Origin of the sequence: Candidatus Nitrospira nitrosa, assembly GCF_001458735.1 — a bacterium.
Taxonomy (GTDB): domain Bacteria; phylum Nitrospirota; class Nitrospiria; order Nitrospirales; family Nitrospiraceae; genus Nitrospira_D; species Nitrospira_D nitrosa.
In genome coordinates this window covers 627104-1088476 of the sequence record NZ_CZQA01000001.1, presented here as the reverse complement: position 1 = coordinate 1088476, position 461373 = coordinate 627104, and the positions used below count along the sequence as shown (strand labels likewise).

The 461373-nt window shown below is 54.8% G+C and carries 421 protein-coding genes, 13 tRNA genes, 1 other RNA gene and 3 pseudogenes (2 of these 438 only partly in view); 259 read left to right on the top strand and 179 right to left on the bottom strand.

Annotated features, from left to right (window positions below; genetic code table 11):
• Positions 1-836, bottom strand: the 5' end (the start) of a protein-coding gene (locus COMA1_RS05185) for an efflux RND transporter permease subunit (protein ID WP_090744738.1). The gene continues 2320 nt to the left of window position 1, outside the view; the window shows 836 of its 3156 coding nt (coding positions 1-836); the start codon lies at positions 834-836; its stop codon lies off the left edge, out of view.
• 1039 nt (positions 837-1875) lie between these two features.
• On the opposite strand from COMA1_RS05185, the gene COMA1_RS05180 reads away from it, so the two are divergent.
• Positions 1876-2871, top strand: a complete 996-nt coding sequence (locus COMA1_RS05180; RefSeq protein WP_090744735.1) for a TonB-dependent receptor — start codon at positions 1876-1878, stop codon at positions 2869-2871.
• Positions 2872-3468: 597 nt separating this feature from the next.
• Here COMA1_RS05180 and COMA1_RS05175 read toward each other — a convergent pair.
• Positions 3469-4152: a prohibitin family protein gene (locus COMA1_RS05175; protein ID WP_176697866.1), complete on the bottom strand. Its 684-nt coding sequence runs from the start codon at positions 4150-4152 to the stop codon at positions 3469-3471.
• A 555-nt stretch (positions 4153-4707) separates the two neighbouring features.
• Here COMA1_RS05175 and COMA1_RS05170 point away from each other — a divergent pair.
• The gene (locus COMA1_RS05170) at positions 4708-5625 is read left to right on the top strand and encodes a carbonic anhydrase (RefSeq protein ID WP_090744730.1); all 918 of its coding nucleotides are present in this window, start codon (positions 4708-4710) and stop codon (positions 5623-5625) included.
• 396 nt (positions 5626-6021) lie between these two features.
• Here COMA1_RS05170 and COMA1_RS05165 read toward each other — a convergent pair whose 3' ends face one another.
• Positions 6022-7365, bottom strand: coding sequence for a SulP family inorganic anion transporter (locus COMA1_RS05165; protein WP_090744727.1), 1344 nt, complete (start codon positions 7363-7365; stop codon positions 6022-6024).
• A gap of 328 nt (positions 7366-7693) precedes the next feature.
• On the opposite strand from COMA1_RS05165, the gene COMA1_RS05160 reads away from it, so the two are divergent.
• A complete protein-coding gene (locus COMA1_RS05160) occupies positions 7694-7918 on the top strand; it encodes a hypothetical protein (protein WP_090744725.1) in 225 nt (74 codons plus the stop codon).
• 15 nt (positions 7919-7933) lie between these two features.
• On the opposite strand, the gene COMA1_RS21000 is transcribed toward COMA1_RS05160, so the two are convergent.
• Both COMA1_RS21000 and COMA1_RS05155 read right to left on the bottom strand, forming a co-directional pair.
• Complete coding sequence (locus COMA1_RS21000) at positions 7934-8101, bottom strand: hypothetical protein (RefSeq protein WP_176697865.1); 168 nt, start codon at positions 8099-8101, stop codon at positions 7934-7936.
• Between the two features lie 108 nt (positions 8102-8209).
• Positions 8210-9004 (bottom strand): DUF2490 domain-containing protein, encoded by a 795-nt coding sequence (locus tag COMA1_RS05155; RefSeq protein WP_090744722.1) that lies wholly within the window; start codon positions 9002-9004, stop codon positions 8210-8212.
• Positions 9005-10322: 1318 nt separating this feature from the next.
• Between COMA1_RS05155 and COMA1_RS05150 the strand changes: the two genes are divergently transcribed.
• A complete protein-coding gene (locus COMA1_RS05150; RefSeq protein ID WP_090744719.1) occupies positions 10323-11294 on the top strand; it encodes a carbonic anhydrase family protein in 972 nt (323 codons plus the stop codon).
• A 119-nt stretch (positions 11295-11413) separates the two neighbouring features.
• Positions 11414-11824: an alternative ribosome rescue aminoacyl-tRNA hydrolase ArfB gene (gene arfB, locus COMA1_RS05145; RefSeq protein WP_090744716.1), complete on the top strand. Its 411-nt coding sequence runs from the start codon at positions 11414-11416 to the stop codon at positions 11822-11824.
• A 62-nt stretch (positions 11825-11886) separates the two neighbouring features.
• Here arfB and COMA1_RS05140 read toward each other — a convergent pair whose 3' ends face one another.
• The 15 genes from COMA1_RS05140 to COMA1_RS05070 all read right to left on the bottom strand — a co-directional run bounded on the left by COMA1_RS05140 (position 11887) and on the right by COMA1_RS05070 (position 24352).
• Positions 11887-12543, bottom strand: coding sequence for a DUF4118 domain-containing protein (locus tag COMA1_RS05140; RefSeq protein WP_090744713.1), 657 nt, complete (start codon positions 12541-12543; stop codon positions 11887-11889).
• A gap of 413 nt (positions 12544-12956) precedes the next feature.
• On the bottom strand, positions 12957-13616 hold the full coding sequence (locus COMA1_RS05135) for a tetratricopeptide repeat protein (RefSeq protein ID WP_090744710.1): 660 nt from the start codon (positions 13614-13616) through the stop codon (positions 12957-12959).
• A gap of 256 nt (positions 13617-13872) precedes the next feature.
• Positions 13873-14652, bottom strand: coding sequence for an enoyl-ACP reductase FabI (locus tag COMA1_RS05130; protein ID WP_090744707.1), 780 nt, complete (start codon positions 14650-14652; stop codon positions 13873-13875).
• A gap of 382 nt (positions 14653-15034) precedes the next feature.
• Complete coding sequence (locus COMA1_RS05125; RefSeq protein ID WP_090744703.1) at positions 15035-15550, bottom strand: NUDIX domain-containing protein; 516 nt, start codon at positions 15548-15550, stop codon at positions 15035-15037.
• 72 nt (positions 15551-15622) lie between these two features.
• Positions 15623-16729: a glycine cleavage system aminomethyltransferase GcvT gene (gcvT, locus tag COMA1_RS05120; protein ID WP_090744700.1), complete on the bottom strand. Its 1107-nt coding sequence runs from the start codon at positions 16727-16729 to the stop codon at positions 15623-15625.
• A gap of 92 nt (positions 16730-16821) precedes the next feature.
• Positions 16822-17178 (bottom strand): FKBP-type peptidyl-prolyl cis-trans isomerase, encoded by a 357-nt coding sequence (locus COMA1_RS05115; protein ID WP_218055336.1) that lies wholly within the window; start codon positions 17176-17178, stop codon positions 16822-16824.
• A gap of 133 nt (positions 17179-17311) precedes the next feature.
• A complete protein-coding gene (locus COMA1_RS05110; protein ID WP_090744694.1) occupies positions 17312-18478 on the bottom strand; it encodes an FIST signal transduction protein in 1167 nt (388 codons plus the stop codon).
• Between the two features lie 77 nt (positions 18479-18555).
• Positions 18556-18783, bottom strand: coding sequence for a hypothetical protein (locus tag COMA1_RS05105; RefSeq protein WP_090744691.1), 228 nt, complete (start codon positions 18781-18783; stop codon positions 18556-18558).
• A 105-nt stretch (positions 18784-18888) separates the two neighbouring features.
• Positions 18889-20100: a DmpA family aminopeptidase gene (locus COMA1_RS05100; protein ID WP_218055305.1), complete on the bottom strand. Its 1212-nt coding sequence runs from the start codon at positions 20098-20100 to the stop codon at positions 18889-18891.
• The gene (locus COMA1_RS05095; RefSeq protein WP_090744686.1) at positions 20090-21487 is read right to left on the bottom strand and encodes an MBL fold metallo-hydrolase RNA specificity domain-containing protein; all 1398 of its coding nucleotides are present in this window, start codon (positions 21485-21487) and stop codon (positions 20090-20092) included. Before COMA1_RS05095 ends, COMA1_RS05100 begins: the two co-directional genes overlap by 11 nt.
• A complete protein-coding gene (locus tag COMA1_RS05090; RefSeq protein WP_090744683.1) occupies positions 21484-22338 on the bottom strand; it encodes an LOG family protein in 855 nt (284 codons plus the stop codon). The genes COMA1_RS05095 and COMA1_RS05090 overlap by 4 nt, the downstream gene beginning before the upstream one ends.
• Positions 22339-22408: 70 nt before the next feature.
• On the bottom strand, positions 22409-22837 hold the full coding sequence (locus tag COMA1_RS05085; RefSeq protein WP_090744680.1) for a hypothetical protein: 429 nt from the start codon (positions 22835-22837) through the stop codon (positions 22409-22411).
• 1 nt (position 22838) lies between these two features.
• Positions 22839-23225 carry a hypothetical protein gene (locus COMA1_RS05080; protein WP_090744677.1) on the bottom strand — a complete coding sequence of 129 codons (387 nt, stop codon included), beginning with the start codon at positions 23223-23225 and terminating at the stop codon, positions 22839-22841.
• Between the two features lie 15 nt (positions 23226-23240).
• On the bottom strand, positions 23241-23741 hold the full coding sequence (locus COMA1_RS05075; protein WP_090744674.1) for a GNAT family N-acetyltransferase: 501 nt from the start codon (positions 23739-23741) through the stop codon (positions 23241-23243).
• Positions 23738-24352, bottom strand: coding sequence for a DUF502 domain-containing protein (locus tag COMA1_RS05070; RefSeq protein WP_090744671.1), 615 nt, complete (start codon positions 24350-24352; stop codon positions 23738-23740). The genes COMA1_RS05075 and COMA1_RS05070 overlap by 4 nt, the downstream gene beginning before the upstream one ends.
• Positions 24353-24484: 132 nt before the next feature.
• On the opposite strand from COMA1_RS05070, the gene COMA1_RS05065 reads away from it, so the two are divergent.
• Complete coding sequence (locus tag COMA1_RS05065) at positions 24485-24745, top strand: Trm112 family protein (protein WP_090744668.1); 261 nt, start codon at positions 24485-24487, stop codon at positions 24743-24745.
• A 721-nt stretch (positions 24746-25466) separates the two neighbouring features.
• Here the strand turns inward: COMA1_RS05065 and COMA1_RS05055 are convergent.
• The 4 genes from COMA1_RS05055 to COMA1_RS05040 all read right to left on the bottom strand — a co-directional run bounded on the left by COMA1_RS05055 (position 25467) and on the right by COMA1_RS05040 (position 31616).
• Positions 25467-25835 carry a hypothetical protein gene (locus COMA1_RS05055; RefSeq protein WP_090744662.1) on the bottom strand — a complete coding sequence of 123 codons (369 nt, stop codon included), beginning with the start codon at positions 25833-25835 and terminating at the stop codon, positions 25467-25469.
• Positions 25836-26164: 329 nt separating this feature from the next.
• Positions 26165-26488 carry a hypothetical protein gene (locus COMA1_RS05050; RefSeq protein WP_141654226.1) on the bottom strand — a complete coding sequence of 108 codons (324 nt, stop codon included), beginning with the start codon at positions 26486-26488 and terminating at the stop codon, positions 26165-26167.
• 312 nt (positions 26489-26800) lie between these two features.
• Positions 26801-28090: a 4Fe-4S dicluster domain-containing protein gene (locus COMA1_RS05045; RefSeq protein ID WP_090744655.1), complete on the bottom strand. Its 1290-nt coding sequence runs from the start codon at positions 28088-28090 to the stop codon at positions 26801-26803.
• 88 nt (positions 28091-28178) lie between these two features.
• Positions 28179-31616: a molybdopterin-dependent oxidoreductase gene (locus tag COMA1_RS05040; RefSeq protein ID WP_090744653.1), complete on the bottom strand. Its 3438-nt coding sequence runs from the start codon at positions 31614-31616 to the stop codon at positions 28179-28181.
• Between the two features lie 521 nt (positions 31617-32137).
• On the opposite strand from COMA1_RS05040, the gene COMA1_RS05035 reads away from it, so the two are divergent.
• Positions 32138-32212 (top strand) — tRNA-Gly (locus tag COMA1_RS05035).
• A gap of 96 nt (positions 32213-32308) precedes the next feature.
• Here the strand turns inward: COMA1_RS05035 and COMA1_RS05030 are convergent.
• The 4 genes from COMA1_RS05030 to COMA1_RS05015 form a co-directional block, all read right to left on the bottom strand.
• Positions 32309-34507 (bottom strand): transglutaminase TgpA family protein, encoded by a 2199-nt coding sequence (locus tag COMA1_RS05030; RefSeq protein WP_176697864.1) that lies wholly within the window; start codon positions 34505-34507, stop codon positions 32309-32311.
• Complete coding sequence (locus COMA1_RS05025) at positions 34497-35618, bottom strand: DUF58 domain-containing protein (RefSeq protein WP_090744647.1); 1122 nt, start codon at positions 35616-35618, stop codon at positions 34497-34499. The genes COMA1_RS05030 and COMA1_RS05025 overlap by 11 nt, the downstream gene beginning before the upstream one ends.
• Positions 35619-35852: 234 nt before the next feature.
• Positions 35853-36794 (bottom strand): AAA family ATPase, encoded by a 942-nt coding sequence (locus COMA1_RS05020; RefSeq protein ID WP_090744644.1) that lies wholly within the window; start codon positions 36792-36794, stop codon positions 35853-35855.
• Between the two features lie 140 nt (positions 36795-36934).
• Entirely contained in the window at positions 36935-38245 is a 1311-nt protein-coding gene (locus COMA1_RS05015) for a hypothetical protein (RefSeq protein WP_141654225.1), read from the bottom strand.
• Positions 38246-38372: 127 nt separating this feature from the next.
• On the opposite strand from COMA1_RS05015, the gene COMA1_RS05010 reads away from it, so the two are divergent.
• The 3 genes from COMA1_RS05010 (at position 38373) to COMA1_RS05000 (ending at position 40717) form a co-directional block, all read left to right on the top strand.
• Complete coding sequence (locus COMA1_RS05010; protein ID WP_090744638.1) at positions 38373-39377, top strand: ChaN family lipoprotein; 1005 nt, start codon at positions 38373-38375, stop codon at positions 39375-39377.
• A gap of 132 nt (positions 39378-39509) precedes the next feature.
• A complete protein-coding gene (locus tag COMA1_RS05005; RefSeq protein WP_090744635.1) occupies positions 39510-40412 on the top strand; it encodes an SWIM zinc finger family protein in 903 nt (300 codons plus the stop codon).
• Positions 40413-40534: 122 nt separating this feature from the next.
• Positions 40535-40717 (top strand): hypothetical protein, encoded by a 183-nt coding sequence (locus COMA1_RS05000; RefSeq protein ID WP_141654224.1) that lies wholly within the window; start codon positions 40535-40537, stop codon positions 40715-40717.
• A 72-nt stretch (positions 40718-40789) separates the two neighbouring features.
• Here COMA1_RS05000 and COMA1_RS04995 read toward each other — a convergent pair whose 3' ends face one another.
• Positions 40790-41476, bottom strand: coding sequence for an arylesterase (locus COMA1_RS04995; protein ID WP_090744629.1), 687 nt, complete (start codon positions 41474-41476; stop codon positions 40790-40792).
• Positions 41477-41559: 83 nt separating this feature from the next.
• Here COMA1_RS04995 and COMA1_RS04990 point away from each other — a divergent pair, with 83 nt between their 5' ends.
• Together COMA1_RS04990 and COMA1_RS04985 are read left to right on the top strand one after the other, a co-directional pair.
• Positions 41560-42336: an ABC transporter ATP-binding protein gene (locus tag COMA1_RS04990; RefSeq protein ID WP_090744626.1), complete on the top strand. Its 777-nt coding sequence runs from the start codon at positions 41560-41562 to the stop codon at positions 42334-42336.
• Positions 42333-45002: an ABC transporter permease gene (locus tag COMA1_RS04985; protein WP_090744623.1), complete on the top strand. Its 2670-nt coding sequence runs from the start codon at positions 42333-42335 to the stop codon at positions 45000-45002. Before COMA1_RS04990 ends, COMA1_RS04985 begins: the two co-directional genes overlap by 4 nt.
• A 613-nt stretch (positions 45003-45615) precedes the next feature.
• Here COMA1_RS04985 and COMA1_RS04980 read toward each other — a convergent pair.
• The 10 genes from COMA1_RS04980 to COMA1_RS04935 all read right to left on the bottom strand — a co-directional run bounded on the left by COMA1_RS04980 (position 45616) and on the right by COMA1_RS04935 (position 56923).
• Entirely contained in the window at positions 45616-48198 is a 2583-nt protein-coding gene (locus COMA1_RS04980) for a M1 family metallopeptidase (protein ID WP_176697863.1), read from the bottom strand.
• Positions 48199-48337: 139 nt separating this feature from the next.
• Positions 48338-49036 carry a ribose-5-phosphate isomerase RpiA gene (gene rpiA / locus COMA1_RS04975; RefSeq protein WP_090744617.1) on the bottom strand — a complete coding sequence of 233 codons (699 nt, stop codon included), beginning with the start codon at positions 49034-49036 and terminating at the stop codon, positions 48338-48340.
• Positions 49033-50103: a glucokinase gene (glk, locus tag COMA1_RS04970; RefSeq protein WP_090744614.1), complete on the bottom strand. Its 1071-nt coding sequence runs from the start codon at positions 50101-50103 to the stop codon at positions 49033-49035. The genes rpiA and glk overlap by 4 nt, the downstream gene beginning before the upstream one ends.
• A 25-nt stretch (positions 50104-50128) precedes the next feature.
• Complete coding sequence (gene pgl / locus COMA1_RS04965; protein WP_090744611.1) at positions 50129-50878, bottom strand: 6-phosphogluconolactonase; 750 nt, start codon at positions 50876-50878, stop codon at positions 50129-50131.
• A gap of 3 nt (positions 50879-50881) precedes the next feature.
• A complete protein-coding gene (locus tag COMA1_RS04960) occupies positions 50882-52573 on the bottom strand; it encodes a glucose-6-phosphate isomerase (protein WP_090744607.1) in 1692 nt (563 codons plus the stop codon).
• Positions 52574-52803: 230 nt separating this feature from the next.
• Positions 52804-53787 carry an IS30 family transposase gene (locus COMA1_RS04955; protein ID WP_090744603.1) on the bottom strand — a complete coding sequence of 328 codons (984 nt, stop codon included), beginning with the start codon at positions 53785-53787 and terminating at the stop codon, positions 52804-52806.
• Between the two features lie 71 nt (positions 53788-53858).
• The gene (locus COMA1_RS04950) at positions 53859-54494 is read right to left on the bottom strand and encodes a hypothetical protein (RefSeq protein WP_090744600.1); all 636 of its coding nucleotides are present in this window, start codon (positions 54492-54494) and stop codon (positions 53859-53861) included.
• 27 nt (positions 54495-54521) lie between these two features.
• Complete coding sequence (locus tag COMA1_RS04945; protein ID WP_218055304.1) at positions 54522-55160, bottom strand: L,D-transpeptidase; 639 nt, start codon at positions 55158-55160, stop codon at positions 54522-54524.
• A 10-nt stretch (positions 55161-55170) separates the two neighbouring features.
• Positions 55171-56304 carry a L,D-transpeptidase family protein gene (locus COMA1_RS04940; RefSeq protein WP_176697862.1) on the bottom strand — a complete coding sequence of 378 codons (1134 nt, stop codon included), beginning with the start codon at positions 56302-56304 and terminating at the stop codon, positions 55171-55173.
• Between the two features lie 7 nt (positions 56305-56311).
• A complete protein-coding gene (locus tag COMA1_RS04935; RefSeq protein WP_090744594.1) occupies positions 56312-56923 on the bottom strand; it encodes a hypothetical protein in 612 nt (203 codons plus the stop codon).
• 420 nt (positions 56924-57343) lie between these two features.
• Here COMA1_RS04935 and rpmH point away from each other — a divergent pair, with 420 nt between their 5' ends.
• The 11 genes from rpmH (at position 57344) to COMA1_RS04880 (ending at position 66918) form a co-directional block, all read left to right on the top strand.
• Entirely contained in the window at positions 57344-57481 is a 138-nt protein-coding gene (rpmH, locus tag COMA1_RS04930; protein ID WP_080886085.1) for a 50S ribosomal protein L34, read from the top strand.
• A 112-nt stretch (positions 57482-57593) separates the two neighbouring features.
• Entirely contained in the window at positions 57594-57986 is a 393-nt protein-coding gene (gene rnpA, locus COMA1_RS04925) for a ribonuclease P protein component (protein ID WP_090744592.1), read from the top strand.
• A gap of 7 nt (positions 57987-57993) precedes the next feature.
• The gene (gene yidD, locus COMA1_RS04920; RefSeq protein ID WP_090744589.1) at positions 57994-58203 is read left to right on the top strand and encodes a membrane protein insertion efficiency factor YidD; all 210 of its coding nucleotides are present in this window, start codon (positions 57994-57996) and stop codon (positions 58201-58203) included.
• Positions 58204-58244: 41 nt separating this feature from the next.
• Positions 58245-59942, top strand: coding sequence for a membrane protein insertase YidC (gene yidC, locus COMA1_RS04915; protein WP_090744586.1), 1698 nt, complete (start codon positions 58245-58247; stop codon positions 59940-59942).
• Between the two features lie 50 nt (positions 59943-59992).
• Positions 59993-61438: a tRNA uridine-5-carboxymethylaminomethyl(34) synthesis GTPase MnmE gene (gene mnmE, locus COMA1_RS04910; RefSeq protein ID WP_141654223.1), complete on the top strand. Its 1446-nt coding sequence runs from the start codon at positions 59993-59995 to the stop codon at positions 61436-61438.
• Positions 61439-61447: 9 nt separating this feature from the next.
• On the top strand, positions 61448-63328 hold the full coding sequence (gene mnmG / locus COMA1_RS04905; RefSeq protein ID WP_090744581.1) for a tRNA uridine-5-carboxymethylaminomethyl(34) synthesis enzyme MnmG: 1881 nt from the start codon (positions 61448-61450) through the stop codon (positions 63326-63328).
• Between the two features lie 68 nt (positions 63329-63396).
• Positions 63397-64080: a 16S rRNA (guanine(527)-N(7))-methyltransferase RsmG gene (rsmG, locus tag COMA1_RS04900; protein ID WP_176697861.1), complete on the top strand. Its 684-nt coding sequence runs from the start codon at positions 63397-63399 to the stop codon at positions 64078-64080.
• A 20-nt stretch (positions 64081-64100) separates the two neighbouring features.
• Complete coding sequence (locus tag COMA1_RS04895) at positions 64101-64877, top strand: ParA family protein (protein WP_090744575.1); 777 nt, start codon at positions 64101-64103, stop codon at positions 64875-64877.
• On the top strand, positions 64855-65703 hold the full coding sequence (locus tag COMA1_RS04890) for a ParB/RepB/Spo0J family partition protein (RefSeq protein WP_090744571.1): 849 nt from the start codon (positions 64855-64857) through the stop codon (positions 65701-65703). The genes COMA1_RS04895 and COMA1_RS04890 overlap by 23 nt, the downstream gene beginning before the upstream one ends.
• Positions 65704-65861: 158 nt before the next feature.
• Positions 65862-66353: a bactofilin family protein gene (locus COMA1_RS04885; RefSeq protein WP_176697860.1), complete on the top strand. Its 492-nt coding sequence runs from the start codon at positions 65862-65864 to the stop codon at positions 66351-66353.
• A gap of 121 nt (positions 66354-66474) precedes the next feature.
• The gene (locus COMA1_RS04880) at positions 66475-66918 is read left to right on the top strand and encodes a bactofilin family protein (protein WP_090744565.1); all 444 of its coding nucleotides are present in this window, start codon (positions 66475-66477) and stop codon (positions 66916-66918) included.
• 90 nt (positions 66919-67008) lie between these two features.
• Here the strand turns inward: COMA1_RS04880 and COMA1_RS21785 are convergent, their stop codons facing one another.
• Complete coding sequence (locus COMA1_RS21785; protein ID WP_281176220.1) at positions 67009-67134, bottom strand: hypothetical protein; 126 nt, start codon at positions 67132-67134, stop codon at positions 67009-67011.
• Positions 67135-67182: 48 nt separating this feature from the next.
• Here COMA1_RS21785 and mnmA point away from each other — a divergent pair, with 48 nt between their 5' ends.
• The 4 genes from mnmA to COMA1_RS04860 all read left to right on the top strand — a co-directional run bounded on the left by mnmA (position 67183) and on the right by COMA1_RS04860 (position 71004).
• Positions 67183-68274: a tRNA 2-thiouridine(34) synthase MnmA gene (gene mnmA / locus COMA1_RS04875; protein ID WP_090744561.1), complete on the top strand. Its 1092-nt coding sequence runs from the start codon at positions 67183-67185 to the stop codon at positions 68272-68274.
• A gap of 122 nt (positions 68275-68396) precedes the next feature.
• The gene (tatA, locus tag COMA1_RS21780; protein WP_281176219.1) at positions 68397-68681 is read left to right on the top strand and encodes a twin-arginine translocase TatA/TatE family subunit; all 285 of its coding nucleotides are present in this window, start codon (positions 68397-68399) and stop codon (positions 68679-68681) included.
• Between the two features lie 66 nt (positions 68682-68747).
• Positions 68748-69047 carry a twin-arginine translocase TatA/TatE family subunit gene (tatA, locus tag COMA1_RS04865; RefSeq protein ID WP_090744558.1) on the top strand — a complete coding sequence of 100 codons (300 nt, stop codon included), beginning with the start codon at positions 68748-68750 and terminating at the stop codon, positions 69045-69047.
• 229 nt (positions 69048-69276) lie between these two features.
• On the top strand, positions 69277-71004 hold the full coding sequence (locus COMA1_RS04860; protein ID WP_245630849.1) for an alginate export family protein: 1728 nt from the start codon (positions 69277-69279) through the stop codon (positions 71002-71004).
• Between the two features lie 121 nt (positions 71005-71125).
• On the opposite strand, the gene thrH is transcribed toward COMA1_RS04860, so the two are convergent.
• Both thrH and COMA1_RS04850 read right to left on the bottom strand, forming a co-directional pair.
• Positions 71126-71746 carry a bifunctional phosphoserine phosphatase/homoserine phosphotransferase ThrH gene (thrH, locus tag COMA1_RS04855; RefSeq protein ID WP_090744555.1) on the bottom strand — a complete coding sequence of 207 codons (621 nt, stop codon included), beginning with the start codon at positions 71744-71746 and terminating at the stop codon, positions 71126-71128.
• A gap of 38 nt (positions 71747-71784) precedes the next feature.
• Positions 71785-72585: a YkgJ family cysteine cluster protein gene (locus COMA1_RS04850; protein WP_090744552.1), complete on the bottom strand. Its 801-nt coding sequence runs from the start codon at positions 72583-72585 to the stop codon at positions 71785-71787.
• A 465-nt stretch (positions 72586-73050) separates the two neighbouring features.
• On the opposite strand from COMA1_RS04850, the gene COMA1_RS04845 reads away from it, so the two are divergent.
• Both COMA1_RS04845 and COMA1_RS04840 read left to right on the top strand, forming a co-directional pair.
• Entirely contained in the window at positions 73051-73437 is a 387-nt protein-coding gene (locus COMA1_RS04845) for a hypothetical protein (protein WP_090744549.1), read from the top strand.
• A 73-nt stretch (positions 73438-73510) separates the two neighbouring features.
• Positions 73511-73981 carry an EVE domain-containing protein gene (locus tag COMA1_RS04840; protein WP_090744546.1) on the top strand — a complete coding sequence of 157 codons (471 nt, stop codon included), beginning with the start codon at positions 73511-73513 and terminating at the stop codon, positions 73979-73981.
• A 12-nt stretch (positions 73982-73993) separates the two neighbouring features.
• Here COMA1_RS04840 and COMA1_RS04835 read toward each other — a convergent pair whose 3' ends face one another.
• Positions 73994-74272: an ImmA/IrrE family metallo-endopeptidase gene (locus tag COMA1_RS04835; protein WP_090744542.1), complete on the bottom strand. Its 279-nt coding sequence runs from the start codon at positions 74270-74272 to the stop codon at positions 73994-73996.
• Positions 74273-74460: 188 nt separating this feature from the next.
• Here COMA1_RS04835 and COMA1_RS04830 point away from each other — a divergent pair, with 188 nt between their 5' ends.
• The 3 genes from COMA1_RS04830 to COMA1_RS04820 all read left to right on the top strand — a co-directional run bounded on the left by COMA1_RS04830 (position 74461) and on the right by COMA1_RS04820 (position 76484).
• Complete coding sequence (locus COMA1_RS04830; protein ID WP_141654222.1) at positions 74461-75225, top strand: PSP1 domain-containing protein; 765 nt, start codon at positions 74461-74463, stop codon at positions 75223-75225.
• 159 nt (positions 75226-75384) lie between these two features.
• Complete coding sequence (locus COMA1_RS04825) at positions 75385-75906, top strand: DUF1264 domain-containing protein (protein WP_090744535.1); 522 nt, start codon at positions 75385-75387, stop codon at positions 75904-75906.
• Positions 75907-76007: 101 nt separating this feature from the next.
• Positions 76008-76484 (top strand): c-type cytochrome, encoded by a 477-nt coding sequence (locus COMA1_RS04820; RefSeq protein ID WP_090744532.1) that lies wholly within the window; start codon positions 76008-76010, stop codon positions 76482-76484.
• A gap of 88 nt (positions 76485-76572) precedes the next feature.
• Here the strand turns inward: COMA1_RS04820 and COMA1_RS04815 are convergent, their stop codons facing one another.
• Positions 76573-77847: a YihY/virulence factor BrkB family protein gene (locus tag COMA1_RS04815; protein WP_176697859.1), complete on the bottom strand. Its 1275-nt coding sequence runs from the start codon at positions 77845-77847 to the stop codon at positions 76573-76575.
• 675 nt (positions 77848-78522) lie between these two features.
• Positions 78523-79038: a hypothetical protein gene (locus COMA1_RS04810; RefSeq protein WP_090744526.1), complete on the bottom strand. Its 516-nt coding sequence runs from the start codon at positions 79036-79038 to the stop codon at positions 78523-78525.
• Positions 79039-79620: 582 nt separating this feature from the next.
• On the opposite strand from COMA1_RS04810, the gene COMA1_RS04805 reads away from it, so the two are divergent.
• The 3 genes from COMA1_RS04805 to COMA1_RS04795 all read left to right on the top strand — a co-directional run bounded on the left by COMA1_RS04805 (position 79621) and on the right by COMA1_RS04795 (position 83762).
• Positions 79621-81003, top strand: a complete 1383-nt coding sequence (locus COMA1_RS04805) for a cytochrome P450 (RefSeq protein ID WP_090744524.1) — start codon at positions 79621-79623, stop codon at positions 81001-81003.
• Between the two features lie 579 nt (positions 81004-81582).
• Positions 81583-82284, top strand: a complete 702-nt coding sequence (locus COMA1_RS04800; RefSeq protein WP_090744521.1) for a hypothetical protein — start codon at positions 81583-81585, stop codon at positions 82282-82284.
• Positions 82281-83762: an alkaline phosphatase family protein gene (locus tag COMA1_RS04795; protein ID WP_090744518.1), complete on the top strand. Its 1482-nt coding sequence runs from the start codon at positions 82281-82283 to the stop codon at positions 83760-83762. Before COMA1_RS04800 ends, COMA1_RS04795 begins: the two co-directional genes overlap by 4 nt.
• Positions 83763-83914: 152 nt before the next feature.
• On the opposite strand, the gene COMA1_RS04790 is transcribed toward COMA1_RS04795, so the two are convergent.
• The 4 genes from COMA1_RS04790 to COMA1_RS04775 all read right to left on the bottom strand — a co-directional run bounded on the left by COMA1_RS04790 (position 83915) and on the right by COMA1_RS04775 (position 85353).
• Positions 83915-83990: transfer RNA gene (locus tag COMA1_RS04790), tRNA-Lys, on the bottom strand.
• A 41-nt stretch (positions 83991-84031) separates the two neighbouring features.
• Positions 84032-84108 (bottom strand) — tRNA-Arg (locus COMA1_RS04785).
• A gap of 47 nt (positions 84109-84155) precedes the next feature.
• Positions 84156-84791, bottom strand: coding sequence for a YkgJ family cysteine cluster protein (locus tag COMA1_RS04780; RefSeq protein WP_090744515.1), 636 nt, complete (start codon positions 84789-84791; stop codon positions 84156-84158).
• Between the two features lies 1 nt (position 84792).
• Positions 84793-85353 carry a hypothetical protein gene (locus COMA1_RS04775; protein ID WP_141654221.1) on the bottom strand — a complete coding sequence of 187 codons (561 nt, stop codon included), beginning with the start codon at positions 85351-85353 and terminating at the stop codon, positions 84793-84795.
• Positions 85354-85644: 291 nt separating this feature from the next.
• On the opposite strand from COMA1_RS04775, the gene COMA1_RS04770 reads away from it, so the two are divergent.
• On the top strand, positions 85645-85932 hold the full coding sequence (locus tag COMA1_RS04770; protein WP_090744510.1) for an HU family DNA-binding protein: 288 nt from the start codon (positions 85645-85647) through the stop codon (positions 85930-85932).
• A gap of 136 nt (positions 85933-86068) precedes the next feature.
• Here the strand turns inward: COMA1_RS04770 and COMA1_RS04765 are convergent, their stop codons facing one another.
• On the bottom strand, positions 86069-86344 hold the full coding sequence (locus COMA1_RS04765) for a ubiquitin family protein (protein WP_090744507.1): 276 nt from the start codon (positions 86342-86344) through the stop codon (positions 86069-86071).
• 527 nt (positions 86345-86871) lie between these two features.
• Between COMA1_RS04765 and rfbC the strand changes: the two genes are divergently transcribed.
• The 3 genes from rfbC to COMA1_RS04745 all read left to right on the top strand — a co-directional run bounded on the left by rfbC (position 86872) and on the right by COMA1_RS04745 (position 88964).
• Positions 86872-87432 (top strand): dTDP-4-dehydrorhamnose 3,5-epimerase, encoded by a 561-nt coding sequence (gene rfbC / locus COMA1_RS04755; RefSeq protein WP_090744501.1) that lies wholly within the window; start codon positions 86872-86874, stop codon positions 87430-87432.
• A gap of 152 nt (positions 87433-87584) precedes the next feature.
• Positions 87585-87662, top strand: a tRNA-Glu gene (locus COMA1_RS04750).
• Positions 87663-87837: 175 nt separating this feature from the next.
• Positions 87838-88964 (top strand): IS3 family transposase gene (locus COMA1_RS04745; RefSeq protein ID WP_090744497.1). Its coding sequence is split into 2 segments (ribosomal slippage): positions 87838-88093 and positions 88093-88964, totalling 1128 coding nucleotides; the frame shifts between segments, so codons are not numbered across the junction.
• 470 nt (positions 88965-89434) lie between these two features.
• Here the strand turns inward: COMA1_RS04745 and COMA1_RS04740 are convergent.
• Positions 89435-90334, bottom strand: a complete 900-nt coding sequence (locus COMA1_RS04740; RefSeq protein ID WP_090744494.1) for a DUF4238 domain-containing protein — start codon at positions 90332-90334, stop codon at positions 89435-89437.
• A gap of 373 nt (positions 90335-90707) precedes the next feature.
• On the opposite strand from COMA1_RS04740, the gene COMA1_RS04735 reads away from it, so the two are divergent.
• The 4 genes from COMA1_RS04735 to COMA1_RS04720 all read left to right on the top strand — a co-directional run bounded on the left by COMA1_RS04735 (position 90708) and on the right by COMA1_RS04720 (position 95889).
• Positions 90708-92243 (top strand): hypothetical protein, encoded by a 1536-nt coding sequence (locus COMA1_RS04735; RefSeq protein WP_090744491.1) that lies wholly within the window; start codon positions 90708-90710, stop codon positions 92241-92243.
• Between the two features lie 830 nt (positions 92244-93073).
• Positions 93074-93907: an FRG domain-containing protein gene (locus COMA1_RS04730; RefSeq protein ID WP_176697858.1), complete on the top strand. Its 834-nt coding sequence runs from the start codon at positions 93074-93076 to the stop codon at positions 93905-93907.
• Positions 93908-94232: 325 nt separating this feature from the next.
• Complete coding sequence (locus COMA1_RS04725; RefSeq protein ID WP_141654219.1) at positions 94233-94769, top strand: hypothetical protein; 537 nt, start codon at positions 94233-94235, stop codon at positions 94767-94769.
• A gap of 796 nt (positions 94770-95565) precedes the next feature.
• Complete coding sequence (locus COMA1_RS04720) at positions 95566-95889, top strand: RNA recognition motif domain-containing protein (protein ID WP_090744483.1); 324 nt, start codon at positions 95566-95568, stop codon at positions 95887-95889.
• 401 nt (positions 95890-96290) lie between these two features.
• On the opposite strand, the gene COMA1_RS04715 is transcribed toward COMA1_RS04720, so the two are convergent.
• Positions 96291-96674, bottom strand: coding sequence for a hypothetical protein (locus COMA1_RS04715; protein WP_090744479.1), 384 nt, complete (start codon positions 96672-96674; stop codon positions 96291-96293).
• Positions 96675-96868: 194 nt separating this feature from the next.
• A complete protein-coding gene (amoC, locus tag COMA1_RS04710) occupies positions 96869-97687 on the bottom strand; it encodes a bacterial ammonia monooxygenase, subunit AmoC (protein WP_090744476.1) in 819 nt (272 codons plus the stop codon).
• 527 nt (positions 97688-98214) lie between these two features.
• On the opposite strand from amoC, the gene COMA1_RS04705 reads away from it, so the two are divergent.
• Together COMA1_RS04705 and pyrE are read left to right on the top strand one after the other, a co-directional pair.
• Entirely contained in the window at positions 98215-98742 is a 528-nt protein-coding gene (locus COMA1_RS04705) for an Lcl C-terminal domain-containing protein (protein WP_176697857.1), read from the top strand.
• Positions 98743-98907: 165 nt separating this feature from the next.
• On the top strand, positions 98908-99486 hold the full coding sequence (gene pyrE / locus COMA1_RS04700; RefSeq protein ID WP_090744470.1) for an orotate phosphoribosyltransferase: 579 nt from the start codon (positions 98908-98910) through the stop codon (positions 99484-99486).
• Between the two features lie 29 nt (positions 99487-99515).
• Here the strand turns inward: pyrE and COMA1_RS04695 are convergent, their stop codons facing one another.
• The 17 genes from COMA1_RS04695 to ndhC all read right to left on the bottom strand — a co-directional run bounded on the left by COMA1_RS04695 (position 99516) and on the right by ndhC (position 118265).
• On the bottom strand, positions 99516-99833 hold the full coding sequence (locus COMA1_RS04695) for a hypothetical protein (protein WP_090744467.1): 318 nt from the start codon (positions 99831-99833) through the stop codon (positions 99516-99518).
• The gene (locus COMA1_RS04690; RefSeq protein WP_141654218.1) at positions 99830-100681 is read right to left on the bottom strand and encodes a phosphodiester glycosidase family protein; all 852 of its coding nucleotides are present in this window, start codon (positions 100679-100681) and stop codon (positions 99830-99832) included. Before COMA1_RS04690 ends, COMA1_RS04695 begins: the two co-directional genes overlap by 4 nt.
• 44 nt (positions 100682-100725) lie before the next feature.
• The gene (locus tag COMA1_RS21775) at positions 100726-102363 is read right to left on the bottom strand and encodes a response regulator (RefSeq protein ID WP_176697856.1); all 1638 of its coding nucleotides are present in this window, start codon (positions 102361-102363) and stop codon (positions 100726-100728) included.
• 7 nt (positions 102364-102370) lie between these two features.
• Complete coding sequence (locus COMA1_RS04680) at positions 102371-102826, bottom strand: response regulator (RefSeq protein ID WP_090744458.1); 456 nt, start codon at positions 102824-102826, stop codon at positions 102371-102373.
• Positions 102795-104312: a sensor histidine kinase gene (locus COMA1_RS04675; RefSeq protein WP_090744455.1), complete on the bottom strand. Its 1518-nt coding sequence runs from the start codon at positions 104310-104312 to the stop codon at positions 102795-102797. The genes COMA1_RS04680 and COMA1_RS04675 overlap by 32 nt, the downstream gene beginning before the upstream one ends.
• Before the next feature lie 119 nt (positions 104313-104431).
• A complete protein-coding gene (locus COMA1_RS04670) occupies positions 104432-105928 on the bottom strand; it encodes an NADH-quinone oxidoreductase subunit N (RefSeq protein ID WP_090744452.1) in 1497 nt (498 codons plus the stop codon).
• Positions 105925-107634, bottom strand: a complete 1710-nt coding sequence (locus COMA1_RS04665) for a complex I subunit 4 family protein (RefSeq protein WP_090744449.1) — start codon at positions 107632-107634, stop codon at positions 105925-105927. The genes COMA1_RS04670 and COMA1_RS04665 overlap by 4 nt, the downstream gene beginning before the upstream one ends.
• A 10-nt stretch (positions 107635-107644) precedes the next feature.
• The gene (locus COMA1_RS04660; protein ID WP_090744446.1) at positions 107645-109201 is read right to left on the bottom strand and encodes a complex I subunit 4 family protein; all 1557 of its coding nucleotides are present in this window, start codon (positions 109199-109201) and stop codon (positions 107645-107647) included.
• A gap of 25 nt (positions 109202-109226) precedes the next feature.
• Positions 109227-111203 carry an NADH-quinone oxidoreductase subunit L gene (nuoL, locus tag COMA1_RS04655; protein WP_090744443.1) on the bottom strand — a complete coding sequence of 659 codons (1977 nt, stop codon included), beginning with the start codon at positions 111201-111203 and terminating at the stop codon, positions 109227-109229.
• 135 nt (positions 111204-111338) lie between these two features.
• Positions 111339-111641 carry an NADH-quinone oxidoreductase subunit NuoK gene (gene nuoK, locus COMA1_RS04650; protein WP_090744441.1) on the bottom strand — a complete coding sequence of 101 codons (303 nt, stop codon included), beginning with the start codon at positions 111639-111641 and terminating at the stop codon, positions 111339-111341.
• Positions 111638-112165, bottom strand: a complete 528-nt coding sequence (locus COMA1_RS04645; protein ID WP_090744438.1) for an NADH-quinone oxidoreductase subunit J family protein — start codon at positions 112163-112165, stop codon at positions 111638-111640. Before COMA1_RS04645 ends, nuoK begins: the two co-directional genes overlap by 4 nt.
• Before the next feature lie 9 nt (positions 112166-112174).
• Entirely contained in the window at positions 112175-112762 is a 588-nt protein-coding gene (gene nuoI / locus COMA1_RS04640; protein WP_090744435.1) for an NADH-quinone oxidoreductase subunit NuoI, read from the bottom strand.
• A 47-nt stretch (positions 112763-112809) separates the two neighbouring features.
• Complete coding sequence (locus tag COMA1_RS04635; RefSeq protein WP_090744432.1) at positions 112810-115503, bottom strand: molybdopterin-dependent oxidoreductase; 2694 nt, start codon at positions 115501-115503, stop codon at positions 112810-112812.
• Positions 115504-115580: 77 nt separating this feature from the next.
• Positions 115581-116723, bottom strand: coding sequence for an NADH dehydrogenase (quinone) subunit D (nuoD, locus tag COMA1_RS04630; RefSeq protein WP_342672685.1), 1143 nt, complete (start codon positions 116721-116723; stop codon positions 115581-115583).
• 116 nt (positions 116724-116839) lie between these two features.
• Positions 116840-117337 (bottom strand): NADH-quinone oxidoreductase subunit C, encoded by a 498-nt coding sequence (locus COMA1_RS04625; protein WP_090744426.1) that lies wholly within the window; start codon positions 117335-117337, stop codon positions 116840-116842.
• A gap of 9 nt (positions 117338-117346) precedes the next feature.
• On the bottom strand, positions 117347-117874 hold the full coding sequence (locus COMA1_RS04620; protein ID WP_090744423.1) for an NADH-quinone oxidoreductase subunit B: 528 nt from the start codon (positions 117872-117874) through the stop codon (positions 117347-117349).
• 7 nt (positions 117875-117881) lie between these two features.
• Positions 117882-118265, bottom strand: a complete 384-nt coding sequence (gene ndhC / locus COMA1_RS04615; protein ID WP_090744420.1) for an NADH-quinone oxidoreductase subunit A — start codon at positions 118263-118265, stop codon at positions 117882-117884.
• A 577-nt stretch (positions 118266-118842) separates the two neighbouring features.
• On the opposite strand from ndhC, the gene COMA1_RS04605 reads away from it, so the two are divergent.
• Both COMA1_RS04605 and priA read left to right on the top strand, forming a co-directional pair.
• Positions 118843-120414 carry an OmpA family protein gene (locus COMA1_RS04605; protein WP_090744413.1) on the top strand — a complete coding sequence of 524 codons (1572 nt, stop codon included), beginning with the start codon at positions 118843-118845 and terminating at the stop codon, positions 120412-120414.
• A gap of 126 nt (positions 120415-120540) precedes the next feature.
• Complete coding sequence (priA, locus tag COMA1_RS04600; protein ID WP_090744410.1) at positions 120541-122802, top strand: replication restart helicase PriA; 2262 nt, start codon at positions 120541-120543, stop codon at positions 122800-122802.
• A gap of 2 nt (positions 122803-122804) precedes the next feature.
• Here the strand turns inward: priA and COMA1_RS04595 are convergent, their stop codons facing one another.
• The 7 genes from COMA1_RS04595 to COMA1_RS04560 all read right to left on the bottom strand — a co-directional run bounded on the left by COMA1_RS04595 (position 122805) and on the right by COMA1_RS04560 (position 136731).
• Positions 122805-123224, bottom strand: a complete 420-nt coding sequence (locus tag COMA1_RS04595) for a hypothetical protein (RefSeq protein ID WP_090744407.1) — start codon at positions 123222-123224, stop codon at positions 122805-122807.
• 92 nt (positions 123225-123316) lie between these two features.
• Complete coding sequence (locus COMA1_RS04590) at positions 123317-123688, bottom strand: response regulator (RefSeq protein WP_090744405.1); 372 nt, start codon at positions 123686-123688, stop codon at positions 123317-123319.
• On the bottom strand, positions 123666-125966 hold the full coding sequence (locus COMA1_RS04585; RefSeq protein ID WP_090744402.1) for a PAS domain-containing protein: 2301 nt from the start codon (positions 125964-125966) through the stop codon (positions 123666-123668). Before COMA1_RS04585 ends, COMA1_RS04590 begins: the two co-directional genes overlap by 23 nt.
• 272 nt (positions 125967-126238) lie before the next feature.
• Positions 126239-126901: a response regulator gene (locus COMA1_RS04580; RefSeq protein WP_176697855.1), complete on the bottom strand. Its 663-nt coding sequence runs from the start codon at positions 126899-126901 to the stop codon at positions 126239-126241.
• Complete coding sequence (locus COMA1_RS04575) at positions 126888-133187, bottom strand: PAS domain S-box protein (RefSeq protein WP_090744396.1); 6300 nt, start codon at positions 133185-133187, stop codon at positions 126888-126890. The genes COMA1_RS04580 and COMA1_RS04575 overlap by 14 nt, the downstream gene beginning before the upstream one ends.
• A 309-nt stretch (positions 133188-133496) precedes the next feature.
• Positions 133497-136154, bottom strand: a complete 2658-nt coding sequence (locus COMA1_RS04570) for a sensor histidine kinase (RefSeq protein ID WP_090744393.1) — start codon at positions 136152-136154, stop codon at positions 133497-133499.
• A gap of 493 nt (positions 136155-136647) precedes the next feature.
• A tRNA-Leu gene (locus COMA1_RS04560) sits at positions 136648-136731 on the bottom strand.
• 258 nt (positions 136732-136989) lie between these two features.
• On the opposite strand from COMA1_RS04560, the gene COMA1_RS04555 reads away from it, so the two are divergent.
• From COMA1_RS04555 to nagZ, 4 genes are all read left to right on the top strand, one after another.
• A complete protein-coding gene (locus tag COMA1_RS04555; protein WP_090744384.1) occupies positions 136990-137670 on the top strand; it encodes an HAD family hydrolase in 681 nt (226 codons plus the stop codon).
• A 76-nt stretch (positions 137671-137746) separates the two neighbouring features.
• The gene (gene queE, locus COMA1_RS04550) at positions 137747-138382 is read left to right on the top strand and encodes a 7-carboxy-7-deazaguanine synthase QueE (protein WP_176697947.1); all 636 of its coding nucleotides are present in this window, start codon (positions 137747-137749) and stop codon (positions 138380-138382) included.
• A 96-nt stretch (positions 138383-138478) separates the two neighbouring features.
• Positions 138479-140011, top strand: a complete 1533-nt coding sequence (locus tag COMA1_RS04545; RefSeq protein WP_090744381.1) for a leucyl aminopeptidase — start codon at positions 138479-138481, stop codon at positions 140009-140011.
• The gene (gene nagZ, locus COMA1_RS04540) at positions 140008-141111 is read left to right on the top strand and encodes a beta-N-acetylhexosaminidase (protein ID WP_090744377.1); all 1104 of its coding nucleotides are present in this window, start codon (positions 140008-140010) and stop codon (positions 141109-141111) included. Before COMA1_RS04545 ends, nagZ begins: the two co-directional genes overlap by 4 nt.
• Before the next feature lie 446 nt (positions 141112-141557).
• Here nagZ and COMA1_RS20995 read toward each other — a convergent pair whose 3' ends face one another.
• From COMA1_RS20995 to COMA1_RS04520, 5 genes are all read right to left on the bottom strand, one after another.
• A complete protein-coding gene (locus COMA1_RS20995) occupies positions 141558-141704 on the bottom strand; it encodes a hypothetical protein (RefSeq protein ID WP_176697854.1) in 147 nt (48 codons plus the stop codon).
• A gap of 268 nt (positions 141705-141972) precedes the next feature.
• Positions 141973-143400, bottom strand: a complete 1428-nt coding sequence (locus tag COMA1_RS04535) for an amino acid permease (protein WP_176697853.1) — start codon at positions 143398-143400, stop codon at positions 141973-141975.
• A 129-nt stretch (positions 143401-143529) separates the two neighbouring features.
• Entirely contained in the window at positions 143530-144273 is a 744-nt protein-coding gene (locus tag COMA1_RS04530; protein ID WP_245630845.1) for a gamma-glutamyl-gamma-aminobutyrate hydrolase family protein, read from the bottom strand.
• Entirely contained in the window at positions 144273-144665 is a 393-nt protein-coding gene (locus COMA1_RS04525) for a hypothetical protein (protein WP_141654217.1), read from the bottom strand. The genes COMA1_RS04530 and COMA1_RS04525 overlap by 1 nt, the downstream gene beginning before the upstream one ends.
• A gap of 154 nt (positions 144666-144819) precedes the next feature.
• Complete coding sequence (locus COMA1_RS04520; protein WP_090744367.1) at positions 144820-145266, bottom strand: hypothetical protein; 447 nt, start codon at positions 145264-145266, stop codon at positions 144820-144822.
• An 81-nt stretch (positions 145267-145347) separates the two neighbouring features.
• Between COMA1_RS04520 and COMA1_RS04515 the strand changes: the two genes are divergently transcribed.
• Entirely contained in the window at positions 145348-146550 is a 1203-nt protein-coding gene (locus COMA1_RS04515; RefSeq protein WP_090744364.1) for a M24 family metallopeptidase, read from the top strand.
• Between the two features lie 105 nt (positions 146551-146655).
• Complete coding sequence (gene tatA / locus COMA1_RS21770; protein WP_176697852.1) at positions 146656-147450, top strand: twin-arginine translocase TatA/TatE family subunit; 795 nt, start codon at positions 146656-146658, stop codon at positions 147448-147450.
• Positions 147451-147623: 173 nt separating this feature from the next.
• On the opposite strand, the gene COMA1_RS04505 is transcribed toward tatA (COMA1_RS21770), so the two are convergent.
• From COMA1_RS04505 to COMA1_RS04480, 6 genes are all read right to left on the bottom strand, one after another.
• Positions 147624-148142: a PilZ domain-containing protein gene (locus COMA1_RS04505; RefSeq protein WP_090744361.1), complete on the bottom strand. Its 519-nt coding sequence runs from the start codon at positions 148140-148142 to the stop codon at positions 147624-147626.
• Between the two features lie 42 nt (positions 148143-148184).
• Positions 148185-148703, bottom strand: coding sequence for a TIGR02266 family protein (locus COMA1_RS04500; protein ID WP_090744358.1), 519 nt, complete (start codon positions 148701-148703; stop codon positions 148185-148187).
• 180 nt (positions 148704-148883) lie between these two features.
• Positions 148884-150140, bottom strand: a complete 1257-nt coding sequence (clpX, locus tag COMA1_RS04495; protein WP_090744355.1) for an ATP-dependent Clp protease ATP-binding subunit ClpX — start codon at positions 150138-150140, stop codon at positions 148884-148886.
• A 13-nt stretch (positions 150141-150153) separates the two neighbouring features.
• Positions 150154-150780, bottom strand: coding sequence for an ATP-dependent Clp endopeptidase proteolytic subunit ClpP (gene clpP, locus COMA1_RS04490; RefSeq protein WP_090744351.1), 627 nt, complete (start codon positions 150778-150780; stop codon positions 150154-150156).
• Positions 150781-150844: 64 nt separating this feature from the next.
• Complete coding sequence (tig, locus tag COMA1_RS04485) at positions 150845-152161, bottom strand: trigger factor (protein WP_090744350.1); 1317 nt, start codon at positions 152159-152161, stop codon at positions 150845-150847.
• Between the two features lie 49 nt (positions 152162-152210).
• Positions 152211-152293 (bottom strand) — tRNA-Leu (locus COMA1_RS04480).
• Between the two features lie 332 nt (positions 152294-152625).
• On the opposite strand from COMA1_RS04480, the gene COMA1_RS04475 reads away from it, so the two are divergent.
• From COMA1_RS04475 to dksA, 6 genes are all read left to right on the top strand, one after another.
• A tRNA-Ser gene (locus tag COMA1_RS04475) sits at positions 152626-152715 on the top strand.
• Between the two features lie 111 nt (positions 152716-152826).
• An RNA gene (gene ffs, locus COMA1_RS04470) (signal recognition particle sRNA small type) lies at positions 152827-152926 on the top strand.
• A gap of 100 nt (positions 152927-153026) precedes the next feature.
• Positions 153027-154796: a DNA polymerase III subunit gamma/tau gene (gene dnaX, locus COMA1_RS04465; protein WP_090744346.1), complete on the top strand. Its 1770-nt coding sequence runs from the start codon at positions 153027-153029 to the stop codon at positions 154794-154796.
• Entirely contained in the window at positions 154793-155116 is a 324-nt protein-coding gene (locus tag COMA1_RS04460) for a YbaB/EbfC family nucleoid-associated protein (protein WP_090744343.1), read from the top strand. Before dnaX ends, COMA1_RS04460 begins: the two co-directional genes overlap by 4 nt.
• Positions 155117-155118: 2 nt before the next feature.
• Entirely contained in the window at positions 155119-155721 is a 603-nt protein-coding gene (recR, locus tag COMA1_RS04455) for a recombination mediator RecR (RefSeq protein ID WP_090744340.1), read from the top strand.
• Between the two features lie 102 nt (positions 155722-155823).
• Positions 155824-156237 (top strand): RNA polymerase-binding protein DksA, encoded by a 414-nt coding sequence (gene dksA / locus COMA1_RS04450; protein WP_090744337.1) that lies wholly within the window; start codon positions 155824-155826, stop codon positions 156235-156237.
• A gap of 73 nt (positions 156238-156310) precedes the next feature.
• On the opposite strand, the gene COMA1_RS04445 is transcribed toward dksA, so the two are convergent.
• The 3 genes from COMA1_RS04445 to COMA1_RS04435 all read right to left on the bottom strand — a co-directional run bounded on the left by COMA1_RS04445 (position 156311) and on the right by COMA1_RS04435 (position 158184).
• Entirely contained in the window at positions 156311-157375 is a 1065-nt protein-coding gene (locus COMA1_RS04445; protein WP_176697851.1) for a tetratricopeptide repeat protein, read from the bottom strand.
• Positions 157376-157583: 208 nt separating this feature from the next.
• Positions 157584-157925: a hypothetical protein gene (locus COMA1_RS04440; protein WP_090744331.1), complete on the bottom strand. Its 342-nt coding sequence runs from the start codon at positions 157923-157925 to the stop codon at positions 157584-157586.
• A 184-nt stretch (positions 157926-158109) separates the two neighbouring features.
• Positions 158110-158184 (bottom strand) — tRNA-Val (locus tag COMA1_RS04435).
• 443 nt (positions 158185-158627) lie between these two features.
• Between COMA1_RS04435 and trmFO the strand changes: the two genes are divergently transcribed.
• The 7 genes from trmFO to dsr1 all read left to right on the top strand — a co-directional run bounded on the left by trmFO (position 158628) and on the right by dsr1 (position 168817).
• Positions 158628-159944, top strand: coding sequence for a methylenetetrahydrofolate--tRNA-(uracil(54)-C(5))-methyltransferase (FADH(2)-oxidizing) TrmFO (gene trmFO / locus COMA1_RS04430; RefSeq protein WP_090744328.1), 1317 nt, complete (start codon positions 158628-158630; stop codon positions 159942-159944).
• A complete protein-coding gene (locus COMA1_RS04425; RefSeq protein ID WP_090744324.1) occupies positions 159917-160855 on the top strand; it encodes a tyrosine recombinase XerC in 939 nt (312 codons plus the stop codon). Before trmFO ends, COMA1_RS04425 begins: the two co-directional genes overlap by 28 nt.
• Positions 160852-161388, top strand: coding sequence for an ATP-dependent protease subunit HslV (gene hslV, locus COMA1_RS04420; protein ID WP_176697850.1), 537 nt, complete (start codon positions 160852-160854; stop codon positions 161386-161388). Before COMA1_RS04425 ends, hslV begins: the two co-directional genes overlap by 4 nt.
• Before the next feature lie 6 nt (positions 161389-161394).
• A complete protein-coding gene (gene hslU, locus COMA1_RS04415; protein WP_245630844.1) occupies positions 161395-162795 on the top strand; it encodes an ATP-dependent protease ATPase subunit HslU in 1401 nt (466 codons plus the stop codon).
• A gap of 29 nt (positions 162796-162824) precedes the next feature.
• Positions 162825-163721, top strand: coding sequence for an acetylglutamate kinase (gene argB, locus COMA1_RS04410; RefSeq protein ID WP_090744319.1), 897 nt, complete (start codon positions 162825-162827; stop codon positions 163719-163721).
• Between the two features lie 26 nt (positions 163722-163747).
• A complete protein-coding gene (locus COMA1_RS04405) occupies positions 163748-164608 on the top strand; it encodes a M28 family peptidase (protein ID WP_176697849.1) in 861 nt (286 codons plus the stop codon).
• Between the two features lie 384 nt (positions 164609-164992).
• Positions 164993-168817, top strand: coding sequence for an anti-phage defense-associated sirtuin Dsr1 (dsr1, locus tag COMA1_RS04400; protein WP_090744312.1), 3825 nt, complete (start codon positions 164993-164995; stop codon positions 168815-168817).
• A gap of 105 nt (positions 168818-168922) precedes the next feature.
• On the opposite strand, the gene COMA1_RS04395 is transcribed toward dsr1, so the two are convergent.
• Together COMA1_RS04395 and COMA1_RS04390 are read right to left on the bottom strand one after the other, a co-directional pair.
• Positions 168923-169333, bottom strand: coding sequence for a PIN-like domain-containing protein (locus tag COMA1_RS04395; protein ID WP_218055303.1), 411 nt, complete (start codon positions 169331-169333; stop codon positions 168923-168925).
• The gene (locus COMA1_RS04390; protein WP_090744303.1) at positions 169308-170030 is read right to left on the bottom strand and encodes a DUF433 domain-containing protein; all 723 of its coding nucleotides are present in this window, start codon (positions 170028-170030) and stop codon (positions 169308-169310) included. Before COMA1_RS04390 ends, COMA1_RS04395 begins: the two co-directional genes overlap by 26 nt.
• Before the next feature lie 92 nt (positions 170031-170122).
• Between COMA1_RS04390 and COMA1_RS04385 the strand changes: the two genes are divergently transcribed.
• A complete protein-coding gene (locus COMA1_RS04385) occupies positions 170123-170824 on the top strand; it encodes a hypothetical protein (RefSeq protein WP_090744300.1) in 702 nt (233 codons plus the stop codon).
• A 27-nt stretch (positions 170825-170851) separates the two neighbouring features.
• Here the strand turns inward: COMA1_RS04385 and COMA1_RS04380 are convergent, their stop codons facing one another.
• The gene (locus tag COMA1_RS04380; protein ID WP_090744297.1) at positions 170852-171388 is read right to left on the bottom strand and encodes a gamma carbonic anhydrase family protein; all 537 of its coding nucleotides are present in this window, start codon (positions 171386-171388) and stop codon (positions 170852-170854) included.
• Between the two features lie 81 nt (positions 171389-171469).
• Here COMA1_RS04380 and rimO point away from each other — a divergent pair, with 81 nt between their 5' ends.
• Entirely contained in the window at positions 171470-172912 is a 1443-nt protein-coding gene (rimO, locus tag COMA1_RS04375; RefSeq protein ID WP_090744294.1) for a 30S ribosomal protein S12 methylthiotransferase RimO, read from the top strand.
• Positions 172913-173032: 120 nt separating this feature from the next.
• On the opposite strand, the gene COMA1_RS04370 is transcribed toward rimO, so the two are convergent.
• The 4 genes from COMA1_RS04370 to COMA1_RS04355 all read right to left on the bottom strand — a co-directional run bounded on the left by COMA1_RS04370 (position 173033) and on the right by COMA1_RS04355 (position 177900).
• On the bottom strand, positions 173033-174517 hold the full coding sequence (locus tag COMA1_RS04370) for a DegQ family serine endoprotease (RefSeq protein WP_090744291.1): 1485 nt from the start codon (positions 174515-174517) through the stop codon (positions 173033-173035).
• Between the two features lie 138 nt (positions 174518-174655).
• Positions 174656-176059 (bottom strand): ATP-binding protein, encoded by a 1404-nt coding sequence (locus COMA1_RS04365; protein WP_176697848.1) that lies wholly within the window; start codon positions 176057-176059, stop codon positions 174656-174658.
• A 260-nt stretch (positions 176060-176319) separates the two neighbouring features.
• Positions 176320-176991, bottom strand: coding sequence for a response regulator (locus tag COMA1_RS04360; RefSeq protein WP_090744285.1), 672 nt, complete (start codon positions 176989-176991; stop codon positions 176320-176322).
• Positions 176992-177264: 273 nt separating this feature from the next.
• Positions 177265-177900, bottom strand: coding sequence for a Cif family virulence factor (locus COMA1_RS04355; protein ID WP_090744283.1), 636 nt, complete (start codon positions 177898-177900; stop codon positions 177265-177267).
• Positions 177901-178202: 302 nt separating this feature from the next.
• Between COMA1_RS04355 and gcvP the strand changes: the two genes are divergently transcribed.
• The gene (gene gcvP, locus COMA1_RS04350; protein ID WP_090744280.1) at positions 178203-181091 is read left to right on the top strand and encodes an aminomethyl-transferring glycine dehydrogenase; all 2889 of its coding nucleotides are present in this window, start codon (positions 178203-178205) and stop codon (positions 181089-181091) included.
• Positions 181092-181226: 135 nt separating this feature from the next.
• The gene (locus tag COMA1_RS04345) at positions 181227-182546 is read left to right on the top strand and encodes an aminotransferase class V-fold PLP-dependent enzyme (protein ID WP_090744277.1); all 1320 of its coding nucleotides are present in this window, start codon (positions 181227-181229) and stop codon (positions 182544-182546) included.
• Between the two features lie 82 nt (positions 182547-182628).
• Here the strand turns inward: COMA1_RS04345 and COMA1_RS21340 are convergent, their stop codons facing one another.
• The 6 genes from COMA1_RS21340 to COMA1_RS04315 form a co-directional block, all read right to left on the bottom strand.
• Positions 182629-183831, bottom strand: a complete 1203-nt coding sequence (locus COMA1_RS21340) for an SUMF1/EgtB/PvdO family nonheme iron enzyme (protein WP_218055302.1) — start codon at positions 183829-183831, stop codon at positions 182629-182631.
• A 189-nt stretch (positions 183832-184020) separates the two neighbouring features.
• Complete coding sequence (locus COMA1_RS04335) at positions 184021-184212, bottom strand: type II toxin-antitoxin system VapB family antitoxin (protein WP_090744274.1); 192 nt, start codon at positions 184210-184212, stop codon at positions 184021-184023.
• A gap of 184 nt (positions 184213-184396) precedes the next feature.
• Positions 184397-184951, bottom strand: coding sequence for a tetratricopeptide repeat protein (locus COMA1_RS04330; protein WP_176697847.1), 555 nt, complete (start codon positions 184949-184951; stop codon positions 184397-184399).
• 292 nt (positions 184952-185243) lie between these two features.
• Complete coding sequence (locus COMA1_RS04325; protein WP_090746828.1) at positions 185244-185510, bottom strand: DUF1653 domain-containing protein; 267 nt, start codon at positions 185508-185510, stop codon at positions 185244-185246.
• 126 nt (positions 185511-185636) lie between these two features.
• Positions 185637-185722: transfer RNA gene (locus tag COMA1_RS04320), tRNA-Leu, on the bottom strand.
• A 249-nt stretch (positions 185723-185971) separates the two neighbouring features.
• A complete protein-coding gene (locus COMA1_RS04315) occupies positions 185972-187450 on the bottom strand; it encodes an AAA domain-containing protein (protein ID WP_090744268.1) in 1479 nt (492 codons plus the stop codon).
• Between the two features lie 284 nt (positions 187451-187734).
• Here COMA1_RS04315 and COMA1_RS04310 point away from each other — a divergent pair, with 284 nt between their 5' ends.
• Positions 187735-188004, top strand: a complete 270-nt coding sequence (locus COMA1_RS04310; protein ID WP_086426170.1) for a hypothetical protein — start codon at positions 187735-187737, stop codon at positions 188002-188004.
• A gap of 117 nt (positions 188005-188121) precedes the next feature.
• On the opposite strand, the gene COMA1_RS04305 is transcribed toward COMA1_RS04310, so the two are convergent.
• On the bottom strand, positions 188122-189153 hold the full coding sequence (locus tag COMA1_RS04305) for a tetratricopeptide repeat protein (RefSeq protein WP_090744263.1): 1032 nt from the start codon (positions 189151-189153) through the stop codon (positions 188122-188124).
• Between the two features lie 16 nt (positions 189154-189169).
• Positions 189170-190660, bottom strand: coding sequence for an FAD-dependent thymidylate synthase (locus tag COMA1_RS04300; protein ID WP_218055301.1), 1491 nt, complete (start codon positions 190658-190660; stop codon positions 189170-189172).
• A 130-nt stretch (positions 190661-190790) separates the two neighbouring features.
• Here COMA1_RS04300 and hisS point away from each other — a divergent pair, with 130 nt between their 5' ends.
• From hisS to COMA1_RS20550, 9 genes are all read left to right on the top strand, one after another.
• Positions 190791-192059 carry a histidine--tRNA ligase gene (hisS, locus tag COMA1_RS04295; RefSeq protein ID WP_090744260.1) on the top strand — a complete coding sequence of 423 codons (1269 nt, stop codon included), beginning with the start codon at positions 190791-190793 and terminating at the stop codon, positions 192057-192059.
• A 107-nt stretch (positions 192060-192166) separates the two neighbouring features.
• Positions 192167-192484: a DsrE family protein gene (locus tag COMA1_RS04290; protein WP_090744256.1), complete on the top strand. Its 318-nt coding sequence runs from the start codon at positions 192167-192169 to the stop codon at positions 192482-192484.
• 17 nt (positions 192485-192501) lie between these two features.
• Positions 192502-192843, top strand: coding sequence for a hypothetical protein (locus COMA1_RS04285; RefSeq protein ID WP_090744253.1), 342 nt, complete (start codon positions 192502-192504; stop codon positions 192841-192843).
• A gap of 14 nt (positions 192844-192857) precedes the next feature.
• The gene (locus COMA1_RS20555) at positions 192858-193079 is read left to right on the top strand and encodes a hypothetical protein (RefSeq protein WP_141654214.1); all 222 of its coding nucleotides are present in this window, start codon (positions 192858-192860) and stop codon (positions 193077-193079) included.
• A gap of 326 nt (positions 193080-193405) precedes the next feature.
• A complete protein-coding gene (gene dnaA / locus COMA1_RS04280; RefSeq protein ID WP_407921311.1) occupies positions 193406-194743 on the top strand; it encodes a chromosomal replication initiator protein DnaA in 1338 nt (445 codons plus the stop codon).
• 23 nt (positions 194744-194766) lie between these two features.
• A complete protein-coding gene (dnaN, locus tag COMA1_RS04275) occupies positions 194767-195900 on the top strand; it encodes a DNA polymerase III subunit beta (protein ID WP_176697846.1) in 1134 nt (377 codons plus the stop codon).
• 143 nt (positions 195901-196043) lie between these two features.
• Positions 196044-198512 (top strand): DNA topoisomerase (ATP-hydrolyzing) subunit B, encoded by a 2469-nt coding sequence (gene gyrB / locus COMA1_RS04270; RefSeq protein WP_090744244.1) that lies wholly within the window; start codon positions 196044-196046, stop codon positions 198510-198512.
• 163 nt (positions 198513-198675) lie between these two features.
• Positions 198676-201153: a DNA gyrase subunit A gene (gene gyrA, locus COMA1_RS04265; RefSeq protein ID WP_090744241.1), complete on the top strand. Its 2478-nt coding sequence runs from the start codon at positions 198676-198678 to the stop codon at positions 201151-201153.
• Positions 201154-201202: 49 nt separating this feature from the next.
• Entirely contained in the window at positions 201203-201790 is a 588-nt protein-coding gene (locus tag COMA1_RS20550; RefSeq protein ID WP_141654213.1) for a hypothetical protein, read from the top strand.
• Here COMA1_RS20550 and COMA1_RS04255 read toward each other — a convergent pair.
• Positions 201717-202220: a DciA family protein gene (locus COMA1_RS04255; RefSeq protein WP_090744237.1), complete on the bottom strand. Its 504-nt coding sequence runs from the start codon at positions 202218-202220 to the stop codon at positions 201717-201719. The genes COMA1_RS20550 and COMA1_RS04255 overlap by 74 nt on opposite strands.
• A gap of 52 nt (positions 202221-202272) precedes the next feature.
• On the opposite strand from COMA1_RS04255, the gene smpB reads away from it, so the two are divergent.
• From smpB to COMA1_RS04230, 5 genes and pseudogenes are all read left to right on the top strand, one after another.
• Complete coding sequence (gene smpB, locus COMA1_RS04250; RefSeq protein WP_090744233.1) at positions 202273-202746, top strand: SsrA-binding protein SmpB; 474 nt, start codon at positions 202273-202275, stop codon at positions 202744-202746.
• A 903-nt stretch (positions 202747-203649) separates the two neighbouring features.
• Positions 203650-204475, top strand: a pseudogene (locus COMA1_RS04245) (DDE-type integrase/transposase/recombinase).
• A gap of 241 nt (positions 204476-204716) precedes the next feature.
• Positions 204717-205304: a cytochrome c oxidase assembly factor Coa1 family protein gene (locus COMA1_RS04240; RefSeq protein WP_090744230.1), complete on the top strand. Its 588-nt coding sequence runs from the start codon at positions 204717-204719 to the stop codon at positions 205302-205304.
• Between the two features lie 62 nt (positions 205305-205366).
• On the top strand, positions 205367-206491 hold the full coding sequence (locus COMA1_RS04235; protein WP_090744227.1) for a YjgN family protein: 1125 nt from the start codon (positions 205367-205369) through the stop codon (positions 206489-206491).
• 56 nt (positions 206492-206547) lie between these two features.
• Positions 206548-207678, top strand: a complete 1131-nt coding sequence (locus COMA1_RS04230) for a M48 family metallopeptidase (protein ID WP_176697845.1) — start codon at positions 206548-206550, stop codon at positions 207676-207678.
• Positions 207679-207986: 308 nt separating this feature from the next.
• Here COMA1_RS04230 and COMA1_RS04225 read toward each other — a convergent pair whose 3' ends face one another.
• From COMA1_RS04225 to COMA1_RS04210, 4 genes are all read right to left on the bottom strand, one after another.
• Positions 207987-209426: a sensor histidine kinase gene (locus COMA1_RS04225; protein WP_090744220.1), complete on the bottom strand. Its 1440-nt coding sequence runs from the start codon at positions 209424-209426 to the stop codon at positions 207987-207989.
• The gene (locus COMA1_RS04220; protein ID WP_090744217.1) at positions 209423-210106 is read right to left on the bottom strand and encodes a response regulator transcription factor; all 684 of its coding nucleotides are present in this window, start codon (positions 210104-210106) and stop codon (positions 209423-209425) included. The genes COMA1_RS04225 and COMA1_RS04220 overlap by 4 nt, the downstream gene beginning before the upstream one ends.
• A 52-nt stretch (positions 210107-210158) precedes the next feature.
• Positions 210159-210707 carry a hypothetical protein gene (locus COMA1_RS04215; protein ID WP_090744214.1) on the bottom strand — a complete coding sequence of 183 codons (549 nt, stop codon included), beginning with the start codon at positions 210705-210707 and terminating at the stop codon, positions 210159-210161.
• 62 nt (positions 210708-210769) lie between these two features.
• Positions 210770-211210, bottom strand: coding sequence for a ferredoxin-thioredoxin reductase catalytic domain-containing protein (locus COMA1_RS04210; protein WP_090744211.1), 441 nt, complete (start codon positions 211208-211210; stop codon positions 210770-210772).
• A 99-nt stretch (positions 211211-211309) separates the two neighbouring features.
• On the opposite strand from COMA1_RS04210, the gene COMA1_RS04205 reads away from it, so the two are divergent.
• The 9 genes from COMA1_RS04205 (at position 211310) to folE (ending at position 219892) form a co-directional block, all read left to right on the top strand.
• Entirely contained in the window at positions 211310-214294 is a 2985-nt protein-coding gene (locus COMA1_RS04205) for a nitric oxide reductase activation protein NorD (RefSeq protein ID WP_090744208.1), read from the top strand.
• Between the two features lie 12 nt (positions 214295-214306).
• Positions 214307-214714: a hypothetical protein gene (locus COMA1_RS04200; RefSeq protein ID WP_090744206.1), complete on the top strand. Its 408-nt coding sequence runs from the start codon at positions 214307-214309 to the stop codon at positions 214712-214714.
• Positions 214715-214779: 65 nt separating this feature from the next.
• On the top strand, positions 214780-215718 hold the full coding sequence (mdh, locus tag COMA1_RS04195; protein ID WP_090746820.1) for a malate dehydrogenase: 939 nt from the start codon (positions 214780-214782) through the stop codon (positions 215716-215718).
• A gap of 145 nt (positions 215719-215863) precedes the next feature.
• Positions 215864-216451 (top strand): urate hydroxylase PuuD, encoded by a 588-nt coding sequence (locus COMA1_RS04190; protein WP_245630840.1) that lies wholly within the window; start codon positions 215864-215866, stop codon positions 216449-216451.
• A gap of 215 nt (positions 216452-216666) precedes the next feature.
• The gene (gene nuoF, locus COMA1_RS04185; protein WP_090744204.1) at positions 216667-217971 is read left to right on the top strand and encodes an NADH-quinone oxidoreductase subunit NuoF; all 1305 of its coding nucleotides are present in this window, start codon (positions 216667-216669) and stop codon (positions 217969-217971) included.
• A gap of 8 nt (positions 217972-217979) precedes the next feature.
• Positions 217980-218315, top strand: coding sequence for a 2Fe-2S iron-sulfur cluster-binding protein (locus COMA1_RS04180; RefSeq protein ID WP_090744201.1), 336 nt, complete (start codon positions 217980-217982; stop codon positions 218313-218315).
• A 75-nt stretch (positions 218316-218390) separates the two neighbouring features.
• Positions 218391-218711, top strand: coding sequence for an iron-sulfur cluster insertion protein ErpA (gene erpA / locus COMA1_RS04175; protein WP_086425264.1), 321 nt, complete (start codon positions 218391-218393; stop codon positions 218709-218711).
• A gap of 112 nt (positions 218712-218823) precedes the next feature.
• Positions 218824-219228, top strand: coding sequence for a 6-carboxytetrahydropterin synthase (locus tag COMA1_RS04170; RefSeq protein ID WP_218055300.1), 405 nt, complete (start codon positions 218824-218826; stop codon positions 219226-219228).
• 16 nt (positions 219229-219244) lie between these two features.
• On the top strand, positions 219245-219892 hold the full coding sequence (folE, locus tag COMA1_RS04165; protein WP_407921307.1) for a GTP cyclohydrolase I FolE: 648 nt from the start codon (positions 219245-219247) through the stop codon (positions 219890-219892).
• Between the two features lie 182 nt (positions 219893-220074).
• Here folE and COMA1_RS04160 read toward each other — a convergent pair whose 3' ends face one another.
• Complete coding sequence (locus COMA1_RS04160) at positions 220075-220869, bottom strand: alpha/beta fold hydrolase (RefSeq protein ID WP_090744199.1); 795 nt, start codon at positions 220867-220869, stop codon at positions 220075-220077.
• A 113-nt stretch (positions 220870-220982) separates the two neighbouring features.
• Here COMA1_RS04160 and COMA1_RS04155 point away from each other — a divergent pair, with 113 nt between their 5' ends.
• Entirely contained in the window at positions 220983-222275 is a 1293-nt protein-coding gene (locus COMA1_RS04155; protein ID WP_090744196.1) for a replication-associated recombination protein A, read from the top strand.
• Positions 222276-222325: 50 nt separating this feature from the next.
• Entirely contained in the window at positions 222326-222718 is a 393-nt protein-coding gene (locus tag COMA1_RS04150; RefSeq protein ID WP_090744193.1) for a PilZ domain-containing protein, read from the top strand.
• A 105-nt stretch (positions 222719-222823) separates the two neighbouring features.
• Here the strand turns inward: COMA1_RS04150 and COMA1_RS04145 are convergent, their stop codons facing one another.
• Together COMA1_RS04145 and COMA1_RS04140 are read right to left on the bottom strand one after the other, a co-directional pair.
• Positions 222824-224665, bottom strand: a complete 1842-nt coding sequence (locus COMA1_RS04145; protein ID WP_090744190.1) for an ABC-F family ATP-binding cassette domain-containing protein — start codon at positions 224663-224665, stop codon at positions 222824-222826.
• A gap of 248 nt (positions 224666-224913) precedes the next feature.
• Positions 224914-224989: transfer RNA gene (locus COMA1_RS04140), tRNA-Ala, on the bottom strand.
• A 277-nt stretch (positions 224990-225266) separates the two neighbouring features.
• Here COMA1_RS04140 and COMA1_RS04135 point away from each other — a divergent pair.
• Both COMA1_RS04135 and COMA1_RS04130 read left to right on the top strand, forming a co-directional pair.
• Positions 225267-226589 (top strand): adenylosuccinate synthase, encoded by a 1323-nt coding sequence (locus COMA1_RS04135; RefSeq protein WP_090744188.1) that lies wholly within the window; start codon positions 225267-225269, stop codon positions 226587-226589.
• A gap of 217 nt (positions 226590-226806) precedes the next feature.
• A tRNA-Lys gene (locus COMA1_RS04130) sits at positions 226807-226882 on the top strand.
• A gap of 170 nt (positions 226883-227052) precedes the next feature.
• On the opposite strand, the gene COMA1_RS04125 is transcribed toward COMA1_RS04130, so the two are convergent.
• Both COMA1_RS04125 and COMA1_RS04120 read right to left on the bottom strand, forming a co-directional pair.
• Positions 227053-227388, bottom strand: a complete 336-nt coding sequence (locus tag COMA1_RS04125; protein ID WP_090744185.1) for a HepT-like ribonuclease domain-containing protein — start codon at positions 227386-227388, stop codon at positions 227053-227055.
• Entirely contained in the window at positions 227372-227671 is a 300-nt protein-coding gene (locus COMA1_RS04120; protein WP_090744182.1) for a nucleotidyltransferase family protein, read from the bottom strand. Before COMA1_RS04120 ends, COMA1_RS04125 begins: the two co-directional genes overlap by 17 nt.
• Positions 227672-229208: 1537 nt before the next feature.
• On the opposite strand from COMA1_RS04120, the gene COMA1_RS04115 reads away from it, so the two are divergent.
• From COMA1_RS04115 to COMA1_RS04095, 4 genes are all read left to right on the top strand, one after another.
• Complete coding sequence (locus COMA1_RS04115; RefSeq protein ID WP_090744181.1) at positions 229209-230339, top strand: PAS domain S-box protein; 1131 nt, start codon at positions 229209-229211, stop codon at positions 230337-230339.
• Between the two features lie 323 nt (positions 230340-230662).
• On the top strand, positions 230663-231322 hold the full coding sequence (locus COMA1_RS04105) for a biliverdin-producing heme oxygenase (protein WP_090744174.1): 660 nt from the start codon (positions 230663-230665) through the stop codon (positions 231320-231322).
• Positions 231323-231378: 56 nt separating this feature from the next.
• Positions 231379-233673, top strand: a complete 2295-nt coding sequence (locus COMA1_RS04100) for an ATP-binding protein (protein WP_090744171.1) — start codon at positions 231379-231381, stop codon at positions 233671-233673.
• 6 nt (positions 233674-233679) lie between these two features.
• Positions 233680-234090 (top strand): response regulator, encoded by a 411-nt coding sequence (locus COMA1_RS04095; protein WP_090744168.1) that lies wholly within the window; start codon positions 233680-233682, stop codon positions 234088-234090.
• A 602-nt stretch (positions 234091-234692) separates the two neighbouring features.
• On the opposite strand, the gene COMA1_RS04090 is transcribed toward COMA1_RS04095, so the two are convergent.
• Both COMA1_RS04090 and COMA1_RS22120 read right to left on the bottom strand, forming a co-directional pair.
• A complete protein-coding gene (locus tag COMA1_RS04090; protein ID WP_090744165.1) occupies positions 234693-236039 on the bottom strand; it encodes a hypothetical protein in 1347 nt (448 codons plus the stop codon).
• A gap of 242 nt (positions 236040-236281) precedes the next feature.
• Positions 236282-236485, bottom strand: a pseudogene (locus COMA1_RS22120) (nucleotidyltransferase domain-containing protein); the annotation flags it as partial.
• Positions 236486-237697: 1212 nt separating this feature from the next.
• On the opposite strand from COMA1_RS22120, the gene COMA1_RS04080 reads away from it, so the two are divergent.
• From COMA1_RS04080 to COMA1_RS04025, 13 genes and pseudogenes are all read left to right on the top strand, one after another.
• Positions 237698-238312: a hypothetical protein gene (locus COMA1_RS04080; protein ID WP_090744159.1), complete on the top strand. Its 615-nt coding sequence runs from the start codon at positions 237698-237700 to the stop codon at positions 238310-238312.
• 283 nt (positions 238313-238595) lie between these two features.
• Positions 238596-239414: a hypothetical protein gene (locus tag COMA1_RS04075; RefSeq protein WP_090744156.1), complete on the top strand. Its 819-nt coding sequence runs from the start codon at positions 238596-238598 to the stop codon at positions 239412-239414.
• A gap of 149 nt (positions 239415-239563) precedes the next feature.
• Positions 239564-240943: a sigma-54-dependent transcriptional regulator gene (locus COMA1_RS04070; RefSeq protein ID WP_090744154.1), complete on the top strand. Its 1380-nt coding sequence runs from the start codon at positions 239564-239566 to the stop codon at positions 240941-240943.
• Positions 240944-240977: 34 nt separating this feature from the next.
• Entirely contained in the window at positions 240978-243326 is a 2349-nt protein-coding gene (locus COMA1_RS04065) for a PAS domain-containing sensor histidine kinase (protein WP_090744150.1), read from the top strand.
• A gap of 273 nt (positions 243327-243599) precedes the next feature.
• Complete coding sequence (locus tag COMA1_RS04060) at positions 243600-243989, top strand: response regulator (protein ID WP_176697843.1); 390 nt, start codon at positions 243600-243602, stop codon at positions 243987-243989.
• Between the two features lie 72 nt (positions 243990-244061).
• Positions 244062-245441: a sigma-54 interaction domain-containing protein gene (locus COMA1_RS04055; protein ID WP_090744144.1), complete on the top strand. Its 1380-nt coding sequence runs from the start codon at positions 244062-244064 to the stop codon at positions 245439-245441.
• Between the two features lie 787 nt (positions 245442-246228).
• Positions 246229-246735 carry a hypothetical protein gene (locus tag COMA1_RS04050; protein ID WP_090744141.1) on the top strand — a complete coding sequence of 169 codons (507 nt, stop codon included), beginning with the start codon at positions 246229-246231 and terminating at the stop codon, positions 246733-246735.
• A gap of 115 nt (positions 246736-246850) precedes the next feature.
• Positions 246851-247543 (top strand): hypothetical protein, encoded by a 693-nt coding sequence (locus COMA1_RS04045; protein ID WP_090744138.1) that lies wholly within the window; start codon positions 246851-246853, stop codon positions 247541-247543.
• Positions 247544-247707: 164 nt separating this feature from the next.
• A pseudogene (locus tag COMA1_RS22115) lies at positions 247708-247956 on the top strand (Rieske 2Fe-2S domain-containing protein); the annotation flags it as partial.
• A gap of 162 nt (positions 247957-248118) precedes the next feature.
• Positions 248119-248748 carry a hypothetical protein gene (locus tag COMA1_RS21490; protein WP_245630838.1) on the top strand — a complete coding sequence of 210 codons (630 nt, stop codon included), beginning with the start codon at positions 248119-248121 and terminating at the stop codon, positions 248746-248748.
• A gap of 263 nt (positions 248749-249011) precedes the next feature.
• Positions 249012-249788 carry a hypothetical protein gene (locus COMA1_RS04035; RefSeq protein WP_176697842.1) on the top strand — a complete coding sequence of 259 codons (777 nt, stop codon included), beginning with the start codon at positions 249012-249014 and terminating at the stop codon, positions 249786-249788.
• A gap of 76 nt (positions 249789-249864) precedes the next feature.
• Positions 249865-250068 (top strand): hypothetical protein, encoded by a 204-nt coding sequence (locus COMA1_RS04030; protein WP_090744129.1) that lies wholly within the window; start codon positions 249865-249867, stop codon positions 250066-250068.
• A 59-nt stretch (positions 250069-250127) separates the two neighbouring features.
• Entirely contained in the window at positions 250128-250604 is a 477-nt protein-coding gene (locus tag COMA1_RS04025) for a CopD family protein (protein WP_090744124.1), read from the top strand.
• A 130-nt stretch (positions 250605-250734) separates the two neighbouring features.
• Here the strand turns inward: COMA1_RS04025 and COMA1_RS04020 are convergent, their stop codons facing one another.
• The gene (locus COMA1_RS04020) at positions 250735-252006 is read right to left on the bottom strand and encodes an SUMF1/EgtB/PvdO family nonheme iron enzyme (protein ID WP_176697841.1); all 1272 of its coding nucleotides are present in this window, start codon (positions 252004-252006) and stop codon (positions 250735-250737) included.
• Positions 252007-252561: 555 nt separating this feature from the next.
• On the bottom strand, positions 252562-252798 hold the full coding sequence (locus tag COMA1_RS04015; RefSeq protein WP_090744118.1) for a hypothetical protein: 237 nt from the start codon (positions 252796-252798) through the stop codon (positions 252562-252564).
• Here COMA1_RS04015 and COMA1_RS04010 point away from each other — a divergent pair.
• The 31 genes from COMA1_RS04010 to COMA1_RS03870 all read left to right on the top strand — a co-directional run bounded on the left by COMA1_RS04010 (position 252782) and on the right by COMA1_RS03870 (position 286036).
• Positions 252782-254029: an NAD(P)/FAD-dependent oxidoreductase gene (locus COMA1_RS04010; RefSeq protein WP_090744115.1), complete on the top strand. Its 1248-nt coding sequence runs from the start codon at positions 252782-252784 to the stop codon at positions 254027-254029. The two genes, COMA1_RS04015 and COMA1_RS04010, sit on opposite strands and share 17 nt — an antisense overlap.
• Positions 254030-254144: 115 nt before the next feature.
• Positions 254145-255530: a TolC family protein gene (locus tag COMA1_RS04005; protein ID WP_090744111.1), complete on the top strand. Its 1386-nt coding sequence runs from the start codon at positions 254145-254147 to the stop codon at positions 255528-255530.
• Positions 255531-255721: 191 nt separating this feature from the next.
• Positions 255722-256744 carry a potassium channel family protein gene (locus COMA1_RS04000; protein WP_090744108.1) on the top strand — a complete coding sequence of 341 codons (1023 nt, stop codon included), beginning with the start codon at positions 255722-255724 and terminating at the stop codon, positions 256742-256744.
• Positions 256745-257251: 507 nt separating this feature from the next.
• Positions 257252-258046: a sulfite exporter TauE/SafE family protein gene (locus COMA1_RS03995; protein ID WP_090744105.1), complete on the top strand. Its 795-nt coding sequence runs from the start codon at positions 257252-257254 to the stop codon at positions 258044-258046.
• A 296-nt stretch (positions 258047-258342) separates the two neighbouring features.
• A complete protein-coding gene (locus tag COMA1_RS03990) occupies positions 258343-258948 on the top strand; it encodes a Spy/CpxP family protein refolding chaperone (protein ID WP_090744102.1) in 606 nt (201 codons plus the stop codon).
• Between the two features lie 29 nt (positions 258949-258977).
• On the top strand, positions 258978-259589 hold the full coding sequence (locus tag COMA1_RS03985) for a Tll0287-like domain-containing protein (RefSeq protein ID WP_176697840.1): 612 nt from the start codon (positions 258978-258980) through the stop codon (positions 259587-259589).
• A 181-nt stretch (positions 259590-259770) separates the two neighbouring features.
• Entirely contained in the window at positions 259771-260253 is a 483-nt protein-coding gene (locus tag COMA1_RS03980) for a cytochrome c (protein WP_090746808.1), read from the top strand.
• Between the two features lie 145 nt (positions 260254-260398).
• Entirely contained in the window at positions 260399-260557 is a 159-nt protein-coding gene (locus tag COMA1_RS20980) for a hypothetical protein (protein ID WP_176697839.1), read from the top strand.
• A gap of 313 nt (positions 260558-260870) precedes the next feature.
• On the top strand, positions 260871-261059 hold the full coding sequence (locus COMA1_RS03975; protein ID WP_090744096.1) for a YgaP family membrane protein: 189 nt from the start codon (positions 260871-260873) through the stop codon (positions 261057-261059).
• A gap of 81 nt (positions 261060-261140) precedes the next feature.
• The gene (locus COMA1_RS03970; RefSeq protein WP_090744093.1) at positions 261141-261686 is read left to right on the top strand and encodes a hypothetical protein; all 546 of its coding nucleotides are present in this window, start codon (positions 261141-261143) and stop codon (positions 261684-261686) included.
• 23 nt (positions 261687-261709) lie between these two features.
• Complete coding sequence (locus tag COMA1_RS03965) at positions 261710-262768, top strand: efflux RND transporter periplasmic adaptor subunit (protein ID WP_090744090.1); 1059 nt, start codon at positions 261710-261712, stop codon at positions 262766-262768.
• A gap of 118 nt (positions 262769-262886) precedes the next feature.
• On the top strand, positions 262887-266201 hold the full coding sequence (locus COMA1_RS03960; RefSeq protein ID WP_090744087.1) for an efflux RND transporter permease subunit: 3315 nt from the start codon (positions 262887-262889) through the stop codon (positions 266199-266201).
• A 342-nt stretch (positions 266202-266543) separates the two neighbouring features.
• Positions 266544-266807: a fructose 1,6-bisphosphatase gene (locus tag COMA1_RS21765; RefSeq protein ID WP_218055299.1), complete on the top strand. Its 264-nt coding sequence runs from the start codon at positions 266544-266546 to the stop codon at positions 266805-266807.
• Positions 266808-266905: 98 nt separating this feature from the next.
• Positions 266906-266995: a hypothetical protein gene (locus COMA1_RS21950; RefSeq protein WP_342672684.1), complete on the top strand. Its 90-nt coding sequence runs from the start codon at positions 266906-266908 to the stop codon at positions 266993-266995.
• A 204-nt stretch (positions 266996-267199) separates the two neighbouring features.
• Positions 267200-267733, top strand: coding sequence for a PAS domain S-box protein (locus tag COMA1_RS21480; RefSeq protein WP_090744081.1), 534 nt, complete (start codon positions 267200-267202; stop codon positions 267731-267733).
• Complete coding sequence (locus COMA1_RS03940; RefSeq protein ID WP_245630935.1) at positions 267619-269595, top strand: sensor histidine kinase; 1977 nt, start codon at positions 267619-267621, stop codon at positions 269593-269595. Before COMA1_RS21480 ends, COMA1_RS03940 begins: the two co-directional genes overlap by 115 nt.
• 56 nt (positions 269596-269651) lie before the next feature.
• On the top strand, positions 269652-270314 hold the full coding sequence (locus COMA1_RS03935) for a response regulator (protein WP_090746805.1): 663 nt from the start codon (positions 269652-269654) through the stop codon (positions 270312-270314).
• Between the two features lie 456 nt (positions 270315-270770).
• Positions 270771-271346 carry a response regulator gene (locus COMA1_RS03930; RefSeq protein ID WP_090744077.1) on the top strand — a complete coding sequence of 192 codons (576 nt, stop codon included), beginning with the start codon at positions 270771-270773 and terminating at the stop codon, positions 271344-271346.
• Between the two features lie 81 nt (positions 271347-271427).
• A complete protein-coding gene (locus COMA1_RS03925; RefSeq protein WP_090744074.1) occupies positions 271428-271718 on the top strand; it encodes a hypothetical protein in 291 nt (96 codons plus the stop codon).
• A gap of 524 nt (positions 271719-272242) precedes the next feature.
• The gene (locus tag COMA1_RS03920; RefSeq protein ID WP_090744071.1) at positions 272243-272455 is read left to right on the top strand and encodes a hypothetical protein; all 213 of its coding nucleotides are present in this window, start codon (positions 272243-272245) and stop codon (positions 272453-272455) included.
• 93 nt (positions 272456-272548) lie between these two features.
• A complete protein-coding gene (locus tag COMA1_RS20975; protein ID WP_176697838.1) occupies positions 272549-272698 on the top strand; it encodes a hypothetical protein in 150 nt (49 codons plus the stop codon).
• Between the two features lie 467 nt (positions 272699-273165).
• A complete protein-coding gene (locus COMA1_RS03915; protein ID WP_176697837.1) occupies positions 273166-273660 on the top strand; it encodes a glycosyltransferase in 495 nt (164 codons plus the stop codon).
• Entirely contained in the window at positions 273657-275390 is a 1734-nt protein-coding gene (glgP, locus tag COMA1_RS03910) for an alpha-glucan family phosphorylase (protein ID WP_090744066.1), read from the top strand. The genes COMA1_RS03915 and glgP overlap by 4 nt, the downstream gene beginning before the upstream one ends.
• 37 nt (positions 275391-275427) lie before the next feature.
• Positions 275428-276639 carry an acetate/propionate family kinase gene (locus COMA1_RS03905; RefSeq protein ID WP_090744065.1) on the top strand — a complete coding sequence of 404 codons (1212 nt, stop codon included), beginning with the start codon at positions 275428-275430 and terminating at the stop codon, positions 276637-276639.
• Between the two features lie 11 nt (positions 276640-276650).
• Positions 276651-279050 (top strand): phosphoketolase family protein, encoded by a 2400-nt coding sequence (locus COMA1_RS03900; protein ID WP_218055298.1) that lies wholly within the window; start codon positions 276651-276653, stop codon positions 279048-279050.
• A gap of 391 nt (positions 279051-279441) precedes the next feature.
• The gene (locus COMA1_RS03895; protein ID WP_176697836.1) at positions 279442-280344 is read left to right on the top strand and encodes a DUF1207 domain-containing protein; all 903 of its coding nucleotides are present in this window, start codon (positions 279442-279444) and stop codon (positions 280342-280344) included.
• A 42-nt stretch (positions 280345-280386) separates the two neighbouring features.
• A complete protein-coding gene (gene ftsH / locus COMA1_RS03890) occupies positions 280387-282189 on the top strand; it encodes an ATP-dependent zinc metalloprotease FtsH (protein ID WP_090744056.1) in 1803 nt (600 codons plus the stop codon).
• A gap of 97 nt (positions 282190-282286) precedes the next feature.
• Entirely contained in the window at positions 282287-283399 is a 1113-nt protein-coding gene (locus tag COMA1_RS03885) for an MlaE family ABC transporter permease (protein ID WP_090744053.1), read from the top strand.
• 89 nt (positions 283400-283488) lie between these two features.
• Positions 283489-284292, top strand: coding sequence for an ABC transporter ATP-binding protein (locus COMA1_RS03880; protein WP_090744050.1), 804 nt, complete (start codon positions 283489-283491; stop codon positions 284290-284292).
• Positions 284293-284398: 106 nt separating this feature from the next.
• The gene (locus tag COMA1_RS03875) at positions 284399-285361 is read left to right on the top strand and encodes an MlaD family protein (protein ID WP_090744047.1); all 963 of its coding nucleotides are present in this window, start codon (positions 284399-284401) and stop codon (positions 285359-285361) included.
• 12 nt (positions 285362-285373) lie between these two features.
• A complete protein-coding gene (locus COMA1_RS03870) occupies positions 285374-286036 on the top strand; it encodes an ABC-type transport auxiliary lipoprotein family protein (protein WP_090744044.1) in 663 nt (220 codons plus the stop codon).
• Between the two features lie 35 nt (positions 286037-286071).
• Here the strand turns inward: COMA1_RS03870 and COMA1_RS03865 are convergent, their stop codons facing one another.
• Positions 286072-286824: a 4'-phosphopantetheinyl transferase family protein gene (locus COMA1_RS03865; protein WP_090744041.1), complete on the bottom strand. Its 753-nt coding sequence runs from the start codon at positions 286822-286824 to the stop codon at positions 286072-286074.
• Between the two features lie 434 nt (positions 286825-287258).
• Between COMA1_RS03865 and COMA1_RS03860 the strand changes: the two genes are divergently transcribed.
• The 18 genes from COMA1_RS03860 (at position 287259) to COMA1_RS03775 (ending at position 298710) form a co-directional block, all read left to right on the top strand.
• Complete coding sequence (locus COMA1_RS03860; protein WP_090744038.1) at positions 287259-287741, top strand: VIT1/CCC1 transporter family protein; 483 nt, start codon at positions 287259-287261, stop codon at positions 287739-287741.
• A 75-nt stretch (positions 287742-287816) separates the two neighbouring features.
• The gene (locus COMA1_RS03855; RefSeq protein WP_176697834.1) at positions 287817-288224 is read left to right on the top strand and encodes a DsrE family protein; all 408 of its coding nucleotides are present in this window, start codon (positions 287817-287819) and stop codon (positions 288222-288224) included.
• Positions 288225-288274: 50 nt separating this feature from the next.
• Complete coding sequence (locus COMA1_RS03850) at positions 288275-288709, top strand: OsmC family protein (RefSeq protein WP_090744032.1); 435 nt, start codon at positions 288275-288277, stop codon at positions 288707-288709.
• A 295-nt stretch (positions 288710-289004) separates the two neighbouring features.
• Positions 289005-289397 carry a c-type cytochrome gene (locus COMA1_RS03845; RefSeq protein WP_090744028.1) on the top strand — a complete coding sequence of 131 codons (393 nt, stop codon included), beginning with the start codon at positions 289005-289007 and terminating at the stop codon, positions 289395-289397.
• Between the two features lie 87 nt (positions 289398-289484).
• A complete protein-coding gene (locus tag COMA1_RS03840) occupies positions 289485-289703 on the top strand; it encodes a YgaP family membrane protein (protein WP_090744025.1) in 219 nt (72 codons plus the stop codon).
• Between the two features lie 10 nt (positions 289704-289713).
• Positions 289714-290568, top strand: coding sequence for a c-type cytochrome (locus tag COMA1_RS03835; RefSeq protein WP_090744022.1), 855 nt, complete (start codon positions 289714-289716; stop codon positions 290566-290568).
• A 32-nt stretch (positions 290569-290600) separates the two neighbouring features.
• The gene (locus tag COMA1_RS03830) at positions 290601-291140 is read left to right on the top strand and encodes a YeeE/YedE thiosulfate transporter family protein (protein ID WP_090744019.1); all 540 of its coding nucleotides are present in this window, start codon (positions 290601-290603) and stop codon (positions 291138-291140) included.
• A complete protein-coding gene (locus COMA1_RS03825; RefSeq protein WP_090744016.1) occupies positions 291137-291664 on the top strand; it encodes a DUF6691 family protein in 528 nt (175 codons plus the stop codon). Before COMA1_RS03830 ends, COMA1_RS03825 begins: the two co-directional genes overlap by 4 nt.
• Positions 291661-292080 carry an OsmC family protein gene (locus tag COMA1_RS03820; RefSeq protein ID WP_176697833.1) on the top strand — a complete coding sequence of 140 codons (420 nt, stop codon included), beginning with the start codon at positions 291661-291663 and terminating at the stop codon, positions 292078-292080. The genes COMA1_RS03825 and COMA1_RS03820 overlap by 4 nt, the downstream gene beginning before the upstream one ends.
• Before the next feature lie 59 nt (positions 292081-292139).
• Entirely contained in the window at positions 292140-293522 is a 1383-nt protein-coding gene (locus COMA1_RS03815; protein ID WP_176697832.1) for a c-type cytochrome, read from the top strand.
• A 138-nt stretch (positions 293523-293660) separates the two neighbouring features.
• Positions 293661-294020 (top strand): DsrE family protein, encoded by a 360-nt coding sequence (locus COMA1_RS03810; RefSeq protein ID WP_090744008.1) that lies wholly within the window; start codon positions 293661-293663, stop codon positions 294018-294020.
• 391 nt (positions 294021-294411) lie between these two features.
• On the top strand, positions 294412-295299 hold the full coding sequence (gene ppk2, locus COMA1_RS03805; RefSeq protein ID WP_090746802.1) for a polyphosphate kinase 2: 888 nt from the start codon (positions 294412-294414) through the stop codon (positions 295297-295299).
• Positions 295300-295341: 42 nt separating this feature from the next.
• On the top strand, positions 295342-295872 hold the full coding sequence (locus COMA1_RS03800; RefSeq protein ID WP_090744005.1) for a c-type cytochrome: 531 nt from the start codon (positions 295342-295344) through the stop codon (positions 295870-295872).
• A 254-nt stretch (positions 295873-296126) separates the two neighbouring features.
• The gene (locus tag COMA1_RS03795) at positions 296127-296723 is read left to right on the top strand and encodes a Spy/CpxP family protein refolding chaperone (RefSeq protein ID WP_090744001.1); all 597 of its coding nucleotides are present in this window, start codon (positions 296127-296129) and stop codon (positions 296721-296723) included.
• Positions 296724-296775: 52 nt separating this feature from the next.
• Complete coding sequence (locus tag COMA1_RS03790; protein ID WP_090743998.1) at positions 296776-297135, top strand: c-type cytochrome; 360 nt, start codon at positions 296776-296778, stop codon at positions 297133-297135.
• Positions 297136-297322: 187 nt separating this feature from the next.
• Positions 297323-297625: a YtxH domain-containing protein gene (locus COMA1_RS03785; RefSeq protein WP_176697831.1), complete on the top strand. Its 303-nt coding sequence runs from the start codon at positions 297323-297325 to the stop codon at positions 297623-297625.
• A gap of 52 nt (positions 297626-297677) precedes the next feature.
• Positions 297678-298172, top strand: a complete 495-nt coding sequence (locus COMA1_RS03780; RefSeq protein WP_090743993.1) for a hemerythrin domain-containing protein — start codon at positions 297678-297680, stop codon at positions 298170-298172.
• A gap of 88 nt (positions 298173-298260) precedes the next feature.
• On the top strand, positions 298261-298710 hold the full coding sequence (locus tag COMA1_RS03775; protein WP_090743991.1) for a c-type cytochrome: 450 nt from the start codon (positions 298261-298263) through the stop codon (positions 298708-298710).
• Positions 298711-298748: 38 nt separating this feature from the next.
• Here the strand turns inward: COMA1_RS03775 and COMA1_RS03770 are convergent, their stop codons facing one another.
• The 7 genes from COMA1_RS03770 to COMA1_RS03745 all read right to left on the bottom strand — a co-directional run bounded on the left by COMA1_RS03770 (position 298749) and on the right by COMA1_RS03745 (position 304699).
• On the bottom strand, positions 298749-301496 hold the full coding sequence (locus COMA1_RS03770) for a bifunctional acetate--CoA ligase family protein/GNAT family N-acetyltransferase (protein WP_090746798.1): 2748 nt from the start codon (positions 301494-301496) through the stop codon (positions 298749-298751).
• An 11-nt stretch (positions 301497-301507) separates the two neighbouring features.
• Positions 301508-301801: a glutaredoxin family protein gene (locus tag COMA1_RS03765; RefSeq protein WP_176697830.1), complete on the bottom strand. Its 294-nt coding sequence runs from the start codon at positions 301799-301801 to the stop codon at positions 301508-301510.
• A gap of 126 nt (positions 301802-301927) precedes the next feature.
• Entirely contained in the window at positions 301928-302287 is a 360-nt protein-coding gene (locus COMA1_RS03760; protein ID WP_090743985.1) for a c-type cytochrome, read from the bottom strand.
• Between the two features lie 11 nt (positions 302288-302298).
• Complete coding sequence (locus COMA1_RS03755; protein ID WP_090743982.1) at positions 302299-303156, bottom strand: universal stress protein; 858 nt, start codon at positions 303154-303156, stop codon at positions 302299-302301.
• A 104-nt stretch (positions 303157-303260) separates the two neighbouring features.
• The gene (locus COMA1_RS03750) at positions 303261-303950 is read right to left on the bottom strand and encodes a phosphoribosyltransferase (protein ID WP_090743979.1); all 690 of its coding nucleotides are present in this window, start codon (positions 303948-303950) and stop codon (positions 303261-303263) included.
• A 50-nt stretch (positions 303951-304000) separates the two neighbouring features.
• Positions 304001-304153 carry a hypothetical protein gene (locus COMA1_RS20970; protein ID WP_176697829.1) on the bottom strand — a complete coding sequence of 51 codons (153 nt, stop codon included), beginning with the start codon at positions 304151-304153 and terminating at the stop codon, positions 304001-304003.
• Positions 304154-304225: 72 nt separating this feature from the next.
• Positions 304226-304699 carry an Hsp20/alpha crystallin family protein gene (locus tag COMA1_RS03745; protein WP_090746795.1) on the bottom strand — a complete coding sequence of 158 codons (474 nt, stop codon included), beginning with the start codon at positions 304697-304699 and terminating at the stop codon, positions 304226-304228.
• A 605-nt stretch (positions 304700-305304) separates the two neighbouring features.
• Here COMA1_RS03745 and COMA1_RS03735 point away from each other — a divergent pair.
• The 8 genes from COMA1_RS03735 (at position 305305) to COMA1_RS03700 (ending at position 313176) form a co-directional block, all read left to right on the top strand.
• Positions 305305-306456, top strand: coding sequence for a 4Fe-4S dicluster domain-containing protein (locus tag COMA1_RS03735; RefSeq protein WP_090743973.1), 1152 nt, complete (start codon positions 305305-305307; stop codon positions 306454-306456).
• Between the two features lie 15 nt (positions 306457-306471).
• Positions 306472-307305, top strand: coding sequence for an FAD/NAD(P)-binding protein (locus COMA1_RS03730; protein WP_090743971.1), 834 nt, complete (start codon positions 306472-306474; stop codon positions 307303-307305).
• Between the two features lie 95 nt (positions 307306-307400).
• On the top strand, positions 307401-308225 hold the full coding sequence (locus COMA1_RS03725; protein ID WP_090743967.1) for an NADH-quinone oxidoreductase subunit B family protein: 825 nt from the start codon (positions 307401-307403) through the stop codon (positions 308223-308225).
• Positions 308226-308264: 39 nt separating this feature from the next.
• Complete coding sequence (locus COMA1_RS03720) at positions 308265-309572, top strand: Ni/Fe hydrogenase subunit alpha (protein ID WP_090743963.1); 1308 nt, start codon at positions 308265-308267, stop codon at positions 309570-309572.
• A 55-nt stretch (positions 309573-309627) separates the two neighbouring features.
• Positions 309628-310089: a hydrogenase maturation protease gene (locus COMA1_RS03715; RefSeq protein ID WP_090743960.1), complete on the top strand. Its 462-nt coding sequence runs from the start codon at positions 309628-309630 to the stop codon at positions 310087-310089.
• 22 nt (positions 310090-310111) lie between these two features.
• A complete protein-coding gene (locus COMA1_RS03710) occupies positions 310112-310435 on the top strand; it encodes a hydrogenase maturation nickel metallochaperone HypA (RefSeq protein WP_176697828.1) in 324 nt (107 codons plus the stop codon).
• On the top strand, positions 310432-312825 hold the full coding sequence (gene hypF, locus COMA1_RS03705) for a carbamoyltransferase HypF (RefSeq protein WP_090743955.1): 2394 nt from the start codon (positions 310432-310434) through the stop codon (positions 312823-312825). Before COMA1_RS03710 ends, hypF begins: the two co-directional genes overlap by 4 nt.
• 102 nt (positions 312826-312927) lie before the next feature.
• On the top strand, positions 312928-313176 hold the full coding sequence (locus COMA1_RS03700; RefSeq protein WP_090743952.1) for a HypC/HybG/HupF family hydrogenase formation chaperone: 249 nt from the start codon (positions 312928-312930) through the stop codon (positions 313174-313176).
• Here the strand turns inward: COMA1_RS03700 and COMA1_RS21945 are convergent.
• Together COMA1_RS21945 and COMA1_RS03690 are read right to left on the bottom strand one after the other, a co-directional pair.
• Positions 313147-313275 (bottom strand): type II toxin-antitoxin system YoeB family toxin, encoded by a 129-nt coding sequence (locus COMA1_RS21945; protein WP_342672683.1) that lies wholly within the window; start codon positions 313273-313275, stop codon positions 313147-313149. The genes COMA1_RS03700 and COMA1_RS21945 overlap by 30 nt on opposite strands.
• Before the next feature lie 5 nt (positions 313276-313280).
• Positions 313281-313532, bottom strand: a complete 252-nt coding sequence (locus COMA1_RS03690) for a type II toxin-antitoxin system Phd/YefM family antitoxin (protein WP_090743947.1) — start codon at positions 313530-313532, stop codon at positions 313281-313283.
• 165 nt (positions 313533-313697) lie between these two features.
• Between COMA1_RS03690 and COMA1_RS03685 the strand changes: the two genes are divergently transcribed.
• The 7 genes from COMA1_RS03685 (at position 313698) to COMA1_RS03655 (ending at position 319448) form a co-directional block, all read left to right on the top strand.
• Complete coding sequence (locus COMA1_RS03685; RefSeq protein ID WP_090743943.1) at positions 313698-314087, top strand: hypothetical protein; 390 nt, start codon at positions 313698-313700, stop codon at positions 314085-314087.
• A 50-nt stretch (positions 314088-314137) separates the two neighbouring features.
• Entirely contained in the window at positions 314138-314587 is a 450-nt protein-coding gene (locus tag COMA1_RS03680) for a hypothetical protein (RefSeq protein WP_090743940.1), read from the top strand.
• 155 nt (positions 314588-314742) lie between these two features.
• Positions 314743-315276, top strand: a complete 534-nt coding sequence (locus COMA1_RS03675) for a hypothetical protein (protein ID WP_090743939.1) — start codon at positions 314743-314745, stop codon at positions 315274-315276.
• Positions 315277-315464: 188 nt separating this feature from the next.
• A complete protein-coding gene (hypD, locus tag COMA1_RS03670; protein WP_090743936.1) occupies positions 315465-316568 on the top strand; it encodes a hydrogenase formation protein HypD in 1104 nt (367 codons plus the stop codon).
• 140 nt (positions 316569-316708) lie between these two features.
• On the top strand, positions 316709-317761 hold the full coding sequence (gene hypE, locus COMA1_RS03665; protein ID WP_090743934.1) for a hydrogenase expression/formation protein HypE: 1053 nt from the start codon (positions 316709-316711) through the stop codon (positions 317759-317761).
• A 285-nt stretch (positions 317762-318046) separates the two neighbouring features.
• The gene (locus tag COMA1_RS03660; RefSeq protein ID WP_176697827.1) at positions 318047-318445 is read left to right on the top strand and encodes a c-type cytochrome; all 399 of its coding nucleotides are present in this window, start codon (positions 318047-318049) and stop codon (positions 318443-318445) included.
• A 151-nt stretch (positions 318446-318596) separates the two neighbouring features.
• The gene (locus COMA1_RS03655) at positions 318597-319448 is read left to right on the top strand and encodes a universal stress protein (protein ID WP_090743928.1); all 852 of its coding nucleotides are present in this window, start codon (positions 318597-318599) and stop codon (positions 319446-319448) included.
• Positions 319449-320047: 599 nt separating this feature from the next.
• Here the strand turns inward: COMA1_RS03655 and COMA1_RS03650 are convergent.
• Entirely contained in the window at positions 320048-320995 is a 948-nt protein-coding gene (locus tag COMA1_RS03650; protein WP_090743923.1) for a glutathione S-transferase family protein, read from the bottom strand.
• Between the two features lie 673 nt (positions 320996-321668).
• Here COMA1_RS03650 and COMA1_RS21325 point away from each other — a divergent pair.
• Positions 321669-322928 (top strand): SUMF1/EgtB/PvdO family nonheme iron enzyme, encoded by a 1260-nt coding sequence (locus tag COMA1_RS21325; RefSeq protein WP_218055296.1) that lies wholly within the window; start codon positions 321669-321671, stop codon positions 322926-322928.
• 51 nt (positions 322929-322979) lie between these two features.
• On the opposite strand, the gene COMA1_RS03640 is transcribed toward COMA1_RS21325, so the two are convergent.
• The gene (locus COMA1_RS03640; protein ID WP_090743920.1) at positions 322980-323432 is read right to left on the bottom strand and encodes a GNAT family N-acetyltransferase; all 453 of its coding nucleotides are present in this window, start codon (positions 323430-323432) and stop codon (positions 322980-322982) included.
• A gap of 138 nt (positions 323433-323570) precedes the next feature.
• Between COMA1_RS03640 and COMA1_RS03635 the strand changes: the two genes are divergently transcribed.
• The 3 genes from COMA1_RS03635 (at position 323571) to COMA1_RS03625 (ending at position 326957) form a co-directional block, all read left to right on the top strand.
• Positions 323571-324056 (top strand): macro domain-containing protein, encoded by a 486-nt coding sequence (locus tag COMA1_RS03635; RefSeq protein ID WP_090743916.1) that lies wholly within the window; start codon positions 323571-323573, stop codon positions 324054-324056.
• Between the two features lie 61 nt (positions 324057-324117).
• Positions 324118-325299 (top strand): M20 metallopeptidase family protein, encoded by a 1182-nt coding sequence (locus COMA1_RS03630; protein ID WP_090743913.1) that lies wholly within the window; start codon positions 324118-324120, stop codon positions 325297-325299.
• Between the two features lie 20 nt (positions 325300-325319).
• Positions 325320-326957, top strand: coding sequence for a GNAT family N-acetyltransferase (locus tag COMA1_RS03625; RefSeq protein ID WP_090743910.1), 1638 nt, complete (start codon positions 325320-325322; stop codon positions 326955-326957).
• Between the two features lie 247 nt (positions 326958-327204).
• Here the strand turns inward: COMA1_RS03625 and COMA1_RS03615 are convergent, their stop codons facing one another.
• On the bottom strand, positions 327205-327519 hold the full coding sequence (locus tag COMA1_RS03615) for a hypothetical protein (protein WP_090743903.1): 315 nt from the start codon (positions 327517-327519) through the stop codon (positions 327205-327207).
• 521 nt (positions 327520-328040) lie between these two features.
• Between COMA1_RS03615 and COMA1_RS03610 the strand changes: the two genes are divergently transcribed.
• Positions 328041-328880, top strand: a complete 840-nt coding sequence (locus COMA1_RS03610) for a CBS domain-containing protein (RefSeq protein WP_176697826.1) — start codon at positions 328041-328043, stop codon at positions 328878-328880.
• Positions 328881-328891: 11 nt separating this feature from the next.
• Here the strand turns inward: COMA1_RS03610 and COMA1_RS03605 are convergent, their stop codons facing one another.
• Complete coding sequence (locus COMA1_RS03605) at positions 328892-329806, bottom strand: AEC family transporter (protein ID WP_090743896.1); 915 nt, start codon at positions 329804-329806, stop codon at positions 328892-328894.
• Between the two features lie 205 nt (positions 329807-330011).
• On the opposite strand from COMA1_RS03605, the gene COMA1_RS03600 reads away from it, so the two are divergent.
• Positions 330012-330293 (top strand): hypothetical protein, encoded by a 282-nt coding sequence (locus COMA1_RS03600; protein WP_090743893.1) that lies wholly within the window; start codon positions 330012-330014, stop codon positions 330291-330293.
• 94 nt (positions 330294-330387) lie between these two features.
• Positions 330388-330969 (top strand): hypothetical protein, encoded by a 582-nt coding sequence (locus COMA1_RS03595; protein WP_090743890.1) that lies wholly within the window; start codon positions 330388-330390, stop codon positions 330967-330969.
• A 169-nt stretch (positions 330970-331138) separates the two neighbouring features.
• On the opposite strand, the gene COMA1_RS03590 is transcribed toward COMA1_RS03595, so the two are convergent.
• Positions 331139-331549, bottom strand: coding sequence for a hypothetical protein (locus COMA1_RS03590; protein ID WP_141654208.1), 411 nt, complete (start codon positions 331547-331549; stop codon positions 331139-331141).
• A gap of 469 nt (positions 331550-332018) precedes the next feature.
• Positions 332019-332609, bottom strand: a complete 591-nt coding sequence (locus tag COMA1_RS03580; protein ID WP_245630835.1) for a GNAT family N-acetyltransferase — start codon at positions 332607-332609, stop codon at positions 332019-332021.
• A 109-nt stretch (positions 332610-332718) separates the two neighbouring features.
• On the opposite strand from COMA1_RS03580, the gene COMA1_RS03575 reads away from it, so the two are divergent.
• The 7 genes from COMA1_RS03575 to COMA1_RS03550 all read left to right on the top strand — a co-directional run bounded on the left by COMA1_RS03575 (position 332719) and on the right by COMA1_RS03550 (position 336988).
• Positions 332719-333429 carry a CTP synthase C-terminal region-related (seleno)protein gene (locus COMA1_RS03575; protein ID WP_090743884.1) on the top strand — a complete coding sequence of 237 codons (711 nt, stop codon included), beginning with the start codon at positions 332719-332721 and terminating at the stop codon, positions 333427-333429.
• A 124-nt stretch (positions 333430-333553) separates the two neighbouring features.
• Positions 333554-334570 carry an MBL fold metallo-hydrolase gene (locus COMA1_RS03570; protein WP_141654207.1) on the top strand — a complete coding sequence of 339 codons (1017 nt, stop codon included), beginning with the start codon at positions 333554-333556 and terminating at the stop codon, positions 334568-334570.
• Between the two features lie 13 nt (positions 334571-334583).
• Positions 334584-335276: an SAM-dependent methyltransferase gene (locus COMA1_RS03565; RefSeq protein WP_090743878.1), complete on the top strand. Its 693-nt coding sequence runs from the start codon at positions 334584-334586 to the stop codon at positions 335274-335276.
• Between the two features lie 86 nt (positions 335277-335362).
• Positions 335363-335569 carry a hypothetical protein gene (locus COMA1_RS20965; protein WP_176697825.1) on the top strand — a complete coding sequence of 69 codons (207 nt, stop codon included), beginning with the start codon at positions 335363-335365 and terminating at the stop codon, positions 335567-335569.
• Positions 335526-335933, top strand: coding sequence for a cupin domain-containing protein (locus COMA1_RS03560; RefSeq protein WP_090743875.1), 408 nt, complete (start codon positions 335526-335528; stop codon positions 335931-335933). The genes COMA1_RS20965 and COMA1_RS03560 overlap by 44 nt, the downstream gene beginning before the upstream one ends.
• Before the next feature lie 24 nt (positions 335934-335957).
• On the top strand, positions 335958-336551 hold the full coding sequence (locus tag COMA1_RS03555; RefSeq protein WP_090743872.1) for a class I SAM-dependent methyltransferase: 594 nt from the start codon (positions 335958-335960) through the stop codon (positions 336549-336551).
• An 86-nt stretch (positions 336552-336637) separates the two neighbouring features.
• The gene (locus COMA1_RS03550) at positions 336638-336988 is read left to right on the top strand and encodes a hypothetical protein (RefSeq protein ID WP_090743869.1); all 351 of its coding nucleotides are present in this window, start codon (positions 336638-336640) and stop codon (positions 336986-336988) included.
• Between the two features lie 237 nt (positions 336989-337225).
• On the opposite strand, the gene COMA1_RS03545 is transcribed toward COMA1_RS03550, so the two are convergent.
• Positions 337226-337690, bottom strand: coding sequence for a hypothetical protein (locus tag COMA1_RS03545; RefSeq protein WP_090743866.1), 465 nt, complete (start codon positions 337688-337690; stop codon positions 337226-337228).
• Positions 337691-337866: 176 nt separating this feature from the next.
• A complete protein-coding gene (locus tag COMA1_RS03540; RefSeq protein ID WP_090743863.1) occupies positions 337867-339372 on the bottom strand; it encodes an aldehyde dehydrogenase family protein in 1506 nt (501 codons plus the stop codon).
• 142 nt (positions 339373-339514) lie between these two features.
• Here COMA1_RS03540 and COMA1_RS03535 point away from each other — a divergent pair, with 142 nt between their 5' ends.
• The 9 genes from COMA1_RS03535 to COMA1_RS03495 all read left to right on the top strand — a co-directional run bounded on the left by COMA1_RS03535 (position 339515) and on the right by COMA1_RS03495 (position 353305).
• Positions 339515-339850: a hypothetical protein gene (locus tag COMA1_RS03535; RefSeq protein WP_141654206.1), complete on the top strand. Its 336-nt coding sequence runs from the start codon at positions 339515-339517 to the stop codon at positions 339848-339850.
• A gap of 521 nt (positions 339851-340371) precedes the next feature.
• Positions 340372-343149 (top strand): cation-translocating P-type ATPase, encoded by a 2778-nt coding sequence (locus tag COMA1_RS03530; RefSeq protein WP_090743858.1) that lies wholly within the window; start codon positions 340372-340374, stop codon positions 343147-343149.
• Between the two features lie 431 nt (positions 343150-343580).
• Positions 343581-344453, top strand: a complete 873-nt coding sequence (locus COMA1_RS03525) for a hypothetical protein (protein ID WP_090743856.1) — start codon at positions 343581-343583, stop codon at positions 344451-344453.
• Between the two features lie 79 nt (positions 344454-344532).
• On the top strand, positions 344533-345810 hold the full coding sequence (locus tag COMA1_RS03520; protein WP_090743853.1) for a hypothetical protein: 1278 nt from the start codon (positions 344533-344535) through the stop codon (positions 345808-345810).
• A 322-nt stretch (positions 345811-346132) separates the two neighbouring features.
• Entirely contained in the window at positions 346133-347209 is a 1077-nt protein-coding gene (locus COMA1_RS03515) for a glycosyltransferase family 4 protein (RefSeq protein WP_090743850.1), read from the top strand.
• Positions 347202-348521 (top strand): MFS transporter, encoded by a 1320-nt coding sequence (locus COMA1_RS03510; protein ID WP_090743846.1) that lies wholly within the window; start codon positions 347202-347204, stop codon positions 348519-348521. The genes COMA1_RS03515 and COMA1_RS03510 overlap by 8 nt, the downstream gene beginning before the upstream one ends.
• 190 nt (positions 348522-348711) lie before the next feature.
• Positions 348712-349836 (top strand): BON domain-containing protein, encoded by a 1125-nt coding sequence (locus COMA1_RS03505; protein ID WP_090743843.1) that lies wholly within the window; start codon positions 348712-348714, stop codon positions 349834-349836.
• Entirely contained in the window at positions 349836-351140 is a 1305-nt protein-coding gene (locus COMA1_RS03500; protein ID WP_245630833.1) for an MFS transporter, read from the top strand. Before COMA1_RS03505 ends, COMA1_RS03500 begins: the two co-directional genes overlap by 1 nt.
• Positions 351137-353305: an amylo-alpha-1,6-glucosidase gene (locus tag COMA1_RS03495; RefSeq protein WP_090743841.1), complete on the top strand. Its 2169-nt coding sequence runs from the start codon at positions 351137-351139 to the stop codon at positions 353303-353305. Before COMA1_RS03500 ends, COMA1_RS03495 begins: the two co-directional genes overlap by 4 nt.
• A gap of 7 nt (positions 353306-353312) precedes the next feature.
• On the opposite strand, the gene mgtA is transcribed toward COMA1_RS03495, so the two are convergent.
• From mgtA to COMA1_RS03470, 5 genes are all read right to left on the bottom strand, one after another.
• Positions 353313-355868 (bottom strand): magnesium-translocating P-type ATPase, encoded by a 2556-nt coding sequence (mgtA, locus tag COMA1_RS03490; RefSeq protein WP_090743838.1) that lies wholly within the window; start codon positions 355866-355868, stop codon positions 353313-353315.
• Positions 355861-356337 carry an ABC transporter permease gene (locus COMA1_RS03485; RefSeq protein WP_090743833.1) on the bottom strand — a complete coding sequence of 159 codons (477 nt, stop codon included), beginning with the start codon at positions 356335-356337 and terminating at the stop codon, positions 355861-355863. The genes mgtA and COMA1_RS03485 overlap by 8 nt, the downstream gene beginning before the upstream one ends.
• Before the next feature lie 63 nt (positions 356338-356400).
• Complete coding sequence (locus COMA1_RS03480; RefSeq protein ID WP_090743831.1) at positions 356401-356976, bottom strand: efflux RND transporter periplasmic adaptor subunit; 576 nt, start codon at positions 356974-356976, stop codon at positions 356401-356403.
• Positions 356973-359780: a cation-translocating P-type ATPase gene (locus tag COMA1_RS03475; RefSeq protein ID WP_090743828.1), complete on the bottom strand. Its 2808-nt coding sequence runs from the start codon at positions 359778-359780 to the stop codon at positions 356973-356975. Before COMA1_RS03475 ends, COMA1_RS03480 begins: the two co-directional genes overlap by 4 nt.
• On the bottom strand, positions 359773-360678 hold the full coding sequence (locus COMA1_RS03470; protein ID WP_090743825.1) for a universal stress protein: 906 nt from the start codon (positions 360676-360678) through the stop codon (positions 359773-359775). The genes COMA1_RS03475 and COMA1_RS03470 overlap by 8 nt, the downstream gene beginning before the upstream one ends.
• Positions 360679-360940: 262 nt before the next feature.
• On the opposite strand from COMA1_RS03470, the gene COMA1_RS03465 reads away from it, so the two are divergent.
• The 5 genes from COMA1_RS03465 (at position 360941) to COMA1_RS03450 (ending at position 364918) form a co-directional block, all read left to right on the top strand.
• Positions 360941-361393 (top strand): CBS domain-containing protein, encoded by a 453-nt coding sequence (locus COMA1_RS03465; RefSeq protein ID WP_176697824.1) that lies wholly within the window; start codon positions 360941-360943, stop codon positions 361391-361393.
• A gap of 7 nt (positions 361394-361400) precedes the next feature.
• The gene (locus COMA1_RS03460) at positions 361401-361835 is read left to right on the top strand and encodes a CBS domain-containing protein (RefSeq protein WP_090743818.1); all 435 of its coding nucleotides are present in this window, start codon (positions 361401-361403) and stop codon (positions 361833-361835) included.
• A gap of 313 nt (positions 361836-362148) precedes the next feature.
• Positions 362149-362304, top strand: a complete 156-nt coding sequence (locus COMA1_RS20960; RefSeq protein WP_176697823.1) for a hypothetical protein — start codon at positions 362149-362151, stop codon at positions 362302-362304.
• 308 nt (positions 362305-362612) lie between these two features.
• On the top strand, positions 362613-363629 hold the full coding sequence (locus COMA1_RS03455; RefSeq protein ID WP_090746782.1) for an alcohol dehydrogenase catalytic domain-containing protein: 1017 nt from the start codon (positions 362613-362615) through the stop codon (positions 363627-363629).
• A gap of 209 nt (positions 363630-363838) precedes the next feature.
• Positions 363839-364918: a bile acid:sodium symporter family protein gene (locus COMA1_RS03450; RefSeq protein WP_090743814.1), complete on the top strand. Its 1080-nt coding sequence runs from the start codon at positions 363839-363841 to the stop codon at positions 364916-364918.
• Between the two features lie 51 nt (positions 364919-364969).
• On the opposite strand, the gene COMA1_RS03445 is transcribed toward COMA1_RS03450, so the two are convergent.
• The 3 genes from COMA1_RS03445 to COMA1_RS03435 form a co-directional block, all read right to left on the bottom strand.
• Positions 364970-365164 carry a hypothetical protein gene (locus tag COMA1_RS03445; RefSeq protein ID WP_090743811.1) on the bottom strand — a complete coding sequence of 65 codons (195 nt, stop codon included), beginning with the start codon at positions 365162-365164 and terminating at the stop codon, positions 364970-364972.
• A gap of 113 nt (positions 365165-365277) precedes the next feature.
• The gene (locus tag COMA1_RS03440; RefSeq protein ID WP_090743807.1) at positions 365278-365967 is read right to left on the bottom strand and encodes a VIT1/CCC1 transporter family protein; all 690 of its coding nucleotides are present in this window, start codon (positions 365965-365967) and stop codon (positions 365278-365280) included.
• 516 nt (positions 365968-366483) lie between these two features.
• Positions 366484-367749 carry a multiheme c-type cytochrome gene (locus COMA1_RS03435; protein WP_090743805.1) on the bottom strand — a complete coding sequence of 422 codons (1266 nt, stop codon included), beginning with the start codon at positions 367747-367749 and terminating at the stop codon, positions 366484-366486.
• A 283-nt stretch (positions 367750-368032) separates the two neighbouring features.
• Between COMA1_RS03435 and COMA1_RS03430 the strand changes: the two genes are divergently transcribed.
• From COMA1_RS03430 to COMA1_RS03415, 3 genes are all read left to right on the top strand, one after another.
• Entirely contained in the window at positions 368033-368452 is a 420-nt protein-coding gene (locus COMA1_RS03430; protein WP_090743802.1) for a hypothetical protein, read from the top strand.
• 1732 nt (positions 368453-370184) lie between these two features.
• A complete protein-coding gene (locus COMA1_RS03420) occupies positions 370185-370817 on the top strand; it encodes a hypothetical protein (RefSeq protein WP_090743796.1) in 633 nt (210 codons plus the stop codon).
• A 688-nt stretch (positions 370818-371505) separates the two neighbouring features.
• Positions 371506-372750, top strand: coding sequence for a vanadium-dependent haloperoxidase (locus tag COMA1_RS03415; protein WP_090743793.1), 1245 nt, complete (start codon positions 371506-371508; stop codon positions 372748-372750).
• A gap of 3 nt (positions 372751-372753) precedes the next feature.
• On the opposite strand, the gene COMA1_RS03410 is transcribed toward COMA1_RS03415, so the two are convergent.
• Both COMA1_RS03410 and COMA1_RS03405 read right to left on the bottom strand, forming a co-directional pair.
• Positions 372754-375177, bottom strand: coding sequence for a Lon protease family protein (locus COMA1_RS03410; protein WP_090743790.1), 2424 nt, complete (start codon positions 375175-375177; stop codon positions 372754-372756).
• A 1-nt stretch (position 375178) separates the two neighbouring features.
• Positions 375179-375733: an HPF/RaiA family ribosome-associated protein gene (locus COMA1_RS03405; protein WP_090743787.1), complete on the bottom strand. Its 555-nt coding sequence runs from the start codon at positions 375731-375733 to the stop codon at positions 375179-375181.
• A 491-nt stretch (positions 375734-376224) separates the two neighbouring features.
• Between COMA1_RS03405 and COMA1_RS03400 the strand changes: the two genes are divergently transcribed.
• From COMA1_RS03400 to COMA1_RS03345, 12 genes are all read left to right on the top strand, one after another.
• Entirely contained in the window at positions 376225-377313 is a 1089-nt protein-coding gene (locus tag COMA1_RS03400) for a phosphotransferase family protein (protein ID WP_090743784.1), read from the top strand.
• Positions 377314-377412: 99 nt separating this feature from the next.
• A complete protein-coding gene (locus COMA1_RS03395; protein ID WP_090743782.1) occupies positions 377413-377961 on the top strand; it encodes an adenylyl-sulfate kinase in 549 nt (182 codons plus the stop codon).
• A 112-nt stretch (positions 377962-378073) separates the two neighbouring features.
• Positions 378074-381685 carry a DEAD/DEAH box helicase gene (locus COMA1_RS03390; protein ID WP_090743779.1) on the top strand — a complete coding sequence of 1204 codons (3612 nt, stop codon included), beginning with the start codon at positions 378074-378076 and terminating at the stop codon, positions 381683-381685.
• A gap of 182 nt (positions 381686-381867) precedes the next feature.
• Entirely contained in the window at positions 381868-382881 is a 1014-nt protein-coding gene (locus COMA1_RS03385; protein ID WP_090746779.1) for an IS30 family transposase, read from the top strand.
• A gap of 1094 nt (positions 382882-383975) precedes the next feature.
• Complete coding sequence (locus COMA1_RS03380) at positions 383976-384497, top strand: UpxY family transcription antiterminator (RefSeq protein ID WP_176697822.1); 522 nt, start codon at positions 383976-383978, stop codon at positions 384495-384497.
• Positions 384498-385009: 512 nt separating this feature from the next.
• The gene (locus COMA1_RS03375; protein WP_176697821.1) at positions 385010-386401 is read left to right on the top strand and encodes an outer membrane beta-barrel protein; all 1392 of its coding nucleotides are present in this window, start codon (positions 385010-385012) and stop codon (positions 386399-386401) included.
• Between the two features lie 80 nt (positions 386402-386481).
• Complete coding sequence (locus tag COMA1_RS03370) at positions 386482-388728, top strand: GumC family protein (protein WP_090743772.1); 2247 nt, start codon at positions 386482-386484, stop codon at positions 388726-388728.
• Between the two features lie 131 nt (positions 388729-388859).
• Positions 388860-390257: a murein biosynthesis integral membrane protein MurJ gene (gene murJ / locus COMA1_RS03365; protein WP_090743769.1), complete on the top strand. Its 1398-nt coding sequence runs from the start codon at positions 388860-388862 to the stop codon at positions 390255-390257.
• A 5-nt stretch (positions 390258-390262) separates the two neighbouring features.
• Positions 390263-391378 carry a glycosyltransferase family 4 protein gene (locus tag COMA1_RS03360; protein WP_090743766.1) on the top strand — a complete coding sequence of 372 codons (1116 nt, stop codon included), beginning with the start codon at positions 390263-390265 and terminating at the stop codon, positions 391376-391378.
• Between the two features lie 48 nt (positions 391379-391426).
• Positions 391427-392581 carry a glycosyltransferase gene (locus COMA1_RS03355; protein ID WP_090743763.1) on the top strand — a complete coding sequence of 385 codons (1155 nt, stop codon included), beginning with the start codon at positions 391427-391429 and terminating at the stop codon, positions 392579-392581.
• Positions 392582-392610: 29 nt separating this feature from the next.
• Entirely contained in the window at positions 392611-393858 is a 1248-nt protein-coding gene (locus COMA1_RS03350; RefSeq protein WP_090743760.1) for an O-antigen ligase family protein, read from the top strand.
• 28 nt (positions 393859-393886) lie between these two features.
• On the top strand, positions 393887-395128 hold the full coding sequence (locus COMA1_RS03345; RefSeq protein ID WP_090743757.1) for an SGNH/GDSL hydrolase family protein: 1242 nt from the start codon (positions 393887-393889) through the stop codon (positions 395126-395128).
• A gap of 275 nt (positions 395129-395403) precedes the next feature.
• Here COMA1_RS03345 and COMA1_RS03340 read toward each other — a convergent pair whose 3' ends face one another.
• Both COMA1_RS03340 and COMA1_RS03335 read right to left on the bottom strand, forming a co-directional pair.
• The gene (locus COMA1_RS03340; protein ID WP_090743754.1) at positions 395404-396654 is read right to left on the bottom strand and encodes a hypothetical protein; all 1251 of its coding nucleotides are present in this window, start codon (positions 396652-396654) and stop codon (positions 395404-395406) included.
• Positions 396655-397003: 349 nt separating this feature from the next.
• Positions 397004-398182 carry a WD40 repeat domain-containing protein gene (locus COMA1_RS03335; protein WP_090743753.1) on the bottom strand — a complete coding sequence of 393 codons (1179 nt, stop codon included), beginning with the start codon at positions 398180-398182 and terminating at the stop codon, positions 397004-397006.
• A gap of 360 nt (positions 398183-398542) precedes the next feature.
• Between COMA1_RS03335 and COMA1_RS03330 the strand changes: the two genes are divergently transcribed.
• The 19 genes from COMA1_RS03330 to COMA1_RS03245 all read left to right on the top strand — a co-directional run bounded on the left by COMA1_RS03330 (position 398543) and on the right by COMA1_RS03245 (position 419795).
• Positions 398543-399694 (top strand): glycosyltransferase, encoded by a 1152-nt coding sequence (locus COMA1_RS03330; RefSeq protein WP_281176217.1) that lies wholly within the window; start codon positions 398543-398545, stop codon positions 399692-399694.
• A 69-nt stretch (positions 399695-399763) separates the two neighbouring features.
• Entirely contained in the window at positions 399764-401782 is a 2019-nt protein-coding gene (gene asnB / locus COMA1_RS03325) for an asparagine synthase (glutamine-hydrolyzing) (RefSeq protein ID WP_090743749.1), read from the top strand.
• Positions 401779-402915 (top strand): SGNH/GDSL hydrolase family protein, encoded by a 1137-nt coding sequence (locus COMA1_RS03320; RefSeq protein ID WP_090743746.1) that lies wholly within the window; start codon positions 401779-401781, stop codon positions 402913-402915. The genes asnB and COMA1_RS03320 overlap by 4 nt, the downstream gene beginning before the upstream one ends.
• 135 nt (positions 402916-403050) lie before the next feature.
• Entirely contained in the window at positions 403051-403857 is an 807-nt protein-coding gene (locus COMA1_RS03315; protein WP_090743743.1) for a hypothetical protein, read from the top strand.
• A gap of 169 nt (positions 403858-404026) precedes the next feature.
• Entirely contained in the window at positions 404027-405871 is a 1845-nt protein-coding gene (locus COMA1_RS03310; protein ID WP_090743740.1) for a carbamoyltransferase family protein, read from the top strand.
• Positions 405872-405876: 5 nt separating this feature from the next.
• A complete protein-coding gene (locus COMA1_RS03305) occupies positions 405877-406284 on the top strand; it encodes an SxtJ family membrane protein (RefSeq protein WP_090743737.1) in 408 nt (135 codons plus the stop codon).
• A 19-nt stretch (positions 406285-406303) separates the two neighbouring features.
• Complete coding sequence (locus COMA1_RS20950) at positions 406304-406456, top strand: DUF5989 family protein (RefSeq protein ID WP_176697820.1); 153 nt, start codon at positions 406304-406306, stop codon at positions 406454-406456.
• Positions 406457-406737: 281 nt separating this feature from the next.
• Positions 406738-407982 carry a glycosyltransferase family 4 protein gene (locus COMA1_RS03300; RefSeq protein ID WP_245630827.1) on the top strand — a complete coding sequence of 415 codons (1245 nt, stop codon included), beginning with the start codon at positions 406738-406740 and terminating at the stop codon, positions 407980-407982.
• 295 nt (positions 407983-408277) lie between these two features.
• Positions 408278-409348 carry an SGNH/GDSL hydrolase family protein gene (locus tag COMA1_RS03295; protein ID WP_176697819.1) on the top strand — a complete coding sequence of 357 codons (1071 nt, stop codon included), beginning with the start codon at positions 408278-408280 and terminating at the stop codon, positions 409346-409348.
• A gap of 221 nt (positions 409349-409569) precedes the next feature.
• On the top strand, positions 409570-410604 hold the full coding sequence (locus COMA1_RS03290) for a GNAT family N-acetyltransferase (protein WP_176697818.1): 1035 nt from the start codon (positions 409570-409572) through the stop codon (positions 410602-410604).
• Between the two features lie 40 nt (positions 410605-410644).
• On the top strand, positions 410645-411307 hold the full coding sequence (locus tag COMA1_RS03285) for a sugar transferase (protein WP_090743727.1): 663 nt from the start codon (positions 410645-410647) through the stop codon (positions 411305-411307).
• Between the two features lie 37 nt (positions 411308-411344).
• The gene (locus tag COMA1_RS03280; protein ID WP_090743724.1) at positions 411345-411974 is read left to right on the top strand and encodes an acetyltransferase; all 630 of its coding nucleotides are present in this window, start codon (positions 411345-411347) and stop codon (positions 411972-411974) included.
• Positions 411975-412036: 62 nt separating this feature from the next.
• Complete coding sequence (locus COMA1_RS03275; RefSeq protein ID WP_090743721.1) at positions 412037-412897, top strand: phytanoyl-CoA dioxygenase family protein; 861 nt, start codon at positions 412037-412039, stop codon at positions 412895-412897.
• Between the two features lie 35 nt (positions 412898-412932).
• Positions 412933-414006 carry a GNAT family N-acetyltransferase gene (locus tag COMA1_RS03270; protein WP_090743718.1) on the top strand — a complete coding sequence of 358 codons (1074 nt, stop codon included), beginning with the start codon at positions 412933-412935 and terminating at the stop codon, positions 414004-414006.
• Positions 414007-414025: 19 nt separating this feature from the next.
• The gene (locus COMA1_RS03265; protein ID WP_176697817.1) at positions 414026-414874 is read left to right on the top strand and encodes a GNAT family N-acetyltransferase; all 849 of its coding nucleotides are present in this window, start codon (positions 414026-414028) and stop codon (positions 414872-414874) included.
• 229 nt (positions 414875-415103) lie between these two features.
• Positions 415104-416219 carry a DegT/DnrJ/EryC1/StrS family aminotransferase gene (locus COMA1_RS03260; RefSeq protein WP_090743711.1) on the top strand — a complete coding sequence of 372 codons (1116 nt, stop codon included), beginning with the start codon at positions 415104-415106 and terminating at the stop codon, positions 416217-416219.
• A gap of 50 nt (positions 416220-416269) precedes the next feature.
• Complete coding sequence (locus COMA1_RS03255) at positions 416270-416932, top strand: YdcF family protein (protein WP_176697816.1); 663 nt, start codon at positions 416270-416272, stop codon at positions 416930-416932.
• Between the two features lie 78 nt (positions 416933-417010).
• Positions 417011-418924: a polysaccharide biosynthesis protein gene (locus COMA1_RS03250; RefSeq protein WP_090743704.1), complete on the top strand. Its 1914-nt coding sequence runs from the start codon at positions 417011-417013 to the stop codon at positions 418922-418924.
• 100 nt (positions 418925-419024) lie between these two features.
• Complete coding sequence (locus COMA1_RS03245; RefSeq protein ID WP_141654203.1) at positions 419025-419795, top strand: SLBB domain-containing protein; 771 nt, start codon at positions 419025-419027, stop codon at positions 419793-419795.
• 480 nt (positions 419796-420275) lie between these two features.
• On the opposite strand, the gene COMA1_RS03240 is transcribed toward COMA1_RS03245, so the two are convergent.
• The 4 genes from COMA1_RS03240 to COMA1_RS03225 all read right to left on the bottom strand — a co-directional run bounded on the left by COMA1_RS03240 (position 420276) and on the right by COMA1_RS03225 (position 423620).
• Positions 420276-421703: a pentapeptide repeat-containing protein gene (locus tag COMA1_RS03240; protein ID WP_176697815.1), complete on the bottom strand. Its 1428-nt coding sequence runs from the start codon at positions 421701-421703 to the stop codon at positions 420276-420278.
• Positions 421704-422184: 481 nt separating this feature from the next.
• Complete coding sequence (locus COMA1_RS03235) at positions 422185-422568, bottom strand: c-type cytochrome (protein WP_090743695.1); 384 nt, start codon at positions 422566-422568, stop codon at positions 422185-422187.
• A 4-nt stretch (positions 422569-422572) separates the two neighbouring features.
• Positions 422573-422737 (bottom strand): FmdB family zinc ribbon protein, encoded by a 165-nt coding sequence (locus tag COMA1_RS03230; RefSeq protein ID WP_090743692.1) that lies wholly within the window; start codon positions 422735-422737, stop codon positions 422573-422575.
• Positions 422738-422756: 19 nt separating this feature from the next.
• The gene (locus COMA1_RS03225) at positions 422757-423620 is read right to left on the bottom strand and encodes a universal stress protein (RefSeq protein ID WP_090743690.1); all 864 of its coding nucleotides are present in this window, start codon (positions 423618-423620) and stop codon (positions 422757-422759) included.
• A gap of 446 nt (positions 423621-424066) precedes the next feature.
• Between COMA1_RS03225 and COMA1_RS03220 the strand changes: the two genes are divergently transcribed.
• The 8 genes from COMA1_RS03220 (at position 424067) to COMA1_RS03185 (ending at position 430889) form a co-directional block, all read left to right on the top strand.
• Positions 424067-424570: a universal stress protein gene (locus COMA1_RS03220; RefSeq protein WP_090743687.1), complete on the top strand. Its 504-nt coding sequence runs from the start codon at positions 424067-424069 to the stop codon at positions 424568-424570.
• A 19-nt stretch (positions 424571-424589) separates the two neighbouring features.
• Positions 424590-425021 (top strand): cupredoxin domain-containing protein, encoded by a 432-nt coding sequence (locus tag COMA1_RS03215; RefSeq protein ID WP_090743683.1) that lies wholly within the window; start codon positions 424590-424592, stop codon positions 425019-425021.
• On the top strand, positions 425018-425989 hold the full coding sequence (locus tag COMA1_RS03210; protein ID WP_176697814.1) for a universal stress protein: 972 nt from the start codon (positions 425018-425020) through the stop codon (positions 425987-425989). Before COMA1_RS03215 ends, COMA1_RS03210 begins: the two co-directional genes overlap by 4 nt.
• 14 nt (positions 425990-426003) lie before the next feature.
• Positions 426004-426252, top strand: a complete 249-nt coding sequence (locus tag COMA1_RS03205) for a DUF2934 domain-containing protein (RefSeq protein WP_090743677.1) — start codon at positions 426004-426006, stop codon at positions 426250-426252.
• The gene (locus COMA1_RS03200; RefSeq protein WP_090743673.1) at positions 426236-427615 is read left to right on the top strand and encodes a hypothetical protein; all 1380 of its coding nucleotides are present in this window, start codon (positions 426236-426238) and stop codon (positions 427613-427615) included. Before COMA1_RS03205 ends, COMA1_RS03200 begins: the two co-directional genes overlap by 17 nt.
• Positions 427616-427927: 312 nt before the next feature.
• Positions 427928-429175, top strand: a complete 1248-nt coding sequence (pfp, locus tag COMA1_RS03195) for a diphosphate--fructose-6-phosphate 1-phosphotransferase (protein ID WP_090743669.1) — start codon at positions 427928-427930, stop codon at positions 429173-429175.
• A gap of 41 nt (positions 429176-429216) precedes the next feature.
• A complete protein-coding gene (locus tag COMA1_RS03190) occupies positions 429217-430074 on the top strand; it encodes a universal stress protein (protein ID WP_090743667.1) in 858 nt (285 codons plus the stop codon).
• Between the two features lie 137 nt (positions 430075-430211).
• On the top strand, positions 430212-430889 hold the full coding sequence (locus tag COMA1_RS03185; protein ID WP_090743665.1) for a MarR family winged helix-turn-helix transcriptional regulator: 678 nt from the start codon (positions 430212-430214) through the stop codon (positions 430887-430889).
• Positions 430890-430921: 32 nt separating this feature from the next.
• On the opposite strand, the gene COMA1_RS03180 is transcribed toward COMA1_RS03185, so the two are convergent.
• Positions 430922-431392, bottom strand: coding sequence for a hypothetical protein (locus tag COMA1_RS03180; RefSeq protein WP_141654201.1), 471 nt, complete (start codon positions 431390-431392; stop codon positions 430922-430924).
• A gap of 140 nt (positions 431393-431532) precedes the next feature.
• Positions 431533-432024 carry a hypothetical protein gene (locus COMA1_RS03175; RefSeq protein ID WP_090743660.1) on the bottom strand — a complete coding sequence of 164 codons (492 nt, stop codon included), beginning with the start codon at positions 432022-432024 and terminating at the stop codon, positions 431533-431535.
• 242 nt (positions 432025-432266) lie between these two features.
• Here COMA1_RS03175 and COMA1_RS03170 point away from each other — a divergent pair, with 242 nt between their 5' ends.
• The 4 genes from COMA1_RS03170 to COMA1_RS03155 all read left to right on the top strand — a co-directional run bounded on the left by COMA1_RS03170 (position 432267) and on the right by COMA1_RS03155 (position 435532).
• Entirely contained in the window at positions 432267-432692 is a 426-nt protein-coding gene (locus COMA1_RS03170; protein ID WP_090743657.1) for a rubrerythrin family protein, read from the top strand.
• 99 nt (positions 432693-432791) lie between these two features.
• A complete protein-coding gene (locus tag COMA1_RS03165; protein ID WP_090743655.1) occupies positions 432792-434072 on the top strand; it encodes a heterodisulfide reductase-related iron-sulfur binding cluster in 1281 nt (426 codons plus the stop codon).
• 54 nt (positions 434073-434126) lie between these two features.
• Positions 434127-434708: a DUF3501 family protein gene (locus COMA1_RS03160; protein WP_090743652.1), complete on the top strand. Its 582-nt coding sequence runs from the start codon at positions 434127-434129 to the stop codon at positions 434706-434708.
• Positions 434709-434779: 71 nt separating this feature from the next.
• Positions 434780-435532, top strand: a complete 753-nt coding sequence (locus tag COMA1_RS03155) for a 6-pyruvoyl trahydropterin synthase family protein (RefSeq protein ID WP_090743649.1) — start codon at positions 434780-434782, stop codon at positions 435530-435532.
• 9 nt (positions 435533-435541) lie between these two features.
• Here COMA1_RS03155 and COMA1_RS03150 read toward each other — a convergent pair whose 3' ends face one another.
• Entirely contained in the window at positions 435542-435772 is a 231-nt protein-coding gene (locus COMA1_RS03150; RefSeq protein WP_141654200.1) for a CopG family transcriptional regulator, read from the bottom strand.
• 406 nt (positions 435773-436178) lie between these two features.
• Positions 436179-437081, bottom strand: a complete 903-nt coding sequence (locus tag COMA1_RS03145) for a DMT family transporter (RefSeq protein ID WP_090743643.1) — start codon at positions 437079-437081, stop codon at positions 436179-436181.
• A 436-nt stretch (positions 437082-437517) separates the two neighbouring features.
• On the opposite strand from COMA1_RS03145, the gene COMA1_RS03140 reads away from it, so the two are divergent.
• On the top strand, positions 437518-438315 hold the full coding sequence (locus tag COMA1_RS03140) for an SDR family NAD(P)-dependent oxidoreductase (protein WP_218055294.1): 798 nt from the start codon (positions 437518-437520) through the stop codon (positions 438313-438315).
• Positions 438316-438411: 96 nt separating this feature from the next.
• On the opposite strand, the gene COMA1_RS03135 is transcribed toward COMA1_RS03140, so the two are convergent.
• The 10 genes from COMA1_RS03135 to COMA1_RS03095 form a co-directional block, all read right to left on the bottom strand.
• The gene (locus tag COMA1_RS03135; protein WP_090743638.1) at positions 438412-438843 is read right to left on the bottom strand and encodes a hypothetical protein; all 432 of its coding nucleotides are present in this window, start codon (positions 438841-438843) and stop codon (positions 438412-438414) included.
• 55 nt (positions 438844-438898) lie between these two features.
• Positions 438899-439381: a hypothetical protein gene (locus COMA1_RS03130; protein ID WP_090743635.1), complete on the bottom strand. Its 483-nt coding sequence runs from the start codon at positions 439379-439381 to the stop codon at positions 438899-438901.
• A 34-nt stretch (positions 439382-439415) separates the two neighbouring features.
• On the bottom strand, positions 439416-439748 hold the full coding sequence (locus COMA1_RS03125; protein WP_090743631.1) for a thioredoxin family protein: 333 nt from the start codon (positions 439746-439748) through the stop codon (positions 439416-439418).
• Positions 439749-439822: 74 nt separating this feature from the next.
• Positions 439823-440293, bottom strand: coding sequence for a redoxin domain-containing protein (locus COMA1_RS03120; RefSeq protein WP_090743628.1), 471 nt, complete (start codon positions 440291-440293; stop codon positions 439823-439825).
• Positions 440294-440458: 165 nt separating this feature from the next.
• A complete protein-coding gene (locus tag COMA1_RS03115) occupies positions 440459-441211 on the bottom strand; it encodes a hypothetical protein (protein WP_090743625.1) in 753 nt (250 codons plus the stop codon).
• Positions 441208-443064, bottom strand: a complete 1857-nt coding sequence (typA, locus tag COMA1_RS03110; RefSeq protein WP_090743622.1) for a translational GTPase TypA — start codon at positions 443062-443064, stop codon at positions 441208-441210. The genes COMA1_RS03115 and typA overlap by 4 nt, the downstream gene beginning before the upstream one ends.
• 234 nt (positions 443065-443298) lie before the next feature.
• Positions 443299-443730: a response regulator gene (locus COMA1_RS03105; protein WP_090743619.1), complete on the bottom strand. Its 432-nt coding sequence runs from the start codon at positions 443728-443730 to the stop codon at positions 443299-443301.
• A 256-nt stretch (positions 443731-443986) separates the two neighbouring features.
• Positions 443987-447484, bottom strand: coding sequence for a PAS domain S-box protein (locus COMA1_RS03100; protein ID WP_176697813.1), 3498 nt, complete (start codon positions 447482-447484; stop codon positions 443987-443989).
• A gap of 151 nt (positions 447485-447635) precedes the next feature.
• The gene (locus COMA1_RS20945; protein WP_176697812.1) at positions 447636-447785 is read right to left on the bottom strand and encodes a hypothetical protein; all 150 of its coding nucleotides are present in this window, start codon (positions 447783-447785) and stop codon (positions 447636-447638) included.
• Between the two features lie 75 nt (positions 447786-447860).
• Entirely contained in the window at positions 447861-448262 is a 402-nt protein-coding gene (locus tag COMA1_RS03095; protein WP_090743613.1) for a response regulator, read from the bottom strand.
• A 328-nt stretch (positions 448263-448590) separates the two neighbouring features.
• Between COMA1_RS03095 and COMA1_RS03090 the strand changes: the two genes are divergently transcribed.
• A complete protein-coding gene (locus tag COMA1_RS03090) occupies positions 448591-450996 on the top strand; it encodes a penicillin-binding protein 1A (protein ID WP_090743610.1) in 2406 nt (801 codons plus the stop codon).
• A 69-nt stretch (positions 450997-451065) separates the two neighbouring features.
• Here COMA1_RS03090 and iscX read toward each other — a convergent pair whose 3' ends face one another.
• The 7 genes from iscX to COMA1_RS03055 form a co-directional block, all read right to left on the bottom strand.
• A complete protein-coding gene (gene iscX, locus COMA1_RS03085; RefSeq protein ID WP_090743607.1) occupies positions 451066-451278 on the bottom strand; it encodes a Fe-S cluster assembly protein IscX in 213 nt (70 codons plus the stop codon).
• Between the two features lie 85 nt (positions 451279-451363).
• Positions 451364-453217, bottom strand: coding sequence for a molecular chaperone DnaK (gene dnaK, locus COMA1_RS03080; RefSeq protein WP_281176236.1), 1854 nt, complete (start codon positions 453215-453217; stop codon positions 451364-451366).
• Complete coding sequence (gene hscB / locus COMA1_RS03075; RefSeq protein ID WP_176697811.1) at positions 453210-453881, bottom strand: Fe-S protein assembly co-chaperone HscB; 672 nt, start codon at positions 453879-453881, stop codon at positions 453210-453212. The genes dnaK and hscB overlap by 8 nt, the downstream gene beginning before the upstream one ends.
• Before the next feature lie 100 nt (positions 453882-453981).
• Positions 453982-454338 carry a HesB/IscA family protein gene (locus COMA1_RS03070; protein ID WP_090743599.1) on the bottom strand — a complete coding sequence of 119 codons (357 nt, stop codon included), beginning with the start codon at positions 454336-454338 and terminating at the stop codon, positions 453982-453984.
• 28 nt (positions 454339-454366) lie between these two features.
• On the bottom strand, positions 454367-454765 hold the full coding sequence (gene iscU / locus COMA1_RS03065; RefSeq protein ID WP_090743594.1) for a Fe-S cluster assembly scaffold IscU: 399 nt from the start codon (positions 454763-454765) through the stop codon (positions 454367-454369).
• A 34-nt stretch (positions 454766-454799) separates the two neighbouring features.
• Positions 454800-456017 (bottom strand): IscS subfamily cysteine desulfurase, encoded by a 1218-nt coding sequence (locus COMA1_RS03060; protein WP_090743591.1) that lies wholly within the window; start codon positions 456015-456017, stop codon positions 454800-454802.
• Positions 456014-456487 (bottom strand): RrF2 family transcriptional regulator, encoded by a 474-nt coding sequence (locus tag COMA1_RS03055; RefSeq protein WP_090743588.1) that lies wholly within the window; start codon positions 456485-456487, stop codon positions 456014-456016. Before COMA1_RS03055 ends, COMA1_RS03060 begins: the two co-directional genes overlap by 4 nt.
• A 133-nt stretch (positions 456488-456620) precedes the next feature.
• On the opposite strand from COMA1_RS03055, the gene COMA1_RS03050 reads away from it, so the two are divergent.
• Entirely contained in the window at positions 456621-457037 is a 417-nt protein-coding gene (locus tag COMA1_RS03050) for a 2Fe-2S iron-sulfur cluster-binding protein (protein WP_090743585.1), read from the top strand.
• An 85-nt stretch (positions 457038-457122) separates the two neighbouring features.
• On the opposite strand, the gene COMA1_RS03045 is transcribed toward COMA1_RS03050, so the two are convergent.
• Entirely contained in the window at positions 457123-457827 is a 705-nt protein-coding gene (locus COMA1_RS03045) for a ferredoxin--NADP reductase (RefSeq protein WP_176697810.1), read from the bottom strand.
• 129 nt (positions 457828-457956) lie between these two features.
• On the opposite strand from COMA1_RS03045, the gene gltX reads away from it, so the two are divergent.
• From gltX to COMA1_RS03030, 3 genes are all read left to right on the top strand, one after another.
• Complete coding sequence (gltX, locus tag COMA1_RS03040) at positions 457957-459372, top strand: glutamate--tRNA ligase (RefSeq protein ID WP_090743579.1); 1416 nt, start codon at positions 457957-457959, stop codon at positions 459370-459372.
• 70 nt (positions 459373-459442) lie between these two features.
• Positions 459443-459516: transfer RNA gene (locus tag COMA1_RS03035), tRNA-Gln, on the top strand.
• A 47-nt stretch (positions 459517-459563) separates the two neighbouring features.
• Positions 459564-459637: transfer RNA gene (locus COMA1_RS03030), tRNA-Gln, on the top strand.
• A gap of 33 nt (positions 459638-459670) precedes the next feature.
• On the opposite strand, the gene COMA1_RS03025 is transcribed toward COMA1_RS03030, so the two are convergent.
• The 3 genes from COMA1_RS03025 to COMA1_RS03015 all read right to left on the bottom strand — a co-directional run.
• Complete coding sequence (locus COMA1_RS03025; RefSeq protein ID WP_090743576.1) at positions 459671-460714, bottom strand: NAD(P)-dependent alcohol dehydrogenase; 1044 nt, start codon at positions 460712-460714, stop codon at positions 459671-459673.
• Positions 460715-460935: 221 nt separating this feature from the next.
• The gene (locus tag COMA1_RS03020) at positions 460936-461130 is read right to left on the bottom strand and encodes a DNA gyrase inhibitor YacG (protein ID WP_090743573.1); all 195 of its coding nucleotides are present in this window, start codon (positions 461128-461130) and stop codon (positions 460936-460938) included.
• Between the two features lie 51 nt (positions 461131-461181).
• Positions 461182-461373 carry the 3' portion of a PilZ domain-containing protein gene (locus COMA1_RS03015; protein WP_090743571.1) on the bottom strand. Its footprint extends 144 nt past the window's final position, so only the last 192 of its 336 coding nucleotides appear in the window; its start codon lies off the right edge, out of view; the stop codon is at positions 461182-461184.

The window sequence follows — 461373 nt, the reverse complement described above, 5'->3', positions numbered from 1 at the left end:
TTCCCGTCGACCAACACGGAGTTCGTTTGTACCCGCCCAGCCAGACGGACCGTGGCGACATCGCGGAGATGGATGAAGGAGTTTCCTTCCCGCTTGATCGGAATGTCGTCGAACTCTTCAATCTTGAGCGGAGAGGCGTTCGTCAGCACCAGCCAGTCGGTCTCCTTGATCTTCATATCACCGCCCGGCAGCACGAGATTCTGTTTCTCAATCGCTTGGTGCACATCCTCTGTGGTGAGGTGACGAGCCCGCAATTTGTCTTGATCAACGTTGATCATGACCTGCATGTCCTGACCACCGTAAGGGTGCGGCAGGATCGCACCGGGGATCGTGACGAGCATGGGGCGAATCCGCATCACACATAAGTTATAGAGCTCTGCCGGCGTTTCTACTTCAGACTCAACTTGCAAGACGGCGACCGGCACTTGAGAGGGAAACAGCCGCATCACCATGGGTGCAGCGACATCCGGCGGAAGCGCTTTGACTGACGTTTGCGAGATACCCACGATATCGGCCTCGCTCCCGGCTAGGTCGACTCCATCCTGGAGAAAGATATTGATAATGGAGTGGCCGAAGTACGACGTACTCACGATGGTCTTGATGCCTTCCACCGTCTGGGTCAACATTTGTTCGAACACTCGCGTGACCCGCCCCTCGGTTTCCTGCGGCATCAACCCATCATAGAGCCAGACGACCGAACTGACGGGCATCTGGATATTGGGGAAGACGTCGGTCGGGGCATGGATAACTGTCATGACTCCAAACACGACAATGAGGATGGCCAGAACCACAAAGGTGTAGGGTTTTTTTAAGGCAATTTGGACGAGTTTATTCATAGGGTCATACCTTCAGCAGGCTCGGATGGTGTTGTCTTGTGTGGCTGCCCGTTGCCGGTGCGTCGGGGAGCCGTTGTCCCTGAGGGTGTCGGTGCCATAACGTATTGCTCGCCACAGAATCCCACTGCGTTTCAAATCTCTTCTTTTATGACATCTTCAGCATTTGCCTATGTCCTGTGCAAAGTGTTTGCCTAGCAGACCGGCCCCATGAACGTTTGTGACCTTTTTGAATAAATCCAAACGTTTACAATGGTGATCCCCATCCACTCTTCTCGATCTAAGGCTATGCTTGGCTTTCTCGGCATCCTGTGCGCTAAGAGCAAAGGAGCGAATTCGCACAGACGTGACGGTGCGTAATGCCGGAAATGATGTTGGCAATGCATCCATTTTTCTCTTTTGCAGGTACATTGCCCTGTTCGCTATCGCACATCGATTGTAAAAAGTGCGTTGGCGCACTGCGCGAGAAGTGCGAAACAGCTCATTTTTATTGATTCCTATTTGACGCTTTTGGCATAGTAGGCATCGTTCAATGCGTGAGTGGTGGAAACTACAGAGTCTGGAACATTTCAAATGGAACTGAACAATGTTGTGCTTCCCCTGCCGGTTCCGGCTCCTTCTCAACCGCTCCCTCACCACACAGGTTCACAGAGCATGAATAGCCAAGGGATTGACGAATGACGCTATCGGTAATCTGTGCGGCACGCGCGGACATTCACTGTGGTGGAAGAAAGGAAGTGCGATGCTGTTGAGGGTCTTGTTCCTAACCGTAGTCCTGTTGGTTTAGGTAAGTACCGTTGAAGGCTGAGGCAGAGTTCCTGCCCGGTAGCGTTTATTGCCTTTGATTATTTAGCCGGTGGGTTGGACTTGTTACGTGGTTCCGCCCACCATTCCAGGGTGTCCTGTCATTCCGCCTTCAACGCCCAAGCTACCCAGTTCAGTAGAAACCGTTTTAAAGCAGCCTCTTAAAACTGGCTTGAACCGGTAGGGCTGACAAGCCGGTCACTCTTCCTAGAAAAAGCAATGGAAAGGAAAAGCCGTTATGTGGTTGAGGGCTCTGTTCCTGATCGTGATGTTTTCACTGGCCGAGACGACTCAGGCCTTGGCCGAATGGTCGGTTTCGGGAAGTGGGACAATTTTCTATACGGATGACGTAGCGCTGTTTTCGGCTACCCGGCGCTCTGGCCTCGATGGTGATCCATCCCAACCAGTCCTAGACGTGACTCGCACAGGGCTTGGCTCCGATATGGTCTTCGAGCCAGGCTTCCTGGTTTCCAAATCGATCACGACAGGGCTTGGCCGAACCGTCTTTTCGATCAAACCTCAGGGGTTTATTTTTGCCGTTAATCCCGAATGGAACCAGGCGAGCGTTGCCATCGAAGCTTTGCACGCATTCAATCCCAATACAGCCATCCGACTTCGTTATTTCGGAGCCCCGGATCAATTACTCGGGACCAGTGAAGTCAGCCGAGCGGAACCAGAGGTAGAGGCAAGAGAGCGGGTGACCTCCCATGTGGGGTATATCAGGCTTGAACAGCGACTCTCCGAGCATTGGGAGATCAGGCTTCAAGGCCGAGTGGGTAAACGACTCTACAATGACGCCTTTGCCCGGCGTAATACCACGTTTTGGACGATTGGTCCCCATCTCTATTGGCATGCATCAGAGCATCTACGGCTTTTCGCTGGATATCAGTATGAGCGCGGAATGGGTAGCGGTCGCCATGCCATTGAACCTGAAGAAGATAACTCATATGTCCATCACTTCTTCGCAGCTGGTTTGGATGCTGAACTGATGCCGCACCTGGAGGTAGAGCTCGACTTCCACTATGAGCGGAACAATTGGACGAGCGGACTCCCGGACGATGAACGAAACGGACAACATGAGAACATTTATCAAGGAACTGGAAGGCTCCTCTACCAGTTGACGGATCAGACTGCCCTGACGTTAAGTGTTCAGAGGGCGAATCGTGGGGTGAACGCCTTTCAGCGTGTCGACCACAATACGAATGTCGGCGTGGGGGTTATCCATCGGTTCTAGCTGATCTTCTGCAGAGTCTTTTTACACCACAGAAGAGGGTCGTAATTTGTACGCGGCACCCTTTCACATAAAGTTAATCGTTTATTGACGATGGCTGTCACCAGTTGCTTCTTGACCTGCCTATTGAGATCGGGTCATGCGTTGCCATCGCACTTAGGAGACCTTCAAGTGATTCCTGCGGCCGCTCATCCTGGATGCGGAATAATTCAAGATTATGCGGCACACCATGATTCGGCAGATTTCGAGTACACCGTAAGCAGCTTGCCTGACCATTAATCTGTTAGTTCCTTACTGTCATCACCTTACCCACCTGTGGATAAGGGCTCCCCTATATTTTCTTTACGAGAGAAGGTCCGTTGCTCCTCTGTCGCTCTCGACATGTATCCATTTGGAAACCTATCGTTGATCTTATGGATAGCCAATGCGCATACTCGATGAGTGTCTAACGTCCTCTTCCTAGGAATATGTGGTACCCGCTCCCTGGTTAAACTGGTATTCGTTTTTAAGATTTTCCCATTAACCCTTAAACTATGGGAGTGATAAAACTGGATTTACTCGGGGATCAGCGTCCGAGTGTTGATTTCTCCTACCTTGGCCTTACCGGTTGAGCAAATGACCAGTCTTTCGGCTCCACTCGTCGGACCGAATGCGAAGAGAATGGTTCTCACCTATAGCACGACGACGAGCATTCTCCGCCTCAGCGGTGATGAGCTCAAACTCTTTTGGTTCCCTCTCCTGCTCCTTAGCTTGCCTGTACTCGACGGCGACCGGCCCGACTTTGACCAGTTCGATATCCGCCAGCATGGCAACGCTTGCTACCTGGAGATGACGAGCTTTCAGTTTGTTCACCATGACCGCCTCGACCATGTTTGCGATTTCAGAACTGTGCTCCAGGACAGTAACCATGGGATACTTGGAAACAGCACTCCGGACAGCGGCCAGCAGCTCTGGTTTGGCAACACGAGGATAAAAATCAGGTCCGATGTTCTTGGCCAGGATAGGCAATTCGTCGGGAGTCGGTCTTATAAGTATGATGGTCTTGATGATGACCGGCAGTCCGTCTGAGCTTAGGGCCTCAGCAGTCTCGACATAACTGCGCCATTTCACGTTGTAGACATCGATTTGGTTCCATGGCGCACGCCAATAGAATCCGCTCTTGAGTGTTTCGTTAGTTTGTCCACCGGTTAGTAAATTGGAGCGTACACCGCGTTGACCTTGGTGGACCGTGGTCCCACAGGCCTGGAGGACGAGCAATACTGCGACAAGAAGCATTGCTTTCATCAAATGATGCATGGTTCCTCTTTCTCACCCGAGCCTGACTACCAACTTACCCTCGCGAGATTCCAGCTCTGTGCAGCGACGGCAACTGCCGGTCATTAATGAAGGTCACGTTTTCGTGCGCTTCAACTGCGCTTTCATTACGACTATCGTCGATAGCCGAGCTTCGTCCACTGACGAACCGGACAGTGGCTTTTACCCGCTGATTCGAACAGCCATCATGAAGGCTATTACCTGCTCGCGAACTTCTCTCACAAAACACTGATAGCTCTACCTTGAGCAAGATACGCACCCTACCTTCGAGGAAGTTTCCAATGCCTAAACAATTGGTTTTATATGAGAATTTAACGACAATGGTAAGAGAGGTATTTGATGAGACCCCCCTTGATTTTTAGAAATCGCACTGTGTACATTGTGCGGCATCGCTCGTTGTATACGGTAGTAGAGAGAACTGCGCCCATCCGAAAACGACCGTCTCGTTTTAGGTTTTATACCTAGTTGTAGATAGATCAAAGCTGTCACAGATAAGTAATACCTTGGTTAAGGGAGGAATAGATCATGGAGTCATTCGCATTGTGGAACCCAGCAGTCCCAGTTCCCCTATCGCTCAACAAGTCTGTGACGAGAACCGTGATTCGTGGCTTAACGATAACCCTTGTCTTGTCGCTTCCGTCTCTTCTGCATGCAGGAGAATCCGGGCATGGCACATGGGGCTATGACGGAGATCATGGACCGCTTCATTGGGGAAAGCTTGGGCCGGATTCTTCCCTCTGTGAGAAGGGCATGAACCAATCACCGATTGATCTGTTACGCACCCGAAAGACGACGCTCGACGACGTCCAATTTTCTTATCGAGACGCTCCGTTCCATGTAGTCAACAACGGACATACGTTGCAAGAAGTTGAACCGCTTTCGGAAACGGTCCAGTCGCGGTACCCTAAGCATGGGCAGACGCCACTCCAGTTTGATAAGGACAGCACTATCGTGTTCGATGATGACCTCTACCTGCTTGAACAGTTTCATTTCCATACTCCGAGCGAACACACCATTGATCATCGGCACTACCCGATGGAGCTGCATCTGGTGCATCACAACGAGCGGCATGAGACCGCGGTGGTCGCCGTTTTCATGGAGGAGGGGAAGCACAATCCATTTTTCGAGGCCTTTCTGGAACATGCCCCTGCCAAGGCCGGCGAAATAAACGATGATCGTAATCATGCCGTGAATCCGATCAACCTCCTTCCTGAACGAAAGTCTTACTACCTCTATTCCGGATCCTTTACCACCCCACCCTGCTCTGAAGGCGTTGCCTGGATAGTTATGCAGGACTCCATCGAAGTCTCCGCCGAACAGATTAAGAAGTTCCGCACCCTCGTGGGACACGATAATGTGCGACCGATCCAACCGTTGCATAAACGCTTCGTGCTGGAGTCGAATTTCCAAGGTACAAATACAGCGAACGCGACGAAGAAGTGACTCGGTGGGCCGTTGAGTCGGCGCTCTGAAACATACACAATGTCTCCCGGGGATGAAGCATCAGTCCTTTAACCTTTGATGGTGTATGGGTGGGCCTCCCGATCCGCATAACCCTGCCCGTAAGCTGCTGAGTGCGGGGAATAGATCGGCCCTTCTCTAAATGAACTGATACATTCTTAACTGATGAATATATGAATCGTATGAGATCTAGATGAGAATTTGATAAGAAGTGCGATAAATGGATGGCGGGGGCACCCTCTCGAAACCGTTTTCTCACACGTGTATGTGAAGGGAATCTAGAGCGAGACCCCCACCTCATGTGAGGCGGGGAGGATTCGGCGGAGGATTCTGCCGTGTGAGGTCTATTATCAATTAAGGCGTCCTGATAACTCCCTGTCAGAACTGTGTCTCAATATTCTTCAGACCTATAAAGTAGTTGCTGATCACTTCTTTGGCAGGCTGTTTATTGATCTGGGTATAGACCAGGTAATGCACGGCCCCATGCACGGCCATCGCAATCAGGAGACCTTCAAATATTCCTACTTTGTACACTAGGGCGCCCGTCAGAATGGCTAACACCATGGCATATGGGCCATGGTGAGTCACATGCATGAGGCCTGCGATCATTTTCCATCCGGTAAACATCATAACGATGGCTACCGCAAACTTCGGTAGTAACTCCAGATATTCAGGATTGATCACGAAGAAGGTCACCACGAAGCCGACAATCAGAACGGAAAACTTTGTGTAAGCACCGGCCAATCGATTGGTGGTGCTCTTGGCCAACCCGTCTAAGTTCGTCATGCCCCCGAAGACGCTTGATCCAATATTGGCGATCCAAATGGCTAACAAGCTGTTATTACTATTGCACGCTCGCCTAAGCGGATCGATCTTCTGAATAGCGGCATTGCTCATGACTTGCTCAATCACGTCGATGATCGCCAACATCGCTGCAAAACCAACTGCATAAACCCAGGTCAGTGCACTGTCGAAGTGGGGGATAGGAAGCGCCAAGGATAAGGGGACATCTTCCACGTGCAACATAGGTACGTGAATGAATTGAGCAAGCATCACACCTGCTGTAATAATGACGAAATACGGAACCGCCGGTTGAATGTATCGAAACTTGGTGAACAGATAGACAAATCCCGCAAGTCCAGCCAAGGAAATGAGCATCATCTGAATGCGTGCCCCATTAAAGAACGTATCCACAGTGACTAATTCAGCGGGAAGCTCGTAGGTAAAGTCAAAGAATTTCAGCGCAATCTTTAAGCCGATACCCGCAAGGAGTCCTTCCACAAGGTAGGCTGGTACGGCCCGCAGGATGTATCGCTGCCAGTTGAATTTCCAGATGACCGCCTGCATGACGGCCGTCAGGAAGATTACAAAGGCCATGTTTTCCATTCCAAAACTCGTCACTCCCATCGCCAATACCGGCGCCAATCCCGCGGCAATACCAGGACACCCGATATAGTTGCCCGGGCGGATCCAGGCGTTCACCCACCCAATCAGGCAAGCAAAGGCTACGGTGGCAAGGCCGACTTTGATGGGATAATCGGACATCATGGCGATCCCAACAGAGAGGGGAATGGCCATGACGCCAGTGATCAATCCTGCCGCAATATCTCGACCCGCATACTCAACCTGGAACGCAGCTGACTCAGTTAGAGATACCCCGGGTAGTGACTCTTGATAGGTGGAACCTTGACCTGCAGGAAGAGAACTTATAGTGCCGTCCATGGCTTACCCCCCAAACATAACTCGTCAATCCATTTGGTTGGCACTACAGCAACAATGGGACCGAAATGTCTTGCACACTTAAGATATTGTAATTATTTAACAATATTCATGCTCGCGAGATAACGAAAGATCAGTGTGCGTGTATGCGCATTGGCGACTGTGTATTAGCGCACGGCGTGTGTGCCGGTGCACGATAAGACATTATCTTGAGGGGGAGATGACATTGGACAATTCACAACCTTCTCGCTAGCCCCTACCTCTGTGGCATTGTGGAAGCCTCGCTGGCTCGGCGATAAGTACCGGACATCAATCGGAGATGAGCCCCAGCATGTCACAGATCCTCAACTTAAGCCGTCATGCCAGTGATGAGGACGCACAGCTCCTCACCTCCTTGCTTATCTATCATCTAGTCGAGCAATGCGGAGGGCAGGTGCAATTCACTGCTGAGGAAATCCGGCAGATGCGCGAGAAGCTTTCGACTAAGATGGTCCAGATCCAACTTGGCCAGGACCTGAGACTTCGGATCATCGACCGCCTTCCTGAACTTCTGTAGGCCTCCTCTCCTACGTCAATCAAGGGACATCCGACGGCTGACCTTATGGCCAGCCGTCGGTCTGCGGATAATCGGCTTCATGTTGTCGTATCGCTCACACGAAATTCGCCGTTGTCGCCAGACACCACCACTTCCCAAGACTTGATTGATGCGCCCATGAATTCTGACGTAAGGTGTTTTCATGCACCTATTCGATACCTACTGAGGGAACCCTTCCCCCTCGGATAGGCGTCTGTCACATCGTGGCCGGCCAACCGTGTTCCCGACCAGCCTTATACGATGGGAATCCGATTACAGCGTGATCCAAAATTGGATGAGAAATACATGGTTGATGAGGTTAACATTGCCAGGAAGCTGCCGTTGATTGAGAAACTGGTTTTGATAGCCAAGATCGACATTCAGGTGCTCGTTGAAAGTCTTGTTGATACCAAGAAAGAATCGATTTTGGTCGATTCCTGCACCGGGCCCTTTGGTTTGGCCTTGTCGAAACTCGTCAAATGTGCCGACCGCATTGAGGTTGATGAAAATTTCGTCGAAGACGACGAACGCCCAATCCTCAGCTTGCGGAATGGGAATATCCGCGCGGAGTAGTTCCCGGAACCGCACAGCAGTGCCTGCAGCGTGATCGATCCATCGTTCTTCCAATCGGGTGCGGCTTAAGAACTTCACGTTTGAGAAAGTCCGTTTGTAAAGCGCCTGCTGAAAGATGCGGTTTTCCCCGATGAAGGACGGCTGCGGTGGAGTGTGCGGCTGATTAAAGTTTCCAACCCAGGCATAGCCCTGCCAGATGGACAAGTTGTCTGTCAGCTTATAGCCAATAGCTGGACGAAGGAGCAGCTGATCAATATTAGTGACGTCATCCCCAATGCGAGTATTGACCTCCATATAGGCAAGAAACCGGTTGGGAAGATTGACGGTTAGATAAACGGGTGCCCAAAGCCGGAAGTCCGACTTTGTATTGGGTCCCAATTGTTCATATGCCTGCACTGGCGTTATGCCGTTCCCGATCAGGTTCCAGGCCAGCACGCTTATTGCCAACAGCCATCCCCACCAAGACATTCGATGATTTTGCGTGTCACTCTGCATTGTGCCTCCTCACACAAGTCATTAGGTTGTACGTATCGGGATAATCCCGCAGGATTGTCCCGAACCAAACGATAGCCCCCTACGTCTTCCTCGCCTCAGGATACGTGCTGGTTGGCCTGAGAGTAGAGGTAACTGCCTCGCCCAAGACTGTCCTTCAGCTGATCGATGTGGCCGTTCTCATCCAGATCTACAAAACGAGGTTGGGCTTCCAAATGGGCCAGAAGCGAGTTTGGAAGCTTCGCTGTCATAAAAATGGGTGACCACAAGCGAAAGTCCTGGCTAACATGTTGTAGGGGACTGGGCAAAGGCTTCGCCTCCAGCCAAGAGACTCCATCCAAAGGCCACGATTGCAACTCTCAGCCCCCACTTACATTGACTCCCGCGATGATTGACTACTACCGGCTGCATGATTCCTCCTTCATCTGAATTCTTGAGTTTTATCCAGTGAGAGAACCGGCTCGACTTTACCTCCCGGAGGCATGCCCTAAGACCAGCTTCTCATGGACAGAACAAAATGACATAACGGTAAAGGATGACCCACGGCCCAGTGCCTGCGGCTCTTATCACACAGCCCTTATGGGCATCCTGTTGCACAGAGCTTGATGGATATCCGCACAGGTATTGGCGTGCGATTCTGCACCAGATTTCTCCGCAGCTCTCAAAAAGCAACCGTCCTTTTCTCTCTTTTTCTTAGCAGCTGCAGAAACTGTTTCTGTAATTCCTTTGCAAAATCAACGGGTACTTTAACATTCAGACATTCCTAGTGTCTGTACCGAATTTTGTTTACGGGCAACGTCAAAGTAGTCTGGCAGATGGTTTGCTTAAAGGCGAGAAGCCGTAATCGCTCCTCGTTTATCAGCAGGATGAGCTATGGCTACAGTTCATGAAACATTATTGATGCGATAGTCGGTAGGCGATCCATTAACTGGTACGCTGCGATGTTCACGATTAACCAAGGAGGGTTGTAATGAATGGTATCGTGTTCTTCTTTCTCTTATGTCATCTCACCATCTATCCATTTTCCCCTAAAAATCTGTCGCCTCTCTCTTCCCCTCAACTGCCAACTTCTTATATGGGTACGATACTGCCAGGATCCTCTGCCCCTGATTGTCGGATACACACTTGTTGACACGGGGATGTGCATCAGTGTGCCGCGCAAGCACGATGCTCCTCTCTCCATGGATCTCGAGTTGAGCACAACGTACGACAGTTTATCCATGATAGCGCCTTGGGTCTGCCCAGGGGGAAACCATTGAAGGGTTTGTATGTTCTCTGAACACACGCGCTTCATCACGTCACCATGACGAGGTAAAATCCTATGAAGACATATTCGATAAAAGTTATCGCGCTCAGCATCCTGTCGATCGTATTGTCGAGCCCAGCCCATGCAAGTAATTGGGACCACTCCACGCTGACTCAGGAAGGTGGTCAGGGGTATGATGGAACGTTCTGGGCCACCGTTGAGGGACTCTCGAGCTCAAATTCAGCCGCATTTAAGTTTCCCTATGCCGAGTGCGCGATTGGGTCTCATCAATCACCGATCGCCATCAACTTGACCTCCAATCCGATTCCACTCAGCCTTAACCCCATCACGAAGAATTCCGACAACAACCCAGCCGCTGAACCCGAGCACCGTGCCGATTCTCTAGCGGTGCGGTATACTCAGTCCGTCAGTACCTCGGAAGGGGCGGCGATCGGGAAGGACCAAGGCAACGCCTATGTTTTCAGGAACACAGGCCATGCAGTACAAGTCTCTTTCTCAGCCGGCTACCCCGGTAAACTGCTCATCGGAAAGGATGTGTATCCGCTCGTTCAGTTCCACTTTCACACGCCCAGTGAACACCGTGTCATAAAAGGCCAGTATCCCGCCGGACACCAGTACAGTGGGGAGCTGCATTTCGTCCATCAACGTGAGGACGGCAAACTTGCCGTGCTGGGAATCTTCCTAGACGGATCACATGGCTCCGTTGCGGAGAACCCCATTTTGATGAACATCATCGAGAATACTCCACAAGAGCACGACACCTATAATACAGGTGGTTCCGGACTCCCGTTAGATCCGGCAAAGTTGATTCCGACAGAAAACGAGTCTGTCTTTACCTATGCAGGATCCTTGACGACGCCGCCATGCAGTGAAGGAGTGAGCTGGTATGTGATGTCCGAGCCACTGAAGGTAGCGCCGAGCCAGATTCAACAACTCCAGAAGTTTTTTGCATTGAACAATAACCGTATCACCCAAAACACCAATTTCCGCACCGTGGAAATTCACAAGAAGCTACACGTCGACTAAGATCATCACCGCGTGGTGGGCTGTGTTTTGCGTCCACTGCGCCTTCGCAACCACTCTTAGCAGGATGACTTAAGATGCTGCACGTTGCACCGACGCCGCAAGTATGCTAGCTACTCAGCATGCTGCATATTTCCTCGACTCTGGCGATTTCTGATCACGAGATCGAAATCCATGCCGTGCGATCGCAAGGCGCGGGAGGACAGAACGTTAATAAGGTGTCCACCGCCATCCATCTTCGGTTTGATATTCGCAGCTCATCGTTACCGCCGTTCTATAAAGAGGCTCTGTTGAACCTTCACGATCACCGGATCTCAGCCGATGGCGTACTCACTATTAAGGCCCAGCAATATAGGACACAGGAGCAGAATCGCGCGGATGCTCTCACCCGTTTGAGAACACTCATTCAACAGGTCGCTATTCCACGCAAGAAGCGTAAACCGACCAGACCGACCAAAGGATCTCGAAATAGGCGCATTGAGTCAAAGAAACGGCAAGGACGGCTTAAGGCTTTGAGGAGAGTATTAGACTGACCGCTTATTGATCTGAGGCGTATAACCGCGAACTGTGCGCTCTTTCCCTAGCAACGGACGCCTCATCTCGGGAGTTTACTCGTGTGGGGTAGGAGTGGATACGACGTTGTTGTCGCGGATTCATTCATGCCATCAACACCAATTTGTCCATTAGGATATCTATGCCTGAACTGAAGGGCTTGAGGAACGTCCCCATGCGCTTTCACGATATAACTTTTCCCCGTTCCTTCGCTTTGCTTCCATGCCCATCGCCATATTTGAACATACCAAATTACTGCCGCCCCTGTAGTCAGATAGATTGCCATTCCCGCTTGATCCACATGGTTGCCCATGCCGAAGGCGTAACGTGGATTGACAAAAAACCAATTCCACAGCAGTCCGCCTAAAATCAGCGCCATGAGAGACGGGCCTACTCCTCCCCACCATGTCGTGACGACAACAGCAAGGAGAAACGTCACAAACGGCAGCGAATCGCCGATATAGGGTTCCGCGATAAAGCGGAGGAGGATGGCGGTGACGATACTGCCGAATGCGATCCCATACTGCTTCACAAGCAATAACGGAGACGCGGCTTTCTTGTGTCCCATTGGACCGGGCGCCTGTTCAAGACGTTGCGCCGTTGTTTCAACCCGTGCCTTGTCCTGATCGGCGCACTGACGAGTGCCGATCGATTCACCTTGGTCTTTCTTGTCTCTTCCAACGGCAGGATGGAGAGTCATCTGTTTCTCCCATCACAACTCTTCCGACAACTACTTGGCTAGTGAGGAAGGCTCATTATACACTAGGGGAATGACACAAGAAATGCCAGCTAACAAACTTACTAGATTTCTTTGCTCATAGTCTGTCTGATAGCGACAATCTTGCACGCCCCACTGCTTCGAGAGAGCTTGCAGAACACACCGCTATAATCCTGCTGCTGGGAAACCGGACACCTCCCTATTCAAGAGGTTTCCTCTGCCCTATGCTAATGTCCCCCCTTCTTCTCCTGGCTACCGTGGGTAACGTGCGGGAGCGGGGCCCACGGATTGATGCAAGACTTTCTAGGGCGATGAGGTATGCTCGCGAAAATTTGTGGGAGTCGAACGCAGATTGAAATAGGCAGAAGTAGGGAGAGAATCCATTTCATCAAGAGCTATGACCGCTGATCCTTGCCCTTCGCCGCGCTGGTCTTGGCCTGCTGGAGGACCGCTTGCGCCTCCGGAATGAAGTCCATCTGGTTCTGTTTCTGAGCAATGACGAGGGCGACGGTGGCCAATGTAGCGGCTTCGTCATGCTGTCCCCGTTCACAGCGTACTCTCGCAAGGGCGAGGCGTGCGTTGACCGACTTGGGAGCCTGATCAATGACCTGTTGCAAGAGTCGCTCGCCTTTTTTCATATCTCCACCCAATAGGCTGGGGAGTTTAACCAATAACGTCCCTTTAGCCGAAAGGGCTTCAAGATGGGTGGGAACGATCTCAAGTGTTCGATCCAACTCCCTCATCATCCGGCGGAGCCCGAAGACCGACGTGAGCGATTCACCGTCGAGACGGAGCAATTCTCCTAGATTGCAGAACAATGCAAAGTGAGCATCAGCGTTTCCTTCATCTGCCGCTACCGCCTGTTCCCCTAACCGCTGACCCTGCTGAAAATGGGCCAGGCGTGTGTCTCGATCGTTCGCCAGTCTCCCTTGATTGCATTGCTCTAGCGCCTGTTTTGACAGTGTTCCCTCTGGGGGTTGACTCATAGCTGTCAGGGGGAGCAGCCATGCTCCACTCGCGATAAGGACGATAAGCCCCTTCGACAAAATCTTCATACAATGTGATTCCTGTGATGTACTGCCCCGCCAGGGAAACGGATGTGAGAGTAGCAAGCCCAATGCCACTGGGCTATAGCCTATAGCACCTTTAACTCATTGATAATATGAACTTCAACATCCACAATGCTTCACGGCTTGAACAGAAATGAGCTGTTTATGGAGGAGTTATAGTTCTTCCTCGCTGATCCGGAGACCGGAGCACCCTTTATGCTTTGTCGGTCCTCAGAGTCAGAGCATCACGATCGTCACTGCGCTACTCACTCGGAGCGACCATCCCAAGAATATTGAATCCTCCGTCCACATAAATCACTTCACCGCTGATTCCCCGGCCTAGTGAGCTCACCAAGAACAACGCTGTATCCCCAACATCACCCTGTTCGGTTGGCCGCCGGAGGGGAGACACTTCCTTGTGATGGTCGACCATCTTTGTAATACCCGAGACGCCCCGAGCTGCCAATGTCTTGATCGGGCCGGCAGAGATCGCATTAACCCGAATATTCAGGGGCCCAAGATCGTAGGCCAGATAGCGAACGGCTGATTCGAGAGCGGCTTTGGCGACACCCATGACATTGTAGTGGGGCACGACGCGCTCACTGCCGAGATAGGTCAATGTCACAATGGATCCCCCGGCGGTCATCAACGGCAAGGCGGCTCGTGCAACGGCAATCAGAGAATACGCACTGATGTCGAGCGCCATCGCGAACCCCTGCCGACTGGTGTTGATAAATTGCCCGGTCAGCTCTTCGCGTGGCGCGAAGGCAAGCGAGTGGACAAGAAAATCGATTTGGCCGAACTCTTTTTGCACCTGCTGCATCAGAGCCGTAATCTCATTGTCATTACTCACATCACAGGGAAAGGCCTTGGCGCCCGGCAACGTAGCCGTCAGCTCTTCGACATTCTGTTTCAAGCGTTCATTTTGATAGTTAAAGAATAGTTGGGCGCCTTGTCCGGCAGTAGATTGGGCAATGGCCCAGGCGATGCTGTGTTTATTGGCCACACCGATGATGAGTCCTTTTTTTCCTGTGAGCAACATGGGCACCGTTCTCCTTCCCGCTTATGGGCGTTGTTCAGCAAATCAAGCCGTGAGGCGCTTGGTACAATCCTTCCCCGATCGACCGGTTCAGCCGTTTCGTCCGGAGCCTGTCCAGGGTGATCCCCTGTGTTCCTGGTATATGTGAACGGCGAAACATAGCATGATTCATCCTGCAGTGTGAATGTGGTCCATGAGCATGCGGTAAGGAACGGCTTACCATCGCGATAATAGAGTCTGTCTTGCTACAGGAAGGGAAGGAATCCGGCTTCACAGTAGGTGGATTTTCGGAACCAGCTGATTGTAAAGGGAGATTGCTTCAGTATCTTCGGAGATTGGAAAATGGACGAGAGGAGGGAGAGCTACCAGGTCATGCCATTACAGCTCATCGGCGCTGCGCCTTGATATAAACAGCCTGTAACCCCACGATAGTTTTAGCATCACGAATGGTCCCATCCGCAATTTTCGTGATCGCTTCTGAAAGCGGCATCTCGATCACATCCAACACTTCATCGCGATCCAGTTGCTGTCGTCCCTTCGTGAGGCCGGTTGCGCGATAGACATGAATCACTTCATCGGCGAATCCCGGAGCCGTGAAGATACTGGAGAGCAGCTCAAAGGTGGAGGCTCGATAGCCGACTTCCTCTTCAAGTTCTCGTGCGGCACACTGTAATGGCTCTTCGCCTGGAGCGAGCTTCCCGGCGGGAATTTCGTAAATGAATCCGCCGGCGGCATGACGGAACTGCCGGACCAACACGACCGTACCATCGGCTTTGACGGGTACCACTGCAGCAGCCCCAGGATGGCGAATCGTTTCAAGATCAACCGTGACGCCGTTCGGCAACTGCACGGTGTCCACATTGAGCGTGATGACTTTTCCTGTGTAAATATTCCGTGTCATGGGTAGGGCGCTCATAGCCTATAGCACGAATGAAGGCAATTGCGGTCGAGACCATCCCGCTATTGCTATTCGCTATACGCTCTTCGTCCTCTTATAGAACGGTGGCTTGACCACCTGGACAGGAACCGCTTTCCCTCGGATGTCGATCAGCATCCTTGTCCCCGGTTCAGCGTAGGGAGGCGACACATAGCCCAAACCAATCCCTTTTTGTAGGAATGGTGAAAGATTGCCACTCGTCACTTTGCCGATAGGCTGAGGCTGTGCACCGGTGGAAAGAATGATAAAGCCATGGCGTGGGACAGCCTTTTCAAGCAATTCAAACCCCACCAATCGGCGCGCCAGTCCCTGCGTCCGTTGAGACAACAGCGCGGCGCGACCGACGAACTCACCCTTATCAAAATTGACGACCCAGTCCGCACCTGCTTCGAGCGGACTGATCTCTTCGCTGATGTCGTTTCCGTACAAGAGATAGCCCATATCCAGTCTGAGCAAATCACGCGCGCCTAACCCTGCCGGCTTGAGGCCTCGTGGTTGACCGACTTTCATCAGCTGCGCCCATGCCGATTCAGCAAGGTCAGCAGAAAGGTACAGTTCATACCCCAATTCCCCCGTGTACCCGGTCCGTGATACAACGGCTGTGCCGCCAAATGCGGTCACCTCCGTGCACTGTCGAACCTTGAGGTCCACAACCTCGCCAACGCCAGCGCCGATCAAGATGTCTCGCGAGATGGGGCCTTGTACGGCAATCTGTGCCAACTCTGTTGAACGATCCCTGACTTTGCACCCCTGTACATGGGCGACTTTTTCCAAGAGCCAGGCCACGATCTTCTCACGATTCGAGGCGTTGACACAGACCAGAAACTCGTACGGCTTGACATGATAGATAAAGATGTCGTCCTGGATGCCGCCATTGGGCTTGCAGACCATCGAATACTGCGAGGAACGGACTGAAACCTTGGAGACATCGTTGGTGGTGACATACTGGAGAAACCCGACGGAGCCCGGACCGGATACGCTGATCCGGCCCATGTGACTCACGTCAAAAAGACCGGCCTGACCGCGGACGGTATGATACTCATCCACCACGCCGCTATACTGAATGGGCATCTCCCATCCCGCGAAGTCGACAAGTTTAGCCCCGGCGGCTCGATGTTGTGCAACAAGAGGGGTCTGTTTCATAATAATCAGTCGAAAGCCACTAGGTCCGTCGCGTCACAGGATTCTTAAAACCTGGACGTGATGATGTTCTGACCTGATACACCTGCCGGTGCTCAACGGATTCCAAGGAGCTCAACATCAAACACTAATGTGGCATTGGGTGGAATCACTCCACCGGCACCACGTGAGCCGTAGCCTAAATCGGATGGGATGGTGAGCTTGCGCTTGCCTCCTACTTTCATCCCCTGAACCCCTTCATCCCAACCCTTGATGACGCGCCCGGCACCAAGCGGAAATGAGAAGGGCTGCCCGCGATCGACGGAGCTATCAAACTTTTTCCCGTTTTCAAGCCAGCCGGTGTAGTGTACGTTCGCTGTTTTACCCGCAACGGCCACCTCTCCCGTGCCAACCACTTGATCGACATATTTCAGCCCCGAAGGCGTTGTGACTTCCTGATTATTCTCGGCCATGGAACCTCCTACTCCCAATGATAGCGTCAGCACGACCATCGCAATGAGTGATGAAAGATAGGGTGATTTCATACGATGTCCTCCTCACACTGTATGGCATGGTCGGCCCAGCTGGGTCAACCCAGCTGGCCTATCAATCTCGTTCTGCGAATAGTGCCAGACTCGCAGTGTACCCGTGGAGAAAGTTTCGGCCACCGACCGGCCCGATTTCTCCCTGCGCAAAGAACCCGGCGAGCGGAATCGATCCTAACCGTGCCAATGCTGTCCCTGCGTCATGGTTGGGTGTTCCGAAGAGTCCTTGACCGCGTCCGCAGCAACTGAACATGAGGGCGCCGAGCGGAGGATGGCGATGACGCGCGTGATCGGCCTCGAGCAGCAAGTTGAACTCGTCGCTGGCCGACGCGGCATCACGCAGTTGGAACTGCACCGTTTGGCCCTCTTGCACCATTTCGCCGATCGCCACGGCACCTGTGGCCCGGTCGGCACCGAGTAGATTGCGGATGAGAAAGTCTCCGCGCTCGAACCGGTTTCGTTGTTCGTCGATGACGATGCCGAGATGAAGCGCGCGATTGGCCTTCTGCTTGGCATCTTCCGGTAACGAGTCAAAGGCCGCTTGCAGTCGATCTAACGCCGGCTCGCCTCCGAGTTCATGAATCAGATTTCGTTCGGCCTTGGTCACCACAAACCGTTCACCGATCATACGACAGCCCTGCGAGATCACCGGACGAATATCGATGGCTCCGGAGAGACGCACGCCCACGAGCCCCCCGTCAAAGACCTGATCGTTGAGCACGAGCCGATTCATCCCCACCTCTTGTCCGCCACCGGCAAGGCCACCAATCGCCATGGCGCCAGGGTATCGATCGTCCAAGATGCCCAAGATATCTTGGATGGGTGTGGTGAAAGGATCGGCAACGAGGAGAAAAGTCCCATCGTCGATGCCCGGATCAGGCCATCCCGTGAGGTGGAATTGATCTTGCGTCGGAGAAAAGGAGGAGTGTACCGGATGAAGGTCAACATCAGGAAGCACCGCCGCCCAGACGGTGATCGCCGGCATGGTCTCCAGTTCCTCTGCACCAGCAATCACACCTTCGCCACTGCAGCCGAGGAGCAGTTTGGGACGAAGCGTTCCGGTCAGCACCGGTACGAGCCGATCGAGTCCCTCTGCATGGTGAGCGGAGAAGAAGACACACGCAAGATCAATGGGAGTTCCGGCCAGCTGCGCACGAATCCCTGCGGCGACCTCTAATGCGGCCGCGTCTGTCTCGACCTGTCTTGAAAGCGCGACGGCAAACTGCATGAAAAAGCCTCACGGTGTAGAGCAGAATGGAAACAGGATCTGTGAATTGCTGGCACGGCCCCGGAACGGTCCAGACGTCAGACTCCGGGATCCATCCGCTGGGCTCGGACTTGCGCGAGCTTTTTATAGTAGCGCCAGAGATACGAATGGTAGTCGTCGACTTGCGCAAGCAGGTAGTGGAGTTCCGTCGGATCCTCGGTCTCCAGCGCATGAATCATCCGCGCTTTCAGAAACTCCGCGAAGGCCTCTGTCTTTTGCACCGCCGTCAGGAGTTGTAACCCGCCGCCGATTTGGTAGTCGCCCATTGAGCTCGTCTCCTTCATTCACAGCTGATCGGAAGAATAGCCAGGAGGGTCCCGCAAATGCAAGCACGGTGATGCAGGACCGTGTTTAACCAGTCAAGATGCTGACTAACGCTGAATCGGCTGTAAGATCTCCTTAAGGCGGGTGAGGTCGAGCGCTTCAATCCGACGCCCATCACGGCCCGTGACCGACGTCGCCATGGTGAGGGCGTTGAGGATCGCTTCTTCCGTAGCCTCGACCGTGGCGGTGATGAGTGGATTGATATGACTGTCGGCAAGGTGCGTGAGATTGTAGGTGGGTTCTTTCGGATAATGGGGAATCACATTCGAGGTGGAAAAGGCCAGCATGAAGTCGCCGCTGCTGTGACGCGCCGTAGAACCCGTGCGAGCGAGGCCGAGTGCGGCACGCTTGGCCAGTCTCGTCAACTGTCGGCTATCGAGGGGTGCATCGGTGGCAATGATCACAATAATGGACCCTTCGCTCTGGCCGGGTGAGAGCGCCTGAGACTGTTGTTGTCCCTGAGGGGGAGGGTCATAGAGTTTCCCCACTGGCACACCACCGATGCTGAGTTCCGGTCTGCGGCCATGGTTGGCATTGACCAGTATGCCGACTTGGTAACCCCCATCTTTATCTGGCAATATTCTCGACGACGTGCCGATGCCTCCCTTGAATCCATAGGAGACCATGCCCGTGCCGGCTCCGACCGTGCCTTCTGTCACTGGGCCTCTGCTGGCGCCATCTAATGCGGTCATCACATCCTGTTCAGACACATGGCGGCCTTGGATGTCGTTCAACCGTCCGTCGTCACATTCCGCCACGACCGGCGTAAGCGTGTCGTCTTCGATGCCGATGGCTGGATACTGCCTGATCATCCAGCTCATGACTCCGTTCTCAACACGGGGGATATTCAACGTGTTTGTGAGGGCGATGGGGTATTCGAGAAAGCCTGACTCCGCTACCCACGAGAGGCCCGTCATTTCTCCGGTACCGTTGAGGACGAAGAATCCAGCCGGCACTTTCTTGTGCCACACGTCGTCACGCGGAATGACGACGGTGACGCCTGTGCGTACAGGCCCCTGCCCCGGAACCAATTTCCCTTCCCCGGAGATGAGTGTGGTATGCCCGACCCTTACTCCTGCCACATCAGTGATGGCATTGAGTGGACCAGGCTGATACTGCCCGATCACGACGCCCATGTCCCGAATCCGTTGGCGCGGTTGGTCGGGTTCAGCCGCCGACACGGAGAGGCACCCCGCAAGTAGCGCGGCGATCCAGGACAACAGCATTACCCGTGCCGCGCGCCCAGAACTACATTTCATGCGTGCTGCCCTGGTGCGGGATCCGCACATCAATCTTCGGATGGTCTGCCTGGATTGCCGCCCCCAGCGAAAGGGCCTGCTTCTCTTCGCCATGGACGATGAAGATCGTACTCGGCAGTGGATCGATCGCTCGCACATAGGCGAGCAGATCATTGCGATCAGCATGGGCGGAGAGGCCGTTGAACTTCATGATTTGCGCGCGGCGTTTGGTCGGAACCCCAAAGATTGGCACCACGTCCCACCCCTCGACCAGTTTGCGCCCGAGGGTATGTTCGGCTTGAAAGCCGACAAAGACGATGACGTTCGCCTCGTCCTGAATGGCATGTTTGAGATGGTGAATGACCCGTCCCCCCTCGCACATACCGGAGGAAGAAATGATGACGCAGGGACCGCGCATGGCATTAAGGCGCTTACTCTCTTCCGGAGAGGAGACGAAATGGATGTAGCGGGAGGCAAAAACATCCCCGCCCGAGGAAAAGGTCTTCATGGTTTCCTCGTCATAGCACTCTGGGTGACGTTTGAAGACTTCCGTGGCCTTGTCCGCCAACGGAGAATCGATATAGATGGGAATCGGCTCGACCCGGCCTTCTCCGACCAGCTCTTTGATCCTCATAACCAGTTCCTGCGTGCGCCCCACGGCAAACGCCGGCACAATGATTTTGCTCTTGTGTTCACGCGCATGGGCGATCAGGTCCTGCGCCTTCTTCTTCATCTCTTCCCCAGCCTGCTCGTGCAAGCGGTCACCGTAAGTGGATTCCAGGATCAGGACATCGCAGGAAGGCGGTGGCTCGGGGTCTCGCAGGATTGGCATATGAGATCGCCCTAAGTCCCCGCTGAACAGGATCGTCGTGCTATTGCCGCGAGCGGTGTATTTCACACGGACAGCGGCAGATCCCAGGATGTGGCCTGCGTCGTGAAAGGAGGCCGTCAGGCGAGGCGCAATTTTCAGCTGGTCTCCATATCGGCTGCCCTCAAACCGCTTCAGGATTTTTCGCACATCATCGCCGTCATAGAGCGCCTGTACACACGCTTTTCCCCGTCGCTTTTCCTGCTTATTCACATAGCGGCAGTCGTTCTCTTGCACGCGAGCCGAATCTTCGAGCATGATCCCGGCGAGGTCGGCAGAGGCTCTGGTGAGGTAAACCTTCCCCGAAAATCCCTTTCTCGGCAACACAGGTAACGCTCCGGAGTGGTCGATGTGGGCATGCGACAGAAGGATCGCCCCCAACGACTTCGGATCGAACCCGAATTCTCGGTTTCGCCGAAACGCTTCTTCTCGCCGTCCCTGAAACAGGCCACAGTCGAGCAGGACTCGAAACCCTGGCACTTCTAACAGATGTCGGCTTCCTGTCACTGAGCGAGCTGCGCCGTAGAATGAGAGTTTCATGTAGGGGGTACTCCATTGTGGCGTGCGATCAAGTCCCAGGCTTCCTGAGCCGTTTCCGTATAGTGAAAGAGATCCAGGTCCGTCTGTGAAATCAGTCCGTACTCAACAAGCAATTGCCAATTGATCAGTCTCTCCCAGAAGTCCCGCCCGACGAGGATCACGATGACCTTGTCCGTCTTACCCGTTTGGAGCAGGGTCAGTGTCTCAAACAGTTCATCGAGAGTGCCGAATCCTCCGGGAAACGCTACGAGGGCCTTGGCACGGATGAGAAAATGCATTTTCCTGATCGCAAAATAGCGAAATTGAAAACTGAGTCGAGGGGTAATGTAGGGATTTGGGTACTGCTCGTGCGGCAACGTGATGTTGAGTCCTATCGACTTGGCATTCACATCTGCCGCCCCACGGTTGGCTGCTTCCATAATGCCGGGACCACCGCCCGTCACTACGACATAGTCGCAATGCCCATCGACCTGGCAGGTCGACGAGACCAGCCGCGCAAAGTCTCTGGCCACGTCATAGTATTTCGCAAGCTCAAGTTGACGTTTGGCGATGGCCAGTTGTTGTTGGAGCGTCCGATCTGCAGGAGCCCTAGCAGCTTTCTCTTCTGCCTGCCGCAGCGTCTGTGTAGCAGCCGCCGGCTCGTGCAGCCTAGCGCTCCCGAAGACGACGATGGTGGACTTGATCTGTTCTTCTTTTTGGATGAGTTCTGGCTTCAGCAGTTCGAGCCCGATCCGAATGGGACGTAACTCATCCCGTTGGAGAAACTCGGTATCTTTGTCGGCTGGGATATAGGACGAAGAGGGGTTGTCATGCGTGGAGCACGGAGCGGGATCTGTGGTTCCCTGACTCATAGTTTATCATTATAGCGAGTCTGCCGCCGCTAGTGCCACGTAGTAATTCACGGGAGACTGAGAGTCCTGACTACTGAAATGGATAGGGATAGAAGGGCGGTCTGATGAGGTGCCGCTGAAACTCTTGATGTAACACGACCCACCGGGAGTCGCACAAGATTTGGAACGCGTCAACGCCAAGTCCCGTGCGAGAAAAGATCAAATCAGGATCGACCGGGGTCCAAGGCTTTGCCAACCAACCAAAATTGACCCGTGAGTATTTCACATCGAAAAATCGGTATGTAGCCACAACCCCCGTATCAGAATCGATGATGGAGTGGGGCGCCCCAAGTTTGGCGACCACCTCGGACAAGGTGGTCTTGCCAGGTACAATGAAGGTGACATCCTCCGGACCAAGGGAAGTATTGAACGAAACACGAATCACGTTACAACCCAGTAGGGCCAGAGAGACCAGGGCCCCCAGTACAAGCGGGACCATTCGACTGATGATACTTCTCATATCACTCCCCAAATGGCCAGAATCGGAAGGCTAGTGCCTCCGTGCGTTTCGATGCGATCACATCTTCGACGATCCCCTCACGGTTGAGGATCACGAAGAGGTCGTCACTTTTAATGGAAAGGCGCGAAAAGTTGAGAATGATCAACAGGAGGCTCCCGGCCTTGGCATCATATCGGTAGTACTGAAAAACGTCTCGACCATTGAGTGGGAGCAACCGATCTGGAGCGCCCAACAGGCGAATGACTTCATCCTTTGTGGTGATTCCCTTTTGAAGCGCTGCGACGGTGTCTGATTTGATGTCGTCTCCGAGCGTCCCTCTACTGAAGGCGCAGCCTTGTATGAGTATGGTAAGGACCAGCAGAGTATAGACAGATTGAACGATCTTCATATCGAGTACTCCTTTTCAGGGATTCGGTCGCTGATGGCCCAGTATGAAATCTTGTTCATAAACCGTATAGGCAGAGGGACTGAGTCCCACACGTCGATAGACAGTTTGGGCGTGCTGATTCTGGTGTTCAACATAGAGACGAATCCCACAAACTTGTGGATCTCCCTTGGCTCGGGTGGCAATGTGCTCATGCATGGCTCGATAGACACCACGTCGACGCCACTCCGGTGTAACATAGACGCTCTGAACCCACCAAAAGAGCCCGTTGCGCCAATCACTCCACTCAAAGGTGATCATGAGTTGACCGACAGCGGTGGGAATGGTCTCAACGGGAGTTTCCGCCACAACGTAAAAGCCATACTGAGGATGTGCCAAGAGTGCGAGTGCACCGTCTTGGAGCCGATCGCGATCCAGTCTACGTTGTTCCGTTTCGAGAGCCATGGCCGCATTGAAATCGACAATTGTCTGCACATCGGCCACGGTGGCTGGCCTAATGTTGAACACATTGAGATTCATGATCTTGGGAGGATGGCCGGGGACGGGGTAAGCCATCCGGCCCGTGGTCTGTAAAATCCAGCCGAGAATTCCATCTTCATGGCCTCCTCGAAGGGCAGATTAATTGGTTTGAGGGCGATGTCCGGAATAAACGCCAAATACCCCGTAAATGGATGAATGGCAGTCGGAACAAATACCATCACAAGTGTATGGGACTGGTCTACTTGAAGGGCCGGGGGGGCTGTACCCATGACAAATCCTAAGGCCCAACATCCATCACGCGGAAATGGAAATGCGACGACCCGGCTCTGCCCAAATCGGGAGCGAAAATTGACGAGGTCCGTCATGCCTTTTAACGTGAGGTAAATACTTTGCACGAGCGGGATCTGTTCAATCCGCCGTTCCACTCTTTCGAACAAGCCACGAGAGATCATATGATCGCCGATGACTCCGACGAGAATGAGCAGAAGCACTAAGAGCAGGAGGCCAAGGCCAGGAAAAGGGTAGACCAGATATCGGCCTACCACACTATCAAGGGCGGTAAAAAGGGTCGACAGGATCAGCAGCGTGGCCCAGGCCGGCAGAATGAGAATGAGCCCAGCCACACAGGTTTTCCAGAAGGCTTTCACCATGTTCCGTTCCCGACCACCAGTTTTTGGTAGTCTACCAGATTTCTTCAGTGCTGGAGAGCTCTTGAGACTTCATCGTACTTGGTGGCATGATACAGGATCGTGCATGTGTCAACTGTGGGGAGGATAGAGTCTATGAATATCAATCCGGATCTGCTGGCGATCCTCTGTTGCCCTGAGACAAAACAAAAAGTGACGGCCGCAGACGACTCCGTCATCATTGCGCTGAATACATCGGTCACTCGAGGTGAATTGAAAAATAAGGGCAACCGACCAGTTACCGAACCCTTTGAGGCGGGGTTAATCCGCGAAGACGGAACGCTTCTGTATCCCATCCGCGATCATATCCCGGTGATGCTGATTGAAGAAGGAATCCCCCTGTCGCAGATTCAGTGACGGTCTCTCTACTGAATATTTTACTTCTGGGTTCATACCCTCCCGGATCGTCACCATACTACTAAAAACAGGCCTGCTGAAATCATGAAAGGGCTGTCGCCCATGCGGCTTTGCATTCATCACCCCTCCCACGCGCGTAGACTTAGTCTCTGCACACCGCTGCTGCCTAGGAATCGATCTTACAAATGATCGATGGCTGTAAGCTCGTGGCTAAGCCCTTTGCCAAGTGAGCCTTGCTGCAGGATTGCAGGGATCAGGGTGCGACAATGTGAACGGGTCTTTCAGGATTCTCAGTCTTTGACCCGGTGGAGGTCCCACACTGCGCACAAAGATATTCGTAAAGATTTCCGCTGGGAAGAACGAGAAGCAGTCGCTCTCTGGTTGGTGTTGCAACTCGGCAACGGGGACAGTAGAGAAGCGAGGCGTTCAAGGAACCAAACTGATCCTGCTGACCCGTCGGTGAAGAACGAGGCCGACTTCGTGGAGGCTGGGGGCGACCTGGGACCCAGGGCATCCCTGGCTTACGAGGTGTTTGAAACATAGCCCATTTTATTGAGATTCGTGCTGCAGGGTCAAGTTATTACGGGTTCATCCGCGCCCTGACCGAACTCGCTGATGAGGATCCGTTGGCAACATGTCAGAACTAAGGCACAGGACTTAACGGGGCCCCCAGTCAACATCGCTGAGCTGATGCATGCCCCGTTCAGAAGGAACGTTTGTCCTAGGCGGGAGTTTTAGCAGACTCGATCTCAGTCGCAGTAATCAGACTCGAAAGGTAATCCGCAACAAAGTTGAGAGCCTCTTCACGTCCATCTGCCCTGCGGCCCTTTTCCCGCCTTTGAACTGATAATTCATGTTCCAGATCGGACTTCACTTCGCCCAAGATACGCTGAAGCGAGGATGGCGTGAGGTTAGCATCCATCTCCTCAAGTTCTTGGCAACGATCTAGGACCCAATTCAGACCCTCAATACGGCCGGCATAGTGCTCCTGCTCCGCAGTATCGATCCGTGCCATTGCAGTGGCAAAAGTTTGTGCCTCATAGATCAGGTTATAGAAGCTGGTGACCGCACGTTGTAGGGATGGATTCATAACACTCCTTTTCCAGTAGATGAGGAGCAATTATACATCAGATTACGAGTACAACAAGGAGAATTTTTGTCCCATTCGAATCTGTGAGGCCTCCTCCCACCATGACCGCGGTCCGTTCCTGTATGATTTTGCGCAATTTTGCTACATAGAGTGGCCCTTTGTATGATGAACAGAACAAATGCTCATCGCAAGTGTGAATCTGCTCGTTAGGGCACTCCTGCAGGATGGAGCGGTGAGATAGTGACGAAGCTATCCAAGAGGATTACATCGCCACAATGTTCACTATCGGCTGAGTGCTTGGATGATGAAGTAGGTGAGTGGTATTGCGCCTAGGTGAAGAGTAGTGATTCAAATTCGTTCATAAAACCATAATAGAGAGGTGCAAAGTCTTTTAAGCACTCGGGACTGGTCTCCTTCAATTTTTTAAAAAAGAAAACCTGCGCACGAGGGTCTAGCTGCTCCAGAAGTTGACTGAGTTCACCCATGGTATAACTCCCTGATGGAACACTGAGAATATAGTGAACGAGTCGTTCAACGAATTGCTGGGCGATATATTCACCGGTGAGATATCCATCGGGTAGCTCGCCCGTAGCGAGTAACTCCTTGAAGGGAATAGCTTGAGCAGCAAAGGGAACCGTTTCCTGCTGTTTCACGGTCACGCTGAAGTAACTCCGGGGTTGGAAGGCACAATGATAATCTAGAAAAAACTTTACTGGAGGTCCTGCATGCCGTCAAGTGTGCAGAAGATTCAGGGAGGGCTGAGTCGAAAGACTGATCAGACAAGGGGAATCAGGCTCTAGTTCTGGCGGTGAGATGGCCGTATCAACGAGGTGGACTTGGTATGTGATTGAGAATGACCGCCCATCGGCGCCCTTTCTCAGGAGAAACACCGATTGAAAAGTAAGAGGGGCGGAGCCCTTCTTCGGAACCCCACCCCTCGTTCTACCGGTCTCGTCCGTACCGACTTACAGCCAGGTCACCCGTTCGGCCGGCCGAATGTAGATCGGCTCTTCCACCTGAATCCTGGCCACTTCTTTCCCGGACTTATTGAAGCCCAGGACCGTGTCGTTGTACATCTCAAAGCGCTTGCCGTGAATCTGGGTCTCGAACACTTTCGGCCCAGGAATCACATCGTACCGGAAGACGATCTGCTGACTGGCTCGCCAGAGCTGGAGCACCGCGAGGAGCTCCCGGCTTGGAACCAGGTACTTTTCAATGGCATTGTCCACACCAGGCCCAAACATCTGGCGGGCATACCCGCGCGGGGAATGCCGCGGTGGAATGTAATAGCCGTTGGGCTCCGTCCCCCACTGGGGGTACAACGGCAAGGCCACCTGCTCGACCCGAATCGTGTAGTACAGCGGGTGCCACCGATCCTCCGCCCACAGCCCATCCTCGCCGATCCGCATCAAACTCTGCATCCGGATCTTGCCGACACAGGCCGCCATACACCGGGTTTCCATCGGTTCTCCCCCGGTCAACGGATCTTTGCCTTCGATCCGAGGATAGCAGGCGATACACTTTTCACTGACCCGGGTCGTCCCTCGATACATGGGCTTCTTGTACGGACACTGTTCCACACACTTTTTGTACCCCCGGCATCGATTCTGGTCGATCAGGACGATCCCGTCCTCAGGACGCTTATAGATCGCTTTCCGCGGGCAGGCCGCTAAACAGCCCGGATACGTACAGTGATTGCAGATCCGCTGTAAGTAGAAGAAGAAGGTCTCATGTTCCGGCAAGCTGCTGCCGGTCATCTTCCAGGGTTCATCCCGTGAGAACCCGGTCTTGTCGATACCTTCCACCAGCGCGCGCATGGAGGTGGCGGTGTCCTCATAGATGTTCACAAACCGCCATTCTTGGTCGGTTGGAATGTACCCGATCGCCGCTTGCCCCACCTTGGCACCCGCGTCGAAAATGGTCATCCCCTCAAACACCCCGTACGGCGCATGGTGTTTGCGTCCCACCCGGACGTTCCAGACCTGTCCGCCGGGATTGACCTGCTCAATCAGCTGGGTGATCTTGATGTCGTAGAACTGGGGATACCCCCCATAGGGCTTGGTCTCCACGTTGTTCCACCACATGTACTCCTGCCCCTTCGAGAAGAGCCAGGTCGACTTATCGGCCATACTACAGGTTTGGCACGCTAAGCAGCGGTTGATATTGAAGACAAAGGCAAACTGCCACTTCGGATGCCGCTCCTCGTAGGGATACAACATCTTTCGTCCCAGCTGCCAGTTATAGACTTCAGGCATGGTTTCCTCCGTGATTCATCATAGGCTCTTGTCGAACTTCGTCAGCCCTCACCGATTGGGCAAGGGCTGACCGGTACGCCAATAGCATTTAGACCTTAATCTTAATGTGCTCACCTTTCAGCCACTTAATCATGAACTCGTTCTCTTGGCCCGGCGTAAATCCGGTGCGCACCGGTTCCCAGGGACCACGAGCCCCGATCCCGCCGTCCTCCGCCTTGGTGATCCGGATGAGACATTCCTTCGGCACCGTGTTGATCGCGTGGTGATCGACCTGATAGCCCCATTTAAACTTCCAGGCAATTGCGTGTTTGCCAGGAAGTGAGTCAGTCTGGTGCATCGGCATGAGCCAGTTTCTGGTAAAGGACTGTTGGGCGCCATACCGGAAATTCGACTGATACCCCGTGTCGATGGCAATGGCCCGTCCATCTGGTCTGGTCTCGTGTCCTTTGACCGACTTTGGCGTGGAGACATACGGCGCATGTTTTGCCATGGTCACGTGATACGGATAAGCCGGGTTGTACTTGGCCCGGATCATGAGTCGAGCTACTTTGTAGTACGGATCGCTCGGTTTCCATCCACGATAGGGACGATCCACCGGGTTCCCATCGACGTAGACATAGTCACCGTCGTTGATGCCACGGTCCTTCGCCGCCTGTGGGTTGATGTGAATCTGGTGTTCGCCGACTCCCGGCGTCCGTTTGTCCATGCGATAGGGATCACCGAAGTTCGACTCATAGATCTGCACCCAGTCGTTCACCGACCATTGGCTATGAACTCGGTGCCGCGTCTTTGGCGTCACGCAGTAGAACTGATAGCCCTTCTCCCACAACGGGTTTGAATGCCGCACAATTTCATGCCATGACAACTTGATGTTACGAACAGTCTTATCGTCATGGTGCTGCGCCGTGATGGGAATACCATAGTCATCCGGACGGCAATACGGATTGGTCGTGAAGATCGCGTTCGGGAGGTATGGCGTTGCCTCCGGTCCCTCACGATGGGAGATGAAGTTCTCTCCGTACTCGATTGCTTCCGGTTCGATACGGTAATTCTCGTACCGACCGCTGCGGGTCCACATGGGCTTGGACTCGTTGGTTTCCTCCCAGAACGGATGCCGCGGGTAGGTCCGGACCATGACCATCCAGCCCTTTTCCGACTTCAACATGACATCTGCGGAGTAGCCGTAGAAGGTGCTGGATGCATCGAGCATGCGCTGCGCATAGACGTCCACGCGGTTGGCGTAGACCATGGCGAAGTAGTCCTTCATGCGCTTGTCGCCGGTCATCTCGGACAGTTTTGCCGCAACCCCGGCAAAGGTATCGAGGTCGTTTCGAGTGTCGTACAACGGTCTGATTCCACCCTTCCAAATTTGGACCCATGGGTTGGAGACCGTGATCGTCATCTCCGGATAGGTAAATTCCATCCAAGAGTTGCAGGCAAAGGCAATGTCGTTATGATTCACGTCTGACGTCATTTCGATGTCCTGCGTGATCAGAGTTTCGATGTTCGGATCGACGTTGCGCACCATGTCGTAGTGGTGCTTGGCGTTGTTGAGCACGTTGACGTTCACGACCCAGCGGAATTTACTGGGGGTCGGCATGTGCGTTTTACCGGTGAACACCTTACGCCCATACTTCGGAGTATTGACAATCAAAGCCGTATCGCCGTGGTTCCAATACCCAACCTCTTCGCCGTAGTAGTAGGACTTGGTCTTGATTTCTTTCCCGTGGGCATTCGGATCCAGCGTAATGTTGAATGGATCTTCACCCGTGTGAACTGATAAGCCAGCGCCGGACCATGGTGTAGCCGTCCAGCAACCCGCCTTATAGTTACCAGCCCAGGTATGCTGCCCAGTGCCGAACTTGCCGACGTTACCGGTTATGATGAGCACCATGGCCGCCGCACGACCATTCGGCGTCATGTGGAAATAGTGCGTCACACCTTCTCCGTTGTGAATCGCGGCCGGCTTGATCGTGCCCGAGTCGCGTGCCCAACGTACAATGAGATCCTTCGGAGTTCGGCAGATTTGATGCGTGGTATCCAAATCGTAGTCTTGGAAATGCACCAGGTACATCTGCCAGACCGGCATCGCATCAACTTCACGACCGTTGAGCAACTTGACCCGGTAGGTCCCGTTGAGGGCTGCATCGATTCCGCTATTGATATAGTGCCATCCAACCTGTTCACGATGGAGCGGGACTGCCTGCTTCTTGTTCAAATCCCACACCATCATGCCGCCAAGCCGTTCGACATCTTGCGGCTTCAGAGCTTGAATCCGACCTGAATAGCTCTTAGAGAAATCAGGGAACTTATAATCAGCTACGACGTCCCGAGGATCCAGGTACTGAAGAGTATCCGTGCGCACCAAGATCGGAGCATCAGTAAACTGTTTCAGGAAGTCAACGTCGTGCATATTTTCGTCGATGATGATTTTCATGGCTCCCATGAAGAGAGCGCCGTCGGACTGTGGACGGAGAGGCATCCAGTAGTCGGCTCGATAGGCCGTAGGATTGTATTCCGGCGTAATGACAACCACGCGTGCACCACGCTCAATGCACTCCAGCTTCCAGTGAGCTTCCGGCATCTTATTTTCAACGAAGTTCTTCCCCCAGCTGGTATTCAGCTTGGAAAAGCGCATGTCCGCGAGATCGATATCCGACCCCTGAACACCGGACCAGAACGGCTGTGATGGGTTCTGATCTCCATGCCAGGTGTAATTCGACCAGTAACGACCACCCTGCGCTTGCTCCGGACTGACTTTCCGAATCCAGGTATCCAACAGCGCATTGATCCCGCCGTTCATACGGGTGTTGCCCATTTTACCAATGATACCGAGAACAGGCATACCGGCACGATGCTTAAAGCACCGCGTACCAGCCCCCTTCATCATTTCGATCATCTCAGGCGCATAGCCCTGCTCGCGCAACCTTCTAGCTCCAGCCTCGCCGGAGTAGCGTGTCGCAATAATGATCATGGCCTTAGCAGCATAGGTAAACGCTGTGTCCCAGGAGACACGGAGCATATCGTCCAAAAAACGGCTGTCGAATTTATACTTGCGCTTGGTGTCAGGCGTCAGCTCGGGCGATCCATCGTCCATCCACTGCTTCCAGCCCTTTCGCATGAGCGGGCCCTTGAGTCGGTAAGGACCGTATACACGACGATGGAACGTAAAACCCTTCAAGCACATGCGCGGGTTATGCGCGAAGGTCCCACGGTTCCCATAGAGATCTTCATAGGTTTGATGGTCATAGTTCTGCTCGACACGCATGACGACGCCGTTTCGGACAAAGGCCCGAACGCGACAGGCATGGGTGTCATTGGGAGAGCAGACCCACGTAAAGGATGAATCATAACGATATTGGTCGTGGTAAACACGCTCCCATGACCGGTCCGGATAATCACCCAGTGGATTTCCGACCTCGATCACCGGTTGGAGCGCCGTCAATGCCAGGACCTTGTCCGCCACGGCTGCAGCTGCAACCGTACCGACAGAGACCTTTAGAAATTGTCGACGTGACAAGAACATTGTGAATACCTCCTCACATGATGTGAACTTGAACGAAGCTCTTTATTAAACGATGCCCTTTATTCTTCCAATTTCAATGGCGATTTGACTCGGACGTAATTTTGAAAATGGGAAACACGCATTCCACTACCCGCTCAAACGCCTCAATTCGATTGCCAGCAAGATTCGAACCAATAAAACGGAAGCACGTTTCTATTCAAAGAAAATATATTTAACTATTTAATAATATTAATATTTATTGAATAAATTGAACGACGATGCCCTATCATTACATCGCAGTTGAAATGAGTAGCCTGCGTAGCAATCACTCTGAAAAGCAGAGGTGATAGATTGCATAAGTAGCTAATAAATAGATTATAAATTGGCTTGTTTATCAATTTATTACGCCACGCTTTGTTATGTTACATATTCGTAACGACTTAATGAGTTGCCGAACTAGATTTGCTCTAGCGCATTGCGTAGGATTCGTGGCTTGACAGTCACTGGAGAGGTCAGTACACTCCGGCCTTGGTCGTTCGCGAGCGGGAATAGCTCAGTGGTAGAGCATCGCCTTGCCAAGGCGAGGGTCGAGGGTTCAAATCCCTTTTCCCGCTCCAACATCTTTCCAGACAATCCCTCCCCTGCCCTAGAATTTAGGCTTGTGCTTGTCCGCCGATGGGATCGCGATCTAGGTCTTGCCGGGGCTTAGAGCGTCACAGAGGCGCTTTCCTTAGTTCCAGTAGGCGATGGAGGTGGTCTTCCGCACGCTTCAAGTCCTCATGAGTAAGCGGAATATGACCGAACCTGGTCCGGCAATACAGCTCTGTAATCGACGCCACCGCAAAATGGGCTTCCCGCCAGCGAGCTTGAGTGATCTCGACCAACTCAAGTGGTGCGATAGCCGTAGAGCTTGAAAAACCCTGCCCGGCCAGATAGGTACGCATGCGACGGTAGTATTGCGCGATGACCAGTTCATTGTCCTGATCCTTTTTCCAGGGACTCCAGGCTGCCCACGGTCGCCTCCTACGTAACCAGAAAAGGATGGCTAGACTTATCACTGCGAAGCCAAGAAACTCTCCCAGAAGCCCAATCCTGACCTGAGATAGATCGTGGGTCACGACCCCACTCAAAAGCGTCATGAAGACGCCGAACAGGGCAGTCATAGAATCCAGCGCTTTGTTTCGGACCGACATCCCTTCGGCTTTTAATTCCCGAACCACGGCCAGTTGATCGGCTGCGCTATACTGTACGAACAATCGGTTCCATTGGAGCTTGATGTTATCCACGATGGGTCCAAGAACTTTCCATACCGAGCCTCCAGCCGTTGGATTGTCTTCGGTGGGAGTTGGATCCATCCTGATCCACCCGGAATGCGGCAGATACACTTCGACCCACGCATGGGCGTCCTGCTGTCTGACGACGTAGTAATCTCCGTATTCGTTCCATTCCGTGGCCATGAAGCCTGTCACCAGACGAGCGGGAATTCCAATGGTTCGAAGCATAATGACCATCGCTGTGGCGTAGTGCTCGCAGTACCCGGTCTTTCTCGCGAAAAGAAATTCTTCGAGCGGTTGCTGCTGCTCGGCAAGCGGTGCATCCAGACTGTAACGGTAGTTACGGGTTAAATACGCTTGAATCGCCGTAACCTTTTCATATGGGCCCTGTTGCCTCTCCGTCACTTCTCCCGCCAATGTCTTGATGCGATCCGACTGAAAGGGAAGTTGCAAATACTGCCTGACCACCGATTCGGGATAAACCCCGGACTCGGACCCGAGATCCGCCGGGACCAGCACATTAGAACGAGACACGACGGTATATTCGATTCGGGACGAACTCGGAAAGGGTAAATAGACCGCACCGGTTGCGTCAAAGAAGAGACTGGGGAACATCCCTGTTACGCTTTCGATAAACGGTGCGGCAAACAACACCGTCGTATCCAGTGGCTCAAGAAGAATTTTCTGTTGGATCGCCTCACCAAGCTGAGACCGCGAGACCGTTCGTTTTCCCCGAAACGTGAAGGTACCAGGGCTTTCCTCGATGAGACTCCGTCGATAGCTCAGTTGATTCGTCCACACCTTGCCATCGTACCGATCGAAAGACATCCCTCGAATATAGAGTGGTCTGGCATCATGAAGCGGGCTCCTGGGCAACTCGACTCGCATCACGATACTGGGGTCCCGCTTGATGGATCCGATCGCACCTAAGTTCACCTTATCGGAAAACCCAGACATGCGAAGATTTTCCCCAAATCCTTTCTGGTAAATCCCCGCGTTGACCCGTGGGATGGTGAAGAAGATGATCACGGTTATGAGGAAGGCCCCAAAGGCCAACCCATTCGCTATCCAAAAAAGTCGCGGGGAAACCCGGTGGCCTCCTTCATGACTCTCAGGTCGGATAGACGCGGGCATCCAGGCATTGCCACTGACCTCCGACGTCTTGGTCAACTGAAACAGAAGAAGGGTCCAGACTCCGGCGAGAAGATAGATCGAAAAAATCGGGATGAACCACAGATCCGTCGTGAGAGATCCTGAGGCGAGCATTGCGACCAGACTGATCGCATAGAGATGCAGATAGTCGCGGCGAAGTCGGAGGTTGAAGAGCTTGATGACCATCAGAATCATCAAGAAGTGTAGCCCGGCTGGAAGTAGATCACCGGAGACCCACAAGAGGTCGATCCAAAAGCCCACAAAACCGCCGAGCACGATCAGATTCCATCCAATTGCTGACACGGGCATCTGCGTGGTCAGTCGATCGACCGGCTTCATTCCCATATTTCGTAGGAGCACTGCGATCAACGTCGCGCCGGTCAGTGCGGCCAGCCACTCCGGTAACCCGGCCCCCAACGTCAGTCCAATGAAGGACGCAGACGCCAGCAGGATGGAGGTTAAATGAAGAGCCTGACTAAGCAGCATGGCCTGCTCCAGGAATGAGTTCCCCATCGATCAGAATATACGGAAGCTCAGTCTCTCCTGCATCAGATTCAGACCAGGCTTGTATGACAATCACCGCTCCGCCTCCTTCAACCGTGGAATGAGCGTCCGTCCAGTTGTCCTGCTTCATGGACTCTGCCGTAGGAGTGACTCGTTGGCAGAGGCCCAGCATACGAAGGAGGTCAAGACGATGCGCTTCTCCCTGGCCAAACGACGAGCGCTCTGACCCTAGACGCAATTGGATGGAGTAGCCGTGGTGAGTCAAATGCTGAACCAGAGACGCAGCTAACGAGACTGCGCGCTCAAACGGGGCGTCATGACTCGCCGGAGCGCTTGTGGGAACACAGATGATCGCGCGGCGTTGCTCCTCTGCCTCGGTCTCTCGAATGGTCAACTGGGAGGTCCGTGCCGTCGTCGGCCAATGAATACTTCGGGAGTCATCTCCTGCCTGGTACAGGCGAAGATTGTAGAGATCGTTGCCGTGCCCCCGTCGATGAACGGCCAGTTCGTACCCCGCAGCGAAGAGACCACGCAGAAGACGTTCATGAACCGGCCGGAGCTCAGGACACACCACGACGGTGTCCTCCAGCGGGTAGAACGCCCGTTTTGTGAAAAGCCCGAAGGGAAACTCCGTGCTGATTCGCACACCGTTCAACAGCAATTTTCCACGATGCGTAGGAGTTAGCTGGTAGGAGAGCACCTGACTGGCGCCCGGAGGAAGGGAGTGAATCTCCAGGTTCGGGGAGAGGCATTGATTGTCTCTGACATCACTCAGGGTCAGCGAAAAACTGGTTAATCGCGACTTTCTGTTTTTGACCACGATCGCAGTGGTGACCGGAGTGTTGATAAAGAAGAGATCCGGCAGATGTCGTCGGACTTCAAGTCGTCGTAAGCAGTATTCCGCCGCAACGCCTGATATCAGAATGAGACTCAACATCATGGCCAGGAGCAGATAAAACAGGTTATTCCCGGTATTGATGGCCGCAATACCGATTGCCAGCACAAAGATCAGGAATTGGAGCCCTTCTGACGTGATCCGTGTGGAGCGATACCGGAAGACTCGATGGGTGAACGTCGGCAACTGAAACGGCATATCCCACCAACTCTGAGAGGGCTACCAAAGGACAGAGACGCACGGTCCCGTATCATTCATCACGGTTCGTCGAGAAATCGCCAAGCCGCGTTGTAAGCCCATCTCGCGGAGCCCGGAGGAGCTGAGACGTACTCGTGCAGGACGTCGGAAGTCCGTGGGACAAACCCGCAGGCTACCGGTCTGTCGCAACAGCGAATCGGCAATTGCAACAGATCTGTTCATGAATAATGCAGACTAGACCGGCACAGGAATCGTGTCGACTAAATCGCGGATGATGCGTTCAGCTTGCTCAAAACTTCGTTGGTGAAGACCAGCCTGACGTGCCACCATGATGCGGTGAGACAGCACGATCGGAGCGAGCTCTTTAATATCGTCCGGCAGGCAATAAGTTCGTCCGCGCACGAGCGCCAGGGCTTTCGCAGCGCGACTCAATGCGAGCGCTCCCCTTGTGCTCACCCCGAGGGCCAGGAGCTCGGACTGCCTGGTACTCTGGACAATGGCTAGGAGATAGTCGGTCAGGCTTTCCTCCATAAAGACTTTGTCGACCTGGTCCTGAAGCTGGACCACCTCTGGAGCGGTCAACAGTGGGAGCAACTCTTCAGCTGGGTGCAGAGATGAGGCTCGTTCAAGAACTTTCTTCTCCTCTTCCGGTGCCGGATAGCCGATGCGCAGCCTCATCAAGAACCGGTCGAGTTGTGACTCCGGAAGTGGGAAGGTTCCATGATACTCGGCAGGGTTTTGTGTCGCGATGACCATAAACGGCGGACTGAGCGGATACGTCTTATTGTCGAACGAAATCTGCGCCTCACTCATCGCCTCCAACAGGCTGCTCTGAGTCTTCGGCGTCGTACGATTGATTTCATCTGCCAGGACAATGTTGGCGAAAATGGGTCCGGGGATGAACTCAAACGCCTGCTTCTGCCGATTGAAAATCGAAACGCCCACAATGTCAGACGGCAGCAGATCGCTTGTAAATTGAATGCGTTTGAACGAGCAGTCCAACGATCGTGCAAGGCTATGAGCCAGTGTGGTTTTGCCGACTCCCGGAACATCTTCGAGAAGGAGATGCCCGCGAGCGAGCAGTGCGACGAGGCACATCTCGATGACATGGGGTTTCCCTTTGATCACCCGGGCAATGTTCTCCTGAATGGCCCGGATGGTCTCCGTAGAAGTCATGATGGGATTAGAGTCTGGAATACTGGAGAAACGCGTGGTGATCGAACACGATCGAAGTCTAGCAAAGGGCCTGAAGACGGTCAATGAATCGCGTGATTCGCACGTCTGTGAGATCGCACCAACGCTGAATTCCACCTAACTTACGCCGGAACAAGCGTAAGCAGCCAGGGCGGCACTTCCTCAGTCATGGCGGAAAACTTTCGGGCGGTACTGCTGGCAGGCATGCCTGCGAAGGTGGCGCCACGACTGATGCGAACGTAGCGAAAGAGCCTGGTCGATTGATCTGTGGAAGCCGACAGATCCGCAAGAGGCCACCGCCGCCGAAGGATTCCTAGGTCGGCGAGCACCACCGACGCACCAATCGGTAGGCTCGTAAGCTGATCGTAGATCCCACCAAATATGGCAGGAAGGTTTCCCGCATGAAACGGTTCGTCCTGGGGACGGTAGCGTGGATCATCCAGCAACTGGGCCAGGATTTCCCAAAACACCTGGTCGTCCACTGAACCCAGCACCACGAGAGAACCCCGCTGCACGAGCAGCTGCAGCAACGCCAGCGGGCCAATGATATCAAACTTCCAGGGTGGGAAGAGCAGGGCACGAGTCCCGTGCAGAACTTCCAACGCCGGTTCTTTCCCAAAGCACGTCAGGCGAAAGGCGCCCTTGGTCCGTTGCAGCTCCTCGTGAATGACCGCAGGCGAGAGCCGACTCGGTTCGTACGCAAACGTCGGCGTGGCCGGAGCCCAACAGGTGGCTACAGTATAACGCGGCGCGAGGAGGTCTCGCCCATCGAGCTCATTCAGGTTGAATACGTCTTGATGACCAAAAAAGGCGAAGGAGAGCTCCTGGCTCTGTTGTAATCTGTGCAGTCTACCTGAATCGGCGTGAAGGGGGCCGCCTAACTGTGATTGCGGGTCGAGCCGATCCACCCCATGGAGAATAAGCGGCCGATCGCGCTGATGGAGCTGGGGCCCATACTGATCGGCGAGTTCTTCGGCGAACGATAGGTCCCCCGTACCAATATCGAGCACAGAGGCCACATCAGCATGCATGAGGAGATCGAACGGATTGGTAAGGCCACGCACTAATCCCTCTATCGCCTCACTCGAGAGGGAGCTCATCGGCCATTTCGAGGTTGGCGCAGGCACTAAACCAAATGCAATGGTGAGTGCCCGCATGGCTTTGGCAGGCGGAAGACCCGTCACCCGTTTGAGATACTCTCCGTCGAGATCTTGCACACGCTGCGGTCGTTTCTCCTCAAACAATTGGAGCAAGATCGCTTTCACACTGTCAGGAAGAGGCTGTTCTTTAATGGCAGAGATGAGGCGATCAACCGTCGAGGTGAACGTCATTTTTTCGAGCAGTCCCCTTGAAGCATCCCACTGTTTAGGGACACGGTGTGCCTGCCGACTAACGTGACGACGAAATGACTCGAATGGGTCAGCGGAGTTCATGGGGAGGGCAACAGGTCATTGACGGTGAGGACGCACACATCTCTTCCGATGGACCAGCATAGTGGGCCACCAACTTTGCCGTCAAGGCGGCTTGTTCGTCTGAGCTGCAGTATGGTAGGAGTGCCCTATGCATGCGTGGCTGGTCCTGCGTCGATGTAGGGGGATTGTCCTGGCTCTGAGTTTCGTGCTCTGGCTCCTCATTGCTTCCGCAAGCGGTGCCATGCCACCGCTTGACTCACCGACAGTCGAACCAGCCGTGACATGGCAGCCCTGGCATATCATCGATACCCGAACAGGCCACGTTGTCGCCTTTCCTGAATGGATTAAGGCTCTGGAGCAGGCAGAGATTATCTATCTAGGTGAAGAACACCACAACCCCTACCATATCGAAGCCGCCTTGAAAGTCTTAAACCAGCTGCTCGCAGATCGGATTTACCCCACCATCGGCATGGAAATGTTTGGGTGGGACGGTCAAGAAGCCTTGGACTCCTATGTCTCCGGCATCCAGGCAATGTCGGACGAGTTTTTGGAAGAGGTACGTTGGAAGCAAAACTGGGGGGGGGAGTTTAGCGATTATGGGCCGCTCGTCACGTTTGCTCGCGAGCGGCAGCTGCCTGTCCGTGCCATGAATCCGCCGAAGCCACTGATCCGCCGCATCCTAAAATTTGGGCTGGAACCGGTGAAACTCGAACCCGAGTGGGCGGCATCAGGCATGGCGCAAGAAGAGATTGTCGATGATCCCGCGTACCACACCAAAATCATCGATCAGCTGCGTCGGTGCCATGGCGGAACAGAGGAACACTATCGAACGATGTATGAGGCGTCGATGGTCCGTGATGAGGGTATGGCCAAGACTCTAGTCCAGAGACAGGAAGAAATCCGTCGTGCTGCAGACGGGTTGCGCCGCATCATCTTGAGCTACACAGGGGGCGGACACATCCAATATGGTCTCCCAGTCCCGAAGCGCGTGGCGAGACGACTGTCCGGCGACGTCACGCAAACAACCGTCTACATGATGTCATTCGAACCAAGCCGGGCCGAAGACGTTCAAGCCCATCTGGACGATCCCATCGCAGACTATATCTGGTTGACCCCGATGGGAAAACCAAACCCCACCAAACCTTGCAAATAGTCTTATTTCCCCAACTGTTGCCCGTTACCCTACGGTAAAGGTGCACGCTACTAAAGACTAATTGACACTCTCCAGGTCGGTCGTCAAACTGACGCCATCATGGCCTTCAGAGGAGTATCAAGGACCCACCCCATGACAAACAAAATTCCCTGCTGTGCTGAACGACTCAATCTGTTGGTTCCACAAATGATTCAGGCGGTCTCGGAGGCTGCTGCCTACCACGTCGCCTGCCAATACGTGACGGAGAAGAGGGTCCGTATTGCCGAAGCAAGCGACTCTCAGATCTCGTCAACCGTAATCGGTAACGCCGGTCTCTACGAGCAACACGTCAATCTAAAGGACGGATACCTCTTTTCAGCATGCTCCTGCTCCGTACCAGAAGAGCCCTTGTGCCGCCACTCTATCGCAGTCTTACTGGAGTACCATCGATGGAGCACTCCCCAAGCGTCCTCTACATCGGGCATACAGAAAGAATCCCCATCCCGGCCACAGACCAACCATTCTCACAAACCCTCACCTTTGACCTTGCAGTCGTCCGTGGCCGATATTAAACTAAGTGAGATCCTGAAATTTGTTGAATGGTTGCAGCCAGCGATGAAGGCCATTGAAAAAGAACAGCCGCTGCCTCCCTCTCCCGTCATCGAAGCAGGAGAAGTTTCAGCATGGATCCTCGCGATCAAGAGCCTAGAGGATCGGCGCCGGGAAACAGAGGATGTGTTAGCGACTTTAGAGGCAGAACTGCGAGATCGTAAGGCTTATGCCGGACGCCTCACGCAACAGCTCCAGGCCTCCGTGGCAGAACTCAAAACTGCCCAGACGACCACTCGTGATCTTGAACGTGAAGTCAGCACCTACCGGGCCAGTCTCACGAAGCTCGGAGAATTGACGAACGAGGTAGCACAATACGATGAGCAGATTCGTATGGCAGCCCGTGAAATTCTAGAGAAAGGGTCCCACTTTGACAAGGTTGCAACCTCCTTCAAGGAAGTCGCCGAGGAACTTCAAGCCGTAGCCAAGACCACTCCTCAACCATAACGGGTTTTTCTTTCTTCTCCTTGCCTTTCTCCCCATCAGGTGCTGCCTCTTGCACCATCCGGTCGATGTCCAGTAAAATACGGCCACTTTTTGTCTTCTGTGGATTTAGAAGGGGGAAGAAGATGATGCAGTTATTTTCACGAACCGGACTCTTCACCGGGGTCTTACTGGTCCAAGCATTGCCAGCGATGGCAAATGTGTCGGAAGGGCCTCCGGATTATAGCGGGGTCACCGGCCTGTATTACACCCTGATCGCGATCGTTCTCATTTACGGCGTCTACGACACGTTTTTTAAGAAGTCCTAAACCATCGCGGTTTGGGGATCCACCGTAGGGTCTGCTATTTTTGTGTTGCTTGAGAGCTGGACGAGCAGCCTCTTACTCACGAGAGTTGAGTAAGAGGCTGAGCTTCTGTGGTTTTTCGTTTAATATTGGTATGAGGGTCTTGAGTAGATTCTCTACGACGACCTTGTACCCCTCGCCGGTCGGGTGAATACCGTCAGCCTGATTCAGTGAAGAGCTCCCGCCAACCCCTTCAAGAAAAAAGGGGATGAAGGGCACCTGCTGTTCTCTTGCCACAGTCCGATACATGGCTTCGAATCTCGTCGTGTAGTCCTGACCATAATTCGGTGGCAATTTCATCCCGGCCAATACGATCCCCACACCAGCCCCTCGCAACCGCAGGATGATCTCGCGAAGGTTGTGCTGCGTTTGGTCGACGCTGAGTCCTCTGAGTCCATCATTCGCACCCAATTCAAGAATGACGAGGTCCGGTTTGTTCGTGAGGATCCACGACACACGTCGCAGGCCTCCGGCGGTCGTGTCACCACTCACCCCGGCATTGATGACCCGATACATGTACCCAAGTACATCGAGCCGTCGTTGTAATTGGGCCGGGTACGACTCCTCGACTGATACCCCAAGTCCCGCAGTCAGACTGTCTCCAAAGGCCACGATCCTCGGTCTGGTATCCGGCGTGGAGGAGGAAGCCCTTGCTGGTGTAAGGTACCAGGAGACTATGGCAAGGGCGAACACGATTAGAACAAGAGTTCTACTGAGCAGCATAACGTACTCATCACTCGCACCTACATCCCAGACAGTATACTATCACTCCGAGGGTTCTCTCCTCTGAAGAAACACAAGGCTGTATGATCTCAGTGCAACAGGTTTCAATGGTCTTAGTCGCTGCGGGACAGGCGGTCACGATTCTTGATCGCATCAGTTTTACCATTCCAGCTCAACAGTCGGTGGCGATTGTGGGGCCGTCCGGAAGTGGGAAGTCAACGCTATTGGGCCTGATGGCCGGGCTCGACCACCCAACATCCGGTTCGATTATTCTGGATGGGACCGATATCACCACCATGACCGAAAGCCGAATGGCACAATTTCGGCGGGAAAAAATTGGGTACATCTTCCAATCGTTTCACCTGATCCCTACCCTCACGGCCATTGAGAATGTCGGGGTCCCCTTAGAGTTGAGCGGGGAGAAGCGAGCCGGGGATCGGGCAGCAGAGCTACTCTCCGCCGTCGGATTGTCCGACCGGATGGGGCACTATCCCGTCCAGTTGTCGGGGGGAGAACAGCAGCGTGTCGCAGTCGCACGGGCTTTTGCCTGTCGACCACCGATCCTCCTGGCCGATGAGCCGACGGGTAATCTTGACAGTGCCACCGGGGCACAGGTCGTGGAGTTGCTGCTGTCATTGCACCGCGATCATGGGACCACCTTGGTCCTCGTGACCCACGATGTCGCACTCGCAGCATTGATGCAACGGGTGCTGTCTCTTCGCGATGGACGGGTTGAGTCCGACACCCGACCCTCGCCTGTGGAGATCACCGACGGGATTGCTCCCGACGCATTGGTCAATCATCCACCCTATGGAACCGAGCATCCGACTTCTGTCCTCCCCTCAAGATTCCGCTCATGACTCCCTTCACGTTCACCATGGCATGGCGTGAGACGCGCTCGGCGTGGCGACACTTTGTCTATTTTTTAGTCTGTATCGCTATTGGCGTCGGTGCGTTGACCGGAGTGTCGCTCTTTGGAGCGGAAGTGGAAAAGACCGTGAACAAGGAGGCACGGAGTCTTTTGGGCGGCGATCTTGAAATCCGACTGTCTCGCACCATCAGCCCCCAAGGGCAGGCGATCTTGGACTCATTGAGTCCACGCGGGATATCGCTCACGCATGTGAGTGAGCTGATCGCGATGGCGGCCAAGAGTGATTCCTCCCCAAGCGGGCAGCCGACACAAATTGTGGAACTCAAGGCCGTGGAACCAGAATATCCGCTCTATGGCACGATTCGCTTGGAACCCCAGGGCAATCTCGCGGAGCTTCTTGACCAACAGGCCGGTCGATGTCAGGGTCGTCCCACTTTTGGCGTAGTCGTTCAGGAATCGCTTTTGATCAAGATGGGGCTCCGGATAGGAGAATGCCTCAAAATCGGTCAGGGCCTTTTCGGTATCACTGGGGTGGTCAGAACTGAACCGGATCGTATGGCCAACGCCTTCAGCCTCGGCCCCCGGTTGTTGATATCTCGAGAAGGTCTTCATGCAGCTGAGCTGGTGAAGGTGGGCAGTCGCATACGCGAGCGATATTTGCTGAAAATTCCGCCCAACCTTCCCACCGATCCGCTGCTCTATGAGCTGCGTGGACGTCTGGAATTGGATGCCGCTCGCGTGTCGGGTTATAAGGACGCCCAACCGCAACTAAAACAATTTTTGGACCAGCTGACCCGCTATCTTGGTCTGATTGGGTTGACCGCATTGTTTATCGGCGGATTGGGCGTGGCGACCTCTGTGCATGCCTTTGTGCGAGAAAAGCTGACGACCATTGCTATCCTCAAAACGATCGGGGCTGATTCTCCGACGATTATCCGCACCTATGCCCTTCAAGCCATGATGCTCGGACTCGCCGGTAGTCTGATCGGTCTGGTCGTCGGAGTCTTACTCCAGCAAGCGCTTCCATGGATGATCGCAGCCTTGATGGCGTCGGACCTCTTGGACCAACTGGGATTCACTGAAGGCGGGTTGAGCATTTCGCCTGTACCCCTGGTGAAGGGATTGGCCTTGGGCCTGTTGTCCACACTGCTCTTCACCCTGTGGCCTCTGTTAACCATTCGTGAAGTGAAGCCCGCGCGGATTTTTCGTCGAGAGATTGTCCCCATGGCCCCTCCGGCCAGTCAGAACCCACAGCCATGGTGGAAGGCCTGGCGAAAGATCGATCAAGGGAAAGGCATCACGTCGATCGGGATCGGGCTGGGCTTGGCGCTCTTGTCAGTGTGGCAAGCCGGATCCTGGCGAGTGGGCGCACTCTTCATCGCAGCTTTTGCCGGAGCTGTTGTGCTGTTGGGGCTCGCGGCCCGCGCTCTGCTCCGCGTCCTCACAAGATGGCCAAGACCCGATCTGCTCATCTTTCGCCAAGCGTTAGGCAACGTACTGCGACCTGGAAGTCAAGCGGTGAGCATCACCATTGCCATCGGCATCGGTGTGATGGTTGTAACGACTGTGTCACTGGTCGAACGGTCGCTCCTTGCGCAAGTCGGCGAGAACCGACCGAGCGATGCACCCACATTCTTCTTCATCGATATCCAACCCGATCAGACCGAAGAGTTTGTTCGTCTGTTACATCAACGGACCAACGACCCAGCTCCTCGATTAACGCCATTGGTTCGATCACGGCTCGCCTCGATCAAGGGCCAACCCATCAAGCTCGAAGCATTATCCGAGGCTGAAGAACAGAAAGAAAAGTCTGAAGCCAAAAAGGAACAGCGAAAAAAATGGTACCTCACACGCGAGTATGTCCTGACGTTTCTGCAGGAGCTTCCCAAAGATAACCAGGTTGTCGCGGGCGAGTGGTGGAAACCTGGCCAGACCTTCACGACACCACTCATTTCGATCGAAGAGGAGGCAGCTACGCAGCTCGGCCTCAACATTGGGGATACGATAGAGGTGGATATCCAAGGGGTCTTCGTGATGGGAGAGATCGGGAGCATCCGCAAGGTGGAATGGGGAAACTTCTCGACAAATTTCTACATGATCTTTTCCCCTGGATCCCTTGATGGAGCCCCGCATACCTATGTGGGTACAGTTCGTGTCTCGCCATCCGAAGAAGTGGTACTACAACAGGCGGTGGTCACGGCCTTTCCGAATGTGACGGCTATCAACATGGGCGACATGCTCGAGAGCTTCGCGCGGGTGCTCGATCGGCTCTCCCTGGCTATTCGCGCGGTGGCCCTGTTCTGTGTCTTGTCCGGTTGCTTTGTGATGGCAGCAGCATTGGCTGCGACTCGTTATCGGCGATTGTATGAGTCGGTCATTCTCAAAGCCTTGGGAGCAACTCGAATGGTGATTGCCCAGTCGTTTGCGGTTGAATATGCTTTACTCGGTGCATTGGGCGGGCTGTTAGGGACCGTGCTGGCGAGTGTTCTCTCCTGGGCAGTCCTTGAGACCGTGTTCGATCTTTCGTGGAGCCTTCACCCAGCGATTCTGGCATCGGGCTGCGCGGCTACTATCATATTAACCGTGCTTGTGGGTTTTTTCAGTACCTACCGGATCCTGGGGCAACCTCCCCTGGCCGTCCTACGGCATGAGTAACTCTGGCGATAGAACCGCCTGCTTGAGTGTCTCCCGTCCTGCTTCAACATCGAAAAAGCCATCGGTACCTCCTCGATATCACTCAAGTCGGCTCTCGTCCCTACTGAGGTGTGATAAATCTCGGAGGGTAGATACTCGATCTGCCAAACCTACCCGAATACACAATGGGATCAGTAGTCTTGTCCGCTAGACACCATGATTAGATACTCCCAGGAGATTTCTCTACTGGCATCCTAGCGGCATCACGGTGTACGCCCGGACTCTGACCTCATCGCCCACAACAGATCACCCTTGATGGTTACAGCAAGTAAACAACAAGATGTACGGCTGACCGTTTCGGATTTGTATGGCCTATACATTCGCAACCATCCGAATCCTTCAGCGATAGTGAGCTCAGAAGCTCTTGGATTTTGGGCTGTTGCAGTCCGCCAGGATCCATCTGACTCGTGGTCGCCCGGATAGACTTCCCGACGCCTCAGACGCTCGTATCCTGACATCATGTGACGGCCTGCAAGCTATCAACTCTTTGAACATAGTAGGCAATTGCAGTATACAGACATGAACAGGCCAACCCCATTTCGAAGCAGGGAGCTCTGCTTCTATCCCTTGAGGTCTAGTACTTCAACGCGTTGAGTAGTGTCGTGTAAAGAGTAGTTCTTTCTCGTTCTCGGAACGACACGGCGACACAAAGTTGCTCCAAGTATTGCTCAAGCGTTTTCCCTCCTAGATCGATCTTGCGATCGGTAAAGAACTGGCGTACATCCCTCTCAAGTTCCGGTGTCGCCAAACCCACGATGCCCCCGCACATCCGCCTGAGGCCTTGTTTTGGAAACAGCTTGTCCATCTGGTCCCAGTTCGCTTTCACAAAGTCCCAGGCCGGTTCGCGTCCATACACGTTGGCCATCAACGACCCCACGATGAAGGGAGCGTCTTGCGTACGGATCTCGCCGTTAATAGTCCGGGCTAATGTGCGCCCAACAAGCTCCTTGGGATGGAATGCCGCGAGCGCGAAGAGGTACCGCCGTTCTTCTTGGGGAGTCTGCGCGCTGCGGTACCGTTCTGAAAATTGGTTGTAACGAGCTTCATCTCCGGTATAGGCCAAGATGGCTACCAGGGCCGGAACGATGTTCACATCAATGATTGCTGGATCCTTCTGGTATTGCTGATACCGCTCCGCTGCCTGCCGCTGTATCTCGGGATCATTACCAAGCCGACCGAGTGTACTAAGGAGATCCCCGCGTAATTGCCGGATGAGATCTGATTCGCCTGACTTTGGCTCCCATCCTAAGTCGTTGACTGCCGGTGCGACCCTACTGCGCACAAAGGTCTCCAGCGCCGGCCGATTTTCCGGTATAACGATCCGGTTCAAAAACGAGAACGACTCCAGCAATACGGCCCAGACGTTCTTGTCCCGTTCGCGCTTGAAATGTGCAGTGAGCTGGAGATAGTCCGCTAGCGGCATGATCCCCGCCACTGTCGTGGCCCACGCATCGCTGACGAGAATGAAGCGTTCAATGGCCGCGAGACGTTCAAGTCCTTGATCGAGAAGTTGCTGCAGGAGCATTCCCTGATAGCGGACACGATAAAACCCATGTCCTCCTTCGTTGACAAGAATGGAGGTGACGCCAACCGGCAGGCTGATACTCGTTTCCCGTTCCGTCAGCAACAGTTTGCGGCGTTCCGTACGATCTCCGATGGTAAGACGAATCTGAACCGGAATTTGCCAGAGCTGGCCCGCAGTTGAAGCCTCCGTGATATAGGTGAATCGTCGTTGCGAGAGCCTCAGCTGATTCCCCTGCACTTCCGCCGTGATTAGTGGGAACCCGGGCTGAAAGATCCAGCCGTCCATCAGTTCGGGAACGGGCTGACGCGCGACTGCACCGAGCGCGGTCCAGAGATCCTTGGTATCGGCATTTCCATAGGCATGGGTGCGAAGATACTGTCGCACCCCGTCTCGAAAGACGGTCGGGCCGATATGCTGCTCAAGCATCCGAAGGACCGACGCTCCCTTTTCATAGGTCAGGATATCGAACATCGCGTCCGCATCCTTCGGCGCGTGCACGGGATATTCAATTGACCTGGTACTCACGAGCCCATCGACGGAAAACGCCGCCGCTCGCGCCACCGCAAAGGACTCCCACCGCTTCCACTCCGGTTTCCAGGCATCGACGGCCAACATCTCCATGAACGTGGCAAAGGCCTCATTGAGCCAGAGGCCGTTCCACCAAGACATGGTCACCAAATCGCCGAACCACATGTGGGCGTTCTCATGGGCCACGACGTCAGCGATACGTTCCAGTTCGGCGTGCGTACCTGTCCGTTGGTCGACGAGGAGCGCGGTCTCACGAAACGTGATGGCTCCAAGATTCTCCATGGCGCCGGACGCAAAGTCTGGAATGGCTAAGAGATCCAACTTGTCGCCAGGATAGGGAACGCCGTAGTAGTCCTCAAAAAATGCGAGCGAGGCGACTGCAATGTCGTGCCCAAATGGCGTGAGGGGCTGCTTGCCCGGTATGGTCCAGAGTCGCAGAGGTGTCTTTCCAACGAAGCGCGGTGGTGTCCCCTCGATCCGACCTACCACGAAGGCCACAAGGTATGTCGACATCTTAATGGTCTCCGCAAACCGTAGGACCTTCTTGTTGTTCTCGATGGTCTCTGAGATCACAGAGGTGTTTGAGACCGCAGTGAGCTGTGGATCAATGACCAGTGTGGTCGCAAAGACGGCCTTAAAAGCCGGCTCATCCCAGCAAGGAAACGCTCGCCGCGCATCAGTCGCTTCAAACTGAGTCGCGGCCAACGTCTGCGTCGCTCCGGACGCATCTTTGTACGTACTGCGATAGAACCCACGGAGTTTGTCATTCAACTTACCGTGAAACGTGAGATGCACCTGCCAGTCCCCCGGCGTGATCGATTCGCCGAACGTCAGCCGTGCCCGTTGTGTCTGTGGCTCCATCTCGATCGATGCCTTGAGTGCCGACCCGTGCTGTCGTTTCACCTCAGCCGATTCAATGACCAGATCCACGGCATTCAACAGAATCGTCTTTGTCGCCTGTGTGACCATCACGGCGATGGTCTCATGGCCCAGAAATGTGGCTGCCGCGAGGTCCGGCTCAAGCCGCAACTCATATCGAGTTGGAATTACGTGGCGTGGAAGTCGATACGGATCAGTACTGGCTGACATATCTTCAATAGTCATTTCGTCACCTTGTGGTCTGGTGGTTGTTGTGGCACAGACGGATTTCAATGGTAGCACGGTATACGCGATGGAGAGGGAGAGAAGAACGCGGGTACGTCGCCCGATCCTAAACAACAGATCTCGTCTGCTGAGCAAGCGCTTATTTCCCCGCAACATGCAATATTTGAACGCCTGTCGCGGTGCCGACGATGAGGATATGTGTTCGATTGACAAACAGTCCGGTTTCTACCACACCGGGAATCAGGTTCAAGGCCGTCTCCAGCTCGGCCGGTTGATCGATGCGGTTCAGATGAACGTCGAGAATCAGGTGGCCTGCTTCGGTCTTGAACGGCGCGCCATTGCGCTCTCGAAGCGCCACACGACCACTCGTCAGCGATTCAATCTCGCGGGCGGTACTCCCCCAGCCGAACGGAATGATTTCGATTGGTAAGGGGAATGATCCTCCGAGGACCGGAACCTGTTTCGTCTGATCGACCATCACAATGAATTGTTTGGCCGATGCTGCCACAATCTTTTCTTTTAAGAGCGCGCCACCCCCGCCCTTGATCAAATTGAAGTTTGGATCGACCTGATCGGCGCCGTCAATGGCTACATCAATTTCCCAACGGTTCGCTGTATCGATCAGTGGAATCCCCACCTGTCTGGCAAGCTCCGCGGTTTCCAGCGACGTGGGTACAGCGCGCAGCTTCATGCCGGCACGAACTCGTTCCCCGAGCGCGATGACCAGATGCTTCGCGGTCGATCCTGTTCCTAGTCCGACCACCATCCCGTCTCGGACAAAGTCCAGGGCCTTGAGGGCGGCGGCTTTCTTAAGATTTTCGAGATCGAATGCACTCATGGCCTGGAGGCGAAAGATAGAGCCCCTGCAACCGATGCGGCCCCGAGCAGAGCAGTCTGTTGATTCATAATGACTTTCACCGGCATGTTATTAAGGAGTTTCTTATAACGCCCCTTGTTCAGAAACCCTTTCATGAAGGTTCCATCTTTGAGTTTTGCGATGAGCTTCGGTGCAATCCCCCCTCCCACGTACACTCCATCCAGTGAGAGCGCCTTCAAAGCGAGATTCCCAGCCTCCGCCCCGTAAATCGACGCAAAGAGTTCCAGGGCCTGCTTGGCAATTTCCGCTTGGCCTTGGAGACCGGCTTGCGCAATTTCTGCTGCTGGATTACCGGCCTTTATTTTTTCCATAAGCCATGTGGGCTCATTCTTCTTCGTGTCGCGTAGGAACTCATAGATCGCGTGGAGCCCCGGCCCTGACAGAATGCGTTCATAGCTCACGTGAAGGTACTGGCTTCGTAAATAGCGAAGCAGGTCGATTTCCTGATCATTGTTCGGCGCAAAATCCGCATGCCCACCTTCTGACGGCATGGGTCGATACGATTTGCCGTCCCAAAACAGAATGCCCTCCCCCAATCCGGTCCCGGCCGCAATGAGAGCAAGCGCTTGCCGCTTTTTGGGAGGATGCCCCACATTCAACACTTCCAGCTCGTCCGACCGCAGCGACAGAATCCCATACGCCGTGGCTTCCAAGTCGTTCAACAACTGCACACGAGGAATCGCAAATCGAGCCGCGATCGTCGGGCCATCCACGACCCAGGGGAGATTGGTCGTCTCGCAATGGTTATCGATGACCGGGCCCGCAATGCCGAAGCAGGCTGCTGATAGCGTCACCGATCCAGATGGCCGTTGGTCTCTTGTATCGCTGCCCTTCTCATTTTCAGTCGACGGGGATGCAAGGCCGGAAGATGCTCTTGGCGGTGTGAGAAATTCAACCAGAATATCTTCCAGCGAAGTATAATCCGCACTGGAAAAACTCTCCAGGCGTAGTGGTTCTACTCGCTCGGTGGTCCAGTCATAGAGCGCCAGATTCGTTTTTGTTCCTCCGATGTCTCCTGCGAGAATCATGTGCGTTTTTGTTCCTGTCGAAATCCTATTTGGATTGAGCTCCAGCCGCTGGATCAAGCATCCAGACTAACTGACTTGATTCCGGTGCAACCCGCGCTGCCGGCAAAGAACGATCCCCCTCCGTTTCCGGCTTGATCACTCGGCGAACCATGCTCGCCTTACCGGCACCGGTGACCAGGAACAGTATCACAGCTGCCTGGTTCAACACACCTAGAGTAAGGGTGATACGAGACGGAACCCCTGTGGGTGCCTGGCCAACTGTGACCAGCTTGTGCTGCTCCTGCAATGCTGCGGTTCCTGGAAAGAGTGAGGCGGTGTGCCCATCGTCGCCAAGGCCGAGGAGGACAAGATCCATACACGGCACTTGTGGAGCAGGACTCTTGGTCAGACGTCGAATACTCTCTTCGTACTCTCGAGCCGCGGCTGCTGGATCTCCAAGCTCCCCCTTCATCCGGAAAATCTGATCAGCGTGAATGTTGAGGGGGTGAAATAGCATGGCGTGAGCCATCTTGAAATTGCTGTCCGGATGGTCTGGCGGGACACAGCGTTCATCGCCGAACAGGAAAATAGTTCGTGACCAATCGAACCGCGCGCTCCATTCAGGAGTTGCCAGGATTTGATAGATCGTCTTGGGCGTGGATCCTCCGGAGAGGGCCATGATAAACCGGCCCTTGGTCTGAATGGCTCGTTGACCGATGGACGCAATGAGCGCTGCGGCATTCTGCTCCCATTCATGAATGGAGGGGGCAATGCGGATGTCCGGGGTGTTGGGCATATATTAGCGGCGATTGATTGTCCGGCGCTTCTTTAGGGTGGTACGACGTGAGGTGGTTGTCGTCCCTGTCAGCGCCGCTGTAATGGCCTTCACCGTGGCAGCTTGGTCACGGCCCAATTGAACACGAATCGCCTGCCGATGGTGTGCGCGGAGTGATTCGATGTCACCGGTCGCCTGTGCTTTCGCTAATGTTCCGAACGTGAAGGGCTTTGCCGGAATGGACAGGTCCGGTACCATGCCATCAACGAGTTCCAAGAAGACACCCGTATTGGGTCCGCCCTTATGCAGCTGTCCTGTTGAATGGAGATAGCGTGGTCCATATCCAAACGTGGTGGCGATCTTATATCGCGCCATGAGAGCTTGGCGAAGACGACGTATGGCCGCCTCGAACAACTTGCCTGGAGTCGTGTAGGCCAGGATCGAAACATAGGTGCCTGGCTGGAGAAGGCTTGAGATGGCTTGTGCCGCACCTTTCGCCGGATGACTCGTTTGTTCCTGAAGCCGTCCTGTTGAGTGGAAACTTTCCAGAACCCGATTCGTGTTGTCTTTACTCTCCTGGACATTCGGCTGGTCGAATGGCTGGATACCCAGAAGGTGACCCGCTACCGCTGTGGCAAATTCCCAGCGGAAAAATTCAGCCCCGAGGTCATAACGGTCTCGGAGATCGAATTGCAGCACCGGATGCTTGGCCTTGACCAATGCCTGAACGGCACGGTCCAGTGCTTGATTCTTATCCCCTTTCAGCTTGAGATAGACAAAAAATCGATCAGTGCCATAGGCGCCGGGTTTCAAAAGCGGTTCCTGTGCGATGGGAATGAGACCTGTGCCCTCCTTCCCGGTGCTCTCCGCGAGCAACTGTTCTGCCCACAGACCAAACGTTGACAGAGCCGGTGATGACAGAACCGTTACCTTATCCCGTCCCGCCTTTGCCAGGCTCCCCATCGCGGCCCCAAGGTATGCCCCTGGATTGGAGCGCGCGTCATCCGCCTTGCGACATTGTTCTGCCATGCCGGCTGCGCGATCGAGGAGACGCATGATGTTGAGTCCCAACAGTGCCGCCGGTACCAGGCCAAAAAGCGAGAGGACCGAATAGCGACCACCGATGTCCGGCGGATTCGAAAAGATTTGTCCGAATCCATACTCCTTGGCCATTTGCTCCAAGCTAGTCCCTGGATCGGTAATCGCGACAAAGTGCTTCCCCCCATAATTGCCCTTCGCCTTCGTCACGAGGTTCCAAAAGTGACCGAAGAGCGACATGACCTCGATCGTTCCACCTGACTTACTGGCGACCAGAAAGAGCGTTCTTGTTGGGGTGATACTCTTGGTCACCTGTCGAACCCACCCTGGAACGGTTGTGTCCAGAACCCAGAGACGCGGCGATCCCTTCTGCGTTCCAAACACTGTGCGGAAGACTTCAGGCCCTAGGCTGCTTCCGCCCATCCCTAGCAGCACCACATCTTTAATTTTCAGATCGTGAGCGGCCGCAACACATTGTGTGAGCTGCTCATGTTGTTGCCGCATCTGGTCATGCACGGTGAGCCAGCCAAGCCGGTTAGAAATTTCTGTGGGCTCTTGTTTCCAGAGACGGTAATCTTTCTGCCACATGCGCTCCACCACTTGATTCTGAGTGAGTGCATCAAGAGCGGGAGTGATCGTAGATTGGAAAAGTGGTGGAAGCTGGTCATTCCTGCGCATAGGCACGGGCCTCCTCTCGGATTGAATCCTCATTACGGATTTGGCGGGGACTGTGATCGTATCTTATTGATCCAGTGAGGAAAAGGCAACGCAAACTGAATACCGGGTCTCTCTACCTAAGGAAGCTCTGATTAATACGAGGGTCTAGGGAGAAGGGAGTTGAATCTCCAATGTTTTGAGAGGTGGATGACCAATAATCGGAAGAAATCACAAGCGGTGCATTCAAGATCCTAACGCAACAGGTGGTGAAATGCATGCGCGGGGCTGTGCCAGTTCAGAATTTTCCGTGGCCGATCGTTGAGCATTGCCTGCACTCGCTTGATCTCGCCTCGTGACACCTTGTTAAAGTGGGTCCCGGCGGGAAAGAACTGCCGTAGGAGCCCGTTGGTGTTTTCGTTGGTGCCCCGTTCCCAGGGAGAGTGGGGATGCGCAAAGTAGACCGGCATCTGTGTCTGGGTGGTAAAGCGCCGATGGTCGCGCATCTCCTGCCCCTGGTCATACGTGAGAGACCGGCGGAGCTGCGGCGGCAGTGTCCGGATAGCCCGGACAAAGGCCCGTCGTACGGCGGTCGCATGCTTGGCCTTCAGCGGGACCAGCAGGGTAAACCGTGTTGTGCGTTCGACGAGCGTCCCGAGCGCCGAGGCATTGGCATGGCCGACGAGCAAGTCGCCTTCCCAATGGCCCGGCACGACACGCGCAGCTACTTCGGCTGGTCGGTCATCAATGCTGACCATCTCCTGGACGGCATGCGAGGAGAGCCGGACCTTGTGGGGCCGCCGAAAACGATGCCGCCGCCGGAGGTGCCGAGTGAGGGCGCGCTTAACGGTGTCGGGGGGTAACCCATAGAGATAGCCATAGATGGCTTCATGCGAAATCTGCCTCGCGGGATCTTGAGGATACTGCTGGCGCAAACTGTGGGCAATCTGTTCTGGCGACCAGCGTTGTGCCAGTCGGGCCAAGACCGCTCGGCGGAGTCGGAGGTCCGCCGCAAGCTTCCGGGGTTTCCGTGGCTGATGGGCCCACCGAGTCGCCCGTTGATGGGCTGGCACCGCGCGATAGGTCACCGGGCTGGTGCGGTGCCGAGTGAGTTCACGTGACAGCGTGCTAGGCGCGCGCTGCAGGGCGTGAGCCGTTGCACGTAAACTATACCCGGCGGCGAACATGCGACTGAGTTCTTCACGTTCCATAAGAGTCAATCGGTGATAGTGTCCCATGTACAACTCCTTGGTTCCTGGAATCTCCAGGATACAGGCGTTGCACTAGGACCTTGAACCCACCAGCTTCCCTAATCTGAAGCCCGTCTGATGACCACCGCCATTCCATCCACCAACGACCAGGCGAGGGATTGCGAATGGCCACCGGAGAGAGTGAGTTGGAGCTGCCCATTCTGCTTGGAGGATGGATTAGAAAATACTGTGCCGGCCCAGGTCTTGGTCTGACGCCACCATGCCTTACTCAGGAACAACGCCCCCCTCAACAGATTATCCTCTGCGGCGGAAGGAACAACCGTGATGGTAAGGGTTGGAGTGAATATCAGCACATAGTCGACCGGCATATCGGCTACCGAAATCGGTTCCTGCTCAGCCCCTGCACCCGGTTCGATCTTTCGCCTGACGACGGCCGGTCTCGTCGTCAGCTTATGAATGCCCTTTAGATGGTCCGGTGAATTTGAGGCCCATGAGATGATGGGAATCCGATGAAGATCAATCCCTCGGCTCTTTATGTGAATGATCTTTGTCGCTAGATCGATGAGGATATAGGTTTGCGGACGCGCGGCAAGCTTGACCTCGTCCTCAAGAACCCTGGTCGCTTCTTTGATTGCCTGGCCGTTGGATAGGTTCAGATCGGGAAAGGCCTCAGGCTCCTTTCCCCACCCCGGTGTGGCAAACGTGAGTAGGAGAAGAATAGCGCAGAGGTTCATCGGCAATGTCTGCGCGTACTCGGTGGATTAAAAGATCATGATCGGCGTCCCCACTCGAGCGAGTTTGTAGACACCTTTCAGATCGTTGTCGTTGAGCCGAATGCACCCATGCGTCACGTTCTTTCCCAACAACCGAGTATAGAGCGTTCCATGGATAAAGTACCCCTTGCCGAACCCCAGCGCATAGTCACCGAGCACACCGGGCTCCGCCCGTTCTGCCGCATTTTTGGGTACGTCGAGTCCTTCTTCGACGAACGCCCAGTCCGGCTTAATCCACGTGGGATGAGTGATTTTTGACTGAACCAGAAACTCTCCACGCGGCGTATCGAAGATCCATTGATTGTTACCTTCACCGGGCTTGTCAAGAATTGTCCCGCTTCCCGTTGACGCAATGGCATCCAGCACGATTTCATCCTGACGCTTCACGTAGAGGCGGTTTCGAGCTGTATCCACCAAAATATAGGGCTGATTAGGCATGAGCTGAACCAACTGTTTGGAAAGCGCTTTGTATTTGGCCTGGAGCGTACGAAGGGAGCCTTTATCCTCAGCAAGTGGTCGCTGAACCTCTTGACTTGTACCGGATGTGGGAGGGGTCGTCGTCGGGACATTCATCACCAACAGGATGATGAGCGTGACCCCGAATGTCGCAAGAAGGATTCGCGCCATCGGTAGAGGTTTAGATTTCTTCTTTGCTACCATGGAGTTGTGCCAAGACCGATGCCACCGCATTTTGCTTGCTTAACGCACCGACGATGGTGACCGGTGTCCCAACGGGGACGCTCTCATAGAGAACACCCATGTTCTGGTTATCAAGCATGACGCACCCGAGCGTGAGCGCCAGCCGTTCGTTGTCTGCACCATGGATTTCAATCTGCCCTCCAATGCCCTTGGACGGTGCGATTTTTCCCGACCGCTTGGCAAGCTGGAAACGCCGTCGATCCTCGCCGTTGGGGTAGTCCAACGCCAACGCCCGGTAGAATTGTGTCTGGCCTTGGCCCCGTCTCTCGGTGACATGATAGCGCCCCTCTGGCGTCGCACCGTCTCCCTGGAATTGCTTTTCAAGCATGCCGTTGAAACCCAAGCGAACAGGGTATGATAACACCCTCCGCCCACTCTTGTAGAGGCTCAGCTCCCTCTCCGCTTTGCTCACCACAATCGCGGTTGCCTGATGAGTACGCGACCAATCGATGGTCTGCTTGGCCAGCGTCTGCCAGTATGCGATTCGACTTTCGTCTGCGTAACGCCCCAATTCTTGGCTGAGTAAAGACGTTTGTACTTTGAGCGCGTGATCGGCCTTTTCGGCAGCCTGCATGGCACGCGGGTAGTCTTTTTGTTCCAGAAATGATCGCGCCTGCTTGACGAGGAGATCCGTCTGAACGGCTTTTTCTCCGAGCAGAATGCGTCCATCAATCGCCTCGGCCTTGGTTGCGACGCTGCGTAGCTGGCTTTCCAGGCGAGTCACCTTCGTTTGCATGGCGCTCTGTTGTGAGACCTGCCGATCGTGGAGTTGTGAAACGGTGCGCTCCCCCATGATGTAGAGCCAGCGGAGATCACTTTCAAGATCGCCTGACTCCCAAGGCCAGCGAATCACATCGTCGTCCAGCTGGGTGCGAGCTTTGAGCAGGGCCCATTGTCGAACAAATTGGCCGTACTCTTCAGGAGCAGTTTCTGGAGCGCGCAGGGCGATGAGATCTTGATCGATGGCTTCAACAGCGGCAACCAAATCGGGAGGGACAGCTTGTACACAGCCGGCCAAGCAAGCCGTACAGAGCATTGCGGCGACTGTCTTATATGTGTGCACTCCTCCCATGCCGCGATTATCTTTTCCGTCCAGGTTTACCTCTCCCGACCTTCGCGAGGGCATTCTGTATTTCGGTTGAAACGGCTTGGCTCATGTCGTGAATGGCCTTGGCTTGAGTTTGTGCAGCTGGAAAGTCTTCTTTGTCGATCGATGCCTGAACCTGTTTGAGCAACGACTTTAAACCTTCCACATCATTCTTGATCGCTTCCACTGCGGCACGATCCTTCCCAACAGGAGCCTTGGCAACTAGATCTTGAGTCGCTCTCACAGCCTCTTCCGCAACCTGTTGAGCCTGTAATGCCGCCGCTTTGGCCTCTTCCTTCTTTTGAGCTGATGCGGCCTTTATTCGGTCACTCTCTGCCTTGGCTGAAGCGGAGAGTTGTTGCGCTTTGTCATAGTCCCGAAACAGTCCGAATTTCCCTTCTTGATCTGAGACTTCCTTCCTCATGGCTGCCAGAGTCCCTTCCAGCTTGGCATAGTCCTCCGCAGAATATGTAGCCGCTCCGCTTTCCTGGGCCTCTTTCAGAGCCTTTTCGGCCTCTTGGACCTGCTGAGTAGGGGGGTCTGCACACCCTGCGGTAAGGGCAAGGGTCAGTGTTATCGATACAAGGGCTACTCTTCTCACCATGCTGTGGGTCCTCCTTAATAAAAACGATTCTTATACCTAATTATATGTCGATCTTCCTGAATAAGTCAGCGCACTAAATAAACAGGTCAGTGCGCTCGACTGGGGCATACTAACACACCTAAAACAGCGAGCAAGCCCAATGCCACTCGTCGTATTTGTTCTTGAATCATGACCCCCTTCTGTTTCAGCCACTTGTACAGGAGATGCTTGCCTTGTCACGATGGGTTTTGTGGCATTCTGGTGAGCGACCACAAAACCGCCTCAACAGAAGCAGAGCGGACTGCATAGATATAGATATGGGGTCCTTACGATCCATCACGAGCCACACGGCCATGAAATTGACAGACATCATTGGCTCCCCTATAATCCACCGTTCATTTCATCCTTGTTTCGCTAAGGTTGGGGAAGGAAAGGGAAACCATGTCGTTTACATTTCAGCAGCCGTCCAATTTAAAGAAAAAACGTGAGCATGGGTTTCGAAAACGCATGAGCACAAAAAACGGGCGTAAGGTCTTGGCGCGCCGACGCGCGAAAGGACGCGCTCGGCTGACTGTCTAAGTTGTTGTCTCGGGTTATGCAGGTGTTCTTCGTGTCGCTCCCCAATCTCTTGCGTTCCCGTTAGAGCGTACGCCCACCTACCAGTTGCGATCTTCTCCGGGGTCAAGAGCGGATGGGATACGACAAAGACACACCCCCTTATCCGGTACCACCCAAGATACACAAACATGCTGGTATTTTCCTAAAGAGTCACCGAGAGATCCAAGCCGTCAAACAATATGGTCGGCGCATATCGACAGTGCTCTTCAACCTTCAGGCCTACAATATGAACGAGGCGCCGACTCGAATTGGAATTGTCGTTGGAAAGCGATTTGGGAATGCGGTCAGACGCAATCGTGCCAAGCGCGTGTTTCGCGAGTTGGTGAGGGATTCTTACTCGGAATTGGTTGCCGGACGTGGAATCCTCATCTTCCCTAAAAAGGACGTTCTCTTGTCGTCGCGGAAGGATTTAATTCACGCCTGGAAGACGTCCCTGGAGCGCATGCGCCTTCTTCGCCCTGATTGAGATTAGCATGAAACAAGTGTTTCTATGGGTTCTACAGGGCTACCGGCTGGTGATCTCACCGATGTATGGTCAGACTTGTCGTTTTCATCCGTCATGTTCACGTTACGCTTCGGATGCTATCGCCAAATACGGCGCCTGGCATGGATTCTGGTTAGCCTGTGTCCGACTGCTGAAGTGTCACCCTTTCCATCCTGGAGGGGAAGATCCAGTCAGGTAGTGATACAAGCCTCACTTCAATAACGAAAGTATAACCTCCACATGGAAAAGCGCCTGGTTGTCTTCTTAATACTCTCGGCCGCGATTGTCTTTGGATATGAATATGCCCTCAAAGGATTGGGGTTGCTGCCGCCACCAACCGTTTCAGATTCTACGGTAGCAGTCCCTGATGAGTCGGCCTCTGCTCCCGGCACCAGTTCAGGAAACCAGCCGGCGCCTCCTACGGCAGGGAAAGCTGCGGAATCACCTGGCACCCTACGTATTGATAACCCAAAGGTGCCCTCCGCTCGCACAGAGTCTGTCGCTGCAGAAGCAGTTGAGGTAGAGACCGAGCTCTATCGTGCCAAGTTCACCTCCAGAGGAGCCATCCTGACAAGCTGGGAACTGAAACGATATCGCAGCAGCTCTGATGCAAAGTCTTTTGTCCAGCTCGTTCGACAAGGGGGAAAATTTGCTGCCCCCCTCACCGTTACAACCGACGACGCGACGCTGGCGAAGGATTTGAGGGAAGGTTTCTACAGGGTGGAGAAAGATTTTACGACCTTGGACCGGGATCACCCCACTGGCCACCTCACGTTCTCCTATAGCAACCCTGGTTCCAGCGTACTCCTTGAAAAACAACTTACTTTTCATTCTGACAGCTACATCGTGGACATCAGCTTGACGTCCAAAGGACTGACAGGGCCGCTGAAAGTCGAATTGGGCACTAATTTTGGCGTCGTGGAGTGGGGCGAGGGCTTTATCGGTTCCGTAGGGACGGTGTCGTTGATCGACGACAAGCTTGTTACCGATGCTCCGGAATCCGACACGGAGCGTAAAGGTGCCTTGGCTTGGACGGCCTTGCAGGATAAGTATTTCATGTCCGCGCTTATTCCAAAAGGGAGTGCCTCCGCTTGGCCGAAGAAACAAGGTGAGAAACTCGTATCCACCGGTGTTCACATGGGCCTCGATCCATCAGGCGCCCCGCTCACGTTACAGCTATTTGCGGGACCGAAGGAGTTCGACACCCTTCAAAACTTGCACATCCGACTTGAGGATACGATTGATTTCGGATGGTTTCTGTTCGGTAGCTGGGACACGGTGCGGGCTGTGGCCAAACCAATCTTCTCTGTACTTCGTTCCATTAATGAGTACACCCACAATTACGGTCTCACCATCATCCTATTGACCGTTGCAATCAAGCTGTTATTCGTCCCCTTGCAGTACAAGAGCTACTCGTCGATGAAACAGATGCAGACTATCCAACCGAAGGTGGCTGCACTCCAAGAGAAGTTCAAGGATGATCGTGACCGTTTGAATAGGGAGCTGATCAAACTGTACCGCGACCATAAGGTCAATCCGGTGGGTGGCTGCCTCCCGATGGTCCTTCAAATGCCGGTGTTCGTGTCGCTGTTCAATATTCTTTACATGACGATCGACCTTCGCCAAGCGCCCCTGGGCCTCTGGATCACTGATCTGTCCGTTCAGGATCCCTATTACATTCTGCCCATTATCATGGGAATCAGTATGATGGTGATGCAGAAGATTCAGCCCACCACGATGGATCCAGCCCAGGCGAAGATGATGTTGATGCTGCCCGTCGTCATGACGTTCCTGTTTATTAATTTTCCTGCTGGTTTAGTCTTGTACTGGCTGACCAACAACGTGTTGTCCATCGCCCAGCAGTTTGTCACGGACCGGTTCTTTCTTAAAAATCGATCAGTGGCTCTGACTGCGGATGAGCCGAGCAAGCAAAAGTGAAGTTCCCTGGGCTGGCCTCATACGACTAGGCGTCACGACTATGGTGGATCGTGCCTATCGATGGAGCAACTGAGGACACAATTTGCGCCATTGCAACCCCGATGGGTGAGGGAGGCATTGGGATCATCCGCATTAGCGGTCGGCATGCAACAGACATCGCCTCAAAAATTGTGAGGCTCCGCACAAACGGAACCCTCATCACCCTCCCCTCACATACTCTCCATCTTGCGGATTTGATCTCGGCTCCTCATGCCAATCAGGCCGGTCATTCCCATCCATCGGTGATGCATGAAGACATTATTGATGAAGGCTTGGTTGTCTACATGAAAGGGCCACGCTCGTTTACCGCTGAGGATGTGGTGGAATTCCATTGCCATGGCAATACGACGGTACTCCGTCGCGTCTGTGAGTCTTGCATTGCAGCTGGTGCTCGCTTGGCACAACCTGGTGAATTCACGAAGCGGGCTTTCTTGAATGGTCGATTGGATCTGTCTCAAGCTGAAGCAGTGTTAGATACCATCAAGGCAAAGTCTGAGTTTGCTCTTGGCATTGCTCAGCGGCAGCTCCGTGGAGATTTGGGACGTTATGTGCAGGAATTACGCACTAGCCTCTTATCGCTTCAGGCACGGATTGAGGCTGAAATCGATTTTTCAGAGGAAGAGATTTCTTTCGTCACTCGAGATGAGCTTAGAACGAGCCTCCGGCATATCGCGAGCCAGATACAGAGTGTCTTGGACACCGCCCGAACCGGTCGTGCTTTGCGAGAGGGAGTACGAGTAGTGCTCGCTGGGCCTCCGAATGCGGGGAAGTCCAGTTTGTTCAATAGCCTCATTCGTGACAATCGTGCGATTGTTACCGATGTCCCTGGAACGACCCGCGATCTTATTGAGGAAGCAGTTATCTGGAATGGGCTCCCAATCACACTGGTGGACACCGCTGGTTTACGAGACACGGTAGATCTGGTGGAACGGGAGGGAATCAAGCGATCTAGGGATGCTCAAGCGCAGGGGGACTTAATTATCTATCTGGTCGATGCCGGTGAGGTTCAGAAGGCCGGAGTTTCTGAGTTTCCCTTCCCACAGCTGGAACCTAAGCATCTGGTCGTTGTAAACAAAATAGATGTATTGACATCGCTCACCATACAGCCTCTTTGTGAGGAGGTTGAAAAACGTTTATGCCAGCGCATTCTCCCCATTTCCACACAAACTGGTGAGGGTCTTGAGCAGCTCAAGATGGCCATCACGTCTCGCTTCCTTACGGCAGCCTTTGAATCCAATGAGGCGGTGGTGATCACGAATGTCCGTCATCGTGTGGCATTGGAGCAGGCCATCGCTGCTATTCAACTAGCCTTATCCTCCATCGAGAGAAAAGCGCAGCCCGAACTTCTGTCCGTGGATCTCCACGATGCGGGAGATGCCTTGGGAGAGATTATTGGGAGTATTACCTCGGACGACGTATTGGAGCGAATATTTTCAGAGTTTTGTATCGGCAAGTAGGGAGAATTCGTGGCACAGACGTTTGACGTGATCGTGGTCGGAGGAGGACATGCAGGCTGTGAAGCGGCTCTGGCTTCGGTGCGAATGGGTGCCACAACCTTACTCTTGACGATGGACCTTTCCCGCATTGCCCAGATGTCGTGTAATCCGGCCATTGGTGGGATTGCCAAGGGACACCTCGTCAAGGAAATCGACGCGCTAGGCGGCGAGATGGGCCGAAATACCGATCAATCCGGCATCCAGTTTAGATTTATCAATACCAGCAAGGGTCCGGCGGTCCGTGCTTTACGGGTTCAGTGTGATAAAGCGCTGTATCGACATGCGATGCAAAGAACACTCAAATTAGAACCTCTGCTGACGATGGCGGCGGGTGTTGTCGATCGATTGTTGGTGCACGGTGGAGCCGTGACCGGAATTGTCACCGGGTCGGGCGAGACGATGTACGCGAAAGCCGTCATCCTGACATCAGGTACTTTTCTTAAGGGACTTATCCATATAGGCATGCAACATTTCCCGGCTGGGCGCGCCGGCGAAGCCTCGGCAGAACGGCTTTCTGATTGCATGCGAGACCTTGGTTTCGAGCTCGGCCGATTAAAGACCGGAACGCCGCCCCGCTTAGACAAAGAAACCATTGATTTCTCCGTGATGGCTCCCCAATCTGGTGATACACCGCCTCCTTCATTCTCCTATCGCACGCAGGCCATCACCACGAAGCAGATTCTTTGCCATTTGACGTATACAGGGCAGGCAACACACGAACTGATTCGGCAAAACTTAGATCGTTCCCCGCTGTACAGTGGTGTGATTGATTCCACCGGCCCTCGCTATTGTCCGTCGATCGAAGACAAGGTCATACGGTTTGCCGATAAGGAACGGCACCAGATTTTTATCGAACCAGAAGGCCTAGACTCGAACGAGTTCTACCCAAACGGCATTTCAACAAGCCTGCCTGTCGATGTTCAAGCCGCCATACTCAGAACCATCCCGGGCTTGGAGCACGCTAAAATACTTAAGCCTGGCTATGCGATAGAGTATGACTATTTTCCTCCTCGGCAACTGTACCGAACGCTTGAAACCAAATTGGTGACTGGGCTGTATCACGCAGGTCAAATAAATGGGACCTCAGGATATGAAGAAGCGGCTGCGCAAGGCTTGGTCGCCGGGATTAATGCTGTCCTCAAAATCAGAGAACGCCCACCCTTTGTTTTGGATCGCTCCCAAGCCTATATAGGTGTGCTGGTGGATGATCTCATCACTAAGGATGCCTATGAGCCTTACCGAATGTTCACTTCAAGAGCTGAATACCGATTACTGCTTCGACATGGGAATGCCGACCTTCGTCTCATGGAGATCGGATACGGCCTTGGCCTAATCCCGATCGTCGAGTATGAAAAATTGGTTCGTAAAAGGGAACTGATCGAATCGGAGATTTCAAATCTACGGATTTCAAGACCGAAATTTACCGAACAGATTAGCCTGCGGACAAGGGGCACCTATCTTGAAAATGCCTCTTCTGTCCAATCTATGGCCCAGTTACTTCGCAGGCAAGAAGCTCGTTATCATGAGCTTATGAATATTTTTGAAATACAACCAGTGGATGATGATATTGCCGAGGAAGTGGAGCTTCAAATCAAATACGAAGGATATATACAGAGGCAAGTGCGCCAAGTTGAAAAGGTCAGGAAGTTTGAGAAAAAATCGATACCCAGTTCGTTTGATTACAACATGGTCTCTGGTTTTTCACGTGAGGTCCGTGAAAAACTTAACCGTGTAAAGCCTGAGACAGTCGGCCAGGCATCACGAATTTCTGGAATTACCCCAGCCGCCATCTCTTTACTGCTCGTGGCAATTGAAAAAAATAGACGGCAAATTCACGAGTACAATGCTTAACTACCTGAAAATTCTTGATAGCTACCTTTTCTATTGACCTCCTCTCGGTATCAGCGTAATTGTTCCACGTGGAACAACCTGGAGAACTTGAGCAGCTACTTCATGAAGGCGCAAGTGAAATTGGCATCACGATTGAACCGTTCCATGCGCAACTATTTCTTCTGTATCTGAAACAGCTCAAGATTTGGAATCAATCATTCAATCTCACTGCCATCACTAAAGATGAGGAAGTGATTGTCAAACACTTCATTGATTCACTAGCGGCGCTAAAAGCCGTGAATATCGGAGCTGGCTCCCATATTCTTGATGTCGGTGCTGGAGCAGGCTTTCCAGGAATCCCATTAAAAATCATCAGAACAGATCTTAGCGTGACATTGGTTGAACCAGCCCACAAGAAATCAGCATTCCTGCATTTCATTGTTGGCCTCCTACGGTTAAAAGGCGTTGATGTTTTTCAGGGGACTATTGAGCGATTCAGTAGTATACGTCCAGCCGGAATCACCTACGACTATCTAACAACCAGAGCACTTAATCCCTCACTTATTTTTCAGAAAGCGCGGTACTTACTGAATGAAGGTGGCAAAGCGATTATCTATTCAGCTAGGCCATTTGATAGAAACTTATTACCTCGAGATTGGAACTTTGCGGGCGACTACACGTTCGAATTACCTCATGCCTATGGATCTCGAACTGTCTCAACATTCTCATATCGTGTCGACTTATCCCCTCACGCTGTTCCACGTGGAACATAATTTCGCCTAGGAGTCTTCTCGTGGGAAAAGTTATAGCGGTTGCTAATCAGAAAGGTGGTGTGGGAAAGACAACCACTGCCATCAATCTATCAACAGCAGTGGCTCTTGAGGGAAAAAATGTATTATTGATTGATATGGATCCACAAGGAAATGCAACAAGTGGCCTTGGTGTAGATCAGAGGACATTGAAAAGCAGCACCTACAGCTGTCTTGTGAAAAACAGCACTATTCAAGAATCAATAATAGAAACAACTATTTCTGGACTCAGCCTCTTGCCGGCCAATGCCGATCTTGCGGGTGCCGAGGTGGAGCTCGCGAATCTGGAAGGACGAGAAGGTCATCTTCGGTCACTCATTGCTGAAATACGAAACAAGTACGACTTTATTCTCCTTGATTGTCCACCGGCGCTTGGCATTCTGACCATCAATGCTCTCACAGCAGCCAATTCTGTACTCATACCCGTTCAATGCGAATACTATGCGATGGAAGGTCTGACCAGACTCATTGGAAGCATCGATCTTGTCCGTCAATCATATAATCCACATCTAGAAATTGAGGGCATCGCCCTCACCATGTTTGATTCGCGAATCAGCCTTTCTCGACAAGTAGCAGACCAAGTACGCTCTCATTTTGCGCACAAGGTGTACCAATCGGTGATCCCCCGCAATGTCGCGCTTGCAGAAGCACCCAGTTACGGTCGTCCAGGCATCTTGTATAACATGGCATCCTCCGGGTCCCAATCTTACGTATCACTAGCTAAGGAGTTTATTGCCCATGGAGAAAAAAGCCCTCGGTAAAGGACTCGAGGCACTGCTGCCCGCCTCCCGGATGACCAGGACCGAAGACACCGCGGACGTACAACGGATCGCGGTCGATAAGATTGTTCCGAATCGCTACCAGCCACGCCACACCTTCCTTCAGCAAGAACTTGCTGAGCTGACGGCATCCATTAAGGAAAGCGGCGTTATTCAACCCATTATGGTCCGCCGTAAGGGCGACGGCACCTATGAGTTAATAGCCGGAGAACGCCGCTGGCGAGCCTCCAAAGAGGCAGGACTGACCGTCATCCCGGCTGTCCTCAAGAACTGTACGGATCAGGAAGCCTTACTCCTTGCGCTCGTGGAAAATCTCCAACGGGAAGACTTGAACCCGATGGAGACAGCTCGCGCCTATTCACGCATGATGAAAGAATTCGGACTGACCCAAGAAGCCGTTGCCACCAAGGTGGGCCGTGACCGTTCTTCGGTGGCAAACTTCATCCGGCTGACCCATCTCCACCCCGATCTGCAGCTTCTTGTGGAAGACGGAACCCTTTCCACCGGTCATGCCAAGGCGCTTCTCAGCCTGTCCACACCAGAATCGCAACTCCGCGTGGCCAAACTGGTGACAGCAGGAAATCTATCTGTGCGCGAGACAGAGAAGCTCGTCGAGGGATCCATCATCGGCAAAAAACAGGTCGGACGCACCGCCCACAGCACACAATGGCGAGATCTTGAAGAGAGACTGCAAAAACGTCTGGGAACCAAAGTGACCCTCCACCCCCAAGGTCAAGGCGGGAAACTCGTTATCCAGTACTTCTCCTCCGATGAACTTGACGGGCTCGTAGAAACTATCTTGGGTTAATACCGGGCCCACCCTACCCGCCCCTCCTAAACCACAATATTTTGCTCCCCCCTCTTCAACCACTAAATATCTACCCCAAACCAGCCGATATGGAACATAACGGCACCGCACCGTTTGTGCTGTCTGGGGCTACCCACATTGTGAGAGGAGGGGTTCGTATGTGGAAAGATAAGCAAGATGGTAGACGCACGGAGGACAAGGACTTGGATGCCATGAGCTCGGCACTCGATATGCCACGGCCCGACACCGGCCAAGAGGTCAGCGCCTTCGTCGGTAAAGGAGTCGTGTTCAAGGGGACCATCTCCTACAACGGCACCGTGCGAATTGATGGAACCCTCGAGGGAGAAATTCATACGGACGGCATTTTACTTGTTGGCGAAGATGCTATCCTCAACGCCAAAGTTACGGCCGGGACTATTGTGTGTAAGGGAAAGATCACCGGAGATATCACCGCACGAGAAAAGATGAAATTGCGGGCACCAGCAGTAATCAACGGTGGCGTCACCACTCCAATGCTCTCTATGGAAGAAGGCGTCTTATTCAACGGAACGTTGGAGATGGAACAACAGGCCCGCCCCGTGCACAAAGATCTCCCGATTCATTCCGTTGGAACCGCGAATGAGCCACCCGTTCGCAGGCTGACCGTCTAGCGGAATACCGTCGGAGTGGTGAGTGAGGGACGCACGGTAGCTTGCTACGAGCCTTATACGCCGTGTGCTACGTTCACCACTTCCTCGTCAACGGGCTTGTCACGAGGAGCAGAGAACGCTCATGTGGGCTATCGGAGAAAAACAAGTAACCGACACCGCTCCCGACGACAACTTTACCTTCCTCAGCAAGGGAGTCGACTTTCGAGGCAGCTTAAATTTTGACGGCACCATACGAATTGACGGTCGGGTGGAAGGAGAAATCACCACCAGTGGCACCCTCATTATCGGCGAGCAAGCCATCGTGAAAGGGGTGATCTCCGCGGGTGTCCTCATCACAAGCGGTAAAGTCAATGCCACCATCTCTGCAACAGCCAAAATCCAAATCCAGAAACCAGGCATCCTCATTGGCGATATCCGTACACCGGGCATCTCTATCGAGGATGGGGCTCATTTCCATGGCATGTGCGATATGGGTGCCCATAAATGGGTGGAAGAGCAGTCCTCCTCCAAAAACCCTCATGACACCACCACCTATCGGGGGAAGGCCCGTTCAACCAGCCTCTAGCCTCCCTAAACCTCGGGACAGTCCGGACGCTTTCGCCAGACTCATGGTCCCGAATATCAACGATGGACAACACCACCTGAAGCACAGACATCATGGACTGTCTTGCACGAGGGGTTGGACTTCCAACACGAAGTACCCTTCATGCTTGATGACCGGACGTGCGACGGATACCGTCGCGCCACCATTGCTGAAGTTCTGATAGACATCGCTACTCATAATGTAGACTAGCCCTTTCCCCTAGACCCTCGGTACAATGTCGATTCTATGAATCGGAAATCTGTGCTCTTAGGTATGAGCGGGGGCGTTGATAGCTCCGTCGCCGCTGCATTGCTCGTCCGCCAAGGCTATGACGTCCATGGCATCACCCTTCAGGTATGGGAACATGAAGACGACGCAACCGCCACATCAAAGAAGTGGCAAGAGCGAGGCTGTTGCAAGGTTGGAATCGCACGGCATGTCGCGAAACTCCTCGACATCCCGCACGAGGTCGTTGATACCCGGCATACATTTCGCCAGGCTGTCATCGACGACTTCATCCAAGGTTATACCACTGGTACGACACCCAACCCCTGTGTCCGATGTAATGAACGGGTAAAGATTCATACCCTTATTGAGCTGGCGCTACAACGCAGATTCGACTATGTGGCAACCGGGCACTACGCGCGATTGCATGACCACCGAAGATTCTTCGTCCTCTCACGGTCAGTCGATCCTCGAAAAGACCAAACATACTTTCTCTATCGCCTGCGGGCTGAATGGCTCCCTCGTCTCCTCTTTCCCTTGGGCAGTATGGAGAAAGCCGCAGTCTGGAGAGAAGCCGAGGCGCTGGGCCTCCCCGTGGAAGAGCTTAAGGAAAGCCAGGAGATCTGCTTCGTGAGTCAGGGTGATTATCGAACGTTTCTGGAAAAAGAGGCGCCCCATTCAATGAAGCAGGGATTGTTTATTGACCAGGAGGGCCGTCCACTGGGTCGACATGACGGTATTGCGTTCTATACACCCGGACAGCGTCGCGGCCTTGGTATTGCCACAGGCCAGCGTCTTTACGTTCATCAGGTACACCCGACCACCAATACAGTCGTGCTCGGGCCGGCCGAACGACTGCACTCAGAATGCACCGTCAACGACCTGAATATGTTTGCTCCCGATTTCCCATCTCAGAGTACAGAAGTGTACGTGAAGGTCCGGTATGCAACGCCGCCGACGCTCGCAACACTCACACCGCTGAACTCGTCGGCCTTACATGTCCAATTCAGCCAGCCCCAGCGAGCATTAAGTCCTGGACAATCGGCTGTATTCTATAGTGGAGACGATGTTCTTGGTGGTGGCATCATACAACCCTTCCCACCCTCGTCATGAAACCCTGCTCCTTGACTTGTCCCTGAATATTCAGATAGCCTCGGGGGGATAACGGGTGCGCAATTACACTACTCTGTCATGTCATCGACAGACACAGTAGTCCCTATCGATCAGAGGAAATCATGTTCGGCTCATTTGGTTGGATGGAACTACTCCTGATCCTGATTATTGTGCTGATAATCTTCGGTGCAGGGAAACTGCCCCAATTGGGAGAAGGGCTCGGTAAAGCCATCAAGGGTTTTAAGAAATCGGTTCATGAAGCCGACGCGATCGATGTCACGCCAGGCGAACAGCCTTTACATGGTGCCCCTCAGGCTAGCGCTGCTGCTCAGGTCGGCACGCACACTGAACCAACTCCATCGCCCGGGCCCGCGACCACCCAACCCACTCAGGTGAAACAAGGCTGACAGCCCACCCCCAGGTGGATGAACAAATGACGGGGCGCCGTCAGACAATTACCGCAATAACCAATCATGTTTGGACTGGGCGCAGGCGAGATCCTCATCATTTTGATCATCGCCTTTCTCCTCTTTGGACCCAAAGAACTGCCGGAAGTCGGTCGTCAAGTTGGGAAAGCCATCAGGGGCTTTAAAGATACGGCTGAAGATCTTCGCAAATCCGTCGAGCCGGAGCTCAATATGATACAGCAGGAAGTCAAAATGGTAGAACAAGACCTTCAGGCCTCCCTCAAAGAAGCCGAAGAAGAACTCACGGCCGAACCCAAGTCTGAAGAGACGAGTCCATCAGCATTATCTAAGTCCGGCCCCGTATGACCCAAATAGGCTCACCCAGCTTGACCACCCTCATAAAGGAGAAAGACAGCCGCCTCACCCACATCTCGTAGCTTCACACTCATCAAGATCTTCGTGACGATGGTTGGACACCCTGGCCCAGCTGTTCTCCCCCTCGGGTTCGTACGTAAATCCCTTGGGTTTTTGAGACCGCAACCAAATCCACCTGACGATGAGAGCACTAGATGATATCCGCCTGTCTAACGACATTATGGACACACTGAATGGTATGGGAACACCGAAGAAGTCCGGATACGCAAAGAACGCACTTGTACAATTCCTGACCGTGGTCAGTCTCTTCGCAGGTCATTCCACAGTACAAGCGGCCTTTCAACTCCCTGAGGGAGAAAAAATCACGAACCCCATCGTCATCGGGCGGGGTATTCCCCAGAAAGAGGCGTATGAGCCGTTCGATCCAAAGATCGGTCGCAATTTCAATCTGAAAAATCTCTGGATGCGTGCCGACATGCGTGTGAGACCAGAGTATCGGACCAATGTCTGCTTTGGTGGCGGTATTGGAGCCGCTGGCCAATGTAACGCACCCGGACTCGTTGCCAACAACCTTCCTGGCAAGGCAAACGACCAATTCGTCCAGCAGATGACTCGATTAGGTATCGGGTACGATCTTTCACCAGACGTCAATTTCTACATGGAATTCATCGACTCGAGAACATGGGGTGGGAATGGAACGCCCGTCGGTGCGAATGGCGCGGGAAATAATGGAGATCCTGCCATTCATACCTGCGGCTCGACCCTTGTTGGATCCACCCCCGCAAACGTACGACCTGCCTGCACCCTTGGAATCCGAGCCGGCTACATGCTGATTCGAAACTTTGCCGGCGTCCAAGGACTAGGACTCAAGGCAGGACGACAATACCTCGTCTTTGGAGATCAGAGCCTCTTCGGTCACTTTGATTGGGCCAATACCGGATGGTCATTTGACGGGGTGATGCTGCAGTATTCGACCAATATTATAGATACGCACCTCGGCTGGTTTCGTACAGCGGAAACCGATCTCCTGCAGGGCGCTACCCTCGGAAGCGGCGGACCGAATATCGGCGGCACTGGTCAGGCGAGAAATGCGGCTGGTGATGCGGATTTTATTATCTTCTACAATCAAATCAAGGCGGTACCAGGCTTTCTGATCGAACCCTTCTACATCTATTACAAAAACAATCTTGGAGGGGGCGATGTCTCCTTCCAAGGACTTGGGACTCCCAAGCATGGGAATCAAACCCGCCATGTCATCGGAAACCGGATTGCCATGAAAAAAGGCTACTTCGACTTCTCAAGTGAGGTGGTCTACCAATTCGGCCAGATGGGGGACACCGCCGGCAGTGCCAGTAGCCTCTGTGGTGATCCCGGAGGAGAAGGGAAATGTCTCCACATCAACGCCTGGGCTACCAGAAACTGGATCGGATACACAGCATTTAACTTGCCCGGTAAGCCTCGCATCGCATTCAATTTTGATTATGCGTCCGGTGACGGTCGTGCAAATTGCACATTATCGAACGGAGCCTACGGAGCATGTAAGACGGCCAATACCTTTGAAAATTTTTTCCCGACGAACCACATCCATATGGGGTACATGGATGTGATGGGATGGAAAAACATGATGAGCTTTTCAGGAAACTTCCAGGCCCGTCTCTCTCCGGATGATCATATCGAAATATGGTACACCAACCTCCATCTTGCCAATGCGAAGGACAATTGGTACCGAGCCAGTCAAGGTGTCTACGTCTTCTCTCAACCAGGTAATACCAAGACCCATATCGGAGACGAGGTGGACGTTGCTTTGACGCACTTCTTCATGCAAGGTATGGTTGCCTTTCAGGCAGGGTACGGTCACCTCTTTCCCGGTTCGTACATTTCTCAAAATCTCGGGCGACGAGCAGTTGGTCAAGACTGGGCCTATGCTCAGCTTTGGATCAACTTCTGATGGAGTACCGCGACAGCCTAGGGAGGAGATGGACAGACTCGGCAATCGGGAGTACTGTACTGGAAACTCTGGGCCTCGAGATCAAACCTCGCACAACTTCATTCAATTTAGCTGGCACGCTTCAGACTGAGAAACAGCCGATGTTGACAAACCGCTCCTGAAGCTCGCCGTAGGTATGCGTCACTGGAAATGACGGGAATTCTTTGGGCAAATGGCCCGGCGGCCTGAAGAAAAACCCTTTATCAGCTTCCCTTAACATCCCAATATCATTGTACGAGTCCCCCGCAGCGACGGTAAAAAAATTCAATGCCTTCAGCGAGGCGACCGCATGTTTCTTTGGATTCTCCATCCGCATGTGGTAGTTCACGATTCGGCCCTGCGCATCAATATCAAGCTGATTACAGAAGAGTGTTGGAAAGCCCAACTGCCGCATAAGGGGCTGAGCAAACTGATAGAACGTGTCGGACAAGATGACCACTTGACCGCGCTCCCGCAGCCAGCCGAGGAAGTCAATGGCCCCTTCCAACGGACCCATTTCGGCGATGACCTTTTGAATCTCACCGATCTTCAAGCCATGTCGATCGAGAATCCCCATTCGTTGCTTCATGAGCTGGTCATAGTCCGGCATCTCCCGGGTGGTCACCTTCAACTCATCAATCCCAGTCTTCAGCGCGACGTTAATCCAAATCTCGGGAACGAGCACACCCTCCAGGTCTAAACACACCACAACTGGCTTCTGCATTCCTTCTCCTCTCATCTGGCTGCCATCGTGTAAAACAATCAGCTGCCAGCTGTTCTACCTCCATCTGAAAGCGACTGGCTCAAAAATCGCCAGACCTTATCCAACGCTTGGTCGAAAAGCTGGGGACCCTTCAAGGTTCGGTCGTTCTCTCGCGCATGTGCTTCTGCCCAATCCAGAGCAAGGGGAAGTGGAATCAACCTGGTCGACGTGCTCGTTACATCCTGCCACAACAACCCCAGAACCGTACTGACCCGCATCGGTGCGGCAATCGTGTCCACCGGATTCGCAAGGAGATCCTCACATCGCTCGGCAGGAGACGTCACCAGCAGTTCACGACAGGCTGCAGGGCGCTCATCATAGATTGTGCAGTTTTCTTCTTCCAGAAACGGACAGGCCAACCGCAACGCGTAGTACCTATGGTTCACTTCATCTACGATTTCGTCGCTGCAGGGCTCAGAGGTCCCGCACAATTCCGATAGTTGTTGCCAGATCCCCTTGGAAAGCAAACGCACTTTTGTCTCAGTAAAGCGGGCAACGATACGAGCTTGTTGCTCAGCAGGGCGAGAACGAACCCACTCTCGGACCGCAAACGCCTCCGGTGCAGACAGGGGAACTAACATTCGACAGCAAGCCGCACAGCCTTTTTGGCAGGAAAGTGCCCTTCCCTGCTCACCCACCCGTGCAATCTCCAAGGCTTGGGCCTCTTCTCCCAAACGTCTCATGAGCGGCACAATAGACGTAATGGGAACGAACCCGGTCGGCACATCGACAGCCGTGGTGATTTGGCCGGCAGATGTGTTCAGGGAAATCTCGAAGCGCTCACTGACCTGGGAAATCATCGACGCAACCAATTCAGAATCGGATCCATTCCTCTACTCACTTGCGCATAGACAGTAATATGCGTCTGCGGGACGAATCAAGAGCTGGAGGTCAACGCCCCATCATGCCATTGTGCCCATGAGGCCCCTTCCTAACACTATTGGATCTTTTCCATCACGCACAGCAGATCCTACCGGTTCAATCACCCTACCCCAAATGGACTTCCAGATAAGGCCATCTTTGGGTCTTGCGAGTCGCAGGAAAAGGCGTACAGTTTACAATGCGCGGGTACATCGGCCCTGCCGTGCATGAGATAGCCAATGAGAGATCGTCGCTCATATCGAGGCAGCGAGGTGTACCCCCGCCCAACCACCACTCGTTTCTTCCAGCCTTGGAAAAGTTCTCCTTCTCAACAGAGATCTTGGCCGGTCCCAAGTCATCGTCGATCAGCTTGCTCCTTCTTCACAGAAGCTCGATAATGGCGCATGGGATCGCCGCAAATTTTTTCCGGCCACATCATCGGTTTGCTCAAAGCGTACATGCGAGACCTGGTCGATCAGGCTGAGCAAGAGAGCCATTCCCACCAACAATTTGGATTTACGTCCTATCCCTACCGCCCAGATCAGGCGGTGTCTGATCTGTTGGCCTTACTTGATGACCGGATCGAATCGGAAGGAATACAAGTGGGCTTGCCGGATAGTTTTCTTCATGACATGTGGGACCTCTGTAACGAGGCCCTCTCACCCATCTCGGACCGTGTGTGGCTGGAGGCAAATCTGGGTGGCCAGAGTCCAGGTAAGGCAAAAATGAGAGAACTGACCTATCATGCCCTGATCGATTTTATCGAGTCCCGATCAGGAGAAAGGCCTTGAGCCTTCAGAACGCGGATGTTCATCCGCGCTTCCTACCGTACCGTTGAGCATCATATAGAAGGGAGTGATAGGAATGGTTTCAAGAAAGTATTGGCTCATGAAATCCGAGCCCTCCACGTTCTCGATCGAGGACCTCGCGCGAGCCCCAGGCCAGAGGACCTGTTGGGACGGGGTTCGTAATTATCAAGCTCGCAATTATATGCGTACAATGGCGATTGGCGATCACGTTCTGTTCTACCATAGTAACGCTGATCCCCCTGCGGTCGTCGGTATCGCAGAAGTTGTCAGGACCGCCTATCCGGATTCCACACAGTTCGATAAGAAGGACAAGCATTACGACCCTGCAAGTAAGCCATCTGCACCAAGATGGGATATGGTCGACATCAAATATCTCAGAACATTTTCGAAACTATTACCATTGGACGACTTGCGGAAAGATCCTCCACTGAAAGGCATGGTCCTACTGCAGAAAGGCTCTCGGCTCTCGGTTCAGCCCGTCACCTCGGGCGAATGGAAACATATCCTGCGGCTGGCGGAAGGCTGACCGGGAGGCGTCTTAGATACTGGCCTTTCCATCGTCCATATATCGATGTTGCCAGTCCAACCAGGCATGACCGAGCTCGTGAGCAAGAATATACCGGCGGCGGGTTACAGGAAGGCGTTTCCGGACATAAATAGTCTTCGTATCATCGTCCCAGATCCCATCGGCATTCGAATCGCGCTTGTCCATCTCGGCATCCGATAACTGCCGAACCGAGATGCGGTAGCCGAACGGCAAGACAACTTGATTGGGAATTCGGAGCATCTTCTTTCGCTCTTTCAACATAGTTCCCATGGCTCACTCCCTCTTCCTCCCCCCGAGACGTTAGCCTACCACAAGCAGATAGCTCCCGTGTTAGCATTTTTCCTTCATAATATGAATGCGTTACGGAACTCCTCGGGAAAAGTCCGTTGCTGAAACTTTTACATGATCCACATCATCAGTCCTTTTCACCACACCTGGGAATTGTGTATGATCGGGATATGGAATCCCTTGTGAACCCCGATGTGTTAACTCCATGGCCGACCTGGGTCTCGCTTGTCGGCATCAAGATAAGGAACCGGGGAGAAGTCAAGAAGTTGGGATCGAATGGGCTGGCCTTGTCGTCTGGCGACCCAGTTCTACTCGAGGCCGACGGTGAAGTAACCTACGGCATCGTCTACACCCCCCCCTACTCAGCTCCGTTTACTCCGCCCATGCGGGCCATGAAATCCATCTTGCGTAAGCCAGACTCTGAAGAAGCGGAGTTGATTGCCAGACTGGAGCGCCTCTCTGAAGAAGCGGCCAGCTATTGCAAGGCGAAAGCCTCCGATCTCAGTGTCTACCTTAAACTCGTCGAGGTCTACGGAGCCATGGATCGCCGACAGCTCACCTTTGTCTATACGGCGGATGAACGCATCGATTTTCGAGAGCTCGTGCGTGACCTCGCACGGCGGTTTGGCGGTCGGATTGAAATGCGCCAGGTCGGTGTCCGTGAGGAAGCCAGGCGACTGGGCGGGATCGATACCTGCGGTCTGGTGTTATGTTGCGCGTCATTTCTCACCGACGTAAAACCGGTCACAGCCAAGCAGGCAAAGAAGATGGACCTGCCGATCGATGATCCCCGCCTGCTCGGGGTCTGCGGGAGGCTGAAGTGCTGTTTGATATTTGAGATGATGGATGCCCAGGGAAAGATTCCGTCTCAAGCCCAACACCTCATTACTCCGGCCAAGGCGAACTCACCTTCTTCTCCAGTCCTATCATCGTAATCCGCACCTAGCCTTCGCTCACGCGTGGCAGCTTTTTTCTTGAAGTTATTCGAATCCTTTTCAGCCATGTGCTATCTAATGCTCCATCGAATACTGAGGGTGTTCTTTACCTAGATGGGCTAGGAGAGGGCTCCTCAAATTGACGAGGGGGGTATTCCAATGAGACAGGGACTCTTAGCCGCATTTGCACTGGTTGCCATCGGATGTAGCGGCGTTGCGACACAAAAAGCCGTGAGTGGGGAACCTGCTGCAGGTCCGGCCGTCGGATACGACATTCATGTCCAGGCGCCTCATATGATGGCGGATGGAAAAGCAGGGGGGCCGTTCCATCATTACTGCAAGGGTATTTCCGAGAAGATCCTCCAATGTCTGCTCTTCGAATCAACCGATCCAAAGGCTCCGCTGGTCGCGGTCGAGTACTTCATCGCCAAGGACCTCACACGCAAGCTCCCGGCCATTCAATGGCACCGGCATTTCCACGACCATAAGGTGGAGGTCGCGACCGGGCGAGTTCAAGTGCTGGATATGCCTGCTGACCAGGCCGCCAAGGTCGTAGAAATAGCTGCAGGGACAGACGGCATCGTGTACCAACTGTGGCAGCATGGGCAGGAATTCCCTGATGGAACTGTGAGTTTCCCGCAGTCCTTGGGACACAAATTCCCTGGATATTCGGATAAATAAAATCGTCGGCTGAAGCGAGTCGGCCTGATCCTTCGTGGATCGGGTCGACTCTTTGCGTTGAGCCGATGACCCTGCACGGTTATGAAACGAGAGGAATAGACATGGGTGCCTATCTGCTGGTTGCGGTCGTGTCGATACTAGGGTTGCCAGGCTTGTCTGCCTTTGGAGCAGATGAAGCCATCCTGAAACCCCGAGTACCAGTGGACCAACTCCAGCAGGTACGCACATGGAAGAATCCACTGCCGGCTACCGAAGAGACAATTGACAAAGGGAAGAAGCTGTTTGAGGGGAAAGCCTTCTGTACCACCTGCCATGGAAGAGACGGCAAGGGACTGGGAGCAGATATTGAACCGGGAACGCTCAAAGGCCCCTTGCCTCGTAATTTCACCGACAAGGACTGGCAAACGGCTAGAACCGATGGTGAGCTTCTCTGGATTTTAAAAAACGGCAGCAAAGGCACCGCGATGGCGCCATTTATCCCACTCATCCTGACCGAAGAAGAAGCCTGGCAGGTCCTGCTCTACGTGCGCTCCTTTGGTCAGAATAAAACTACACCGGCATCCGAGCGCCAACCATAGACCGCGCCCCTTTCAGGACCATTGAGGAAATTGGGAGTAGACTCGTTCCTTATGCCCACCGCGTGAAATAAGACTCTTCCGCGACTCGTTATGACTCAGCCGACTGGGACGGCGAGCGATCATGTAGGAGTGACTGTATCGTCTCCCCGGCCAGCGCTTGCTCCACGGCCTGATCACGACGGCGTAAAAGCGCAGACACCGGATCACTAGTCTCGAGGTGGGGTACAACCCATGGCGGAGTTCCATTACGCACTGAGTTCAGTACCTCCTTGACGAAAATCAAGTCGGGTGCTTTCAGAAGACTGAACCCTTGCGGCTCCTGAAGACGCCCCACGAACCCATTGGCCACGAGACGTTCGACTTCCTCCTCCACCAGCGACAAGGGCATGCACAATTCGCTCGAGAGTTCCGGCAACATCAAGGGACGATCGCCTTTCAGATAGTGATGTCCCAGAACTCGTAAGACTTTGAGCGCCAGTTGTTCACGAAAGACATACGTGCCCTGTTCCCACAGCAGGCGAGACAAATAGGCTGTGGGATATTGATGGAAAAATGAGAACTGCGCCCCGATCAACACAATCATCCACCCGGTGTACAGCCACAGGAGGAACAGGATAAGCACGGCAAAACTTGAATAGATCGCACTGTAATTAGCGGAAGCCGCCACGAATTTTGCAAACATCTCCTCCGCCATGATCCAGAGGATGGCTGCCGAGACGCCACCGACAGCAGCCGAACGAACATGAACCTGCGTATTGGGAATCACTTTATAAAAGAAAGTGAACACCGCGCAGAGCATCAACAACGGAAGTACCTCGCCGCTCCACACCAGCAGCGTCCCAAATGGTTCCATGTCCATGAGTCGCTGGACCAGACTGTGGCTCTGGAGTGAAGCCACCATCCCGAACGCGCTCACAACGAGGACCGGTCCTACCAGGACCGCGCTTAAATAGTCGGCAAACTTCCGTTCCCAGGTACGTCCCTGCTTGACCTGCCAGATCGCATTCAACGCCTGTTCGATTTTGTCGATGAGTGAGTAGGTCGTGTAGAAGAGACCGGCAATGCCAATGACGCCCAACACACCGATCTTGATATTATCGACGAATCCCACGATCGTGGCTGTGATCTCGTGACTCTTTGGACCCAGCGGTTCCAACACCTGAGCCAGGAGAGGTTCGATGACGTGGTGGACATCAAAGGCCTTGAGCACTGAGAACATGACGGCGAGAAATGGGACCAACGACAACAACGTCGCATAGACCAGCCCGGCCGCCCGAGCATCGAGCAGGCGGTGACGGAACTCCATACCGACGGCAGTAGCTAACCTGATCACTTGAGTGATCAACCGTCGAGACTTGGACATGCTCGTCAGGTCCTTAGTCCAGAGGTCGTGCTTTTCAAATGAGGAGGTACGTGTGGAGTCGGCCATAGATCCTGCTGCTCATGGGCAGGGTTCTCATAATCATGCAGACACAACGGGTGGAGGCGAATAGGCACCGAGAGTTCAGGATACCATCCTAGGATGCATTTCCCAAGGGGCGCGTAGACGGACCTGCGAATCACAGTCCTGGTTGTACCTGAAGAGATTCCGGAAGAAGAGGCACACAAGCTCCTGGCTGGACAAGCTGCCAGACCACGATGAGAACGCGTGGCAAATCTAGTGCATCACGCGACACATACTTTAGCAGGCTGCAAAAAACTCGTTTTGACCTCTGTCGCTGTCACAGATATCGAGAGGTCAAACGACTCTGAACAGCCCAGCAGGATGCGAAAAAAGGCTGTCCCGCAAGGCCACAGCGAGCGAAGAGGCGAATCGTACTCAGTGCCGTACGTTGAGCCTCTGAGCGAGGCGACAACGCCGTTGGTGAACTTTTTCCGCACCCTGCCGGCAAGAAAGCAAAACCACCATGCGGCTTCTGAGGAGCTGAGGCTCTCAAGCCTATCTGGTTAAGTGAAAGAACCACAAAACTCGATTGATGTCGGATCCGAGGAAGCTCCCTCCCCCTCAAGCCAAATCCCCTCTCTCCGTTATTGACGATTACCGGCTCAAATCTTTGATCATGGGATCTGCGCTCGGCGTCGATGGGAGACCACCATAGATGGTCCCCCCGTAGATGGACCCACCGTAGGGTCCAGCCGAGGATCCAGACGATTCCTTCTTCAAGTAGTTGTCGGAGGGATTGGAAGGGGTGGAGCCAGATCGACTGTCGTTACTGGGTGAACTAAACCTATAGTCCCCCGTCGAACGAGGTTGATTCCCTAGCGCACTCCCCTGCGAGGATGGCGCAACGCCAGGCTTCGTATCAGCTCCTGACATCCCTGGATAGCCACCGGAATAGCTATCGGACCCCACTCTGAAGATCGATGACCGGTCGAGCGGCGACGCGGAGAGCATGCCATCTTGCCAAGATTCGCTCAAATTTGTTGCGTTCATCATTCCGTTGAAATGCGTGATGGCGTTCCCCTGCCCCGCTTCGGCAAGGCTCGGGGAATGGCTAACGATTCCGGTCGCGGCGAAAATGGCTAAGGCCGTCAATATGTGCTTTTGCCTCATGACATCCTCCTAAATCTACGTCGCGTCAATATCAAAGCACCTCTGTTTACTTGGATATCGTAACGCACGATAGAGCACGACTACAAGCGAATCCATGGTTACCGTACGGTTGGGTCTTCTCCGGACAAACCATACCAGGCATCATGTACGTAGTGTAGCCCATCTCACCGAAGACAAACTTCAGCACTGGTTAGTTCGACAGCGAAGGACTTTTCTTGGAACTGTGTATGGGCCTGGACACAATTGGTGCGTGCATCGATACTGATTCTCCTCGAAAAACAGCTCCAAAATAGGAACGTGGAGCGTTGTGAGGATACGAAGAACACCTGCCGGTAAGGGAGGCGAGTTGTGCGGTACATTGACGCCCAAACGCATAATTCCAATTGGGCCATCGCCTCACGATGAGCTATTCAATGCATACACTCGTGATGACCGCAATCGCGGTTTATCTCAATCCCACTAGATTTGTAGCAGATCACACAGATTCAAAAGCGGTGGCTCTTGGGCTAGCCAGATCAAAGGTCCGAGTTGATCCATGCCTGTTTGCCACCCCTCACCTACTGTGATACCGTCCCTTCTCTCATGCCGGACTCAGCCCACCCCTTCAGACTGGTCGACGTTCCCGGTGCAGTGCCGGTGCTGGGTCACGTCTGGGTCTTTAGACAGCGCCCTTTGGAGTCCCTCTCGGCCTGGTGGCGGCAACATGGGGATGCGATCCGCTTTCGGCTGGGGCCGAAGACCTTCTATCTGTTCAGTCACCCCGATCTTGCCGAAGAGGTTCTCGTCAAACAATCTGACCGTTTCGTGAAGGTCTACAACCCTCAGAAGCCACATGGGCTCGCCCTCGTGCTAGGGAATGGATTGGTGACCAGTTCAGGCGAGGTCTGGAAGCGACATCGCCGCATCATCCAGCCAATCTTTCACCGCTCCCGAATAGCCGTGATGGCCGATCGCATGGCTCACGTAGGCGAGCAACGCCTGGCTTCATGGAAAGACCAAGCAGGGAGCACGATCGACATCGCCGCGGAAATGATGCAGTTGGCTCTCGAAGTCATCTCGCAAACGATGTTCACCACCAGCATGACCCAACACATCGACCGAGTCAGCCACGCGCTACAAGTCAGTATCAAGTACGCCTTCGACTCGTTCAGCAATCCCTTGTCCCTTCCCCTATGGGTGCCGACCGCACGCAACCGTGAATTTCGCTCTGTGATGCAGTTCATGAACGGGCTGATGTATGGCCTGCTCGCGGAACGACGCCGGAGCGGTGCGCACCATGATGATCTGCTGGATCTGCTGCTTCAGGCACGTGACGAAGAAACCGGCGAGGGACTGAGCGATCAAGAGCTGCGCGATGAAGCGCTGACTATTTTTGCCGCAGGTCACGAGACCACGGCGAACGCCCTGGCCTGGACCTGGTACCTGCTGGCAACACACCCAGAGGCGAAGGCGCGGTTTCATGAGGAAGTGGACCGAGTACTCCAGGGACGTACCCCAAATGCGGAGGACCTTGAAGAGCTCCCCTATACGCGTGCGATCTTCGAGGAATCGCTCCGACTCTATCCACCAGCTCCGGCTGTCCACCGCAAAGCGGCGACGACCACGACAGTCGGTGGGTTATCACTGCCGGAAGGCGCATTTGTCTTGGTGGGCACATACAATCTGCATAGGCATCCGGATTTTTGGACGAGTCCTGAACAATTTCTCCCGGAACGATGGCTGGATGACAGGCGGCCCGGTTCTCGTTATGCCTATATGCCGTTTGGTGCCGGACCGCGCACCTGTGTGGGGCTACATTTTGCGTCTGTTGAAGGACCACTCCTGCTGGCCTTGATCGGTCGTCGCTACGAGCTGCACCTTGCCCAAGAGCGCGTTGAGCCTCACCTGATGGTGACCCTGCGGCCCAAAGGTGGCATCCGCATGACACTTCAACCGCGACAGGTGCAGGTCTTTTCCACCGTCTAGACCGACTGACGATACGACACTACAAGAGCGCACCCTGTCTCCAAGATGTAGCGGCCAAAACAGCAGACCGCTTCAAGGCCTGATGAGCGTCAGAAACCCGAGGGTCGCACTGGTTTGACAGGCGGCAAGCAGTGACCGCCCGACACGAACCATTTAGCCTAATACCGGCAGTTAGCGTTCACGCATAAGATACGAAACTGCTTCGTTTTCCAACTGCTCCGCCCTTCACCAACATGGTGAATCAATCAAGCGCATTAAATGGTTGACCAATGGAGGATTGATAGGCGGCGCCGTCTTGGGGCTGGTGTGCAGCGCCCTCTCCTACTGGGCGCTGATCGCTGCGGGATAGATGGGTGGAGATGCTGCTTCGCCATAGCAGGGCCTCCGAGGGATACCCTTGTCGTCAACCTGAATGGACCGATGGAATGGACTCTCACGATACTCTATAATAGTCCCCGTACGGCACCAATCAAGACTGACGGATTTGACGAGCCGGTTTCGCTACGCATCTGATCGTCGGGTTTCAGTGCCATGATTATTAGGAAGTGAGGCCATCGGGGAGGAGAGGCCTGAGCGAACATGACGAGGAGACCTCGAAGGAATGCACACCGCAAGCAACGAGTCGTGACTCTGCCGGTCGTCGGCCTCCTGGTATTCGTGCTCGCGTCGTCCGCCTGCCATCCGCACGTACAGAAATTTACGGCAGACCCCCGTCACATCTGTGCTGGAGAACCTGTGCAGATCGAGTGGAGCGTGGTCGGGTCGGCCCGGATCATCGTCCGCCCCCCAAGTGATCACCTGCACGATGGTCCGGTGAGTGACGACGGTCGCGCCGTCATCACTCCGAATGCCACAACAAATGTCGAGCTCCATGTGACGCGATTCTTGGGCAACCCGACGAGGAGCGTGCAAGAGATCGAGGTAGCCGCCGGCGCACCACGGCGTGAGGTCTTGACCGCGAGTCTGGGCGATGCCACCTCCACACCCAGCTGCACGGAAGGGAGAGTTACGGCGACCGTCCACGCCAAACGCTTTTCCCCGCAGGTGAAGGTGTCAACCGTGCTATCACACCCGAACGATAGGCGTACCTATACGGTGCAGCATGCCGGTCGCGCCGCCATCCTCACACCCGGAACGGTGCTGGGGGACTTCCGGGATACCCCACTGGCTGGTGACTGGACATTATCGGCGCCAGTCGGCGAGGGACAAACCTGCGAAACAATTCCACCGGTGTTGGTCATTAACGTGAATACACAGTGTCTGGCCGAGGGGCGCCCATGACCCCACAGGAATTACAACAACACGTCGAGACCATTGTCGTGGTCATGATGGAGAACCGCTCCTTCGACCACGTGCTCGGGTATCTCACCTCCCCGACGTATGGCAATCGACGGGACGTGGATGGGATCGCGGATCCGCAGGACCTTCGGTTTCTCAACCCGAATTCCGACGGTCAGGGGATTGCTCCATTTTGGACGGATGACGGACCATTGACGAGCGATTTCCCCCATGATCCAAGCGCCATCGCCACGCAGCTCGCGTACGCAGACATTAAAAAAACGTTTTTGATGAACGGCTTCGTCATGGCATTTGAGAACGCGTTCCATACGTCCGTTCACCAGCCCCCCGTAATGGGCCTCCTACGCCCCTCGAGTCTTCCTACAACGGCGGCGTTGGCTGCGAAATATACGGTGTGTGATCGGTGGTTCGCCTGCCTCCCAACCTCAACGGCACCGAACCGATTGATGTCCATGTGCGGCTATTCGGACATACGAGATACAGGCAGCATTCTACCCAACCAGACGACGGTCTATGAGTGGTTACTCGACCGAGGCGTCTCTTGGCGCGTGTACTATGCGGGTCTCCCATTCTTCACGCTCATGCCGAAAGTGGCGCCGTTGCTTTTGACGTCTCATTTTAGGCCGCTGAGCGACCTCTCCAAAGATCTTGCCGAAGCCGACCACACGGACTGGCCTCAGGTCATGTTCATCGAGCCAGACTACGCTGATAGCCCGATCCACGTCAGAGGTCCCTGTGACAATCACCCTCCACTCGCGATGGCTCCGGGGGAACGATTCTTAGCCGAGGTCTATCAGACCCTGTCGAGCGATAGGGAACGCTGGGCCCGGACCGTGTTGATTGTGACGTACGATGAGCACGGAGGATGTTTCGACCACGTGCCGCCGTTGCCGGTCAAATACCGCAACCCCAACGGAGTGGCGTTTGAAACGACAGGCCCGCGCGTGCCGACGCTCGTCGTGGGTCCGTTTGCACCGGCCGGTGTCTCCCACGTCAATTTGGACAATACCTCCATTCTACAGCTGATCGCGGAGCGCTTCGGCAAGCCCGGGGAGATGTACTCACCCGAGGTGGCGGGTCGCAGGACGCAACACATCGACAGTGTGTCCGCCGTGCTATCTCTCTCAGCAAAGAATTCGAAGCCGCGTCGTCTCGCGGGCCCTCGGTCCACCGTGCGTGGTAAGGCCGTGACCCCGCCGATTGCACCAAGCCCACTCCGGCACGCGTTCGAGCGCGCGGCCACGGATTTGGCCGCCAGGCATAAGGTAGAAGCATTTACTAAGTTCCCGGAACTGAAGGGATATATTGAATCGCAGATGCCCAGCCGTCGGATCATGAGCACAACGGAAGTACCACCGCCAGCACCCGCATCGAAAAAGTTACCGCGCAAAAAAGCCTCGAAGAAGGCACGCCGAACCGTTCAACCCCGGCGAACCCCTCGGCGCAAGCCCAGTCGCTGAACCCTCTTGCCACGCACGCACGACGGGAACACACCAGTGCCCCGCCGAGTCCACAGGACAAAAGAGAGACTGGACTGTGCAAAACAGCTAATGGACTGGGAGTCTTTTCCGTGGCTATTCTTGAACAACCACCGATACGCGGACGAGAAGTTTGGTGGGCCGTGTAGGGGTCGAACCTACGGCCCGCTGATTAAGAGTCAGCTGCTCTACCAACTGAGCTAACGGCCCCACCGGGTATTGAATTGTCACTGCGACCACAAGCGGCGGTTTGGTGCGCCTGACAGGATTTGAACCTGTGGCCCTCAGCTCCGGAGGCTGATGCTCTATCCAGCTGAGCTACAGGCGCTCCCGTAACCAAGGGTGTCCACCTTAGCATAGCTAGAAATATGCTGTCTAGGCCGAGTCCACCTGCGCTGCTACTTCCGGTATAAACGCAAACGGGAGGAGTATCTCTTCTCCTTCGACTCCTTGTTGGTGACGGAAGACCTCGAGTTGTTCCGCTTCCAGCCCGGCTAAGCGGTCTTCCTCCTCTCGGAGGACTGTTGAGAGCCGGATCAATGGGACCGCCGTTTGCACCGCACAAGCACCATCAACAAGGCCCTCGTCCTCAGAAGGAATCCCCATGGATCGACAGACGAGCGGTCGAAACAGATAGATCGCACACCTTCCATCACTCTCCAACGCAGGGCAAGGCCATGCTGCCCCCTGCTCAATCACCTGTTCACTTTCCTGCTCCGGCCAGTGATCGACAAACCGATTCGTGAGCAGCTGCGGCACGCTCTCCGTAAGTTTCATGACCTGGGCTGCCGCCGTCTTGACGATTCGTTCCCGGTGATGGTCGGGAAGCTCGTTCAACCCAAGCCGGATGATCTGCTCATCGAGAAGCGTGATGGGAAAGATCCCCACACAGCAATGGGAGCAGCCCAGGCGACATGGTAATTCGCCGAGGAGGGCCGCGTGTGCGTGCTCAAACCATCGTGACGTTTGTTCGAACAGCGGGAAGGATCGGCGGTTCTGCGCCTGCGCCACATCAACTCTCGGCTGGACTCGACAGGTCGACGATTAATTCTCCCTTCGGAGAAAAGAACCCCTGCCGATCGATCTGCACGATCCCATTGCACTGTTCTTGGTAGAACTCGAGAATCCAGCCATTGAAATCATAGCCTTCGTCCGTCACATCGTGCTCAACCATGCGCGTCGTCAAAATAAATCGGCAGCGATTCACATACTCCAAAGCCAATTGCGCTTCGACATCAGCGTAGGCCGTGAGGACATCCAGGAATTGCTGTTTCTCCTGATCATAGACATCCCGATAACTTCCGCGATCGCGCACACAAAAGACCTGGATTGGTTTCCGATCCTTGTGATAGCCCAACGCCACTTGAACCCAGGCCCACTCCTGAAGCATTCCCTCCTCGAGCGTGCTCGGGAGAATCGGACTTTGCCCCCGAGACCTGAGAAACTCCAGTAACAGGCCGAGCGGAGGTGAGTTTTCCTTTTGACAAAAGACTCGGGAATAGAGAAAGTTCTCAGTCTGCTCCGAAGACGAGCCTTCTGTACCTACGGATATTATAGGAAGGTCTTTACCCATCTCACCCGATCCACGGTCAAGAGCCGTTTACGCTGACTCGAAAGTCCATCCAGCCCTACTGTACCCTTCCATTTGCAGGATCCGCAAGGGCCTCGGACGCATTTCTTCGCGCCAGACGCGCGTTTTTCTCGTTGACACGCTTTCGACTCTTGGCTACACTCTCGCCGACTTTCACAAGGCGAGCACGAGCGGACGTTCGGGCGCTCCTAATTCTCGGGCGGAATGTTTCAGTGCGAGTCGCGTCACACGAACCATATTTTTTTCATTCCTTACCCTCAAGGAGGTTTACGAATGGCAAAATCAATGACGAAGTCCCAGATTGCTGATTACATCGCCGGGAAAGCCGGCATCACCAAGAAAGGGGCGGTCCAGATTCTTGATGATCTGGCGGCCTTGGCCTATCGTGAAGCCAAGAATGTCTTCACCGTACCCGGAATCGGCAAACTCAAGCTGGCCAATCGCAAGGCACGGATCGGACGTAACCCTCAAACCGGCGCGGAGATCAAGATCCCCGCAAAGCGAGTGGTGAAATTCCGGGTGGCGAAGGCTGCCAAGGACGCGATTCTCGGCAAGAAATAACACGAGCTCCTGTCCTGGCGTTACTGCAGTGCTTGATCAGCCACCGGGTTGACCCTCCGCTGCATAGAGCCTCCGTTTATGAGGGGATCGAAGCATTATTAGTTTCGATCCCCTCATCATTTTCACTCCGCTCAGCCTACACGTGCGTGGGGCCAAGCCCACTTCCACCCATCCCATCATGGCCGATGAGGCGAATCGCATCCCCATCGTGAACAAGCGAATCTTCGCTCGCGATTCGCTTGTTGATGGTGACCAGCACTTTTTTCTCGCGTAACAGCTGCAGCAGATGGCGTAACTGAACACCCTGCCGCTGGATCAGTTGCCGGACGGAAAGCGCCTGATCGATTTCGCAGGCGAGATCACACTCCCCATCCATGGTTTGGAGTTGTCCAGTCAGAGCTATCGTTACCATTTCCTCTTACTCCCTCCTACTCTGTGTCGACAAGGCAGGCTAAAGCGCCCAACAGTTGACTCGCTCGACATCCATACGGATAATGAGCGGATGCCGTCTCTTGATGTTCAGCATCCAAGCATGCCTGAGCTCCAGTTTGTCTTATTCGTGTCGGCACTTTGCACTGCAGATCTGACGACCATCAACGTATCCAAAGAGCTCCGCCACACAATTTTTGATCGTTGCTGGAGACTCCTTCATACGGAGCCACCCCCAACTAACCCTCAAGAGCGTGTTCTTGATCTCCGGGGTGGAACTGAACTCACACTTGAAGCCTGTGCCTCTACCATCCGATCTCTACTCCAAGAAGCCAATATCTCCACCCTGGTTTGGGACCATCCCGTCAGTGCCCCTAGGATGAATAGCACACCTGAGGCATTACCGTTGATAGACCGCTTGGAGCGATTGTATCCCGATACGCCAGGAAGCGTCGATCCTTCACCAGGTCTCCGGCCTGGGGGAAAGCCTGATCCGGAATAAGCGACACGATGCAGGTGACCCGTATCAACATTCCCGGTGTGCTCGTACTGGAACCCTCCGTCCTGGGAGATCATCGTGGTTCCTTTGCGGAAACCTATCACGAACAGCGATACCGTGAAGCGGGCATTACGGAACACTTTGTCCAGGATAACTACTCCCGTTCCATTCGAAATACGGTACGAGGCCTCCACTTCCAACACCCGAACGCTCAGGGAAAACTCGTGATGGCCCTGGAAGGGACGGTGTACGATGTTGTGCTCGATATCCGAAAAGGCTCGCCGACCTTCGGCAAGTGGTATGGAATAGTTTTGTCTGGGTCAACCGTGCAGCAACTCTACATTCCCCCTGGCTGCGCTCATGGCTTTTGTGTCACCAGCGACACCGCCTGTTTCCTCTACAAGTGTACAGCCTATTATTCCCCTACAGATGATCGAGGGGTCCTCTGGAATGATCCGACCCTAGGAATTCCCTGGCCGGTGACTCAACCGATCCTCTCACAAAAGGACCAAGCCCACCGTCCCCTTGCTGCCATCGAGGGAAACCTGCCGCTCTATGCTCCTTTGGCGTGAAGGAGACACTAGCACCCGCATACTCAACCGCAAGCCACCGAGGGGAGAGATCAACTCTCGCAAACAAGCCCGCCTCAACCTGCGGGCTACCTCCCCTAGTGACAGCACCGCTCTGAATATGGTATCCATTTCGTCCTGGCCTTTGCTGTCATGTCCCCATCGTCTAGCCTGGCCTAGGACATTGCCCTTTCAAGGCAGTAACACGGGTTCAAATCCCGTTGGGGACACCAATACCTTTCAATGCACCCTAAGCAATTGAGAGGTTTACCCACAGCGGCTTCTCCTTGAAGCAATAACGCGTCTCTACCTCTCACAGAGAGGGCTTCGGAAATTCGGACAGTGTGATAAGTGGGAGCCTGGCTTCACCAACGCCACCGGAAGGTGGCGACACAAAGGAGCGAGGCAATGAAACGCACGAGACGGAATCACGGAGCCACCTTTAAAGCACAGGTGGCGTTGGCCGCGGTCAAAGGGGATAAGACCCTGGCCGAATTGGCCGAGCAATTCAGCGTCCACCCCACCCAGATCACAGAATGGAAACAGCAGTTGCTGGCGCGAGCCTCGGACGTATTTGGTGGGACGAAACCATCAGCGGAGGCTCCGGATCTCAAGACCCTGCACGCGAAGATCGGGCAACTGACCTTGGAGAATGATTTTTTAGAAGGCGCGCTCACCAAGGCCGGCTTGCTGAGCGCAAAGCGATGATCGATCGCACGCATCCCTTGCCGGTTGTGCGGCAATGCCAACTCCTGCAGCTGGCCCGCTCGACCGCCTATTACCAGCTGACGCCGACCTCCGAGACGACGCTGGCGTTGATGCGGCGGATTGACGAGCTGCATCTGAACTATCCCTTTGCCGGGGCTCGGATGCTGCGCGATCTGTTACAGCAGGAGGGCCATGCCATTGGGCGACGCCAGGTGGTCACCCTCATGCGCAGGATGGGGATTGAGGCGCTGTATCGGAAACCGCATCTGAGTCGGCGGCATCCGGCCCACACCATCTACCCGTATCTCCTCCGTGATCTCACGATCTGTCGTCCCAATCATGTCTGGGCGGCCGATATCACCTATATTCCGATGCGACGCGGCTTCGTGTATCTCTTCGCTATCTTGGACTGGGCCAGTCGCCGAGTGTTGGCTTGGCGGCTCTCCAATACGTTGACCACGGACTTCTGTCTCGACGCCGTGCGAGAGGCGATCACGCAGCATGGCTGCCCCGAGATCTTCAACACGGATCAAGGGTGCCAGTTCACCAGCCAGGAGTTCACGGGACTCTTGAAAGACCACGGCATTCAGATCAGCATGGACGGCAAAGGCTGCTGGCGGGATAACGTCTTCGTGGAACGGTTGTGGAGAAGCCTGAAATATGAGGAGGTCTATTTGCACGCGTATGACACGGTCAGCACTGCCTATCAGGGGCTGGAGCGCTATCTGCTGTTCTACAACCAGACCCGACCGCATCAGGCGCTTGATGGCCAGACGCCCGACCAGGTCTATTATGACAATCTGACCACACGACGGACTGCCGCGTAGTCAGCAATCCGCCAGGCGCCACTTATGAACTGGTAAAAACTGTCCAACCAACCGGAGCCACCTCTCACCTCATCATCACTGTAGCCGAAAAGCTTTTGTTTTCGTCGAGGTAGCGGTCACTCATCGCGTGGCTCCTTTGTTGTGTGTCGCCAGTCGCGGGCCCTGGTCATGAGCGCAGCGCGGGGGCGGTGTCGTGTGAACTGGTGCACAGTGGGTGTGGTGATCGGCATAGCCCCTGTCCTCTACAGGTCCTCGTGGGGAAGAGAAGACCCCGCGACCGGTGAGGTGCCGGTCGCAGCCACAAGGGAGCGACCCCCGCGTCTTGGGTCTCACGTCACAAGCAGGACGTGGGAGCTATCGTACGGTGGGGCGAGAGGGGATGTACACAAGTGCAAGATCGCTCTGCACCATACCATCCAATGAAGAGGGCACTACGGTAGGGAATCCCTATCCAACCCGGACTTACTCAATTACGTAGTGGCTATAGGTTGGGATAATAGAAAGATACATTCATCGAGCTGTTCCAAGCTACTACCCACAATCAATCGATCCGCGAGCCGGAACATTGCGTGATTGTGACTCGTGACAGCCTTTTTGTTCCATACTCTGCCACGATCTATTCGATGCAGATGGTCTTCCATTTCCCCCGGATGAGGCAAGACCTCCAATGGGGGCCTAGATCGAAGATGGCGAGGATGTTGTAGAATAAGAAGGTGCTTCGAGGTCAGTGGAAACAGAACCTTTGTTCCAGCCAATGCCATACCTGGTTCTGCAGGAGGACGGCACGCTACATTAAAAAGAGACACTGGGCTATCAGTCGTTATAAACGATGATTCTTCATCAGCTGTAACGATTTCCCATTCCATAGCGGCGAACCAGGGAATAAGTTGTTTCAGCATCATCCGCATGTAGTGAAAGTGAGCGGATTTATTTATCGTGAGTTGGATTTTGCCCGTTCGGACAGCATCCGTCAGATCAGAAGGAGCCAACTTCATGATCGTGTCAAGCATAAGGGTCGTCGCCATTACGCTTTGCCTAGGAACCTTAATTCGTTGGAGTTCTAGATAGAGAAGGAACTCACTACCCTGCTGTTCGGTTAGATTCGGCGAGTTACCAATAACCTGATCGATAGTGTTCTTGGCCGAATTCTCAAGCCACTCTCCTAATTTCTTCTCGAATATGTTCGGATCGACGCCTTTTGGCGCCCATTCTTGTCGGTAATAGTCGCGTTGATGCATGACGTTATCTGGTCGTGTCTTATATTTTTTATCACCAGTTCGATCATACACATGGAGAAACCCTGAGGAATCGGTAAACCGTTCTAGGTATGACTCGGGAACCACATGATGGGCGCGAGGGTTATTAGTCATTCATTATCCTGTTGCAGGCTACGTTGAGAGCAAGTCCAATCAAACAAAATGCGCAGGCCATCAACATTTTGTATGATACCAAATAAGAAAGGTACGCGAAATCTCGCAAAATACAAGGGCCCGCCCCTGGATGGAGCGAGCCCTTCACATGGTAAGGCCTGACCGGAGGCCTAACTGGGCGAGATCCTCACTCAATACGGGGAGGGCTCGTGCTGCCTCGCTGGAGCCTGCTCTCACCGCCGTCTTCGCAGACCGGAACTCCCTCTCTTGATTTACATGTAGTTCTTTAACATTATGTTGCGTTACTCGTTATTCAGAATGGTAGTTCTGATATAACATCGCAGCTCGTTTAGCCATCTTGGGACCCCTACAAATGCTTAGTGATTTGCAGGAATTTGTCATTTTTTGGCTTCTGGTTCTCCCTGTCCTCTTTTGGTTCGGTTCTTGGGCTATTAGGGCGCAACAGAACTTCTTGCTGCGTTCACCAAGATTGGCCTTCGTACGAGAAAGACTCCCTGTGCTCTTTGATACTCCACGTCAGCGGTCACTATTGTTCCTAGCTTATATTGGATGTAGCACATCTCTGATAAGTTATTGGCTATTGGCTAACAGCTCTAATTTGGGTGGAGTATACGGAATTTTTGACGATTATTATGGGCCCTTCAGTGGTGAGTATGGAGGAAAATCAACGTTGCCTTCAAGAATTCTTAGGTTTTTCGATGTGCTCAAATTCAGAGGCGACTTTGACGCTATGATTCTGCAAATAGATGCTCAGAACATTGCTAGGCCGATAGGATTGATGGCGATCGTTCCGGTTACACTTTTCTTGCTAGTCGAACAAACAGCAAGAGACCGATTGGCTGCCGAAGTGCTGGCAAATATTCAGGACTCATCTTTGACCACCAAAACGTCATTTGTTCTCTTTCTCAGACCGTTTAGTAGCACCGGACAGTTACAAGCACCGTCATTGTTCGCTAGCCCATTCAGCCTTAGGATTAACACATACGAGCTAGAGGATTATTTTGCTAGCGCGCTCAAGAACATAGGTCCCATGGTTGCACTGGGTAAACCAGGAGAAAATGTAGGTGCTGGCAGAGTGTATGTTGCGGAGGAAGATTGGCACAATAAGTTTATATTACTCGCAAGAACAGCTTCAGTCATATTGATACTACCTTCTAGTCGCGCAGGGACGTTGTGGGAAATCAGTTGGTTGAAATCCAACGGCATGTTTCGTAAGTGTATTTATGTCATGCCGCCGGAGAAAACAAGGACACAGTACTGGGTCAACCTATGGCAGGAAGCAACAACAGAACTCAGCAAGGAAGGGATAACTCTCCCTGAATACAAAAAGAAGGGGGCGCTGTTTACCTTTGATGTGTCTGGTAAGGTTGCAGCCGTTCAACAGGTAAGTTTTCGCTTTAGGATTTTCTTTCGAAGGAGTGTCTTGCAGATACTCCAGAACCTGAATACTCGCCAGCAAGAAACAACTGATATAGTTTATTCTCGAGATCAGCTGCCAAATAGTTCCACTGATAGCAACTCGTTATTACAGGTTCAAAGGCCTCGCTCCATAACGATCTTATCTTTGTGCAATCTACTCCTTGTCTCCGGCTATGCGGGTTTAATGATTTCACAACCATTTGGATCAGCTACATATTTCCTCAAGCCTCTGAATCAGTGGCTATTCGTACTTTTGTCACTCGCGGGAATTTTTGGCTATTATCATATGCGCTACTGGGGTCTCTTTCTACATGGAACGGGAACCCTTATGCTGGGATGGCATTTGATTATTCTGCCCTTCTACTACTTCTATGGGACGCTACTATATGTTATACCGCTATTTTGCATGGGGCTCATTCTGATGATAGTTGGAAGTTTCAATTATGAACGAATGACTCGCTCATTTTAGTGTGACTTCGAGAGCAACCATTGGCAAACCGCCTTGCTGCCAGTCTATCCCGGTAAATTCATCCTTGGTAGCATCCTGCGATCGGCAGTCTTAAACCTGGTCGCTTTAGTATTGGATAGTCTCATTCTGTACAGTTGGATCCTGGGATTTGAAAGGGGCTGCGCCAATGTTCATGCCGCCGTCGTGACTGTCCCAGAAAATGGGACCACGAAGTGGGCCAATGGCGACATTGAAAGGCTGACATTCCGATTGGGGACACCAATACCTTTCAATGCACCTAAGCAATTGAGAGGTTTACCCACAGCGGCTTCTCCTTGAAGCAATAACGCGTCTCTACCTCTCACCTCATCATCACTGTAGCCGAAAAGCTTTCGTCTTCGTCGAGGTAGCGGTCACTCATCGCGTGGCTCCTTTGTTGTGTGTCGCCAGTCGCGAGCCCGCACCGTGGGCGCAGCGCGGGGGCATGTGTGGTGTGAGCTGGTGCACAGTGGTTTTGTTGGTCGGTCCATGCCCCTCTCCCCCACAGATCCGTATGGAAAAAGGACAACCCCGCGTCCGGTGAGGTTCCGGTCGCCGACACGGAGGGATCAGCCCTTCGCTCGGGTCTCCACGTCACAAGCAGGACGCGGGACCATCGTATGCTGAGGCTTGGGGGGATGTATACAGGTGACATTACAGGCCTTTGGAGCCACGCCCCATGAAGTATGCAATGACCATTCCTATGATAGGCAATCAACGGGCCAACCATTGCAGGCATTGAGGCCCTGCCGCTATGATCGTCCCATCTCCTCAGGTTTATTCCAAACCCAAGGGGGTGCAATGTGATGGAGATGGAACTCGATAGTTGGGAAAAGTTTGAAGCTAGGATCACAAGCCTATTCAGTCGGATAGAGGAATTCAGGAAGACCCAAAAGCCGTTGCACGTTTCCACGCCAATTTTTAGAGGACAATCGGATGCAACCTGGGAGCTAGAAACGACGTTAGATCGCTTCGCGAAACGAAGATTTGGAAGAGAAGAATACTTCGCCGCCATTCGTGCTGTAAGACCAGCAGTCATTTCACTCACCGGAAAAGAGTGGGACCTCCCTCAAAGCTTCGATCCTGAAGATTCTGTTCCATCCGGGTACGAATTCATGATTTATCTGCGGCATCATGGGTTTCCATCACCGTTGCTTGATTGGACCCGCTCACCTTACGTCGCCGCATACTTTGCCTTCAGACCAAACGGGAGCCCAGAGAAAGAAAAGGTTGCCATCTACGCGTTTACTGAATATATAGGCGAAGCCAAAGGTTGGGCATCAGACATTCCTAGCATTCATGGGTTGGGCCCCTATGTAATCAGCCACAAGCGCCACTATGCTCAACAGTGCGAATATACAATCTGCAAAGTCGCTGACCAGGAGGGTGATTTCTATGAAAGCCATCAGATCGGGATTGTCACCGGCGGGGGCCCGCAAGACGTAATGATAAAATACATTCTTCCCACGACTGAGCGAGAGAAAGTTTTGATAAGTTTGCAACGTATGAATGTGACAGCATCCTCGTTGTTTGGGAGCGAGGAAAGCCTCATGGAAACGTTCGGCCTACCAAGAAATCGGCAAAGACAGAGGACTGTAATCTTCGACCAAGCAAAAGATGGATGGGAAATGTTCCACTCAACGTGAGAAGCTTGGTGCCAAGCTGGTGCCAAACGCACTGAGCCAGGCAACTAGGATGACATCCTTTCATGTCTCATCCTCGCTGACCGATGGAGATTCGGTGTTTTGGGTATCCTGAGTGTTCTGAGATTGAATAGGGGCGGGACTCTTAATCAGCGGGCCGTAGGTTCGCCTCCTTCACTCCCTAGCTACAGAAACGGATGAAGATTAGGCCATCAAGGTCTACTTAATACGGCATGAATGTCCTTAGTCTGAAGAGGACTGGACACATCTTCAACAAGCAGCTAGATTGGCCTGTTAATAAGTAGATGTTCTTGCTCAACTAATGGAGGTGTTAAAAATGATTTTTAGGCGTGTCACATCTTGGCCAATGGCTGTAATGATGCTTTGTACAACTACTTTTGTCGGCTGTAATTCGATGGAAATGGCTGGCACAAACTCCGTTGGCTCTAAAGCCGCATCCACAGGTTTTACATCGGGAATCGATGATCTCAAGTCTCTTACACCAATGGACGTTACAGAAGTCGAATCAATTCAAGAGTCTCAAGCAGCAAAGGATAACCCGTGGAAGCTTAACCTACTTAACATGACATCGGACTGCATTGTCCGAGCATCGATTAAACCTCAAAACGGCCAGTACGGGAAATGGTTTAGCATCCCTAAGACATGTAGAACATGTAACGAGAATTATGAGACATGCTTTAATGAAAAGAAGTGGCAAACTATCCTAGTAACTGAATGCACTGATACGCCCTTTGACATTCGCCTTGCAGTTGAGCCGAACCAGAACGGTCAGGCAACTGGTGCAGAATTTACTGATATCCGCCCAAACTGCAACTATGCGGGAGGAACAATCGGAGTTCATTGATACGCACCACATGGTCCTGACGCCTTTGCCTTTGCCACTCTCATTATTACCGTAGTGTAGTCGTCGGAGCCTTGTCCATACGGCTGATTTTGGCGGCGCCGTTGTTTGGCCCTTCATGTTAAAGCTTGTGGTGTGTATCGGCTGCGCAGGAAAGACCGAGACATCGGGGCCCATGACACGGTAGCCTTTGCAAAGATCATCTCCGACAAGTTCACGGGACAGTCACATGGTGGAAGGCACGATCGCTGGTAACCTGCGACGATTCTCGGGCCGGAATTTCCCCCGAAAGAGCGATGACGGGATACCCCCAACGTGACATTGAAAGGTGTATGTCCGGTTTGGGGACACCACACCTTTCAATGCACGCTAACCTATTGAAAAATCAATTCACTGCAGCTTCGCCTTCAAAGCGGTAGACCTTCTCTCCCTTTAGCTTGCTCACCGGCGTAGCCTGGAAGGCTTAATTTTTCCTAGAAAGCCGTCGCTCATCCCCTATGATCAGGCCTGACCGGAGGCCTTCTTGACTGCTGTTCACCTCCGAGGAGTCACTGAAATCCCGCGCCATAAGGAACGCTATCTATTGCCGTCGTATCTTGATACACTAGACTTGTTTCATCGCGTCAGGCCTCGCATGAAACAAGCGTAAGACGGCCTATTATCGATGTTGTGCCTGCCGAGACTGTGATTGGACGTCGAGCCTGAGCCCCGTTACACCGGACCATCCTTGGGTCGCGCCTTCCTTTTACGATACCCTCTCGCGTCATGGACAATATCATCATCACAGGAGGAGCCCAAGATGGGTTCAAAGCTTTACGTCGGTGGGTTGCCGTATTCGGTGACCGAGCAGCAATTGTCTGACACATTCGGGGCCCATGGCACGGTGGCCTCGGCAAAGATCATCTCGGATAAGTTCACGGGACAGTCGCGTGGATTTGGCTTCGTGGAGATGTCTTCGGATGCTGAGGCAGCCGCGGCAATCACGGCACTCCATGGGTCAGAGATGGGTGGCCGCACGTTAACGGTCAATGAAGCGAAACCAATGGAACGTTCTGGCGGCGGTGGTGGTGGTTTCGGTGGTGGCGGCGGCGGTGGCCGTGGTGGAAAGCGCGATCGCTGGTAAGTAGTTCGTCCTGATCGACACGCCAAAAGAATCTCCGGCCCAGACCGTTCCGATGCTGCTCTTTGGTGGCATTACGCGGCGAGGGCCGGAAGTTCTCTCAAAAATTGGACGATCAGATGAGCCTGCAATAACATTGACCCGCTCACATTCCGATTGGGCTCTGGGTAGTAGGCGGTGGTAAGCGGTTTACCACACTCCAGCCTGCATGCTACCTCGACTTCGCATCCACTTCGTCACAGGATAACCAGATCAGGGTCTATGCTACCTCACGGTATTCGTCCACAGCCCATCGTTGGGAACTGGTCGGATGTGCCACAGGCTCAAGATCCAGAGTATGAATAAACAAGCGCGCAGGACGTACCTACCAGAACACCAGCATGGCGCAAGCTACTGCAGGAAGACTAACTTTCAAACGAGTGGCTGCATTTGAGACACAGAAATTTTGCGGCCGTCGTCTCTTTCCATTCTTCCAGTTTCTTACCATAGTTCTTCGTCTTCAATCTTCCATAGCCGACCCAGACTCCAAGAAAAGCAAGTGATGAGGCAAGTTCCGCGACGGCCATCTGCGACTCTGATCCTTGAGGAGGCCCCATGCTGAGCATAACGGCAGCGTTTGCCGGGATCCCTAGCAGAAAGCCCTGAAGATAGGCCCAGGGTGCTCTTGGCGGGTGAAACGACTTTGGGAGATCACTGATGGCTTTTTCTGAAGCAGCATTCCTAAAGATATCCCCCACCCGTTGAACCTTCTCGGCACTACAGCTCGGACACATTTGTTCGGTAGACATCGCCCCTCTCCTCTCTCACCATGTCGATTTGGCGGCCCACAACCACCCGTCTAATCTTCACCTACTGTTGCCATGCTGATTTTTTTAACAGAGACATATGATGTCATCCGGTAGATTCTTCGTGCCAACAAACGACACGGCCCGGCACCCCTTGAGGAGTGCCGGGCCGCTCGATCCGACTGAATCCTTCTCGCTTAGTACACGCTCTTGGCGCTGGCGCTCTGCACCTGAGCCGGGAACGGATCCAAGATGCTCTTCGGGGCGTTGTTCCAGATCACGTCCGCCAGATTCGACATCCGGCTCACGATCTGCGCCGCCACGCCACCGGCCGCGCCGAACAACCCGCACCAGCCCAACGTCACAAAGCCCCAGTGCAACGGCGCCGCAAACAGCTCATCCACAAACCAGAACGCATGCCCCCACTCGTTGAGCCCCACGTTCGGCAGAATGAACATCGGCCCTACCACCGCCGCCACCAACGGGAACGACGTCGCTTGGCTATACAGCGGCAACCGCGTCTGCGCATACAGGTAGCTCGACACGCCGCACGTAATGTACAGCGGGAACGTCCCGTAGAACGCCACGATGTGGCTCGCCGTAAAGCTCGTGTCCCGGATGATCACTTGATGCCACGCCGCATCCTGTTCCAACGTGTAGCTGCCTGCGTAGTACACGCCCCAGATGTAGCACACCAACCAGCCCATCCAGTAAAAGTACCGCTTCAACTCCAGCTTCGGGTCTAGGTTCGCCAGGTTCCGATCCCGCGTCACCCAGATCCACCCGATCGAGACGGCAAAGAAGATGGCGTTGGCCAAAATGTTAAACCGCCACAGCCCCATCCACACCGACTCAAACTCCGGGGTCATCGAATCCAGCCCATGCGAATACCCGAAGGTCCGCTGGTACAGAACCCAAAACACCCCGATCGCCAACATCGCAAACCAGCCGATCTTCACCGGCTTTGAATCGTACCACTGCGAGACGTCATACCCTCGCTCACTTGATGCTGCCATGATATGTCCCTCCTTGCGCAGAAAGAAATTCTCACCCGAACATTATGAACCGGCACCACTTCTTCTTACACGTCGTAGCACCGTTCCCCCACACTCTCCTTCTATTGGTACTGATTTTACACACATGGAATACACCATTTCAATACTATCACCCGATCATAATGGTCGACTTTCTTCCATAATATCGCATTGTTACACGACGCACCGACTTTCCACCTGTGATGCAGACCACCTCAGGCCCTGCCAACAGTAACCCATCCCCGCGATCAACACTTCCTTGATTTGCTATTCAGATTTTCATTATTCGCAGACAATCAGAGGTGAAGATTCGTCATGTATACATTGACGATCAGAGATCCTGTGAGTCCTCGCTATATTTCAACGTAATCAGCTAGGATCGCAGCACAAATCGTCATCGTTGATCCGGCACAACGCCATGCCGTAACATATGCTCCATGGCCTTGGGACATCCTCTCTCTCCTCAGACGAATACGACGCTACCAAAGTCTGCCGCAAGATTCTTACTGGTGATTCTCGCCCTTGGACTTGGCATTGCTGGATTTCAGTTCCTTGCCGGGCCAACCGGCCAAAAGGAGGCGCTTATTGCAGATATCATTAAGAACTGGCAGGAAGCACATCCATCAGCAGAGCGGTTCCTGATCTTGCCGGACTTCCATGATGAAGCTGTGCTGGACAAGGATACCAGTCTCATATGGGAGATCTCACCACAAGCCACGAGCGTCACGTGGAATGAGGCCCGTGTCACCTGTGCAAAGAGAACTACCGGAGGACAAAAAGGATGGCGGCTGCCGGCACCAGCAGAAATGCGCAGTTTGGTGGGACCTGCAGTGGACTCTCCGATCCCCAATATCCCACCAGGGCATCCGTTCCTGAATATCCAGCCGACATCGTATTGGACGGTCGTTTCCGAAGCGAACCAGCCATCTTACGCCAAATACGTTGATGCCTTCCTCGGGAACGTGCTCAGCTTTCTGCAGATCTATACCTACCCCGTCTGGTGCGTTCGCAATCCACTCGCACCCCCTGTCTCTTAATCAGGAATGGACAGGAACGGTGTAAAGCTCATCGCGACGACTGTGATCAACCAACCATACCTGTGCTCCCCATCCCATGCACTGCATGAAAAGGTCTATATGCGGTGAGCCAGTCAGTGTACAATGCCCACCGCCGATCACATTTTTTAATGGGGAGGCCTCCTCGTGACTCTTCGAGAACAACTGGCCAAAGCGTTCCACGACACCGGATCCTTTAAGTGGGATCGCACCAATGGGTTCAAGTTGGCGTCAGGAGAAATCAGCCCATTCTACGTTGATTGTCGCGCGCTCATGGCGCATCCGGAGGCTCGTCGGCTGGTTGCCCAACTGGCCTATGACGCTCTCGTACAAGTCGAGTTTGACTGTTTAGGTGGCCTTGAGATCGGAGCGATCCCAATCGCCGTGACCATTTCTGACTTCGCCTGTGCCGCCTCCCCACCAAAAATTTGGCGGACGTTCGTCGTCCGCAAACAAGCCAAAGATCATGGGTTAGGAAAGTTGATCGAGGGCAGCACTCACCCCGGTGACCGAGTATTAATCGTAGACGATGTCCTCACCAGTGGCGGATCGCTACTGAAAGCGGTAGGGGCTGCACGGGAGGCCGGACTTCAGGTGGATCATGCGTTGGTGATTGTCGATCGGCAAGAACAGGATGGGAAAGCGCGTGTCGAGAAGGAACGGGTTCAGTTGAGAAGTCTCTTAACCATTCAGGATCTGATACATGTGACGAAGAAATCCTCGTAGACCCAGCCGAACAGGCGACTGTCGGCCGTTCATTTGCACTCAAACTGAATCCCCCAGCGACGCTCTTCGACCAATTCTTGGGCTCCGTCAAGCGGGCTCACCACTCGGGTTCGTCCTTTTGCTTCCCCCTCACGCACAATCGAGTACGACCTACCTTTGCACTTCTCGTTCATGAGGTCCAGCCCCTCCTTTCGGAACGCCGAGAGCATGGGCCCCTGCCCTTCCTTGAACGGATAGATGACAACCCCGCCTAGGTCATGTTCCTGCACAATCTTTGCTCCATCGGCACACCCCCCCAGTAGGAAAGCACCCGTTATGGCAATGGCGAATAACCAGGAGTTGATCATCTGGGACTTACCCCTATCACGGTAGGCAGCGGGATATGAAAATTCGTACTGCCGCTGAACAGACTCTTCCATGAATCTCCTTCCTGACTATGCAGATCCTTCGCCCACAGTGATTCTACGATACGCAGATCAGAAGAAGACCCTCCATCCATCGCCATGGCCCGACGCACGGTGGGAAGCGTCTCCTTGAAGCAGCGGCCAATATCGTAGAGAGGAACGACACCGAGACTCTTAAAGATTAAAATATGTCCCTTCTCGGTCTCGGCCACAATCGTTTGGTAGGCATGCTTTCCTGAATCACGGACACGGATCTTACCAAATTGGTCAAGCAACATGAGAGCTTGGGCCGCTTCTGCATAGACAGGCTGACCTTCATCGAACCGGTCTGAAGCCAAATCGAATACCCGTGCTTTCTTCAGGCCAGGAACAGTCGGTTCTGCCACGAACAGCCCTTGCCATGAATTATGGCGGCGACTTCCGACTGAACGGCCACCTTGATAGAGAAGGCCAAGATAGCTGAAATTGTCGCGAAATAGTCCCGCATTAAACACGAGGTGATGGCCTGTTCGCTGTTGCCACTCCCCGATCTTGGGTGGCTGCGCGAATCCCTCCTGAGCATAATGATGAACCGAGAACCTCGTGCGCTCCGGGTCTAGGTCTACTACCAGCATGGTGGGTAATGTCGGGCAGGACTGAATCGGTTTCCAGACGGAAACCATGAGACCTTCGGAAAGCCGCTCCCAGGAAATATGCTGGCCAAGACACAACCCAGGCAGCAGCATGACAGCTGAAACAGCGAATCCGACGTATCGCACGAGACTAGATCGCCACTGACACCTGCTGTTCATGGGACCACCACATCAATGACCATGACCAGAAGCGGGTATACCACCTATGCATCATGATGGACTGACGCCTGGGGTTGTGCCAGGTCCCCCGGCGCTGGACCTTGGCGTACCTGTCCCCTGGATGTCTGGTCGAGAAGGTGCCGAACCGTCCCAGCCAACGTTTCAGTAGTGAACGGTTTCTGCAGATAGGCAATCGCCGTATCGCCGGCCCCGACTCCGACGTCGTCCTCATATCCTGAAATAAAAAGAATTTTCAATTCCGGTTTGATGACACGAAGATGGCGAGCAAGCTCCGTCCCGCTCATGCCCGGCATCACAATATCGGTCAGCAAGAGTTGAAGCTTCCCAACATACGGCGTGGCAACCAGACACGCCTCGATCCCATTTCTTGCCTCAACAATTCGATATCCCAGCTTACGCAGTTCATCCCGAATCAGGAGTCGCACGGCTTCATCATCCTCTACCAACAGAACCGTTTCATGCCCTCCCAGCGACGTCTCCGCTGAAGGCTCTCCGGTTGCCGGGCCGATCGCTCCCACGCTACGGGGAAAGTACACATCAACGCGTGTCCCTTCACCAATCATCGTGGTCACGTCCAAGCCACCACCACCCTGAGTCACGATGTCAAAGACGGTTGAGAGTCCCAGTCCTGTTCCCTTCTCCTCATCCTTCGTCGTAAAGAACGGTTGGAACATGTGCGTTTGCACCTCGGGCGACATCCCACAACCCGTATCGGACACGGACAGTTTTACATACTCGCCGGGAGACAAGTCCATCACGTGATACCGTGGAGCTTGGTCAAGGTGCATCAACTGTAACTCAAGCGTCAGCCTACCTCCATTCGGCATGGCATCCCTCGCGTTCACGACAAGATTCATCACGATCTGCTCGACTAATGCGGGATCCATCTTGATACGAAGATCATCCTGACTCAAATTCACGGTTAATTGGATATCCTCACCGATCACTCGACGAAGCATGGATTCAAAATCATCAAGGAGGGTATTGAGGCTAATGACTCTTGCCTCTGAGGGTCGTTTCCGACTGAACATGAGCAATTGGCGAATGAGGACCCTCGCCCGCTCACCGGCGTTGTGCATCTCTTGTATTTGAGTTCTCAATGGATGAGCTACATCGATTTCGTTGAGCACCACCTGGCTATGCCCAAGAATCACAGTCAGTAAGTTGTTAAAATCGTGGGCCAGTCCTCCAGCGAGTCGACCGACGGCTTCCAACTTTTGGATGTGGCGCAATTGCAATTGATGCTCACGCAGGGATTCCTCCGCTTCTCTTCGTGCTTCTCGCTCTTGTTGCTCTTTCACGATCCGCCGCACGGCCGGAATCAAACGGCCCAATGCATCCTTGGAGATGATATCGGTGACCCCACGATTCAATAGTTCAGTGATCAGGGATTCGTTGATGGATGTCGACACAAAGATGAACGGGACGTGAGAAGCCATTTTTTGTGCCACGGTAAAGGCAGTGTCTCCACCACATCCAGGTGTGTGGAATTCCGCCAGAATAAGATCCGTCCGATCATCAGTAATACCTGTCGTAAATGACTGTTGAGTCTCCACACGGTGGATCACACAGGCAATCCCACCATTCGCCAATATGGTGCCGATACGTTCACCGTCCTCGCCGCTTGGTTCAAGATGGACTATTCGTAGCGGAGTCTTCATGGAAGGGTTACTGATGGGACCAGGCTCGTTCCGGGGGTGGTTCATTGATCACCCCCCAAAATACCCCTAACTCCTTGACCGCCGATAAGAACTGCTGAAACTCCACAGGTTTCACGACATACGCGTTGGCGCCAAGGGTATAACTCTCGGCCAAGTCCCTCTCCTCGCGAGATGACGTCAACATGACGACGGGAATGGCTCGCAAATTGGTATCTGCTTTGATGGTGCGCAAGACCTCCAGCCCATTGACCTTCGGCATCTTCAGGTCAAGAAACACCACTGCGGGATTCCCTTTCAACCGCGCCTTGAAGTGTCCCCGACAGTACAAATAGTCCAAGACTTCGGCGCCGTCATGACACAGAACAACTTTATCGGAGATATGCTCTTCCTCCATGGCAGCCAGCGCAAGTTCCGCATCACGAGGATTATCTTCAGCGAGCACAATCGGCTTGGTGAGTGTCATCCTTGGATCCCCCTTTGGGCAGCGCAACATAGAAGGTGGCTCCCTTATCCGGGACACCGTCGGCCCATGTCCGACCTCCATGACGATGAACGATCCGACGAACATTGGCAAGTCCGATCCCTGTTCCTTCGAACTCGTCAGCCCGGTGTAGTCTCTGAAACACCCCGAACAACTTCGGAGCGTACTGCATATCGAATCCCACACCGTTGTCACGCACATACATCACGATCTCGTCGGAGCTGGGAGGTTCGACTCCAATCTCAATGGAGGCTATGGGCTTTGTGCTCGTAAACTTCAGTGCATTGGTGAGTAAATTCGTGAAGACCTGTCGAAGCATGGACGGATCGCCTTTTACCTCAGGTAGTGACGCGATTGTCCATGATATCTGACGCCCGTGCAAGTCAAGGCGCAGATCGGACTGAATACCCTTGATCAACTGATCCATGTTCACCGTCGTCTGCAGCATGTCTTGACGGCCCATACGAGAGAACACCAGCAGATCATCGATCAGCTGTCCCATCTGCTTCGCAGCTTCTGAAATCGTCTGTAAATACCGGGCAGCTTTTTCATTCAGTGACTGGTCCACGGACTTGCGCAAGAGGGCAGCGTAGCCGTCAATGTGTCGCAACGGCGCGCGAAGATCATGAGACACCGAATAACTAAATGCCTCCAACTCCTTATTGGCAGCCTCAAGAAGTTCTCCTCGGCGTTGTAGCTCATCAGCCACACGACGGCGTTCGATGATATCGTGGCGAATCAGGTAGTACACCGATGCGAGCAGCACCAGCTGTAAACCAGCACCGATAGCCAACAGCATGATCGTATCGCGTGTACTTGCAGCGGATGTAATGACCCGTCGATTCACTGCTTGTCGTTCATACACATCCATCTCGCTAATAATCTGACGGATCCCGTCGAGTTCGCGTCTCCCTGCGCCCTCCAATGCCATTTTACTGACGGATTGGACGCCGCGTTCCTGGACTTGAGTGATCACCTTTGACTCGACACTCACCTGACGCTCCATCAACCGAGTAAGCTCGCCGGCACGCCGCTGTTGTTCAGGCGAATCCTTGGTCAATTCATTGAGATAGGTCAAGAATGTGGGTTTCTGAGCAATCACACGCTTATAGGCCTCCAGATAGGCTTGCTCACCCGTCACCAGATACCGCCGATGCGTACCTTCAGCTTCACTCATCGCAGCGTCTATGCTGTCGAGCAGTTGGATCAACTCATGACTCCGACCATCGAGCCCACTGCTCCTCAGCAGACCGTTAGTATTGTGATACGAGATCGCACTAATGATGAGAATTCCGACAAATACAAGGCTGAACCCTGTCAGAACTCGTTGCTCGATCGTCAGCGCCTGAAACCACCGGATGATACGCTGAAAAGACGCAGTGATCCCTGAAGTCGAACCGTTGGGAAGTTTGCGCACGTCATCATGCAGAGGGGGAGCTTGGGCCTGATGGTTGGTGGCTGATTCCATAGACCTGGACGACCGGCCCCAGGCACACCGATCACGCTAGGATCACCCGAGGGAGAGACGAGAAGATTCGTTTCTCAAACTGAATTGTAGCAGAACTGTGTAGATGGGAAAGCAGAAACCTAACCGCCGATCAACAGACTCGGAGGCATGACTGTCGCAGCGGGAGTCACAAAATTCGAAAACATCAGTGTCGCCGCAACGACCCAATCCGTAAACGGCTGGGGATAGATTCCGATCGCCAGAGTCCCAGCGAGACCAACATAAATCACCGTCTTCATGGGACCTGAAATCGAAATGGGGGACGGATCAATTGGCTCATTGATGTACATTTGCTTTACCACGATGAGGTAATAGTACATCGAAATCACGATATTGATCAGCCCGACGGTGATTAACGTGTATAGGCCTTCTTTGATCGCCGCAATAAAGATATAGAGTTTCCCAATAAACCCGGCAAGCGGGGGGACTCCGGCAAGGGAGAGGAGGAACAGTAGCATCGAAAAAGCAAGAAAAGGTGAACGGCGCCCGAGGCCACGATAATCTTCGATCTCATCCCTTCCAATGGCCTGACTCACGGCAATGACCACGGCAAACGCCCCGATGTTTGCGAAGAGATACGCCAGGAGGTAGAAGAGAATCGCGTCATTTCCCATCTTGGTTCCGGCCGCAAGACCGATAAGGACATTTCCGATCTGTGCGATACCAGAATAAGCCAGCAGCCGTTTGATATTTCGTTGTGCAATGGCCACGATATTGCCGTAGGTCATAGACACAATGGACACGGCAACGAGCAAGTAGATCCAGGTCGGCTTGAACGTCCCCAATGCTACGATGAAAATCCGGAGCAAAATGGCCAAAGCCGCACCCTTCGGAGCGATGGACAAGAAAGCCGTGACCGGCGTCGGAGCGCCATGGTACGTATCCGGAATCCAGGAATGGAAAGGGACCGCGCCGATCTTAAAGCCCAGTGCCGCAAAGATAAGTAAAAACCCGATGATCAAACCAGGTGTGGCCGGAGCGGAAGCCATGTCAGAGAACACGAGTTTCCCGGTTTCCCCGTACACCAAACTGATGCCATAGGCAAAGAGACCGGCGGCAAACACGCCAAGAATAAAAAACTTCAGGCCGGCCTCATTCGAGGCCAAGTCATCCCGTAGGTAGGACACCAAGATATAAAATCCGAGTGTTGAGAACTCTAAACTGACGAACACCGACAGCAGATCGTTGGCTGAGGCCATGAACATCATGCCAAGCGCGGACATGACGACCAGCGCATAATATTCACCACGGAACAGCGTAAACCGGTCGACGTACTCGATTGACGCCAGAATGACGAGGATCGTAGACCCTAAGATGAATATCTTGAAAAAGATCGCCATCCGGTCGAGCACAAACATGTTCCCGAACAGCGTCCCGGATACTTGATTCATGTCAAACCACGCCAAACAACCAAGCGTTGCGAGCAGCCCACCGACGCTCAGATAAGCCAGTCGTTCTTTGGGCAGTCGGGGTGAGACAAAGTCGACCGTGATGACCACACAGAGCCAGCACGTCAGGAAGATCTCCGGCAATAAGAGGAGCAAATCAGAGAAGGACAGATTCAGCGAAAAGCTCATTCTTGCCCTCCTCGAGGAGCCTCGGATACGTGGGTGATGGGCGTGGTTGAGACCATTGGAATAGCAGGAGGGTTCGTGATTGCGGCCGCACCCTTCACTCTTCTTAACACTCCATCGCTTTCAGCAACAGGAACCACGTGCGTAATCCGTGCAATCAACGGGTCCACACCGGACCGGACAACTTCGTACAGATGCATCGGGAAAATACCAAATCCGATACTGATGGTGATCATCATCAGAAGCGGCAATCGATCAATCGTGCCGACAGCGTCATGCGCATGGCTGTACTTTTGATTCATCGGCCCATAGAACAACCCTCGCATCATTTTAAAGAGGTATGCGAGCGTCAACACGATACCAAGCATGGCCACGATCACTTGAAGGGGGTACTTGTTCCAGCTCCCAACGACGATCATGATTTCCGCCACGAAATTGACGGTGCCAGGCATGCCAATCGACGCCATACATCCCACGATAAAACAGCCGGAAATGAACGGCATCTTATTGGAGAGCCCTCCTAGCGACGGAATGTCACGAGTATGCGTTTGGTCATAGACCCATCCGGCCATTGCGAACAGCATGCCGGTGGCCATCGCGTGCGCAAACATATAGATGATGGCTCCGCTCAGGCTGATGTAATTCAAGGCGGCCATCCCGAGGAACACATACCCCATGTGGCTTGAGCTCGAATACCCAATGACATACTTCGTATCTTTCGCATAAAACGCCACGAAGCCGCCGTAGATAATGCTGAACATGCACAACACCGCTGCGATCGGCATCAGCTCCCTGGTCGTCTCAGGCAAGATTTCAAAGGCTACCCGAATAATCGAAAAGTGTCCGAGTTTCATCAGCACACCGGCATGCAGCATGCTCGTTGCGGCAGGGGCCGCCGCATGGCCAACCGGTGACCAGGAATGCAACGGCCAGATGGGAGCAATCGATGCAAACCCAAAAAACACCAGCACCCAGATAATCTTGTCGAGCGTCGTCCCGAGCACCGGGATATTCATGAGGTTGGCTTGCTCTCGGAGTACCAAGATGTCGAAGGTGTTCAGTCCGGAAAACTTATAGATGAGCAGGATCCCCATGAGTGCAGCCACGGCAAAGGCGGAAAGGAACAGGACCAGCTTCATCGCGGCGTACTCTTTGCTGTTCGACCCGAAATTAAAAATAAATCCGACCGAATCTCTCTGTTTCAATCCTTCGGGGTCCGTCATCTCCAAATATTTCTTGGTATGGCTACCCCACATACCCAAGAGCAAATACATCGGGATGACGGACATTTCGTAGAAGAAGTACAGGAAAAATAGGTCGAGGGACATGAACACGCCGATGGTGGCGGCTGCCAAGATCAGCAACCAGATATAGAACTCCTTCGCCCGATCCTTGATGTGCCAGGACACGAATATCCCAGCGAACAAAAGAATAGAAGAAGCCAGCACCAGCGGGGTCCCAATCCCATCAACCCCCAGATACAACGCAATACCCAGTTCCTTCGACCAAGCAAACTTTTGGACAAACTGAAATCCCCCTCGGACCGGATCGTACCCATAGAATATATAGAGGGAAGCAACCAGTGAGACAAACGCGGCGCTCGCGGCAATCCCACGCACAAGCGAGGGTTGTCGATTGGACACAAATATCAACGCGAGCGCTCCTGCAAATGGAGCAAAGAGAATATAGAGGAGTGCGTACTCTCCCATTGGGAACCTGTTACCTTCTTTCTGTCATATCATTATCGAGTGCAACGGTCTTCTCGTGATGCAGGCGATCAACCAGAGCTTGAACTGATCCGTTCATGATCCTCAAGAATGGGGATGGATAGAGTCCAATCCACAGAATCATGATAGACAGAGACACCGCAATCACCATCTCACGCAGTTGCAAATCACCCATCGTGCTCCTGACGGAGCTGCCGAGTGGGCCCAGCATCGATCGTTCGTAATACCAGAGAAAGTAGGCCGCACCAAAAATCACCCCAAGTACGGCAATAGATCCAACCCACCATTTGGCCTCGAACGCACCTAACAGAATGAGAAACTCGCCAACAAACCCGTTGGTACCAGGCAGTCCAATCGAAGCCAGTCCAATAATCAAAAAGAAGGTCGCCAGCAGCGGCACCTGTTTTGCCATTCCTCCGAACGCCGCCAACTGGGTCGTCTGTTGACGGGAATACAGAAACCCCGCAATGAAGAAGAGGCCAGCAGTGCTGAACCCCAAATTGATCATCGTCAGCAGACTGCCTTGCAAACCCTGATAGTTCAACGCAAATAACCCCACCACGACAAAGCCGAGGTGGCTGACGCTGCTGTAGGCAAGTAGGCGTCGAAAATCAGCCTGCACCAACGCCATCCATGCGCCATAGAGAATCGCACAGAGCCCCAGCACCACCACGATCATCACAACCGTGTCACTCTTCGATGCATCCGGCAGCAGCGGAATGCTGAAACGGATGAAACCGAAGGTCCCGAGCTTGAGGCCAGCCAGGACAACCGCCATCCCGATGGGGCCCTCTAAGAGCGCATCAGGCAGCCAGGTGTGGAATGGAAATACCGGAGCCTTGAACGCAAATCCGAGGAACATCAACCAGAAGATAAGGATCTGTTGACTGATGGGAATCGGAACCGTGAGTAACTCAAGCAGATCGAACGAGTACACATGATCACTGTGATGGAGGGACGCCCATTGGTGGTAATTGATGTCCAGCAGCGCGATTCCTACAAGCATGAACACACTGCCCAAGAGCGTATAAATGACAAACTTCAGTGCAGCATAATGGCGTTCGGCTCCCCCACCCCACAGCTTGATCATAAAGTAGCTGGGAATCAGCATCAGCTCCCAGAATACGAAGAACAGGATCAAGTCCAACGACACAAAGACCCCCATGGTCGTCGTTTCGAGCGCCAGGAGGCACATCATGTAGAGTTTGACTTGATGGCGGATCGTGTCCCACGAATAGACCACGACGAGAACGGTCAGAAATGCCGTCAGGCCGACGAACAAGACACTGATCCCATCAACAGCCAGGTGATAACTGATCCCCAATGCGGGAATCCATTGCACCCGCTCGGCAAACTGCATGGCGGCCGACTCGGGGATAAATCGGAGGAGGACAAAAACCGACAGAGCAAGCTCCACCAGCGCAATCGTGAGGGCTGAGCTTCGGACCGTGTCTTCATCGTCCATAAACCAGAGAACGATGGCTCCGACAACGGGCAGAAAGAGGATACAAGAGAGAATTGGAAAACCAGCAGTAAGCTCTTCGAGCATGATGATCGTCGGTTTCGGCTATGTCCTACATCTGAACGACAAGTTGAACAACCAGGGCCAGAAGAAAGAGCCCTGCTACAATAATCGCAGCGTAATGATGCACCATGCCGCTCTGCATTTTTCGCCCCTCTCGGGCAGCAAGGTGGTTCCCATATCCGATGACATTCAGTCCCGCATAGACGATGTACTTTTCGACCCATGTCGATCCAGACGCGCCCCAATCTGCGAGCTGACCCACCCCTCGCACCACACCATCAATGATCGTCCGATCAAACCAGTCAAGAATCATTCCCAGACGTTTGAGCGGCTCGACGAAGAGAAGGTCGTAGAGTTCATCGATATAGTATTTATTCAACAGCAATCGATATAAACCGGAAAACTTCTCAGCCCATCCCTCCGCCGTCACGGGGCTCACGGCGTAGAGGAAGTGCGCAAGGCCCCACCCCATCAAGGCAATGGCAATCGCCACACCCATCAGGAGAATGGTCATTCCCCCACTGCCCTCATGCTCAGTCCCGGTTCCAACAACCGGAGACAAAAACCCGTGCAACCATCCCTGTTCGGGAGGGAATCCCAATACCAATCCACCGACTCCTGAAAGAAACGCAAGAATCATCAAGGGTGCAATCATCACCATCGGAGATTCATGCACGTGCTCCTCGGTATGATGATCCATCCTGGAGGATCCGTAGAAGGTCAAATACGTCAGCCGAAACATATAGAACGACGTCATCAGTGCACCGGCTGCCGCCAGGCTATAGAGCAGATAGTGATGCGTGTTGAATGCGTGGGCCATAATTTCGTCTTTGCTCCAGAACCCTGCCAGTGGAGGAAGGCCTGCAATGGCAATGGTACCGATCAGAAAGAGACGATGGGTCCACGGTATGCGTTTACTCAATCCACCCATTTTTTGAATATCCTGCTCCCCTGATAGGGCATGGATGACCGAGCCAGCGGACAAAAACAACAGCGCTTTGAAGAAGGCGTGGGTCATGACATGAAACACGGATGCTGTGTAGGCACCGATCCCGCAGCCGAGAAACATGTACCCAAGCTGGCTCACCGTTGAATAGGCCAAGACGCGCTTGATGTCGGTCTGCACCAGGCCGATCGTTGCCGCGAACAGAGCGGTCCCTCCACCCACGAATGCCACGACCGCCATGGCAAAGGGAGAAAGATCAAAAATGACATGATTCCGAACGATCATATAGACGCCGGCGGTGACCATCGTCGCGGCATGAATGAGCGCGCTGACTGGTGTCGGCCCCTCCATGGCATCAGGTAGCCAGGTATGGAGCGGCAGTTGAGCAGATTTGCCAACCGCACCGACCAGCAGGCACAACGCAATCGCCGTAGCCATCTCCGGAGATAGCTGTCCCACCTGAGCAAAGACTTTTGTATAGTCGAGCGTCTTGAAGTTCACAAACACGAGAAAGATAGCGAGGAGAAAGCCAGCATCCCCGATTCGATTCACCACGAAGGCTTTGGAGGCAGCCTTGGCGGCAGAGACTTTATCGTAATAGTACCCAATGAGGAGGTACGAACAGAGCCCTACCCCTTCCCAACCGATAAACAGGACGAGATAGTTGTTCCCCATGACGAGTAGCAGCATGGAGACCATGAAAAGATTCATGTAGGTGAAGAAGCGGGTAAACCCTTCTTCACCATGCATATACCCCACAGAATAGATGTGAATCAGAAAACCCACACCCGTCACAACCAGCAACCAGGCGCAGGTCAGTGAGTCAACAAGGTACGCAAAGTTAATCGTCAAATCTCCGCCGAAAATCCATCGATACACGACGACTTCATGTACTGCGCCGGTCCGCAAGACGTCTGCAAACACCACGAGCGTACACAAAAAAGACAGCCCGACAGACCCCCAGGCCAAACGATGCGCCAGCTCATGTGAATACCGATGGCCCAAGAGGCCGTTGGCAATGACGGCCATCAGCGGAAACAGGGGAATCAATTTGATCAACAGATCGATTGTGTCAGACACACAGTCCTACGTTTTTCTCAGGATGCTCAGCTAAGCGAGAAGGCCGGTGAAACCAGCTCCTACTGCATCCGCTGGGGGTAATTTTGAGGGCATGGGGTACCGAAAACAGAACACGATGCCGCTCTTAACATCCTGCTACCACTTCAAAAGGTTCATCTCGTCCACATTCGTAGAAATCTTGCTTCGAAAAACCACGATGATGATGGCCAGTCCAATAGCCGCTTCCCCGGCGGCAATTGCGATGATAAACAATGCCACAAGCTGCCCGGCCATCGATTCGAGATAGTGCGAGAACGCGACCAAATTGATGTTCGCCGCATTCAACATCACCTCAACGGACATGAGCACGATGATAAAGTTCCGACGAATCAGGACACCCAGTAATCCCGTCATAAATAGAACGGCACTCACAGCAACATAAGCAGACAGCGGTATCATCGATGGTCTCGTTCAGCCTCCAAGGCCTTCGGCGTCTTTGCCAACACGATGGCGCCTATAATCGCCCCAAGCAGAAAGATCCCCACGATTTCAAACTGTAAGAGATAGTCACTGAACATCTTGATGCCGACCGCGTAGGTATCTCCCTCATGCAACACCGCTCCGGCAGGCTCATGTCCTTTGGCCCCGTCAAACGGCGACCGGAGGAGGAGAAAGAGTACATACAGAGCCCCTAACGATGACAACCCCGCAAAATACGGCGCCGACGTGTGAAAATATCGCTCGTCGGTTTTGAGATTCATCAACATCAGCACAAAGAGGTAGAGCACCAAGATAGCCCCAACATAGACAATGACTTGGACCGCCCATAGAAACTCAGCATTCAACAGGATGAACAGACCGGAGACGTGCATGAGTAAGGCAAGCAGGGATAATGCACAGTGAACTGGGTTGCGTAGGGTAACCGTGAGTACGCCAGCGGCAATGCTCACCAATGCAAAGTACGAGAAAAATGCCAAGATCATATTGTCCGCTCAACTCAGATGCTTTGGAGGTGTCTGCGTTGCCTTCGCAACTGATTGTGGGAAGTAGTATCGATACTCGCGGCTCTCCTCAAGATTCTTTTCTTGATTGTGCGCATACAAATACTTCTTCCCATCCTCGAGATGCCGCTCGCCGATATCGTACAGGCGCTTTTTATCGAACAGGAGACTCCGTTTATCATGAGTTGAGTATTCATACATCTTGGTCATGGCCAACGCATTAACCGGACAGGCCTCGACACAGTAGCCGCAGAAGACACATTTGGTAATATCAATATAGAATTCGCTGGCATACCGTTGAAGCGGCCGCGTGGTATCTTCGGCACTGATCACTTTGATGCAATGCGACGGGCAGGCGACTTCACACAAATCGCATCCGACACACCGTTCTCGTCCGTCATCGTACCGCAACAACCCAAGGGCCCCTCGATGCGCGTCAGGAATCGTGCGGTGCTCCCGTGGATATTGAAAGGTCATCGGTCGATGGAGCATGTGCCGAAACGTTACTTTCATCGCGTCCCAGATTTCATAGAACAGGGCCGCATGAAGAATCTTTTTCGTTAAGGCAGTGATGCTCATCGTAGGATCCTGGTCATGGGCACGAGCGAGCGGACATCTTCATCGCATCATACCGATTCAACGTTGACCCACATCTGCTTGAATGACGGGACACCGGTCGTGGGGTCAACGGTCACCGTCATCAAATCCTTTACTGGAGGCTCATTAAAATGCTCAGGGAAAAAGCAGGTGCCAGGTGCAACCGACTGATCCATCTGCACGGCGATCTGGAGAGAACCACGATCCGACGTCAGGCGCACCTTCGCCCCTTCTTGGAGACCGAGACTTTCCAGATCTTGCGCATTCATTCTTAGTCTTGCGGTATTCGGAGCAATGGTGATCAGGCCGGGCGCCTGAACCGATAGCTTGCCGGAATGCATCAGGAGCTGTCCCATCAATAGGGCAAACGGACGAGTTAGTGCATTGACTTCCTGGGTTGCCTGATACCGCTTCCCAACCGTGGTCGCATACCCCTTGGACAAGTAGGTGTCGAGCGTTGGCGTTACTTTGCGGGGTTGACCAAGATTGTAGTACCCGGGGAGCATTTTCATGATCTCGCTTTGGATATCATTTGCAGACTGATAGTCCCATTGGCATCCCATGGCGTTGGCCAGGGCGGTCATGATGTGCCAATCAGGCAAACTCTCTCCACGCGGATCCATGGCCTGGCGAACACGAAGGACCCGCCCTTCAAAATTTGTAAAGGTGCCGTCCTTTTCCGCATAGGTGCAAGCCGGCAACACAAAATGCGCCAGCTTCGCCGTATCAGTCAAGAACGGATCTTGGACAACCAATAGTTCAAGCCGCTCAAGCCCAGCCCGGACTTCCATGGAGGCCGGAAGGGTGGCCAAGGGATTTTCCCCGAGAATGTACAAGGCCTTGATCTGTCCAGTCCGACACCGCTTCAAGATTTCAACGAGATGCGCGCCAGAGCTCGGAGGAGGGAGCACCGTGTTCCAAGCTTTCTCGAAACGATCTCGCACCTCTGGATCCCCATACCGCCCCTGTCCTGGGAGGAATTCAGAAGCCGTACCCATATCGACAGCCCCTTGCTCATTGGGCTCTTCCGTCACCGTACTCACTCCGCACCCCGGTTGTCCGATCTTTCCGGTAATCCAAGCAAGATCCATCAACTTGAGCACATTGTGATAGCCGTTCGCCCGTCGGACAATTCCTTCCGCGCACAGAATGATCGACCGCGGTGATTCGGCAAACAGTCTGGCAATTTCCTTGAAGACTTCATTGGATAGTCCTGTCTGAGCCGTCAATTGTTCCATCGACAGACTTGCCACCGCCTTCTTGAGCGCCTCAAAGGCTTGCGGATGCTTTCCCACAGCCGCTTCATCTACCACATCCAGTTCGATCGTCGCTTTCAGCAGCCCATCGATCACTGCTCCTTCCGTCCCAGGCTTGATCAAGAATGGATGGGAGGCGAGCTTACTCATATTCGTAATGGCACTGTCGAACGTCACCACCTGGGCTCGATACACGCGTACCGCTTCTTTAATGCGCACCGCCGTGAGCGGATTCGTCTCAGTAATGTTGGAGCCGATCACGATAATCGCCTTCGCCTTCGTGAGATCCTCCCAATCGTTAGCGGTTCTCCCCAGGCCAATGGCGTGTTTGGACGCTAATACAAAATTCATATGGCCGTAGCGCGCGCTACTATCAAGCTGGTTGGTTCCAAATGCCGTGCGCATGAGCTTTTGAAAGAGATACAGCTCTTCATTGGTACACCGAGCCGTCACAAGGCCGGCGATGGCATCGGGACCATACTTGCTTTTGATTTCAGCAAATCGATCGACAAGCCCGTGCATGGCCTCCAACCATGGCTTTTCAACCAGGCGCCCGCTTTCACGAACCAATGGGTGCACAAGCCGACTCTGACTATCCAATGACTCAAAGCCAAACCGGCCCCGTACACACAGTCCGCCGTGCCCTTTGGCCGTATCGGACCGATCACCCCACTTGTTCTTCCAGGACAGGGGCGATGTGACCCGGACGACTTCTTCGTCTTTGGTTTCCAAGTACATCTGGCAACCATCGCCGCAATAATTGCAGGTGGTGGTCGTCTTTTTCATCTGCCATGGCTTATACAGATATTTGGAAAACTTGTTTGTGATCGCACCGACAGGGCAGACCGCCAAGCAATCCCCGCAGAACTCGCAATTGAGGGGAAGATCCCCTTTGGGGACAACCTGGTTGAATCCTCCCTTCTTCATGAATTGCAAGGCATCGATCATTAAGACATCCTTGCAGACATTGATGCATTCCGCACAAGCGATGCACCGATTCATATTGAAGTCGAGGACCGGGCTCCGCGTATCTTCAGGAATAAACTTTTGTTTGGCATTGGCGAGGTTGGTTACGCCATGCTGGAAAGCCATATCTTGTAATTCGCAATGGCCATCCGCATCGCACACCGGACAATCAAGAGGATGCACGGACAGGTGTTTCTCAACGGCCTTCTTACGAGCGAGGAAGAGATCTTCTCCTTCGGTACGAATCACCATTCCCGCAGCGGCCTTCGCCGTACAAGATCGAACAGGAGCTTTTTTCCCTTCCTGCATCACGAGGCACATCCCACAGGAGCCAAACGGGTCGAAGGTGTAGTGGTAACACATCGCCGGGATGATCTTCCCCGTCATGGAGATGACATCGTAGAGCGACACCCCATCCTTTGCCGTGACGGTTTTCCCGTCAATGCTCAGTTCAATGCTTGTGGCTTCAACGTCGGGATTAGTCGCTGGCTTTAGTCCCATTATTCTTCTCCGTGAAAGGAAAACGTGAACCGTAAAATGACACCCTGATTTTACCGTTCACATCTCACGCTTCACAGTCAGCGGTCGCATTCACCCATCACGATATCGTAGGTCCCGAAAATCGTGCAGGCATCGGAGATCATATAACCTCTGGCCATATGATCGAACGCACCCATATGGATGAACGATGGAGCACGAATCTTCAATCGATACGGCTTACCCCCACCCGTACTGACGATATGGAAACCCAGTTCCCCTTTGTGGGCTTCTGTGCCGCAATAGATTTCTCCAGGCGGAGCATCAAACCCTTGCGAAAACAGCTTGAATTGCTGAATCATGGCTTCCAAGTTCGTAAACACCCGTTCCTTCGGGGGCAGCGTGACGCTCGGGGCATCCGCCATGATGGGACCTTCCTGCATCTGCTCCAGGCATTGCCGGATGATCTTGACGCTCTCATACAATTCCATCACCCGAATCCAATACCGATCATAGGTATCGCCGTTTTTTCCCACCGGGACGCTAAACTCACACTTCGGATATGCGCTATAGGGTTCATACTTGCGCAGGTCATAGTCCACCCCGGATCCACGCAAAACAGGCCCGCTCAGGCCAAAACTAACGGCGTCTTCCGCAGAAATGACGGCAACCCCTTTGGTGCGTCCCAACCAGATACGATTTTTCTCAAGAAACACCTGGTATTCATCGATCTTCGGTGGGAAATAGTCCAGAAACTGTTTCAGTTTGTCGATTAACGCAGGAGTCAAGTCCCGCTCCACCCCGCCGATCCGATACCAACTGGTCGTAAGACGAGCTCCACACAGTTCATCAAACCAGTCCAGCAAGATTTCACGATCCCGGAAGCAATAGAAGAAGACGGTCATGGCCCCAATATCGAGGGCCTGGGCACTCAGCCAAAACTGGTGACCGATGATGCGCTGAACTTCAGCAACAATCGTCCGCAAATATTCCGCCCGCTCCGGCACTTGTAAATTCAGGAGCTTTTCAACGGCGCGGCAATAGGCAAAATTGTTGTACATCGCACAGACATAGTCCAGTCGATCGGTATGGGGAATAAACTGATGGTAGGTCCCATCTTCCGCAAGCTTTTCAACGCCACGATGGAGATACCCCATGACCGGAGTAGACTTCACCAGCCGCTCTCCCTCCAACTCCAAGATCACCTTAAGAACACCGTGCGTACTGGGATGTTGAGGCCCCATGTTGAGCAAAAGCTCTTCGGTCCGTAGGGTCGGAAGCGTCTCACTCTCCGGGTGTTCCGGGTTGACTTTATAAACGGTGGTTCTTTGATCTTCGAATGCCATACTGGTCAAGCATCCTATCGAGGGACTTCATCCAAAAAGTCGAATGTGTCTCGCCAGCCTTTGCCACGCAACGGAAAGTCTTTTCGCAAGGGATATCCCTCGGTATAGTCATCCGGCATAAGAATACGGCGAAGATCGGGATGGTTCCGGAACCGGATCCCCATCATATCGTAGACTTCACGCTCCATGAAGTCCGCCCCCTTCCAGAGATCCGTCAAAGAATCCACTACACAATCCGACTCAGGCACTCGAGTCTTGAGTCGAATCCGCTGACGTTTTCGAATCGAGTAGAACTCCCAAACCACCTCAAATCGCTCTTCGTCATCAGGCCAATCCACAGAGCTCACATGGACGATATAGTCAAAATCCATCCCTGGATCATCGTGCAGGAATTGGGCGACCTCGCGAAGTTTGTCACGGGTCACTGTCACAGACACATCGCCACGCCACTCACTAGCGTTGGTCACACCAACCGAGAACGTATGCTGAACCCGCAGTAAGAGAGGATGCATGACCGTCCGTCAGACCTTCAAATTTGCCTTCACCTGATCAGGTTGGGCTACAAACACCCGTTTTTGCATGATGCGCTCTTGCAACTTGAGGATACCGTCCAAGAGAGCTTCTGGGGTTGGCGGACAACCGGGCACATAAATATCAACCGGAATAAAGCGGTCAACACCCTGTACGACAGAATAGCTATCGTAAATATTCCCAGATGTCGCACAAGAACCCATCGCAATCACATACTTAGGCTCTGGCATTTGATCGTAGATTTTTCGGATGACCGGCGCCATCCGACGACAGACAGTTCCTGCCACGATCATCAGATCCGATTGCCGTGGCGACCCTCGGAATACTCCAGCCCCAAAGCGATCCATATCGTACCGTGAAGAAACCGCAGCCATCATTTCTATGGCACAGCAGGCGAGCCCGAAGGTCATCGGCCATAGTGAGCCTTTTCTGGCCCAGTTGACGGCCTTTTCAAGAGATCCCGTAATGACGTCCGGAACCCCATCCTTCTCATGGCGTCCCAGTTGGATCAATCCCATAGAATCCTCAATCCCACTCCAGAGCGCCTTTGCGCCAGGCATACACGTAGGCGACGACAAACAACCCAATAAAGATCAACATCTCGACCAATCCGACGATCCCGATTTTGGTGAATACGACGGCCCATGGATAGAGAAAGATGACCTCGATGTCGAAAATGACGAACAACATCGCAAAAATGTAATACCTGACGGGGAACGGCATACGGGCATCCGAAAAAGGTTCGGCTCCACATTCATAGGTCGATAGTTTTTCAGGCTCGGGATATCTCGGTTGCACAAAGTAGCTGACCAGTAACGTCAGTATTCCCAATATTAAACCAGTGAAAATAAAGAGAAAAATTGGGAAGTACTTCGTCAGATATACAAGAAGAGCCTCTGATCCGCTCATACGATTTTCTCTTGCAAGGCATTGACCTGAAAGACCATTCCAGGCGCAAAGGGTGGAATATTAGTGCGCTATTATTTGGGATAGCAAGAGAACAAAGGACCTAAGTCATGATCACCCGAAAGCCCTACAGCTCTTAGTGAGGAAGAGAATGCAGAAAACTGAAGGACTATTGAGAGGTTATAGACTTACGAGCACGACATCCTGGGACAAGTTTGGTCATTTACTGCTGCTCTTGGTTTATGCGCTGCTCAGGATGAGTAGGACTTGCTTGGTCCCATTCTGGCGTCAGCGGAGAAAACGCCTTGGCTGCTCGTCGCCGATGAATCTGGGTTTCGATTCTGACCTTCCTAGGAAACTCCTCAGAGACAAGAAGATGCCTGGCGGCCGCCTTCTCAGATTCCATATCACTTCTCAGTAAACGCCTTGAGGAGTCGTACGGACCAGTCATGCCAGTCACGTTACCATCTGGAGAAATGTCGGTCAAACCCCTCACAAATTCAGTTCAAATTCTTGACAAGACAGGGTTGTTTGCTATGGTCCTTTAAGCGACCTTTGCCCTAATTAAGGACTCCATACTATGAAAATTATGATCTCCCTCCTCTTGCTTCTGTGTTTGGAAATGAGCCTCTCCCGTGATCAAGCCCTCGCCCAGGTCTCGAATCTCGACTCCGTTCGAATACTAGACGGAGGACTCGCCTTTGCCAGTGGAATGATCGAGAAATCTTCGGCAATGGACGGAACCGTGAACTTAATCACCGGTGACAATCAATCGTCGGGGAATCGAATGCTCTTAGGAAAAGGAGACTCCCTCTATCTCAAACTGGATAACCCCGCTGATGTGGCAACCGGAGATCTCTTTACCGTGTACCGGCGGGTGCGAAAGGTATTTCATCCGGTCACTCAAGAATACCTTGGGTTTGTGGTGAATCGTTCGGCCGTGGTGAGGGTGACCGCTGCCGATCATGCCCTCACAACAGTGCAAATTGTGGTGAATTATGGACCTGTTGCCCCAGGGGATCCTGTCGCCCGATTTAAGGAACCCGCACAGGAGCCTACTACCAGATCCGAAACGAACATATCCGACCTTGAAGGAATGATTATTGAGCTTCAAGCCGACCGGACGATGACTTTAGTTTCACAATCCAATGTGGTGTACATCGATCGCGGAAGGGAGGATGGACTGCAAAAGGGAGATCTGCTTGATATGCACCGATATAGCCCTGTGCTGCCACCCAGAAGAATCGGGCAGCTGAAAGTACTCTCGACGGAGGCGCACACAGCCGTCGCCAAAATCCTGAGGGCAAATACCCGTGTCATCAAGGGAGATCGGTTCAAGTTCGTCGGATCTCCTGAGCCCTCTGCCCATCCTGTCGTCGCACTCACGCATGCATCTGCGGAGCAGAGTAATCCATCGCCTGTTAGACCAACTACCGATCTGGTCACCAGCAAGCTGACAGTACATGATGCCTCCGGACAAAGTCGTCTCAATCTGGGCGAACTAGCCAAGTTCTTGCGCTATGAATCAGGAGATGCCGCGATCAAGCCTGAGAATTATGCCGTGCTCGATCAGTTCATTGAATATTTGCGAACCAGCGGCGATACCCGATTGATTCGAATTGAAGGTCATACCGATAACGTCGAAATCGGTCCCTCCCTCAAGGCTCGTTATCCGAGCAATTGGGAACTGTCCAAGGTCCGTGCAAACGGTGTTCTTCGCTATCTTGTCGAGAAAGGCGGTATTGACTCAGCCAGGGTCACAGCCGTGGCACTTGGGGACAGCAAACCAACCGCGTCAAATGAGATGGAAGAGAACCGCAAAAAGAATCGTCGTGTGGAGGTCGTGCTATATCTCGCCGAAGCCGACGCTTCGGAGGAGCCGACTCACACGCACACGTTGAGCACCAATGCTCCCAATTTGAATGCGCGTGGAAATCTCGATCAACAGAACCCCTCTACGCCTGCTTCAGATGCTGGGAACCCTGTTACCCCAGGAACTGTGTCTCTGGACGATTCTTCGCGGACTTCCCAGACTGGATCTGGCAGTCTTGCTGGTACTCCCGATACCGGGAGTCCTTCCACGCCGATGGAGCCGAGTAGACCAGACACATCTCAGCAACAACCAGCAGCAGGTGGGACACCGACGGAATAGTCTCCCCTCGCGAAGGATGGACTCCGCTCACTTTCTTACCACGCTATCTCTCCAGATATTCCGTCCTAACGCTAGGCGGACGACAGACTCGGTGTCCTTCATGATTCCATACTGTTAGAATGCTGTATGGCTCTCCAGGGCACTGCGGCCTCGCAGCCGCAACCAGAGGCTCGGTTTGCGGATGTCCTCGTTCCGCGGCACATCACGAAGGCATTCACCTATCTCGTTCCATTGTCCATCGCTCAACGTATTCAAATCGGCAGCCTCGTCAAGGTGCCATTCGGCCAATCCGTCCTAGAGGGAGTCGTGATTTCCATCAGCTCCCATCTCGCACCCGAGATGACGTCTACGTCCCTAAAGACGATTCTTTCGCTGGTCGAAGACCGGCACAATACGACGATTTCTCCCGCCCTCCTCGAACTCTCTCACAAAATCGCACAATACTATGTGGCCCCCTGGGGCCAATGCCTTCGATTACTCAGCCCTCCATCACTCATCTCCCCCACGCGCTATATCGCCACTCAGCTAGGCCGCACAGCACTGGAAACAGGTACCTGCCCAGAACCCCTTCGACCAACGCTACAGCGAATCGCTCACCGAGCCTCTGGGATCTTGTCTTCCACACTCCAGCCAACCCAACATGGCCATGCCTTGCGAGCGGTCGATTCCCTCATTGAGCGCTCGTGGATCAATCCTATACTGTCGAACGCAGGGCATATCCAGACTCGCAAGCGACAGCGGATCCCCCTCACTGAGCCAGAGCAACAACAAACCCTGCCTCACGCTGTAGTCGATACGAGTCAACCCTACGGGATAGACCCCGCCTGGCGTGCTCATCTCCACCAATGCCTACAGGCGGACCACATGAAGAAAATCGTTCTCCAGGCTCCATGGCAACAACGGATAGGAAGACTTGCAGAGGCCATTCGCCAAGTGCGTTCACACAACAGATCGATAATTGTGGTATGCGGTGAGACGGCAAAAGCACGCTGGTTGACACAAGTGCTCGCATCACTCACCGGACTTCAGATTGACTTTGCCCAGCTGCCCCACTCGCCTCAACGATTGGATCATCGTCAAGGCCCGACTCCATCAGTCCTTGTGGGAACCCGTTCAGTTATCTTTGCACAGCTCGATTCCGTCGGACTCATCTGGGTTGAAGGAGAAGAGGACTCAGCCCTCAAAGAACCTAAAGAGCCTCGATATCATGCCAGGGACGTGGCCAGTCTACGGGCGAAGGAGGATCATGCAGTGGTGGTCCTTGCATCGGAACACCTATCTTTGGAATCGAATTTCGATACCGAAGCGGAAGTTCATCGGGTTCAGAAAGACATAGCCCTGCAGCCAAAGATTGAGCTGGTTGATCTCACCAAGGAGTCGAGAGGAACTCTCCTGAGCCACAACCTGCGCTCCGCGATGCGCGATGCCCTCAAGTGTAAAAGAAGGATCTTGCTCTTCCTTAATAGGAGAGGATATGCCAGAACGCTGATCTGTCGAGACTGCGGCTGGGTACCGCGCTGTCCCTCCTGCACCGTCGCACTCCCCTACTACCGAGAAGCCGGAAGCCTTACCTGTCGGTACTGCGGAGTTGCGGAACAGTTGCCTGATGCATGTCCCCTATGCCATGCCACCCCGGTGAGTCCCGTCGGTGAAGGCACTGAACGTGTCGAGGCTGAAGCTCATCATTTGTTTCCTCATGCCACGATTGTGCGCCTCGACAGTGACACACTCCACCGCCCATCCACCGCCCGCTCACTGTGGGAACGTGCGAGATCCGGATCATGCGATATTCTGATAGGGACGCAAGCACTCTTCACTCAAGAGCCCCTTCCACAACACCATGTGGTGGGAATTCTTCAAGCCGATTCCGGATTACATGTCTCGGATTTTCGAGCTGCGGAGCGGACGTACCACCTCCTTGTTGATGCGGCAAGCGTGGCGTACCCGGCATCCGCTGGAGGGCAAGTCATCTTGCAGACTCGCCTCCCTTCCCACCACGCCGTACAAGCTCTCCTATCTTGGAATCCTCATCAGTTCTACAATGAGGAACTCATCGCACGCCGACTTCTCAATTATCCACCGGTGTGCCACATCGCCGATCTTACCGTCGCTGGGCACGATACGGTCCTCGTCGAAGAGGCCGCTACCCGCTGGGGTGCCAACCTTCAACGACAGACCTCTGTCGAAGAACATCTTGTCGTGCTAGGACCGGTCCCGACGCTGGGAAAACGGCTTCGAGGGCAGCATCACCGCCGGCTCCTGGTGAAGGGAGCTGATCCCGACCTCCTCGCACATCGGCTCCGGGATTCGGTTGAGAGCATGGAAAGACAATACCGACAGAGGCAGATCAAATTCGTTGTCGATATGGACCCGGTAGAGAGTGGATAACGTTACACGCCTTTCCTTTTCCCCGAGTGAGCTATCGATGTCCTGATTGGCACATCATCGGACAAGGGTTGATCTGTTCGCCACGCCCGTTTGAACAGGCCATAGGAAAACGAAATCCAAAATACGGAAGAGAACAGACCCAACACAACCGCTGAAAGAATTGTTCCCATCTCGGCCTCGGGGAGCGATTCTGACGGGCCCCTGAGTTGAATCATCAACACCACCGGCCACGCAAAGCTTTCCAGCCCGAGTAACAACGTCGCCCACGCCCAGATTTCGGTGATCGACTCAGCCTTCAGCCAAAGAAAAGCCCCCACGACAAGCGTCCATCCAAGCACAACGACCGGAGCAACTGTTCCCCAAATCAGCCAGAATCCGACGGCAGCTACAAGGATCCCTAGAAACCAATTCAGCAGTTTCATAGATAAGAACCACGCTCACTGGAAGGCGTCAGAGTCTGACGAGATTACCATGCGATGTCAACGCAAAGAAAATGAGTGTACCGGAGGGTGAGTTAGCGCGCCACCTCGGCAGCGACCACATCGAGGAGAGTCTGAAGCTCAAATGGCTTTTGAAGTGTCAGCCTTGCCCCTAGCATGGTTGCCACATCCAGAAAATTAGGGACGCCGACTCCATCAATCCCTCCGGTCATGGCAATGATCCGAGAATCTGGGAACTCACGCCGAAGCGCCATGATGGCCTCCAATCCGTCCTGATCCGGCATAAGAATATCCATGAGGACAAGGTCGACGGAGTTTTCGCGATAACGCTGAAGTCCCTCCTTTCCGTCACGCGCCTCTTCGACATGGTACCCCGCCCTCTCCAAGGTGTCACGGATCAGCTGACGGATTTGGTCTTGATCGTCAACGATGAGGACCGACAACATCCGGCACCTCAGTCTGTGACGCCGATGAATCCGACCCGGGCTGTGGGGGCAGAATGGATTCCGGAGAGGAAGCCGCGTGATCTGACGCGCGGCGAATGGTTTGAGCCAGCTCCCGAGCGTTTCTACCGGCTGCAATGACTTGCTGAAGATGACGATGGGCCTTGCTGTCGGTAGGAATCAGCGAGAGGGCCAGCTCGCTGAAACCAAGTACAGCGGTAAGACTGTTGTTGAACTCATGAAAGACACTACGAGGGATAGTCCGAGGTGATTCCATCGTGGAGAGAGGGGGCGTGCGAGTCAGAAAAGCCTTCCGATCCGTGATATCGACAAGCATTCCGACCGTCTGACGTGGTCGAGCTGGTGCATGTTCTCGATCAAACCAGGTCTGGTAACAGAGACTGATCGTGCGAGTGGCTCCATCCGGACGAATAATTCGATAGGTCACTTCAAAGATCCGATCCTCATGGGGAGTGTTGACAGATCGGGCCATCACGTTCGTCATCTCTCGATCTGAAGGATGGACCAGCTGCAGATACCTCTCCAGGGAAGCCGGTTCCTCCATCCCAATGCCATGGATGGCCCGTAGGATCGGAGACCACCAGACAGTACCCCCTTGGTAATCATATTCAAAGATCCCAACCTGCCCGGCCTGCACGGCAAGATCCAAACGCATCTGATCATCCCGAAACGTTCGATCAGCTTGACGAGGAGCCGTGATGTCCACAATAGTGACCAGGAGCGACGGCCCTGAAGAGAGAGCAATCGGGTACAAACCGATCTCAGAGCGGAATCCCGAACCATCTTTTCTCAAAGTAGAAAGTTCCACACCGGTTCTTGAAAGACACGCCCTCGAAGCTGACAAGACCTCTCGGGATTCACGAGCATACTGTGCACGATCAGCAGTCTGGAATAGAGAGTCAACAGGACGGCCGACCAGTTCCCCGTACACATACCCGAACATCTGTTCAATCTTCCCGTTGGCAAGAGAGATCGTGCCTTCCCGGCTGACTAGAACCATCCCCGTGGTCGAGGCATCCAACACAACCTTGAGCTGAAGAACTCGTTCCTCCGCCAACGTCGCCATGAGTTTGTAGTCGGTAATGTCATCGATGGTGCCCGACATCCGGATCGGCTGATCTGGGAGCCCACGCATCAGAACGCCCCGGCACCGGACAAACCGTACCACACCGGAGGGTTGAATGATCCGACAGTCGATATCGTATGGGCGGTCGGAGGTAAACGTCTCTTCGAACAAAGCGAGAACGCGATCACGATCCTCAGGGTGAAGCGCTTTCTTGAACGTGTCATAGGTTGGCGGCACTGACCCAGGCTCGTATCCCAAGATCCGGTACTGTTCGGCAGACCACAGCTCCGTACCGTGCGCGACGTCCCAGGCCCAATTGTTCATATCTGTAATGGACTCTGAACGGCGAAGATCATGGAGGCCCTGGGAGACGTCGTCTCCCCTTCGACCCGCATGTACCCGGTCTGAGAAACAGATCAGAAGCGATTCCTGTCCCTCCCACACAATTGGCGTTGCCGACATCTCGACCGCAACGGTACGTCCATCTCGATGTAGGACTCTGGTCTCCCAGTGACACTCTGATTCAGGCGATGATGTTCGGACAAGGTGTTCCCGAACCGTCTCTTGGAAATCCCGATGAACCAAGTCCAAGAATCCATGGCCGATCACTTGACCTTCCGAACTCGCTCCGAGGATCCTCAACCCTGCCATGTTCACGTACACAACCTCTTCGTCCGTCGTCACCAACATTCCTTCTGAGACGGACTCGCACAGCAACGTAGGCGACGGTCTCCCACTACGGTCGGCTTCTAACGCTCGAACATGTGAGATATCGCGCATGATCCAAATGACGGTGGTCGGTCGTCCAACCCGGTCTTTAATCGGAGAAAGCATCACCTCATTCCAAAACGATGTGCCGTCCTTTCGATAATGGCGAACAGAGACCCGACAAGCCCACCCATCCTGAAGGGCCAACCCGAGCTTTTCCATGGATGCACGATCAGTATCGGGGCCACTCAGAATCATACTGGTTTGACCCAGGACTTCATGCTCTGCGTAGCCGGTCAGGGCGAGAAAGGCGCCATTCACCTGGCGAATCGGATGATGTGGGAGCGTGGCATCGGTCACTAGGACACCACACTTCGTCGCCTCAATGACCTGGGCCTTCAGGAGGTTCTCACACTGAAGTCGAAGGACACGCCAGAGAGAGAGACTCAGCAGAAGCAGCATTCCTAGAAAAAGACCAGCTGCCATGAGGGGCAACCTCCCGGTAGGTCAGGACAACACAACGGTGTCTCGCACCCCGCCATTGTCGTCCGCACACTCGGCAAGAACTTCGGACCACAACAAGCAACAGTGTCGAAACTCCTTCCCCAAGATGCAATGGAGCCTCGTCGCTTATATTTAGTTATGAATCCGAATACAGCAGGTGAATCCTACCGGAATTGAACGAGGAACACCAAAGCACGATGGGGTTACGGCAGATAAATTTTGTCTCTACCTGACTAGAGCCGAATGTGATGAGCCTATCCTTGTCGTTTCACAAAAAAGGCTGCGGCCTGCGCACGCCGCGTGATACGAAGTTTTTGAAATACGTTGGCCAAGTAATTCTTCACTGTTTTGTCGCTGAGTCCGAGGGCAACGGCAATTTCCTTATTGGTCTTACCTTCGGCGACCAGAGCCACCACTCGTTCCTCCTGAGATGACAGTTGATCCGTGCCCGGCGTAGCCGGGAGGTCGTGCAGCCCTCTCAGCCGTCGTAGCGCTCGCTCGGTGACCATCGAATCCAGAATGGATTGACCCTTTGCAACCGAGCGGATGGCCTCCAGCAAGGCCCCTGAGTCGATTTCCTTGAGCACATAGCCCTGTGCGCCAGCTAGGACGGCTGCCAGCACAGAATCATCGTCAGCATACGACGTCAGGAAAATAACTCGGGTGTTCGGGAGGGTCCCCAGAATCTCGCGACAGGCATCGACACCGGAGCCATCGGGAAGGCGGACATCCATCAAAATGATGTCGGGTTTCAGCTTCTGTGACTGCAGAATTGCATCGTTCATGGTACCGGCTTCCCCGATGACACTGACGCTTTGATTCTGACTCAGTACGGTCCGGAGCCCCACACGGATCACTTCATGATCATCGACGAGCAACACACGAATGGTTTGAGTGGGAGATTTAGTTGTAAGCATAGGTTGTCTCCTTTGGCAAATCGAGAGAGATCTTCGTCCCATGGCAAGGCGTTGATCGAAGCAGGAACGCCCCGCGGACTTTTTGAGCTCGTGCCGCCATATTGGTCAGTCCATGACCAACTCCTTGAGCCGAACTGGTGTTGAACCCGACCCCATTGTCAGTGATGGTAAGACGAACCGACCGCGTGAGATCTCGGAGTGACACCGTGATGCGTGTCGCACCGCTGTGCCGCAACGCGTTGCTGACCCCTTCTCGTACGATGTTGATGATATGCAGCGCCTGTTCGGTAGAAAGCTGCCGTGCGGCCGCCTCATCGATCCTCGCCCGGCACTTGATTGACGCCGAACTGGATATCGTTTCAACCAGATTCCGGAGTGCCGTTGGAAAGTCGCCTCCCTGTATCACATGCGACTCGAGGCCGGCGATGAAATTCCGAACCTCTCCCATCACTTGATTGAGTTGCCCAATACTCTGATCGAGGGTCTGCATGAACTTTCTGGTGAGAGGCCCGGACTGTTTCCGAATGAGTGGTTTACACCCCTCTAATCCGAGCCCCACCGCATATAAGGATTGGAGAATCCCATCATGAAGATCCTGACTGATGCGTTCTCGTTCTTGAATCGCCGCGCTCAGATCTCGCTCACGATGGCGAAGTATCTCCTCCATCCGCTTCCGCTCAGTGATATCCGTCGAGGCTCCAAGCACCATATGCGCGCGCCCATCGTCGTCGTAAATTGGCCGTTTCACCGTCTGTAACCAGCGCGTCTTTCCCGACACATCCGTGATCTGTTCTTCCGGAATAAACCGTTCTTCCAGGGAGTGCATGACTTCACGATCCTTCTTGCGAAAGAACTCCACCTCGTCCGCGTTGCTATTGAAATCAGCATCTGATTTACCGATCAGGTCATCCACCGTGGTGCCATAACAGTCGGCGACCGCCTTGTTAGCCATCGTGTACCGTCCGTCACGGTCTTTGGCAAAGATGAAGTTTGGATCGGTGTCAATGACCTGTCGAAGAAACATATGAGAGCGGCGAAGGTCAGCTTCCGCCCGCTTGCGGTCTCCAATATCCCGCAAGATCATGCAGGCGTACTCATTCCCTTCATGGAGCAAATAATTGACGCTCACGTCCGTCTCCAAGACGGCTCCGGTTCGTGACCAAAACCTTGCTTCGAATGTCAACGATCCCCGTTCCTTTAAGTAGTTCCAGTGATCGATCCATCGTTCCAGGGGGAAATTTGGGTCAATGTCGTGGACCGTCATGCCCAACAGTTCCTCTCGTGAATACTCCAGCATTCGGCATGCCGTATCATTCACATTGAACACTCGAGCGTTCGGATCCAACCAGATGATCGCCTCAACGGCCTGATCCACAGAGAATTGTGTCAACCGCAGCGCTTTTTCCAAGCGTCTACTCTCCGTAATATCATCGCCGACCGTCACAGCACACTGCTTGCCATTCAACTCGATCAGTTCCGACGACAAGAGACAGTGCCGGATATCGCCGTTTTTACTCCGCAGTTGAACTTCCATATTGCGGATGGATCCTTGTTGCTTCAATAACTCGAAGTACCGTGCCCGTTCTTCCACGGAATGCCAGAGACCTATTTCAAACGTCGTATGTCCCGTAGATTCTTCTTTATGATATCCGAAGAGCTGCCATGCAGCCTCATTCGCATCTATGATCAGACCAGAGTCCAGCTCGCTGATAACAACCGGATGAGGGCTGGCTTGGAACGCCTTGGCAAAACGTTCTTCGCTGATGCGCAGTGCTTCCTCGGCTTGCTTGCGGTCCGTGATGTCGTTCGCGACAGTCACCACACAGAGCACCCCGTTGAGTTCGGCAAGATCAGCGGAAGCCAGAAAATGGCGGAACGCACCTGATTTAGTCCTTAACGCAAACTCCATGTTGCGCATCGGTTGTCCGGCTTTCAGCCGCTCGATAACTCGTGCTCTATCCTCGAGATTCGGCCAGATACCTAGCAGGAAGGTGGTGTTTCCGATCACTTCCTCCCGACGAAAACCGAACGCCTCCAGAGAAGCGTCGTTCACCTCAACGCAACGACCCGTTACGACCTCCGTAATCCCGATTGGATGAGGGCTCGTGCGGAAGGCTTTGGAGAATCGTTCCTCGCTCTCGCGCAATGCTTGCTCCGCTTGCTTCCGCTCCGTGATATCGACAGTGGCCCCGATCAAATGTGTCAGTTGTCCCTTGGAATCGCGAACGCCGTGTCCACGTACATCAGTCCAAATAATGGCTCCGTCCCTTCTGACCACTCGAAGCTCATAGTGGCATTCGTCTATGGCTCCGCTCTGCACCTGTTCCCAACTCTTCATGGCAATCGACTGATCGTCCGGATGAACGAGCTTCAGCCAACTAAAGGGATCGGTTGACAGTTCTTCTGGCCCATAGCCGAACAGCATCTTGAGATTGGCGTCACCATGGTAGAATCCCTTGAGAACATCCAATTCCCATACCCCCACTTTGCCGACGGCTGTGGCACGCGCATAGCGTTCCTCGCTCTCGCGAAGGGCAACCTCCACCCGTTTGCGTTCGGTGATATCGTTCCCAACCGTAATCATGCACCAGGTTCCGTTGAGCTCAGCCAGATCGGAAGACACCAAAATATGACGAAGGTCTCCCGACTTCGTCTTGCAGCTTAGTTCGATATTGCGCACAGGCTGTCCGGTTTTCAACCGCTCAATGAGCCTCGCTCTATCGTCAGGATTCGGCCAGATCCCCAGCATCAACGTGGTGCTTCCGATCACTTCGTCTCGACGATAGCCAAACAGCTGCAAACAAGCGTCGTTCACCTCAATACAACGCCCTGTGGACATTTCCATAATTCCAATCGGGTGAAGACTTGCCTGGAAGGCCTTCGAGAACCGCTCTTCACTGTCACGCCGCGCCTCTTCGGCTTGCTTCCGTTCGGTGATGTCATCACAGACGATCAAAGCCAAGGATTCTCCATCTTGGCCGTGTAATACGCGTACTAATTCGTGGACCCACAACACTCCGCCATCACTTCGCACCTTGCGACATTCCCATTGCGTGATGCCTTCTGGATGACGAAAGAACGCTTCCATCTCCGCGCGGATGCGGTCTTGATCTTCTTGGTAGAAAAGAGCCGCCACCGATCTCCCCACGAGATCATCGACGCGATAACCCAGGTACTTTGCGCCGTACTCGTTGACGGACCTCACGATTCCCGCTCCGTCCACAGTGAAATACATGGAAGGTGTTTCATCGTAGAGAGTTCGGTAACGCTCTTGGCTCGCCTGCAATTCTGCGGTGCGCTCGACGACTTTCCGTTCTAAGTCATCATGGGCGTTCCGGAGCGCTTCCTCCGCTACTTTGTGCTCCGTGATGTCTTGGAACGTGCCGTAGGCTCTAACTGCCCGTCCTTCCAGAACATCAACCTGACCGGTTGCCCGAACAGCAATCCGTCGTCCCTTCACGGAGATGAGTTCCAGTTCGAGATCCCAAGGCTGCCCCCGTGTCACCCCATTCAGCCACGCTTCAGCCATAATCGGACGGCTTTCGGGTGTATAAAAATTCAACGACGCTTCCACCGTCGGGTTGAATATCTCCGGCGTCGTTTCATGGAGGTGGTACGTCTCGTCGCTCCACCACAGCCGGTCTGTGAGAAAATCGAACTGCCATCCCCCGATTTTCCCGATCGATTCCGTCTGGGCCATCAGTGCCAATTGCTGCTTGTGATGGGTGATATCTTCTGCGATCCCCGCAATACGATTCTCTCTCCCAGCCATTCGAACGCGTCGATCGGAAATCCAGCGGATATGGCCATCCCGTCCCACGATTCGGTACTCACAATGGAACACCGCCGTCATCCCACCACTGACAAATCGATCATGGCTGGTCTTCACCCGCATGCGATCATCCGGATGGATTGATTCAATCCACAGCGACCAATTTTGATAGATTTCCTCGCGCTCAATGCCCCAGATAAAGGTAAACGCCGAGTTGACGTACAGCACCTGCCGTTCGTCCTGTCCCACGTCCGCAATCCAGAATGCCGACCTAACCGACTCCGCGAACTGCTGCCACCGATCCTCACTCTCCCTCAACGCCTCTTGCGTACGATTGCGCTCGGTCACATCAGTAGCGATAACTCCAATGGCCGAGAGATGACCGGCGGCATCGGCCACCGGGAATTTCACCACGATACTGACACGAAGCCCATCCCGCTGCTGCGTCACCTCCTCGAATTCCTGTCCACGGCCGCTGGCCAAAACTTTTCTATCATTCGCTCGAAACTGTGCGGCCTGCTCCTGAGAGAATAGCTCCTCATCTGTCCGTCCCACGGCCGCACCGGGTGCAAGCCCGAACACCTCATCGAACCGCCGATTGGTATACAAATAGCGGCCGTTGTGATCCTTCAGAGCCTTTACATTCGGGGCATGGTCAAAAAATTGCCTGAACCGTTCTTCGCTCTGGCACAGCGCCTCCGTTCGATCGCTCACCTGGCGTTCCAACGTCGCATTCAGATTAGCCAGAGCATCTTCTGCCTGCTTCCGTTCTGTAATATCGGAAAACATCCCAAGAATGGCCGGCTTGCCGTCCCAAGTGATCCGTCCGGCTTCGACTTGAACGGGGATCGTCGTGCCATCCAACCGCACATAGACTCGCTCCGCACTATGGACTGACACGCCACCACTCAGCAGCCGTTTCACATTCTCACGGACCTCTTGATGATAGTCTGGATGGACGAAGTCAAAGGTCGGTCGGTCAAGAATCTCCTGAGTCTCTCGTGCGCCCATTAAGAGAGTACCGGTTCGATTGACATAGACCGTTCGTCCTTCACAGAAGACAAAAACACCGGATGGAGAGAGCTCAACCAATGTCCGGTATCGTTCTTCACTCTCCCGTATCGACTCCTCCATCAATTTACGATCGGTAATATCGGTATGGGATCCAAGGAGACGGATCCGCCGGCCATCAGGTTCTGCTACGAATGAGGCCCGCGCCTCAATCCATCGATAGGTACCGTCTTTGTGCCGCAGACGAAACTCCTGTCGATAATCGCCATCGGGCGCAGCTTGATACTGCCTGGCATATGCGATGGCACCCTCACGATCGTCTGGATGCAGAAGGGTTGTCCATGTCTCAAATGCATCGACAAGCTCTGTCCCGCCATAGCCTAACTGCCGCTTCCACTCCTCGGAAAAAACTACCGCATTCGTTTCAGTGTTCCAATTCCATAGCCCAGTGCCTGATGCCCGAAGAGCTTGTTGGAGTCGCTCCCGGGAAAGACGGAGTTCCTCTTCACTGTGCTGACGATCCGTAATATCCAACACGCTGTTCGACATGCAGAGAGGACGACCGTCGACATCTCGAGAGACTTCTCCTCGGCAATGGATCGCACGAATCGTATGATCAGGAAGGACGATACGACATTCAACGTCGTAGGTGGTGCCGCCTTTCAGTGCAGTGTCGATGGCGCTCTGTACACGTGGCCGATCCAAGGGGTAGAGGGAAGCCAGAAAGGTGTCATAGCTGACAGCCATATGGCCGGGTTCATAGCCGAAGATCCGAAATTGTTCTTCCGACCAGCGCACAATGCCGCTGTCGAGATCCCAGTCCCAGCTACCCAGGTGCGCACGCGCTTGGGCTTCCAGCAACTGCCGCTGCTGTTGTTGGACTATTGTTTCGGAGTGCCGCCGTTGGAGCTCCGCCGCTGCCCGCGAGGCAAAAACCGCCATCAGCGACCGTAGTCGATCGCTATTGCGGAGAGGCTTGGTATCCATCAGGACGAGGAGTCCCATGGCCGCTCCGCCTTTTGCCCTGAGCGGGACTCCACAATATCCTTCGACACCCAGCCGAGCCAAATGCCCAAAGAGTGGGAACACCGTTCTGACATCCCGCTCGAAACAGGCAAAGGACTGACCCAGCGCGGTTTCACACGGAGTATTCATCAGTGGGTATTCGAAGTTGTCGACAAGATTGCCGTTGGCTGAGACGGCGAGGGTACGGATTTTCTTCACCGGATTGTGTTGGATCTCCCCAACAACAGCATACTGGACGCCCAGTACTGAGCTGAGATGGCACACGAGCGTTGAGAAGAAGTCTTCCCCGGTCTCCGCAGCCGTCCCGGCAACGATCGCGCGCAACATGTCCGAACGTTCGCGCAAATCCTGTAATTCGTCGTCTCGCTGTCGCGAGAACTCCTGTAAGGTCTGATCCCGCTCCGTCAATTCCCGTGAAAGATCGGCGACCTGCCTGCGCAGCAAATCCAATTCAGCCAGGTGACTGGTCGAATTCATAGTGGGACTCCTCCCTCAACACTCTTTCGCAAGTTCCGGTCGACTTGTCTCGGCAACGACTTCACGACGCAACAATGGGGTGCAATGGCGGCATGTACCGGAAAAACCGAGGCTCTCAGCCCAAGGCTATTGGTTCCTAATCACCAGGAACCAAGCGGGAGCTAGTCTCCTACGACCACGGGTGAAAGTCTAGATCCAAATGGCCTGAAACTTTTGAAGGAACTCGGCAGGAACCGTACGGATCGATGGAACCAGAGACTGAATTCCAATCCGTATGGCCTCCGGGATATGCTCTTCTAACCGCTTGGATTAATTGGAATAGTTTGGAGAATCTTTGGGGAGATCAAGAAGAACCCTGGTCCCGCAGTGAGGTTCCGATCGTACGGCAAACACCCCGCCGGCTTTGTGCGCTCGCGCCGTCATATTTTCCAGACCATGACCAACACCCTGAACCGACTTTGGATTGAATCCGATACCATTATCCGTCACCGTCAGGCGGACTGATCCAAGGAACTGACGCAACGACACGGTAATACGTGTGGCATGACTATGACGAAGGGCATTACTCAATGCCTCTCTTACAATATTGATGAGATGGACCGCCAGTTCAGGTGAGAAATACTGCCCGACCCTGTCATCGATCCGTACCCGGCATTGAATGGGCGATGCCCTGCACATCGTCTGTACCATAGTTCGCAAGTCCTCTATGAAATCGACACCGTGTATAACACGAGCCTCAAGCCCTGAGATGAAGTTACGGATCTTCGCAATGACCTGGTTGAGTTGCTCAATGGCCTGTTCCAAGGTCGCCATGAAATGATCTGTGGTCAACTCAGGTTGCCGCTTCATCATCGACCGACAAGCTTCCAACCCGAGCCCGGCTGCATAAACTGATTGAAGAATATCGTCGTGCAGGTCCTGGCTGATCCGTTCTCGATCCTGTAACGCGGCATTCAGATCCCGTTCGTGCTGGAGCAGTGTTTCTTCCATCCGCTTCCGTTCCGTAATGTCTGTCGCCGATCCAAGCACCATATGAAAACACCCCTGGTCATCGACAATCGGTCGTTTGATGGTTTGCAACCAGCGCGTTGCACCAGACCAATCCGTGAACTTTTCCTCAGCAACAAAGCACTCCTGCAGAGACGTCATGACCTCGAGATCCTTCTCGCGGGAAAACTCCACCTCATCCCAATGGGGATTAAAATCGGCGTCTGTCTGTCCAATCAAATCGTGCACCGTTGTCCCATAACAATCAGCAACCGCTTTGTTAGCCATCGTAAACCGCCCTTCGCTATCTTTGGCAAAGATAAAATTCGGTGAGCCATCGATGACCTGCCGCAACAAACCATGTGATCGGCGCAACTCGTCTTCAGCTCGTTTCCGATCAGTGACATCATCCCCAACCGTCACCCTACAAGGCTTCCCATTCAGCTCGATGACCTCCGACGACAGGAGGAAGCGGCGGATATCGCCATTGCTGGCCCGGAGACTCACCTCCATGTTTCGGAGCGGTCCAACCTCTCGCATTCGTTCGCGAAAACGGACTTGCTCCTCAGCCGAGCCCAAAACCTCGAGCTCTGAAACAATCTGGCTTTCCCGTTCCTCCGTGTGATGACATAACAGCCGGCTGGCCGCATCGTTGACCTCTACCAACCGCCCTGTGTCAATCTCACTGATGAGAATGGGATGGGGACTGGTCTTGAACGCTTTAGCAAACCGCTCCTCGCTCGCCCGTAAGGCTTCTTCCGCCTGCTTACGCTCAGTGACATCGGAGATCAGCACGATGATGGCGGGGGTACCATTCCAGACGATCCTGGCGGCCTCCATTTGAACAGGGATCGACGTTCCATCTTTCCGGAGATAGGTTCGTTCCGCGCTATGAACCGACCCGTTTCCAGCAAGCACCCGGTGGGCATGTTCATGGACATCGTGGTGGTAGTCTGGATGGAGAAACTCGAACATGGATCGACCGAGAAGCTCCGGAGGATCGCTCGCCCCGAGGAGAAGAGCGCCTCTGTGGTTGACGTAGACGGCCCGCCCTTCACAGAAGACAAAGACTCCGGATGGGGACAGGTCGACCAACGTTCGGTACCGGTCTTCACTTTCTCGGACCGCTTGCTCCATGCGTTTGCGATCCGTAATGTCCATATGTGAACCGAGGAAGCGGATCTGACGCCCGTCAGCTTCTGTCACCAACGCGGCCCGAGACTCAATCCATCGATAGGTCCCATCTTTGTGCCTTAGCCGGTATTCCTGGCGATATTCGTCCTGACGTTTACACACAGCGTCCTGCAAGCAAACCACGACACGATCATGATCATCCGGATGCAACAGACCTTCCCACGTCTCGAATGAGTCTGAAAGCTCCGCCTTGTCGTACCCAAGCTGACGCTTCCATTCCTCCGACAGGACCATCTCGTTGGTATGCGTGTTCCAGTCCCACAGTCCGATACCCGATGCCTGGAGCGCTTGCCTCAGTTTGTCCTGCGAGGAGCGCAATGTTTCTGCTATGCGCGTCCGATCGGTGATGTCCAGAACAGACCCGGACATGCGACAGGGCTTTCCATTGTCGTCACGCAAGACCTCCGCGCAGGAATGAATGGTCCGCACCTCTCCGTTTGGTCGCACGATCCGATATTCCACATCATACGACGCTCGGCCACCCAGGGCCTGATTGATAGAGGCCAGGACCCGATCACGATCTTCTGGGAACACTGCCGTGATAAACCCATCAAAGGTCAGCTGCTCTGCCCCAGATTCACGGCCAAAAATCCGATACAACTCAGACGAGCACCGAACAGCCCCGCCCTCGATTTCCCACTCCCAACTACCCAGATGAGCGAGGGCCTGAGCCACACGAAGATGCCGAGTTCGCTCATGCAACACCGTGTCTCGCTCGGCCTGTTCACGCACAAGATGAGCAACTTGTTGACGCAGGACATCGACAAGAGGAAGGGGGCCGTTCATGTGAAGCTCCTTAGTCTCGTGATGGGCTAGCCGAATACTAGCTGAGGTGGCGGTAGAGGGAGGTTAACGACATACCCTCATGACAGACCCTACACACTCCATGGCTAGGCCCAAATGGCCCGCAGTGTCCTATTATGCGGAGTCGAAAGTCTAGGTCCTAATGGCACCCCACATCAGGAATGCCTCGCTTCTAAGGCAAGAAGCCTGGGCAGCACTGTTACCAGAGACAGGATTGGGGCGATCCCTTCTCACCAGTACCGTTCGTACCCGTGCTAGAGGTGCCAGTTACTCCATACGAAGGAACCATGCATGGATGCGTTAGGTTAGATTGTATGGAAATTCGAAGTCGTCCGATACTATCGAGACAAGAACTAATTCAGGAGAAGCCGTGGGTTAGGAAGCGACTGAGTCAATCGGCCTATACGAGTGAACTGAAGGCCAATCACCGTTGGCAGTTCAGGGAGTACCCTGAGCTTTACGACGAAGAATCTTATGGTGCCGAAGGCGGGACTTGAACCCGCACGGCTTGCGCCACACGCCCCTCAAACGTGCGTGTCTGCCATTCCACCACTTCGGCACTCAGCAGGAAGTTTCAACCCGGCCTGCCACCATGTTCTTGGGGCGCTCAACCGCATGACGGCCATGAAACATCCGTCATGGGATTTCACTCACCCTGGCCTTCTCGCAGACTCATATCACGAACCCTGCGGTGAAGCCCCCAAGTCAGCACACGAGGGAAAAGGAGGCTGCATTATAGAAGTAGCCCAAAATTCTTGTCAATGAACGAATCGTCCGGTAGAATTGCGCTCTCAATTCACGTCTCCGTGACGCTCGCATGATACAGACTGATCAACGAGACCTGGCTTCTACGGTTGCTGCATTTTTCGATGTCGACAATACAATTTTACCCGGCGAAGCAAGTGAGTTGAGGTTCTTCCGTTGGCTATGGCATCGGGGGATTGTCGGTTGGCCTGAAGCTCGAGACAGCGTTGCGTGGCTCTTGCGGCACATTCCTCCCTTATCGCTCCATCCTCTCCGCCAACGGAAGCTGTACTTGGCCGGGAAACCTTCCCAGGTGATCGAACCCCTGGGTGAAGAATTTTGTCGGGAAGAGCTCTGTCCTCGTGTCTCGGCGATCGCGATGCGTAAGCTTGATGAACACCGCCGGGCAGGCCATACCATCATTTTCGTGACCGGATCGCTCGACTTTCTGATCGCCCCTGTCGCAGACGCACTTCAAGTGGATCGCTGTTTTGCCAGCCGGTTGGAGCAGCAGCATGGCCTCTATACGGGTTTGCTTGTGCCTCCACTCCCATATGGAGCGGGAAAACGTCAGCTGATCGATCAGTTGACCCAAGACCTCACATTGGATTTATCCCAATGCTACGCGTATGGCGATAGTCCGGGAGACGTTGACCTCCTCCGCGCCGTAGGACATCCGACCGTGGTCAATCCGATTCGGGGAATGGATGCTATAGCCCGTCGTCATCACTGGCCGGTTGTCAAGTGGCCCTGAACCAATGTTGATGACCGGAGGTACTCCCTCTTCGGCGAATCACCACGTCCATCATGAGTTAGCCCACACGTTGTTCATGCGCGTCACCGAAATCTTTCATAGCATTCAAGGGGAATCAACCTTTGCTGGATTGCCCTGCGTGTTTGTGCGCCTCACCGGCTGTCCGCTTCGCTGCACCTGGTGCGACACAGCGTATGCATTCTTTGGAGGAACAGACCAATCCATCGAGGACATTCTTGAGAAAGTTCGTTCGTATGGGTGTCCCTTGGTCGAGGTGACGGGAGGCGAACCCTTGGCACAAGCGGAAACGACGATTCTGTTAGATCGATTGTGTCACGACGGCTTCACCGTCCTGCTTGAAACGAGTGGCGCAGTCGATACCAGCACCGTCGATCCATCCGTTCGTATCATTCTGGATGTGAAATGCCCAGGAAGCGGTATGACAGACCGCATGCACTGGCCGAATGTGGGGCGGCTGAGACCGCGAGATGAAGTCAAATTCGTCATTCAAGATCGCACCGACTATGAATGGGCAAAAGACATTCTTCAACAATTCCATTTGACCGATCGCTGCCCAATCCTCTTCAGTCCGGTGTTCGGGACACTCGATCCTCGCCAGTTAGCAGAATGGCTGCTCGCAGACCGCCTCCGTGCTCGTCTTCAACTCCAATTGCACAAACATATTTGGGCACCCGAGATGCGAGGTGTGTGAGGGATCCCCTGGACCATCGGAATGCCAGACCTATTGCGACCACGAACTCTCAAGGGCTGATAGCGGTTGATCGTTCATATTCACCAAGGAGAGCCAATGAATATCATGCGGGTTCACGCCAAACAGGGACGCGTCGATACCGACCGTACAGAAGCGCTCGTCATCCTACTCTGCGAGGATGACATCCTCTCATCACCCGATGGAGTTTCGTTGGATCGAGCCCTTGGTGGATCACTTCGCGACCTCCAGCGATCACGGGAGTTCGAGGGGAAGGCTCAAGAGGTCCTCTTGCTTCACACCCATGGAACGCTTCCAGCGAAGCGTCTGGTTTTAGCGGGTCTTGGAAAGCCCCATCAACTCAGCTTGGAAAAGATTCGCCAAGCCATGGGGTATGCCGTCAAACGGGTTCGCCAATCAAAAGCCGGATCCTTTACGGTTACGCTGCCGAGCGCCATACCACACGGGGCTTCACTGAGCGACTTGTCCCAGACCCTGACCGAAGGGGCGATCTTAGGAAGCTATCAGTTCACGTCCTATCGCAGTGAGAAGCCGACGGGCAAGGACGTCACCGCCATGACTATACTGGTCTCGCAGAAAAGCCCGCTGAACTCCGTTTCTGAGGGCATCCGTCGTGGGATCGCGACCGCTGAAGCTACCGTCTTCGTTCGTGACCTCTGCAACCATCCTTCGAACGTGATGACCCCAACCAAGATTGCCAGCGAGGCGAAGGCCGTAGCAAAGGATGCCGGGGTCAGCCTCAAAATCCTGGAACAAAAGGAGATGGAGCGGCTCGGGATGGGTGCGTTACTTGGCGTTGCGAAGGGCAGCCACGAACCACCTAAATTCATTATTCTCCAGTACCACGGATCCAAAAAGAAAGATGATCGCCCGGTGGTCTTGGTTGGTAAGACCATCACGTTCGATACGGGAGGGATCTCCCTCAAACCAGCTGAGAACATGGAGCAAATGAAAGCCGACATGACCGGCGGAGCTGAGGTCCTAGCCACCGTACGCGCAGCGGCCCGTCTGAAATTGCCCCTCAACCTCATTGGCATCCTTCCGGTAGCGGAGAACATGCCCGGTGGTCGTGCCATGCGTCCTGGAGACGTGGTCACCACGCTCTCTGGAAAAACCGTGGAGGTTCAAAACACGGATGCTGAGGGTCGGTTGATTCTGTCGGACGGCTTGGCCTATGCCACCCGATTTAAACCGGCCGCACTCATCGACATCGCAACGCTGACCGGGGCCTGCGTGGTCGCCCTGGGACAATTCGCGATCGGCATGTTCGGCACCGATACGAAGTTGAAGGATTCAATCACGAGCGCCGGGCTCCGAGCCGGAGAGCGGGTGTGGGAAATGCCATTGTGGGAGGAATACTTCGAGCAATTACGAAGCGATGTCGCCGATATGCGAAATATCGGTGGGCGTGGCGGCGGCATGATCACCGCTGCCCTGTTCCTAAGCAAATTCGTGGGCGACTATCCGTGGGTACACCTCGATATCGCCAGTACCGATTGGAGCGAGCGGGAACGCGCGTACATTCCCAAAGGTCCGACTGGTATTGGGACGAGACTGTTGATCCAGTTCCTGATTAATCGTTCGCTGAAGTCTGAGAGCACGCAGGCATGACGACCGCTCCTGATCAGATCGGACAGCTCTTCATGATGGGCTTTGACGGCACAACGGTGTCGGCAGACCTTGCTTCGTTCATCAAAGAATATCAGCCCGGTGGGATCATCCTATTCACAAGAAACCTACAATCGACCGAACAAATCGTCGACCTGACGAATGATCTTCAACGCTGCAGTCCGCATTCTCCTCTCCTGATTTCGATTGATCAAGAAGGCGGACGTGTCTCGCGGTTGCCGAAAGAGTTTACGATTTTCCCACCCTGTGAAGTCCTAGGGCAGTGCCATTCCTCAGAGCTGGCCTATGCCGCGGCCGCGACGACTGCAAAAGAATTGGCGGCTGTCGGGATCAACATGAATATGTCCCCGGTGCTGGATGTGAATAGTAATCCATCAAACCCGGTTATCGGTGACCGAGCGTTCGGCGCAACGCCCAACCTTGTGTCTGAATTGGGATTGGCCACGGTGGGTGGCCTCCAAGACAATCGGGTGGTTGCCTGCGGGAAGCACTTTCCAGGACATGGCGACACCACGTCGGACTCACACAAAGAATTGCCCGTCGTGACCGCTTCTCGTGAACGCCTCGAGCGCATTGAGTTCCCCCCGTTCCGTCGAGCCATTGACAGCGGCGTTGCCACGATGATGACCGCCCATGTCCAGTATCAGGCGTTGGATGAGCAGCGGCCGGCCACCTTGTCCCCAACCATCATCTCAAAATTGCTTCGCCAAGAGTTGTACTACGACGGAGTCGTGCTGACCGATGACCTCGAAATGCATGCGATCATCGATCACTACGGGATCGGAGACGCGGCTGTTCTGGCCATCCAAGCAGGTTGCGACATGCCGCTGATCTGCAAGGATCGGAACAGGGTGGTCACCGCCATGCAGGCCGTCACCAGGGCTGTCGCCAACTCAGACATCTCTCCACAACGGCTGGCCCAATCCCTTGCCCGCATCCGCCGCCTGAAGGACCGGTACCTCTTTCCCTATCGACCCGTCACAATCTCTGATGCGAGATTGGCGGTTGGCTGCCGCAGCCATCGCGCGCTCTTGCGGTCCATTCACCAAACCCGAGAGCGGGTCATGAAAGCTGAGGCATAAGCCTTGTGAGGATTTGTTCTCTTTGCAAGACGATCTTATGGGTCGCCCCTTCGAAGGGACAGCCGCTGAGGTCGGAAGGTGCCACTCAAGGGTAGTCTTGCTCCGTTCTCACCTCTTGTGGCATCATGAGCATTTCTGGGAGGGCCTTATGGCCTCATTGCTCGAGTACGTCGGATCTGTTCATATTTTTCTTGGGCCCTACCGTGGGAACCCGATCGCGTTGTATTTGCGACGGACAGAATCGGGATGCCAGATCGGACCGAAAGTGTATCCCTGGAATGATGTCACGGGTGTTGGGGAAACACCGAATAAGGCCGCCGCTGACTTTGAAGAAAAATGGAAAGCCAAGGGCTTAACGGCAAATATGTATTCTGGCCCATCCTGGGAGGGAGGCATTAAGCCCGAAAAGCCGGCCCCACCAAAACCTGCTACACCGCCCAAAGCAGCTACTCCTCCACCTCCTCCTGCCGCTCCATCAGGAACCGTTTCCACTCCACCGGCGCCACCTGTTGCAGGTACAGCCACGCCTGGGGCAGTGTCAACTTCGGCCGACGCCGCTCCAATCCCAGCTCCTGCGTCGACAATATCACCATCCACCTAGCAGGCTGTTGACAAAGTCTACCAGCGGCGTTCTCGCCTCGCTCAGAGGCTCAACGTACGGCAGAGAGTACGATTCGCCTCTTCGCTCGCTGCGGCCTTGCTGGATGACCTTTCTGAACAGCCTGTGCGGTATTCTCCAGACGTTCGTGACCTCAGGCAGGGTTTCATTTCCGAGCTCGTTCTTGGGTTTGTCAACACACTGCTAGGCAGCATAGCTCAGAATCAGGGCATGCCGTCTCCTCATCGAGACCGTCAACGGTCCTAGATGTCTCGCCTTGAAAGTTTGCTGTGCTTCATACCGTAGCCGACGTAGACCACAATACCTACAGCAGTCCACACTCCAAAGCGAATCCACGTGGCCCACGGCAGCCCGACCATAAGGTAGAGGCAGGCCGCAATGCTGAAAATCGGCACAAGGGGCATGAACGGAAGGCGAAATGGACGTGGCTGATTGGGCTTTGTGTATCGCAGCAGCATGACCCCGAAACTAACCAAAATAAACGCAAAAAACGTTCCGATGTTGGTCATATCAGCCGCGTCCCCGATCTGGAAGAACGCCGAAAGGATTGCCACGACGACACCCGTGAGAATGGTCGCGCGATACGGCGTCCCAAATCGTGCATGAACCCTGGATAAGCCTGGACTCAGCAGTTGATCTCGCGACATAGCAAAGAAGACTCGGATTTGCCCCAACATCATGACCACCAGTACACTGGTGATCCCGGCAACCGCTCCAATCGCGACGATCGCGGCACCCCATTTGAACCCGACCAGCGTGAGCGCTTCAGCGACCGGCGCATGTATATCGATCTGGCTGACCGGAACTAGTCCGGTCAATACGGCCGCAACGGAGATATACAAGACCGTACACACACTCAAAGATGCCAGAATGCCGAATGGGACATCTCGCTGAGGATTTTTCGCCTCTTCGGCAGCCGTAGAGACAGCATCAAACCCAATATAGGCAAAAAATATGATGGCGGCAGCGGCTCGGACGCCCTCGAATCCGTTCGGCATAAACGGTGTCCAATTGTCGCTGCTCACAGCGGGAGCTCCCACGCCGATAAAGAAAAGAATTACTGCCAGCTTCAGGAGCACGATCATCCCCGCAGCCCTTGCACTTTCTTTAATCCCGATCACGAGGATGGTGGTGACCAACAAGACAATGATGGCGGCGGGAAAATTCGCAATGCTGCCTTCCGGCCCACCAGCCCACTGCGGTGGATTGGTAGCCCAATAGGGCAGCTCAAGACCTGCAAGCTTGAGTAATTTATTGAAGTACCCCGACCAACCAATCGCGACAGCAATACAGGCAACGCCATACTCGAGTATCAGATTCCATCCGGTCAGCCAGGCGAGGAACTCTCCTACTGTCGCGTAGGAAAAGGTATAGGCAGACCCAGCGACTGGAATCATCGCCGAGAACTCGGCATAACAGAGGGCGGCTAACGCACAGGTGACACCGGAGAGGATGAAGGAGAGAACAATTCCAGGCCCCGCCCCCGGTCGATGGGCATCACCCACAATAGCAGTGCCGACCAGGACAAAGATCCCGGTTCCAATAATCGCACCAATTCCCAGCGCCGTCAGGTCCCAAACTGTCAGTGTTTTCTTGAGACGATGTTCTGGCTGCTCGGCATCGGCCAGAATTTGATTAATGGGTTTCGTCCTGAAGAAGGGATTGCTCACGGCTATTCTCCGGCCTGAGGCCTAACGATTTGGCCTGAGATCACCGTCAAAACAGACCTTTTGACGGCACGCCTATCGAGGGGGCTACCAATCTAGAATGATTCGGCCTCTCGGAACCGTCCAGAAGGCTCATGCCCGAGTCCGCCGCACCGCGCGTAACAGGGCTTCAAAGAGCCGACGATGCACCAGATGCCGGTCGAAGAGAAACTCAGGATGCCATTGAATCGCAAGAAGAAATCGATGGGTCGGGGACTCAATGGCCTCAACAATGCCATCGGGAGCCACTGCACTGGCTATGAGTGATGGAGCGACGGCTTTCACGGATTGATGATGGGAACTGTTCACCATCAACTTTTCTTTCCCGACAATTTTCCTCAACAGGCTGTTCGGGACCACGGTCACTGTATGGGAGACAGAGACCGCCTTCGTTTTCTGGCGATGGTCCATCGCGTGTGGGACCTGGGCAGGGATATCCTGAAAGAGACTGCCTCCACAGGCCACATTCACTGCCTGCATCCCTCCACAAATCCCCAAGAGCGGAATGTCCCGTCGTCGGGCCTGATGCACCATCTCCAGCTCGAAGTCCGCACGCCGCTGACTGACCAGTGGAAATTGGTAGCGCTGCTTCTCTCCGTACAGGCGAGGCGGAAGATCAGGGCCGCTCCCTGTGAGGAGCAACCCATCCACGCAGTCGAGAAGTCGCCGTCGATCGGCGGATGCGACCACTAAGGGTAGGATTAGGGGAACACCGCCGAGCTCTTCAATGGCTCGAATGTATCGGGCCCTCAGGAAGTAGGTAGGCTCGGCCCCACCCATATCCTTCCTGTCACCAGCATTAAAATCAGGAGTCACGCCGATGACAGGTTTCATCATTACTGCGCAGGTTCAGGTGTCGGAGTAGGGGCAGGAACGAGTCCCTCGTTTTCTGCTGCCACGCCTAGGAACCGAACCGGGCGATCGCCGCTGAGGTGCTCTGGAGTAATGACATAGGTTCCGTACACGCTGGGAACCCAAATATTCTTCGCCGTTGACTCACTGAATCCTGAGAAGACATAGGCTAAACCACCGACAACTCCTCCACCGAGGGCAAACGCAGCTTTGAACGGGAAGTACAAGATCGTGGCAGCGGCTGAAGCAGCGCCCATGCCGGCGCCAGAGGCCGTTCCTTGTAGTGAATCAGTCGATGTGGACTGGCTCCAAGCCGGCGCCACAAGCACCGAACCGTATGCAATGACAACCAACACTATCACCATCGGAAGTCTCACGTGTGGCTCCTCCTTCCTCATCAACAGCACAAACGGACAAACCCATCAACCCTAATCATACACGGATACGCACATGCGTTATAACAAATTCGATGCTGAATGCAACCCCCTTTGTCGGCCCACATTGAAATACAACACGAAGAGGTACGAATGATCAGGGCACGAGGCCCAGTTCATCCAAGATGCACGAGATAAGATGCTCAGGGTGCTTACTGACCACTTGATCCAATTCGACTATCAATTCCTCAGCGGGAATCCTCTGATTGTTCTGGACCAGTCCCAGCAACAGCTGGAGATCCAATTTCTGCCGACACACGGCTTGAACGAAGACATCACCGCTGCGTTCTTGATAGTCGGCCTGTTCTTGGGGCTCCACAACCACCAGGCACTTCGCAAGTCGATCGGTCAACTGAGTCGTTCGCTCGATGGCCGAGAGCTGACCACGGCTGACCTCCACGGCAACCTGAATACCGGCCTTCCAACTCCGTTTCTTCACATTAAACACACAGGCCAGCACTTCCGCTTTTCCTTCAACCGGTTCCGGCCCAAAGAAGAAGCTCACTCGGTAGGAGGCGATATCATGCGTGGATGCGGTGATCATCGATCCTATTGTAACATGAAGCATGGGCGAACCTACCGTCTGATTGACGCCCTTTCACCCTAAAGCTATCATGCAACTCTCATGAGCCAGACTGCCCATCATACGAGGATCCATGCGATTCAAAATGCGATTCGGGATCAAGAGACGGTCGATGGGTGGCTATTCTATGATTTTCGAGGTTCAGACCCCTTGGCCTATCGTGTGTTGCTCCTCGATTCCTCTCAACATGTGACTCGCCGGTGGTACTACTGGATCCCCAAGACCGGAGAACCGGTGAAGCTTCTTCATCGGATTGAACCGCATGTACTGGATGAGCTGCCAGGCTCCTCCAACCTCTATGTGTCGTGGGAACAGCAACGGACGGCATTGGACAGCCTCTTACGAGGTCAACGGCGCATCGCCATGCAGTATTCGCCTCTTAACGCTGTCCCCTATCTCTCCAGAGTGGATGCCGGCACAATCGACCTTGTTCGAAGTTTTGGAGTTGAGGTTGTAACATCCGCCGATCTTGTCCAACGATTTGAGGCCGTCTGGACGGAGGAACAACTGGAATCGCATCGGTATGCCGTTACAACTCTCAGACGCATCGTCGATGAGGCTTTCACCCATGTCGCCTCGTGTCTCATACGCCAGCGGCCCTTAACCGAATATGGTCTGCAACAATTCGTTCTCTCTCGTATTCACGAGATGGGAATGACAACCTCCAGTGCACCAATCGCGGCCGTCGATGCCCATAGTGCCGATCCTCACTACTCGCCAGGTGAATCCAATTCATCCCCGATTACACGTGACAGTCTCATTTTGATTGATCTTTGGGCAAAGCAAACAGCACCTGGCTCCGTCTACGGCGACATCACCTGGACCGGTTATACAGGACAACTGGTGCCACCAAAGCATCGTTTGATTTTTCAGCATGTCCAACAAGGGCGCGATGCAGCCGTATCGTTTGTCCAGGCACAGTTGGTGGCAGGACGATTTCCCTTCGGGTGGGAAATCGATGATGTCTGCCGGCACAAGATCCGGGAGGCAGGATATGGAGACTTTTTCATTCATCGTACCGGCCATTCAATCGGCGAGGAGGTGCATGGCAACGGAGCCAACATTGATAACCTCGAAACGCATGATGGGCGTCAGATCCTCCCGAACACCTGCTTTTCAATAGAGCCGGGCATCTATCTCCCTGGCGAGTTCGGCATTCGGAGTGAGCTCGATGTGTATGTCACGGATCAAGAAGCCATTGTGCATGGCTTGCCGCTTCAAACCGAGATTGTCCCCCTTCTCTAATATAACGCGACAAGTTCGTGGCTTGGCGCTTTCTTGACAGTCCATCAAAGAGGCAGCTACAGTCCTTCGGTAACGCTTCTTCCTACGCTCAATGCGAGGTCATCCTTGTTTGGTACGATGGGGTTTTCCGAGCTCATCATCATCCTTGTGATCGTGTTCATCATATTTGGAGCCGGTCGCTTACCCCAAATCGGCGAAGGGGTGGGCAAAGCGTTAAGAGGGTTTAAAAAGGAAGTGAACGATGTGCCCCAACCCACATCGGATCAACCTCTCCAGGAAACACCCCCTCAACAGCCAGCTCAGATTTCCTCCGATGCCACCACGACTCGAAGCCCGATACCCACAGCAGCCAAAACGAATACCCCCTATATGCCAGGCCCTGAGTTGACTCCTGGGACCACAGCCTCGTTTCTTTACACTGCAAGTACTCAAACGGCTCCCGCGTCGATCGCTACTTCGCTGCCAACCGCCTCGTCACAGCCCAGTCAGGTAGTGTCGATGGAAGAGCGGGCCGCGAATCCAGGTCCAATGTCCCGCGCGTCATATCCACCTCTGCCTACCGGAGCTCAAACAAGACCCGCAACGAAACGTCCTTCCGCTATCGTCAATCAAGAGGCGGTAGCCCGCGTACAGGCACAACAAGCCGCTCTCAAGGCAAAGGCTTCTTCACCTACCATAGTCGGCGGAGTATCGCCTGATGATCTACAGAATCTGGGTGAGGGCTTAGGAGAGGTTGTACGAACATTTCGGCAAGCCGTGACGGACATCCGAAGCAATGTCGACCCCCAGATGCACACGATCCAGGCTGAGGTCGACGCCGCCCAAAAGGAAATTCAGCAATCCATCGAAGCAGCTAAAGAGCTGCCGTCGGTTCAAGACGAATCCCCGAAATCCAGCTGAATCTTATCATTCCTGTTCTGGCTCAGAAAAACGGACACTAGAATTGTCCAATCCATGGGGAGCCAACGGCTTCTCAATTTCGTGTCTTGAATCTGGAAAACCTGGGAGGGAAGATAGGTGCCGGGGAAAGGTAGTTGAGACCTCAGCAGTCAGGCATATCCCGTCGAGCAATTTCAGGATTGGGCCCGACTTCGATTCAACGCTTCGACAAGACTAACGAGATCCTCCTGTATCTTCTCATCTAAATCCATGAACTGAATGCCCATGCCGGGAAAGAGGAGGTATCGTTCCGGCTTGTGTCGAGCCCAGGCAACCTTCGCCTTGGCTTTCACTTTTTCCGTGGGACGATCTGGGAGTGCAAACTCAACCGTTAGTTCGGTACCAGGACTTAGTGGGGCACCGCTCTCAATAAAGAGCCCTCCTCCACCGATGCCTCCCGTCAGGCTATCGAATTGCTTTCCCTCTGGAGTGGTATAGCGGACCTTCAAGGCGAGAGGGGCTCGCGGTTGTGCCCGACAATGAGCGAACCGAGCATCTTCGGTAGTCGCCAGTACTCGTTCGATGAGTGAACCCCACGATACATTTCCAAGCAACTGACCTGACGTGTCATGGACGTGAATTGTTTCTTGCTGAGCGTCGATGATCAACGACTTACCACGATGACCTGTAGTGAAAACGATAGGAAGCTTCATATAGAGACGATGTTGTCCTGATGGCTCAATTAGGACCGGGACTTAGGCTGCTTGGCTCGTCACTTGGATTGTTTTCACAACTTCATGAATTCGATCGCGTACCCCCTCATCTACCTCTGTAAATCGCACTCCCATTCCTGGACTGAAGGTATACTGATCCGCTTTTGGGCATACCCAAGCGACAGTCCCCTTGGCCGGGAGCCATTGGTCTGGCTTCTGAGGAAGCGAAAACTCCATTGCCAATTTGGTTCCGACAGGGAGAGGACTGTGGCTCTCAATAAATAGCCCTCCTCCTCCAATGCCACCGGCACGGCTCTCAAATTGCTGCCCTTCTGGCGTGTTGTAACGTACTCGAAATGTGAGGGAAATTCTTGGCTCTACCCGAACTTCCTTCTGAACCGGAGGCCTGCGATAGGCAAGAACTTGATCGATCACAACATCCCAGGACAAACTCCCAATGACATCGCCATTTCCGCCCAGTAGAGTCACCATTTCCCGTTCCACATCAACCTGGAGTACTTTGCCCTTGTGGCGAAGGCTTGTCAGTACGGAATACTTCACACGTTCTCCCTTCACTGGGTCACACGTGTCAAGTATAGCGCGGGGTTTCTACTTGTCGAGGTAAGGAGAGTAGTGCCGGACAAGGATCAGGATGGCATGAGCTCGCCGGAAAAGACTTTGAATACCCTCAGTTTGCGATCAGTCTCTTCCGGCAACATAAATTATTTATTTATCAAATACTTACGCAGTCTTTGCGTCTTGTTCCTGTTCAAAGATACGCATCGGTGGGTTCTTACCCACAATGGCATCTTCAGTAATGACCACTTCCATGATGTCTTTCTGCGAGGGGGCATCATACATGACGTCTAACATCACCTCTTCCAGAATGGCCCGGAGTCCTCGAGCCCCAGTCTTTTGCAAATAGGCTTTCCGTGCGGCGGCACCCAACGCCCCTTCCGTGAATCGAAGTTTGACCTTCTCAAACGACAACAACTTCTCATATTGCTTTGTGAGGGCATTGCGAGGTTCAGTCAGGATACGAATGAGGGCTCGCTCATCCAACTCTTCTAATGTAGCTACGACGGGCAACCGTCCAACAAATTCTGGGATCAGACCGTACTTCAAGAAATCCTCAGGTTGGACTTTGGCCAGCAGATCACCTAACCGCACATCACACTTTCCACGGATTTCAGCGCCGAAACCCATTGACTTTCGATTCAGTCGCTGTTCAATGATTTGCTCCAAGCCCACAAATGCTCCACCGCAGATGAATAGGATATTACTCGTATTCACCTGAATAAATTCCTGATGCGGATGCTTTCTCCCTCCTTGGGGAGGAACATTCGCAACCGTCCCCTCGATCAGTTTCAGCAATGCCTGCTGAACCCCTTCGCCTGATACATCCCGCGTGATCGACGGACTGTCGCTTTTCCGACTGATTTTGTCGATTTCATCAATGTACACAATCCCACGTTCAGCCCGTTCCACATCGTAGTCGGCCGCCTGCAAGAGTTTCAGGATAATGTTCTCGACATCTTCGCCGACATACCCGGCTTCAGTTAGTGTTGTGGCATCTGCAAGCGTAAAGGGGACATCCAGATATTTGGCCAAAGTCTGGGCCAACAGGGTTTTCCCCGTTCCAGTAGGGCCCACCATGAGAATGTTGCCCTTCTGAAGCTCGATATCATCCACCCCTTTTTCTTTCGAAGAAATACGCTTGTAGTGGTTGTGCACCGCCACAGACAAAATGCGTTTGGCACGTTCCTGCCCGATGACATACTGATCCAGGTGATGTTTGATTTCAGCAGGCTTTTTGAGCTTCGAGGAAATTTCTTCTTTGGCTTCTTCCCAATCCTCAGCGATGATGTCATTGCAGAGGTTGACACATTCATCACAGATATAGACCGTCGGCCCGGCGATCAGCTTCCGGACCTCATCACGGCTCTTGCCACAAAAAGAACACCGCAAGTGTCGGTCCATCTTTTCCTGCTTAGCCATGTGCCCTCCTGTGTTACTTACCCTTTGCCCCGTCTCCAGACTCACTCACCTTCATAAACTTGGATGGCCTTGTAATGACCTCATCAATGAGACCATATCGTTTTGCCTCTTCACCTGACATGAAATAATCTCGCTCAGTGTCATGAGCAATCTTTTCGATCGGTTGTCCGGTGTGCTTGGCCATAATCTCGTTGAGACGTTCACGAATTTTTAGAATTTCCCTGGCATGAATGTCGATTTCCGTCGCCTGTCCTTGAAATCCACCCAGGGGTTGATGAATCATCACACGGGCATTAGGTAGGGCAAACCGTTTTCCCTTCGTTCCAGCGGTTAGCAACAACGCTCCCATACTCGCCGCCTGACCAAGGCAAATCGTGTTGATCGGTGGCTTCACATATTGCATAGTGTCATAGATGCCCAATCCGGCTGTCACACTGCCCCCTGGGGAATTCACATAGAGATTGATGTCCTTTTCAGGATCTTCCGCCTCAAGGAAGAGCAACTGCGCGATTACCAGATTGGCAAAAACATCATCAATAGGGGCCCCAAGGAAAATGATGCGATCCTTGAGGAGCCGAGAGTAGATGTCATAGGCGCGTTCGCCTCGATTCGTTTGCTCGACTACGATCGGAACCAACATGTCGTTCGTTTCCTTTCCTCAAGGAGTGTCGGCGCGAAACCCACCCGGATGATCGAGTGCCAACCTATCCCTGAATGACTGCCTGACGATAGACAAGATCCAGCGCTTTGTCGACCAAGATCCGCGCACGCAATTCCTCAATGGAATCTTGACCGCCCGCCTGAATCATTTTGACAAGATCGGCCATTGGCACACGAAGTTCCTTGGCTAATCGAGTGACTTCGTGGTTCAGATCATCCTGACTTACTGACAAGCTTTCTTTCTCAGCAATGGCTTCGAGGATCAGTCCCGCTTTAACGCGACGATTCGCTTCTTCACGGTGCTCCTCACGGATTGTCTTCACCTCCTCCGCATCCGGTTCGGGAAGGGAGTCGGTGGCTTTGCCACGTTGTCGTGCTTGCAGTTGCTGTCGTACGATCGTATTGAGCTCTCGCTCAACAAGTGTGTCGGGAAGATCAAATTGATGAGTCTCAACGAGGCGTTTGAGAAGGGTGTCCTTATAGGATTCTTCGATATCTTTCTTGAGCGCCTTTTCCATTTCACCGCGTAATTTTTCTCGCAAGTCCTGGAGTGAGGCGTATGGGCCACAGTCTTTCGCGAACTCATCATCGAGGGCTGGAAGAGTCTTGCGCTTGGCCCCCTTGATGTCGAGGCGGAATTGAACCACCTTTCCCGCGACTCGGTGATCCGGGTGGCTGACGGGATAGGTCTGCGGAATATCCACTACCTCACCTTCATGCCTTCCCTGCAAATGAGCGTCTATTTCAATCCCCAGCAAGGAGGCCTTCGAACCCACGCGATGCAGTTGGCCTTCTTTTTTTGTCCCCTCGAGAGCCACGCCGTCCAAAAACCCTTCCAGATCGACAATGGCATAATCTCCATCAGCTAACGCTGTACCAGTTGGAGCTGCATCCAATCTGGCCTGTTGTTCTCGGAATACCTCGAGGGCACGGTCCACTTGGTCTTCGGCAACGGTGCGCTTGTCGGCTTGCAGGGACATAGGACTAGGAGACTTATAGTCACGAAGTTCGATGGTCGGCTTGATTTCGACCGTCGCCGTAAACGTAAAAGGGGAATCTTTTTTGATCTTGACGCGATCCAGGGGGGGTATATCCACCACAACCGGATGGATCCCCGCTTCTTTGATCGCTCGATCATAAAAGTCCGGAACCAGTTTTCGAATGACATCTTCTTCAACAGTCTTGGCATACCGCTTTTCCAAGATCGCCAATGGGGCTTTCCCCGGCCGAAAACCAGGGACGTGAACCTGCCGATTCAGTTCCACATACGCCCGCGAAAACTGTTGGGTGACCTCGGCGGCTGGCACCTCGATCTTCAAGGCGCGTTTCATTGGTCCTAACTCAGTAACTTCCATCTTCATCGTCAAAATCTGTCTCCCATCCAGCTCTTAAGAGGATTCGGAATGATGGTGGTGCGAGAGGGGGGACTTGAACCCCCACGGTTACCCACGAGATCCTAAGTCTCGCGCGTCTGCCAGTTCCGCCACTCTCGCACAGTGGAGGATGCCGAGGAGCTGTTTCTATCTAGTATTCAAGACAGCCTAAACACGCGATGTTGTATAGCGTTGTACCGTCGGACCCATACAAGTGTCAACCCATACGACCGAGGGTATTCCATACCTAGTATGAATGGCCCGATCCGGTAATAAGGATGCTCTATCCATTGCCTTTGTTGCCCACCCTCAAGAGCGCACTTAATTGTTCACCACTGCCGCACCCACCAAACGGCATTCACCCAAAAAAGGACTTGCTCAATGGCACCGTTGGTCGCCTTGCTGCTGCTGGACACGCATGTTAAGATGCCCACCTTTGCACTTCTCGATGCGGAGAGGTGCGAGAGTGGACGAATCGACATGCTTGGAAAGCATGCGTCTCGGCAACGGGACCGTGGGTTCGAATCCCACCCTCTCCGCCATACCGCACCTCGTGTGTACCGGCCGCTCCTTACCACGTAGGGTCATTCGTGAGGGCGAACAGGCACACCTTGAGCGCGGGCTGTTTTAGTGGATTCAGATTCGAGAACAGGGGCTGGGCCCTGTGCAATAGAACCCTGTGAACCCCGCTAGATCCGGAAGGAAGCAACGGTAAGCAGCCAGTTCTGTGTGCCGCAGGATCACCTGGCCCCACTTTTCCGTTATGTGCAGCACGTATCCTATACGGTTTCAGCGGGAGTCGTCGTTCTGACAGTTGAGCCTGAGCACTTGCAGTTAGGAGCATAGGTATCAGGTGGACTACCAAGTCTCCGCGCGAAAATATAGACCCGGCACCTTCGACGATGTGATCGGGCAGTCTCACGTGGTTCAGACGCTCATGAACGCGGTCTCCACCAAACGGGTGGCGCATGCGTACCTGTTTTCCGGTACACGAGGCGTTGGAAAAACGACCGTTGCTCGAATCTTTGCCAAAGCCCTCAATTGTGCACAAGGACCCACGAGTCACCCCTGTGACACCTGCGAGAATTGCCGTGAAATCGCGCTAGGGAGTTCGGTGGATGTCATCGAGATCGACGGCGCGTCCAACACCAGCGTGGATGATGTACGAGAGATCCGCGAGAACGTGAAGTTCGCGCCGTTTCATGGTCAATTTCGGGTCTATATTATCGATGAAGTCCATATGCTCTCCAATTCCGCCTTCAATGCCTTATTGAAGACGCTTGAGGAACCACCGGCTCACGCCGTGTTCATTTTTGCGACAACAGAAATCCACAAAATTCCCGTGACGATCCTCTCGCGTTGCCAACATTACAACTTCCGCCGGATTGCCAGATCCGAAATCATCCAACGACTTCAACACGTGGCAGCCCAAGATCAATTGACACTGGAGGAACGAAGCTTCCTGGCCCTGGCTCGTGCCAGTGAAGGCAGTATGCGCGATGCCTTGAGCTTGCTGGATCAAGCGATTGCCTACAGCGGCAAGGCCATCAGCCATGCGGACCTCGAACTGCTGTTGGGAGCCGTCCCTCAAGAACTGGTACAGGAACTCATTCGAGCCATTTTGACCCAAAACAGCCCTGCAGCTCTCAGCAGCTTGGCCAGCCTGCTCGATAGGGGACATGACTTGCGGGCGTTCTGCGCGGACGTTGTGGAACATATCCGTAATCTGCTCGTGGCAGCAGTTGTTCCCAGCGCGACTGAGCTCAGGAGTTTGATTGAGACCTCGGAAGAAGATCTCAATCAGCTTTCGTCGGATGCCAGGGCAGTGACGCCAGAACAACTCCAGGAACTACTGGCTATCTTCATTCAAGCAGAAGATTCATTACGATTCAGCACCCACCCCCGTTTTGTCATGGAGACCGCGGCAGTGCGGGCGACCAGGTTGTTGCGCCCACGCCCGAGTGACTCTCTCTCTCCCCAACAAACATCCCCATCCTCAAGCCACAAACCGTTGGGCGACTCAGAAGGACACAAAACCACGCCAGCCCCTTCACCGATCCGGAAGCCAGCCAACCAACCTCCTCCACCTTCCAAAGCCAGCAAGGTTGAGCGACCGATACCTTCGCCTGATCCTTCCCCGAAACCTATCGTTGATCGGTCAGCTGTCTCCTCAGCCACCGAGCCCGCTCCACTTTCTCCTCAACCGTCAACATTGCGATGGGAATTGGTCCAAGAAGAGATTGCTGCGTCGTTTCCAAATATCGCCCCGTTCCTCGAGGCCGGTCGTTTCGTTGGATTAGAAGCTGGCGTTGTCACGATCGGATTTGCCAAGCAGGCCACGGTGGCCAGAGCTCGACTCGAGAAGGAAGAGAATACCAAGGTGATCGCACAGTTATGTGAGCGGCAGATGGGACCGCCCATTCGTGTCCGCATTATCGAGTTGACGGAGACGCATCCTCAAGGCCCGACAATGGCCCAAGCGCGGGCAGCCAAGGAACAAGAGCATCGGACGGCATTGTTTGAACAGGCAAAGACGAATCCAACCGTGAAGCAGGCGCTTGAGATATTCGGTGTGGAGTTAGCAGATGTCCGCACCATCGCCCAACAGGAGGCAAGCGAATGAAGAATCCTTTCGGCAATATGAATAACATTCTCAAACAAGCTCAGGCCATGCAAGAACAGATGGCTAAAATCCAAGAGCAAGCAGCGTCTAAAACCGCCAGTGGAACAGCAGGCGGCGGGATTGTCACCGTCACAGCGAATGGGGCCATGCAGGTGGTCAGCGTGACAATCGACCCGGAGGTCGTCAAGGGCGGTGATGTTGACATGCTCCAGGATTTGGTCGTGGCCGCCACGAACGAGGCGCTCCGTAAAGCCAAAGAATTGATGGAAGGCGAGATGAAAACGCTGACGGGCGGGATGAAGATCCCGGGTCTGTTCTAGCGATGGCGGTCGATCAGCAGGGTCTGCTCGCGCGACTCATCAAAGAACTGGTCCGGCTCCCTGGAATCGGGCACAAGAGCGCGCAACGGTTGGCCTTTCATCTCATGAAGATGGAGCGGGAGGACGCCCTACGGCTCGCCGATGCCATACGAGCGGTCAAGGAGGGGTTGGCGTTTTGTAGCCAATGCCGAAATATCGCGGAAGGGGAGTTGTGCGAGTTTTGTCGTGACCCAAAACGCGATCGCAGCAAGATTTTCGTGGTTGAAGAACCCAGTACCCTCTATGCCGTTGAACGAGCCGGGGCCTATCGTGGGCTCTATCATGTCTTATTAGGAGCCCTCTCTCCGTTGGATGGTGTAGGCCCAGGAGACATCCGAGCCGAGGAACTCATTGAGCGGGTCAAGCTTGGCGGGGTCGAAGAAGTCATCCTGGCCACGAATCCCACCATCGAAGGAGAGGCTACAGCCATCTATCTCACCCGCATGCTCAAGCCGTTCGGCGTCCGTGTGTCTCGTATCGCCTATGGCATTCCGGTCGGTATGGATATCGAGTATGCCGACGAAGTGACCCTACTGAAATCGATCGAGGGACGCCGAGATCTATAGCCCTTGGATACCTAACCAACCCGCGTTGACCCCCTCTCATCAAGGTTGATATAGTTTCCGTATACATCAATATATTCGATTGTCCCATTGCGAGCCCTAGTCATGAAAACACCTCCCGCTAAGAAACAGACGGTTTCGACCACAAATCCAGAAACCAGTTCCGCAATCACGAAGTATCCCGACATCCGTCAGGACCTTGAGCGCCAACGAGCGGCACTCCTCAGTGAGGCGGGCGAGGTGCTGACACACCGTGAAAACCCCGAAGCCCTTCCCGATGTCAGTGATCAAGCTTCTGCCGAGGTCGATCAAGGTTTCTCCATGCGCATTCGCGACCGGGAACGGAAGTTGTTGAAGAAAATTGACGAGGCACTCGAGCGGATGAACACCGAGACTTATGGGATTTGCGAAGGGTGCGGTGAGGAGATTCCGTACAAGCGGCTCAAAGCGCGCCCAGTCACCACATTTTGCATCGAGTGCAAAACCGCTCAGGAAGAAAAAGAGCAGGCCCGCAGTTAGCTCGTTTCTCATTCCTCAACAACGCCGGGCGATCCCACCAACCAAGAGGAATTCTTGTGTGAGGAAAAAGAAACTACTGCTTCAAGACCTTGATACGTTCTTTGGCATGAATGATCCGGTCCGCTTCCTCTGGAATACCTTCGACGATCGCGACATAGGTTTCGTATTCGGAGAGCGCACGTTTGGGATTCGTTGCCTCAGACGCCTCGGCCAGGTTGTAGCGGGCCAGCGCATAGTTGGGGCGCAGGACGATCGCGCGCTCAAACGAATTCAATCCGGCGGCCTTGTCGCCTAGTTTGACATGGACCGTGCCCAGGTTATTCAACACTTCCGGGACATTTGGCCTGAGCGTGAGTGACTGGAGCAACTCGGCTTTCGCCTGTTCCACCTGCCCCTTGATGAGCAAAGCCACTCCGAGTTTATGGCGGGCTTCGGCCAGCCAGACCTTGTTTGTGAACCCACTCCGAATGGCTCGCTGATAGGCATCCGCGGCAATGTCATAGTTCTTCTCACCGCAATAGGCGAGCTGCGCCGTTTGCCCCCGTGCGAATTGTTGCAATGAGGGGAAGGGTTCCTTATCCTCCGTCCCCTGACTCTCCATAATTTGGCCTCCGGTACCCCCAACCGGTTGACGAAGTCGGTCAAGAAATTCTCGCCGGTAGGGGGAAAACAGTCGCACATAGGGGTCGATTGTAAAAGAAGCCTGGAGCAGGATCGGATGGTCCCGCAATCCGGTCACAAGATATTGCGTGGTGCTTTTTTCATCACCGGTCTCCAGAAGCGAGCTGCTCTCCATGTTCGTTCTTGTTTCCAATTGGGCCACGTTCAGATAGAACTCAAGCGCGGGTTTGAGCCGGAAGAGCGTATCACGCAGCACCGAGTAGGGGGCCAAGTCGAGGCCTCGAGGAAACGTAAAGAGCGCCCCCACCAACACACCGTCTTCATCGAAAAAATAGGATTCGTCTCCGTGCGAGGCACTACGCTCTCCGGCAATGGTGAGTTCCTGACCGCTTCCCCAGTCTCTTGAGAGCTGCGCTGCGGAGGGATGTTTGAGCAAGAAGTCCGCCTTGCGCTCACAGAGGGCTGTCGAGGCCAAGAGCACAAGGTCGCTCTTGGAGGGAGGCAGCGGAGGCCGCACAGGTGCATCTGATCCCGCGCATCCCAAAGTGAGCCCCATTGGCACGAGCAGGCCGGTCAAGAGCCAGTATCGGATTGACCTCAGGAAGGGACGACGCATCGGGGAAAACAATAGCACGATTGGAACTGATTCGAGCAAAGCAGAGACAAAAAAGCCCGCTCTTCATACGAAGAGCGGGCTTCATCCTTATACGATCAGATACCCCGACCTACTGGCGCTGGGCGTCCAACATACTATCTTCAGCCGTATACCCATGGAGGTAGGGAGAGCTGCCACCGATCGTATACATCGGGCGATTGATTGCATAATCAAAGGCGTGGCCGATCGGATGCGCAATGAAACCCAACCACCGAAGCGGATGGTCATTGACGGCTGATCCCGCAGCCGGAGTGGAATAGACCAAGGCGGTGCTATCCAGGATATTATAAATACTCGTCGGGGGAGTGTATTCACGTCCATTCGCCCCGGCACTCTGTTGGTGTGTCGTGCTGCAACCGGTTGCCATCAACAGCAGGGTTAGGACTCCGATACCTGTCACAGTTCCTCTCATAGCATAACCTCGCTTGTTTCGACGCCTCGTACTGGAATCTCGAACCAGACACCACACAAAAGACAACCTGAAGTCTAGCCGACAACCCGGTTTCTGTCCAGGAATCGAGGGGTTTGGCAAGCAGCAGCCTAGAACGGTGCTGCCACGGTCGAAAGAGAGCTCTGGACGGAAAGGAGGAAGGAGATGGTGGGCGATACAGGTATCGAACCTGTGGCCTCTTCCGTGTGAAGGAAGCGCTCTACCACTGAGCTAATCGCCCAAACCCGAGAAGGGGTCAGAAACGAGGGTAAACATTAGCACTGCGCCTTGTGAGCAGTCAACGCAGGGGTGGATTACTCTCAACACGTGCCATTCGACAAGCGTGGAAGCTTATCGAGGTACAGGGCGACCTTCAGCAACATCTCATGTCGCGAATATACCGCTTAGGGCAGCATCGGGGGTATATCTCCACCCCCACAACCTCATGAAGCCAGCAGGAACTTTGCAAAATCGGTAACTCAATCTGTTCGGGGCAAGCTCTTCGACAGACCATCATCGGAACCCAACTATATCTTGTCCAAATCCATTTGCATGAGTCTTATCGGACCACACAAACAGATTGCGAAGACACCTCACGAACTCACCAGCCCTTTTCCTTGACAGAGCAAAAAATCGATTCGTACAATGCGCCTTCATTCTCCAACTATTGGATGTTCCGAGCACATGCGTGACGACATTGTTATCGTAGGCGGGGGTCTAGCTGGGTCGGAAGCGGCCTGGCAAGCGGCGACTCGTGGCGCCAAGGTCACACTCTACGAAATGCGCCCGAAAGAGATGACGAAGGCGCACAAAACTGGTGGGCTAGCCGAACTCGTCTGCTCGAATTCACTCGGCTCTCTCGATCCCCTCAATGCCCCCGGCATTCTGAAGGAAGAGATGCGGCGGCTGAATTCGCTGATCATCGCCTCCGCTGAGCAAGCTCGTGTACCGGCTGGATCAGCACTGGCCGTTGATCGTGATGTATTCTCGCAGCACATTACACGCGCACTGGAGGGTCATCCGAACATCAGAATTCTCCACGAAGAAATCAGTGAGATCCCGACGGATTGCCTCTGCATCATTGCGACTGGCCCCCTCACATCGGATAAGCTCTCTCAAGCGATCCGTGGTGCGACGAAATCACAGCACCTGTATTTCTTCGACGCGATCTCGCCGATCGTCGACGCCGACTCGATCAACATGGAGATCGTCTTTCGCGCCTCACGTTATGACAAAGGCGGAGATGATTATTTGAATTGCCCCATGACGGCAGACCAGTACAATGCCTTTTACGACGCCATGATGGCGGCAGAGAAGGTGCAGCCGAAGGAATTCGAGAAGACACCCTATTTTGAAGCCTGTGTACCGATTGAAGTGCTGGCCGAGCGCGGACGCCAGACGATGCAGTTCGGTCCGATGAAACCGGTGGGACTCAAAGATCCACGGACTGGCGTGGAACCAGCGGCAGTGGTGCAATTGCGGACAGAAAATATTCATCGTACCTGTTACAACTTGGTGGGATTTCAAACCAAACTCACGTACCCGGAACAGAAGCGCGTCTTTCGCATGATCCCTGGCCTCGAACAAGCCGAATTCCTCCGCTATGGCAGTCTGCATCGCAATACCTTTATCAATTCGCCCCAACTGCTGCTCAATACCCTACAATTCAAAGCGCGCGCTTCCCTCTTCTTTGCAGGGCAACTCGTCGGCGTGGAAGGCTATACAGAGTCGGCGGCCATGGGTGGTCTCGCCGGGATCAACGCCGCGCGGGCCCTCGCTGGACATCCGATGATCTCGCCTCCTGCCACGACGGCACATGGATGTCTCGTTTCTCACGTCGCCTCATCGGACCCTCGTCACTTCCAACCGATGAACACCAATTTCGGCCTGTTCCCCCCCTTGGCGAACTCTCCAAGGGACAAGGAGAAGAAGCGCCGTGCACTGAGTCAGCGAGCCCTTGAGGATTTTGACGCATGGAAGACGCAATCAAGGCTTTCGTAATGTACCTCCAGGTCGAACAGAATGCGTCCCCTGAGACGATCCGCAACTATCGCTCCGACCTTCAACAGTTCACCGGATTCCTCAGACGAACGAAGAAGGACACTTCGCCAATTCGCGTCGAGACGATTTCCACCGACGACATTCGTGCCCATCTCCACTCGTTAGACCGCCGAGGTGAGAAAGCGGCATCCCTCGCGAGAAAGTTGGCAAGCCTGCGCAGTTTCTTTCGCTTCCTCCTCCGTGAAGAGCTCGTGAAAACCAATCCGACCGAAACGCTGAGAAGCCCGAGACTGCCCAAACGCCTCCCGCGCGTGCTGACCAAGGATGATGCGGCATCCCTCATGACGTTTCCCACTGGACCCTCGCCCCTCTCCCTCCGTGACCGCGCTCTACTGGAATCGATGTATTCGACCGGCGCGCGCGTCAGCGAAGTGGTCGGGATCAATCTCAATGATCTCGACGAAGCAGACGGCATCGTGAGTTTAAAAGGGAAAGGTAGGAAGGAACGGCTGGTCCCAATAGGGGATGTCGCTCTGCAGGCCATCCGCGAGTATCGTATGTCCTTGAAGCCGACTCCTCGCAATCGTCATCCGTCGTCTCCGATGTTTCTGAATCATCGTGGTGGGCGGCTGACCACCAGAAGTGTCGCCAAGATGGTCGCCCTGTACTCCAGCCGCCTCGTGGGTGGAGGAGTCAGTCCCCACACCCTCCGGCATTCCTACGCGACCCATCTCCTCGATGAAGGAGCTGATCTCCGATCAATCCAGGAACTGCTCGGCCATGCATCACTAAGCACCACACAAAAGTATACACATGTGGCGATGGACCAACTGCTCGCGGTCTACGACCGGGCCCATCCTCGCGCACAGGCGACTCGCCCCCCACATGGAAAGGATCACAAGTCATCATGAAAATCCGGTCGACGACCGTTCTCTGTGTCCGTCGCAACGGACGAGTTGCCATGGGCTGTGACGGCCAAGTCACCGTCGGCACCACGGTCATGAAACATAACGCCAAAAAGATTCGGCGCTTGCATCACGATCAGGTTCTGGCGGGGTTTGCGGGAGCCACGGCGGACGCGTTCACACTCTTTGAAAAATTCGAGAGCAAATTGGAGGAATATCGCGGAAATCTCACAAGGGCCGCGGTTGAGCTGGCAAAAGATTGGCGGACGGATCGCGTGCTTCGCCGTCTGGAAGCCCTCCTGGCCGTGGCCGGGCGTGAGCAGTCGTTCATCATTACCGGGACCGGCGACGTCGTCGAGCCGGAAGACGGCATTCTGGCAATCGGCTCGGGTGGTCCCTATGCGTTGGCAGCGGCCAGAGGATTGCTCCGCCATTCACAGCTAGAAGCCCCGGTGATCGTCACCGAAGCCATGACCATCGCAGGTTCTATTGACATCTACACCAACCAACAGATTCTTGTTGAAGAACTTCAAGGATAATCCACAATGATGAAGCCGCTCACGACGGAGCCAGTCGCATTGAATCTCAATAGTCTCACTCCCCGTCAGATCGTCGAAGAACTGAACCGGTATGTCATCGGACAAAAGGATGCGAAGCGCATGGTGGCTATCGCCCTTCGCAACCGTTGGAGACGTCAGCAACTATCGCCCGACCTTCGCGATGAGGTCATGCCGAAGAACATCATCATGATCGGGCCGACGGGGGTGGGCAAAACGGAAATTGCCCGACGGCTGGCCAAGCTGGCTGAGGCTCCGTTCATCAAGGTTGAAGCCTCGAAGTTCACCGAAGTGGGGTATGTGGGGCGCGATGTGGAATCGATTATTCGTGACCTCACCGAGCTGGCCATCAATATGGTCAAGACCCAACGCCTGGCGTTCGTGCAACACAAAGCCGAACAGCAAGCTGAGGAGCGCTTGCTCGATCTCCTCTTGCCTCCGCCCCCGCCTCGGCCAGGATTCGTGGACAGCACGACGGAGACAGCCACCCAAGCCCCTCCTGACTCCAACGAAGCGACCCGATCGAAGCTCCGTCTCCAACTACGAGAAGGCAAGATGGATGAACGAACCGTTGAAATGGAAGTCAAAGAGCGGGGAGTTCCGGTCGGCGTCATCTCCAATGTAGGTGGGTTGGATGACCTCGAGAACAATCTTCGTGACATGCTGGGTGGCATGTTCCAGGGCAAAAAGAAAAAGCGGCTCATGAAAGTGCCCGAAGCGCTGAAACACCTGACACAAGAGGAAGCCCAGAAATTGATTGATATGGACGACACCACGCGTGAAGCGATCAATAAGGTGGAACAAACGGGAATCGTCTTTCTCGACGAGATCGACAAAATCGCCGGGTGCGAGCGCTCCAGTGGACCTGATGTGTCCAGGGAAGGCGTCCAACGAGACTTGCTTCCAATCGTAGAAGGCTGCACCGTCAACACGAAACATGGCCCGGTCGTGACCGATCACATCCTCTTTATCGCCGCCGGAGCCTTCCATGTCGCGAAGCCGTCCGATCTCATTCCAGAACTCCAAGGGCGTTTCCCGATTCGTGTGGAACTCAGCCCCCTCTCGAAAGAGGACTTCGTCCGCATTCTCACGGAACCACAGGGGGCATTGGTCCGCCAATATCAGGCCTTACTGGCTACAGAAGGACTGGCGATCGAATTCGCTAAGGACGGCTTGGAGGAAATCGCGGAGATCGCAGTCCAAGTGAATGAACGGACCGAGAACATCGGGGCCCGTCGCCTCTTCACCATCATGGAACGGTTGTTGGAAGAAATTTCTTTCGAGGGACCAGGCTGGCCTGACAAGCGCATCAACATCACCGCCGCCTATGTCCGGGATCGATTGAAGGACATCGTCAAAGACCAGGATTTGAGCCGGTATATTCTATAAGTCTGCGGACCAATCGTCGGGAGTGGCGCATGAATAAACTCATCAAGAAAGCCGATGTCCTGATCGAAGCCCTGCCGTACATCCGGACATTTCGAGGAAAAACCGTGGTCGTGAAATATGGCGGCCACGCGATGACAGACCCGTCACTCAAAGAGCGGTTTGCGCAAGACGTCGTCCTACTGAAGTATGTCGGCATCAACCCGGTCATCATTCACGGCGGCGGACCGCAAATCGACAAGATGCTGGACCGACTGGGCATTCAAGCGAAGTTCCGCCATGGTGTCCGGATCACCGACGCCGCCACGATGGAAATCGTGGAGATGGTCCTCGCCGGGAAAATCAACATGGAACTCACTGACCTGATCACCCGGCATGGTGGCAGCGCAGTCGGGTTGAGCGGGAAGGACGGAGGGCTCATCCTTAGCAAACCGCTGACAGCCAAAGCCTGGGCGGAAAGTCTCGATCGCGACCTGGATGAGGAAGATGCGAAAGGCGATTTTGGATTGGTCGGGGATATCGAAAAGGTCGATCCGGGCCTGTTACGGAACCTCCAAGAGGATCATTACATCCCGATCATCGCGCCCATCGGCACGGATCGCGAGGGCAATACTTACAACATCAACGCCGATCTTGTCGCGGGAGCCATAGCCGGCGCGTTACGAGCAGAAAAGCTCCTGATGATGACCGATATCAAAGGCATTCGTGACGCGAACGGACGCCACCTCTCAACTGTCTCCCGCAAAGATGTGCAGCGCATGATGAAGAAGGGAATCATCACAGAAGGGATGATCCCAAAGGTTCATGCCTGCCTGGATGCTTTGGGTGATGGGGTCGGAAAAGCTCACATTATTGATGGACGGATTCCGCACGCGGTCCTCCTTGAAATCTTCACGCGGAAGGGTATCGGCACCGAAATCGTGACCTAACCCGCTTGCAGCTGGAAACCAGTTCTGTGCCCATCGATCGACATCAACTCAGAGAAGATCTTCAGGCCCTGGTGGGGGAACGTCATCCCCTCACCTCACCGAGCCGCCTACGACAGACGGAAGCCTATCTGCACCGTCGTTTCTCGGAAGCTGGGTTGACCGTAACCACGCAATCCTTCCCAGCCTTGAGTGGCACTTCACACAATGTGATCGGCACGGTGTTTCCTGAGCGTGAGGCGTCACCAGCTGCACCACCGCTGATCCTTGCCGCACACTTTGATACTGTTGAAGGGTCTCCAGGTGCTGACGATAATGCCAGCGCGCTCGCCGTCATACTTCACGTGGCTCGCCAAGTCAGAACCATGAGATTAGCCAGACCGATCCGCTTCATCGCGTTTAACTTAGAGGAAGAAGACCTTCTTGGTAGCCGGGCGTACACCTCTCTTTTACAAAAGAATGGTGAAACCATCCATGGAGCCATCGTCTTGGAATGTGTCGGCTATGCAAGCCATCAACCCAATTCACAGAAAATCCCTCCTGGCATTCCAATCGCAGTACCCACAACGGGAAATTTTTTGGCCGTCATCGGCAATGAACGATCACACCTGCTAACCAGTTCTGTTGCCCAAGCCATGAAGTTACATCTTCCGATTGTACCGTTGGTCGTGCCGGGCAATGGAGAAAAGCTCCCGGACACCAGACGGAGCGACCACACGTCGTTCTGGGAACAGGGCTTTCCTGCCGTCATGCTGACCGACACCGCGAACTTCCGTAATCCAAACTATCACCGTCCAACCGACACGCTCGAGACGCTGAATCTCGACTTCATCGCTGCTGTGGCTGACGGGGTGACAGCAGCCATTTCCACCACGGCCAGTTCCTCCTGAACGTAGCTTTCATGAACTGACATGGCTAGACTAACCGCTGCTTCAACCACCGTCTGAACAACCAAGCGACGAATCGGTTTCCGGCCAAAGAGGAATTCGTGAGGTCGATCGACACACATTTCTGAGATTCTCTCTCCAATATATCCCGCGACACCTCGTTCAAAACCCCACGAACAATTGCAAGAACAGGTGGCCACTTTCGATTGGCCTTTAACCTACGCGGTGCTAGGATCGTTCGTGACAAGATTATGACCAAGGACAAGCATCTCGCTCCAGCATATAGCGCGTCAGCGCGTACGATACCGGTCAGCATGCCAAATAGTTAGGCCCACTGAAATCCCTGTCACTCACATGCACACGCGCATTGGATAGAAAGCAGCAGGAATGCAATTCGTCACAAACGGCCCCGACATCCCCGATGCGCTCTTGCAGGCGCACGAGGAGGGCCGCGTGGTGTTCTTCTGCGGCGCCGGAATTTCCTATCCCGCTGGCCTGCCTGGTTTCAAAGGGTTGGTGGAGCAGATCTACAAACTGACCGGCACGCCACTCTCGGACATCGAGCGCGAGGCCTTCGATCGCGGGCAGTTCGACGCTACTCTCGACCTGCTGGAGCGACGTTTGCCGGGACAGCGCTTGGCCGTCCGCCGTGCACTTGAGCAAGCGCTGAAGCCAAACCTGCGTCGAAAGGGTGCTACCGATACACAGGCGGCACTGTTGCGACTGGCGCGCAGCCGTGAAGGCGCGCTGCGGCTGGTCACCACCAACTTCGACCGTATGTTTCATACGGCGGCCAAACGCATGGGCCACGCGTTCCAGGCCTATGCCGCGCCAATGTTGCCGATACCGAAGAACAGCCGCTGGAATGGCCTCGTCTACTTGCACGGCCTGTTATCCCAAAAGTCGGAAGACACGGCTCTGAATAGGCTGGTGGTCACTAGTGGTGATTTCGGCCAGGCTTACCTCATCGAACGTTGGGCAGCTCGTTTCGTGAGCGAACTGTTCCGCAACTATATAGTCTGCTTTGTTGGTTACAGCATTAACGATCCGGTGTTGCGCTATATGATGGATGCGTTGGCTGCCGACCGGATGTTGGGCGAAGTCACGCCGCAAGCCTGGGCGTTGGGCGATTGCGACGCTGGACAGGAACACCGCAGGACTATCGAGTGGGAGGCCAAGGGTGTCATACCAATCCTCTACCAAGTGCCTGTCGGCAGTCATGACCATTCGGCACTGCACAAAACCTTGCACGCCTGGGCGGATACTTACCGCGATGGCGTACTTGGAAAAGAGCGCATCATTGTCAGCCACGCTCTAGCACAGCCTTCAGCAAGCACGCAGCAAGACGATTTCGTGGGCCGGATGTTATGGGCCTTGTCGGACAAGTCAGGACTCCCGACTAAGCGTTTTGCCGACTTTAACCCCGTCCCTTCGCTAGACTGGTTGCTAGTGGCCTTCTCGGACGAACGCTTTCAGCACAGCGATCTGGCCCGCTTCGACGTGCCTCCACGCGATGAGATGGACACCAAATTGCGCTTTAGCCTGATTCGCCGACCAGCGCCCTATGACCTCGCGCCACCAATGCTGCTGGCTGCCGGTGGCATCACCGACAGCCAGTGGGACGACGTGATGTTTCATCTGGCTCGCTGGCTCACGCGCCATCTGGATGACCCGAGATTGGTCATCTGGATCGCGCAACGGGGGGGGCAGTTACACGAGCGCTGGCTGTGGCTAATCGAGCGCAGACTGGATCACTTTGCTTCACTAGAGCAAGACGGCAAGACCACAGAGCTGGAGGAGATCCGATCACAAGCGCCCAAGGCCATTCCAAGCCCCTTAATGCGCACGTTGTGGCGCCTGTTGCTCAGCGGGCGTGTGAAATTACCGTGGCCTGATCCCGACCTCTATCGCTGGAAAGGTCGGCTGAAGCGAGAGGGGCTGACTGCCACGCTGCGTCTGGAGTTGCGCGAGCTGCTCTCTCCCAAAGTGGCCTTGAAGAAGCCGTTTCACTGGAGTGGCAAAGAAGAAAACCAGGGCGAACCTAAACGCTTGCAACAATTGGTGGATTGGGAGCTGGTGCTGGCTGCCGATCACGTGCATACAACCCTGTGCGACCTTGCGGACGAGCATTGGGCGTCTTCCTTGCCGCAGCTATTAGAGGACTTCCAGCAACTGTTACGCGATGCGCTGGATCTGTTGCGCGAGCTGGGCGAGGCCAACGACCGCAGTGACCGATCACACTGGGATCTACCGTCCATTACTCCTCACTGGCAGAACCGGGGGTTCCACGACTGGGTAAGCCTGATCGAATTGTTGCGCGATGCGTGGTTGGCGGTGCGTGGTATCGACAGTACGCGCGCCTCACGGATTGCTCAGGGCTGGTTTGAACTACCCTATCCCACCTTCAAACGACTCGCCCTATTTGCTGCTAGCCATGATGGTTGCATCTCGCCTCAGCAGTGGGTGGATTGGCTGTTGGCCGATGACGCCTGGTGGCTGTGGTCCACCGATACGGGGCGGGAGGTGTTCAGACTGGTCGTTCTGCAGGGACACAAATTGGCTGGAGCTGCTCAGGAATGCCTGGAGGCCGCCATCTTGGTCGGCCCACGGCGAGAGATGTACCGGGATGATCTGGAACTAGAACGGTGGCATGACTTGGTGGCTCGTTCGGTCTGGCTACATTTGGCCAAATTGAATGCTTCGGGCCTCACGCTGGGAGCGCGCGCAGCGGCGCGTTTAGCGGAACTGTCCAATGCCTACCCTCAATGGCAGTTGGCGGCCAACGAGCGTGACGAGTTTTCCTACTGGATGAGCGGCACTGGCGATCCAGACCATGAAGACAGCCGGGATGTTGACATTGCACCTCGAACGCGCCGTGAACTCGTTGAATGGCTCACAAAGCCGCAGCCCGAACGGCGCCCCTTCTACGAGGACACGTGGCGCGACGTCTGCCGCACTCGCTTCTTTCACGGCCTATACGCGCTATACGATCTAGCGAGGAAAGATGTATGGCCAGTTGGGCGATGGCGGGAAGCTCTGCAGGTCTGGAGCGAAGAAGGCATGGTGTTGAGGTCCTGGCGTTACGCCGCACCTCTGGTGCAAACCATGCCTGATCCTGTCATTCAGGAGCTTGCCCACGGTGTAGCGTGGTGGATTGAGACCGTATCAAAGTCGATCAATCAGCACGAGGAAATTCTGCTGAACCTGTGCCGCCGGGTTCTAGCTCTGCCACTCGAAACAGGCACCGGGATGACAAGCAATGGCGAGCCGATTGATCAGCCTGTTACCGAAGCCATCAATCATCCGGTCGGGCGTGTCACGCAGGCGCTGATCAACCGTTGGTTCAAACGGAACCCGAACGACAACGATCAGCTTCCAGCCGACATTAAGCCCTTCTTTACAGAAATCTGCGATGTGCAGCTAGACCGCTTCCGCCACGGCCGAGTGCTGCTGGGTTCGCAATTGATCGCGCTCTTCCGGGTTGAACGAACCTGGGCCGAGCAATATCTGTTGCCCTTATTCAGTTGGGACAACCCCAGCGAAGCGAAAGCTGTATGGGAAGGTTTTCTGTGGTCTCCACGCTTGTACCAGCCCTTGTTAATTGCATTCAAACCGCAGTTCCTGGAAAGCGCAAGACACTATGCTGACCTAGGCGAACATCGCCAGCAGTTCGCACACTTCCTGACGTACGCAGCGCTCGGGCCGACGGAAGGCTACATCGGGGATGAGTTCCGATCCGCCCTTGGGGCGCTGCCTCAAGAAGGGCTTGAGAAATGCGCACAGGCGCTGTCCCAGGCACTTGAAGGAGCGTCCGACCAGCGCGAGGACTACTGGAAGAACCGTGTCCAGCCGTTCTGGCAAGAGGTCTGGCCAAAATCCCGTGACCTCGCCACCCCGCGAATCGCCGAATCCTTGACTCGGTTGGTCATTGCCGCCCGAGGCGAATTCGCGGTGGCATTGGCTGCGGTGCAAGACTGGCTGCGGCCGATTGAACACCCGGACTACGTCGTGGATCTGTTACATGAGTCGGATTTGTGCAATAGATTTCCTGCAGATGCACTCTGTCTGCTGAATGCTGTAATTGTGGATCAGCAATGGGCCCCTCGGGAATTAGGGAAATGTTTGGACCAAATCGCGCAAGCCGCACCACAGCTTGCGCATGATGCCCGATACCAGCGACTACGAGAATATTTCCGGAGACGGGGGATGTGATAGCGATGTGAGTAACACCCTGCAATCAGCGGGGTCTCACAAGTCGTTCCTCAACTGAGTGTTCCAGGATCAATTGTAAATTACTCGCAGGAAGATGGTATGAGCCTATCGAAAGAGCAACGAGACCGAGCCATCTCGTACCACTCTGGCGATGAACGGCTTCTTGTGTTTTCGGAGAAATTTCGCAATGGCCGGCAAGGCCTTCACAAAGATCTTCGCCATTTCGTCGCCCTGGAGATCACCCGCCGTCAGGATAAATGCGCCGACACCCGCATTCATCAATGCCTCTCGTTCGAGATTTCTATATCTGATGCGGTGATCTTTAGTCAGAACGATCCAGCCGTTACGCCCGACTCTGGTTAACCAATCCTCATCTTTAGCATTAGGCGGGAAGTAATCGTCGTGAATGTGGACGATGGCACCGGTCTGGCGGAGTGCGGTAGCAATGCGTATCTTCCCAAGAGAGCGGTCGAGGAAAAAGACAGGAGGTTCAGGCGGCTTCGATGGTGAGCTCACATCTGATCGCTTCTTCGATTTCAGCTCGCTGGCGTCCATAGTCCTCTGCGAGCGCATCCATTGATTCACCGGCTTTATAACGTTCAGCAATCACCGCTGTTGGAATACCAGTCCCTACCAGGACCGGCCGGCCAAAGGACACTTGCGGGTCAATGACAACCGACCTCGGTTCTTCTTGTAGATCTCGCTTCCGGGTGAACGGGTACAGTCTGACGGGAATCCCGTGGAGGTCCCGCTCAATTCGATGGAGGTGTGCCTGCAGCACTTCTTCGATAGCTAGTTGCCCCTCCTGGGAAATGTTAATCAGCCGGCTGAATTTCTTGATGAAGAGATTCAACCCGTCTGTGACAAACTCTTGATCGGCAAGTGGATGACGCGAGGGAAACTGTTTGGTGAGATAGTTGACCGCCGTTCTCACTTTCTCTAGGGGGATATCATGCTTGCGGCGGATGGCATCCAGTACATGAATTTCAACCAGATTCATGAATGACAGCAACTTTACTGGGGGATTGGGGACATGGATGATTGGCCTAGAGAAGCGATCTCCCGCATTGCTACGGTAATGTCGGCCGGACATCCAGTCGCGAATGGTCGTGCGTGGGATGCGCAGGTAGTGGGCGGCTTCGGTTATGCCATAGGTGGCGACTTCGCGGATATCAATAGGCTTGGAAAATGTTGGAGACCTCTTATTACTCATTACGCCAAGCTTATAACCCCAAGGGGACAACCGGTCAAGAGAAGAAAGACAACATCGCTTTTAGTATGCTCCTGTGACATAAGATAGCAGGCATGCGAAAACACCCCTCTGACTCAACTCGTCAGGCTATCACTTCTGTATTTGATCGCCTCGATTACAAGCGCCTAGAGTCCGTCTACTGCTACGAGGGTGGTGATGAGTTCTGGCGAGCGAAGCGGGAACCCTGCCGGCGACTGGGAACGAAGATAGCCGAGGCCCTCGTAGGAAAACTATCGCGTGGTGGCCGAAGTCTGTACATCGGAGCTGGTGTCGCGGAGCTCCCCGTGCTGATCGCAGAGTCCATTGACCGTGAACGCCACGTTGAGCCCTATAATCTCCGGCGATCTGAAGTTACGGTGCTCAACCGTGCTTGTCGTGACCTACCCGTGCGCTTCCTTGCTCGCGATGCCGGATCAGCACGAGGCCGGTTCGACCATCTGTGCATGGTCAGCGTGCTCAACGATCCGGAAAGATTTCCTCACTTGGCGCCGTTGTCGTACGGGCGGGCGGATCCGGTTACATTCGATCCTGCGAGATTTCAGAAAGAGCGACGGATTGTCCAATCCATCGTCAACCGCTGCATGCCGAAGCTAACGTTGCCCGGTCTTGTCACGACGTCGAGCGAGGAAGTTATTTGGATTGCAGACTGGTGCCATAGACACAAGGTTCCGTATCGCGTGGATCGAAAACATTATGCCACGGCGCTCGTAGGAGATCCGGTCTGCCTCATTAAGGTTGGTAGGACTGAGAGGTGAGGATCTGGAGTCGACACTTGAGATGTATCAGATCTCAAATCCGGTCTTCTTAGCTGGATCGCCCATGTACTGCCTGGCATATCGAACATAGTTTCCCGCCGATTCCCTGATCCAGGCTAATTCCTCCTCGGTGACCGGTCGCTTGACCTTCGCAGGCGACCCGAGGATTACGCTCTTCGGCGGCACAATCGTCCCTTCGACAACCAGCGCTCCGGCTCCCACCACCGAGTCCTCCCCGATCACCGCACCGTCCATGATGATGGCACCCATGCCAACCAACACACGATCCTGAATCGTACAGCCGTGCAGCACCACGTTGTGCCCGATCGTGACGTTACTGCCGATGATCAGGGGATGAGTGTCGTGTGTCACATGCAACATGCAGATGTCTTGTATGTTGGTCCGACTCCCGATCCGAATGTAGTGCACATCGCCTCGGATCACGGCATTGAACCACACACTGCACTCTTCCCCCATGACGACATCACCGATCACAACCGCCGTCGTCTCGATAAAACAGGACTGAGGGATCGTGGGTTTAATGCCCTGAAAGGTGCGAATCATGCGGGACACTGTAGGGGAATTCATTGGGCCCCGCAAGGGTCTCATTGACAGCCTTTTTAACCCTCCCGTAGACTGCCTGACATGTCACAACCCTTGATTACTCCAAAGCGCGCGCGCTCCACGAAGACCACTCGCGTCAACCGTGCCGCAACGACCATCGGTTTCGTCAACCTGGGCTGCTCGAAGAATCAGGTCGATTCAGAAATCATGCTCGGGACGTTGGTTACGGACGGGTTTCAACTCACCGACGATCCAAAACAAGCCGAAGTGGTCATCGTCAATACCTGCGGCTTCATAGAAGAAGCGAAACAGGAATCGATCAACACGATCCTCGAACATGGGCATCTCAAAAAGACCGGACGCTGCCGCGTCCTGATCGCCGCAGGCTGCTTGGCCCAGCGGTATCAGGGAGACTTGTTGAAAGAATTACCGGAATTGGACGGGGTCGTCGGCACTGGTGAATTCGGCAAGATCGCGGAGATTTGCCGAGACCTGTTGGCTCCTAAAAAGCGACGGCAACGCCTCTGGATCAGTCAGCCTCCCTATTTGTACGATGAATTGGCCCCCCGTCTACGACTCGGCAAGCAGCACAGCGCCTACGTCAAAATCGCCGAAGGCTGCAATCGCAACTGTACATTCTGCGCGATTCCGTTGATGCGTGGGAAACAGCGCAGCCGACCGGTGGAATCGATCGTGGCAGAAGCACGTCGGCTCGCCGCGGAAGGGGTCAAGGAGATCAACCTCATCTCACAAGACACCATCAACTATGGTGTCGATCTCGGCCTTCGCCAAGGCCTCGTGTCGCTCCTTCGTGACTTGGTCAAAGTGGATGGCCTGCACTGGATCCGGCCTTTTTACCTCTACCCTCAACAAGTCACGGATGAGTTACTGGACCTCTATGCCGGGGAAGACAAGATCACCAAGTATATCGATATGCCGCTCCAGCATATCAATGATCGCATGCTCACCCGCATGCATCGTCTGGGAAATCGTGCGGCCATCGAATCACTTGTCGATCGTATCCGGACCCGCATCCCCGGAGTCACCTTCCGGACGGCCTTCATTGTCGGATTTCCAGGAGAAACTGACGCCGCGTTCACTGAGCTGCGCGACTTTGTCGAACAGGCAGAGTTCGACCGAGTCGCAGTGTTTGTGTATTCGGATGAGGACCAAACTCCGGCAGCTGATTTAGACGATAAAGTCGAACGAGAGGTGATGGATGACCGCCGGAATATCATCCTCTCTGTTCAAGAAGCAATTGCCTCTGCCAAAGGCAGAGCCGCGATTGGATCAATCCTCGATGTCCTTATTGATGGGCGATCCGACGAAACGGAAGGCGTTCTCGAAGGGCGCCATGAAGGACTTGCGCCTGAAATAGACGGCGTCGTCTATGTCGACGAGGACTCAGCCGATGCTGGTGGCAAGGCTTCAGATCCGACACCTGGTGACTTCTGCAGAGTCGAGATCACCGATGCGGCGGGTTTCGATCTCGTCGGACGCATCCTTTCACCGCCCGGGCAATGACCGCATTCTTTCCCTCACGTAGCGTCAGTGTCGTCCATACCCATCGTGAAGTCCGAACCGATAACGGCAAGCGGAGCGTGTCCACGGACACGCCCCGCTGCTGAAAGCGTATGCCCAGACTCACACCTTCACGGAGAGAAACAGTGCATTCCCTCGGCGATTAATCAGCATCAGGACGTTGACTCCCTTCTTAAGGTCTGCGGATGCCTTTTCAAAATCTTTGACTGATCTGATCGGTTGCCGATTCATTTCTTGGATCACATCACCTGCAGAGAGACCGGACTTCTCGGCACTGCTATCCGGATCAACCCTTGTCACCACAACACCTTGCACTCCGTGGAATCCAAATTGTCTTGCCCGGTCCTGATCAAGCTCCTCAACCACGAGGCCCGACAACGCATCGTCGGAACCTCCGTGCTGCACCTTCGCGACTTTAGATTCCTCAGGCTGCGCACCGACCCTGACGGTCACTTCACGTTCATGTCCATCGCGAATGACGTTGAGGGTCACGTTGGCACCAACAGTGGTCCTGGTGACGAGTCGTTGTAACGCGACACCATCTTCCACCGAAGTCCCTTGATAGCCGACGATCACATCTCCCTGCTTCAGGCCGGCGTGATCCGCGGGACTCCCTGCTTTCACATCACTGATCAACGCGCCTTTCGCATCCTTGAGACCGAATGCCGTGGCCAGATCCTGGTTCAATCCCTGAAGTCCAATCCCAAGATATCCTCGGACGACCTTGCCGGTTTTGATCAGACTCTCATAAATCGGCTTGGCCATCGTGGTCGACACGGCGAACCCGACACCCTGATACCCTCCGGTCTGTGAAAAAATGGCCGTGTTGATGCCCACCAGCTCTCCTTTTGTATTCACCAGTGCACCGCCTGAGTTGCCCGGATTAATGGCGGCATCCGTCTGAATAAAATCCTCGTACTGGGTGATGCCCATCTGACCGCGACCCACCGCGCTCACGATCCCGAGGGTGACAGTGGAATTGAGCCCAAAGGGATTGCCAACCGCCAAGACATACTCACCGACTTGCAGACTCGACGCGTCACCCCAGGTCACGGTCGGAAGATGATCGGCATTGATCTTGATCACAGCGAGGTCACTCTTCGGATCCACCCCGATGATCGTACCCTTAAATTCCCGCTTGTCGGGAAGTGTGACGTTAACCTCTCGGGCCTGAGCAATCACATGATTATTGGTCACAAGATAGCCATCCGATGAAATGATCACGCCGGATCCTTGCCCTCTCCGAGGCGCTCGCTGGTCAAATGGATCGCCAGGTCGCCGACCACGCGGTCCGAATGGTTTCCCAAAGAACTCCTCCATTCGCTCTCGCAACTCGTCCGGAACAGGGGAGCCGTCCGCCACATTCTCCGTCATGATCGTCGTAATGTTCACAACCGCCGGAGTCACTCGCTTGGCAACATCTGTAAAGCCAGGTGCCGGTGGCGCAACGGCGGCCACCGTGGCGCGCTGTGACAAGGCATTGGATGCATGGGACGCAGTGAGTGAATGACCGGCCCAAATTAAAGCCCCGCTCACAAGTCCGATTCCGAGAAGAGAACCCATCGTAGGATGGAAATGCGATGACATGATAACCCTCCTTCGTCACGCTGCGGATGACGTTCTTGAGACGCTTCAAACTCATCACTACACGACCTGTTGGTCGGTACCGAGTATTAGAACTAACAACCGGTGATGAGAGGGAGATTAATCGAGGATTAAACGTGGCTAAGCTGGAAGAGTCACAAGCGGCAATACGACCGTAAAGGTCGATCCCTGGCCGAGATCACTCTTGACCTCAACCCGTCCCTTATGGAGATCTGCGATCCAAGCGCAGATGGCAAGACCAAGCCCTGTCCCCTTCTTGGTATGGGCGCGAGCCACATCCGTGCGGAAAAACCGTTGAAAAATCTTCTTCTGGTCGGCCGGGGCGATGCCGATCCCATGATCGGTGATGGACAGCCGCGCTTCCTGGCCGTCCCTCAACAGTGAGATTTCGACTTTGCCGCCAGGATTGGAATACTTCATCGCATTCTCAACCAGATTCAGCAGCAATTCACGAAGCCGCAGATCATCCCCTTGGACAATGACCGGCGTGATGGTTCCCAGCACTACTTCGACATGGCGTTCCTGTCCCAGCAACTTCGCCTGGCGATGAACGTCTTCCACCAAGGACTGCAGGACCACCGGCATGGACTCGACCTTCACCTCCCCCATATCGGCACGGGAGAGAAATAACAGTTCATCCACGATACGGGTCATCCGATCGATCTCTTCGAGGTTGCTCTCCAGCACCGCCTTGTAGTCTCCGAGCGGACGAGATTTCCGGAGTACCAGATCTGTTTCGCCCTTCATCACGGTGAGGGGTGTTCTCAACTCATGCGACGCATCGCTGGTAAATTGACGAATCTGCCGAAATGACGCATCCAACCGGCCAATCATGTTGTTGAAGGTGGCCGCCAGACGCCCGATCTCATCGTAAGCCACAGGTATACTGAGCCGCTGACTGAGATCCCCCGCGGCAATCCGTTGCGCAGCCAGAGTAATCCTATCGACCGGGCGGAGCGCTCGTCCGGCCAGAAACCAGCCCCCGGCGAGCGACACGGACAAGGCAATCGGGATCGCCACCAGAACGAGGATGAGGAATCGATGGAGCGTCTCTCCGACTGACTCCATCGAGGTCCCAACCTGCACGATATACAACAGGTTGCCTCGGTACATGATCGGCATAGAAATCAACCGCAAGGGAGGTTCCTTGGGATATTTGGCCGACTCATAAATACTCTTTCCGGCAAACGCGGCATCAAGGGCCGTCCGGCTCAGCGGAACCTCGTGTTCTTTGATATTCGGGGAGCGAATGGTGATGGTGCCAGACGGGCTGAAGATCTGGAAAAACTTATCGATTCGCGTCAGCTCCGGAAACTGAGAGAGCAGTACCTCTTCATCGATCAGAGGAAGAAATCCATTCGTTTCGAGCAAGCGTACGGCCGTCGTCGCCGTGTCCTCCAACGATTCATCAACAGTGTCGCGAAGATTTCTGGCCGTAATGGCATAGAGCATTATGGAGAACACGATCAAGACCAGAGCAAGCACAGTCCCATACCACAGGGTCAACCGAACACGTAGAGGCATCAGACACCTCCCGACCGGCAAGGGCGAACGAGCATCGCCACGCAGCCTCGGTGCCCCTGTTGGGCTCCTGCCAGGGACGAAACCGCCAAGACGCGACAGGAGACGGGTACGCGGAGCTTTGAGGGCCTGAAGTGGGCTTGAAACAGTAGGGTGAGGTCGCGAAGGGCGAGCTTGCCCGACCGGCCACAAGCAAACCATGGCCAGGCTTGTCGTTGTCGCGTATCAACGGTTGTCGTAGAAGCGCTCATCAATACTGCGGATCAGTCGGCCTTGAGCATGTATCCGCTTCCGCGGATGGTATGGATCAATTTCTTCGTCCGACCGCGATCGATCTTGTTGCGAAGATAGTTCACATAGACGTCGATGACATTCGTAAACGTATCGAAGTCCTGATTCCATACGTGTTCGGAGATCATTGGTCGAGTGAGTACTCGACCGGTATGACGCATCAAGTATTCCAGCAGGGCGTACTCTTTCAGAGTCACCTCGATGCGTTGCCCGCCTCGTGTTACCTCACGCGTGGCCGGGTTGAGCATCAAGTCGTCGACTTGGAGCACTCCCGGACTTTCTGTGGCACCACGGCGCAGTAAGGCACGAACTCGTGCCAAGAGCTCATCGATGGCGAATGGCTTCGTGAGATAGTCGTCGGCACCGGCATCCAGCCCTTTGACTCTCTGGTCGATCTGCGATTGAGCAGACAGAATCAGGACCGGCGTTTGGATCCGTTCACGACGAATATTCTTGAGCACATCCAACCCGGACATGCCCGGCAACATGACATCAACCACCAAGAGATCATAGTCGGTCGCCAATGCCATCTCTAGCCCCTTCGCTCCGTCTTCACAAAGATCGACGGCATAACTTTCTTCTTCCAATGCCCGCTGGATGAAGCACCCGACTTTGGTTTCGTCTTCGAGAACAAGCACCCGCATACCTACTCCTACAAAGATTGATCAGGGGGTGATTATACCAAACGACGCACCATGAATCTTGGAGCTCACCAAGAATCTTGATCGTTCACGGAGCGATAGCGGGTTGATGAAAAACTATTTCGGCCTCAGAGATCACTGAACGTATCCCGCAGGATGTTCAAAAGATCCATCAGCAAGGCCACAGCGAGTGGAGGGCCGAGGCGTACCCTCTGGGGTACGTTGAGGGTCTGAACGATGCGAGAACGCTGCTGGCGGGCTTTTTCAACATCCTGCCTAGGTCGAGTCGCCGGGGAAGGTCTGCTCCACAGAGGTAATCATGGGTTTCCCATCACGGATAGTAAACACCAGGGTCTCTTCGCCTTCCGCCTTGAATTCATGATTGGCCGGTCTAAGGGTCTCAGTGGACTTGAAGGACACCTTGGCACTTCGCTCATCCGCAGCCAACGAGACCGACGTATTCGTACGCGCGAAATCATTATCGCTTGGGAAGGCAAACGCCATGGCCAGTGTCTTGCGATAGTCGTCCCTGGTCAGCAAGGCCGTTTGGTGTTGTGGACCTTGCTTCATATGGATAGTGATCGTCGCATCATACGAAATGTGGCGGAGGACTCCATCGACATCCTTTTTCCGGACGGCGTCGTCGAGAGCCCCAAGGAGCCGATCGATTCCTTCACGAGTGAGGCGCATATCCGTCGCCCTGGAGTTCGACTGGTGCTCCGTCAGCGATGCCGTTCGTTGAGTATGCGGTGACAAAAACGTAGTCGGTATCCCTTGGCCGTTGAAGATCACGTATCCACCTACGGCCAGGAGGCCGAGCGTCAGCGTAGCGACAAGTACCGGTCCCTTAAGCGACCGGCCAGTGGATGGCTTGGCGGAATCCTGACTGGAGCTTCGACTTGTGATGGTCATGGTCAACGCTCCGGACTCGATTGATCACCCCACAATAGCGTGAATTCTTGAAAAAGCAACGAAAGAGCGAGGCGGTGCACGGTCGCTTGCATTTGGGAATAAACCGAATAGTTCCTGAGGCTGAACATGGGCCTCACGCCTGATCGATCAACGCTTATCACCATGAACAGTCCCCACGGGAAGCGGATCAGATCGCTTGGAAATGTGGTGATCCCATGGTAGGGTACCCGGTCAACGCGACGAACAGTGCATCTTGCGCTGGGGTTGCGGTCTCGAAAACCGAACAGAGGATGGATGACGTTATGAACAGTCCGACGTGGCTTCAACCGACCGATGACTTTGTGCATCGACACCTTGGTCCTGCCGATGCCGATATTCAAGAGATGCTGGCCATCTTAGGCCAGCAGTCGCTCGACACACTCGTCGATACGACCGTTCCACCTGATATCCGTCTTCGGCAAGCCCTGGACATTCCCAACGGTGAGGGCGAGCAAGCCGTTCTTGCGCGACTCCAGGGCATCGCAGCCCAGAACAAGGTTTATCGATCGCTGATCGGCATGGGGTACTACGACTGTGTCACACCTGGGGTGATTCAACGGAACATTCTCGAAAATCCGGCTTGGTATACGCAATACACTCCGTACCAAGCTGAGATCTCGCAAGGCCGCTTGGAGGCTCTTGTCACCTTTCAGACCATGGTCGGGGATCTGACCGGTCTCCCGCTGGCCAATGCGTCCCTGTTGGATGAAGCAACGGCGGCCGCTGAGGCGATGGCGATGTGTTACGCGATCGCCCGCCATGCCGGCCAGGAACGCCATGAGTTCTTCGTCTCGCGCGATTGTCATCCGCAAACTCTCGCTGTGTTGCAGACCAGGGCTGAGCCCCTGGGCATCGTCCTCAGAACGGGAGTCCCCTCGGCCGCTGATTGTGCGCGCCCAGAGCTGTGCGGCATCCTCCTGCAGTACCCGGCCACGGATGGGTATGTGGGCGATTTCAGCGCATTGGTGACCCAGGCCCATGAGGGCGGGGTTCTGGTCGTCGTGGCCACCGATCTGCTCGCACTCACGGTACTCCGTTCACCCGGAGAATTCGGTGCCGATATTGCCGTCGGTTCGACTCAACGGTTCGGCGTCCCGATCGGCTTCGGTGGACCCCATGCCGCCTTTCTAGCGACCAAAGAAGAGTTCAAACGGCAGATGCCTGGTCGACTCGTCGGCGTCTCCAAAGATGTCACCGGCAAGCTGGCTATCCGACTCTCCCTTCAAACACGCGAGCAACACATCCGACGGGAAAAGGCCACGAGTAATATCTGTACCGCCCAGGTCTTGCTGGCGGTGATGGCGGCCATGTTCGCGGTCTACCATGGGCCGGATGGGTTGCGCCGCATCGCCGAACGGGTCCATGGCCTGACGTTATTGCTCGCGGAAGGCCTGCGTCAGCTGGGCTTTGAGGTGTTGCCCAAGGTCTTTTTCGATACGATTCGAGTACCGGTATCCAAGCTCCAAGCCGAGCAGATCCACGCGAGAGCAGAGGCACAAGGAATCAATTTCCGACAGTACGAAGACGGCTCCATCGGCCTATCGCTCGACGAAGTCAGCTCCGAGCAGGAGGTGCACCGCCTCCTACAGATCTTCGTCGGCCACGACCAGTTGCCGTTTCGCCTCTCAGACATCGTCTCCTCCGTTGATCTGAAATATCCCGCGCCACTGATGCGGATCAGTCCGTATCTCACGCATGAGGTGTTCCACCGCTATCACTCTGAACACGAAATGCTCCGCTATCTCTATCGACTCCAGGCGCGAGACCTCTCGCTCGTACACTCAATGATCCCGTTGGGCTCCTGCACAATGAAGCTCAACGCCACATCAGAAATGCTGCCGGTGACCTGGCCCGAGTTCGCCCGTCTGCATCCGTTTGCCCCAGGTGATCAAACCCGTGGCTATCAAACCCTGTTTCGTCAGCTGGAAGGTTGGTTGGCCGAGATCGCAGGATTTGCGGCCTTCTCCCTTCAACCGAATGCGGGCTCTCAGGGCGAGTACTCCGGCTTGATGGTGATTCGGGCGTACCATAGGTCAAAGGGTGATGGACACCGCAATGTCTGTTTGATCCCCGTCTCAGCCCATGGGACGAATCCGGCTTCCGCCGCGATGGTCGGCATGACCGTGGTCGTCGTCGCCTGCGATCGGAACGGGAATGTGGATGTCGCGGATCTAGAAGCCAAAGCGGCGCAATACCGAGATCGATTGGCGGCGTTGATGCTGACCTATCCCTCCACGCATGGTGTGTTTGAGGCCAGCGTGCGGCGCATTTGCCAAATTGTCCATACCCACGGGGGACAGGTGTATATCGATGGAGCCAATATGAACGCCATGGTCGGCCTCTGCCGTCTGGGCGACATTGGGGCTGATGTCTGCCATCTGAATCTCCATAAGACGTTTTGTATTCCCCACGGCGGCGGCGGACCGGGGGTGGGACCCATTGGCGTCGCACGGCACCTGGTCCCGTTTCTGCCGGGGCACCCCGTGGTCAAGCTCGGTGGCCCGCAGACCATCGGCCCCGTATCAGCGGCGCCCTTTGGCAGTCCAGGTATTCTTCCGATCTCCTGGACCTATATCGCCATGATGGGACGCGAGGGTCTGACCAAGGCGACCCAGGTGGCTATCCTCAACGCCAACTACATGGCGAAGCGTCTGGAGAAGTACTATTCGATCCTGTATCGGGGAGAGACAGGATTGGTGGCGCATGAATTCATTTTGGACCTGCGCGAGTTCAAGGAGAGCGCCGGCGTTGAGGCAATGGATGTTGCTAAGCGACTGATGGACTACGGCTTCCATGCACCAACCGTGTCATTTCCCGTGGCTGGTACGCTCATGGTCGAACCGACGGAGAGCGAATCGAAGCATGAACTCGATCGTCTCTGCGAGGCGTTGACCTTGATCCGCGCCGAGATTCAGGAGATCGTCGACGGGCGCCAACCACGAACCAACAACGTGCTGAAGAACGCGCCTCATACCGCGGCGAGCGTCACCGCCACAGAGTGGAACCGACCCTATAGCCGCGAACAAGCCGCGTTTCCTGCCCCCTGGGTCAAACAGAGCAAGTTTTGGCCGAGCGTCAGCCGCATCGATGAAGCCTACGGCGACCGCCATCTCGTCTGCAGCTGTCCGCCGATCGAAAGCTATCAGTCCTAACCGAAGAGTCTTTCTCCACCTCTTGCCCACGGCTGGAGTTCCAACCGTGGGCATTGTGTTCGTCTCATCTTTCCTTGCCTGATTTTCAGCACAAGCAGTAGAGTACCGTAGACCCATCACGAAGGAGGAATTGGCATGACCAACCTGGGACGCCGAGACTTTCTGGTACGAACAGGCCTCGCATTAGGTGCAGCACTACTCGCCGATGCGCGTCCTTGTGCGCTGGCCAATCCATCATCACCACAGGGCAAGTTTGAGAGCTGGGAGAACATCAGGACGCAGTTCCCCCTCTGTCCACAGCTTATCCACTTGGCTGCGTTCTTCCTTGCATCCCATCCCACCCCGGTGCGTGAGGCGATCGAACGACATCGTGCCGGCCTGGATGCCGACCCCATCGGCTATTGGTTCGACCATGAAGAGAAACAGGAAGCGATGGTGCTCCAAGCCGCTGCCGAGTATCTGGGGGCCAATCCCACCGATATCGCCTTGACCGACAGCACGACGATGGGGCTGGGTCTCCTTTATGGCGGGCTCAAGCTAGGGAACGAACAGGAAATTTTGACCACGACCCATGACCACTATTCGACGGAAACCGCGCTGCGTCTCCGCGCTGAACGGACCGGCGCCATGGTGCGACAGATTCACCTCTATCGCTCGCTCAAGACAGTGTCTCGCGATGAAATCGTCGAGTCGTTGCGCAAGGGCATCACCCCGATGACGCGCATCGTGGCCGTCACCTGGGTCCATTCCAGCACGGGGCTCAAACTACCGATTCATGAGATGGCGTTAGCCATCCAGTCCATCAATCGTTCAAGAGACGAGCGGGACCGGATCATCTTCTGCGTGGATGGGGTCCATGCCTTAGGAGTCGAAGACTTCCGCGTCAGTGAGCTCGGCTGCGATTTTCTGGCGGCTGGGACCCACAAATGGATGTTCGGCCCACGCGGCACCGGCCTCGTCTGGGGCCATCCGAAGGCCTGGCCAATCGCCAGGGCCACGATCCCAACGTTTAGTAGTCAGGCCTATGACCTGTGGATGGAGAACAAATCATCGAAGGATCTCCCGCCATCAGTCCACATGACCCCGGGTGGGTTCCATTCCTTCGAACATCGTTGGGCGCTGGACGAAGCCTTCACGTTTCATCAGGCCATTGGAAAATCCCGAGTGACACAGCGCATCTACGAGTTGAACCAGCAGCTGAAGCAAGGCTTGATCGCCATGCCACATGTCACCCTGCACACACCGATGTCACAGGACCTGTCGGCTGGAATCGTCTGTTTTGAGGTGGCGGGAATGTCACCTCGCCAGGTCGTGGAGAGACTTCGGCAGCGCGGCATCGTCGGCAGTGTGACGCCCTACGCGACGAAATACGCCAGGCTGGCGCCGAACCTTATCAATTCAACAGCTGAAATCGAGAAAACATTGGGAGAGATCAGAAATCTACGCGTGGCGTAGCGCTGTGACTGGGAAATCTGTTCCTGGTTCGACAGGCTCACCACGAACGACGGCAACGGGTCTAAGAACAACGTGGAGAGGATTACTCGTTAATGTCCTGGATTAGACGAAAACCCATGTCGGTGAAGCGGATGTCTGGATCGCGCAAATCCCGGTAGGACACACATAACATGCCAGAGCTAGAGCCCCATGATCCACCCCTAATAACGCGAGTATCTTTCTTCTGTTCGTCATACCCTCTTGTGCACCACTCCCACACATTCCCCGCCATGTCGTAGCAGCCGTAAGGGCTGGCCCCTTGAGGATACTGGCTGACCGGGGTCGTATAAGCAGATTCATAACTGTTGCACTTCTGTTTATCGAATTCTTCACCCCATGGATACCGACGCCCATCCTCGCCTCGGGCGGCCTTTTCCCATTCCTGCTCGGTCGGAAGCCGCTTGCCTGCCCATTTCGCATAGGCTTCCGCCTCGTAATAGCTGACGCCAACGACAGGATGATTGGGTTTGTCCCATTTGCTGTCATACCAATATGCTGGACGGGTAATATTCTTTTCGGTCTTCCACTTCCACCCTTCCGGTGACCAGCATGCCTGATTTTCATAACCACCCGCCTCAATGAAGGCCCGATACTTCTCATTGGTCACGGGGTATTTGTCGATCCAATAGTCATGGTAGATCGTCTCGCGTTTTTCATTAATGCCGTACAAGAAGAGTCCTTTGCGAACCTTCACCATATCCACTGGTGCCGCAGGGTCAATGTGCTTTGTCCCAACAGATGGAGACTTGGTTAGAGTAGCCGTTTCCGACTGAGGCTCACTGAGGACTCGAACTGGCGGCATCAGCTTAGCAAGCAACCGATCCATGTCTTTATGAAAGTCCGGATCAGGACGGACGACAATGCCGTTTCGGTAGGACACGCCTTGAATACTGGCTGGAAGCCGCTCTGCTGGAGGCATCTTGGCACCACTGACCAACAAGGGAATTACCGGAATCTGCCGTTTCAACGCCGATTCTATTTCAATCCGAACGTAATCCCCAGGGTCTTCAAGCCTGGACTTCCCCTTGCGCCCCTTCCCTCTGAGCCAGTCCCGTCCGATCACCGCTAGAAACACATCGCACTTGGCCACCTGCTCATCCAAATAGGTCCGAAAGTCGATACCCAAGGGAATCGAATCCACATCTCGAAAGACCGACTGTGGAAACACCTGGATAAGTCGGTCATAGATACGACCGGTGACATCGGCACTATCCTCTCGGCGATAGGAAATTAGGATCTTGCTCATGGCCACACAATGCGGATGCTGGACACAAAATTCTTTCCTGGTTCGACTGGCTCACCACGAACGTATGTGCTGCATCCGTGCCAGATTCTACGGATTTTTCTGATGAACGCAAGGTGGAAGCTGACGCTTATGACCCTGACCAAAGGCAACTGTCAGGATGAGTAGCAGTATCGATCAGTGCGAGTAGGACTACATCGACCGGCGTCGGTGGACAGTTTTGAGACGAGGCTCGCTGCCTCCAAGCCGAGCAAGTCGCTTAGCCGCTTCGCGTGAAATCAAGGCCTCAAGTCCCAAGCGGACCAGCTGCGTTTTTTCTTGAACTCCGGTCAATTTCACCGCGCGCGCGAGAAGCTGGTCATCAATGTTGAGCGTGGTTCTCATATGTATGAATATGTATCATTGATACATCACCTATCAAGCTAGGTGAGAGGCTCTCGCAGTGTCTTGAGTGAGAATGGAAGAACACATGTGGAGGAGTAACGAAGTCGGTGCGGTCGTAGTCGCTACTTCTATGGCGGAACTGGTTTCGTAGGCCAAGGGGTGAGTTCAGACCCTGGTGACCGCTCTACTTCTCACCACACTTCTTGAATTGCGATTCGAGACATTGTTTGGTCAGGTCTTCGGCTTTTTGGATCTGAGCAGGCGTCATACGCTTCGCCATATGGTCCCGGTCCTTGATGATTTCCGTTTTTGACCCGCCGGTTGAGGACTCCCCAGCGACGCTGTACCACACATAGGCCCGCACTGAATCTGGTTGAACCCCCTGTCCCTTGGCGTACATCTGCGCCAGTTCGTTTTGCGCCCCGGCGTGGCCCTGGCCCGCCGCCAGGCGATGCCATTTCAAGGCCGCCTGATTGTCTTGCATCACCCCCAACCCGCTGGCATAGAGAAGCCCAAGATTGTACTGCGCCCGCACATCCCCCTTTTCCGCCTGCGGACGGAAGAGTCCAGCCGCACCTCGGTAGTCTCCTCGCTTTAACGCTTCGTAGGGTTCCTCCCCAGCGAGTGGGATCGATCTCTGGGGGACAACTGGCTTCGGAGCATTAGTCAGCGGTTCCACCGCCGTCGCAATTGTCGCATGGATCAGAAGTAAGACTCCTGCGAGCACAAGTCGCATCATGACATCCCCACCTTTCATCCTAATCATTTTTCGTGACGCCGACCGACTCGCCAGAAATAACCTGATAGCGGCTTCTTGTACCTTCCCATTCTCCGCAAGTGAATCCCTCAAGACACAGTTCATTGTTGTCGAACCTGACCGAGCTGTCATCAAAATACCATTTTGGAGACTGCGGATGATACGTGGAACGTTGTAAGAAGTAGTGATTGACTGGCCATGAGTCAACACAGGCGTCACGCGAGATAGATTTCATTATGTCAGGCAAGGAAGGTCTTGCACGGGTGTCGCTGGGTTAAGAAGTAGGAGTCTGAGACGATCTCATCCACCCTCCCGTCTCGTCTTCTCCTGTGTTCTCATCTATTCGTGAAAAGCGCGGAACAGATATGCCCCCCTTCTCGACGCTCTCGGTAAACATGGCAAGGGGTCTTATCCAGAGGCCTCGATCGCCATACAAAGCCCGGTACACGACAAACTCCTCTTCCGTTTCTGAATGTCTGGCAACCCCCAAGACTTCATACTGCTGACCCTTATGGTGACGGTACACTCCTGGTGAGACCATGATCACCGGTTCCTCATTGGGTAGATAACGGTCTGTTCACTCAAGAGTTACTTCCCCATTCAGCCCAGCCAGACGCCTGATGGGGTTTAACGATGCACTTTTTGGTCAGGAAAGGGAAACGTGTTGTGGTGCCGAAGCCGGGAGTTGAACCCGGACGCCCTTGCGAGCACCAGCTCCTGAGGCTGGCGTGTCTGCCATTCCACCACTTCGGCTCTAGAGGCTGCTGAAAATGGCTTCCACCGTCGTTCTCACATCGCTCGGATCCTCGACGTACTACCCTCCCGTACGCCTCGGACCCTCGCTCGTTGCGGCCTTGGTGGAACCCATTTTGAGCAGCCTGCGTGGAGTTCGATTGCCACCTGAACCATGTGGCCTTTGCGGCTTACTGACGTCCATGCATAAACTCCCCTTGCATGCCATACCGCGAGACGGGCGATTATCCTGAATTCTCCTCACCCACGTCAAGCAAGAGGTACGGGAGGGGTTTCCAAAGCAGTCCGGGCCCCCTCTTGAGGCATCGCCCATTGCCCAGCTGTACTGATGTCCTGAGGATCGCCGCTGACAATAATGCGTTCACGGACGAGTCCAGCCGCGGCCAGCAGTGACGGCACCGCAATCTGCGGAGCCTCATCGACCATGAGCACATCGAACCGCACGCGGTCGAACAACGGATCGGTCGCGACTCGCGTAGGCGTTGCGGCAACCAGCCGTCGATTCTGGACAAAGGCCTGGCGATTCGGATTTTCCTCAGCCGCGAGGAGCTCACGGACTTTCTTGGTCCCACCGAGTTTCGTAATCTGCTCCTTAAGGTCCTCACACTCAGCACGCTGTCCTCGAGGCACTGCAGCTTCCGGAACCAACTGCTGAATCCGCCCTTTTGCAACATCAATCTCGCTGTTCAGGCGATCCAGCTGACTCTGATACAGGGCACGGTACTGTTTGAGCGAGTCCACGTTTTTCCCAACGGCCTGCATCGCGAGACGCTGAAACAGTGGGAGCGTTTCAAATTCTTTGAGCGTGGTGTCGACCCCAGCCAGCTTGACCTGAAACTCTCGGAACTGCGTCACCAGGCGCCATTCCAAGAGCCGGACTTCATCCAAATCCCTTTGTTTTGCCTCCTTCTGGGACAGAAACGGAGCCAACTCTCGAAACCGGTCGTATTTTTGCCTCAACGAAGCCTTATCGCCCTGTGACTTGGCATAGAATTGATGCATCTGTGCTTCAAAGCCCAGCTCTTGAAGGTCAAGGCCAGCGGCTTGCGGGACAATCGGCAGTTCATAGCGCGTCACCCATGTTCTGGGGTTCAATCCGCCCGCCTTCATGGTGCGCCCTACCATCCCGACAAGCTCATCACTGGCTTCATGGCTGGGGCTAAGCAACAGGATACGCTTGTTGGCTCGAACCAGGTCCATTGCCAGAGCCCCAAGCTTCTGCCGACGGATCGCTTGGTCATCTGACCACACAGTCGTGAAGACGGAGGAGCTAGCGGAAGATGTTCCCACCTCCACGGCCGGCATCTGGAGGAGCGCCGCCAACCGCTCGGCCGGCCCAAGGTGGTACAGATCAGGCTTCGCCAGAATCTCTTTCAGACGAGCCACCGCCGTACCAACCAATCCAGCTTGGTCTGGAACTAGTGTGACAGAAGGGTCTTCACTTCCGAGGTGATCGACCAGTTGAACCAGAATTGATCGCCCCGTTTGACATAGTACAATTCCCTCGGTCGTATCCGTGTCATCGGCAGGGACGAGCGAGATCGGAAGGTCGATCGGCATCCTGACCCCATTGGGCACGACAAATTCGTATAGATGCAGTCCACCGGTCGTCCTGACGAATCGGCCCTGGGACGCAGTAATCGGAGCATCCTGTCCCCTTTCAACCAGACGCGCTTGCTCGCCTTCAAGGTTTACAATCCACGATTCGATCAGCTCCGCCGCGGTCATCACAGTTTCATCTCACCGATAGGTCCAATCAATAGGGTGGTCATGATAAATGCCCATCGCCATCACTGTCCACACTGGGGTAGGTTGAAGGTTGCCCTTGTCTTCACGACTCGACCTTGTCTAGAATGCACCGTTTCTCTTAGCACTTGCAGGATGCTCACAAAGACCGTCCAGCGAGGCCGCAGTGAGTGAGATGCTGGGGCATACTTCCGGGTATGTTGAGGCATTGAGCGATGCGAGAATGAAGCTGGCTGGTTTTTTCAACATCCTGCCGAGGAGGATCCGTGAAGGGCTTGAGATTTGAGAGAATTGCGACAGGACGCCACTACAACGTGGTCTTCCATATCGGTAGCACGTACGTCCCTGTGAGCGACGAGACCATCGACGAACTGAAGGAACAGAGCTTATTGCCGGCCGAACGCTTTCTCGACTTCCTCATCGACCGCGTCGGCTATTCATCTTATCTCAAGGATCAGATCCGCAACGAGCTGCAAGCGACGGGCGATCCCACCACGCAGATTACGGTGCTGCAGGGCGCGATCCGGGAGCTGTAGTATAGTCCTACCCTAAGTCTCCTTCATCCTCACTACGGTATTTCCCAGCTTTTGTCTCCCAATATTCCGCCATGACATTGCATCCATAGGCTCTAAGAACCAACCTACCCATCATTCTCAATCCCCTACCTGCCCTTCCAGGAACAGTTGATTCATAATTTGATTTCGCTTTTCGGGATCGCGATAGTACTTCAGCGCCTTTGTGTAGTTTTCCATCGCACTCTGGCGTTTTCCGCGGATCGCATAGATCTCCGCGATGCCATGATAGGCTCGCGCATCTTCCTCGTTGCACTTGAGTGCCCGGCTGAAAATGTCCGCCGCTTCTTGAAGTCGATGTTTGCCTAACGCGAGCCACCCGAGGGCGGAGTGAGCGGCGCCAAAATCAGGATCGGCATTGAGCGCATCTTGATAGCTTCGTTGCGCCAGGTCCAGACGACCGCGTGTTTCGTAGAGGCCGCCCAATGCAAAATATATTTCGGCGTCCTGGGGGTTCAGCTTCAACGCCGTCTTGTAGGATTGCACCGCCGGTTCCATCTTCCCCTGCTCAGCCAGGGCACAGCCGAGATTGGAATGCGCGGCGGAATCGCTCGGGGTGAGCTTGATCACCTCACGGTACTCTTTGATCGCCATCTCCAGCCGCCCTTGGTCTTGATAGGCCACACCCAGATTCATCCGAGCCGGCGCATAGTCCGGAGCCAGTCGGACCGCTTCACGATACTCTTTGATCGCCATCTCGAGATGACCGGCCCGTTCGTGAATCTGCGCGAGGAAGTAGTGCGGATAGGCAGATTGTGGAAGTAATCTTGCAGCCCCTGCGTATGACCCCATCGATTGTTCGGATTGCCCGGACTGGGCGAGAAACAAGCCTTTGACGAGATAGGCATAGCCGCTGTCTCCATACCGCTCGAGCAGGTCGTTCACCCAACTCCCAACGGCCGCAATGTGTTCCTGGGCTTCAAGACAGAGCGCATGGGTCTTCCACGCCTCGGCAAAACGACCCTGCACGAGGTACACCACATTCCGGGCAAAGAGAGGGCGCGGGTCCTTCGCTCCGTCCGGATCTCGGCTCCAAGCCAGAGCCTTGGTAAAGAGAGTGTCCCAAGATCCAGCCACAATGGCGGCTTCACATTGTTCCTGATGGGTGTGCATGAGCGGTACGAGGATCTTATCGAGTCAGCGCGTCTTCGACATCAGGCGGGGTCGCCTGGATTTGTTCGCCGAGGAAGGGAAACTTCTTGGCCAGTTGTTGCTTCATCTGCCAGGCCACCGTTCTGTACGACCAATGGCCTTTCACGCCGGACCGGAGCTTGCTGATATATTCCGCTTCCGCATAGTCCATTTTAAACAAGCACCGGACTTTGAAGCCAAATGGAATGGCGTAGAGCGAGGCTTCCTGGTCCTTCTTCCTCAGCGATTCGATATCCTGGCGCACAGCATCCATGGCCTGCCGATACTCCTGATCCAACCCGGCATCGATCAACGCCTGTGGGACATCGTAACCATGTACGGTGGTGAAATTCTGTTGCACTTGCTGGCACCGTCGATGGCGATGCATGTCCCGCCACGCACCGATATCCATCAGGATGTCGAAGGTGAAGGCATAGCCGCTGCGGAACTCTTTGATCAGCTCATCGTATGGACCACGCTGTCTCATGGCCACCTCGATGGTCGCCTGTTTTTCCTTCTCAGTCCACTCTCTCACCACCTCGAGTATTTTTCGGTACGGCGCCTGTGAGACACGGTAGAGCAGCGTCGCGACAATTTCGTCGACCGGATGATGAGGGTCCACCAGCTCGACCGACTCCACCGCTCCCCACGTCCCAGGCTGATCCAACCCCGTGCCGCGTAGGGCTTCTTTCGCATGGCGAGCAAGATCGGCATACACAGTTTCTTGGTAGACATTTGCTTTGGCATGCCGAGCCAGGGTCGGCGCCAGAGGGTCGCTCAGCCCTCCTCCCGTCTGTCCACAGAGGTCACTCCATACATTTACCGGTGGACGTTGACAGGCATCCTTCAAATCTTCCCCGATCGCCCGTAACTCCGGGAGCTGCGACGACAGGAGCCGCGTGATCTGTTTCTCCAACGTCCGGATACTGACGACCTGGCCGACATTGGTCTTGGCCGCAAGGGGAAGTAAATATCTCGTAACGTCAAAGGCTCTGGCCGCAATCGTCCGGTCATAGTCGGCCTGTTTCATCGACTCAGGCCGTGGCTCGCGGTCGCCAAGGAATTGCGTCAAAGGCTCGTGCAGGAGCCGGTACACATCACCAAGGCTTCGAAGAATCCCTTCATACAGAGCCTCGGTTTCACTTCCACGAATTTGGCCTGGGATGAACCATCGGCTCGAAGCAAAGTTTTGATAGCGGCTGGATTTTGCCTGACCGTCCCACAGCGGTTCATCTTCCAGGCGAATCGCGGCGAGTTCCGAAATCTCCTCAAAGCAGACTATGACGTGTCCAAGGTCGGCGATCGACGCATGTCCGTAATCAAAATAAAACTGCTCCCAGAATTTTTCCGACGAGTGTCCATACACCCATCGAATACTCTGCTCGATGGAGTCTGGAGAACGGCTGTACCGTGCCAACGCATAGGCGGACTTCTCAGGAGGCATGGGGGCCAAGGCCAAGACCCGACGCCCTGATTGATCTTGGTTCATAGAGGTGGGCACTATACCTCTCGATGTGGAACGGTGCAAGCTTCACGCCGTTGACTTGCCGCCGAGGCCGCCGCTATAGTCCGCGCGAACTCCGCAGCATGACAGGCACATACGTTAAGGAGATGACTCCGTGTCCGTAATTAAAGGGATTAAAGGCGTCAAAGATCTATTACCGGAAGAAACCCCTCGCTGGCGATTCATCGAAGAGTCTGCGAGGCGATGGGCGACCAGATACGGATTTCATGAAATTCGTATTCCGATCTTTGAGGTGACCACATTATTTGCACGTAGTATCGGTGCATCCACGGACATCGTTGAGAAAGAGATGTATACATTTCAAGACCGGGACGGCACCTCATTGACTCTTCGACCGGAGGGAACTGCCGGTACTGTTCGGGCTTATGTCGAGCACAATCGCGCCTCGATCCCGGTGCCTCAAAAATATTTCTATACTGGGCCAATGTTCCGCCATGAACGCCCCCAGGCCGGCCGGCTGAGGCAGTTTAACCAATTCGGTGTGGAATCATATGGAATGGCGGATCCTCGAGCTGATGTTGAAGTTATTGCGCTTTTATGGCGGATCCTCCATGACCTCGGCCTTCCTAGTCTTACCCTCGAAATCAATAACCTAGGCCAGGCCGCTGATCGGGAAGCCTATCGTCCGATCCTCGTCGAGTATTTAAAAGAACACAATGCTGGTTTGTGCGGGAATTGTAAACACCGCATCATGGCGAACCCGCTGCGCGTCCTCGATTGCAAAGTTCCTGAATGTCGCAACATCACAGAACCGGCCCCTCGTCTCTCCGAATCCCTTTCAGAGACCGCACGTTCCTACTTTACTCAAGTTCTTGCCGGGCTCGATCTTATCAAGATACCGTATTCCCTGAACCACCGGCTGGTTCGAGGCCTCGATTATTACAACCTCACAACCTTCGAGGTCACCGCGACCAACCTTGGAGCCCAGAATGCCGTTGGAGCAGGGGGGCGGTACGACGGGCTCGTGGAAACACTTGGAGGTACTTCGACTCCCGCGGTCGGTTTTGCTGTTGGACTCGAACGTATCGCCATGTTGTTACCAGACTCTCAGAAATCCCTATCGTCTCATGATAAGACTATCTATGTGGCGGGCTTTGGTGCTCAAGGATCTGTCGCCGGGGTCACCGCTCTCGAAGAACTTCGCCTCGCTGGAATATCAGCGGTCTCTGACTTTCGTTCAACAACCTTAAAAGCCCACCTTCGCCAAGCCGACCGACTCAGCTGCCACTTCACTCTGATACTCGGCGACGATGAGGTGACAAAAGGAGTAGCTCTGCTCCGGAATATGGAATCCAAGAGTCAGTATGACGTTCTCCTGGCATCTCTTTCCAACCAGATACAACCTCTTCTTTTGCCTTCTTGAGTGCTGTTTTTAGGCATTGACTTTCCCCTCAAAACCACTTAGTCTCATATTCGTTGATAACTTATCGAATACACTGAATATTCACATAAATTCCTGTGAATTAACTTGTGAAGAGAAAAGTTGGGTTCCTTCTAGCCCTCCCTCCGGAAGATCAAAGCTCTGAGACGGTCACTGGACTCGCCCACGCGGCATTAGATGCCGGTCATGAGGTGTATCTTTATCTCATCGATGAGGGAGTCAAAAATATGATGTCTCAACCTTATCGAGATCTTGCTCGGGCAGGAGTCCGAATGTTTGTCTGTGCATATGGTTGCCAACAACATCACGTTTCAACTGTGAATGTTGAAAAAGAATTCACGTTATGTGGATTAGTCGTTCTCTCTGGTCTCATTGATGCTTGTAAGCCGTTTATTTCCTTTACGTAAGCTGATTTGAATCTCCTGTGGCTAAAAACGTCGCCGTTGTCATTCAAGAAGATCCTCGTATCACACATAGGCCGGTTGAGGCATTACGGATTGCCCTCGGCCTTGTCGCTGGATCTCATGTTACGACCGTTATCTTGCTCGGTGAGGCTGTCCGCTTACTAACTAACGATATCGATGACATTATTGATCTTGATATTCTTGAGAAGTATCTTCCCTCGATTGAGCAACTTGATATCCCTTTTATAGTCCCAAAAGTATTTGATATTTCAGCGTTAAGTGGGAAATTCTCAGTTCAGTGTGAGTCAGAGGATGCGGTGGCTGCTGTTATTAAGTCTATGGATTGCACACTCGTTTTTTAACTGAAAGAGTTCTCATGGATTCAGTTGTGTATTTAGTTCGATCATCACAAGAGAGGATCTCGCCATTTTTGTATCCAAAGACAAAGGACGTTACTGTTATTGCAGTTGAAAAGAATTCTGTAGCAGGAAGGGTAGTAGAGAGTATACCTGGTTGTTCAAAGGAGAAGGGAACAGCATTGTCATACAGCGAACTATTGGAGGTTATTATAGAAAATCAGCAGGTTATTACTCTGTAACTCCGATGTTCCTTAATAAAGAAAATTCGTCGTCGTCGGATTAGGAGTAATGAAGTGGATAGTGTGGATAGTGTGAAAGTGTTTGATTGTATTTGAAAATTTTCACCAATCACTTCTAGATAACCTTGGGGAGAGCCTCTGTGGGGAGCCGGAAGAATATGTGAGTATCCGGTGAATAGATTTTTAAGAAGGAGTATCACCTCAACAGAATGTGGCTAGCGATCCTATTCATCGGACCTTCTTTATAGTAGAAAAACGAAGAAAATGAGTACTTATCCACAAGTGTGCGTAATCCTGTGTATAGAGAGTGAATCCGGCTTATGAGTATAGAAATTGAATGGGATGAGGCCCTTGAGTACGTTCAACAGAAGGTCCCTAAACAGGTTTTCGATACCTGGTTTCTGCCGGTACAATTTGATCGAGCTGAAAATTCAACGGTTTACCTCGGGGTGCCTAATAAGTTCTTTGGAGAGTGGTTGGAGACACACTATGGAGCTCTCCTTACTGAAGCTGTGGCAATCGCAAGTGGGGGTGAACCTCTGACTGTCGCGTTTATTGTGCGTGAGAGGGCAACAGCATCTCCGACCGAGCCACCATCCTCGGCACAAGGGGGAAAGGGGCAGTCCCCACCAAAACCACGGCGTGGTATTCTCCTGAACCCAAAATATACGTTCCGGAATTTTGTGGTCGGGGCCGGAAATCAGTTTGCCCATGCGGCTTGTATGGCGGTGGCGGAGCAACCAGGGCAAACCTACAACCCTTTGTTTATCTATGGCGGTGTGGGACTCGGAAAAACGCATCTCCTCAACGCCATAGGGAATCATGTGGCGGAACAGAGAGACCTCCGAATTGCCTACTTAACGACTGAGCAGTTCACAAACGAGGTCATTAACTCGATCCGTTACGATAAAATGATGGATCTCCGAAAGCGCTACCGACACATCGACATGCTGATGATCGATGATATTCAATTTCTCGTCGGGAAGGAACGGACACAGGAAGAGTTTTTCCATACGTTCAACGCGCTCTATGAAGGCCATAAACAAATTGTGCTGTCGAGTGATCGGTTTCCGAAGGACATGCCCGATATCGAGGAACGGTTACGCTCCCGATTTGAGTGGGGCCTGATCGCAGACTTACAGCCTCCGGATGTCGAGACACGAATCGCGATTTTGAGGAAAAAATCAGAGGATGAAGGAGTCAAACTTCCCGAGGATGTGATCCAGTTTCTTTCAACCACCATGAAGAGCAACATCCGGGAATTAGAGGGAAGCCTCGTCCGGCTAGGGGCCTATGCTTCGCTCACCGGGCAAGTCATTAGTCTCGACCTGGCAAAAACTGTTCTGCGGGACCTCATTGGAGATAAGAAAAAAGTTGTGGCGATGGATGACATCCAGGAGGCCGTCTGCGCTCAATTTCACGTCAAGATCGCGGAACTAAAATCTCGACGCCGAAGCAAGACCCTCGTGCATCCTCGACAGATTGCGATGTATCTCTGTCGGGAACTGACGGACGCTTCATACCCTGAAATTGGGCGGCAATTCGGTGGGAAAGACCATACGACCATTATTCACGCCTGCCGCCAGGTGACGAAAGCCAAGGAGACCGATACAGGATTGCAGACGACGATCGAATCATTGAAAGAGCAGATCCTTCGCAGTTAGCGACGTCGATGGGGGAGCATTCCATGAAAGTACGGATCGGGCGAGATGAGTTATTGACGGGCCTTCAGCGTGTGCAGGGCGTCGTGGAAAAACGCAACACCATGCCGATTCTGTCGAATATCCTGTTGGAAGCCAAGCAGGACGGAGTAGAGATCGTGGCGACAGACCTTGAGCTTGGCATGAGAGGTCTGTACAAGGCGACGGTGTTGTCGACAGGAGGGGTGACCATCTCCGCTAGGAAACTCTTTGAAATCGTGAAGGAGTTGCCGGCTGGTGACATCGAGCTGACGGCGACGGACAATAACTGGACGACGATTCAGGCTGGGAGAAGCCAGTTCAAAATCGTGGGCCTCCCCAGCTCCGATTATCCGGCGTTACCGGCAATCGAGCGAGAGGGCTTAATGCCGTTGGCTGGAGACGGGTTGCTCGAATTGATTCGAAAGACGCTGTTTGCCGCCGGAGACAATGATGCCCGGTATATTCTCAACGGACTCCTCGTCAACTTGATTGTCACTGAAAAGAAGACCACCCTCCGATTAGTCGGCACGGACGGCCACCGTCTGGCTGTCGCAGAACAGGAGGTCGGCAAAGCGGGGGCCAAGGCGACGGGCGCTCCCCAGGAAATGAAAGCGATTATTCCCAAGAAAGCTGCGCACGAGATTCGCCATCTCTTGGAAGAAGGCGGAGATGGTGAACCGCTCATCGGGTTTTCGAAAAATCTCATGATCTTTCGAAAGAGCGGCCTACTCCTGACGTCACGGCTGATGGAGGGCAATTATCCGAACTACCAACAGGTGATCCCAAAAGATGGAGGCAAGACCATCAGTGTCACTCGAACGGATTTGGAGAGTGCTCTGCGTCGTGTGTCGGTCCTGTCGAAAGACAAGGCCAGCGCGGTAAAGCTTTCCTTTGGACCCGGCAAGATGACGCTATTTTCTGCCAGCCCTGATTTCGGCGAAGCGACGGAGGAATTACCCGCCCGCTATGAGGGAGAAATCCTGACGACCGGCTTCAATGCTCGCTACCTCTTGGATGTCTTTAGTGTGATGGAGGGTGAAACGATTTCCCTCCAGATGGAGACGCCGCTGAGTCCCTGTCTGGTGCAGGAACCGGAAAGCCCCGGTTTCAAGTGCGTGGTCATGCCGGTGAAGATTTAGCGGAATGCTGCACGCACTCACGATCATAGTTCCTCTATTTCTGGACGGCTCCACAGATCGAATCCTAGGTGTTACCCCATGGACGAAAGCTTTGTCCCAAACTGACTTAAGTCCTCTGATCACGAGGATGGAATAGGTAGCGGATGGCCACGGAAGAACAATCTCCAACGAAGTCTGATAGCTATAGTGCCGATCAAATTAAAGTCCTTGAAGGACTCGATGCCGTCCGAAAACGGCCGGCGATGTACATCGGGAGCACCGGAGTCGATGGGTTGCACCATCTCGTCTATGAAGTCGTCGACAACAGTGTCGATGAACATATGGCGGGGTTCGGGGAAGCTATCGAGGTAACCATCCACATCGACGGAAGCGTGACGGTGACCGACAACGGGCGCGGAATCCCCACCGGGATGCACTCAACACAGAAGAAGTCTGCGGCAGAAGTCGCGCTCACCGTACTCCATGCGGGAGGCAAATTCGAACAGGGTGCGTATACCGTCTCCGGCGGTTTACATGGAGTTGGCATCTCCGTCGTGAATGCCCTGTCCGAGTGGCTTGAGCTGGAGATCTGGCAGGACGGCCAAGTGTTCGAACAGCGATACGAACGAGGGAAAGCCAGCGCACCCCTCACGGCGACAGGCAAGACCAAACGCCGAGGAACCAAGGTTCGGTTCAAGCCGGACGGCCAAGTCTTTGAAACGCTGGAGTTCAGTTTCGACGTATTGGCTCAGCGGTTGCGGGAACTGGCTTTCTTGAACAAGGGTCTCGCGATTACGCTCCGAGATGAACGAAAAGAACCGGCCAAAGAACAAGTCTTCTTGTACAAGGGCGGAATCGTGTCCTTTGTCGAGCACCTCAATGAAGCCAAAACACCCCTGCACAAGCCGATCTACGTCAAAGTCGAGAAGCCGGAAATGATCCTGGAAGTAGCGCTCCAGTACAACGACAGTTATGCGGAAAATCTCTTTTCGTTTGCGAACAACATCAATACCAAGGAAGGCGGTACGCACTTGGTCGGGTTCAAAGCCGCCCTCACCAGAACGATCAACAATTACGCCAATGCCAACGACCTGCTCAAGAAAGAAACGGAATCGCTGACCGGAGACGATGTGCGGGAGGGATTGACGTCGGTGGTCAGCGTCAAGGTTCGCAATCCACAGTTCGAAGGCCAGACCAAGGCCAAGCTTGGGAATAGCGAAGTCAAAGGTGTTGTCGAGGCCGCAGTCAACGAGGCCTTGGGCAATTATTTTGAGGAAAATCCTCCCGTCGCCAAAAAGATCATTGGCAAGGCGGTGGACGCAGCGCGCGCGCGCGAAGCCGCACGGAAAGCCAAGGATCTGATCAGACGCAAGAGCGCTCTCGACGGCGGTTCGCTGCCCGGAAAATTGGCGGATTGCTCCGAGAAAGATCCCGCCTTAAGCGAACTCTACATCGTGGAGGGAGATTCAGCCGGTGGATCTGCGAAGCAGGGACGTGACCGCAAATTTCAGGCAATCTTGCCGCTCAAGGGCAAGATCCTGAACGTGGAGAAGGCGCGGTTCGACAAGATGCTGTCCAGCGATGAGATCAGAACGCTCATCATGGCGCTCGGCACCGGGATCGGTCGCAAACGGGAAGAAGGGGACAAGGCGGAGAAAGACGCCTTCGATATTGCCAAGGCACGGTATCACAAGATCATTCTCATGACCGACGCTGACGTGGACGGCAGCCATATCCGCACGTTGCTGTTGACGTTCTTCTTCCGGCAGATGCCAGAGCTGATCGAACGAGGGTATATCTATATCGCGCAACCTCCGCTGTTCAAAGTCAAGAAAGGCAAGTCGGAGCGGTATCTCAAAGACGAAGGGTTATTGAACGAATACCTCGCCGACTTGGCAGTCGAGGATGTTGAACTGTCCATGGAGGGAGCTCAGGCGTACGTGACCGGGCGTCGACTCCTGCCCATTCTGAAGAAAATGATTGCCTTCGAAACCTTGCTCGGTCGACTCAATAAAAAATCACACGCGGCGGCCATACTTCGCGCCTTTGTCGATGAACCGGGGCTCGACCGCGAACGACTCAAAGATCGCGCGGCACTGCAACGATCAGTCGAGAACGTCACGCAATCGTTGGCCGTGGTGTTTCCGAATGTGACCCCGACGTTTGATATCCTCGTGGACGAGGAACACCAGTCCAACAAGGTCGCCTGCCGGCTGCATATGAGTGGGGTCACCCATGAGTTGGAAGTGACGCATGACCTGGTCGGGTCCGCCGACTTCCGGGAACTCCAGAAACTGACACCCTCTGCGATCGGACTCGGACGAGCTCCGTACAAGCTGAAGGCCAAGGGCGAGGAAAAGCCGATTCAATCTACCGATGAGTTGGTCAAGGCTATTCTGGATATGGGAAAACAAGGCCTCAGCATTCAGCGCTATAAAGGTCTCGGAGAAATGAACCCGGGACAGCTCTGGGAAACGACGATGAATCCTGAAATACGAACGCTCCTGAGGGTCACCCTTGAGGACCTCACCGGCGTGGATGAAATCTTCACCATCTTGATGGGCGATGAGGTCGAGCCCCGGCGCAATTTCATCCAAACCCATGCTCTGGAAGTGCGGAATTTGGACGTGTAAGACGTAGCTGCGGATGTCCTTTCACTATTAGGATGCTCAAAATAAACATCCGGCATGGCCGTAGGCAAGAAAAGACCGGAGGCGTACCCTCTGGGGTACGTTGAGGAACTTTTCGAGCCGAGAACGAAGCCGGTGACCATTGTCAGCATTCGTGGAGAACTAGATGCCCCCTGATGAACGGTTAGGTCATATCGCGATCGAAGACGAGATGAAGTCCTCCTACCTCGATTACGCCATGAGCGTCATCGTGGGGAGGGCATTGCCCGATGTCCGTGATGGGTTGAAACCGGTGCATCGGCGGATCCTCTTCGGCATGAGTGAAATGGGCTTGGCCTCCAATCGGGCCTACCGCAAATCAGCCAAGATCGTCGGCGAAATCATGGGAAACTATCACCCCCATGGGGATTCGGCGATCTACGACACCCTTGTGCGGATGGCGCAAGGCTTCAATATGCGCTATCCCCTCGTGGACGGCCAGGGCAACTATGGGTCGATGGACGGAGACTCAGCGGCGGCCATGCGGTACACCGAGGCCCGTATGACGAAGCTGGCTGAGGAGATGTTGGCCGATATCGACAAAGAAACCGTTGATTTCGGCCCGAACTATGACGAGTCACGGCAAGAACCACTGGTGCTTCCCACGAGAGTTCCGAACCTCTTGATCAATGGGGCGGGGGGCATTGCGGTCGGTTATGCGACCAACATTCCCACACACAATATCCGTGAAATCATCGATGGCTTGCTCCTCCTGTTGGAGAATCCCGATGTGACGATCGCCCAGTTGATGCAGAAGATCCCTGGGCCGGATTTTCCTACGGCTGGTTTCATCTATGGCATGGGTGGAATTAAGGAAGCCTATGAGACCGGACGCGGACTTCTGACACTGCGGGCAAAAGTCGTGGTCGAGACCGATGAACGCACGGAGCGAGAACGGCTCATCGTCACGGAAATTCCCTATCAGGTCAATAAAGCCAAATTGATCGAAAAAATTGCGGACTTGATCCAGGACGATCGCATCAAGGGCATCTCCGATCTCCGAGACGAATCGTCTGATCGCGAAGGGGTGCGGGTGGTGATCGAGCTCAAACGGAACGAAATACCCCTGGTGGTCTTGAATAATCTGTATAAGCATACCCAACTCGAAACGACCTTCGGCGTTATCATGTTGGCGCTGGTGAACAATCGCCCTGAGATTCTCACGCTCAAGCAGATCCTTCGTCATTTCCTTGAACATCGACGCGAAGTCGTCGTACGACGGACCGCCTTCGAGCTCAGGAAAGCGGAGGAACGCGCGCATATACTTGAAGGACTCAAGATCGCACTGGATCATCTGGATGCCGTCATCGCACTCATCAGACGATCGCAATCGCCGGACGAAGCCCGTGCAGGGTTGATGCGGGAGTTTGGCCTGAGCGAGATCCAAGCCACTGCGATTCTTGACATGCGGCTGCAGCGCTTGACGCAGCTGGAGCGGGCCAAACTCGTCGAAGAGTACCAGGAGGTTCTGAAGCAGATTGAATATCTGAGATCCGTGCTGGCCAGCGAGTCGTTGGTGCGGACCATCATCAAGAACGAGCTCACTGAGATTCGTGAAACGTACAAAGATGATCGCCGAACCCAGATCGTCAAGGAAGAAGCCGAAATCAGTCTCGAAGATCTGATTGCAGCGGAAGAAGTAATCGTCACCATTTCTCATTCGGGATACATCAAGCGGAATGCCGTGTCCCTCTACCGGGCTCAGCGACGTGGAGGGAAAGGCAAGATCGGGATGGGTATCAAGGATGAGGATTTCGTCGAGACGCTTTTTTCCGCCTCCACCCATGATTCGTTGCTCTTTTTTACTGATGCGGGGAAAGTCTTTTGGCTGAAAGTCCATGAGATTCCTGAGGCCAGTCGGTCCGCGAAAGGAAAAGCACTCGTCAATCTCCTTGCGTTGGCCGGGAGTGAAAAAGTGACCGCGACCTTGCCGGTCAAAGAGTTTCGTGATGACCGCTATGTCGTGATGGCGACGAAAAAGGGGAGTATCAAGAAGACGGAATTGTCTGCGTTCAGCAACCCCAGGCAGGGCGGGATCATTGCGTTGGGACTCGAAGGTGGTGACAAGTTGATCGGAGTGCAGCTGACAGACGGACAGCGTGAAATTCTATTGGGAACACGACAAGGTATTACAATTCGATTCAAAGAAGAAGAAGTGCGGTCGATGGGTCGGATGGCGCATGGTGTGAAGGGGATCACGCTGGAAGAGGGCAACGAAGTCATCGGGATGGAAACCATGACTCCAGACTCGACCACCTCGATTTTGACCGTGACGGAAGGCGGCTACGGCAAGCGGACACCGGTAGGCGAATATCGAGTGCAAGGTCGTGGTGGAAAGGGCATTATCAGCGTCAAGACCACCGAGCGCAACGGGTTGGCCGTGGGGTTCCTGCAAGTACGCGATGACGATCAGATCATGTTGATGGCTGCGCAGGGGAAAGTGTTGCGCTGCAAGGTTGATGATATCCGAGAAATCGGACGGAACACTCAGGGTGTTCGCATTCTGGATCTCGATGGGGAGGGAGACCGAGTCGTCGCGGTGGCCAGATTGGCGGAGACCGTTGAACGGGAGGATGCCGCCTCGGAGGACACTCCCGAGAACTGATCGGATCAAGTCCGCCGATCCTTCAAGGCCCAGGCCATTGTCTTCTGCTATGCCTCCGAGTGACCAAAAGGCAAAGAAGCCCCTCGACATCGTCGTCAAGTTTGCGCTCAGCGTATTTGTCGGATCGTTCGCCTTGATCTGGGGGGGTATGTATCTGAGCCGCCCGGATCGATCGATTCCTCCCTATACCGTTGGTGCCCAGTCGGGTGTGCTCGTCGCGACGGATGTTCCCCGCGGGACAACCGACGCTGAGGTTGAGTCCCTGGTCAAGCGCTTTCGAAAGGTCGGCCACCAAACGCATGACTTTGCCCGGATGAAGATCTATCCCACGACACCCGGCGACCCCAGTGGGCCGTACAAGCAAATCATGATTTACGTCTTTGATGATCATGGCTGGACCGATCCGGATGTCCTCGCCAAGTATCTCGCGGGAGACGCATCCGTGGTAAAAGACTATGAAAAGTCCATACGCGGATATTATCGCTTGCTGGATCAAGAGGAAGACGGTGGTCTAGGTCCAATGCCACAGGACGGACGAATTTCTAGTGAAACACGGGTCTTATTCAAGGGGCGCGTGACGGACCCTTTGCCGATCGAGGCGGAACCTGAGCGGGGTATCGCGATATCACCTCTCTAAATCGCTCACGAAGAGAGGAATCTTGGATGGTCGTGGTATGGGTGACAACCTCAGCCCATGCGCTCTCAGACGGTACCGGTCGGATATCAGAATCGGGATCAACAGAGGGTGCCTCCCGATCGCGCGGAAGTTCTCCGACGCGACCGACAATGTCCGTCACAAGCTCCGGGCCGGCATCGGCCTGTAGTTTTGTCAGGAGAGCCGGTTTGAGAAAGGTCAATTGTTGAAGCCAGACGGAGTTTCTGACGATCAGATACAGCTTTTTGAAGCGAATGTTGGCCGGCCAGGTGTGGGACGCCATAGGCTCGCCGACGATATCGCTCCACTGATGTTGTAAGCGTAGTTCCACCAGCCTCGATTCAAGGCCAAGCCGTTTGGATAGACCAGACAGAATCGTGCCGAAGGAATCGAGAGTGCCGGGGCGAGCCATCTCGCATCATAGGCGCGAGCGGTGATCGAGATCAAGGTATTGGTGTTTGGGTATGGCGAAAGACAAAGAGGATCAGCAGAAGGTGGTGGCTACCAATCGGAAGGCGTATCACGACTATTTTATCGAAGAAAAATTCGAGGTCGGGATTGTGCTCAAAGGCACTGAGGTGAAATCGCTTCGGGACAGACGCGTGAACCTACAAGACAGTTATGCGGGTGTCAAAGACGGCGAGGTCTTTCTCTACCATTGCCATATTAGTCCCTACAGTCATGGCAATATTATGAACCATGACCCGGTCAGAACCCGTAAATTGCTTCTTCATCGAAAGGAGATCAACAAGCTCCTCGGAAAGACGCAGCAGAAAGGGCTCACGCTGATCCCTCTCCGGATCTACTTTTCAGAACGAGGCCAGGCGAAGGTTGAACTCGGATTGGCGAAGGGAAAAAAGCAGCATGATCGCCGTGATTCCATCAAGGCTCGTGAAGCAGGGCGCGAAGTTGAACGGGCGATCAAGGAGAGGAAGTAATAGGGAGAGCGACCGTCGTTTAAGGGAGGGGATGGTTTCATGGTCAGAGAGCAGAGAACATTCCGGTCATTTTGGAGTACCCCCACTTTCCCTCTGACCGAGTCTGGAAGACGACGACGGAAGTGATAGAGTCACATCCTTCGCTGCTGGCACTACCCCACTCCCCCGCGCGTTCTGTATGCCCAGTTTGATCCTACGGGAAGGTCAGAAAGGATCCGTTTCTGATGTTGCCCGTCCTCTCCCCAGTGAAACCGTGATAGGTTTCTACTGGGACCTCCACGGGAGGTAGACCTTCCCAACTCCAATACCGCGCGGTCTGCCGTCAAGGTAGGGTCACTACCCAACAACTTGGCGACAGCGATTACCCGCGCGAAAGCTGCAACATCGCGTACAACACTCCAACAATGCTGACCAAGATGAATACTTCTATAAATGACACCATGATCGTTCCTCACCCCCTTTCCGTTTCTACAAAGATACCCCTTCAAGATGAAGCCGCCATGAGGAGATCATGAAGAGTTCTTCATCTATGGAACGCGTATCTGTTCAAGAAACTGCGCAGTTAGCTGGCGGAGGGCAGAGCGCGACAAATGTCCGGGAAGCTGGAGAAACTGCCTGGGAAATATGGGTATTGTCTATGGCAATGCCGAAAACATTCGGCCCCGGTCTTCAATCCTCCAATTTGGTATGCCCACGACCTTCATGATTTCCTCCTATGAGGTCCGCCACCGTATCTATACCCTTGGTACTTCCTGGTCTCCTATTCTCAATCGTACGACCTGTGGGAAGACATGGTCTTAACTAGTGTTTAGTCCCAGTATGTGATGGTGTACTCTTCAGCCATCAATGGAAGGATGCGTGATGGGATAAGTACTCCACGGGAGCGCCCGCACGACAGCGGCGGTGCGTCGAGCAATCCAACAGAGTCAAGAGAGCCTGATCCTGCTGGCCAGCCGGTACGGGATCAATCCGAAAACGGTGGCCAAGTGGAAGAGGCGCACGTCTGTCAACGATCTGCCCACCGGCCCCAAGCATGCCAAGTCCACCACGCTATCGAGTAAAGAAGAAGCCATTATTGTCGCCTTCCGGCAACAGACGCTGCGGCCACTGGATGACTGCCTCTACGCCTTGCACGCCACGATCCCACACCTGACCCGATCGTCATTCCATCGTTGCTTACAGCGCCACGGGATCAGCCGGTTACCTGAAGTGACGGGAGACAAGCAACCGAAGAAGAAGTTCAAGACATACCCCATTGGCTACTTTCATATCGACATCGCCGAGGTCGGAACGACGGAAGGCAAGCTGTCCCTGTATGTGGCGATCGACCGTACCAGCACGTTCGTCTTCGTCCAGCTTGTGCACCATGCGAACCGGGGCACGGCGCAGCCTTCCTCGTCGCGCTGATCGCAGCGGTTCCCTACAAAATCCACACCGTGCTGACGGACAATGGCATCCGGTTCACGTTTCCACCGCGCGACGCTGACGGCCCGACCGCCACATACCTCACCCATAGGTTCGACATGCAATGCAACGCACACGGGATCGAGCACCGCCTCACCAAGATCAAGCCTCCCTGGACGACTTCATCAACGCCTATAACGATGGGCGGCGGCTCACAACCCTCAAAGGCCTCACGCCCTTCGAAGACATCGGCAACATCTGGACACAAGAACCAGAACGTTTCACCGCTAACCCAACCCATCACATGCTGAGACAGAACACCTAAGAAGGTCTGATTAATTCAGAGTTTCACTTGAGAGCCAGTCGAATCTCTAATGGTTTGAGAGGTGACTGGGCAAAAGTGAGAATTAATAAGATCTTCCTTAGGTTATCTTGCCGGGGGTAAATTTTCGGATATCCTTAACAATGAACGCTCATTGTTGAAGACACAACGGGTTTGATCCCGGAGCAGTTGAGGGCTGAGCGGAGCAACCGCCCCTGACGAATAGGGAGGCCATGAAGTGCCGATGACCGTCATCTGTCCCATCTGCGAGCACCAGCAAAAGATTGAGGCTATTGCGGATCAGTCAAGAGTGACACAGGTGAGCTGCACGGGCTGCCATGCGAATCTGGTGCTCTCTCCCTCACATCGAGCCACCACTCCTTGCGCATCCCGTGCACATTGGGCGACGGAAGCTATCGTCAATGTTCCGCTCTCCATCGGGCTACGCGTGCTGCTCTGTATCCTGACGGGCCTTGGCAGTTATGGCGTCTGGCAGGGCTTGAGGATTTCTGAGCCGTATGAACTGTCCAAAGCTTTTGTCCGTCACAACCCACAAATCGAGCAGCTCGTGGGTGCGGAGATGGAATTTGACTGGTTCCCGAAGAGTCATATTCAGGTGGACGAGCAGGGAGGATCGGGAGAGTTTCACCTCATGGTTTCCGGGACAACGGGGAGCGCGGTGGTGCACGTTCGTTTGGACAGGCGCCAGCAACAGTGGCAGATTGTCGAGGCAGGGTATGCGGATCCAACCGGCACCTATAAATCTCTCCTCCCGACACGCGCGACCTCGCGACCGGAAGGTCCGCACAATCAACTCCAGCCGGTACTATGAGGTGGCGGGTAGTGAATTGGCCGACAAGACGGCTCACTAACAAGGTTGAGAAGGAGTGACCTATGTTCGGCTTGTTCCAAGCAGACAAGGGACTGCATCTGACGTGTCACCAATGTCGCACCCGGCACCGAGTTCGGAATGCCCACAAGCTCGAAGCTCGCATGCGAGCGCACTGTCAACGGTGCCGCACACCGTTTGTCGTAGTGGCCGCCAAGGCAAAACAGCCCGCGAGTCCTGTCTCTACTGTTGCAGAGGATCCTCTTGAAACGTCTGCACAAGGAGATTTCCCGCAACCTCGGCGGTTTGCTTTCACGGGGAAGGGTGAGTCTCTCTTTGGGATTTCTCTCGTCAATACCTTCCTCACGCTTATCACGTGTGGACTGTATATGTTCTGGGCCAAGGCGCGTGTGCGGAAGTACCTCTTCAGCCAGACCGAATTCGCCGGCGATCGCTTTGCGTATCATGGCACGGGACCGGAACTCTTCCGGGGTTTTCTGAAGGCGACCGCGGTGTTCGGCATCCCCTATGCTTGTCTTGCGATGGGACCACAGCTCCTTGGGATGGAGGTCTGGATACAGGCCTCCGCGCGGTTTCTTGCCGGCGCCTTGTTTGTGATCTTTATTCCTATCGCCACCGTGGGTGCGCGCCGGTATCGTCTCACGCGAACATCCTGGAGGGGCATTCGTTGCTCGTTTGTGGGATCTGCCTGGCAATACATCAAACTCTATCTCACCGGCGCACTCTTGAATGTGATCACGGTGGGGACTTACTACCCATTTTATGATGCCCGCCGCCAGACCTTTCTCATTTCCCATTCCCGTGTCGGCAATCAGTCGTTTCACTTTGACGGACAGGGTCGGGATCTGGCGAAGGACTTCTGTCTGGCTGTTCTGCTCACCCCGTTCGCATTCGGGTTGAACTGGTTTTGGTACAGCGCGAAGCGACAGCGGTATTACTGGGAACACACCTCCTTCGCCGAGAGCCGATTTGCCTTCACGGGAACCGGGGGGGAGTTGTGCCGCCTGAAACTCGTGAATGTGTGTTTGCTCGTGTTCACCTTGGGGTTTGCATGGCCGTGGACCACCATTCGAAATGCACACTTTATCTTCGAGCACTTGACCTTCACGGGGCCCGCCAATCTCGATACACTCACTCAGGCTACTGCAAGTAGCGTCGACAACGGGTGAAGGTCTCGATGGGTTTCTCGATACCGGGTTCGACCTTGGCTAGTGTTACGCCCTCCATGACCTGGGTCGGATATTATCTGGACGGGAAAACTGCCACCCGACAGCAGGTCACCGTGCATGTATCAGCCCATGCCCTCCAGATTATGGGGGAGGATGGTCGTACACTGAGGTGGCCCTATGCCGGTATCTGCCAAACGCAAGGCGCCTACAAGGGTGAGCCGGTCCGTCTGGAATATGGAGCCGAACCCGCTCAGGTTCTCGTAATTTCGGATCCCGCCTTCTTGAACGCTCTGCACACGATAGTTCCTGTACAGACAACGCATTTGCACAATCCGCTCCATCGCGGAGTCCGTGCCCGTCTTACAGTCGTAGCCGCGTTTGCCGTACTCGTTATCGGGGGCGCGCTGTATCTGTGGGGGATTCCTGGGCTGGCATCGGTCATCGCGCCACGAGTCCCAGTGGAATGGGAAACCCGCTTAAGCGACGCCGTGATCGAGCAACTGGCTCCTTCGTCTTCCCGCTGCGTGGATCCAGCCCGAACACACACGCTGGATACCATTCTCGCTGCACTGATGGGCCAGGCACAGTCGCCCTATGTCATGCGCGTCATTGTTGTCCGTGAGCCAACGATGAACGCGTTTGCTCTACCTGGCGGGTATATTGTGGTCTTCAGTGGATTGCTGGAGCGAACAGAAACGCCCGGGCAATTCGCCGGGGTGCTCGCCCACGAGCTGCAGCATATTCTCAAACGCCATACCACCAGAGCAATGATCGAGCAGGCCTCCACAAGCCTTCTATTGGCCATGATTGCCGGAGACTTTTCTGGGGCGATGGCCTATGGATTGGAGGGGGCGCGCACCTTAGGTCGGTTGCAGTACGGTCGACAATTTGAGGAGGAAGCTGATGCACTGGGCATCCACATGCTGCAGGCCGCTGGCATCGATCCGCAAGATATGATCGCTTTTTACCAGATCATGAATGAGAAGACCCTCAATCCATCGGGCGTCTGGGCTTATCTTTCGACTCACCCTTCCACCGAGGATCGCATCAAGAGGTTAGCCTCTCTGAGCAACAAGGCCTCTACGAAACCAGCCACTTTCTTGCCAGATGCTGATTGGGTCAGTACCCGCTCAATATGTGGTGAGCCGTCTCATCAAACGACGGACCCTGTCCAGAGTACGCCATAACCTCCATCATGTACTGAATGGGTTTCGTTATCTCCGCAACCAGTAAATAAAAGTCGCTCGCCGACCCGATGCCTGTTCGGATTTGCGGTGCCGATAAACCCGTCCAGGATTCGTTCTGTGGTCTAACCCTAAATAGTTTGCGGATGCTCAATCCTGAGTCTCCCTGAAACCTCCAACCTGCAGCGGTGGGAACACGGTGGCGAGGAAGGTATTTGTCAAACCGTCACATTAGCCAAATCACTTTGCCGAGCAGAAAGCAAAGACGCGAGAATGTGGCTTGTGGAGGAGTGTCGTGTGTTGATGGGCAGTTAAGCCGAAGGTGTTTGCTGACCAAGCGCCGGTAGCCGCAGAGTGAAAACGGAGCCCTTGTTGACGTCACTGGTGACGGAGATGCTTCCGCCGTGGGTTTCCATGATTTCCTTCACAATGGGGAGCCCAAGACCCGTCCCGGCGGCATCTTTCGCTCGCGCCCAATCGGTTCGGTAGAAGCGCTCGAAGAGATGCGGGATATTCTCCGGTTCGATGCCATGGCCGGTATCTTCGACGGCGATGGAGACCTCACGTCCAACTGTCTGCAGACGAACGGTCACGGATCCGCCTGAGGGCGTGTACCGTAGCGCGTTGTCCAGCAGGTTGATCAGGGCTTGCTTGAGCCACTGTGCGTCGCCGAGCACGGGCGGTACTGGTTGAGGCTCGAACGTCAACGTGATCTGACGGTCATCCGCCAAGAGCATCAATTCATCTATGAGCTCCTGAATCAATGGCTCCAACGCAAGCGGGAGGAGATTGACGGGCGGCTTGCTACTGGTGAATTTCGCCAGTGTCAGCAAGGGGCGGGTTAAGGCGATAAGCCGGTCGACCTGCTGGAGGTTGTTGAGCAGGACCTCATGATACTCCTCGGTTGTCCTGGCTTTCATGAGGGCCACTTCCAGATTTCCCTGGAGGATGGTCAAGGGTGTTTTCATTTCGTGGGCGGCGATTTCGCAAAAATTTCGCTGCACTTCACTCCCACGCTGGAACTGGTCCAAGACAGAATTCACCGCCTGGGTGAGTCGCCGAAACTCTCGATAGGGTGAATCGAGCGCCAAGCGTTTCCCCAGATCGGCTTCCGACATGGTCTCGGCTCCTTTGCACAGTGTTTCGATCGGAGCCAGCACTTTTTGGGCCAGCCAGAGGCTTCCTACCCAAGCCATAAACAACGTGGCGCCGGATCCAAGGCTGAGCAAGAACACGAGCCCACGGAGCGTTTCATGATGGTGCAGCAAGGATGTTTCCGCCTGCAGCACGTACCGGAGGCGACCACCCTGTACGACAAGAGGGAGGAAGAGATGTCGAGCAGGGGTGCCGTCCGGCGCGGTCAGTGTGTCGAAGACGAGGGTTGAAATCCGAACTCGCTCTAGTACGCGGGGAGACAGCGAGTCTTGTGGGGAAGCATGAGGACTGCTCCACAGGAGTCGGCCGTCAGTTGAAAAGATTCGAAGGGCGTGTGTGACATCGGGCAGCACATGTTGTTCCGTTGGACTTTGGGTCAATTCATTCGTGGGGGCAATGGTACGGTCATGCCGTTCGAGGATATCCGGATATTGCTCCACAAACTCGGCCAGACTCTCCGCCAGGACCAGCAGACGTCCGTCGACGAACCGTTGCAATAGGGTTTCACTGGCGGCATATACGAGCCCGGAAAACAGGAGAAGCCCGGCCATCAGGACGAAGGCGGACCAACTGATCAGACTGCGCAGAGATTTCATGCGGAGGCGTCCGGCTCTTCTAGCATGTACCCGGCGCCGCGAACCGTGGCGATCAAGGGAGGGGAATAATCTCGATCGATCTTGGCGCGAAGAGCGCGGATATGGGCGTCGACGATATTCGTCATGGGGTCATAACTGATATCCCACACGTGCTCGATGATGGCCGTTCGAGTGAGCACGCGATTCTTGTTCCGCAGCAGAAACTCGAGAAGTGCGTACTCCTTATTGGTGAGAGCGATTTCGTGATCGGCACGCCAGACGCGGTGCGAAGCCGGATCTAATCGAAGATCGGCCGCTTGAAGGTGCGCCAGCTGTTGAGAGCCGCCCCGTCGCAAGAGGGCCCGAACCCGGGCGAGCAATTCCACGAATGCGAACGGCTTCTCCAAAAACTGATCCGCACCCGTGTCATACGCAGAAACTTTCGTTTCAACCGTGTTGCGTGCCGTCAACAGGAGCACGGGGGTGGAGAGGCCCTTGTCACGGATCCGGCGGCAGACAGTCAGACCGTCCAGTTTGGGCAGCATGATGTCGAGAATCACGAGATCGTAGGGGTTGTCCAACGCCAGTGCTAAGCCCGCTTCACCGTCATTGGCCACATCGACCGCATGCCGCTCTTCTTTCAATCCTTTTCGGATAAACTGAGCCAAATCCGCATCATCTTCGACTAGTAGGATTCTCATCGCCTACCTCTATAGGTGAACCGGACAGACCAGCAATGATGGAGGCGGTCGCTTAGCAGAGGCTGCTTTTGCAATCGGTGACCACCAGGTTTGTCGCCTTTTCATCGGCATCAAGCTCAAGAGTCAACCAGGCGATCCCCACCGCTCGCTCATCTTGGTGAGCTCCACCACTGCCTTCGAGCAGGCTTACCACATAATAGCGGCCTGCGGGAACTTTCGTGAACCAAAAGTGACCGGTCGGGTTGGCTCGCGTCACACGTAGATAGGGAAGCAGGCGTTTGTCCGTCAGTAGTTGATCCATGACCCCACGAAAACAGTCGACGGTTGACGTCTGCGTCGCACGGGTTTCAGACGATGCTCCACCTTTTGATGAGCATGTGCTCTCTCTCACCTGCTTATCGAACCACGCGCGAGTATAGGATGTGATAGGAATCAATACGATCGATGCACCGGCTTGAGTGACCGCTTTGCCTGAAACAGTACGCAAAAACACCTGTCCTGCCGCGCTCCCATGTCCTTTGGCTTTGTAGGCGAATAACTCTTTCTCATTGAAGGTTGATGGATTCGGGGGGCTCGGGACAGCAGCCTCTGCTGAGTCCACGAGCGAGCAGCTTATCAGCAGGAAGCATGCAAGCCAGCATCTAAAATCACAATGACGCCGTATCATGTTGAGGGCGCCGACGCCGTAGCTGATTCGTCCTGGGCGGTAAGGACTGGGATCGCCTTGTGTTTGAGGGCACGACCTTTGTCGGGAGTTGGATCGGTAATCAGCCCGTACACCTCGCGACCTTCGTGACCCTCCGGCAAATATTCCGTAATAGGCATTCCATCTTCCCGCACAAACAGGAGGCAGTGACAGTATTTGTAGATCTGCATTTCGTCGCACGCGCAGATCCAGCGTCGGAGCTTGGCTTCGGCCTCTTTGTCCTTATAGAAATTACATGGACAGAGCGGTTTGCCCAGTTCATCGATATGGGACGCCAATCCCTTGACCACCGCTTCCGTCACGGCGGCATTGGGATGCATCGTCGTTCCACTTTTTTCTGCAAACCCCGTGATGAACTTCTGGATTTTCTCGAGGCTTTCTGGTGTCGGTTCCGCCATGCATCTCCTCCTGTGAGCCACAATGGGCAGAACCGCTAGTTTACAAGGATAATTCGCTCCTTTACAATCCGCTCTTCACGCTGATTCTGTTAGTAAATCATGACGGACGTGTCGAGTCGACAGATTTTGCGAGACCGGTTGTCGTCGGAATTGGGTCCGACGGTTGCGGAGAGTCTTGTGACGCGTTTGGTCCATGAGACGGGCAAACCAGACGTGTGTGCACAGGTTCTGACGCTCCTGAACGAACTCGAGGAGTTTTCCCCAAAAGCCGCCTGCGCGGCGATAGGAACACTTCCGGAACTGGACCGAAGGAGCGGACTGTCACCTCTCATATTGTGGCTGGACCTTGGCAGTACATTAGCGGAATCATCCGGCGCATCCGCACTCAAGTATTTCAAGGAAAGCCCGTTGGTCCTTGGACTGATTGAACAGCCTGAGGCCCGATCCGAAGTCTTGACGATCGGTCTTGAGATTGCTGAACAAGATGCCAACGTCGCACTGGAGTTCATACGCCAGGCTCCACAAATTGTCGCCTCTGTTCCCTCCGACCAACTGAGACGGTGGCTCGACGTTGGGATTGAGCTGACGCACATCAATGTCGTCGTCGGACTTGAGTTTATCCACCACATTTCCACCTTGGTGTCCGTGCTTTCGCTCGAATACGTGCGCAGCTGGACGATGCTGGGAATGAAGCTTGTGGGTACCAATAGTCTGGGAAAACCGGACTATATGGCGACGATGGAATTTCTCAGAACCAGCCCGATGATCCTCAGAGACATTGAGGACGAGGCCGTTCGCGGGCGGGTCATAGCTCTTTGTCTCGCGCTCGCAGACCATTCACCGGAGTCGAGTCTCACGTGGCTTGCCACGTCGCCGGCGGCGATGCGGGTACTGCCGTCACTGGAGTGGCGGATCAAGGTTTTGCAATACGGGGTCTTGCTGGCCGAGAAGGACGCGGAAGCGACCGTCCAGTATCTTCATCGAGCTCCGGAACTCGTGGGACTCATCGGGGGCGGGCCCGAAGCGGTCGCGCGATTTGAGAATTGGTTCAAAGCCGGCATGGAGGTGCTCGCCTATAGTCCGGACGGGGCCCGAGCCTATTTTGCGGCGGAATCACAGAAGGCGCTTGGTTCGGTTGAAGTCGCATTGAGCGGTGTCCCCTTTCGACAGGTTGCACGAAGGGTCAAGCTGTTCGTACAAGGACTCTGTGGAACTGAGGTTGCCGTGGCGGCGCTCCCAGATTCTGTCACTTCCCAAGCTCGCGCGACGGTCAGTGCCGACGGTCGGACCATTTCATTGCCGGCGCTGCTGCGTCGATATCAAACGGCTGCGGAGAACGAGCGCTTGTATATCGTGATGGCGGCTCATGAAGCCGGGCACTTGGAGTTTGGTACTTACGGACTGAAGCTTGAATCGCTGGCGGATCTTGTCGAAACGGTTCAGCACCGGTATGGTCAGTCAAAGAGGGGAAGACCCGAAACCCTCGCAGCCCTCTTTGAGTGCTACCCGCATCCCGTTCTTGTCCGAGACCTCTGGATCGTCTTGGAAGACGCACGCGTTGAGTATCTGTTGCAAACCGAATATCCAGGCCTTCGGCCTGACCTCGTGCGGCTGGCAGGCGAGGCGATCACACCGCGTGATCCGGCCCAAGGGGTGACCGCGAAAGAACTGATAGTTGATTGTCTCTTGAGGCTCTCCACGGGTGAAGCAGAAGAAGCTGTCGTACCCAAGGCGGTGCGGGAAGAAGTGTCTTTACTGTGGGGCATGTGCCAGTCCGTTTTAAAGCCCACCGCAGTAGCAGAAGACACGGTTCGTGCGGTTGATGCCGTCTATACTCGCATGGAAGAGCTTCTGGTGGCTCGTGGCGAGATGATCACTGTCGAGCAGCAGGAAGAAGCAAAGGAGCCAGAACCACAAGAGATACAACCCAAACAAACGGGCGAGACCTACCAAGCTGTGGCGGAAGTAGCCTATCGCGGTGCGATGCATCCGGAGTTCGTCACGTGGAGTGAGGAGCGCGTCGAAGGGCAATCGGTGGAGTCGGACCAACTGCCGAGCCAAGGCAGACTCAGCGATCAAGAACGTCGGGCATCTGGGATCATGGGTGGTGGGCGCTCATTACAGTCGGTCGTGGAGGAGTGTCTCGCGGTTGAAGGTGAGCGGCAACCACTCCAGGGGATGACCTCTCAAGACGAGCGGGTGATCTTCTATCCAGAGTGGGACTGTCGAATCGACGACTATCGGCCGAATTGGTGCCGTGTCGTGGAAGGGCCGGCCGATCGCGGATCGGATGAATTCGTAGCGACAACGCTCGCCGCTCGTCAGAGCACGGTCAAATCTCTGCGCCGATTTTTTGAGCAGTTACGTCCTGCTGCGTTCCGCCGTATCGCGGGACAAATGGATGGGGAGGACGTGGATCTCGATGCCATCGTCCGACGGATCGGAGAACAACGGGTCGGGGTCGAGGGAGACGACCATGTGTATATCAGGCGGGAAAAGCACGAGCGCGATGTGGCGGTCGCCTTCCTCGTCGATATCAGCGGCTCAACAAGTCGCACGCTCGACAACGGGCGGAGGGTGATCGATATTGAAAAGGAAGGACTCGTGCTGCTCTGTGAAGCTCTTGAAGCGGTCGGCGATCAATATGGCCTCTACGCCTACTCCAGCCAAGGGCGCGCGCACGTCGAGTTTCTGACGATCAAGGACTTTGATGATCGGCTGGGCGCGGCGACGGCTCACCGGTTAGGAAGCGTAGCCCCTCGCCACCAAAACCGAGATGGGGCAGCCATCCGCCATGCCACGGCCAAATTATTGGCGCGCTCGGTGAAAACCCGCATCCTCATCTTATTGAGTGACGGCCGGCCGTTGGATGAACAGTACAAAGACGACTATGCCTTGGAAGATACGAAAGTGGCACTCCGGGAAGCCAGGCAACGGGGCGTCGAGACGTTCTGCGTGACGGTTGACAAGGAAGCCGACAACTATCTGCGCCGCATGTATGGGGAGGTGCATTACCGTGTCATCGACAGCATCGATGCCCTTCCCACCAAACTGCCAAGGATCTACCAGCGATTGACGGCGTAACGGATCACAAGCATGACGAATTCAATCGACAGGCCCACGGTTCCTCCATGGCTCTATAAGCTGTTCACCGGCCATCAATACCCCTATGTGCGCCGACTTGCCAAGTTCGGTCAGACCGTGAAACCGGGTGAAGACCGCCCGGAGCCGACGAAGGACATGATCGAGGCCAAATTCTGGGAAGTCTATCCACGTTGTCGGGTGAAAGTATTACAAGAAGTGAAAGAAGGAATGATCGTAGTCTTTCATGATCTCGGGGAGTATCCGCCGGGTAGCTTTCAGGCTCTTGTGGACAATCCGGAGGAGTTTCTGGCAAACACATATGGCAAAAAGAAGATTAAGGTCAACTTCTACGACGACGATAATTTCGTGTGTACGATCAACTTCAAGGTTGCAGGTTGGACTGAACATGAACACGCGTGAAAGGTCAGAAGTGGGGGGTAAGGGGACGTTACGCTTCACGCTTCACGTTTTATGAGGTGGTAATGATGACACGACCGAAAATCACAGTGGTGGGGGCAGGAAACGTCGGTGGAACGACAGCGCAACGATTGGCCGAAAAGAATCTCTACGACGTCGTACTCCTCGATATCGCCCAAGGGGTTCCCCAAGGGAAAGCGCTCGATATTTCCCAGGCGGGGCCGGTCTGTGGGTACAGCACCCAAGTAGTTGGCACCAACGGGTACGCGGAGACAGCTGGGTCAGAGATCGCCGTAATCACATCCGGCATGGCGAGAAAGCCCGGTATGAGTCGCGACGAGTTGTTGGCCACGAACGCGAAGATCGTGAAATCCGTCGTCACGGAGCTGGTATCCCGGTCGCCAAACATTATCCTGATTCTCGTGACCAATCCCTTGGATGCCATGGTGCACGTGGCACGTGCTGTCAGTGGGCTCCCCAAATCGAAAATCATCGGGATGGCCGGCGTATTGGACTCGGCCAGAATGCGCACGTTTATCGCCCAAGAACTGAACGTGCCATCGACGGAGGTCGAGGCGATGGTTTTAGGGGGACATGGGGATACGATGGTCCCGCTGCCACGCTATACGACCGTGAAGGGAAAACCGGTATCCGAACTCATGTCGAAAGACAAGCTGGAGGCCATTGTCAAACGCACGCGTGATGGGGGAGCCGAGATCGTGGGCCTGTTGAAAACGGGCAGTGCGTTTTATGCACCGTCTGCTTCAGCTGTCGCGATGGTTGAAGCCATTCACAAGGATGAAAAGCGGGTGATGCCCTGCGCGGTGCTCTGCGAGGGTGAGTATGGCCTCAAGAACGTCATCGTGGGGGTACCGACGAAGATTGGACGGGGCGGAGCCGAACAGATTGTGGAATACGAACTGACTAGTGAGGAACGAGCTGCGTTGGAGGTCTCAGCCAATGCTGTTCGAGAGCTCTGTATCACTGTCGATCGATTGATGGCCTAAGAGTACACCTCCTCAACCATGTATCGATAGATTTGCTGGTCGCTACCTCATATGTCGACCACGCCGATCCCTACGCTTGACATTCGGAGAAAAGCTGTCGTACAGACATCGCATAGACCGTCAACAGTTTTAACGAGAGGGAGCTATGAAATTTCTTGAAGATCCGATGCAGACGATGGGCGTGGGCTTTGCCATGACCGTCGTGTTGATCATGATATATATGGGGTTAACGGGTATTGGCGCGGGTGAGGCAGACTGGGGCCAGATCATCCTTCGCTGGGTGCACTTCCTAGCCGGCATCACCTGGATCGGGCTCTTGTATTTCTTCAACCTGATCAATGCCTCGTTCTTGAAAAGCCTGGATGGGCCGACAAAGAACATCGTGATACCGAAGCTGATGCCGGCTGCGCTCAATTGGTTCCGGCACGGAGCCACTGTGACGGTGCTGGCTGGCGTGCTCTTGTATGGCCACATGTATCACAAAGGTGGCACCGGAGCGGTGGCCTTAGCGATCGGTGGGTTGCTCGGCATCATCATGATGGGCAATGTCCACGGCATTATCTGGCCGAACCAGAAGAAGATTATTGCCGCTGTCACCGCAGCTGCGCAGGGCACTCCGGCGCCGCCCGAGATGGCGCAGTGGGGCCGCACAGCCTTGCTGGCTTCCCGCGTGAACTTCATGCTCTCGATTCCCATGCTGTTCTTCATGGGAGCCGGCAGCCACTTCCGATAGAGCCTTTGTTGCGTCGCCGGTGGGGAAACTCCCACCGGCGCAGTTTCCATCACCTCTTTTTCATGTCTTCTGCCCCTCCTTGCCTAGGTTTTGACTAGGCCCCTAGTCCTAACTGGTTGAGATTCAGGCCCATTTACAGCTGGTTGCCTTGACGGAGGAAGAGGCAGGGCCGTATAGTACTGCCTCTATTGTGAGGAGTGACTGACAGGACAGCTATGTCTACTGCTACAGAACCACGCCTTGTTCAAAAGTTAGATGGGGCTCCCTGGGAGATTGAGGGGTACCTCAAGGTCGGCGGCTATGAGGCATGGAAGCGTTGTGTCAAGGAGCTGAACGCGGCTCAAGTCATTGATGAGCTGAAGAAGTCCGGTCTACGTGGGCGGGGTGGAGCTGGATTTCCAACCGGGATCAAATGGGACAAGGTTCTGAATCATCGGGTGAAAGAGCGGTACTTTGTCTGCAATGCCGGCGAGCACGAGCCCGGCACATTTAAGGACCGTCATTTGTTGAAAACGTTGCCGCACCAATTGATCGAAGGTTGTCTGATCGCCTCTTTCACGGTGCAAGCGAAAGCTTCCTTCATTTACGTGAACCATGAGTACCATGAGGAACAGCAAAATCTAAAGAAAGCCCTGGCCCAAGCCAAGGAGCGAGGACTTCTTGGAAAAAATGTCCTGGGGAGTGGGGTTGATATCGAATTAGAGATTTTTGACGGTCATGGGAGTTATGTCGCCGGGGAAGAGACCGCGATGTTGGAATCGATGCAGGGCCGTCCCGCGATGCCGCGGCAGAAGCCCCCGTTCTATCCGACGGATTTCGGCCTCTATGGCAAGCCGACCCTCGTCAACAACGTGGAGACGCTGTGCAACATTCCACGGATTCTCTATAAGGGCGCCTCGTGGTTCACGCAGGTAGGGACGGAGAAGTGTCCAGGGACGATGATGTTTTCGTTGAGCGGAGCGGTTAATCGACCTGGCGTGTATGAAATGCCCATGGGCGTAACTATCCGTGAGATGATCGAACAATGCGGCGGTGGCGTGGCAGGCGGCCGCAAGATCAAGGCCGTGTTCCCAGGTGGTCCGGCTTTCCCAATGGTGACGGCGGATCAGCTTGATCTCATGATGGACTTCGATTCACTGAAGAAAGCCGGGACGGGGTTAGGTTCGGCTGGGATGATCGTCGTGGACGATGCGACGTGCATGGTGGCCAAGACGCTGCACTTTTCGAATTTTTTCAAGAATGAGAGCTGTGGGCAGTGTCCTCCGTGCCGTATGGGTACGAACAACCTGGCCATCTTGATGACCAAGATTGAATCCGGAGAGGGCACTCAAAAAGACCTCGACAGCATGTTGCAACTCTGTGGCTTCGTCAAAGGCACTGGGTACTGCACGCTTGTCACCGGTGCGTCGGTGTTGGTGCAAAGCAGTTTGAAGCTGTTCCGTCACGAATACGAAGACCATATTCGGCTGCAGCGGTGTCCCTATCAGGGAACACCGCCTGGGATCGTCACCCATTCCTAGGAGACGTCATGCCACGAGTGACGTTTCTTCACACGGACGGGCGAAGTGGAGAGGTTGAGGAGAACATCTCACTGCTTGATGCCGCCAAGGAATTGGGATTTCGCCTGAATCACGATTGCGGTGGGAACGCGTCCTGCACGACGTGCCGGGTCGAGGTGCAGATGGGGCAGGAGCATCTCTCAGAGATCGATTTCGACGAGCAAGACCTGCTGGATCGTGAAGCATTGACGGAGCCATGGCATCGGTTGGCCTGTCAGGCTCGTGTGCTGGGAGACGTCGTGGTGCGCGTGCCGGAAGCCAAATGGGAGGAACCGCAGCGAGCGGCATCAGAGGCAAGGGGTTGATATTGGAAGAAGAGGTGTTAGACTAACATTCTAGCCAGCCGAACAGGCTGGAACGATCCATAGAGGAGGATGACAATGGTTAATATAACGGCGGTGGCGGAACAAAAGATTAAGGAATTGATGGCCGAGGAAAAGGATATCGTCGGGTTGCGAGTCTATGTACGCGGCGGTGGATGTCATGGCTATCAATATGGGATGGCCTTTGAATCCAAGATGGCCGAGGATGATACTATCATCGAAAAGGGTGAGGTGAAACTCATCATGGATTCACAAAGTGCTCCCTTGCTGCAGGGCGCGGAAGTGGATTACGTCGACAGCGTGCAGGGCTCAGGCTTTTCGATCAAGAACCCCCAGGCCAAAACGACGTGCGGCTGCGGCAGCTCCTTTAGCGCCTAAGCGTGGCTACGGGCTGACCGTAGGGATGCCGATCATGAACTCTCCTGTCTAAGACTGCTCGAACATCGAGCAGTCTTAGCTTTTTCACCCACAACACGAGTCACCGGATTGAATGTCACAGCTATTTGTGACCAGACGCTATCGCTTTTGCGCCGCTCATCGGTTGCATACCGATCTCCTCTCACCTGAAGAAAACTGGGCTGCCTTCGGCAAATGTAATAATGCGAATGGTCACGGGCATAACTATGTGGTCCTGGTGACGATTCGTGCCGCGACGGGAGAGAGCACGAGCAGTCTGGATTCGCTTGACCGCCTCGTTACCGACACGATCATCAAGCGGTTTGATCATCAGGATCTGAACAGTGACCCGGCGTTCTCTGCATTGACCACGACGGGAGAGAATCTCGTCATAGTGATCTGGGACATTCTGAACCCGCTGCTGCCACCCGGTCGCCTGCACAAAGTCGGGGTCATTGAAACGAGAGACAATTATTTTGAATATACGGGCGCCATTTAAGGCGAAGGGAAACATCGTGAGAAAGTCACCAAAACGAGCGAAAAGAGCGACATCGGTTGAAGACACAAACGGAAGTGGACGGCCTCCGGACTTACCGGTCCTTCAATCGCTGGTCACGGAGATGCTGCTCGCCCTCGGTGAAAAGCCCAGTCGAAATGGGCTGCTCAAGACCCCTGAGCGAGTGGCCAAAGCCCTGGCCTTTATGACACAGGGGTATCAGCGTGATATCGACCATCTCTTGAACGGGGCGCTCTTTCCGATCGAATACGACGAAATGGTCATCGTCAAAGATATCGACTTCTTCAGTATGTGCGAACATCATCTGCTGCCATTTTTTGGCCGAGTCCATGTCGGCTATTTGCCCAATAAGAAAGTGGTCGGGCTCAGCAAGATCCCGCGGATCGTTGATATGTTCGCCAGGCGTCTGCAAGTTCAGGAACGGTTGACCGTGCAAATCGCGGAAACGTTGAGTACAAAGCTGAATGCCCATGGTGTCGGTGTCGTCGTGGAAGCCAGACATCTCTGCATGATGATGCGGGGAGTGGAAAAACAAAATACCATTGCCGTCACCAGCTCGATGCTGGGAGCGTTCCGCAGTCAATCACAAACGCGCGAGGAGTTTTTGAAATTGATTCGGCGGGGCAGTGTCGGCGATCCTGAGTGATTTCTCGCAGGGTGTTGAAAAAGGCCTGGCAGCGACGTTCTCGAGTTGAGTTCAAACGCGTGAAACGTCTCTCGTTTGCAGCGGGTGCGAGAGGGCGGCCTTGGTCGGTGGGATGCGCGTCGTGGCGCGCAGGGGTTGGGTGAGTAAGGAACAAGGCCGTTTTGAATGCGCTGTTGGCTCGGTTACCGCGTGGCAGTCGAAACAAAAGCGCGGACGATCTCGTTGAACCGGTCAGGTTGCTCCAGGTTCGAGAGATGGCTTGCTTCCGGAATGATGGCCAAACGGGCATTGGGAATACTCTCCGCTATGAGCCGGGCATCGGCAGGTGGAGTCGGTACATCCAGCTCACCAACAATGATTTGAGTCGGACAGTGTATCCGTTGTAGGAACGGGACGGAGTCAGGCCGTTGTGCCATCGCCATGAGATCTCCGGCAATGCCACTGACTTGGTTGCCCTCGATCATTCCGCGTACCCGTTGAACCAGCTCCGGCCTCGTCTGGATCGTTCCAGGACTCAATAATTTCGGGATCATGATGTCCGCAATCGCGCTCGGCCCCCGTTTGTAGGCAATCTGAGCCATCTCAAATCGTGCCCGTTTTCCATCCTCTGTATCTGCCTGAGCTCTTGTGTCGGCTAAAACCATGCCTTTCACGCGCGCACCGTACTTTCGATAGAACGCAAAGAGGATATAGCCTCCCATAGAAAGTCCGACAAAGACGGCCTGCTTGATCGAGAGATGGTCCAACAGGCCGCACACGTCATCGGCTGCTTGGTCCAGAGTATAGTGCCAGAGTGGCGCATCGGACTCGCCGTGTCCACGCAGGTCAATCGTCACTACGCGAAACTGTGAGGAAAGGGCGTTCTCTTGTTCCGTCCACATGCTGCGGTTGAGCGGGAAGGCATGCAGAAAGACAAGAGGAAATCCGTTCCCCTGATCATTGAAGGCGAGGGTAATGCCATTGACTTGAGCAAGCATCCTTCAATCCATCCCTGTCGAACGTCGTACCATCGGCGGCCAGCATGGTCAAGAGGTCATTTGCGCTGAGGTGCCCCGGCATATACAATTCCCGCAGATTTGTAAGGAGTGAGATGACCCGAGCTCGTGATCAGGCCCCAGATCTATTCACCGTGCATCAGGAACAGGACGATGATGCTCCGCTTGCAGAGCGGATGCGGCCACGTGCGTTTAGTGATTTTGTGGGGCAAGATGACATCGCGGCAATGGATCGGCCGCTACGGCGGGCGATCGAGGCCGATCAGCTCTCGTCCGTCATCTTCTGGGGACCACCCGGGTCGGGGAAGACGACGCTCGCTCATCTCATTGCCCGGTATACGAAGGCCCAGTTTGTATCGTTCTCGGCCGTGACCGGCGGTGTGCCCGAGTTGCGCACGATCATCAAGGCAGCCGAACAACGCCGGTTGATCAACGGGCAGAGGACTATCCTGTTTGTGGATGAAATTCATCGGTTCAACAAAGCGCAACAGGATGCCTTTCTTCCTCACGTCGAACGAGGCACCATCATTCTCGTCGGCGCAACCACGGAAAACCCCTCGTTCGAAGTCATCAGCCCCTTGTTGTCGCGCTCTATTTTAGTGGTGCTGAAACCTCTGAGTGATGAAGCCCTCGGTCGGATCCTGGATCGGGCGCTGAATGATTCGGCGGTCGGGTTGGGACGGCTCAGGGCCGTCGTGTCATCACCAGCCCGCCAGCGCTTGGTTGCCTGTGGCAACGGCGATGCGAGGGCCATGCTGACGGCATTAGAGTTTGTCGTGAGGCAGGCCCCCATAGGAGCCGACGGCACACGCGCGATCGATGTGGAGCTGTTAGAAGCCGCGCTGAATGCGAAGGCCCTGCGGTACGATAAGTCCGGTGAAGAGCACTACAACACCATCTCGGCCTATATCAAAAGTCTTCGAGATTCCGATGCAGACGGGGCGCTCTACTGGTTGGCGCGGATGTTGGAGGCTGGAGAGGAGCCCACGTTCATTGCCCGTCGAATGGTGATCTTTGCATCGGAAGATATCGGCAATGCCGACCCGCTCGCTCTTGGTGTAGCCGTCTCAGTGGCGCAAGCCGTCCAGCTTGTCGGGCTCCCGGAGGCCCAGATCAATCTGGCGCATGGCACGACGTACCTCGCCTCACGGCCAAAGGACAACGCGTCCTATATCGGTCTCCTGGAAGCACGCAAGGATGCACAAGCCCTTGGAAATCTGGGAGTTCCGCTCCATCTCCGGAATGCGGTGACGTCCGTGATGAAGGACTTGGGGTATGGAAACGACTACCGGTATGTGCATGACGATCCACAAGCACGAATAGAGCAAACCCACCTCCCATCGGTACTCAAGGACCGACGGTACTACCGCCCAAAGCCGTCCTCATAGGGCCAATTGCCTGGGTTTACATTCTCGTCCTATCGATTATACTTAGAACGATGAGACGAGGAGAAGGAAGAGTATCGGCCCATGCCACTGCGTTGAGTGAACGGCGGAAATTCTTCCGTGCCGAGTTGGTCGGATCCGCCCTGGTGTCGCCGAAGAGCGGCAGACGCGCCTGTACGGCGGTTCTCGACAATGTCAACAAGATCGGGGCGGGGTTTCATACCAAAGAACAGTTCCCATCGAACGAACGAGTCACCGTCTCGCTCGCCTTCCTGGATTCTGATCGAGTCGAACAGCAGGAAAAACTCGACGGAATGGTCGCCTGGGTGAGGCCCTGGGAAAAGAAGGGATTCCTGATCGGCGTCGTGTGGGATGAATTGGTGACGAAAGAAAAGCACCGCTGGCTGTACTACTATCTGGAAGAAACCCTCAAAGCCTCCGTCTAGTCGGGCATTGAACGCCCCATCAGCTTCGGTCCTGCTTCGCTCAGACTCTTCGTCTTCTCCCGCACGGCGGTCTTCTTGCCGCAGCCTAGTGAATGCTCGCAAACACTAGCCCATCGACACCAGCTGTTGCTTGACGCTCTCTAGCTCAGCCGAGAGCGATTCCCAGCGCGAGGTCAGTCGTTCCAAATTGCGTTTCCATTCTTCCTGTTCTTGATGCAGGAGGGTCCAGCGGTCGAACTGTTCATAGAGTTTCGGATCAGCCAATTCTGCTTCGCGGGTCTTGATCTTCTCTTCAGTCTCACTAATCTCTGTTTCGGCACGTGATACTTGCTTCTCCAGTCGCGCTTGCGTCTTGGTAAGATCACGACGCTCTCCACCGCGCCCTTTTGCCTGGACTTGCTGTTCCATTGCTCGGGTAGGGCCGGAAGAGGAGGGGGAGGACCCTCGTTGGAGCTCCTCGCTCGTTTCTTTGATCGACTCAAACTCTTGGGCCTTCTTCCACAAATAGTACTCGTAGTCACCGATGAAATTCCGCGCCTGCCCCTCTTCGATCTCAACGACCCGGGTGGCGATGCGGGCCAAAAACGTCGGGTCATGGGAAATGAAGATGATGGTCCCGGGGAATTCAGCCAATGCATCGGTCAGCATATCCACGGAGGCTGGGTCCAAATGGTTCGTCGGCTCATCGAGGAGCAAGGTATTGGCGGGTTCGACCAGCATGCGGGCGAGGGCCACCCGGTTTCGCTCACCGCCACTCAAGGCCTTGATGGGTTTCTTCTGATCCTGTCCGGAAAACAAGAACGCACCCGCGATCCCCCGGAGAAAATTCATCTCCGCATGTTTGGTGACCTCTTCCAGCGATTCGAGAATCGAGTGTTCAGGGTTCAAGGTTTCCGCCTGGTGCTGGGCGAAGTAGTGTAAGGTCACGCCGTGGCCCACGGTTCTGGTGCCGGTATCGGATGGAAGGACGCCGGCAAGCATCTTCAAGAGCGTACTTTTTCCGGCTCCGTTCTCACCGACCAATGCGATACGTTGGCCACGCTCAATCGAAAAATCCAGCGTTTTGTAGACGACCTTTTCACCGTAGCGCTTACTGGCTCCAGCGAGGTCCAATACCTGGCGTCCGCTGGTGGAAGGAAGCGGAAACCGGAACTTGACGCGTTTCGGGTCCCGCTGGATTTCGATCCGTTTAACCTTTTCGAGCTGCTTGAGGCGTGATTGGACTTGGCTGGCCTTGTTGGCCTGATAGCGGAAGCGATCAACAAATTTTTGAACCCGAGCGACTTCTTTGGATTGGCGAGCCGCAGAGGCGTGGAGTTGAGCATCCTTTTCAGCTTTCAGTTTGCAGAAGAGCGAATAGTTGCCACGGTACTCCTCGATCTTATGGTGTCGGAGTTCCCAGATATGCGTGACGACGCGATCTAAAAAAGCAGTGTCGTGGCTGATGATCAGCAACGTCATACCCGACTGTAAAAGAAACTGTTCGAACCAGCGCTGAGTCGGCTTGTCCAAATGGTTGGTCGGCTCGTCCAGCATGAGTACGTCGGGATTGGACAAGAGCAGATGTCCCAAGGCAACCCGCATCCGGTACCCTCCGGAGAGTTTCTCGACGGGGCGATCAAAATCCACCTCCGTAAACCCCAAGCCCATCAGGATGCGCTTCGCTTCGTGCTCAGGGTACTCATCGCGATGCGTGGCATCGAGGACGGTCTTGCCCGTAATCGTTTCCAATTCCTGCGGGAGGTAGCCGATCCGAAGGCGAGGCCGCTTGCGGATCGAGCCGTCGTCGGGTGACTCTTCACCAAGGACCATTCGAAAGAGCGTCGTTTTCCCGGTGCCGTTGGGTCCGACTAAGCCGACTCGTGAATTTGGACGAAGATGTGCGGAGGCCTCGGCGAGCAGCACTTTGGTAGAGTATTGTTTGCTGACGGATTCAATTTGAAGCATGGGCACAAACCTTCCGTGTAAACGTACATGAATGGATCATGTGAGACCAACCGTAGTGAAATGAGCAGCTAGGAGGTTGGAAGACGAGAGCGCTTGAAGTTGATGAACGGCAGTGACCGTCTCAGCAAACTTGATAGCCTAGTGGCAGTACGCATAGTGTGTAGATCAAGACCATCGACGATGTTTCGCCAGCGGCAATTAGGGACGGTAGAACCGTAAAGAGCTACCGGCGCGCACGAAGTGATGTTTGGTGGAGCTGGCCGGGATTGAACCGGCGACCTCGTGAATGCCATTCACGCGCGCTCCCAACTGCGCTACAGCCCCACTCTTACGCGAAGACTAAGGGAAATTAATTCGAAAAATGAAGATGTTGAAAACGAATCGGCATGCTAACACGTGGATCCGAGCCAGTCAAGAAACCACCGGTGGGGTCTTTCCTGAAAAATTATGAATACAAACAGTTCCCGCTACCACGCGCTGCGACGAATGGCTTGACAAAGCAGTAGGTGATACCTACCATGAGCCTCTTGTGGCTCTGATCTCTCAATCAGGTCGGAGCCATTTTTTCGTGCCTCAATCGAGACTTGGACATCGTTGACCTATGGGAAATCTTGTCATTATCGGTGCGCAGTGGGGTGATGAAGGGAAGGGGAAGATTGTCGATATCTTAGCCCGTGATACCGACATCGTGGTGCGCTATCAAGGTGGATCCAATGCCGGGCATACGGTGATCAATGAACGGGGGACCTACATCTTTCATCTCATCCCCTCCGGGATCTTGTACCGCGGCATGACCTGTGTCATCGGTAACGGAGTCGTGGTCGATCCCGGCTCTCTGCTTGAGGAAATGGATCGGCTGCAGGCCAAGGGCATCACGTTCGGAAAGAATTTCGCCATCAGTCAGCGAGCGCACTTGATCCTTCCCTATCATAAGGCGATCGATCGTGCCTCAGAACAATCAAAAGGGTCACGCAAGATCGGCACAACCGGACGAGGGATTGGACCATCCTACGCCGATAAGATGGCTCGGATCGGCATCCTCATGGGGGACCTGCTGAATCCAACCTTGTTCAAAAGAAAACTCGAAGAGAATCTCGTCGAGATGAACTGGTTCTTGGAACGGCTCTACAAAGTCGACACGTTTCAGGTGGACAAGGTCTTCGACCAATACATGGGCTATGCCGATCGACTCAAGAACCATATCGTCGACACCACCATGTTGCTGAATCGAGCCATCGAGAAAAATAAAACGGTCTTGTTTGAGGGTGCGCAAGGGACGCATCTGGATGTGGACTTCGGCACCTATCCCTACGTGACCTCCTCGAGCGCCGCGGCCGGGGGAGCCTGTACCGGGACCGGTGTTGGACCGACGATGATCGACGCCGTGATGGGCATTGCGAAGGCCTATACCACCAGAGTCGGGAGCGGACCGTTTCCGAGCGAACTGACGGATGAGGTCGGACGAGGGCTTCAGGAACGAGGGAAGGAGTTCGGCTCAACCACGGGACGTGCCAGACGCTGTGGCTGGTTTGATGCCGTGGTGGTTCGCCATGCGACAGTGGTAAATGGGTTGACCTCCCTGGCGCTGACTAAGCTGGATGTGCTGGATGGCTGTAAAGAGTTGAAGTTGTGCACCGGCTATCGATATAACGGCACCATCCATAAGACCATGCCGGCCGATCTGGATGTGTTGGCCAACTGCGAGCCGATCTATCAGCGGATGAAGGGGTGGAGCACGGCAACAACAGGAACCACAAGCTATAAGCAGCTCCCGGCCGAAGCGAAGCGCTATTTGACACGCATTGAAGAGCTGGTGGCGTGCCGCATCGACATGATTTCGACCGGGTCGAAGCGTGCGGAAACAATTATGTTGCGAAATCCGCTGGATTGCTCCCGCCGCCGGCCCACGCGCCTCCGAAAATAGTCCATAGTCACCGGTCAGCTGGGAATGTTAGGATGGGCCCCTCATGAGGTCGTCATTCGTTAAGAGTTTGGTGAGTTGATTTCAGTTTCAGGATGTTCAAAAAGGTCTTCCGGCGAGGCCGCAGCAAGCGAGGGACCGATACGTACTCTTTTCGGTACGTTGAGGTTCTGAGCGATGCGAGAACAATGCGGGAAACCTTTTTCAACATTCTGAATGTGAGCCGGTAGCTCAGTCGGTAGAGCATCGCCCTTTTAAGGCGAGGGCCCTGGGTTCGAGTCCCAGCCGGCTCACCATTAAACATCCATGAGTTAGTCATCAGGCCTACGCCATCTACATTCTTTGCTTCATTTTGTGCCAACCTCAAACGTGTCTAGGCGGATAACGGGGCTTCTTCCATCCTCACCCTGTTGTAAGTAGAGAATCTTGTGAGGTAGCTGAGAGATGGAGATTGTCCAGATCCAGTCTATTGATTCAACATCGCTCGAACCGCTTGGTTGAGCGTCGGCACTTTGCTCTTCACGATGTCCCAGACGATTTCTGAATCGAGACCGAAATACTCATGAATCAGAATGTCGCGAAGCCCGGCCATTTTCTTCCATTCCATTGACGGATATTGGGCGCGGAAGTCTTCTGGGAGTTTCTTGACGGCCTCACCAATCACTTCGAGATTCCGGACCACGGCATCAAAAGTCTTTTCATCTTCGAGAAACGCGGCTTTGGATAGGTTAGCCGTATAGGATGCAATCTTCCGAGTGGCCTCGAGAATGTCTTCCAGGTAGACCCTAGAATCCCGGGGCATAGACGGCTTCTCGTTGGATAATCGGCAGGAGTCGTGGCTTGATGGAACTCATGGTGACGAGGTCTACGCGTGACCGGAACAGATCTTCCAGGAAGATTTTCGTATCCATGTAGGCGTCGAAAGACTTCTCCGACAGCTCAACGACAAAATCGAGATCACTCCCTGGCATGGCCTCTCCACGGGCATAGGACCCAAACAGGCCCAGCCTACGCACTCCCAACCTTCTCAGAGTCGCTTGATTCTGTTCGATCAACTTGAGCACTTCGTCTCGACTTGTGAGCATCGTGGGGAATCTTTCTGCTTCGATCACGCTCTTGTGCCAGGTCCTGGCATCGGATGCGATACATCAGCTCGCTGATGAGATCGCGGGTATTCTAGCACGAGGAAGACTAGGTGGCACCATTGGCAGTTCTTTTCCGACCCATAGTTCCGTACAAGGAGCGCGACCTGGTGCGAATGCCGCAGGATGCACTGTTCGCGGTGACTAGCGGGTGGTGCCAGAATCTGAATCTGCGAAGAGGAGTTCACACTGCTCTGAAAAGGGATAGCCGAGTCGACATGGCCTCTATGGCCTCTTGGGCCCTTCCATCACATCCGGAGGCAACAGGACCAGGCACTGATTCTCTCGCCCTTTCTACGTACCAGCACTGTGGTGAATTTTGTGTCAAAACTCTGCAGAAATGGACGAGAAGCGACGGGAACGTATAGAACCAATATAATGCGATAAGCTCTCAATATTGCGGCGAATAATGGGGAAACCGTTGTCATAGCGAGCACTTGTCAAAAACCGTTCTTTCGAGCTTTTAAGGCGAGGGCCCTGGGTTCGAGTCCCAGCCGGCTCACCATTAAATCAACGACTTCGAAGATCCCGCCTTTAGCGCCCTGCCCTATTGTGAAGAATTTGTGTCAATGGGTGGTCGGTATTCCAGCACGGTGAATCCATCCTGCAAGCTCACTGGACGATGATACGCATACCGTTGCGTCATCGTCCCGGTCTTATGACCGAGCAGCCGTCACACCTTGTAGAGTTTAAACACCCGATTTGAAGAGTTGAGTGGCGAATCTGTGCGGTATGTGGTGGAGCGGCAATCAGGAATTCCGGCCCGAGTCCGTACTCCAGTGACCTTATGCACCAAGAACCTGATTCGAAGCGTATTGCCAAGCGGTATCTTAAATATCGGCCAATATGAGGGGCATAATCTCTTCGCTCTGAGCGGAACGGTCACAGGTTGGTCTCGTATATCGGTCGTGAAGACGAATAGTAGGTTGGGCAAAACGGATCTCGTAATAGGAAGACGTCAAATACAGCTAGGGCGCATGAACGACGAAGTCGATGCCATGATTCGCAGTATTACCACCGACACACTAGCAGTCTGCGGAAAAGCCTCGAGTCATCCTTCGAGAGCCTCAGGGTGAACGAGAAGGGAGTTTACATAGTGACTGTTCCCTAAAATTTATGATGCATCACTCACGTACTTCTGCTAGTGTCGTAGGCGTCAGCTCACACTATGAGTCCCCTGCGCATGAGGAAACATAGGAAATGATGCCTCTGACAACTCTCCAAGAATGGATCGAGCACTCGTTCTCACTGAAGACGGCTTGCTGATGGGCTCCCGACGTTGGTTGCCGGTGGTGCTGGTTGCGGCAAGATCTTCCTCGCATAGCGATTATTGTCTGCAGCGTCCTACGGCACAGAGCCATTCCACACGTCAATTTCACGGCTTGGACTCTCGATCGATAGCCACAGCACCCTCACCGGCTGGCTAGCTGCGAGGTAACTCACAGTAGATCACGGTCAGTCGGAGCATAAGGAGATTGCCATGAACGACTGTCGGGACCGTTTGGTGATTTTGATCGTGGACGATAGTCCGGTCAACCTGTACGCCAAGAGTCGACTGGTGAGCCAACAGGGTTATGAGATCCATAAAGCAACCACTGGTCAAGAGGCACTGAGAATAGCGAGAACCGTCATGCCGGATCTCGTGCTGCTCGATGTGAACCTTCCGGACATAAGCGGCCTCGAAGTCTGTCATCAGCTTAAGAATCACCCTGAAACACAATTCATCAAGGTCATACACACATCCTCGATTTCCATTAGAGAGTCGGACCGGACAGGCGGGTTGACTATCGGCGCCGATGCCTATCTAATCGAACCGACGGAAACAGAGGAGTTATTCGGGACCATCAAGGTGGTGCTCGCGCTCGCGCATCATGAGCGGGAGAATCGCCGGTTGATCGAACGACTCGCCGAGAGCGAAGCCCGCTTTCACACAATTGCGGAAGCCGTGCCGAGTTTCTTATTTGAAACCGATGTGACGGGACGGAACACGTGGGCCAGCAAGGGGTGGTGCCGGTTCACAGGACAGACCCCAGAGCACGTGTCGGGTCTCGGTTGGGCCGATGCCCTGCATCCGGAGGATCGGGCGGACACGCTCGACAGATGGCGCCACTGCATGCAGAATGGCGTGCCGTTCGAGTCGACGCAACGGTTACGACAGGCCGACGACACCTATGCGTGGGTAATCGTGCGAGCTCTGCCTGTCCAGGATAATCATGGCACCATCACCCGCTGGATCTGTTCGGTGATGGATGTCGATGCTACTGTGCGGGCTGAAGAGGAGCAAGCGAGGTTGGCAGCAATTGTGGGGAGCACCAGCGATGCCATCATCAGCGAAAATCTGCAGGGCATTATCACCAGTTGGAACAGAGGGGCAGAAGTACTACTCGGGTATACTGCGTGTGAGATCATAGGCCGTCCGGCAATCCTGCTCTTTCCCCCCGATCGCAGGGGAGAGGAGCCGATCAATGCATTCGGCACTATCGAAACTATGCATCGGTGTAAAGACGGCCGTGATATTTGTGTGTCTCTGACCCTCTCCCCCATACGGAATAGACAGGGCGACAGACTGGGCACCTCACAGATCCTGCGCGAGATTACTGGGCCCAAGTGAATGGAAGAAGCCGTATAGTGGCTCAATCGGCGGCTGAAACGGTTGTCCCGTGTATCACTTTTCGAAGAAGAGTCGATGCAGGAACTCTCGAAAGTAACTTTTGGAATATGACGCCGATATCGAGATGTTCTCCTACTGTCGTCCGAACGAGACCAATAATGTCGGGCCTCTCTATGTCCGCGGCAGTCGGGAGAGCGAACATAGGCAGTTCCCACGATAGGACTCCAGTGCCGCGTACCGTGATCCTATGTCCCAGGACGTGCTCTCCAACTCGAAGGATTATGCACATCGTGGATATCACCGTGTAGTGCCAAGGATCTGTCATGCCTGATCAGCGAATGGTCACGGTAGACGTGAGACACGGATTTCACCGACGACTGAAAGCTGCGACACGAACGGCGCACCGTCGACTGGAGGCCCAGCTTCCTCTGTTGGACCATGCGCTGACTCTGGCACAGTATCATCTTCTGCTTCGTGTCTACGCGGGATTTTATCTCCCTCTGGAAAAAGCGATGGAGACCTATCATCCTCCGGCTTTTCAGGACGACTGGGTCTTGCGTAGGAAATCGCAGTGGTTATTGGAGGATCTCATCTCGCTTGGAGACACGCCTGACCTGATCAAAGCGTTGCCGCTCTGTTGTGAACTGCCACCGATGACATCCAGAGCTGACCTGCTCGGAGCGTCGTATGTTGTTGAGGGTGCGACGCTGGGCGGCCACATCATTCTGGGACGGCTTCACCATTCACTGGGTCCCTTTGCTCATCAATACGTTCGCTTCTTCACCAGCTATGGGTCTCATGTCCCGCAAATGTGGACTGATTTCCTGCATGTTTTAGAAGCAGCAGCCTGCGATGCAAGACAAGAGCTGCTGATTATAGAGAGCGCCTGTAGGACATTTTTGTCTTTTGAACAGTGGCTTAGCCGGAACCAGATCTGTGAACGCCTTTCACCTGCCCGGCTGAACGAGGGTTCGACGCCGTAGTTCACGTTGCGCCAAGGTGCTGAGCCAATAGCAGCAACGAAGAAGGAGCCAGCGCTATGACGGCGAACAGAGAAACCATTACCGCGCAGAATGTCGATCTCTCGAACTGCGATCGAGAACAGGTGCAGTTCTGCAATGCGATCCAGCCGCATGGGATTTTGCTGGTGCTGGACGAACCGGATTTCACGATTCGGCGAGCCAGCGCCAACACGAACTCATTGCTCGGCCTCACTCCAAATGAGTTGCTGGGCCAATCCATCGACCGCGTTTTGGGACGCCGACAGGGCGACCAATTCCGCGAACTTGTGCGCCATGAAAAGAATCTGACCGGCCCGCCGACTTGCCTCCTCACCGCCTCGGTACCGGGCCCGATGACAGAAGCGCATGTGTTTACGCATCGCAACCAGGATGGGCTGTTGATGGTCGAGCTGGAAAGCAAGGGCGAGGCCGGGCGGGTTTCTCTTCCTGATCTTTACTCAGAGGTTCGTGCCAGCATGGCCCAATTGGAGCGTACTGAGTCGCTGCTGGAATTTTTCAATCTGGCGGTCACTCGTATTAGGCATTTTACCGGGTATGACCGTGTGCTGGCCTACCAGTTTTTAGAGGACGGTAGCGGTCGGGTGTTGGCGGAAGATCGCGAGGAAGGACTGGAGAGCTATGTCGGCTTGCACTATCCAGCCAGCGACATCCCTGAGCCGGCCCGTCGGCTCTTTTCCATGAAATGGGTCAGCCACCTGCCGAATGTGGACTATGCGGCGGTACCAGTGCTCGCCGCGGACGGCGAGGACGGAAACCCCTTGGACCTTAGCTATTCTATCTTGCGAAGTGTCTCGATCATGTACAGCGGTTACCTCAAGAACATGGGTGTGAAAAGCACAATGGTCTTGACCCTGCTCAACAACGGCAAGCTGTGGGGCTTGATTTCATGCATGCACCATCAAAGCTCAAAACATCTCGCCTATGAGCACCGCACTGCGGCGGAATTTCTGGCCCATCTACTCTCGCTGGCGATGGCCTCTAAGGAGGAGTTGCAGAATCGAGACTATGCTCGTCAGTTATCACAACTCCACGCCAGGATGATGGAACAGATGCTTCGCCATATGAACTTTCAGGAAGGCCTCTTGCGGCATGACACCAATCTCCTCTCGTACTTCGGTGCTACCGGTGCGGTGATCGCGGTCGATGATCATCTGCACAAGCTCGGCACGACGCCGGATGACGATCAGTTGCGCGGGTTGATCGGATGGCTCATAGACCGTATGGATCAAGAATCCTTTGCGACCGACCGGCTCTCTACCGTCTATCCACCTGCCGAATCCTTTCGAGCCGCAGCCTCGGGCCTGTTGGGGCTGAGGCTCTTTGCACATAAACCGCAGTTCATCTTGTGGTTCCTGCCGGAAGTGGAAACAACGGTGAACTGGGCCGGTGATCCTCACAAACCGGTAGAGGTCTCACGTATCAATGGCATCGAGCAACTCATGCCGCGCACGTCATTCGCCTTGTGGAAGGAGCTCGTGCGTGGAGCCTCCCGGCCTTGGAAGGCTGTGGAGTTGACCGCGGCGGCGGATTTGCGCCGCGTGATCGTCGACGTTGTCCTACGCAAGGCGGATGAACTGACATGCATAAACGAAGAGCTGTCTCGCAGCAATGTCGAATTGGATGCTTTTTCCTATATCGCCAGTCATGATCTGAAAGAGCCGCTGCGGGGCATTCACAACTATTCCCAGTTCGTGCTGGAAGATTATGCGGACAAACTGGATGACGAGGGCAAGCACAAACTCCAGACGATGATGCGATTGACCGAACGGATGGACGAGCTGATCAATGGCCTCCTGCATTACTCTCGATTGAGTCGAGAAAAGCTGGAAGCCGAATCGACGGATATAGCGTCGCTCGTACAACGGGTGGTGCAATCGCTGACACCTCGGTTGGAAGAACTGCACGTGGCGATACGTGTGCTCGGCACGCTCCCCACGCTGCCGCTCAACCCCGTCATGTTCCAGGAGGTGTTCTTAAATCTGATTACCAATGCGATGAAGTATAACGACAAACCGGACAAATGGATCAAGGTCGGGGCGGCGACCAAGTCTCAATCCTCTCGGGCCGCCACCGCGATGGCTGAGGGACAGGTTGTCGTGTACGTGAAAGACAATGGAATTGGTATTCCAACCGAACGACAGGAACAGATCTTTCAAATCTTTCGTCGGCTACACGCCCGGGATGCCTATGGTGGCGGCACCGGTGTCGGGTTGACGATTGCGAAGAAAATCGTCGAGCGGCACGGAGGCAGGCTCTGGGTCGAATCGGAGCCGAACGTCGGAACGACATTTTTTGTCGCGTTACCAAGGTAGGAAACGATGCTTCGTATTCTGATTGCTGAAGACAACGATGAGGATTTTGTCGCATTCCAACGGGTGCTGAGTCGATCAAATGGCGCCACCCTCATTCGATGCCGTGACGGAGAGGAAGTCATCAATTATTTGAGCAAAGCGCTGGACGGAGCCGATTCGAGACCGTCGATCATCTTACTGGATATCAATATGCCGGGGACTGATGGGCGCGAAACTCTCGTACGTCTTAAGAGTGATTCCGCCTTTCGATCCATTCCCATTGTCGTATTCAGCACTTCCACGAGGCCTAAAGACATTGTCGATTGTTATGAGCAAGGTGCCAGTGGCTACATGAATAAGCCGGTCAATTACATGGAACTCGAGCGGAATTTGTGCAATTTGCTCGACTATTGGGAGCACACGATGTTGTTGCCATGAGCCGTCTCAATATAATGCTCAGGGACTCCAAGTCAGGTTTCGAGAGTCGCTGACTTGGTGCCTATTGACTCCTCTGTTGTACGACGTATGACAAGCAAGGCCGTTCTTGTTTGTTGGAAGTACGCGAGACAGCCCCTGCTCGGTCAATACGCTGCCATACACTTTTCCCGAGGGGACACTAGGGTAGTGCCTTGAGAGCTGGAATGGCGGCTTTGGTTAGATTTCTTTCTGTCGCGACACACGAGCGCGTAATGATTGCCGAGCGGGAGCGATGCAAGTAGCTGACCGTTGGAGCTGGTACCCTGTGAACTGGTGGGCTCGACCAGGGCGCGGATGGTTCGCAGGAACGTTCGGAGCCGTATGAGCCACAGCGCCATACCGAGTCACTCTAGCGGACGGTGGCGGTCTGACGAAGAAGCAGCGTCTCGGGAGGGCTACGCCGATGTACGAACTGGGCGTTGCTGTCCGGCCTGTGCATCCCGGTCGGCCTCAACAGCCTGGAGGTGCTTCGGAATGTCGCCTTTAAGTCGAAGCTGTCGCCTACCACTCAGGGACTGAAGACCTAAACCGCTTCACGGGAGATGTCCGTGGAGCGCATAATCTCATTGGGTGACTGCCGACGCACGAAAAGCCATTTGTGCCTCGCGACTCCCTGCGGGGCCTTGGACGGAACCGCCTGAATGCATCATCGCCCAGAGCAGCAGAAGCCAGAAAAATGGAAGGACCAACCATGTCTCCCAGGGCCATGCCACGGTCTGCATCGTCAGCAACGACAGATTTTCACCGCGCAACGTCTCGACGAGGGCCCACCAGCGAGACCCCATGATCCCCGCCATGAGGACCAGTACGGCAAGCCTCTGCCAACGCACAAGGCTTGGCCAGACTACGATTGAAACCACCAACTCAAGGTAATTGAAGCCGTACCCGGCCGGTCGACCCCAGTAGAGCAGCGTCATGGCCAACCCAAAGGCCAACGGGAAGTTGAGCGTGGCGTAGCGCGCCAACCAGAGGCTCACTCCAAGGAATAGGACCCAGAGTCCCAACGCGGTAACCTGCGCACCGGTTGCGGCCATTCCGAGATTGATCAATCCCTGCAACGGCGTTCGATTCCATGCGCTGAGCGGAGATTGCTCGGCTAGCGGCAGGGCCGTCCACATAGCATCCCCCGCGTTGAGGTAAAAGGCGAGCGCCTCGGCTCGCAGGTCCGGTCCCCAGCGGTAGAGTTCCGCTGTCAGAAGCAGTAGCAGAATTCCGGCGGCCACCATCAACGCCTTCGGGTTCTCTTGCTCCGTGCCGCGCGGTTGCACAGCCTGCAAGAGGAGGAAGGCGACGAAGAAGAGTGCGTAGAAGGGCTTGATCAGCACGATGAACGCGATGAACGGCGTCGCCCAGATCAACCGGTGGTCCCAGAGGAGTCGGCCTGCGGCCAGAGTGGTGAACAAGAGCAAGAGTTCAACGTTGCCGCCCAGTAGAGTGGCTGACAGATCCCGGGAGCCGATCACCAATAGAAGCCAGCCAGGGTGCGCACCGGTCGCACGGAACCAGATCAATACGAAGCCCAAAACAGACGCCATAATCACGGCAGTGAAGGCTACGCCGTCAAGGTTGAACTGATTGATCAGGAGCGCAAGCGTCGGTGGGTAGACGTATGGTCCGGGCTGTTGAGGCCGGGTCGCGAATTCGCGGAGAACATCGCGCCCCTCGCCAAGCGCCTGCGCAGCCTGCAGCTCCGATTCAAGGCGATGGAACGACCGAAAGATCTCGCGACTCTCCCCGGCCGTCGCATACGGGCTCTGGTTTTTCGAGATTGCCTCAGCAGCACGTTGATAGGCGAGAAAATCAATCGGTACAATACCGCGCTGCGCCGAATCCACGACAAACGCGACGGATCCCAGCAACCAGACTGCGAACAACAACCACAAGAGGATCAGCGGAAGGCGAGAACGCATGGTGGTAACACCGTATCATCCAGCCGGTAAATCATAAGATCTCATTCATGTGTGGACCAGGTGGGACCCTGAACAGCACAGATGCGTCATATAGCACATGACGCTAGTTTTTAAAGGCACCGGGCAAACAATGCCTGCCGAGACTGACTCGGCCATTCGGAAAGTTGCGACTTGCGAAACTTTCCTCAGGTACGCCCACTCGTCTCCGGTCCCGACTGGCAACTCGCGGCATCTTTCCGAACCTATAACAGTCGACTCCGCAAAGACAATCTTCCCAAATGGTGATTGCTCTGCGACTGCGTGCTCATCACGTGCGTCAGCTTCCAATCTGCGGACAGGACTATTGTCAGGAGGTCAATATCTGATTCGGCAGATGCGTCTCCACGTGCTTTTGACCCGAACAAAATCACGCGGACCAGCTCTTCGTTGAATCGAAGTTCGACTCTCCGCTTGAATTCTTTAACCGGTCGGTTGTTCTAGAGATAGGGATCATAGCTGCCTTTGTGCCTATGGTGTCGAGCGTAGAGTGTTCGCTCGATCCGGTCAAGATTTGAGACACCTCACTTCTGTAGATGGCCCGGCTTTACAGTGCTGTGGACACCGTTCAACCAAATCGGAGGAAATATGAGGAAACCGTTGTATGGCGAGTATTCCGAAAAACCATCCGTTTGAACTGCGACAGCGAGGGCCCTGGGGTAGAGTCCCAACTGGCTCATGACTCTAGGCCAATAAAGAACTTTCAAAAGAGCTTTCATCCGGGCTGTCGCGATCGGAATGACGACGAGCAACGCATGTCCGTTTTAAATTGGAGCGCCGAGCAGCGATGTGTTAGTAGTGGAGGGCTCACCGTGTGGCGGACATGGGCCACGTTCTGTAGGAGTCGCCACATCATGCGAAGGATGTCCTGGGAACTTAAACGACCTGTCATGGAGATATAACGATGCCCAAAGCCCGCAGTGCCGGTCAGTGCTATCAATGCGAAGCCGATGATCGAGTCAGGATGACCTTCATGACATGCAGCCGCTGTCGCCGGTACTTCTGTAGTGAGCACGGCACATCCCAATTAGACCAATGCGAAGCATGCATAGAAGGTGCTGAAGAGACAGACTAGCAGAATGCTGAAAAAGTCCTCCAGCGGCGTTCTCGCATCACTCAGCGTCTCGACGTACCGAAGCGTACGCCTCGCCCCTTCGCTCGCTGTGGCCTTGCTGGACGGCCTTTTTGAGCATCCTGAGGTGTGGAGTGCCACAGTTCCTTCTCTCAGCGTGCAACGATGGGCGAAGCAGAAACCTCGCTTTTCAGCAAACTGCCGGCGAATGGTCAATCATTGGATGGACCAGGGAAATGCTCCCAGGAGGCTTTCCGGAGACGGTTGCATGAAGCTGTGTTCACATGGATCTGGTTGCTCCAGGTGATGGCCGAACGGCTCGTCCGCTGTTTCCCTTCTCCACTCCGTCGCGTTTGGCCCCCGCCTCGTCATTCTTCGACAGACTGTCTATAAATTCGCCCGCGCGATACAATTCAACGGTTGCGGAGAGGGCAATCCATCAAGCTGTGAAGTCATCGGAAGCGACGGGCTCGCCTGATTGGTGTCGCATTCACGTTACTGTCGGGAGGGAGTTCAGCTCAGTCAACCTGTTGCACTGTCATATAGATCGATGACCACGCTGTTTCTCTTTGCGATCATCTTTGTGCTCAATTGTCTGCCCGCGTTCGCACCACCGACGTGGATGGTGGTGTCTGCGATGACCCTCTCCCGTCCTGGCGCGAATCCATGGCTCACCGCGTTTGTGGCGGCAACAGCGGCGACTGCCGGCAGATTGGTCCTCGCGAAAATGGCGTTTCTTCTCGTCCGGCAACGATGGTTGAGCGCACGTACCAAAGAGAATGTGGATCTGGTGAAGGCCCGTCTGGAACAGCACCGCGCGATGACGTTCGGAGGCGTCCTCGCCTATACCTGCAGCCCCTTGCCGTCGAACTCGCTGTTCATCGCTTATGGGCTCACGTCATTACCCCTGGCCCCGGTGGCGGCCGCTTCCTTCATCGGCCGCTTCCTGACCTATAGCATTTGGGTGGTCATGGCCATGGAGGTGGCACAGAAGGTCGTTGTCGATGAGGGATCGGTCTTTGCCTATCTCGGGGGGTATTTTGTCGTGACGCAGGTTCTCATGCTCGCGCTGGTGGTGCTCTTTGCGAAACTGGACTGGAGGGCCTGGTTTACCAGCAAGACAGTCCGACTCATGAACCAGAGAGAATCTTCTCCTCAGAAGTGATTCCCCATCATCCTAGAGTTGACCGTGGCCTTGCTCCATCCTGTCACTCCCGCAATGTCATCCCCTCCAGTCCCCGTTCTCAGCCGCGGTACCTTGTTTCCTCTCCGATCCATGTAGTGGCTGTTCCCCTTCACTGGGAGAGTCACTGTTCCACTCAACTCATGTCTCGGCCTCTAGGCTCATGATCTCCACATATACCGCATTGCACCGCCCCCTGAATCGCTTCTAGAATACAGCACCAAAAAAAGTTTGCAGCCGTTCGACTGTTCTGCGTCGTGAGCCAATGCCGTCCAGCAACAGCAAGAAAATCGAGGAAGCTCGTGCCAACGCTCGCCGCCTGATCGAGCAGGGTCCAAAAGTATTCATTGGCTTGTTCATTCTGACCGGTGCGGCGTATCTGTCCGGATCGGTGTATACCAGATCATACTTCTCAGCATTCGGCGCCTCATGGGTTCTGGAAGAGGTTCCGATCGCAATCTACTTCAGTCAGAGCTGGATCCCGCTGCTGCTGATTCTTTTCTTCGGATATATGGTTACCACGAATCTTACGCTGATCGAGGAGCCCGGTCATGTGACCACGAGCACAGGGTTCAAGATTTCGGTCTTGGCGGTCCGACATGGTCCGTGGCTGCTGGTTGGACTGCTAGGCCTCACCACTCTACTCCGCTCACTCGATTTCGTATCTGCTGCGATCGACCTCTTACTGGTTGCGATCCCTCTGCTGCTCTTCGTCTGTGCGTCAACACTCGAACTCTTTGTCGTGAGATTCAGCAAGATAGATCGGGGTATCGATTTGTCGAGAGCATACCTCTCGCTCGCGGTGATCACCACTGCGCTCTATGTTGTTCCTGCACAGCTCGGCACAAACTGGGCACGGCTGGATCAGCAAGACTCATCGTCTCTCCTGAACGTCTATCTTCGTGATGATGCGACCATCTACAAGCTGCTGTTTGCAGCTGAGGAGCGGTGGTATGTGTTTCCAAGCAGGTATGAGGGGAACGAGCCACCGATCAAAGCGGTTGCCGCAACAGATATTTCCTTTGGACTGGGTCAGAACGACACGATGACCCAACCAGGAGCAGAGGTGCTCCGGGGTCAGTAGTTCCGTGGTCCTGCCCTTGCACATTTACCCGATTAACACAGTCATTTCATGAAAAAGTGGCGCATAATGCCCCAAAGATGGTAGGTCTCTGTGGCAATAGAGGGCAATTTGGGTCCTGTTCATCTAATTCTTATCCCTTGGAGCATGGCATGACAGAAGATTGGGGTGCGATCCTCGTCGTGGATGATGACGCGGATATGCGGGAACTGGCCTATGACATGCTGAAGGACCGTGGTCATCAAGTGACGATGGCTGGGAGCGGAGAAGAGGCCCTAAAACGGTTGAGTGAGGAAGATTATGCGGTAGTGCTGACCGATCTCCGCATGAAAGGGATGGAAGGGATCGAGTTGTTAGCCGAGGTCAAGCGCAGATATCCCGACATCAACGTCATTCTCATGACGGCATTCGGATCGGTGGAAACGGCGGTTGAAGCGATGAAACACGGAGCCAGCGATTACCTCACGAAGCCCGTGAAGAAAGATGACCTGGTTCGCGTGATCGAGCGGGTCGTTCGTGAAGCGTCGCTGCGTCGGGAGGTGAATCGACTCAGAAAAGAAGTGCATAAAGAATATAGCTTTCATCAGATCCTGGGAAAGAGCAAGGCGATCCAAGGGGTTTTCGATCTCATTCGCCGAGTAGCGGATAGTCCGACCAATGTCCTGATTACCGGAGAAAGTGGGACCGGCAAGGAATTGGTGGCGAAGGCGATTCATTTCAATAGCGACCGGAAAGATGCCCCGTTTGTTCCCGTCAACTGCGCGGCTATTCCAGAACAACTGTTGGAGAGCGAGCTCTTCGGACATATGCGCGGGGCCTTTACCGACGCCAAACTCGACAAGCGGGGTTTGTTTGAAGAGGCTCAAAAAGGCACCTTGTTTCTCGACGAGATCAGCGAATTGCCGCTCATGCTCCAGGCAAAGATTCTCCGTGCGATTCAGGAAAAGGAAATCAGACGGGTGGGTGCGACGAAGCCGATCTCGGTGGATGTCCGGATCATCGCGGCCACGAACCTGAATCTCAATGAGGAAGTGAAGCACAAGCGGTTTCGTGAGGACCTCTACTATCGACTCAATGTCATCGAACTGAAGTTGCCGCCGCTTCGAGAACGGCGGGAGGATATCCCGCTGCTGGTAGAGGCCTTTCTCAAGAAATGCGGGACTGCGCGTGGGAAAGACGTGAAGGGTGTGAGCGAGGCGGCACTGGCGATGTTGATGGACTATGCCTGGCCCGGCAATGTGCGGGAACTCGAGAACGTCATCGAGCGGGCTGTGACGCTGAGCCGTGGCGAGAAGATTTCGCCGGATGATCTGCCTCCGGCGGTACAGGGGGCGCGGGGAGATCGGCGCGTATTGGACGAAGCGGCCGAACACACCTTGCCCTTACATGAACTCGAAAAAGAGTACATCAAGAAGGTCCTCGAAAAGACCGGTGGCAACAAATATCAGGCCGCCCATGCTCTTGGAATCGATCGCAAGACCCTGTATCGTAAACTCGCCGAAATCGAAGGTAAGTCTCACCCAGAGGAATAGCCGCCACTGTCGGATCATCGCAGCGGGACCGTGAATGGACAGCCCGCTTCAGGCCGGGATCGATCACATGAAGGATGTCGACCGTCTAGTCATGCGTGTCGTGCATTGGGCGATCCCACTCCTCACGATCGGCATCTTTGTTGTCGACCTGCTGACTCCAGTGGGAATTGCGGTGTCGATCCTCTACGTCATTCCGCTGTTGCTCACAGTGTTCAGGTCGAAGGAGCAAGAATCACTCTATTTTTGTGTCCTTGCCACCGGCCTCCTCTGGCTGGGGTTGTTTTTCAAGCCTCCCGGTAGTTCGCTCCCCTATGGCGTGCTCAATCGTACATTGGGAACCTCTGTTCTGTGGATCTTAGCCATGGGATTGATTCACTTCAGACGGCTGCAACAAGAATCAGTGCAGGCAGAACGAGAGCTGATGTCGGAACGTGTGGAGCGAGCCCATGCCGAGGGGTTGATGATGGAGGCGCAACAGGCACGTGACGACGCGGATCGGGAGGCGGTCCGTGCCGTCGTCGGTCGCAAGGAAGCGGAAGAACAGCTCCTGGTCAGCCAGCTGAGGCTCGAAGGCATCATTGAATCTGCGATGGATGCAATCATCACGGTTGACGAAGCTCAGCATGTGGTGTTGTTCAACCATGCGGCCGAGCAGATGTTCGGCTGCTCCGCTCATGAGGCGGTAGGCCGGCATCTTGATCGATTCTTGCCCGCTCAGTATCGCGAAGGTCACCGCTACCATATACGTGAGTTCGGCCAATCCGGCGCGACGAGCCGAAAGATGGGGAAACTGGGGACGGTGATGGGGCTTCGGTCGAATGGAGAAGAGTTTCCGATCGAAGCGGCAATCTCCCTTATCGCCGTAGAACATCAGAAATACTATACCGTCATCCTCAGAGACATCACCGACCGCAAGCGGACCGAAGAAGCCCACCAAGAGAGTCAGCGGAAACTCTCAACCCTGATGAGCAATCTCCCGGGCTTTGTGTATCGCTGCAAAAACGATCGTGACTGGACCTTCGAGTATGTCAGTGAGGGCGTGTCCGATCTGACGGGGTACACCGCCCAGGAATACCTTGTACAACGATCCATCTCGTATGGCGACAATACTCATCCGGGTGACCGTGAGCGAGTGTGGCAAGAAATTCAGGCAGCGGTGGCGCAGCATCGCCCGTACGAAACGACCTACCGCATCCTCACCAAGCTGGGGGAGGTCAAGTCGGTTTGGGAACGGGGTGAAGGGATTTATGCCACGGACAGCACCCTGAGTTACCTGGAAGGGTTCGTCACCGACATCACGGAACGGAAGCGAGCGGAGCACTTGTTGCGGCAAAGTGAAGAACGCTACAGACGGCTGATCGCTGTGTCGCCCTACGCCATTGTGGTGATTCGAGGGGACCGTATCCTCTTCGCCAACGACCAGGCGATCAAGCTGTTCGGTGCTGTGAAGGCCGGCGAGATCCTGGGACGATCCGTTCTGGACTTGTTCCATCCTGATTATCACTCGGCGATTCGAGAGCATATCCACGAGTTGGTGGAAGGCCGCGCACAAGTGCCCATGCTCGAGGAGAAGATCGTCACCCTGAACGGAAGATCCGTGGACGCAGAAGTCAGCGCGGCGCGATTCGTGGATGAAGAAGGTCCGGCGATCCTCGTCATGTTGCGGGATATCAGTGAACGGAAGCGACTACAAGAACAGTTACGAAAAACCGAACGCATCGCCGAGCTCGGTACGGTGGCCTCGGGTATGGCCCACGAAATCGGGACTCCGATGAACGTCATTCTTGGCCGTGCGGAATATCTCATGGATCGGGTCACGGACGAGCCGATCAAGAAAGGCCTCCAGACCATCATTACCCAAGTCGAGCGGATTACGAGGGTGATGAACCAGTTGCTCTCTTTTGCACGACGGAAAACGCCGGAGCGCTGTGCGCTTGATCTGAGGCAAGTGGTTGAAGACAGTCTCGAGATGTTTCACGAACGTCTTGCACGAAGCCGAATTCAGCTTGAGGTGCCGTCGGTCGATCCGTGCCCTATGGTCTTGGCCGATGCGGACCAGATGAGCCAAGTCATGATCAACCTCGTCATGAACGCCGTACATGCGATGCCGGATGGCGGGATACTCCGTGTCGGCCTGGCCCCTGAACCACAGATGGTGAGACTCACCGTTGCTGATACGGGCCACGGCATCCCACAAGAGGTGATCAAGAAGATCTTTGATCCTTTTTTCACGACGAAAGAATTCGGCAAGGGGACAGGGTTAGGACTGACAGTCGTCAAGGGCATTATTGAAGAACATCAGGGATCCATCGCCGTTGACAGTCAGGAAGGGATGGGGACGACGTTTACGATTCTTCTGCCGATGGCCGACAGTAAGAGGTGAATCGACTATTTCCTAACTGGTTCCCACGTACATTCTTGCTCACTTTCTCCTAGGGTTTCACCTTGTATCGTTCACCTCTCATGCCTGATCGCTGTAGCATCCCGCATCAGCAGATATACTCGTGACTGTGGTCTTTCTCGCCACTGAAGTAGTGCTCCCGGTTTCTTCCGCTCGGATTTCTCTGAATAATTGGTCAGTTGGTTGTCATTCTCGCGGGCATCACCCTTGCGTGTTGTATTGTCAAATCACTGGCCGGGGTAAACCGAGATGAGGATGGCGACCGTGGCAAATGGAAAGACGGCGGTACTCCTGATTGTCGAAGATGACCGAGAGATGCGGAGTCTATTGTGTGATGAGTTTTGTGGAATGGGGTATCAACTCCACGAAGCACGGGACGGTGATGAGGCTTTTCTAGCGGTTCGGCAATCCGTGCCGGATGCGATCCTGACCGACTTACGGATGCCGGGAGGGGGAGATGACTACATCAGTCGGTTGAGGACTGTCGTGCCGAAGTGCCCGATTGTCGTTATGACTGCGTTCGGCGATGCAAGATTAAAAGCGCAGATACTTAAAGCGGGCGCGAACGCCTACTTTGACAAGCCGGTTCATATTGCGGAGCTGAAGAACTGTGTGCAACAATTGCTCAACCACGAAGGGATGTGAAGTGCATCTCGTCAAATTTCCGACTTGTTGGTTGCGAGACACGAAAGACTGGCCCTAAGGGACGAGACCACCTTGTCTGACCCAGAACGCTCCAGCAACCCGGTACCCCAAGATCCCATCATTACTGCGCGAGTCGAAGCGATCAAGCAGGTGGCCGGAGGTCTGTCCGATCGGGTGGCGGTCATGGATCGATCCTTCAATGTCGTCTACGCGAACGAAGCAGCCTGGTCAGTGCAGAAGAATACCTCCACTCGCCGGCCTCACGCCAAATGCTATGAAGCCTTTGCCCAGCGAACCGATCCCTGTGGGGGCTGCCCGGCGAACAAAGTGTTCGAGACGCCTGAGGTGCAGTGCGTTTCTTGTTCGGGGGGAGGTGACGGCACGGCCTGTGGGATGCAGCAGGCCTTTCCGTTAACGGATGCACAGGGATCAGTCATCTCCATGTTGGTGCTCTTCCAGCCGACATTGAAGTCTGTTCAGCCAGCTACGGCGGAGGACAGCCCTACCACACCTCTTGCGAATGGTCTTGGTGAATTGATCGGTCAAAGTCCGATCATGCAGCAGCTCTTCGACATGACTCGTCTGGTTGCGGAGAGCTCGGCGACCGTCCTCATTCAAGGCGAGAGCGGAACAGGGAAAGAACTTCTGGCGAAAACGATTCACGCGCTCAGTCCCAGAAGGGATCGGCCGTTTGTTGTGGTTGACTGTGGCTCATTGCCTGAGACGTTGCTCGAAAGCGAATTATTTGGACATGTGAAGGGAGCCTTCACCGGAGCAGTGATGAACAAGCGAGGCTTGTTTGATGAGGCCGACGGAGGCACGATCTTCTTGGATGAGATAGCCGACACGACGCCGACTTTTCAAGCCAAATTACTGCGTGTTCTACAAGAGGGCGAGATCAAGCCGGTGGGTGGGACCCGAACCGTCAAGATCCATGCGCGGGTCATCTCGGCGTCAAACAAAGATCTGGCCGAACTTGTGAAAGCCAAAACATTTCGTCAGGATCTCTATTATCGATTAGCTGTCCTCCCATTGTATTTACCGGCGCTTCGGGAGCGGCGGGACGACATCCCATTGCTTGTTCGGCATTTCGTCTCGGGGGCTTGTGCCCGACATCATCAGCCGGTGCGATCCGTGGATGAGCGGGCTTTGCGGTTGTTACGGGACGCTCCTTGGCCGGGGAATGTCCGGCAATTACAGCATTATATCGAGCGGGCTGTGGTGACGACGGTCGGCCCATCGCTGCCTTGTCAGGATCTGCTGGACCAATCTTTGGGAGAAGAGGACGAAAGTTTACGCTCGGCGTCGCGTGGGGCGGTGGCTCAAACAGAGCGCACGCGAATCGTTGATGCGCTGCAAAAAACGGCAGGAAATCGATTGAAAGCAGCCAAATTACTCAGAATCAGCCGAGCGAGCCTCTATAACAAACTTCGCGCGTATAGCATCGAATAGGTATCAGTTACTCCCCCTGTCCATTTCCTTTCTTGGGTCACCACACTCCACAGAATGACATCATCACATCAGAGCCCACGCACTGCTGTGCTCGATCGGTTCGCTATTGGCTTTATAAATCCCGCCACGTGAGGATTGGTCGATCAGGCCACCTGAACTTCTGGATCTTCGCAACGATCGGGTAGGGTTCACCCACCACAGTTTTTCACCGGCTCAATTGTACGCATTGTTCGGATCTATTCATGCATCCATGAATGTGGAGTGCGAATCAGACGGCAACGGAACGATATCTGCCTTCAGTCTGTAGTGTTCGCATCCCGCAAGCTGCAATGGGTCGTGATGGCTTGTATGCCCCCTTTCTCCCCTTCATTCGGGGAGCGGAGGTTCAGTGGTGTGGAGCACAGACGCGAAGGAGATACGAGTGAATGGGGAAATTTAGTCCATCACTGTCCAAGAGCCTGGAGTCCCCCCTGTAGCAGGAGCTGACATCGAGATCGCTGGAAAATATTCATCTGCTCTTCTGCCGTGCGAATAACTCAATGAGAAAGGACGAACAGGAGTGGCACGACAGTTGCTGAACAGTTGGGACAGCGCAGAGAGAGCTCGCTCTCTCTGAGAGTTGGATAGTGATTCGCCCTATCGCTATCCAGCAGAGTCCACCTCATTGTGAGCGGCTGTCCCGGCCGCCACATTGTCGCAATGAGGGGGTCACAGGTGAGAGTGGCCCTCTCATTGTTTTTTCTACGGGCAGTATTGGCTACCGAATTATTTCTTGCAGGAGCTGCTGGTGCATCTCTCAATCGCAATTCCTGAGGCACAGGTTGTAGATGCCCCGACTCTGTTACGGCTGATCCGGATGGCGCCTGTTTGTGACGCCGAGGGAGATGAACAAGGGGCTGAGTATGTGGCGTCCTTTGACGACTTTCCGACGTCGGTGGCGATCGTGGCGCGAATGATTGAGGAGGCCTGGGACCTGCACGATGTCCACATCACACTCGAAGGACGACCCGTCGTGAGCCGGATCAATTTCTATGCGGCCCTCCGCTGCTATCAAGAAAGCCTGAGTGCCTCGGACGCGAAAGCGTACTGTTTTCAGCAGGCGGAGAAAGTTGGCGCTGACAGAGGATGTTCTGAGCAAGCCTGTTTGTCCCACTGTCGGTTTATTTGCTCGCGGTGTGTAGGACTGTCACGTGATCAAGGCGCGCCTCCGATGTCGAGTCAGCTCTTGGAAGTGGCGCGCCGCGCGGAAGTGGATTGGTGTCCCAACCTGCACATCGCGGAGGTGGAAACATGAGTACCCGGTCGAGGAATTGAGCAAGCCAGATGAAACGCTGGCGGTTGGATCATGTCAGTTGATTGCTCGAAGGAGGGCCGTGCTCCTCGATGCGTAACCAGGGAGGGAGAGTATCATGCAGGTTGTGAGAAGCAAGGGGAATATTGGAGTGTGGGTTGTCATGGTATCGCTTGCGGCGGCGTCCGCTTTTTTCAGCGGCGGCCCAGCCTCCGCTGAAGACACCACCGTGACAGGAAACCGCGTGTTCTTTCGCGGCGGCTATGGTCAGATGCTCAGCGATCGCGGCGGTGAATTAATCACCGATGGTCATGGGGTGGCCGGGAAGAACGATGGCACCGGCGGTTATTACATCGGCGGTGGAGCGGATCTCATGCTCACCAAGGATCTGTGGGGGATGGTACCCGGTGTGGCACTCGTCGGCGAGATTGGAATGGAATTCAAAAGGTGGGCCTCCGCAAATGTTGGGAATGTCGATACCACGACGGTGACCGGAGTGAGTAGCGGCGGTCTGAGCAAAGTGCAGCTGACTATGCTGACAGTCAGCGTAGCCCCCAAGGTGAAGTTCCGACAGGGAACGGATTTCCAGCCCTGGATTATTCCGGCCGGGTTGGATTTCCATGTCATCAGTCCAACCTCGAGTCAGATCAATTATTTGGACATCGGGGTTCAGTTCGGTGGCGGCGCCGAGTTTCGCGTCTGGAAGGAATTGTGGCTGGGGCTCGACAGCCGCTTCCACCTGGCCTCAAACCAAACTAACACGGTGAACAATTTCTGGACCACCGGTATTTATGGGGCTATCGGGTTCTAGTTGGTCACTAACTCTCAAACAGGCGGATAATGATATCCGCTAGAGGCGTTGCAGGGAGCCACTTCACGGCTCCCTGCACTTGTCTCTGCCTCAATCTTCACCTACATCCGTCGAAGGTTCAAGAAAACGCTCGATGCACTCGGCGGCTGATCCGACAGAACTGAATGCTCGAAGGCTTCTGGTATATCGCCACAGCAAGCATGAACGTCCAGGTCGGACGGCCATGCGCCGCAGTTCTTTGTAACCAACCTCTTGTTCTCTTTCGGGATCGGCATGGCCTGGTGCACGCGTTCCACGACCGTTGCCCCCATAAAGGCGTCCCGCTTTCTTCAGGTCGGCAGGAGGGGGATTCCTTGCGTTGTCCGTTTCACGGATGGCGCTTCAATTCAACTGGTGAGTGTGTGGAGGTTCCGGCCCTTGGCAACCGGCCGCATCCATCATCGGCCTCGGCCTGTGTGCGGACATTCCCGGCAGAGGAACGGGACGGGTGGGTGTGGGTGTATATGGGAAACGATCGGTGCCCGAAACCTTCGGCGCCTCCACCCTCGTTGCCTATTCCTGCAGATGGCGGTCCAATGGTTTCCGTGCGCGAGTCCGGCGAGGCAAAAGTCCGGTGGGATTTCGCAGTGGATAGTCTCATGGATCCTGCGCATGTCCCGTTCGTGCACAACAACTATTTCCGGCGGCGTGAGGCGGCCAGAGAGAAAGAAAAGGTGTTCACGCGGTTGCCGCTGGGGTTCCGGACGATCTCGAAGAATGTCTTGTTGCCGGATACCTTTATCTTTCGGGCGTTGTCTCCCAAGCTGGGCGCAGCGACAACCACGGTCGATTTCGTCCTGCCCGGCATTCATATGGAGCGATGGGAGATCGGCGACCGGTTCGCATCCGTCATGTTGGTGGCCACCCCGCTTACTGATGAGCGAAGCCGATTCGACATCTGCGTTGGGTGGAACTTTCTGCACGGGTTTCCCGTGGGGTGGCTGGTCCGCCGGACTCTCAGGACGATTCTTGGTCAGGATCGGGAAGTTCTGGAATTGCAGGAACAAGGGTTCGGCTCACATGGAAGTATGTTACTGAATTTGGAATCGGACACACTGGCCGTGTGGTATCGGCAGTTAAAGAAATATCATAGTGATTTGTTGGCTGGTGTCCACGATCCTCAGCATCCGATTCCTGAGAACACCCTGCTCAGATGGGTGACCTAGGGGCGGTCTTGCGTCCGCACGAGCCATACGGTACAACCATTCCATAGCCTCTGCGGTCTCTGTGTGCAACGCTCAGCTTGGACATCGACTGGGATCATCTCGATATCCCGTGACGGTGACGATCTGGTAACGTCGGTTGCGACGAACCATTGTGCCGACGATCAGATCCTCAGCAGTGAGGTTTCTCCGTGACTGGTATCGGGTCAATCCTCATGAGATCATGCAACCAGCGTGAGCCGAATCGGGTGAGAAAGAAGGACAGTGTGAAACAAGGGGTTAGAACGGGCGGCTGTTTGGCTGGCTGGGTGCTCGTGGTCCTGACGATGTGTCTCGGAACGGAGGCTTGGGCCTATGAGTCTGTGCCAGTGGCAGAGGGGGCTACCGTGCGGGGCACCGTCACCTTCATCGGTACTGTCCCACCGCCGAAAGAATTTGAAGTGCGTCGGTACCTCGACCACGAATATTGTAGCCAGCGATCTGATCTCAACGGGTATCGGCTCATGAGAGAAATCACGGTCAGGGCAGACGGTGGCCTCAAAGATGTCCTGGTGATGATAGAGGGTGTGGAACGTGGAAAGCCCTTTTCCTTCACCGATGCCCAAGTGGAAGCGAACCGTTGTCGGTTTATGCCGTTCGTGACCGTAGTCGGCGATAAGCGACTGATCACGGTGTTCAATCGAGACCCAGTCCCGCACGACATTCAAGGGTATGCGTTCGACCAAACGGGAGGCGATATGGTTTTTTATCGCCCGTCTTTGGAGGCGAGTGGCACCACGGATACCGTGCAGTTGGTCAACGGGCGAAAAGTATTCAGCATGCAGTGTAGCATGCATCCCTATATGCAGAGTTGGGGCTACGCGATCGACCATCCTTACTTTTCGGTCACCGATGCAGCAGGGTCTTTCTCCATTGATGATCTCCCGCCGGGTAAATATCGTCTGAAGGTCTGGCATCCGATTCTCGGCACGCGAGAACAGGCGCTGACCGTCACGGCGAATGAAACGATTTCGTTGAGTCTGTGGTTCGAGGCCAAGGACTGACCGATAACGGCTCGCCATCCTGGACCGCTGGTGGGGGTTCCACTTTTGTCCAAATCAAGTCTAGCCCGCATGATTCATGAACACTTCTGCTGCAATCGCCGATCCGCTGTTACAACAGGCCAGGGGCCTCCGGGCTCCGCGCGCCGGTCTCACGACGCGGCTTGGCGATTTCGCGACGAACCGTCATGAATCATGCGGGCAAGAGGAATGTCCATGCGAAGCTGACGGCGGATCAGAACACACCGTGACCGACCGGATCGTCTTGCGGGGACTGCGCTGAGTAACCGTGCAGTCATCCAGGACCGATAGGTGTCATCACATCAATCATGAGAGCACAGTATGTATTCCACGCTTGTTATCTTGCATATTCTCGCTGCGGTCAGTTGGGTCGGCGGCATGATATTTCTGTCATTGGTCTTGGCGCCTTTAGTGAGAAGCCGGAAAGCTGTACCGGAATTCATGGCGCTGTTTCGGTCTGCCGCGCTCCGCTTTCGCCCCATCGTCTGGGTGGCCATGGCGATACTCGTGATGACCGGTCCGATGCTGCTGTCGTTTCGAGGCGTCGCTGTCACGAGTCCTTCTTCCTGGCCGGGAATCGTCATGGTGAAGCTGACGCTGGTCGCCCTGTTGCTGTTCCTCACCTTGCTGCATGACCTGGTGCTTGGTCCTCAGGTCAGCCGGGTCAGTGCGATTCCAGAATCTCAGAGAACGGCAGGAGAGCAACTTGTGTTCAAAACCGCGCGCTGGCTTCCTCGTCTTTCGCTACTTCTCGCACTGGCCGTGGTGATTACGGCGGCGATGCTGGCCCGGTCGTAGCGTGATTCGACGAGCGGCTTGGTTGACATGCGCGGCGAGACCTTCCGGCTCACCTCAGCGAGTAAGAATGAAGCTTTCCTGGCAACACAGCGAGGACGAAGTCTTATGACTCAGATCAAGACCCGTAGGGTTACGGAGTCTTTGCGCAACGAAACCCATAGCCGAGGTGCCGACGAGACGGTTCGGCATTGTAACGGAAGGACGATCCCAGAAACTCCTGAACATAGAGCCAGTTTCCGCCCCGCACGACTTTCGACTTACCCGTTGCCGGTCCTTGAGGATTCTTCGTTGGGCTCTTCTTGTAATAGTCATGGTCATACCAGTCGTTGACCCATTCCCAGGCATTGCCGGCCATGTCATAGATACCGTAGGGGCTCTTGCCCAATTCGAACATCCCCACCGGAACCAACGCCATATGGTTCGCCCATTCCTTCTTGCCGAAATTCGCGTGAAGTCTGGTGGGAGCTTCGTTGCCCCAGGGATAGAGGCGGCCATCTGTCCCCCGAGCCGCCTTTTCCCACTCCGCCTCGGTCGGCAGACGCTTCCCGGCCCATTTGCAGTACGTGGCGGCATCCGACCAACTGACGTTCACGACCGGACGTTTCTGATGGCGAGGTTGGTTCATGACCTCCCATTCCGGCGGCGCTTCCTTGCCTGTCGCCTCCAGATACTTGGCATACTGCCCCACCGTCACGTGATATTTGTCCATATAGAACGCGTCAAGGTAGACGCGATGCACGGGCTTTTCGTCCGTCTTCAGGGTACTCCCCATCGTGAATTCCCCTGCCGGCACCAACGCCATTGGGATGTCGCGGGGATCGGTCGGGAACGCTTCTCCTGCTGATACACCTGGTTTCAGACTATCCGGCGAGGTGGTCGAACGTCGCCCAGGCAGCTTCGCTTGTAACTGTTGATAGACGGCTTGTTGCTCATTATTGAGACCCAGCTCATTGGCACCATCCAGGGCTTCTTCAGCCTGCTTCATCTTGTCGGATGGAGTTTGTCCACCGGCAAGCAGACCCTTTGCTTCCTCCAACAACCGCCACGCGGTCACTTCCTCCAGCGACTGCCACACCTTCATTTTGCTTAACCGTGGCTCTCTCGTCCCCGAGATTCTGGATTTCGCGTCCAGGTGGAGCGCGATCTCGTAATGTTCTTCCGCGCAGTCCCAGGCTCCTAATCCTCGACAGGCTTCAGCCAGGTTAAATTGAGCCTGCACATTAGACGAATTCTTGATGAGCCCTGCCTCCAACGTCGTGCGCGCTTCAGCATATTGTTTGTGCTTTAAAAGACTCTCTCCTTTGGCAAAGTTCTGCTCGCCGGCGTCGGCTGCCAGCGCCATGGAGTTTGTGGTCATGCTCAGACAGATGACAACACTCAGCACCTCAAGCGTCTGTCTCATACGCGCGTCCCTCCACTTGTGCTTATCCCATGGCGGTAGATCTCGCTTCCCCGTAAGAGTCTCGGCAGCCTTTGTGAACGCAGCCTTCATGGTTGAAACCATAACATACCGTAGCCAAAGCATAAAGAAGCCTAAGAGAGCGACCACATTTCGTGTGAGTGATGAATGTGGATTCGCGACAGGTCTCCGGCACGTAGAGGAGCCTCTACCAGCTGGTCAGCAGCTATACACCTCAGCAACTCTTGAATCGGCTGTCGAGTATGACCGCGCGCTGCACGACCTGTCATGACATGTACAGATTCAGATCGAGCGAGTAGCTGGCAACAATTCGCAGCCAGCAGTCGAAGCGCAGGAGAGAAATTCGGAACAAGAGTGAATCCATTTCCGAGATGGCGACTCCCACTCAGTGAGAGCTCCCGTCATGGCCGGATGGCATTAGCCTTGAAGGTGGACATCTACCGTAGCTGAGGGCAATGTCGCTCCGGTAGCGCGATCAGAGATGTCTTCATGAAATCGCAAGCCATCATACGTGTTGCTCTAGCAGCAGCTATACTGTCACCAGTTGGTTTGGTCGCCGTTGGGTCGGCGCAGGATCTCCATCGGGATCGTGATCAGCTCAAGACGCAACAGCAGCTGAAGGATAAGTTGCAGAGCAAAGATCAGTTGCACAAGGAGTTGAAGGACAAATACCAGCTGAAAGGGCAGAACGGGGCGAGAGAGGTGGGGGTTCACTCGGCACTCAGGCCTCACTGCCGTATAGAAAGGGAGGAAAGCAATGGCACGGATCGTCATTATCGGCGCATCAATCGGCGGCTTGCCCGCAGCCTACGAGGCACGAGCGTTATTGGACCAGAAGCATAAGGTGACGGTGATCTCGAACGTCGATTATTTCCACTTCGTCCCGTCCAACCCATGGGTCGCCGTGGGCTGGCGGAAGCGAAAGGACATCAGCTTCGCGGTGGGGCCGGTGTTGGAGAAAAAGGGGATCGAATTTGTCTACGAAGCGGCCCAGCGGATCGAACCGGAGCAGAACCGAGTCATCACGACAAAAGGCGAGGTGCCGTACGACTATCTCATCATCGCCACCGGACCGAAACTGAATTTCAGCGCCGTGCCGGGGCTTGGCCCCAGTGGACACACCCATTCCATCTGTACGGTGGACCATGCGGAGCAGACCTGGGGAGCATACCAGAGCTTCCTGAAGGATCCCGGCCCGATCGTGGTCGGCGCGGCGCAAGGCGCCTCCTGTTTCGGCCCGGCGTACGAGATGGCGTTTATTCTGGATGCCGATCTGCGGAAAAAGAAACTGCGGCGGAAAGTGCCGATCTATTTCGTGACGCCGGAACCCTACATCGGTCATATGGGCCTCGCCGGTGTCGGGAAATCGAGGCGTTTGATGGAGGACGAGTTCGCAGACCATTCCATCACACCGATCGTCAACGCCTCGATCAAAGAAGTCCATCCCGGCAAGTTGCAGATGGAAGATGGGCAGGAGATCCCATTCCGTTACTCGATGTTCATTCCACCGTTCGGCGGTGTGGATGCCGTGGCCGGGACGTCGGGTTTGTGTAATCCCAAGGGCTTCGTCAACATCGATGCGTATCAGGCCAACCCCAAGTACAAGAATATTTATGCCGTGGGCGTTTGTGTGGCGATTCCTCCGGTGGAACAGACTACGGTGCCGACTGGGGCGCCCAAGACGGGCTATATGATCGAGTCGATGGTGCGGGCGGCCGTGCACAACATTCAGGCCGATATCGAGAACGAGACCCAGCGAGAGACCGCCACGTGGAATGCGGTCTGCTTAGCGGATATGGGTGACACGGGCGTGGCGTTTGTGGCGCTGCCGCAAATGGCGCCTCGAGACGTGACCTGGGCGAAGAAAGGCCGCTGGGTGCATTTAGGCAAGATCGCGCTGGAGAAGTATTTCCTCCGCAAGATGAAAAAGGGCGAAAGCGAACCCTTTTACGAACGCGTGGTCATGAACGCGCTGGGGATCACGAAGTTGGAGCAACGCCGATGAGTCGGCTTACGGCTCCTTTGGTGGTCCGTCAGGTTGAAAACCGGGCTAGTCGATCATTCTCATCGCGGACTCCATCAGCACACCTGGTCGACTGCCGAAGACGAGGGGGACGGTCATGGCGTTGATCTTGGGCGCAGAACCAAGCGGCCTGCGTGAAAGGGCCTTCGGAGTGCTCCTCACCGTCATGCTTTTTTGTGTGATGAGCCCAGGGCATGTTGCGGCGGAGGAGCAAGAGGCTGTCGCACCGGAGCTCAAGTTGAGCCTGCGCGACGCGATTCAAGCTGCGGTCGACAACAACGTCAATGTGCGGCTGCTGAAAGAACGAATTGCCGCCGCGCAAGCACAGACCAATACGAGTTTCGGTGCGTTGCTTCCGAATGTCGGTGGATACCTCAACGGCAGACATCAAACCGTCAATCTTGCGGCCTTCGGGCTTCCCGCCGATCGACTATCCGGTCTGGGCCTCACCCGGAGCGTGACGGATCCGTTTGAAGTCTATGACGCACGAGCAACCCTTGTGCAAAACATCTTCAGCCTCAGTCTCCTTCAGCGATGGCGGGCGGCGAAATCGGGACTCGATGTGGCCGGGCTGGAGGCGGAGGTGACGAAGCGCGATGTGATGGCCACGGTTGGATTGCTGTATATCGAAGTGTTACGGGCCGACGAAGCGGTCAAGGCGCGTCTGACCGATATTGAGCTCAGTCAGCAATTGCTCAAGTTGGCAAGAGATCGCAGAACGGCAGGCGTGGCAACGGGTTTAGATGTCACCCGTCAGGAGGTGCAGCTGGAGAACAACAAACAACGGTTGTTGGTCTCCCAGAATGAACAGGAAAGCGCGCGTCTCAATCTGATTCGGGCACTGGGGATTGCGTTTGACGTGCGGCTGACATTGACCGATGAATTAAAATTCGTTCCGCCCGTCACTCAACGTGTGGAAGAAGCACTCGTCATCGCGCGCGAACAGCGGCTGGAGTTGAGGGCTCAGGAAACTCGCCAGCGACTCGCGACGCTCAGCCTCAGTTCCGTGACCAGCGAACGCATACCCTCGCTCTCGTTGAACGGCGACTACGGCTGGATCGGGTTGAAGCCGGATGAGGCAGTGACCACGCGGTCCATCGGCCTGACGCTCTCCATTCCCATTTTCGACGGAGGCCAGCGGGAAGGTCGAATCTCTGAAAACCGCAGCCGAGTCCGGCAAGAATCAATCCGCATGAAGGATGTGTCGGATCAAGTTACTCTAGAAGTACGAAACGCGTTGCTCACCCTGGAGTCGTCCACGCAACAGGTCGCCGTGGCCGAGAAGGGCTTGGAGTTGGCGTTAAAGGAATTGACCTTCGCCAAGGATCGGTTTGCAGCTGGCTTGGTGACTAATATCGAAGTGACAAACGCTCAAGCCTCAGTCGCGAGGGCTCGCGACAATCAGATTGAAGCGCTGTTCCGGTTCAACGCCTCACGGATCAATTTGGCCAGGGCCAAAGGAGAAATCGACAAGCTCTTCTGACCTTGCGGCACTCAGGAACGCGTCGGACAACGTTGCCGATGCCTGGACGAGGACAATCGTGCAGCTTTGGTAGGCACGTGCGATCCAGTCGGCTCTGAACGGCTGGTGTTCGATAGTCGCGCCTCTGCGCCGGTGGGGCCACTGCGATATGTCATCGTGATCGGGCAGGGGATTCATATAGAGGAACCAGTATGCACACCGGAAGTCCGCTGAGGCACCTCGTGTATGCCAGCGGTATCCTGTTCCTTGTCATCAGCCTTGGTACGGTTGGGTATGTGCTGATCGAGGGGTGGTCGGCGTTCGACGGCCTCTATATGACGGTGACCACACTGACGACGGTTGGGTACGGTGAGATTCATCCCCTTTCATCGGCGGGGAGGCTCTTCACCATTGTGTTGATCCTCATGGGAGTGGGGACACTCTTCTATGTGGTAGGGAATGTTGCTCGCTTTGCTCTGGAGGGGGAGCTTCAACAGGCCTTTGGCCGGTATCGACAGGGAGGGAGAGTGAAAACCTTGAACGATCATTACATCGTGTGCGGGTACGGTCGGATGGGCCGGCATGTGTGCAAAGAACTTCAAGCCAAACCGGTCACTGTCGTCATCGTCGAGAAAAGCCCGCCGGTCGTGGCTGCCGCACGAGGAGAGGGATTTGTGGTCATTGAAGGGGATGCGACGCAGGATCAGGTGTTAGTGCGTGCTGGGATCGAACGGGCGAAGGGCCTGGTATCCTTGGTGAATACCGATACGGAAAACCTCTACATCGTTTTGACCGCACGGGGACTCAATAAACATCTCTTTATCATGGCACGAGCCGGTGAGGAGGGGTCGGAACAAAAACTGCTTCGAGCCGGAGCCAACCGGGTCACGTCCCCGTATCTCATCGGGGCAAGCCAGATCGCGCAGGTCTTGCTGAGACCCAACGTTGTGGAGTTTCTGGATCTGGCCACAAAGCGCGAGCACCTCGGGTTGCAAATCGAAGAAATCACGATTGAACAGGGGTCACGCTTTGACGGGAAGACACCTTGCGAATGCGGACTTGGCGAGGAACGGGGGTTGATCGTGGTTGGGGTCAAACGCCGATCCGGACATCTTGAATTTAATCCTGGCGCCAAAGTCGAGTTGGTCGCAGGGGATACCTTGATCGTGCTCGGACAGGTCGAAAGCCTGAGAAAACTGGAATCGGTCATTCGGTCGACTGGGGAAATGGCATAAGGCGGTCGGAATAGAAATGACTTTGCGTCAGCGAGTGGTAGCGGTGCATGTGTTGAGAGCGGTGAGTGATCAGGCCCGCCTGTCCACGATGGATGGTCCTAGGTGACCGCTCAAACCGGTCGGTCGTTACGATTCTCCCTCTCTCGAAACGTGGCCCTGAGTACACCTGCATCACATAGGAGTCGCGTGGCGACGCTCAGCCGTCTTTCCGCCGTTGCATCTGTGCGCATCTGTTGCGCACTCCTCAATTCGATCCCAAGGGCAACGACATGGCGCCCCGCTTTTCGTGAATCCAATCTGATCGCAGCGACTCTCATCTGGTGGAGGAGACACATGCGTGATGGGGGAAGAAACGAATGAGTAGGGGGCAACCATCGCTTGGGAAACGTGCGATCACGACGCGGGTCGTGCATGATGGGGTGATGATTAGGATATGACTCATCTGACGTCCAGACGATCGTCGGTTGACAGAAGGGCGGCAAGCCGGCGGATTTGCCGTACCGCTCGATGAGCTGGGAAAGCTTTCTTGCGGTTTTCTTCGGCGGAATGGTGGGCGTGACATTGGGCGCGACGGGAGCCGGCGGGTCGCTGTTGGCGATTCCCTTGTTGGTGTATGGTCTTGGGCTGCCTGTACAGGAAGCGACCGCGACGTCGCTCCTTGTCGTCGCGGCCTCCGCGGGACTCGGTGCATACGGTCACCTCAGAGCAGGTAACGTTCGACTGAAAGCGGCAGCCCTGTTCAGCGCCAGCGGCTGGATCGGTGCGTGGTTGGGTGCGCTCGCTCATCGTCTGGTTCGCGAAGAACTCATCCTCCTCTTGTTCGGGGTTTTGATGTTGGCCGTCGCCTGGCGGATGTGGCAAGGCCACACCGTCTCGGCCATGGACGAGGGCCCACGCTGCGCAGACGAGATGCCTCGCAGATGCGTAATCAGAGCTCTGGTCGTCGGGTTACTGGCCGGCGTCGTCACCGGATTGTTTGGTGTCGGCGGAGGCTTCGTCATCGTGCCGGCATTGTCGATGATTTTGGGCTTCCCGATGCAGACGGCGGTCGGCACCTCGCTGCTGATTATCGCGATTGTCTCGCTCGGCGGCCTATTGGGGCATGTCCAACAGGGCCGGCTCGATTGGCTTGTGACGGGCTTGCTGTTGCTGGGCAGCGGTCTGGGGATGCTCGTGGGAACAGAGGTGGCGCGTCGAATCCCCCCAGCACGCCTCGCGAAACAATTTGCAGTCGTTGCCGCAGCTGTCGCCGCCGGTCTCATCCTCCACAACGGGATTACATTGAGCTGGGGCGCGCGTTGATTCAGGGAAAACAGGCATCTTGTCCCGGCAGACCGAAGCATCGAGCGGCCATGAGCTTTGCTATTGTGTCGTGTTCGCATACGGTGGTCACAGATCAACGCCTCGACATTGGTCATGACCGCGATGATCCCTGACGAGGGATGGTCCGAATCATGTGAATCCATTCTGAGCATGCGTGACTCATACTCACAAAAGGAACCGCCGATCGATCCAGTGACCATAAGCGGTTGTGCCTCTAGGCGGTCCATGAGTCGTAAGAGCCGACGGGGTTTTCTAATTTCCAAATGGAGGGAATAATGATGATGAGGAGATTAGGTTTTGGATTTTTGGGAATCGCAGTAGCTGTCGCGATGACGGTGTTCCCCGTCTTTGCCGACGAGGGCCATGGGAAGAAGGGGCAAGGCGGTCACGGCCAGGAGGGACAGGAAGACCCTGGTGGGCATTACCTGAAACATCTGTTGAAGCATGCCAAAGAGTTTGGGCTGACGCAGGAACAGGTCGGCAAACTCAAAGCCTTACAGCTGGACTTCCAGCGTTCGGAGGCCAGGTTGGAAGCCGATGTGAAGATCGCCAAGCTTGAACTGCACGCCATGCTGGAAGATGAGCAGGCCGACCTCACGACCATTCAGGCCAAAGTCGAGCAGTTGAAAAAGTCAGAAGCGGCTTGTCTGCTCTCGGCCATCAAGGGGAAGCGCACCGCCATGGCTCTGTTGACCCCTGATCAACGCGAGAAGGACCGAGTTCATCGTGAACATATGAAGAGTCAGGGTGAGAGTCAACATAGCGGCGGGATGGGTGGAGGAATGGGCGGGGGTGGCATGAGTGGAGGCGGCCACGGAGGACATGGCGGCGGAGATCATGAGAGTGGAGAGTCCAGCGGAGGTCAGCAGCACCAGCATTAAGCATGGAGCGCAAGCGTATGGATGGAGGTATGACAATGCTGTGGCTACGAAAACTACAAGTGAGTATCGGGGTGTGTATGGCGCTTCTCGTACCTTCGCATGGTTTCGCCGTCGAAGATACAACAGGGCTCGAAAGAGCCGCGTCTGAAGTAGCCATGGAATTTATGAGGGAACTGGGTGCAACCATGACGAGGGAAATGGCCAAGGGCGGTCCGACAGAGGCGATCAAAGTCTGTGCCGAGCTGGCGCCGGAGGTCGCGGGCCGGTTGTCGCGCGAACATGGTTGGCGGGTGACGCGCGTGGGGACACGTGTGCGCAATCCCTTGCTAGGCATGCCGGATGCGTGGGAGCAGAAGGTGCTGGGCGAATTTGCCGAGCGTGCCACGAAAGGGGAGGCTTTCTCGGGTATGACTCAGAGTGAGGTGGTGACGGAACCGGGCGGACGATACTATCGGTTCATGAAGGCGATCGCCGTGCAGCCGCAATGTCTTCTGTGTCATGGACCCGTGGCAACGATTCCGGGAGAGATTCAACAGCGCCTGAAGGCACAGTACCCATTCGATACGGCGACCGGGTACCAGGCGGGCGAGCTTCGCGGCGCTGTGAGTATCAAACAGCCGTTCGACGAGCCCAACCAGTAACGGGTGAAGTCGGACTTGCGTGAGTCATCCGGTTCAATTGAGAGGACACGTGTATGACAGGTAGGCTATTCTAGGATCGCCTGCCGTTCAAAAATCATTTTGCGTCACGAAGTTGGAGGAACGCTGATAAATGCTGATACCGCGCCGAACAACGATCTCTCTGCGTCAGAGATTCCATCAGATGGACGGAAAAGCGACGCTGAGTTCAATGGGATTGATCGCATTGATGCTGTGGGTCATAACCATTGCCGCATTCAGCTGGTTTTTCGTTAAAGGCTGGACGACGGAAGGGAGTGACGGCCGCGTGGAAATACTATTGGCACCGGTTGAGCGGGATGAGATTCTGGCGGAGATGCGGCATCTGTTGAAAGCGATAGACGGCATCATCAGAGGGTTGGGGGAACCGAAGCCTGACCTGAGGCAGATGGAAGAAACGGCTCGAGCGGTCGGCATGCATATGGCGGCGGATGCGGAGCCGGCCATCATGGCGAAGTTGCCGCTGCCGTTTAAGCAGATGGGCATGTCGATCCACAAGGATATGGATGCGCTGGCTGATGCGATCGTCCGGAATGAGACACCGCAACAAATCCTGCAACGTTTGTCGAGCGTGACGGCTCGCTGCACGGCCTGTCACGATATGTATCGGTTTTCTGCAGGCCGATAAGTCGTGAAGGGAAGAGAGTGCTTCCTCCAATGTCCGCATTGAGCTGCTCAGCAAGTCAGTTGGTCCTGTTCGGAGGAGCAGCACCGGCCTCTCATCGTGTGAGTTGTTTCTGCCGGTCGATCGATTCACGGCTATAAGAGGAGAAATGCTCACATCCATAAGTCGACGGACCCGCATCATTATTGTGGATGGGATTGCCGGCGGAGCCAGCGCCGCGGCCAGTGCACGCCGACTGGGTGAGTCGGCCCACATCGTATTCGAGTGTGGCTCGCACGCCGGTTTTGCCAACTGCGGCCTACCCTAGTACCTGAGCGGCGAAATCTCTGATCGCAATGACCCTCTGGTAGCCGACCCCGAGACCGGACATATTCCTGGATCTTCCCTTACCGGAATTACGCACGACGATGGGCGAGCTGCCGACAGATCGGTCCGTTGTCACCTATCTGTGCGGTCGGTCAACGAGGGTATTTCGCCGAGCGAGTATTGTGGCACGCGGGTATGGCCGGCTGTCGTAATCTGACCGGAGGGTTTGTCAGCTGGCAAAGGCACGTTTCGGGATCTGTGTGAATCCTTTGCTCGGTCTGTGACTCACATAGGCAAGAGGAAAGGAGGGCCAGATGAAACTCAATGAACAGCTCCGATTCATCGCAGGCGTGTTTGTGCTGATCGCAGTCATATTGGGTGCGACCGTTCATCCCTATTGGAACTATTTCGCCGCCTTTGTGGCGGTCAATCTGATTCAATCGGCCTTTACCGGCTGGTGTCCGATGATGGCACTCTTACGAAAGCTCGGCGTGCAAGAATAGTCGTGACTTTGTTGCGGGATGCTTTATTCTTGGGTGAATGCCGAGCCGTCCGGGGCGTAACGGAGGATCAGGAAAGCCGCTATGACCATTCCCCTGATTTTGACAGATGCATTTGCAAGCGAGCGGGATCTCCGCGAAATGATTGCCGCTCGGAAGGTCTGCTTCGACCACGATCCCTTCTATGTGAAAGATGGATCAAATCAGATCGTGCAGATTGGTTTTCAACTCAACCTCTACGCGGCTTTCCAGGATCCCAAACATCTGCCGTCGGGCGAGGACGTCGAGCTGTGTGACCTCATCGGTGACCTTCGACGGCTTTGCCGTGTATTCTTTCAGTCGCTGGATCTTCTGAAACCCTGCGAATATCCCGAACCGCCGATGCATCGCATTATGTATGCTCCGGAACGTCAGTATCGAGCGGAAGTCTGTCTTCAAATTCCCATCTTCGACCGGGGACACTACGGGGCGAAACCGGATCGTCGCCTAGAAGAGTTGCTCAAGACAGCCGAATGTCTCCTTCGACAGCTAGGGGCCAAGCGCGGGATATGGGACGATCAGAAGAGTGCACAGGCTCACGCTCAGGATCAGTGTGAAGACCATGCTCGAGCTGCTGCAGGCGAAGCGTGAGTCCGGAGGAACACATCACGCAGATGAGGGTCAACCCAACGAGATACATCCTCCTCGCGGTCCTGCTCTCGACCGGCTGCGGATCCAGGGAAGAGCCGGTCGCACCGGTGGTATCCGGCGCTCCACAGAAGACGATCCAGGCTGCAGTCGTGGAAGCCAAGCCGGCATCGGTGCCGATTCGCGTTGAGGTCACCGGTCAGGTTGTTCCGATCTTCCAAGCTACGCTCTCCAGTCGTATCCAAGGGACCATTGATACGTTGCTGGTTCGAGAAGGCTCGAAGGTCTCCAAGGGGCAGCGCTTGATCCAGCTGGATAGCCGAGACCTCCAGGCAGACCTGACCCGTGCGCAGGCGGAGATCGAGAATGCAAAGGCGCATCTCGACAGGATGAACCAACTGTATGCCCAAGATGCAGTCTCGAAACAGGAGATGGAGAATGCGACTCGGGCCCATCGAGTCGCGGATGCGAATCGCAAGGCCGTGGAGGCTCAACTCAGTTATACGATGGTGAGAGCGCCGTTCGACGGCATCATAACTGAGAAAAAAGTCGAGGCAGGAGAATTAGCGTCACCGGGTCAGCCGCTGCTCAAAATGGAAGATCCTCTGCGTCTTCGTCTGGAAGCCACGGTCGCGGAAGGAGATCTCAGGTCGGTTTCTCCAGGCGATAAGATTCAGGTCTTCATTGATGCCTTAAGCGGCCAAGAGTTGATCGGCATAGTCAGCCAGATTCTTCCCGCGGGAGATCCGCAAACACATACCTTCACGGTTAAGGTCGATCTGCCAAAGGTAGAGGGACTGAGGACTGGGATGTTCGGCCGATTTCCTCTCGAGAAAGGCGTCACGCAAACCATTCTGGTTCCTGTGACGGCCCTGGTCGAGCGAGGCGAGCTCAGCAGCGTCTACGTCGTCGGATCGGACCAGGTCGTACGGCTCCGATGGGTCAAAGTCGGGCGGAGGTTCGAAAAACATGTCGAGCTCCTGTCCGGCATCAACGAGAGAGAGCGGGTCTTGACGGACGGAAGTCGTGGAGTTGACGGAGCAGCCGTTCAGGTCGTTGAGACGGTGACATCGCCATCCAAATAAGAATTGCATGTTTCGAGTCTCGTGACGGAGGCGTTTCGAACTCCAAACTCGAAACAAGAAACTTTCAACTCGAACCGCTCCGCTTCAGGAGAGACAAACGACGCATGACGGTTGGCGTATGACGAATTACAAACCAGGCCTGAGCGGACGCATCGCCGCCCTCTTTATCGACAGTAAGCTCACACCGCTCATGATGCTGGGCGTGCTGCTGCTGGGTCTGTTTGCGGTGGTCGGTACACCTCGTGAGGAGGAACCACAGATCGTCGTGCCGATGGCCGATGTCTGGCTGCCGTTTCCCGGGGCATCAGCCAAGGTCGTTGAAGAACAACTCACCAAGCCGTTTGAGCGGAAGCTCTCCGAGATCAAGGGGGTCGAGTATGTGTACTCGATCTCGAGACCTGGTGGCGCCCTGATCATCGTCCGGTTCTATGTCGGTCAGCCGATGGAACAGAGTCTGGTCGATCTGTATGACAAGTTGATGGCGAACCAAGATCTCTTACCATCCGGTGCCGAACCGTTTCTGGTCAAGCCGAAGGATGTCAACGATGTTCCCATCGTCACCCTCACGCTGTCGAGTGAGCGCTATGGGGAATTTGAGCTCCATCGGTTGGCCGAACAGGTCTTGGAGGAGATCAAGAAGGTAGCCGGCACATCGGCTGGATTCATCGTCGGTGGGAGGCCGCGCGAGTTGCGTATCCAGATCGATCCGACGAGATTAAAGGCCTACGGGCTGACTCCTCTGCAGGTCGCGAGCGTGGTGCGCGGCGAGAACCGCGCCTTGTCGACCGGCCGCTTCGACAGTCGTAATCAAAACTTTCTGGTAGAAACGGGTCGCTTCATCCGGTCACGGGAAGATCTAGAAAGTCTGGTCGTCGGCGTCAATGAGCAACGACCGGTGTACTTGCGCCAAGTGGCGGAAGTCACGGACGGCCCGGCAGAAGCGACGAGTTATGTTTGGTTCGGCGTGGGCGCCGGAGGCACCCGTGAAGCGGGGCTTACGAACGACGCCTCACGAGAGACGCTTCACGAAGACCCCGCTGTCACCGTCGCCATTGCTAAGCAGGCCGGGATGAATGCGGTGACCATCGCCGCTGAGGTGATCCGAAAAGTCGATGAGATGAAAGGCAGAGTCATTCCGTCGGACGTCCGTGTGACGGTGACGCGCGATTATGGAGAAACGGCCCAGGAGAAGGCCAATGAACTGCTGTGGCACCTCCTGATCGCTGTCGTTGCGGTCGTGGTCTTCCTCGGTGTGACATTGGGGCCGAGGCCGGCGCTCGTCGTCTCCATCGCGATTCCGTTGACTCTTGCGCTCACGCTTTTCACGTCGATGATGATCGGGTATACGATCAACCGGGTGACACTGTTTGCCCTCATATTTTCCATCGGCATTCTCGTGGATGATGCCATCGTGGTCGTCGAAAACACCTATCGCCATCTGAAGATGCGTCTTGCCGCTCACCATGAAGCCTCCATCCAGGCGGTTGATGAGGTCGGGAATCCCACGATCTTGGCGACATTCACCGTCATCGCCGCCCTTCTGCCGATGGCCTTCGTCTCCGGGCTCATGGGGCCCTATATGAGGCCGATTCCCGTCAACGCGTCCATCGCGATGTTTTTCTCGCTGTTGGTTGCCTTCATCGTGATCCCCTGGTTTTGCCAGACCTGCTATCGTCCGGGAACTTCCCTTTCAGGAGTCGACCATGAGAGCGATGACCGAGGTTTGACGGCTCGGATGTACCGGCGGATTCTTTCTCCGCTGCTGGCCCATCCGTTCCTCGCCTATGCGTTTCTGGCCGGAGTCGGGCTCTTGCTCGTCGCATCGACGCTGTTGTTCTACACCCGCCATGTCGTCGTGAAGATGCTCCCTTTCGACAATAAGAGCGAAATCCAACTGGTGGTCGACATGCCGGAGGGGACGACGCTCGAAGAGACCGCCCGAGTCACCCAGGCGCTAGGACGCTATGTGAAGACGGTGCCGGAAGTGCGGGATTATCAGGTCTATGTCGGAACGGCCTCTCCCTTCAACTTCAGTGGACTTGTCCGGCACTACTATCTGCGGGAGCAACCTCACGAGGCGGACATTCAAATCAATCTGGTCGCGAAGCACGAGCGCACCACCCAGAGTCATGACATTGCCCAGCGGATTCGTCCACCGGTGCAAGAGATCGCTCGTGAATATGGCGCCAATGTGAAGATCGTCGAGGTACCGCCCGGGCCGCCCGTGCAATCAGTGCTCGTCGCGGAGGTCTATGGGCCCGACTACAACAGGCAACTTGTCGTGGCACAGGAGATCCGAGGGCTCTTCGAATCCACATCGGGAGTGGTCGACGTGGATGACTATATCGAGGCGGACCAGGTGAAATATGTCTTCACCGTTGATCGTGCCAAGGCAGCCCTCGCCGGTATTCCTTCCGATGAAATCGTCACCACGCTTCGCATGGCACTCCAAGGAACGAAGGTTGGCCTCGTCCATATCCCGCAAGAGAAGAGTCCAGTCCAAATCGTGCTTCGCCTCCCGCTCGCTGAAAGGACCGGTCTTGAGCATCTCGGAGAGATCGGGCTGCGTACAAAGACCGGCGGCATCATCCAGCTGTCCGAACTACTCACGGTCGAGCGAACGGTCCAAGACAAAGCGATCTATCACAAGAATCAAAAGCCGGTCGTGTATGTGGTTGCGGACGTCGGTGGTCCTGGAGCGGAGCAAGCCGAGAGTCCGGTGTACGGAGTGCTGGGAGTCGGGAAAAGGCTTGAAACGTTTCGAGCGGAGGAAGGGTATCAGGTCGAGCAATACTACGCCTCACAGCCGTGGTCGGAAGAGAAGATCGCGATGAAGTGGGATGGAGAATGGCACATTACCTATGAAACATTCCGGGACATGGGCCTCGCATTTGCTGTGGCCATGTTGCTCATCTATCTGTTGATCGTCGGGCAGTTTCAATCGTTCGTCACCCCGTTGATCATCATGGCGCCGATTCCACTCACGCTCATCGGCATTTTGCCAGGTCATTGGCTGACGGGGTCGTATTTCACCGCGACCTCCATGATCGGCTTCATCGCGCTGGCGGGGATCATCGTGCGGAACTCCATTCTCCTCGTCGATTTCATTCAGCTGCAAGAACGTGCCGGCGTACCCTTGGCTGAAGCCGTCGTCAAGGCTGGTGCTATTCGCACAAGGCCCATTCTTCTCACCGCTGCTGCGCTGATGGTCGGTGCCTTCGTCATCATTCTGGATCCCATCTTCCAGGGGTTGGCCGTCTCGTTACTTTTCGGTGTCGGTGCCTCGACGCTGCTGACTCTGGTCGTGATTCCTCTCCTTTACTACCATGTGACCAGAAAGCCGATTACACCATGTCTTCACCCTGTCGGATCGATAGGCGAGGATAGTCCACGGAATTCCGAAGAAAGAATTTCACGGCCGGTTCTAACCTAGCCCGCAGTGTTCACGGGAGCTTCAGCTCCAATCCTTCGTAACGTTCAGGGCCGTGAGCTTGCGGAACGGCATCATGTCTCTTGCTTCTGAATTCGCACGCTTCATGACTCGTCACAAAGAATCCGATACTAACGTTCACTGTGGTATCTTGCCTCCTAGAGAACCATCACTCTGTAGACGCCCACCCCAATCGATGTTCTGAATCCAGTGTCATGCATCCAGCCTTCATGGAGGGAATCATGGAAACCTATGAACGATCCGTCCGTGACCACCGTGGCATTGAAATTTCTCAGCTTGAAGTAGGAATCGTGCTTCATTATCGGATGAAGGAGGAACGTCGCCATGAAGGTCACCCTCAGCATCATCAAAACCGACATTGGTTCGATCGGCGGCCATATCTGTCCATCCCGGCAACTATTGGAAACCGTTCAGCGCTATGTGGCTCAGCATAGCTCGATGTGGATTGACCACTTCGTCAGCAGTACCGGGGATGATATCGCGCTCTTGATGAGCAATAGTCATGGGGTGGGACACGAGGCTGTTCACAAATTGGCGTGGGCCGCGTTCCTTGCGGTGACCGAAGTAGCCAAGCAGCAGGGGCTGTAGGGGGCGGCTGTGGTGGAGATGGAATTTAACGAGTGACCGAATGAGCCTTTCCTGTTTTTGCTGCCGACAAGACTGACCCCAGTGCCTTTAATCTCCCACTGTACCTGGCTTTCGCCGACCCGATAAACACGCAGGGGGTGATGCTGGCACCCAGCATCGTACAGGGCTTTCGTTTAGGGAAGGTCTGATTAATTCAGAGTTTCACTTGAGAACCAGTCGCTTCTCCAATGTTTTGAGAGGTGGCTAGTCAAAAGTGAGGATTAATGAAATCTTCCCTAGTCATTTGCCTAGGTTATTGAGGATAATTTGCCAGGAGAGCTGTCCTTCCACTAGGACTCGATTTTACATTCTTGCTAGAGCATCAGCTCGGACCTAGAATACTGTCTACTCGCATGGCACCCAAACGCACCAAGAAAAAACAGGGGGCACAGCACGAACGACCCTCGCCTGTGCGACGTGCCGCCGCACGCCAGCGCAAGGCGTCAGCGTTCTCGGCCAGGCGCAACCGGACTAAGAGAGTCGTAGATGTGAGGGAGCAACAGCTGCGCCAGTTCATCGAGCAATCGACGACGGCAGTCGCGATGTTCGACTACGAGATGCGTTATCTCGCAGCAAGCCAACGGTGGTTGTCCGATTACGGGATCACAGCGGATGTGATCGGGCAATCGCACTACGAGGTGTTTCCGGAAATCCAGGAAAAGTGGAAAGCCGTGCATCGACGCGGATTGGCCGGGGAAGTGATCCGGGCCGAGGAAGACCCGTTTCTCCGGGCAGACGGATCGACTCAGTGGGTCAAATGGGAAGTTCGTCCCTGGTTTGGCGGCAGGGAAATCGGCGGCATTACGATTGCTTCGGAAGAGGTCACCGCGCAGGTCCAAGCTCGAATCGCGCTCCAGGAGAGCGAAGTACGGTTGCGGCAAGTGTAGAGGAGACAGGGACGGCAGTATGGGATTGGGATGTCGAAAGCGGCAAGGTCTACTGGACGATGCAGCATTTTGTCATGCTGGGATATCGGCCGAACAGTGTGGAGCCAAGCTATGAAAATTGGGCGGCGCGAGTGCATCCGGAGGATCTCGCGGCGACAGAGACCGCAATTCGTGAGTCAATGGAGCAACGGCGTGAGTATCGCCGTCAGTTTCGGACACGCTGGCCGGACGGGACCATTCGCTGGATCGAGGCTCAGGGTTCGTACCGCTATCGCTCCGATGGTGCTTGCCAGCGTATGGTCGGAGTGATGAAGGACATCACGTCACGCAAGCAGGCCGAAGACGCGCTGCGTATGAGCGAGGAGCGATTCCGCAAGATCTTCGAGCATGCTGCGGAAGGGATTGGGATCGCGGATGAGAGGGGGAATCTGCTCCAGTGTAACGAGGCTTTTTGTGTCATCACCGGCTACTCCGCGCAGGAGCTGGTTCAGCGGCATTTCTTTTCCCTGCTCCATCCCGACGATCGTGCACAAAACGTGAAACTGGTGGAACAACTACTGGAGAGGAAACGAAGCTGGTTTCACGTGGAAAGTCGGTACCTTGCCAAATCGGGCAGGCCGGTCTGGGTCCAGAAGTATGTCTCCATTCTCTTCAGCGAGCAGGGCAGCCCCCTATACTTGGTGGCGTTGGTAACGGATATCACTCAGCGTAAGCGGAATGAGAGGCTTCTCCAGTCGAATGAGGCCTTTACCAGAGAGGTGTTGGACTCGCTTTCGGCCCATGTCTGTGTGTTGGATCGGGATGGGGTCATCATCCGGACGAATGAACCCTGGAAGCAATTCGCTCAGGCGAATTCCGATAAGTCCCGGACTATCGGGGCGGTGGGGGATAACTATCTTGACGTATGCCGTAGCGCCATTGCCGAGGGGGATGCCACGGTGCCTCCGATTCTCTCCGGTATCGAAGCAGTGCTGGCGGGGAGGCAGGAGGCGTTTAGCGCGGAGTATCCCTGTCATTCGTCCGATGAGCAGCGCTGGTTCCTCCTCCGCGTGTCGCCGTTGGTGGAATCCCAGGGTGTCGTACTCTCCCATCAGGATATCTCCGACCGAAAACGCGCAGAGGAAACTCTGCTTGTGAAGCAGCGGGAGTTGGAGAGGTCTCAAACAGAATTGGAACAGCTGAACACGAAGTTGCTGCTGACTCAGGAGACTGAACGACAGCGCATCGCCCGTGAACTGCACGACGATATCACGCAACGGATTGCCACGGTGGCGATCGATCTGCAGGGCATCTGCTCAGTGACGCGTGGATCCGAGGCATCCTTGCTCGCTCGTGTTCACCAAGTCGGTAAAATGGCGGAGCAGATCGCCACGGATCTCCAACGACTAGCATATCAGCTTCATCCGACACTCCTGGAACATCTTGGTCTGGAAGCGGCAGTCCAAGAGCATGTGGAGGAGTTCGAGGCGAGGACGGAGTTGAAGACGAAGGTCCAGATCCGTAATCTCCCGACTACGCTGTCCCTCGACCAAGCGACCTGCCTCTATCGGGTCTTGCAGGAGAGCCTCCAAAACGTGCGCAAACATGCCAACGCGACGTATGTTGTGGTCAGGATCTTGGGCTCGACGCGAGGTGTCGGTCTCTGTGTCCATGATGACGGACAAGGCTTTGACCAGGCGAAGCGGATGTCCAACGGACGAAAGGGGCTCGGTCTCATCAGTATGGAAGAACGGATAGGAGTGCTGCAGGGTAGGTTCCGCATCAGGACCAAACCGGGTGACGGGATGGAGATACATGCATGGGTGCCGTTGGAAGATGTGAGACGTGAAGGGCGCGTCATGGAGAGCGACGACAATCGGTAGAGAGGCGACTTGCGGTCTGTACTTGCAGAGACACACACATTAATGTCATGTCAGAGATGATCCCGACAAAGAAGCCGCGCGTATTGATGGCCGATGACCATTCCATACTTCTGGCTGGGGTGCGCAAGCTGATCGAGGATCAGTGCGAGGTTGTGGGGACCGTGGAGGACGGGCGAGCCTTACTCGAGGCAGCTGATCGACTTAAACCGGATCTCATCCTTCTCGATATCTCCATGCCGCTCTTGAACGGTTTGGAGGCTGCTCGGCACCTTAAGAAAACGCTGCCTGAGACAAAGCTCCTCTTTCTGACGATGCATGCGAGCTCTCGCTATGCCACGGAAGCGTTCAAAGCGGGCGCGCAGGGATTTCTGCTGAAACAGTCGGCCGCGTCTGAATTGCCCCAGGCGATCGAGGCCGTGTTGCAGGGGAAACACTATCTCACCCCCTCGATTGTGAAGCCGATGATCGACCAAGCGCTGAAGATAGGAGAGGCTTCGGCCATCATGGGGATTGCGAAGGAATTGACGCCCCGGCAACGGGAAATCTTGCAACTTGTCGGGGAGGGGAAAGGCACCAAAGAGATCGCCACGCTGCTGAACCTGTCTGTGAAGACCGTGCAGTTCCATAAGACCTGCCTCATGCAGGAATTGAATGTCCACAGCACGGCGGAGTTGATGCGCTACGCCATCACGCAAGGCCTCGCCAGCGCAGAATTGTAGTGGCCCTGTTCCTCTTCCACCAGACTTCTTCCTCTGGAAACCCTGACGAGATGCGTCGTGTACCAATCAGTCGTGGAGGGTCTTAGAAACAGACCAGAAGGACTTCTGGTTTATTGATCGGATATCAGGCACATTTTGCATCCCTGCCAGGTCGGATGCCTAGTACACAAGGAGCGATCGTGACGCTAGTGTGTCAGGCATGTGTATGGATCGAGCACACTGTGTAGCGACCCATGGAATAGCCTTATGGTAACTCAGGCAGTTCAGCTCGCCACGCATCACGCCAGTGATGATCTGGGGGGTAACACCTGTATGAGATTTTGGCGCTATGGGGAAGTGGACGAAACGGGTTCGTCATCTTGAATAGGGTTTGATCTTTGAAATTTCTCCGAGTGGAAGATACGAAATGGTGCAGGGTTCTCTAGCGCTGTCGTCCGGCTTGGTTAAGGAAACAGTATGACAGGGGCCGATTCAGTGCCACCATCGTTCACTCTTGCACTGATCAGTCGGTACACTCTCATCTATCTTGGGCTCCAGAGCACCCTAGCGGGAGTTGGAACGGTCGTGCATCTGCTACCTGGAGTAATGTCTGAGGCGTTACGAACCGAGCGGCACCCTGATCTGTTCGTACTCGATCTGGAGACAGAGCGAGACGCCATCGATATGATCCGACAGATTCGGAACGCGGCCCCGACCAGCAAGATCATCTTGTTGAGCGGGGTCGAAGGGACTCGATGTCTGCATAACGTCTTTGCCTACGGCGTCGACGGCGTCATCCTCACAGTTCAACCTCCCGCTGTGGTGAGGGTTCTACTTGAAGATCTCTTTACTCGAACCAGACATCCTGATCAGCCAGGACGTCATGCACCCGAGGAGGTGGGAGTTGAAGAAGCTGTCTACGATGGAAGTTGCGTTCGAACGACTGCAGTCGGCCAGGCTACAACAGGTTGTAGTCGAGTGGCGGTGATCGGATTGGTCCGTCAGGGCTCTCTCGAATCAAGTGAGGGCCGATCGTATCCTGGAGCGGTGTGAGTCGTGAGCAGGTGACAGGCATAGCATTGCGGGAGAGTACGGCATGTCGTTGGATCTCTGGAAATGGGAAGGGAAGCCACTATGCATGTTAAGGGATTCATCCTTGAAGATGATCGGGGAAGGGAATTTGTGGTGGAGTGTGAGCGATCCGATGCTCAGCTGGGGCAGAAGTTCTTTCTCCGAGGCTGGCAACGGTGGCGATCGGTTCCGCTGCACTATACGGAACGGCAACTGCGCAAAATCGTTGGTGGGGTGCTTGTCACGCTGGATGAACTCTTCCAATCTCTCCCCCGATTTGTGGAAAACAGAGAAGCCGACGTGCCCACCAGTCGTGTAGAGTTTGTAGGTAACGGAGGTAATGTGTCGGTATGAACTGAAACGCCAGTGTTCCGAGAGATGAGCCTCGCATCGGATAGCAGTGCGACGCAGTTGTCTGTACGATGGCGGACCTCCTCTTGATTATCACCACTTCTTCCAGATCACCTCGCAAGATAGCCCTTAGCCGTTGCGACAAGTGATTGGCTCGGTATCGTATCGATTCAGGAAATATGATCAGCCCGATCCGATCTCTGCTGTATCAAATCTGATTCGCCGGGATAGAATCTATCTCGATACAGGCCGTTCCTACGCTCATAGGCTCAACGATCCTAACGAGGCGAAATTGCTGCACATTGACCGGTTGAATCATGCAAATGATGGAAGGTGCAGCTCATGAGCGAGACGTCCCAGATACAACTCCGCCGGCGGCTCCCCTACTTCGGCAACGGGCTTCTCCTGGAAGACCTTCCAATCAAGTAGTTCTGGCAACTTTTCCTTGGTAACCAGGGCGAACGCCTAGTTCTTACAGCTACGTCGTTGCAGTAGATTCGAATCCGATATTCGAAAGGAGACGGCGTATGACTATGTCGATCGCCATTGATCAGGCCCACATTCAACGGGTTCTGACCGCACTCCGGGAACGGGGGACGCGTTGTCCTCTCGAATCGATTGAGGGGCTCTGTTCCGACCTCACGACGGATCAGATCTTTTTGGCGGTCGACTATTTGACCCGCAAAGGTCAGGTGTGTCTGACGTTGGACACCGACAGGAATTACTGGGTGCAGGCCTAGCAGCAGAAAGAGAGGTTGCGTCCATGGGTGCCTCGGCCGCTGATACAGCAAGAGTCAAACGCGAGCAGAACATAGGCCCCGGCCGGAGGATCTATGGAAAAGGACAATAACCTCTCAGAGATGGAGGCGGCGATCTCACGGATGATGGAGGGCACCATGGAGCTTGTAACGGAATCCGTGACGGTTCAACTGCGCGAGCAGGAGCATCCGGACAGATCCTTGTACCCACAGTCGGACGACTGATGATGTACTGACCAGGGGTAAGACACGAAGCGGCAGGGTGCGCTGTCTCGAATGCCAAGCGATCTTTGACGATCCGTATCAGGGCCATACGTAAGACGCTGTTTGATGCCGGAAGACTCCGGCTCCCTCTGTTACCTCCTGCAACAGAGACGAAATGCTTCCTGTAGCAGGATGCTCCTGGGCCGTCGGCTCTCTCCACTCACTGCATTAACTCTTAAGCGTTTTCAGCCTGAAGGCCGTTGGAGCGCTTCCCTCCGCTATCGGTTTTCTTCTTGCACTCCACCCAATGCTGGGAGTACGGGAACAGAGTGCCTGATCTGTTGTGGACTTCTCGCCTGAGTTCTATTGCTTGATATGCGACTGGGGTGGAGTCAAAGTCTTGTATGCTTGGCTTGTTGCTGGATTCACAAGATTGATCACAGCACACAACCGCCTTTTTCATGAACCGGAGCGAGGGGGAGATCCGCATGTTAGACGGAACGTCGAGGAACGACTACGATGCCGTCGTGTTTACGATGGCGGGCGATGATCCTGAAGGATGGGAAATCTTGGATCGCGTGGAAGAGCAGGCTGCAAACAACCCTGATCTTTTCTCTTCACAAATCTGGCTGGTGTCGGCAGTATGGAGGTCATACGTATTCCAACGTGGGGCTGATGTTGTGATCCAAAAATCACTCCGAGAGGGATTTGGGTCGGCCGTATCCGAGGCTTTCTGGAAAGAAAAGCCGACTGTGGCCGGAAAGGCCGGAGGGATTCCCATGCAGTTTCCGGAGACCTATCAGACAAACCTTGTGAACAGCGTGGAAGGCTGTGCGGAGCGGGTCCTCGACCTGCTCAAGCGACCGGGCGAACGTGGAGCATTCGGCCGGGCGGGGCGCGAGCATGTTCGAAAACATTTTCTCCTGTCGCCGCTGGTGCTCGACGAGCTCCAACTGATCAAGCAGATGCTGGGGGCAGCATGACGGACCGGACCAACGACCCACTGGTCGCCTATTTTTCTATGGAGATCGGGCTCGATTCCAACATGCCGACCTATGCGGGTGGGTTAGGCGTCCTGGCAGGGGATACGATTCGATCAGCTGCCGATCTCGAAATTCCCATGGTTGCCGTCACCCTCTTGCATCGTCGTGGCTATTTCTATCAACGGCTGGACGAACAGGGGTGGCAGCACGAAGAGCCGGTGGCCTGGCCGATCAACGATTTTTGCAAGCCTGTCGATCAACGTGTCGCCGTCGAGATCGAAGGGCGGACGGTACATGTCGGGGCCTGGCAGTTTCAGGTGAGAGGCGAGTCGGGCAGTGAGGTGTCGGTCTATCTGCTCGATACGGATCTCCCGGAGAATCAGCCCTTGGATCGGACTCTCACTGATACGCTCTATGGCGGCGACGACTCCTATCGGCTCTGCCAAGAAGTCGTGCTGGGTCTCGGAGGCTTCCGGCTGTTGCGGGCGTTGGGATATGGGCATATTCGACGGTTCCATATGAATGAAGGACATGCGGCCTTACTTGTGCTCGCTCTTCTGGAAGAGAAACTCGCGTCACGTGTTCATGAAGATACGGTCCCTGCCGATCTTATCGATGCCGTTCGGGAACAATGTGTGTTCACGACGCATACGCCGGTGCCGGCCGGTCACGATCAATTTCCTTCCGACCTTGCCCATCGTGTGCTGGGTGATCGACGCTGTGGGTGGCTGCAAGCCTGTGGCCATGACCACAGTTTGAATATGACGCAGCTCGCGCTGCGCGGCTCACGCTTCGTCAATGGTGTGGCCATGAAACACGGTGAGGTTTCCCAGAGTCTCTTCCCTGGTTATCCGATTCACTCAATCACCAATGGTGTTCATGCGGTGACGTGGGCTGCTCCCTCATTTCAAACGCTCTATGATCGGCATCTTCCCGACTGGCGGCATGATCAACTCTCACTGCGATACGCGATCAACATTCCCATGCAGGACATTTGGAATGCACACACCGAGGCGAAGCGGGCGCTCGTCGACTATGTCAATCGTGAGACGAATGTCGGGTTTGATCGGGACGTTCTCACTATCGGCTTTGCCAGGCGGGCTGCCGCCTATAAGCGTGGCACCTTGATCTTTCATGATGTCGAACGGCTCGCGAAAATAGCGAAACAGGTTGGACCGCTACAAATTGTCTTCAGCGGCAAGGCCCATCCGCACGATCAGGATGGGAAAACCCTGATTCACAGGATTCATGAGCTTCGCGATACCTTGCGGGGCAACATTCGGGTGGCCTATCTCACGAATTACGATATGACGCTCGCCAAGCTCCTCTGTGCCGGTGTGGATCTATGGCTCAACACCCCGCTCCCGCCGATGGAAGCCTCAGGAACCAGCGGGATGAAGGCGGCGGTCAATGGCGTGCCGAGTTTGAGCGTGCTCGATGGCTGGTGGATTGAAGGCCACGTGGAAGCCGTGACCGGCTGGTCGATCGGCGATCGGATTGATACCTGCCTTGAGCCGAACGGGGGTATGGATGTCTGCCATGCCGCCGCTCTGTATGACAAGCTGGAGCAGAAAGTCTTGCCCTGTTTCTACAAAGACCGTGAACGCTTTCTGGAAATAATGAGGCAATCGATTGCATTGAACGGCGGGTTCTTTAATACTCAACGGATGATGGCACAGTATCTCCATAACGCCTACCGGCTGGTCGGTGAGTATGTCCGTCGGGGGTGAGGGATAGTACAGGCTTGATGGTTAAGATGGAACAGGAATGACGGTCTCCGCCCAAGTTTCTCCAGCCGGTTCAATTTTGGCGATCAATGGAGGATCGTCCACGCTCAAATTCGCTCTCTTCCAGCCCGGTGCTTCCCTTGCCCGTGAACTGTCAGGCTCGATCGACCGCATCGGGACACCGGACGGAACGATCACCTGGGTGGGTAAACACACCGGCACTGCCGAGCGTCGGAGGATCACGGCATCCGACCATGTCGCGTGTCTTGAGCCGTTGTTAGCCTGCATCAAGGACCATCTTGCACAGAACCCGCTCGTGGCAATTGGACATCGTGTTGTTCATGGTGGTCGGTATCGTGAGCCGCAGCTCGTGACGCCGACTGTCATGGAAGAACTGCAACGATTACGTGGGTACGATCCGGAACATCTTCCTGCTGAGATCGAATTGATTCACGAATTCGCACGTCGATATCCTCATCTCCCGCAAGTCGCCTGTTTTGATACGGCATTTCACCGCGACATGCCGCGGATGGCTCGACTACTCCCGATCCCGCGACGGTACGAAAAAGGGGGCCTTCAACGATATGGGTTCCACGGATTGTCCTATGCCTTTCTGATGAGGGAACTGGTCAGAGTCGGGAAGCCAGGCGAAGCGAACGGGCGCCTTATCCTCGCCCATCTCGGAAACGGCGCGAGCATGGCGGCAGTCAAAGATGGAAAGGCGGTCGACACGACGATGAGCTTCACGCCTACCTCCGGCCTGCCGATGAGCCGTCGATCAGGGGATCTCGATCCGGGGCTCGTGGCCTATCTGGCTCGCACGGAAGGCATGAGCGCGGATCAGTTTCACAATATGGTGAATAGGGAATCGGGCTTGCTCGGTATCTCTGAAACGAGTTCTGACATGCGGGACTTACTCAATCAGGAGCAGCATGATCCACGAGCGGCAGAAGCCATCGAGCTGTTTTGCTATCAGGCGAGAAAATGGATTGGGGCGTTCACGGCAGCACTCGGAGGGTTAGACACCCTGGTCTTCACCGCCGGGATCGGCGAACACTCACCGGTTATTCGCGCTCGGATCTGCGACGGCTTGGAATGTCTCGACGTCGCGCTCGATCACGCGCGCAACGAGGCCGGTGAATCTGTGATTTCAAAAGACGACGGCAGGGTGACCGTACGCGTCATGCGTACCGATGAAGAAAGTGAGATCGCACGTTCTGTCAGCGAACAACTCAGCAAACCGAAACAATGAACGGGGAGTGTATGCCACGAACCAAGACGACAACGCGGAAGTCAGAACTGCTCGAGCGGATGGATGCCTATTGGCGAGCGGCCAATTATCTGTCTGTCGGGCAAATCTATCTCTACGACAATCCCTTGCTCAGGAAGCCCCTCACTCGCGCCCATATCAAACCGCGTTTGCTCGGCCATTGGGGCACCACACCGGGGTTGAATTTCATCTATGTGCATCTGAATCGGATCATCAAGGAACATGACCTCAATATGATCTATATCGCCGGACCAGGCCATGGTGGACCTGGGCTCGTCGCGAATGCCTACCTTGAAGGTACCTATAGCGAAGTCTATCCGGATATCTCGCAGGACGAACGAGGCATGCAAGGCTTGTTCAAACAGTTTTCGTTTCCCGGCGGTATTCCCAGCCATGTAGCACCGGAGACGCCTGGTTCCATTCATGAAGGTGGTGAATTGGGCTACGCTCTCTCGCATGCCTATGGGGCGGTGTTCGACAATCCGGATCTGATCGCAGCTTGCGTGGTTGGGGACGGTGAAGCAGAGACCGGCCCGCTCGCCACGAGCTGGCATTCCAACAAATTTCTCAATCCATCCACTGACGGCGTTGTCCTGCCTATCCTTCACCTCAATGGGTACAAGATCGCGAACCCGACGGTCCTGGCACGGATTAGTCATGACGAACTCGACCAACTCTTTCGAGGGTACGGGTATCGGCCCTATTTCGTCGAGGGGCACGACCCGCAAAAGATGCATCGGATCATGGCAGCGACACTTGATCAGATCGTGAAAGATATTCAACGGATCAAGACCGACGCGCGCAGAAACGGAGCGCCGCAGCGGCCGCGTTGGCCCATGATCGTGCTCCGGACGCCTAAGGGCTGGACCTGCCCCACGCACATCGACGGCAAGCGGACGGAAGATCATTGGCGTTCACATCAAGTCCCGATGGGCGACATGGACCAACCGGCCCATATCAAGATTCTTGAGAAGTGGATGAAGCGCTACAAGCCAGGGGAGCTGTTCGACAAAGCCGGGGAATTGAAGCCCGAGCTTGCCGAGCTGGCTCCGAAAGGAGCGCGTCGCATGAGTGCCAACCCCCATGCGAACGGGGGTCTGCTGTTAAAAGATTTACGTTTGCCGGATTTCCGCCGGTATGCCGTTGCTGTGAAGCAGCCGGGTAGCGTCGAGGCCGAGGCGACACGTGTGATGGGGGCGTTTCTGCGGGATACGATGAAGCTCAACGGGGAGCGTCGGAACTTTCGTCTCTTCAGTCCGGATGAGAACAATTCCAACCGCTGGCAGGACGTGTTGGAGGTCACCAACCGTGCCTGGATGGCGGAGCGATACCCTTCTGATGACCACTTGGCCTCAGATGGCCGGGTGATGGAGATGCTGAGTGAGCACCAGTGCCAGGGCTGGCTGGAAGGGTATCTGTTGACAGGCCGACACGGCTTCTTTTCCTGCTATGAAGCCTTCATCCACATTATCGACTCGATGTTCAACCAACATGCCAAGTGGCTCAAGATCTGCAACCACATTCCCTGGCGACGGCCGATTGCGTCGCTGAATTATTTATTGTCCTCCCATGTCTGGCGACAGGACCACAATGGGTTCAGTCATCAAGATCCCGGGTTCATCGATCACGTGGTCAACAAGAAGGCCGAGGTGATTCGTGTGTATCTTCCGCCCGATGCCAATACGCTGCTGTCGGTCACCGACCATTGTCTGCGCAGTCGCAACCACGTGAACGTCATCGTGGCGGGCAAGCAGTCGGCGCCGCAATGGCTTGATATGGATGCTGCTGTGAAACATTGCACCGCCGGCATCGGCATATGGGAATGGGCCAGCAATGATCGCAACGGGGAACCGGACGTGGTGATGGCCTGTTGCGGCGATGTACCGACGATGGAAACCTTGGCGGCGGTCTCCTTGTTACGGAGGTACCTACCGGGTGTGAAAGTGCGAGTCGTCAACGTGGTGGATCTGATGAAGCTGCAACCATCCGCTGAACATCCGAACGGATTGCCCGATAAGGATTTCGATGCGCTCTTCACGACGGACAAGCCGATCATCTTCGCCTTTCACGGTTATCCCTGGCTGATTCACCGATTGACCTATCGTCGAGCCAATCACAAGAACCTGCATGTGCGCGGATACAAGGAAGAAGGGACGACGACGACGCCGTTCGACATGGCGGTGATGAACGATCTTGATCGGTTTCACCTCGTCGCTGATGTCATCGACCGCATCGGCCTGCGCGGCTCGCAGGCCGACTACACCAGGCAGGCTCTCCGCGACAAGCGTATCGAACATAAGCACTACATCGCCGAGCATGGCGAAGACATGCCGGAGATCAGGCAGTGGAAATGGGCCGGAGGAAGGACAACGCGACGAGGTGGACGCGTGTGAATCGGTCGAGGGGGCTGATGACTTGATAGACTGTTCCTCCATTGTTCGTACGCCCCCCCCCCCTCCAATTCACATTGGGAAAACGAAAGTCGCGCTTTCGGATACTCATCACGACGAGACCAACGTTAGGTATTAGATTCATGTCTTGCCTGAATAGCCTGAGCCTCCACGGTCAAGGCGTCGCTTACCACCTCGACCGGATGGTCTTGCCTCCATCAGTCAGCTTCCTCCTCTCACATCAAAAACATGTGAATTCCCACGTGAAGTATGCTATCGAAGGGCCGTTAGCATGCTGAACGGGGCTCGGACGAACGTGATGTAAGGAGGAGGATGAAACGACATGGGCCGGCGAGTCGCATTTTCTTCATGGAGTATAGGAGCAGGATATCTGATGCTTTTGCTTGTCGGCCACGCTTATGCGGATGAGCCTGAGCCAAAGAATCCTGAGGAGGTGAAGGTACCAACGGTCATTGATTGTCGGTATGATCACCATGACGAGGGGGAGGTGAGTGAGGCTTTTCCCTCCGATGATGTTTTTCGTCCCCTGATGGCGGATCCCAAGCAGCCGCAGTTCTTTGCCATCTGGCAACAGTCGCGGGCGCGGGCGGACAATTCCTCATTCAGTCTGGGATCAGTGGCCATCGGGGAGAATTTTGGTTTTTACACGAATCGGAAAGGCTGCAACGGATGGCAAGTGGGACTGCTCACGGGAGTCTTTGCGCAGTTCGATCTGGATGAAACGAACGCGGCATTGATCAACACGGATTTTAACGTGGGGGTCCCGCTCTCGTGGCGTTCGGGGAATTGGTCGGCGAGGCTTCGCTACTATCACCAGAGCAGTCATCTCGGTGATGAATTCTTGGGCAGTCATCCGGAAATCAAGCCGTCGAGTTTCATCTTGGAGGAGGCGGAAGGTATTCTGTCCTATGACTACCGATGGCTTCGCTTCTATGGAGGAGCGGCGGTGCTGGTCCATCGTGAGCCATCGACGATCGATCGCACCCGAGTCCAATGGGGATTCGAGGCACGGGCGCCGTCGATGAGGACCAGGATCTTGGAGCCGTTTCTCAACCGCTTGATCGTGACGCCCGTGTTGTCGGGAGATTTCAAGTCGCATGAGGAACTGAGCTGGATCATCAACACCAACGTGCTCGGCGGTTTCGAATGGTCCCGCACGGGGTCTCGCCGGCACTTTCGAATCATGGTGACCTATTTCCACGGTCATAATCCGTATGGGCCATTTTACAATCAAAAGATCGAGTCGATCGGTGTCGGGGCGTATTTCACGTTTTAGCTCAGTGCGGGTCGGAACCTGCATCTGGCGTGGAGCGGTGCGATGAATAATAAAGTTTCTTTCTCTATCTGGTATGTGTTGTTGGCCATGATGGCCGTGGTGCTCGTGCATGATCTCATTCATACCTTCAACAAGGTCGAAGAACTCCCCTACAGTGAATTTAAGAAGCTGGTGGCCGACGGCAAGATCGCAGAGGTCTCGGTTGCCAACCATGTGCTGACGGGAAAACTGAAACCCGAAAGTGAGTCCAAAGAGCAGAAATCCTTTGCGACCGTGCGTGTCGAGGATCCGGACCTGGTCCGCGAGTTGAACCAGCACGGAGTCATTTTTACGGGTGTGATTGAATCCACATTTTGGCGCGATGTGCTGTCGTGGGTGGTCCCGGTCGCCCTGTTCGTCGGGATTTGGTTCTTTATCCTCAAGCGATTTGGACAGGCCCAGGGTGGCTTCATGCAGGTCGGCCAATCCAAGGCTAAGATCTACATGGAGAAGGACATCCAAGTGACGTTCGCCGACGTCGCCGGTGTGGATGAGGCCAAAGAAGAGCTGCGCGAAGTGATCGAGTTTCTCAAGACGCCGGAGAAATTTACCAAGCTCGGCGGCAAGATTCCCAAGGGGATCCTTCTCGTTGGCCCCCCAGGTACGGGCAAGACACTGCTAGCCCGTGCCGTGGCCGGTGAGGCCGGAGTGCCGTTTTTCAGCATCAGCGGGTCAGAGTTCGTCGAGATGTTTGTGGGGGTCGGGGCCGCCAGGGTTCGTGATCTGTTCGAACAGGCCAAGGGCAAAGCGCCCTGCATTATCTTCATCGATGAGTTGGACGCCCTCGGTAAGGCCAGAGGCGTGGGACCCATGGCGCATGAAGAGCGCGAGCAAACGCTCAACCAGTTGTTGGTCGAAATGGATGGATTCGATCCACGAGTCGGCGTGATCCTCATGGCTGCGACCAACCGTCCGGAAATTCTTGATCCTGCCTTGCTGCGCGCGGGGCGGTTTGATCGCCATGTCACCGTGGATCGCCCTGACAAAAAGGGGCGTCTGGATGTGCTGCGTGTGCATGCCAAGAAGGTGGCCTTGAGCCAGGAGGCCGATTTGGAACAGATTGCGGCCATGACTCCGGGCTTCTCCGGAGCTGACCTGGCGAACGTGATCAACGAAGCGGCGTTGCTGGCGGTTCGCCGGGGTAAGGATCAAGTCCATCTCTCCGAATTGCAGGAAGCGGTCGAACGTGTCATCGCGGGATTGGAAAAGAAGAATCGCGTCCTGAATAAGATGGAGAAAGAACGGGTCGCGTTTCATGAAACCGGCCACGCGCTGGTGGCCCTTTCCATCCCAGGCTCCGATCAGGTGCAGAAGATCTCGATTATTCCTCGAGGTGTCGCGGCGCTCGGGTATACGTTGCAGTTGCCGACGGAAGACCGGTTTCTGATGACGAAATCGGAATTGGAGAATAAAGTGGCGGTGTTACTCGGTGGGCGAATCGCGGAAGAAACGATTTTCGGTGAGGCGTCCACGGGAGCGCAGAACGATCTCGTGAAGGCCACGGACATCGCCAAAAGCATGGTGAAGGCCTACGGCATGAGCGAGAAACTCGGCACGATCACGCTCGAGCGAGAACGACAACCGCAATTCCTTCAGCTTCCTGTCGCGTCTGAAAAGGGTGATTATTCCGAAGAGACCGCCCGTGAAATCGATTGCGAAGTGCGCCGGATCGTCGATGAGCAGTATGGACGTGTGCGACGATTGCTGGAAGACAAGAAGGCCATTCTTCAGCAAGGGGCCACGCTCTTGCTGGAGCGTGAGGTGATTACAGGAGCGGAGCTGAAGGCCGTCATGGAGAACGCCTGACACGGACAAGCGGACTTCTCCGTACTGCTGTTGACGCTGCGTGTCATGGACCGCATACTGAATTCTCCGGGGAATTGAATCGCCCAACTGGAGTGAAGTGGAACGGCAGGCAACCATCTCGGTCGAGGATAATGTGGTCTACTGCCGAGGCGCGTGGACACTTCCGAACCTCTCGCAGCTGGAACGCGGAGCTCACGCGCTTCGATGGCCTGATGTTCCCACCGTCCTGTACGACGCCGGTGAGGTGACCGCCATGGATACAGGCGGTGCGCTCATGTTGCAACGGTACATCAACGGCTTGCCGCACAAGGGGCAACAGACGTCGCTCCAAGGATTGAAACCGGAATTTGAGCAACTGCTTGAGAAGATACAGGCTCAGTCGATTCAGCCTGGCCGTCACGCTGCCATCCGTGAAACGAAACGGGTGAATAGTCTTGCCGGGACCATCCAGTCATGGCAAGCCTCCGTTGTTCGCGCGCTCGCCTTCATCGGGGAAAGTACGCTCGCCCTGTGTGCTTCTGTCGCACGGCCCCAATCTATTCGGTGGAAATCACTGATGCGGTTCGTGGAACTGGATGGTGTCCGAGCACTGCCGATCACTGGACTCTTGACGTTTCTGGTCGGTGTCGTGATCGCCTATCAAGGGGCTGAACAGCTCCGCAAGTTCGGCACGAATATTTTCATCGTCGATTTAGTCGGCATCTCGCTCTTGCGTGAAATTTCGCCATTGATCGTCGCAATCCTCATTGCCGGCCGATCGGGATCCGCCTATGCAGCCCAGATCGGGACGATGAAGGTCACGGAAGAATTGGACGCAGTACGGACATTGGGCATCTCACCGATGAATCTGCTGGTATTGCCGCGAGCGCTTGGCCTGATTATTGCCCTTCCTTTATTGACGGTGTACGCGGATGCCGTGGGCGTCTTTGGAGGTATGCTGATTGCCCTGGGAGAGCTCAATGTCAGTTTTGTTGAGTTCATCGCTCGATTCGACGAAGCCGTTCCCGTTCGCCATTTTCTCATTGGGTTGGGGAAAGCCCCATTCTTTGCAGCACTCATTGCATTGGTCGGCTGTTATCAAGGATTTCAGATCAGGGGCGGCGTGGACGACGTGGGCCGACACACCACCACCAGTGTGGTCCAGGGCATTTTTCTCGTGATTGTGTTCGATGCAATCTGTAGCATTCTTCTCAATTGGTGGGACCTGTAATGGGGAAAATACGAGGGCTGAGGCTGAGGCCAACAAAACTCCGAGAGTTCCGTTAACCTTGACCTTCTCAGAATGAGGACGCGTTCCTGATGCCGTCGGCGACGGATCTCAAGACACCTGTAATCGAAGTCAGTCACGTTGCAACGAAGTTTGGGCAGGCGGTAGTGCACGAGGATATTAGCCTGTCCATTCATCGGGGAGAAATCTTCGCGATTGCCGGAGGCAACGGGTGCGGCAAGACCACGTTGTTGCGCGAGATCATTGGTCTCATCGCGCCGTCGGCCGGGACGATCCGATTGTTCGGGTTGGATAGTCGCCGATTGGAGGCGGGCGATGGCCATCCGATCCATCGTCGATTCGGCGTCATGTTTCAACAGGGGGGTCTCTTCAGTTCATTGACCCTGGCCGAGAATGTCGCCGTGCCGTTGCGTGAGCATACGACCCTCAGCGAGTCACTCATTCGTGATATTGTAGCTGCCAAAATCGCAATGGTGGAATTACCGCCGGAGAGTGCCGTGAAATTTCCGAACGAGCTCAGTGGCGGCATGCGAAGGCGTGCGGCGCTTGCACGAGCGCTTGTCATGGACCCTGAACTATTGTTCCTCGACGAACCGACGGCCGGCCTCGATCCGATCATCGCAGCGGGGTTCGATGAGCTGGTACTCTCGTTAAAGAGGCTTTTGGGGCTGACGGTGGTCATGGTGACGCACGATCTGGATTCGCTCTGGCAGATCACGAATCGGGTGGCAGTTCTGGGTCAGGGGAAGGTGCTGGGAGTCGGCACGATGCAGGAACTCTTTCAATCGGACGATGGATATATCCAGGAATACTTTCAAGGCGTCCGTGGGCGGACGGCACGCGAGCAGGCGGTACGGAACACGCAACACGCGTGAAGCGTATCTCGTGGGTCACATCGGCGAAGAGTTGAGAGTTTCAGGTTTCTGTTATCGATCTCTCGAAACGGGTAACTCAGCATCGAGACACCAAGAAGGCATCTAGATGGAACCAAAGGTCAACTACGTTATTGTCGGCTCATTTGTCGCCCTGTTGGGAGCCGCGATTCTTGCCGGGATATTATGGTTAGGAAAGACCGATTACCGAGGCTCGTACGATCGATACGAGGCTCATATGAAGGAGTCGGTCGCAGGATTGAGTGTCGATTCCACCGTCAAGTATCGTGGGGTCGATGTGGGACGGGTCAAAGCCATTACGTTGAATCCCGACAATCCAGAGCAAGTGCTGCTGACGTTGGATATCGTGCACGGGACACCGGTGAAGACCGATACGATTGCCGTGCTCGAAACACAGGGACTGACTGGTCTCGCGACGATCAATTTGACCGGCGGAAGTCGGGAGGCGCCTGCGCTACAAGCACAAGATGGACAAGCCTATCCGGTCATCAAGACGGGCCCTTCCCTCTTCGTTCGCCTGGATGAAGCGGTGTCCCGCATGCTCTCAGAAGAAGGCGTGGCCAGACTGTTGGTCGATCTTGATGCAGCCGCAAAAGGCGTGGCCAAGGCCCTCGATGAAGAGAATCGCGACCAGCTCAAGCGGACGATCAAAGATCTTTCGGATGTCGCCCGGACCATTACGGCGCATAAGGCTCAGATCGAGCAAAGTTTGAATGGAGCAGCAAAGAGCGCCGACAACCTTGCCACACTCACGGCATCGATGAATGAGCAGGTCCCTGCGTTGCTGGCCGGAATCAACAGGAGCGTCGCCAAGCTTGATGCGGCGACGGAGGAGCTGGCACGAACGAGTAAGACCGTAGGAACTGTGGTGACGGAAGCCAAACCAGAGTTGCAGCAATTTACCAAACGCACTCTTCCGGAAGCCGGACAATTGGTGACGGAGCTTCGGCAGCTGACCGGTACGTTGACGCGCGTGGCACGGGAGTTGGAACGGGAGCCGAGTTCATTGGTGTTTGGACGAAAGACTCCATCGCGGGGGCCGGGAGAGTGAGCCGGTTGAAAAATGGGACGGTGTGAAGGGGCCATGATCTCTTATCGGATAGCGCATGTGAGCTGCGTGTTATTAGTACTGGCTACGGGTGGGTGCATTTCATTCCGTGGTGGATCTGAAGTGGCCCACACCTATCAATTGAATCTTGAAGGAGCGCAGAGGGTGATGCAGGCTGCCGACGGGAATGGCCCCGTCATTCACCTGAGCCCTCCTCAAGCCGAGCCTGGATTTGAAACCCCTCGAATGGTTTACCTCAAGCGACCCTACGAGTTGGAGTATTTCGCGACGAATCAATGGGCCGACACGCCGGCGAACATGGTTGCCCCCTTGTTGGCCCAGAGCTTGAGTCAGAGCGGGATCTTGCGTGATGTCGTTTTTTTGCCAAGCTCGGTGCCGGGTGATTATCGGCTGGATGTCTATGGATTGGCCCTGCAGCAAGAATTTTTTCAGGTGCCGAGTCGCATCAGAGTGACGGTGCGTGCTCAGTTGGTGGACCTTCAACTATCGACGATTGTGGGGATGCAGCACTTTGAAGCCGTAGAACCTGCACCAAGCGAGAATGCCTATGGTGGCGTGGTTGCAGCTAATCGGGCGGTTGCTGTGTTGCTCGATCAGATCACGGTGTGGCTCAGGGAATGTGTTGGACACTCGCCCACCTGCCGGCGATCAATGTGACTGGGCCAGACGATGGGGCCAAGGCCTTGGTTGTGCTACCAGCCCTGCGTCAGGACATTTAAGTCCTGCGCGGCGACTGCGGCTTCCCATCCTTCCCCACAAGAGAGAAGGCGTACGCGAAGCGGCCCTGTGAACTGTGAGCCCAAGTGGATCCGAACATCTTTCATGCCTTCATCTTGGTCAAGAATGACCTCGCAGTCGGACAGCCCGCGGAGACCGATACCTTGCGCCTTCAGCACCGCTTCTTTCACAACCCAATAGCGGAAAAATATTATGGTGCGCTGCGCTTCGGTTGTTTGCATAATCACTTCATGTTCAGAAGGGGCAAAGTAGCGTTCGGATAGATTCAGGACATCGACTTTCGAACGAACCCATTCGAGGTCGACCCCGATTTCCTGGGCCTTCGAGACCGCAATGAGCGCCCGGTTATGGGCATGAGATAAATTAAAAGTCATCGCGGAATGTTTCCGTGCGTCTCTCGTCACAAAGGGCTTGCCTGCTTCTGTACGTCCCAGTGAAACCTCACAGGGGCTGACTTCAAGGTATCGGCTCAGTATTCCCCTGAGGCCTCCATGAGCCAGCACATAGTGCTGCCGGTCTTGCTCACGAACAAACCGGGCTGCGCGCTGACGCTCTGTTTCATCTAACCACCCCAAGCATCGCTCAATACACTGCTGCGACCCTTCCAGTTCAATTCCCCATAAATGAACGGCATGTGGCTCAAGGGTGATGGAATTCTTGAGTTGCGTGTCTGTGAGATGATCTATCGACCGGAAGGAGATCAGCACGGTGGAGTCCTCAGGTTGCCTTCATTTTCATGGCGCGACCAAAGAAGGCGAAACCGTTATGTGGCTCTATCCTGCTTGTATCGCTGTGATAAGTATGGGGCACCTCAGGCCGCAGGTCAAAAGTCTTTTGTGATCTCACTATCCTGTTTCAAGTATGCTGTGCCCTTTCGAGGTCACGCTTGCGCGTCTCACCAGGCATCTCGTCCCTCAACCTCTCGACATCGCTCAGGGGCGATCCGAAGCGCGGATTTGTCCATGGGGTATGAACCGTCATGACGGTGATCTCAACGTATGTGGTGGGAGTATGGCACGGGGATCGCAAGAGATAGTTGGTGATCAGGGAAGAAGTACTGTCGATCGGGTGATGAGGCGATTCGCACCATCCTCGGTTCCATTCTGATACTCAGCGCCCTGAGAGAAGTCAATGCGGCAACATGAAGACGGCGTGGAAAACGGGGATCAGTTTTGGCCTCACGTCAGGGGTTATTACCACCCTTGGGTTGATGGTTGGACTGCATTCCGGCACGCATTCCCGTGCGATCGTGATCGGTGGCATTCTGACGATCGCCATCGCCGATGCCATGTCGGATGCGCTCGGCATCCATGTGTCCGAAGAGTCCAAGAACAGCGGTCCGACCAGCCTGATCTGGGAGGCGACGCTCGCCACCTTCGCTGCGAAGTTCTTGGTTTCCCTGACGTTTGTCGTTCCCGTCATCTTCGGTCCGCTCGAGCACGCGATTGTCATGAGCATCGTGTGGGGGCTATTCTTACTCACCGTGCTCAGCTTTTTCGTCGCTCGAGCACAAGGGATTGCTCCGTGGAAGGTCATCGGTGAACATCTGTTCATTGCTCTGTGCGTCATTGCGTTGACACACGTGACCGGTGAGTGGGTGAACAAGATGGTAGGAGCGGAATAACGGAGGTATGAACCAGTGATGAGGCACGCTCGGAAGTTGAGATGGATACTGCTCTTTCTCCCGTGCACGGCATTCATGATGCTTGGGCAACCAGCGTGGGGAGCGGGCGATGATGTGGCGCCGGAAGGCGGTCAGCCGCATCGTGTCGTACTCCATCTGAATTCTGGTGATGAAAAAGTCCAACGTGGTGCGCTTAACAACATCAAGAATCTCTACCAGGAGTTTTCACCAGAGACTCTCAGGGTCGAGCTGGTCGTGCATGGGGCCGGACTTCCACTTCTCATCAAGAAGGGTACGCTGTTTGCCGCGGAACTGACCGAGCTACGGCACGCGTATGGTGTGAGCTACATCGCTTGTTCGAACACCATGAAGACAATGAAGGTGACACGAGAAGATTTGATCGGTGAAGTCGGCGACACCGTACCGGCGATGGCGAGATTGCTGGAGAGACAAGAGCAAGGGTGGGTCTATATCAAGCCGTGAAGGAGCCGATAGCCGTCAGCTGCCGGCGAAAGAAATAAGAAGGAGGACGAATGGAATCCAAGAGCAAAGTCTATCTGTATCAGACCTCAGTGAAGTGGACAGCACAACGCAAGGGCATGATCTCCTGCACAGGGAAACCCGATGTGCAGGTGGCAACCCCACCGGAGTTCAAAGGGCATGAGAACATCTGGTCTCCCGAAGACCTCTTCGTGGCGTCCGCCAACGTCTGTTTGATGACGACGTTTCTCGCCGTCGCGGAACGAGCGGGTCTTGCCTTTTCCTCGTATGAGAGTACGGCGGAAGGACGGCTGGAGATCGTGGAGGGAAAATTTCAATTCACAGCGATTACCATCCGGCCTTCAATCACGTTGACGTCCGGCGGTGATGCAGCCAAAGCGAAGGAACTCATTGAAAAGGCAGAGCATAATTGTCTGATTTCCAACTCGATGAAAGCCAAGGTCACACTGGAACCTACGATCTGTTGATTTCAAGTTGCGAGGTTCACGTTTTTGGCTCTTAATGACCAGATCCAGAACCTGAAACTCGCAACTTGGAACTCAGGTTCAAGACCCAAGTGAGAGTCGTTGACTGAACACTGTAGCATCCTGCGCCAGTGGGCATGGAGGCATTGTGGCATTTGTCCGCAATCTTCGTTGTCGCTCCTATCGCCACCAAGAATCTGGCCGATAACTCCTCGACGAATTGAGAGGAAGCTCTCCTTCTGCTCTGCGACAGAGTGGCACAGTCATCGCAAGGTCGTACCAAGGGAAGGGATAAGATATGCGTATGACGGTACAAGAGGTAGTGTTGTGTGCACTGGTCGCCGGTCTGTGTGGACTGGGGTTCAGTAATCTTGGAGTTAAGCAGACCGAGGTCCTTGCCAAAGAAGGCGGTGACGCAGTCACCGGACGGGAGATTTACGTGAACACCTGTATACTCTGTCACGGAATCGACGGCAAAGGCGTACGAGGACTCCAATTCGTTCCACCTCCGGCAGACCTCACATCGCTCGCCGTCCAGAGTCGACTGGATGGGGCGTTGTTTCGCCGAATTCACGACGGCAAGCCGAACACGGTCATGGGTGCTTGGAAACATGCACTCTCGGACGAAGAAATCTGGGATGTGTTGGCCTATGTGCGCACATTTAAGATCGAGGCTCCTGGCCAACCATAAAAATGAATCTAATCGCCGAGAGGTGTCTCCTACAGACCAGGTGCGAAGCTGGAATGACTGTCAATGGTGAGATGAGGAGGGAGTGACATGACATGTAATGTTGGGGGAATCGAACGACCGATAAGGATTGGAGCCGGGGTGGTGGCGATCATCGTAGGCCTCTTTGCGGGGCTTTCGACCGGTGTGGCAGGGGCCGCACTTGCGGTGGGGGGGATTCTGCTACTGACTGGGGCGGTGGGGTATTGCCCGCTGTTCGCATTGCTGGGGCTTAATACGTGCACTCCTGCGTCCAGTTCGAAGAAGTGAGAGGGAATCGATGAGCCGACCGGTCGCCGTCTGGGTCTTGCTGGTGTATGGGCTGGCTGGGGTGATCAGTTGTGCCCCGCCTCCACGGGTGACGGGGAGTGAGGAGGCGACTGGTCGTCCAAGTACAGAGTCGTCGGTCGACGCGTTGTTTGCCCCGCCGTCGCCAGAAACGATTCCCGGTGATTTGAGGGGTGAACAGATTCGACTGGGCTACGAGATGGTTGTCAATACGCAAGTGTATGGAAAGCTGTATGTCGGCAATGCGCTCAACTGCACGAATTGTCATTTGGACGGAGGGCTTAACCCGAATGCTGCGTCATTCGTCGGTATCAGTGCGCTCTACCCGCAGTATCGTGAGCGAGCCGGCCGTCAGATGACATTAGCCGATCGGATCAACGAGTGTTTCGAACGCAGTCTGAATGGGAAGCCTCTCCCGCCGGACAGTGTGAAGCTGACGGGCATCGTAGCCTACATCAAATGGCTGTCGAAAAACATGCCAGCCGGCAGTACGGTGCCGTGGCGAGGAATTCCGCGACTGACCTCGACTCATCAACCGGACTCTATCAACGGCAAGAAAGTCTTTGAGAAAAAATGTGTCTTCTGCCATGGCTCCGACGGACAAGGTACCATGGCGGCGCCGCCCGTGTGGGGACCGCGTTCGTACAATATTGGCGCAGGAATGGCGCGGGTCAGCGTGGCTGCTGCCTTTATCAAAGCGAACATGCCACGAGGCTGGGGCTGGACGGTGACGGACGAGGAAGCCCTCGACGCGGCGGCCTATATTAATACGCAACCTCGACCTGACTTTCCCGACAAGATTCATGATTGGCCGAAGGGGGGCAAACCGGCGGATGCACCCTATTGATCATATGAGTGCCGACGTGCATACGACAAAAGATGGCTAATCACGAGAAGGCGATTGTTCCAATTTTACCCTGGTGGGCAGGTGGTCTTGCAATCGGCGTGGTCTTGTCGGTGGCTGTGGCTCTCATCCAGCCGATCGGGGTATCCACGCAGTATGTGGTGTTGGATGGTGTGCTCTTGCATGCCGTGCTTCCTGAAGTGGCCGACAGCAGCCCGTATCTGAGTGCAGCCAGCAAAGGGTGGACCTTGGCCACGTATGAATTTCTTTTCGTTGTAGGGATTCCCATTGGAGCTTTTCTGGCAGCGATGGTCACAAACCGGTTCAGCGTGAGCGTCGTTCCTTCCCTCTGGGCACAGCGCTTCGGACCGACTCCGGTGAAGCGTCTGATCTGGTCATTTATCGGAGGGTTCCTCTTGCTATTCGGTGCCCGCTTCGGGGGAGGTTGTACCTCCGGCCATATGATCAGCGGGGTGTCGCAGTTGGCCGTGAGCTCGTTCGCATTCTCCACGGCCCTTTTTTCGAGCGCGATCCTGACGGCTCGGTGGCTCTACCCTGAACGAGAAGAGCAATGACATTACTCTTGGGTCTAGTCCTCGGCGCAGCATTCGGCGCGGTCCTTCAACTGTCGGGCGCCTCGAGCTACACGAAGATCATCGGTACATTGAGGCTGAGAGATTTCACGATTATGAAGCTCATCATGACCGCCATCGGCGTAGGGTTGATAGGGGTACATGTATTGGATGCGGTTGGTGTGGCCCATATGAAGGTGAAAGACCTCTACGTGCCGGGGATCGTGGTCGCAGGCTTGATCTTCGGCGTGGGGTTTGCCGTTACGGGCTATTGTCCAGGGACGGCACTGGCTGCTGCGGCGGAGGGAAAACCTGACGCGTGGATGACGATAGTCGGAGGGCTGTTCGGCGCGTTGACGTTTGCCTTCCTCTGGCCGGACCTTGAATCGTCGTTAGCCTCGCTCGGAGCATTTGGGCCGGTCACTATTCATGAATCACTCGGGATCAACGGACTCTTCATTGCGTTACCGCTCGGTGTGCTCTGCCTATGGGGGGCGGTAAAACTTCCGGAGGTAAGAGCGACATGAAACTCACAGCGACCTTTCATGGTGGGACTCGATACGACATTGTGAGCGGGAAGCATCGAATCATCACCGACCAACCGGTCGAGGATGGAGGGCAGGATGCCGGCATGGGTCCGGTTGAACTCTATGTCGGGTCTGTTGCGAGCTGTGTTGCGTACTTTGTGGGACAATTCTGCGGGCGACACGGTATCGCCCGAGAGGGCTTGGCCGTCGAGGCGGAATGGACGATGGTGGAAGGACCGCATCGTGTTGGCAGTATCGACATTGCGATCCATCTTCCCCATCGCATCACGGCAGATCAACGGGAGCGACTGCTGAAGGTTGCGCACGGTTGTACCGTGCATCAGTCCATCGCCGTGGCACCGAACATTGCAATCAAACTTAATCCACATACCCATCACAAAGCCGAGGGATTATGAGCTTACACCCAAGACAACAGAGGGAGGGAGCGATGGGTCTGCAGGGAATGAGAAGGAGGATGGCGACGGCAGTGACACTGGCAGCGGGACTGCTGGTCCTATTTCAAGATCCTTCTCTTGCGAGTGATCAATCTCACGCCAAGGATCTCCTCCAACAGACTTGTGTGCAGTGTCACCGGTTAGAAGGAACAGCCGATTCTCGGTTCAACCTCCGGGCCCCGGACTTGATCTGGGCCGGCAGCAAATACCAGCGGTCCTGGCTTATTCGCTGGCTGACCGGAAAAGAGGCGCCGCTCTATGTCAAAGGCTATCGATGGGACCTGACAGATGTTTCGGCGAAACACCCGGTTGTCACTGAGGGAGAGGCCAGCGCGATCGCCGATTACTTCGCCGAACACAACAAGGATCCGCGCGTCACAGTCGGAGCCTTCGATCTGTCAAAGGTGACCAAGTTCGACGTGGCGTTCGGAGGGGTGGCATATAAGGCCCATGCGTGCCTTGGCTGCCATACGATCGAAGAGAACGGCAAACTGATCGGAGGGCAGCAGAGTGCGGCGCTGCAGAAATCCGGTCAGCGATACGACAAGGACTGGCTGTTTCGCTTTGGCCTCAACCCGCAAGACTTTGTGCCGCACAGCGGCGAGTTTCTCGCAGACGCAACGGAGCCACAGCTTCGCGCGGTGATCGGCTATCTGATGGTTCAGGGGGCCCCGGACTTTCAGTATTACGAGCCCTGGACGAGCCCCGAGTTCAGTCAGGCCGACGCCGGGCGCGGCAAAGTGCTCTATAAGGAATACTGCGCCCAATGTCATGGATTGACCGGCAAGGGTGACGGACCTGCCGCATCGGGACTGGAACCTAAGCCCGCCATTCATGCCAACATGCCCTTCGATAAGCTTCCGATGGAATATCTCTATACCGTCATCAACCATGGCGGAGTGGCCGTCGGGAAATCGCCCAATATGCCCTACTGGGGGCTCACGATCGGCCAGCAGGGGGTTGCGGACGTGATCGCCTACTTGAAGGTAACATTCAAGGGAATTCCGGAGGTGCCGGCAGCGGCAGGAGGGCAGAGCGGTGCCTGTGTGCAGTCACGCAAGACGGCTAAGGCACCGGACACATTCTTGACCAAGACCAATCCGCTCTCGTCATCGGCAGGGGCCATCAAAGCGGGGAAAGAACTGTTTCTCAAAACGGCGCAGCCCGTTGCCTGTGTGATGTGTCATGGAGAGCAAGGCGATGGCAAAGGACTCATGGGAGCAGCCTTGATGCCACCACCAAGAAACTTTACGTGCGGAGCGATGATGCGGGATATTTCGGATGGTCAATTATTCTGGATCATCAAGAATGGCTCACCGGGAACCGGAATGATGTCGTTTGCTTCGCTGCCAGACGAGCAGGTGTGGCAGTTGATTCACTACATCAGGAGTCTGGCGAAGTGATTGAGTGTCGGGGGGTAAGGGCGAACGGCTGATGGTGTCTCGTCTGTGAGAGAAAGAGCGAGTGCTCCGCTATCTTGCCGGTGCCGTACACTATAGGCCATCAGCTATCGGCTCTTCAGTTCATCACGGAGGAAGACAATGGCAACATTCATTATTTCTGGTAGTCGAGGAACCGACGATCCCACCATGGCAACCCTGCCATTCATGGCTGCGAAGACGGCGAAAGAGCAAGGACATGATGTGGTGCTCTGGTTGTGGAATGAAGCGGTGACGTTGGGGCGGAAGGGTGTGGCGGATCATGTCACCGGTGTGAATTTGACGCCTCTGAAAGATTTGCTTGCCGCAGTTCAGGCGGCTGGTGTGCAGATCTGGGTCTGTGGAGCCTGTGCGGTGGCTCGTCAGGTCACTGTGGCGGATCTGGTGGCTGGTGCTTCTATCAAAGGTATGCCGGACTACATCAAGGCCGTGGCTGAGCGAGACCGAAACGTGATGTTCTGATTCTTAGCCCGCATTATTCATGGCGGTTCGTCATGAGATTGCGGAGTCGCGTGACGAGACGGGTACGCGGAGGCCAGCGGGACGAAGGCCTCCTTGAAACAATACGTCGAGGTAGCCGGGGGAGAGCCTGCCGATCGTAGGCTAGTCGTCGCAGCGAATCCCTGATTGCAGTAGAAGTGTTCATGAGTAATATGGGTTAGGGCCAAGGAGGTTTCTCATGGCAGCGAGCGGAGAATCGTCGAGGAAGTCAAAAGATCGCAAGGGGCAGACGGATACCGATGACATTGATGACCTCTTGCCGTCCGCATCCGGTAGGGATGCAAACGAGTTGGAGACGATTCCCACGAAGGTCCCGAGGGAGGGAGACGGCTACCAGGTTCCGCGCAGTGCCATGATCGCCCAGGGGCTTGGACGCATCGGTGAACCGGGATACGTCTTGACAGCGGATGATCTTCGAAGGGTCAACACAAGGAAAGGGTTTCTGAAACTCCTTGCCAACAAAGCCGTCGATATCGAGGAAGTTCGCAAGACTCTGCTCTATGAGCAGGACTTACGACAGTTGCAGGTTGAATTGGTCAGGCTGCAACGGTGGATTCAAAGCAGTGGGGAGCGCATCGCCATTTTGGTCGAAGGACGGGATGCGGCCGGAAAGGGCGGCACGATTCGCCGGTTCACCGAGCATCTGAATCCTCGTGCGATGCGAGTCGTGGCGCTGCCGAAGCCGACCGACGCAGAACGAGGCCAGTGGTATTTCCAGCGCTATATTCATCAGCTGCCGAACAGAGGTGAGATCGTCTTCTTCGACCGAAGTTGGTACAACCGCGCGGTGGTCGAGCCGGTCATGGGATTCTGCACGAAAAAGGAACACCAGCGATTTCTCCAGCAGGTTCCGGAATTTGAGCACATGCTCTATGAAGACGGAGTCACCATCATTAAGTTCTGGTTCTCTATCTCCAAGGATGAACAAGCCAGGCGATTCGAAGCGAGGCGGCAGAATCCGCTCAAGCAGTGGAAACTGAGTCCGGTTGATGAAAAGGCGCAGGAGCTGTGGGATGCGTATACCCGCTGCAAAGAGGAAATGTTCAGCAAAACGCACTCGACCTTTAGCCCCTGGATCATCGTGCAGGCGAACGACAAGCAGGCTGCGCGACTGGAAAGCTTGCGCTATGTCCTGAACCTGCTGCCCTACAAAGGAAAGGACGAAGCTCAGATCAGGCTGACACCTGATCCGAACGTCATTACTCGATTCCACCGTAAAATGGTGGAATTGGATCTCTAACGTCGGAAGGCCGTTGGTCCCATCGACGAAAGGAACAAGGAGATGAAAACGAGTCTGTTGATGGTGATGGTCGCTTCGCTGTACTTCGCGGTGTCTGCGGATGCTGCTGAACGACACATGATGCAACCAGTCGTGCCGGCAGATAAGCTGGCTGAAGCGAGAGCTCTCAAGAATCCTTTATCGAATACTCCTGAAGTCATTGAGAACGGTAAGTCGCTGTACAACGGCAAGGGGGGGTGCGTCACCTGTCATGGGATAGAAGGGGACGGCAAAGGGCCGGGAGCGGTGAGTATGAATCCCGCGCCGCGTAACTTTCAGCATCATGGATTCTGGCACCATCGTACGGAGGGCGAAGTCTTCTGGGCCATCAAGTATGGATCACCCGGGACCGCCATGATCGCATTCGGTTCGGTCTTGTCCGACAACGAAATCTGGGCCCTCATTCACTACGAGCAAACCTTCTCTGCGAGGCATGGCATGATGGGGCATCGAGAAGGGATGGGACCTGGCGGCGACATGGGTGGCAGAGAAGGGATGGGGCATCGCGGGCGCAGAGGTGGAATGACCGAGTGATGGTATTCGGCCATTGGCGCGTTTTTCCCCATGTACCGCTACATGGCGTGAGTATTCTTGCACCATATCGACATTCAGTGTGGGGGGTGTCACCCGCGCAATCCTGGCTTTCAGTGAAGATTCCGTGAGCGGTCTCGAACCCTCGCGACGGCATCAGAATCGCACATGAACTTTCTGTAGCGCTTCGTGGTGAGAGAGTCTCTGGAGCCGGGAGGCGAGTGGATGTTTTTGATCTAACCCTGGAGGTATGAGTAATGAGAACGTCGAAGGGAACATGGATAGCTGGATTGACTGGAGCCGCCCTGCTCACCGTGCTAGCGGCGATTCCAACGCTTGTGGCCGAGGGCCAGGCCATGATGATGCACGGTGGCCACGATCAGGCTGAAGAGGGGGAGCATGAGGGGCACTATCTCAAACATCTGCTGAAGCATGCCAAGGAGATCGGTCTGACGCAGGAGCAAGTCAGCAAGCTCAAGTCCGTGCAATTGGATTTCAAGCGGACGGAGGCTCGGATAGAAGCGGATACGAAAGTCGCCAAGCTCGAGCTGCAGGCACTGGTGGATGATGAGCAATCCGATCTCAATACAATTCAAGCCAAAGTGGATCAATTGAAAAAATCAGAAGCCGCCTGCCTGTTTGCTGAGATCAAGGCGAAGCGCCAGGCATCCTCTCTCCTGACCCCTGACCAACGCGAAAAAGAACGTGCGGTCCATGAACACATGAAGAGTAGTAGCCAGCACGGAGGCGGCGGGATGGGCCATGGTGGGATGATGGGTGGCATGATGGGATCTATGGGAAGTGGCAGTCATGGGAGTGGAGGAGCCGGCGGAGGGCAACAACATCAGCATTGATGCTTGAGGTAGCGCTCTGGTCACCGGATGTTCTCGGGAAGAGGGGGAATGCATGTATGTACGGATTCTGATGAGCGTGCTGGTACTTACGTTGATGGTCTCGTGGGCTCTGGCTCAGAGCCACTCTGGAAACACTAAGAGTGGGGAGAAAATCTTCCAACAGCACTGTGCCGGTTGCCACGGAACCACTGGTGATGGGCTAGGACCTGATATTAAGGAGTTGATCGTTCCACCGGCGAATTTTCTCGCGCCGAAAACACGGGCAAGGACCGACAGGGAGTTGTATCTCGCGATCAAACAAGGAGTGCTCTTCAGTCCGATGCATGGGTGGGCAGATCGGTTGTCCGAGCAAGAAATTCGAGATGTGCTGAACTATATTCGGACATTCGCGCCATTCAACCCCCTCGGCTAACCCTGCATCATTTCTGCCGACGATGTTCAGCGTTACGCAGCGTGGCGAAATCGTCGTGAGATTTTGCCTGTGGGGGTGGTATTCCAACTGATTCCTTTAGTAAGCTGTGGTCGTTGTGCCGTGATGAGCTTCGTCCGGCACAGCGCGTTGACAGAGATGAACCATGTGTTATCCAGGAGGGTCGACCATGACGACTCGTAACGATGAGGATTCAGGACTGGCAGTAGCGTTGGCATTTCTCGGCGGCGCCATGATGGGGATCATGACCGGATTTCTTCTGGCTCCGAGGTCCGGCGAGGATACCCGGCGAGAAATCAAAGGGTATGCAAGAAAGACGGAGGACGAGGTGATCGAGAAAGCCAAAGAGGCGCGGGCGGCGCTTGATGAAGTGATCAATCGGGGTAGACAATTTGTCGATGAGCGCCGGGCTGATGTGGAAGCGGCTTTGCAAGCAGGCAAAGACGCGATACGGGAGCGGAGAGAGCGATAAGACTCTCGAGTCTGCCGGTGTGTGATAGCGAACTGAAGGTACCTGTGTGGGTATGACGGGGGAATCAATGAGCGAGCAGAACACGATCACGGCATTGTACGCGGAGGATCATGACCGGCTGGATGAATTGTTCAAGACCTTTCAGACATCGAAACGATCGGACTTTGCCAAGGCGAAGGACGCATTCAAAGAATTCAAAGTCGGGCTCCAACGGCATATCGTCTGGGAAGAGGAGCTGCTGTTTCCAATGTGGGAAGAGAAAACCGGGATGATCGAGGACGGGCCGACCCCCGTGATGCGATTTGAGCATGAGCAGATCAAGCAGCTGCTTGATGCGATTCATCGGAAAGTGGAGAGCCAGGATCTCAATAGTGATCAAGAGGAGCAGGCTTTGCTCAACCTCTTGGGCTCTCACAATAGAAAGGAAGAGAAGGCGCTTTATCCTGCCATTGATAACGTTACCAATGCGGACGAGCGCGACACGATCTTCACCACGATGAAGACGATTCCGGAAGACCGGGGCAATACCTGCTGCAGTGGGCACTGATTGATTAGATGAGCTCGGTCTCTCTGGCTGGGCACGGTGAACAGATACGCCCAGCAACCCATTGGATGAGACAGGCCAGAAAGACCAAATGAACAAGAAAGTTTGGTTGACCGTATGCGGTATCCTGCTTGCGGGCTGGTTGGGAGTAGAGACAGTATCCGTAACCCATGATGTGTGGGCTGAAGCTCCAGCCAGTCCACCGAGCGGGAAGTTAAAAGGAAATATCCTGCGAGGGCGAGATATCTTTAATGGCAAAGGCGTGTGTTACTACTGCCATGGGATCGATGGGTACTTGTATCGGATACCCCGAGTGGAAGCGGACACCGCTAAGCTTATCGCCAAGCTGAATCCGCCTCCCTCGGATTTGCGCAATCCTGATGCATTGCATTTGAAAACCAATCAAGAGCGAGCCCGCGCCATTCGAGAAGGCCATCCCGGCACCGGCATGTTTCCCGACCCCACCATGACCGACCAAGACCTCGCCGATACGCTGCTCTACCTCGCGCTGATCAGAAAAGACCCGCATCCGGAGCAGTAACACTGGCCCAACGATCGCTATACTTAGCTTGAGTGAGTTTAAGAAGGTCGCAGGTTGTGATGATCGATTCGTATCCTCGCATCCACGATACGACAGCCTTGGCCTGGTGGGAGTGCGAAGATCGGATTCAAGTCGAGTTCACGGATTTCTGGAATTTCTTCAACGAGGCGAGATACCCGCAGCAGGGTTTCTTCCAACGCTTCCAAATCCGCCGGAGGATGTCCGCGATAGCCGGTCAGCAGCCGATAGCCTTTGATTCCTCTGATCATTTCTGCCGCGTCACGATCGGTGAGGGGCGTGATGCGAAACTGCACATCACCAAGAATTTCAACGTGAATCCCCCCAAGGCCGAACGCAATTAAAGGGCCAAATACCGGGTCGTCGGTAACGCCGATCATGACTTCCACACCGTCGGTCACCATCGACTGCACGAGTACCCCATCCATGGCGTCGCGCTGGTTGATCTCAGAGAGTCGTGTTCTGATCGACTCAAATGCTTTACGGACGGTCTCCTCGTCCGTGAGATTCAACTGCACGCCACCGACCTCGGTCTTGTGGACAATCTGATGCGAGGCCAGTTTGATGGCAACCGGATAGCCGGCTTGCCCTGCCATGGCGACTGCTTCATCGGCTGTTCTGGCCACACCGCCAGCCTGAACAGGAAGTCTGATCGCACTCAGAACTCTTCGTGTCTCCTCGGTCGTCAACCAACCAGCTCCGCGGCACGAGAGCGCGTCGGCACAGATCTTTCGCACGGTAGAAAGATCCAGATCATCGAAGTCAGGAACCATCCCCGGCTGCTGTTGCTGCCATTCCCTGTAAGATGTCGATTTGCTGAGCACGAGTGCAGGCGTTTCCGGTAAGTGGTAGACCGGGATGGTCTCCGTTTGAAGGTGAAACGTACGGTCCAGGTCTCCTTCCGCCATCCAACCAATGAGCACGGGCTTAGCCGTCACGCCTGCTTTCCGCCCATTTTCAATTCCAGCCAGGATACCGTCGGCGATGTCTGCCGTGTCGGTTACAGCCACGGATATATACAGAATGATGAGTACATCGATCTCCGCCGCCAATAGGAGGGTTTCAATAGCTTTGGCGTACTGGTCCGGCGTGGCGGAGGCAATCAGATCGACAGGATTGCTTAAGGCGGCGGCAGAGGGGAGAAATGTTGCTAGGCTTGCCTTGGTCTGGGTGGACAGTTCGGGAACAACCAACGCGCCTGTCTCGCAGGCGTCGGTACAAAGAATGGCCGGTCCTCCGGCGTTTGTGATGATTCCCACGCGTCGTCCCGGAGGAAGGGGTTGATTCGATAAACCATCGGCCAGCGCCAACAATTCTTCGAGCGATTCCGTGCGAATGACACCGGCTTGATGGAACAACGCGTCGACGGCCACATTGCTAGCTGCAAGAGCTGCGGTGTGAGAACTGGCCGCCCGTCGCCCTGATTGTGATCGTCCCGCTTTGACCGCAACGATCGGTTTGCGACGGCTCACGCGTCGCGCGATACGGGCGAATTTTCGCGGATTGCCGAGAGACTCGACATAGAGCAGGATGACATGTGTGGCTGGGTCTTCCTCCCAATACTGCAACAGATCGTTGGTGGACACATCGGCCTTGTTTCCCACACTCACGAAAGAAGAGATGCCCAAGTGGAACCGCCGTGCGCCGGCAAGAGTCGCAATCCCGATGGCGCCGCTCTGCGACGACATAGCGGCACGACCTCGTGGGGGAAACAGCGTGGTGAAGGTCGCGTTCAATTGTACATCGGGGGCTGTGTTCAAGATCCCAAAGCAATTAGGCCCAACCATGCGCATCCCGTACTGCCGGACCTTTTCAAGAAGCTGTTTCTGGAGTGCCACTCCGTCAGCTCCCACTTCGGCAAAGCCTGCCGTAATGACCACCAATACCCGAACATCTTTACCCGCACACTCATCGACGACGGATAAGACGTCTTGCCGTGGTACGGCGATGACGGCGAGATCGATGGGCTCAGGAATCGCATGAACTGAGTGATAGACCGGGACTCCAGCGATCTCCGAAGCATTTGGATTGACCGGATAGATGGCGCCCTGAAATTCATTGGCTCGAAGTGCCTCGAGAAGTCGATAGCCGATACTTTTGGGATCGCGCGAGGCACCGATCAGTGCCACCGAGCGTGGGTGGAAAAACGGTCGGAGCGACGCGGTGGCGGCAAGCCGTTCTCGGACCTCGGCGCGAGTGACGGTCGTTTCCGTGGGAATCAACGACAGTTCCACTTCCATGTCGTCGCCTTCATAGGCTTCATGCGATGTAAACCCCGATTCTCGAAACACTTCGCGCATAGCCAGATTGTCTGCGTGAGTGACAGCCCACAGGTGGGAATAATTGTGTCGGATGGCGACGAGGGCCAGTCGTTCCAGTAGCAGCGTTCCTAGCCCTTTCCCATGGAAGCCGTCATCCACGGCCATTGCCACCTCGGCTGTTTGTGCATCCTTCGCCCAGTAGGACCCGGCGGCAATAATGTGCTGCTGCCCTTCCCACATTCGTGTCACGATCAATGTGAACTGGGAACAGGGATCTGAAGAATGACACAAACTGGCGACGGCCTCGACCGGAGGTAGGCTCTCCGAAAAGAACCGGTGGCGTCTGGACTCGGGTGACAAGCGGCTGACGAACTGTTGCAACAGTGTTGCATCGGTCGGTTCAGCCGGCCGAATTGCAGCGGTCGATCCATCTCGCATGATGAGCGAGCCGAACTCAGTGTGATCGGCCTCCAGGGGCGGAATGTAGAGCGGACGAACTGTTCTCATCGTACGTGTATCTAAAGCGCCAGCCATTCTGGTTTCAATATCAAAACGATGCCCAGGCGTACCATCACTCCTCCACCGCTCAGCTTCAACCAGCGACCGGCATGTAGTTCTGTGCCGATGAGGAAGGTGGGAACGCCGACGCTGGTCATGCCTCGGTCAACAAACAAGGTTGCACGTCGCCGCCGTGCGGCTGGATTCTCCGCAATATCGTAGACGGCGATCTGAAGCGATGGCCGCTCACGTCGAAGATCGTTAAGGAAGGTCTTTGCGGCTTCACAATGCGGACATCCGGATCGGAGAAACACCTCGATGCCAGGATTCCTTTCTCCAGATCAAGCGCTTGCCCGGCCACAGACTATAAGAATACAAAGCTGTATCGCGAGACGAGACGGAAAGCAGAGCTGGTCAGTACGCTGGACCGACACGCTGTGCTAACTGGTGATATCCGGTCGTGCGACGGACCGAATGTAGGACAGTACATCCAACATCTGCTGATCCGTCAGCTTCCCTCGAAAGCCGTGCATGGGGCTGAACAGCACGCCGTTCGAGATAGCCACCAGGAGTTCCCAATCGGTCTTGGAACGACTTTTGTGAGCTTGAAGGTTGGCTGGCAGGATGACCAAGTCCTTGCTGTCTGGACCGTTCCCATCGAGTTTGGCCCCATGACAACGGAGACACTGTTGTTCGTACACAGCTTGTCCGGTCTTCGCATCCCCTCGGATGACTTGAGCGAAGACCACGGAAGTCGAGACGGAAATGAGTGCCATCGCGAGAGTCAGTATCGTCTTCATCTTCAATCCTTTCACCGTAGGACCAATACCGGACAGGTGACATGATGCACGACCGCATGGGAGACACTGCCTAAGAGAAAGCGGGAGATGCCCTTGCGACCATGGGAGGTCACGACCACCAAATCCATATCCTTCGCCTCCTGTTCGATTACGGCAACGGGATTACCCTGGACAACCTTCGTGCTCACTTTATAGTGAGAATTCGCGAGCTTGCCGGCGGTCGATTGCACGAGTTCCTCCGCGTAACGTTGCACATCCTCAATCCAGGCGCTGATTTCCGGTCCAGCATAGGGTTCATTGATCCCGATCGGGACGACGGCGTGCACCACACACAGTTCGACGGGCGCAGCGAATGGATGCTGTGTCAACCAGCGGACGGCTCGGTCGGCGTCGTCCCGATCTTCAATGGCGACGAGCACCCGTTGAGCCTTGCGGGCCTCTCCCCTGACGATTAACGTCGGACGGGAGCTGTGCATCAGTACACGATGGGACACGCTGCCGAGAACAACTTCGGACAGACGGTTCCGCCCTCGGGCCCCGATGACGATCAGATCGGCCGACAAGTTGGCGGCACTATCAAGGATCAGTTGAGCAGGGTTACTGATCTCATTGACCTTCCTGATCGACGTGACCTCCGGTGGGACCATGGTAGCAGCGCGCTCCACGACTTGTCGTCCTGAGTCGACCATGGCATGGTGGAAATCGTCGTATCCTTGCACGTTGCCCGCTTGGGCCACGAGCGGATGCTCCAGAATCCCTAATTCGATGCCGTGGACCAACGTGACATCGGTAGGATGATAAAGTTGGAACGTCTGGGCGACCGCAGCGAACGTCTGATCCGACCAATCAATGCCGATGACGACTCTCATGTCATAGCCTTTCCTATCTTTCTCTGTTCATAGTTGTTGACAATCCGATCATGTCGAGCACCCAGGCCGGCGGATGTCATTGTCTTGGCTGTCATGCTGCTCCCTCATCGCGGCGGTGAGGCCATTGAAGAGTGTGCCCGTTCCTTCCACTCCAACAGCGATTCGTCCGCCAGGTTTAAGTACTCTACCACGTCGTGATCGTTGACTTGGGCGAAGTCGATATAGTGACTGCCCACGGCCCAGAACGGGTCCGGTGTCGCAAGGACTACCAACTCATCCACCCGCCTGCGGGCTTCTTGGATGGTCTCCACCGGGCCGACCGGAATGGCGCCGATCAGGCGACCTGGTTTGAAGTGCCTGATGGAGTCGATGGATGCGAAGAATGTGGAACCGGTCGCGATGCCGTCATCGACGAGGATGACGATGCGGTCGGTCAGTGTGGGCAGGTGTCGGCCTTGGCGGTAAAGCGTTTGTCGGCGAGCGATCTCTCGTTGCTGCACCCGGACCACATCCTCGATGTCCGCATGAGACAGACCGTACGTCGCCCTAGCCTCTGGATTGAGATAGACGGTTCCTCTCTCCCCTACCGCGCCGAGTGCATACTCTGAGTTATCCGGCGCGCCCAGTTTTCGGGTGATGAACACATCCATCGGAAGGTGCAGCCCCAGGCTCAGCTGATACCCGATCGCCACTCCCCCCCGAGGAAGTGCCAGGATGAGTGCTGCCGGGTTTTCACGATACCGGAGCAGTCGGTCGACGAGCCGTCGCCCGGCCTCTTCGCGATTCTTAAACATCACACGAACCTCTGGTTGTCTGCTCGGCTCAACCAAATAAACCTGTCAATCTATACAAGACCGCTTGTCACACCAACTCCGATCAGAAACATCACCATGAAGATCAGAATCAGCATGAGCAGCAGATGATGCTGTGACCCGGATTCCTTCTCATTCCAATGGACGTCCCATGGAATCTCGAGGTAACGGGGGTGGCGAAACATGGCGTCCTCCTTTCAGAAGAAGGCTGAGGTCAAGGTTGAGCCATGGATTGCAATCGCTGCATCGCTTCCCCTTTACGACACCTTCACTTCAATCGCCTTTGGCTTGACCTTCTCCGACTTTGGGAGATGGACTTTCAGTACGCCGTCTTTATACTCGGCGTTGACCTTGGACCCGTCGGCATCTTCAGGAAGGGTAAAGCTCCGCATGAAACTGCCATAGGCGCGCTCAACCCGGTGGTATTTTTTACTCTTTTCTTCCTTCTCGTATTTCCGTTCTCCACTGATCGCAAGTACATCGTCATGGACGTTGATCTTGATCTCTTCTTTCTTCATCTCGGGAAGTTCCGCTTTGATGACGTATTCTTTGTCATCTTCCGAGATATCCACCAACGGCGCCCATTCGGCTACCGAGATGGATTCCTTCTTGTCGCCGCCGGCTGGAGTTGCCGTACGCCCAAAGTAGCCTGAGAGTCGTTTCTCCATCTCTTCGAGTTCTTTGAAAGGGTTCCATCTTGTCGTCGGCTCCCATCGCGTCAGTCCGCTCATGACCATCACCTCCGTGTGTGTTGTTATGAGTGTCTGATACAGGGCTTTACACTGTAATGCCCTCCTTGTCGTAGCTTCAGAACCACGTCGCTTTCCCGGCTCAGTTGATCGATCTCAAGGAACACTTGGTTCCATGTCAGCCCGGGACATTCGTGGAGGATCTCTTCAATGTCGCAACCTGGCGAGCGACGTACAATGTCCATGACTGCTTGTGTCGTTGCCGCCTGTGTCATTGTCGCCCTCCCTTCCACAGCTCAGCCATTACCACTTTGAGACTAGTGCATCGACGGTGCCAAGAGAGAAGGGGACAACGGTTGGTCCCGTTTTTCTAGAAAATGCGATGGATTAGGTCGGGCGAGGAGCGCAGGTCTGTGAAGGGGGTGAAAGGGTCTGTAGCATTACGGGACAGTGGTCTCGGTGAGGCTGTCGCCTCTTTCAACAGCCTGGCGAGTCAACGAGGAGTATGTATGGTCGGTTTCAGTCTTATGAAAAGGATCAGCGAGGACCATATCGTGTGTCTGCCGGGCGGCTCTCATCTTGCACCAAATGTGAGGAGCCCGTACGATGTCGAGACTCCCGTGCCAAGAATGAGAGGAATTGGAGCTATGGCAGCGGCCGGTGAGATTGGTGTTCTGTCACGATCCGACTTTCAACAAATCTTCGACATCCTGAGTTCAAAGGGATACAGGATTGTCGGCCCCACCGTGCGCGATGGATCGGTCATGTGGGAGACCATCCAGGCCGTATCGGATCTGCCGATCGGGTGGCGCGATCATCAGGAGCCCGGGCGCTATCGGTTGGAACAAAGTGGCTCTAACGACATCTTCGGGGTCGTGCATGGACCGCAATCGCTGAAGCCATTCGCCTTCACGCCGCGTGAACCGCTCCTACAGATTGAACGGAGCAAGGACGGATTCACCACTCGCCCGACGCTTCCCCAACAGGAAAAAATCGCCGTCATCGGTGCTCGTGCCTGCGACCTCGCAGGATTGGCTATCCAAGATCAGATTTTTCTACAAGGCGAGTATCAGGACACCTACTACGCGACTCGCCGCGAAGGGCTGTTCATTATTGCTGTGAACTGTACCCGAGCGCTGCAGACCTGCTTTTGCGCATCCATGGACACGGGTCCCTGTGCCAAGAACAACTTCGACCTTGCTCTGACCGAAGTGGATGATCAGCTCTTGGTCCAGGCTGGAAGCGAGGTCGGGTCCGATCTTCTTTCTATTCTTTCATTGTCTCCGGCTACGCACGATGCAATCGCTGAAGCAGCAGCGCGCGTGGAGGCTTGCGCGCAAAGCCAAGTCCGCCGACTGGATCGCACTCGCCTGCCACAGGCGCTCTATGACGCCCATGAGCATCCTCGTTGGGACGATGTGGCGGCACGATGTCTGGCCTGCGCGAATTGCACGATGGTCTGTCCGACGTGCTTCTGCCATACGGTCGAGGAGACCCCGGATCTCACTCGGCAGCACGCCGAGCACGCCAGATTGTGGGATTCCTGTTTCACACAAGTGCATGGGTACATTCATGGCAAGAATATCCGTCCAACGATCAAAGATCGCTACCGGATGTGGCTGACACATAAGCTTGCCTCGTGGATCGATCAATTCGGAACATCCGGCTGTGTCGGCTGCGGCCGGTGCATCACCTGGTGTCCCATTGGGATCGATCTGACTGAGGAGGTATCGGCGTTGCTGACGCCGAGTGAACAGCGGTCAACCAGCAGCCGCCAGCAAGAGGCGTCCGGCAGATAGCATTGCAACAAGCACATGATCAATCCTTACCTGATACATCCGGCCACCATCATGGAGAAGATCCGGGAAGCTGACAACATACACACCTACGGGTTGCGACTGAATGATGAAGAGACCCGCCGCAATTTTCGTTTCACCGCCGGGCAGTTCAATATGGTGTATCTGTTCGGTGTCGGGGAGGTGGCGATCTCAATCGTGTCAGACCCGGAGCAGCCGGAGAGGCTGGACCATACCATCAGATCCGTGGGGCGAGTGACCTCCGCAATCGCGCAATTGCAAGCCGGCGAGACTCTCGGTATCCGAGGCCCATTCGGACAAGGTTGGCCGCTCCATACGGCGCGTGGCCATGATGTCGTCATCGTAACCGGAGGCCTAGGCTGCGCTCCGGTAATGGGAGCGATCGAATATATATTTCGGCGACGTTTACACTATGGCTCCGTCAAGATTATCCATGGGGTGAAGAGCCCGCGAGATCTGGTCTTTCATGAGCGATTTGAGGCTTGGCGCAAACAACCCGACACGGAGGTTCTGCTGGCCAGCGATCGTCCAGACAAGACCTGGCGTCATCATGTCGGTGTGGTGACGGAACTCTTCGAACGTGTGTCCATAGATCCGGCCAAGACCATGGTCTTGATGTGTGGTCCTGAGATCATGATGCGACTGGGCGCGCCGATCCTGATGAGACGCGGTATTCTGGGAACAGCTATTTATGTCTCATTGGAGCGACACATGGAATGCGGGGTCGGTCTCTGCGGCCATTGCCAGATGGGTCCGTATTTTCTCTGTAAAGAGGGTCCCGTCATGCGCTACGACCTGATCGAGCCATGGTTAGGACGGGTGGGAGTGTGAACTCTGAGAGAGCAGATGGCTGATGGTATCCGTCCCTGAGCTATCCACTATCGGTTATCTGCCATCGGCTCCGCACAGCTTCATGAGGCAAATTGATGTCCAAGACTGAAGCAAATCAACAACGGCCAAGACTTGCTGTTTTCAAGTTCGCCTCGTGCGATGGGTGTCAGCTCAGCCTTCTGAATCTGGAGGATGATCTGCTTGCGCTGGGGCAGGCGCTGGATATCGCATATTTCCCTGAAGCCTCCAGCAAGATGAATCCAGGGCCGTATGATCTTGCGCTGGTCGAGGGGTCGATTACCACGGAAGAGGACGCGCACCGCATTCGGTCCGTGCGAGAGCAGACGAAGGTCTTGGTCACGATCGGCGCGTGCGCTACCGCCGGTGGGATTCAAGCCTTGCGCAACTGGGCCGATGTCGACTCGTTCAAGCAGGTGGTGTATCCGAGCCCTCACTATATTCAGAGTCTTAAGACCTCCACGCCGATCTCTGAACATGTGCACGTGGATTTTGAATTGTGGGGCTGCCCCATCGACAAGGGGCAATTACTGCGGGTCATTACGGACCTGACGGCCGGAGTCCAGCCACGCTTGCCCACCGACAGCGTGTGTATGGAGTGCAAGAGGCGAGGCAATGTCTGTGTGTTGGTGACCAAGGGTCTGGCTTGTCTCGGACCCGTTACCCGTGGGGGCTGCGGCGCGATTTGTCCCGGTATGGGACGGGATTGCTACGGTTGTTTCGGTCCAACATCCGGAATGGGAACAGGGCCGGGCCTTCCACCCAACACGACCTCACTCGCAAACTACTTCCATAACGGATTGCAATTGATCCCGGTCGACGTCTTGCGGCGATTTCGAGGGATTCATGGGTATGCAGCGCCTTTTCACGCCGAGAGCAACGCGTGGGAGGACAAACGGTAAAGCGTGAAGCGCATCTCGCTTGCGGGAATGGAGCAGCTCATGGCTGAAGAGACACCGAAAATAAGAACCATCGCCGTCGGCACGATTGCGCGTGTTGAGGGAGAGGGTGCGCTTCGCGTCACGGTGAAAGACGGGAGTGTTCAGGATGTGGAGCTGCAGATTTTCGAGCCACCGAGGTTTTTCGAAGCCTTCTTGCAAGGTCGGCACTACAACGAAGTGCCGGATATTGTCGCTCGGATCTGCGGCATCTGCCCAGTGGCCTATCAGATGAGCGCGGTTCATGCGATCGAGCAGATTTTCGGTCTGCGTGTCGATGGAGCACTACGTGATCTGCGGCGGCTGATCTACTGCGGCGAGTGGATCGAAAGTCATGCGCTGCATGTCTTCATGCTGCAGGCGCCGGACTTTCTCGGCTACGACAGCGGCATTGCCATGGCAAAGGATCATCCAGGGATCGTGACGCGGGGTTTACGGCTTAAGAAAGCGGGCAATGCGATCATGACGTTGCTCGGTGGTCGGTCCGTGCATCCGGTGTCGGTCAAAGTCGGCGGGTTCTCTCGTGTGCCATTTCGCCGCGAGCTGGATGGGTTGAAAGATGAGTTGCTCTGGGCGCGCGATGCGGCGGCGGAAACTGTGCGTTGGGTTGCAGGGTTCGAATACCCGGAGTTTACTCCCGACTATACCTGTGTGGCACTGCGGCATTCCGACGAGTATCCCTTCAACGAAGGGCGAATCGTGGCCGGTCCCGGCCTGGATATTTCTGTTGACGAGTTCGAACGGCATTTCTCCGAGCATCAGGTGCCCTATTCCAACGCGTTACACTGCACGTTGCAGGGCGCGCCGTATTTGGTTGGGCCGTTGGCTCGTGTGAATCTGAATCACGACCGGTTGCCTCAAGCGGTCATGCATGTGCTGGCGGAGACGGGATTGTCGTTGCCGCTGCGCAACCCCTTTCACGGGATTGTTGCCCGCTCGATCGAAATACTCTACGCCTTTGAAGAATCATTGCGATTGATTGATCGGTATGAACCGCCCTCGGTACCGTCGCTTCCGGTCACGGTCCGGGCAGGAACCGGTATGGCGTGCACAGAGGCGCCACGAGGCATTCTCTACCATCGGTATCGGGTGGACGGCGACGGGGTGATCCGCGAAGCCAAGATCGTCCCACCCACCTCGCAGAATCAAGGCCGCATTGAGCAGGATCTCCGTCTGTTCCTACCCCGTGTGTTGGATCGTTCCAATGAGGAGGCGTCGCTCGCCTGCGAGCGGGTCATCCGTTGCTACGATCCCTGCATTTCCTGCGCGACCCATTTCTTGAAGCTGGATATTAGGCAGGCCACGGAATGAACGGTTTGTTTGGTTCAACGAGATAAACCAGACAAGCTAGACCACGAGAGCAATCATGCAGACCATTCGGATCATCGGTCTTGGGAATGGCATGAGAGGGGATGATGCGGTCGGATTATTGGTGGCTCGCCGACTTCGACAAGAAACCGGTGGCCTCGTCGACGTGATCGAGGCGGAGATGGCGGGGGTGGATCTTGTGGAATTGATGAAAGGAGCCAACGTCGTGTTCCTCATCGATGCCGCGCGTAGCGGGCAGGCTCCGGGCACGATCCATCGACTCGATGGTTCGGCCGGGTCGATCAGTGCTCCGATCTTCCCTCGTTCCAGCCATGCTATCGGTACGGCAGATGCGTTGGAGCTGGCCCGCGCGATGGGGGTGCTTCCTACTACCGTCATCGTGTACGGAGTTGAAGTAGAGAATACAGAGGTTGGTCGACCGTTATCGCCTGCCGTGGCCAGGGCGTTGGAGCAGGTCGTGGGACGGATCGTCCAGGACTGTGAGGCCTACCGTGCATGAACTTCATCTGATGAGGCAAGTCGTGAAGACTGTAGAAGCCGGCTTGAGCGAGGAAGGAGATGCCAAGCTATCTGTCGTGCGACTAAAAGTCAGCGCGCTGTCGCATCTCCTCACGCAGGATCACGCCACACTCCAAGCAACATTCCAACTGGCTGCCCGAGGTACAAAGGCTGAAGGTGTGAGGTTAGAGGTCATCCCTGTTCCCGCTGATGCCTGGTGTCCAGAATGTAAGAGTGGCATGACCGTCACTGAATTGAACGACACCTGTTCGGCTTGCGAAGGGTCTGTCATCGCAACATCGGGACAGCCGGAAGTGGTTCTCCACGAGTTAGTGGTGCAGGGGTGAGAAAGACTCTCGCTCAGCGTGTCCAAGTCAATGTGCGGGGAACCGTGCAAGGGGTGGGGTTCCGCCCCTGTGTCTACCGACTGGCCCGTGAGTTGGAGCTGACCGGATGGGTTCGGAACAGCAGGAACGGTGTCGTGATCGAGGTGGAAGGGACTGCGGAAGCGATCGAGACATTTCTCGAACGGCTGCAAGCTGATGCGCCTGCCGCGGCTTCTATCGAAGCAATAAGCACCAGCCTCATTCCGGCACGTGGGGACGCGAGCTTTACAATCGTTACGAGTGCCGAATCCGGTGAACGAACCCTTGTCATTCCACCGGACCTTGCTACGTGCGTCGACTGCCTTCTCGAACTCGCCGATCCGCAGGACCGTCGCTTTCGATATCCATTTCTCACCTGCACACAATGTGGCCCACGCTATAGCCTCCTCACGGCGATCCCTTATGAGCGGTCCAATACGACAATGGCCGGATTCGAACTCTGCTCTGACTGTCGAGCCGAATATGAAACTGACACAGGCCGACGATTCCATGCGGAACCGATCGCGTGCTCGGACTGCGGTCCGCATCCATCATTATGGGACGAGCAGGGCCAGGAAACTGCGCGTGGTGAGGAGGCCTTACAGCAGGCAGTGGCACTGCTCCGGCAAGGACTCATCGTCGCAGTGAAGGGATTGGGCGGGTTCCAACTCTGGGTCGATGCAGAATCAGAGAAAGCCGTGCAGCGGTTACGGGACCGGAAACGACGATTGGAGAAGCCCTTTGCTGTGCTGTTCTCTTCCGTTGACGCAGTGAAAGACTACTGTGTCCTGTCTTCTCACGAAGCATCCTTGCTCTGCTCGCCCCAAGCGCCGATCCTATTGGCGCGGAAGCGGCAAGATACAGCCATTGCTGAAGCCGTGGCACCGGGCAACCCCTATCTTGGTGTGATGGTGCCGACGACGCCCCTCCATCATCTCTTGATGGCGTCCCTACAGCGTCCCATGGTCGCGACGAGCGGCAATCGATCAGAAGAACCGATCGTGATCGATGAACATGAGGCGCTGATTCGACTGAAGGGGATTGCCGATGCACTGCTTGTGCACGACAGGCCTATCGCAAGGCCGGTCGATGATTCGGTGGTGTTGGTGGTTGAACGTATGCCGGAGCACCATGAAAGGGGCGAGGAAAGGAGCGAGGCGGACCAGCGAAAAAATGATCGGTTGATCCTTCGGCGGGCGCGAGGCTATGTCCCGCAGGCCATCTGTTGGAGAGACGATTCGTCGGATAAAAATGGGCAAGGTCCGATTCTCGCCGTGGGCGGACATCTCAAGAACACGGTTGCGCTCCTGACAGGCCATCGTGTCGTGTTGAGCCAGCACCTTGGTGACCTTTCCACTGTTGAGGCAGACCAGGCTTTCCGCCAAGCCATTGAGGATCTCCAGCGGCTCTTACAAATCGAGCCTCAGGCTATTGCCTGTGATCTGCACCCTGACTATCGTTCGACCAGCTTTGCACGACAACTAGCTGCGAGTCTCACAGTCCCGTTGATCCCCGTGCAGCATCACCATGCTCACGTGGCTTCCTGTATGGCAGAACATAAGCTCGACGGTGAGGTGTTGGGTATCGCCTGGGACGGGGCCGGCTATGGAGGAAACGGTCAGGTCTGGGGCGGAGAATTTTTGGTCGCAAGTTATCTCGGCTTCAGCCGGTTTGCCTCTCTCAAACCCTTTCGCTTGCCTGGTGGCGAAGCAGCGATGCGAGATCCAAATCGGTCTGCTGCAGCAGTCCTGTGGGAACTGATGGGAGAAGAGATGCTGGGGCACGACCTTCCTTCTTGGGAGGACACGAGTGATCGTTGTCGACAGTTGGCGATCTTGCTTAGATCTGGCATTGCATCACCATGGACAACAAGTTTGGGACGACTATTCGATGCCGTGGCCTCGCTCACCGGTCTCTGTTCCCAGGCCTCTTTTGAAGGCCAGGCAGCGATGGCGGTTCAGTTTGCTGCAGAGCGAGAGTGGGAGGCAAGCGGAGGGAGGGTACAAAGCTATCCGATCGATCTATTGCGGAGTGCGAATTCAGATACAAAGTGGATGGTCGACTGGCTTCCTATGATCAGCGCTATGCTTGATGACCTTCATAGAGGGTGTCGCCTTGAGAAAATAGCGGCACAGTTTCATGTGAGTCTTGCCGATGCGACGGTTCGTGTGGCTCATGCGGCGGGCCTTCCTCGCGTTGTCCTGACCGGCGGCTGTTTTCAGAATCGGCTGCTTCTGTCATTGGTGAGAGGTCGCTTGGAGAAGGCGGGATTTACGGTCTACAGCCACTCGTTGGTTCCGCCCAATGATGGCGGATTATCGTTGGGACAGGCGGTGGTGGCGGCGTGCAGCAAGGGAACGGTTTCGGGTTGAAAGTTTCCTGTTTCGAGTTGGGCGATTCGAAGGGACAAATTCTCTGACACGAAACTCGAAACAGGAAACCCGGAACTTGCAACATGAACATTTGGTGAGACGATGTGCTTAGCGGTTCCAGGACAGGTCTTGAATATTGAGGATGACCAACTTCGCACCGCGACTGTGTCATTCGGAGGAGTCACGAAATCCGTCTCGTTGGCATTGGTGCCGGAAGCGAACGTGGGGGACTATGTCATCGTCCACGTCGGCTTTGCGATCAGCAAGTTGGACGAGGAAGCAGCACGCCGAACATTGGAGACCTACGCGGAGCTGACAGGCTCAGGATCGCCGGATGGAGCCGAGGGGTGAGCGTCGGGTGTTGCGGATAAGCTTGTTAATCTGTTCCGTCCCGTGTTTATCTTTCTTTTGCCAATAGCGATAGTCCTGCCATGCGTCGTCCGTGAGCACAAGCGTCACTTGGTCAGCTTCCGCCCATCGGCTTTGCCTGCGCTCAGTTTCATAACCGCCGAGAGCAGTCTCTTGGCGTTGGCGGGTGTTCGTAGCAGATAAGCGGTTTCCTCAAGCGCTTTGTAATCCTCGAGCGACAGCATTACAACAGACTGTTCGCCGTTGCGGGTAATAATCAAGGCTTCGTGATCATTGCACACCCGATCCATTGCGCTGGCGAGATTGGCACGAACGGTGGTGTAGGTCATCGCATCCATGGCGTCCTCCAGGGATGTGCAGTGTTACTGTATAGCGTCGTTGAATTGAACCATTCGACCCATGGTCTGTGTAACAAGTGCCTATTTACTGTCTTGTGCGTCTAACATTCCGGCTCATAGAATGGCACCAGCGAACGATCGTGAAGAATTACGCAGGATTCCCTGGTGAAGGTCTATCCCAGAAGTCCCCTTGCTTTGCTTCTGCTCCTCACATTGGGGTGTGTCACCCCTGTGACACCTGAACAAATCGCCGGTGCTGACTATGGGACAGTTCCGGAAGCTTCAATCTATCAGAAAGCCATACAAGATCTTGTGCAGCAGTCGCTGCTTGAACCGTTCCCGGCTCGCATTCGAGTCATACGAGAGCCACAGAAAGGCTATGCTTATCTCTCAGGTAGGAGAAAGCCTCCAGAGTTTGGTTACATTGTACACGTGGGGATTACGGCCAAGAATTTAATGGGCGAGTATAGAAGTGAGAAACCGCATCGATTCTTTATCAAGAACGAAGCCCTCTATCTTTTGAACAAGTCCGATAAGGCTGAAGTGGTGGAGTAGGCAGGCCGGCCGGAGCCCACTTTCCCGTAGCGGAAGACCAGGTGAGGACAATGATCCAGCGTCTCGAACAAGAGAAAAGCCATTCGGGGAATGGATTGGACGGGGTTGGTACGAGTCTCTCGGTATCACGACGAGGATTTCTGTTTGGGTCTATCCTAGTATTTGTTGCGACCCTCATCTTGCTCTTACTGACAGGAGCCCGGGGGATCCCCGCCTGGACAGAGTATCTTGGCCTCGCAGTGATACTAGCCCAAGTGTTCCTGATTCACCGACGAGAGCAGGCGCTCTATACCTCACGACGATGGCGGTTCTGGTATGCGCTGATTATTGCAGGGTTTGCCTGCGACCTTATGACCAAGCATTTCTGGATGCAGGGGCATGATAGTGTGGCGGATCCCATGCAAGTTCGCGGACAGCTGTTCGTCGGAGGACTGCTCTTGTTTTATGTCATGACGTTTCCGGTGGTGCTCGGTCTGATCATTCGAAACCGGAAGGCATGAGCGGCCGTGTTCAGGGCAAACTGGCAGTCGAGTCAGTGACGGTTGAAGTTAAGACGCGGGTGTCCGAAAGCAGTAACCTGCTCCGAAATTGCACTCTGACTCCTATTTTCTTACTCGGTTCTAACGTGGATCGACCTAAACATTATTAAGTCAGCATGATGACCAAGGACGATTTGGTCGGGATATTTCGTACGGCTAAGAATAACTGTAAGTTGGTTTACGCCTCTCTGGTCTTGTTCGCCCATGAAGATATGCCTACCGTCTACGAAAAATGGTCTTCAGCACTCAATCTCCAAAAACCTTTCGATGAAGAGGAGGTGGTGATCCTCCTCCGAGATCAGAACGTCTCTAGGATTGCGTGGTCCGAGTTGTACGATACGGTGCATAGAGCAGCGGTGAAAGAACTGTTCGAAGTGACAAAGAATTATTGTGATTCGTCCGGTCAGAACCATTTGCTTGCCGCGCAGCCGTGGTACCAATTTTGGCGAGTGGTTCGGAACTGCCTTTCTCATGATTTTCGGCTGCGTTTCACGGACTACGATAGAAACCGGTTGCCGGTCTCGTGGCGCGGAGTCACGATTGATCAAACCATGGAAGGGAAGCCTTTGACCCATGGTGTCTTGTCAAGGCAGCAACTCCTTGAGTTTCTGGATGAGGTAGCTCTGTTCATTGAGAAACAGTTGGCCTAACAAACGCTTCAGTCAGACGCAGAGGAGCATGGTGTCTTTCTGTAGAGTTCTCAACCTTGTTAGAGCCTGGAGGTTAACCGAAATGAGCCTGGAAACGTAGGTGAGATTCACGCACGGTTCTGAATCACCGTTCTGGTACTTCCAGCTGACCAAGCTCGGTCGGACACCGAGTAACGGAATTTGAAATTATGAAGTACGTTGATGAGTTTCGCGATCGCGCAGTGGCGGCGGCGCTGGCGGAGCGGATCAAGCAGACGGTGCACCGCCCGTGGACGATCATGGAAGTCTGTGGAGGGCAGACCCATTCGATCGTGCGGTTTGGGCTCGATAGTCTGTTGCCGAATAGCCTTGAACTCGTTCATGGACCGGGCTGTCCAGTCTGTGTGACATCGGTATCGCTGATTGACCAGGCGGTCTGCATTGCATCCTTACCGAAAGTCATCTTCTGCTCGTTTGGCGACATGCTGCGTGTTCCTGGTTCGAATGGTGATCTCTTTGGCGTGAAAGCGGCCGGTGGCGATATTCGGATCATTTACTCCCCGTTGGATGCGCTCGAGCTGGCACGCAAAAATCCAGGTCATGAAGTCGTCTGTTTCGCTGTGGGATTTGAAACCACTGCCCCGGCTTGGGCCATGGCAGTTTCGCAGGCGAAGCAGTCGGGGATCACCAACTTCAGTCTGTTGATCGCCCATGTACTGGTACCGCCGGCGATGGAGGCGATCCTTTCGTCACCGCAGAATCGGATTCAGGGGTTTCTGGCTGCCGGGCATGTCTGTACCGTGATGGGCTATGAGGAGTATGAGACGATCGCACAGAAGTATCGTGTGCCGATCGTCGTGACCGGGTTTGAGCCGCTCGATGTGCTTGAAGGCGTTGCGATGCTAGTCAGTCAGTTGGAGGAAGGTCGAGTTGAAGTCGAGAATCAGTACGTGCGCTCGGTGAGCCGGGAGGGGAATCGACCGGCCAGGTTCATCGTGGAGGAGGTCTTCGAACCGGCTTCGCGAATCTGGCGGGGTATCGGTGAGATACCAGCAAGCGGTCTGCGCCTGAAATCTGGCTATAGCGCCTACGACGCCGAGGTGAAGTTTCAAAGTGAACTTGCGCAGCTGGCAGTAGGCATTGAAGATCCCGAATGCCAGAGTGGACTGGTCCTGCAGGGCTTACTCAAGCCGATGGACTGTTCAGCTTTTGGCACTCGCTGTACGCCAGAGCAACCGTTAGGTGCGCCGATGGTTTCAAGCGAAGGAGCCTGCGCGGCGTATTATCGGTATCGGGGGAACGGTAAGGGGTAAGGAGTGAGTGGTAAGGGGAGTGGGGATTCTGAGTTTCGGGGTGCGGGTTTCTGGTTCCGAGCTGCGTGATAGCTGCCCGATCGAACGCGAAACGCGAGACACGAAACCCGTAACCAGAAACTCGAAACAAGAAACAAACCATGAACAATAAACCATTTGAGCCTGCTTGCCCACTGCCGCTCTCAACGAAGAATACTATCCAGCTTGCGCATGGCGGCGGTGGGCGACTCATGCAGGAGTTGATTCAGGACGTCTTCGTGCGGGCTTTTCAGAATCCCATGTTGGAGTCGCTTCACGATGGTGCGACTTGGCCGGTGGAAAAAGGCATACTCGCCTTCACCACCGATTCGTATGTGGTGCGTCCGCTGTTCTTTCCGGGCGGTGATATCGGGAGTCTGGCGGTAAACGGTACAATCAATGATCTGGCCATGTGTGGTGCCAAGCCGCTCTATCTAAGCGTGGGGTTCATTCTGGAGGAAGGACTCAGCATGGAGGTATTGCAGCGTGTCGTGAACTCCATGGCTGAGGCTGCACGGGCTGCGGGTGTGCCGATCGTGACCGGTGACACCAAAGTCGTGGATCGCGGAAAGGGCGACGGAATTTTCATCAACACATCTGGTGTTGGACTGGTCCCAAACGGTGTTCGTGTGTTGCCGACGTTGATCCAGCCGGGTGATGCCATTCTGGTGAGCGGCGGTCTCGGTGCTCATGGCGTGGCGGTCCTCAGTGTACGGGAAAGGCTGATGTTCAACGGCAACATCGAAAGCGATTCCGCCCCGTTGCATCACGTCGTCGCCGACCTGATCGACAACGGCGTCGAGATTCATTGCCTGCGCGATCTCACTCGTGGCGGGCTGGCCGGCGTGTTGAATGAATTGGCCACAGCGGCGAAGGTTGGCGTGACGGTGGATGAAGCGGCTATACCAGTGAGCGAACCGGTCCGCGGAGCCTGCGAGCTCTTAGGGCTTGATCCGCTCTATGTGGCGAATGAAGGACGTTTCGTCGCCATGGTGCCGGCATCGCAGGCCGAGGCCGCTCTGGCTGTGATGCGACGACACAAGGCCGCAAGCCAGGCAGCTTCTATCGGCACGGTCATGGATCGAAGTACGCCACCGGTGGTGCTGCGAACGGTCTTGGGCACGCAGAGGATCCTTGATCTTCTCTCGGGAGAGCAACTCCCACGTATCTGCTGATCCGTTCCTTGTCGCTCTGCCAATTCGCCGCCGCCGTCAGTCATTGTCGCCGGCCTTCCCAAGAATTGACCTCCGGCTTTGCATGTCCCGCTGCTGTAGCATTCCGCGACAGTGATCAGAAGGCTTCTGAGAAATTTTCCCCACTCTCGAAGAGAGCCAGGGCCTTCGGTTCGAAGAAACCCCGTGTTTGCAATACGTTATAACTCGATTGCGACCTCGCTGTGGCTCGTTCCAATGGCACGATGGTTGCCAACCGCTCTCTGTATGATGAGCGAGGGAAGGGTGATGTCATCCCGAGTTGTCTTCTTGTCTCTCTTCTTTGTTCTGTACGGGCTGCCGTTTGCTGACGTCGGTGCGGCGCAGCAGAGGAGTGAGAAGGCCCTACGAGAGCATTACGATTTGCAGGAGGGGAAGCGTCTCTATGGGGAGTATTGTCGATTCTGTCATGGAGAACAGGGAAAAGGTCACGCATTCAATGTCACACCGCCACCAGCAGATCTCACGAGCCCTGCAGTCCAGCGGAAGTCCGATATCGAGCTGACACAGACCATTCACGAAGGTGAACGAGGCACCGCGATGGGGTCTTGGAAATGGGCGTTGTCGAAGGAAGAGAAGCAGCACGTCCTGCTCTACATTCGCTGGTTGGCGCAACCACGAGAGAAAGCCCTAGCCCCGTCACCATGACGAGACTGAGGGCGACTGACGAAGAGATGACAATGGCCAATCATGAAAAGCGGAAGACAATCATACGGTGGAGGGATCTTCAGGCAATGGCAACAGCAGTTGGTGAGATCTGCATGACGAAGCAGCATGTCCTACTGCCTGGAGGAGTGGCATGACGATGAAGGTCGTGATTGGGATCGATGGGTCGAAATACTCGGAATGGGCGCTGGATTGGGTCGGGAAGATTCCCTTTCGGTCTACCCCTCGGGTAATGGCGATCCATACCGTCGATCTCAATTCTGCCCGGGTCCCCGCTCTTACCTATCCCTCCGTCAGTGGCTATGAGCCGGATGTTGGGGAGGCGATTCATCTGCTGGAAAGCCGAGCGCAGCAGGTGGAACAGGGCACAAAGAAACGGATGAGTGAATTGAGATTGACCGGTTCCGTCCGCGTGGAACAGGGGCCGATCGCACCGGCGCTGTTGAAGCATGCGGGAAGTACCTCATTGATCGTGGTGGGGAGTCGAGGCTTGGACGCCATCGACCGATTCATGTTAGGGAGTGTGTCGACCGCAGTCACGCTCCATGCCACGACTCCAGTCCTGATCGTCAAGGAGCCACCTCACTCTCCTCGGCGGATCTTGTTTGCAACAGACGGGTCTGCCTCATCGGGGAAGGCCCTTCAGTTTCTGCTCAGACGATTCAAGGCCACGGCCGACGGCAAGCCCCTCGTGGTTCTCTTGGTGCATGTCATGCCGTTCTTGCGGTATACGGCGGTGAAGGAGGTAGGAGAACAGTTGCTGGCTCAAGAGGCCGCGAAACTCGAAAAGGTCGGGTACAGGGTCAGACAGTTCCCTCGGGTCGGACCAGCGGCAGAAGAAATCATGAAGGTGGTGAATCTGGAACAGCCGGATCTGATTGTCACAGGCGCAAAAGGACGGAGTGCTGTGGTGCGCTTTCTTCAGGGCAGCGTCTCGTTAAAACTTGTCCAGCAAACCGCTTGCTCGGTCCTTGTCGTCAGGTAGGGCTCACAGGTTCATATACGATGGAGTGGCGTACTCGATCCAGTACGGAGCGAGCACACCACCACATCACTACTCAGAGTTCAGCCGATTCAGAACTGCAGGAACACCTTACCGCATCTCAGTTTATCTCGTAAGGCCGCTGCACAAGGTGTTGGACACTTCTCTGCAAAAATCAGGACGTGACCTACTATGCACTCTTCTTGTAGACGATAATGCCACCGATTAAAAGGCCGATCATGACCACGGCGAATATTAAGAGACTGCTTTCCATAACCCCTCCATTTTAATGAATAAAATACCAGGTTTCCCTGGGTGGCTGCGACATCCGCTGTCTTGTTCGGGCGCTGACTTCAGGGCCATATCCATGCTGTATATTCCTGCCAACGGACACAAGGTCACTCGCCTCTATAGCCATACAGCAACTCTTATGCGCGGCTAAAAAGTCGCGTAAAGACAGAGGGGATTTACCAAGTGAGGCTGAGATAACAGGGGGTGATGGGGAGAATATCCTCAGAGCTGTCTAGTTTATTGCACAGGTAGCCGGCGTTGAGAGCAGCTGATGACTGAAGCGTCGATGCGAATTCCGTGCGACGAGGGAACTAGCCGGATAAACGTTCCCGCCCATGAGCGGAGGTGAGGTCTTGGTCAGGGCCGACTGGGACAATACGAGTCGGATTAATGTCGTCGTGCGTGATGTAGTAGTGCCGCTTGATATGGTCGAAATTCACGGTCTCGGCGATGCCGTCGGTTTGGTACAGGTCTTTGAGATAGCCAAACAGATTCGGGTAGTCCAGGATGCGTCTGATGTTGCACTTGAAATGTCCGTGGTAGACCGCGTCGAACCGAACGAGCGTGACGAACAGGCGCCAGTCGGTCTCCACGAATTCCGGCCCGAAGAGATAGCGGCGCGTGGCGAGGCGTGCATCCAGCTGATCCAGTGCGGCGAATAGTCGCCGGGCCGCTCGTTCGTAGGCTTGTTGTGATGTGGCGAATCCCGCTCGATAGACCCCATCGTTCACGTTTTCGTAAATGAACGTGTTGAGTTCCTCGATCTCTTGCCTCAGTCCATCCGGATACAGGTCGATCGGACTTTCGGTGAATCGGTTGAATTCACCGTTGAAGATTCTCATCAGGTCGTCGTCGGAGTTGGTGACAATGCGTTTGGTGACGGAGTCCCACAGCACCGGAACCGTAAAACGTCCGATATAGCGCGGGTCGGTCGCTTTATAGGCCTCACTCAGAAACGAAAATCCATTGATGGGATCCGGGGAGTGCCCAGGACCTTCACGAAATGCCCACCCTCGCTCATCGCGGATCGGGTCCACGACGGTCATGCCGATCACGGACTCGAGCTGTTTCAGCTTGCGAACGATGATCGTCCGATGGGCCCAGGGGCAGGCCCATGATACATAGAGATGATATCGACCCGCAGCGGCTGGATAGCCTGAACCGCCATCGGCAGTGACCCAGTTGCGGAACGAATCTGCCTGGCGTCGAAATTCTCCCGTAGACGATTGCTCATGTGGAAACTGGGCTTGGACTTCCATACAGAGTTGATCCCTTTCTAAATCAGTATCTCACACTCGCCGATCAATAGCGTCAAGCGGTTCCAATAGGAGTTGTCGCGTTTTGCTACAGCGTTCTCTTCGCGCTGTGGCAATAGGCGACGAAAATGGAGCAGTGCACCAGGAAAATTGGATGATTGGAGGGCACGCCCTGTGCGAGAGGAGGTAAAGAGAGGAAGGATGTACTTGAGCCCAGCGCATCATGCCATGGAGTCACGATTGGTGGGGTATCACGGATCGAATCACCGACCGGCAGAATTGTTTATTCAGGTCATCTGCCGGCTGTCAAGCAAACACCACTGTTCGGACATACAGTGGTGTTGTGACAGATACCGGAACAGTTCTCCGAATGCGATTAGAGCTGTCGGTAGGGGTTCAGGGGAAGAACCGTTCACCTCGTGGATTTCCCACCGAGATCGGAGTCAATTCAACAGAGCCAGTGGAGGTGACAACCCATATGGATGGGACAGGAATGTCGTTCTCTGACCAGTCCGATAGGGATGAATCAGGGAATCAAAAACCAACACCGGTATGGGTATCAATCTTGTAAGAGATGCTCAATGAGCTTGCCTGGCCAGGAATGGCAAGAGATCCTGGTTTGGAGGTGGGGTTGACTCCAGAGGGAGATTACAATCAATCGGGGAGGGGTCTTGCCATGCGCGGAAAAGTGGAGAGGGCAGTCTTGCTGTGCGTATTCCTATGTTGGGGGGTGAGTGGACCATCTGGAGCCGTGTACGCTGCGGGGGCCGGGGATCAGGAGTTTTCCAAGGGGGAGACCTTATTGAAAAGCAAACAGTATGCAGAGGCACGGACGACGTTGGAGGCTGGTATCCAGAAAGATCCGTCGAATATCCAGGCCCATTTCAACCTCGCCGAAGCCTGTCGAGCGCTGGAGTCTTGGATCTGCGCAGAGGAACATTACGAGACCGCCCTGGATCTGGATGCCAAATCCGGGCGGACGACATCCTATTTGCCCAAGACCAAAGCGAAGGTCTGGCGGTTACGGGAGGAAACAACGGCTTGGAGACTCCTGCACGAAGCGAAAGCCTTGGTGGCGGGTGGAAAGATGAAGCAAGCCCAGGAGACGCTCGAAAGCGCACATGAAATGGGCCTGACTACTGAACAGCAGGTCCTCCACCAACAGCTCCAGGCCAAACTTCCACGGTCTCTGTCCGGGGCGAAGAAACAAGTCCCTGCCGGGTCATCCGGAGGAATGGGAGAGGCTGATAACCTCGATCTGCAGATGGTGCTGGTCCCGGCGGGGCCGTTCACCCGGGGTAGTATGCTGGGAGATGATGAAAAGCCGGTGCGGCAGATCTATCTCAATGCGTTCCGGATCGACAAGTATGAAGTGACGGTCGGGCAATACGCCAGGTATTTGGAAGCCACGGAAATGGAGGAGCCTCCGGACTGGAGCGTCATGAATCAACCGCAACATCTGAGACGTCCGGTCGTCAATGTCAGTTGGGAGGATGCGGTCAACTATTGCAAATGGGCCGGTAAGCGTCTGCCGACTGAAGCGGAATGGGAAAAGGCGGCACGGGGAACCGATGGACGGATCTATCCGTGGGGCAATGAAGCTCCGACCAGGCTCCACGCCAATTACGGGCGAAAGGATTGGGATGACCACCTGGCCTTATCCCCGGTCGGATCGTTCGAGGCGGGGAAGAGCCCTTACGGGATCTACGACATGGCCGGGAACGCGTGGGAGTGGGTGTTTGATTGGTATGGGCTCGATACGTATAAGAAAAGTCCGGAGAAGAACCCCATTGGTCCGGCAAAAGGCGATGAGAAGGTCGTACGTGGGGGGTCTTGGTTGTACGTGACGGACTTTCTGCGATCTGCGCATCGGTTCAATGCCCAACCGATGAACCGGCAGTTCGGCTATGGGTTTCGGTGCGCAAAGACGCCATAGGCTCGAGGCAAGAGGGTCCGTGGTCTTCGAATGAATCCATAGGAGAGGCGCTCAGCGATATTTCGCGAAGCAAATGAGATCGAGATGATCGTAGTGATCGGGGAGGATGGTCTCGGCCTTGTACCCCAGGTTCAGAAAGAACTGAATATTACGAGCTGTTCGCAACATCGTGCAGGCGTAGAGCTTATGGGCATTGGTCACGACCTGCTCGATCTCGCGTATCAGGGCTTTGCCCACTCCTTGGTGCTGATGGCCGGGATTCACAGAAAGCAGGCGGATGACGCACACGCCGGCCACGGTCCAGAATCGTACGGAGCCGACGATGGTTTGGTCTTCAACGGCCACAAAGATCTGTTTTTCCCTGGCGTCCGCTTTGAGGCTCTCAAGGGTTTCCGTCGTCCACCCGCTCACGGTCTGGACCGAAGCATATTCGCCGAAGGCGGACTGTTGTACGCGGAGGATCGCAGGAAAATCTTCTTCGGTTGCCGGCCGGATGTGCACCATGGGTGGCCTCTGGTTAAGGGACAATGTTCGACGTTCATAACGGAATGAGATGGGATTCGCAAGGGTGAGCAAATCAGGGGGGAACAGTGCAACGAAGAGCGGTATGCCGCTCCAACCAATACTTCAACAGGAGTGTCTATGCTGAAAGAAGTCACGGGGGATATTTTACGGACAACCGCTGAAATGGTCGCGCATGGGGTGGCTCCGAACGACAACTATGCCAACGGGTTAGCCTTGAGCCTGCGACAGCAGTGGCCTGCGATGTACAAAGATTTCAGGCATTACTGCCAAACATTTACACCGAAGACCGGTGACTTGTGGACTTGGGCCGGTGTGGGTGGGGTACGAATCGTGAGTCTCTTTACACAGGAGGCTGCTCCCGGTCATGGAGCGAAGCCGGGAAAAGCCACAATCGAAAACGTCAACCACTGTCTCAAGGCCCTTGCCAAGTTGGTTGAAAGCGAGAAGGTTAAAAGTGTTGCCCTACCTCGCTTGGCGACCGGTGTCGGTGGACTCGATTGGAAGGACGTCAAGCCGTTGATCGAGAAACATCTCGGCCATTTGTCTGTTCCTGTCTATGTGTATGCGGTCTATCAGCCGGGTGCGCAGGCCAAGGAAGTCTGATGGTGTCTTGGCCAGGTGAAGTCTTCTGACCGTCTGGGCTTTGTGCGCGGAGGGGGCTCCTATGGCATTGGTTGCTCCAGAGCTCTATGACAAATTAGTCACAGTGCGGCGAGAGCTTCATCGATATCCTGAGCTGAGTGGGCAGGAAGCTCGGACGGCCACAGTCATCAGCAGGTTTCTCCACGAGCTTGGCATTCATCACCGCACGAACGTCGCGGGCCATGGAGTCGTCGCCGACATTCACGGGAGATCCGGAGTGCCTTGTGTGGTGTTGCGGGCCGATACGGATGCGCTTCCCATTCAAGAAGAAACCGGTCTCGAATTCGCGTCGGCGCATAACGGCATCATGCATGCGTGTGGCCATGACGGGCATACCACCATGTTGCTTGGTGCCGCGGCGTTGCTTTCCCAGGAGAAGGGCTTGGCGGCACCGGTGCGGTTGATTTTTCAACCGGCTGAAGAAAAAGGAATCGGTGCGATCGCCATGATCCAGGAGGGCGCACTTAGTGGAGCAGGCCTGGTCTTCGGCGGACATCTGGATCGGCATTACCGCCCCGGCACCATCGTGGTGAGTGAGGGGCCGGTCAATGCATCGTCGGATAATTTTGCCATTGAGATCATCGGGCAGGGAGCACATGGAGCCAGACCACATGAAAGCATTGATGCGGTCGTGGTGGGGAGCCTTATGATCATGGCGTTACAGACGATCGTCTCACGTGAGGTCGATCCGGCCCGGCCCTCGGTTGTGTCGGTCGGTCAATTTCATGCCGGGACCGCACCAAACGTGATCGCGGGGCAGGCCAAGTTGGAAGGAACGGTGCGGGCGCAAGATCCGGCTGTCCGCAGACAGTTGCTCAGCTCCGTACGTCGTATTGCTGAATCGATCGCGCAATTACACGGGGCGAAAATCCATGTCACGGTAACCGAAGGCACACCACCTCTTGTGAACGATGCGGTAATGGCGGGCCTCGCGCGGCAAGCCGCAATCGAGGCAGTGGGGGAAGCGAATGTGTTGCCGCTGAAGACAGCCAATATGGGGGCGGAAGATTTCAGCTACTATCTGGAAAAGATTCCAGGAGCGTACGTCCGATTCGGCAGCCAAGTTCCTGGTCGAGAAGGCTATCCGGCCCATTCCAGCAAGTTTGACTTTGATGAAGAAGCGCTGGCGGTAGGGGCAGTCTATTATCGGGCGATCGCCAGAATTGCCGGCCAGCAGCTTCGTCAACACTCGACCTCCTCCTGATCCACTGCAAAGGGGCGCTCATGATCAGGGTTCGAGAGGCCCGTGAAGAGGATGTGGGGCAGATCCGCGAAATTTTTCTCGCGGTCTACGGAACAGAGTATCCACATCGAGAACTGTATGACGAACTCTGGCTGAAGCGTTCGGTCTTCACGGACGATGCATTGATTCTTGTCGCCGAAGACACGGAGGCCGGGCGTGTGGTCGGCACGGCGTCCGTCCTGTTCGATTTCGGGGCGCATTCCGATCTCGTGGGAGAGTTCGGCCGTCTTGCCGTGCATCCCGACTATCGCCGAATGCAGGTGGGGAAGCTGCTTATGGACAAGCGGCTTGAGGCCATCAAGAACCGTCTGCATGTGGGACTTGTCGTCGCACGCACGATCCATCCCTATGCACAACGCATCAGCCTTGCACAGGGATTTCTTGCCACGGGCTTTCTCCCGCTCAAGCATTTCTTTCGTCATCGCGAGAGCTTCGCCTTGTTGGCCAGGTACTTTGGTGATGCCCTCACCTTGCGTCGCAATAATCCGCGCATCATCCCCGAGGCCTATGCCTTGGCCGATCTCGTGATGAGCCAACCACCGTTTACACCGGATTTCATTGTGGATGAAGACTCTGCTTCCTATCCGACAGGCGGTGACTACCGGCTTGAACAGTTGCAAGCCGAGGGCTATCCGGCTTTGCTACGGATTGAACGAGGCCGAGTCAGGAATCGTGAGATCTTTGGGCCCATGCGGTTGGACTACGGCTTCTTCAAGCTGCAAGCCCGCCAGACCAACTATTTTCTGGCTCGCTCCGGCACTCACGTCGTGGGAGCAGTCGGCTACACGATGGACCAGGTTGAGCACACCGTGCGGGTATTCGAGCTCATTGCATTGGCTGATGATGTGGTGCGCTTTCTCCTGGGCGAACTTGAGCGGAAGTGTCGGGAGGAGATGGGCATTGAGTATATTGAAATCGATGTCAGCGCCTATGCGCCGCGCATGCAGCGAACGTTGCTGGAGTTAAATTTTCTTCCGGTCGCCTATGTGCCCGCCATGGTGTTCTATCAAGTTGAACGGCTCGACATCGTGAAAATGGTGCGGTTGAATAAGCTCCAAGACTTGGGGCCGCTCGGTCTGACCGAGCCCGTTCAAGCCGTGGCCGATGTCGTGATGCGCGGATTTTCGACGTGCGTGATTGCGCCTCGCATGGCGCGGGCGATCAAGGAAGTTCCGTTGTTTCATGGAATGAATACCGAACAGGCGACCAGGTTGGCCGGCGTGTGCACGGTGAAAAGCATGCGAAGCGGTGAGCGACTCTTTGCCGAGCGCGACCCAAACGACCGGCTCTATGTCGTACTTCAGGGGCAGGTTGCCATCAGCGGCGGACCGTCTCCGGCTGTCATCGGCACCATCCACACCGGTGAGACTTGCGGCGAAGTCTCTCTCCTGTCGGCCAGACCTCACTCTGCCACGGCTATAGCAGTGAGTGAGATCGAGGTCGCCGAACTCCCTCGACGAGATCTAGAAGACCTCATTCGACGTCGTCCCGATATCGGTGTGATTATCTACCGCAACCTAGCCGTCGGACTTGGAGGCAAGCTTCTGCGCTCCGGCGAGTGGAAGCGGGATCAGGAGAGGAGTGAAGCCGAGAGCGTATTGCCATTTGTTCGACGTTGAATGGACGGTGAGGACACGTTCCTTGGAGAGGTGTCCGTCACGCAGCCGCATCCCCATATTGACGGAGTTTGGAACCGCCCGATCCCTTTCGCCGCAAGGGGACTTGCTGATTTCGGTGGATGACCTCATCGACGATCATTCCACAGTTGACACAACGCCAAGCATGAACCTCCGAGGACGAACCAGTTTGTACGACGACACTATCATCATAGACTGCGAGCCCATTGCAGCGTTGGCAATTCATCATTCACCTCCCGATCGTGTTCCGAGTTCCATTCGGGGAACTGCTTGTGGAATTCGAGGAGTAGCAGCATGATTGCGCCTGCTGCACACGTGCCGCTTGCAGCATGGCGATCCCGTCTTGGAGGCCCAGCAAGTATCGCTCACGAATTTCCGGAGAGCAGAGCCGATAGTCTTCGATGTGGTCTCGCCTCATCACGGCATCTCGAAGCCCATCCGCTTCGGCTTGCCAGCCATCCGCCTCTAGTTCAGTAGGAGCCTGTCTCGACCGTTGTCGACACCATTCAATTCGCACAGTGATAGGGGGCATCAGCTGTCCCATGTGTTTGGTCTTAAGAGTGCAAGTCCTTTGTCTCAAAGCCATATGGAGCAAGTTAAATGCCATAAGGGACACAGACGGAGAAGCAGGTTGGACTGCTTCTAGAAATTGATAGATTCGTACGTAAATTTAACAGGTTATGTCTATGGGACCTGTTCAAGAGGCTAGGCTGGAAGGATCTCACGGAAGCTGTTCCAAGTGAAGGAGGTGAAGGCAAGTGAATCTAGTATTTCACCGTAACATGAGGAGTCGCCTCGAAACGGTCCATCCTTTCTTCGAGAGGCTTCAAACGGACAGACATCCTTTTCAAAAGATGGTCCTTCCCTGTTCATGGAGCACTGAACGGAGCATGGGTCATGGGTTTGCCAGGGTGACTCCTCCTTCCGAAGGATGCGGAGATGCTCTTACTGATCAAGCGCGTATTCCTTCATACTCTGATCAGTAATCGGATATAGTCGTCATCAGGGATTCCTGACAAAGATTGTCATGGAGCGAACAACCTTATCATGAGACAAGGAGCCGAGATGGGTGAGCATAGGGGTGGGTCTGTTAAGGAGTTTATGCATCGCTACCTGGAGGTCGTCTCACAGAAGGCGACGGTTATGGCTGTGGCTGAACGAATGGGCATCAAGCGGGTCGGCTGTCTCTTGGTCGAGTCGGAAGATCCCACCCGAGGGCCGATCGGCATTCTGACGGAGACGGATCTCGTACGAAAAGTTCTGGCTGCGGGATTAGACCCCATGGTGGCGACGGCGAATCAGGTGATGGTCAGTCCGATTGTGACGATCACGGGGGACCGAACCATGTTGGATGCCAGCCATCTGATGCAAACCAATCATATCCGTCACCTCTGTGTGGTGGAAGCTGGAGAGATTGTCGGGATCATCTCCGTGCGGGACTTGGTACGATCGTTTGTGGATGTGGAAAGCGGCCCGGTGAGCGAGCTTGACCAGGTCTACCGTCCGTTGAGCATCCTGATGGCAACGACACTTGCGACGATTCCGAGTGATGCGTCTCTTCTCACTGCGGCTCAGTTGATGCACGAGAAGCGGCTCGGGTCCTTGTTGACCATTGAGGCAGGCGAGATCGTCGGCATTGTGACCGAGTGCGACCTGATCCGGAAAGGACTTGCGGTCAATCGTACGGCAGCGCACACACACGTCAGTGCGGTGATGAGCTCGCCTCTGCTCAGCATCGATGTCAATCGCACGGTCCGTGACGCCAGTAAGATGATGGCCGAGCAGGGGGTGCGACACTTGACCGTGACGGAAAGTGGGAAGATCGTTGGGGTGCTCTCTGTGCGGGATCTCGTGAAAATGGTCTCCGTTCGGGATCGACCCAGGTTTCTCAGCAAGCCGTCATAGGAAGTAGGAGCTCATCCCAACAGCATCACGGCCAGTCGAGGGAGCCAGGGGAGCATCAGCACGCCGAGGCAAATGGAAAGGGCGACGATCGAGGCCACCAGTTCCTCATCAATATGCGTTTCAGCGGCAATGATCAGCGCGCTGACCGCCGAGGGCATCGCGGCGATCAGGAGCACGACTGCTCGTTCCACTCCGATCAGACCTAATATCCACACGGCGATCGCTCCGAGCAGCAGCCCGCCACCGATCCGTGTCGCCACACCCAATGTGGCCAGACGCGCCGTTCGCCGGATCGTGGAGAAACTGATTGAGAGGCCGAGCACCAGACTGGCAAGCGGCGTCGTGGTGACGTGCAATGGCTTGAGTAGTTCAAGAAGCCAGAGAGGTAGATGGTGCCCTGACAATTTGACGGTGAGAATGCAAACCAGAGCCCATAAAGGTGGTGATGACAGGAAACGGATTGCAGCGGATCTCCGAGCGGCACTCTGCGTGCTGTGCCACACCGCGAGACCATAGAGAACGGTGAGGGTCAGCGTCGTTTGACCGAGGTCGAAGAGCACGGCGTATGTCAGACCCTCTTCGCCGAATGTGGCCAGAATAACGGGGAAGGCAAAATACACAGAATTAATGGAGCTCGTGGCCAAGACAAACCCGCCTTGCGTCTCACGCGGAAGCGAGAGGAACCGGGCGAGATGCCAGGAGCTGAAAACCATCGGGAGTGTAATAAGGCAGGCAGCCAACGGGAGCTTCCAGGCTGTCGAGGTCAGGGCGACGGAATCAAGCGAGACCAGAATCGTTGCCGGTAGACTGACGGAGAACACCAAGGTGGCCAACCGTTCGGCATGCGCTTTCGTCAAGATGCCACGGGATCGGAGCAAGATTCCGATGACAAAGGTTACGATGAAGACCTGAAGAGACAGAGGCATAGCGTTCGGCGAACGAGCAGGGCATGATGCCCTGCTCCCTGTGAGAGATGCAACGTATACGTGGGTGGGTATTTCAGAAAGCTTGCTTCTTTAGCACGTTAGACTTAGAAGAAGGGAACAGAAGAGGAACCAGAGACGGAATATAGATCTTGGTACCACGCTCGTGCGAATGTAATGGTTCATCTACTCCACCAATACACCTGATATGGCAACCAAGCTAGATCGTTCCGTACGTCTGTCCAAAGCCGCGATTGATACCCTGTGGCAGGGCAATGTGGTCGGAGCGATCAATATCGTGCGCAAGGAGCGGGGTATCGGTGTAGCGGAAGCAAAGGAACTGGTGGTCACGTACATTGGTACACAGCCGGCGCTTAAGAAGAAGGTCGATCAGGTGCTCACAACGGCCAAACGGAGATTCATCGGATGGATGGTGGGGGTGTTGGTTGTGGCGGCCGGCATCGCGTATTTCGTGATCTGGGGTTTGTGACTATGTGGGTATGTCTAGCAGTCCTATCATGAAACCAACACTTCCAAACGCGACATGCGGTAATGAGAGGGTGGGATGTTCTCATGGAGGCAACATGACATGTGCACGCAGTGCATGGCCCTTGCTTGTGTTGAGTATGATCGTCTTCTGTGCGCTCGCACCGGTTTTGGTGTGGGCGAAGGTACAGGTGTTGCCGGAGACGGTGCTGCTCGTGGAAGGCAAGAAGATCAGTGGACAGAACAGTTTGCTGCATCATCCGGTAGTAACAGGGGTCGTCGCAGCATTTGAGCGGGCAGAATCAGGGTTACAACAAGAAGCGCTTGATATGCTCATGCAGTTTTATGCTCCGTCTTACGACTACCACGGGTTGAAACAAGCCGACGTTCGGCGGGTTTGGAGCGAAGTGTTCGAGCATTACAAGGCCCTCGAGTCGCTCCATTTGTTTTCTGACATCAAGGTGCTGAAGGTGGATGGAAAACTACGAGTTGAGGTGACCTGCACCGGAGGGCTGTATGGCACCGATGAACAGAGTGGAAAGCGAGTGACCCTCGACAGTTGGTTCCGCGAGGTCCACTATTTGGTTAAGGACGGTGAGAACTGGCGATTTCTGGGCAATGCGGGAGAAGTGCCGGCTGCCGCTCCCTTTGCGTCGGCTCCACACCACCCGCTGTTCTAACAGGATGCTGAAAAAGTCCGCCAGCGGCGTTCTCGCATCGCTCAGAGGACTCAACGTACCGCAGCGTACGCCTCGCCTCTTCGCTCGCTACGGCCTTGCTGGACAGCCTTTGAGCATCCTGAGTTCTTGCGGCGTGAATGCCGCACAGAACATTCTTCTATGCGAGAGACTACGTCTGTCGCAGCCGAACGATGATGGTGGGCATGATAGCAAAAAACAGGAGAGCCGCGTAGTAGGCGGTGCCTGATACCGGATCTCGGTTCAGGAACACCTCTTTCGCAGACATGCCTCGCAGCCACATTCCCACGGCCAAGTCAGCAAGCAACACGAGTCCCATAGCGATGAAGCCAATGGGCAGTGCCGTAGACTGCCGACCATCAAGCTTGTGACGAACTATCCACCTCGCTGCGGCTACAATCACGGTGAGCATCAGCGGCATTTCCATCAGCTCGGCAGCTCTCTCACCGAGTAGTGGAACAACGAGAAGAACCCGTCCGATTCCCAGTACGAATCCGGATCCAAACACTAGAAGAAAGTAGAGAACTGCCGCTTGCAAGATTTGCATGGGCCAGTTAGCCATTTTAACGCCCTAAAGAACGCGATAACCAAGAATTCAGAAAGCGATAGCATTCAAAGAATGCGATTCGTGTACCTCAATAAACCACCTTGGCTTCATACGGTAGAAATCCTTTCGCACATGCTGCTTCAGACTGCGCTTTGAATCCAGTATGTAGACACCATCAGCATCCCGAACAAAGACCACCCAATGCCAGAAGGCGTGATTTTTTACGCGATGCCACTTGATTGCTAAGAGTGCGCGATCCGGGAGCGTTTCCCAGGAATGGAACGGCATTTCTCTTGTTGATGCGCGAAGCCGATATTGCTTTAGGAGTCGACGCACATGAGCGGTCTCTGACCACAAGCGATTATCTGTGACAGAGATGCCCATCCGATTGGCCACACACTTGGCTGCGGTATAGCTCACCCCGCCAGCACCGCCACACTCGCAATGCCGCAACCAGTTTTCGCAAGTTGAATCACCGGCTTCATCATAGGTTCAGCTTCAACTTCCGTCCGCCCGAGATAGTAAACCCGTTCCGTTGATAGAAACTCAGAGAGCGATCGAATTGCGGCAGAGGGGGTGTTGTGACTTCAAGGCGTTTCCAGCCTCGTTGTTGACCGATCGCCTTGGCTTCGGTGAGCAGGGCTGATCCGATCCCCTGGGAACGGTATGCCGATCGGACATAGAATTCCGGGATCGTGCCATACACACCTTCTGTGTAGAGGGCATAGCTTTCATAGAGAGCAAGGAACCCGATCGGCTGGTCGTCCACCCGTGCAAGCAACACCATGTACAAGCCCTTCGTCATCCATGACTCGGCTCGATCTACGGTGCGGGCATGATCAAACCCAAAGGCCTTGTCTTGCACAGCAGCCATGATTTCGTTCAAGAGTTCGCCTACCATGGTGGCAATGATCTCTACATCCTGAATTTCAGCGCAGGCAATATGGATTGTCATAGGGGCCTCCCGTGTCACGCTACTATTCGTCTTGTGCCCCGTCAATGACGAATCGGAACTGCTGATGAGCAGATTATCTCTTCCAGTATTCCATTCTGATACGGTGAGATCATTCAGCATGGATCTCTCGTCAATGTTTTGGGAACCTCGCGAGCGCCTAGACTTTCTCGCTTACATTGCAGATAGTACTTCTGTGTCCTGGACAGACAGTCCTATCAGGTGAACCGCTATGCGACGATTGATCGCTGTACTTGGTGAATACAGACCTTCCTATCAGCCGCACCAGGCGACCGATGCGGCGATTGAGCATTCTCGAAGCGTCCTGGGAGCGGATATCGCCGCCGATTGGGTATCAACCGCAGAGATCGAGCCACAGCTCTTTGAGCGGTATTCCGGCATCTTGGTTGCCCCGGGTAGCCCATACAAGAACATGGAGAAGACCCTCTGGGCGATTCGCTATGCGAGGGAACATCGAGTTCCCTGTTTAGGCACGTGCGGCGGATTCCAACATCTCGTGATCGAATACGCCCGCAATGTCCTGGGATTCACGGATGCGCACCATGCCGAATATGATCCCTCTGCCTCGAATCTCTTTATTTCCCGGCTTGCCTGTTCATTGGTGGGCCGTGAGATGACGTTGAGTCTCGTCCCTGTGTCTCAGGCAGCTGGGATCTATGGTGCGACATCGGTGCAGGAACACTACTATTGCAACTTCGGGGTGAATCCCGAGTCTGTTTCTCTTTTGAAACAGGGGCCGCTCAAGGTATCCGGATCAGACTCGGAAGGGGAAGTTCGTGTTGTCGAATACCCTGGTCACCCCTTCTTCATCGGGACGCTCTTTGTCCCTCAGCAACGTTCCACACCAGCAAGACCACATCCTCTTGTGACGGCCTTCCTGGAATGCAAAGATGTCTCGGCCAAGAATACAGCGGAGCAGTGAAATTCGTTCGCACGCATACATGCCCCCCGTCTTTGTAGAAGGCGCGGTCCTGTCGTGCGGAGCAGCTATTCCTTGGCTGACGCCTACAGGGGCACGCACGGTCTAATAGCAGGTGACATTCAAGTTGACCATAGCTGTCGTCATCGCTGCTTCCAGCGTGACCGGTTGCATGGATCGAATTGCAGAACCTGGCGATGTGTTCGGCGACGTGCACCGAGGAGAAACCTACAGTCCTGCGTCACACATGATCGATGACTGGTATGCGGTCGAAGCGATCGATGCACAGACCTTTGCCATCAACGAACCGAAATCTTCTCAGTACAACACATCGTACCTCCTCGTCGGAGAGACCCGAGCGCTCATGTTCGATGCGGGCAGCGGCGAACGGCCGGCCGGTTCTCGATCCATGCGCAAAGTGGCAGAGCGGTACACAGGTGACAAACCGATCTCGCTGATCCTCTCCCATTTCCACTACGACCATATCTACGATGCCGCTGTGTTCGACGGTGTGATCCTCATCGACCGCCCGGACATCCGTGGCGCCATCAAAGACGGGACCTACACGATTGGCCCATTGGAGTCGCACGGGACGGATTGGCGACCGCTCAAGGTCGCGCATCTCGTTGAGGATGGGGAGGTCCTCGATCTTGGAGGCCGGAGGGTTGAGGTCTTCAACTTGCCGGGGCATACCACGGAATCGGTCGTGCTGTTCGATCAGCGTCGCAATCAGGTCTTCACCGGCGATTTCGTGTATCGACATCTGGGCGGCATCATCGCCTTTGCATCGGGATCCGACCTGACGGCGTACAAGGAGAACAGCACGCGGCTGTTACACCTCACCAATTCCGACACGCGGTTCTTCGGCGCACATGGCATCCCACGGTTCAATCGTGACTGGGTAGCTCTACTCGATCACGAACTGGACGAGATCATCAAGGGAACAGCCACGTATCGGTACGCGGCCCATTATCTCGCTCCGGGCATCCCGTGGCGTGTCTACCAGAATGGTGATCTGTACATTTATACGACACCTCTGGTCGATCCCTCGGTCTTCTGGTCCAAATGGGCGCTGCTGCTGGTCGTTACCATAAGCATTCTGTTGCTGTACCTGCTGTATCGAATCGTGATGCCTCGTTCCTAGACGGTAGACACCCATGGCCATGGAATTAGATCAGGTGGTTCCATTCGGTCGTTCACTCAATGAATATCAGGCGATGTTTTCCTTGTCCTCCGATGATCTGGACAAAAAGATCATCGGTGTGGCGGACGGCCCGGCTAGTTTCAATGCCGAGATGCAGGTCCTGGGGAAGCGCGTGCTGTCTGTTGATCCGTTGTATGCGTTCTCAGCCGCTGAGATTGAGCAACGGTTCTATGCGGTTGTCGATGGAATCATACGGCAGATTACGGAGACTCCGAACGATTGGGTCTGGACGTTCCACCAGTCACCCGAGCAACTGCGAGAGCGTCGCATTCAGGTACTCACGCGATTTCTCACCGACTACGAACAAGGGAAAGCCGACGGTCGTTATGTCACCGGCGAGCTTCCCCGACTGAATTGTTCTGACGCACAGTTTGAGCTTGCCCTTTGTTCACATTTTCTATTCTTATATTCGGATCACTTTTCCTACGAGTTTCACCGTGCCGCTGTCTTTGAGATGTTGCGCGTCGCGAAAGAAGTCCGCGTCTTTCCCCTGCTTACTCTCGCGTTGAAGCCGTCTCCCTATCTCTCGCCGCTTTTGGAGGATCTGACACGCAATGGCTACCACCGTGAAATCCGAACCGTGCCTTACGAGCTCCAACGCGGTGGAAACAAGATGCTGTGCATTAAACGGATAGGGCTCATGTAGCGGCTGGATATCGTTCCTCCGAACAGTGTTCTCGTAAACCATGCCAGCAATCTAGACTTGTGTGAGCACATCGAAGAGAGTAGTTTGTGTTGTCGGTGCAGAGTCTGGCTGTCCTCGATACGGTGAGCTTCTTACCCCCACATAGGCAGCGGCTACCCGCACAGACGACGTTCACTCCCAAACCCTATGAGATGGATGTGAGTGGACTGTTCAGCAACCTGCATCCACTTCGCAGCTTGGAGTTCATCAATGTCGAAATCAACGACACCGTACTGGAATCCGCTACGCTCTGAAAATCGAGAACGGTGGACACCTATCCATGGTCTGGAAGGGATGGCGGAGGAACTGACGCTGAGTATCGACCCCACAAGCGGCGAGTACACCAGGCTGACACGCTTTCTCCCTGGCGCCGACACGTCACAGTTTGGCGGGAAAACCCATCCCTACCCGGAGGAGGTGTTCATTGTGAGCGGACGTCTGTATGACGACGCCTTTGGTCTCTGGCTGGAAGCAGGCCATTACGCAAGCCGCCCTCCTGGCGAGCAGCATGGTCCATTCAAGACGGATGTGGGATGTGTGGTGTTGGAACTCTCTTTCCCGAATCGCGCGATTGAGGGTCATGGCATCGAACCGGAGGACTCTCAGTCTCACCCATGATTCTTTATTGGAGGAAGTAGCCGTATGATCGATGTCGGCCGTTTCTACGAAATGCAGGCCCTGCGGTATCTTGACGATCGAGACCGATCCCGTGTCGGAGTGGAGCTTATTGAGCGTTGGGCACGATCGCTACCGTTTGGTACTCCCATCGTCGAAATCGCCTGCGGCGGAGGGTATCCTATTACTCAGGTTCTCGTGGACTCTGGGCTCGCGGTATGGGCGATCGATACATCGCCCACATTGCTGAGACAATTTCGATTACGCTTTCCCACGATTCCCACGCAATGCGCGTCGGCTCTGGACAGTACCTACTTTGGGCGAACATTCGAGGCCGTTATCTCGATCGGTCTCCTGTCTTTTCTTCACGAGGACGAGCAGCTAGCCCTCCTTGATCGAGTATCAGAGATCCTCGAGCCGGGAGGACGTTTCCTCTTCACGGCGCCTATTGAAATGGGAGCCTGGCGGGATGTTGCCACAGGTCTCGAATGTTGGTCGCTCGGGCGAATCGGGTACACGCGTGCGCTTGAACGTCTAGGCTTTCGGATGATCCGCACGCATGTCGATGAGGGCGAAAACAATTACTATGATGCCGAAAAGATCGGTCGAGCGGTGTGGTGAGACGAAGCCTATATGGCGTGTGAGAGTAGGTTCCCTATATAGGGTTTCCAGGCTGAACCAAATCGTTCACTCGTGATGGAAACGGTATGAATTTTGAGGATCTGTCCGACACAGACATTCTCGAGATCGCAACTCCGATCATGGATCATCTGATGGAGGCTTCTACCCGAATTGATTACGAGGCGCACGTCAGGGATTTCAGTGATCGGATGAAGAAGATCGTGACCAAAGAGTATCTCCGGAAGGTCTGTGAGCAATATCAGGCGGAGAAGGGATTCTTCGCGGAACGTCAGCCGGTCGCCGTATTCAAGCGGCCGGATTCGGCAGCGATCATTTGGAAACAACGCTTTACCAAAGCCAAAGGCGAGTTTGTGGCGGAGATGGTATTGGTGCACCAGAACGGACGATACCTCTGTGATCATGCGATGGTGTTTTAAAGAGGGAAACGCGTCGCTTATGCTGTGGGGCTCAACTGTTTGATCACCCCGACGTACCATAAGCGGTGTGCAAACGTAACATGATGCTCATTTTTGAGCGATGGGATATCTTTTCCTGCTGCTATCCAAAGATGGAATTCGTGCTGAACTCGGCTTTGCACAAAACGACGTGGCTCCCGGTCTGAAATGCTCTCCAGGTCCTAGGGATTCTGAAGGGTAAAGAAAGGTTTAGCTCTGTTATTGGAATCGTTCAAGCTCCTGGATAAGCCCCTCAGGCGGATTGGGAGACTCCCACGGATGGTTTGTGAACGAGACAAAAATGAGAGCATCAATCTGCTCACCTCCGACAAGTGTTTCCGGTAAAAGCGATCCGCTGTTCCTCGAATTTCGTGCACAGGGTCCTTGATCGATCACCGTCAGTCCGCCAGACTCGTCCTCCACACGTATCTTATGAGCGGGAGCAAAACCGCACTTGATCCAGTTCGGGACCTGAGTAATGGATTGCACGACGCCTCGGATTCGTACGATTCGGAACTGATAGTGTCTTGGGTCAGACAGAATCGCTTGAATAGATGTCACGGCATACGAGTGCAGGGAAGGTGGTCGGGAGCGAAGAATGACTTGTGCTGGACTGACGTTTGCCGTTGCGTTGAACAGCAGAAACATCAGCACAGGGAGGGTGTACCGCGTCAGGGTGAGCATATCTCAAGTATAGCGCAGCCAAATCGCGCGCGATCTTGCGACTGGGGTCTATGGCCCTGATCAGGATCCTTGGTCGAGCGTCACTGCCTACCACAAACAAAAGGAACTATCGCGCGCCACACCGTAGCGTGATGATCTTGTCCTCCGGAAGCGCCAACAGCTCAGACTACTCTTCTTCACAACCGCACGGTGACGGCTTTCACCTCGGTGTAGAGTTCCAGCGCGTCGTGGCCCATTTCTCGCCCCCAGCCCGATTGTTTGTAGCCGCCGAACGGCAAGGCCGCGTCGAGGATGTTGTAACAGTTGATCCAGACCGTGCCGGCCCGTAGCTCCGCCGCGATACGGTGGGCCTTGCTGATGTCCCGGGTCCACACCGCTGCTGCTAGGCCATAAATAGAGTTGTTTGCCGCGGGCAGCACCTCCTCGATATCCGTGAACGGCATGGCACAGACGACCGGTCCAAAGATCTCCTCCTGCATGACCTTCATATCTTGCTTCGTATCCACGAGAACGGTCGGCTCTACAAAGTAGCCCTTGTTCCCGAGTTTGCGTCCGCCCACCACAGCCGTTGCTCCTTGCGAAAATCCAGACTCCAGATAGCTGAGCACGCGCCGTTGTTGCTCATCTGAGACGAGGGGGCCCATTTGAGTCGTGGGATCCATTCCCGGCCCGACTTTGATCTTCTTTGCGTCGGCTGCCACTCCTTCGACGACTTTGTCGAAGATGCCCTTTTCGATGAACAAACGGGAGCCCGCACAGCAACATTGGCCATGGTTGAAAAAAATCGCGCTCGCCACTCCCGGGATGCAGGATTCCACGTCGGCATCCTTGCACACGATGTTCGGCGATTTCCCTCCTAACTCCAATGACACTTTCTTGAGGTTTCCTGCCGCGGCGCCAAGAATGAGCTTCCCCACCTCCGTGGAGCCGGTGAAGGCCACTTTGTCGACATCCGGATGTGCGGCGAGTGCCGCACCGGCGGTCTCGCCGAATCCCGGCACGATGTTGACGACGCCGTCCGGGAAGCCCGCTTCACAGATCAGTTCGCCTAATCGCAATGCCGACAGTGGCGTCTGTTCAGCCGGTTTCAAGACCACGGTACAGCCGGCAGCCAGGGCCGGCCCTAGTTTCCACGCCGCCATCAGCAGCGGGAAATTCCAGGGGATGACCTGCGCCACCACTCCCACTGGTTCGCGGAGGGTGTAGGACAGGTACTGAGCTCCGGGAGTGTAGGGGACTGAGATGGGAATCGTATTCCCTTCGATCTTGGTCGCCCAACCGGCCATATACCGAAACAGGTCCACGGCAAGCGGGACGTCAGCTACCCGTGCGACGCCGATCGGCTTTCCGTTGTCCAGTGACTCGAGTTGGGCGAATTCTTCGGCATGGGCTTCGAGCAAGTCGGCCAGTTTCCAGATCAGCCGTCCACGTTCAGAGGCGGTGAGCTTTCGCCAGGGACCGCTCTCGAACGCCGTTCTCGCTGCCGTGACGGCGTGATCCACATCGGCACGATCGCCTTCGGCCACGTGGGCAAGCATGTCGCCGGTGGCGGGGTTATAGGTGGCAAATGTTTTTCCTGACGCAGCGTCGCGCCATCGACCGCCGATCAGTAGCTTGCGAGGTGTACGGACAAAGGATTGAACGTGTTCGTGTAAAGGGATCTGTGCAGTGACGGTAGTCATGATTGCCCTCCGTTTTCGATCTCCTCCTTGAGGATGCGGTATAGGGGGATGGGTCGCTTACAACCACATTATATAGGATGTCCCCCGGGGATAATCGAGAGGCAGGTTATTCAGAAGCCTCACCGAATATCGGGTGGAAATCATGGAGACGGGAAGAAGTCTTTTCTGGTACACTCCCCCAACTATGGCGAACGAAATTCAATGGGATGCTGAGCTTCCCAAGAAGGCTTTGGAAGCGCTGTTGCAGGGAGACCGCAATAAAGCGATCGAACAGGTTCAGCTTGAGCGAAACCTCAACCGAGAAGATGCTCGGGAAGTGGTGGCGTCGTTCATCCTCTCTCAGCCGTCGATGATGGCGAGTATGAGACAGGTGGAGAGCCGAGCAGGAACCCATTGGGGGCTCCTGCGCTGGTTTATCCTGCTCCAAGCGATTGCAGTCGCGATCGGATACTTCCTCTTTTTCCGAGATCAATGGTAGGCACCCAGCCGCGCGCCTCATTGTGATCGGACCTTCACACCTTGCCGGGTAGTCTGTTCCCGACTGTGAGGTGTGTCCTTCTGTCCGGACTCCATCAGGAGCCTTAATCGTGAGCATTCCGGGATTCGTCTTTGCCGATCTCGCCTATCGACAGGGAGGACGCCGAGCACCGTCAGCTCTACCTATGCGCGTACAGTCCTGTGGTCGATCGTCATGATGAACATTGGGTTAATGGGGATCATATACCGAGCCGAACGACGACTCATGCTGATCGAGCCGGATAGCTTGTGAACGATTATCGTCTACGTCTTAGGTCTCAGGCTCCTCTTTAACGGGTAACAAGAAGCCCCTCAGCCACTCCTCACCGTCCCTCACCTCAGATATGTTGCATTTGGCTACCATGCTGCTCTGCTCACGTAGCATTACGCCACAAGGCCCTGCCTAAAAATGCATCATGGGGGGGGCACTCCATTTGGCATGCACCCTGCTGGGAAGTGCCTTAGGAAAGGAATGTGACTCGTATGGAAAAGGGATTGCAGGCATCGAGTGAAAACACCGGGAGGAAAGCTTGGTATGCCGGGCCTGCACAAGCCCTGGCGGATGAACTCCGGACAGACCTCAATAGTGGCCTGCCTGTCGATGACGCGGCACGCCGCCGAGCGCAGGAAGGTCCCAACGAACTACCCGAAGCCGAACCTCCCTCGCTGTTGAAACTTTTTCTCTCGCAATTCACGAGCCTCATCGTATGGGTGCTGATCGGGGCGGCCATTGTCTCTGGGCTATTAGAAGACTGGATCGATACAGCGGCGATTCTCGCCATCGTGTTTTTTAATGGGGTGCTGGGGTTTGTGCAGGAATTCCGAGCCGAGCGATCGCTGGCAGCCCTGCGTAAGATGTCAGTGTCCATGGCCCGTGTTATCCGCGACGGGGCACTGCAGTCCATCCCGGCCAGAGAACTGGTGAGGGGAGACCTGGTTGCCCTTGAGGCCGGAGACCGGATTCCAGCCGATGCGCGTTTGATTTACACGACGAATTTCCAAGCGCAAGAAGCCTCACTCACCGGCGAGTCGACACCGGTGCAGAAACAGGCAGAGTGGTTTGAGGAAGCCGAGGTCCCGTTGGCCGATCAGCGCAATATGGTCTTCATGGGTACCGTGGCCGTCTCCGGTAAGGCTCATGGACTGGTGGTGGCGACCGGCGTGGGTACGGAACTTGGTCGGATCGCCGCTTTGATTCAGAAGGCCGCCGAGGCGGAGCGTGCCGAAACTCCGTTGCAGCGCCGATTGGAACAATTCGGTTCGACACTCCTGTGGCTTGCGCTCGGCGTTGTTACCATCGTATTCATGCTCGGCTTTCTCCGGGGAGAACCGTTGGTGGAGATGTTTCTCATTTCGGTCAGTCTGGCAGTAGCGGCTGTACCTGAGGGTCTGCCTGCGGTCGTGACGGTCACATTGGCGGTGGGCGTCATGCGGATGGCTAAGCGACATGCGCTGATTCGAAAACTTCCCGCCGTCGAGACACTCGGTTCTGCCACGGTGATCTGCACCGACAAGACCGGTACGTTGACGAAAAATGAGATGACGGTGACGAAATTGGTTGTCGGCAGCGAAACCTTCGAGGTAACCGGCGAGGGGTATGAGCCGGTGGGTGAAATCAAAGAACACAGTTCCGAGGCACGAGTGCTGAACACTCAGTCATCGGATCGATCAGGACACCCATCACCCAGCACCCAGCAATCAGCACTTCCCCCTGGTCTGCGCGATCTTCTGACCGCTGCGGTGTTGTGTAATAGCGCGACATTGCAACAAGAGAAGGGGATCTGGCGGATCATCGGCGACCCGACCGAGGGGGCGTTGCTCGTGGCGGCCGCGAAGGTCGGTCTCACCAAGGCCGAATTGGAAGGCCAAGCGCCACGGGAGAGGGAAATTCCGTTTGATGCCGAGCGGAAGATGATGACGATTGTCCGCCGAACGGAGCAAGGCTGCAAGGTGTACAGCAAAGGAGCGCCTGATGTCTTACTAAAGCGCTGTGCCACACATATGACGCCAGAAGGACGGATCGAGGTGCTTGATGCAGAACATCGGCGACAGATTAACGACGCCAATGCGTCGTTGGCGCAGCAAGCCCTCCGGGTCCTGGGCGTCGCCTATAGACCTCTTGGCCGCCAGGTACATGCTGATGAAGAAGTCGAGTGCGACCTGATTTTTCTCGGGCTCCTCGCGATGAAAGATCCATTGCGGTCTGAAGCGACAGAGGCAGTCCGTCTCTGCCGGCAAGCCGGCATCAGAACCGCCATGATCACCGGTGATCACAAGGAGACCGCGGTCGCGATCGCTCGTGAGCTGGGCTTGCAACGCAATGACGACATGGCCTTGTCCGGTGCTGAGCTTGATGGTCTCACCGACGAGCAATTGATGCAGCAGGTCGAGCGTGTGACGGTGTACGCCCGGGTATCTGCCGAGCATAAGCTCCGGGTGGTGCAGGCCTGGAAGCGAAACGGGGCGATTGTCGCCATGACCGGTGATGGAGTCAATGACGCGCCGGCGATTAAGGCCTCGGATATCGGTGTGGCGATGGGTCTTGCCGGCACCGATGTGACCAAAGAAGCCTCGGACATGGTCGTGACGGACGACAATTTTGCCTCGATCGCCGCCGCGGTCGAGGAGGGGCGGGGTATCTTCGACAACATCAGGAAGACGGTACATTTTCTTTTGTCGTGCAATATGAGCGAGGTGCTCGTCATGCTGTTTGCGACCCTGTTCGGCCTGCCGCTTCCGCTCCTGCCGATTCACATTCTGTGGATGAACCTCGTGACGGACGGTTTCCCAGCTCTCGCCCTGGCGGTCGATCCGAAAGCGCCGGATCTGATGCAGCAGCCGCCGCGGCAGACCGAGGCACGCCTCCTGGATGGTGGCAGGTTGTGGGCTATCGCCGGAGAAGGGCTACTGTTGGCGGGTATCGCTCTGAGCGCCTTCTCGCTGAGTTTGTTTATCTGGCAGCAGCCGATTGACCAGGCTCGAACAGTGACGTTTACCGTGATGGTCGCTGCTCAGTTAGTGCATGCCTTTAATTGTCGGAGCGATCGCTGGTCGCTGTTCAAGGTGGGGGTGACGAGCAACCGTGCCCTCATCTGGGCAGTGCTGGTTTCTCTGGCTCTACAAGTCGGCATTTTGACCATTCCGATCCTGGAGCCTATCTTCAAAGTCGCCCCCTTACCTATTGAGGATTGGGCGCTGATGGTGGTCATCGGGCTGCTCCCGCTGGCCGTCGTTGAAGGGGTCAAGTGGGTTCGACGGTAAATGGCATGGAGGGTCATCCGTCGTCAGGGCGTAAAAGAGTCGCGATTTTGTAGTGCTGACGAGGTTGTGGAGGTTTACGATTGTAAAGACCCTCGGTCAATATTTTTGGCGTAAGGGTCGTGACAACCCATCCGTAGTATTGTTGCCTCTTTCTAGCCAAGTGAAAAGAAGGGTTTCCGGTTTTGTGCGGAAAGCAGTGTGTCGAGTCGTAGCAATATCGGATTCCGAATCACTCTTTCTAATTCAAAAGGGGGGAGGGATTGCAGAAAACTGAACGGATGAATTACCGTATGGTTGGAAACGTTCAACCAGAAGAATAGTAAACGGTAGATTTGTATCAGGATGAGGCTGTTGGGAACAACAGACAAAACCAGTGTGCAGACCACATATTTGTCCAATGCTCCCGATCTGGTAATACAGGCACAATAGACATGGCGACGATGCAAAATACGCTCAGGAAGAGCCACATTATTGCTGATCGAACAGCAACGGTGAGCCGCCTGGAAGAGGTGGTTGCGACGTCGGAGGAGTTCGATCAGGTCGTAGCGCAGGCCTTGCCGATTTTGTTGGATCGGGCGGCTGGTTATACAAAACGATTCCTGCGCGAGACCGGTCAGTGGAACGACGACATCGAACATGAAAAATTTGCGCTACGTTGGGGATCTGAATATTTGGAACGTTTTCTCGTCTGTGGACGAACGGAAGTCCCTTGCCGACCGTTATTCCTGTTTGATTCGTTGGTCGCGAAACAACATAGCAAACCGGAACCGTTTTGCTATCACCCGGACCTGCTGAAGCCGCTTGGGCGGTTTCTCGATGGGTTGGTCGCACGGGCGGTGGTGAGCCGAGACGCCTTGATTGCGTTGTACCATCACTCCTATGGATGGGGTGCAGGGGATGTCATCGCCGTCACCGGGCTCAATGGGTTGGAGAGCCAACGTATCTATAAGAATTTTCGTCGATGGCGTGAGAGCGGCTGGCAGCGCACGATGGACGAGATGGGTTTGACGAAGGCGGAGTTGGTGGAGTTGGACAACCAGCGGCAGCGTCATCGACAGCGGTTCAACAGCGAGGCTGAACGGCTGATCCGTGTGGCACAGGGGCATTATCGAAAGAGCGAACCGGATCACTACCCCTGTTTATCACGATCTCAATGGGCCGAGATGTTTGTTCAGGGGTACGGGTGCGATTATCGGATTTGGCATCTGGCACTCTGTTTGGACTGTATGCAGACGGCCTGGGGATTGGGATCCAGCGAGTCGTCTGGTGAAAAACCACGTTTGGAGCTGCAGGTGCGGCCGTAAAGGATGAGCACCTGCAATTCCACGGTGGTCGTGTGTTTGTGAATCCGTCAAATTAGTAAAGAGGAGCGGAGGAGGATATATGGTTCAGGAAGAGGATCTGGAACTCTATCGATCGCAACTCCTTGACTCGATAAGTGAACGACCGAGCTGCTCAGTTCGCGACCGGTTGGATGCTATACAGGTCTATGTCAATGAGCGACGCGTGGGTGAATTGAAAGGAGCGGACATCGAGGCGACACTGCGTGTGCACGGTGTCGATCATGTTGAGACGGTACAGCTTCGCACCGAAGACGGACAATTATTGGGAGGGCTGGTTGCTCCCGAATCTGGGTTTCGGACGACTCGGGTGCAGCTTTCAGCTGATACCGTCGAACTCTGCGTTCAGAATACGATGCAGGGTGGATCGCTCAGTGCGGTCTTCATTCCTGCCCCAAGTTTCTGGAATCGAAGCTGGACCATCCTCGCCGATGTTGCGGACAGATGGGTGATCAGGCGTCCGGAGTCCACGATGGCATATGGGATCCGAACGGTGGTCTTTACGCAAGTGCTCTTGGCGACAGCTGTCATCGGGCTCGTGGCCGACCGAGCCATGATCTGGCTCGCACCAGAGCACAGTGTGGCGTCGACGGTACAGGCAGAGGCACTTCGCACGGCCTCCATCGCCGAAATAGATCAGCTTGCAAAGCAACTCCGGGAGCTGAGGTCGATGCAAACGAAGGTTGGAGACGCGCTCCAGTCTCAAGAGAAGGGGATGACGTTGCTCCACCAAACCATGGCCAGACTGTCGTCGACGCAGGAGTCTGTGGCCTCCAGCGTCGTAATGGTAAAGGAAGAGATAGAGAAGAGGCAGGAGAGCGCTGAACGTGAGGCAGATCGTCCGGTCCAGCTCCCTGTCGGTCATGAGGGAGTGGATCAAGAGCAGTTTGAAACAGCGATTCACGGTCTTGCCGCAGACAACGATCGTTTATCCAAGCAAATCGCCGGTCTGGAGGAGCACAACCGAACACTGACGGCCAAATTGCATATGGCGATCGCACATGTTGCGAAAGCTGCTGAGCAGAGTTCGGAACGTGTGGTGGCGCGTGAGGATGATATGGCTAGAAAACATCAACTCGTGCCGGTCGTCGATAGCCGTCAGAGCACCCAGACACAGCCGTTTCTCTTCTGGGTCACTTTCAGCGAAGGCACGACTCAGGAAAGTATCGATCAGTGGGTGAATGGGATGAAAGGGCATAAAGGAGTCCAAAACGAAGGCTGGCAAGAGGTACAGATCCTCCCTCCTCCGGTCCCACCCGATACCTTTTTAGAGCAAATCAAAGGGGACAAAATCATCAAAGAGGCTCGACTGACTCATTAGGTCGATGCCCGTCGTAACCCTCGGGTTGACTTCACACGGCAATCTTCGTGTGACCAACCATGAGGCCGACGAGGAGTCAAGTGACCCCTGAGTGGATATATTGGCGCCGAGCTCATGAACTTTTGTCCGTTGAGTCCGCGAAGATGCGCTGAGTAACATGACAATCATGGGTCACGGGAAGCAGCGTATGATTTGCGGTTCATGGATGCAAAATAACAGGCCGACTTTCTCTTTTGGATAATCAACCCGATCTCCATTCACCTCAGACATTGACGGATGACTCAGTTATCCAGTCGATGATCAGTGTAAGAAAGGACAAGACATGAGAATCGCGCAGGTGTCACCGCTGTGGGAAAGCGTTCCGCCCAAACTGTATGGTGGGACGGAGCGAATTGTGTCGTACATTACGGAAGAGTTGGTCGCGATGGGGCATGATGTGACACTGTTCGCCAGCGGCGATTCGGAAACAACTGCCAAGCTCGAAGCGATTTGCCCGCAGGCGCTTCGATTGAATACCGGCATTTTCAATCGAGATGCTCCGCTGATCATGCAACAGGAGCGAGCGCTTGGCGTAAGCGGCAACTTTGACATCGTGCACTCTCATCTCGATTTTCTTGGGTTCCCCGTTGCACGTAGAAACGCGGTTCCCATGGTGACCACCTTACATGGGCGTCTGGATCTCCCCGAGCTGGAGCCGGTCTTTCGCGAGTTCATTGAAATGCCGCTTGTCTCCATTTCGGCCTCCCAGCGCCAACCGCTTCCGTGGGCCAACTGGGCTGGGACTATCCACCATGGACTGCCCCGCAACCTCTACAGCTTCCATCAGAAGAGTGAAGGATATCTGGCATTTCTTGGCCGTATTTCCCCTGAAAAGCGCCCGGATCAGGCAATTGAAATCGCCAAGCGGTCCGGCATCCCATTGAAAATGGCGGCAAAAGTCGACCCTGCGGACCGAGTGTACTTTGAGGCTGCGGTTGAACCGTTGCTCAAGCACCCGTTGATCGAATTTGTCGGCGAGATATCCGATGCCGAAAAGAATGACTTTGTTGGAAACGCCATGGCGTTGGTCTGTCCCTATGATTGGCCCGAACCCTTCGGACTGGTCTTGATCGAAGCACTGGCCTGTGGAACGCCGGTGATAGCCTATCGACGGGGATCCATTCCGGAAATCATCGATCATGGAGTGACCGGTTTCGTGTGTGAGACCCTGGATGAGATGGTCGAGGCGGTGGGACGGTTGCCCCACCTGGAGCGCCGACGCTGTCGAGCGGCCTTCGACGAACGGTTTACTGCCGACCGGATGGCGCGGGACTATGTCGCGTTGTACGAACGAATTCTTGAAGGCGTAGCGGTGCAAGCTGCGGCGCATAAAGTGAACGGAGGGAGCCGACATGTCTGAAGCAGCCATTGATTCACCAGAGCCCCACTCCACGGCCCGCCGCGGTCATGGGTGGGAGTTAATCAAAACGAGAAACTTTGGATTTCTGTTTGCCGGGCAGACGATCTCTCAAATCGGTGACAGCCTCAATAAGGTGGCGTTGCTCTGGTTTGTCTATGAGATGACTGGGTCGGCACTTAAGATGACGGTGGTGGGACTGCTACAGACGCTGCCTCCCTTGTTGTTTGGGCCACTGATCGGCGTGTATTTAGATCGTGTTAGGAAAAAGCCGGTCATGATCGGTGTAGACCTTCTTCGCACATTGATGGTCCTTATGATTCCATTGCTTTACGCAATGGGTGCGTTGACGCTTGATCGGCTCTATGTGTTGGTATTTGCGACAGCGATTTTTTCAACGGTTTTCGGGCCGGCCTTGACCTCCGCCGTTCCGCTGATCGTGGCAAAGGATCGATTGGTGGCGGCCAACGCACTCATGCAAACCACGACGAACGTGGGACTGCTTGTTGGCCCAGCCGTGAGCGGACTGGGGATTGCTCTCATCGGGGCGCAAAACGTCCTGTATGTTGATGCCGCGACGTTTTTCTTCTCGGCGCTGTGCCTGTTTCCCATTCAGGTGCATGAAACGCTTAATCGTGGGCGGGTAACCGGCGATGGGTTGATGGGCGGTATTACCTCTGATTTGCTGGCAGGTTTCCGCTTCGTATTCGTCGAGCAAAAGACGGTCTTGATGTTGATGTTGACGGCCTCGCTGTATAGTGTCGGGATCAGCGCCTTCATTTTTCTCCTGCCGGTGTTTGCGAAGGAGGTTCTGGGTGTGGGGCCGGTCCAGCTCGGTTGGTTGTGGTCGGCTCTCGGCGTGGGGATGTTGTTGGCGTCTCTCAGTCTGACGTCGGTGACGCAAGGGGATGTCTCGTGGCGCCTGCGGTTTATGTCGGGCGCGTTAGCGATCGGTGGGCTTGCAGTTGCGGCTCTTGGATTCCTTGATGCGCCAGTCGCTGCGGGGGCGCTGATTGCAGTGATCGGGGGTAGCACGGCCATGTTTACTCCGCTGGTGTGGACCATGCTTCAGGAGTTGACGCCGACGCATCTCCTCGGTCGAGTCTTTACGAGCTTCGCCACGGGAGGGATGGCTGCGTCGATGGCCGGAATGGCTGGTTTTGGATGGGCAGCTGATACGATTGGTCCGGCGACGTGTCTTGGAGGTATTAGCCTGATTTTGCTCATGACTGCTGCGAGCGCGTGGTTGTTCAGCTTCTACAAGTCGCACGCGCAGACTCTGGTTGTTCCCTCGCGCGGCTCATTTGCTGCGTAGCAGACTGCTGCACCATCGTCACACCGTTCCACATACTCGCTACGCTGACGATCTGATGTTCCGAAGCCCCCTGATTCTCAGGGGGCTTCGGGCTCCACGCAGATGACAGCAGGCCGAGAGCGGGTTACAATGTTTCGCTACACTACACAGGTATATTCACGGGGACAGGTCCAGGGGGAGGGCTTGCGTTATGGCCATGAGATTTCAATGGTTGGTTATTCTCAGTCTGCTCATATTCTGGCCGATAGGGACCAGCTCGCAAGCGTCCGATGGGCATGACAAGGAGGGCATGCCGGAAAAAGAAAAGCCGTCCCCGAGCTCGTCACCACCAGCTGTCCCTACAGTGAAGAGTGAGGCGGCGACCGAGCACAAAGAGGCTGTGCCGGAAAAACCGGCAGTACGGCAGCAGCCGTCACCGGCAGAGTCCAAGCCGGCCAAAGCTGAATCCGCAACGGATCGCAAGGAAGGCCTGTCTGAAAAGCCGTCCCCGAGCTCGTCACAACCACCAACTGTCCCTGCAGTGAAGAATGAGGCAGCAACCGAACACAAGGAGGTCGTGCCGGAAAAGCCGGCAGCCCGACAGCAGCCGTCACCGGCTTCTTCCGACTCCCAACCCACGCCGCACAAGTCGCCGGCAGAGTCCAAGCCGACCAAGGCTGAATCAGCGACGGATCGCAAGGAAGGCACGTTGGAAAAGATTCCAGCGCGTCCCTCTTCTTCGGCTGCAACAGACGGTCACGGCGCTGCTCCCAAGTCTTTAGGAGAGATCAAGCCACAGGGACAACCTGCTCCGACAATCAAGGCCGACCTGCCACCCTCTGCTGAGATCGATATCAAAGAAAAAGAGACGGCTGCGAAGAAGCCGATGGCGTCACTGATCCTATCCGTTAAACTCGCGCTCATGGGAGATTTACGGCTGTTCCGTTATGAGATCGAGGTTGAGGATGACAAACAGGTGGTCACACTGAGCGGGCGGGTCGCGAATGAAGAAGACAAGACTGCCGCGACGGAGGTGGCGCAGGCTGTCAGCGGGGTGAAGGCTGTCACGAACAAGTTGATCGTGGAAAAAGATCTGGCGAAAACGTTACTGAAGAAACAGGATGAAATCCTCACGCTTCTCATTAAGGAACGCTTCGCGAAAAGCGCGACCTTGAAAGCGGCAAACTTCGATGTGAAGACAGAGGAAGGCATCGTTCAGCTCAATGGAACGGTTCGTTTTCAGGTGATCGCCCTCGAAGCTGCTGAGGCAGCTCGGCAGGTGCCGGGCGTTCGAGCCGTCAATACCGAAAAAATCCGCCTAGAGGGTGAGAGCTGATGCAGGGTTCCTCAAGCCCCGTGGCAGATGCTCCGTCTGGAATGGAGCATGCCCGTCAGCTCTCAGTCGGCACTCGACCCCTCCTTCTGACTTGGGACTTCGGGTTGGTGTGGTGGGGGCAGCTCATTTCACAGATCGGTGACGGAGTCTGTCGCCTGGCGCTCTTGTGGTTTGTCTATGCAGTCACTGGGTCACCGCTCAAGACGTCCATCATTGGGCTGTTACAGACGATCCCTCCCATCATCCTCGGACCGATCATCGGCGTGTACGTCGACCGGCTCCCGAAGAAAGTCCTGCTGATCACGAGTGATATTCTCCGTGCGCTGTTAATCGGGTTGATTCCCTGCCTCATCCCTGTGGAATCCTTTACGGTCTCGGTATTATATGTGTTGGTATTTCTCCATGCGGTGTCTACGGCGGTCTTTGGCCCTGCTCTGACGGCTGCAATCCCCACATTTGTCCCCAAAACACAGTTCACCGCTGCCAATGCGCTTTTGCAGGGTACCACGAGCCTGGGAATCATCTTTGGCCCCGCAATCAGCGGCATCGGTATCGCTGCGTATGGATCGCAAGAGGTGCTCTGTATCAATGCCGTCACTTACTTGATTTCAGCGGCCTGTCTTGCATTGGTCCGTTTCCAACCCACAGTGGTAACGAGTCCCTCGCCTGAGGCACGGTCGACTCTGCTGCAAGATCTGGTCGAAGGATTTCGGTATGGCGTAGTCACTAAACCAGCATTGTTACTCTTGACCGGTACCGCTGCCTTGTATACGTTCGGCACCAGCGCGCTGACCGCACTGTTCCCGGTCTTTGCCAGAAAGCTGCTTGGGCTGGGACCGGTCGAGGTCGGGTACTTATGGTCCACGCTGGGTATGGGATTGCTTGTGACGTCGATCGCGCTCTTATGGGTGACCGATTGGATGGTCAAGGATCGTATGCGACTGATCATGGCCGCGAGTGTGTTGAGTGGTCTTGCCCTGAGCGGCTTGACCTGGACGATTGATCCGTATGTTGCCGGAGTTTTTATGGGACTGATCGGGTGTGGGATGGGAGTATTTACACCGATCGCCTGGGGGATCATTCAGGAACTGGCGCCGAGCCATATGATCGGACGGGTCTTAGGACTCTACGGGACAGGTGCCATGACCGCCGCCATCGGTGGGATATCGGCGTTTGGGTGGATCACGGAACAGCATGGTCCCGAAACCGGCATCCTCGGGATCGGGCTTGTCTTAATGGTCACGGCGTTGGTCGCCACACGGATGAGCCGAGCCAGTGCCGAGTATGAAGGGAACCGTTCATGAACGATATCATCCGATGGAACGAACAATATTATATCCTTGCGTCATCGTCTCTGGCCGATGGCCGAACCGAGGTCCTGAAACATGGAGAGACGTTTGCCGTATTTGATCGATACGGTGATATGCATCAGGTGCTTCCTGGTCCACAGGGTCTGTATCATGAAGGGACGCGGTTTCTCTCGCAGTCCGAACTGTTGGTGCAAGGTCAGCGTCCGATGCTTCTCAGCGCCACCGTGAAGGAGGACAATGCCCTCTTCACGGTTGATCTTACCAATCCGGATTTGATGCGCAATGGGCAGAAAGTCGTCCAACGTGGGACCGTCCATCTGTGTCGCACCAGGTTTCTCTGGCAAGGGACGTGGTATGAACGTTTCCGTGTTCAGAATTATGGGAGTCAGAGCATTCCGCTTTCAATTACGATTGCATTGGATGCAGACTTCGCCGATCTTTTTGAAGCGAGAGGCCGAAAACGGGAGCGGCGTGGGGTGCGACTCAAGACGGTTCGCTCAAAGAACGGGCTCGTGTTTGGGTACAAGGGACTTGATGGGATTGTCCGTCGAACCTCCATTCAGTGCACTCCAACCCCGAAACGAGTGACATCAAACGGCTTCATCATCGAATCGTCCCTTCGTCCACATGCAGACCTGACCTGGGAGATTGCTATCTCCTGTGAAATCGGGAGGCCCCAGAACCGAAAAGGACTCACCTACGAGCGTGCGTACCATCACGCCAATCGTGCCCTCACGGATGCCATATCCAACAATGCCCATGTCTATACGGCGAATGAACAGTTCAATCATTGGCTGAACCGGTCTCTCGCGGACCTTCACATGCTGATCTCGGAGACCCCGGAAGGGCTCTATCCCTATGCAGGAGTTCCCTGGTTCAGCGTCCCATTCGGGAGGGACGGGATCATTACGGCGCTTCAGATGCTGTGGATGAACCCATTGCTTGCTCGTGGCGTGCTGGGGTTTCTGGCTTCTACCCAGGCGACAGAGGTTTGGCCGGAACGGGATGCGGAGGTCGGAAAGATTTTGCACGAGACTCGCCAAGGGGAAATGGCAACCCTGGGAGAAATCCCATTCGGAAAGTACTACGGAAGTGTGGACGCGACACCATTGTTTATCGTCTTGGCCGGCGCCTACTACGAGCGGACTGGAGATCGCCCGTTCTTGGAAAAGCTGTGGCCTCATATTCAGCTGGCGCTTCAGTGGATTGATCGGGATGGTGATCCCGGCGGTGTCGGGTTCACCACCTACGCAAGGCAATCGGCAAATGGTCTTGTGCATCAAGGTTGGAAGGACTCCCATGATGCAGTCTTCCACGCCGATGGAACGGCTGCAGAAGGTCCGATTGCATTGTGTGAAGTCCAGGCCTATGTCTATCGGGCCAAGCAAGCGGCGGCAGGACTGGCTCGCGCCTTCGGGAAACAGGATCAGGCCGAGCGTTTACTAAAGGAAGCCGCCTCACTTCAAGAGCGTTTCGAACGGGCGTTCTGGTCCGAGAAACTTGGTTCCTATGCCCTGGCTTTGGATGGGCGGGGGAGACCGTGTCTTGTACGGTCCTCCAATGCCGGTCATTGTCTCTACGGTGGGATTGCCGGGCGGAAACGTGCGTTGCGCACAGCGCGTACACTGCTGACCGATGAGATGTTCAGCGGGTGGGGGATTCGAACGTTGGCGACATCAGAGACGCAGTATAACCCGATGTCCTACCATAACGGCTCGGTGTGGCCGCACGATAACGCGCTGATTGCCGCGGGGATGGCGGCCTACGGATATAGGGAAGGAGCAACGAAGATTCTTACCGGACTCTTCGATGCCAGTCTCTTTCTTGATATCCATCGAATGCCGGAACTCTTTTGTGGCTTCCCTCGACGTCCGGGTGAAAGTCCCACGCGCTATCCGGTGGCCTGTTCGCCGCAAGCCTGGGCTGCCGGCGCCGGTTTTCAGGCCTTGCAGGCTTGTCTTGGGTTACAAATTGATGGCACTCGAGGGCTTGTGCAGTTTGTCTGTCCCACCCTTCCACCGTTTCTCGAACGGGTCGAGCTTCGGAATCTCACTGTCGGAGCCGCGCGCCTTGATCTTGTGCTCGATCGCCATGAGAACGAAGTGGCGTTACGAGTGGTCCGCCGAACCGGCGAGGTGGAGGTTCTGCTCACAGTATAGATCTGAATCAGACCCTGCCTATGCCGCTTCTTCTCTTGCCTGGAAGCTCGTGCGCGGCGTAAAAGCGGCGCTTTATAATCTCGGCGGTTACGACGTAGCCGGTCAGGATTGTTCCTAACAGTACGAGAAATGACAGCGGCATCGGCGTCAGTCCGAGCGATACAGCAATCGGGAGCAGGGGGAGTAGCAATGTGACGGCAGCCACGGCGAGGGTGGCGAGTGTGAGGGTGCGTCCTGGTGTACTGGAGAAGAATGCCCGTCTGGTGCGAATAACCAGCACAATAGCCGAGGCGGAGATGATGGATTCGATGAACCATCCTGTCCGGAACTCCTCCGGTGAGGCGTCAAGAATCCATAACAGTGCGCCGAAGGTCAGGTAGTCAAACACCGAACTGACGAGTCCGAATGTCAACATGAACCTGCGGATGAAGACGATATCCCAGCGCTGTGGTTCGGCGATCAGTTCAGGGTCAACCGTATCGGTCGCGATCGTCATCTCCGGAATATCGGTGAGCAGGTTCGCGAGAAGAATTTGCTTCGGCAGCAACGGGAGAAACGACAGAAACAGCGAGGCGCCGGCCATGCTGAACATATTGCCGAAATTGGCGCTGGTCGCCATGAAGACGTATTTCAACGTGTTCGAAAACGTTGTGCGCCCTTCACGGACGCCCTGGATCAGAACCGAAAGATTCTTGTCGAGGAGCACAATGTCTGCCGCGTCTTTTGCCACATCCACGGCGCTTTCCACGGAGATGCCCACGTCTGCCGAATGGAGCGCGGGGGCATCGTTGATCCCGTCGCCGATATAGCCGACCACGTTGCCGGATTGCTTCAAGGCCAGAATGATGCGATCCTTCTGATTCGGTTCCACTTCCGCAAACACATCAATGTCCTTCACCCGCTGACTCAGCGCTTCATCGGTCATCAGGCGAAGCTCCGACCCGGTCAAGAGGCGCTGGTGGTCCATGCCCACCTGTTCGCTGACATGGGTGGCCACGAGATGGTGATCGCCGGTGATAATCTTGAGCGATACGCCCAGTTGCCGTAAGGCCGCGATGGTCTGAGCCATGTCGGGTTTCACCGGATCGACAAAGACCAAGAGCCCAAGAAACGTCATCTCGACTTCCTGCTCCTTGCCAATGTGAGGGGTCTCGCCCATATCACGAATCGCCAACCCTAATGTACGGAGACCTTGGCGGTTCATATCCTGAAATTGCTGACGGATTTTCGCGAGGCAAAACTCCATGGGGACCGTCGATCCATCCGGCAGTTCCGTGCGAGTGCATATGGTCAGCATGGGCTCCACGGCCCCTTTGGTAATCAGCAGGTGTGTGGTGGGGGTGGCCACAAGAATCGAAAGGCGCTTTCGGAGAAAGTCATAGGGAACTTCGTCCAGCTTTCGGTATTCGGACAGGTCGCGGACGCACTGCGTCCGGATCGCTTCATCAAGAGGGTTGATGAAGCCGGTTTCGTATGTGGCATTGAGGGCTCCATAAAACAGCACACGCTCACTGGCAGCGCCGTCGAGGCTCAGGGCTGCATGAAAGCGCATGGTGCCCTCGGTGAGCGTGCCGGTCTTGTCCGAGCAGAGGACGTTCATACTTCCGAAATTTTCGATGGACGCGAGGCGTTTGACGATCACTTTCTGTTGGGCCATGCGTTTGGCGCCATGAGCCAGATTCACGCTGATGATGGCCGGAAGGAGTTGGGGGGTGAGACCGACGGCGAGAGCCATGGAAAATAGAAACGAATCGAGTACCGGCCGATGGAGATAGACGTTGATGGCGAAGATGGCGAATACGAGGAGAAGCGTCACTTCAAGCAATAAATATCCGAACCGCCTGATACCACGTTCAAATTCTGTCTCCGCAGGGCGAAGCATCACGTGAGAAGCGATGCGGCCAAACTCTGTTTCCTTCCCGACGTGCACGATCACAGCCTTGGCATGTCCGCTGACCACGTGCGTGCCCATGAAAATCGTGTTTGTTCGTTGGCTCAATACGGCTGCGGTAGAAACGATCGAGACAGACTTCTCGGCAGGATAGGTTTCGCCGGTCAATAAGGCTTCATCGACGAACAGGTCTTTTGATTCAATCACGAGCCCGTCGCCGGGAATACTGGACCCGGCTGAGAGATTAATGACATCGCCCGGGACAATCTCTTCACTCGGCACTTCGATGAGTTGCCCATCTCGCCAGACCGCGGTCTTCACCCGGACGAGTGAGAGCAATGTGGCGACCGCCTTTGCAGCACCGTGCTCCTGCCAAAACCCCAGCAACGCGCTGATGAGAATGATGGCCAGGATGATGAGCGCATCGGTTCGATCCGCGAGGAACAAAGACACAATTGCCGCACACAGTAGGATCACGATAATCGGACTACGAAATTGCGAGAGCAAAGCGAACAGGGCGCGCCTGTTTCGGTGTGGCTTGAGCCGGGCAGAGGCGTATTGGGCTTGACGCTCGTGGGTCTCGTCGGTACGAAGGCCCTCAGGTCTTGATCGAAGGAGAGTGAGGAGTTCACCCGGCGGTATACTCCAGAAAGTTGTCTCCCGATTATTCATAGCGCAGCGTTTCAATTGGGTTTAGCTTGGATGCGTTATTCGCCGGATAGAGGCCAAAACCCAATCCGACGACGAGCGAGAAGAGAAACGCGGTGAGCACAGCTTGGATGTTGATGATGGTCGGCCACCCGATCATGGTCGTGAGCAGCCGGGGGATCCAGATTCCTATCCCAACACCAAGTGTCCATCCAATGGCGGTCATGATGAGGGCTTCCATGAGGAATTGCAGCAGGATGTGTGTGCGCGTTGCGCCCACCGCCATCCGCAAGCTGATCTCTCGCGTCCGTTCCGTGACGGAAACCATGAGAATGTTCAGAAAGAGAATCGGTGTCTGGAAAGCCGCGGCCAAGGTTTGGCCGACATCGCCATTTCGGGAAACTACGATGCCGTTCACTGGTGAGTAGATCGTAGTGTAGCCCAAATCCAATTCTGCTGATGCCAGTGCTGCCTGGGCCAGATCCAGGTGCATTTGCAGAACCTCCACGTTGGCTGCCGCGTCTCGATAGTTCGTCTCAGCGAGGTCTGCATCGGCCTATGAGACGAAGGTCTGTGGTCGCAGCGCAGCCATGCGATCGAACTCTTGCTTACGTTGTGTGGTTAGGACTTTGGACTTGCTGAGGTTCCCCTTAGCGCTTTTCACGGCGGCACGTGCTTGGCTCAAGCGGGCCTTGAAGGGCTTTTGATCGATCTGCGCCAGGACCTGTCCCTTCACAACCTTGGAGTTGAAGTCAGCGAACAGTTGCGCAACTTTACCGGAAATTTGGCTGCCCACCTGAACAGAGAGGACCGGATTGATTGTGCCGGTCGCGGTCACGATTGCTGTGATTGGCCCTCGATCGACCAGAACTGTCTTGTAGTGAATAGGAGGGGTGCCGGAGGCCCACCAGTACCATATTCCTCCTCCCCCCATGAACACGATAAACATGATGCCGATCAGCCACGGTAGACGGAATCGACTCGGTCGAACAGGAAATGGAACAATAGCAGTTACCGATTCCTGTACCGCTGACGGGTTGGAATGTCGCCGCTCTGGTATCGAGGCCTCAGGGTGGGGAATGATTTCATCCACAGGGAGATGGCGAGTGGGTTTTTGTGAATCAGTGGTCATGATGGGCTCACGATCTGAGTCGTTCCGGTATTTGCACTGCGATGACGTCGGTTCACGATTATCTTTCGTCCCTCCTCCGCCAGCAAGAGTGCGAGGGCACCGAGCACGAGTGGTCCAAAGAGCCAGAGAGGCAAAGGGCCGGTTCCGAAGATCGCGTTGCCCCAGGGGCTATAGACAATGAATACCAGGACGACGAGTTCGATGGCGATTCCCCAGAGGAGCAACGGATTGGTAAACCAGCCGAGTCGAGCGAGCGACACGCGGTCTGAGCGGCAAGCGAATACATTTGCCATCTGGGCGACAACGATGGCGGAGAAGGTGGCGGCGGTTGCCTGTTTGTAGAGCGGATCGGACCAATCGAGCGGTGTGCCCCAGGTCCACCCCTGTGTCAGGAGCAATAAAAAGAATGAACCCATCGCGATTCCGGATTCGATCAGACCTAAAAAGACATAGGCGTGCAGGAGGAGCGGAAGGTTCATCAACCGTTCCGTACGAGGGCGCGGCGGCTGTGCCATCATGTCGGCGTCTGGCTTTTCGGCACCCAGCGCCAAGGCCGGAACCATGTCAGTCCCCAGATCCACGGCGAGGATTTGCGGGACCGTGAGGGCGAGTGGAATCCCGAATAAGCCGAACGCCAGATACGGGACCACTTCGGGCACGTTGCTCGCCAGCACGTACGTGGAAAACTTTCGGATGTTGGCATAGACGGCACGACCTTCTTCAATGGCATTGACGATGGTGGCAAAGTTGTCGTCAAGCAGGATCATGTCCGCCGTTTCTTTCGCCACGTCGCTTCCGGCGAGGCCCATCGCAATACCGATATCGGCTTTTTTGATGGCCGGGGCGTCGTTGACACCGTCACCGGTGACTGCGACCACATCGCCCATTGCTTTCAATGTGGAGACAATCCGCATCTTGTGCCGAGGAGCCATGCGCGAAAAAATCGGCTCGGGCTCGCCCGGATTGCTGGGCTTGAGGAGCTGACGCAGTGCGTCGTCGCTCATCGTTTCGACCTGGTTCCCTTCGATGACGGGACAGTATTTGCCCGGCTCGGTGGCGACCTCTTTCGGGGCCAGTCCGATTTGGCGGGCGATGGCGAGAGCTGTGAGGGGATGGTCGCCGGTGATCATGATGGCGCGGACGCCGGCTTGGCGGCAGCGAGCAATGGCTTCCGGTACTTCATGGCGAGGAGGGTCCATCATGGCGACAAGGCCGAGGAAGGTCAGGTTCTGTTCCACCTGTTCGATGTCCAGCTTCTCGATGCCTTGCTCAATGTCACGCATGGCCACGGCCAGGACTCGATAGGCTTGCTGCGCAAAGCTACGGCTTTGCGCCATGATCCGCTGACGGTCTTCCTGACTCATTGGTGAGCAAACACCCTGATGGCGTATTTGATTACAGAGGGGCATCAACGATTCCGGGGCTCCCTTCACGAACGCCACGAGCTGGCCCTCACGCCAATGGAGCGTGGTCATGCGCTTGCGATCCGCGTCGAACGGGAGCTCGCCCATCCTGGGCAATGGGTCATGGTGGAGCAGCCCGTGATCCAGCGCGAACTCGACAAGGGCCACTTCGGTCGGATCCCCTGTCACGATGGGACGCCCCCCGGTTTTCCGCACACGCTTGGCGTTGTGGCAATGGATGATGGCATCGAAGAGCGGTGCGTACTCCTCGGCTTCGGAGGCGCTGGTCACGTGCCCGGCGATCAATAAACAGCTTTCCTGCACCTCGATGTCGAGATGGTCCATGTAGAAACGAGCCACGCGCATCCGGTTCTCGGTCAGCGTTCCCGTTTTGTCCGTACAGATCACGGTCGTGCAGCCCAAGGTTTCCACGGAGGTCAGCTGCTTAATGAGCGCGTGGCGTTTGGCCATGCGCTGGCTGCCCAGCGCCAAGGCCAGCGTCACGGTCGGGAGCAGTCCTTCCGGCACGTTGGCCACGATGATGCCGATCCCGAAGATGGCGCTGACCCAGAAACCCAAGCCCATGGAGATGCCGATGGCAAAAAAGGTTCCACCCATCGTGAGCGACAGCAACGCGACCACGTGGGTGACCTTCACGATTTCTTTCTGCAGAGGGCTGAGGCCGGTCTCCATTCCCGTGGAGAGCCTGGCGATCTTGCCGAATTCCGTCTGCATGCCGGTGGCGAAGACCACCGCGCGGCCTCTGCCGGAGAGCACGGGGGTGCCGGCGAAGACGAGATTGGGAATATCCAGGAGATGTCCATCAGCCACGGGCTCCGCTGTTCGCCGTTTGGGTTGGGATTCGCCCGTGAGAGAGGACAGGTCGACTCGCATGTCGGTGGCTTCAATAAGCCTGGCGTCCCCAGGGATTTGTTCTCCCTCCTCAATCAGGAGCACATCACCCGGTACGATCTCGCTCCGGGACAGGTCGTGCGGGTGATTGCTCCGCAGCACCCATGCCCTGGCAGGGAGGAGGCGATGTAGCGCATGCACCGCGCGCTCCGCTTTGTATTCCTGAAAGAAGGCAAAGATGGCGTTGATGACGATGACGCCGAGAATCGCCCAGCCGAGCGTGGCCATCCCTTCGCCTGGCTTCATGAATTCTGCCGTGAAGGACAGAGCAGCAGCGATCCAGAGCAGAATGGCGAGGAAGTGGGTGAATTGGTGGAGGAACCCTCGAATCAATGAATAGTGTCCCGGCTCGACCAGAGCATTCGGTCCGTATTGAGCCAGTCGCCGGTGAGCCTCATCGGAAGACAGACCACCGGTGCTGGTTGCCAGCCGCTTCAGCACCTCCTCAATCGAGAGGCTGTGGATGTCCTGATAGGTGAGCTCAGGCACGGGCGCCTCGTACGATCAGTACCGAACAGGGGGCATGCCTCAGCAGACTTTCGGATACGCTGCCGAGATAGAGTCGCTCGCTCTTCGTCAAATCACGAGAACCGATCACCAGTAGTTGGTCATGGCTAGCCTCGACATGTTTCACAATGGTGTCGATCACATGGTCCATGTGGACCTGAGTGACAACCGATAAATTATCTTTGATGAACTCATCCCGTAGGGTACTGACCAACCTGGTGGCCCTTTCCATGACAGGTCCTTTCAATTCGGCCAGTTGCGATTCGGAGAGATAGCGTGCTGCAAAGTCCGTTACGGGACTTTCCACCGAGGTTAGGATCGTGACGGTGGCGGATTCCTGCAAGATGCGGGTTCGAAGAAACCGGGTGGCAGCGCGTGATGGTCTGGAGTCGTCCACGGCGATGGCCACGCGGAGCAGGGTGGTCAGCGGTTGTTTCACGACCAACAGGGGACAAGGAGCTGTCGCGGCCACCTGACGAGAGACACTCCCAAGCAAGAATCCGTGAATGTCGTGCAGGCCGCGCGATCCCATGAGGATGAGGTCGGCCTTCAGTCGCCTGGCTGTTCGCGAAATGGTATGGGCAATCGGACCATGCGTGAGGATCGTCTGGAGTTTTGTCCGCGGTCTGGTTGCTGCCTGGCCCAGAGCAAGTCGAGCCGCTCGTGCGGCATCCCGCAACATGATGGAACCGGCTTTCTCCAGCGCTGCAAGGGCACGTTTTGCGGCGACGGGATTCTTATTCGTGGCGGCCTGGAGCGCCGGTTGGTCGACGATGTGCAGAAGTACCACATGCTCAGGTTCTCGACCGGCCAGTGCCTCAAGCGCCTGGACACCCCACTGCGAATGTTCCGATCCATCGACCGCGCATAAGATCCGCATAACTGGTTCCTTTCCGTGTAGGCGGTGATTTTGGAGAAATCGTCTCGGGTATCAGTTCTGCATCTGATATGCCTGTAGCATGGGAAAAGACTGAAGAGGAATTGGCGAATTACCGGGGATATGGAGGGAAACATTTCTAAGTCCGAGAGGTGTGTTGAGGCGTTTTGCCGCAGCCGCCATCACGGAACTGGGGTGAATGGCGTCAGTTAGACGACATCTCCGAGAAGACCGGATCATAGGGTACTTCCATGCAGGAGGGACAATGAAAAAGAAGCGGAAAGGGAAGAAGAAATCCACAGTGAGAGTCAAAGACTTCGACTCCATGACTGTGAGCCAGATTATGGAGAAGGAGGTGCAGTATGTCCGCGTGAAGGCGAAGGGGGACATGATTGCCTCGCTCATGATCGAGGGGTTTGGGGCTATGCCGGTCGTGGAGAATGGACGCAAACTTGCCGGCATCGTCAGCGAACATGATTTGCTCGCGGCGGTGGATGACCGGCATCATCTCAGTACCGTGACGGCGAAGGATATCATGACGGCTAACCCCTACTCAGTCCGACCGGAGACGACGCTTGGAACGATGGTCCACGTACTGCGTGCAAGCGATCTGATCCGCGTGCCCGTGGTCAATGCCAAAGAGAAATTGATCGGGATCATCACGCGGCGCGATCTCTTGCGAGCCTATATGGCCGTAGGCGGCAAGCGACAACTGTGAGGAGCATATGAGACAAACCGAATTTTTTATGCAGGCGACCGATCCGAAGACCGTGACCGTCGGGCAGTTGATGCAGGATGCCGTCACACGATGCGCAGCGCGTAGCGACGCGTCCACGATCGCCCATCTGATGACCCATCGCAACTACGGAAGTTTGCCCGTTGTGGAAGAGGACGGCACCTTGGTGGGAATTGTGACGGAATATGATCTCTTGCAAGCGATGATCGAGGGGCGTGACCTTCGGAAGATCTTTGCGACGGAGGTCATGTCCTCTCATCCCATAACCGTGACGGAGGATCAAACGCTTGCTCAGGTGGCAGGTCTGTTCCAAGACCGCTATCTGACCCGGGTGCCGGTCGTCCGCAATAAGAAGCTGGTGGGGATTCTGGCTAGGCGTGATGTGCTCTTCGGCTATATGAAAGCATCGCAATATTGGTCCTAACGGAGTGTTGAAAAAGTTCACCGGCGGTGTTCTCGCGTTGCTCAGAGGCTCAACGTGCCGAAGCGTACGCCCTCTCTCTTCGCTCGCTGCGGCCTTGACGGTGAAACTTTGTGAGCAGTCTGTGGTGTGTATCTCCATCATGTTCAAAGCGGTGCTGCGTTTGGTTTGAACTACCTTCCTTGCCGCTTTCATACTGGTTTCTACTGCTGCGTATTCGGAATCGTCGGCGATGCGCCGCGAACCTTGCCATATGAATTATCCCAGTGACGGGACTGTGCAGTGAGAGTGCCGGACACTTCGTCTCGGTGAAACATTGGAAACGCTCTTCGGTAAACAGTGGGTCGCCGTCGCACGGTTCAATCGAATCGAACGGCGCCATATCCACGCTGGGCTGTCCATCAAGGGCCCGAAGCAGATCGATGATGTGGAGTATTTCTCGCCGCCGAAGAAGACAGCCGGTTCATCCTGATCAATCTATCTGAGCATTTTCTGGATGCCTACGAGTACGACATTCTCTCGTTTGCCGTGCCGATCGCTTCAGGGAACGGCCACGATGAAACGCCGACAGGGGAATTTCGCCTCACCGCCGCGAAGCGATTGTTCGAATGGATATTAGGAGGCGAAGTAGGGCATGATCGTGTGATCGCCATTGCCGAATGGGTCACGGGTTTACATCCTTGGCAAGGCGCCAAGGCAGCACTAAGCCAAAAGCAGCAAGGGTGTTCCGGTACCACCTGTAAACTGTTTCGATGTGTCTCCAGAGAAGGGGGGGCTTTGATGATAGCGATGACATCCGTGCAGATCACCGCCCCGAGAGGGCCGTTCAAGATCGTCCGCAGTTCAGTGCCGGAACCCAAGCCAAACACCGTCCGGGTGAAAGTCCAGGCCTGTGGGATTTGCCATAGCGACATGTTCGTCAAGGAAGGCCATTGGCCAGGGCTTCAGTATCCACGCGTCACGGGTCATGAGGTGGCGGGAGTGATCGATGCAGTCGGTGCCGGGGTGGTCGCCTGGGAGAAAGGCCAGCGTGTTGGGGTGGGGTGGCACGGCGGCCATTGTGGTCACTGCACATCTTGTCATCGCGGAGATTTTTTCAGTTGTCATAAGTTCCTGGTGACCGGCTTCCATGAAGATGGTGGATATGCGGAGTACCTCATTGCGCGTACGGAAGCGCTGGCGATCATCCCTGATGTGTTGGCACCAACGGAAGCGGCCCCCATTCTCTGCGCTGGCATTACCACGTTTAACAGCCTGCGTCACAGCGGAGCCAGGGCGGGTGATCTCGTAGCTGTCCAAGGGCTGGGTGGGCTCGGCCATCTGGGAGTGCAGTTTGCCAATCGGATGGGCTTTCATACCGTGGCCATTGGGCGTGGTCAGGACAAAGCCGCGCTCGCTTTAAAGCTGGGAGCCGCGCATTACGTGGATGCCGAAGCGACTGATCCAGCAAAGGAGCTGGCGAGTCTTGGAGGAGCAACGGTCATTTTGGCGACAGCTCCGAGTGGCAAAGCCATGTCGGACTTGATCGATGGCTTAGGAGTTGGCGGCAGGCTCATTGTTCTTGGGGCATCGACTGATCCCATGACGGTGACACCGCTTCAACTGATCAGTGCGCGCCGGACGATTCAGGGATGGCCGTCAGGTACTGCGCGGGATTCGGAGGATGCGCTGAACTTTTGTGCGCTGACGGGGATTCGTCCTATTATTGAGACCTTCCCACTGGACCAAGCTGCGGCAGCGTATGACCGCATGTTGAGTGGGAAGGCCCGATGTCGCGTGGTACTGACGATGAAGTGAGGTCCTTGTGCGCATGTCCGGAAGGGGTCCTCATTGCTGGCCTTCTAACCGTCTGGTCTTAAGGTGTTCCGCTGTTCTGCCACAGATATTCACCTGACAACGGTTTCATAACCGCGCAGCATTCCGGGGAGGCTCGCCGGGCAACAGGTGGTCCGCGATGGAAAGCGCGAACGTAGTGACCTTGTTGTTTACATTCTCCGTCAAAAGAAATGGGTAGGGATAGCCGCCACTTCACGTTTCGCTCCTTGTCCCAGTTCATCCATCATCATCTGCTCTGGTTTTTGATCGGTGCCTACACCCTCTCTGCCATCTGGCCAACAGCCGGCCTCTGGATACGACATATAAGTTTCGGCGATCTCCGAATCGTCAACGAGACCCTGCACGTGTCCCTCCTCCTGCTTCTGCTGGCGACCTTGATGTTCAATGCGGGGTTGGGGGTTAAGAGCTCGCACCTGAGATCGTTGGCCAAGAAGACAGGGGTCCTGTCTGCGGGGCTCACCGCCAATCTGATCATCCCCATGGCCTATATCTATCTGGTCACCCTCATCATGCGGCTGTGGTATGAGCCGGATGAAGCTCAACACATCCTCGTGGGGCTGGCGTTGGTTGCAGCCATGCCGATTGCCGGAGCTTCAACCGCTTGGGCTCAGAACTCCAATGGCAATCTGGCGCTGAGCTTGGGATTGGTTCTCGCTTCAACCCTGCTCAGTCCTGTTTTGACACCGGTTGCGCTGTATACATTCGGGGAGATGGCCACAGAAGAATATGAGCAGGTCATCCACACCATCGCCGCCTATGGATCGGGAGCGTTCCTGGGGCTCTGGATCGTGTTGCCTTCCCTGTTGGGCCTTGCGATGCGCTTCGTCGTGCCTGAAGCAACACTGACAGCCATCATGCCGTTCATCAAACTGATCAATGCTGTCGTCTTGCTGCTGCTGAATTACTCGAACGGATCGGTGTCGCTACCGCAGGCAGTCGCCGACCGAGATTATGATTTCTTGGCGGTGACGCTGGCCATCACTGCGGGCCTCTGTATCACGGCCTTTTCCGCTGGCTATGGGCTGAGTCGATTGTTCAAGGTCGATGACGCAGAACAGGTTTCGCTCATGTATGGATTGGGGATGAATAATAATGGGACCGGCCTTGTCTTAGCGTCGCTCGTACTCGCATCGTATCCACAGGTCATGGTGCCAATCATCTTCTACAATCTCATCCAGCATTTGGTGGCAGGCGGGGTGCATGAGGTCATGGGGCGAAAATTCGAGGATCAGAAGGCAGCGGGTAGCTAAAGCGAATTTGGCAGCAAGTCGGACGTAGCGCGTTGCCGGTTATCAAAAGGTTCACGGTGGCGGATCTAAGGGATCCGATCCCTGTGGTCTCAGAAATTCCTCGTCACGGGCTTCCATGAGGATGGAGGATATGCCGAGTACTTGATCGCACGTACGCAGGCGCTGACGGCCATTCCTGGTGTGTTGATACCAACGGAAGCGACGCCGATTCTCCGCACCGGGGTCACGATGTTCAATGGCTTCCATCGCAGCGGATCCAAGACGGGTGATCTAGTGGCTGTTCAGAGGCTGGGGGGACTCGGCGGTCGCCTGCTCGCATTGGATTTGCTCAATGTTTCAGCGATCAGGAATGGCAGGGATCAGGCGGGAACCCCAAACAACGCTCCAACCCCGGCGGTCACGACCATCGCCAAGGCGCCCCAAACGGTGACCCGCGTGGCAGCAATGATTGCGGAAGCGCCGCCGACCTGCGCAGCCAAGGAGCCTAAAAGAGCGAGAAAGAGAAGTGAACTTCCAGAAACAGCCCACATAAGTGCAGAGGTGGGGACCAGCAGGACGATTAAGAGAGGTAGGGCGGCACCAACGGAAAATGTGACAGCGGATGCCAAGGCGGCTTGAACCGGTCGTGCGGTCATGGTCTCAGATATTCCGAGCTCATCACGACTATGGGCACCGAGTGCATCATATGCCATCAGCTGGGTTGCAACTTTGGATGCGAGTTCTACATCGAGCCCACGTGCAACGTAGATTGCGGTCATCTCCCTGTGTTCCTGTTCAGGATCTGCCGACAACTCCTTACGCTCTCGATCTAGATCGGCTCGCTCGGTATCGGCCTGTGAACTCACCGAAACATACTCGCCAGCAGCCATCGCCATGGATCCTGCCACAAGACCGGCTACGCCTGCGGTCATAATACTCGTCGAGCTTGCGCCTGCTGCGGCAACGCCTAAGACAAGGCTGGCCGTGGACACAATGCCGTCATTTGCGCCTAACACAGCGGCACGGAGCCATCCAATTCGGCGTACGGTGTGCGTTTCAAGGTGCGGCATTGCAACCAGTCCGGAGATAGTCGGTTGACCCAACCTCAGAAATTTGGCTCGATAGCCTCATGAGTTTAACCGGTTTTCGGTGAGGCGTCGGATGCCTTCATAATGCCAACGTGGCTCAATTTCAAGGGAAGGCCACCAACGGTTGGTGGCCTCATACACATGCTTGCCTAGCGTGGCTTTGCCATACACCCTATTGAATAGTCTGTTTCAAGCAACTGGGCATTCGGCGGACACTGTACTCTTGGCTTTACAGGGACGCACAGGAAGCTCGCTGGGGTATGTTCACGATCGTCCGATAGCCTCCATCCTGGGCCACAGAGTTGTGCTGATAATCTCGCCTTTTCCATCTTAACTTTATCCACCGGCTCTCTTGGAATGCCGGTAATTTCTGGGCCGGCATAGGCATTTGTCATCGATATGCCATTGAGAGCAGAGAATACAATTATGAGTAACTGAGTATGTCGTCGCATGATCCATCCTCGCTCCCCATAACGACTTTCCTGGAGGGTGTATTGGTCAGCCTCGATTTGATGCTGCACAGGCCAGGTGTGTCTCAGTCACGCTCTGCGTAAAGGAGGCGGCAAGATTGCCGGTCAAAGACGCCGCTCGTTCATAGACCGTAAAGTTGTAGGGGTCTTTCGCCGTGAGACCATACTTGTCGATCAGCATCTGATGCTGCCCCTCGGTTTGGATGTGGTAACGAATCTTCGTGCGTAATTTCAAACCGGCGCTGTCTTTTGGTACTCGATATTCAAACGTATAGTCTCTGCTGGCTAATGGCATGAGCCGATTGTCGTGCAGCTCGACAATAGCTGGTTGCCAGAGGATCCAACGTCCGGTCGTATCCGACTGCTGTTCCAGCACTTTGCCACCTTCATCTTCCACTGTAAATTCGACGGTGAAGTGGCGGTCTGGGTCCCCTGTAGGGAGTTTGTGGCCTGCGCCTGCATTCACCAGGGTTAGAGTCACTCGTACCTTGTCGCCGGGTTTCGGTTCGGCCGGTTCAGCTCTTACCTTCACGTCGATGGCTCGCTTGACCATTGCGGGGTCATGCCCGCCCCGCCAGAGATGTTGACGGCCTTGGCGGACAGGGCCGCCGATTGCGACCGATCGCTCGATTTCCGGCATATGGCAGCTCTGGCAAATGAAGCTCTTCTCTTTCTTCCAGTATCCATCCTCGTATTCGGGATAGGTGCCACAAGGTCCGCCATTATAAAATTGCGCCGGCCCCCCCACGACACTGTGACAGCGCTCACACAGTTGTGCGGTGCGAAACATGGGATCATGTTTTGTCGGGTGAGGAGCCTTGGCGTCTGCGTACGGCCCTAGGATGACGCCATCTCGTACGTGACAGCCCGCACAGGTCACACCTTCCTGTTGATACTCCTTGTCGTAGTGCGGATTGGGCTCTTGGACGGCTCGTTCCACTCGGTCGCGTGGAATGTCCTTGATTAAGGTTGGTTGCTGATTTTCCAGGGGGGTGTGACAGTTCAAGCAGACCCAGATACGTTTATCCTTCGTCCAATAAGCTTGGAAGAAGGGGTCTGTATAGGCCTGTGCATGGATGCTGGTTTTCCATTCGTTGTAGATGTCGACATGGCAGACTCCGCAGGCCTCCGCCTTCAAGCTCACGAGACCGTCGGGAACTTTTTGATGGGGGATGGCATGGGCGTAATCTTCACGCAAGCCGAAGATGACGACCGGTTTGACTTCGGTATAGTACAGGTACGTGAGGCCGCCTAGCACGACGAGTCCAATCAAGGTTCTCTTCACCCACTGCATTGATGGCTCCGTTCCACCCGCCTTCGCGATGATTGTCTCAACTTATGCGCCACTATTACCCTGATTGATCTGTCGCGGGAGAGATAGCAGTCATCATACTGGACGGCTTCCTACTCTCTCAACCCGTGTCTCTCTCTAGCGTTGTACGAATGGGTCAAAGAAACGTGGTGAGAGGGAACTCAGGGCAACAAATCTCGCAATAGGGCCAGAATATGGCTTGCTCGAAGCAGGAGACTTCGCTATACAGGGCTGGTCCAACTTAGTTAAGGAAGGAACGCTAACTATGCATGGGATACCGACGGAAACGTTGCTTCGTGGGATTGTCTGCCTGTTGATCATCGGAGGCTGTGTGGCAGAACAGACCGTTGTGGAACCAACAGCATCAGGCCCGGCGATCTCATCGGCCCCGCCTGAAGTGGCTCCTGCTGGACCATCGGATGTTGTGAAGGCGTGCCTGGCACGAATTGCGAACGATGCCAGTGAAGGGGCGCAGATGGTGGCCGAGCAAAGTTGTCAGGACAATGAAAAGCTTTACCAGGCTGTGGCTGGGGTTGCCGTGGCGAAAAGCGCCAACCGTGCATCCGCCGGTACGCAAGGTGATTCGCTGGACGCCTGTGTGGCACGTATTCCCACCGAAGCGACGGCAGGGCAGCGACTCTTGGCGGAAGAAAGTTGTAAGCGTGATCAGTTCACACATCACTGAATAGCGAGCCAAACCATCCAGGAGCTGGGGCTGGACATTCAGCCTGGCACCACTCTCCATTGTCCTGGGCATATGCTGAGATGCCGTTAGTGAACCTCCGTCCCGCGTTCCTCGCATCCATCGCCATCCAAGTCTGTAAACCGTTTCCTGCCCACACCAACCAGCTACTCTGCGTCGGTTTGTGATCTCGGTATGACCTTATTCACGGGATGCACATTGTCGCATCATCGGACCTCTGAGAAAATCGTCCGGTGCCGATGTGTCCACAGATGATAGGTACAGCTTATTCATGGAGTATAAACCATCAATTGGCTGACCATTGGTGAGCCATTATCCTCCCCTCCAGCATGCGGAATGACCCGCAGGCGGATGACACCATGAGGAGGAGATCATGAGAGGGAAGAACGGAGTCACTCGGGTTCATAGCAATGATGGCTGTCACCGGCATTGTGAATGCGCCAAGCAGCTTCGCGTTGGAGGTAGACCAAGTGGCTTTCACGGAGCGTATCGGACATGGCAGGTCGATCTACTAGTCAAAATCTGGTTCGGTGAGCGCCTGTCAGGTGAAGCTGGATGTCATCGATCGCATTGGAGCAGGGGGATCAATGTATTCCTCCAGTCAGAGTGATGGCTGTTCGGTCGCGGAGGATGATGGGAAGATAGCAACTGTCATTGAGCGAATCTGAGCCGGAGGGTCGCTCTATTCACCCAGTCATCCACTGAGCTGAACATGGTTTGGAGAAGGAGACGGTCTGAGGCGGGCGTTCTGCCCGTCCTCAGACCTGGAACGAGTATCGTTAATCCCAATTTATCCAAGCGGACATTTCTTACAGCCCCACCTCAGCTCAGCTTCTTATCTCAAAACTAATCCCCACTTGTCTTGTGTAGCGTTGCCTCTGATTTCAAACCTTGAAACGACAAGGCGAGGCACTTGTGCCTCTCAAAGGCGTAGATGAAGAGATTTTCACCCGGCATTCACGGTCTCTTCATCCGGGCGATGTATATATTGTTATGTAATACTAACCAAAAAGGAGGGCATTGCTCGTGCACAACATGCTGGATCTTTCGATGGTCTACTTTCCGTACGTCGTCATGGGAGCAGGTCAGGCCGTCATAGCAGCTGCAAGCGTGACTGGAAAGAAAACCAATAACACTGAGGAACTTCAGGGGCGGGGAATTGCCCGCCTAGCATTTGATATAGCAGCGTCGAGCGAAAAAGTCAGATCAATACCGGGACATCCCATAGGGTCGCCGAATTGGGGAAAAGCATGACGGTGCCATTAACCGATCGATATGTGTGAGATGAAAAACTCTTCGGATATCCTTCATCGGGCTTTCATGCTTCAGCAGTATGTCGTCTCTGTCGACAGAAGAAGAAAAAGGAGGCCGGTCATGACGATGATCATTTTCTCAGTGCTCACCGTAAGCTTCTTGTTGGGGATCTTGTACCGAGCATTTGGTGCGGAGTAGTGGAGATGTTGGGAGCCTGCGCCTGCCTGCCCATCGCAAGCCGTACAGTCTCATGAGGCAGGCGTCCGTGGGTACTTCATAGGTTCACGTGTGTGAGGCGCTCTGCGGTAGGTGACGGGTTGAAAGTTCCAGTTTTGAGAATAGATACATTACAGAATGATACAGATGGTAAGGGTCGACTTGGGGTAGGGATATTCCTGAAGAATACCTGCATGCGGATGCAGCGGATGTACTAAGAGATTAGACCGAAGGAGGCAGTATCATGATCGAACGGGTTGGACGAGTAAAGCTTGGATTGATGGTAGGGACGCTGGGAATACTGGCACTCGGGTGGACGGTGAGTCCAGGTGTGGCGTCGACGGAAAAAAACATCAACGAGAGGGCAAAAGTAAACTTGCAGAAGGCGCATGACCAACTGAAACTAGCAATTGACCAGACTGAGAAGGCCCTTGGATCGTCTCGCAGAAGCAGCGGATCAATCCGGGTTCATATGCAGCGGGCGCTTAATATTCTCGGAGGGAAGGATTCACCTGAGTATGCCGACTCATCTGAATATACTGACAAGCTCCACCCACGCTTTAACGAAAAGGTCGGAAATCCTGGGGATGGGCATGGTGCGCTGCTATACATGGAAGAAGCCTACGAGACATTGAAAGCCAGCAATGCACCGGCATCGGTTCAGGAAGCTATGGAATATGCGATTATGCATGCGTCTATGGTGGAGGAACACGCCCATGAGTCGGTTCATGGAACCGGTATCAGGCAAACACATGAGCATGCCGCCCATGCTGCGGCATTACTGGTCGGGGCCTACGGGAAAGCTGACTCTGATTCTCCAGCCACCGGCGCGTTGTCCTATGCGATGAAGCAAACAGGATTGAAAGCATCAAAATAGACCGGCAAAGCATGAATCTGCAGGACAAATAGGTAGTTTGTGCATCGATGAAGCGATGCACAAACTCGCTTGCCTCTCCTCATGCTGCAGGGTTGCCGTGGAGCTGACATGGTCATGCTATGGACCATGACACCTCCTTTCACGTCTTCACACGGTAGATTTCTTCCCGTGGATCGGACAGCGTCAACAACCTGGCGAGTAATGCTTAAGGAGAGGAAATGGTCTGAGAAGGGGGAAAACGCCCTTCTCAGACCAAGATGGTATGAGTGAATAGCGATCCGATCCGGAATCTTGGAAACTTCTGCCAGGAGATGGCTGCGTTGATTCTTCTCCCCTTTACCTTCTTTCGTAAAGCCCTGCACCATCTTTTTTGATCGTTACGTCCAGTACAGAGGGAAGAGAATCAAAGGCGCAGATTCCCTCGAACCTTCGTTTCTGGTGCGAAATAGCAATTCCGTGGTCTTAACGATAGCTCGCCAAAATTGTCTAGCTGGATAGACGGCTCTGAGGATATTCTCCTCACATCTTCGACCAGTGGTCCTGGGCATTGACAAGAACCGCAGATGTATAGAATCGTCAGGCGGATAATTTCGGCAGTCCAAGCACGATAGTTGCTCGGTTACGGCGATACGTCGCGATCAATAAATGCTTGATAAGGGAACAAGTCACCATTTAAGAGGGTAGAACTATGCAGCTAACGATCGTCTATTCACAGATATTGCGAGTAAGTCTCATCGCACTACTCCTCAGTGCATCGGCACTGTCGGATGCCTGTGCCGATGCTGTCACCGAATGGAACGAGCAGGCTGGTGGAATCGTGGTGAAGGCTGGGTTGGGACCGTTGCCGGCAGAACGGGCATTAGCGATGGTTCAAGCCTCAGTCTATGAAGCGGTGAACGCCATCACGCAACGGTATCCCGTCAGCGATTTGAAACTAGAGACGGCTTCTGGGGCATCGGTAGAAGCGGCGGTCGCGGCGGCGAATCGTGCCATGTTGACGAAGCTTGTCCCATCCCAGCAAGCCATTATCGATCACGCCTATCAGGCTGCTATGACAGCCATCGCCGATGGTTCGGCTAAATCGAACGGCATGGCTGTCGGTGAAAAGGCGGTCGCGGGCATTCTAGCGCGGCGTGCGAATGACGAGGCTGCAGCAGGGGAATCCTACCGTCCACAGACGAGGGCGGGAACCTATGTGCCCACGGTGATACCGGAAGCTCCACAGTGGAGGTATCGCACCCCCTGGTTGATGACAAATCCGTCGCAATTTCGCCCTGGGCCACCTCCGGACTTGGGCAGCGAAGTATGGGTGCGCGACTACAATGAGGTAAAAGCGCTGGGTGGAAAGCAGAGCCGACAGCGAACCGCGGCACAGACTGACATCGCCCGTTTCTGGGAAGAGGTCATGCCGCCGATCTATCATGGTATTGTGAGATCCGTCGCGAATATCCCGGGACGAGACATCACTCGGAATGCACGTCTGTTTGCCGCAGTCACACAAGCCTCTGATGATGGCTTAATTGCGGTGTTTGATGCGAAGTATCACTATGGCTTCTGGAGACCACTCACCGCCATTCGAAACGGCGATATCGATGGGAACGATGCGACGGAACGGGACGAGTCCTGGGTGCCGTTCATCGAGACACCCATGCATCCGGAATATCCCTGCGCACACTGTATTACGTCCGGTGTCGTGGGGACGGTGTTAAAGGCTGAGATCGGCAATGACCCAATGCCGGTCCTCATCACGACCAGTCATGCCGCGGGTGACATCGCGCGCAACTGGACGAGTGTGGACGAGTTCATGCAGGAAGTCCCGAATGCACGGATCTATGATGGTGTCCATTATCGAAACAGCGGCAAAGTGGGAACCGAGATGGGCAAACAGATCGGTAGATTGGCTATTGAAAAATATCAATTGATGCGCAAATAGCCGTTATGGCTCCGTGATGATGTGTCCGCTGGGTTTCTCTTCCCCATCACCCCATTCCGCCACGGCCTGCGCCATTTCGGCTAATCGCAGTGCGGCTCGGCCAAACACCGTGTCGGACGGGTAAGCCCCATCGAGCCCACGTTCGCCGGCAGTGATGCCCGTGAGCAACTCCAATGCTTCTTCAATGGTGTTCACGGCATACACGGAAAAATGACCTGACTCGACGGCCTCCACCACATCACGGCGAAGCGCCACATGCTTGGTATTGCGGGCGGGGATGATGACACCTTGTGTGCCGGTCAACCCTTTGCGCGAACAGGATTCGAAGAACCCCTCGATCTTTTCGTTCACGCCGCCGATCGGCTGTATTTCGCCCAATTGATTGACGGAGCCTGTGACGGCCAGCCACTGATGGATCGGCAGATCGGCGAGGCTGGACAGAATGGCGATGAGCTCGGCCACCGCTGCGCTGTCACCTTCCACTTCGGAATAGGTCTGTTCAAACGTCAACGAAGCGCTCATGGCGAAGGGATGGGATCCTGAAAATTTTCCGGCAAGATATCCGGCCAGCGTCAGTACCCCCTTGCTGTGGATCATGCCGGCCAGTTCCGCCTCACGCTGAATATCGATCACGCCTTTGGCACCCACATAGGTACGGGCGGTAATTCGCGTGGGGCGGCCGAACGCATAGTCGCCAAGCTCATGAACCGACAGACCATTGACCTGACCGACCACGTCACCGTCGAGATCGATCATCAACGTGCCTTCCTTGATCTCATCCTGGATCCAGTGTTCCGCCAAATTTGAACGATGACGCTTATGCGTGACAGCGGCATCGACGTCTGCTCGCGTCACAAATGCATGGCCTTCTTTCCTCGCCCAATATCCTGCTTCCCGGATGAGGTCGCTGACGAGACTGAGCCTGATCGACAGTCGGTCGCGACGATCGGCAAAGCGGAGTCCTTGCCGGAGAATTTCCGCAACGGCATCCGCTCCGAAGTGGGGCAGTCCCTCTTCTCGACAGAGCCTTGCAATGAACCTGGCATATTGGCGGTCCTGTCGTGCACTCCTCACGACTTCAGTATCGAAATCCGCTTTCACCTTGAACAGCTCTTCGAAATCTTCTTCGTAGGCTTGCAAGGTATGGTACAGCATGGGTGGCCCAACCATGATGACCTTCACCGTCACGGGGATCGGCTCCGGTCTCAGTCCTGCCGTGGAGAACCCATAGAATTCAGCAGGATCCTCGATATTCACCTCGCCGCTCTTGATCACCCGCTTGAGCGCGTCCCATGAAAACGGCTGGCGCAGCATGTCCACTGCGTTCACGATCAGATAGCCACCGTTGGCTTGCAGGACAGCTCCTGCACGGATTTCCGTGAAGTCCGTGTACATCACCCCCATGTGGGCCCGTCGTTCGATCTTGCCGATGAGATTGGAGTAGGTCGGGTGTGACTCATCAATGACGGGAGCCCCTTCTGATGGATCATGTTGCACGATCAAATTGACAAGGAAGCGTGACATGTCGGGTCGCTTGAATTCCAAACCGGGGATGGCGATTGCGGGACCTTCCCGCGGCAGAAAATCTTTGAAGTGATTCACGATGTCGTCTCGAACATGTTCCAAGAATGTTGTGATCGTTGCCATATCTTGGTACGTCCGTCGTAGGGTTTCGTAACGACCTTCCAAGACATCGGTGGCCAATTGGCGGTCCAGATGACGCTGTTGATACTCGGCTTCCTTCTCAAGTCCGTGGATGCGGACATGGAATTCTCGGATTTCCCCTTCAAGGGTCTTACGTCGTTCGGTCAGATCTCGCTGTTCTTCCTCAGTCATCGCCTCCATGTCGGCCTCTGTCATGGAACGGCCATCTTTGAGCGGCGCAATCCCAAAACCGACCGAGGTTTCCTCAAAGCCAAATCCCTGTGTGCGACTGTGTTCCGTTAATTCATGAAAGAGCGCCTTTTTCTTGGTATCGATGTCATCATGCAACTTGGCCTTGGCCTCGAGATATTTCTTGCTCTCGAATGCCAAGGGGATGTCACGTCGTAGTCCCTCGATGAATCCGGACATCTCTCGTTTGAATGACGTCCCCTGTCCGGCGGGCAGTGCGAGACAGGTCGGCCGAGAGGGGGCTTGGAAGTTATTGACATAACACCAGTCAGCTGGAGCGGGAGCTGTCCGTGCCATATGCTGGACCATCTGCCGAATGACGGTGGCTTTTCCTGTGCCAACCGGGCCGGAGACGTAGAGATTGAATCCGGGACTCTTCATATTGAGCCCAAATTCCAACGCCTCCACGGCCCGCTCCTGTCCAATGATCTCAGTCAGTGGTTCGAGTTCGCTCGTATCCTCGAAGCCGAGCTGACGGGGATCGATTGTCGGGGCCAGCATTGAGACGGGGACCTTATATTTTTCGATATTCATCCTAGGAGACCTTTACGGCTATCGATGGCGGGAGTGCGACAACCGTTGCCTGAGGACCTTTGTCACCCTCTTCGATGTTGAAGACCACGTCGGTTCCATCTTCCAGTTGCTCAACTGTGAGTCCCTGCAGTGCATTCGCATGGAAGTAGACCTCGCCGCCTCCTTCTTTGAGAATGAAGCCATACCCCTCATTTAGGAACAGCTTCGATACGACGCCGCAATGCAGGGGCCTGGGCGGCAGGCGCATCTTGGTCTGCGCGAGTTTTTCGCGATACTTGCGGAGTTCGATACCAACGGCCTGAAATGCCGAACGAATCGCTTCCTCGAAGGTCTTGTCTTCCTTGCGAGCTGTCAGGGTATGACGACCGGGCAACGTGACCATAATGAGTGCTTCCGCCAGGTTCGCAAGTTTCTTGTGGTGTCGATTTTTGGTCAAGGTAACTCGACCATGAATCACATCATCATGTCCGCGTTGGAGGTCTTCCATGCGGGATTCAATCTCGGTCTTCCAGTGGGGGGGCATGGCGACATTGCGGCTGTGAATTTCTAGCTCCATTCCTGCCTCCACATCGCAATAGTTCACGTCCTCTTATGAACCAGGAGTCGCAAACGATATGCCGACGAGGCAAGAGCCCAAGAATATTAGCCAATCAATAATGGGTTGATAATTCATGACCCGAGTCAATTCCATCTGATTCCTGTACGGGGCATTTGTCCACAGTGCCACTCTGGTCTGTGTCGCTCGATGCGACAGTTCTTGGATTGCTAGCAGGCTGTTGACAAAGTCCACCCGCGGCGTTCTCGCCTCGCTCAGAGGCTCAACGTACGGCAGAGAGTACGATTCGCCTCTTCGCTCGCTGCGGCCTTGCTGGATGGCCTTTCTGAACAGCCTGTGCGGTACTCTCCAGACGTTCGTGACCTCAGGCAGGGTTCCATTTCTGAGCTCGTTCTTGGGTTTGTCCACTCACTGCTAGAGGAGTAAGGGGCGAGACACAAGGTGATAACGAATGAGGTGTCCATGGAACGCGATTTGCGAGAGGCTAGGGTATGCCCGCGTTGCGCAAGCAGACCTTGGAACACTACCTACAGACCCGTTTTGGGCCGGAGACGCGACTCTTGTCCTATGGAATCATCGGCAAGGAGAGTTCCAAGGGAGCCCAGAAGCGGTATGGGTATGGCACGCCGGTCAAATTGACCTTCCAAATTGGGCGACGGGTTCAGTCAGCGGTGCTTGAAACGATGAAGCCTGGTCCGTTCGGGCATGAACATATGGCAGATCGCGCCCAGGCGATGCTCTGGGACTATGACTCTTATGGACAACTCCCACACCATGTGAAAGCCCTCGATGTTGGGGCGTTCGATGCCGACCAAACGCTCTTTTCGATTGCAGAAGCCCGTGAATTCTTCGTGCTGAACGAATGGACTGACGGGGCGAGTTATCATGCGGATCTCGAACGATTGATGAAAGGTGGGGCGCTTCGTAAGCTGGATCGACAACGTACGGTCACGCTGGCGCGGTACCTGGCACAGATCCATGCCAAAAAGCGTCGAGACGCGGATCTCTATAAGCGTCGGCTGCGTGAATTGATCGGTCATGGCGAATGCATCATGGGATTGACCGACAGCTATCCCACACGCTTTGGCTTTATCACCGCCGACTTGTTACGAACGGTGGAGGAAGCGTGCAACCGGTGGCGGTGGCGTCTCCGTGACAAGACCAACCGGCTTACACAGGTGCATGGGGACTTCCATCCGTACAATGTATTGTTCCGTCGCGGGACGGATTTTGCGGTACTGGACCGGTCGCGCGGAGAATGGGGCGAGCCGGCCGACGACGTTACGGCCATGACGATCAACTATCTGCTCAACTCGCTGATCAGCCGTGGAAAGCTGAAGGGGCCATTTGAGTTCATTTTCCGGTTGTTTTGGGAGACCTATGTAGAAGCAAGTGGCGACAAGGAAGTGATGGAAACAGCCGCACCGTTCTTTGCCTTTCGCGGCTTGGTCGTGGCCAGCCCGCTCTGGTATCCAAACCTGTCGATCGACACCCGACGGAGTCTCTTTCGCTTCATTGAAAATGTGCTCGACGTGCCACGCTTTGAGCCCGAACGGGTCAATGAGTATTGCGGGGTGTAGAAGCTCATTGGTCATTTGTCATTAGTGAAGAGTGAAGCCTATCGCGAATCAGGCAGAACTAGTTAAATCCCAGCAACCAGTAGCTTTCCCCATTGACCTATGACCATTGACCATACCCCGAGTTTTGCCATCTGGCTTACGGGTTTGCCAGCGTCGGGCAAGAGTACGATTGCCGTAGCGCTGCGATCTCAGCTCGAGCAGTTGAAGTTGTCCGTCGAAGTCCTTGAGTCCGACGCAGTCAGGCGAGTCCTCACGCCGACACCGACCTATTCACTAGCAGAGCGGGATCTCTTTTATCGCGCCCTCGCCTTCATGGGAGCGAGATTGGTTTCGCATGGCGTCACGGTCATCTTCGACGCCACGGCGAGCAAGCGCGTATACCGTGATTTCGCTCGAAGTCTCATCCATCAGTTTGTTGAGGTAGCAGTAGAGTGCCCATTAGGACTTGCGATGGAGCGTGATTACAAAGGGACCTATCAACGAGGTCAGCGTGGCGAATCGTCAACCGTTCCAGGGCTACAAGACCCTTATGAAGCGCCGCTTCATCCGGAAGTGAGAATCGATACGACGCAACTCTCCGCAACAGACTCGGCGAGAATCGTATTGGAAGTTGTGAAAGAGAAATTCAAAGAGGATGTGCCTCACTGATCGCAGTTCCCATGGTCTCCACCCTCCATATCATGGTACGAAGATAAGCCGGAAGCGCCAGTCTCTAGAGTGACTTGATGGGGGTCTTTCCCGCCCGTTATAGTGGCGCGCCATGCGAAAAAAGCCTGCGTCTCGTTTTAGAACAACATATAGCCCTCCGGCTGAAGCGACGGTGAGCCCCATCGCTCAAACTCCCGCTGCGGCCGCGCTGCTTGCTGCATTTCGTAATCTTGCCGTCAATGATGTCTATACGATGGCCCCGAAAGCGTCGGTGGTGCGGGGGCATGACTACTATCGGCGGCAGCGACTGCAACACTATGTCTGGAGCAAAGATGGCGCGACACTCACGGCCCATGTGCAGGGCACCGTCTTGTACGAAGTCGTATTTTCCCTGGACGACGGGTTTCTCTCTGCTTTCTGTGACTGTCCGGCTTGGGAGTTTGATTGTCCGTGCAAACATGTCCTGTGTGCCTGTTTCACCACCAAACATCTCCTTGTGCCCGAGACGTTCCAATTATCCGATCGAGAACAAGCCCATCTTGCCGCACTCAGATCCGATTTGCTGGGGGTACCCATTCAGACGGGTGTCCCGAGCAAAGGCCGTACGCTCGAGTCGGGCTATGAAATCGTGATCGACGCAAGCCTGCCCTCTCCGCAGCTCTCCATCCATCGCAATGGTGTAAGGCTGGCTGCGGGCTGGGTTCCAGACTTACCGACCGAGCTGCGACCGCTGCTTCATCCATCCTGGTTTTCGTCGACCTACGGGGATGATCCCTTGTTGCGCTACCTTGACTTGGCCAAGCGCCGGTTCCCTATTGTCCTCAAAGTCGACCAGGACTCGCTTGTTCTTCAATGGGCGCCGACGGTCGCGTGCCAAAGTAAGACGGAGCTGGCTCTTTCCGGTGAAGCCGTGAGGATTCGCGCGGTGTGTGTTGCGGACGGCACGGTGCTCGACCGAATTGTCCGGTTTCGTAGCTTCGTGGTTGATGTGAATGGTCGACGCTTGCTTCTTTTGGAGGATGAAGGTGGGTGGGCTTCCTTTCTGTCACTGCGCAATGCCATCCAGAGGGCTGACAGTCCTTATGGTCGCAGTGGTTTGGATGAAGCGCCCTATGCGGTTGTCTTACCACCCAATGAGGGTCATCGGAGATGGCAGGGGCTGCACCATGAGCTGGAATTCACCATTCCGCGACAGGAGTTTCAATCCTCTCAGATCGATCTGATCTTCAAGCAAGCGGACGACACGCTTGACGATCTGCTGTTTCGTGGAAATGGAAGCGAGACGTTGGTTCGCTTATCTGTTGCCGGATCAGTAAGCGAGGAGCGGGAATACGCGTTGACGCTCAGGCCGCTCCTTGATGAGTCTGGTGCACCAACGACTGCGTGGAGGCTTCAGGCACAATGCCGGCAAGGTGAGACGTGGTGTGCGCCAAGCGCATCGACCTTTTCCTTCATCCGGGCGTTGGAGCAGGGTCGCGCTGTGTCAGGGCCGTTGCGAACACAGAAACGCAAGGCGGTGCTTTACGAGTTGTTCTTTCGCCTGCTGACGGTCGGTGAGGCGAAGGAACGAGACCTCCATATTAAGACGGCGCTGGATCAGACCGATTGGGTGAGAAGCATTCGGCTAGAGGCCGCACGATGGCTGAAACAGCACTTGGCTGTCTATGCCAGGCCAGATGTACGGTTGCAGATCGATGCAGGGCGGTGGGGGTTGCACACGATCGACAAGTCTCGAGAGGGATGGCTCTATCAAGTTCCATTCGAGATCTTCGGCCCAGAAGCGTTTCGTGGCATGACCTCGCATGATGCGATGCTGATCGATTCGCGGGTGCTGTTCCCACGATTACCGGCTCTCTTGGAAAAGCTGACCATGGTCGGGACCACACTGTTGTACGAGGAGAAGCCGCTCCGGTCGGTTCGGTGGGACTGTTCCGTTCACGTCGGGCATCAGGATCGACAGGAGACGGGAATCGATTGGTTCGAGATCAAGCCGGAGATTCGTTGCGATGGAATAGCCATTGACGAAGATGAATGGAGGACGGTCCTGCAGCGAGGCGGACTCATTGGAGGGGAAGGCGGTCTACGGCTTCTGGACGGCCCGAGCATGGAACGGCTACGTGCCATCTTCGACCTGACTGTGAGCGCCCCGGTGAATCGGGAATCGACGCTGGTTGTACGGGTGCCTCGATTACAGATCCTCGATTGGCTCGCGCTGCGCGAGCAGGGAATCCACGTGTCGTTGCCGGACGAAGACGAAGCAGTGCTGGCGGGCTTGCTGGGATTTGTACGGATTGAGGAGCCGCCGTTACCGAAGGAGCTTCATGCAACGCTCCGCCCCTACCAGCAGGACGGCTATGCCTGGTTGGCATTTCTCTATGCCCATCGATTCGGGGCCTGTTTGGCGGACGACATGGGGCTGGGCAAGACCATCCAGACCATCTGCCTTCTGGCTGCCATCAGGGAGGGACGCCTCAAGGCAGCGCGCGGGGTAAAAGGCCCTCACCTGGTCGTGGTGCCGACGAGCCTCCTCTTCAATTGGGAGCAGGAACTGGCTCGGTTCGCGCCAGAATTTACGGTCCATGTGTATAGCGGGAGTGAACGGACATTCGAGGCCGGGGACGGTGAGATCGTGCTCACGACCTATGGGTTGGTTCGTCGGGATATCGATATCTTGGAGCAGACCATGTTCCATGTGGTCGTCTTCGATGAGGCCCAGGCGGTGAAGAACATTCAGGCGGACACGACGGGGGCAGTCCGACGACTCAAGGGGCGCTTCAAGATCGCGTTGACCGGTACACCACTCGAAAACCATCTTGGTGAGTATTTCTCCGTGATTGATCTCTGCGTGCCGGGGCTCTTGGGCGAGAGTGATCGGTTCAAGACGGACTTGAAACGTCTCTCGGGTCCTACGCTTGACCGGGTACTGCGTCGGACGAGGCCCTTTATTCTGCGGCGAACCAAGGCAGAGATTCTTCAGGACTTACCCCCGAAAATCGAGCATGAGGTGTTTCTGGAGTTGACGGATCGCCAAAAGGCACTCTATCAGCAGACGGTCGAACAGGTTCGCTCAACAATCGATGAGGCCTATCGCAGCAAGACGTCCGGGCAGGCACAGTTCATCGCCCTCACGGCTATCCTCAAGCTGCGACAGGTCTGTCTTTCGCCACGACTCCTTACGAAACAACCGGAGGAGCGCTCTCCTAAGCTTGGCTTTCTCCTGGAACGATTAACCGTATTGCGAGAGGAAGGGCATAGTGCGCTGGTGTTCTCACAGTTCACCAGCTTTCTGGATCTGGTGCAGGAAGCGTGCATACAGCATGGATTGCCGTATCATCGATTGGACGGCTCCACGGCACCGGCTGCGCGCAAAGCCCGCGTGAAGGCTTTTCAAGATGGTGACCAGCCCAATGTCTTTCTCCTGAGCTTGAAAGCGGGGGGGCAAGGGTTGAATCTGACCCGGGCCAGTTATGTCTTTCATCTGGATCCTTGGTGGAATCCCGCCGTGGAGCGGCAAGCGTCGGATCGTGCGCATCGCATCGGGCAACAGCGGACCGTCACAATCGTGCGGATTCTCATGCGGCACAGCATCGAGGAAAAAATGATGGCGCTCAAGCAACGAAAGCTCGAGTTGTACGATGCAGTCCTGGCCGGCGCGGTGCGAGGCTCAGGGCAGGGCGTGCTAACAAAGGCCGATATCGATTTCCTGCTCTCGCCGAGTGCATGACACGGAGGAAGTGACCCTTAGTTAATCTTAACCGACGTCGGCTGTTTCATACCCATCCTGAGTCACTGCTCCTTGGTATCACTTGCATTGAAAAAGCACGTTGAAACTGACGAAGGGATTAGCCCCTTGAGTTCTAACTCCAAGTGCAACACTGCCAGCCCCTCATGGGCTATGGTGTTGCCATGCAAACACGAGGCTATCAACATCTGAGTGCCGAAGAACGTGCCACCGTCAGTCTAGGGCTCGCCCAAGGGCATTCGCTCCGTACCATGGCGCGGATCTTGGGACGGGCCCCGAGCACCGTGAGCCGCGAGGTCGCTCGGAACACGACACCTGACGGTCCCTACCTGGCCTGTACGGCGCAGCACCACGCAGATATCCGAGCGCAACGCCCACGGCGCCCGCGTAAACTCCTGGACCCGTGGCTGTGGGAGTACGTGCAGACCCAGCTGACGCAGGGCTGCTCGCCCGAGCAGATTGCGGGACGTCTGCGCCGCCTGTATCCTGACGACATGAGCAAGCGGCTGTCTGCCGAAACCATCTATGCGGGACTGTATGTGCTGCCACGTGGCGCCTTGCGGACCGAATTGTTGGCGGCTCTGCGGCAGGCGCGCAAGACCCGTCGACCTCGGGCGCGTGGAAAGGACCGACGCGGCCAGCTGCCCAACCTCACACCAATTGCCGAGCGTCCGGCCGATGTGGCCACTCGTGCGGTGCCGGGGCACTGGGAAGGTGACCTCCTCAAAGGGGCTCGCAACGGCTCGGCCGTGGGCACGTTGGTGGAACGGACGACTCGTCTGGTCCTGCTGGCTCGCATGGACGGGACGAATGCCGCGAGTGCGTACCAGGGCTTCACGAAGAAGCTTCGGCATGTCCCGACCCCACTGCGGAAAACGCTGACCTATGATCGGGGGAAAGAGATGGCGGAGCATGAGCGGTTGGCACACCGCCTCTCGATCCAGGTGTTCTTTGCCGATCCGCACAGCCCCTGGCAACGCGGAACCAACGAGAATACCAATGGCTTGCTGCGTCAATACTTGCCCAAGGGCACGGATCTCTCCACATACACCCAGCGTGAGTTGAACGCCATCGCGCATCGGCTCAATACGCGCCCTCGAAAATGTTTGAACTTTGCGACGCCTCTGGAGGTGTACGCGCAGTGGCGTCATTATTCACCCGTTGCACTTGGAACTTGATACCATCCCCTTAAAGTTCCTATACTGTCGATCCTTCCATTCCTGCTCTTGCCGGTTACCGGGACTTATTGGAAGCCTGATTCCTGAAGCAGTCGTTGAGTGAGCCGTTTGAATCCACTTGGAGGCAGTGACTGGAGTACTTCAAGCAGCGCAGCCCCATGATCCTTCCGCTTCTCTTCATCTGGAACATCCTCATCACGTTGCTGTACCTCTGATTCTTTCGCCTTTTGGGGACGATTAGTCTGAACGGACTGGAATATGCTGAGTGCATTGAAGGTTGAAAGATCCTCCTCGTGACACGATCATCTTGACGTGAGCCGGCTCGCACGAGGCAGCTTGGCGAGGCGTTTCCATTTGCCGCATTTTCGGTACTTCACGTAGTCGTGCCCTCTCCGATTGATTTTGAACGGTCCCCAGCACACACACACTGCTTTCTACGCAACAGTTGGTTGCGCACACGAATATTCCGTTTTGTCGAGCACCATGGGCCTCCAGCCTACCCGATAGTTACGAAACGGCTTAATTCCCGAGCGTAATCAGTGAGCAGGCACACCGTCGTGACAGAAGTAGCCGGGTGTACCTCGTGAAGTACGGCTGATGGCCCGCGATGCACAGTGAGGCAATGTCCATGATGGGCGACCAACCTGGAAGGGTGACATCATTGTTTTCGGTGCGATACCCAAATTGATAGTAAAGCTACGTTTAGCCTTGACTAGGGCTGTATAACTCTAGTAGGTATTTGTAGGATAGCGCGCCATCACTTAGGGCTGTATATACCTATCACGGTTAAGCCATGGCTGGGACATGCGCGAAGAAGCTACGTATATCGCTCGTTATCGCGACTGTACTGTGAGGCTGTAGGCTGAAACAGTATGTTCCGTCGATCTTTTGTAGCACGTCCGTTATGACATGCTGAAACATGATGAAGATGCCATGGGGAGCCACCTTTCCCCTTGACGGATCCGAATGGCTCTAGTATGTAGTATGGCGTATAAGTGGTACTGTGTAGAGCTATATAGCTCTAGCTCTGCGAAGGGAGTCGGTGGGGGAGATGGGGCGAAGCTATGCATATCACCAATTGAATAGAGTGGGCCGTGAGTCCACATGATACAGCAGCACGTGAGACCGAGCTTCGCTGGTATGCCATACTTACGCGCTCCCACCAGGAGAAACAAGTTCGGGACCGGCTGCTTGCAGAGGGAATTGAGCCATTTCTTCCTTTAAGCAGGGTGCAGCGTCAGTGGTCCGACCGAAAGGTGTGGACGAGATCACCGTTGTTTCGTGGGTATTGTTTCGCCAGGTTTACGTTAGACAGCAGCCTTGTCATTCTCAAAACTGCAGGGGTCGCGCGCATTGTTGGTATCCTAAAGCCGGAACCTATTCACGACGAAGAGATCGCGGTGCTCCAGCGGGTTGCCGCTGCTGATTGTGCGACGGAGCCGTACGAGTATTCTACTGAAGGCACATGGGTAGAAGTGATACGGGGTCCCCTTGCGGGCCTTCGTGGCCAATTCGTCAGAAGGGAAGGCCATCAAGGGTTGGTAATCCGCGCCGCTCTCATTCAACAAGCGGCGCTCATTCACATCGGAGCCGGCGAGGTGGTACCAGCAGAGTAGTGCCGAATATTCATCATGGCCTCGGCTTCTTCCGCATGAAGACTACGGTGACAGTAGGGGAGAATCGGACGGGCAAATACCCACTCGAGCAAGGGGAATATATTCTCCAGCCATGCAAGTCAATAGGTGGGGAGAGCGTTCTTCACGTTTGACATCCCAGTGCTAGAGTCGTCGTGATATGGGACAGTGCGAAGGGTTGTGCCACGGTGAGCAGATTATGAAATCAACGATCCTCAGGTCGGTTTTATGCGCTCATATGAACGCGTTGAGACAGCCTGAAAAGAAAACGAACTCAGCATCTCCGCGTGGCATAGGTTCAACCAGCCGCAGGCTGCATGAAATTACTCAGCAATCGGATAAGAAGTTGAGGCGCACACTCAGGGAATCGGACATAGATCGCAGTCTCTTCTGAAAGGCTCAAAGCAGGATCTATGCCTCTCTTCTTGTGTGGAATCAAGGATCCACCCCATTGGGCGTTTCTGTCTCCCTCTAGTCAGATAGTTGCGTGTTCTATGGCTGTCCTCTCAACGTTGACAACAGTGGGAACGCCATTGGCACAGCAATCGGAAACACTCAATACGTTCTCTGTCAGTAGTGGGGCACCCTTCGGTGCATCGGGGACGATGTTCTTATCGCAGTTCGCCAACCCTGCGCTCCTAGGATCGCTGTACTTGACCCCACAGTGGCCCATGACTGGGTATTATCCCATCTTTCCGGGGAGCTTGCCTGAAGCCTTTCCCCGTGAGGGAGTTTCGGTCGGACCACTCCGCTTGCATCCCCATATGGGAGTTGCTCAGATGTATACAGATAATGTGTTCAGGACGAACGGCAATAAAACCAGTGACTTCCTGACCACGCTCTCTCCGGGGATCCAAGCCCAACTGCCGTTTGGAGGATTTCACTCCGTCCTAATCGATTATCGGACCAACCTTCAATACTATTCACGCACGACATCAAACGACGTGCAGGATCAGACTGCGGTAGGAGCCGTCAAGTTCAATTTTCCCGGTGGACTCAAAGTCGATCTCCAAGGCGAGCACAGGCTTGGACATGATCCCAGAGGCTCTGCTGTGGATAACGTGAACACGCAACGTCTTGGGGTGAACAAATGGACAGCCGATGGCTTCACCGGGCATGCCGAGTATTTCGGGGCACAGTCTAGCGTGGGACTCCATGTGCAAACGCTTCGCTGGCAATACCTCAATAATAACCAGGGCGCTGTTCGTGACAGACTGATAAACCGGGCCAATTTACTGTTCTCGCGGGATGTGACGGACAACATGTCCCTCCGGGCCATGATTGGAGCGCAGCAATCGATTTATGACCAGAATAAGAATTTGGACAATGTCATCTATACCTTCAGTGGAGGAGCGACCTGGAATATCAGCGAGATGACGTCCGGAGATATTCTGGTCGGATATCAGCATGTGCAATTTACCCGTGCGCAGGTCAATCAACCTCCTCCGCTGGACCGATTTTTCAGAGACAAAAACACCTACTCTAATCTCTTTGTGATGGGAAGACTCAATTGGCAGGCGACGCCGTTGTTGCGGCTATCGTTGCAGCTGTATCGGACAATCCAACAAACGGTATCGATCGGTTCCCTATTCTACACAGCGACGGGTGTGAATCTTACGGCTCGGCACGAATTGACCGATCGCATGACGGTAAATATCAACTTCGGGTACGAGCACGACAAATTTCAAGGTGTGAGTTCCGCTGGGATAACGAGCGGGCCAGCGAGGAATGAGGATTTAAAGAATGTTGCGGTGGGAGTGAACTATCAAGCGGTCAAATGGGTGGGTGTTGGGGCGCAATATATGTTTGAGGATCGACACTCGACTCAGGCGCAGTTCACCTACCAAGCAAACACGGTGATGCTGTTTGCAGAAACGCTCTTTTAGCCCAGAGGTGGTCTTCATCGTTCTGGCTATGGGTGCCAATGGTGAATTGAGGCGCACCTCTATGAAACGTGGGCTGTGACATGACTCGTGATGACGATAGTATCTCGCCGCAATCGGCCGAAAGTAACGGCCGTGAGACTGTCCTTGCCGAGTATGCCGGCGCCTGTCGGCGCCGTGTTTGGCTGATCGTTGTCATTGTGGTTGGGTGTGCAGCGGCTGCGGCTGTGTGGTCGTTCATGCAGATACCGCGGTACCAAGCAAAAGCCACAGTGGTGGTCGAACAAGTAGGACGAAGTGGCTTAGAATACGATCGAGACTACCGCCAGGGCGACCTTTCCCCAGAATACTTTCAAACTCAGTTTGAATTGATGAAAAGCCATTATATTTTCCAACGGACGGCGCAGCTTCTCCACTTGTCCGAACAGCCGGAATATAAACCCAGACCCTCGATCCTTTCCTCAACGATGGGGGACATCCTGCCTGCGGCTGTCGCAGGCGTTGTCGGGTTCAAAGGAGATGTCGATGCACAAGTTTTAGGGGACGAGGACGAACGCTTACTGAAGCAGTTTGCTGAGGCTATTGAAATCGTGCCGATTCGTGGCGCACGACTGGCCCATGTGATGGCAACTTCCAATGACCCGGAATTTGCCGCTCGCATCGCCAATACGCTGGCTTCGACCTACATTGAACGCACCCAAGAGCTAAACGCGCTATCGAAGGAAAAAGCTGCTGCATGGTATATCGCCCATCTCGACGAACTGCGTAAGAAAGCCGAAGACTCGCAGCAGGCCCTCTATCAGTTTCGTCTGAAGCATGGGTTGATGGGAGGGCGTGAGCAGCAAACGGCGAGGGCGCACACGAACACCGAATTGGACTCAGAGCTTGTCAGGGCAGAGATGAAGCAAGCGGAGGCCAAGTCTCGTCTCGAACAAATTGAATCAATATTGCGCAGCCGAACCGGCCACAATGGAGCCATCGAAACAGACTGGTCGAGTTTGGATGCCTCGACCGAAGTGCTGAGTTCGACCCTGATGCAAACGTTGCGAGCCCAAGATATCAGGGTGTCGGGTCAGGTTGCCGAGTTGGAGGACACGTATGGACCGCTTCACCCTAAGCTGATTCACGCCAAGGCGGAGATGCAGGATCTTCATGAGCGAATCGAGCAAGAGGTACAGAAGATCTTTGACTCCGTGAAGCAGGAATATGACTCGGCGCGCGGACGGGTACGCGTCATTAAGGAAGCGGCAAGCCGTCATCGACAAGAGAAAATTAAGCTCGAACAATATGAAGTCGACTATGGAATCCTCGAGCGGGAGGCAGAGAGCACCCAGCACCTGTACGACATTTTTCTTAAACAGACGAAGGAAGCAGACCTTTCGGCTGGGTTGCGGAGTGCCAATGTGTATCTCGCCGACCCTGCGGTGCCGAACGCTATCCCAGTAAAGCCCAAGAAGCAGTTAAATATCATGTTAGGACTTCTGGTAGGGCTCATGACGGGGGTTGGGCTGGCTCTTTTCTTAGAAGCTCGTGATCGGACCTTGAGGGGACCTGATGATTTAGGACGGTATCTGCCGAAGGTCTCTCTCCTCGGAGTGATGCCACTGCTGCCAAAAACCAAGATCGGGGAGGGAGTGTCTCTCCTCACCCAGCAATCCTCAGGTGTCGCGGCTGAACACGTTCGCATTATCAGGACCAGCGTACTACTCTCCAGGCCCGATGAATTACCGTCGTGTGTCCTCATAACGAGTCCTGGAGAAGGCGAAGGGAAAACGACCCTCTCGGTGAACCTCGCGGTCGCACTGGCCCAGTTGGAGAATACGAAGGTTCTACTGATCGACGCCGATTTGCGGAATCCTTCACATAAGTATATCCATGGAGTTCAACGCGAGGGGATTGACACAAATGGACTCGCGAATTTCCTGGCTGGAAGGGCCAGCTTGAGAGAGATTATATATCGGACCGATCTGGCCAACCTGTCTGTTATTCCTCGAGGGGATCGCCCACCAAATCCATCGGAACTGTTGCACTCCAAACAGCTGAGAGAGCTTCTGAACAGATGCCGAGAAGAACGGTATCATGTCATTCTGGATGCCCCGCCGGTGCTCCCTGTGACGGACCCTGTGATCCTTGCCTCTCAGGTCGATGGCGTGCTCTTGGTGGCCAGCGCCGGCCAGACCACCCGTGAAGCTTGTCGAGCGGCCATTGACCAGCTGACGAGTGCCGGAGGGAGAATACTGGGGATCGTTTTGCAGAAAGTCCGAGTCTCTACTAACCTGTACCCTTCCTACGTCGGCAAGAAGTTTGAAGAGAATGGGATCCCACTGTAGGCAGATCCAGCAAGGTTCTCCTCCAAGTGATGGGCAGGTAGGTCTCACACACGCTGGTGAGAATTCAGCTAAGCGATGCTTGAAACGTTGAGGAAGATGATTCGTCTCTGGTTCAGCCATTGGATTAAACCGTGCAGAACGTGCTGCAAGTAGGTCTTCAATGGTGGGATACGTGGAAGGCGCGATCGATCAATCGCCGGATCTTGAGTGCGTTGGTGACCGTCGGTGCCCTGACCGTCCTGGCAAAAACTGCCTCTGCCGGAAAAGATTTAGTGGTGGCCTATCAATTTGGGGCCGGCGATGAACTCGACGCGTTTCTCATGGCGTTTGTGATTCCCTCGTTTGCGATCAATCTAGTCGGTGGCTCGCTCAATGCTGCGCTGATCCCTACCTATATTCAGGTACGGAAAGAAGAAGGAATGGCAGCGGCTACGGACCTGTACGCGAGTGTACTGACCGGTAGTGTCGTTCTCTTAGCGCTGACATCACTGATCTTGTTTGCCGTGGGTCCGTTCGTGCTTCGTCTGGTGGCTCTGGAATTTCCTGAAGAGAAATTTGCGTTGACGGTGTCGTTATTCAACACCTTGTTGCCCTGTCTCCTTCTCAGCGGACTCGCCACCACCTGGGGAGCGATACTGAACGCCCACGAGCAATTTTCGCTTGCCGCAATCGCTCCTGCCATCATGGCAGGTATGACCATTCTTGCCCTTCTGGCACTCACGCACTCTATGAACATTCATGCACTTGCCATCGGCGTGGTTGCCGGCGCGGTATGTCATGCTGTGCTTCTCGGATGGGGTGTGGCTCGGGTAGGGGTCCGGCTTCTTCCCGGGTGGAGCGGCGTGAGTCCAGCGTTGAAGACGGTGTGGTATCAGTATGCTCCAATGCTTGCGGGGGCAGCCTTGATCGGCAGCACAGAGATGATCGGGCAGATCATGGCTGCGTCCTTGGGATCGGGGAGTGTCTCGATCCTGTCTTACGGCAACAAGATTCCTATGCTGTTACTCGGCGTCGCGTCCATGGCTGCGAGCACGGCGGTGCTCCCGTATTTTTCACAGATGGTCGCCGCACGGCAGTGGGTTGAGATACGACAGACGCTGCTCACCTATGCCCGCTTGATCGCCGCCATCACGATTCCCCTGACGACCATTCTTGTGGTGTTCTCAGAACCCATCGTCCAGCTTCTCTTCCAACGCGGAGCGTTTACGGCTGCACATACTCATCAGGCGGCATGGGTGCAATCCCTCGCCCTCTTGCAGATCGTTCCATTTACCTTAGGTATTCTTGCCGTTCGATTGCTCTCGTCTCTCAAGGCCAATCATATTTTGATGTGGAGTTCCGCTATCAGTCTGGTCCTCTCGATCGTCTTGAACTACGTCTTTATGCAACTCCTCGGTGTCGCCGGGATTGCCCTGGCGACCAGCGTGATGTACCTGGTCTCAATGTGTTTTCTGTATGTCATGGTGTTTCAAAGGCTCCGATTGGAGAGTGCCGGTGTTTCCCCCCACCTCGCGACCTCGCGTCCGTAACCCCAATGCGCATCACATTGGTCATTTCAACATTCACGGCTGGAGGAGCAGAGCGGGTGATGTCTGTTATGGCTAACTATTGGGCAGAGCGGGGAGAGGACATGACTCTCATCACCCTCAGCCCGCAGCCCAATGACTGGTATACGCTCGATCGTCGTATCAAGCGGGTAGCATTAGATGCTTTATCGAGCTCAGCACACGTTGTCCAAGCCCTACGTGAAAACGTTCGGAGAATTCTACGACTGCGCCGCGCATTACGTGGGGCACAGCCTGAGGTGATCGTGAGCTTTCTCGATAAGACCAATGTGCTTACGCTCATGGCAAGCTGGGGCCTTGGTATCCCCGTTGTCATCTCTGAGCGCAATGATCCCCGTGAATATAATATCGGTCTGGCTTGGAGTGTGTTGCGGTCCGTATTGTATCGGCGTGCTGATGCGATCGTGGTGCAATCATGCGCCATACGTGATTGGGCCTTGAAGCTTCCGGGAATAAAAGCCACTTATGTGATCCCAAACCCTATGCGCCAAACAAAGAGTGAGTCCAAACAGGCGTCAAAACCTCACGCATCTGCTCATGCCATCGTTGCCATGGGCCGATTGGTGGAGCAAAAGGGGTTCGATATCCTGATCGAGGCATTTAGCCGATGTGCCGCAAAACATTCTGATTGGTCGTTGGTCATCCTTGGTGAGGGGCCGCGGCGGGCGAGCTTGCAGACAGTTGCCGAGGACTTGGGGATCGGAGAACGTGTTCATTTAGTTGGACAAGTGCGGGAGCCTGCCACCATTCTAAAAGGAGCGGACCTCTTTGTATTGTCTTCTCGATATGAAGGGTTTCCGAATGCCCTGGTCGAGGCGATGGCCTGTCAACTTCCAGTCGTCAGCACGGACTGTTCCAGCGGCGGACCACGTGACATCATTCGTGACGGGGTCGATGGCATTCTGGTTCCACCGAAGGATGTGGCGGCTTTAGCCAATGCCATGGAGCGATTGATGGGGGACCAAACGGAACGTCAACGGCTTGGAAGCCGAGCGGGCGAGGTTGTCGAGCGCTTCAGTCTAAACAGAGTCATGAAGTTATGGGACGACCTTCTGACTGGGATCGCAAGGCTATCCCATGCGTGACAAAGAGTCAATCTTACAATAATTCTTGCTGTGTAACCCAAGCATCACATGCACATTCTCTTTCTTATCCGTTCGCTGGACTGTGGCGGGGCGGAACGGCAGCTGGTTGTTCTGGCTCGCGAGCTCCATCAGCGTGGACACAAGGTCTCCGTTGCTGTGTGCTATTCCGGAGGACCGCTGGAAGTCGATCTGAAGGACGCTTCCGTCCGGATCATTCCCCTCGACAAGCGAGGACGGTGGGATGTGGTGGGGTTTCTTGTTCGACTGATCCGAGCCGTGCGTTCGGAGCGGCCAGACTTGTTGTATGCCTACATCGTGGATTTCATGACGGTGTTCGTACAACCCTTTCTACGTTCGATGAAGATTGTCTGGAGCATTCGCAGTTCAAATATGGACTATAGCCGCTACGATTGGCTTTGTGGCCCGAGCTATGCGCTAAACTGCTGGCTCTCCAAATCTGCAGATCTGATCATTTCGAATTCGTATGCCGGTCGCCGAGTTCGTGTCGCAGACGGATATCCGGCCGAGAGAATTGTGGTCATTCCGAATGGCATCGATACCAACCGGTTCTATCCGAATGTGGAAGCGCGCGAGCGGATACGCACCCAGTGGAGAGTAGGCGAGGATGAATTTCTCATCGGCCTCGTCGGCAGGCTGGATCCGATGAAAGATCATGAAACCTTCTTGCAAGCAGCCATGCTACTGCTACAAGAATGCAATCAGGTACGCTTCGTGTGCGTGGGAGATGGGGCACTCGAATACAAAACTGCGCTCCAAGACCGTGCCCAGAAGCTTGGGCTGTCCGATCACATGATGTGGGTTGGGAGGCAATCGGAGATGCCTCATATCTATAACGCCCTTGACCTACTGGTGAGTTCTTCTTCATATGGGGAAGGGTTTGCCAATGTGCTGGGGGAGGGTATGGCCTGCGGAGTGCCATGTGTGGCAACTGATGTGGGGGATTCAGGTCTGGTGATCGGAGATACAGGTCAACTCGTACCACCCAAGGATCCGTCCGCTCTCAAAGCAGCGATGCGACAAGTCCTGGATGCCAAACCACGTGCGTCGGAGATCCGCCACCGTATTGTTGAACACTTTACATTAGAGAATCTTGTTCTCACAACGGAGCAGACACTGCTGGCACTATGTCATCAACCGATCAGTAAACCCGTCCCATCACGGGAGCATAAGCCTGTCTGTTGATGCCTGAGCAGAACGTTTAAGCGAATGTCATGACGAGTACCCTTTTCCGTAACACCTTGGCGGTGATCGCAGTTGCGCTCTTTTACAGCAACCTTCATGCATACCTGCACAGGACGTACGAGGTCGTGGCGCCGTGGCAGTGGGTTCTCGCTTTCCTTGTTCTGTCCCTGCCACTACTGGTTAGGCAGGTGATGTCGTCCGAGATTCTCCGACTTCCGATTGTGGGGTGGTGTTTCCTGTATCTCTGGGTCACGCTCGTCTGGTTTTTGTTCGGGTCACAGTCGGACATGGCCTGGCAGGAAGTGCGATGGCGGATCCTCGCCATATTTGAAATTCTCGGTTTTCTCGCGATTTTTATGGATGGCAAGGCGCACTTATGCGCGCGACTCACGCTGGTGGCGGCGGTCCATGTTGGCATCGTGATCAATGTCTTTGAACTCTTTGCCCCCAATACATTCAGCGATGTCTCTGGACGATCCGCCGGCTTGTATGTGAATGCCAATATGTCCGCGGAAGCACTCGTCCTTGGAATGATTCTTGGCATCACGGTGGTACCCTCCTGGTATCGCGGCGCGTTCATTGTCCTCACAGGCGTTGGTGTGTGTGTGACCTATTCTCGGGCGGGACTGATTGGGTGGCTTATTGTGGTAGGGGGGCTGATGCTGGGACAGTTCATCAGCGCGAGGCATTTGGTCCGGATAGGTCTCGTGACGGTCTGCCTTCTCACCCTCGTGCTGTTGCCGAAAGCCGACCAGATTCTCACCACGCTGGAAAGGGTTGGCACGTTGAATGCGGACACACAAGAGCGACTCGCCTGGTTCATGGATCCACTTGAAGTGGATGATAAATCAGGCCGATCACGCAAGTCTGTTGCCCGAGAAGCTTGGGAACGAGTAACCGAACAGCCGTTCTTCGGTGGCGGAACTGGGTCGGTACATAAGGGACTAGACATCCAACCGCATAATCAGTTCCTGTCGCATATGATCGATCATGGCTTTTTCGGAGCAATGCTCATGCCGATGCTTCTGCTGGCTTTGATCTGGCAAGGTGAAGGAGAGCGTCGGCGAATTGTCTTTATCTTCAGCGTCGTGACACTGTGGTTTGGTTTCTTTACGCACACATTCTTGAATAATGCGCACAGCCTTCTCCTCATAGCCCTGGTCGCGGCACTTGTAGCAATACCTGTCCGTCCGAAAGCAAAAACAAAACAAAGCGGGCAGGTTGCCAATTCAGATCGTGGTCGTTTTACCACCGTTTTGGTGCCTTCCCAGTACTGAGTCCCTGAGCCACTGCGGACCTCATGTCATGTCGAAGAATCACACACTCCTAGTAATTTTCATCAGCGCGCTGATCAGCCTCGTGATGTGTGAGGCTGGGTTACGAGCGGTCGGCATTTCCTACCCGATTTTCTCTCGAATCGATGATGACCTGGGTTCAACGCTGCGCCCCCACACCGAAGGATGGTGGAAACGAGAGGGTGAAGCCTTTGTCCGAATCAATTCGGCGGGACTCCGGGATCGCGAACATGCCATGCCCAAGCCGGATCATGTTCTGCGGATTGCGGTATTGGGAGACTCTTTCGCAGAGGCTATGCAGGTGCCGATGGAAGATACATTCTGGGCGGTTGCGGAGCGAGAGATCAGAACATGTACAGCCATGGTCGGTCGGGAGCCGGAGATCATTAACTTCGGAGTTTCCGGATATGGCACCGCGCAAGAATTGATTATGCTGCGCCGCCGAGTATGGGCCTATGCGCCGGATGTCGTCCTTCTGGCAATCACTCCCACTAACGACGTTCGGAATAATTCCCGAGCCCTAGAAAAGGACGACCGGAGGCCGTATTATTTCTTTAAGGATGGGCAGCTTGTCGAAGATACGTCGTTCCGCCATGAAGGTGGATTCTGGTTACGCTCCTCCTCATTCGGGCAGGTCGTAACGCAAGCCCGGGACTCGTTGCGAATTTTCCAACTAACGATCGAGGCACTGCGGCGGGTGATGTCACCGAGTCGGGCCACAGACGCACAATCAGTCCACGCTGGCCAACTGCTAGAGGGAATGACCAGAGTATCTGGCTATCAAGGGGAGGAATCCCCATGGTTACAAGGAGAAGCTGGTCTAGATATGGAGACATATGTGGAGCCACAAGAGTCTATCTGGAAAGAGGCCTGGCAAGTCACGGAGTACCTCATCAAGCAGATGCATGCAGAGGTCGAAGGCAGAGGCAAAGCATTTATGGCTATCACGGTGAGTAGTGGTCCTCAGGTGGGTCCTGATCAAGCCGGACGGAGGATGTTGGAGCGTCGTTTGGGTGTATCGGACCTTTTTTATTCCGAGAATCGAATACGGGCTCTGGGAGATAATCGTTTTGAGGTGCTTGCTCTCGCTCCGCTGTTCCAAGCCTATGCCGAGGAAAACCGCATCTTTTTGCATGGTTTCCCTAATTCTGGACTTGGACTCGGTCATTGGAATATCGCAGGGCATCATCTGGCAGGACAACTGATCGCTCAAAAACTTTGCAAGTATCTTGGGGTGTTGCAGCCCGCCTAGGGTAGGGTGCAGGTCGTGGCGCGTGAGTCGCCTTTCCTGTTAGACACGATAGTAGAACATCTCTCACAATCGATTCCAAAGCGGGACCGAGCATGCGCAGTGAATTCCGGCACCCAAAGCTGGTGGACTCCATGGAAATAGAGGAGGAACAGCTCCGGCCGTTATGAAGCGGGTGCTCAATTACAGATCACGTATGAGTGCAGACCAGGATCGAAGGAACCCTCTGATCTCACATGGGGCCGTGAGTGATTACCAATTCAGATGCTACTACTTTCTTATTTGTTTATTCTTAGCTTGCTAGGAGCTGCGGGAGTGGTCGAACTGCCGGCTTTGACACGAACAAGATACAGATCCCTGCGTTCTCCGGGGTTCCCCCAATTACTCGTAAAGGCAATGAAATTTCCGTCTCGGCTGGCTGATGCTCTTGGCTGGGCGTCGTAATCATCGTTGATGACGATACTCCAATGATGCGCAATCCGTCGTACTCGACTCGATCCATCAGTGGCGATGAGAACGATTTCATTGTCAAACGGGTTCACCGAGGATCCTCCATTGATGTGGTAGCGACTGCTCACCATCCACGCATCGCCCCCACCGGGCATGGCAAAATGATCGCTCTGGGTGTTGTAGGACCAGGAGTCTTTTGGTAGGAGGAAGGTCACCGAGTTCGGTGTAGCCAGATTCCGTATGCACAGGCGACGGGTATTACAGCTAGTCCCAACAACCCCATTGCCCATAGCGCGATGACTAAACCATACGAGACTATCAACGGTCGTGCGGGTTGGGGTACCCTGCAGATCCCACACGTGCAGATCCTTGGTCGCATTGGCTTTCAACGACACGAGATAGCGTCCGCTTTTGTCGATTTCGACCTCGTTAATCGAACCTTCATCGGTGACGTTGAGCACAATAGTGTCGGTGCTCCGTTTATAGACCATATAGCCCGTGCTCACTCCATTCTTGACATAGTGAAATGCGAAGACATCGTCGTTGTCGCTCACGGACATTTGAGTAATGTAATCGGCAACAAACTCTGTTCCAAAGTCACGGATCAGCGTATTCCCCCATGTCGTACTGGATCCATCTGGAATCGTGATTTCATAGAGTGATGTGAGTCCTACCGCATAAAATTTATTAGGGGCACTACGAGACCACTGAGCCTCATACTCCCGTAATCCGGGAGGCGGATTCCCCTGAATCCGTCCGTTCGAGCGTGTCATTGAAGCGGCGTTGAAGTCCCAGACCTTGAGCCTCTTGTATCCCACCTGACAGATGGCGCGTACCTTCGTATTATCGATGTTTAAAGGTGGCTCGTTGCTATAATCGTTTATGCAGTACGACGTGCTATCGTCTCCATCTGTTACCCGGAGGATGGTGGTGCCAAACGTGGGGTCAATCGCTATCGATCCGGCAGCTGGCAACGAGGGTGGAGAAGCAGGCATCTGGTAGACGTTCATATCCGAAAGAAATGCCCACGACGGTATGGCCCACAGCACTCCTAGCGGAACCAGATACAGCACGTGCATAGCTCGCCTCCGGTGTTACCATGGTTGACTGAGGTTACTCAATCGGTGAATCCCAGATAAGAATATTGTGGAGCCGAGCAACGAGCATGCCAGGTGTAGTTATGACCCTCTGTCCCTGAACTATTCGGTATCTCGTGAGTTTTTAGTTGCTTATTCCAGAAATCCTTTCAATCCATGGTTATCTCGTCCAACTAAGGAAGGAAATGTAATTCGCGACGTACGTTTCTGTGCAGATGAACCAGAGAGGCAAGAAGTATTACAGAGTGCAATCGCAATTCTCCTCAGCCTGAAATCCAAATGACATTTGGGCAAACGTGAGAGTAGGAGACCACCGGTATGAAATTGTCGGTCATTGGACCCGAACGAGATACAGATCTTTACGCCCGCTGGGGTTCCCCCAATTACTCGTAAAAGTAATGAAGTTTCCATCGCGGCTCACCGATGCCTTGGGTTGAGCATCGTAATTATTGTTCAACACGACACTGCGGTGATGGGCGATCCGTCGCACTCGATTCGACCCATCAGTGGCGATCTGCACGATCTCGTTGTCGAACGCTTGATGCACAGACCCTCCGGCGGGTGAATAGCGGCTGGCAGTCATCCAGGCATCAGTGCCACTCGGCATGCCAAAGTGATCATCTTGAGTATAGTAGGCCCATAAATCTCTCGGCAGTATGAAGGTCACGGTGTTAGGCGTTGCCAGGTTCCGCACGCACAGCCGACGGTAGTTACAGGAACTCCCGACGATTCTATTTCCCATGGCGCGATGGCTAAAAGCCAGTGTCGGCGACACTTGTGTTTGGGTCGGTCCGACCTGCAGATCCCAGACAGCTGTTGCCCCACTTCTCCTGACCACGAGATAACGGCCGCTCTTATCAATCTCCACTTCATTGAGACCGGTTACGTTGGTCACTTTCAACAGGATGGAATTCGTACTGCGCCTCCAGACGGCATAACCCCCGGTATTGGACATCACAGCGAACACATCATCATTGTTCGACACGGAATGCTGGGTTACGGAGGTTGCGCCGGGGAAATCGGTTGTGAAACTGTGCAGGATTGTATTCGTCCAGAGGGTCGATGTCCCATCGGGAATGGTCACTTCAACCAGATTCATTTGCGCGCATACGGTAAATTTGTTGGAAGTGGTGCGGGACCATTGCGGGAAATACTCTTGGGCTCCTGTTATCGGGTTGCTTTGGGTGCGTCCGTTGGAGCGTGTCATCGTCGACGCATTGAAATCCCAGACCTTGAAGCGTTTCGGTCCAACAACTCGACATTGCGCCGCGATTTTGGTGTTGTTGACATTCAGGGAGGGCATATTCGAATAGAACGTCATGCAGTCACCGCTGCCGTCTCCGGCATCTGTCACGCGCAGGATAGTGGACCCAAACACGGGGTCCGTTGCCTTCGAGCCAGCGGTGGGCAGGGAAGGCCGAGCTGGCTCTGGATAGACAACGCTGTCGGTCAAGAAAGCCCAACTATGCAGAGGCATCAGCATCATCAGCAAAAAGAGCAGGAATATCATGCGTAACTCCTTTCGTTCACTAATAGTCATTTGTTATTTCTATCGATGATCTAGCTGACATTGTCGTCAGCCGCCGCCGACTGACGTAAGCAATTTGTATTCCTATAGGAATCGGATTTTTGCCTGTGAGTGCTAATGATGTGGAATCATTTCAATTTTCTCAGTTTTGGCTCCCAAACAACCTCTTTCATATTTCCCAAACCCTGTAGGAATGTATGGGGTGATGTGTGTGGATCGGCCTTCATCTACATCACCGATGCACCTATCTAGGATCTAGTACTCATAGCTTCAATTCTTCAAGATCAGGCCTCGCACTCAACCTATATCCATAAAACTACAATCGCCTCTGTTAAGGGATCTATGTCACCCAAACGGATTTTATTCCTGGCGACCGGCCTTTACGCAGGAGGAGCTGAATTAATGTTACTTCGGCTGCTTTCGCGCTTGGATCGACAACGCTTTATGCCATCGGTCATCTCCCTTATCCAGCTCGGGCCGGTCAGTGAAAAAATTGAGAGATTGGGAATTTCCGTTCGATCGCTCGGGATGCAACCAGGCAAGCCAAACTTAGTGTCCATTGGGCGTCTCCTGCGCTGGATTCGTCAAGACCGTCCACATGTCATGCAAACCTGGATGTACCACGCAGACTTACTCGGGGGTGTGGCAGCTCGACTGGCAGGACACATTCCGATCGCATGGGGAGTCCGGCACAGTGACCCACTTACTCAAGGGTATGGTCCGCTGACGGTTCCCACGGTCAAACTCTGCGCTCGGTTGTCCCGCTGGATTCCCAAACGGATCGTCTGTTGTTCTGAGGCATCCCGTGAGGCTCATGTGGCCTTCGGCTATACAGCCGACAAAATGGTGGTCATTCCCAACGGTGTCGATCTGACGGCATTGAAACCCGATCCAGTGGCGCGCCGGTTGACTCGACAAGCTCTCGGGATTCCCACTGAGGCCTCCGTGATCGGCCTCGTGGGACGATTTCATCCCCAGAAAGACCATCAGAATTTTGTGTGCGCCGCAAAACGTCTCGTCTCTATGCGACCATCGGTCCATTTTATTCTCTGCGGCGAAGGTGTGACCTGGAACAACCGAGAACTTGCCGCATGGATTGATGATGCCGGGATTCGTGAGAACTGTCGTCTACTCGGACGCCGTGAGGATGTGCCGCAACTGATGGCCTCGTTTGATTTGGCGACATCCTCGTCCTGCTTCGGTGAAAGTTTTGCAAATGTGGTCAGTGAAGCGATGAGTTGTGGGGTCCCTTGTGTGGTGACAGATGTTGGTGATTCAGCTCACATCGTAGGGCCGACCGGCATTGTGGTTCCTCCTCGAGATGCAGAGGCATTGGCGCGAGCTTGGGAGCATATGCTTAACCTCGGTCAAGAGCAGCTGCTCCGAACAGGCTTGCAGGCGAGACAACGGATCAAAGACAATTTTGATCTGCCGAATATAGTCGACCGTTACCAAACAATGTTTGATGACCTTGCAATCTCACGTGTCGCTTAAGGTAATCATTAATCAATGAGACATGATTCGCCATCGTCCGCATTGAATCGAATGGAGTGACGCTTCGTCATGTGTGGCATCGCCGGCTATTGTGAGACTGTGCCTCGGAGTACGAGAGAGGAGTTGGAAGCGACAGCTGCGGCCATGGCTGCCACATTGCACCATCGAGGGCCGAACGATTCAGGGGTCTGGACGGATCCATCTGCCGGTATCGCCTTGGCGCATCGCCGCTTGTCGATCTTAGATCTCTCTCCGCTCGGCCACCAGCCGATGCACTCGGGCTCCGGCCGCTATGCACTCAGTTTCAACGGCGAGATCTACAATTTCAGGGCCGTACGCAGCGAATTGGAATGCCTTGGGCATACGTTTCGTGGCCACTCAGATACCGAGATCATGCTCGCTTCCTTTTCACAGTGGGGTATCCGTCAGGCCGTCGAGCGGTTCAATGGCATGTTCGCATTTGCTGTGTGGGATCGTGACGAGCGCCGACTCCACCTGGCTCGGGACCGGTTTGGCGAGAAGCCGTTGTACTACGGGTGGATGGGGAGGACATTTCTGTTTGCTTCGGAACTCAAGGCTCTGCGAGTGCATCCGGACTTCGACACACATATCAATCGGGATGTGTTGGCACTCTACTTTCGCCACGGTTACATTCCAGCTCCTTATTCGATCTATTGCGGGATCTCGAAGGTCTTGCCTGGAACCATTTTGACGGTGGATCCGGAGGCGGGGTCCCCTCCAGACTCGATACCATATTGGTCCGTTCGAGCTGTTGCTGAACAGGGAAGTGCGAATCCTTTCGTCGGTACGGAGGCGGAGGCCATTGGACATTTGGATCACTTGGTGAGAGATGCAGTCAAACTTCGGATGGAAGCGGACGTGCCGTTGGGCGCATTTTTGTCGGGCGGTGTGGATTCCTCGACCATCGTCGCACTCATGCAGGCGCAAAGCGCGCAACCCGTCCGGACCTTCAGCATCGGGTTTCACGAGGCGGCTTACAATGAAGCTGACTATGCGAAAGCCGTGGCAAAGCATCTTGGGACACATCACACCGAGCTTTATGTGGCCCCTGAAGAGGCAATGGCGGTCATCCCCCGTCTTCCCACGCTCTACGACGAGCCGTTTTCCGATGCCTCACAAATACCAACGTTTTTGGTTTCCCAACTGGCTCGCCGCGACGTGACGGTATGCTTATCGGGCGACGCCGGAGATGAGTTGTTTGCCGGCTATGATACCTATCTCCATGGGGTACGTATTTGGAAGCTGATGGGCTGGTTGCCGCGAGCTTTGAGAGTGCTGTCTGGGAGAGGACTCAGCGCGCTATCGTCGGCGCCCTGGAAGTTTCTGCTTCGGATGGTCGGGCCGATCAGTTCGAATGGCCTCACGCTGCAGCACCAAGGTCTTCGGCTCAAGAAATTAGCGGAGCTCTTGCCCGCAGACTGTATCGAAACCATGTATCGGGGGATCATCACGCATTGGGATGTTCCAGACTCAGTGGTGATTGGGTCGTCGGAGCCTCCGACCGCGTTTACCGATCGGACACAATGGGGGAGGCTTTCCGGTGTGCTCCATCGGATGATGTACACCGACTTGATCACGTATCTGCCGGACAACATCCTCGTGAAAGTGGATCGGGCCAGTATGGGTGTGAGTCTGGAAGCGCGCGTGCCGCTTTTGGACCATCGTGTGGCCGAGTTCGCCTGGCAACTCCCGGTCTCGATGAACGTTCGCGACGGACGGGGAAAATGGATTCTCCGGCAAGTCCTCTCCCGGTACGTTCCACCCACGCTGACTGAGCGGCCCAAGATGGGGTTCTCTGTACCGATCAGCACATGGCTGCGCGGCCCCCTAAAGGACTGGGGCGAGGCACTGTTGGACAGAAAGCGGTTGAACGATCAAGGATTTCTCAATCCGGACCGTATCCAAGGCAAATGGATCGAACATCAATCTGGGAAGGCGGACTGGCGTACGCTGTGGGACGTCCTCATGTTCCAAGCCTGGTTCGACTCTCAGCAGCGGCCCATGCGATTGATGGAAGAAGCCACATGCAGTCTATCGGTACGAAATCCGCGTGTGGTACCCGCATGAAGAATTATCGACGTATCTCGGCGGGCTTGGCGATGTTTACTGTGGTGGGGAGCGTACTTTCCTCGCTGCTGATCATCGAAATCGCTCTGAGATTTCTGCCCGTCTGTAGCAGCATGCAGAAACTACCGGTCGACCAGCACAATCCGATTCTCCGTTTCCCATCCAACCAGCGCTTTACCTATGCGAAAGGCTGGAACTTTGAGATCCTAAACTATGGCCGCTTCAACAATTATGGATTCGTCAACAATCAGGACTATCAATCCAACCCTGAGGATCTTCTCTTAGCTGTCATCGGCGATAGCTATGTCGAAGCCCTCATGGTGCCGTATGAGCAGTCCCTGCAAGGACGCCTGGCAGAGCTCTACAAGGGAAAGGGTAAGGTCTACAGCTTCGGGATCTCTGGCTCTCAATTGGCCCAGTATGTGGCCATGGCTGAATACGTGTGGCGTGAGTTTCATCCACAGGGACTGGTATTCGTGATTATTGGTAATGATTTCGACGAAAGCTTGGTCCAAGTGAGAAGCGGATTGCACCTGTTTAAAAGACATAGCCAAGACCAATCGCTCAGTCTGATACGAACCGATTACCAGCCCACGGTTCTCGAAACCATCCTGAAGCATTCGGCGGTTGTTCGTTATCTCTGGTCAACGGTTGGTGTCGGAGACCTAACACGACTCCCTCAATGGTTCACACGGTCCGAGGTCCTCTATGTGGGAAATACCTCACGCGATGCATCACTCGAACGTGTTCGTGATTCTCGGCTGGTTGTGGATTCATTTTTCTCCGAACTTTCGCGTCGCGTCGAACTGGAGCCAGCCAGGATTCAGTTCGTGGTCGACGGTATGCGGCCACAACTATATTCGCCCGAGGATCTCCTAAAGGCACAAGGAAGCTACTTCGACCTCATACGGCAGTACTTCATAGAGACGGCAATCTTGAAAGGCTATGAAGTGATTGACCTACAGTCCCCGTTCATTGCCCGACACGACAAGGATGGCGCACGCTTCGAGTTTCCAACGGATGGGCATTGGAACGGTTTGGGACATCAGGTTGCTGCCGATGCTGTGTCCGCCTCGAATCTGGCCAAAATGGTGTCCACATACCCTGGTCCAACAGCTCAAACCATTCGGTGACCACTGGGTACGTATCTGACTGGAGAAGGCGGTCCAAACCCGTGGTACACAATTGGTACATCTTGATAGGCCGTGACGTTTGATGTTAGGGCATATGACTTCAGTATCACGTGCGGCGGGTAAGGAAAACTCCATATGGAAAAGCTGCGACATAAGTATCTTACGATTTCAGGCGCAATGATCGTTGCAGCCTATCTGCTACTGCTTGGACACGCCAGCCTGCTGCTCTGTTCAGATGAGACAGTTGTCTGGTTGGGCATGGAAGATGGTCCGATCGAGAATATCGGGGCGCTCAGTTTCCTTCTCGCCAGTACCCTCTTTTTCATGACCGCGTATCGCTCATCGAAGCTCCGAGGTCAATCCAGAGCCAACCATTTTGACAATTCTCTGGCGCTCTTTCTCCTTGGGGCTTTCTGTTTCATCTGTTTTGGCGAGGAGATTAGTTGGGGGCAACGACTGTTCGACTATTCGGTCCCGAATTGGCTTAAGGACATCAATCGACAAGAAGAATGGAACTTGCACAATCTTGCCTGGTTTCATGGGCAGACCGTGGAAGGCGCTGAAAAATCGTTCTGGGCGCGTCTGCTGGTCATGGACCGACTGCTGGCTGTTTTTCAACTTGCACTGTGCACACTGGTTCCAATATTCACTAGGTTCAGCAGAGTTCTACGTACATGGGCCGCTCGTATCGGGCTCCCAATTGTTCCTTGGTGGATTGCCGGACTGGTACCGATCCACATTTTCACGACACAGGCGCTTTACGCGATCGTGGGCGAGAATATCATCGTGGGCGATGCACTCGATGAAACCAAGGAAAGTATGCGGGCCGTGATCTTCCTCTTGGTCGCCAATGTGGTGTACAGGTTGACCAGTACTACATCCTTCGTGCCTGGAGTGCAGGGCCCTTTTGATCGAAGTAAAGAATTTAAGGCTGCACTGTAGCCATCACGAGGTGTCGTACCAACTGCGCTTGTAACCTCCCGAGTTTCATCTCGTTTGGCGCAGCGATGGCGTGGATCATAGGAATGTTGACAGATTCTAGCGTTATCGGACGGTGGTCGCGAACCAGGTGTTCATGGCGATTGCTGAATTATGAAGATGAGGGGGATCTATGAGCCACATTCTTGGCATATCGGCCTTCTACCATGATAGCGCTGCCTGCCTGATTCGTGACGGAGAAATCGTTGCCGCAGCGCAGGAGGAACGGTTCACGCGAAAAAAGCATGATCCCGGTTTTCCGTCACATGCGGTCGCCTACTGTATGAAGGAGGGGGGAATCACGCTGAGGGATCTTCGGTATATCGTCTTTTATGATAAACCGCTCGTGAAATTTGAGCGACTGCTCGAGACGTACCTCGCCTATGCCCCGAAGGGCCTTCAATCATTTGTCGCCGCCATGCCGGTTTGGCTGAAGGAAAAGCTGTTCCTTCGGAATGTCCTTGCGAAGGAATTCGTGGCGCTCGCTCCAGCACTGAAGCAATCGGAACTTCCGCAGTTCTTGTTCGGCGAGCATCATGAATCGCACGCTGCCTCCGCCTTCTATCCGTCTCCCTATGAAAAGGCGGTCGTTCTGTGCATGGACGGTGTCGGGGAGTGGGCGACCACTTCGGCCTGGCTCGGCGAGGGAAACGTCGTCACACCACTTTGGGAGATTCCCTTTCCCCATTCACTGGGCCTCCTCTATTCCGCCTTCACGTACTACACCGGGTTCAAGGTGAATTCAGGCGAATATAAGGTGATGGGCCTGGCTCCGTATGGCGAACCGAAATATGTGAAGCAGATCTATGACCATCTCCTCGACCTCAAGCCAGACGGGACGTTTCGCTTGAACATGGACTATTTTAACTACTGTACTGGTCTGACGATGACGGGAAATAAATTCGACGAGGTGTTTGGCGGACCTCCTCGGAAGCCCGAAAGTACGTTGACCCAGCGGGAAATGGACCTGGCCCGCTCAATTCAGGAGGTCACCGAAGAAGTGATGCTTCGTGTGACCGGAACACTCCATCGTGAAACGGGGGTCGACTATCTCTGTATGGCCGGAGGGGTGGCGTTGAATTGTGTAGGGAACGGCCGGATCCTTCGCGAAGGTCCCTTCAAGGGGATCTGGATTCAGCCGGCGGCCGGGGATGCCGGTGGAGCGATCGGGGCCGCACTGACCGCCTGGCATCGGTATGATGATCAGCCAAGACGTGCGACCGGCAGTGACCGAATGAAGGGGAGTTATCTCGGTCCAAGACATACCAATGAGGAGATCGAACAATTTCTCAAATCCGCGGACGCACCCTATGAACGCCTCGACGAGAAAGAGCTCGTCGATCATGTTGCAAAGGATCTCGCCGAAGGGAAGGTGGTGGGGTGGTACCAAGGTCGGATGGAGTTCGGTCCCAGGGCGCTCGGCGGCCGAAGCATTCTCGGTGATGCTCGAAATACTACGATGCAATCGGTGATGAACCTCAAAATCAAATATCGCGAATCGTTTCGTCCGTTTGCGCCTTCGGTGTTACGGGAACGCGTGTCGGATTTTTTCGAGATGAATGCGGATAGTCCGTACATGCTGTTGGTGGCGCCGGTGCATAAAAAACGACGGTTGCCACTGCCGGCTTCTCAATCCGGTCTCTGGGGAATCGAGCTGCTGAACGTTCCACGATCTGAAATTCCGGCCGTGACGCATCTGGACTATTCTGCCAGAATTCAAACGGTCCATGAGGAGACCAATCCCCGGTATTACCGGCTCCTGAAGGCGTTCGAGGTGCATACAGGTTGTCCAGTTTTGGTCAATACGTCCTTCAACGTTCGGGGAGAGCCGATCGTGGGCACACCGGAGGATGCCTATCGGTGCTTCATGCGAACGGAAATGGATGTACTTGTCCTGGAGGACTGTGTGCTCTATAAAACGCAGCAAAAGCCGTTAGTGAACGACACGCATTGGCAGAAGGAATTTGAGCTCGATTAGGGGGGATGATGAATCAGCAAGGTCAGCAGCCGACGACGAAGGATCTCCGCCAGTTCGGTCTTCTGGTTGGAGGGGTGTTGACAGTGATTGGTGTATGGCCGGTCCTGTTTCGAAGCGAGTCTCCTCGCATCTGGACACTGATGTTCGGTAGCCTCTTAATCGTTCTGGGGACGGCTGTACCACAGAGTCTGAAACAGGTGCATCATGTGTGGATGAAGATCGGTCATGTGCTTGGTGCGATCAATACGAGGATTATCCTCGGAGTCATTTATTATCTCCTATTGACTCCGATGGGGCTGGGGATGCGTCTGATGGGCAAAGATTCCATGCATCGGGTCTTCGCCCAGGAGGCCGACACCTATCGCGTCTTGCGGGCTCCCAGGCCCCGCCAGCATATGCGGAATCAATTCTAAGGTAGATGAGGAGCAAGTGATGGGAGAATTTCTGAGTGAATTATGGGCCTTCATGAAAGAACGGAAGAAGTTTTGGCTGTTGCCGATCTTCATGGTGTTGCTGCTGCTAGGGACGCTGATTGTTCTCACGCAAGGGTCGGCGGTGGCCCCGTTTGTATACACGCTGTTCTAGTGTCCTGAGTCTGATATGCGTTGAATAATTCCATGGCATACAGTCTCTGTAAATCAAACAGTTAGCTCCCAGAGTTTTGATGCGAACTTCAGACTCAGGCCACTAGTTTCCCAATCGGAAGGTCTGTGGGCCAACGGCTATCGAGTGGGGTAGACCTACGTCTTGATAGTTCACGCATGGCCCGCACATCACCGCTATTCTCCTGAGTGCCGAGGGTCGTTCTCATACATCGCTTCTGATCAGGTCACACCCTGTTCTTTTTCGCACAGACTGAGCCGTTGATGACGATTGCTCCGATAAGACTGGTGCACGTGACCACCGTCCCGCTGTCTCTTCGATTTGTGGCTGGGCAAGCGGCCTATATGCGGGCCAGGGGATTTGAAAGCCATGCGGTCTCATCACCAGGGGAGCCATTAGCTCAATTCGCGGCGGAAGAATCTGTCACTGTGCATCCGGTGTCCATGGCCAGACGGATCACACCGCTACGTGACCTTGTCGCTCTCTTTCAGCTGTGGCGTCTGTTTCGTCGTCTTCGCCCGCACATCGTTCACGCGCACACGCCGAAAGGTGGATTATTGGGAATGATCGCGGCGCGATTGGCTGGCGTGCCGGTGCGGATCTACCATATGCATGGCCTTCCCTTTATTACAGCAACCGGCCTTACACGACGAATCCTCATGGCCACCGAGTTCGTGTCCTGTCGGATGGCCTCGCAGGTTCTCTGTGTCAGCCGGTCAGTGGAGGCCATGGCAGTGGATCTCCAATTGTCACCTCCAAAGAAAATTCATGTTCTGTTGCAGGGGAGCTGCAATGGTGTCGATGCCGAGAGAGAGTTCAATCCAGATCGAGCGAATGGCGCTGTGCGGAGCGAGACCCGGCGCCGATATGGCATTCCCATGGATGCTACGGTGATCGGATTTGTAGGCCGTTTGGCGCGTGCGAAGGGACTCGTCGAATTGAATGATGCCTGGACGATCTTGAGGAAGGAACATCCAGACCTGTATCTCCTCCTCATTGGACCAGAGGAGCCCGGTGATCCCCCTCCACCGGGGGTACTTGAACGGCTGCGAACGGACTCGCGTGTGCGTTTTACGGGAGAAAATTGGGAGACGCCTCCGCTCTACAACGCGATGGACGTTCTGGTGTTGCCCACGCATCGTGAAGGGTTTCCACTTGTCCTGTTGGAAGCCGCTGCCATGGGACTGTCGATTGTTGCCACCAGGGCCACAGGTTGTCTGGATGCGGTCCAAGACAACATGACAGGTACTCTGGTGCCAGTCGCTGATGCGAGTGCTCTCGCTGTAGGGCTAAACCGATATGTGTGCGATCCGGTACTCCGCCGGCGCCATGGGAAGGCCGCACGCGAATGGGTGCTGCGGGAGTTCCGCCCAGAGAACATCTGGCAGGCCGTGTATCACGAGTATGTACGGTGGCTGCTCAGCAAAGGATTCACGCCGCAAGGGGAGGCACCGCTTGCGTGGAGTGACAATGCCCAAGCCGATCGCCCCCGGGAGCAATGGTCATGATCTTTCTGGAGCCGGGTGAGCGCTGGTCGTACGATGTTCTCCCCACTGGACTATAGGGAGCTATCCATCAAGTCGCATCTGCTGATGATCCATCCGGATCGAGTTACGGACATCGAATATGGAATTCTGCCAGACCATACAGAAAATAGCGGAGAGGGTTCGTCCAGGCGCCCGAATCTCACGGCGAGCCGTCATCGCAGGTTCAATTCTGGCCCTGTGTTCAACGCTGGCTTTCTTGGAATGTGCTTCGTATGTCTATCTGCGTGTCGAGGAAGGATATGACGGACGTCATTTGATGATGCATCAGTTTGATGATTACAAGAACATTCATCCGACTCCTCACTATCAAGACACCAGAGGCATCACGCACAATGGACAGGGATTTCGGAGGACAGAAGATGTTCCCATGGCAAAACCTCCGAACACCTACCGTATTTTTCTTATGGGAGGGTCGACAGCCTACGGCTTGGGATCATTGTCGCCGAAGGGACATCTCAAATATCCGGTGCTCAACAACAACGAGACCATTGATCACTACGTGGAGGAGCTGCTGCATCACAAGATTCCATCTCGTCGATTTGAGGTGATCAACGCCGGCATTCCAAGCCATTCTAGTCATCACCATTTGATTTATCTCAACCAGACGATTTTGAAGTACCATCCGGACATGATTATCCTTCTTGACGGCACCAACGACTATTTCCCATGGGAGAAGGGGTATGATCAGTTCCGCGATTATCCTTACCGCGAATGGTCACATTTGTATCTGGATGAGCCCTCCCTGAAGGCATGGGTCAGCTATACCGGATTCTGGCTGTATCGCAAGAGTCATTTTGTATACTTGGCGGGGAAGAAACTTCGCCCGCTCTGGTCGGCCATCCAGAGTATTCGGCCACAGCCCCGCCCACAGCTGGATGTGGATGAGGCCTTACAGAATCTTGATGCGAATGCTGACGCAAATTTCATCCGGATGGTTGAACGAAATGCGCTCATCCTCCGGCACGAGGGAATTGTCCCTGTCTTTGCACTTCAACCGGATCTGCTGTTTGAGCAGCACAAGATACTGACAGAATTCGAACAGGAACGGTTGGCCGAAATCATCAAGTCAAAGCCGGTTAACTACCTGCAGTTCAAAAACAGGGCTCGACCAATGGTTGCTGAAAAGCTTCGGCAGGTCACTGCCGGCGTGGGAGCATCGTTCATCGACCTGACCGATATCTTCGGAGCAATCGAAGACGATGCATTTACCGATGATTGCCACCTTACTCCGCTGGCCAATAGGGCCATAGCCGAGTACATCGGAGACCGCATCGTACCGCTTATCGTTGCGTCACTGTCACCCGTACGTGACAAGCATCGCTCATGAAGATCAATCACCTCGACGACCGATTCTACGCTTCATGAAAGACCCACATCTAAGCGAGAGACCCGCGTGGAAGGCAATGAAATGAGACCCGCAGATCCGCGAGGTGCAACCAGAGTGATGTGTCTCGACCAACAGGGAACCATTTGCTCCAAGAATGGTGGGGCTCACAACATATGATCGCCCAGTTCATCGATCATCAGGATGTACGCTGGAGAGAGTTCTTGAAAAGAACCAAACATGACTTCTATGACTTGCCTGAGTATGTCGAGTTGGCGGCAGCTGAAGAAACCGCGATACCGATGGCCTTCTACGCTGAACGTCAGTCGGAGGCCTGTCTGATTCCGCTTCTTGTTCGTCCCATACCCCAAATGCTCAACGCTCCAAGGGATTGGTGCGATTGCATGTCCCCCTATGGATACCCGGGCGTGTTGTTGTCACCCTCGCACGGGCAGTTATCCTTATTTCTCGAAGCGTTTTGCGATATCGCACGGGAACGTGGAATTGTGACGGCATTCATCCGTTTGCATCCTCTGTTTCCGTTGCCACAAGGCCCGCTAGAAGAGTTCGGTCAACTGATATCGCACGGGCCGACGGTGTACATCAATTTGTCTGATTCCAAGGAGCACATTTGGCAGCAGGTGTCGACGAACCATCAACGCGACATTAAACGGCTCATGCGACGAGGGTACTATTGTACTCGTGATGACTGGAACCGGTTTCCCGAGTTCATCGCGTTGTATCATGCCAATATGCAGCGGGTAGGTGCCAAAGGGCGGTATTTCTTTTCGCGAGCATACTTTGAAAAGCTGAGGACCCAACTTGGCGACCGGGTGCACCTGGTCTGTGCGATGACCGGCACCAATGATCTTGCGGCAGCTGGTCTGATGATCATCACCGATGGGATCGCTCAGCACCATCTTCTTGCAACCGCCGAGCAGTATCAGCGTCGATCACCATCGAAATTAGTGGTGGACTGCATGTGGCGCTGGGCCCAAGAGCAAGTGTGTCACACCTTTCATATTGGTGGCGGGGTAGGAGGCAGGGAAGATTCGCTGTTTCACTTCAAGGCAGGTTTCTCACCCATGCGGAGCCAGTTCTGCAGTTATCGCGTCGTGATGGATAATGTGAAGAACAGGGCGTTGAATCTGCTCGTAAACCTGAGCGCAGATGTTCGTGCATCCGCTGATTTCTTCCCCGGATATCGACATTTTGAAAAGCAGAGTGACTCGGCCTTGATTCCCCCGATGATCTCATGATTCCAGCGCAGGCCATGCAGCACAAAAAAGTGACCTGAGTATGGACCCTAGGATCAACCCTTCTAAGACGACGATCGCGCGGCTCTTCCCAGGGAAGCGAGCGCTTGACCTCGTGCTGACCATCAGCCTGTTTCCGGTCCTTCTTCCGATCATCGGAGTCACAGCCGCGGTGACAGGGGTGTTTCATGGGTGGCCGCTCTTCTTTGCGCAGAAACGTCCTGGCTTATACGGACAACCCTTTATGCTGTATAAGTTCCGGACAATGACCAATGACCGTGGCTCCGATGGGCATCTCTTGCCCGATGCGGATCGACTCACACGATTCGGTAAGTTGATGCGCAGCACCAGCCTGGACGAACTTCCGGAATTGTTCAACGTCGTGAAAGGCGAGATGAGCCTCGTTGGTCCGCGGCCTCTTCTCATGGAATATCTGGAACAATACAGTTCTGAACAACACCGTCGTCATCAGGTTCCACCCGGTTTGACTGGGTGGGCTCAGATAAATGGTCGGAATAACACCAACTGGAACCAGCGGTTTCTTCTTGATCTCTGGTATGTCGATCATCGCTCGCTTTGGTTGGATTGCAAAATCCTCCTGATGACGCCCTGGAAAGTTCTGAAACGGGAAGGTGTCACACATCCTGATGACCCATCATGGGAAGGGAAATTTAAGGGCACGCCCTCGGATCCACTCTCCCGTTAACGAGGTACCACTCGATATCGTGTGCTAAAATGATGTGATGAAACACAAAGAAGATCTGATATTGATCGGCGGCGGAGGGCATTGTCGTTCTTGCATCGACGTCATCGAAATGGAGGGTCGGTTTACCATTCTCGGCATCGTCGACGAAAAGCCGGCTCAAGACTTGACGCTCACCGACTATCCATTATTGGGCCGGGAGGAAGATCTCCCGTCGCTGGTGCGATCCTGTCGCAACTTCTTCATCACGATCGGGCAGATTAAATCCTCAGAGCCGAGGACTCGGGTGTTCGCGCATCTTAAACAGTTCGACATCGTTTTCCCCATCATCATCTCTCCACTAGCTCATGTGTCACGTCGGGCTGAACTTGGAGAGGGGACGATCGTCATGCACCAGGCAATCGTCAATGCCGGGGCCTCCGTCGGACGGAATTGCATCATCAATACGAAAGCACTGATCGAGCATGATGTCGTGATCGAAGACCATTGCCACATTTCTACTGCTGCTGTTGTGAACGGTGCCGCCAAGGTTAAGCAGGGTTCGTTCATTGGCAGTAACTCCGTGATACGGGAATCCATTGTAGTTGGCGAATGGTCAATCGTAGGGGCAGGCGTTGCCGTTTTGCACCATGTCGACCCTCTATCAGTGATACGTTCTTCGTCCTCGTAAGCAACGTGAAGCAGTCTTCGGGGCCAATCCCCTCCTTTCTCTAACAACCAGCTAAGGATCCAATGATGCCGTTAACACCGGAAGAAGAAGCTCTGCTGCCTTCAAACCTAGATGTGGTCTTTTATCGTCAGCATGGTTGGTACCGATCAAAACGCGTGTTATCCGAGGCACTGCTCGACCAGGCGTTTGTCGGTATTCAACGGCATTTCTCTGGAGAACGGGATTGGATCCTTCCCCAGACCAGCGGGTTTTCCGACTGGAAGCCTGGCAATGGCAATGGCGTGCGTAACGCGGAGGTCGTAGCGCTTCAAAATGCAGCGGTCCGAACGTTGGCGCTATCTCCAATCTTGGGCGCCATTGCCGCCCGTCTGACAGGAAGTCCTACCATCCGGTACTTCGCCGATACCTTGGTCGACAAACCCGGTATGTTGTCGGAGGAAGAATCGGTCGTCGGTTGGCATACCGATCGAGCCTACTGGGGCACTTGTACATCAGATAACTTGCTTACGATGTGGATTCCATTTCAAGACTGCACCGTCGAGATGGGGCCGTTACTCTATGTTGATGGCAGCCATCGGTGGTCAGGCACTGAAGATCTACGCACCTTTCGGTGTAAGGATCTCGGTGAACTAGAACGAAGGTTCCCTGACCGAGCCCCCATGACCAAGATTCCTATGACCCTTCGTCGAGGTGAACTCAGCGTGCATCATTGCCGCCTAGTTCACGGAAGCGGGCCGAATACCAGTCAAGCCCCTCGCCTCGCGCTCGCGGTACATTTACAGGACGCCGACAATCGATATCACCTCCATCGTAACGGACAAGGCGTCCCCTGGCATATCTTCCTTGACGATCTCGCGCCGAAACGAGAAGACGGGTTTCCAGACTATGCCGATCCGATCATCTTCCCAACTCTCTGGAAGTAGCCACCACCGCAGTGAAAACACTGTAGCCGACGGCCATGGGCACCGACCGAGATATGTTCCATCTTCTGAATGCTGCCATTCCAGCACAGCGAGCTCAATGGCTCGATCTCTGGCATCTGTGGCCGCTGCAGGATGTGGTCGCCCATCCAGGGTATGTTGAACTCTTTGCCCGGCCGGGAGATCAGGTCATCTGTGCCGCTCAGAGAGGTTTGGAAAGCGGGATACTGTTTCCGTTGATCGTTCGCCCTCTCTGGGCTGAACCGTGGGGGCGTGGGGAGGGTGAAATCTGTGATCTTGTTTCAGCATACGGATATGGCGGGCCATTCGGGTGGGGACCATACAATGTCGAGTCCTTTTGGAGTGAGTTTGAACAGTGGGTACAGGCTATCCGTGCGGTATCGTTGTTCACGAGATTCTCGCTGTTCAAGGACCAACTCATCCCATTTTACGGGGACACCGTGGTGAAGGGGCCCTGTGTGATTGTGTCACTCGAAACGCCGGCTGACATGCTGCTGCGGAGTTATGAGAAGAGCGTCCGAGAAAATGTGCGCCAGGCAGAACGAGCTGGTGTGATACTCGAGCCGGATCCTGAGTGCAGGCGCCTCGATGAATTCCTCACCGTGTATTACTCGACTATGGACCGTCTCGGGGCCTTGCCGATGTATTACTTCCAGAAATCCTTTTTTGAACGGCTGATCGCCCAAGTCCCCAATCGAGTCGCGTTGTTCCACGCACTCCACAATCAGCGCATCGTATCCTCAGAACTCTTGCTGATCTCCGCTAACCATCTCTATTCCTTCTTGGCTGGAACGCTCGAAGAAGGGTATCGGTGCCGCGCCAATCCCTTGTTACGCCACGGAGTCCATCTTTGGGGCCAAGCTCAGGGGAAGCAACAGGTTGTCTTGGGCGGCGGATATTCCGGGCAGGATAGTCTTCTGCGGTTCAAGCAACAGTTTGCAAGAAACGGAAATGTTCCGTTTACGGTCGGGGCACAAATCCTGAACCGTCATCTGTATCAGACCCTGATCGACAAACGAGCAGCCTGGGAACGCGAACAGGGGAATAACTGGTCGCCTGCTGATGGGTTTTTCCCAGCCTATCGTGGGTAGGCCTTTCGCAGTTCCAACGATGAACAACGTTCTCACGCAATCTCTCATTCGACCTGCTGCAGTAGGCGATAGTGATTCCATTGCTGTCTTGATGCGTGAGGGCGTGAGCGATGCCGTGCGTCAAATCACCATTATGGGGAGCCCACAGCTCGCACGCTATATCGCCGACGAGATTACGGCAAAGACAGGAGACGAGTATGTGGTCGGGATGATGCAAGGGCACGTCATTGGTATGTGCTCCTGGCGGCACACGGGTACGATGTTGCAACTCAATCATCTCTATCTCGCATCAGAATTTCGTGGCCAAGGCCTTGGCACGATGCTCATTCTCGATGGGTTACAGCGGATACGGCGATCAGAGGAACAGAAGTTTGCCCTTGACGTCTTTTACGATAATCCTCGTGCGAGGGCATGGTATCGGTCGTGGGGGATGACTCCTGAACATCACGCACGGTGGATTCAATTACCGCTTCCATCAGGGGAGTCCACGGAGGCGCTCCACTGGACCGTTTCGGGAATGACCGAAAGCAGTGCGCGCTATCTCCGCTATGGATTTTCACAGTTCACCCTCTCGACAACTTCGGGCACCTATCATATTGGTCGATTGAGTCATGGCTTGTTCCGGGTAAGTACCGGTTCGATCCTCCGCGATCCTGCTGCGTTGCAAGGACTGACTAGGATTGATCCACAACGACAACTCCTCTGTGTTGGATCGGTGGATGATACCGCCGCGCCACTTTCGAAGGCCGCGCGGCTGATCGCTGAAAGTGAACGACTCGTTTCGTCTTGTACGACTATTAGGGAACACCTGGAATCCTCGCTATCCCGGAGGCGGTGTAACCACCGGGCCATTCCCGTCAGACTCTAGCCGTACTCTGATCGCATCACCACCAGCGTGCACTTACCTTGTTGGGGGCAGCGTACAACTGGCGAGTGTTCTGTCGTCACCATAACCCGCACAGAAATCGCCGCCCGCTTCATCCAGCGGGGTCTGGTGTCGCGCCCCTCTTCCACTGACTAGAACGAAGCCCACGAGCAGTATTCGGTTATCTCGACACATCACATTCCAAGGGCGAAAACGCCGAAGGAGAAAAACTATGCAGCTTTCAATCATACGTCCGACCCTTCCATCGGTGTACGAAATCATGCAACTCCTCGGGCCGAGCTGGGAAGCCGGTACCGTCACGCTTGGTCCCACAGTCAAACTGCTTGAGGAAGAGGTCTGTCAGCAGACCGGAGCGAAGTACTGTGTCGCGCTGTCAAACTGTACGGCCGGATTGATGATGATACCCCGCGCCCTGGGGTTGCCGCCGGGGAAGGAAGTGATCGTACCGTCGTTTACCTTTGCTGCGACAGCACAGGCCTTGTTGTGGAATGGCTTGATTCCCGTATTTTGCGACTGTCTGCCGGAAACGTGCACGATCGATCCCGAGGATATCGAACGCAATCTGTCTCCGAACACGGTGGCGATTTGTGGGGTGTCGATCTTTGGGTTGCCTCCTGATATTGAGGCGTTGCTTGATCTGGGCCAGCGTAAGGGGTTGCCTGTCTATTTTGATAGTGCGCAAGGACTCGGTGCAACCTACAACGGCTGGCCATTGGGAGGATTTGGGCTCTGTGAAGTGTTTTCGATGAGTCCGACCAAAGTGGTGACGGCAGTGGAAGGAGGATTGCTCACCACGAATGACCGAGCCCTCGCGGAGCAAATGCGATCTCTTCGAGATTACGGCAAAGACCCCATGAAGGGGGAAGAAATGCATTGTCTGGGGCTATCTGCCCGCATGAGCGAGCTTCACGCGGCGGTCGGGCTACTCTCATTAAGAATGCTGGGCGAACTCGTTACAGCGCGCAGGGAACTCATTGCGATCTATCGAGACCGTCTGAGCAGTCTTCCCGGTTGTTGGGTTCAGGAGTTTCCCGATGACCGGACGACCAGCGGAAACTATTTTGTCTTGTTTATCACGGACAGCGCAAAAGCGAGCCGGGATCAAGTCCAGGAGGCGTTGAAGGGAGTTGGAATCCAGACGAAGCGATACTTCTATCCACCGCTTCATGCGCAAGCGCTTTTCCAACGCTTCCCCAGACGGGTAAGCTCGAGACTAGAACACACAAACAGGATCAGCGGCGAAGCCCTTGCGTTGCCCTTGTATTCGCACACCACGTTGGAGGAAATAGACCACGTGTGCGTGCAGGTGGAGCGGTTACTCCGTTGACGATCACGATCCAAACAGACAGCAAGTTCGATGGAAGAAGGATGACTGCTGTGCCGAAGCGGTTATCGAGAGTCAGCTGTGTGGCGCTGATGGTCATAGCGTTGCCGTTCGTAGGTTTCCTTGGGCTTTATGGCCTGAACTGGCTCGTCTTTCACCCCCAGGTTGTGACGGTATTTCTCCAGCATCCTTTATTTGAACAGCCGCGATCAGCCGATGTGATCGTTGTCTTGGCGCAAGATATCAAGCGAATTCAACATGCCGCATCGTTAGTCGAACAAGGGTTCGCGCCGCGAACGCTATCCACCTTGATCGATCCCGGCTGTTTCCGGGAGAGCAAAGTCAGGGCACTGTGTGCAACCGGCGTCCGCAATACAGTCGACGAAGCCTTAACCATGCGTCGAGTGCTCGCACGGGAGGGGCTGGATCGCGTGATGATTGTGACGTCGCGAGACCATGTGGTGAGGGCAGCGGCAATCTTCACTCTTGTCTTTTTCGGTTCTGGTCTTGAGGTGAACATCGTGGCTACTCCGCTCGATGTTTCCCAGAAAGTGCCATCTGCTCGTGAGATCCGATCCTTCTTTCCCAGTCTTGGGTGTGCGATGCTCGGTCGCTTTTCTCCGGAATTGTACGAATGGCTTAGACCATACGGCCGTGAGCTTCTTCATGGTCGTTCCAATTCCAGCGTAGCGTGGTTGCACCACCGCCATGCATAGCCGCCTGCTGCCACTCCGCTCCTGAGTGGAAAGGCAGTCTTGGTCTAAAATCGATCTCTTACGTGTAAGTCCATTACCATGATCGCATCATTGCTGCGAATCCGTCTGTCCTGTGTTGTCATAATTGACTTGGCGTTGATCGGGCTGGCCAATTATCTCGCATTTTGGCTCAGGTTCGATGGGATTGTCCCAGATTGGGCGATGGGGTTGTTTGAGCAGACGCTCCCGTTGCTGATGGTGGTTCGTCTGGCGAGTTTTCTCACCTTCCGGCTTTATCAGGGAGTGTGGAAGCACACGGGCATCTGGGACCTTGGGAATATTATCGCCGCTTCGATCTGTGGAATGGCGGTGTTCCATCTGATCGTTCGGTGGGGCATAGGGCTCATGGTGTATCCACAATCTATATACCTATTGGACACGGTTCTGGTGATTGTTCTTGTGGGAGGGGCTCGGCTCTGCCGTCGATATTTGCATGAGCGTGCTCGTTCCAAAGGCGAAATACGCGTTGTCGTCTACGGGGCCGGCAGTGCTGGTGAGAGACTGGTGAGGGCACTGAAACAGAATTCAGTAAATAAGTACAAACCAGTGGGATTTCTTGACGATGATCCGTCAAAAATGGGGAAACGTATTCATGGGGTACCAGTCCTTGGCAGCCGTCAACAGCTTGCCAAGATTATGGCAGAAATTGCCCCACAGGTCGTTTTGTTGGCAATACCAACCGCCAAGCCCAAAGTTATGCGTGATCTTGTACAGCTGTTCGAACCGCATAAGGTAAGAATTCAGACAGTGCCGAATCTCCAAAGCATCCTCGATGGATTAGTCGAGATCACACAAATTAGGAATCTGGCGATTGAAGATCTCTTGGAACGAACTCCCGTTGGACTTGATGTCACATCCCTGCGCCAACTCATTAAGGGCAAAACGATTATGGTTACAGGGGCGGGTGGCTCAATCGGATCCGAGTTGTGCCGGCAGATCGCGGTGCTTGAGCCTAGCCTGTTGGTCCTGTTTGAGCGGTATGAAAACAGCTTGTTCGCCATCCATAATGAGCTGGTCGATCGTGCTTGTGGAATCTCTGTTTGTCCTGTGGTGGGAGATGTTGGAGATGAGGCTCAGGTGGAGAAGATCTTGCAATCCTTCAAGCCCGCGATCGTTTTTCATGCAGCGGCTCACAAGCATGTCCCATTGATGGAGGCAAGTCCATGCGAAGCGGTGAAGAACAATGTGCGAGGGACCCGAATTGCGGCTCAAGCATCGGCCCGTTGCGGGGTCGAACAATTCATCATGATTTCAACCGATAAAGCCGTGAACCCTACCAGTGTCATGGGGGTGACCAAGCGGGTGGCTGAACTGATCGTGCAAAGCTTGGAGGAATGCGGACAAACGAGATTCTCGATCGTCCGATTTGGGAACGTGCTGGGAAGCAACGGCAGTGTCGTCCCCCGCTTTCTTGAGCAAATTAAGGCAGGTGGGCCGGTGACCGTCACACATCCTGAGATCCGTCGATATTTCATGATGATTCCAGAAGCCGTGCAGCTGGTCTTGCATGCGGCTGTGATGGGAGAGCCCGGTGCGATCTATGTGCTGGATATGGGCGACCAGATTAGGATTGTGGATTTGGCGCGACAGCTTATACGCCTAACTGGTCTTGTGCCGGAAGAAGACATTGCGATATCGTTTGTGGGGCTTCGGCCAGGCGAAAAGTTGTATGAGGAATTGGTTGGGCATGCAGAATTGATCGAGCCATCGCGGTTGGAGAAGATTGCAAAGGTCAGGTCGAACAGTCCCTGGACTCTTTACACGCTAAGGTCGCGAATCGCCATACTGGAGCAGGCCGCAGCGCGTCAGGAAGCCGATCTCGTGATTGAGCTTCTTCGTGAATTGGTGCCAACCTTCAAGCCCACAGGAGATATGGTCATTGCGGAAGCCGAACGAGGCCTGTCAGATACGGATTTATCACAAATGAGTGTTGGCAGTCGTACCCTACAATGACTGCCAGCGTTCGGGTTATCGGGTCAGCCATAGGGAATGGTTCGGCTATCACGACCCATAGCCAGCATGACGTCAATATCATCACCATGGTCAAACGATCGTGACATATACCGTTATCAACATGATCGGTCTTGCCTTCATCGCGATGGTTGTTGCAGGTGCTGTCGAAACTACTGGCGCTGAACTTCAACAAACCTATCGGTTGGGCCCGAACGACATCGTCCACATACAGGTGTTTGGCGAAGACGATCTTTCCGTGGAGCGCACGGTGGACGGCGACGGCACGATAACCTTCCCGCTGATCGGCGTCGTATCCGTTGAGGGACGAACCGTCCAAGAGTTTCAGGAGGAATTGACGGCTCGTCTTCGAGCGGGCTATCTGCGGCACCCAAAAGTGACCGTATTCATCACAAAACATCGGAGCTTCACGGTGAGTGGGGAAGTCAGGAAGCCGGGAGGATTTGAATACAGAGAGGGTGTGACCGTCCGGGAAGCACTCGCCCTTGCGGAAGGTTTTTCGGAAAAAGCTAATCGAGACGAGGTGATGGTGACTCGTCTAAGCGGAGGGAGCTCCCAAACCATTCCGGTTTCGTTAGATGCTCCGATTCTGCCTAATGACCTCATCATCGTCTCGCAAGCCCCTAGACTCTATGTGAACGGAGAGGTGGGTCGCCCAGGCGACTATATGTATGAGAAGGGTTTGACCATACACAAGGCGGTCACGATGGCCGGAGGCTTTACCCCCAAAGCCTCCCAAAGTCGTACAAAGGTACTACGAATAATCAATGGGCAGGAAGAATCGATTCCGGTTAAGCTCGACGACCCTGTCTATCCGAACGATATCATTGTGGTCCCACAGCGATTCTTTTGAACGCAACGTATGCGTTGATCTTGTGCGCGCGAATAAGTGTGGCGTGCGTCACACGCGATGATTGCGGACAAGTGAGAAGTTGCCAAGTTCCGCTCTTTATTAATAAGAATACGAATGTGTGGCTCAACGGTGCTGTTATGGTCTCAGCGATACTACACGACTGGCAAGCATATCAAGACGCGATGACGACACGTGCCAATGAATAGGACTGTATGTCTGTGTAGGACCCAGCAGTTCTCTGCTAGAAAGACCTTCCATTCTCTTCCCCGTTAGTTCACTTCCTGCAGATACTTCCGAAACCAACTTACCGTCTGTTCCACAATTTCTTTCAACGTGCCCAGTTCTTCAAAGAGGTGTGTTGCGCCGGGAACGATGCTCAGTTTCTTTTCGTAGATCGACAAACCGTACGAGGCTTGTTACCGCTTCATCGTAGCTGCCGGCGATCCGCTTTGATACTGATACTGTGCTGGTGTTGTGCGGTCATCGCCCCTCTTTCTTCAGTGAGCTGCAGGGAGCGGGACGATTCAAGCCAGGAGGCAATTTCGTTTGGTCGTCGACGCAGGCCCCGTTGAGCTGTGCTTGTGTGAGACCAATGACCGACGAGAGGGTGGCGCCTTTGAAGTTCGCGCGACGCAGATCGGCTGAATCCAGCCGAGCACCCGTCAAATTGGCTGAATTGAGCAGGGCATCTTGCAGATTCGTGTCCTGTAGATTGGCTTGGGTCAAGTTGGCATGGCTGAAATTCGACTCCCGAAGATCCGCACCGACGAAATTTGCCCCTTCCAAATTGGTCCTGTTGAACTGACCCTGCCGGAACGAGGACTTTGGCGCATAGATTTCGCTGAGGTCGCCGTTCATAAAGTTGGTGTGCCAGCCTTTGGCCCCGATCAGGACCGCACGGGTGAGGGTGGCGTCCAGGAAATTGGTCTCATCGAGAGTGGCGTGGTAGAGAATGGCCATCCTGAGCTTGGCCAAGTTCCCATCAGTCTTGACGAGAGCGGCCTGTTCGAGATTGGCTCCTTCCAAGTCGGCCTCCTGCAGGCCGGCACGCAATAGATTCGCGTACCGCAAGTCTGCACCACGAAGGATCGCGGTTTTCAGATTTGCTCCGCTCAAATTTGCTTCGTCCAGATAGGCACTTTCCAAGTCTGCTTCGACCAGTTTGGCTTGTTCCAGTTGTGCCCGATCCAGCAACGCACCTTGAATATTGGCACGAGAGAGATTAGCACTGGTCAGGATGGTGCGGCGCAGGTCGGCGCCCGTCAGGTCAGCATTCACGAGGACCGTACCTTTCAGTATTGCCCCATAAAAATACGACTCGGTGAAGTTGCCGTCGGTCAAGTCGGCAGAGCTGAGGTCGGCACCCTCAAATTGGGCTCGCTCAAAGGCAGCCTCATTCAATTTGGCGCCGATGAGGACGGCGTCAAACAAGGCAGCCTCGTCACCCACAGCACGAGAAAGATTGGCGCCCGTGAGTCTGGCACGACGCAGATCGGCTCCTGAGAGATTACCGTCTTTGAGGATGGCTTTGGTGAGATCAGCCCCAGCCAAGCTGGCTTGAGCCAGGGTGGCCTGAGTCAGATTTGCCTGCCGTAAAACGGTGGCTTCCAGATCGGCTCGTTCAAGATTTGCCCCCGTGAGTGTGGCTCGACTCAGATCCGCTTGGCAGAGCTCCATCCGCTTGGCATTCTGGTTGCCACGATATTCCACCCACCGTTCATGAGCGCGTATAAGCTCTTGTAACGTTCTGGCCGTGACAGGTTTCTTCTTGTGCGGGCTTTTGCAGAGTGGAAGTGCCGGTGACACCGTATCGGCAGCCGGGGGCGCAGCGGCCCAGACCCATGTGGTGCTGAGTCCGATGAGGAGGATCATTCCCACGATCGTGATTGGCACGGAGGATCTCTTCATTCGTGTCTCCTTCATGGTTTTGGTATACGGTTTACCGTCCCTCGTATCGGTGCATCCTTCATCGAGCCGACACACAAGAGTCGTCGTCAAACAACGGATTGCCCATCGCTTGCCCTACTTCCAGAGTGACCAATGGTTTGGTGGGTGCCAATCGAGAGTCAGGGAAATGAGACAACCGTGCGCCTCAAATCGGTGGATGTAGCTGACGAGGGCCGGGATGATCTTGTTTCCTTCCTTGACCCCACGTGTCCCACCCGTGACGAACTCGTTCTCAATCTCTACAATGAGGGGGCATCATGAAGGGCCAACTGCTCCATCGCTGCGGTGCCCTTCCCGCGAACAAAGATTTATCATCTCGTCCGTCCGTCAGGAGTTTCAAGTTTCTGGTATCAGTCTCCCTAGATGTGAGACGTGAAACCCGAAACCAGCAACTTCCAACTCAAACCGGTCCCGCTACTCGCATTGAGGACGATCATCGTTCCTATTGCGACAGTACACGGATGTACGCCACGACGTCCTGCATTTCTCCATCGGTGAGCTGACCACGCCACGAATGCATCGGGCTGTAGACAACGCCGTGCTCGATGGTTCGCAGTAATTCGTCATCGGATTTCAGGAAGGACTGGAACCGCTGAAAATTGGCCGGTGAGACTTTCAGCGCCATGGCGCCTGGGCCATCACCCCGACCAGTCGGGCCATGACAGTTCTGACAGTGCTGTTCGTACAAGGCTTTCCCGCGCTCACGGTCGGGTGGATAGTCTTGAGCATACAGTGAGGGTATAGCCAGACAGCTCAGCATGGAGAGACTCACGAGCCCTGCAAAAAAGAATCGATGCCATCTAATCTGTTGCTGAGTCGTGAGCATAGTTCTAGCTTTTCTTTGTCGTGTGAGCAATAAACGGACTAAACAACTGCTGCAACTTCTTGCTCCCACAGGCCGGACAGACAATCCCTCCGGCTGCGTGTTCTTTCAATGTTACCACGATCAGCGATTCCTTCCCGCAATCGAGACACGTATAGTCATACATCGGCATCGTACACCTCTTTCGATCGTCAGCCAAAAATTATCAGTGGATAGGTGCCCTGGTGTAACAGGGCGTGGGACACGCTGCCGAGTACCATGCGGGTCACGCCGTGGCGCCCTCGAGACCCCATGAGAATCAGGTCCGAATTCAAGGCTCTGGCCTCCCGAAGAATTCCATCCACTGGGGTGCCCAATGTCGTCATCAAGCGGGTTTCGTAGCCTGAGAGGCGGAGTTTGGATGCCGTCTCGTCGAGAAAGTCCTTCGCTTTGCGGAGGGAATGGGTTTCCATATGCTCAGCGGAAACCGCATCCACCGGCCAAGGGGGCCTGGTGTGGGGCAGGACGGTGAAGAGGGTCACCGTAGGCAACTCACGAAAGGGTTTCTGTTCAAGGAGGGAGAGGGCATGGTCCGCATCATAGGTTCCTTGTAAGGGCAGTAGAATATGATGTAGTTTTTTTAAGGGACCGGGGAGAATCAGCTTGGCGCCCGGCGCGAACGTCAGGACTCGATGGGAGACGCTTCCGATGAGTCGTTCCTTGATCGGTCCAAGGCCCCGAGTACCCAAGAGAATCAGTCCTACCTTGAGTTGTTCAGCCAAGGCCACGAGTTGTTCTGCCGGAGATCCAACGACCAGATGCTTCGTAACCGGCCCAACGTCCAACGGGAGCAAGGACACGATGCGATCCAACAGACGGGTCCCGTCGTCGTGCATGTTTCGCTCGACGGTCTCGTACAGTTCCTGTGCCACTTCCGGCATCATCATAGGATAAGCCGGACTTGGGACGTCGAGCACATGGACAAGATGCAACGCCTCAGCCCGAGGCAGATACTTGAGCGATCGGACTGCCTCGTAGGAATGGTCAGAGCCATCAACGGCGAGTAACAGTTTCATACGCACCTCACTGGCAAGCGGTTGGACAGAAGAAAATGAGGTAGATCGCAATCGCCAGACCTAACGCTATAGCTCCGAGTAGGAGCGCACTGTGTGCGAGACATCGTTCGCTCCCTGACTCAATGGCAAAGGTGCAGCAAGTCCAATGCCATCGAGAGCAGTGACAAGTGAGATGTAAAGGGTGAAAAGGATTGTTCAGACTGTCCGCTCACTACCTTTTATTTCTCACCTTTCACGCTGCTCCGCGCTTGCCCCCTTCTGCTACAGAGAGTGAATGACCACTGTGGCAGAGAGCCACGACTTTCGGAGACGAAGCGAATAGTCGATGGCTAATGGCATGAGCGAAAGCAACAAATTCGGAGTCTCTTCATGCGATCAGCTGTGAACCATCAGTTTGTATCAGTGGCATCGCACTTGCTCAGTTTTCCATAGCAGGAGGATCGTTCATGCGGCAGGATACGGATCTCTTCAAGACCATCCTGGTTCCAGTGGATTTTTCCCCCTGTTCAGAGGAAGCCTTTCGGGTGGCCTGTCAGATGGCGCGCTTGTGTGGTGCGACGGTGCTCGTGCTGCACGTGATCGATACGAGTACGCTTACCGCATTCCATCGCTTGGGGCTCTTGGCGGTTCCGTCAGATGCCGCCCCGCAACGCCGTCGGCTGCGCCATCATGCCCGTTTAAACGTCAGGCAATTGTTGGAATCGAAGGTAGCCTCGGAGGTTACGGTCGAACGCCGGATTGTAGAGGGGGTGCCGTTCGCTGAAATCGCCAAAGTTGCGCGGACGGGGAAGGTTGACCTGGTTGTGATCGGCGGCTATGGCGGGCGAGTCGGAAACGTGGATAAGATTTTCTTCGGCAGTACGGCGGAAAAGGTCGTTCGCACGGCGGGTTGTCCTGTGTTGACTGTGCCGCTTCCGGTTTCTGATTCGCAACGGCGGGCGTCACGATAGCGATCAGAGGGAGGGGGGTATGATTCTCGGGAAACGTGGTATGCAATGGCGAAGGTTAGGGATGGTTCTCACCGTGGCCTGTCTGGCTTGGATGTACGGTACAGTCCTGGTGGCGCAGTCCGAGCAGGTGGTGGACGTGACGATCAAGGATTTTCGATTTGTGACGAAGCAGGGCCCCTTGCGCTTGGGATTTCCAACCGCCATCAAGGTACAAAATGAAGATGCGGAGCGCCACGATTTCAGCTCGACCATGTTTGAGGGTATTCCCACTCAGATTGAGAAGGATGGGGTGATTGTCTATGGTCGTGGCGTGGGAGGGGTATATCTCGATTCGAAACAGAGCGCCACGATTCGATTTGACATGACGCGACCAGGTCGGCATGTTTTCCGATGCTCTATTCATCCGACGATGAACGGGGAGTTGCTTCTATTGAGTGCGGAGGCTGTGTGAGCGGGTCTGTGGAAGGCCTGAGTATTATATTTGCGACCGATGGGTCACAAGGGTCGGCGACTGCGGAGGCCTATGCCTTCGCGCTCGCACGATCATGGGATGCCTTGCTGACCGTGCTGCATGTGCTGGAGTTTCCCTCTGGGCTCGACCCGGACAATCCTGTCAATCGGCTGTACTTGGCCGAATTAATGAAGCAGGCAACGCAAGAGTTAATTGAATTGAAAGCACGGGCAGCCGATCGGGGTATTTCGGTGGAGACGAAGATTACGACAGGCATTCCGAGTGAAGAAGTTCTAGCAGCCGCAACGGACGAAGCGTCGGATCTGATTGTGGTGGGTACCAGAGGCAGAACCGGATTGGCACATGTTCTTTTGGGAAGTACGGCGGAACGAATTATCCGGGCGGCGCCTTGCCCGGTTCTAGCGGTGCACGCTGAGCGATCTGAAAAAGAGAGCGCGGGTGGAGCTCGGCACAATCCATCGGGGATTCAGCGGATTCTGGTCCCGATCGATTTTTCGGACTGTTCGCTCGACGCCTTGGAGTATGGGGCATTGGTTGCTCAACGATGCAAGGCCTCCATCAGAATTCTCCATGTCTTGGAGCCAGTTTCGTACGGATTGGACTTCACCTTGCCTCATCTGGCGAAGCGTGACGCTGATCGGACAGTGATCACCAAGCGGTTGTCTGATCTCACCGCAGCACTCACCTCGTCAGGGCTGGTATCTGATTGTGTCATCTCCGGTGGGCTACCGGCTGATTCGATCCTCAATGCGGCTCTGGCCCCTGATGTGGGGTTGATTGTCATGGGGACTCATGGTCGACGTGGTTTGTCCCACGCGTTATTTGGTAGTGTCGCAGAGTTCGTTCTTCGAAAGTCTTCGTGCCCAGTCCTGACGGTCCGGAGCCCGAAGTTTCATCCAAGCCATCGCCCTGTCCTTGTGAGACCATCCATGCCAAACAACGTGTAGTAGAGGAGCGAGTCATGCCAACGCGCAAGACGACAACCAAGACCAAACCCAAGACCAAGAGCAGCAAAGGGAAGGGCCGCCCCGTTCCTGCTGTGAGGCGGGTTGAGAAGCCCATCGAACTACCGGAAGGAATGTGGGAACGGATTTCACAGAAAGCCTACGAGCTCTGGGAACAGCGCGGCCGTCAAGATGGGAATGCCCTCAGAGACTGGTTCGATGCAGAGGAAATCGTCATGGAAGAAATTCATGAATCGCGTGAGTGACAAGGGAATGGGCTTGTGGGTGCCGCGCCCGCAGACACTGGACGCGATTCTCGCGCGGCTGAATCGCTTCTCTCTCAGACCGGAGTTTCGCGTGCAGAGAGAGCGCGCGCTGGCGCGCGTCCTGAAGCCATATGTTGAGGGAGAGGCAGGACGGCTTGTCGCGCCGCTGGAACAGGAAATAGCACTGGCGAGTCTCTATCTCTTCTGTGACTACTATCCCGAAGACGGACAGCTGACCCTCATCGAACAGCTGCGAGACGTGATCACTGAACACATCCCTGAAGAGGAGCGACAGTGGCTCGATCCCTTGAAGCATTCCTATGTCGATGTTCTGAAGCCGCTCTCGTTACCGCAAGCTGGCCAAGATCTTGTGTTGCAATCCCTTGCTGATGGGACAAGGGTGGTCCTGCCAGGCGGTGAATTCGTCAAGGATCTGAGCGTGGACCGTCCGTTGCTCACCAGGGTCATCCATGACCCGAATTCTCCTTTGGAGTCCGACCGAGCCGTATGGGGCGGCTGTGGGGTCACCATGTCACAAGCTGATGCGAAGGCGTTGCTCGATACGACCTCTGATTGGCGACGTGAAATGGAGATGAGTACCGGATCCTTTTCGCTGGGGGAATGGAAGGAATTCACCAAGCGGTTCGGCTACATGGTCCTCTGGGCATTTGCCGAACAACGCCTTGCGGCGCTGATTGATGCCGCCGTTCATGTCGAATATCGCACAGCTGATGATCAAGTCTATCTGTATGCAATTGCACTCTATGATCACCACGAGCATCACATGTTCACCGATGTGCTGTCCGGGATGACCGACCTGGCTCCGGAGCAGCATGATCCCGCCGACAGGCAGGCTGCTACGGTGAAGCTACCCGTCACCCGGCAGTGGGTCCAACGGGAGGGTGGTATGCTCGTGGCCAGGCTGACACTGACGGCATATCAGCTTCTCGTGGAATGCGACAACCCACAGCGGCTGGATCTCCTCAAACATCGGCTCGCGGCTGGGTTGGGATTCTCATTACATTTTCGAGGTGAAACCGTGGTGCCACCGGCTCGGCAGCTTTCGGCGGATGAGCTGATGGCGGACGCTCCGCTGAGGCTGACCGTGACACCTGAGGAAGAGAGGACGGTGCTCAATCAGTTCCTAGAAAAGACCTATTTGGAATGGTCGGATCAGCCTCATGTCGCGCTGGGTGGGCAGACGCCTCGGCATGCCGCCTTGACTCCAGCGATGACAGGCAAGGTGGGGGAGTTGATCGACGACATGGAGCGGCATGATCCGGGCCGCCGGCGCCTCGGCAAGACAGCCTTTGATTACAACCGCCTGCGTGCGCATGTTGGGTTGGACGAAAGATCAGACTGACCCACCTCGCTATCCGAGAAGGCCTGTTCGTCCAGCCCCGTTGTAGTCAGTCGCTCAATCACAGGAATGGTTCCGTGGGGAGGGACGTTTCACCGCTTGCCATCTCGAGCGGATGGAGTATACAACCATGCCGCAGATGGCGAGGGAACGGGAGAGCTGATGGGGAATCCATTATCACGAGCACAGGACGCGTCACTGTTCGACAGACTCGCGGTCGTGAGTTCCGTCGAAGGGCGAATATCTACCATGACGGAAGCGATGTGAGAACGACACTGGAGGGCGTTGCCCCATCCTCAGTATAAGGAGAAGTCAATGGCAGCAGAACGTCAGACAGTCGGAATCCTGGTGGGAGGCGGGCCTGCCCCCGGAATCAACAGTGTGATCAGCGCAGCGACGATCCGCAGTATTCTTGGGGGAGCGGATGTCCTGGGGATCATCGATGGGTTCAAATGGCTCATGCAGGGTGGTACGGGACAGGTGCGCCCACTCTCGATCGAGGATGTTAGTCGGATTCATTTTCGAGGCGGGTCATATCTGGGCACATCTCGCGCGAACCCGACGAAAAGTTCGGAGTTACTCGACAATGTGTTGTCCGCGCTGTCTCGGCTCGGCGTCACACGGGTGATCACGATCGGCGGAGATGATACCGCGTTTTCCTCTATGAAGCTGGAGGAGCGAGCCGGTGGGCGACTTCAAGTCGTCCACGTCCCAAAGACGATCGACAATGACCTGGATCTCCCCTATGGGGTCCCGACGTTTGGATTTCAAACGGCTCGCCATGTCGGCGTCGAGATCGTCAAGAATCTTATGGTGGATGCCCGTACGACCGCTCGCTGGTACCTGGTTGTAACCATGGGACGTAAGGCCGGCCATCTGGCATTGGGGATTGGAAAGGCCGCAGGCGCCACCCTGACGATTATTCCGGAAGAGTTTCGTGAACGGCCCGTAAAATTGAAACGAGTGGTCGATCTGTTGATCGGGGCGATGATCAAGCGCTTTGAGCAGGGTCGAACCGACGGAGTTGCAGTAGTGGCGGAAGGGCTGATTGAAATTCTTGACCCCCATGAACTTGGCGGCCTGGAACATGTGGAACATGATGAGCACGGCCACTTACGGATGACGGAGATAGATATCGGCGACGTTTTACGCCGGGAGTTGACCAAGCAGCTTCGCGCGCTCGGATTGTCTATCACCGTGGTGTCGAAGAATGTCGGGTACGAGCTCCGTTGCGCCGATCCGATCCCCTACGATATTGAATATACCCGAGACTTGGGGTACTGCGCGGCCCAGTATCTGCTGGATGGTGGGACAGCGGCTATGGTGTCGATACAGAATGGGCAATTCATTCCGATTCCGTTCAAGCAGATGGTGGATCATGCCACCGGACGGACCAAGGTCAGAATGGTCGAGATTGGGTCCCAGTCCTACCACATTGCCCGACAATATATGATCCGACTCAATGAGGATGATCTGAGGAGTCAGGATGCTGCGGGCCGGTATGCCATGGTGGCGAACTTGCCGATAGAGGCGTTTCGAGATCGATTCAAGACGGTCCTGTAAGTCATAGGGTATGGTTTGTATTGAAGAAAAGGATATCCACGATGAAGATTCTCGCGGCAACTGATGGATCAAAGTATGGCCGATGGGCGATGGAATGGTTGGCGGAGATCCCGTTCGCAGTGCAGCCCGTCGTTCGGGTCCTGCAAGTCGTCGATGCGGCGAGCCTTCGGGCTCCCTTCATGATCCAACCGGTGATCGTCGGGACGGAACGGTATATTCAGTCTGAAGTGAAGAGGATGGAGACAGCGGCGAAGGTGACGAAAAAGGATTCGGAGAGCTTGTTGTCCACGCTCGGGTTGAGCGGGACCGTAACGATCGACCGAGGCACGGTGGCAGCCACGATCATGAAGCATGCGCAGCGTGGGGTCGGACTCTTGTCGATCGGATCCCGAGGATTGGATGCCTTGGATCGATTCATGTTGGGCAGCATCTCGAACCATGCCATTCACCATGCTCCTTGCTCTGTCCTGGTTGTGAAAGAGCCCCCAAGGCCTGTACGGCATCTGATTCTGGCCATCGATGGGTCGGCCGCTTCGGATAAGGCGGTCAAGTTTGTGATGCGTACGATCAATCCGACTCCCGATGGTCCGGACCGAGAGCCGGTTCAGATTACCATTGTGCACGCCATGCCCTTTTTGAAGTATCCCGAGGTGAAAGAGGTTGGGAAGGGGCTCGTGCAGCGCTACGGGGATAAACTCGCGAAATCAGGCTTTCAGATACGTGAAGCCGTGAGGCTGGGGAAGCCGGCGGATGAGATTTTGACGGTGGCCAAGAAAAACAAGGCAGACCTGATCGTGACCGGCGCGAAAGGACTGGGCGCTATCAGCCGTGTCCTGCTCGGCAGCGTGTCCACTCGGGTGGTGCAACATGCTCACTGTGGCGTGCTCGTGGTCCGTTGAAAAACAAAAGTAGGGGATGGCCTCTGGGGCGCGAAACAGGCTTGACGGGGAGGAAGACAGGACAATAGACTACCCTCCGGCCAATTGCCGGACAGCTAGTGCCGATTGCCGAACTAATAGGGAGAGGAGGGGTAGTTATGACAGCGATAACCACGATCAACCAGGACTCGCTCCCTGATCGTTTGGTGACGGGACTTTCAAAAATCGGTCTGGCGATGAAGAGCCGAACCTGGAGACGGAAGGGACGACAGGGGATCGGTCCCTTGCAAATTCAGGTGCTCACGTTTCTGCGATCTCGACCGAACCATTCGGCTACTGTCTCGACCATTGCTCGGGAACTCTCGGTCAAGTTGCCGACCGCGTCCGAGGTGATCAGAACACTGGAACAGAAACGGTTCGTTCGGCGGCGACGCAGGGAAGTCGACAATCGCGTCGTGACGGTGCATTTAACGGCCCTTGGGGCCAAAGCGGGTCATGTGGAAAACCGATGGCCTGAAATTCTGGCATCGGCCACCGAGAATCTATCGGCTCAGGAACAGGTCTCACTTCTCGGGACGCTCGTGAAACTGATTCGTGCGCTTCAATTGCAAGGAGAGATTCCGATCGCGCGCATGTGCGTGTCGTGCGAACATTTTCAACCGAACACCCATGCAGAATCCGATCTGCCGCACCATTGCAACTTTTACAACGTCGCATTCGGAGACCAGGCGTTCCGTCTCGATTGTCACGAGTATGTTGAAGCTTCAAAGGACGGACTCGATCAGAATGTAGATGCCGGCCACGTTGAGCCACAGGCTCAAGTGGCGCAGATGTGACCGTCGTCAGGGGGCTGTCTGTTTTCGTGTGATTAGGACGATGGTCGCGTCGTGTGGTTAAGGTAGAGTAGTCTATCCGCCTCAATCTTTCCCATTAAGTCTTCCAACGCCAACTGCAACGCGGTTTCAATCGGGTGACGATCAGAGGCCGTCACCCACCGGACCGAGGATCCTACCGCAGTCTGTTCCGTGAGATAGGATTTGATCAGCTGTGAGGCTTCCCGCATATCTGCCCGCAGGATGATCTGGTAGTGATAGAGGCCTCGTCGAGAACTCAGCGCCAGCTTGACGGCGACGTGAAGCGAAAGGTCGCCGGATTCGGGCGAGACTGAGGCAAAGGTGCCTCGTTGCCGCAGGTAGTCGAGGATTCCCTGCGTCAAATCCTGATGCGACCAGTCCAGGAATGTGATGCCTGGTCGATGGTCCGGGCCTTCCAGTGCAATCGGGCTCAGGGTGACCTGGAGGTCTCGAGGGATGGTATTGGGCGGAGCACTTGTGGGCACCGGTGTCACATGAATGCGATGAACACATCCCGTTGCTACCAGGCAAAGAGCCAGCAGGAATACACGACGGAGCATTGAGTGTCTCAGGGTTGCGGGATCAGGCAAAAAGCGCTCTCCGGACAACGTTCAAATCAGTGTGCTCAGCGAGTGGGATCGGATGAAGGCCCCGAGACGATATCCAGATCTTTCAACGCTCGAGCCGCCTGCTCTCGGTAGGCCTGTTCAGTCGGATTGGTATAAGTATCGATGACCCGTTGGTAGGACGCGCGGGCTCTGTCCGGCTGTTGCTTCAGCCTGAAGTATTGCCCCAATGCGATCCAATTTTGAGCGCTTGTTTCCCGCGCCGTTTTCATCAGCGCGAACTCGCGTTCGACTTGCCCGATTCCTCCCATCTGTCCACGCTTCTTGACCCTGTCCGCCATCTGGTCGGCCATGAGTTCGATCTGTTCATTTTCGTGAACAGCCGACCCCACCCGATTGGCCTTCAGGTGGCTGTAGAAGTTTTCGACGTGATCTTTCATCACATCGGCCCTCCGTTGATACGAGTCTTGCGCACAACCGGAGAGCAACAAAACAGACAGCGATATTATGCCGACGGTTTGGTAGAAGCCGTGAGGAAGAAAGATCGTCACGAAGCGCCTCATATGGAAGAGTTCTGATACGCCAGGGCCACAACAATTTATTATAACACCCAGCCGCGCAAATACTCACTCGACCGGCGAGTGGATCCGCCCAGGGCCGGCGGTGCCGTCCGGCGAATGGTGGAAAGCCTCTTGAACCTCCGATGATGGCTGCGCTATCTTACCCGGCAGTTTCCAAGCGACGATAATCTTCGCGGGGGAAGGGTGGGCCTTCGAACAACGAGGAGGATGATATGGGACAGAGCTTAAAAGGAACAAAGAGTCACGACAATCTGAAGCATGCGTTTGCCGGCGAGTCACAAGCCAATCGCCGGTATCTCTACTTCGCTCGGCGAGCGGATATCGAGGGGTATCCTGATGTCGGTGGGCTCTTCCGGGACACCTCAGAGGCGGAAACCGGCCATGCCTTCGGCCATCTGGACTTCTTGAAAGATGTCGGAGACCCGGCGACCGGTGTGCCGATCGGCAATACGGACGCGAATCTCAGGTCTGCCATTGAAGGGGAGACCTACGAATATACACAAATGTATCCGGGAATGGCCAAGACCGCACGGGACGAAGGGTTCCCTGAGTTGGCCGAGTGGTTTGAAACCTTGGCGAAAGCCGAACGGTCTCATGCCAATCGCTTCCAAAAGGGACTGGATAGTTTGAAAAGCTAATAGCTGAGTATCCGTTCACGTTCAGCGGTCAGTTTCCGGTGATTGGGCGAAAGTCCGTCGGTGGGAGCTGGCCGCTGATTGTTTTCCAAGAGACGAATCATGAAGGGCATCAGCCTGATTTCCCCCATTGACGTCAAGCAGTTGGAGAAAGAGACTCTACGGATCTATGAGGTGTGTGACGGCTGCCGGCGCTGCTTTAACCTCTGTCCGTCCTTCAACACGTTGCTGGACCGCATCGACGTGTATGAAGGTGATGTCTCTAAGCTTACTCCGACCGACCATCATCAAGTAGTCGACGAATGCTACTACTGCAAGCTCTGTTTCAACCATTGTCCCTATACACCTCCCCATCACTACCAAATCGACTTTCCGCATTTGATGGTTGCCTGGAAAAAGCGACTTGCGACGGAACGAGGTGTCCGCTGGAGGGATCGGCTGCTCATCATGACGGATGCCATCGGGCGACTGGGTAGCGCGACTGCCGCGATCACAAACCGGCTCTTGCGGAACAACGTCGTCCGTCGTGTCTTGCAGCAGATCGTCGGAATCCATCAAGACCGACAGGTTCTGCACTTCTCGTCGGAGACGTTTTCGCGCTGGTTCGGGCGTCGGACCAAGACCATGTCAGCCGATCCACCCATCCGAAAAGTGGCGCTGTTTGCCAGTTGCCTGGTGAATGCGCAGGTCACGGATGTCGGGAAGGCCACCGTGCAAGTGCTGGAAAAGAACGGTGTACACGTGGTCGTCCCAGAGCAGCGCTGTTGCGGGATGCCGAACTTCGACATCGGTGACACCCAGGCCATCCAACAGGCGGCCCGCAGCAATATCGCTTCATTGTACCCATGGGTGCTCAAGGGGTACGATGTGGTGGTGCCCACGGCGAGTTGTAGTTTGATGTTGAAGCGGGAATATCCGGAACTTCAGCCTGATGAGCAGACCAAGCAGGTGGCCGAGAAGACATTTGATATCTGTGAGTACCTCATGAAGATGAGAAAGGAGGGGCAGCTCGCGACCGACTTCACAAAGGAGCCGGGGAAGGTTGCCTATCAGATTCCCTGCCATTTGCGAGATCAGAACATCGGATTCAAATCAAAAGAACTGATGGAGTGCGCTGGGGCGAAGGTTGACGTCATTGAACAATGTTCAGGGCATGATGGGTCCTGGTCGGCCAAGGTCGAGTTTTTCCCCCTCTCGATGAAGATCGCGGGGAAGGCCGTGCGGGCCATCGACCAGACGAGTGTGGATCTCGTCGCCTCTGACTGTCCATTGGCGGGTTTACAATTAGAGCAGGCCGGAGCTACTGCGCAGATGCCGGTGAAGACCGTGCGGCATCCGATTCAGATTGTGCGGGATGCCTATGGGCTTTCCTCCGAAGGGTGAACAAGTGGGGAGCGTGTGGTTCTCACAAATAGTTGAGAAAGAGAGAATCTATCTGTGCAGGCACTGACATCGGCTGACCTGATTCCTTACGAAGAGTACGAAAAGCAACGTGAAGGCTTTCGGGCCAACATCATCGGTCTCAAACAGCGGCGGCGTATTTCAATCGGCCCGTGGATGACTCTGGTGTTTGAGAATCGTCGTACGTTGCAATTCCAGATTCAGGAAATGATCCGAGTTGAACGAATATTCGACCAGACGAAGGTTCAGGACGAGCTGGACGTGTACAATGCCATCCTTCCGGCACCCGGTGAGTTGAGTGCGACGCTCTTGATCGAAATTACCGACGAAGCGAATATCAAGGAACGACTGGATGAGTTTATGGGGCTGGACCATGGCGAGAAGGTGGCCATCGTAGCCGATGGAGAAGAGGCCTTCGGCGAGTTTGAAGGCGGCCATAGTCACGAAACAAAAATCAGCGCAGTGCACTTCGTTCGATTTCGCCCCACTACCTCGATGCAGGCCGCTTTCGCGAATTTGATCAAGCCCGTAACGATTCGTGTCAGCCACGGCGCCTATCGTGAAGAAGTGCCAGTGTCAGGCAGCATGAGGGAAGAATGGCTTTCAGACTTGAAATAAAGTGTTAAGTTTTTGACGAGATTGTTCCTCCGTTTCATAACTCAGCACTCAGTCCTCAGCACCGGAGAACTATGCCCCCTGTATTACTGACCAAACGTATTGAATTCGCTGCGGCGTGTCGTTATATCAGGTCTGAATGGGACGAGGCGAAGAACCGGGCGGCTTTCGGCCATTGCTACAATCTCCCAGCGCACGGGCATAACTATTTTTTGGAACTAACCGTCTCGGGAGACATTGACCCCACGAACGGCATGGTGGTCAATTTGTTCGACCTCAAGCGGGTGATGTTGGATGTGATTGAGGAATTCGACCACAAGAATCTCAATCTCGACATGGCCTATTTCAAAGATCGTATTCCTACTTCTGAAAATTTCGCGCATGTGCTGTGGGACAAGTTTGCGGTTCAACGAGATATCGGGGCACTACATACCCTCCGGCTCTGTGAGGATGAAGACCTCTATGCCGAAGTGACGGCTGGGGATCGTCCGAACAGGGCCACGATGACCAAGCGCTACTCGTTTAATGCCGTCCAGCCGGGGCCTGAGGGCCGAGAGTGGGATTGTTTTGTGACGGTGAGGGGCACGATTGATCCGCTGACCGGCATGGTGACCGATATTGGGGCATTGGATCAGCTGGTCAAGAATCGAGTGATCGCAAAATTCGACCACAAGGACCTATCGGTGGCCCTGCATCGCCAGTCCGTATCGGGCGAAGAGTTGGCCCAAGACATCTGGCACGAACTCGCTCCCGGCATCAGCCAAGGCACCCTGACCAACATTCGCTTGGTTCCCTCCCGCGACCTGGCTTACGACTACGCAAGCTGAGGCCTGATCCTATAGGCCTCTGCGTTGCAGTACTCGCTTCAACGCTTTTACGAAAGGCCGGGTCTCCTCTTTCACACGGCTATCCAACGTCTCTAGATCTAAGATATCCTCTCGAAGAGGTTCCAGCACAGCGGTATTGACCAAGTCGGAGACAGAGCGGTCTGTGATGGCAGTTTTGACTTTGAGGGCTCGATAGACCGTTGGCTTCAAATAGATTGTTGTTTGTGTGTCTGATGACATGGCGATCATCCACTATGGCGTTAAAAGGCAGAAGAGTTCTTGTGCGCCGCCTAATTTAGGCACGGGTTGATATTAATAAGGTGTATCGGCTCAGACTCAGACTGTATCGTTTTTGTATTCTCAGAGATCCTAGCTGAGGACTCTGATCTCGCCCTCTTGGTATGGACAAGGAATCTTATCCCGGATTCTGCGGTAGAGATGAGTTAAGGCTACAATCCTCGATCGCGATGGTTTGACAGTGGGGGGTGAGAACCTGTGGGGTGGGCTGAGGCGGATGAGACGAAGGCTGCTTCCGCTCGCGCTCTGATGGTCACGGTACCGACAGTCAGACCGTCACCCCACACACCAAGAGCCTCCCCTTACGCGCATCTCTACTGGCGGAATCCTGGCTTGTTGAGTTTGGCTCCTAGCCTTTGAGTTCGGCTGTTTGGCGATTGACGACCCAGACGCCGGCAAGGATGAGACAGATACCGATAATTTCAATCCAACCTACGGTTTCCCCCAAGATCAACGCAGAGAGCCCAATGGCTGCGACCGGGGTCAGATTGCCCAACACCGAGGCCCGTGACGGACCGACACCTTTGACGCCGAACAGCCAGGCCTGTTGCGCCACAGCCGTCGCAAAGACGATGAGGTAGCCGAGGGCCAGCCAATCAGACACCGTCACTGATGCGACGCCGGCGACCAGCATTTTTTGGTCTGTCCATAGAAGCGGGATCTGAAGGACCGTCGCAACCATCAGAGTCGTCCAATTGACGGTCAGGGGTGAAATCCGCTCCATGATCGTGCGGCTCCCGATGCTATAGAGCGCCCAACTTACCACGCCAAGAAAAACCAACGTACTGCCCAGCAGCGGCTGATCGCCGGCCGCCTGGAACCCTGCCACGGAAACCACACCAACTCCTGCGAAGGACAGCATCGCACCAGCCCAAACCGCGCGCAGCGGCACATCTCGAATCAACATGGCCGAGAGCAGGGACGTCACCACCGGACTCGATCCGATGATCACCCCACCGACGGCGCCACTCACATAGTTCAGCCCCATGAGGATGAGCAGGTGGTTGCCCAGCACGCCAAGTCCCAGTAGGCCAAGCAGCCGAACATCGGCACCGCTCAACCTCAGGGCCGCACCCTCTTTGGCCCACCAGGTTACGAGTAGAATCGCTAGCCCGCCGGTATCTCGGAGGACCGAGGCCTCGACCGCGGAAAACGACGTGAGCGCCATCTTCTGCGCCACGATCGATCCACCCCAGAGGACCGCCGCAAGTGCGACTGACCCATAGGCCAGACTTGTGGAAGATTGTGACATGGTCATTGGGATACCGCTGTTCAGATGTCGCCGTCAAGCAGTATTCTCCCGACCGGTCATAATTATATGCGTTCAATGGCATATCTATTGCGCTCAAACTTCAATAGACCCCGCAAGACGTTACAATAATATACGTATTAATAACTGTCGTGGTAGGCGAACGGTGAGGGTATGCTATAAGTACACTGGCTTATGTCTATAAGGGTTTTTATAAGTTGTGGCCATGATTCTCTCAGCGGCCTGGATCAGGTGCTTGGTGTGAGGTGGCTGGTTTGCGCCACTGCTGGCTGTTATTATTCTGTTCCGTTGGGGGCGTATACGATCGATGTGGAAAAGCTCCGGGTTTGATCCGGGGTATTCAGTCTATTGCTATCGTAGACGTGGCTCTGTCGAATGGAAACGCCGCATTTATGCGTCCCCAATGGGGTGATACCTCATGGACAGGTTAGAGAGGCCTTCGAGGAAAATGACCTCAAATAGAGAAAAGCGTCTAGATGGAAAAGTTGCACTCGTTATGGGAGGCACAGGCGGGATAGGCCGAGCTGTTGCAATAGAATTTGCTTTATGTGGTGCATCGGTAAGTGTCGTGGGGAGACGGGTACAAGAGGGCAGCGATGTGGTGGCTGAGATTGTCAACCAAGGAGGAAATGCCTCTTTTGTTCGTGGAGATTTGTCCGATCAACATGAGATTCGATTGGTCATTGAGAATGTCATGGAAGCTTACGGGCGAATTGATTGTGCATTTAATAATGCCGGGATTGAAGGACCACTAGGCGATCTGTTGAATCACACGGAGCAGGAAATTAAAGAGACCTTTGAGATAAACGTACATGGACTGGCCCATAGTATGAGATTGGAGCTCGAATGTATGTTGCGACAAGGAGAAGGGGCTATCGTCAATTGCGCATCAATAGCCGGTCTGCGCGGTATTGCGGGCTCTTCTGTGTACTGCGCAACAAAGCATGCAGTTATAGGGTTTACTAAATCGGTTGCGTTGGAGTATGCCGCACGAGGCATACGAATCAATGCCGTAGCGCCTGGCTGTATTGAAACTGAGATGTTATATCGTGTCACCAAAGGAAACTATGACGACCTGGTTAGAAAGGTACCTATGAGGCGGTTGGGACAACCGGAGGAAGTGGCTAAGGCCGTTTCATGGTTGTGCTCTCATGAGGCATCATTCGTTACAGGACAAGTTCTGACAGTTGATGGCGGTGTCGAGGCCAGTTTATAGGTCTTCACTGCATGGAACTTTACAGGTGAGGTTATGCGTTCACCAAGTAGACTCTTATCGGTGGTTGAACTCGTGTCGTGGTCATGTTGTTCCTCGTCAATTTGGCTGGATTCCGCCCTTGCCTTTGAGCGGCGTAAAACGGGCGGCGTGGGCATCTCGTTGGGCCAATTTTAGGAAGACGATAATTCCCGTATCCGGGTTTAATGTGAACGTCCCGGTTCCCTTCAGTGTATTCTCACCGGCTGGAATGAGCTCTACCTGCTCGTTGGCCTTCTCAAATCCCTGCTGAATCGTGGCCTTTGCCTTGGCGCCTTCGGTGGAAATGGGTTTGTCCGAATGATCACTCACATACAGGAGGAATTCCCCATCTTTGGCGACCAATTCGAGATGATACGGTCCTGCGGCCAGCGACTGCCCACCGTGAAGGGACTTGACTGGTTCGGCGTGTTTGGCTGAGTGGGCACCGACTTGAACGGTCCCCAGCAGCGTGACGCACAGTATGAACAAGCTCCCGAGCAGATGTCTCACGATCAGTTCTCCTTACAACTCAGTCTGATCTCTATTCATTGCGCCTTGTCCGCTCTCAATGTTTCGGTGAGTGGTGATGATGGTGTGGCCCTGCATCATCATCCGTATGGGCTTGAGCTTTCTCGCTCTGCTCACCTTTCGGTTTCAACGGCATGAATCGAGCGGCATAGCCGTCCTGGTTCGGCAGCTTCATGAACACGATGACCACGGTGCTTGGCGTCAGAGAAAAGGTGCCGGACCCCTTGAGGATGTTGCCTCCGACTGGGTGGAGGTGCACCTGTGTCCTGTTCGATCCCGTTTCAACCGTTGCTTTTGCCAACCCGCCGTCGACGCCGATGATATTGTCGGCATGGTCCGTGACATAGACCGTCAGTTCCCCATCCTTGGCCAACAGTTCCATATGATACGGCCCGGTCATCCGCAACTGTCCACCGTGCGGCGCCTGAACGGACTCGAAATACTCATCGGTATGGGCACTGGCCGATAGCGGAAGGGCCAGAATCATGACGGACAGCACACCAAGCATCATGGTCGTCATACGTTGCTCGCCTCCTAACAGGTCAGCCACGGGGCTACTTGAGTAAGTAGTCGGAAATGAGTGCGGCGAGTTCGGCCGGCTCGACGACTCCTTCGCGCGTCAACAATAACTTACCATGCGCAAAGAGATGGGTGGTGGGATACGTTTCAAAGGTGTGGGTTTTTTTAATTTCGCGACAGCGCCCAGGGACATGCATCTTGGCCTTGCCGACCTTGATGGTCGGGAATTTGGCCGCAGTCTCCTCCAGAATAGGATCGTAAGCTTTGCAGGGCTCGCAAGTGGCCAGTCCATAGGCAACCACCGCGCCGGAGCTGTCGGTGAATTCCTTATAGTTGGCGTCGCTGACGTCTTGAACGATTCCGCTCATAACGAGTGTTGAGGTGTGAGGACTGAGCGTCAGAGTCGCCCAGCCCTCAGTCCTCGTTATTCAGTCCTATATTGTTAGCTCAATTTCGCGAGCGCATCGAGGATTTCTTTGTCCTCGCGGGCGGTCTTGATTTCCTGTACCTTCGCATAGGCGACCTTGCCGTTCTTATCCACGATGACGGTCGCACGCTTGGAACAGTTCAAAGGCTCAAAATAGAGACCATACGACTTGGCCGTTGTCCGGTGCACGTCGGACAACAGGCGATGCTTCAGGTCCAATGAATCCGCCCAGGCCTTGTGGGAGAAAAAGCTGTCGCAGCTGACGCCGAACAACTCGGCGTTGGCGGACTGGAACTTCGGGAAGTCGTCGGTCAGACACTTATTTTCACCCTGACAGACCGGGCTCCAATCCAGCGGATAGAAGCACAAGACAACGTTTTTCTTGCCCTTGAATTCGCTCAATTTCACGTCCTTCTGGTCTTGATCCTTCAGATTGAAATCCGGTGCTGTATCGCCCACTTTGATTTCCGGTGCCACGTCACTCATCGCAAACCTCCTTATTAGAACATCTGTATGGATGATAGCTGTACTGAGGTCTCGGAATAGGTAGGACCCCACTCAGACCATAAACTTTGTAACCTGTGTTTCGAAGGGATGTCAACGGGCCGATAGGCCTATCGGGAGAGGTGCGTGGCCGTGGTAAGGGTACATTTACGAGGTATGTAGCTCTCGGAATCCCAGCATCCGGCCGGCCGGCGCAGCGGTCCGGTAGTTTCGAACGCGAACCGTACGTCCGAGCAGAGGAAGATCGAGCGTGGTCCCTACTTTCATCGGCTGGCCCAGTCGCAAAAATTCGCTGCCGGATGCGGACAAAATATCCTTGTTGGAACCGTCAGGGAGTCCCTTGGCTGAAAACATTTCGATCTCGTCCATCCCGAACTTGCTGAGTCCCAGTGAATACGACCAGACCCGATCCGGGTGAGCATTGTCGTCATGAACGATAGTGACGTGGTCGTCCAACAGAAAACTCGACAGCGCCCGTTGCTGCCAATCTGAGGGATTCAGGTAGGCCTGTGTGATGACGTCATAGGCCGTACCTTGTGATAACAGGGTCAAGCAGCGAGCCAAGCGCGTCGCCAGGAGGATGGTATCCGGCATGTCGCGAGGAACGGTGATGGATGGGGCGATCGCCCCCATGAGGTCATGTTCCCACGACAATTGTTTCATGACTGCGGCAACCTGATCCGTCGGAAGGGGCATGACGACATGGGCTGACCATGGGCCATGGGTAGCCTGCCAGGACTCGGGCGATCCCTCCTCGTGCTGGATCACGAGCGGTCCACCGTACTCTCGATCATATAGGGCCTTGACCTCATCCGTACCAGGAGCAGTGCCTCGATATCCGATAAAGTAGAGTGGTGGTCGCTTAGCCGAAGGCTTGGGTGATTTTTTTCTGATTCTCATTTGCCGGCTTTCTTGGCCTTTCGACGGTCGTCGGGATTCAGTAATCGTTTACGGAGGCGGAGGTTTTGCGGCGTGATCTCCACCAGTTCATCGGATCCAATATATTCCAGCGCAAATTCCAAGGTCATCTCCCGCGGAGGGGTGAGCACCAAGGCCTCATCGGACCCGGAGGCCCGCATGTTGGAGAGATGCTTTTCCTTGCATACGTTCACGTCCAGATCCTCGTCTCGACTGTTTTGACCGACGACCATCCCTCGGTATACTTCGACTCCGGGGCCGATGAACATGGCGCCCCGCTCCTGGGTCATGAAGATGGCATAGCCTGTACTCGCCCCGTCTTCGTACGCGACGAGCGAGCCATGCGGGGTCACGAGAAGGTCTCGCTCTTCCGCCGGCTCGTAGGCCGAGAAGACATGGTGCAGAATGACGGTGCCGCGGGTCTTTGCCAACAGCACGTTCTTCAGTCCCATGATGCCGCGGGTCGGAATGTGGTATTCCAAATGCATCTCGCTGGTGCCGACGTCGGAGTGAATCAGCTTCATGTGCCGCATCTCGCCTCGGCGTTTCCCGAGTTCCTCGATCACGGTTCCCTGGTAGGTCTCCGGTACCTGGATGGTCAGCTCCTCGTACGGCTCCATGACCTTGTCGCCTTCGCGATGGACAATAACCTCTGGTTGTGAGACTTGCAGTTCGTACCCTTCCCGTCGCATCTGCTCGATCAAGACGGAGAGGTGCAGTTCCCCTCGTCCCGCCACAAGAAAGCGATCGGCGCTGTCGGTCTCATTGACGCGGAGCGATACGTTGGTCTCCAGTTCCTTGAACAGACGCTCGCGCAGGTGGCGCGAGGTGAGGAACTTGCCTTCGCGTCCGGCGAATGGACTGTTGTTGACGGAGAAGGTCATTTGTACGGTCGGCTCATCGATCGACACGCGCGGGAGGGCAACCGGTTTATCGGCGTCGGCGATGGTGTCGCCGATGCTCACCTCATCAAGTCCGGCGACGGCAACGATTTCACCGGCCGCTGCCTGTTCGGTGTCGGCCCGGTCTAGGCCGGAATAGACGGCGAGGTCGGACACCTTACCTGGAATCTGTGCACCGTTTTTCCCGAGCACCATGACATTCTGCCGCCTGGCAATTGAACCGGACTGGATCTTGCCGATTCCCATCTTGCCTTTGTAGGGATCTTGCACAAGGGCCAGCACAAGAATTTGGAGCGGGGCATCGACGGTAATTGCTGGAGCAGGAATTTTCTCCAGCACGGTATCGAGCAATGGGACGATATCCGTTCCCGGTTTGTTGACATCGAGCGTGGCGATTCCTTTAATGGCCGATGTGTAGACGATCGGAAAGTCGAGTTGCTCGTCGGTGGCCCCGAGATGGACGAACAGGTCGAAGGTGCGGTTGACCACGTCGTCGATGACTGCGTCCGGCCGATCGATTTTGTTGATGACGACAATGGCTTTGTGTCCCAACGCCAACGCCTTCCGCAACACGAAGGTCGTTTGCGGCATGGGACCTTCTTTGGCATCGACTAAAATCAATACACCGTCCACCATTCGAAGCGTCCGTTCCACTTCCCCGCCGAAGTCGGCGTGGCCCGGCGTATCGACAATGTTGATTTTCACTCCATTGTAGATGACGCTGGCGTTTTTGGCCCGGATCGTAATCCCACGCTCCCGTTCCTGATCCATCGAATCCATAATGCGTTCGCCCATGTCATCGATCTTGCGATGGACGTGAGTTTGGCGGAGTACGGCATCGACCAGGGTCGTTTTGCCGTGATCGACGTGGGCGATGATCGCGATATTGCGGATATCGCTGCGACGGTCCTGAGGGGCGCGTACGGTGGACATGGTGACAGTGCTTCCTTAATGACAAAAATGACGCCCCGGTAGTGAGGCGCAAACTCAGCAGTATACTTGAAGACGGTACTCTGACACAAGCAACAGGTTGATATGAAAGTGTCAGATGGGGTCAAGTCCGGATCAGCCAACCGGGGGGCTTGTCTCTCTCAGTGCGCAGCGATGTGGAGTTGGTGTAGATCCAATGTGGGGTACAGGAATGCAGTGTTCTTGATGGGGGTGGGGTTAGGGCTGCCCGTCGATGGGAGAGGGGGGAGTAGTCTGTGGGAACGGGAGAAAGGATTCAATGATCTGCAGGAGGCGTTCTGGCGAAAAGGGCTTTCGTAAGTATTCTGTCGCTCCAAGGTTGTTTGCCTCGGTTATCGATTCCGGGAGGGTATTCGCTGTGAGCATGAGGACAGGAATTTGTCGCCATCCCGGTGTCGAGCGAATGGTACGCAGAATCTCAAGGCCCGACAGATTTGGGAGTGAGATATCGAGGAGCACCAAATCAGGAGCAGGACTGGTTTCTGTGAGCCGCTTGGCATTACTTCCGTCAGGCGCATGTCGAACGGTATAGCCTTGGCGCTCCAGCATGAAGCGGACCAAGCATGCGGTGTCGTCATGATCTTCAACCATCAGCACCGTCGGGCCTGACTCAGCCGTCACTTTCCGCATCGATCACTCCTTCCGTGGTTGGTGCTGATCAGGTGAAGTTGAGGCGAGACCTGCTCAGAGACAGGCGAGTGTCATCTTTCAAGGGTTTGTTTGGTTGCTGGCGATCCATCGAGTCTCAGTCAGTGCCTCGTTGAGTTCACCCCCCTCAGGGAGGGAAGTTTGTTAGGCCTAGTCGGCTCGTCCAAAGGTCTGTATAGGGGTTGAAAGGACTAAAATGCCCAAGGAGCAGTGGTCTGAGGAGAAAGAGGGTTGATGTTCAGGCCGCTTGATCTCTTAGGGCACCGAGACATTGAGTGATGGTCGAAAGGAGCACTTTCTTCTTGATCGGTTTGGTCAGATGGGCTGTGCATCCCACGTTCAGACTTTTTATGGATTCCTCGGAGAAAGCATTGGCGGTGAGGGCAATGATCGGCGTGGGCTTGTGTTGCTGTTCGACTTCCCATTGACGAATGGCCATCGTCGACTGGAGTCCATCCATGATGGGCATCTGCATGTCCATAAGCACCAAGTCATAAGTTCCTTCTGCAAATTTTTTTACGCCAATGGCGCCATTCTCCGCCATCTCCAATTGACAGGAAGTATCTTTCAGGAAGAGCCGTACCAGGTCGCGATTGTCTTCTAAGTCCTCCACCAACAGAATACGGCAAGGCGGTGGTAAGTCCAGTTCCTGATGGGCCGCCTGCTCTTGGCGGACCGTGGTAGCCGGCACCTGATGCAGTACGACTGCCAATGACTCCAGTAACCGCCTGCGACTAACTGGTTTATAAACGAAGGAGTCGATGCCTAACTCGCGAGAAAGCGCTGCGGTCTGCTGCAGCATGTCCGAGGCATACAACACCAGAGGCAACGAAGCAGAGTCCTGGCGTTTGCGAATGGCCTGTGCGAGGTCCAGTCCGTTCATGCCCCGCGTGTGATAATCCAAAATGGCAACATCGAATGGCGTTCCGTCTCCGAGTGCTTCGTCTAGTGCTTGTAACGCCGCTGGACCGTCGGATGCCTCAACCAGCAAGGCTCCAAGCGGTCGGAGATGTTCTCGTATGACCATTCGATTGGTCTCAGTGTCGTCCACGATGAGGAGGCGGCGGTTCCGAAGGTCCAACAAGGGTAATGGCAATGCAGTTGGCGGGGAAGTTGTTTTCGGAAGGCGTACGGCGAACGAGAACGTGCTGCCATGGCCTTCGGTACTGTCGGCGCTGATACTGCCGCCCATGTGCTCCACCAGGCGTTTGGAAATGCTCAAGCCTAACCCGGTGCCGCCGTATTTCCGAGTCATGGATGAGTCGACTTGGGTAAAGCTGTCAAAAATGCTGTGCAGTTTATCATGGGGAACACCGATGCCCGTATCGGAAACACAACAACGTATCAGGTCGGGGTCGGCGCTATCCGGTTCAATGCGCAGAACTACCTCACCGCGCTCCGTAAACTTGATGGCATTGCCTATGAGGTTGATAATCACCTGCTGGAGGCGTGTCGGGTCGCCCATGACCCAGGCAGGGACATCTGGATGCACAAAAGCTATGAGCTCAAGCTGCTTGATATGGGCGTGGATGGCCATCAGTTCGCCGATCGTGTCGACGAGACTCTGAATGTCGAAGGCGATCGATTCCAATTCCAATTGGCCAGCTTCGATCTTGGAGATGTCTAAAATGTTGTTGATCAAATCAAGCAGGCTGGTCGAGGCGCGTGTAAGGCGTCCGACATATTCTTGTTGGCTTGGGGAGAGCGATGTCTCCCCGAGCAACTCTGCCATGCCGACAATGGCGTTCATGGGCGTGCGAATTTCGTGGCTCATCGTGGCCAGAAACTCGCTCTTGGCGCGTGTGGCGATGAGGGCGGACTGGTTCGCTTCATGCAGTTCAGCATTTTTCGAGACCAATTCCTGCGCCGCCTCTTTCAACATCTCTTCGGCCTGCTTGCGGGTGCTAATGTCGACGATGGCCGCCAAGACTTGCTGGCCTTGAGCGGTCTGGATAGGATTCAGTCCAATTTCCAGTGGGAACTCTGACCCGTCTTTACGGCGACCAAAGAGATCGCGCCTCGCTCCCATGGCCCGTGCCTGTGGGTTGTGATAGAAGGCGGCGCGCTGAGCGGGGTGCTGCGTGCGGAACCGTTCAGGCAGTAGCAGTTCAACAGGCTGTCCCACAAGCTCGTGACGATCGTACCCGAAATATCGTTCGAGCTGGGCGTTGATCAGCGTAATGATCCCGTTCGAGTCGGCCAGGAGCATTCCGTTGGGGGCCGATTCCACGACTTGGCGGAATTGTTCTTCGGCCGGCTTGCGCTCGGTGATGTCCTGGCTCTGAGAAATGAAGTACAGCGGTTGTCCTTTGGTGTCACGAACCAAATAGACAGTCAGCAGGATGTGGACAACGTGGCCTCGTTTGTGGAGGTACCGCTTCTCCATCTGGTAGGTCTGTATCGTTCCCGCCAACATGTCCCTGACGTGAGAGAGGTCGGCTTCGAGGTCGTCGGGGTGAGTGATCGCCTGGAAATCGATTGCGAGGAGTTCGGCCTCCGTGTAGCCGATGATCTGACACAACGCGCCGTTCACTCGCAACCATCTGCCGTCTGGGGCGACCAGAGCCATACCGATGGGGGCATGGTCAAAGGCGCCGTGGAACCGCTGCTCCTCCTGCCGCAGTGCCTTTGTCCGCTCGTCCACCCGTTTTTCGAGCGAGGCATTGAGGTCGTGCAGGTTCTTTTCATTCCGTTTTCGGTCCGTGATGTCTGTGATGGCGTCGACAATGTGCGAGACCCTGCCTCCGTTGTCGCGCACTGCGGCCACGTCCTTATGCACCCACACCACGGAACCGTCGGGCCGCAGATAACGTTTCTCGATGACGAAGCTGGGCCCGCCCTGAACCAATGCGCGGAATTGGTCTGCGTTGGCCAGCAAGTCATCTGCGTGCGTGATATCGTGCATACTGAGAGTCAAGAGTTCCTCGCGCAAGCGGCCGACGATCTCACAATACCGGTCGTTGACGAGCGTGTACCGGCCGGTCGAATCCGTCTGCGCGATGCCACAGGTGGTTTGATTGAATACCGCCCGGAACTGTTGCTCTCTTTCGAGCAAGGCGTCTTCCGCCTGCTTGCGATTCGTGATGTCGTTGCCGAGAGTGATCATGCAAAGTGTTCCGTTGATCTCCATCAAATCGGAAGATATGAGAATGTGGCGGACATCACCTGATTTGGTCTTCAACGTCAACGCGCAATTGCGGATCGGCTCACCGGCTTTCAAGCGCTCAACGAGCCGGACTCTATCCTGCTGATTCGGCCAGATGCCCAGCATCAATGTCGTGCTGCCGATCACTTCTTCACGACTGAAACCAAACAGCTGCAAACAGGCATCGTTCACTTCTATACAACGACCGGTTGTCACCTCCGTGATCCCAATCGGGTGCGGACTTGCGTGGAAAACTTTTGCGAATTTCTCCTCGCTCTCCTCCCTGGCCTGGTGTGCCTCAGCGACCTGAACTGCCGACTGTTTCTGTCGGATCACGAGCCAGGCGATGACGAGTCCCAATGTTGAAGCCAGGGCACGGTTTGTCGCGACTGCGCTAGAAAGTTCTCCAGGGGAAAGGACGGCCCCGAGCAGGGTCAGGATAATGCAGCTGCCCGCCGTAACCGCAGTGATTCGCCAGCCTGGACTTATCCACGACAGGAGAATTGGGAGGACATACAACATCGGCACTGCAACGCCGAGAGGGATGAACAGGTCGAGAATAAATATTGCTGCTGCTGCTGCTGCTGCCATGATCCAGCTGCTTGGCAATGTGCGCATCAAACCACGTTTCTCACCTGGAAGGCGGATCCCACTCCGAACCACAGTGAACTCTTCAGCTTGCGCTCTTGTAAGGTAATATCCAGCTGTTTGTACTCAGTGATATCGCGGACGCTGCGGTGAATCAGCGTTCTCCAGCGATGCCCTGTTCGCTAATAGCGTGCTCGATTGGGGAGGCGCTATCTTGCTGGCAACCAATGACCGTGGTTAGATGTGCAATGGTATCGGTCACGCTCTCCATGATCTCGGAGGGGGAATACTCGTAATGCCCCATCACACAGACTCCTCAAGGGTGAAAGACGTAAACTCTTTGCCAGTTCGGGAACTCTCGTGGCGGGAGCCGGTATCGTTATGGGCGTGCTAGCGGTATCAAGGCCCGCTCCACACATCTCAGCAAACTGTCGCGCTTAAATGGTTTGAGGATGTAATCCTGCACCTTGATGGACACCGCCCTACGGATACAGGACGGATCAACGACGGCCGTGAGGAGGACCACCGGGACGTGTTGCCAGCCGGACGCTGCTCGAATTGTCTCTAGAATAGTGACCCCATCGACATGGGGTAGTTGGATGTCCAGCAGCACGAGCGAAGGAGGCGGCATCGAAGCGATCTTGTTCAGGGCGTCCTGGCCGTCGGCGGCATGCACGACCGGATAGCCCTTTTCCTGCAAGATGAGCGTCACGAGAGCGGCGGTATCTGGTTCATCTTCGACCAGGAGGATCGGCTGATTGATAACAGGTTGTTCGATCATGCAAGAAACCTTATCTTCCTAAGCGGCCCGGTTTTCTGAGGTGGTGGCAGAATGAATAATCAGTATGCGCGAGGCCTTCTTGTTTATTCGTTGTTGTCGCCCCGCGGCTGTGTAGTCGGTGGCTAGACCAAGGCTCACTTTTCCCGTGGAGGTATTGCATGTTTCTACTATGAAGTGAATCATTTCTGAAACGAAATGTTCTTTTCCGCTGAGATCAACAGACGCAAGAGTTCGAGGGGGGGCAATCGGTGTCTTGCTTGAGTTTTCACATGGCACATTGTAAGTTCTTGCGTACCTCGCGACTCACGTCGATAGGATTCCAGACTCGATGCCGAACGACAGTCGATTGATTGGAAGAAATCAGGAACAGCCGCGTCGTCGCCTGCGCCGATGGCAGGTGATCATGCTCGGTGTGGTGGCCGCCATGATCGCCGGAGCTACGACAGTGGCGGGTGTCATTTGGCACTTTGCCCAAGATCTTCCCTCGCTCGATCTGCTTCAAAACTATCAACCGAGCTTGGTGACAACCGTCTATTCGGACGATCGTCAGCCGATCGGCCAGTTCTTCATTGAACGCCGCATTCTGACTCCGCTCTCTGAAATTCCCAAAACATTGACGCAGGCGGTCATCGCAACGGAAGATGCCCGGTTTTTCGAGCATCCGGGATTGGATCTTATCGGGATGTTGCGGGCGGCTTGGACGAATATTCGGCATGGCGGGAAGAAGGTCGAAGGTGCCAGTACGATCACGCAACAATTGGCTCGGTCGCTCTTTCTCTCCTCTGAACGGTCGTATGGACGCAAGATCCGCGAAGTCATTCTGGCCTACAAGATGGAGGTGGTGTCGGGCAAAGAGCAGATTCTTGAGACCTACCTGAATCAAATCTACTTCGGACAAGGAGCCTATGGTGTCGGATCGGCGGCACGCTCCTATTTCGACAAGGACATTAGAACACTGACGCTGGCCGAGTCGGCCTTCTTGGCAGGACTCCCGCAGAAGCCGAGCAAGTTTTCGCCGTTTGCAGCGTACGATATGGCGAAGAAGCGGCAGGAACATGTACTCGCGCGTATGGAGGAAGTCGGGTTCATCACGGCTGCGGAACGGGAAGCAGCTGTTCGTGACACACTGAATTTCCATCAACCGGTTAGCGAGCATCTTGCTCCGTACTTCGTCGAGTATGTCCGGCAATTGCTCGTGGCAAAGTACGGGGAATCGATGGTGTACAAGGGTGGTCTTCAAATCCATACCACCTTGAATTTGGAGATGCAGCGAGCAGCTGAAGCGGCGTTCTTGAGCGGTGTTCGAGAACTCGATAAGCGGGAGGGCTGGCGAGGGCCTCGACGAACGGTGGATATCGACAGGTTTCAGCCCTCAGAGCTTAGCTCCGGGGAGCAATTGCTCAAACCCGGGTATGTGGGTGAAGGGGTCGTCTTAAAGATAATGAAGGATCACTTCCTCGTTCAGGTTGGGCCGTTCACAGGGAAACTGGCCTTTGACGATATGGCCTGGGCGAAGCGGATGCTCAAAGGGCCGGACCCGACGGTCGATTTTGTTGTGAATCCCAATGTGAAGCAACTCTTGAAGCCCGGTGATGTCATCGAAGTCGGAGTGAAGCGACTGACGAAGGAGGGGGTGCTTCTGACACTTGAGCAGACCCCGGTGGTGGAAGGGGGACTGATTGCCATCGATCCAAAGGCGGGGACGATTCGCGCGATGGTCGGTGGCTACGACTTTGCCCGAAGCGAATACAATCGTGCCGTGCAGGCACACCGGCAACCAGGATCCGCCTTCAAACCGCTCATTTATGCTACTGCCATGAGTCAGGGCTTGAGCCCAGCCACCCAGGTCCTCGATGCGCCCGTGGTCTATGAACAGGAAGAGGAGGCCAAGACCTGGAAGCCCGAGAACTATGGACGAAAATTCCACGGCATGGTGAGTCTCCGGGATGCCTTGGCGCAGTCGCATAATCTGGCGACGGTTCGGTTATTGGATAAGGTCGGTGTGAAAAATGTCATTGAGTTCTCCCGTGCCGTCGGCGTCACGAGCCCGCTTCCGGCTGATCTTTCGCTGGGGCTTGGGACGTCGTCTCTGAGCTTGATGGAGCTGACGTCGGTGTATGGTGTGTTCTTGAATCAGGGCAGCCGCGTGGAACCGTTTGGGATTAAAGCCGTCAAGGATAATACGGGCCAAACGCTTGAATCCATCGAGCCCGAGCCGCACGAGGTCATCCCGAAAGAAACGGCCTACCTGATCACGAATATGATGGAAGATGTCATCCAAAAAGGAACCGGGCAGGCTGCCAAAACGCTGGGGCGTCCGATCGCGGGGAAAACCGGGACGACGAACGACTACACCAACGCGTGGTTTATCGGTGGGACCCCGAATCTGGTGACGGGTGTGTATGTGGGATTTGACGACCGGCGGTCGCTCGGAGAGAGCGAAACCGGAGCTCGGTCGGCCCTGCCGATCTGGACGAACTTTATGAGGGAGGCCCTCAAACAGCTTCCGGTCGTCCCCTTTGAGATTCCCGATGGAGTCACCTTTGTCAAAGTTGACTCCTCGACCGGCCTGTTGGAGGCCGACCAGGATGGTGAAGGCCAACAGGGAACTGTGGAACTCTTCGCGAAGGGCAGTGAACCGACACAGGCGGTGCAGCGACGACTCGACCCAACGGATTTTTATAGACTGGATCAGATTCCGGAAGGGCAACCGACCGGTGACGCCGAGCAGTAGGACTGAGAGGCGCACGGCGGAGGTGATGAAAGAGAGGAAGATTTCAGAGAACGGTTCGGTCTTGTCGTTTTACGATTTCGAGTCTTGATATTCCTCGTGCCACGCCATCTGGATCGTTTCTAAAATCTTTTCGTTCGATTTCTTGGGGTCGTCTTTAAAGTCGGGCAACGCCACGATCCAGGTATGCATATCGGTGAACCGTACAGTCAACGGATCCGTCTCAGGGTGTTCTTCCACCAGCCGTATGGCGATGTCTTCGGCGTCTTGCCATTTCAGGTCCATTGGGCACTCCTTACGAGCAGATGCTGTATGGCCTATAGCATATAGCCGGTGGCTCCGACCATAAGCCATCAGCGATACACTCTATTTACGTGATTTCTGTGACTTTCTTCCCTTGTAGGCTTTTTTTCAGGGAATCCTCCAGCATCACGACGTTCAAATGTTTTGCCGCCTGTTCGAGTTCTGCCATCCGTGCGCGGATGGTACGGGGATCGGAGCCGTCTTTCGCTGTGGCCAGTTGAGACAATGCGTTCCGAATACCCTTGGCTTCATCCGCCATGATCAGATGTCCCGCTTCCGTCAGCGACTTCTCGGTTGTCTTTAGGAGCGCTTCGGCATCCAGCCGGGCTTCAATCAACTTCCGAGCGGTGACATCGTCGGCTGCAAACTTAAATGAGTCTTCGATCATCCGCTCCACTTCCGCATCCGAGAGCCCATAGGAAGGTTTGACCTCGATCGACTGGCTCTGACCGGTTCGCATGTCCGTCGCCGTGACGTTCAAGATGCCGTTGGCGTCGATCAGAAAGGTCACCTCGATGCGTGGGACGCCGGCCGGAAGGGGCGGTACTTTCAACCGGAATCGTGCCAGGCTGCGGTTGTCTTTGATGAGTTCGCGCTCGCCTTGCAGGATATGAATATCGACGCCGGTTTGCCCGTCGACGTAGGTCGTGAACAGTTCTTTGGCGCTTGCTGGGATGGTCGTGTTTCGGCGGATCAAACTGCTCATGACACCGCCCATCGTTTCAATGCCGAGCGACAGGGGCGTCACATCTAACAGCAACATGTCCGTCGTTCCACCGCCCAGAATATCGGCTTGTACGGCAGCGCCGAGTGCGACGACTTCATCCGGGTTCAGGTGACAATGCGGCGCCTTTCCAAACAGCGCCTCGACGCGTCGGCGAACCAAAGGCATGCGGGTGGAACCACCCACCAATACCACCTCGTCGATGTCTTTTGAGGTAAGTCCGGCGTCCTTTAAGGCCATACGGCAGGGGGCCAGCGTCCGTTCAATGACCGGCATCGCCAGGGATTCGAGCTGCTCACGCGTCAGTTCTCTGGTGAAGTGTCCCTTGTCATCCGGTAGTTCGATGGTGATCGTGGCTTGGAGATCATCAGAAAGGCGAATCTTGGCTCGCTCTGCTTCCAAACGGACGGCCTGCATATGATCGGGGTATTCGCTCAGGTTGATCCGATACTGTTGTTGGATTTGTCCGATAAACAGATCGACAAGCAGCCGGTCGAGATCGTCCCCTCCCAGGTGGGTATCGCCATTCGTCGCCAGGACTTCAAAGATTCCGTCCTTGAGCTTCAAGATTGAGATGTCGAATGTGCCGCCTCCGAAGTCGTAGACAGCAATCGTCCCTTGTGTCTTTCCCTGAAGTCCGTAAGCCAGGGAGGCGGCGGTCGGCTCGTTGATGATGCGCAGGACTTCCAATCCGGCAATGAGCCCGGCATCTTTAGTCGCTTGCCGTTGGCTGTCGTTGAAGTAGGCGGGAACGGTGATGACGGCTTTACTGATACTTTCCCCCAGATAGGCTTCCGCGCGTCGCTTCAATTCCTTGAGCACCATGGCGGAGACCTGTGGTGGGGAATAACTCTTTTCGCCGAGCCGAATCCGGATGACCCCGCCGGTCTCCGTGAGTGTGTAGGGGAAATACGCCAGTTCGTTTTGCACATCGGCGAGACCCTTGCCCATGAAACGTTTGACGGAATAGACCGTTCGCTCGGGATTTCGCGTCAAGTGTTCTTTAGCCGAATCGCCGACAATCAACCCATTGTCCGTCAAGGCGACCACCGACGGCACCATCGTACGACCGTTGCGGTCAGGGACGACGTGAGGCTGGCCGTCTTTCATGAAGGCGATCAGAGAATTCGTTGTGCCGAGGTCGATGCCGACAATTCTTGTCATGTTCTTAGGTCTTGGGCAGGATGTCTCAGGCAATCGTGGCCGCAAGGTCGTTGACGATGCTGGTGACGTACGTTCGATTGGAGAGGAGATCCCGCATGTGTTTCAGGAGCCGGTCTCGTTCTGCTCTCGCCTGGCTCGTCGCTTCCCCACGATCTTGTAACTGATCCCAGTCTGTAAACAGCCTATGCAGCTGAGCTTCCATTTCCTGTCTGCGCTGTTCGAGCCCCCGTTGTTCGGTCTCAAGGACGGCACGAAGCTCACGACCTTCCTGCGAATCCCGCTCCGATGACCTGAATGCCTCAAGCGTATCTTGTAGTTCCAAGATCTCTTCAAATAGTTCAGCTGGAGGAGACGTTCGAATGTCTTTCACGGAACCGGTTTCGAGGGCCACCAAATATTCCGCGCGTTGAATGGGGTCTCGGAGTGTACGATAGGCCGTATTGAGGACGGCGGCATTGCCGAGGCTGATCGTTTGTTCCGCCGGACTCTTCGTCTGATAAAAATCAGGATGGAATGTCCGGCTCAACTCGTAGAACTTGGCCTCGAGTTTCTTTGGGTCCAGCGTGAGACGTCGAGGAAATCCAAGACAGGTGAAATAGTCGGTCTCTTTTGAAACCGGTTGAACTTTGACGCATCGGTCGCAGAAGTATTCCCCCGTGACGGCAGACTGGCAGTGCCAGCACATGCTCCGGGCCATCTGCAGTCCGCGCGGTTGTGGTGACTCTGGTGTGTGTTGATCCATGGGGGTATTCAGCATGGTGCGTGCCGCACCAATCGGTTAAAAAACTCGTGGAGAATTAGGCGGAGAACGACTCTCCGCAGCCACACGTTTTATTCGCATTGGGGTTGAGAAACTTGAAGTTCCCCCCCATCAAGTCTTTTTGATAATCCAATTGGGTGCCTTGAAGATAGATGGCGCTCTTGGTGTCGATGATGACCTTCACTCCGTTGATTTCATATACTTGGTCATATTGCCCGATCTTGTCGTCGAAATTGATCGTGTAGCTCAGGCCAGAACAGCCACCGCCTTTCACGCCGAGTCGAAGGCCGCCTTCCTCGATTCCTTGTACGTTGATCAATCGTTTGATCTCTTTCACGGCAGCATCGGTGAGTGTGATGACCGGAGCCTGTGTTTCGACATTCGTTGTGTCCATGGAGGCACTCCCTTCGTAGATAGCGCTGTTACTTGGTGCCGGATGCTTCTCCGTCAGATTTTTTCTGATAGTCTGCCAAGGCGGCTTTGATCGCATCTTCCGCGAGAACCGAACAGTGAATCTTGACCGGCGGCAGATTGAGTTCCTGGACGATGTCCGTGTTCTTGATTTGTTGCGCTTCTTCAATCGTTTTGCCCTTCAACCATTCGGTGGCCAAGCTGGAGCTGGCGATGGCCGATCCGCAGCCGAACGTCTTGAACTTGGCATCGACGATCGTATCGTTTTGCACCTTGATCTGGAGCTTCATCACATCGCCGCACTCCGGTGCCCCCACCATCCCGGTGCCCACGCCTTCTTCATCCTTCTTGAAGCTTCCCATGTTGCGCGGGTTGTTGAAATGATCGACGACTTTATCGCTGTATGCCATGGTATCCTCCGAAATAAGCAAGTCTCGTTTCAGGTTAGTGCGCGGCCCACTGAACAGATTTCAGATCGACGCCTTCCTTGGCCATCTCATAGAGCGGGGACATTTCCCGCAACTTCGTGACGATCTCAATAACTTTCTTGATCGTATAGTCAATCTCGTCATCGGTGTTGAAACGGCCCAAGCCGAAACGGATCGACGAATGGGCAAGCTCGGTTCCTACACCGAGCGCACGCAAGACGTATGAAGGTTCCAGCGTGGCCGAGGTGCAGGCCGATCCGGATGAGAGCGCGATGTCTTTCATGCCCATGAGTAACGACTCACCTTCGACGTATGCGAAGGAAATGTTGAGATTGCCTGGCAGCCGGTTGGTTGGGTGGCCGTTGAGATAGCTTTCCTCCAGGGCCGCCATGATCTCGGTTTGCAGACGGTCACGCATCTTGGTCAGCCGAGCCGTTTCCGCTGTCATTTCCTGTTCGCAGAGTTCACAGGCCTTCCCGAATCCGACGATCAGCGGAACGGGTAACGTGCCGGACCGCATGCCGCGTTCATGCCCGCCGCCGTCCATCTGGGGGGCGATCCGCACGCGTGGGTTTCGTTTCCTGACGTAGAGGGCCCCGATCCCCTTTGGACCATATATTTTATGGGCTGAGAAAGACATGAGGTCGATCCCCATGGCCTGGACATCAACGGGGATTTTTCCGACGCCTTGTGTGGCATCGCAATGGAACAAGATGCCTTTCGCTTTGGCGATCTTGCCGATCTCCGCGATGGGATTAATCGTGCCGATCTCATTGTTGGCCAGCATGACCGAGATCAGGATGGTCTTGTCTGTGATGGCGTTCTGTACATCTTGCGGATTCACCATGCCGTATTTATCGACCGGCAGATAGGTCACGGTCGCCAATCCTTTGGCTTCCAGCGACTTGGCGGTATCGAGCACAGCCCGATGTTCCGTGGCCGAGGTGATGATGTGGGTGCCCTTTTCTTTGTACATCTCCAGGACACCCTTCAGGGCGAGGTTGTCCGATTCCGTGGCGCCGCTGGTAAAGACGATTTCCTTGGCATCAGCCTTGATCAGCTTCGCGATCCGTTTCCGAGCCTCTTCCACGGCTTCTTCAGCCGCCCAGCCAAAGGCATGGTTACGACTGGCCGCGTTCCCGAACTTTTCCACGAAGTAGGGCAACATGGCCTCCAACACACGTGGGTCCATGGGCGTGGTGGAATGGTTATCGAGGAAAATAGGAAGCTTCATTGTTCGACTCCTTGTGCCGAAGGAGACTGAATGGTAATCAGAGGTGTTCCCCCCAACATGTCTCCCAACGTCATATTGTTCAGTAGCTGGTAGATGCTGTCTTGGATTTTCAGGAGCGGCGTGCGGATGTTGCAGTGTTCACGCTGCATGCAGTAGTCGCCATCTCTTTCGTGCGAGCAGTCGGTGATGGACAGTGGGCCCTCGATGCTTTCAAGGATCTGCGCAATGGTGATCTGTCTGGCGCTCCGTGCCAGGAGATAGCCACCCTTGGGGCCGTTGTGACTTTCGATCAAGCCGTTTTTGGAGAGAACCTGAAGGACCTTCGCGAGCAGTTCCAGCGGAATGTTATATTCTTCGGCGATTTCTTTTGTATTCACCACGCGGCCGGGCGTGACATCGCCGAACTGGACGGAGGCGATATGCTGGAGTGCCATTAGGGCGTAATCAGCTTTTTTCGAAATCTTCAACATGACTATTGCCGATCGGTTAGATCGGAGACTATAATGATCTCCGATCAATATGGTCGCACTAAAGCTACCATGCAGATTTGAATTGTGTCAATACGTGACAAGAATCTAATCCGTTTCAGAAAGGAACAGGAACATGGGTGGGACGAACCCCTACATCGAGAAAGCCGATTACGAACTTCCTACGGCCTCCTATTCCGTGACATTTATCCAACCAAGTGGAACCTCGACCACCGTTGCCGTCGATCCAGAAAAGATTCCTTACGGTGTCACGGGGTTACCAGGGAGCATTTTGGATATCGCCATGGGCCATGGAATAGATCTGGAGCATGTCTGTGGTGGGGTCTGCGCCTGTTCAACCTGTCACGTCATTGTGAAGCAGGGCTTGGAAAGTTGTAACGAAGGCACCGATGACGAATACGATCAACTGGATGAAGCTCCCATGACGACACTTCAGTCTCGCCTGGGTTGCCAATGTGTCCCGAATGGGAAAGCGAATATCGTCGTAGAAATTCCCGCTGTGAATAAAAATCTCGTTCGAGAAGGCCACTGAAGAAAAGCAACTGCGCTCTTCGCCGGTATCATCGGTTGATCAGTTCGGTTGGGTCCGACAGAACTGATAAAGACCGATGATTCTGTTAGTCATAGGTTTCGATCTTGACCTCCTTTCGATCGTATCCTTGATCCATAAAATAAGCCCGAAGAGGACGGACAAAGGCTTTGGTTCCACAGAGCATGGGGATCACTTTAGGTTGGCCAGTGAGCAGTGGGCCCAGCATCGCTAAAGTTTTCTCCACGGCTACGGATTCATTCTGATCCGCTACAATCGGAAGATAGCGAAACGGGGGCTCCTGGACGGCCATGGTAAGCCATTCCTGATGGAACAGCACCTCCTCTTCGCTGGGTGCCACAGCGATTAAGAGGACCGGCGTATGATTTTTTTTATAAAACATCTGCTTCAATAGGCATCGTATCGGAACAAGACCTGTGTAGCGACCGATCAGTATGAGTTCTCGATCGAGAGTCTCAGGAAGAATAAACCGCCCATAGGGTCCGGACAAAGTGATCTCATCGCCGGACTTCAGCTGATAGAGATACGGAGAGCCGAGTCCATCGGGAACGAGATCGAATACCAGCGTCAACTCTCCATAGGGCGAGGAAGGATCGGCCATGGAGTAGGCTCGATTGAGCGGCGGCTTGGGTCCTATGGGGAGGTGAAGGGACACCCATTGTCCAGGTTGGAACGCAATCTTGGCGGTCTTGGGCTTGAGGACCAGCTGGCGGACGTGAGGTGTGAGATCTGTCGCGGACAGCACTGTGGCAGGTTGCTTCTGTTCTGCCATCCCCATCTCCTTCGGCATTCTCATAGCAGAAGCCGTTAAGAGATGGAAGCACCTCGGCGGTGTACAAGGATTTTCTCAGCGTGGTATAGATGGGCGGCTTCGTCTGTGTAAAGAAGGGACAATGTTGATATGAGTGAGGTTCGTGTTCGGTTCGCTCCCAGCCCGACGGGCTTTCTGCATATCGGTGGAGTACGTACAGCCCTGTTTAATTGGCTGTTTGCGCGCCAACAACAGGGGACGTTCATTCTTCGGATTGAGGATACCGATCAAAGTCGGTCGACCGATGAGTCCATTCAGGCCATCATTCAGGGGATGAAATGGGTCGGTCTCGATTGGGATGAAGGACCATTTCGACAAACGGAGCGGATGGATCTGTATCGCGGCCATGCCATGAAGTTGCTGGAGAAGGGGCATGCATACTGGTGCGTATGTAAGGCGGAGGAGTTGGAGGCTCGGCGGAAGGAAGCCGAGGCCAAAGGCCTGTCACCCCGCTATGACGGCCGCTGCCGCAACTTAGCAATTGCAAGTCCGCCAAGCGAGGCAGCCCTTCGCTTCAAGGCGCCACGGGAAGGACAGATCGTTGTGGACGATCTCATCAAGGGTACGATCACCTTTGATAATAGTGCGGCTGATGACCTCATTATTCTTCGATCCAACGGTTATCCGACCTACAATTTTTCGGTCGTCGTCGACGATGCATTGATGCGCATCACGCATGTGGTCCGGGGGGATGACCATCTGACCAATACGCCGCGACAGATTCCGATTTTCGAAGCGCTGGGGTTTGCGGTTCCGCGCTTTGGCCATCTCCCGATGATTCTGGGCTCAGATAAGACGAGGCTTTCAAAGCGTCATGGGGCGACGTCGGTCATGGCTTATAAAGATATGGGGTATCTGCCCGATGCCATGGTTAACTATCTCGTTCGACTTGGCTGGTCGCACGGGGATCAGGAGCTCTTTACTCGGCAGGAGCTTATCGAAAAATTCTCGTGGGATCATGTCCAGACGTCGGCTGCCGTGTTCAATCCCGACAAGTTATTGTGGCTGAATGCCGAATACATCAAGACGAGCCCTTCAGAACAGGTGGCTCAAGCCCTCGTGCCGTTGTTAGACCAGGCAGGGTTGAAAAAGGACGTCGAGGGTGTCTCGGACGAATGGCTCGCACAGCTGGTGGTCTTAGTGAAAGAGCGGGCGAAGACGTTGGTCGACATGGAGGAATGGGTGAAACCCTATTTCGGGCAAGTCGCTCCCCTCGAGGAAGAGGCGGCCAAGAAATTTCTCACACCGGCGATGGCTCCGTTGCTGCAGAAGCTGGTCACGCGCTTTGAAGCATTTCCCACCTTTTCCAAACAAACCTGGGAAGAAAGCTTCAAGAAGCTGGTCGAAGAAGAAGGTATCAAAATGGGTGCCTTGGCCCAGCCCGTTCGTGTGGCGCTCACCGGGCGAACGGCAAGCCCGGGCCTCTTCGAGGTAATGGAGGTGCTGGGGCGGGATCGAACCCTGTTGCGTCTGCGAAACGGGATTGAGCGTGCCTCGAACGGATGAAGGTTTTCTCTTCCCAAACCCGCGTCGATCTTGACGGAAATGCGATTGATATATTACTGTGAAGCCTGGTTGGGGGATCGTCTAGCGGTAGGACGTCAGTCTCTGGATCTGACTACCTAGGTTCGATTCCTAGTCCCCCAGCCAAAAATTTCTTTCTTGACCCATTCCCACGCACTACTTCCGTACCGCGCTGGGGGATCGTCTAGCGGTAGGACGCCGGCCTTTGGAGCCGGCTACCTAGGTTCGATTCCTAGTCCCCCAGCCATTTCTAGACACTCAAAAAATCATAGGTCGCTTGTTACTTCAGCGACGCCATGTCGATCACAAATCGAAACTTCACGTCGCCGCGGAGGACACGTTCGTAGGCTTCGTTCACCTGTTGGATGGGAATCACTTCCACGTCGGACTCGACCTGGTGTTGGGCACAGAAGTCGAGCATACGCTGGGTTTCTTTGATGCCGCCGATCAGAGAGCCGGCCAGGCGCCGTCGTTTGAAAATCAGCGAAAATGCCTCGACTGGGGTCGGGGTTTCCGGTGCCCCAACAAGGATCATGGTCCCGTCGGTCTTGAGGAGGTTGAGGTAGGCGTTATAATCGTGTGGGGCCGAAACCGTGTCGAGGACATAGTGGAAATACCCTTGGAGTTTGGTAAACGTCTGAGGGTCTGACGTCACCGCAAAGTTTGCCGCCCCCAGCCGCTTCGCATCCTGTCGTTTATTTTCCGAGGTGCTTAAGACCGTCACCTCCGTTCCCATGGCTTTAGCGATTTTCACCGCCATGTGGCCAAGCCCGCCAAGGCCGACAACGGCTAGTTTGTGATAGCGACCGATGCCCCATTGCCGTAGGGGGGAGTAGGTGGTAATGCCCGCACAGAGCAGTGGCGCTGCTCCGGCCAACGAAAGCGCCGCTGGAATTCGGAGGACATACCGCTCATCCACAACGATCTGGGCGGAGTATCCACCTTGGGTGATCTGGCCTGCTTTGTCTTGCCCGCTATAGGTCCAGAGGGTGCCCCCGTCGCAGTATTGTTCGAGTCCTTCTCGGCAGGCCGTGCAGGTTCGGCAGGAGTCCACGAAGCACCCGACACCGGCTCGATCACCAGGCTTAAACGTACTCACCTCTGTGCCCACTTGTGCGACGGTTCCAACGATCTCATGGCCGGGCACCATCGGGAAGAGCGAGATACCCCATTCATTGCGGGCTTGGTGGATATCGGAATGACAGATGCCGCAATGCGAGATCGTAATCAACACATCGTGTGGACCGACATCGCGCCGTTCAAACGAAAACGGCTGGAGCGGTTCCTTCGCGGCCATCGCGGCATAACCTTTGGTCGGGAGCATGACGGTCCTCCTTTGCACGGGAGAAATGGTCGGCAGACCTTAGCAAGTTGACTGTGATTCTGCCAACCGTAAAAGGTAGGGATCTCTCCAAAAAACTGGGAGGTCTCGTTGGCGGTTTCTGCCATGTGGGAATGATCGCGTGCTCGACGAGTCCGCAAGCCACCGGCTTGTTGCAATCGCGGATCGACGATTGCAACAGAAGCGTTCATGAAGAATGTGGGCTAGGTGCTGTCTGTGCGGTCTTGACGGTCGGACGATTCTAGGACGGTCTGTTCCATGGTCAAGGATGGTCCTGGAATGCGGTATTGCTCCATGACCCATGTGCCCAGGTCAGTGACCTGGCAACGTTCCGAGCAGAAGGGACGCCAAGGATTTCCTTCCCACGTTGTGGATTGTTGGCAGAGGGGACAGATCATGGGGGAAGTGTAACGGTGATGGCGGATAAAGGGAAGTCCTTACCGAACGCCTCAGCGGCGGGGTGAGGACCGGAGGGTGGCGACATGAAGCAGCCGTTGCAATCGGCTTCGATCAAGGTCGGTGAGGCGCAGAAACTCGACACCGAACTCACCATGGTTTGCCCATCGAACTGCGGCAGAGTGGACGGTAATCGGGACAGCTAATTCCGTAGCCTGGATCAACAATTTGACGCCCGTTCCAGG

Bases quoted from the DNA above. Each gene is read 5' to 3' on its own strand.
- COMA1_RS04135 (WP_090744188.1), top strand. From the start codon at position 225,267: ATGGGAAATCTTGTCATTATCGGTGCGCAGTGGGGTGATGAAGGGAAG.
- COMA1_RS05135 (WP_090744710.1), bottom strand. From the start codon at position 13,616: ATGAAGATTTTGTCGAAGGGGCTTATCGTCCTTATCGCGAGTGGAGCA.
- COMA1_RS03980 (WP_090746808.1), top strand. From the start codon at position 259,771: ATGGACGGAAAAGCGACGCTGAGTTCAATGGGATTGATCGCATTGATG.
- COMA1_RS03220 (WP_090743687.1), top strand. From the start codon at position 424,067: ATGCGGCAGGATACGGATCTCTTCAAGACCATCCTGGTTCCAGTGGAT.
- COMA1_RS03730 (WP_090743971.1), top strand. From the start codon at position 306,472: ATGATCAATCCTTACCTGATACATCCGGCCACCATCATGGAGAAGATC.
- asnB (WP_090743749.1), top strand. From the start codon at position 399,764: ATGTGTGGCATCGCCGGCTATTGTGAGACTGTGCCTCGGAGTACGAGA.
- COMA1_RS05005 (WP_090744635.1), top strand. From the start codon at position 39,510: ATGACAAACAAAATTCCCTGCTGTGCTGAACGACTCAATCTGTTGGTT.
- COMA1_RS03965 (WP_090744090.1), top strand. From the start codon at position 261,710: ATGAGGGTCAACCCAACGAGATACATCCTCCTCGCGGTCCTGCTCTCG.
- COMA1_RS03540 (WP_090743863.1), bottom strand. From the start codon at position 339,372: ATGACTACCGTCACTGCACAGATCCCTTTACACGAACACGTTCAATCC.
- COMA1_RS03205 (WP_090743677.1), top strand. From the start codon at position 426,004: ATGCCAACGCGCAAGACGACAACCAAGACCAAACCCAAGACCAAGAGC.
- COMA1_RS03605 (WP_090743896.1), bottom strand. From the start codon at position 329,806: ATGCCTCTGTCTCTTCAGGTCTTCATCGTAACCTTTGTCATCGGAATC.
- COMA1_RS04675 (WP_090744455.1), bottom strand. From the start codon at position 104,312: ATGGAATCAGCCACCAACCATCAGGCCCAAGCTCCCCCTCTGCATGAT.
- COMA1_RS04360 (WP_090744285.1), bottom strand. From the start codon at position 176,991: ATGCGGGTGCTTGTTCTCGAAGACGAAACCAAAGTCGGGTGCTTCATC.
- COMA1_RS03785 (WP_176697831.1), top strand. From the start codon at position 297,323: ATGACGACTCGTAACGATGAGGATTCAGGACTGGCAGTAGCGTTGGCA.
- nuoD (WP_342672685.1), bottom strand. From the start codon at position 116,723: ATGGGGCCTCAACATCCCAGTACGCACGGTGTTCTTAAGGTGATCTTG.
- COMA1_RS03055 (WP_090743588.1), bottom strand. From the start codon at position 456,487: ATGTTGAAGATTTCGAAAAAAGCTGATTACGCCCTAATGGCACTCCAG.
- COMA1_RS03525 (WP_090743856.1), top strand. From the start codon at position 343,581: ATGGCGACGATGCAAAATACGCTCAGGAAGAGCCACATTATTGCTGAT.
- COMA1_RS04880 (WP_090744565.1), top strand. From the start codon at position 66,475: ATGTGGGCTATCGGAGAAAAACAAGTAACCGACACCGCTCCCGACGAC.
- COMA1_RS05095 (WP_090744686.1), bottom strand. From the start codon at position 21,487: ATGAAACTCTCATTCTACGGCGCAGCTCGCTCAGTGACAGGAAGCCGA.
- COMA1_RS04590 (WP_090744405.1), bottom strand. From the start codon at position 123,688: ATGTTGTCGGTCCTCATCGTTGACGATCAAGACCAAATCCGTCAGCTG.
- COMA1_RS03925 (WP_090744074.1), top strand. From the start codon at position 271,428: ATGCATGTTAAGGGATTCATCCTTGAAGATGATCGGGGAAGGGAATTT.
- COMA1_RS04815 (WP_176697859.1), bottom strand. From the start codon at position 77,847: ATGTCCAAGTCTCGACGGTTGATCACTCAAGTGATCAGGTTAGCTACT.
- COMA1_RS03800 (WP_090744005.1), top strand. From the start codon at position 295,342: ATGAAAACGAGTCTGTTGATGGTGATGGTCGCTTCGCTGTACTTCGCG.
- COMA1_RS03875 (WP_090744047.1), top strand. From the start codon at position 284,399: ATGGAACCAAAGGTCAACTACGTTATTGTCGGCTCATTTGTCGCCCTG.
- COMA1_RS05030 (WP_176697864.1), bottom strand. From the start codon at position 34,507: ATGCTGCTTAGTCAGGCTCTTCATTTAACCTCCATCCTGCTGGCGTCT.
- COMA1_RS04555 (WP_090744384.1), top strand. From the start codon at position 136,990: ATGATACAGACTGATCAACGAGACCTGGCTTCTACGGTTGCTGCATTT.
- COMA1_RS04505 (WP_090744361.1), bottom strand. From the start codon at position 148,142: ATGAAGCTTCCTATCGTTTTCACTACAGGTCATCGTGGTAAGTCGTTG.
- COMA1_RS03330 (WP_281176217.1), top strand. From the start codon at position 398,543: ATGTCACCCAAACGGATTTTATTCCTGGCGACCGGCCTTTACGCAGGA.
- COMA1_RS04690 (WP_141654218.1), bottom strand. From the start codon at position 100,681: ATGAACAGCAGGTGTCAGTGGCGATCTAGTCTCGTGCGATACGTCGGA.
- COMA1_RS03635 (WP_090743916.1), top strand. From the start codon at position 323,571: ATGCTGAAAGAAGTCACGGGGGATATTTTACGGACAACCGCTGAAATG.
- COMA1_RS03625 (WP_090743910.1), top strand. From the start codon at position 325,320: ATGATCAGGGTTCGAGAGGCCCGTGAAGAGGATGTGGGGCAGATCCGC.
- COMA1_RS03630 (WP_090743913.1), top strand. From the start codon at position 324,118: ATGGCATTGGTTGCTCCAGAGCTCTATGACAAATTAGTCACAGTGCGG.
- COMA1_RS03860 (WP_090744038.1), top strand. From the start codon at position 287,259: ATGAAGACGGCGTGGAAAACGGGGATCAGTTTTGGCCTCACGTCAGGG.
- COMA1_RS03455 (WP_090746782.1), top strand. From the start codon at position 362,613: ATGATAGCGATGACATCCGTGCAGATCACCGCCCCGAGAGGGCCGTTC.
- COMA1_RS20995 (WP_176697854.1), bottom strand. From the start codon at position 141,704: ATGGTGATATTGTCGACGCAGGAGCTGGGATTGGAGCGGCGTCGGCCG.
- COMA1_RS03505 (WP_090743843.1), top strand. From the start codon at position 348,712: ATGGCCATGAGATTTCAATGGTTGGTTATTCTCAGTCTGCTCATATTC.
- COMA1_RS03440 (WP_090743807.1), bottom strand. From the start codon at position 365,967: ATGCCGCACCTTGAAACGCACACCGTACGCCGAATTGGATGGCTCCGT.
- COMA1_RS03830 (WP_090744019.1), top strand. From the start codon at position 290,601: ATGGCTAATCACGAGAAGGCGATTGTTCCAATTTTACCCTGGTGGGCA.
- COMA1_RS04835 (WP_090744542.1), bottom strand. From the start codon at position 74,272: ATGGGAACTATGTTGAAAGAGCGAAAGAAGATGCTCCGAATTCCCAAT.
- COMA1_RS05045 (WP_090744655.1), bottom strand. From the start codon at position 28,090: ATGCCTGAAGTCTATAACTGGCAGCTGGGACGAAAGATGTTGTATCCC.
- COMA1_RS21480 (WP_090744081.1), top strand. From the start codon at position 267,200: ATGGCACCCAAACGCACCAAGAAAAAACAGGGGGCACAGCACGAACGA.
- nuoI (WP_090744435.1), bottom strand. From the start codon at position 112,762: ATGAGCATCACTGCCTTAACGAAAAAGATTCTTCATGCGGCCCTGTTC.
- COMA1_RS04660 (WP_090744446.1), bottom strand. From the start codon at position 109,201: ATGCTCGAAGAGCTTACTGCTGGTTTTCCAATTCTCTCTTGTATCCTC.
- COMA1_RS03090 (WP_090743610.1), top strand. From the start codon at position 448,591: ATGCCGAACGACAGTCGATTGATTGGAAGAAATCAGGAACAGCCGCGT.
- COMA1_RS03260 (WP_090743711.1), top strand. From the start codon at position 415,104: ATGCAGCTTTCAATCATACGTCCGACCCTTCCATCGGTGTACGAAATC.
- COMA1_RS03595 (WP_090743890.1), top strand. From the start codon at position 330,388: ATGACATGTGCACGCAGTGCATGGCCCTTGCTTGTGTTGAGTATGATC.
- COMA1_RS04820 (WP_090744532.1), top strand. From the start codon at position 76,008: ATGGGTGCCTATCTGCTGGTTGCGGTCGTGTCGATACTAGGGTTGCCA.
- COMA1_RS03615 (WP_090743903.1), bottom strand. From the start codon at position 327,519: ATGGGACAGCTGATGCCCCCTATCACTGTGCGAATTGAATGGTGTCGA.
- COMA1_RS04220 (WP_090744217.1), bottom strand. From the start codon at position 210,106: ATGAGAATCCTACTAGTCGAAGATGATGCGGATTTGGCTCAGTTTATC.
- COMA1_RS05040 (WP_090744653.1), bottom strand. From the start codon at position 31,616: ATGTTCTTGTCACGTCGACAATTTCTAAAGGTCTCTGTCGGTACGGTT.
- COMA1_RS04100 (WP_090744171.1), top strand. From the start codon at position 231,379: ATGACGGCGAACAGAGAAACCATTACCGCGCAGAATGTCGATCTCTCG.
- COMA1_RS04025 (WP_090744124.1), top strand. From the start codon at position 250,128: ATGTATTCCACGCTTGTTATCTTGCATATTCTCGCTGCGGTCAGTTGG.
- COMA1_RS04605 (WP_090744413.1), top strand. From the start codon at position 118,843: ATGAAAATTATGATCTCCCTCCTCTTGCTTCTGTGTTTGGAAATGAGC.
- COMA1_RS03995 (WP_090744105.1), top strand. From the start codon at position 257,252: ATGAGCTGGGAAAGCTTTCTTGCGGTTTTCTTCGGCGGAATGGTGGGC.
- COMA1_RS04010 (WP_090744115.1), top strand. From the start codon at position 252,782: ATGGCACGGATCGTCATTATCGGCGCATCAATCGGCGGCTTGCCCGCA.
- COMA1_RS03170 (WP_090743657.1), top strand. From the start codon at position 432,267: ATGGGACAGAGCTTAAAAGGAACAAAGAGTCACGACAATCTGAAGCAT.
- COMA1_RS03750 (WP_090743979.1), bottom strand. From the start codon at position 303,950: ATGTTTAAGAATCGCGAAGAGGCCGGGCGACGGCTCGTCGACCGACTG.
- COMA1_RS21340 (WP_218055302.1), bottom strand. From the start codon at position 183,831: ATGAGCAAGATCCTAATTTCCTATCGCCGAGAGGATAGTGCCGATGTC.
- COMA1_RS03370 (WP_090743772.1), top strand. From the start codon at position 386,482: ATGACTCGTGATGACGATAGTATCTCGCCGCAATCGGCCGAAAGTAAC.
- COMA1_RS03395 (WP_090743782.1), top strand. From the start codon at position 377,413: ATGACCATTGACCATACCCCGAGTTTTGCCATCTGGCTTACGGGTTTG.
- clpP (WP_090744351.1), bottom strand. From the start codon at position 150,780: ATGTTGGTTCCGATCGTAGTCGAGCAAACGAATCGAGGCGAACGCGCC.
- ndhC (WP_090744420.1), bottom strand. From the start codon at position 118,265: ATGAGCGGATCAGAGGCTCTTCTTGTATATCTGACGAAGTACTTCCCA.
- COMA1_RS03385 (WP_090746779.1), top strand. From the start codon at position 381,868: ATGCAAACACGAGGCTATCAACATCTGAGTGCCGAAGAACGTGCCACC.
- hslU (WP_245630844.1), top strand. From the start codon at position 161,395: ATGATGAAGCCGCTCACGACGGAGCCAGTCGCATTGAATCTCAATAGT.
- gyrA (WP_090744241.1), top strand. From the start codon at position 198,676: ATGCCCCCTGATGAACGGTTAGGTCATATCGCGATCGAAGACGAGATG.
- COMA1_RS03900 (WP_218055298.1), top strand. From the start codon at position 276,651: ATGCCACGAACCAAGACGACAACGCGGAAGTCAGAACTGCTCGAGCGG.
- COMA1_RS03355 (WP_090743763.1), top strand. From the start codon at position 391,427: ATGCACATTCTCTTTCTTATCCGTTCGCTGGACTGTGGCGGGGCGGAA.
- COMA1_RS04715 (WP_090744479.1), bottom strand. From the start codon at position 96,674: ATGTCTACCGAACAAATGTGTCCGAGCTGTAGTGCCGAGAAGGTTCAA.
- COMA1_RS03725 (WP_090743967.1), top strand. From the start codon at position 307,401: ATGTCCAAGACTGAAGCAAATCAACAACGGCCAAGACTTGCTGTTTTC.
- COMA1_RS03535 (WP_141654206.1), top strand. From the start codon at position 339,515: ATGGAGACGGGAAGAAGTCTTTTCTGGTACACTCCCCCAACTATGGCG.
- COMA1_RS03915 (WP_176697837.1), top strand. From the start codon at position 273,166: ATGTTAGACGGAACGTCGAGGAACGACTACGATGCCGTCGTGTTTACG.
- rpmH (WP_080886085.1), top strand. From the start codon at position 57,344: ATGTCGTTTACATTTCAGCAGCCGTCCAATTTAAAGAAAAAACGTGAG.
- COMA1_RS03845 (WP_090744028.1), top strand. From the start codon at position 289,005: ATGCGTATGACGGTACAAGAGGTAGTGTTGTGTGCACTGGTCGCCGGT.
- COMA1_RS04580 (WP_176697855.1), bottom strand. From the start codon at position 126,901: ATGCTTACAACTAAATCTCCCACTCAAACCATTCGTGTGTTGCTCGTC.
- COMA1_RS05000 (WP_141654224.1), top strand. From the start codon at position 40,535: ATGATGCAGTTATTTTCACGAACCGGACTCTTCACCGGGGTCTTACTG.
- COMA1_RS03415 (WP_090743793.1), top strand. From the start codon at position 371,506: ATGCAGCTAACGATCGTCTATTCACAGATATTGCGAGTAAGTCTCATC.
- COMA1_RS03295 (WP_176697819.1), top strand. From the start codon at position 408,278: ATGATGCATCAGTTTGATGATTACAAGAACATTCATCCGACTCCTCAC.
- COMA1_RS03410 (WP_090743790.1), bottom strand. From the start codon at position 375,177: ATGAATATCGAAAAATATAAGGTCCCCGTCTCAATGCTGGCCCCGACA.
- COMA1_RS03550 (WP_090743869.1), top strand. From the start codon at position 336,638: ATGAATTTTGAGGATCTGTCCGACACAGACATTCTCGAGATCGCAACT.
- COMA1_RS04095 (WP_090744168.1), top strand. From the start codon at position 233,680: ATGCTTCGTATTCTGATTGCTGAAGACAACGATGAGGATTTTGTCGCA.
- COMA1_RS03500 (WP_245630833.1), top strand. From the start codon at position 349,836: ATGCAGGGTTCCTCAAGCCCCGTGGCAGATGCTCCGTCTGGAATGGAG.
- COMA1_RS04045 (WP_090744138.1), top strand. From the start codon at position 246,851: ATGCAGGTTGTGAGAAGCAAGGGGAATATTGGAGTGTGGGTTGTCATG.
- COMA1_RS20975 (WP_176697838.1), top strand. From the start codon at position 272,549: ATGGAAAAGGACAATAACCTCTCAGAGATGGAGGCGGCGATCTCACGG.
- COMA1_RS03745 (WP_090746795.1), bottom strand. From the start codon at position 304,699: ATGAGCGGACTGACGCGATGGGAGCCGACGACAAGATGGAACCCTTTC.
- COMA1_RS03640 (WP_090743920.1), bottom strand. From the start codon at position 323,432: ATGGTGCACATCCGGCCGGCAACCGAAGAAGATTTTCCTGCGATCCTC.
- COMA1_RS04940 (WP_176697862.1), bottom strand. From the start codon at position 56,304: ATGGGAGGAGTGCACACATATAAGACAGTCGCCGCAATGCTCTGTACG.
- COMA1_RS03835 (WP_090744022.1), top strand. From the start codon at position 289,714: ATGAGCCGACCGGTCGCCGTCTGGGTCTTGCTGGTGTATGGGCTGGCT.
- COMA1_RS03590 (WP_141654208.1), bottom strand. From the start codon at position 331,549: ATGGCTAACTGGCCCATGCAAATCTTGCAAGCGGCAGTTCTCTACTTT.
- COMA1_RS04355 (WP_090744283.1), bottom strand. From the start codon at position 177,900: ATGACCATCACAAGTCGAAGCTCCAGTCAGGATTCCGCCAAGCCATCC.
- COMA1_RS03870 (WP_090744044.1), top strand. From the start codon at position 285,374: ATGGGACGGTGTGAAGGGGCCATGATCTCTTATCGGATAGCGCATGTG.
- pgl (WP_090744611.1), bottom strand. From the start codon at position 50,878: ATGCCCAACACCCCGGACATCCGCATTGCCCCCTCCATTCATGAATGG.
- COMA1_RS05140 (WP_090744713.1), bottom strand. From the start codon at position 12,543: ATGACTCTCCATCCTGCCGTTGGAAGAGACAAGAAAGACCAAGGTGAA.
- COMA1_RS03715 (WP_090743960.1), top strand. From the start codon at position 309,628: ATGCAGACCATTCGGATCATCGGTCTTGGGAATGGCATGAGAGGGGAT.
- COMA1_RS03480 (WP_090743831.1), bottom strand. From the start codon at position 356,976: ATGACCACTGATTCACAAAAACCCACTCGCCATCTCCCTGTGGATGAA.
- COMA1_RS05085 (WP_090744680.1), bottom strand. From the start codon at position 22,837: ATGAGAAGTATCATCAGTCGAATGGTCCCGCTTGTACTGGGGGCCCTG.
- COMA1_RS03530 (WP_090743858.1), top strand. From the start codon at position 340,372: ATGGAAAAGGGATTGCAGGCATCGAGTGAAAACACCGGGAGGAAAGCT.
- COMA1_RS03580 (WP_245630835.1), bottom strand. From the start codon at position 332,609: ATGCTGAATGATCTCACCGTATCAGAATGGAATACTGGAAGAGATAAT.
- COMA1_RS04205 (WP_090744208.1), top strand. From the start codon at position 211,310: ATGACGGACGTGTCGAGTCGACAGATTTTGCGAGACCGGTTGTCGTCG.
- COMA1_RS04120 (WP_090744182.1), bottom strand. From the start codon at position 227,671: ATGCTCACAAGTCGAGACGAAGTGCTCAAGTTGATCGAACAGAATCAA.
- COMA1_RS03460 (WP_090743818.1), top strand. From the start codon at position 361,401: ATGAGACAAACCGAATTTTTTATGCAGGCGACCGATCCGAAGACCGTG.
- COMA1_RS03600 (WP_090743893.1), top strand. From the start codon at position 330,012: ATGGCAACCAAGCTAGATCGTTCCGTACGTCTGTCCAAAGCCGCGATT.
- COMA1_RS20970 (WP_176697829.1), bottom strand. From the start codon at position 304,153: ATGTTTCGCCACCCCCGTTACCTCGAGATTCCATGGGACGTCCATTGG.
- COMA1_RS04830 (WP_141654222.1), top strand. From the start codon at position 74,461: ATGGAATCCCTTGTGAACCCCGATGTGTTAACTCCATGGCCGACCTGG.
- ppk2 (WP_090746802.1), top strand. From the start codon at position 294,412: ATGATCGCCCAGGGGCTTGGACGCATCGGTGAACCGGGATACGTCTTG.
- COMA1_RS21785 (WP_281176220.1), bottom strand. From the start codon at position 67,134: ATGAGTAGCGATGTCTATCAGAACTTCAGCAATGGTGGCGCGACGGTA.
- COMA1_RS04180 (WP_090744201.1), top strand. From the start codon at position 217,980: ATGCCACGAGTGACGTTTCTTCACACGGACGGGCGAAGTGGAGAGGTT.
- COMA1_RS04890 (WP_090744571.1), top strand. From the start codon at position 64,855: ATGGAGAAAAAAGCCCTCGGTAAAGGACTCGAGGCACTGCTGCCCGCC.
- COMA1_RS03070 (WP_090743599.1), bottom strand. From the start codon at position 454,338: ATGGACACAACGAATGTCGAAACACAGGCTCCGGTCATCACACTCACC.
- COMA1_RS04570 (WP_090744393.1), bottom strand. From the start codon at position 136,154: ATGAACGGCCCCCTTCCTCTTGTCGATGTCCTGCGTCAACAAGTTGCT.
- COMA1_RS04160 (WP_090744199.1), bottom strand. From the start codon at position 220,869: ATGCTTGCTCAAGTCAATGGCATTACCCTCGCCTTCAATGATCAGGGG.
- COMA1_RS04335 (WP_090744274.1), bottom strand. From the start codon at position 184,212: ATGAGAACCACGCTCAACATTGATGACCAGCTTCTCGCGCGCGCGGTG.
- COMA1_RS04005 (WP_090744111.1), top strand. From the start codon at position 254,145: ATGGCGTTGATCTTGGGCGCAGAACCAAGCGGCCTGCGTGAAAGGGCC.
- COMA1_RS04635 (WP_090744432.1), bottom strand. From the start codon at position 115,503: ATGGGACTAAAGCCAGCGACTAATCCCGACGTTGAAGCCACAAGCATT.
- COMA1_RS03470 (WP_090743825.1), bottom strand. From the start codon at position 360,678: ATGCGGATCTTATGCGCGGTCGATGGATCGGAACATTCGCAGTGGGGT.
- COMA1_RS03100 (WP_176697813.1), bottom strand. From the start codon at position 447,484: ATGGCAGCAGCAGCAGCAGCAGCAATATTTATTCTCGACCTGTTCATC.
- priA (WP_090744410.1), top strand. From the start codon at position 120,541: ATGGCTCTCCAGGGCACTGCGGCCTCGCAGCCGCAACCAGAGGCTCGG.
- COMA1_RS03095 (WP_090743613.1), bottom strand. From the start codon at position 448,262: ATGATCGAACAACCTGTTATCAATCAGCCGATCCTCCTGGTCGAAGAT.
- COMA1_RS04995 (WP_090744629.1), bottom strand. From the start codon at position 41,476: ATGCTGCTCAGTAGAACTCTTGTTCTAATCGTGTTCGCCCTTGCCATA.
- COMA1_RS03675 (WP_090743939.1), top strand. From the start codon at position 314,743: ATGATGACCAAGGACGATTTGGTCGGGATATTTCGTACGGCTAAGAAT.
- COMA1_RS03300 (WP_245630827.1), top strand. From the start codon at position 406,738: ATGACGATTGCTCCGATAAGACTGGTGCACGTGACCACCGTCCCGCTG.
- COMA1_RS21765 (WP_218055299.1), top strand. From the start codon at position 266,544: ATGAAGGTCACCCTCAGCATCATCAAAACCGACATTGGTTCGATCGGC.
- COMA1_RS03225 (WP_090743690.1), bottom strand. From the start codon at position 423,620: ATGAAACTGTTACTCGCCGTTGATGGCTCTGACCATTCCTACGAGGCA.
- mnmA (WP_090744561.1), top strand. From the start codon at position 67,183: ATGAATCGGAAATCTGTGCTCTTAGGTATGAGCGGGGGCGTTGATAGC.
- COMA1_RS04115 (WP_090744181.1), top strand. From the start codon at position 229,209: ATGAACGACTGTCGGGACCGTTTGGTGATTTTGATCGTGGACGATAGT.
- gltX (WP_090743579.1), top strand. From the start codon at position 457,957: ATGAGTGAGGTTCGTGTTCGGTTCGCTCCCAGCCCGACGGGCTTTCTG.
- dnaN (WP_176697846.1), top strand. From the start codon at position 194,767: ATGAAAGTACGGATCGGGCGAGATGAGTTATTGACGGGCCTTCAGCGT.
- COMA1_RS03165 (WP_090743655.1), top strand. From the start codon at position 432,792: ATGAAGGGCATCAGCCTGATTTCCCCCATTGACGTCAAGCAGTTGGAG.
- recR (WP_090744340.1), top strand. From the start codon at position 155,119: ATGGCGGTCGATCAGCAGGGTCTGCTCGCGCGACTCATCAAAGAACTG.
- COMA1_RS03970 (WP_090744093.1), top strand. From the start codon at position 261,141: ATGACCATTCCCCTGATTTTGACAGATGCATTTGCAAGCGAGCGGGAT.
- COMA1_RS03880 (WP_090744050.1), top strand. From the start codon at position 283,489: ATGCCGTCGGCGACGGATCTCAAGACACCTGTAATCGAAGTCAGTCAC.
- COMA1_RS03230 (WP_090743692.1), bottom strand. From the start codon at position 422,737: ATGCCGATGTATGACTATACGTGTCTCGATTGCGGGAAGGAATCGCTG.
- COMA1_RS21775 (WP_176697856.1), bottom strand. From the start codon at position 102,363: ATGAAGACTCCGCTACGAATAGTCCATCTTGAACCAAGCGGCGAGGAC.
- COMA1_RS04460 (WP_090744343.1), top strand. From the start codon at position 154,793: ATGAAGAATCCTTTCGGCAATATGAATAACATTCTCAAACAAGCTCAG.
- COMA1_RS04800 (WP_090744521.1), top strand. From the start codon at position 81,583: ATGACGAGGAGACCTCGAAGGAATGCACACCGCAAGCAACGAGTCGTG.
- COMA1_RS04065 (WP_090744150.1), top strand. From the start codon at position 240,978: ATGGACAGCCCGCTTCAGGCCGGGATCGATCACATGAAGGATGTCGAC.
- COMA1_RS04845 (WP_090744549.1), top strand. From the start codon at position 73,051: ATGGGATCGCCGCAAATTTTTTCCGGCCACATCATCGGTTTGCTCAAA.
- COMA1_RS04545 (WP_090744381.1), top strand. From the start codon at position 138,479: ATGAATATCATGCGGGTTCACGCCAAACAGGGACGCGTCGATACCGAC.
- COMA1_RS04530 (WP_245630845.1), bottom strand. From the start codon at position 144,273: ATGATGAAACCTGTCATCGGCGTGACTCCTGATTTTAATGCTGGTGAC.
- hypE (WP_090743934.1), top strand. From the start codon at position 316,709: ATGAACAATAAACCATTTGAGCCTGCTTGCCCACTGCCGCTCTCAACG.
- gyrB (WP_090744244.1), top strand. From the start codon at position 196,044: ATGGCCACGGAAGAACAATCTCCAACGAAGTCTGATAGCTATAGTGCC.
- COMA1_RS03720 (WP_090743963.1), top strand. From the start codon at position 308,265: ATGGCTGAAGAGACACCGAAAATAAGAACCATCGCCGTCGGCACGATT.
- COMA1_RS03810 (WP_090744008.1), top strand. From the start codon at position 293,661: ATGGCAACATTCATTATTTCTGGTAGTCGAGGAACCGACGATCCCACC.
- COMA1_RS03315 (WP_090743743.1), top strand. From the start codon at position 403,051: ATGGAAAAGCTGCGACATAAGTATCTTACGATTTCAGGCGCAATGATC.
- dsr1 (WP_090744312.1), top strand. From the start codon at position 164,993: ATGCAATTCGTCACAAACGGCCCCGACATCCCCGATGCGCTCTTGCAG.
- COMA1_RS04385 (WP_090744300.1), top strand. From the start codon at position 170,123: ATGCGAAAACACCCCTCTGACTCAACTCGTCAGGCTATCACTTCTGTA.
- COMA1_RS04425 (WP_090744324.1), top strand. From the start codon at position 159,917: ATGGAAGACGCAATCAAGGCTTTCGTAATGTACCTCCAGGTCGAACAG.
- COMA1_RS03795 (WP_090744001.1), top strand. From the start codon at position 296,127: ATGAGAACGTCGAAGGGAACATGGATAGCTGGATTGACTGGAGCCGCC.
- thrH (WP_090744555.1), bottom strand. From the start codon at position 71,746: ATGCAGAAGCCAGTTGTGGTGTGTTTAGACCTGGAGGGTGTGCTCGTT.
- COMA1_RS04730 (WP_176697858.1), top strand. From the start codon at position 93,074: ATGGAACTCGATAGTTGGGAAAAGTTTGAAGCTAGGATCACAAGCCTA.
- COMA1_RS03335 (WP_090743753.1), bottom strand. From the start codon at position 398,182: ATGATATTCCTGCTCTTTTTGCTGATGATGCTGATGCCTCTGCATAGT.
- rpiA (WP_090744617.1), bottom strand. From the start codon at position 49,036: ATGAGTGCATTCGATCTCGAAAATCTTAAGAAAGCCGCCGCCCTCAAG.
- COMA1_RS21490 (WP_245630838.1), top strand. From the start codon at position 248,119: ATGGTTTCCGTGCGCGAGTCCGGCGAGGCAAAAGTCCGGTGGGATTTC.
- COMA1_RS03680 (WP_090743940.1), top strand. From the start codon at position 314,138: ATGATCCAGCGTCTCGAACAAGAGAAAAGCCATTCGGGGAATGGATTG.
- COMA1_RS04020 (WP_176697841.1), bottom strand. From the start codon at position 252,006: ATGAGACAGACGCTTGAGGTGCTGAGTGTTGTCATCTGTCTGAGCATG.
- COMA1_RS05070 (WP_090744671.1), bottom strand. From the start codon at position 24,352: ATGGTGAAAGCCTTCTGGAAAACCTGTGTGGCTGGGCTCATTCTCATT.
- gcvT (WP_090744700.1), bottom strand. From the start codon at position 16,729: ATGAAACAGACCCCTCTTGTTGCACAACATCGAGCCGCCGGGGCTAAA.
- iscU (WP_090743594.1), bottom strand. From the start codon at position 454,765: ATGGCATACAGCGATAAAGTCGTCGATCATTTCAACAACCCGCGCAAC.
- COMA1_RS03105 (WP_090743619.1), bottom strand. From the start codon at position 443,730: ATGCGGAAAGTGACGGCTGAGTCAGGCCCGACGGTGCTGATGGTTGAA.
- COMA1_RS04440 (WP_090744331.1), bottom strand. From the start codon at position 157,925: ATGAGAGGAACTGTGACAGGTATCGGAGTCCTAACCCTGCTGTTGATG.
- COMA1_RS04145 (WP_090744190.1), bottom strand. From the start codon at position 224,665: ATGCTTCAAATTGAATCCGTCAGCAAACAATACTCTACCAAAGTGCTG.
- rfbC (WP_090744501.1), top strand. From the start codon at position 86,872: ATGCAGGTGACCCGTATCAACATTCCCGGTGTGCTCGTACTGGAACCC.
- COMA1_RS04155 (WP_090744196.1), top strand. From the start codon at position 220,983: ATGACCCGAGCTCGTGATCAGGCCCCAGATCTATTCACCGTGCATCAG.
- COMA1_RS03700 (WP_090743952.1), top strand. From the start codon at position 312,928: ATGTGCTTAGCGGTTCCAGGACAGGTCTTGAATATTGAGGATGACCAA.
- gcvP (WP_090744280.1), top strand. From the start codon at position 178,203: ATGAACAGTCCGACGTGGCTTCAACCGACCGATGACTTTGTGCATCGA.
- COMA1_RS03340 (WP_090743754.1), bottom strand. From the start codon at position 396,654: ATGCACGTGCTGTATCTGGTTCCGCTAGGAGTGCTGTGGGCCATACCG.
- COMA1_RS04235 (WP_090744227.1), top strand. From the start codon at position 205,367: ATGTTCGGCTTGTTCCAAGCAGACAAGGGACTGCATCTGACGTGTCAC.
- smpB (WP_090744233.1), top strand. From the start codon at position 202,273: ATGGCGAAAGACAAAGAGGATCAGCAGAAGGTGGTGGCTACCAATCGG.
- COMA1_RS03560 (WP_090743875.1), top strand. From the start codon at position 335,526: ATGTCGAAATCAACGACACCGTACTGGAATCCGCTACGCTCTGAAAAT.
- COMA1_RS05015 (WP_141654225.1), bottom strand. From the start codon at position 38,245: ATGAACTCCGCTGACCCATTCGAGTCATTTCGTCGTCACGTTAGTCGG.
- COMA1_RS03660 (WP_176697827.1), top strand. From the start codon at position 318,047: ATGTCATCCCGAGTTGTCTTCTTGTCTCTCTTCTTTGTTCTGTACGGG.
- COMA1_RS04210 (WP_090744211.1), bottom strand. From the start codon at position 211,210: ATGGCGGAACCGACACCAGAAAGCCTCGAGAAAATCCAGAAGTTCATC.
- COMA1_RS04105 (WP_090744174.1), top strand. From the start codon at position 230,663: ATGCCTGATCAGCGAATGGTCACGGTAGACGTGAGACACGGATTTCAC.
- COMA1_RS03905 (WP_090744065.1), top strand. From the start codon at position 275,428: ATGACGGTCTCCGCCCAAGTTTCTCCAGCCGGTTCAATTTTGGCGATC.
- COMA1_RS04850 (WP_090744552.1), bottom strand. From the start codon at position 72,585: ATGATTTCCCAGGTCAGTGAGCGCTTCGAGATTTCCCTGAACACATCT.
- yidC (WP_090744586.1), top strand. From the start codon at position 58,245: ATGGAAAAGCGCCTGGTTGTCTTCTTAATACTCTCGGCCGCGATTGTC.
- trmFO (WP_090744328.1), top strand. From the start codon at position 158,628: ATGCGTGACGACATTGTTATCGTAGGCGGGGGTCTAGCTGGGTCGGAA.
- COMA1_RS04720 (WP_090744483.1), top strand. From the start codon at position 95,566: ATGGGTTCAAAGCTTTACGTCGGTGGGTTGCCGTATTCGGTGACCGAG.
- COMA1_RS03855 (WP_176697834.1), top strand. From the start codon at position 287,817: ATGATGCTTGGGCAACCAGCGTGGGGAGCGGGCGATGATGTGGCGCCG.
- COMA1_RS04860 (WP_245630849.1), top strand. From the start codon at position 69,277: ATGGACACACTGAATGGTATGGGAACACCGAAGAAGTCCGGATACGCA.
- COMA1_RS03270 (WP_090743718.1), top strand. From the start codon at position 412,933: ATGGGCACCGACCGAGATATGTTCCATCTTCTGAATGCTGCCATTCCA.
- COMA1_RS05160 (WP_090744725.1), top strand. From the start codon at position 7,694: ATGTCACAGATCCTCAACTTAAGCCGTCATGCCAGTGATGAGGACGCA.
- COMA1_RS03610 (WP_176697826.1), top strand. From the start codon at position 328,041: ATGGGTGAGCATAGGGGTGGGTCTGTTAAGGAGTTTATGCATCGCTAC.
- nuoF (WP_090744204.1), top strand. From the start codon at position 216,667: ATGTCTACTGCTACAGAACCACGCCTTGTTCAAAAGTTAGATGGGGCT.
- COMA1_RS03045 (WP_176697810.1), bottom strand. From the start codon at position 457,827: ATGGCAGAACAGAAGCAACCTGCCACAGTGCTGTCCGCGACAGATCTC.
- COMA1_RS04520 (WP_090744367.1), bottom strand. From the start codon at position 145,266: ATGATCACCGCATCCACGCATGATATCGCCTCCTACCGAGTGAGCTTC.
- COMA1_RS04695 (WP_090744467.1), bottom strand. From the start codon at position 99,833: ATGATCAACTCCTGGTTATTCGCCATTGCCATAACGGGTGCTTTCCTA.
- COMA1_RS05130 (WP_090744707.1), bottom strand. From the start codon at position 14,652: ATGTTGCTCACAGGAAAAAAAGGACTCATCATCGGTGTGGCCAATAAA.
- COMA1_RS03555 (WP_090743872.1), top strand. From the start codon at position 335,958: ATGATCGATGTCGGCCGTTTCTACGAAATGCAGGCCCTGCGGTATCTT.
- COMA1_RS03185 (WP_090743665.1), top strand. From the start codon at position 430,212: ATGACAGCGATAACCACGATCAACCAGGACTCGCTCCCTGATCGTTTG.
- COMA1_RS04770 (WP_090744510.1), top strand. From the start codon at position 85,645: ATGGCAAAATCAATGACGAAGTCCCAGATTGCTGATTACATCGCCGGG.
- tatA (WP_090744558.1), top strand. From the start codon at position 68,748: ATGTTTGGACTGGGCGCAGGCGAGATCCTCATCATTTTGATCATCGCC.
- COMA1_RS20550 (WP_141654213.1), top strand. From the start codon at position 201,203: ATGCCTCCGAGTGACCAAAAGGCAAAGAAGCCCCTCGACATCGTCGTC.
- COMA1_RS04575 (WP_090744396.1), bottom strand. From the start codon at position 133,187: ATGAATTCGACCAGTCACCTGGCTGAATTGGATTTGCTGCGCAGGCAG.
- COMA1_RS03650 (WP_090743923.1), bottom strand. From the start codon at position 320,995: ATGGAAGTCCAAGCCCAGTTTCCACATGAGCAATCGTCTACGGGAGAA.
- COMA1_RS03305 (WP_090743737.1), top strand. From the start codon at position 405,877: ATGATGAATCAGCAAGGTCAGCAGCCGACGACGAAGGATCTCCGCCAG.
- arfB (WP_090744716.1), top strand. From the start codon at position 11,414: ATGCTGCATATTTCCTCGACTCTGGCGATTTCTGATCACGAGATCGAA.
- COMA1_RS03145 (WP_090743643.1), bottom strand. From the start codon at position 437,081: ATGTCACAATCTTCCACAAGTCTGGCCTATGGGTCAGTCGCACTTGCG.
- COMA1_RS03930 (WP_090744077.1), top strand. From the start codon at position 270,771: ATGACAGGGGCCGATTCAGTGCCACCATCGTTCACTCTTGCACTGATC.
- COMA1_RS03190 (WP_090743667.1), top strand. From the start codon at position 429,217: ATGAAGATTCTCGCGGCAACTGATGGATCAAAGTATGGCCGATGGGCG.
- COMA1_RS03130 (WP_090743635.1), bottom strand. From the start codon at position 439,381: ATGACGACCATGATGCTTGGTGTGCTGTCCGTCATGATTCTGGCCCTT.
- COMA1_RS03125 (WP_090743631.1), bottom strand. From the start codon at position 439,748: ATGAGCGGAATCGTTCAAGACGTCAGCGACGCCAACTATAAGGAATTC.
- COMA1_RS03975 (WP_090744096.1), top strand. From the start codon at position 260,871: ATGAAACTCAATGAACAGCTCCGATTCATCGCAGGCGTGTTTGTGCTG.
- COMA1_RS04515 (WP_090744364.1), top strand. From the start codon at position 145,348: ATGAGCCAGACTGCCCATCATACGAGGATCCATGCGATTCAAAATGCG.
- COMA1_RS05055 (WP_090744662.1), bottom strand. From the start codon at position 25,835: ATGAATCCATCCCTACAACGTGCGGTCACCAGCTTCTATAACCTGATC.
- COMA1_RS03310 (WP_090743740.1), top strand. From the start codon at position 404,027: ATGAGCCACATTCTTGGCATATCGGCCTTCTACCATGATAGCGCTGCC.
- COMA1_RS03285 (WP_090743727.1), top strand. From the start codon at position 410,645: ATGGACCCTAGGATCAACCCTTCTAAGACGACGATCGCGCGGCTCTTC.
- COMA1_RS03025 (WP_090743576.1), bottom strand. From the start codon at position 460,714: ATGCTCCCGACCAAAGGTTATGCCGCGATGGCCGCGAAGGAACCGCTC.
- glgP (WP_090744066.1), top strand. From the start codon at position 273,657: ATGACGGACCGGACCAACGACCCACTGGTCGCCTATTTTTCTATGGAG.
- COMA1_RS03760 (WP_090743985.1), bottom strand. From the start codon at position 302,287: ATGAAGACGATACTGACTCTCGCGATGGCACTCATTTCCGTCTCGACT.
- COMA1_RS03485 (WP_090743833.1), bottom strand. From the start codon at position 356,337: ATGCACCTGGATCTGGCCCAGGCAGCACTGGCATCAGCAGAATTGGAT.
- tig (WP_090744350.1), bottom strand. From the start codon at position 152,161: ATGAAGATGGAAGTTACTGAGTTAGGACCAATGAAACGCGCCTTGAAG.
- COMA1_RS04365 (WP_176697848.1), bottom strand. From the start codon at position 176,059: ATGCCTCTACGTGTTCGGTTGACCCTGTGGTATGGGACTGTGCTTGCT.
- nagZ (WP_090744377.1), top strand. From the start codon at position 140,008: ATGACGACCGCTCCTGATCAGATCGGACAGCTCTTCATGATGGGCTTT.
- COMA1_RS04125 (WP_090744185.1), bottom strand. From the start codon at position 227,388: ATGCCCCGGGATTCTAGGGTCTACCTGGAAGACATTCTCGAGGCCACT.
- COMA1_RS03215 (WP_090743683.1), top strand. From the start codon at position 424,590: ATGATTCTCGGGAAACGTGGTATGCAATGGCGAAGGTTAGGGATGGTT.
- COMA1_RS20945 (WP_176697812.1), bottom strand. From the start codon at position 447,785: ATGGGGCATTACGAGTATTCCCCCTCCGAGATCATGGAGAGCGTGACC.
- COMA1_RS03020 (WP_090743573.1), bottom strand. From the start codon at position 461,130: ATGATCTGTCCCCTCTGCCAACAATCCACAACGTGGGAAGGAAATCCT.
- COMA1_RS03735 (WP_090743973.1), top strand. From the start codon at position 305,305: ATGGCAGCGGCCGGTGAGATTGGTGTTCTGTCACGATCCGACTTTCAA.
- COMA1_RS04775 (WP_141654221.1), bottom strand. From the start codon at position 85,353: ATGGGTAAAGACCTTCCTATAATATCCGTAGGTACAGAAGGCTCGTCT.
- COMA1_RS04840 (WP_090744546.1), top strand. From the start codon at position 73,511: ATGGTTTCAAGAAAGTATTGGCTCATGAAATCCGAGCCCTCCACGTTC.
- COMA1_RS04945 (WP_218055304.1), bottom strand. From the start codon at position 55,160: ATGGCGCGAATCCTTCTTGCGACATTCGGGGTCACGCTCATCATCCTG.
- COMA1_RS05090 (WP_090744683.1), bottom strand. From the start codon at position 22,338: ATGAGTCAGGGAACCACAGATCCCGCTCCGTGCTCCACGCATGACAAC.
- COMA1_RS03985 (WP_176697840.1), top strand. From the start codon at position 258,978: ATGACAATGCTGTGGCTACGAAAACTACAAGTGAGTATCGGGGTGTGT.
- COMA1_RS04315 (WP_090744268.1), bottom strand. From the start codon at position 187,450: ATGACCGCGGCGGAGCTGATCGAATCGTGGATTGTAAACCTTGAAGGC.
- COMA1_RS03825 (WP_090744016.1), top strand. From the start codon at position 291,137: ATGACATTACTCTTGGGTCTAGTCCTCGGCGCAGCATTCGGCGCGGTC.
- COMA1_RS05170 (WP_090744730.1), top strand. From the start codon at position 4,708: ATGGAGTCATTCGCATTGTGGAACCCAGCAGTCCCAGTTCCCCTATCG.
- COMA1_RS03060 (WP_090743591.1), bottom strand. From the start codon at position 456,017: ATGAAGCTTCCTATTTTCCTCGATAACCATTCCACCACGCCCATGGAC.
- COMA1_RS04000 (WP_090744108.1), top strand. From the start codon at position 255,722: ATGCACACCGGAAGTCCGCTGAGGCACCTCGTGTATGCCAGCGGTATC.
- COMA1_RS03755 (WP_090743982.1), bottom strand. From the start codon at position 303,156: ATGAGAGTCGTCATCGGCATTGATTGGTCGGATCAGACGTTCGCTGCG.
- COMA1_RS04300 (WP_218055301.1), bottom strand. From the start codon at position 190,660: ATGAACCAAGATCAATCAGGGCGTCGGGTCTTGGCCTTGGCCCCCATG.
- COMA1_RS03690 (WP_090743947.1), bottom strand. From the start codon at position 313,532: ATGGATGCGATGACCTACACCACCGTTCGTGCCAATCTCGCCAGCGCA.
- COMA1_RS03575 (WP_090743884.1), top strand. From the start codon at position 332,719: ATGCGACGATTGATCGCTGTACTTGGTGAATACAGACCTTCCTATCAG.
- queE (WP_176697947.1), top strand. From the start codon at position 137,747: ATGCGCGTCACCGAAATCTTTCATAGCATTCAAGGGGAATCAACCTTT.
- COMA1_RS03935 (WP_090746805.1), top strand. From the start codon at position 269,652: ATGATCCCGACAAAGAAGCCGCGCGTATTGATGGCCGATGACCATTCC.
- COMA1_RS03200 (WP_090743673.1), top strand. From the start codon at position 426,236: ATGAATCGCGTGAGTGACAAGGGAATGGGCTTGTGGGTGCCGCGCCCG.
- COMA1_RS03375 (WP_176697821.1), top strand. From the start codon at position 385,010: ATGGCTGTCCTCTCAACGTTGACAACAGTGGGAACGCCATTGGCACAG.
- COMA1_RS04390 (WP_090744303.1), bottom strand. From the start codon at position 170,030: ATGAGTAATAAGAGGTCTCCAACATTTTCCAAGCCTATTGATATCCGC.
- COMA1_RS03565 (WP_090743878.1), top strand. From the start codon at position 334,584: ATGGCCATGGAATTAGATCAGGTGGTTCCATTCGGTCGTTCACTCAAT.
- COMA1_RS05020 (WP_090744644.1), bottom strand. From the start codon at position 36,794: ATGACTTCTACGGAGACCATCCGGGCCATTCAGGAGAACATTGCCCGG.
- pfp (WP_090743669.1), top strand. From the start codon at position 427,928: ATGGCAGCAGAACGTCAGACAGTCGGAATCCTGGTGGGAGGCGGGCCT.
- COMA1_RS03320 (WP_090743746.1), top strand. From the start codon at position 401,779: ATGAAGAATTATCGACGTATCTCGGCGGGCTTGGCGATGTTTACTGTG.
- COMA1_RS03240 (WP_176697815.1), bottom strand. From the start codon at position 421,703: ATGAAGAGATCCTCCGTGCCAATCACGATCGTGGGAATGATCCTCCTC.
- COMA1_RS03515 (WP_090743850.1), top strand. From the start codon at position 346,133: ATGAGAATCGCGCAGGTGTCACCGCTGTGGGAAAGCGTTCCGCCCAAA.
- COMA1_RS03895 (WP_176697836.1), top strand. From the start codon at position 279,442: ATGCTTTTGCTTGTCGGCCACGCTTATGCGGATGAGCCTGAGCCAAAG.
- COMA1_RS04190 (WP_245630840.1), top strand. From the start codon at position 215,864: ATGAAATTTCTTGAAGATCCGATGCAGACGATGGGCGTGGGCTTTGCC.
- COMA1_RS04950 (WP_090744600.1), bottom strand. From the start codon at position 54,494: ATGAACCTCTGCGCTATTCTTCTCCTACTCACGTTTGCCACACCGGGG.
- COMA1_RS04015 (WP_090744118.1), bottom strand. From the start codon at position 252,798: ATGACGATCCGTGCCATTGCTTTCCTCCCTTTCTATACGGCAGTGAGG.
- COMA1_RS04090 (WP_090744165.1), bottom strand. From the start codon at position 236,039: ATGCGTTCTCGCCTTCCGCTGATCCTCTTGTGGTTGTTGTTCGCAGTC.
- COMA1_RS05175 (WP_176697866.1), bottom strand. From the start codon at position 4,152: ATGAAAGCAATGCTTCTTGTCGCAGTATTGCTCGTCCTCCAGGCCTGT.
- COMA1_RS03120 (WP_090743628.1), bottom strand. From the start codon at position 440,293: ATGAGTGACGTGGCACCGGAAATCAAAGTGGGCGATACAGCACCGGAT.
- COMA1_RS04075 (WP_090744156.1), top strand. From the start codon at position 238,596: ATGCCGTCCAGCAACAGCAAGAAAATCGAGGAAGCTCGTGCCAACGCT.
- COMA1_RS04645 (WP_090744438.1), bottom strand. From the start codon at position 112,165: ATGATCTTGGCATTTTTCTCGTACTTTGCATTGGTGAGCATTGCCGCT.
- COMA1_RS03265 (WP_176697817.1), top strand. From the start codon at position 414,026: ATGAACAACGTTCTCACGCAATCTCTCATTCGACCTGCTGCAGTAGGC.
- COMA1_RS05165 (WP_090744727.1), bottom strand. From the start codon at position 7,365: ATGGACGGCACTATAAGTTCTCTTCCTGCAGGTCAAGGTTCCACCTAT.
- COMA1_RS03465 (WP_176697824.1), top strand. From the start codon at position 360,941: ATGAAAAAGAAGCGGAAAGGGAAGAAGAAATCCACAGTGAGAGTCAAA.
- COMA1_RS05180 (WP_090744735.1), top strand. From the start codon at position 1,876: ATGTGGTTGAGGGCTCTGTTCCTGATCGTGATGTTTTCACTGGCCGAG.
- COMA1_RS04980 (WP_176697863.1), bottom strand. From the start codon at position 48,198: ATGACTATTGAAGATATGTCAGCCAGTACTGATCCGTATCGACTTCCA.
- COMA1_RS04625 (WP_090744426.1), bottom strand. From the start codon at position 117,337: ATGCATCCTCTCTTACTGCGGGTTCAGCATACGTTCTCGGTTGGTGTG.
- COMA1_RS05075 (WP_090744674.1), bottom strand. From the start codon at position 23,741: ATGAATCTCAATGTGTTCAACATTAGGCCAGCCACCGTGGCCGATGTG.
- hscB (WP_176697811.1), bottom strand. From the start codon at position 453,881: ATGGCCCGGAGCATGTGCTGGCACTGCCAGTCTGCCGTCACGGGGGAA.
- COMA1_RS03990 (WP_090744102.1), top strand. From the start codon at position 258,343: ATGATGATGAGGAGATTAGGTTTTGGATTTTTGGGAATCGCAGTAGCT.
- COMA1_RS05115 (WP_218055336.1), bottom strand. From the start codon at position 17,178: ATGGCCGAGAATAATCAGGAAGTCACAACGCCTTCGGGGCTGAAATAT.
- mdh (WP_090746820.1), top strand. From the start codon at position 214,780: ATGACACGACCGAAAATCACAGTGGTGGGGGCAGGAAACGTCGGTGGA.
- COMA1_RS04030 (WP_090744129.1), top strand. From the start codon at position 249,865: ATGAACACTTCTGCTGCAATCGCCGATCCGCTGTTACAACAGGCCAGG.
- COMA1_RS03510 (WP_090743846.1), top strand. From the start codon at position 347,202: ATGTCTGAAGCAGCCATTGATTCACCAGAGCCCCACTCCACGGCCCGC.
- COMA1_RS20555 (WP_141654214.1), top strand. From the start codon at position 192,858: ATGGATTCAGTTGTGTATTTAGTTCGATCATCACAAGAGAGGATCTCG.
- COMA1_RS04070 (WP_090744154.1), top strand. From the start codon at position 239,564: ATGACAGAAGATTGGGGTGCGATCCTCGTCGTGGATGATGACGCGGAT.
- COMA1_RS03960 (WP_090744087.1), top strand. From the start codon at position 262,887: ATGACGAATTACAAACCAGGCCTGAGCGGACGCATCGCCGCCCTCTTT.
- COMA1_RS21325 (WP_218055296.1), top strand. From the start codon at position 321,669: ATGCGCGGAAAAGTGGAGAGGGCAGTCTTGCTGTGCGTATTCCTATGT.
- COMA1_RS03150 (WP_141654200.1), bottom strand. From the start codon at position 435,772: ATGTCATCAGACACACAAACAACAATCTATTTGAAGCCAACGGTCTAT.
- COMA1_RS03445 (WP_090743811.1), bottom strand. From the start codon at position 365,164: ATGGAAGCCATTGAACATCGTGACCCCGGTGCGGAGAATCGGCGTCGC.
- COMA1_RS04680 (WP_090744458.1), bottom strand. From the start codon at position 102,826: ATGACACTCACCAAGCCGATTGTGCTCGCTGAAGATAATCCTCGTGAT.
- COMA1_RS04060 (WP_176697843.1), top strand. From the start codon at position 243,600: ATGGCGACCGTGGCAAATGGAAAGACGGCGGTACTCCTGATTGTCGAA.
- COMA1_RS21000 (WP_176697865.1), bottom strand. From the start codon at position 8,101: ATGAAAACACCTTACGTCAGAATTCATGGGCGCATCAATCAAGTCTTG.
- hypD (WP_090743936.1), top strand. From the start codon at position 315,465: ATGAAGTACGTTGATGAGTTTCGCGATCGCGCAGTGGCGGCGGCGCTG.
- COMA1_RS03655 (WP_090743928.1), top strand. From the start codon at position 318,597: ATGACGATGAAGGTCGTGATTGGGATCGATGGGTCGAAATACTCGGAA.
- COMA1_RS05125 (WP_090744703.1), bottom strand. From the start codon at position 15,550: ATGACACGGAATATTTACACAGGAAAAGTCATCACGCTCAATGTGGAC.
- iscX (WP_090743607.1), bottom strand. From the start codon at position 451,278: ATGGACCTGAAATGGCAAGACGCCGAAGACATCGCCATACGGCTGGTG.
- COMA1_RS03780 (WP_090743993.1), top strand. From the start codon at position 297,678: ATGACGGGGGAATCAATGAGCGAGCAGAACACGATCACGGCATTGTAC.
- COMA1_RS04585 (WP_090744402.1), bottom strand. From the start codon at position 125,966: ATGGCAGCTGGTCTTTTTCTAGGAATGCTGCTTCTGCTGAGTCTCTCT.
- COMA1_RS05105 (WP_090744691.1), bottom strand. From the start codon at position 18,783: ATGGGCGACTACCAAATCGGCGGCGGGTTACAACTCCTGACGGCGGTG.
- glk (WP_090744614.1), bottom strand. From the start codon at position 50,103: ATGATTCTCGCAGGAGACATCGGAGGAACAAAAACGAATCTGGCGCTC.
- COMA1_RS03235 (WP_090743695.1), bottom strand. From the start codon at position 422,568: ATGCTCACGACTCAGCAACAGATTAGATGGCATCGATTCTTTTTTGCA.
- COMA1_RS03140 (WP_218055294.1), top strand. From the start codon at position 437,518: ATGGACAGGTTAGAGAGGCCTTCGAGGAAAATGACCTCAAATAGAGAA.
- COMA1_RS04330 (WP_176697847.1), bottom strand. From the start codon at position 184,951: ATGATGCGACTTGTGCTCGCAGGAGTCTTACTTCTGATCCATGCGACA.
- COMA1_RS04740 (WP_090744494.1), bottom strand. From the start codon at position 90,334: ATGACTAATAACCCTCGCGCCCATCATGTGGTTCCCGAGTCATACCTA.
- COMA1_RS03450 (WP_090743814.1), top strand. From the start codon at position 363,839: ATGGGTAGGGATAGCCGCCACTTCACGTTTCGCTCCTTGTCCCAGTTC.
- COMA1_RS03920 (WP_090744071.1), top strand. From the start codon at position 272,243: ATGACTATGTCGATCGCCATTGATCAGGCCCACATTCAACGGGTTCTG.
- COMA1_RS04325 (WP_090746828.1), bottom strand. From the start codon at position 185,510: ATGGTCTCACCAGGAGTGTACCGTCACCATAAGGGTCAGCAGTATGAA.
- COMA1_RS20950 (WP_176697820.1), top strand. From the start codon at position 406,304: ATGGGAGAATTTCTGAGTGAATTATGGGCCTTCATGAAAGAACGGAAG.
- COMA1_RS05010 (WP_090744638.1), top strand. From the start codon at position 38,373: ATGCATGCGTGGCTGGTCCTGCGTCGATGTAGGGGGATTGTCCTGGCT.
- COMA1_RS04170 (WP_218055300.1), top strand. From the start codon at position 218,824: ATGTCACAGCTATTTGTGACCAGACGCTATCGCTTTTGCGCCGCTCAT.
- COMA1_RS04345 (WP_090744277.1), top strand. From the start codon at position 181,227: ATGACCAACCTGGGACGCCGAGACTTTCTGGTACGAACAGGCCTCGCA.
- COMA1_RS05155 (WP_090744722.1), bottom strand. From the start codon at position 9,004: ATGCAGAGTGACACGCAAAATCATCGAATGTCTTGGTGGGGATGGCTG.
- argB (WP_090744319.1), top strand. From the start codon at position 162,825: ATGAATAAACTCATCAAGAAAGCCGATGTCCTGATCGAAGCCCTGCCG.
- amoC (WP_090744476.1), bottom strand. From the start codon at position 97,687: ATGGCAGCATCAAGTGAGCGAGGGTATGACGTCTCGCAGTGGTACGAT.
- COMA1_RS04765 (WP_090744507.1), bottom strand. From the start codon at position 86,344: ATGGTAACGATAGCTCTGACTGGACAACTCCAAACCATGGATGGGGAG.
- COMA1_RS04825 (WP_090744535.1), top strand. From the start codon at position 75,385: ATGAGACAGGGACTCTTAGCCGCATTTGCACTGGTTGCCATCGGATGT.
- COMA1_RS04225 (WP_090744220.1), bottom strand. From the start codon at position 209,426: ATGAAATCTCTGCGCAGTCTGATCAGTTGGTCCGCCTTCGTCCTGATG.
- COMA1_RS03430 (WP_090743802.1), top strand. From the start codon at position 368,033: ATGCATGGGATACCGACGGAAACGTTGCTTCGTGGGATTGTCTGCCTG.
- COMA1_RS03840 (WP_090744025.1), top strand. From the start codon at position 289,485: ATGACATGTAATGTTGGGGGAATCGAACGACCGATAAGGATTGGAGCC.
- COMA1_RS04620 (WP_090744423.1), bottom strand. From the start codon at position 117,874: ATGGGATTGATCCAACTGGGACGCCATGAGAAGGATGGGGTTCCGGAC.
- COMA1_RS04150 (WP_090744193.1), top strand. From the start codon at position 222,326: ATGAGACGAGGAGAAGGAAGAGTATCGGCCCATGCCACTGCGTTGAGT.
- COMA1_RS03850 (WP_090744032.1), top strand. From the start codon at position 288,275: ATGGAATCCAAGAGCAAAGTCTATCTGTATCAGACCTCAGTGAAGTGG.
- COMA1_RS04240 (WP_090744230.1), top strand. From the start codon at position 204,717: ATGACCGTCATCTGTCCCATCTGCGAGCACCAGCAAAAGATTGAGGCT.
- COMA1_RS03115 (WP_090743625.1), bottom strand. From the start codon at position 441,211: ATGAGAATCAGAAAAAAATCACCCAAGCCTTCGGCTAAGCGACCACCA.
- COMA1_RS03820 (WP_176697833.1), top strand. From the start codon at position 291,661: ATGAAACTCACAGCGACCTTTCATGGTGGGACTCGATACGACATTGTG.
- COMA1_RS04230 (WP_176697845.1), top strand. From the start codon at position 206,548: ATGACCTGGGTCGGATATTATCTGGACGGGAAAACTGCCACCCGACAG.
- COMA1_RS04985 (WP_090744623.1), top strand. From the start codon at position 42,333: ATGACTCCCTTCACGTTCACCATGGCATGGCGTGAGACGCGCTCGGCG.
- yidD (WP_090744589.1), top strand. From the start codon at position 57,994: ATGAAACAAGTGTTTCTATGGGTTCTACAGGGCTACCGGCTGGTGATC.
- COMA1_RS03250 (WP_090743704.1), top strand. From the start codon at position 417,011: ATGATCGCATCATTGCTGCGAATCCGTCTGTCCTGTGTTGTCATAATT.
- COMA1_RS05025 (WP_090744647.1), bottom strand. From the start codon at position 35,618: ATGCCGTTTCAGTTGCCGACGTTCACCCATCGAGTCTTCCGGTATCGC.
- COMA1_RS03275 (WP_090743721.1), top strand. From the start codon at position 412,037: ATGATGCCGTTAACACCGGAAGAAGAAGCTCTGCTGCCTTCAAACCTA.
- COMA1_RS03775 (WP_090743991.1), top strand. From the start codon at position 298,261: ATGAACAAGAAAGTTTGGTTGACCGTATGCGGTATCCTGCTTGCGGGC.
- COMA1_RS03350 (WP_090743760.1), top strand. From the start codon at position 392,611: ATGACGAGTACCCTTTTCCGTAACACCTTGGCGGTGATCGCAGTTGCG.
- COMA1_RS04665 (WP_090744449.1), bottom strand. From the start codon at position 107,634: ATGGGAGAGTACGCACTCCTCTATATTCTCTTTGCTCCATTTGCAGGA.
- COMA1_RS03790 (WP_090743998.1), top strand. From the start codon at position 296,776: ATGTATGTACGGATTCTGATGAGCGTGCTGGTACTTACGTTGATGGTC.
- COMA1_RS03520 (WP_090743853.1), top strand. From the start codon at position 344,533: ATGGTTCAGGAAGAGGATCTGGAACTCTATCGATCGCAACTCCTTGAC.
- hslV (WP_176697850.1), top strand. From the start codon at position 160,852: ATGAAAATCCGGTCGACGACCGTTCTCTGTGTCCGTCGCAACGGACGA.
- COMA1_RS04380 (WP_090744297.1), bottom strand. From the start codon at position 171,388: ATGATTCGCACCTTTCAGGGCATTAAACCCACGATCCCTCAGTCCTGT.
- COMA1_RS03435 (WP_090743805.1), bottom strand. From the start codon at position 367,749: ATGCAGTGGGTGAAGAGAACCTTGATTGGACTCGTCGTGCTAGGCGGC.
- clpX (WP_090744355.1), bottom strand. From the start codon at position 150,140: ATGGCTAAGCAGGAAAAGATGGACCGACACTTGCGGTGTTCTTTTTGT.
- COMA1_RS03545 (WP_090743866.1), bottom strand. From the start codon at position 337,690: ATGCTCACCCTGACGCGGTACACCCTCCCTGTGCTGATGTTTCTGCTG.
- COMA1_RS03495 (WP_090743841.1), top strand. From the start codon at position 351,137: ATGAACGATATCATCCGATGGAACGAACAATATTATATCCTTGCGTCA.
- COMA1_RS04595 (WP_090744407.1), bottom strand. From the start codon at position 123,224: ATGAAACTGCTGAATTGGTTTCTAGGGATCCTTGTAGCTGCCGTCGGA.
- COMA1_RS05110 (WP_090744694.1), bottom strand. From the start codon at position 18,478: ATGCAGTTTGCCGTCGCGCTTTCAAGACAGGTCGAGACAGACGCGGCC.
- rnpA (WP_090744592.1), top strand. From the start codon at position 57,594: ATGGGATACGACAAAGACACACCCCCTTATCCGGTACCACCCAAGATA.
- COMA1_RS05065 (WP_090744668.1), top strand. From the start codon at position 24,485: ATGAATATCAATCCGGATCTGCTGGCGATCCTCTGTTGCCCTGAGACA.
- COMA1_RS04795 (WP_090744518.1), top strand. From the start codon at position 82,281: ATGACCCCACAGGAATTACAACAACACGTCGAGACCATTGTCGTGGTC.
- COMA1_RS04735 (WP_090744491.1), top strand. From the start codon at position 90,708: ATGCTTAGTGATTTGCAGGAATTTGTCATTTTTTGGCTTCTGGTTCTC.
- COMA1_RS04955 (WP_090744603.1), bottom strand. From the start codon at position 53,787: ATGGGACACTATCACCGATTGACTCTTATGGAACGTGAAGAACTCAGT.
- COMA1_RS04805 (WP_090744524.1), top strand. From the start codon at position 79,621: ATGCCGGACTCAGCCCACCCCTTCAGACTGGTCGACGTTCCCGGTGCA.
- COMA1_RS03400 (WP_090743784.1), top strand. From the start codon at position 376,225: ATGCCCGCGTTGCGCAAGCAGACCTTGGAACACTACCTACAGACCCGT.
- COMA1_RS03420 (WP_090743796.1), top strand. From the start codon at position 370,185: ATGATCGAACGGGTTGGACGAGTAAAGCTTGGATTGATGGTAGGGACG.
- COMA1_RS04370 (WP_090744291.1), bottom strand. From the start codon at position 174,517: ATGTCATCGCATTTCCATCCTACGATGGGTTCTCTTCTCGGAATCGGA.
- typA (WP_090743622.1), bottom strand. From the start codon at position 443,064: ATGTCCACCGTACGCGCCCCTCAGGACCGTCGCAGCGATATCCGCAAT.
- erpA (WP_086425264.1), top strand. From the start codon at position 218,391: ATGGTTAATATAACGGCGGTGGCGGAACAAAAGATTAAGGAATTGATG.
- COMA1_RS04080 (WP_090744159.1), top strand. From the start codon at position 237,698: ATGACCACGCTGTTTCTCTTTGCGATCATCTTTGTGCTCAATTGTCTG.
- COMA1_RS03405 (WP_090743787.1), bottom strand. From the start codon at position 375,733: ATGGAGCTAGAAATTCACAGCCGCAATGTCGCCATGCCCCCCCACTGG.
- COMA1_RS03050 (WP_090743585.1), top strand. From the start codon at position 456,621: ATGGGTGGGACGAACCCCTACATCGAGAAAGCCGATTACGAACTTCCT.
- COMA1_RS03360 (WP_090743766.1), top strand. From the start codon at position 390,263: ATGCGCATCACATTGGTCATTTCAACATTCACGGCTGGAGGAGCAGAG.
- mgtA (WP_090743838.1), bottom strand. From the start codon at position 355,868: ATGAATAATCGGGAGACAACTTTCTGGAGTATACCGCCGGGTGAACTC.
- COMA1_RS03280 (WP_090743724.1), top strand. From the start codon at position 411,345: ATGAAACACAAAGAAGATCTGATATTGATCGGCGGCGGAGGGCATTGT.
- COMA1_RS03155 (WP_090743649.1), top strand. From the start codon at position 434,780: ATGCCCCCTGTATTACTGACCAAACGTATTGAATTCGCTGCGGCGTGT.
- COMA1_RS04960 (WP_090744607.1), bottom strand. From the start codon at position 52,573: ATGCGCAGGAATGACCAGCTTCCACCACTTTTCCAATCTACGATCACT.
- tatA (WP_281176219.1), top strand. From the start codon at position 68,397: ATGTTCGGCTCATTTGGTTGGATGGAACTACTCCTGATCCTGATTATT.
- COMA1_RS03390 (WP_090743779.1), top strand. From the start codon at position 378,074: ATGCGAAAAAAGCCTGCGTCTCGTTTTAGAACAACATATAGCCCTCCG.
- COMA1_RS20980 (WP_176697839.1), top strand. From the start codon at position 260,399: ATGCTCACATCCATAAGTCGACGGACCCGCATCATTATTGTGGATGGG.
- COMA1_RS03345 (WP_090743757.1), top strand. From the start codon at position 393,887: ATGTCGAAGAATCACACACTCCTAGTAATTTTCATCAGCGCGCTGATC.
- dksA (WP_090744337.1), top strand. From the start codon at position 155,824: ATGAAAACACCTCCCGCTAAGAAACAGACGGTTTCGACCACAAATCCA.
- COMA1_RS04670 (WP_090744452.1), bottom strand. From the start codon at position 105,928: ATGAGCTTTTCGCTGAATCTGTCCTTCTCTGATTTGCTCCTCTTATTG.
- COMA1_RS04305 (WP_090744263.1), bottom strand. From the start codon at position 189,153: ATGCACACCCATCAGGAACAATGTGAAGCCGCCATTGTGGCTGGATCT.
- COMA1_RS03770 (WP_090746798.1), bottom strand. From the start codon at position 301,496: ATGAGAACAGTTCGTCCGCTCTACATTCCGCCCCTGGAGGCCGATCAC.
- COMA1_RS04885 (WP_176697860.1), top strand. From the start codon at position 65,862: ATGTGGAAAGATAAGCAAGATGGTAGACGCACGGAGGACAAGGACTTG.
- nuoK (WP_090744441.1), bottom strand. From the start codon at position 111,641: ATGATACCGCTGTCTGCTTATGTTGCTGTGAGTGCCGTTCTATTTATG.
- COMA1_RS05150 (WP_090744719.1), top strand. From the start codon at position 10,323: ATGAAGACATATTCGATAAAAGTTATCGCGCTCAGCATCCTGTCGATC.
- COMA1_RS03815 (WP_176697832.1), top strand. From the start codon at position 292,140: ATGGCGACGGCAGTGACACTGGCAGCGGGACTGCTGGTCCTATTTCAA.
- COMA1_RS05080 (WP_090744677.1), bottom strand. From the start codon at position 23,225: ATGAAGATCGTTCAATCTGTCTATACTCTGCTGGTCCTTACCATACTC.
- COMA1_RS04990 (WP_090744626.1), top strand. From the start codon at position 41,560: ATGATCTCAGTGCAACAGGTTTCAATGGTCTTAGTCGCTGCGGGACAG.
- COMA1_RS05100 (WP_218055305.1), bottom strand. From the start codon at position 20,100: ATGAAATGTAGTTCTGGGCGCGCGGCACGGGTAATGCTGTTGTCCTGG.
- COMA1_RS04255 (WP_090744237.1), bottom strand. From the start codon at position 202,220: ATGGCTCGCCCCGGCACTCTCGATTCCTTCGGCACGATTCTGTCTGGT.
- COMA1_RS04810 (WP_090744526.1), bottom strand. From the start codon at position 79,038: ATGAGGCAAAAGCACATATTGACGGCCTTAGCCATTTTCGCCGCGACC.
- rimO (WP_090744294.1), top strand. From the start codon at position 171,470: ATGTCACAACCCTTGATTACTCCAAAGCGCGCGCGCTCCACGAAGACC.
- COMA1_RS04935 (WP_090744594.1), bottom strand. From the start codon at position 56,923: ATGGTGAGAAGAGTAGCCCTTGTATCGATAACACTGACCCTTGCCCTT.
- COMA1_RS04200 (WP_090744206.1), top strand. From the start codon at position 214,307: ATGACGAATTCAATCGACAGGCCCACGGTTCCTCCATGGCTCTATAAG.
- ftsH (WP_090744056.1), top strand. From the start codon at position 280,387: ATGAATAATAAAGTTTCTTTCTCTATCTGGTATGTGTTGTTGGCCATG.